This is a genomic window from Pseudomonas promysalinigenes (assembly GCF_014269025.2).
Classification (GTDB): Bacteria; Pseudomonadota; Gammaproteobacteria; order Pseudomonadales; family Pseudomonadaceae; genus Aquipseudomonas; species Aquipseudomonas promysalinigenes.
This window is the reverse complement of record NZ_CP077094.1, coordinates 3,996,967-4,367,500: the sequence shown is the minus strand read 5'-3', so window position 1 is coordinate 4,367,500 and position 370,534 is coordinate 3,996,967. Positions and strand designations below refer to the sequence as shown.

The 370,534-nt window shown below is 61.5% G+C and carries 333 protein-coding genes, 9 tRNA genes, 2 rRNA genes, 1 pseudogene and 1 riboswitch (2 of these 346 running past the window's edge); of the genes and pseudogenes, 194 read left to right on the top strand and 151 right to left on the bottom strand.

Features of this window, described 5'->3' with window-relative positions; all coding sequences use genetic code 11:
• The 5 genes from HU725_RS19860 to HU725_RS19840 form a co-directional block, all read left to right on the top strand.
• Positions 1-446: ribosomal RNA gene (locus HU725_RS19860) — 23S ribosomal RNA — on the top strand (it extends 2,446 nt beyond the left edge of the window).
• Positions 447-574: 128 nt separating this feature from the next.
• Positions 575-690: ribosomal RNA gene (rrf, locus tag HU725_RS19855) — 5S ribosomal RNA — on the top strand.
• Between the two features lie 138 nt (positions 691-828).
• Positions 829-1,488, top strand: a complete 660-nt coding sequence (locus HU725_RS19850; RefSeq protein WP_060480186.1) for a paraquat-inducible protein A — start codon at positions 829-831, stop codon at positions 1,486-1,488.
• The gene (locus HU725_RS19845; protein WP_060480187.1) at positions 1,475-2,098 is read left to right on the top strand and encodes a paraquat-inducible protein A; all 624 of its coding nucleotides are present in this window, start codon (positions 1,475-1,477) and stop codon (positions 2,096-2,098) included. The genes HU725_RS19850 and HU725_RS19845 overlap by 14 nt, the downstream gene beginning before the upstream one ends.
• A complete protein-coding gene (locus HU725_RS19840) occupies positions 2,091-4,391 on the top strand; it encodes a PqiB family protein (protein WP_186478201.1) in 2,301 nt (766 codons plus the stop codon). Before HU725_RS19845 ends, HU725_RS19840 begins: the two co-directional genes overlap by 8 nt.
• Before the next feature lie 249 nt (positions 4,392-4,640).
• On the opposite strand, the gene rpsT is transcribed toward HU725_RS19840, so the two are convergent.
• Positions 4,641-4,919, bottom strand: a complete 279-nt coding sequence (gene rpsT, locus HU725_RS19835) for a 30S ribosomal protein S20 (protein ID WP_003247625.1) — start codon at positions 4,917-4,919, stop codon at positions 4,641-4,643.
• A 250-nt stretch (positions 4,920-5,169) separates the two neighbouring features.
• Here rpsT and murJ point away from each other — a divergent pair, with 250 nt between their 5' ends.
• The 6 genes from murJ (at position 5,170) to ispH (ending at position 12,505) form a co-directional block, all read left to right on the top strand.
• The gene (murJ, locus tag HU725_RS19830; protein WP_186478202.1) at positions 5,170-6,708 is read left to right on the top strand and encodes a murein biosynthesis integral membrane protein MurJ; all 1,539 of its coding nucleotides are present in this window, start codon (positions 5,170-5,172) and stop codon (positions 6,706-6,708) included.
• A gap of 118 nt (positions 6,709-6,826) precedes the next feature.
• On the top strand, positions 6,827-7,777 hold the full coding sequence (gene ribF / locus HU725_RS19825) for a bifunctional riboflavin kinase/FAD synthetase (protein WP_186478203.1): 951 nt from the start codon (positions 6,827-6,829) through the stop codon (positions 7,775-7,777).
• A complete protein-coding gene (gene ileS, locus HU725_RS19820) occupies positions 7,774-10,605 on the top strand; it encodes an isoleucine--tRNA ligase (protein WP_186478204.1) in 2,832 nt (943 codons plus the stop codon). Before ribF ends, ileS begins: the two co-directional genes overlap by 4 nt.
• A complete protein-coding gene (gene lspA / locus HU725_RS19815) occupies positions 10,598-11,113 on the top strand; it encodes a signal peptidase II (protein ID WP_060480192.1) in 516 nt (171 codons plus the stop codon). Before ileS ends, lspA begins: the two co-directional genes overlap by 8 nt.
• Complete coding sequence (fkpB, locus tag HU725_RS19810; RefSeq protein ID WP_060480193.1) at positions 11,106-11,543, top strand: FKBP-type peptidyl-prolyl cis-trans isomerase; 438 nt, start codon at positions 11,106-11,108, stop codon at positions 11,541-11,543. The genes lspA and fkpB overlap by 8 nt, the downstream gene beginning before the upstream one ends.
• A gap of 14 nt (positions 11,544-11,557) precedes the next feature.
• On the top strand, positions 11,558-12,505 hold the full coding sequence (gene ispH, locus HU725_RS19805) for a 4-hydroxy-3-methylbut-2-enyl diphosphate reductase (RefSeq protein WP_186478205.1): 948 nt from the start codon (positions 11,558-11,560) through the stop codon (positions 12,503-12,505).
• Between the two features lies 1 nt (position 12,506).
• Here the strand turns inward: ispH and HU725_RS19800 are convergent, their stop codons facing one another.
• Entirely contained in the window at positions 12,507-12,986 is a 480-nt protein-coding gene (locus tag HU725_RS19800) for a GspH/FimT family pseudopilin (protein WP_186478206.1), read from the bottom strand.
• 109 nt (positions 12,987-13,095) lie between these two features.
• Between HU725_RS19800 and HU725_RS19795 the strand changes: the two genes are divergently transcribed.
• From HU725_RS19795 to thiO, 5 genes are read left to right on the top strand one after another with little or no spacing between them, the layout of a single operon-like run.
• Positions 13,096-13,278, top strand: coding sequence for a prepilin-type N-terminal cleavage/methylation domain-containing protein (locus HU725_RS19795; protein WP_060480196.1), 183 nt, complete (start codon positions 13,096-13,098; stop codon positions 13,276-13,278).
• The gene (locus HU725_RS19790) at positions 13,275-13,922 is read left to right on the top strand and encodes a PilW family protein (RefSeq protein WP_186478207.1); all 648 of its coding nucleotides are present in this window, start codon (positions 13,275-13,277) and stop codon (positions 13,920-13,922) included. The genes HU725_RS19795 and HU725_RS19790 overlap by 4 nt, the downstream gene beginning before the upstream one ends.
• Positions 13,919-14,392, top strand: coding sequence for a hypothetical protein (locus HU725_RS19785; protein WP_186478208.1), 474 nt, complete (start codon positions 13,919-13,921; stop codon positions 14,390-14,392). The genes HU725_RS19790 and HU725_RS19785 overlap by 4 nt, the downstream gene beginning before the upstream one ends.
• Before the next feature lies 1 nt (position 14,393).
• Entirely contained in the window at positions 14,394-14,783 is a 390-nt protein-coding gene (locus HU725_RS19780; RefSeq protein WP_060480199.1) for a type IV pilin protein, read from the top strand.
• 52 nt (positions 14,784-14,835) lie between these two features.
• The gene (gene thiO, locus HU725_RS19775) at positions 14,836-15,933 is read left to right on the top strand and encodes a glycine oxidase ThiO (RefSeq protein ID WP_186478209.1); all 1,098 of its coding nucleotides are present in this window, start codon (positions 14,836-14,838) and stop codon (positions 15,931-15,933) included.
• A 55-nt stretch (positions 15,934-15,988) separates the two neighbouring features.
• Here thiO and HU725_RS19770 read toward each other — a convergent pair whose 3' ends face one another.
• Both HU725_RS19770 and HU725_RS19765 read right to left on the bottom strand, forming a co-directional pair.
• Positions 15,989-16,219: a PP0621 family protein gene (locus HU725_RS19770; protein WP_060480201.1), complete on the bottom strand. Its 231-nt coding sequence runs from the start codon at positions 16,217-16,219 to the stop codon at positions 15,989-15,991.
• Between the two features lie 92 nt (positions 16,220-16,311).
• Positions 16,312-17,331 (bottom strand): outer membrane protein assembly factor BamD, encoded by a 1,020-nt coding sequence (locus HU725_RS19765; protein ID WP_060480202.1) that lies wholly within the window; start codon positions 17,329-17,331, stop codon positions 16,312-16,314.
• Between the two features lie 147 nt (positions 17,332-17,478).
• Between HU725_RS19765 and rluD the strand changes: the two genes are divergently transcribed.
• The 8 genes from rluD to HU725_RS19725 all read left to right on the top strand — a co-directional run bounded on the left by rluD (position 17,479) and on the right by HU725_RS19725 (position 22,684).
• Entirely contained in the window at positions 17,479-18,441 is a 963-nt protein-coding gene (gene rluD / locus HU725_RS19760; RefSeq protein WP_186478210.1) for a 23S rRNA pseudouridine(1911/1915/1917) synthase RluD, read from the top strand.
• The gene (gene pgeF, locus HU725_RS19755) at positions 18,438-19,178 is read left to right on the top strand and encodes a peptidoglycan editing factor PgeF (protein WP_186478211.1); all 741 of its coding nucleotides are present in this window, start codon (positions 18,438-18,440) and stop codon (positions 19,176-19,178) included. The genes rluD and pgeF overlap by 4 nt, the downstream gene beginning before the upstream one ends.
• A 141-nt stretch (positions 19,179-19,319) precedes the next feature.
• Positions 19,320-21,884: an ATP-dependent chaperone ClpB gene (gene clpB / locus HU725_RS19750; protein ID WP_186478212.1), complete on the top strand. Its 2,565-nt coding sequence runs from the start codon at positions 19,320-19,322 to the stop codon at positions 21,882-21,884.
• A 355-nt stretch (positions 21,885-22,239) separates the two neighbouring features.
• Positions 22,240-22,315 (top strand) — tRNA-Asn (locus tag HU725_RS19745).
• A gap of 4 nt (positions 22,316-22,319) precedes the next feature.
• A tRNA-Pro gene (locus tag HU725_RS19740) sits at positions 22,320-22,396 on the top strand.
• A gap of 6 nt (positions 22,397-22,402) precedes the next feature.
• A tRNA-Lys gene (locus HU725_RS19735) sits at positions 22,403-22,478 on the top strand.
• Positions 22,479-22,526: 48 nt separating this feature from the next.
• Positions 22,527-22,603 (top strand) — tRNA-Pro (locus HU725_RS19730).
• A gap of 5 nt (positions 22,604-22,608) precedes the next feature.
• A tRNA-Lys gene (locus HU725_RS19725) sits at positions 22,609-22,684 on the top strand.
• Between the two features lie 136 nt (positions 22,685-22,820).
• Here HU725_RS19725 and HU725_RS19720 read toward each other — a convergent pair.
• The 3 genes from HU725_RS19720 to HU725_RS19710 form a co-directional block, all read right to left on the bottom strand.
• On the bottom strand, positions 22,821-24,116 hold the full coding sequence (locus tag HU725_RS19720; RefSeq protein WP_186478213.1) for an NAD(P)/FAD-dependent oxidoreductase: 1,296 nt from the start codon (positions 24,114-24,116) through the stop codon (positions 22,821-22,823).
• A gap of 84 nt (positions 24,117-24,200) precedes the next feature.
• Positions 24,201-24,374: a DUF3094 domain-containing protein gene (locus tag HU725_RS19715; protein ID WP_054886115.1), complete on the bottom strand. Its 174-nt coding sequence runs from the start codon at positions 24,372-24,374 to the stop codon at positions 24,201-24,203.
• A gap of 132 nt (positions 24,375-24,506) precedes the next feature.
• Positions 24,507-25,136: a DUF1780 domain-containing protein gene (locus tag HU725_RS19710; RefSeq protein WP_060480583.1), complete on the bottom strand. Its 630-nt coding sequence runs from the start codon at positions 25,134-25,136 to the stop codon at positions 24,507-24,509.
• A 104-nt stretch (positions 25,137-25,240) separates the two neighbouring features.
• Between HU725_RS19710 and HU725_RS19705 the strand changes: the two genes are divergently transcribed.
• A complete protein-coding gene (locus HU725_RS19705) occupies positions 25,241-25,927 on the top strand; it encodes an energy-coupling factor ABC transporter permease (RefSeq protein ID WP_186478214.1) in 687 nt (228 codons plus the stop codon).
• Positions 25,928-26,021: 94 nt separating this feature from the next.
• Here HU725_RS19705 and yacG read toward each other — a convergent pair whose 3' ends face one another.
• The 4 genes from yacG to HU725_RS19685 are packed head-to-tail and all read right to left on the bottom strand — an operon-like array spanning position 26,022 to position 28,919.
• Positions 26,022-26,222: a DNA gyrase inhibitor YacG gene (yacG, locus tag HU725_RS19700; protein WP_186478215.1), complete on the bottom strand. Its 201-nt coding sequence runs from the start codon at positions 26,220-26,222 to the stop codon at positions 26,022-26,024.
• Positions 26,219-26,842 (bottom strand): dephospho-CoA kinase, encoded by a 624-nt coding sequence (gene coaE / locus HU725_RS19695; RefSeq protein WP_186478216.1) that lies wholly within the window; start codon positions 26,840-26,842, stop codon positions 26,219-26,221. The genes yacG and coaE overlap by 4 nt, the downstream gene beginning before the upstream one ends.
• Positions 26,842-27,708, bottom strand: a complete 867-nt coding sequence (locus tag HU725_RS19690; RefSeq protein ID WP_060480580.1) for a prepilin peptidase — start codon at positions 27,706-27,708, stop codon at positions 26,842-26,844. Before HU725_RS19690 ends, coaE begins: the two co-directional genes overlap by 1 nt.
• Before the next feature lie 2 nt (positions 27,709-27,710).
• Entirely contained in the window at positions 27,711-28,919 is a 1,209-nt protein-coding gene (locus tag HU725_RS19685; protein ID WP_186478217.1) for a type II secretion system F family protein, read from the bottom strand.
• Positions 28,920-29,133: 214 nt separating this feature from the next.
• On the opposite strand from HU725_RS19685, the gene HU725_RS19680 reads away from it, so the two are divergent.
• Both HU725_RS19680 and HU725_RS19675 read left to right on the top strand, forming a co-directional pair.
• Positions 29,134-29,544 (top strand): pilin, encoded by a 411-nt coding sequence (locus tag HU725_RS19680; protein WP_186478218.1) that lies wholly within the window; start codon positions 29,134-29,136, stop codon positions 29,542-29,544.
• A 70-nt stretch (positions 29,545-29,614) separates the two neighbouring features.
• A tRNA-Thr gene (locus HU725_RS19675) sits at positions 29,615-29,690 on the top strand.
• A gap of 526 nt (positions 29,691-30,216) precedes the next feature.
• Here the strand turns inward: HU725_RS19675 and HU725_RS19670 are convergent.
• Positions 30,217-31,086: a LysR family transcriptional regulator gene (locus HU725_RS19670; protein WP_186478219.1), complete on the bottom strand. Its 870-nt coding sequence runs from the start codon at positions 31,084-31,086 to the stop codon at positions 30,217-30,219.
• Positions 31,087-31,229: 143 nt separating this feature from the next.
• Here HU725_RS19670 and HU725_RS19665 point away from each other — a divergent pair, with 143 nt between their 5' ends.
• From HU725_RS19665 to HU725_RS19625, 10 genes and pseudogenes are all read left to right on the top strand, one after another.
• Entirely contained in the window at positions 31,230-32,402 is a 1,173-nt protein-coding gene (locus HU725_RS19665; RefSeq protein ID WP_060480576.1) for a multidrug effflux MFS transporter, read from the top strand.
• Between the two features lie 647 nt (positions 32,403-33,049).
• Positions 33,050-33,256: pseudogene (locus HU725_RS22940) on the top strand (tyrosine-type recombinase/integrase); the annotation flags it as partial.
• 68 nt (positions 33,257-33,324) lie between these two features.
• Positions 33,325-33,690 carry an ASCH domain-containing protein gene (locus HU725_RS19660; RefSeq protein WP_186478317.1) on the top strand — a complete coding sequence of 122 codons (366 nt, stop codon included), beginning with the start codon at positions 33,325-33,327 and terminating at the stop codon, positions 33,688-33,690.
• Positions 33,687-34,142: a GFA family protein gene (locus HU725_RS19655; protein WP_186478220.1), complete on the top strand. Its 456-nt coding sequence runs from the start codon at positions 33,687-33,689 to the stop codon at positions 34,140-34,142. The genes HU725_RS19660 and HU725_RS19655 overlap by 4 nt, the downstream gene beginning before the upstream one ends.
• A gap of 197 nt (positions 34,143-34,339) precedes the next feature.
• Positions 34,340-35,680, top strand: a complete 1,341-nt coding sequence (locus HU725_RS19650; protein WP_186478221.1) for a cytochrome C — start codon at positions 34,340-34,342, stop codon at positions 35,678-35,680.
• Between the two features lie 4 nt (positions 35,681-35,684).
• A complete protein-coding gene (locus HU725_RS19645) occupies positions 35,685-36,176 on the top strand; it encodes a sorbitol dehydrogenase (RefSeq protein WP_186478222.1) in 492 nt (163 codons plus the stop codon).
• A complete protein-coding gene (locus tag HU725_RS19640; RefSeq protein WP_186478223.1) occupies positions 36,173-38,395 on the top strand; it encodes a GMC family oxidoreductase in 2,223 nt (740 codons plus the stop codon). The genes HU725_RS19645 and HU725_RS19640 overlap by 4 nt, the downstream gene beginning before the upstream one ends.
• A 216-nt stretch (positions 38,396-38,611) precedes the next feature.
• On the top strand, positions 38,612-40,663 hold the full coding sequence (locus tag HU725_RS19635) for a TonB-dependent receptor (protein WP_186478224.1): 2,052 nt from the start codon (positions 38,612-38,614) through the stop codon (positions 40,661-40,663).
• Between the two features lie 346 nt (positions 40,664-41,009).
• Entirely contained in the window at positions 41,010-41,822 is an 813-nt protein-coding gene (locus tag HU725_RS19630; RefSeq protein ID WP_186478225.1) for an alpha/beta fold hydrolase, read from the top strand.
• Entirely contained in the window at positions 41,815-42,975 is a 1,161-nt protein-coding gene (locus tag HU725_RS19625) for a PAS domain-containing sensor histidine kinase (RefSeq protein ID WP_186478226.1), read from the top strand. Before HU725_RS19630 ends, HU725_RS19625 begins: the two co-directional genes overlap by 8 nt.
• A gap of 41 nt (positions 42,976-43,016) precedes the next feature.
• On the opposite strand, the gene arsH is transcribed toward HU725_RS19625, so the two are convergent.
• The 5 genes from arsH to HU725_RS19600 form a co-directional block, all read right to left on the bottom strand.
• Positions 43,017-43,751, bottom strand: a complete 735-nt coding sequence (arsH, locus tag HU725_RS19620; RefSeq protein ID WP_186478227.1) for an arsenical resistance protein ArsH — start codon at positions 43,749-43,751, stop codon at positions 43,017-43,019.
• Positions 43,751-44,221 carry an arsenate reductase ArsC gene (locus tag HU725_RS19615; RefSeq protein WP_186478228.1) on the bottom strand — a complete coding sequence of 157 codons (471 nt, stop codon included), beginning with the start codon at positions 44,219-44,221 and terminating at the stop codon, positions 43,751-43,753. The genes arsH and HU725_RS19615 overlap by 1 nt, the downstream gene beginning before the upstream one ends.
• Before the next feature lie 9 nt (positions 44,222-44,230).
• A complete protein-coding gene (locus HU725_RS19610; RefSeq protein ID WP_186478229.1) occupies positions 44,231-45,520 on the bottom strand; it encodes an arsenic transporter in 1,290 nt (429 codons plus the stop codon).
• Positions 45,521-45,529: 9 nt separating this feature from the next.
• Positions 45,530-45,880, bottom strand: a complete 351-nt coding sequence (locus tag HU725_RS19605) for a metalloregulator ArsR/SmtB family transcription factor (protein WP_186478230.1) — start codon at positions 45,878-45,880, stop codon at positions 45,530-45,532.
• Positions 45,881-45,994: 114 nt separating this feature from the next.
• On the bottom strand, positions 45,995-47,560 hold the full coding sequence (locus tag HU725_RS19600) for a winged helix-turn-helix domain-containing tetratricopeptide repeat protein (protein WP_186478231.1): 1,566 nt from the start codon (positions 47,558-47,560) through the stop codon (positions 45,995-45,997).
• Positions 47,561-47,799: 239 nt separating this feature from the next.
• On the opposite strand from HU725_RS19600, the gene HU725_RS19595 reads away from it, so the two are divergent.
• The 3 genes from HU725_RS19595 (at position 47,800) to HU725_RS19585 (ending at position 49,894) form a co-directional block, all read left to right on the top strand.
• A complete protein-coding gene (locus HU725_RS19595; protein WP_186478232.1) occupies positions 47,800-48,543 on the top strand; it encodes an SDR family oxidoreductase in 744 nt (247 codons plus the stop codon).
• 37 nt (positions 48,544-48,580) lie between these two features.
• On the top strand, positions 48,581-48,994 hold the full coding sequence (locus HU725_RS19590; RefSeq protein WP_186478233.1) for a cupin domain-containing protein: 414 nt from the start codon (positions 48,581-48,583) through the stop codon (positions 48,992-48,994).
• Between the two features lie 90 nt (positions 48,995-49,084).
• On the top strand, positions 49,085-49,894 hold the full coding sequence (locus tag HU725_RS19585) for a class I SAM-dependent methyltransferase (protein WP_060480405.1): 810 nt from the start codon (positions 49,085-49,087) through the stop codon (positions 49,892-49,894).
• A gap of 1 nt (position 49,895) precedes the next feature.
• Here the strand turns inward: HU725_RS19585 and HU725_RS19580 are convergent, their stop codons facing one another.
• The 4 genes from HU725_RS19580 to HU725_RS19565 all read right to left on the bottom strand — a co-directional run bounded on the left by HU725_RS19580 (position 49,896) and on the right by HU725_RS19565 (position 57,078).
• A complete protein-coding gene (locus tag HU725_RS19580) occupies positions 49,896-50,849 on the bottom strand; it encodes an arsenic resistance protein (RefSeq protein ID WP_186478234.1) in 954 nt (317 codons plus the stop codon).
• Between the two features lie 107 nt (positions 50,850-50,956).
• The gene (locus HU725_RS19575) at positions 50,957-51,550 is read right to left on the bottom strand and encodes a hypothetical protein (RefSeq protein ID WP_186478235.1); all 594 of its coding nucleotides are present in this window, start codon (positions 51,548-51,550) and stop codon (positions 50,957-50,959) included.
• A gap of 144 nt (positions 51,551-51,694) precedes the next feature.
• Positions 51,695-52,948: a serine hydroxymethyltransferase gene (glyA, locus tag HU725_RS19570; RefSeq protein ID WP_186478236.1), complete on the bottom strand. Its 1,254-nt coding sequence runs from the start codon at positions 52,946-52,948 to the stop codon at positions 51,695-51,697.
• A 299-nt stretch (positions 52,949-53,247) separates the two neighbouring features.
• Complete coding sequence (locus tag HU725_RS19565; RefSeq protein ID WP_186478237.1) at positions 53,248-57,078, bottom strand: sensor domain-containing protein; 3,831 nt, start codon at positions 57,076-57,078, stop codon at positions 53,248-53,250.
• Between the two features lie 260 nt (positions 57,079-57,338).
• Between HU725_RS19565 and HU725_RS19560 the strand changes: the two genes are divergently transcribed.
• From HU725_RS19560 to gdhA, 3 genes are all read left to right on the top strand, one after another.
• Positions 57,339-57,728, top strand: coding sequence for a hypothetical protein (locus HU725_RS19560; RefSeq protein WP_186478238.1), 390 nt, complete (start codon positions 57,339-57,341; stop codon positions 57,726-57,728).
• A 281-nt stretch (positions 57,729-58,009) separates the two neighbouring features.
• A complete protein-coding gene (ettA, locus tag HU725_RS19555; protein WP_060480616.1) occupies positions 58,010-59,677 on the top strand; it encodes an energy-dependent translational throttle protein EttA in 1,668 nt (555 codons plus the stop codon).
• Positions 59,678-59,979: 302 nt separating this feature from the next.
• Complete coding sequence (gdhA, locus tag HU725_RS19550) at positions 59,980-61,320, top strand: NADP-specific glutamate dehydrogenase (protein ID WP_186478239.1); 1,341 nt, start codon at positions 59,980-59,982, stop codon at positions 61,318-61,320.
• 40 nt (positions 61,321-61,360) lie between these two features.
• On the opposite strand, the gene HU725_RS19545 is transcribed toward gdhA, so the two are convergent.
• The 4 genes from HU725_RS19545 to HU725_RS19530 form a co-directional block, all read right to left on the bottom strand.
• Positions 61,361-61,849 carry a GreA/GreB family elongation factor gene (locus tag HU725_RS19545; protein WP_186478240.1) on the bottom strand — a complete coding sequence of 163 codons (489 nt, stop codon included), beginning with the start codon at positions 61,847-61,849 and terminating at the stop codon, positions 61,361-61,363.
• Positions 61,850-61,933: 84 nt separating this feature from the next.
• On the bottom strand, positions 61,934-62,287 hold the full coding sequence (locus HU725_RS19540) for a hypothetical protein (RefSeq protein WP_186478241.1): 354 nt from the start codon (positions 62,285-62,287) through the stop codon (positions 61,934-61,936).
• Between the two features lie 145 nt (positions 62,288-62,432).
• Entirely contained in the window at positions 62,433-64,286 is a 1,854-nt protein-coding gene (locus tag HU725_RS19535; protein ID WP_186478242.1) for an Lnb N-terminal periplasmic domain-containing protein, read from the bottom strand.
• A 70-nt stretch (positions 64,287-64,356) separates the two neighbouring features.
• The gene (locus tag HU725_RS19530) at positions 64,357-64,845 is read right to left on the bottom strand and encodes a DUF3015 domain-containing protein (protein ID WP_060477502.1); all 489 of its coding nucleotides are present in this window, start codon (positions 64,843-64,845) and stop codon (positions 64,357-64,359) included.
• Positions 64,846-65,098: 253 nt separating this feature from the next.
• Between HU725_RS19530 and HU725_RS19525 the strand changes: the two genes are divergently transcribed.
• From HU725_RS19525 to bamJ, 4 genes are all read left to right on the top strand, one after another.
• Positions 65,099-67,537 carry a Lon protease family protein gene (locus HU725_RS19525; RefSeq protein WP_060477503.1) on the top strand — a complete coding sequence of 813 codons (2,439 nt, stop codon included), beginning with the start codon at positions 65,099-65,101 and terminating at the stop codon, positions 67,535-67,537.
• Positions 67,538-67,700: 163 nt separating this feature from the next.
• The gene (locus tag HU725_RS19520; RefSeq protein WP_060477504.1) at positions 67,701-68,039 is read left to right on the top strand and encodes a PA4575 family protein; all 339 of its coding nucleotides are present in this window, start codon (positions 67,701-67,703) and stop codon (positions 68,037-68,039) included.
• A 106-nt stretch (positions 68,040-68,145) separates the two neighbouring features.
• A complete protein-coding gene (locus HU725_RS19515) occupies positions 68,146-68,634 on the top strand; it encodes a TIGR00645 family protein (RefSeq protein WP_060477505.1) in 489 nt (162 codons plus the stop codon).
• 117 nt (positions 68,635-68,751) lie between these two features.
• Positions 68,752-69,369, top strand: coding sequence for a BamJ family beta-barrel-assembly machinery protein (bamJ, locus tag HU725_RS19510; protein WP_060477506.1), 618 nt, complete (start codon positions 68,752-68,754; stop codon positions 69,367-69,369).
• A 26-nt stretch (positions 69,370-69,395) separates the two neighbouring features.
• On the opposite strand, the gene HU725_RS19505 is transcribed toward bamJ, so the two are convergent.
• From HU725_RS19505 to HU725_RS19495, 3 genes are all read right to left on the bottom strand, one after another.
• Positions 69,396-69,641, bottom strand: a complete 246-nt coding sequence (locus tag HU725_RS19505) for a PA4570 family protein (RefSeq protein WP_060477507.1) — start codon at positions 69,639-69,641, stop codon at positions 69,396-69,398.
• An 80-nt stretch (positions 69,642-69,721) separates the two neighbouring features.
• Positions 69,722-70,063 (bottom strand): zinc ribbon domain-containing protein YjdM, encoded by a 342-nt coding sequence (locus HU725_RS19500; RefSeq protein WP_023382397.1) that lies wholly within the window; start codon positions 70,061-70,063, stop codon positions 69,722-69,724.
• A 150-nt stretch (positions 70,064-70,213) separates the two neighbouring features.
• A complete protein-coding gene (locus HU725_RS19495) occupies positions 70,214-71,182 on the bottom strand; it encodes a polyprenyl synthetase family protein (protein ID WP_186478243.1) in 969 nt (322 codons plus the stop codon).
• Positions 71,183-71,426: 244 nt separating this feature from the next.
• Here HU725_RS19495 and rplU point away from each other — a divergent pair, with 244 nt between their 5' ends.
• From rplU to HU725_RS19470, 5 genes are all read left to right on the top strand, one after another.
• Complete coding sequence (gene rplU, locus HU725_RS19490; RefSeq protein WP_023533254.1) at positions 71,427-71,741, top strand: 50S ribosomal protein L21; 315 nt, start codon at positions 71,427-71,429, stop codon at positions 71,739-71,741.
• 37 nt (positions 71,742-71,778) lie between these two features.
• The gene (gene rpmA, locus HU725_RS19485; protein WP_003247464.1) at positions 71,779-72,036 is read left to right on the top strand and encodes a 50S ribosomal protein L27; all 258 of its coding nucleotides are present in this window, start codon (positions 71,779-71,781) and stop codon (positions 72,034-72,036) included.
• A gap of 189 nt (positions 72,037-72,225) precedes the next feature.
• A complete protein-coding gene (gene cgtA, locus HU725_RS19480; RefSeq protein ID WP_186478244.1) occupies positions 72,226-73,452 on the top strand; it encodes an Obg family GTPase CgtA in 1,227 nt (408 codons plus the stop codon).
• 85 nt (positions 73,453-73,537) lie between these two features.
• A complete protein-coding gene (proB, locus tag HU725_RS19475) occupies positions 73,538-74,656 on the top strand; it encodes a glutamate 5-kinase (RefSeq protein WP_060477510.1) in 1,119 nt (372 codons plus the stop codon).
• Positions 74,653-75,114: a CreA family protein gene (locus tag HU725_RS19470; RefSeq protein WP_060477511.1), complete on the top strand. Its 462-nt coding sequence runs from the start codon at positions 74,653-74,655 to the stop codon at positions 75,112-75,114. The genes proB and HU725_RS19470 overlap by 4 nt, the downstream gene beginning before the upstream one ends.
• Positions 75,115-75,253: 139 nt before the next feature.
• On the opposite strand, the gene mksF is transcribed toward HU725_RS19470, so the two are convergent.
• From mksF to mksB, 3 genes are read right to left on the bottom strand one after another with little or no spacing between them, the layout of a single operon-like run.
• On the bottom strand, positions 75,254-78,085 hold the full coding sequence (gene mksF, locus HU725_RS19465) for an Mks condensin complex protein MksF (RefSeq protein ID WP_186478245.1): 2,832 nt from the start codon (positions 78,083-78,085) through the stop codon (positions 75,254-75,256).
• Positions 78,082-78,789, bottom strand: coding sequence for an Mks condensin complex protein MksE (mksE, locus tag HU725_RS19460; protein WP_186478246.1), 708 nt, complete (start codon positions 78,787-78,789; stop codon positions 78,082-78,084). Before mksE ends, mksF begins: the two co-directional genes overlap by 4 nt.
• Entirely contained in the window at positions 78,779-80,056 is a 1,278-nt protein-coding gene (mksB, locus tag HU725_RS19455; protein ID WP_060477514.1) for an Mks condensin complex protein MksB, read from the bottom strand. The genes mksE and mksB overlap by 11 nt, the downstream gene beginning before the upstream one ends.
• A 194-nt stretch (positions 80,057-80,250) precedes the next feature.
• Here mksB and HU725_RS19450 point away from each other — a divergent pair, with 194 nt between their 5' ends.
• Positions 80,251-81,039, top strand: a complete 789-nt coding sequence (locus HU725_RS19450; RefSeq protein ID WP_186478247.1) for an energy transducer TonB — start codon at positions 80,251-80,253, stop codon at positions 81,037-81,039.
• The gene (rimI, locus tag HU725_RS19445) at positions 81,036-81,491 is read left to right on the top strand and encodes a ribosomal protein S18-alanine N-acetyltransferase (protein ID WP_186478248.1); all 456 of its coding nucleotides are present in this window, start codon (positions 81,036-81,038) and stop codon (positions 81,489-81,491) included. Before HU725_RS19450 ends, rimI begins: the two co-directional genes overlap by 4 nt.
• A gap of 133 nt (positions 81,492-81,624) precedes the next feature.
• On the opposite strand, the gene HU725_RS19440 is transcribed toward rimI, so the two are convergent.
• Positions 81,625-82,782 (bottom strand): hypothetical protein, encoded by a 1,158-nt coding sequence (locus HU725_RS19440; protein ID WP_186478249.1) that lies wholly within the window; start codon positions 82,780-82,782, stop codon positions 81,625-81,627.
• A gap of 67 nt (positions 82,783-82,849) precedes the next feature.
• Here HU725_RS19440 and HU725_RS19435 point away from each other — a divergent pair, with 67 nt between their 5' ends.
• On the top strand, positions 82,850-83,434 hold the full coding sequence (locus HU725_RS19435) for a D-Ala-D-Ala carboxypeptidase family metallohydrolase (protein WP_186478250.1): 585 nt from the start codon (positions 82,850-82,852) through the stop codon (positions 83,432-83,434).
• Positions 83,435-83,562: 128 nt separating this feature from the next.
• Here the strand turns inward: HU725_RS19435 and HU725_RS19430 are convergent.
• Positions 83,563-83,639, bottom strand: a tRNA-Met gene (locus HU725_RS19430).
• A gap of 252 nt (positions 83,640-83,891) precedes the next feature.
• Here HU725_RS19430 and HU725_RS19425 point away from each other — a divergent pair.
• From HU725_RS19425 to HU725_RS19415, 3 genes are all read left to right on the top strand, one after another.
• On the top strand, positions 83,892-85,109 hold the full coding sequence (locus HU725_RS19425; protein WP_186478251.1) for an MFS transporter: 1,218 nt from the start codon (positions 83,892-83,894) through the stop codon (positions 85,107-85,109).
• A gap of 102 nt (positions 85,110-85,211) precedes the next feature.
• A complete protein-coding gene (locus HU725_RS19420) occupies positions 85,212-85,355 on the top strand; it encodes a hypothetical protein (RefSeq protein WP_186478252.1) in 144 nt (47 codons plus the stop codon).
• 86 nt (positions 85,356-85,441) lie between these two features.
• Positions 85,442-86,602 (top strand): MFS transporter, encoded by a 1,161-nt coding sequence (locus HU725_RS19415; RefSeq protein WP_186478253.1) that lies wholly within the window; start codon positions 85,442-85,444, stop codon positions 86,600-86,602.
• 58 nt (positions 86,603-86,660) lie between these two features.
• Here the strand turns inward: HU725_RS19415 and HU725_RS19410 are convergent, their stop codons facing one another.
• From HU725_RS19410 to HU725_RS19400, 3 genes are all read right to left on the bottom strand, one after another.
• Positions 86,661-89,150 carry a TonB-dependent siderophore receptor gene (locus tag HU725_RS19410; RefSeq protein ID WP_186478254.1) on the bottom strand — a complete coding sequence of 830 codons (2,490 nt, stop codon included), beginning with the start codon at positions 89,148-89,150 and terminating at the stop codon, positions 86,661-86,663.
• A 95-nt stretch (positions 89,151-89,245) separates the two neighbouring features.
• Positions 89,246-90,199, bottom strand: coding sequence for a FecR domain-containing protein (locus HU725_RS19405; RefSeq protein WP_186478255.1), 954 nt, complete (start codon positions 90,197-90,199; stop codon positions 89,246-89,248).
• Complete coding sequence (locus HU725_RS19400; RefSeq protein ID WP_186478256.1) at positions 90,189-90,701, bottom strand: sigma-70 family RNA polymerase sigma factor; 513 nt, start codon at positions 90,699-90,701, stop codon at positions 90,189-90,191. The genes HU725_RS19405 and HU725_RS19400 overlap by 11 nt, the downstream gene beginning before the upstream one ends.
• Positions 90,702-90,877: 176 nt before the next feature.
• Here HU725_RS19400 and HU725_RS19395 point away from each other — a divergent pair, with 176 nt between their 5' ends.
• The 3 genes from HU725_RS19395 to HU725_RS19385 are packed head-to-tail and all read left to right on the top strand — an operon-like array spanning position 90,878 to position 95,048.
• Complete coding sequence (locus HU725_RS19395) at positions 90,878-91,501, top strand: DNA-3-methyladenine glycosylase family protein (protein WP_186478257.1); 624 nt, start codon at positions 90,878-90,880, stop codon at positions 91,499-91,501.
• 35 nt (positions 91,502-91,536) lie between these two features.
• Positions 91,537-92,589 carry a bifunctional DNA-binding transcriptional regulator/O6-methylguanine-DNA methyltransferase Ada gene (gene ada, locus HU725_RS19390; protein WP_186478258.1) on the top strand — a complete coding sequence of 351 codons (1,053 nt, stop codon included), beginning with the start codon at positions 91,537-91,539 and terminating at the stop codon, positions 92,587-92,589.
• 56 nt (positions 92,590-92,645) lie between these two features.
• Positions 92,646-95,048, top strand: a complete 2,403-nt coding sequence (locus HU725_RS19385; RefSeq protein ID WP_186478259.1) for a DUF3772 domain-containing protein — start codon at positions 92,646-92,648, stop codon at positions 95,046-95,048.
• A gap of 169 nt (positions 95,049-95,217) precedes the next feature.
• Here HU725_RS19385 and HU725_RS19380 read toward each other — a convergent pair whose 3' ends face one another.
• The 3 genes from HU725_RS19380 to HU725_RS19370 form a co-directional block, all read right to left on the bottom strand.
• On the bottom strand, positions 95,218-96,648 hold the full coding sequence (locus HU725_RS19380; protein WP_186478260.1) for an aldehyde dehydrogenase family protein: 1,431 nt from the start codon (positions 96,646-96,648) through the stop codon (positions 95,218-95,220).
• A gap of 13 nt (positions 96,649-96,661) precedes the next feature.
• Positions 96,662-98,161, bottom strand: a complete 1,500-nt coding sequence (locus HU725_RS19375) for a purine-cytosine permease family protein (RefSeq protein ID WP_186478261.1) — start codon at positions 98,159-98,161, stop codon at positions 96,662-96,664.
• Between the two features lie 93 nt (positions 98,162-98,254).
• Positions 98,255-98,644, bottom strand: a complete 390-nt coding sequence (locus tag HU725_RS19370; protein ID WP_186478262.1) for a YybH family protein — start codon at positions 98,642-98,644, stop codon at positions 98,255-98,257.
• Between the two features lie 209 nt (positions 98,645-98,853).
• Between HU725_RS19370 and ycaC the strand changes: the two genes are divergently transcribed.
• Complete coding sequence (gene ycaC, locus HU725_RS19365) at positions 98,854-99,474, top strand: isochorismate family cysteine hydrolase YcaC (RefSeq protein ID WP_060477530.1); 621 nt, start codon at positions 98,854-98,856, stop codon at positions 99,472-99,474.
• 99 nt (positions 99,475-99,573) lie between these two features.
• Positions 99,574-100,047 (top strand): OsmC family protein, encoded by a 474-nt coding sequence (locus HU725_RS19360; protein WP_186478263.1) that lies wholly within the window; start codon positions 99,574-99,576, stop codon positions 100,045-100,047.
• Positions 100,048-100,110: 63 nt separating this feature from the next.
• Here the strand turns inward: HU725_RS19360 and ychF are convergent, their stop codons facing one another.
• The 8 genes from ychF to HU725_RS19320 all read right to left on the bottom strand — a co-directional run bounded on the left by ychF (position 100,111) and on the right by HU725_RS19320 (position 106,913).
• Positions 100,111-101,211 carry a redox-regulated ATPase YchF gene (gene ychF, locus HU725_RS19355; protein WP_060477532.1) on the bottom strand — a complete coding sequence of 367 codons (1,101 nt, stop codon included), beginning with the start codon at positions 101,209-101,211 and terminating at the stop codon, positions 100,111-100,113.
• 22 nt (positions 101,212-101,233) lie between these two features.
• Positions 101,234-101,818, bottom strand: coding sequence for an aminoacyl-tRNA hydrolase (gene pth / locus HU725_RS19350; protein ID WP_009686183.1), 585 nt, complete (start codon positions 101,816-101,818; stop codon positions 101,234-101,236).
• Positions 101,819-101,899: 81 nt separating this feature from the next.
• Positions 101,900-102,499 carry a 50S ribosomal protein L25/general stress protein Ctc gene (locus HU725_RS19345; protein ID WP_060477533.1) on the bottom strand — a complete coding sequence of 200 codons (600 nt, stop codon included), beginning with the start codon at positions 102,497-102,499 and terminating at the stop codon, positions 101,900-101,902.
• A 120-nt stretch (positions 102,500-102,619) separates the two neighbouring features.
• The gene (locus HU725_RS19340) at positions 102,620-103,561 is read right to left on the bottom strand and encodes a ribose-phosphate pyrophosphokinase (protein WP_003247410.1); all 942 of its coding nucleotides are present in this window, start codon (positions 103,559-103,561) and stop codon (positions 102,620-102,622) included.
• Between the two features lie 48 nt (positions 103,562-103,609).
• Positions 103,610-103,684 (bottom strand) — tRNA-Gln (locus tag HU725_RS19335).
• Between the two features lie 20 nt (positions 103,685-103,704).
• The gene (gene ispE, locus HU725_RS19330; RefSeq protein ID WP_186478264.1) at positions 103,705-104,565 is read right to left on the bottom strand and encodes a 4-(cytidine 5'-diphospho)-2-C-methyl-D-erythritol kinase; all 861 of its coding nucleotides are present in this window, start codon (positions 104,563-104,565) and stop codon (positions 103,705-103,707) included.
• Between the two features lie 4 nt (positions 104,566-104,569).
• Positions 104,570-105,187, bottom strand: a complete 618-nt coding sequence (lolB, locus tag HU725_RS19325; RefSeq protein ID WP_186478265.1) for a lipoprotein insertase outer membrane protein LolB — start codon at positions 105,185-105,187, stop codon at positions 104,570-104,572.
• A 4-nt stretch (positions 105,188-105,191) separates the two neighbouring features.
• On the bottom strand, positions 105,192-106,913 hold the full coding sequence (locus HU725_RS19320; RefSeq protein WP_186478266.1) for a tetratricopeptide repeat protein: 1,722 nt from the start codon (positions 106,911-106,913) through the stop codon (positions 105,192-105,194).
• 290 nt (positions 106,914-107,203) lie between these two features.
• On the opposite strand from HU725_RS19320, the gene HU725_RS19315 reads away from it, so the two are divergent.
• From HU725_RS19315 to HU725_RS19285, 7 genes are all read left to right on the top strand, one after another.
• Positions 107,204-107,545 carry a hypothetical protein gene (locus HU725_RS19315; protein ID WP_060477537.1) on the top strand — a complete coding sequence of 114 codons (342 nt, stop codon included), beginning with the start codon at positions 107,204-107,206 and terminating at the stop codon, positions 107,543-107,545.
• Between the two features lie 149 nt (positions 107,546-107,694).
• Positions 107,695-108,972, top strand: a complete 1,278-nt coding sequence (hemA, locus tag HU725_RS19310) for a glutamyl-tRNA reductase (RefSeq protein ID WP_060477538.1) — start codon at positions 107,695-107,697, stop codon at positions 108,970-108,972.
• Entirely contained in the window at positions 108,969-110,051 is a 1,083-nt protein-coding gene (gene prfA / locus HU725_RS19305; protein WP_060477539.1) for a peptide chain release factor 1, read from the top strand. The genes hemA and prfA overlap by 4 nt, the downstream gene beginning before the upstream one ends.
• Entirely contained in the window at positions 110,051-110,881 is an 831-nt protein-coding gene (prmC, locus tag HU725_RS19300; protein ID WP_186478267.1) for a peptide chain release factor N(5)-glutamine methyltransferase, read from the top strand. Before prfA ends, prmC begins: the two co-directional genes overlap by 1 nt.
• Positions 110,875-111,630: a molybdopterin-synthase adenylyltransferase MoeB gene (locus HU725_RS19295; protein ID WP_186478268.1), complete on the top strand. Its 756-nt coding sequence runs from the start codon at positions 110,875-110,877 to the stop codon at positions 111,628-111,630. The genes prmC and HU725_RS19295 overlap by 7 nt, the downstream gene beginning before the upstream one ends.
• On the top strand, positions 111,623-112,420 hold the full coding sequence (murI, locus tag HU725_RS19290; protein ID WP_186478269.1) for a glutamate racemase: 798 nt from the start codon (positions 111,623-111,625) through the stop codon (positions 112,418-112,420). The genes HU725_RS19295 and murI overlap by 8 nt, the downstream gene beginning before the upstream one ends.
• Positions 112,421-112,525: 105 nt before the next feature.
• Positions 112,526-113,044 (top strand): acyloxyacyl hydrolase, encoded by a 519-nt coding sequence (locus tag HU725_RS19285; protein ID WP_060477543.1) that lies wholly within the window; start codon positions 112,526-112,528, stop codon positions 113,042-113,044.
• A gap of 65 nt (positions 113,045-113,109) precedes the next feature.
• On the opposite strand, the gene HU725_RS19280 is transcribed toward HU725_RS19285, so the two are convergent.
• The 5 genes from HU725_RS19280 to HU725_RS19260 form a co-directional block, all read right to left on the bottom strand.
• On the bottom strand, positions 113,110-113,808 hold the full coding sequence (locus tag HU725_RS19280; protein ID WP_186478270.1) for an SDR family oxidoreductase: 699 nt from the start codon (positions 113,806-113,808) through the stop codon (positions 113,110-113,112).
• Positions 113,809-113,819: 11 nt separating this feature from the next.
• Positions 113,820-115,247 carry a deoxyribodipyrimidine photo-lyase gene (phrB, locus tag HU725_RS19275; RefSeq protein ID WP_060477545.1) on the bottom strand — a complete coding sequence of 476 codons (1,428 nt, stop codon included), beginning with the start codon at positions 115,245-115,247 and terminating at the stop codon, positions 113,820-113,822.
• 13 nt (positions 115,248-115,260) lie between these two features.
• On the bottom strand, positions 115,261-116,136 hold the full coding sequence (locus HU725_RS19270) for a MerR family transcriptional regulator (protein WP_060477546.1): 876 nt from the start codon (positions 116,134-116,136) through the stop codon (positions 115,261-115,263).
• Positions 116,126-117,094: a YbgA family protein gene (locus HU725_RS19265; protein WP_060477547.1), complete on the bottom strand. Its 969-nt coding sequence runs from the start codon at positions 117,092-117,094 to the stop codon at positions 116,126-116,128. The genes HU725_RS19270 and HU725_RS19265 overlap by 11 nt, the downstream gene beginning before the upstream one ends.
• A gap of 107 nt (positions 117,095-117,201) precedes the next feature.
• Positions 117,202-118,188: an NAD(P)/FAD-dependent oxidoreductase gene (locus tag HU725_RS19260; RefSeq protein WP_186478271.1), complete on the bottom strand. Its 987-nt coding sequence runs from the start codon at positions 118,186-118,188 to the stop codon at positions 117,202-117,204.
• Positions 118,189-118,376: 188 nt separating this feature from the next.
• Here HU725_RS19260 and HU725_RS19255 point away from each other — a divergent pair, with 188 nt between their 5' ends.
• Both HU725_RS19255 and hemH read left to right on the top strand, forming a co-directional pair.
• The gene (locus HU725_RS19255; protein ID WP_186478272.1) at positions 118,377-119,282 is read left to right on the top strand and encodes a TIGR01777 family oxidoreductase; all 906 of its coding nucleotides are present in this window, start codon (positions 118,377-118,379) and stop codon (positions 119,280-119,282) included.
• Positions 119,283-119,295: 13 nt separating this feature from the next.
• Positions 119,296-120,309 carry a ferrochelatase gene (gene hemH / locus HU725_RS19250; protein WP_186478273.1) on the top strand — a complete coding sequence of 338 codons (1,014 nt, stop codon included), beginning with the start codon at positions 119,296-119,298 and terminating at the stop codon, positions 120,307-120,309.
• 66 nt (positions 120,310-120,375) lie between these two features.
• Here the strand turns inward: hemH and HU725_RS19245 are convergent, their stop codons facing one another.
• Together HU725_RS19245 and upp are read right to left on the bottom strand one after the other, a co-directional pair.
• A complete protein-coding gene (locus HU725_RS19245) occupies positions 120,376-121,650 on the bottom strand; it encodes a uracil-xanthine permease family protein (protein ID WP_186478274.1) in 1,275 nt (424 codons plus the stop codon).
• Between the two features lie 2 nt (positions 121,651-121,652).
• Entirely contained in the window at positions 121,653-122,291 is a 639-nt protein-coding gene (gene upp / locus HU725_RS19240; protein WP_060477551.1) for a uracil phosphoribosyltransferase, read from the bottom strand.
• A 158-nt stretch (positions 122,292-122,449) separates the two neighbouring features.
• Here upp and HU725_RS19235 point away from each other — a divergent pair, with 158 nt between their 5' ends.
• The 4 genes from HU725_RS19235 (at position 122,450) to HU725_RS19220 (ending at position 124,363) form a co-directional block, all read left to right on the top strand.
• Positions 122,450-123,007, top strand: coding sequence for a hypoxanthine-guanine phosphoribosyltransferase (locus HU725_RS19235; protein ID WP_060477552.1), 558 nt, complete (start codon positions 122,450-122,452; stop codon positions 123,005-123,007).
• 2 nt (positions 123,008-123,009) lie between these two features.
• Complete coding sequence (locus tag HU725_RS19230) at positions 123,010-123,483, top strand: WbuC family cupin fold metalloprotein (protein WP_186478275.1); 474 nt, start codon at positions 123,010-123,012, stop codon at positions 123,481-123,483.
• A gap of 52 nt (positions 123,484-123,535) precedes the next feature.
• The gene (locus HU725_RS19225) at positions 123,536-124,006 is read left to right on the top strand and encodes a hypothetical protein (RefSeq protein ID WP_060477554.1); all 471 of its coding nucleotides are present in this window, start codon (positions 123,536-123,538) and stop codon (positions 124,004-124,006) included.
• 66 nt (positions 124,007-124,072) lie between these two features.
• The gene (locus HU725_RS19220) at positions 124,073-124,363 is read left to right on the top strand and encodes a PA4642 family protein (RefSeq protein WP_186478276.1); all 291 of its coding nucleotides are present in this window, start codon (positions 124,073-124,075) and stop codon (positions 124,361-124,363) included.
• A gap of 53 nt (positions 124,364-124,416) precedes the next feature.
• Here the strand turns inward: HU725_RS19220 and mqo are convergent, their stop codons facing one another.
• Complete coding sequence (gene mqo, locus HU725_RS19215) at positions 124,417-125,922, bottom strand: malate dehydrogenase (quinone) (protein WP_186478277.1); 1,506 nt, start codon at positions 125,920-125,922, stop codon at positions 124,417-124,419.
• Positions 125,923-126,526: 604 nt separating this feature from the next.
• Entirely contained in the window at positions 126,527-126,760 is a 234-nt protein-coding gene (locus HU725_RS19210) for a hypothetical protein (protein WP_186478278.1), read from the bottom strand.
• A gap of 145 nt (positions 126,761-126,905) precedes the next feature.
• Between HU725_RS19210 and HU725_RS19205 the strand changes: the two genes are divergently transcribed.
• Both HU725_RS19205 and HU725_RS19200 read left to right on the top strand, forming a co-directional pair.
• Positions 126,906-127,490 carry a YajG family lipoprotein gene (locus HU725_RS19205; protein WP_060477558.1) on the top strand — a complete coding sequence of 195 codons (585 nt, stop codon included), beginning with the start codon at positions 126,906-126,908 and terminating at the stop codon, positions 127,488-127,490.
• Between the two features lie 192 nt (positions 127,491-127,682).
• A complete protein-coding gene (locus HU725_RS19200) occupies positions 127,683-127,943 on the top strand; it encodes a hypothetical protein (RefSeq protein WP_060477559.1) in 261 nt (86 codons plus the stop codon).
• A 33-nt stretch (positions 127,944-127,976) separates the two neighbouring features.
• Here the strand turns inward: HU725_RS19200 and HU725_RS19195 are convergent, their stop codons facing one another.
• Positions 127,977-129,143, bottom strand: coding sequence for a 1-acyl-sn-glycerol-3-phosphate acyltransferase (locus HU725_RS19195; protein WP_186478279.1), 1,167 nt, complete (start codon positions 129,141-129,143; stop codon positions 127,977-127,979).
• A 126-nt stretch (positions 129,144-129,269) separates the two neighbouring features.
• Here HU725_RS19195 and HU725_RS19190 point away from each other — a divergent pair, with 126 nt between their 5' ends.
• From HU725_RS19190 to HU725_RS19175, 4 genes are all read left to right on the top strand, one after another.
• Positions 129,270-129,452: a CPXCG motif-containing cysteine-rich protein gene (locus HU725_RS19190; protein WP_027918329.1), complete on the top strand. Its 183-nt coding sequence runs from the start codon at positions 129,270-129,272 to the stop codon at positions 129,450-129,452.
• Positions 129,452-129,712 carry a putative signal transducing protein gene (locus tag HU725_RS19185; RefSeq protein WP_060477561.1) on the top strand — a complete coding sequence of 87 codons (261 nt, stop codon included), beginning with the start codon at positions 129,452-129,454 and terminating at the stop codon, positions 129,710-129,712. Before HU725_RS19190 ends, HU725_RS19185 begins: the two co-directional genes overlap by 1 nt.
• 15 nt (positions 129,713-129,727) lie before the next feature.
• Positions 129,728-130,348: an SOS response-associated peptidase gene (locus tag HU725_RS19180; RefSeq protein WP_186478280.1), complete on the top strand. Its 621-nt coding sequence runs from the start codon at positions 129,728-129,730 to the stop codon at positions 130,346-130,348.
• 80 nt (positions 130,349-130,428) lie between these two features.
• Positions 130,429-131,244 carry a M48 family metallopeptidase gene (locus HU725_RS19175; protein WP_186478281.1) on the top strand — a complete coding sequence of 272 codons (816 nt, stop codon included), beginning with the start codon at positions 130,429-130,431 and terminating at the stop codon, positions 131,242-131,244.
• A gap of 61 nt (positions 131,245-131,305) precedes the next feature.
• Here the strand turns inward: HU725_RS19175 and HU725_RS19170 are convergent, their stop codons facing one another.
• The 3 genes from HU725_RS19170 to HU725_RS19160 form a co-directional block, all read right to left on the bottom strand.
• On the bottom strand, positions 131,306-131,887 hold the full coding sequence (locus HU725_RS19170; protein ID WP_186478318.1) for a TMEM165/GDT1 family protein: 582 nt from the start codon (positions 131,885-131,887) through the stop codon (positions 131,306-131,308).
• 90 nt (positions 131,888-131,977) lie between these two features.
• Positions 131,978-132,099, bottom strand: a riboswitch (yybP-ykoY riboswitch).
• A gap of 40 nt (positions 132,100-132,139) precedes the next feature.
• Positions 132,140-133,138 (bottom strand): methyltransferase, encoded by a 999-nt coding sequence (locus HU725_RS19165; RefSeq protein ID WP_186478282.1) that lies wholly within the window; start codon positions 133,136-133,138, stop codon positions 132,140-132,142.
• A gap of 52 nt (positions 133,139-133,190) precedes the next feature.
• Complete coding sequence (locus HU725_RS19160) at positions 133,191-134,156, bottom strand: 2-hydroxyacid dehydrogenase (protein ID WP_186478283.1); 966 nt, start codon at positions 134,154-134,156, stop codon at positions 133,191-133,193.
• A 161-nt stretch (positions 134,157-134,317) separates the two neighbouring features.
• On the opposite strand from HU725_RS19160, the gene HU725_RS19155 reads away from it, so the two are divergent.
• The 8 genes from HU725_RS19155 (at position 134,318) to HU725_RS19120 (ending at position 146,559) form a co-directional block, all read left to right on the top strand.
• On the top strand, positions 134,318-136,000 hold the full coding sequence (locus HU725_RS19155; RefSeq protein ID WP_186478284.1) for a fatty acid--CoA ligase: 1,683 nt from the start codon (positions 134,318-134,320) through the stop codon (positions 135,998-136,000).
• A 297-nt stretch (positions 136,001-136,297) separates the two neighbouring features.
• Complete coding sequence (locus tag HU725_RS19150) at positions 136,298-138,184, top strand: DUF1302 domain-containing protein (protein ID WP_186478285.1); 1,887 nt, start codon at positions 136,298-136,300, stop codon at positions 138,182-138,184.
• A 25-nt stretch (positions 138,185-138,209) separates the two neighbouring features.
• Positions 138,210-139,574, top strand: a complete 1,365-nt coding sequence (locus HU725_RS19145; protein WP_186478286.1) for a DUF1329 domain-containing protein — start codon at positions 138,210-138,212, stop codon at positions 139,572-139,574.
• 248 nt (positions 139,575-139,822) lie between these two features.
• Positions 139,823-142,540, top strand: a complete 2,718-nt coding sequence (locus tag HU725_RS19140; protein ID WP_186478287.1) for a winged helix-turn-helix domain-containing protein — start codon at positions 139,823-139,825, stop codon at positions 142,538-142,540.
• 165 nt (positions 142,541-142,705) lie between these two features.
• Complete coding sequence (locus tag HU725_RS19135; RefSeq protein ID WP_060477572.1) at positions 142,706-144,313, top strand: tetratricopeptide repeat-containing response regulator; 1,608 nt, start codon at positions 142,706-142,708, stop codon at positions 144,311-144,313.
• Positions 144,310-145,002, top strand: coding sequence for a sensor histidine kinase (locus HU725_RS19130; protein ID WP_060477573.1), 693 nt, complete (start codon positions 144,310-144,312; stop codon positions 145,000-145,002). Before HU725_RS19135 ends, HU725_RS19130 begins: the two co-directional genes overlap by 4 nt.
• Positions 145,003-145,082: 80 nt before the next feature.
• Positions 145,083-145,727: an MBL fold metallo-hydrolase gene (locus tag HU725_RS19125; RefSeq protein ID WP_186478288.1), complete on the top strand. Its 645-nt coding sequence runs from the start codon at positions 145,083-145,085 to the stop codon at positions 145,725-145,727.
• A gap of 106 nt (positions 145,728-145,833) precedes the next feature.
• Positions 145,834-146,559, top strand: a complete 726-nt coding sequence (locus HU725_RS19120) for a YiaD family glycine zipper/OmpA-like lipoprotein (protein WP_060477575.1) — start codon at positions 145,834-145,836, stop codon at positions 146,557-146,559.
• Between the two features lie 100 nt (positions 146,560-146,659).
• Here HU725_RS19120 and pta read toward each other — a convergent pair whose 3' ends face one another.
• Positions 146,660-148,747 carry a phosphate acetyltransferase gene (gene pta, locus HU725_RS19115; protein WP_186478289.1) on the bottom strand — a complete coding sequence of 696 codons (2,088 nt, stop codon included), beginning with the start codon at positions 148,745-148,747 and terminating at the stop codon, positions 146,660-146,662.
• Positions 148,748-148,778: 31 nt separating this feature from the next.
• A complete protein-coding gene (locus tag HU725_RS19110) occupies positions 148,779-149,081 on the bottom strand; it encodes a DUF3565 domain-containing protein (RefSeq protein ID WP_186478319.1) in 303 nt (100 codons plus the stop codon).
• Between HU725_RS19110 and HU725_RS19105 the strand changes: the two genes are divergently transcribed.
• The 3 genes from HU725_RS19105 to HU725_RS19095 all read left to right on the top strand — a co-directional run bounded on the left by HU725_RS19105 (position 149,080) and on the right by HU725_RS19095 (position 151,438).
• Positions 149,080-149,565 carry an FKBP-type peptidyl-prolyl cis-trans isomerase gene (locus HU725_RS19105; protein ID WP_060477603.1) on the top strand — a complete coding sequence of 162 codons (486 nt, stop codon included), beginning with the start codon at positions 149,080-149,082 and terminating at the stop codon, positions 149,563-149,565. The genes HU725_RS19110 and HU725_RS19105 overlap by 2 nt on opposite strands.
• Before the next feature lie 145 nt (positions 149,566-149,710).
• Entirely contained in the window at positions 149,711-150,193 is a 483-nt protein-coding gene (locus tag HU725_RS19100; RefSeq protein ID WP_060477578.1) for a glutathione peroxidase, read from the top strand.
• A gap of 141 nt (positions 150,194-150,334) precedes the next feature.
• On the top strand, positions 150,335-151,438 hold the full coding sequence (locus HU725_RS19095; protein WP_186478290.1) for an NADH:flavin oxidoreductase: 1,104 nt from the start codon (positions 150,335-150,337) through the stop codon (positions 151,436-151,438).
• Here HU725_RS19095 and HU725_RS19090 read toward each other — a convergent pair.
• Positions 151,407-152,612: a glycosyltransferase family 4 protein gene (locus HU725_RS19090; protein ID WP_186478291.1), complete on the bottom strand. Its 1,206-nt coding sequence runs from the start codon at positions 152,610-152,612 to the stop codon at positions 151,407-151,409. The two genes, HU725_RS19095 and HU725_RS19090, sit on opposite strands and share 32 nt — an antisense overlap.
• A 178-nt stretch (positions 152,613-152,790) precedes the next feature.
• Here HU725_RS19090 and HU725_RS23015 point away from each other — a divergent pair, with 178 nt between their 5' ends.
• Positions 152,791-154,107 carry a methyl-accepting chemotaxis protein gene (locus tag HU725_RS23015; protein ID WP_186478292.1) on the top strand — a complete coding sequence of 439 codons (1,317 nt, stop codon included), beginning with the start codon at positions 152,791-152,793 and terminating at the stop codon, positions 154,105-154,107.
• A gap of 29 nt (positions 154,108-154,136) precedes the next feature.
• On the opposite strand, the gene HU725_RS19080 is transcribed toward HU725_RS23015, so the two are convergent.
• Together HU725_RS19080 and cysZ are read right to left on the bottom strand one after the other, a co-directional pair.
• Positions 154,137-155,039, bottom strand: a complete 903-nt coding sequence (locus HU725_RS19080) for an alpha/beta hydrolase (protein ID WP_186478293.1) — start codon at positions 155,037-155,039, stop codon at positions 154,137-154,139.
• Between the two features lie 65 nt (positions 155,040-155,104).
• Complete coding sequence (cysZ, locus tag HU725_RS19075; protein WP_186478294.1) at positions 155,105-155,833, bottom strand: sulfate transporter CysZ; 729 nt, start codon at positions 155,831-155,833, stop codon at positions 155,105-155,107.
• Positions 155,834-156,143: 310 nt separating this feature from the next.
• Here cysZ and trxB point away from each other — a divergent pair, with 310 nt between their 5' ends.
• Positions 156,144-157,106 carry a thioredoxin-disulfide reductase gene (trxB, locus tag HU725_RS19070; protein ID WP_059396049.1) on the top strand — a complete coding sequence of 321 codons (963 nt, stop codon included), beginning with the start codon at positions 156,144-156,146 and terminating at the stop codon, positions 157,104-157,106.
• Positions 157,107-157,285: 179 nt separating this feature from the next.
• Here the strand turns inward: trxB and nadC are convergent, their stop codons facing one another.
• On the bottom strand, positions 157,286-158,134 hold the full coding sequence (nadC, locus tag HU725_RS19065) for a carboxylating nicotinate-nucleotide diphosphorylase (RefSeq protein ID WP_186478295.1): 849 nt from the start codon (positions 158,132-158,134) through the stop codon (positions 157,286-157,288).
• A gap of 241 nt (positions 158,135-158,375) precedes the next feature.
• Here nadC and HU725_RS19060 point away from each other — a divergent pair, with 241 nt between their 5' ends.
• The 4 genes from HU725_RS19060 (at position 158,376) to HU725_RS19045 (ending at position 164,118) form a co-directional block, all read left to right on the top strand.
• Positions 158,376-160,517, top strand: a complete 2,142-nt coding sequence (locus HU725_RS19060) for a DUF1631 domain-containing protein (protein WP_186478296.1) — start codon at positions 158,376-158,378, stop codon at positions 160,515-160,517.
• Between the two features lie 89 nt (positions 160,518-160,606).
• Positions 160,607-161,179, top strand: a complete 573-nt coding sequence (ampD, locus tag HU725_RS19055) for a 1,6-anhydro-N-acetylmuramyl-L-alanine amidase AmpD (RefSeq protein ID WP_060477585.1) — start codon at positions 160,607-160,609, stop codon at positions 161,177-161,179.
• Positions 161,176-162,003 carry a regulatory signaling modulator protein AmpE gene (gene ampE / locus HU725_RS19050; protein WP_186478297.1) on the top strand — a complete coding sequence of 276 codons (828 nt, stop codon included), beginning with the start codon at positions 161,176-161,178 and terminating at the stop codon, positions 162,001-162,003. The genes ampD and ampE overlap by 4 nt, the downstream gene beginning before the upstream one ends.
• A 102-nt stretch (positions 162,004-162,105) precedes the next feature.
• Positions 162,106-164,118 carry a methyl-accepting chemotaxis protein gene (locus HU725_RS19045; protein WP_186478298.1) on the top strand — a complete coding sequence of 671 codons (2,013 nt, stop codon included), beginning with the start codon at positions 162,106-162,108 and terminating at the stop codon, positions 164,116-164,118.
• Positions 164,119-164,130: 12 nt separating this feature from the next.
• Here the strand turns inward: HU725_RS19045 and HU725_RS19040 are convergent, their stop codons facing one another.
• On the bottom strand, positions 164,131-164,907 hold the full coding sequence (locus tag HU725_RS19040; protein ID WP_186478299.1) for a TatD family hydrolase: 777 nt from the start codon (positions 164,905-164,907) through the stop codon (positions 164,131-164,133).
• Between the two features lie 2 nt (positions 164,908-164,909).
• Entirely contained in the window at positions 164,910-165,905 is a 996-nt protein-coding gene (gene cra, locus HU725_RS19035; protein ID WP_186478300.1) for a catabolite repressor/activator, read from the bottom strand.
• 298 nt (positions 165,906-166,203) lie between these two features.
• On the opposite strand from cra, the gene ptsP reads away from it, so the two are divergent.
• The 3 genes from ptsP to HU725_RS19020 are packed head-to-tail and all read left to right on the top strand — an operon-like array spanning position 166,204 to position 171,731.
• Positions 166,204-169,056 carry a phosphoenolpyruvate--protein phosphotransferase gene (ptsP, locus tag HU725_RS19030; protein ID WP_186478301.1) on the top strand — a complete coding sequence of 951 codons (2,853 nt, stop codon included), beginning with the start codon at positions 166,204-166,206 and terminating at the stop codon, positions 169,054-169,056.
• The gene (gene pfkB, locus HU725_RS19025; RefSeq protein ID WP_186478302.1) at positions 169,057-170,004 is read left to right on the top strand and encodes a 1-phosphofructokinase; all 948 of its coding nucleotides are present in this window, start codon (positions 169,057-169,059) and stop codon (positions 170,002-170,004) included.
• Positions 170,001-171,731 (top strand): PTS fructose-like transporter subunit IIB, encoded by a 1,731-nt coding sequence (locus HU725_RS19020; protein ID WP_060477591.1) that lies wholly within the window; start codon positions 170,001-170,003, stop codon positions 171,729-171,731. Before pfkB ends, HU725_RS19020 begins: the two co-directional genes overlap by 4 nt.
• Before the next feature lie 104 nt (positions 171,732-171,835).
• Here the strand turns inward: HU725_RS19020 and HU725_RS19015 are convergent, their stop codons facing one another.
• Positions 171,836-172,057, bottom strand: a complete 222-nt coding sequence (locus HU725_RS19015; RefSeq protein ID WP_186478320.1) for a DUF3820 family protein — start codon at positions 172,055-172,057, stop codon at positions 171,836-171,838.
• A 200-nt stretch (positions 172,058-172,257) separates the two neighbouring features.
• Between HU725_RS19015 and HU725_RS19010 the strand changes: the two genes are divergently transcribed.
• Positions 172,258-172,734: a ferritin-like domain-containing protein gene (locus HU725_RS19010; protein ID WP_060477593.1), complete on the top strand. Its 477-nt coding sequence runs from the start codon at positions 172,258-172,260 to the stop codon at positions 172,732-172,734.
• Here HU725_RS19010 and HU725_RS19005 read toward each other — a convergent pair.
• From HU725_RS19005 to HU725_RS18975, 7 genes are all read right to left on the bottom strand, one after another.
• Positions 172,731-174,227 (bottom strand): sensor domain-containing diguanylate cyclase, encoded by a 1,497-nt coding sequence (locus HU725_RS19005; RefSeq protein WP_186478303.1) that lies wholly within the window; start codon positions 174,225-174,227, stop codon positions 172,731-172,733. The genes HU725_RS19010 and HU725_RS19005 overlap by 4 nt on opposite strands.
• Positions 174,228-174,395: 168 nt before the next feature.
• Positions 174,396-175,727, bottom strand: a complete 1,332-nt coding sequence (locus HU725_RS19000; RefSeq protein WP_186478304.1) for an OprD family porin — start codon at positions 175,725-175,727, stop codon at positions 174,396-174,398.
• 204 nt (positions 175,728-175,931) lie between these two features.
• Positions 175,932-176,153, bottom strand: a complete 222-nt coding sequence (locus tag HU725_RS18995) for a hypothetical protein (RefSeq protein WP_186478305.1) — start codon at positions 176,151-176,153, stop codon at positions 175,932-175,934.
• Positions 176,154-176,303: 150 nt separating this feature from the next.
• On the bottom strand, positions 176,304-177,707 hold the full coding sequence (locus HU725_RS18990) for a heavy metal sensor histidine kinase (protein WP_186478306.1): 1,404 nt from the start codon (positions 177,705-177,707) through the stop codon (positions 176,304-176,306).
• Positions 177,682-178,356 carry a heavy metal response regulator transcription factor gene (locus HU725_RS18985; RefSeq protein WP_060477598.1) on the bottom strand — a complete coding sequence of 225 codons (675 nt, stop codon included), beginning with the start codon at positions 178,354-178,356 and terminating at the stop codon, positions 177,682-177,684. Before HU725_RS18985 ends, HU725_RS18990 begins: the two co-directional genes overlap by 26 nt.
• A gap of 9 nt (positions 178,357-178,365) precedes the next feature.
• Positions 178,366-181,458 (bottom strand): multidrug efflux RND transporter permease subunit, encoded by a 3,093-nt coding sequence (locus tag HU725_RS18980; RefSeq protein ID WP_186478307.1) that lies wholly within the window; start codon positions 181,456-181,458, stop codon positions 178,366-178,368.
• Entirely contained in the window at positions 181,455-182,618 is a 1,164-nt protein-coding gene (locus HU725_RS18975; protein WP_186478308.1) for an efflux RND transporter periplasmic adaptor subunit, read from the bottom strand. The genes HU725_RS18980 and HU725_RS18975 overlap by 4 nt, the downstream gene beginning before the upstream one ends.
• An 840-nt stretch (positions 182,619-183,458) precedes the next feature.
• Between HU725_RS18975 and HU725_RS18970 the strand changes: the two genes are divergently transcribed.
• Together HU725_RS18970 and HU725_RS18965 are read left to right on the top strand one after the other, a co-directional pair.
• Positions 183,459-183,716: a hypothetical protein gene (locus HU725_RS18970; RefSeq protein ID WP_186478309.1), complete on the top strand. Its 258-nt coding sequence runs from the start codon at positions 183,459-183,461 to the stop codon at positions 183,714-183,716.
• A complete protein-coding gene (locus HU725_RS18965) occupies positions 183,706-183,957 on the top strand; it encodes a DUF3077 domain-containing protein (protein WP_186478310.1) in 252 nt (83 codons plus the stop codon). Before HU725_RS18970 ends, HU725_RS18965 begins: the two co-directional genes overlap by 11 nt.
• 57 nt (positions 183,958-184,014) lie before the next feature.
• Here the strand turns inward: HU725_RS18965 and HU725_RS18960 are convergent, their stop codons facing one another.
• On the bottom strand, positions 184,015-184,749 hold the full coding sequence (locus tag HU725_RS18960; protein ID WP_186478311.1) for a YkgJ family cysteine cluster protein: 735 nt from the start codon (positions 184,747-184,749) through the stop codon (positions 184,015-184,017).
• Positions 184,746-185,054 (bottom strand): hypothetical protein, encoded by a 309-nt coding sequence (locus HU725_RS18955; protein ID WP_186478312.1) that lies wholly within the window; start codon positions 185,052-185,054, stop codon positions 184,746-184,748. The genes HU725_RS18960 and HU725_RS18955 overlap by 4 nt, the downstream gene beginning before the upstream one ends.
• A gap of 215 nt (positions 185,055-185,269) precedes the next feature.
• Between HU725_RS18955 and HU725_RS18950 the strand changes: the two genes are divergently transcribed.
• Positions 185,270-187,027 (top strand): anti-phage dCTP deaminase, encoded by a 1,758-nt coding sequence (locus HU725_RS18950; RefSeq protein WP_186478313.1) that lies wholly within the window; start codon positions 185,270-185,272, stop codon positions 187,025-187,027.
• A 194-nt stretch (positions 187,028-187,221) separates the two neighbouring features.
• On the opposite strand, the gene HU725_RS18945 is transcribed toward HU725_RS18950, so the two are convergent.
• The 6 genes from HU725_RS18945 to norR all read right to left on the bottom strand — a co-directional run bounded on the left by HU725_RS18945 (position 187,222) and on the right by norR (position 209,819).
• A complete protein-coding gene (locus tag HU725_RS18945) occupies positions 187,222-188,121 on the bottom strand; it encodes a chemotaxis protein (RefSeq protein WP_186478314.1) in 900 nt (299 codons plus the stop codon).
• Between the two features lie 83 nt (positions 188,122-188,204).
• Positions 188,205-189,389, bottom strand: a complete 1,185-nt coding sequence (locus HU725_RS18940; protein ID WP_060480297.1) for an HlyD family type I secretion periplasmic adaptor subunit — start codon at positions 189,387-189,389, stop codon at positions 188,205-188,207.
• Positions 189,386-191,554, bottom strand: coding sequence for a type I secretion system permease/ATPase (locus HU725_RS18935; RefSeq protein WP_186478315.1), 2,169 nt, complete (start codon positions 191,552-191,554; stop codon positions 189,386-189,388). Before HU725_RS18935 ends, HU725_RS18940 begins: the two co-directional genes overlap by 4 nt.
• Positions 191,551-192,984: a TolC family outer membrane protein gene (locus tag HU725_RS18930; protein ID WP_186478316.1), complete on the bottom strand. Its 1,434-nt coding sequence runs from the start codon at positions 192,982-192,984 to the stop codon at positions 191,551-191,553. The genes HU725_RS18935 and HU725_RS18930 overlap by 4 nt, the downstream gene beginning before the upstream one ends.
• 62 nt (positions 192,985-193,046) lie before the next feature.
• Positions 193,047-208,130 (bottom strand): BapA/Bap/LapF family large adhesin, encoded by a 15,084-nt coding sequence (locus HU725_RS18925; protein WP_217872364.1) that lies wholly within the window; start codon positions 208,128-208,130, stop codon positions 193,047-193,049.
• A 135-nt stretch (positions 208,131-208,265) separates the two neighbouring features.
• Positions 208,266-209,819 (bottom strand): nitric oxide reductase transcriptional regulator NorR, encoded by a 1,554-nt coding sequence (gene norR, locus HU725_RS18920; protein WP_186477641.1) that lies wholly within the window; start codon positions 209,817-209,819, stop codon positions 208,266-208,268.
• A 152-nt stretch (positions 209,820-209,971) separates the two neighbouring features.
• Here norR and hmpA point away from each other — a divergent pair, with 152 nt between their 5' ends.
• From hmpA to HU725_RS18860, 12 genes are all read left to right on the top strand, one after another.
• Positions 209,972-211,150, top strand: a complete 1,179-nt coding sequence (hmpA, locus tag HU725_RS18915; protein ID WP_186477642.1) for an NO-inducible flavohemoprotein — start codon at positions 209,972-209,974, stop codon at positions 211,148-211,150.
• Between the two features lie 331 nt (positions 211,151-211,481).
• Complete coding sequence (locus HU725_RS18910; protein ID WP_186477643.1) at positions 211,482-211,988, top strand: disulfide bond formation protein B; 507 nt, start codon at positions 211,482-211,484, stop codon at positions 211,986-211,988.
• A 559-nt stretch (positions 211,989-212,547) separates the two neighbouring features.
• Entirely contained in the window at positions 212,548-213,483 is a 936-nt protein-coding gene (gene cyoA / locus HU725_RS18905; RefSeq protein WP_060480572.1) for a ubiquinol oxidase subunit II, read from the top strand.
• A gap of 3 nt (positions 213,484-213,486) precedes the next feature.
• The gene (cyoB, locus tag HU725_RS18900) at positions 213,487-215,505 is read left to right on the top strand and encodes a cytochrome o ubiquinol oxidase subunit I (protein ID WP_186477644.1); all 2,019 of its coding nucleotides are present in this window, start codon (positions 213,487-213,489) and stop codon (positions 215,503-215,505) included.
• A gap of 3 nt (positions 215,506-215,508) precedes the next feature.
• Positions 215,509-216,132, top strand: coding sequence for a cytochrome o ubiquinol oxidase subunit III (gene cyoC, locus HU725_RS18895; RefSeq protein ID WP_027920308.1), 624 nt, complete (start codon positions 215,509-215,511; stop codon positions 216,130-216,132).
• Positions 216,132-216,464 carry a cytochrome o ubiquinol oxidase subunit IV gene (gene cyoD / locus HU725_RS18890; protein ID WP_054887538.1) on the top strand — a complete coding sequence of 111 codons (333 nt, stop codon included), beginning with the start codon at positions 216,132-216,134 and terminating at the stop codon, positions 216,462-216,464. Before cyoC ends, cyoD begins: the two co-directional genes overlap by 1 nt.
• Positions 216,465-216,475: 11 nt before the next feature.
• Positions 216,476-217,363: a heme o synthase gene (gene cyoE / locus HU725_RS18885; protein ID WP_060480569.1), complete on the top strand. Its 888-nt coding sequence runs from the start codon at positions 216,476-216,478 to the stop codon at positions 217,361-217,363.
• A 250-nt stretch (positions 217,364-217,613) separates the two neighbouring features.
• Positions 217,614-218,822 carry an alanine transaminase gene (gene alaC / locus HU725_RS18880; protein WP_186477645.1) on the top strand — a complete coding sequence of 403 codons (1,209 nt, stop codon included), beginning with the start codon at positions 217,614-217,616 and terminating at the stop codon, positions 218,820-218,822.
• 150 nt (positions 218,823-218,972) lie between these two features.
• Positions 218,973-219,356, top strand: coding sequence for a YkgJ family cysteine cluster protein (locus HU725_RS18875; RefSeq protein WP_060479394.1), 384 nt, complete (start codon positions 218,973-218,975; stop codon positions 219,354-219,356).
• Positions 219,357-219,531: 175 nt separating this feature from the next.
• Positions 219,532-220,095 carry a GNAT family N-acetyltransferase gene (locus tag HU725_RS18870; RefSeq protein ID WP_060479395.1) on the top strand — a complete coding sequence of 188 codons (564 nt, stop codon included), beginning with the start codon at positions 219,532-219,534 and terminating at the stop codon, positions 220,093-220,095.
• 11 nt (positions 220,096-220,106) lie between these two features.
• The gene (locus tag HU725_RS18865) at positions 220,107-220,646 is read left to right on the top strand and encodes a hypothetical protein (protein WP_060479430.1); all 540 of its coding nucleotides are present in this window, start codon (positions 220,107-220,109) and stop codon (positions 220,644-220,646) included.
• An 11-nt stretch (positions 220,647-220,657) separates the two neighbouring features.
• The gene (locus HU725_RS18860; RefSeq protein WP_186477646.1) at positions 220,658-221,038 is read left to right on the top strand and encodes a lysozyme inhibitor LprI family protein; all 381 of its coding nucleotides are present in this window, start codon (positions 220,658-220,660) and stop codon (positions 221,036-221,038) included.
• Here the strand turns inward: HU725_RS18860 and mnmH are convergent.
• Both mnmH and selD read right to left on the bottom strand, forming a co-directional pair.
• Entirely contained in the window at positions 221,022-222,137 is a 1,116-nt protein-coding gene (gene mnmH / locus HU725_RS18855; protein ID WP_186477647.1) for a tRNA 2-selenouridine(34) synthase MnmH, read from the bottom strand. The genes HU725_RS18860 and mnmH overlap by 17 nt on opposite strands.
• Complete coding sequence (gene selD, locus HU725_RS18850) at positions 222,137-223,171, bottom strand: selenide, water dikinase SelD (protein ID WP_186477648.1); 1,035 nt, start codon at positions 223,169-223,171, stop codon at positions 222,137-222,139. Before selD ends, mnmH begins: the two co-directional genes overlap by 1 nt.
• Before the next feature lie 128 nt (positions 223,172-223,299).
• Between selD and HU725_RS18845 the strand changes: the two genes are divergently transcribed.
• From HU725_RS18845 to phnE, 4 genes are read left to right on the top strand one after another with little or no spacing between them, the layout of a single operon-like run.
• The gene (locus tag HU725_RS18845) at positions 223,300-224,154 is read left to right on the top strand and encodes a putative selenate ABC transporter substrate-binding protein (protein ID WP_060479399.1); all 855 of its coding nucleotides are present in this window, start codon (positions 223,300-223,302) and stop codon (positions 224,152-224,154) included.
• On the top strand, positions 224,151-224,948 hold the full coding sequence (locus tag HU725_RS18840; RefSeq protein WP_186477649.1) for a phosphonate ABC transporter ATP-binding protein: 798 nt from the start codon (positions 224,151-224,153) through the stop codon (positions 224,946-224,948). Before HU725_RS18845 ends, HU725_RS18840 begins: the two co-directional genes overlap by 4 nt.
• A complete protein-coding gene (locus tag HU725_RS18835) occupies positions 224,942-225,769 on the top strand; it encodes a PhnE/PtxC family ABC transporter permease (RefSeq protein WP_060479401.1) in 828 nt (275 codons plus the stop codon). Before HU725_RS18840 ends, HU725_RS18835 begins: the two co-directional genes overlap by 7 nt.
• Positions 225,766-226,533 (top strand): phosphonate ABC transporter, permease protein PhnE, encoded by a 768-nt coding sequence (gene phnE, locus HU725_RS18830; RefSeq protein WP_186477650.1) that lies wholly within the window; start codon positions 225,766-225,768, stop codon positions 226,531-226,533. The genes HU725_RS18835 and phnE overlap by 4 nt, the downstream gene beginning before the upstream one ends.
• Positions 226,534-226,544: 11 nt before the next feature.
• Here the strand turns inward: phnE and HU725_RS18825 are convergent, their stop codons facing one another.
• From HU725_RS18825 to HU725_RS18815, 3 genes are all read right to left on the bottom strand, one after another.
• Positions 226,545-227,435, bottom strand: a complete 891-nt coding sequence (locus HU725_RS18825; RefSeq protein ID WP_186477651.1) for a bestrophin family protein — start codon at positions 227,433-227,435, stop codon at positions 226,545-226,547.
• 122 nt (positions 227,436-227,557) lie between these two features.
• On the bottom strand, positions 227,558-228,181 hold the full coding sequence (locus tag HU725_RS18820; protein WP_225915498.1) for a trypsin-like peptidase domain-containing protein: 624 nt from the start codon (positions 228,179-228,181) through the stop codon (positions 227,558-227,560).
• Between the two features lie 294 nt (positions 228,182-228,475).
• Positions 228,476-228,560: transfer RNA gene (locus HU725_RS18815), tRNA-Leu, on the bottom strand.
• 108 nt (positions 228,561-228,668) lie between these two features.
• Here HU725_RS18815 and queA point away from each other — a divergent pair.
• The 6 genes from queA to HU725_RS18785 all read left to right on the top strand — a co-directional run bounded on the left by queA (position 228,669) and on the right by HU725_RS18785 (position 234,734).
• Positions 228,669-229,718, top strand: coding sequence for a tRNA preQ1(34) S-adenosylmethionine ribosyltransferase-isomerase QueA (gene queA / locus HU725_RS18810; protein WP_060479405.1), 1,050 nt, complete (start codon positions 228,669-228,671; stop codon positions 229,716-229,718).
• 14 nt (positions 229,719-229,732) lie between these two features.
• Complete coding sequence (gene tgt / locus HU725_RS18805; RefSeq protein WP_186477794.1) at positions 229,733-230,848, top strand: tRNA guanosine(34) transglycosylase Tgt; 1,116 nt, start codon at positions 229,733-229,735, stop codon at positions 230,846-230,848.
• A gap of 42 nt (positions 230,849-230,890) precedes the next feature.
• Positions 230,891-231,226, top strand: coding sequence for a preprotein translocase subunit YajC (gene yajC / locus HU725_RS18800; RefSeq protein WP_008092587.1), 336 nt, complete (start codon positions 230,891-230,893; stop codon positions 231,224-231,226).
• Positions 231,227-231,290: 64 nt separating this feature from the next.
• Positions 231,291-233,153 carry a protein translocase subunit SecD gene (gene secD / locus HU725_RS18795; RefSeq protein WP_186477653.1) on the top strand — a complete coding sequence of 621 codons (1,863 nt, stop codon included), beginning with the start codon at positions 231,291-231,293 and terminating at the stop codon, positions 233,151-233,153.
• A 10-nt stretch (positions 233,154-233,163) separates the two neighbouring features.
• A complete protein-coding gene (gene secF, locus HU725_RS18790; RefSeq protein ID WP_060479408.1) occupies positions 233,164-234,072 on the top strand; it encodes a protein translocase subunit SecF in 909 nt (302 codons plus the stop codon).
• A gap of 119 nt (positions 234,073-234,191) precedes the next feature.
• A complete protein-coding gene (locus HU725_RS18785) occupies positions 234,192-234,734 on the top strand; it encodes a glycine zipper 2TM domain-containing protein (protein ID WP_060479409.1) in 543 nt (180 codons plus the stop codon).
• 148 nt (positions 234,735-234,882) lie between these two features.
• Here the strand turns inward: HU725_RS18785 and suhB are convergent, their stop codons facing one another.
• Positions 234,883-235,701: a type III secretion system regulator SuhB gene (gene suhB / locus HU725_RS18780; protein ID WP_060479410.1), complete on the bottom strand. Its 819-nt coding sequence runs from the start codon at positions 235,699-235,701 to the stop codon at positions 234,883-234,885.
• Between the two features lie 151 nt (positions 235,702-235,852).
• On the opposite strand from suhB, the gene trmJ reads away from it, so the two are divergent.
• From trmJ to HU725_RS18675, 21 genes are all read left to right on the top strand, one after another.
• Positions 235,853-236,623, top strand: coding sequence for a tRNA (cytosine(32)/uridine(32)-2'-O)-methyltransferase TrmJ (gene trmJ, locus HU725_RS18775; protein ID WP_186477654.1), 771 nt, complete (start codon positions 235,853-235,855; stop codon positions 236,621-236,623).
• A 3-nt stretch (positions 236,624-236,626) separates the two neighbouring features.
• On the top strand, positions 236,627-237,412 hold the full coding sequence (gene cysE / locus HU725_RS18770) for a serine O-acetyltransferase (protein WP_186477655.1): 786 nt from the start codon (positions 236,627-236,629) through the stop codon (positions 237,410-237,412).
• Between the two features lie 179 nt (positions 237,413-237,591).
• Complete coding sequence (gene iscR, locus HU725_RS18765; protein ID WP_008092572.1) at positions 237,592-238,083, top strand: Fe-S cluster assembly transcriptional regulator IscR; 492 nt, start codon at positions 237,592-237,594, stop codon at positions 238,081-238,083.
• A gap of 45 nt (positions 238,084-238,128) precedes the next feature.
• Positions 238,129-239,343, top strand: a complete 1,215-nt coding sequence (locus tag HU725_RS18760) for an IscS subfamily cysteine desulfurase (RefSeq protein ID WP_186477656.1) — start codon at positions 238,129-238,131, stop codon at positions 239,341-239,343.
• 46 nt (positions 239,344-239,389) lie between these two features.
• A complete protein-coding gene (gene iscU, locus HU725_RS18755) occupies positions 239,390-239,776 on the top strand; it encodes a Fe-S cluster assembly scaffold IscU (RefSeq protein ID WP_007929523.1) in 387 nt (128 codons plus the stop codon).
• Between the two features lie 28 nt (positions 239,777-239,804).
• On the top strand, positions 239,805-240,128 hold the full coding sequence (gene iscA / locus HU725_RS18750) for an iron-sulfur cluster assembly protein IscA (RefSeq protein ID WP_023630636.1): 324 nt from the start codon (positions 239,805-239,807) through the stop codon (positions 240,126-240,128).
• 8 nt (positions 240,129-240,136) lie between these two features.
• On the top strand, positions 240,137-240,658 hold the full coding sequence (gene hscB, locus HU725_RS18745; protein WP_186477657.1) for a co-chaperone HscB: 522 nt from the start codon (positions 240,137-240,139) through the stop codon (positions 240,656-240,658).
• A 42-nt stretch (positions 240,659-240,700) separates the two neighbouring features.
• Entirely contained in the window at positions 240,701-242,563 is a 1,863-nt protein-coding gene (gene hscA / locus HU725_RS18740) for a Fe-S protein assembly chaperone HscA (RefSeq protein WP_186477658.1), read from the top strand.
• A gap of 3 nt (positions 242,564-242,566) precedes the next feature.
• Entirely contained in the window at positions 242,567-242,908 is a 342-nt protein-coding gene (fdx, locus tag HU725_RS18735) for an ISC system 2Fe-2S type ferredoxin (RefSeq protein ID WP_060479415.1), read from the top strand.
• Positions 242,909-242,918: 10 nt separating this feature from the next.
• Positions 242,919-243,119: a Fe-S cluster assembly protein IscX gene (iscX, locus tag HU725_RS18730; protein WP_016713204.1), complete on the top strand. Its 201-nt coding sequence runs from the start codon at positions 242,919-242,921 to the stop codon at positions 243,117-243,119.
• Between the two features lie 89 nt (positions 243,120-243,208).
• Positions 243,209-243,634: a nucleoside-diphosphate kinase gene (ndk, locus tag HU725_RS18725; RefSeq protein ID WP_011532343.1), complete on the top strand. Its 426-nt coding sequence runs from the start codon at positions 243,209-243,211 to the stop codon at positions 243,632-243,634.
• Positions 243,635-243,662: 28 nt separating this feature from the next.
• Positions 243,663-244,808 carry a dual-specificity RNA methyltransferase RlmN gene (gene rlmN, locus HU725_RS18720; RefSeq protein WP_060479416.1) on the top strand — a complete coding sequence of 382 codons (1,146 nt, stop codon included), beginning with the start codon at positions 243,663-243,665 and terminating at the stop codon, positions 244,806-244,808.
• 13 nt (positions 244,809-244,821) lie between these two features.
• Entirely contained in the window at positions 244,822-245,583 is a 762-nt protein-coding gene (gene pilW, locus HU725_RS18715; protein ID WP_060479417.1) for a type IV pilus biogenesis/stability protein PilW, read from the top strand.
• Positions 245,580-246,572: a RodZ domain-containing protein gene (locus HU725_RS18710; protein WP_186477659.1), complete on the top strand. Its 993-nt coding sequence runs from the start codon at positions 245,580-245,582 to the stop codon at positions 246,570-246,572. The genes pilW and HU725_RS18710 overlap by 4 nt, the downstream gene beginning before the upstream one ends.
• Before the next feature lie 4 nt (positions 246,573-246,576).
• On the top strand, positions 246,577-247,686 hold the full coding sequence (gene ispG / locus HU725_RS18705; RefSeq protein ID WP_060479419.1) for a flavodoxin-dependent (E)-4-hydroxy-3-methylbut-2-enyl-diphosphate synthase: 1,110 nt from the start codon (positions 246,577-246,579) through the stop codon (positions 247,684-247,686).
• A gap of 24 nt (positions 247,687-247,710) precedes the next feature.
• Positions 247,711-249,000 (top strand): histidine--tRNA ligase, encoded by a 1,290-nt coding sequence (gene hisS, locus HU725_RS18700; protein WP_060479420.1) that lies wholly within the window; start codon positions 247,711-247,713, stop codon positions 248,998-249,000.
• Positions 249,001-249,039: 39 nt separating this feature from the next.
• Complete coding sequence (locus tag HU725_RS18695) at positions 249,040-249,678, top strand: tetratricopeptide repeat protein (RefSeq protein WP_186477660.1); 639 nt, start codon at positions 249,040-249,042, stop codon at positions 249,676-249,678.
• Positions 249,679-250,821, top strand: coding sequence for an outer membrane protein assembly factor BamB (gene bamB, locus HU725_RS18690; protein WP_060479422.1), 1,143 nt, complete (start codon positions 249,679-249,681; stop codon positions 250,819-250,821).
• Positions 250,822-250,938: 117 nt separating this feature from the next.
• A complete protein-coding gene (gene der / locus HU725_RS18685) occupies positions 250,939-252,402 on the top strand; it encodes a ribosome biogenesis GTPase Der (protein WP_060479423.1) in 1,464 nt (487 codons plus the stop codon).
• A 198-nt stretch (positions 252,403-252,600) separates the two neighbouring features.
• Entirely contained in the window at positions 252,601-253,749 is a 1,149-nt protein-coding gene (locus HU725_RS18680; RefSeq protein WP_186477661.1) for a pyridoxal phosphate-dependent aminotransferase, read from the top strand.
• The gene (locus HU725_RS18675) at positions 253,737-254,528 is read left to right on the top strand and encodes an amidohydrolase (RefSeq protein WP_186477662.1); all 792 of its coding nucleotides are present in this window, start codon (positions 253,737-253,739) and stop codon (positions 254,526-254,528) included. Before HU725_RS18680 ends, HU725_RS18675 begins: the two co-directional genes overlap by 13 nt.
• Positions 254,529-254,593: 65 nt before the next feature.
• Here HU725_RS18675 and HU725_RS18670 read toward each other — a convergent pair whose 3' ends face one another.
• Both HU725_RS18670 and HU725_RS18665 read right to left on the bottom strand, forming a co-directional pair.
• A complete protein-coding gene (locus HU725_RS18670) occupies positions 254,594-257,146 on the bottom strand; it encodes a PepSY domain-containing protein (protein ID WP_186477663.1) in 2,553 nt (850 codons plus the stop codon).
• Between the two features lie 101 nt (positions 257,147-257,247).
• The gene (locus HU725_RS18665) at positions 257,248-259,536 is read right to left on the bottom strand and encodes a TonB-dependent receptor (RefSeq protein ID WP_186477664.1); all 2,289 of its coding nucleotides are present in this window, start codon (positions 259,534-259,536) and stop codon (positions 257,248-257,250) included.
• Between the two features lie 218 nt (positions 259,537-259,754).
• Here HU725_RS18665 and HU725_RS18660 point away from each other — a divergent pair, with 218 nt between their 5' ends.
• Together HU725_RS18660 and HU725_RS18655 are read left to right on the top strand one after the other, a co-directional pair.
• A complete protein-coding gene (locus HU725_RS18660) occupies positions 259,755-260,435 on the top strand; it encodes a Fe2+-dependent dioxygenase (RefSeq protein WP_186477665.1) in 681 nt (226 codons plus the stop codon).
• 3 nt (positions 260,436-260,438) lie between these two features.
• A complete protein-coding gene (locus HU725_RS18655; RefSeq protein ID WP_186477666.1) occupies positions 260,439-261,197 on the top strand; it encodes a tetratricopeptide repeat protein in 759 nt (252 codons plus the stop codon).
• Between the two features lie 153 nt (positions 261,198-261,350).
• Here HU725_RS18655 and HU725_RS18650 read toward each other — a convergent pair whose 3' ends face one another.
• From HU725_RS18650 to HU725_RS18630, 5 genes are all read right to left on the bottom strand, one after another.
• Positions 261,351-262,514: a type III PLP-dependent enzyme gene (locus tag HU725_RS18650; protein WP_186477667.1), complete on the bottom strand. Its 1,164-nt coding sequence runs from the start codon at positions 262,512-262,514 to the stop codon at positions 261,351-261,353.
• Positions 262,515-263,002: 488 nt separating this feature from the next.
• Positions 263,003-264,160 carry an osmoprotectant ABC transporter ATP-binding protein OsmV gene (locus HU725_RS18645; RefSeq protein WP_186477668.1) on the bottom strand — a complete coding sequence of 386 codons (1,158 nt, stop codon included), beginning with the start codon at positions 264,158-264,160 and terminating at the stop codon, positions 263,003-263,005.
• Positions 264,157-264,810: an ABC transporter permease gene (locus tag HU725_RS18640; RefSeq protein ID WP_060480507.1), complete on the bottom strand. Its 654-nt coding sequence runs from the start codon at positions 264,808-264,810 to the stop codon at positions 264,157-264,159. Before HU725_RS18640 ends, HU725_RS18645 begins: the two co-directional genes overlap by 4 nt.
• On the bottom strand, positions 264,807-265,721 hold the full coding sequence (locus HU725_RS18635; RefSeq protein WP_186477669.1) for a glycine betaine ABC transporter substrate-binding protein: 915 nt from the start codon (positions 265,719-265,721) through the stop codon (positions 264,807-264,809). The genes HU725_RS18640 and HU725_RS18635 overlap by 4 nt, the downstream gene beginning before the upstream one ends.
• Before the next feature lie 13 nt (positions 265,722-265,734).
• On the bottom strand, positions 265,735-266,448 hold the full coding sequence (locus HU725_RS18630) for an ABC transporter permease (protein WP_186477670.1): 714 nt from the start codon (positions 266,446-266,448) through the stop codon (positions 265,735-265,737).
• A 363-nt stretch (positions 266,449-266,811) separates the two neighbouring features.
• Between HU725_RS18630 and HU725_RS18625 the strand changes: the two genes are divergently transcribed.
• Together HU725_RS18625 and HU725_RS18620 are read left to right on the top strand one after the other, a co-directional pair.
• On the top strand, positions 266,812-267,381 hold the full coding sequence (locus HU725_RS18625; protein ID WP_186477671.1) for a hypothetical protein: 570 nt from the start codon (positions 266,812-266,814) through the stop codon (positions 267,379-267,381).
• A gap of 107 nt (positions 267,382-267,488) precedes the next feature.
• Entirely contained in the window at positions 267,489-269,072 is a 1,584-nt protein-coding gene (locus tag HU725_RS18620) for a peptide chain release factor 3 (protein ID WP_186477672.1), read from the top strand.
• 118 nt (positions 269,073-269,190) lie between these two features.
• On the opposite strand, the gene HU725_RS18615 is transcribed toward HU725_RS18620, so the two are convergent.
• The 4 genes from HU725_RS18615 to HU725_RS18600 form a co-directional block, all read right to left on the bottom strand.
• The gene (locus tag HU725_RS18615) at positions 269,191-270,270 is read right to left on the bottom strand and encodes a polyamine ABC transporter substrate-binding protein (protein WP_186477673.1); all 1,080 of its coding nucleotides are present in this window, start codon (positions 270,268-270,270) and stop codon (positions 269,191-269,193) included.
• A 51-nt stretch (positions 270,271-270,321) separates the two neighbouring features.
• Complete coding sequence (locus tag HU725_RS18610) at positions 270,322-270,663, bottom strand: cupin domain-containing protein (RefSeq protein WP_060480513.1); 342 nt, start codon at positions 270,661-270,663, stop codon at positions 270,322-270,324.
• A 31-nt stretch (positions 270,664-270,694) separates the two neighbouring features.
• A complete protein-coding gene (locus HU725_RS18605; RefSeq protein ID WP_186477674.1) occupies positions 270,695-272,101 on the bottom strand; it encodes an NAD(P)/FAD-dependent oxidoreductase in 1,407 nt (468 codons plus the stop codon).
• A gap of 62 nt (positions 272,102-272,163) precedes the next feature.
• The gene (locus HU725_RS18600) at positions 272,164-272,964 is read right to left on the bottom strand and encodes a helix-turn-helix domain-containing protein (protein WP_186477675.1); all 801 of its coding nucleotides are present in this window, start codon (positions 272,962-272,964) and stop codon (positions 272,164-272,166) included.
• Between the two features lie 214 nt (positions 272,965-273,178).
• Between HU725_RS18600 and HU725_RS18595 the strand changes: the two genes are divergently transcribed.
• Positions 273,179-274,078: a hypothetical protein gene (locus HU725_RS18595; protein ID WP_186477676.1), complete on the top strand. Its 900-nt coding sequence runs from the start codon at positions 273,179-273,181 to the stop codon at positions 274,076-274,078.
• 131 nt (positions 274,079-274,209) lie between these two features.
• Here HU725_RS18595 and HU725_RS18590 read toward each other — a convergent pair whose 3' ends face one another.
• From HU725_RS18590 to HU725_RS18550, 9 genes are all read right to left on the bottom strand, one after another.
• Complete coding sequence (locus tag HU725_RS18590; RefSeq protein WP_186477677.1) at positions 274,210-275,178, bottom strand: peptide ABC transporter ATP-binding protein; 969 nt, start codon at positions 275,176-275,178, stop codon at positions 274,210-274,212.
• A complete protein-coding gene (locus HU725_RS18585; RefSeq protein WP_186477678.1) occupies positions 275,178-276,146 on the bottom strand; it encodes an ABC transporter ATP-binding protein in 969 nt (322 codons plus the stop codon). Before HU725_RS18585 ends, HU725_RS18590 begins: the two co-directional genes overlap by 1 nt.
• A gap of 10 nt (positions 276,147-276,156) precedes the next feature.
• Entirely contained in the window at positions 276,157-277,083 is a 927-nt protein-coding gene (locus tag HU725_RS18580; protein ID WP_060480377.1) for an ABC transporter permease subunit, read from the bottom strand.
• Positions 277,084-277,093: 10 nt separating this feature from the next.
• A complete protein-coding gene (locus HU725_RS18575; protein WP_060480376.1) occupies positions 277,094-278,104 on the bottom strand; it encodes an ABC transporter permease subunit in 1,011 nt (336 codons plus the stop codon).
• A 74-nt stretch (positions 278,105-278,178) separates the two neighbouring features.
• On the bottom strand, positions 278,179-279,774 hold the full coding sequence (locus HU725_RS18570) for an ABC transporter substrate-binding protein (protein WP_186477679.1): 1,596 nt from the start codon (positions 279,772-279,774) through the stop codon (positions 278,179-278,181).
• 73 nt (positions 279,775-279,847) lie between these two features.
• Positions 279,848-281,227, bottom strand: coding sequence for an OprD family porin (locus tag HU725_RS18565; protein WP_186477680.1), 1,380 nt, complete (start codon positions 281,225-281,227; stop codon positions 279,848-279,850).
• A gap of 201 nt (positions 281,228-281,428) precedes the next feature.
• A complete protein-coding gene (locus HU725_RS18560; RefSeq protein ID WP_186477681.1) occupies positions 281,429-283,021 on the bottom strand; it encodes an ABC transporter substrate-binding protein in 1,593 nt (530 codons plus the stop codon).
• 150 nt (positions 283,022-283,171) lie between these two features.
• Positions 283,172-284,797: an ABC transporter substrate-binding protein gene (locus HU725_RS18555; RefSeq protein WP_186477682.1), complete on the bottom strand. Its 1,626-nt coding sequence runs from the start codon at positions 284,795-284,797 to the stop codon at positions 283,172-283,174.
• Positions 284,798-285,173: 376 nt separating this feature from the next.
• Positions 285,174-285,890: an SIMPL domain-containing protein gene (locus HU725_RS18550; RefSeq protein WP_186477683.1), complete on the bottom strand. Its 717-nt coding sequence runs from the start codon at positions 285,888-285,890 to the stop codon at positions 285,174-285,176.
• A 201-nt stretch (positions 285,891-286,091) separates the two neighbouring features.
• Between HU725_RS18550 and HU725_RS18545 the strand changes: the two genes are divergently transcribed.
• From HU725_RS18545 to HU725_RS18530, 4 genes are all read left to right on the top strand, one after another.
• On the top strand, positions 286,092-287,348 hold the full coding sequence (locus HU725_RS18545) for an ATP-binding protein (RefSeq protein ID WP_060480370.1): 1,257 nt from the start codon (positions 286,092-286,094) through the stop codon (positions 287,346-287,348).
• A complete protein-coding gene (locus HU725_RS18540; protein WP_186477684.1) occupies positions 287,348-287,908 on the top strand; it encodes a response regulator transcription factor in 561 nt (186 codons plus the stop codon). The genes HU725_RS18545 and HU725_RS18540 overlap by 1 nt, the downstream gene beginning before the upstream one ends.
• Before the next feature lie 205 nt (positions 287,909-288,113).
• On the top strand, positions 288,114-289,055 hold the full coding sequence (locus HU725_RS18535) for an AEC family transporter (protein ID WP_060480368.1): 942 nt from the start codon (positions 288,114-288,116) through the stop codon (positions 289,053-289,055).
• A gap of 56 nt (positions 289,056-289,111) precedes the next feature.
• On the top strand, positions 289,112-290,473 hold the full coding sequence (locus HU725_RS18530) for an amino acid permease (protein WP_186477685.1): 1,362 nt from the start codon (positions 289,112-289,114) through the stop codon (positions 290,471-290,473).
• 81 nt (positions 290,474-290,554) lie between these two features.
• On the opposite strand, the gene HU725_RS18525 is transcribed toward HU725_RS18530, so the two are convergent.
• The 5 genes from HU725_RS18525 to gatC form a co-directional block, all read right to left on the bottom strand.
• The gene (locus HU725_RS18525) at positions 290,555-291,598 is read right to left on the bottom strand and encodes a calcium/sodium antiporter (protein WP_186477795.1); all 1,044 of its coding nucleotides are present in this window, start codon (positions 291,596-291,598) and stop codon (positions 290,555-290,557) included.
• A gap of 72 nt (positions 291,599-291,670) precedes the next feature.
• Entirely contained in the window at positions 291,671-292,045 is a 375-nt protein-coding gene (locus HU725_RS18520) for a septal ring lytic transglycosylase RlpA family protein (RefSeq protein WP_060478780.1), read from the bottom strand.
• A gap of 146 nt (positions 292,046-292,191) precedes the next feature.
• Entirely contained in the window at positions 292,192-293,637 is a 1,446-nt protein-coding gene (gatB, locus tag HU725_RS18515) for an Asp-tRNA(Asn)/Glu-tRNA(Gln) amidotransferase subunit GatB (RefSeq protein WP_060478779.1), read from the bottom strand.
• 11 nt (positions 293,638-293,648) lie between these two features.
• Positions 293,649-295,100, bottom strand: coding sequence for an Asp-tRNA(Asn)/Glu-tRNA(Gln) amidotransferase subunit GatA (gene gatA / locus HU725_RS18510; RefSeq protein ID WP_186477686.1), 1,452 nt, complete (start codon positions 295,098-295,100; stop codon positions 293,649-293,651).
• A 15-nt stretch (positions 295,101-295,115) separates the two neighbouring features.
• The gene (gene gatC / locus HU725_RS18505) at positions 295,116-295,403 is read right to left on the bottom strand and encodes an Asp-tRNA(Asn)/Glu-tRNA(Gln) amidotransferase subunit GatC (RefSeq protein ID WP_060478777.1); all 288 of its coding nucleotides are present in this window, start codon (positions 295,401-295,403) and stop codon (positions 295,116-295,118) included.
• A gap of 205 nt (positions 295,404-295,608) precedes the next feature.
• Here gatC and mreB point away from each other — a divergent pair, with 205 nt between their 5' ends.
• The 8 genes from mreB to tldD all read left to right on the top strand — a co-directional run bounded on the left by mreB (position 295,609) and on the right by tldD (position 306,682).
• The gene (gene mreB / locus HU725_RS18500; RefSeq protein WP_003255163.1) at positions 295,609-296,646 is read left to right on the top strand and encodes a rod shape-determining protein MreB; all 1,038 of its coding nucleotides are present in this window, start codon (positions 295,609-295,611) and stop codon (positions 296,644-296,646) included.
• A gap of 211 nt (positions 296,647-296,857) precedes the next feature.
• Positions 296,858-297,832 carry a rod shape-determining protein MreC gene (gene mreC / locus HU725_RS18495; protein WP_230849763.1) on the top strand — a complete coding sequence of 325 codons (975 nt, stop codon included), beginning with the start codon at positions 296,858-296,860 and terminating at the stop codon, positions 297,830-297,832.
• Positions 297,832-298,320 (top strand): rod shape-determining protein MreD, encoded by a 489-nt coding sequence (gene mreD / locus HU725_RS18490; protein WP_060478776.1) that lies wholly within the window; start codon positions 297,832-297,834, stop codon positions 298,318-298,320. The genes mreC and mreD overlap by 1 nt, the downstream gene beginning before the upstream one ends.
• 32 nt (positions 298,321-298,352) lie before the next feature.
• A complete protein-coding gene (locus tag HU725_RS18485) occupies positions 298,353-298,964 on the top strand; it encodes a Maf family protein (protein ID WP_060478775.1) in 612 nt (203 codons plus the stop codon).
• A 54-nt stretch (positions 298,965-299,018) separates the two neighbouring features.
• Positions 299,019-300,476 (top strand): ribonuclease G, encoded by a 1,458-nt coding sequence (gene rng, locus HU725_RS18480; protein WP_060478774.1) that lies wholly within the window; start codon positions 299,019-299,021, stop codon positions 300,474-300,476.
• 82 nt (positions 300,477-300,558) lie between these two features.
• A complete protein-coding gene (locus HU725_RS18475) occupies positions 300,559-304,374 on the top strand; it encodes a YhdP family protein (RefSeq protein WP_186477687.1) in 3,816 nt (1,271 codons plus the stop codon).
• A gap of 14 nt (positions 304,375-304,388) precedes the next feature.
• On the top strand, positions 304,389-305,240 hold the full coding sequence (locus HU725_RS18470; RefSeq protein WP_186477688.1) for a carbon-nitrogen hydrolase family protein: 852 nt from the start codon (positions 304,389-304,391) through the stop codon (positions 305,238-305,240).
• A gap of 2 nt (positions 305,241-305,242) precedes the next feature.
• Positions 305,243-306,682 (top strand): metalloprotease TldD, encoded by a 1,440-nt coding sequence (gene tldD, locus HU725_RS18465; protein WP_060478771.1) that lies wholly within the window; start codon positions 305,243-305,245, stop codon positions 306,680-306,682.
• Between the two features lie 110 nt (positions 306,683-306,792).
• On the opposite strand, the gene yjgA is transcribed toward tldD, so the two are convergent.
• The gene (gene yjgA, locus HU725_RS18460) at positions 306,793-307,314 is read right to left on the bottom strand and encodes a ribosome biogenesis factor YjgA (RefSeq protein WP_060478770.1); all 522 of its coding nucleotides are present in this window, start codon (positions 307,312-307,314) and stop codon (positions 306,793-306,795) included.
• A 253-nt stretch (positions 307,315-307,567) separates the two neighbouring features.
• Between yjgA and pmbA the strand changes: the two genes are divergently transcribed.
• The 5 genes from pmbA (at position 307,568) to HU725_RS22980 (ending at position 311,646) form a co-directional block, all read left to right on the top strand.
• Positions 307,568-308,914: a metalloprotease PmbA gene (gene pmbA, locus HU725_RS18455; protein WP_186477689.1), complete on the top strand. Its 1,347-nt coding sequence runs from the start codon at positions 307,568-307,570 to the stop codon at positions 308,912-308,914.
• Positions 308,915-309,041: 127 nt separating this feature from the next.
• Positions 309,042-309,443 carry a hypothetical protein gene (locus HU725_RS18450; protein ID WP_060478768.1) on the top strand — a complete coding sequence of 134 codons (402 nt, stop codon included), beginning with the start codon at positions 309,042-309,044 and terminating at the stop codon, positions 309,441-309,443.
• Entirely contained in the window at positions 309,436-310,812 is a 1,377-nt protein-coding gene (locus tag HU725_RS18445; RefSeq protein ID WP_186477690.1) for a class II fumarate hydratase, read from the top strand. Before HU725_RS18450 ends, HU725_RS18445 begins: the two co-directional genes overlap by 8 nt.
• Positions 310,813-310,900: 88 nt before the next feature.
• Positions 310,901-311,512 (top strand): superoxide dismutase, encoded by a 612-nt coding sequence (locus HU725_RS18440; RefSeq protein ID WP_186477691.1) that lies wholly within the window; start codon positions 310,901-310,903, stop codon positions 311,510-311,512.
• Positions 311,513-311,523: 11 nt separating this feature from the next.
• Positions 311,524-311,646, top strand: a complete 123-nt coding sequence (locus HU725_RS22980; RefSeq protein ID WP_261744066.1) for a hypothetical protein — start codon at positions 311,524-311,526, stop codon at positions 311,644-311,646.
• 125 nt (positions 311,647-311,771) lie between these two features.
• Here the strand turns inward: HU725_RS22980 and HU725_RS18435 are convergent, their stop codons facing one another.
• From HU725_RS18435 to HU725_RS18390, 10 genes are all read right to left on the bottom strand, one after another.
• Positions 311,772-312,044, bottom strand: a complete 273-nt coding sequence (locus HU725_RS18435; protein ID WP_186477692.1) for an HPr family phosphocarrier protein — start codon at positions 312,042-312,044, stop codon at positions 311,772-311,774.
• 20 nt (positions 312,045-312,064) lie between these two features.
• Positions 312,065-312,919: an RNase adapter RapZ gene (rapZ, locus tag HU725_RS18430; protein WP_186477693.1), complete on the bottom strand. Its 855-nt coding sequence runs from the start codon at positions 312,917-312,919 to the stop codon at positions 312,065-312,067.
• Positions 312,920-312,921: 2 nt separating this feature from the next.
• Entirely contained in the window at positions 312,922-313,386 is a 465-nt protein-coding gene (gene ptsN, locus HU725_RS18425; RefSeq protein WP_060478763.1) for a PTS IIA-like nitrogen regulatory protein PtsN, read from the bottom strand.
• A gap of 12 nt (positions 313,387-313,398) precedes the next feature.
• Positions 313,399-313,707, bottom strand: coding sequence for a ribosome hibernation-promoting factor, HPF/YfiA family (gene hpf / locus HU725_RS18420; RefSeq protein WP_060478762.1), 309 nt, complete (start codon positions 313,705-313,707; stop codon positions 313,399-313,401).
• Positions 313,708-313,785: 78 nt separating this feature from the next.
• The gene (locus HU725_RS18415; RefSeq protein WP_186477694.1) at positions 313,786-315,279 is read right to left on the bottom strand and encodes an RNA polymerase factor sigma-54; all 1,494 of its coding nucleotides are present in this window, start codon (positions 315,277-315,279) and stop codon (positions 313,786-313,788) included.
• 174 nt (positions 315,280-315,453) lie between these two features.
• A complete protein-coding gene (gene lptB, locus HU725_RS18410; RefSeq protein ID WP_060478760.1) occupies positions 315,454-316,179 on the bottom strand; it encodes an LPS export ABC transporter ATP-binding protein in 726 nt (241 codons plus the stop codon).
• A complete protein-coding gene (lptA, locus tag HU725_RS18405) occupies positions 316,180-316,704 on the bottom strand; it encodes a lipopolysaccharide transport periplasmic protein LptA (RefSeq protein ID WP_008092470.1) in 525 nt (174 codons plus the stop codon).
• The gene (lptC, locus tag HU725_RS18400; protein ID WP_060478759.1) at positions 316,691-317,263 is read right to left on the bottom strand and encodes an LPS export ABC transporter periplasmic protein LptC; all 573 of its coding nucleotides are present in this window, start codon (positions 317,261-317,263) and stop codon (positions 316,691-316,693) included. Before lptC ends, lptA begins: the two co-directional genes overlap by 14 nt.
• An 8-nt stretch (positions 317,264-317,271) precedes the next feature.
• On the bottom strand, positions 317,272-317,796 hold the full coding sequence (locus tag HU725_RS18395; RefSeq protein WP_186477695.1) for a KdsC family phosphatase: 525 nt from the start codon (positions 317,794-317,796) through the stop codon (positions 317,272-317,274).
• Between the two features lie 15 nt (positions 317,797-317,811).
• Positions 317,812-318,786 carry a KpsF/GutQ family sugar-phosphate isomerase gene (locus HU725_RS18390; RefSeq protein WP_186477696.1) on the bottom strand — a complete coding sequence of 325 codons (975 nt, stop codon included), beginning with the start codon at positions 318,784-318,786 and terminating at the stop codon, positions 317,812-317,814.
• 245 nt (positions 318,787-319,031) lie between these two features.
• On the opposite strand from HU725_RS18390, the gene HU725_RS18385 reads away from it, so the two are divergent.
• The 13 genes from HU725_RS18385 to HU725_RS18325 all read left to right on the top strand — a co-directional run bounded on the left by HU725_RS18385 (position 319,032) and on the right by HU725_RS18325 (position 329,580).
• Positions 319,032-319,841, top strand: coding sequence for an ATP-binding cassette domain-containing protein (locus HU725_RS18385; RefSeq protein WP_043213285.1), 810 nt, complete (start codon positions 319,032-319,034; stop codon positions 319,839-319,841).
• Positions 319,841-320,638 (top strand): lipid asymmetry maintenance ABC transporter permease subunit MlaE, encoded by a 798-nt coding sequence (gene mlaE, locus HU725_RS18380; protein ID WP_186477697.1) that lies wholly within the window; start codon positions 319,841-319,843, stop codon positions 320,636-320,638. Before HU725_RS18385 ends, mlaE begins: the two co-directional genes overlap by 1 nt.
• Positions 320,638-321,123, top strand: a complete 486-nt coding sequence (gene mlaD / locus HU725_RS18375; RefSeq protein WP_060478755.1) for an outer membrane lipid asymmetry maintenance protein MlaD — start codon at positions 320,638-320,640, stop codon at positions 321,121-321,123. Before mlaE ends, mlaD begins: the two co-directional genes overlap by 1 nt.
• Positions 321,124-321,132: 9 nt before the next feature.
• The gene (locus HU725_RS18370; protein WP_060478754.1) at positions 321,133-321,780 is read left to right on the top strand and encodes an MlaC/ttg2D family ABC transporter substrate-binding protein; all 648 of its coding nucleotides are present in this window, start codon (positions 321,133-321,135) and stop codon (positions 321,778-321,780) included.
• On the top strand, positions 321,777-322,079 hold the full coding sequence (locus HU725_RS18365; RefSeq protein WP_186477698.1) for an STAS domain-containing protein: 303 nt from the start codon (positions 321,777-321,779) through the stop codon (positions 322,077-322,079). Before HU725_RS18370 ends, HU725_RS18365 begins: the two co-directional genes overlap by 4 nt.
• Before the next feature lie 118 nt (positions 322,080-322,197).
• Positions 322,198-322,437: a BolA family protein gene (locus tag HU725_RS18360; RefSeq protein ID WP_003255121.1), complete on the top strand. Its 240-nt coding sequence runs from the start codon at positions 322,198-322,200 to the stop codon at positions 322,435-322,437.
• Between the two features lie 23 nt (positions 322,438-322,460).
• Positions 322,461-323,726: a UDP-N-acetylglucosamine 1-carboxyvinyltransferase gene (murA, locus tag HU725_RS18355; protein ID WP_060478752.1), complete on the top strand. Its 1,266-nt coding sequence runs from the start codon at positions 322,461-322,463 to the stop codon at positions 323,724-323,726.
• 93 nt (positions 323,727-323,819) lie between these two features.
• Complete coding sequence (gene hisG, locus HU725_RS18350) at positions 323,820-324,455, top strand: ATP phosphoribosyltransferase (protein WP_060478751.1); 636 nt, start codon at positions 323,820-323,822, stop codon at positions 324,453-324,455.
• A gap of 126 nt (positions 324,456-324,581) precedes the next feature.
• A complete protein-coding gene (hisD, locus tag HU725_RS18345) occupies positions 324,582-325,907 on the top strand; it encodes a histidinol dehydrogenase (RefSeq protein WP_060478750.1) in 1,326 nt (441 codons plus the stop codon).
• 2 nt (positions 325,908-325,909) lie between these two features.
• Positions 325,910-326,959 carry a histidinol-phosphate transaminase gene (hisC, locus tag HU725_RS18340; protein ID WP_186477699.1) on the top strand — a complete coding sequence of 350 codons (1,050 nt, stop codon included), beginning with the start codon at positions 325,910-325,912 and terminating at the stop codon, positions 326,957-326,959.
• A 94-nt stretch (positions 326,960-327,053) separates the two neighbouring features.
• Entirely contained in the window at positions 327,054-327,704 is a 651-nt protein-coding gene (locus HU725_RS18335) for a FadR/GntR family transcriptional regulator (RefSeq protein ID WP_060478748.1), read from the top strand.
• 14 nt (positions 327,705-327,718) lie between these two features.
• Complete coding sequence (locus HU725_RS18330) at positions 327,719-328,999, top strand: CynX/NimT family MFS transporter (protein WP_186477700.1); 1,281 nt, start codon at positions 327,719-327,721, stop codon at positions 328,997-328,999.
• A 95-nt stretch (positions 329,000-329,094) separates the two neighbouring features.
• Positions 329,095-329,580, top strand: coding sequence for a nuclear transport factor 2 family protein (locus tag HU725_RS18325; RefSeq protein ID WP_186477701.1), 486 nt, complete (start codon positions 329,095-329,097; stop codon positions 329,578-329,580).
• Here HU725_RS18325 and HU725_RS18320 read toward each other — a convergent pair.
• Positions 329,559-330,431 carry a hypothetical protein gene (locus tag HU725_RS18320; RefSeq protein WP_186477702.1) on the bottom strand — a complete coding sequence of 291 codons (873 nt, stop codon included), beginning with the start codon at positions 330,429-330,431 and terminating at the stop codon, positions 329,559-329,561. The two genes, HU725_RS18325 and HU725_RS18320, sit on opposite strands and share 22 nt — an antisense overlap.
• A 55-nt stretch (positions 330,432-330,486) precedes the next feature.
• On the opposite strand from HU725_RS18320, the gene HU725_RS18315 reads away from it, so the two are divergent.
• Positions 330,487-330,771, top strand: a complete 285-nt coding sequence (locus tag HU725_RS18315) for a GIY-YIG nuclease family protein (RefSeq protein WP_060478744.1) — start codon at positions 330,487-330,489, stop codon at positions 330,769-330,771.
• Here the strand turns inward: HU725_RS18315 and yejK are convergent, their stop codons facing one another.
• A complete protein-coding gene (gene yejK / locus HU725_RS18310; RefSeq protein ID WP_060478743.1) occupies positions 330,772-331,779 on the bottom strand; it encodes a nucleoid-associated protein YejK in 1,008 nt (335 codons plus the stop codon).
• Between the two features lie 393 nt (positions 331,780-332,172).
• Here yejK and HU725_RS18305 point away from each other — a divergent pair, with 393 nt between their 5' ends.
• Positions 332,173-332,454 carry an HU family DNA-binding protein gene (locus HU725_RS18305; RefSeq protein WP_060478742.1) on the top strand — a complete coding sequence of 94 codons (282 nt, stop codon included), beginning with the start codon at positions 332,173-332,175 and terminating at the stop codon, positions 332,452-332,454.
• A 51-nt stretch (positions 332,455-332,505) separates the two neighbouring features.
• On the opposite strand, the gene rlmF is transcribed toward HU725_RS18305, so the two are convergent.
• The 5 genes from rlmF to HU725_RS18280 form a co-directional block, all read right to left on the bottom strand.
• Complete coding sequence (rlmF, locus tag HU725_RS18300) at positions 332,506-333,459, bottom strand: 23S rRNA (adenine(1618)-N(6))-methyltransferase RlmF (protein WP_186477703.1); 954 nt, start codon at positions 333,457-333,459, stop codon at positions 332,506-332,508.
• 176 nt (positions 333,460-333,635) lie between these two features.
• Positions 333,636-336,482 carry a valine--tRNA ligase gene (locus tag HU725_RS18295; RefSeq protein ID WP_186477704.1) on the bottom strand — a complete coding sequence of 949 codons (2,847 nt, stop codon included), beginning with the start codon at positions 336,480-336,482 and terminating at the stop codon, positions 333,636-333,638.
• A 224-nt stretch (positions 336,483-336,706) separates the two neighbouring features.
• A complete protein-coding gene (locus HU725_RS18290; protein WP_186477705.1) occupies positions 336,707-337,075 on the bottom strand; it encodes a DNA polymerase III subunit chi in 369 nt (122 codons plus the stop codon).
• 5 nt (positions 337,076-337,080) lie between these two features.
• Positions 337,081-337,509, bottom strand: coding sequence for a DNA polymerase III subunit chi (locus HU725_RS18285; RefSeq protein ID WP_186477706.1), 429 nt, complete (start codon positions 337,507-337,509; stop codon positions 337,081-337,083).
• A gap of 50 nt (positions 337,510-337,559) precedes the next feature.
• A complete protein-coding gene (locus HU725_RS18280; protein ID WP_186477707.1) occupies positions 337,560-339,053 on the bottom strand; it encodes a leucyl aminopeptidase in 1,494 nt (497 codons plus the stop codon).
• Between the two features lie 289 nt (positions 339,054-339,342).
• On the opposite strand from HU725_RS18280, the gene lptF reads away from it, so the two are divergent.
• Together lptF and lptG are read left to right on the top strand one after the other, a co-directional pair.
• Positions 339,343-340,458, top strand: a complete 1,116-nt coding sequence (gene lptF / locus HU725_RS18275; protein WP_186477708.1) for an LPS export ABC transporter permease LptF — start codon at positions 339,343-339,345, stop codon at positions 340,456-340,458.
• A complete protein-coding gene (lptG, locus tag HU725_RS18270; protein WP_186477709.1) occupies positions 340,451-341,512 on the top strand; it encodes an LPS export ABC transporter permease LptG in 1,062 nt (353 codons plus the stop codon). Before lptF ends, lptG begins: the two co-directional genes overlap by 8 nt.
• Before the next feature lie 206 nt (positions 341,513-341,718).
• On the opposite strand, the gene HU725_RS18265 is transcribed toward lptG, so the two are convergent.
• From HU725_RS18265 to arcD (HU725_RS18210), 12 genes are all read right to left on the bottom strand, one after another.
• On the bottom strand, positions 341,719-342,213 hold the full coding sequence (locus HU725_RS18265) for an RDD family protein (protein ID WP_186477710.1): 495 nt from the start codon (positions 342,211-342,213) through the stop codon (positions 341,719-341,721).
• A 90-nt stretch (positions 342,214-342,303) separates the two neighbouring features.
• Positions 342,304-342,513 carry a cold-shock protein gene (locus HU725_RS18260; protein WP_186477711.1) on the bottom strand — a complete coding sequence of 70 codons (210 nt, stop codon included), beginning with the start codon at positions 342,511-342,513 and terminating at the stop codon, positions 342,304-342,306.
• Positions 342,514-342,870: 357 nt separating this feature from the next.
• Positions 342,871-343,992, bottom strand: coding sequence for a glycine cleavage system aminomethyltransferase GcvT (gene gcvT, locus HU725_RS18255; protein ID WP_186477712.1), 1,122 nt, complete (start codon positions 343,990-343,992; stop codon positions 342,871-342,873).
• A gap of 26 nt (positions 343,993-344,018) precedes the next feature.
• Entirely contained in the window at positions 344,019-345,395 is a 1,377-nt protein-coding gene (locus HU725_RS18250) for an L-serine ammonia-lyase (protein ID WP_186477713.1), read from the bottom strand.
• Positions 345,396-345,531: 136 nt separating this feature from the next.
• The gene (gene gcvP, locus HU725_RS18245) at positions 345,532-348,387 is read right to left on the bottom strand and encodes an aminomethyl-transferring glycine dehydrogenase (protein WP_186477714.1); all 2,856 of its coding nucleotides are present in this window, start codon (positions 348,385-348,387) and stop codon (positions 345,532-345,534) included.
• Between the two features lie 11 nt (positions 348,388-348,398).
• Complete coding sequence (gcvH, locus tag HU725_RS18240; RefSeq protein ID WP_060478730.1) at positions 348,399-348,782, bottom strand: glycine cleavage system protein GcvH; 384 nt, start codon at positions 348,780-348,782, stop codon at positions 348,399-348,401.
• Between the two features lie 263 nt (positions 348,783-349,045).
• Positions 349,046-350,557 carry a transcriptional regulator GcsR gene (gcsR, locus tag HU725_RS18235; RefSeq protein WP_186477715.1) on the bottom strand — a complete coding sequence of 504 codons (1,512 nt, stop codon included), beginning with the start codon at positions 350,555-350,557 and terminating at the stop codon, positions 349,046-349,048.
• An 83-nt stretch (positions 350,558-350,640) separates the two neighbouring features.
• Entirely contained in the window at positions 350,641-351,009 is a 369-nt protein-coding gene (locus tag HU725_RS18230; RefSeq protein ID WP_060478728.1) for a DUF5064 family protein, read from the bottom strand.
• Between the two features lie 55 nt (positions 351,010-351,064).
• Positions 351,065-351,994, bottom strand: coding sequence for a carbamate kinase (gene arcC, locus HU725_RS18225; RefSeq protein WP_186477716.1), 930 nt, complete (start codon positions 351,992-351,994; stop codon positions 351,065-351,067).
• Positions 351,995-352,099: 105 nt separating this feature from the next.
• Entirely contained in the window at positions 352,100-353,110 is a 1,011-nt protein-coding gene (locus tag HU725_RS18220) for an ornithine carbamoyltransferase (RefSeq protein ID WP_186477717.1), read from the bottom strand.
• Positions 353,111-353,181: 71 nt separating this feature from the next.
• Complete coding sequence (arcA, locus tag HU725_RS18215; RefSeq protein ID WP_186477718.1) at positions 353,182-354,441, bottom strand: arginine deiminase; 1,260 nt, start codon at positions 354,439-354,441, stop codon at positions 353,182-353,184.
• A 32-nt stretch (positions 354,442-354,473) separates the two neighbouring features.
• Positions 354,474-355,901, bottom strand: coding sequence for an arginine-ornithine antiporter (gene arcD / locus HU725_RS18210; RefSeq protein ID WP_186477719.1), 1,428 nt, complete (start codon positions 355,899-355,901; stop codon positions 354,474-354,476).
• A gap of 424 nt (positions 355,902-356,325) precedes the next feature.
• Between arcD (HU725_RS18210) and arcD (HU725_RS18205) the strand changes: the two genes are divergently transcribed.
• Entirely contained in the window at positions 356,326-357,753 is a 1,428-nt protein-coding gene (arcD, locus tag HU725_RS18205; protein WP_186477720.1) for an arginine-ornithine antiporter, read from the top strand.
• Here the strand turns inward: arcD (HU725_RS18205) and HU725_RS18200 are convergent.
• The 6 genes from HU725_RS18200 to gap form a co-directional block, all read right to left on the bottom strand.
• The gene (locus HU725_RS18200) at positions 357,733-358,146 is read right to left on the bottom strand and encodes a YbaN family protein (RefSeq protein WP_186477721.1); all 414 of its coding nucleotides are present in this window, start codon (positions 358,144-358,146) and stop codon (positions 357,733-357,735) included. The genes arcD (HU725_RS18205) and HU725_RS18200 overlap by 21 nt on opposite strands.
• Before the next feature lie 55 nt (positions 358,147-358,201).
• Complete coding sequence (locus HU725_RS18195; RefSeq protein ID WP_186477722.1) at positions 358,202-358,795, bottom strand: biliverdin-producing heme oxygenase; 594 nt, start codon at positions 358,793-358,795, stop codon at positions 358,202-358,204.
• A 221-nt stretch (positions 358,796-359,016) separates the two neighbouring features.
• Positions 359,017-361,602: a TonB-dependent receptor gene (locus HU725_RS18190; protein WP_186477723.1), complete on the bottom strand. Its 2,586-nt coding sequence runs from the start codon at positions 361,600-361,602 to the stop codon at positions 359,017-359,019.
• 123 nt (positions 361,603-361,725) lie between these two features.
• Positions 361,726-362,688 (bottom strand): FecR family protein, encoded by a 963-nt coding sequence (locus HU725_RS18185; protein ID WP_186477724.1) that lies wholly within the window; start codon positions 362,686-362,688, stop codon positions 361,726-361,728.
• Positions 362,689-362,757: 69 nt separating this feature from the next.
• A complete protein-coding gene (locus HU725_RS18180; protein WP_186477725.1) occupies positions 362,758-363,270 on the bottom strand; it encodes an RNA polymerase sigma factor in 513 nt (170 codons plus the stop codon).
• Positions 363,271-363,423: 153 nt separating this feature from the next.
• Positions 363,424-364,425: a type I glyceraldehyde-3-phosphate dehydrogenase gene (gene gap, locus HU725_RS18175; protein ID WP_060480167.1), complete on the bottom strand. Its 1,002-nt coding sequence runs from the start codon at positions 364,423-364,425 to the stop codon at positions 363,424-363,426.
• Positions 364,426-364,686: 261 nt separating this feature from the next.
• Between gap and edd the strand changes: the two genes are divergently transcribed.
• The 5 genes from edd to HU725_RS18150 form a co-directional block, all read left to right on the top strand.
• Positions 364,687-366,513, top strand: coding sequence for a phosphogluconate dehydratase (gene edd, locus HU725_RS18170; RefSeq protein ID WP_060480166.1), 1,827 nt, complete (start codon positions 364,687-364,689; stop codon positions 366,511-366,513).
• Complete coding sequence (locus tag HU725_RS18165) at positions 366,510-367,469, top strand: glucokinase (protein WP_186477726.1); 960 nt, start codon at positions 366,510-366,512, stop codon at positions 367,467-367,469. The genes edd and HU725_RS18165 overlap by 4 nt, the downstream gene beginning before the upstream one ends.
• A 63-nt stretch (positions 367,470-367,532) precedes the next feature.
• On the top strand, positions 367,533-368,258 hold the full coding sequence (gene gltR, locus HU725_RS18160) for a two-component system response regulator GltR (protein WP_060480164.1): 726 nt from the start codon (positions 367,533-367,535) through the stop codon (positions 368,256-368,258).
• Positions 368,239-369,693 (top strand): ATP-binding protein, encoded by a 1,455-nt coding sequence (locus tag HU725_RS18155; protein ID WP_186477727.1) that lies wholly within the window; start codon positions 368,239-368,241, stop codon positions 369,691-369,693. The genes gltR and HU725_RS18155 overlap by 20 nt, the downstream gene beginning before the upstream one ends.
• Positions 369,694-369,795: 102 nt before the next feature.
• Positions 369,796-370,534, top strand: partial view of a D-mannose isomerase gene (locus HU725_RS18150; protein WP_225915497.1) — the 5' portion only. It continues 509 nt past the right edge of the window; only the first 739 of its 1,248 coding nucleotides appear in the window; it begins with the start codon at positions 369,796-369,798; its stop codon lies off the right edge, out of view.

Below are 370,534 nucleotides of genomic sequence, written 5' to 3'. Positions count from 1 at the left end.
ATACCGCCCAAGAGTTCATATCGACGGCGGTGTTTGGCACCTCGATGTCGGCTCATCACATCCTGGGGCTGAAGCCGGTCCCAAGGGTATGGCTGTTCGCCATTTAAAGTGGTACGCGAGCTGGGTTTAGAACGTCGTGAGACAGTTCGGTCCCTATCTGCCGTGGACGTTTGAGATTTGAGAGGGGCTGCTCCTAGTACGAGAGGACCGGAGTGGACGAACCTCTGGTGTTCCGGTTGTCACGCCAGTGGCATTGCCGGGTAGCTATGTTCGGAAGAGATAACCGCTGAAAGCATCTAAGCGGGAAACTTGCCTCAAGATGAGATCTCACTGGGATCTTGAATCCCCTAAAGGGCCGTCGAAGACTACGACGTTGATAGGTTGGGTGTGTAAGCGCTGTGAGGCGTTGAGCTAACCAATACTAATTGCCCGTGAGGCTTGACCATATAACACCCAAGCAATCTGCAGCGCAGATTGTGGTGGTGAAGACGAAAGACCCGAAAATTCGCAACATCACAAATCGCATATCCGAATTCGCTGGGCTGTCCAACAGGACATTCTGGCTACAGAATTTCTTGACGACCATAGAGCATTGGAACCACCTGATCCCATCCCGAACTCAGTAGTGAAACGATGCATCGCCGATGGTAGTGTGGGGTTTCCCCATGTGAGAGTAGGTCATCGTCAAGATTCATTTCGCAAAACCCCTATCTGCGCATGCAGGTAGGGGTTTTGTCTTTTCTGCTTTCACGACAGGGGTGAGCCGTCTCCCACTTTTGCAGCTGGGACCACTAGAATAGTACCGACGTACCTATTCAGAATCCCCAAATGCCCGACCCCGATAAGACTCAACCTCTGCAGCAGCTGCCACTGGCCGAGCTGATTGCCTGCCATGAGTGCGACCTGCTCATGCGCAAGCCAGTGCTACAGCATGACGAAAAAGCCCAATGCCCGCGCTGTGGCTACGAGCTCTATGCCCATCGCCGCAATGTGGTCAACCGCAGCCTGGCCCTGGTGCTGACGGCGTTGCTGCTGTTCATACCCGCCAACTTCCTGCCCATTATGCAGCTGCACCTGCTTGGCCAGACCTCGGACGACACTGTATGGAGTGGCGTGCTCGGCCTTTACAACTCGCAGATGCGGGGCGTGGCGGTGGTGGTATTCCTGTGCAGCATGGCCGTACCTTTGCTCAAGCTGCTCTGTCAGCTGGCTGTACTGCTGAGCATTCGCCTGGATATCGGGCGCAGTTATGGACTGCTGTGCTACCGCATTTATCACCACCTGCGCGACTGGGGCATGCTCGAGGTGTATTTCATGGGGGTGCTGGTGGCCATCGTCAAGCTTGTGGACTTGGCGGAGTTGACCGTTGGCCTGGGCCTGTTCTGTTTCATCAGTCTATTGCTGGTTCAGGTCTGGCTCGAAGTGGTGATGTCGCCACACCAGATCTGGAGCGCTTTGTCGGGGGAGGATCTGCATGCGGGCGATTGATGCAGGCATAGTGGTCTGTAATGAATGTCACGAACTGAATCGCCAGGAAGTCGAAGGCGATTCACAAGCCTGCACGCGGTGTGGGGCGATCGTGCACCCGCGGCGCCCCAATAGCATCATCCGCACTTGGGCGCTGCTGATCACTGCTTCGATTCTTTATATCCCCGCTAACCTGTTGCCGATCATGACGGTCAGCACCTTCGGGCAGGGTAGCGGCGACACCATCATGTCTGGCGTCATTACTTTGCTCAAGCACGGCATGTTGCCTATCGCCGCAGTGGTGTTCATCGCCAGCATTCTGGTCCCGACCTTCAAGCTGATAGGGATCGCGCTTTTACTGTACTCCGTTCAGCGGCGCCAGCCGCTGTCGGCGCGGCAACGGATCCTGATGTACCGTTTCATCGAATTCATAGGGCGCTGGTCCATGCTGGACATTTTCGTCATTGCCATTCTGGTGGCAGTGGTGAATTTCGGCCGCATCGCCAGTGTCGAAGCCAATTTGGGCGCTGTCGCCTTCGCCACTGTGGTGATCCTCACGATGCTCGCTGCTTTAACTTTCGATCCCCGGCTGATCTGGGATAACACGGAGTCGGATGACGACCATGAGTGACATGCCAATGGCCAAAACCCGTCCTGCCTCCAACTGGTCTGCCATCTGGATCCTGCCATTGATCGCGCTGCTGATCGGGGGCTGGCTGGCCTGGCAGGCCTATCGAGACTCGGGCGTGGAGATCCAAGTCCGTTTCGAAACCGGCGAGGGGATTGTCGCCAACAAGACCGAGGTGATCTTCAAAGGGATGCCGGTCGGCAAGGTGACCAAACTTGTGCTCGATGCCCAAGGCGAGAAGCAGGGAGTGATTGCCACCATCGAAATGAACAAGGCCGCCGAACTGCATTTGAACAAGGGCACCCGGTTCTGGTTGGTCAAGCCTAGTGTCAGCCTGGCCGGTATCTCAGGCCTTGAGACGCTGGTGTCGGGCAACTACATCGCCGTCAGTCCTGGGGACGGTGAGCCGACCCGGCGGTTTACGGCACTGAAAGTTGCACCACCGCTATCGGACAGTGAGCCAGGCTTGCACCTGACGCTCAAGGCCGAGCGGCTGGGGTCGCTCAACCGAGACAGCCCGATATTCTACAAACAGATCCAAGTTGGTAAGGTAAAAAGCTATCGTCTGTCTGACGACCAAAGCACGGTCGAGGTGAAGGTATTCATCGAGCCAGCCTACGCAAACCTGGTGCGAAAGCACACGCGATTCTGGAATGCCAGCGGCATTAGTATCGATGCGGATCTCTCGGGGGTGAAGGTGCGCAGCGAGTCACTGTCGAGCATCGTGGCAGGTGGCATTGCTTTTGCCACGCCGGAATACCGTAAAGACAGCCCACCCACCGATCCAAGCTTGCCGTTTCGCTTATATGAAGACTTCGATGCGGCCCAGGCCGGTATTCGCGTCAAGGTCAAACTCAGTGATTACGAGGGCCTGCAGGCTGGACGCACGCCAGTGATGTACAAGGGTATCCAGGTCGGTTCGTTGAAGACCCTGAAAATGGAGGACAACCTGGCCAGTGCTACTGCCGAGCTGACACTGGACCCATTGACCGAAGATTACCTGGTCGAAGGTACTCAGTTCTGGGTGGTCAAGCCGTCGATTTCCCTGGCGGGCATCACTGGCCTCGAAGCGCTGGTCAAAGGTAATTACATCGCAATCCGCCCTGGTGAGAAAGGCGCCAAGCCGCAGCGCGAGTTCGAGGCCCGCCCCAAAGCACCACCGCTGGACCTCAAGGCCCCTGGCCTGCATTTGGTGCTGTTCGCCGATACCCTGGGTTCGTTGGAAGTCGGCAGCCCGGTGATGTATCGCCAGGTCAAGGTAGGTAGCGTGCAGAGCTACCAATTTGCCCGCAACAGCAAGCGCATTCTGATTGGTGTGCATATCGAGAAAGAATACGAAAACCTGGTCAACGGCTCTTCGCGGTTCTGGAATGTCAGCGGCATCACCCTGACCGGCGGGCTGTCCGGTATCAAGATCAAGAGTGAATCGTTGCAGACCCTGATGGCCGGCGGGATCGCTTTCGATACGCCAACCCCCAATGTGGCGCTCAAGCGCCGTATACCGCGCTTCCGCTTGTTGGAGAGCCAAGAAGCCGTGAACCGTACCGGGACCTTGGTAACCATCAGAGTGGATCGCGCTGATGGCCTCAAGGCGGGTACGCCCATTCGCTTTCGTGGCCTTGATGTGGGCAGTGTGGAAAGCGTGGATTTGACCAAGGACTTGCAGGCGGTAGTACTGCGAGCGCGGATCACCGAGGCGGCTGAGCGCATCGCGCGCGAAGGTACGCAGTTCTGGGTGGTGAAGCCGGCGTTGGGGCTGGTGCGTACCGAGAACCTCGATACCCTGATTGGCGGCCAGTACCTTGAGGTGCAGCCGGCGGTCAAAGACAGGGGGCCGCAGCGTGATTTCATTGCGCTGGCCCAAGCCCCTGAAGTGTCTGGCGCGCCAGTGGGCCTGCCGCTGACGCTCAGTGCGCCGCGACGTGGTTCGATCAAGCCGGGTGTGCCGGTTACCTATCGCGAGGTGGCGGTGGGTAAAGTCACGGGGTTCGAGTTGGGCCAGACCGCAGATCGCGTGTTGATCCATATCCTGATCGAGCCGCGCTACGCCGCCCTGGTGCGCGGTGGCAGCCGGTTCTGGAACAGCAGTGGTTTCGGCTTTGACTGGGGGCTGTTCAAGGGCGCGACGGTGCGCACCGAGTCGCTTGAAACACTGATTGACGGCGGGATTGCCTTCGCTACACCGGAGGGCGATCAGATGGGCAACCCAGCTCGGCCGCAACAGACCTTCGCCTTGTTCGACAAGCCTGAAGATGCCTGGCTGCAGTGGGCGCCGAAGATCTCGATCGGCAAGTGATGAGCAAAACCATCGCTGGTCGGTAGGCCAATGACAGTTGGCTCCCACTGGGGGTGTGCTTACCTAGCAGTATGCACAGCCCTCGTGGGGGCGGGCTCACCCGCGAACACCGGCAAAGCCGGTCCCCTATACTGCGTTGCATGTTTCGCGGCTAAAGCCCCACCGGGGATTGCGCTATCTCGATGCATGCTTGAACCCCAGGCATAAAAAAACCGGCCCTAGGGCCGGTTTTTTCGACAAGAACGTCGCTTAGGCAGCTGCAGCTTCTTTCAGTGCCTTGATGTGGCCATTCAGACGGCCTTTGTGGCGAGCAGCTTTGTTCTTGTGGATGATGCCTTTATCGGCCATACGGTCGATTACAGGTACAGCCAGAACGTAAGCGGCTTGCGCTTTTTCGGCGTCTTTTGCGTCGATGGCTTTGACTACATTCTTGATGTAGGTGCGGACCATGGAACGCAGGCTGGCGTTGTGGCTGCGACGCTTCTCAGCCTGTTTTGCACGTTTCTTGGCGGAAGGTGTGTTGGCCACCGTCGAGCTCCTCGAAAGACTTTAGGTAAATAGCAAACAAAATAGGCCGCGAATCATGCCGATGAGTCGACCGGATGTCAAGGCCACTTGCAGGGTTCCGCCGAGTGGTGCAGTAACGGGCAGGAAATGTTCCTTTCTGCCGTGCTACCTGTAAACTCGGGAATTTTTGGCTCCCCTGCGAAGGCGCGGGAGTATCGCACATTCGGACGCTGTCTGGCAGCGCCCTCTGTCCCTGGCGTGAATCTTTTCGATGAATCTGCTCAAATCCCTGGCTGCAGTCAGCTCCATCACCATGGTTTCGCGGGTGCTGGGCTTTGTGCGCGACACCATTCTGGCCCGCGTCTTCGGTGCCGGTATCGCCACCGACGCCTTCTTCATCGCCTTCAAGCTGCCCAACCTGCTACGGCGGATCTTCGCCGAAGGGGCGTTTTCCCAGGCATTCGTGCCGATCCTGGCCGAATACAAGACCCAGCAAGGCGAGGAAGCAACGCGCACTTTCATTGCCTACATCAGCGGCCTGCTGACCCTTGTGCTGGCCTTGGTCACGGCCATCGGCATCGTCGCAGCGCCCTGGGTGGTCTGGGCCACAGCCCCAGGCTTTGTCGACAGCGCCGAAAAATACACACTGACCACCGACCTGCTTCGGGTAACCTTCCCTTATATATTGCTGATTTCGCTGTCGTCCCTGGCCGGGGCAATCCTCAACACCTGGAACCGGTTCAGCGTCCCTGCGTTCACCCCAACCCTGCTCAACGTGGCGATGATCATCTTCGCCCTGCTGCTCACCCCCTACTTCAACCCTCCGATCATGGCCTTGGCCTGGGGGGTGCTGGCCGGTGGCCTTGCGCAGTTGCTGTATCAACTGCCCGCGCTGAAGAAGATCGGCATGCTTGTCCTACCACGGCTGAACCTGCGCGATGCCGGGGTATGGCGTGTGCTCAAGCAGATGCTGCCGGCGATCCTTGGGGTGTCGGTGAGCCAGATATCGCTGATCATCAACACCATCTTCGCCTCCTTTCTGGTGGCCGGCTCAGTGTCGTGGATGTATTACGCTGACCGCCTTATGGAGCTGCCATCCGGTGTACTGGGCGTTGCCCTTGGCACCATCTTGCTGCCGACACTGGCTAAAACCTATGCCAACAAGGACCGGGAGGAGTACTCGCGAATCATGGATTGGGGGCTGCGCCTGTGCTTTCTGTTGGTGCTGCCGTGTACCCTGGCCCTGGCGATCCTCGCCGAGCCGCTGACCGTGGCACTGTTTCAGTACGGCAAGTTCAGCGCTTTCGACGCCGCGATGACCCAGCGTGCGCTCATCGCCTACTCGGTCGGCCTACTGGCGATCATTCTGGTCAAGGTGCTGGCACCTGGCTTTTATGCGCAGCAGAATATCCGTACCCCGGTGAAGATTGCGATCTTCACCCTGGTCTGCACGCAACTGTTCAACCTGGCATTGATCGGCCCACTGCAGCACGCCGGCCTTGCCCTGGCCATCAGCCTGGGCGCCTGCCTGAACGCAGGTCTGCTGTTCTGGAAGCTGCGCAGCCAGCAGCTATTTCAGCCGCAACCTGGCTGGGCCATCTACCTGCTCAAGCTGGTGCTGGCCGTTACGCTGATGGCAGCGGTGCTGCTGTTGGGCATGCACTACCTGCCAGCCTGGGAGCAAGGCAACATGCTGGAACGGTTCCTGCGCCTGGGTGCATTGATCGCGGCGGGGGTGGTGACCTATTTCGGTTGCCTGTACGTGTGTGGTTTCCGGCCCCGGCATTTCGCCCGCAAGGCCCTGCATTGAGGTAGAAGGCGGGTCAGGCGTCGGTTTTTCGTATTCCATGTCACCCCTGGGCGCTGCTGCCTGTCACCGGCGCCCGGGTGTGGTTATAATCGGCCACTTTATGAGCAAGAAGCGCGTTATGCAGCTGGTTCGAGGTCTTCACAACCTGCGCCCCGAGCACCGGGGCTGTGTCGCCACCATTGGCAACTTCGACGGGGTTCACCGTGGCCACCAGGCTATCCTGGCGCGCCTGCGCGAGCGTGGCCAGGAACTGGGCCTGCCGACCTGCGTGGTGACCTTCGAGCCGCAGCCGCGCGAATACTTCGCCCCCGATACCGCGCCGGCCCGGCTGGCCCGCCTGCGCGACAAGGTCGAGCTGCTGGCTGGCGAAGGCGTCGACCGGGTGCTGTGCCTTGCATTCAACCAGCGCCTGAGCCAGCTCAGCGCGCAGGCGTTCGTCAAGGCGATCCTGGTCGATGGCCTGGGGGTACGCCACCTTGAGGTAGGTGACGATTTTCGCTTCGGTTGCGACCGCGCTGGCGATTTTGCCTTCCTGGTCGCGGCCGGCAAGCAATACGGTTTTACCGTCGAAGCCGCCGACACGGTGATTCAGGACGGCTTGCGGGTCAGCAGCACTGAAGTGCGCAAGGCGCTGGCCGAAGGCGACTTCGAGCTGGCCGAGCACCTGCTGGGCCGCCCGTACCGTATCACTGGCCGCGTAATGCATGGCCAGAAGCTGGCCCGCCAGCTCGGCACACCGACCGCCAACATCCAGCTCAAGCGCCGCCGCGTGCCGCTGTCCGGGGTTTACCTGGCCAGCATCGAGATCGATGGCAAGGCCTGGCCGGGTGTGGGCAACATTGGCGTGCGCCCGACGGTGGCCGGTGACGGCCGCCCGCACCTCGAGATTCATCTACTGGATTATGCCGGCGATCTGTATGGCCGGCGCCTGACGGTGGAATTCCACCACAAGCTGCGTGAAGAGCAGCGATTCGCCTCCCTGGAGGCGCTGAAGTCGGCGATCGATGCGGATATCGCCGCCGCACGTGCACATTGGCACGCTCAACCGCTAACGAAGAGCCTGAAATGACCGACTACAAAGCCACGCTAAACCTTCCGGACACCGCCTTCCCCATGAAGGCCGGCCTGCCTCAGCGCGAACCGCAGATCCTGCAGCGCTGGGACAGCATTGGCCTGTACCAGAAGCTGCGCGAAATTGGCAAGGATCGTCCGAAATTCGTCCTGCACGACGGCCCGCCCTATGCCAACGGCAAGATTCACATCGGTCATGCGCTGAACAAGATCCTCAAGGACATGATCGTCCGTTCCAAGACGCTGTCCGGCTTCGACGCGCCCTACGTCCCTGGGTGGGACTGCCACGGCCTGCCGATCGAACACAAGGTCGAAGTCACCCACGGCAAGCACCTGACCGCAGACCGCACCCGTGAGCTGTGCCGTGAGTATGCCGCCGAGCAGATCGAAGGGCAGAAGACCGAGTTCATCCGCCTAGGTGTGCTGGGTGACTGGGACAACCCGTACAAGACCATGAACTTCGCCAACGAGGCCGGTGAAATCCGCGCCCTGGCCGAAATGGTCAAGCAAGGCTTCGTGTTCAAAGGCCTCAAGCCTGTGAACTGGTGCTTCGATTGCGGTTCGGCCCTGGCCGAGGCCGAGGTCGAATACGCCGACAAGAAATCCCAGACCATCGACGTGGCCTTCCCGGCTGCCGATGAGGCCAAGCTGGCTGCCGCCTTCGGCCTGGCGTCGCTGGCCAAACCGGCTGCTATCGTGATTTGGACCACCACCCCGTGGACCATCCCGGCCAATCAGGCGCTGAACATCCACCCAGACTTCAAGTACGCCTTGGTTGATACCGGCGAGCGTCTGCTGGTGCTGGCCGAAGAGCTGGTAGAGTCTTGCCTCAAGCGCTACAACCTGGAAGGTTCGGTGATCGCCACCGCGCCAGGCTCGGCCCTGGAACTGGTCGATTTCCGCCACCCGTTCTACGACCGCCTGTCGCCTGTGTACCTGGCCGAGTACGTAGAACTGGGCGCAGGCACTGGCGTGGTGCACTCGGCCCCGGCCTACGGTGAAGACGACTTCGTCACCTGCAAGCGCTATGGCATGGTCAACGACGATATCCTGACCCCGGTGCAGAGCAACGGCGTATACGTCGAATCGCTGCCATTCTTTGGCGGCCAGTTCATCTGGAAGGCCAACCCGGCGATCGTCGACAAGCTCAGCGAAGTCGGCGCGCTGATGCATACCGAAACCATCAGCCACAGCTACATGCACTGCTGGCGCCACAAGACGCCGCTGATCTACCGCGCCACCGCGCAGTGGTTCGTCGGCATGGACAAGCAGCCGAGCACTGGCGAGCCGCTGCGCGAACGTGCACTCAAGGCCATCGAAGACACCAAATTCGTCCCGGCCTGGGGCCAGGCGCGCTTGCATTCGATGATCGCCAACCGCCCAGACTGGTGCATCTCGCGTCAACGCAACTGGGGCGTGCCGATCCCATTCTTCCTGCACAAGCAGACCGGCGAGCTGCACCCGCGCACCGTCGAGCTGATGGAGGCCGTGGCCAAGCGCGTCGAGCAAGAGGGCATCGAAGCCTGGTTCAAACTGGACGCCGCCCAATTGCTGGGTGACGAAGCGGCCCAGTACGACAAGATCTCCGACACCCTGGACGTCTGGTTCGACTCCGGCACCACCCACTGGCACGTGCTGCGTGGCTCCCACGACATCGGCCACGCCACCGGGCCACGTGCCGACCTGTACCTGGAAGGTTCCGACCAGCACCGCGGCTGGTTCCACTCGTCCTTGCTGACCGGTTGCGCCATCGACGGCCACGCGCCGTACCGCGAGCTGCTGACCCACGGCTTCACCGTGGACGAAAGCGGCCGCAAGATGTCCAAGTCGCTGGGCAACACCATCGAGCCAGAAAAGGTCAACAATACCTTGGGTGCGGATATCCTGCGCCTGTGGGTGGCCGCGACCGATTACTCCGGCGAGATGGCCGTGTCGGAGCAGATCCTGCAGCGCAGCGCCGATGCCTACCGCCGTATCCGCAACACTGCGCGCTTCCTGCTTTCCAACCTGAGTGGTTTCAACCCGGCAACCGACCTGCTGGCCCCGCAGGAGATGATCGCCCTGGACCGCTGGGCTGTGGACCGTACCCTGCTGCTGCAGCGCGAGCTGGAAGAGCACTACGGCGAATACCGCTTCTGGAACGTCTACTCGAAGATCCACAACTTCTGCGTGCAGGAGTTGGGCGGCTTCTACCTCGACATCATCAAGGACCGCCAGTACACCACTGGCGCAAACAGTGTCGCGCGCCGTTCCTGCCAAACCGCGCTGTACCACATCAGCGAGGCACTGGTGCGCTGGATCGCACCGATCCTGGCGTTCACCGCCGACGAAATCTGGCAGTACCTGCCGGGTGAGCGCAACGAGTCGGTGATGCTCAACGGCTGGTATCAGGGCCTGGCCGAGCTCCCAGAAGGCACCGAGCTGGACCGCGCCTACTGGGACCGCGTCATGGCCGTGAAGGCTGCGGTCAACAAGGAGCTGGAAAACCAGCGTACCGCCAAGGTCATCGGTGGCAACCTGCAGGCCGAAGTCACCTTGTTCGCTGAGCAAAGCCTGATGGCCGACCTGAACAAGCTGGGCGACGAGCTTCGCTTCGTACTGATTACCTCCGCCGCCAGCGTGGTGCCGTTCGCCCAGGCGCCGGCCGAGGCCGTGGCTACCGAAGTGGAGGGCCTGAAGCTGCAGGTGGTCAAGTCAGGCCACGCCAAGTGCGGCCGTTGCTGGCACTTCCGCGCCGACGTCGGCAGCCACCCGGAGCACCCGGAAATCTGTGGCCGTTGCGTGGACAACCTGACCGGCCAAGGCGAGGTGCGCCACTATGCCTAACCCTGCAGCGGGGCGTTTCGGGCGCCTTGCATGGCTGTGGCTGAGCTTGCTGGTGCTGGTCCTCGACCAGGCCACCAAGCTGTATTTCGACAACGCCCTGACCATGTACCAGCAGATCGTCGTCATCCCTGACTACTTCAGCTGGACACTGGCCTACAACACCGGTGCTGCCTTCAGTTTCCTGGCTGATGGCGCCGGTTGGCAGCGCTGGCTGTTCGCCCTGATTGCGGTGGTGGTCAGTGCGGTGCTGGTGGTCTGGCTCAAGCGCCTTGGGCGCGGTGAAACCTGGCTGGCGGTGGCGCTGGCGCTGGTGCTCGGCGGTGCGCTGGGCAACCTTTACGACCGCATCGTGCTTGGCCATGTGGTCGACTTCATCCTGGTGCATTGGCAAAACCGTCATTACTTCCCGGCCTTCAACCTGGCCGACAGCGCCATCACCGTTGGTGCGGTGATGCTGGCGCTGGATATGTTCAAGAGCAAGAAGTCCGAGGAACCAGTCCATGACTGACACCCGTATCGGCCAGAACACCGAAGTCACTCTGCACTTCGCGCTGCACCTGGAAAACGGCGATACCGTCGACAGCACCTTCGACAAGGCTCCGGCTACGTTCAAGGTCGGCGACGGCAATCTGCTGCCAGGCTTCGAAAATGCGTTGTTCGGTTTCAAGGCAGGTGACAAGCGCACCGTTGCGGTGGCGCCGGAGAACGCTTTCGGTCAGCCCAACCCACAGAACGTGCAGGTCATGCCACGCTCCAACTTCGAAAACATGGAGCTGTCCGAAGGGCTGCTGATCATCTTCAACGATGCCGCCAACACCGAGCTGCCGGGTGTGGTCAAAGCCTTCGACGACGACCAGGTGACCATCGATTTCAATCACCCACTGGCTGGCAAGACCCTGACCTTCGAGGTGGAGATCCTCGAGGTCAAGGCCCTGTAGGCCTGGAGCCGATCATGCAAATCAAACTCGCCAACCCGCGCGGCTTCTGCGCGGGGGTCGACCGGGCGATCGAGATCGTCAACCGTGCGCTGGAAGTCTTCGGCCCGCCGATCTATGTGCGTCACGAGGTGGTGCACAACAAGTTCGTGGTGGAAGACCTGCGCAATCGCGGCGCCATCTTCGTCGAAGAGCTGGACCAGGTGCCGGATGATGTCATCGTCATCTTCAGTGCTCACGGTGTTTCCCAAGCTGTGCGCCAGGAAGCTGCCAGTCGTGGCCTGAAGGTATTCGACGCGACCTGCCCACTGGTCACCAAGGTGCATATCGAAGTGGCCAAGTACAGCCGTGACGGCCGAGAGTGCATCCTTATCGGCCACGAAGGGCACCCGGAGGTCGAAGGCACCATGGGGCAGTATGACCCGAGCAATGGGGGCGCCATCTACCTCGTCGAAGACGAAGACGATGTTGCCCAGTTGCAGGTCAACGACCCAGATCACCTGGCTTTCGTGACCCAGACCACGCTGTCGATGGACGACACCAGCCGTGTCATCGATGCCCTGCGCGCACGTTTCCCCAACATTGGCGGCCCGCGCAAGGACGACATCTGCTACGCCACGCAAAACCGCCAGGATGCGGTCAAGCAACTGGCCGGCGAATGCGATGTAGTACTGGTGGTCGGCAGCCCTAACAGCTCGAACTCCAACCGCCTGCGCGAGCTGGCTGAGCGCATGGGCACCCCGGCCTACCTGATCGACGGTGCCGAAGACCTGCAGCGCAACTGGTTCGACCAGGCAGCGCGCATCGGCATCACTGCCGGCGCTTCGGCCCCTGAAGTGCTGGTGCGTGGCGTGATCGACCAGCTCAAGGCCTGGGGCGCGACGGGCGCCGAAGAGCTTGATGGGCGGCCGGAGAACATCACCTTCTCCATGCCCAAAGAGCTGCGAGTTCGTTCGCTGATCTGAGTCAGGTGCCTGCGCACGGTGAGCCTGCCGTCTCACCTGTGCGCAGGTCGATTTTGCCAGCACGAGATATCACTACAGTGTGTGAGCGGCGCGTTGATGTACGTTCGCACACGCTCAGCGTCGCGCCGAAGCGCCCCTCTGGCATTCCCTGGGCATTGAATGTCACTTGCCCACCTGCGTTTTCCGCTATTTTCATCGGCCGTGCCAGCCGATGTTCGCGCAGCAGTTGCTGGTTGTGTGCGAGCAGCACCCGCCAACCTTTGCCCCAGTCATTCTCGATAGGCCGTACCAACACTTCCCGGCCTTGCAGCACGGCGTGGCCACGCGCACTTCGCAGCGCCTGGGCCAGTTCGCGAGCCGCCGCTTCCCCATGCAGATTTTCGCTCAACCTCGCGTAGGCAGGCATACCGAGCTGTGTGAGCAAGGCGACCATGGCCACTGCCAACATCATTTGAATCAGTGTTACACCACGTTGCCTCACCGTGCATTCCTCCCTGGAAGTGCTTCGCTGTAGCTTCACGGTCATTGGGCCAACGGTCCAGTCGACGAGATTCAATGCCATTGAAGGAAAAGTCGCGGGAGGTGCAGGGATGCGCAACAAGCAACGGGGCACGACGCTCCTGGAAGTGCTACTGGCTGTCGTGGTGGTGGCCGTTGGCATAGTCGCCTCGGCCGCCATTGAGTTGAAGGCTTTGCAAATGACCGACAGCGCGCGCCGTGAGGGTGGCGAGGCTTTCGCGCGGTACAGCCAACACGAGCGGGGCCAGCCGTGAGGCGAACCCAGGCAGGCTTCGGGTTGCTGGAGGCGATGCTTGCCTTGGCAATGGGGCTGATGGTGCTGACGGCTGCCAGCCAGCTGTTGGTGGCCAGCCATCAAGCTTGGCGGCTGCAGGGGGCTGCGCTGCGGCTTCAGGACGATGCGCGGCTGGCGTTGCTGCGCATGGCCCAGGATGTCCGGATGGCCGGCATGTTCGGATGCCTGCAGCTCAGGCCCGACGACATCAAGGACCCATTGGCTCGGCAGGCATTGGCCCAGCCGCTGCTGATTGGGCCGTCGAGCCTGGAACTGGTGGTGGCCGAAACCTCTGCCTACACCGGCAAGCCTGACTGGACGCTGTTCACTGACTGCCGAAAAAAGGCCGTGGTTTCCGACCTGCCCCCGGCGCATTTCGGGGAGCACATGGCCTTTCGGCTTAGCCGTCACCGCTACGAGTTAAGGGACTCGACGCTGTATTTCGTGTGGGGTCGCAGTACCCAGCCGCTGATCGAGCACGTACGCCAGATGCAGGTCACTCATGAAAAAACGCCAGGTGCCGGGCGTATCGACATAGCCCTGACGTTGTTCGAGCCAACGCTGCAACTGGAACAGCGTCACGAAATCAGCATAGCGTTACGCAATTTGGGTGCCGACTCATGAACCGTGAACGCGGGATGGTGCTTTTACTGGCCTTGGTATTCAACCTGTTGCTGGCCTTACTGGCCACCTCGGCCTTGCGCCAAGCGCTGATCGAGACCCGGTTGAGCAGTGCCATGCGCGAGAGTCTGCAGGCCCTTAAAGACGCCGACACTGTACTGCTGGCAGGCCTGCAAGCACTGCAGCGCTCACCGCCAGCGCCGTGCAACGACTGCCTGCCACCGGCAGGCCCGCATGACCTGCGCGGCCGCTGGCAAAGCCACGAGCTTGGCTATTTCCATTTGCAGAACCTTGGCCAAGCCGAGCGCGCAGTACACATGCCCGAAGGTGAATCGGTCACGTTGTACCGAGTGACAGCCGTGAGCCGGCAGCCATCAGCCAGGCAGGTGCTGGAAGCCGTTTATGCCATACCAACCGCTCAACCACAGGCCCCCAAGCGTATCCTTTGGCGGCAGAGACTGAGGCAAGACTGACATGCAGCAAGGGATGACGCTGATCGAGTTGTTGATTGTCGTGGCCGTGACCGGCATTCTGGCAGCCATTGCCTACCCCAGTTACAGCGAACAGCTCAGGCGGGCCGCACGAAGCGAAGTGGTTGGCCTGCTGCATGATGCTGCCCTGCGCCTGGAGCACCACCGCGTGCGCACCGGCCAGTACGCCGAAGGCGATCCACAACTGCCCGCTGGCAACCGCCATTACCGTTTGCAGGCCCTGCGTGACAGCGACACCTTCACGCTGATCGCTCGCAGGCTGCCAAGTGGCCTGATGGCCGAGGATCGCTGTGGCGACTATCAGCTCGACCAGGCAGGTGTGCGGAGTAATCCGGGCGCTGTTGGCGGCAGTGAGCGCTGCTGGGGAAGCTGACGGTTGGAGGTGCCCAGGCATCGCGGATTTACTTCAGGTGTTGGATCGACAGATGAGCAAGCAAGTAGTGGTGGTCGGTGGCGGCGTGATCGGCCTGCTGACCGCATACAATCTGGCGGCGAAGGTTGGCCAGGTGGTGGTGTGTGACCAGGGCGAAGTGGGCCGTGAGTCTTCATGGGCCGGTGGCGGCATCGTTTCGCCCCTTTATCCATGGCGGTACAGCCCGGCGGTTACCGCGCTGGCGCACTGGTCGCAGGATTATTACCCGCAGTTGGGCGAGCGCCTGTTCGCCACCACGGGGATCGATCCACAAGTTCATACCACGGGGCTGTACTGGCTCGATCTGGACGATGAAGCCCAGGCCCTGGCCTGGGCCGCGCGTGAACAGCGGCCACTCAGTGCCGTGGATATTTCAGCCGCCTACGACGCTGTACCGGTATTGGGCCCTGGCTTCAAGCATGCGGTCTTCATGGCCGGTGTGGCCAACGTGCGCAACCCTCGGCTGGTGAAGTCGCTTAAGGCAGCGCTGCTGGCGTTGCCTAACGTGTCCTTGCGCGAGCATTGCCAGGTCAGTGGTTTCGTCCATGAAAATGGGCGGGTGACGGGGGTGCGAACCGCCGAAGGCGTGCTGGCTGCAGATGATGTGGTGCTCAGTGCCGGCGCCTGGAGCGGCGATCTACTGCGCACGGTGGGGCTGGAGTTGCCAGTGGAGCCGGTGAAGGGCCAGATGATCCTGTTCAAATGTGCCGAAGACTTCCTACCGAGCATGGTACTGGCAAAGGGGCGCTACGCCATTCCACGTCGGGACGGGCACATTCTGGTGGGCAGTACCCTGGAGCATGCCGGTTACGACAAGACGCCAACTGAAGCGGCGCTTGCCAGCCTCAAGGCATCGGCCATCGAGCTGCTGCCTGCACTCAAGGATGCCACGGTCGTGGCGCACTGGGCGGGATTGCGCCCAGGCTCGCCAGAGGGCGTTCCCTACATCGGGCCGGTGCCAGGGCATCAAGGGCTATGGCTGAATTGCGGGCATTACCGTAACGGCTTGGTGCTGGCGCCGGCGTCATGCCAGTTGTTCACCGATTTGCTGACGGGGGGCGAACCGATCATCGACCCGGCACCTTATGCGCCAGAGGGGCGACTAGCCTGAAAGCCGGCCCGGTGCGCGCGCCCCTGAGTGTCGATGGGCCTCACACGTGCCAGGCTTACCGAGATGGCCCAGGCCCCTGTTGCAGGTGAGCCTGGCTGCAATACCATTGGGCGCCTTGTTGTAGCGCACGGTCGTTGGGCAGGTGAACGCCGCAGTGCGCACAGCGCACCATCTGCAGCGGCGCATCGAGCTTGGGCTCGGCGTGTGATTGCTGGCTGACTTTGAATTTGCGCCACAGCCAGAACGCGGCGGCGATCAGGGCGATCCAGAAAAGTAGGCGAACCATGATGTCCAGCTTGTTGGTGGTAGAAGCCGACAGTCTAGGGCGCAGCCATGAAAAAAGGGAGGCCTGGGCCTCCCTTTCTCATGATGCTTGTGTCAGTCGAACAGACCAAAGGTCATGTAGCTGAACCACGAGCGGTCTTTCTCGGCCTCTTTCGGGCCTGCTGGCACGATCGGGTCGCCGTTTTCGTCTTCAGGCAGCAGCTCTCGCGGCATCTCGTCGCGCGCATCCTGGAACTGCTTGACCACATCCTGGTTGGCGCGGGTTTCGCCCGGCGGCAGCGGTGTATCGGTTTCGATCAGGCCCAGGGTGGCCTTGGACAACCAACTGCGGCCGTCAGATTCGGTCTGCTGGGGCTGGAATTGGCCATCTACCAGGCTTGGATGGTCTGGGTAGTTGAGCTTTAAGGTTTCCAGGCTGGTTGCAGCCAGCTCGTCCAAATGCATCTTCTGATACGCCTCGACCATTACGGCCAGGCCGTCGCCGACCGATGGGGTTTCCTGGAAGTTCTCGACCACGTAGCGGCCACGGTTGGCAGCTGCCACGTAAGCCTGGCGGCCCAGGTAATAGTCGGCCACGTGGATTTCGTAGGCCGCCAGCAGGTTGCGCAGGTAGATCATGCGCTGCTTGGCATCGGGGGCGTAGCGGCTGTTGGGGAAGCGGCTGGTCAGCTGGGCGAACTCGTTGTACGAGTCGCGGGCGGCGCCCGGGTCACGCTTGGTCATGTCCAGCGGCAGGAAGCGCGCCAGCAGGCCACGGTCCTGGTCGAACGAGGTCAGGCCCTTGAGGTAGTAGGCGTAGTCCACGTTCGGGTGCTGCGGGTGCAGACGAATGAAGCGCTCGGCGGCCGACTTGGCAGCTTCGGGCTCGGAGTTCTTGTAGTTGGCGTAGATCAGCTCGAGCTGCGCCTGGTCGGCGTAACGGCCGAATGGGTAACGCGACTCCAGGGCCTTGAGCTTGTTCACGGCGCTGGTGTAGCTGGAGTTGTCCAGATCAGCCTGAGCCTGTTGATACAGCTCGGCCTCACTGAGGTTCTCGTCAATGACTTCCTTATTGGAGGAACAGGCCGCGGTGAGCCCGAGGATGGCGATCAGCAGCAGGTGTTTCACTTGCATGGCGGCTTGCGTCCCTTTGACGGCCGCTGTCTTGGGCGGTGCCGTCCTGTTATGATGAGCGCCCCGGCCAACCCCGGGACAAAAGAAGCCGTATTTAACCACAAGCTCGCAGCCGAAACCAAAGGCTGTGCGCCCGCCGAATCGAGCATGTCCGAGATCATTCAACTTAGCGCAGAGGTACCGTCCGATTTGGGCGGTCAACGCCTCGACCAGGTCGCCGCCCAATTGTTCGCCGAGTATTCGCGTTCGCGGCTTACTTCGTGGATCAAAGAAGGCCGCCTGACGGTCGATGGCGCAGTCGTGCGCCCTCGCGACCTCGTCCATGGTGGCTCGCAACTCGTGCTTGAGGCCGAGCAAGAGGCCCAGGGCGAGTGGGTCGCAGAAGATATCGAGCTGGATATCGTCTACGAGGACGAGCACATCATGGTGATCAACAAGCCTGCCGGGCTGGTTGTGCACCCGGCTGCCGGGCATGCCAGCGGTACGCTGCTCAATGCCTTGCTGCACCACGTGCCCGATATCGTCAACGTGCCGCGCGCCGGTATCGTCCATCGCCTGGACAAAGACACCACCGGGCTGATGGTCGTGGCCAAGACTCTGCAAGCCCAGACCAAGCTGGTCGAGCAGATGCAGGCGCGCAAGGTCAGCCGTATCTACGAATGCATCGTGATTGGCGTGGTCACCGCTGGGGGCAAGATCGATGCCCCGATCGGCCGCCACGGCGGCATGCGTCAGCGTATGGCGGTGACCGACGGCGGCAAGCCTGCCGTCAGCCACTACCGCGTGCTCAAACGCTTCCGCTCGCATACCCACGTGCGTGTGAAGCTGGAAACCGGCCGTACGCACCAGATCCGCGTGCACATGGCCCATGTCGGCTTCCCGTTGGTGGGCGATCAGACCTACGGCGGGCGCTTCCGCATCCCGCCAGCGGCCAGCCCAACCATGGTCGAAGCAGTGAAGGCTTTCCCGCGCCAGGCGCTGCATGCCCGCTTCCTGGCATTGGCTCACCCGATCACCGGCGAAATCATGAAATGGGAATCGCCGTTGCCGGATGACTTCGTCTGGCTGCTTTCGCTGTTGAACCACGACCGCGAGAGTTTCGTTGGATGACCGGCCTGACGCAGTCGCTGCTATTTCCCGATTGGCCTGCCCCGGCCTCGGTGCGCGCCTGTGTCACCACCCGCGCGGGCGGTGTCAGCCTGCCGCCCTATGAAACCTTCAACCTTGGCGACCACGTAGGCGACGACCCTGCCGCGGTCGCCGCGAACCGTCAGCGCCTGAGCCATACCTTCGACATCCAGCCCGCCTGGCTCAAGCAGGTGCATGGCCTGGTAGTGGCCGATGCCGACCCGGCCGTCGTTAGCCAAGCCGATGCCAGCTGGACCGACCAACCGGGCATCGCCTGCGCCGTGATGACTGCCGATTGCCTGCCGGTGCTGTTCTGCGACCGTGCCGGTACACGCGTGGCCGCCGCCCATGCCGGCTGGCGCGGGCTAGCCGGCGGCGTGCTCGAGGCGACCCTCGAGCGCCTGGCACTAGCGCCTGAAGAGGTGCTGGTCTGGCTTGGCCCGGCCATCGGCCCCAAGGCCTTCGAAGTTGGCCTGGAGGTGCGCGATGCCTTTACCGCTGTGCACCCTGAAGCTGCCAGGGCGTTCGTCGAGGGGCAGCGGCCGGGCAAACTGATGGCCGACATCTACGAGCTGGCGCGAATTCGCTTGGCGGCAAGGGGTGTGTGTGCCGTTTATGGCGGGGGCTACTGCACGGTCAACGATGCCCGCTTTTTCTCCTATCGGCGCACCCCCCAAGGCGGGCGCTTTGCCTCGTTGGTCTGGCTCACCGGGCGCTAATCAAAAAAGCTGACCTCGGTCAACCCCGCTACGCTTGAAACTTCCAGAATCAACCTTATCTATAAGGTCATCTCAGGCAGGTTTCTTCACGAACAGGCGCTGTCCATCGCTCCTACCTGCCCTTTAAAGGAAGGTAACCCCATGCGAATAGACCGTTTGACCAGCAAGCTTCAGCTTGCAATATCCGATGCCCAATCCCTGGCCGTTGGCATGGATCACCCCGCCATCGAGCCCGTGCACCTTTTGCAGGCACTGCTCGAGCAGCAGGGTGGTTCGATCAAACCGCTGCTGATGCAGGTTGGTTTCGACATCAACAGCCTGCGCCAGGCTTTGGTCAAAGAACTTGATCAGTTGCCGAAAATCCAGAACCCAACCGGCGACGTGAACATGTCCCAGGACTTGGCGCGCCTGCTCAACCAGGCTGACCGCCTGGCCCAGCAGAAAGGCGACCAGTTCATTTCCAGCGAATTGGTATTGCTGGCCGCCATGGACGAGAACAGCAAGCTCGGCAAGCTGCTGCTCAGCCAAGGCGTAAGCAAGAAGGCCCTGGAAAACGCCATCAACAACCTGCGTGGCGGCGCGGCGGTGAACGACGCCAATGCCGAGGAGTCGCGTCAGGCGCTGGACAAGTACACTGTCGACCTGACCAAGCGCGCCGAAGAGGGCAAGCTTGACCCGGTGATCGGCCGCGACGATGAAATCCGCCGCACGGTGCAGGTGCTGCAACGCCGTACCAAGAACAACCCCGTGCTGATCGGTGAGCCTGGTGTGGGTAAGACCGCCATTGCCGAGGGCCTGGCCCAGCGCATCATCAACGGTGAAGTGCCAGACGGCCTCAAAGGCAAGCGTTTGCTTGCGCTGGATATGGGCGCACTGATTGCTGGTGCCAAATATCGGGGCGAGTTCGAAGAGCGCCTGAAAGGCCTGCTGAACGAGCTGTCCAAGCAGGAAGGCCAGATCATCCTGTTCATCGACGAATTGCACACCATGGTTGGCGCCGGTAAAGGCGAAGGTGCAATGGACGCTGGCAACATGCTCAAGCCCGCCCTGGCCCGTGGTGAGTTGCACTGTGTGGGCGCGACTACGCTCAACGAATACCGCCAGTTCATCGAGAAAGACGCGGCGCTGGAGCGCCGTTTCCAGAAGGTGCTGGTGGAAGAGCCGAGCGAGGAAGACACCATCGCGATTCTGCGCGGCTTGAAAGAGCGCTATGAAGTGCACCACAAGGTAGCCATCACCGACGGGGCGATCATCGCTGCGGCCAAGCTCAGCCATCGCTACATCACTGACCGCCAATTGCCCGACAAGGCCATTGACCTGATTGACGAAGCGGCCAGCCGCATTCGGATGGAAATCGACTCCAAGCCGGAAGTGCTCGACCGCCTCGACCGTCGCCTGATCCAGCTCAAGGTTGAATCCCAGGCACTGAAAAAAGAGCAGGACGAGGCGGCCAAGAAGCGTCTGGAGAAGCTCACCGAGGAAATCGAGCGGTTGGAGCGCGAGTACTCTGACCTGGAAGAGATCTGGGCTTCGGAGAAGGCCGAAGTGCAGGGCTCGGCGCAGATCCAGCAGAAGATCGAGCAAGCACGCCAAGAGCTGGAAAGCGCCCGTCGCAAGGGTGACCTGAGCCGCATGGCCGAGCTGCAGTATGGGGTGATCCCAGACCTGGAGCGCAGCCTGCAGATGGTCGACCAGCACGGCAAGACTGACAACCAACTGCTGCGCAACAAGGTCACCGAGGAAGAAATTGCCGAAGTGGTATCGAAATGGACCGGTATTCCCGTGGCCAAGATGCTTGAAGGTGAGCGCGAGAAGCTGCTGAAGATGGAAGAGCTGTTGCACCAGCGGGTGATCGGCCAGGGCGAAGCGGTAACCGCCGTTGCCAATGCCGTGCGCCGCTCGCGTGCCGGGTTGTCCGATCCGAACCGCCCCAGTGGTTCGTTCCTGTTCCTCGGCCCGACCGGCGTGGGCAAGACCGAACTGTGCAAGGCGCTGGCCGAGTTCCTGTTCGACACCGAGGAGGCCATGGTGCGTATCGACATGTCCGAGTTCATGGAGAAACACTCCGTGGCTCGCCTGATCGGTGCCCCGCCAGGCTATGTGGGTTATGAAGAGGGCGGTTACCTGACCGAAGCCGTGCGTCGCAAACCCTACTCGGTGGTATTGCTGGACGAAGTGGAGAAGGCTCACCCGGACGTGTTCAACGTATTGCTGCAGGTGCTCGAAGATGGCCGTCTGACCGACAGCCATGGCCGTACGGTGGACTTCCGGAACACGGTGATCGTAATGACCTCCAACCTGGGCTCTGCGCAGATCCAGGAATTGGTGGGTGACCGGGAGGCGCAACGTGCTGCGGTGATGGATGCTGTGGGCGCGCACTTCCGTCCGGAGTTCATCAACCGTATCGACGAAGTGGTGGTGTTCGAGCCACTGGGCCGCGAGCAGATCGCAGGCATCACCGAAATCCAGCTTGGCCGCCTGCGCAGCCGTCTGCTGGAGCGCGAATTGTCGCTGACTTTGAGCCCAGAGGCGTTGGACAAGCTGATTGCGGTGGGTTACGACCCGGTCTATGGCGCTCGTCCGCTGAAGCGGGCGATCCAGCGCTGGATCGAGAACCCATTGGCGCAGCTGATCCTGGCTGGCAAGTTCATCCCTGGCACGGCGATCACCGCCAAAGTGCAGGGCGACGAAATCGTCTTTGCCTGACCGCCGCTGCACACGAGCCCCGCATTTGCGGGGCTTTTTTTCGTGTGCGCGCCCGCAAAATCGAGGCTCTGCAACAATTATGGGTAACCCGCTGAAAATTTTGAAATTTTTGCTTGCATCAAAAAACGAGTGACCCTAATATACGCCGCGTTGTCAGGCACTAAGCGAATCACCAGCAACATCGGTGGCCGCAAAACAACTTACAAATCAGTAAGTTGAACGAAAAAAAGTGGTTGACAAGCAAAACGAAGAATGTAGAATAGCCGGCCTCAGCAGCTAGAACGCGAAAGCGGTAAGCCAAAGAGACCGAAGCTAACACAAGCTTCGAAGTAGTAAAGATGTGCCGAAGTTCAGTTCCGCGATAGCTCAGTCGGTAGAGCAAATGACTGTTAATCATTGGGTCCCTGGTTCGAGTCCAGGTCGCGGAGCCAATCTCGGGGTGTAGCGCAGTCCGGTAGCGCGCCTGCTTTGGGAGCAGGATGTCAGGAGTTCGAATCCCCTCACCCCGACCATTTTCCGGGTCGTTAGCTCAGTTGGTAGAGCAGTTGGCTTTTAACCAATTGGTCGTAGGTTCGAATCCTACACGACCCACCATGTAAAAAGGGGCATCTCGAGTGAGGTGCCCTTTTTTTTGCAAGACCTCGGGGTGTAGCGCAGTCCGGTAGCGCGCCTGCTTTGGGAGCAGGATGTCAGGAGTTCGAATCCCCTCACCCCGACCATTTCCGGGTCGTTAGCTCAGTTGGTAGAGCAGTTGGCTTTTAACCAATTGGTCGTAGGTTCGAATCCTACACGACCCACCATATAGAAAAGGGCATCTCGAATGAGATGCCCTTTTTCTTTGCCCTGCATTCAGCAAAGCCACTGTGTGCGGGTTCAGCGGCGAGTGGGCTGTAAGGCTACAGCCGCATTCACGCGAGAACCCGCTCCTAAAAGTGTTCAGTGCAGCTTCAGGCGCGGTTCGGTGCCTCGGCCAATCTTGCTGCCCAACATCATCAGCGCGGTGCGGAAGAACCCGTAAAGCGCCATCTGGTGCATGCGGTACAACGACACGTAGAACATCCGCGCCAGCCACCCCTCCAGCTTGACGCTGCCCATCAGGTTACCCATCAAGTTGCCGACCGCCGAGAAGCGCGACAGCGATACCAGTGAGCCGTAGTCCTTGTACGCGTAGGTCGGCAGTGGTTTGTTTTCCAGGCGCGCCTTCAAGCTTTGCGCCAGCATCGAAGCCTGCTGGTGCGCGGCCTGGGCGCGTGGGGGAACATTCCGGTCGCTGTCTGGTTGCGGACACGCGGCACAGTCACCAAAGGCGAAGATATCGTCATCGCGGGTGGTTTGCAGGGTAGGGCGCACCACCAGCTGATTGATACGGTTGGTTTCCAGGCCATCGATATCCTTCAGGAAGGCCGGCGCGCGAATGCCTGCCGCCCAGACCTTGAGGCTGGCCTGAATCACTTCACCGTCCTTGGTTTTCAAGCCATCTTCGGTCACTTCACTGACCGCGGCATTGGTCATCACCTTGACACCGAGCTTTTCCAGGGTCTTGTGGACCGGCACGCTGATACGCTCAGGCAACGCCGGCAATACACGCGGGCCGGCCTCGATGACCGTGATATGCATGTCCTTGGGCTGGATGCGGTCCAGGCCATAAGCCGCCAGCTCGTGGGCGGCGTGGTGCAGCTCGGCTGCCAGCTCCACGCCCGTGGCCCCTGCGCCGACGATGGCCACGCTGATCTTTTCGCTGGCTACATCACCAGCGTGCGCACGCAGGTAGTGGTTCAGCAACTGCTGGTGGAAGCGCTCGGCCTGCTTGCGGGTATCGAGGAACAGGCAGTGCTGCGCTGCGCCCAGGGTGCCGAAGTCGTTGGTGTTGGACCCCACCGCAATCACCAAGGTGTCATAGCCCAGCACGCGCGCAGGCAACAATTCGCGGCCCTCTTCATCAAGGGTTGCGGCCAGTTGGATCTGCTTGCCCTCACGGTCCAGGCCGCTCATGCGGCCCAGCTGGAAGTTGAAGTGGTTCCACTTGGCTTGGGCCACGTAGTTCAGCTCGTCTTCCGAGGAGTTCAGCGAGCCGGCGGCCACTTCGTGCAGCAGTGGTTTCCAGATGTGGGTGAGGTTGGCGTCGACCAGGGTGATTTCGGCCTGCTTGCGCTTGCCCAGGCTTTTACCCAGGCGGGTCGCCAGTTCCAGGCCGCCGGCGCCGCCGCCGACAATCACGATGCGATGAGTCATGGGGATATCTCATAAGGTTTACGGAATTCTTGGCCCAAAGGGCCGGCCGCAAACTGCACGAGGGGAGGGCGAGCGCCAGGCAGCTCATAGCACCAGTCCACTCAGCAGGCGGCTGACGAGGCCCAACCCGATGGTCACCGCCAGCACCAGCACAAGGAGCAGCCAGGGCCGAAAAGGCCGGCGCTCGACTTGATGCTGAGGGGCTTGCAGATACTCATCGACACGACGCTGATCTTCCGGGTTCAGGCGGCTGGTCATGGTGGGCCTCGTCAGGTAGACGTTTGAGACTGCACGAACGCCACAGTGTTCATGCTCGAACCTCACACAGAGGATAATGCTTTGCATCCTTGGCGCCGAGTCTACGCCATCGCAAAGAGTCTCGGCAGTGGATCAAAGACTGATGCCTACATCGAACACGATGCTACGCCCCAAGTTGCTGCGCAGAAAATCTGGCGCATCAGGGTGGGCGAACAGCACCCGGGCGAACGTTGGCCCAACCAGCGACAGCGAGCGCCAGCCCTGGCGCAGGTATTCGGTGGGCGGTGGGAAATGCGTGTTGAGGTCGAGCACCTCACGCTTGAGGCTGGCGAAGGCGATGATGTCCAACTCGCCCAGCTCCAGCCCGCGCTCGCGATAGTTGTGGGCCTTCTTGCGCAGGGTCGGCGCCAGGCGCGCAAGCAGCTCGGTGGCAGCAATACGTCGGGGGCGCGTCTGGCGCCGTACCAACTGCGCCAGAGAAAAGGCACTGCGCCGACGCTGCAGCTCTTCTCGCCATTCGTCGTTCAGCCGGCGGCCCTCGTCGAGCACGAAAAACACTTCGAATGCGGCATCGCGAAAAAGCACGTCCGGCGGCTCCTGGCCGGCGGGGGTGAAGTCATCGCTGCGATAAGGAATGTTCAGCCCTTGCAACAGGCGCTGGCACACCCAACGCTCCCGCTCCCATTTACGGGCGTTGGATAAAAAGGCATTGGCTTGTTCGGCCTGGATGGTAAGCAGGCGCAGGTAGTCGGAGTCATCCATGGGTACTAGCTTAGCTTGCAATTGTGACCGTAAGGCCCTGTTCGACCATGGGAATCGGCATCAGGGTATAGACTCGAAATAGACCTGCCCGGAGCAAGCTGCCTGTGATCAGCGCCTACGTTCTGTCTGCTGTCACCATGACCCTCGGTTGGCTGGGGTACTTTGCCTTGTTGATTTGGGCAGCATCACGTACGCGGTGGATAGAACTGTGCACGGATCGGCGGCGTCAGCACCTGCTGTTTGGTACGGTGTTCTGCTTGTTTGCCCTGTGGCTGGTGCGGCGTGATTTCGATACCGGTGTGTCGTATCACTTCATCGGCATGACGGCGGTGACCTTGCTGCTGGACTGGCCCCTGGCGGTGCTCGGGGGCTTTCTCGCCCAGCTTGGCTTGCTGGTGCTAGGGCGGCAGGACGTGGCAGCGCTTGGGGTCAACGGGTTGCTGCTGGTGGGCTTGCCGGTGTTGATTACCGAGGTGTGCGCGATCTTGGTCGAGCGTGCGCAGCCGCGTAACCTGTTCGTGTACATCTTCTGTTCGGGTTTTTTCCCCGCTGCGCTGACGGTGCTGATTTGCCTGCCGGTAGCATTAGGGGTGCTATGGCTGGATGGCCGCTTCGCTATGCCAGAGTGGCTCAGCGACTTTATCGGCTATCTGTGGTTGATGATGTTTCCGGAGGCATTCATCAACGGTACGGTGATCAGCGCCTTGGTGGTGTTTTGCCCGGACTGGCTGGAAACGTTTAACCGCACCCGGTATTTGCAGGCGCCGTGGAAGGATGACGAGCGCGGATGAATGTATCGACTGTGCCGAGCACTTCGCGAGCAAACCCGCGCAGAGGCCGGTAGGAGGGTTTAACTGCCAAGCGCCCGGTACAGCTACATCATGCTCAGTGCCGCGGCTCTAGTTCCCCGGAAAACAGCTCGTCTTCGGCGTCCGGGGCCACCGGAATCTTGTGCTCTTCTGCCGCCCAGGCGCCCAGGTCGATCAGCTTGCAGCGATCGGAACAAAACGGCCGGAACGCGCTTTTATCGTTCCATTCCACAGGTGCGCCACAGGTCGGGCAATCGACGGTCAATGGCTGGCTCATGGCTGGCCTCCTCGTAAAGTCAGGTAAAAGTGGTGCAAGCGGTCAATCTGCGTGTACAGCGCGGCCAGGTCGGCATTGTTGTTCACCACGTCGTCAGCATGAGCTAGACGCTCCTCACGGGCCAGCTGCGCCTTGAGGATGGCCTGCACCTGCTCGGGGCTGGTGTTGTCCCGGGCCAGGGTGCGTGCCACCTGGATTTCCTGCGGCACATCGATGACCAGCACGCGCTGGACCTTCTGATGTTGGCCCGATTCGATAAGCAGCGGCGACACATAAACCGCATAGGGCGACTGCGCCTTGGCCAGGTAGCTGAAGATTTCCTGGCCGATCAGTGGGTGCAGCAGTTGCTCCAGCCACTTGCGCTGAGCCGGGTCGGCAAAGATCAGTTGGCGCAAGGCCGCACGATCCAGTTGGCCATCGCCCTGCAACACGCCGGGGCCAAAACGCTCGACGATGCTGGCCAGTGCCGGGCGGCCAGGTTCGACTACCCAGCGCGCCGCTTGATCGGCATCGACCAAGTGCACGCCAAGCTCGACGAAGCGCTCGGCGGCGGCGCTCTTGCCGCTGCCGATGCCGCCGGTCAGCCCGAGAATCCAGGGGGTGAAGGCCTTGCTGGTCATCACATTCCAAACAGTTGCAGGTAGAAGGCGTATATTTCATCACCCCAGAGCACAGCAATCCACCCCGCAGTTGCCAGATAAGGGCCAAAGGCGATGGCAGTACTGGCCGATTGCTTGCGTAGGCGCAGCAGGCACAAGCCCGCGACCACACCGATCAGCGATGATAACAGCATGGTCATCGGTAGTACCTGCCAGCCGCCCCACGCGCCGATGAGCGCCAATAACTTGAAATCGCCATAGCCCATGCCTTCCTTGCCGGTGACCAGCTTGAATACCCAGTACACCGACCACAGGCTGAGGTAACCGGCCACCGCGCCCCAGAGGGCATCGGGCAATGCGACCAGCATATCGAAGGCGTTGACCATCAAACCCAGCCATAGCGTCGGCAGCACCAGCACATCAGGCAAAAGCTGTTGGTCCTGGTCGATCAGGCTCAGTGCCAACAGGCTCCAGGTCAGCATCAGCAGGGCAAGGGCCTGGAGGCTGACGCCAGAATGCCATGCCACCGCCATCGACAATAATGCACAGGCCACTTCGACCAATGGATAGCGGGCACTGATCGGCTGCTTGCAAGCCGAGCAGCGTCCGCGCAATGCCAGGTAACTGATTACCGGAATGTTCTCCCATGCGCGAATCGCATGCTTGCACGGTGGGCAGTGGGAAGCGGGTAGCAGCAGGTCGAAGCGCTCGTGCTGCCGGGTAGGCAAGCCCAGCACCTGCTGCGCCTCACGCTGCCACTGGCGCTCGAGCATGATCGGCAGGCGATGCACCAGTACATTGAGAAAACTGCCCATCAGCAGCCCGAGCACCGCTGCCAGGCAAATGAAATATGACGGCTGTTCAGCCAGTGCAGTCCAGGCGGCCATGTTCAGATCAAGCTACCCAGTTGGAAGATCGGCAGGTACATCGCCACCACCAGCCCGCCTACCAACACCCCCAGCACCACCACGATGGCCGGCTCCAGCAGGCCGGTCAATTGGTCCAGGGCATGACGCACCTGTTCTTCGTAATGGCTGGCTGACTTGTCCAGCATCTGGTCCAGCGTTCCGCTGGATTCCCCAATCGCCGTGAGTTGCACCAGCAAAGGGGGGAACAGTGGATCACTGGCCATTGCCTGGTTCAGCGCCTGCCCGTTGGCCATGCCAAGGCGTAGCCGCTGCACCGCTTGTTCGTGCAGGTCGTTGCCGCAGGCCCTGGCCACCGTCACCAACGCATCCAGCAACGGGACCCCTGCTGTGTAGGAAGTGGCCAGGGTTCGTGCGAAGCGCGCCAGCGCCGCTTGGCTAAGCAGCTTGCCGAACACAGGAATGCGCAAGGCCCTGGCAGTTAGCCACAAGCGCGCTGGCGCATGCTTCCGATACAGCCGGGCCAGGCCAAAACCCAAACCAAACGTGATCGACAACAGCAACGGCCCGAACCGTCCCACGCCTGTGGACAAGTCGATCACCCATTGTGTGAAGGCTGGTAAAGCAGTGTCGAAACCGGCAAACAATTGCTCGAAACGCGGGATTACCTCCAGTAACAGAACTGCCGAAACACCTAGGCCAGTCAGCAACAGCAGCAGCGGGTACAGCATTGCCTTACGTACCCGTTTACGCAGCAACTGATGCTGCTCAAGCATCCCCGCCAGTTGTTCCAGCTGCCGATCGAGCGTCCCTGATTGTTCCCCCACGCGTACCAGGTTGCAGTACAAATCATCGAACCACGCCGGATGGCGCTGCAGCGCATCCGCCAGGCCCAGCCCAGATCCCACATCCCGTTTCAATTTATCCAGCAAGGCTGCCTGCCCGGCACTGCAACCACTGCGGCCCATCACTTCGAAGGCCTGCAACAGCGGCACCCCGGCCCTGAGTAAGGTCGCCAATTGCCGGCTGAAGCCCGCTGGGTCGGCTTTTTCCCGTGGCTTGGGCAAGCGCCACTGCAAGCCCCCCGCTGGGCGCAGGCTTACCACGCGAATGCCCTGGCGCTGCAAACCGGCCCGGGCATAAGCCGGGCTGCGCCCACTCACTTGGCCACTGAGCGTAGCGCCGCTGGCGTCGGTCCCACGCCAGGAATAGAGATGCGTCGATGGGTTCATGCAAAGGTCCTTTTAGCTCGTGCGACAAGCCTGGAAACAGCTTGCCGCGTCCATGAGCGGGCGTATGTCCGTGTCGCTCACTAGAGTAGTTCAGCGAAGCGCGGCCCTTGCCGAGCAGGGGTGACAAAAGGTGTCTGTTCAGGCCTACTGCGCCGCTGCCAGTTGAGGGCGAGCCTGACCTTCACTCGAACCCGTATCAAAAAGGAAATCGTTCATGAAAGGGCAACGCGGTATCACCCTGATCGAACTGATGATCGTCGTCGCGATCATCGGCATTCTGGCGACCATCGCCCTCCCGATGTACACCAATCACCAGGCCCGCACCAAGGCGGCAGCGGGGCTGCTGGAAATCAGTGCGCTGAAGACGGCGATGGAGCTGCGCTTGAATGAGGGCAAGGATGTCAGCAACGTAGCCGAGTTGGGCGGCCAACCGACTACGGCCAACTGTGCTATCACGGTCAGCAGCAAGGCGTCGGATGGGGCAGGCAGTATCGAATGCACATTGGTCGATGCCCCGGCCAATGCATTGGGCAAGCGCCTTACCCTGACCCGCTCCCCGACGGGTTGGAGCTGCGCGACCGATATCGACGAGGACCTGGCGCCCAAAGGTTGCAAAGCGTCCTGAAGTAAAGGGAATAACGCCGGGGAAACAGGGGTTTACGTGACCGGGGCGGCAGTGGTACGTTGCGCTACACGCCGGTGTAGCTCAGTCGGTAGAGCAGCGCACTCGTAACGCGAAGGTCGCAGGTTCGATTCCTGTCTCCGGCACCATCCAGCTGTTCCGATACGCCTCTCCTTGTATACGGAACCCCCTGAAAAGCCCGCCAAGTGCGGGCTTTCTTGTTTCTACCTGTCTCGCTCTGTCTCTAGTGAGGAAGACAGGGTGATGTCACCCTAGGCGAAACTACCAATATTGATCGACTCGACGAGCGCCAGTGCGTGAGAACGACACGCTGTCTAGAAATCGACAGGGTGGGCTGGCTTCCCGAGGCGGTACAGAGTCGGCCAAGCACTGCCGCCGTTGTCCGCGAGGACTAGCCGGCCTGGCAGCGGATCAGGGGCAGACCCATGGTGGCCTGACCCTGGCGGCGAAGGCGCGCCAGGCCGGGGTGGGCCAGCAGGTCTGACGAAAAAGCGCAGGAGCAACGAAAATGTGCAGGTGTCGTAGACCCAGCAGCTGACCGAGCTGCCTGCCGTGAACTACCCGGGTACTGGGTAGTTATCAGATAATCAGGCGTCCAGCTCACCAGCCTGAGCATCGCGACTAGTGTCTTGCCGAGTGCTGTATGGGACGCCATCAGTCACTGAAAGCGGCCATGATTGCGTCCACGACCACACGTACTCTGGTGGTGTGGGCCAAGTCCTGATGTAGAACCAGCCACGCTTCATAGGACTTGGCCCGATGACGATCAGGCCATAACCGCACCAGTTCAGAATCACGCCGGGCTACATATTCTGGTAACTCGCCTAAGGCCAGGCCAGCGCGTACGAAGGTCGCCAGCATCAGGCTTGAATCCAGTTCAGCGACCACGCGGCCTTGAGCTCTGGATTCGCCTGCCAGTGTCTCGTCCTGGCGCACTGTCACGCCTTCTTGGTAAAGCGCAATGTCGTGGCCTGCGAAAGCTTCTCCAGGCCTCGGCTCCCCGTGTTGCTCCAAGTAACTCCGGCTTGCGTACAGGCCAACATCCCAGCGAGCGAGTTGCCGCACGATCAGGTCGGGTTGCTCCGGTCGCAAGGTGCGCACGGCAACATCGGCTTCCCTGCGTCCTAGGTCGAGCAGCCGTGTGGTAGTGGTCAAGATCACGCGCACCTCGGGGTGGCTGGCACGTAGCCGCTCGATGGCCGGTACAACGAAATCCACGGCGAGTGCATCGGTGGTTGTCACACGCACCTCGCCAGAGGCGTGCGTGTCGGTGCCTTCACCGCGCCGCTCGAAGGAGACGGCCATGCGCTCCATGCCTTCGGCCATACGCACTACCTGCTGGCCGGTGTCGGTCAATACCAAGCCACCAGTGCTGCGCAGGAACAGCCGACTGCCCAGAGCCTGCTCCAATCCGGCCAGGCGCCGGCTGACCGTAGTCTGGTCGATGGTCAGATGTTGGGCCGCACCGCGGAGGGTGCCGGCACGCTGTACCGCCAGGAAAATCCGTATGTCGTCCCAGTTCATCTCCGCTCTTCACCTTGTTGCAAATATGCAGCCATAGAATGCTTTTTCATGCATTTTCGCATTTAAGGCATCTCTTTAACATAGTGTTCATTCCGTTGAACCCTTGATCCGCAACTAATCCAAACCGGTTGCTTGGGAGCGCCATGCCTCGTTTATCTTTTATCCTGACCGTTGCCATGCTGAGTACATTTGGTCTCATTGCTTCGGATATCTACCTTCCCGCCATGCCGAGCATGACTACCGAGTTCGATATCGCCGACTGGCAAATGCCGCAGACGGTTTCTTTCTACCTGCTGGCACTGGCTATCTCGCAACTGGCTTACGGTCCGTTGTCTGACCGTCACGGCCGCAAGCCAGTGGTGCTGGCCGGTGGTGTGCTCTACCTGATCGGTTCTCTGGGCTGCGCGGCGTCGGGCAGCTATGTAGGCTTCCTGGCTTGGCGTATGGTTGAAGCGGTTGGAGCGGCAGCGGGACTGGTCATCGGCCGGGCGCTTATTGCCGATACCTGCGATAAGCGGATCTCGGCCAAGGTCTATGCGGTGGTTTATCCAATAGTGTCGCTGTCGCCGGCTTTGGCTCCGGCTATTGGCGGGCATTTGGCCGTCGCGTTTGGGTGGCGGGCCGACTTCCTGTTCGTGGCGGCCTTTGGCGCTGTGGCGCTGCTGATGGCGTTGACGTTACTGCCTGAAACGCTGCCCGTGTCGGCGCGCACTCGGACTTCTCCTTTTGCCGGATTTAGCCATGTGCTACGCGACCGGACCTTTCGCCGCTATACGCTGGTGGTCTGCACGATCTACTGCGCGTGGTTCGTATATCTGACGCAGTCGCCGTTCCTATTCGTACGGGCGGGATTGAGCGAAGAACAGAGTGGCTGGCTGTATTTGCCGCTGACGGCAGGCATCGTTGGCGCGAACTTGCTGGCGAAGCGATTGCTTGACCGCTGGCCCTACGACCGCATCGTCACTGTCGGCATTGCATGTTTTGTACTCGGCGGCACAGCGTTTCTCACTGCCGCGGCATTGGGGTGGTCTGGCGCGGCGGCCGTGGTACTGCCAATGTGCCTAGTCAGCCTTGCTAACGGATCGTCGCTGTCGCTGGCGGTCTCCGGTGCCATCGCCAGCGAGCATGGGTATGCGGCTACCGCGTCGGGATTGGTTGGGTTCTGCCAGATCGGCAGCGCTGCGCTTATGGCAATGGTCGTGAGCGCGGCTTTCGGCACGAGCTTTAGCGTACTCGGCGGCGCGGTACTGGTGTTTAGTCTGCTCGCATTGTCCGCATGTTTACCATTCTCTCTGCAAACAACATCGGGCGCGTAGTTGATAGCCCCATGAGATAGCCCTCACAAGGTTTCTTCAGGATGGCCTTTGGTATTGGCTCAGGCGCTTCGGTCTGGCGTACGATGTAGCACAAGACCATCAGGCAGATGGGGCTTTGAATACGGGATTTCCCGTAATTGCCTGCCAAGGGATTGCTGTCATAGCAACACCCGCCGGCGAGCAGCCACGGTCATTAGGTGGTGAAACGCCACCCCCACCGTTTCGGGGGAGTGGTGCCCGGCTATACACAACCCCCTTGGCATCGACTTGGTTGCTATGTTCACACCCGGAATGGCGGGCATGTAGTTCCCCGGTGGGGGTGAACGATCCTCCACCCGTGGCCTACCCGCGCCAGGTGCCGCTCACTACCCCCGCGGCGGGATGGTGGATGGAGTAGCATGCCAAGGGCTGGGTGGAGGTACTTTTCGTTTTAGGTATATGTTTAGGTATACAGTGGTGGCGTAAAGCTATCTATGGTCCTTATTTTGCTGGGTGAAAGGTGCCCGATTCGACTCCTGTCTCCGCACCAGTTCAGGTTCCAGCGAAGGCTACCGAAATCTCTGGAACCCCCGTAAAACCTGCCTTCTGGCGGGTTTTTTCGTTATGCCGATCCGTCGGCTTCCGACAGCCGGCAGCCATTTTTCACAGGCCGCTCATTCGAGCGTATTGCTTTGGACTGGCACAAATAAATGTCTGTGAAGAGGGCGCCTATCCCTTCGCGAACTGTGCACAGTCGTTGAAGACTCCCGTATTCCCGCTGCTAGGCGCAGGCGCCATCGTGGGACACCTCCGACCTCATGCAGCCGCTCGAGGCGATCACGAACCGCGACACGGTCGATGTAGCCTTACGCGTGTGATAAAAACCATTGCTTCCACCTAGCCTTCATAGCCCTTCCAGCCACCTACTCCTTGGGAGCGAACCATCAAGGCCCTATCAATCGTCCAGCCCAGTGGCACCCGAATCGCTGCAGGCGTAAAAACCCTCGAAGTCCGTCGCTGGCATCCAGGCTTAAATCCCACCGAGGATCTTCTAATCGTCGAAAACGGCCGTTTTCTCCACGCAGATGCAGACGAGGACCCCGACGGCATAGCCGTGGCGATCGTGCGCATAAGAGCCGTACGTCCCTTCGTGCTTGCTGACATGGCTGCAGCCTGTGCAAGTTACTTCGAAGAGGGTTGGCTCGCATGGGAATTGACTGATGTGAGGCCAATTCGCCCGGTTTCTGCCCGCGCAGCACGGGGTATCTATGAGGTCGAGGTTTCTACTGAGGCTTGCGAAACACCATGACTGATGAACATCGCGATGACCGCTCCATCCACCAGGCAGCCTGCCACTGCGGCACTGTGCGGTTTTCTCTGCGCCTGACCGACGGCCTGCACACCGCGCGCCGGTGCAATTGCTCATATTGCCGAATGCGTGGCGCTGTGGCGGTGTCTGCCAATCTGGACGACATCACGGTCACCCATGGGCAAGAGGCGCTTACGCTTTATCAGTTCCATACCCAGCAAGCCAAGCACTACTTCTGCTCCAAATGCGGTATCTACACCTTCCACCAGCGCCGTTCAGCGCCGCATCAGTACGGGGTCAATGTCGCCTGTATCGAGGGCATGAGCCCGTTCGATTTCGCCGAGGTGCCCGTAAGCGAAGGGCGCTCTCATCCCAACGACAGGATGGATGGGCAGGCGGTGGTTGCGGGGTGGCTGCGGTATGAGGCCAGTCCCGGCGCTGAGGAAGCCTGAAACGTTGCACCTAGCCGCCTATGAGCGGCTGGGGCTGTAAGACAATGCTTAATAACCTTACCGTTAGTCGGATATTCAAAAGCGCTGCTATCCACCGTCTAGCCTGCACCCTAGCGTCAGGGATAACGCTAATATTTGGTCCATGAAGGACCGCCACGCCTCGTCGTCCCGACGCTATATCTGCTGAGGAGACGACAATGAAAATAACCCTGAAACACTTAGCGTACATGGGGGCAAGCTTCACCAGTGCGCTAGCCGTGGCCGATACGGCCAGCCCCCCGCTACTGTCACCCGCTATTCCCTTCGATGTCACCGCCCAAGCGCCCTTCACCCTGGACAACCTGCAACACGATTTTGACGTGCTGTCCTGGCAAACCTTCGTCGCCCTGAACTGGCCCGCCAACGCCGACGGTAGCGCCAATACCGCGTCTAAGATCGGCGGGCCCGGCAAGACGGTGTGGGAGTCCTGGAAAGAGAGCTACGAGATTTTTCTGCCCAAGGGGCAGAAACCGGTGGCATGGGATCAGCAGGCGCCAGTTCCTGCGGCCTGCGAGGGCAAGGGCGACCTGCCGGTGCTGCAGCAGATGGGCAAGGTCGCGGGGGTGCTCGATGAGTTCATCCAGCCCTTCAAGACGGGCCAGTTGGTCGATCAAAGCGGGACCTACACGCGCAACGCGATCATGGTCAACCAGCCGATGTTCGATGACATCGTCAACAATGGGCTGTACAGCAAGGAAGGCCAGCAGGCATTTCTGAGCAAGGCCGACAACCGCATCGCTTTTGCCTGTGGCTCGTCAGAGGACAAGCAGGTGGGCGCAATCATGGTCAAGTCGGCGTGGAAGGTGCTCGACGCCAATGACAACCCGCAGGAATTCCACGCGGTCGACGCGTTGGTCTACACCCCAGGCAACGCCGACCCGAACAGGGGGGCGGTGATCCCCGAGTCGTGTGCGGCGCAGAAGGTGGGGCTGGTGGGCCTGCATATCGTGCACAAAACCAAGAACGCGCCGCAGTGGGTCTGGTCGACCTTCGAACATGTGCGCAACGTGCCGGAAAAAACCACGCCTATAAACGAGCGCAAGGGGCCTTACCTGTTCTATGACGCCAAGGCTAGCGACCGGCCGGTGAACGAGCCGCCTGCGCAACCCTGGGACCCGTCGAAAAAGGCCACCCCCTCGCAGATCGTGCGTGAGGTTCCCATCACTGCGGCTACCCATCAGCTCAACGCCCAGTGGCAAGGTGCGCTCAAGGGCACAGTGTGGGCCAACTACCAGCTGATCAGCACTCAGTGGCCCACCGATGCGGCGGCCGACTGCCAGGTGCCGTCGCCGACCAACCCGCTGGGCACGCCTGCACCGAACTTTCTGGCCAACGCCACGCTGGAAACCTACAACCAGGGCATCACTCCACAGGCGTCTTCCAGCTGCATGGAGTGCCACAACAACGCCACAACCCGCGTGACCCAATCACCGCGTACCAGCTTCGCCGATTTCACTTTCCTGCTTGAACGTGCTCAATCTACCGGCGCCAAGGAGTGATGCCATGAGCGACCAAAGTCTGCAGAATTTCATCGGTTTGTCCGCTGTCCTTACAGGCCTGTCGGCCAAGCTGCTGGCGCCCTCCATCGACCCGGTCAACCTGCCGCCGGTGTTCTTCGCCACCGCCCAGCAAGGCATGGGTACCGAGGCCTTCAGCAGCTTGCTGGAGCTGTTTGCCAGCCTTCAGGGCCAAACGCCTGCGCAAATCGCCAGTGCGGTGTTGAGCAACACCAACCCGCAAATCGCCCGAGGCGCCCGTTCAATCATGAAGCTGTGGCTACTAGGCAGTTGGTACCAGCCCTATGATCTGGGCAGTGCGCGCCAAGGTGATACGCATGTGATCAGCGACCAGGCCTACAAGGAAAGCTGGGCATGGAAGATCGCTCAGTCTCACCCCATGGGCTACAGCCAGTACCACTTCGGCTACTGGGCTGAGCAGCCACCGACCCTCAAGCAATTTACCGGTGTCGACGCCAAGGAAGGGCAGCAGCCATGAGCAATGTACAAACCCAGACCATCGAAACCGCCGACGTGATCGTGGTAGGCGCCGGGATGGCCGGCAGTGTCATGGCCTATCAGTTGGGCCTGGCCGGCTTGAAAGTGCTGGTGCTCGAATCGGGCCCGGCCATTCCCCCCAACCGCAGCGAGTACCTGGAGCGCTTCTACACGGCCGTGCTCAAGTCGCCCGAAGCGCCTTATCCGCCGCAGCAGAGCGAGCAGACCCCAGCCAGTCAGTTCGCGCCGCGGGCAACCATCCAAGACCTGATCACTGCTGGCAGCACAGACCCAGACAAAGCGCAGAAAAGCTACCTGGTGCAAAAAGGCCCACTACTGTTCGCCAGCACCTATGAGCGGGTGGGCGGAGGCACCATGTGGCACTGGATGGGCACCGCGTTGCGGCTATTGCCCAATGATTTTCGCATGCACAGTGCGTATAAGGTCGGCGTCGACTGGCCAATCTCTTACGACGACCTGCAAACCGCTTACTGCCGCGCTGAGGAAGAAATGGGCGTTTCCGCCGATGTTGCGGCGCAAACCTACCTGGGCGTGACCTTCCCCCAAGGTTACCAATACAGCATGCACGGCATCCCGCCGTCGCTGGTGGATCAGGGCCTGGGCAAGGGCATCGATGGCACTCAGTACCAAGGCTTCAATCTGCAGGTGCGGCAAACCCCAGCCGGGCGTAACTCTCAGAACGACAATGGCCGCCGAGTCTGCGCTGGCAACACCAGTTGCACACCGATCTGCCCGATCCAGGCCAAGTACGATGCCACGGTGACCATGGCCAAGGCCTTGGATACCGGTAACGTGCGCATCCTCTATCAAACCGTGGCCAGCAAGGTGCAGGTCGATGCCAACGGCGTCACCGGTATCGACTACATCCAGTACCAGGACGACGGCACGCGCCAGCACGGTGCCGCCCAAGGCCAGCGCTATGTGATCGCCGCCCATGCCATCGAAACGCCGAAGCTGCTGCTCAATTCCGTTGGGCCCCACAGCCCCAATGGCGTTGCCAACAGCAGTGGGCAGGTTGGCATGGGGCTTTCCGACCACCCGGTGTATCTGGCCTGGGGCCTGATGCCTGAGGGCAAGCCGTTGTTCCCGTTTCGTGGGCCGCTGTCCACTTCCGGCATCGAGGACATGCGCGATGGAGCGTTCCGCAGCCAGCGCGCGGCTTGGCGGATCGAGATCGGCAATGAGGGCTGGAATTGGTCGAAGAACGATCCGTATGCAACGGTCTGTGATTTCATCGACGGCACCAACGATGCCGGCGCCAACCCCCAAAACCTGGCGTTGTCCGGCGAGGCCTTGGTGCAGCAGCTCAACAGCGTACTGACCCGCCAGTTCCGTCTGGGCTTTCTGGTCGAGCAACTGGAAAAAGACCCAGACAAAGCCCTGTGCCGGGTGGAGTTGTCGAAAGAGTTCACCGACGGCCTTGGCCTGCCTCGGCCCCAGATCACCTACGATTTTTCTGACTACACCAAGGAGGGCTTCAAGCAGGCGCGTCTGGCTGCCACGCACATCATCACCGAGCTGATGGGCGCCACCGAGCTTACCGACCTTGATCCGGACCCCAAGAAGGGGGCACAGACGGTGTTCGAATACGGTGGCCAGCACTACGCGTTCTATGGCGCAGGCCACTTGATGGGCACCTACCGTATGGGCTCGGATCGCACCAAGTCGGTGGTCGACAAAGACCAACGCAGCTGGGATCACCCCAACCTGTTCCTGGTCGGCGATGGTGTCTTCCCCACCACAGGGACGGCAAACCCGACACTGACTATCACCGCGCTGACTTTCCAGGCCGCCGATGTGGTCGCCAGCGACCTGCTCAAGCGCACGGTGCATGTGCAGGCCAACCAGGCATGGCAGGGCACCGGTGTGCAGGTCAATGGGCAGAGCTGGCAGCTGGCGGTATGCACCGGCGGCCAATGGACAGCCAACCCGAGCACCGGGATGGTCGGCGCGGCAGGCAACCCCGGGTTGATAGCTGCGCCTGGCTATACATTGCCCGGGCAACCGGAAGGCGCGTTGATCGGGCGTATCGGCACTGGCGGTATGCCGTTCCTGGTCGGCGACCAGGCGCAGTTGCCGCGTGGTCAGCAGGGCGAATTGCAGCTGTGCATCAACGATGACCTCACTGGGCGTTATGGGGCTGGGCTGAGTGACAACATTGGCAGCCTGACTGTGGAGGTGCGTTTCGGGGCGCTATAAGCGCTGACTTGCAACACCCCGCAATGCCACAGCGTTGTGGGGTGTTGCGCCTTGATGAGAGTTGGCGCTTGGAGGCTTCGAGGTAATGGGAAAGGGACCAAATAATGCATTTGCAGGTTGTTATGATATAACATCTGCGAATTAGAGCCGGATTAGATTCGGCCATCCAGCCCTTGCGCCAACACGCGCTCTTACCTTGTCGCTTCAGGAGCCTCCATGCGATTTACCCCGGCCTCCCTTGCCATTTTCACGGCAATGGTTACCCCTGACATTTTCGCCGACCAGACCGGCAGCTCGACCATCACCCTGGGTGAAGTGAACATCACCCACACAGCAGGCACGGCATTGAGTACGGAAAATGTGCTCACCTCGGTGGATGTGCTGGGCGGCGATCAGGTCAAGGACAAGAACGTGATGAACAGCTGGCAGTTGCTGGGCCAAATGCCAGGTATTCAGCTGACCGAAACGGGGCAGGGGGCGGAGTCGGGCAAGGTCACGTTCCGTGCGTTCAATGGCGAGGGCTACATCAATGGCATCAAGACCCTGATCGACGGGGTGCCAAGCAACGTCAACAGTGGCAACCAGCGCTTCATCGACATGATCTTCCCGCTCGACATCGAATACATCGAGGTGGTGCGCGGGACCAACGACCCGCGCTATGGGCTGCACAACATCGCAGGCAACATCAACTTCGCTACCCGCCAGGGCGGCAATTATGCCGACAGCCGCCTGACCTACGGCAGCTTCGACACCCGTGAAGTGCAGCTGGCGGTGGGCCATGAAGAGGGCAACTTCGCCCAGAACTACTTCCTGGCCAAGCAGGACAGCAATGGCTACCGTGACCACAGCAATTCCAACAAGTATTCCCTGGGCGGCAAGTGGTTCGTCAGCAGCGACGAGCAGGACCTGCGTGTTGGCGTGATCGCGCGTTTGTATCACCACCAGGCTCAGGAGCCAGGTTTCCTGACCCGCCAGCAGATGCACGACAGCCGCACCCAGTCGCCAGCCAAGAACGGCAACGATGGCGATGACCGCGACATGAAGCACCTGAGCCTGCACGCCGATTGGCAGTTGGCTGACGACCTGAGCCTGAACAGTAAGCTCTACTACAACAGCTACAACGATGACCGCACCATCACCTTCACCGACTACCGCCCCGGCAATGCGCCGCGTCAGCGCAGGCAGTGGGACGAACAGCAAAGGGGCATGCTCAGCAACCTTACCTGGCGCGCCAACGACCTGGTGACCTTGGACGGCGGCATCAACTACGAAGAGCAGGACAACGCCTACCGCCGCATGCGTTATGCCTACGGCGTGCCGACCAATTTCGATGCCCCACCTGCCCGTGTGCAGGACGATGATCGCTATACCCTGCGCAATATCGGTGGCTATGTGCAGGCCGTGGTGCAGCCGACCGAATCGTTGAAGATCATCCCTGCCATGCGCGTCGACAAGTTTTCCGGCAACACCGAGCTGCCCAATGGGGTCAAAGCATCGTTGCAGGATTACGGCTGGATCCGCCAGCCCAAGCTCAGCGTGATTTATAGCCTGACGCCGGAAATCGACCTGTATGCAAACTGGGGCCGGACTTTCCAGATTCTGACCGGCTCCAACGCACCGGCCTACATGACCCCAGGGCAGGCCTCTTACGACCCATCGATCAACACAGGCAAGGAAGTCGGCGTCAAGTTCCAGCCGTTTGCCGGTGCCCAGGCGCGGGTTGCCCTATGGCAGCAGGACGCCACCGACGAAGTTGCCAATATGCCCAGCACCGGCACCACGGTGGGTCTTGGCGAAACCCGGCGCCGTGGCGTGGATATGCAACTCAGCGCCCAGTTGGATGAACAGTGGACCCTGTGGGCTTCCCATGCCATCCAGGAAGCCGAGGTGGTCAAGGCCTACTCGGCAAGCGGCCAGTCGCTGGCCGGCAAGCAGGTGTTTTCGACCCCGCGTTACATCAGCAATCTGGGCGCCGACTACCGCTATAACGATGACTGGAAGTTCGGCATGCAAGGTCGTGCCCAAGGTAGTTACTACATCGATGAGCTGAACGAGCAAGGCAAATACGGAGGCTTCGTGGTGGTGGACGCCAGTGTCAGCTACCGCATCAATGCGTCCACCAGCGTGGACTTGCAGGTCAAGAACCTGCTCGATCGTCAGTACGCCTACGTCTGGTACGACAATTTCTTCTGGGGAGGCGATGACCAGGCCATGTTCTCCCCGGCACCTGGCCGTTCGGCATTCGTGTCGCTCAACATGAGTTTGTGATCATCAGGCCTCGCCAGAGCGCTTGCCAATGTCTCTGGATGACCGTTCAGCGGGCCAGATAGTACTGTTTTGCAGCCTACTGGCCACCGACATGCCCACCTTGTGTGGGCATTTTTTGTGCATATTTCAGAAACGAAGCGCTCTGGCCCGCTGTCTTTAACTGAGAAGGCGGGCGTCGTACTGCCTTATCGCGTAAAGTGCTCACCTGGGCGTCATGCGCAGATGGGTATTGGGTTCGAGCTGCGGGGGCATGGATGCGCAGCGGACCACTTGCACTGGCACTATTCTCCTAACACTCGGGCGTGCGATCGATGCCGGCCCGACGGCGAACGACACCAGGGTATGTATGAGTCTGCAAAAGCGTAACAATGTGCATATCGAGGGCGAAGGTAACGTCACGCTGCTTCTGGCCCATGGGTTTGGCTGTGATCAGTCGATGTGGAGGTTATTGCTGCCACATTTCTCTGCTCGGATGCGCGTCATTACCTTCGACCTGACCGGCGCGGGGCAATCTGACCTACACGCTTACGATCGGCAAAAGTATGGTTCGCTCTGGGCTCACGCCATTGATCTGAACGCCATTATCGATGAGTACGGTCAAGGCCCGGTGATCGTGGTCGGGCATTCGGTAAGCGCTATGATTGCCTTGCTGGCCGAACGGCTGCTGCCTGGCCGGCTGGCCGGTTTGGTGATGATCGGTGGCTCGCCGTGTTACGTGAACACCGATGACTACGTCGGTGGTTTCTCGCTGGATGAGGTGCAGGGGCTGCTCTCTGCCATCGACGAAAACTACCTCGGTTGGTCCAGCACCATGGCGCCTGTGCTGATGGGCACGTCCGGGGAGCCTGCGCTGCAGGACGAATTGCTCAGCAGCTTTGGCCGCACCGATGCGCAGATCGCCCGGCATTTTGCCCGTGTGATCTTTATGTCCGACCATCGCCAGGATGCGATCGGGCTGCACTTACCTACGTTGATTCTGCAAAGCCGGGAAGACCCGGTGGTGCCGGTAGCCGTGGGGCATTACTTGCAACGAAGTCTGCCCAACAGTCAGTTGGTGCTGATCGAGAACTTGGGCCATTACCCGCAGTTGAGCGCGCCCAGTGCGTGCACTGCGGCGATGGAGGATTTTTTCGCCAAGCTCGGCTTTGGCCATGAATGACCCTGCCTCGCTGTACTCGGAACAGTACTTCGACTGTGCCCCCTGTGGCTTGCTGGTCATGGAGGCCGACGGAACGTTGCTGCGCTGCAATGCGACATTGAGCAACTGGCTGGGCTACGACGACGACAGCTTGCTGCTGCGCAGCTTTGACCAGTTACTGACGCTGGCGGGGCGCACGTTCCAGCTCACGCACTGGGGCCCTTTGCTGAACATGCAAGGCTCGGTGTCCGAGGTCAAGATTGGCCTCTGCCACCGTGAAGGTCATGTGGTGGCCATGCTGCTCAACGCAGTAAGGCGTGAAACATCCGAGGGGGTGCGTTATCAGCTGGCGCTGTTCAGCACCACTGAACGTGACCGCAACGAGCATCTGGTGTTTCAAGCCATGCAGCGTGCCGAGGAGCTGCTGGCACAAAAGGTCAGCGCAGAGCAGGCCTTGCAGCGTGCTCAGGATGAACTGGCCGCCGCTTACGCCCAAGCCCAGCAGCGTGCGTTACACGCCGAGCAGATGGTCGCCGTCGCCAGCCACGACCTGAAAAACCCTATGACAGCCATCAAGATGGCAGCCCAGTTGCTGGCACGCGATGCCCACAGTGACCGAGCCCGTCGGCTGCTTTCGAGCATTAGCACATCGGCCGAGCGGGCCCAGCGCATGGTCGTCGACCTGCTGGACTTCGCTTCGATCAGGCTGGGGCAGGGCCTCAGCGTGCGGCGGCGAAACGTGGATTTGCTCGAAGCGGTGGACCAGTGCGTAGGCGAGCTCAGGATAGCCTTGGGCAATACCTGCATCCGTCACCTTTCGCGAGGGCGAGGTCAGCTCGAGGTGGACCATGACCGGTTGCACCAGATGATCGGCAACCTGGTCGCCAACAGCGCGGCTTATGGCGACATGCGCTTCCCCATCACCATCACCACTGATTTCAGCGACGAAGGGGTTGCCCTGAGCGTGCACAATCACGGCCCTTGCATCGCCCAAGAGCTGCTGCCGGTGTTGTTCGAGCCCATGACTCGCGGCAGTTGCCAGCCCGCTGCGCTGCGCTCGGTCGGGCTGGGTCTGTTCATCGTCAAGCAGATCGTCGAAGCGCACGGGGGGCGTATCAGCATGACGTCCAACCCGGTCTATGGCACGACATTCTCGATTTTTCTGCCCGCTTGATTGGCGCGCTCGGTCAAGCTCGCGCAGCAGCGGGCCGGGTGTTAGATCGAGCGTTGGTTCACCCGCTTGGACAGCGCCTCAGCGCTTTCTTTACGTTCGCTATAGCGGTCCAGCAGGTAGTTATCACGGCCACGCAGCAGCAGCGTGAACTTCATCAACTCCTCCATCACATCGACTACCCGGTCGTAGTAGGAAGAGGGCTTCATGCGATCGTTTTCATCGAACTCCAGAAATGCCTTGGGCACCGATGATTGGTTGGGGATCGTCACCATACGCATCCATCGGCCCAGCACACGCATCTGGTTGAGAGCGTTGAACGACTGTGAGCCGCCACACACCTGCATGACCGCCAGGGTCTTGCCCTGGGAAGGCCTTACCGCGCCAAGGGCCAGGGGTATCCAGTCGATCTGCGCCTTGAATACAGCGGACATCGCGCCGTGGCGCTCGGGGGAGCACCACACCTGGCCTTCGGACCACAGCACCAGCTCGCGCAATTGCTGAACCTTTGGGTGTTCGACGGGGGCATCGTCGGGCAGTGGCAAACCGCAGGGGTCAAAGATGATGGTCTCGGCACCCATCAGTTCCAGGATGCGTGCCGCTTCCTGAGTCAGCAGGCGGCTGAACGAGCGCTCTCGGGTCGAGCCGTACAGCAGCAGGATGCGCGGCTTATGGGTGGGCGCGGCTTGTTCGTTGAGCTTCTCGCAGGTTGGGGCGTCGAACAGTTGCAGATCCAGGTTGGGTAAATCACCTGGGTGCTGGGCGGTCAGTTCAGTCATTACAGTTCACCTATCCGGTCCAGCGCCTGCTTGAGTTCTGCAGGTTCGAGCGCGCCATGGTTGAGGGCGAAGAAGGCAGCAAAGCGCAGGCGGATATGGTTGACGGTGGCATCGAAAGCCGCCTGGATTTGTTCATCGCTGCCATCGACCTCGGAAGGGTCGGCCAGGCCCCAGTGGCTTTTTATCGATGGCCCGAAATAGACCGGGCAGGGCTCGCCACTGGCTTTGTCGCAAACGGTGATCACGATATCGGGTGGGCTATCTTGAAACTGCTCGGAGCCTTTGCTGTGCAGCGCTGTGGTATCGACCCCCAAGCTCTGCAGCGTGCTGAGTGCTCGGGGGTTCAAGCGGCCGCTGGGGAAGCTGCCGGAGCTGACAGCGGTCATGCCCGGCGGCGCTACGTGGTTGAACAGGCCTTCGGACAGTACGCTGCGGCAACTGTTGGCGGTACACATGAACAGCACTTTCATCGATGGCTCCTAGGCGTGGAGGCTCAGCCGCAAGGCCAGCGCGGCCAGGGTCACGAGCAGGATGGGCAGGGTGAGCACAGTGCCCACCTTGAAGTAGTAACCCCAGGTGATGCGAATGTTCTTCTGCGCAAGCACATGCAGCCACAGCAAGGTCGCCAGGCTACCGATGGGGGTGAATTTCGGGCCCAGGTCGCAGCCGATCACGTTTGCGTAGACCATGGCATCGTGGATCAGGCCCGTGGCATTGCTGCCCTGGATCGAGAGCGCGCCAATGAGCACGCTGGGCAGGTTGTTCATCACCGATGAAAGCAGTGCGGCGGCTACCCCTGTACCCAGGGTCGCGGCCCACAGGCCGTGCTCGGCTAAGTAGCTGAAAAGCTCAGCAAGGGCATCGGTCAGGCCCGCATTGCGCAAGCCGTACACAACCAGGTACATGCCCAGGGAGAACACCACGATCTGCCAGGGCGCATGCTTGATCACCCGGCGCGTGGAGATGATATGGCCACGGCCGGCGATGACCAGCAGGATAACGGCGCACAAAGCGGCCACAACGCTGACCGGCACGCCCAGCGGCTCAAGCGCGAACAGCCCGGCCAGCAGCAGCCCCAGTACCCACCAGCCGGCGATGAAGGTAGCCCGGTCACGAATGGCCCGCTTGGGTGCATCCAACTGCTCAGGGGCGTATTGGGCCGGGATGTCTTTGCGGTAGAACAGCCACAGCATCAACAGGGTGGCGGCGACGCTCACCAGGTTCACCGGCCACATCACCGAAGCGTACTGGCCAAAGCCCACGCCGAAGAAGTCGGCCGAGACGATGTTCACCAGGTTGGACACGATCATGGGCAGGCTTGCCGTGTCGGCGATGAACCCCGCCGCCATGACGAACGCCAGGGTGGAGGCGGGGCCAAAGCGCAGCGCGGTCAGCATGGCGATGACGATGGGCGTGAGGATCAATGCCGCACCGTCGTTGGCGAACAGCGCAGATACCGCCGCGCCCAGTAGCACCATCAATGCGAACAGTCGCCCCCCGTGCCCCCGGCCCCAGCGCGCCATGTGCAGGGCCGCCCATTCGAAGAACCCGGCTTCATCGAGCAACAGGCTGATGATGATGATCGCGATGAAGGTGGCCGTCGCGTTCCATACGATATGCCACACCGCTGGAATGTCGCCGAGGCTTACTACCCCCGTGAGCAGAGCCAGCACTGCGCCGGCAACGGCGCTCCAGCCAACCCCCAGGCCCTTGGGTTGCCAGATGACCAAGGTGAGTGTGAAAACGAAGATCAGAGCAGCAGTCAGCATCTGTGGACCTCAGCAGCAGGCGGTTTGGCGAATGGGACGGTCTTGCATCGAAGCCAGGCGCCCTTGGTCGTTGTCCACCCAGGCCCGATGGGCCTGAAGCGTCAACTCCAGTACGCCTTTGATCCACTCAGGCAGCTCAGGGTGCAATCGGTAGTAGATCCATTGCCCCTGTCGGCGATCCTCCAGCAGCCCGCAGGCGCGAAGTTGTGCCAGATGACGCGACACCTTTGGTTGTTTGTCATCCAGGGCCCAGATCAGTTCGCATACGCACAGCTCTCCTTCGGCAAGGAGCATCAGCATGATGCGCGCGCGGGTTTCATCACCGAGGCATTTGAATACAGCGGAAGGAGTGAGAGACATTAAAGCCCTATATGCGTTAATGCGAATATCCGAATTAACGCATATAAAGGTTGTTTTGCCTAGCTTGCGGATCGGCACGTTAACGGTGTCATCGAATCTGGGCTTTACCCATCGTCAATCTGGTAATCCTGCCAACCGCAAGCCTTCGGCGAACCGTGCCAAGTCCTCATCACGATGTATCGGCAACCATTGCCTCAAGGTCGATACCCGAAACTTTGGGTCCAGCGCGCGCAAGCGTTGCATGGCCTGCTCGGCAGCGGGCATTCGCCCGGCGCATGCATGGCTTGCCGCCAGCACTGCCACCGCCGCCAGCAGACTGGGCAGATCGATCAGTGCCTTTTCTGCCCATTCCACAGCCTCTTCCAGCTGCCCAGCAAAGAAGTGTGCCAATGCCATGCCCACTTGCATGCGAAACATTTCCGGGTCCAGCGGGCTCAGCCGTGCGGCGTGCTGGAGATTTGCGATGGCGGTCTGCGCTTCGCCCCGTAGCACCCGTAGCATGCCGCCCAAATACCAGGCTGGCGCCAGATTGGGGTTGAGCAGGCGCGCGCGGTCGAGCAAGGCGATGCCACCGTCCAGGTCGCCTGTCAGGTGCCCCAGGGCATGGCCGCCGCGGGTCAACGCCACGGCATCGTCCCGCCCCAGTGCCACGGCCAGGCGTGCCAGGCGGGCGCCTTCGGCAATTTCCTTGGCGCGCTCGTCCATCCAGCCATTGAGCTTGCGCCAGAAATAGCACCAAGCCGCCATGGCATGGGCCGATGCGAACTCTGGATCAAGCTCGATAGCTTGGTAAAACAGCGGCAATGCTTCGGCAATCGCCTCACGGCTGCCGTCATGTAGCTTGGCGGTACCACGCAGGTAATAGTCATAAGCGCACAAGCTTTCGGTGGCTTTGCGCTTGGCCCGATCGATCTCGGCCCGCTCAAGCTGCGGAGCAATCGCGCCTACCACGCTTTCGGCTACTTGGTCCTGGAGTTCGAACACGTCGTCCAAACGGCCCTCGAAACGCTCTGCCCAAAGGTGTTCGCCCGTAGAGGCGTCGATCAACTGGCCGGTAATACGCACTCGGTTGCCTGCTTTGCGCACACTGCCTTCAAGTACATAGCGCACACCAAGTGTCCGGCCCACCTGCTGGATGTCGACACTCCGGCCTTTGAAGGTAAAGCTGGAATTGCGCGCAATGACGAACAGCCAACGGATGCGTGACAGGGCTGCGATGATGTCCTCGACCATACCATCGGCGAAGTAGTCCTGCTCCGGGTCACCGCTGAGGTTATGAAAGGGCAGCACGGTGATCGAGGGTTTGTCGGGTAATGCGAGCCCGATGCCGCCCCCGCGCGGTTCGGCTGCCGATGGCTGGGGGTTGCTGGCCCGTTCCCTGACCTGCCCCACGAAACGATACCCTTTGCGTGCCACGGTGCGGAGCAACCGCTGATCCTCGCCGGAGTCGCCGATGGCCCTGCGCACGGCGTTGATATGGCTGCTGATGGTCGATTCGCAGACGATCTTGCCACTCCATACACGGGTCAGCAGCTCATCGCGGCCCATCACTCGGTCGCGGTGGCTGACCAGTTGCAAAAGCAGATCGAACACTTGAGGGCCGATGTTCACGGCCTGGCCGCACTGGGTGAGCTCTCTGCGCTGCTCATCTAGCACATAGTCGTCAAACTCGAATGGCACGATGTGTCCCTCGCAAGCCCTGGTTCTTGTGTTCGAGGCCACTGTTCACGGGCATGGGTCGATCATACGGCAGCACATTGACCGCTGCACACGGCACAGTTCGCATTGAACAGTTTGGACGCGTTTTCAACGGTTTTTGAAAGCAAATTCCCTTCGTCAACAAGGACACCACCCAGCATTGGGCGCACGCTTGAACCATGACGGCCGCAAATGCATGCGGTCCAGTGTGGAGAGCGTGTATGAAAATCGTGGTTATCGGCGGCACCGGCCTTATTGGCTCGAAGCTGGTAAGCAGCCTGGCTGGGCAAGGGCATGAGGCTTTGGCAGCGGCGCCCAGCACCGGTGTGAACAGCATCACCCGCGAGGGATTGGCCGAGGCAATGAGCGGCGCGGCTGTGGTGGTGGATGTCAGCAATGCGCCGTCTTGGGAGGACCAAGCTGTGTTGCAGTTCTTCCAGGCGTCCACTGGCAACTTGCTGGCGGCAGAGAAAGCGGCAGGGGTGAAACACCATGTCGTGCTGTCAATAGTGGGCAGTGAGCGGCTTCCCGAGAATGGCTATTTCCGGGCCAAGGTCGCCCAGGAGGAGCTGATCAAGCAGTCTGGTGTGCCCTATACCGTGGTGCGCGCCACCCAGTTCTTCGAATTTGTTCAGGGCATTGCCGAGGCCGGCGCTGTTGGGCAAGAGGTGCACTTGTCCCCGGCGTTGTTCCAGCCGGTCGCATCGGACGATGTCGTTGCCGCGCTTACCGATGTGGTGCTGGCGCAACCGGCCAACGGCACCCTCGAGGTTGCAGGGCCCCAGGCAATACCGTTGGATGAAATGGCGCGGCGCTTGCTGCAGGTGCGGGGTGATTCACGCAAGGTGGTCGCGGATGTGCATGCACGCTACTTCGGCGCCGAGCTTGACGATAAATCACTCACCCCCGGTGCGGGAGCGCGCCTTGGCCTTGTGCATTTCGAAGATTGGCTGGCTGGAAACTGAACCCGGCTCACGCATCCCCCATTCAAGGAACACTACTATGTTCAATCGTCACCTCTTGGCCTTCGCATTTGCCGCCCTGACAATCACTCCAGCGCTGGCGGCTGAGCGCCCAGTCAGCAAGGTTACCGTGGTTTTTGATCACCCCCTGCCAAACGTGCCTGGCAAAAGCATGCGTGGGGTGATAGTCGACTATGCCCCGGGCGCGGCATCACCCGCGCATCGCCACCCACAGTCGGCCTTTATCTATGCCACCGTGCTCGAAGGTAAAGTGCGCAGCAGCGTCAACGGCGAGCCGGCCAAAGTCTACAAACCCGGCGAAAACTGGTACGAGGCGCCAGGCGCATTCCATGGGGTCAGCGCTAATGCCAGCGACAGCAAACCCGCCAAGCTCATGGCTGTGTTCGTGCTCGACAGCGATGAGAAGGTCTTGGTCACGCCGAGCGAAAAGTAAAAAACCAAAACCTGGCCAGACTAGCAAACTCAAGCAGCCGCCAGCTTTAGGCTGGCGGCGCTGCTAAGGTAAGCACCTCGACGATCGAACATGAGGTTCAAGATGCTTTCGCACACGCAGATCATTGCCCGAAACCGTGACGCCTGGAATGCGTCGGCCGATCAGCACAGGCGCAGCGCCGAATGGCTTCGGCTAGTCGACGCCGTGCAGAACAAAAGCTTCTCGTGCCTGGACTCGACCTTGACCGAGCAATTGCAGCAGGTGGGCATCGCTGCAAAGGCGGTCATCCAGTTGGGCTGCAACAACGGCCGCGAAGCGCTGTCGCTCTTTGCGCTGGGGGCATCGGAGGTGGTAGGTGTGGACCAGTCCTCGGCGTTTCTCGAGCAAGCGCGGCTGTTGGCCGAACAATCCCCGTATTCACCTGAGTTCGTCGAGGCCGATATCCACGGGCTGGCGGCCAATCTTGACGAGCGCTTCGATGTTGCCCTGATCACCATTGGCGTATTGAACTGGATGCCGGACCTCGGCGCCTTTTTCCATCATGTTGCCAGGGTGCTGAAACCAGGCGGCACGTTGGTAATCTATGAAACGCACCCGTTTCTGGAAATGCTCGACCCTCAAGCCAGCGACCCTTGGCGTATCAGCAGTTGTTACTTCCAAACCGACCCGGTGGTTGAAACCGGTGCAATCGTCTATGAAGGCACCGGCGAGCAGAATGATCTGCAGTCCTACTGGCATATCCACCGAGTGGGCGATGTGCTGGCCGGTGTCATCGGCGCAGGGCTGCAGCTGCGTGCTTTCAACGAGTACCCGCATTCCAATCGGGAAGACATCTACGCGATTTATGAGCAAAACGCGTTGCGCATACCCATGTGCTACGTGCTGGTTGCAGGCAAGTGACCTACCGCACCAGCCTTGGGATGATTCGAACATAAATCAGCTCACTGACAAGCTCTATCAATGTCTGAGTAATCACAGCTGCGGCCGCCAGGCCGCCCAGGCCCTCCGGCAACGCCAGGGCCAATGGCAGCACCACCAGCGAGTTGCGTGTCGCGGCGCTGAAGGTGACCGAGCGTGCCTGGGCTACCGGCAGGCGCAGCAGGCGCGCTGAGGCCAAGCCCAGCAGTGGCGCCAGCAGCATAAAACTGATGTATACCGGGATCACCGGCAGCAACTGGTCAAAATCCCGCAACACCAGGGCAATCTGCGAAGCGACCACAGCCACTAGCACCAACGCCATGGCCGGCACTGGCATCCACGCCCAGGCCTCGTTCCATGCCGCTACCATACGGTGGCGGCGGGCACTAACGTTCGTAAGAATGGCCAGCGCCATCGGCAACACGATCAGCAGCACGAACGCCTCCACGAAGGGGGTGATGCTGACCACCACCGCGCTGCTGTCGCCCAGCAGAAGGGTGAGGTACAGCGGCAGCAGCACCAGCTGCGCCAGTAACAGTACTGGCGTTGCGGCCAGGGTCAGGCGCGCATCGCCTTTGCCAATGTGAGTAAACACCACTACGTAGTCGATACAGGGTGTAAGCAACACCATCAGGGCGCCGATCAGGATCGCCGGGTGTTCGTCCAGGCCGCGGGTCAGTGCCCACACCAGCAGCGGCATGAGGATGAAATTGGCGACCAGCAGCGCGGCCATGAAGCGGCGGTTGCTCAGACTCTGCCGCACGTCGAGGAAGGGGATCTGCAGAAACATCGCATACATCAGGACGGCGATGGCGGGGGTGACCAGCAGGTGAAGATGCTGAGCAGCATCAGTCGCCAGTAGGCCGAAAACCACGGCGGCCACTACGGCGGCAAAATAGAGGGGGATCTGCTGGCTTTCGAGTTGCTCTCTGGTCAAATGGGTGGCCTGTGCTTGGAAATGGTCATCGGTGCACAGGGTAATACGCGCCGGCGTCGAGTGGGCAGTGATTACATGGCCCAGCTCGCGCCGCCAGCGCTTTGAGGTCAGCCTGGATTGAGCCAGTCCACGCCGCGTTCGAGAATGATCAGGTTTAGGGTGCTGGAGTGGGCTGCGGGGTAGCAGGCCAGAAATCCACCCACTGGAAACAACCCATGTACCTCCAGTGGGTGCCCATCTGGGTTGGTCGCGCGAATATCGCACTGGTTTTCACTGACCTGGTAAACGTCGAACGGTGCATCGCGTTGCGCGTCTATGAGTTGCCACTGGGTGGGGTAGGTAGGCTTGGTCGGTTGCACGTTCACCAGACCATCGGCAGTGGTGAATACTCCTTTGCCGAAGTGCGGCCCGCTTCGCAGATAAATACGGTAGCCCGCTTGGCTGTAGCGAAAGTACAGCAACAGCGTCGGCGGCTGGGGGGCTTTGTCGAAGCTGATCAGCCCGAGCTCCTGCTCATGGCTCCAGTCTTTGTCCAGTGCATCGAGCATGCCCAGGGTATGGGTGCCATTCACCCCGTAGGCTGGAAGCTTATGTGGGCTGGCGAGCACTACTGGCCCTGTGGTCATGTTGCCCAGCACGTTGACCGGGTAACCGTCCACCTGCAGGTTGGCAGTGAATGAGCGTTCTACATCAGTAGGCATGAGGCCCTCCGCTAGGGCAGCTGATCGAGGCCCCAAGGTAGTCCCCATGCGACGGCGGCCCCACCTGGAACCTGTACCGCACGGCAAGATGAAACGAAAAAGCCCGGCACATGGCCGGGCTTCCTCACATCAGGCGTTCGCCAATCAGTTGCCGTATACCGGCAGCTTCTTGCAGATGGCTTTTACCTTCTCGCGCACAGCGTCGATCACCGTTTCGTTGTTCAGGTCGGCCAGGATGTCGCAGATCCAGCCGGCCAGCTCGCGGCATTCGGCTTCCTTGAAACCACGGGTGGTCACAGCTGGGGTGCCGAAACGCAGGCCCGAGGTGACGAACGGAGAACGTGGGTCGTTCGGGACCGAGTTCTTGTTCACGGTGATGAAGGCTTTGCCCAGGGCAGCGTCTGCATCTTTACCGGAGATTTCCTGCTTGATCAGCGACAACAGGAACAGGTGGTTCTGGGTACCACCGGATACCACATCGAAACCACGCTCGATGAACACTTCGGCCATGGCCTGGGCGTTTTTCACTACCTGCTGCTGGTAAGCCTTGAACTCAGGCTGCAGGGCTTCCTTGAAGCAGATGGCCTTGGCAGCGATCACGTGCTCCAGCGGGCCACCCTGGGCACCAGGGAAGACGGCGGAGTTCAGCTTCTTCTCGATCTCTTCGTTCTTGCGAGCGAGGATCAGGCCACCACGTGGGCCGCGCAGGGTCTTGTGAGTGGTGGTGGTGACCACGTCGGCGAATGGCACTGGGTTCGGGTAGACGCCAGCGGCAACCAGGCCGGCAACGTGGGCCATGTCGACGAACAGGTAGGCACCGACCTTGTCGGCGATGGCGCGGAAGCGGGCGAAGTCCAGAACCTGCGAGTAGGCCGAGAAGCCGGCAACGATCATTTTCGGCTTGTGCTCGACGGCCAGGCGCTCGACTTCGTCGTAGTCGATCAGGCCGTTGCCGTCGATGCCGTACTGGATGGCGTTGTACAGCTTGCCCGAAGAGCTGACCGAAGCACCGTGGGTCAGGTGGCCGCCGTGGGCCAGGCTCATGCCCAGGATGGTGTCACCGGCCGACAGCAGCGCCAGGTAGACCGCGGCGTTGGCTTGCGAGCCTGCGTGTGGCTGAACGTTGGCGTAGTCAGCGCCGAACAGCTCCTTGGCACGGTCGATGGCCAGTTGCTCGACCACGTCGACGTATTCGCAGCCACCGTAGTAGCGCTTGCCTGGGTAGCCTTCGGCGTACTTGTTGGTCAGGACCGAGCCCTGGGCTTCCATGACTGCCGGGCTGGTGTAGTTTTCCGAAGCGATCAGCTCGATATGCTCTTCCTGGCGCAGGGCTTCTTGCTGCATGGCTTCGAAGAGCTCGGCGTCGTACTTGGCAATGGTCAAATCACGGCTGAACATGGCGGTCCTCAAGGATCGGGGTAATTTGGGGGGGCATTCTAACCGATTGATCCGCGCCTGGCATATGAAGTGGCATCAAGTCGCGGACCAATGGGCTTCATGTTGCATCCCGCGCCGTGTCTGGGCTGGCTGGTCACGGGAGTTGACTTTTGAGTCCGTTTTTTTGCCCAGGATTTAGCCATGACGCGGGCTTTGTGCGGGGTTTGCGCGAAGCCTGCGGCGCGGTGGATCGCAGCGGCTGCGTCGATGTTCGCGGGGCCTGCGCAGCCAGGACATTTACTCCCACTGCACTGTACTGTTCACTGAAACATGAACAGCGTTTCGTTGGAGAACTGCGCCTCGAACTGATGGGCCGGCATCGGCCGCCCGAACAGGTAGCCCTGGACTTCGTCGCAGCCATGCTCGCGCAGGAACTCCAGTTGTTCATGGGTCTCGACACCTTCGGCGATCACCGCCAGGTTCAGGCTGTGGGCCATGGCGATGATAGCCCGAGCGATCTGCGCGTCCTGCTCGCCTTCGGGCAGGCCGTCGACGAACGTGCGGTCAATTTTCAGCACGTCGATTGGGAACTGCTTGAGGTAGTTCAGCGACGAGTAACCGGTGCCGAAGTCGTCGACCGCGATGCTCAGGCCCAGGTTCTTCAGGCTGGCCAGAATCTGCATTGCTTCATCGACCTCACGCATCAGGATGCTTTCGGTCAGCTCCAGCTCCAGGCACGCCGGTGGCAGGTTGGTTTCCTCGAGAATGGTTGCGATACGCGTGCCCAGTTGGCCATCGGAGAATTGCCGCGCCGAGATGTTCACCGACACCTTCGGCACACGTACCTTGTTCTTGTGCCAGTGCTTGAGCTGGCGGCTGGCCTCGCGCAGCACCCAGTCGCCAACATCCACCACCAGCCCCAACTCTTCGATGACCGGGATGAAATCCCCAGGCGGTACCAGCCCTCGAGTCGGGTGGCGCCAGCGCAGCAGCGCCTCGGCACCGGTAAGGCGCTTGCCGTCACCGCTGAACTGCGGCTGGTAATAGAGGATGAACTCGTTCTGTTCCAAGGCGTGGCGCAGGTCGCTTTCCAGCTCCAGGCGCTCCAGGGCGCTGGCGTTCATTTCGGTCTGATAGAACTGGAAGTTGTTCTTGCCGCGCTCTTTGGCGTGGTACATGGCGGTGTCGGCGTTCTTCATCAACTGGCTCAGCTCGTTGCCATCCTGCGGGCTGAGTGCAATACCGATGCTGGCGGTGACGAAAAACTCACGGCCTTCGAGCACGAACGGCCGCACCAGGCCGCCGAGGATGTTTTCGGCAACATGAATGGCTCGGTTCAAGGCCATGTCACGGGTGGCGCGTGGTTGCAGCAGTAAGGTGAACTCGTCGCCGCCCATGCGCGCCACTGTATCGTCTTCGTCGACGCAGGCCAGCAGGCGCAGAGCCATGTCCTTGAGCATGCGGTCGCCTGCCGCATGGCCCAGGGAGTCGTTGATCGGCTTGAAGCGGTCCAGGTCAAGGAACATCAGCACAACCCAAGACTTCTGCCGCTCGGCCTGTTGCAGCGCGGTGTGCAGCCGGTCCTGGAACAACGTGCGGTTGGGTAGGTGCGTCAGGGCGTCGTAGTAGGCCAGGCGATGAATGCGCTGTTCGCTAGCCTTGCGCTCGCTGATGTCGGTGAAAAAGCATACATAGCTGGCCAGGTCGCCCTCGTCGTCCAGCACCGCGGTGATGCCGACCCAGGCTGGGTAGCGGTCGCCGTCGCGGCGCTTGAGCCACACTTCGCCTTCCCAGCTGCCGCGCTGGTGAAGTTGCTTGAGTACGTAGCGCAAGTGGCTTTCCTGCTGGTCCTCGACCACCAGCATGGCCGGCAACTGGTCGAGCACATCGCTGACCGCGTAGCCGCTGACCCGGCTGAATGCTTCGTTGGCCTGCACGATGTAACCTGCTGGATCGGTGATGAGGATCGCCGAGGTGGAATGCTCGAAAACCGTCGCGGCCATGCGCAGGTCTTTTTCCGCACGACGCTGCTGGCTGATGTCACGGCCAACCCCAAGCACGCCCTGGAAGCGTTGCTGATCGTCCCACACCAGCACCAGCCGCAGTTCGATGGGGATTTTGCGGCCATCGGCGCGCATGCAGTCGAACAAGAACAGCTGCGTTGGCAGCTGGCTGCGCAGACGCTCCAGCAGTTCGCTGTCACCCAAGGCTTTGCTCACCCGCTCCATCAGGCTGTAGATGCCGGTGAGCTGAGCGGGGTTGGCGATGATCGATTGCCAGCCGTTGGCGAAGATCCACTCGGCCTGGTAACCCAGCACGGCCTGCACCGACGGGCTGAGGTAGTTCAGTTGCAGGCGGCTGTCGGTGGAAAAGATAACGTCGCTGATGCTTTCGGCAAGCATGCGATAGCGTTGTTCGCTGTCGCGCAGCGACTGGCTGGCCTCGATCTGCACCGTGACATCCTTGCCTATGCCGATGATGCGGGTCACCAAGCCTTCTTCATCGCGGGTCAGCACCTGCTCGCGAATCTCGTAGCAGCGCCAGCCACCGTCATGGTGGCGGAAGCGCAGTTGCGTGTGCAGCGACTGGCTGGGGGCAAGATCGCGTTGTTGCTGACGCAGCGCCCGGTAGTGCTCGGCATCTTCAGGGTGCAGCAGCAACTCCCAGAAACGATCGCCCATCTGGGCAAGCTGGGTGCGGTCGTAGCCCAGGGTTTGGCCCAGGTGACGGTTGCTGAAGATCATTCGCTGGCTAAGCACGTCCTGCACGTAGAGCTGGTCCGGCACGGTACGCACCACGTCGGACCAGAAGCTTTCACGCTCCAGCAACGACAGTTCTACCTGTTTGCGGCTGGTGATATCGCTGATGCTCAGGATCACCGCCTGATAGTCGCGACGCTCTTGTGGCAGGCGCGCCATCAGCCACAGGTGCAGCTCGCCACCCAGCGGCGCGGACAGGCGCACTTCAAGTTCCAGGGTTGGGCGTTGCTCGATCAGCGCGTCGATCAGTTGCATGCCCACGCTTTCACGGCCGTCTCCGCTGCCGTCGATCAAGCGTTGCCAAGCCCCTTCGTGACATTGCACGTTGAGCAGGTGGCGCGCCACCTGGTTGATCTCGGTGATCTTGAGCTCTTGCAGCAGCGCACGGCGCAAACCAGGGTCCAGTGCCAGGCTTTGCTTGAGCCCGGCCAGGTTGCGCAGATGATAGCGGTCAAGCTGCCCAGGCAGGCTCGACAGGTCGAGCACGCACAGCGCTACGCCTGTGCCTTCGAAGATTTCGTGGTAGCGCCGACGGTCCTCGTGCAAGGCACGCTGGCGCCGGCGCATGCTGATCAGCGCCAACACCGGCAGCAGGGCACAGAGCAGCGCCAGCAGGCACTTGCCAATCAGGGCTGGCAGCAGGTTCTTCCGAGCCTGGCCGGCGTCGAACAGGCCGCGCAACTGCCAGGTGCTGTTGTCGATGAAGGCGAGCATCACGCTTTGCAGCGGCTCATCACTGGTTTGTACCGGAGCATGGCGTTCCAGTACCTCGCCGGTGCGGCTGTTTTCCAGCAGCCAGAGTGGATGCCCAGGGCTATCCAGGTGGGTAGTGAGCACTTGGTAATAGTTAGGTGACAGGCGCAGCAGCCAGTAGCCGCGGCCTTGTTCGGTCGTCTGACGCAGCAGCAGGTAGAGGGTGCGATTGTCTGCGGCGTTGGTGTAGAAAAAATTCCGGCCTTGACTCAACCCCAGCAGCTCGTCAATGAACTGGCGGTCGGGGCTGCCCTCCAGGCTGTCGCTGCGTACCTGCCCAGCCTCGTCCAGCCACGCCAGGTCCTGCAGATCAGACAGGCGCTCGCGCAGTGTGGCCAGCAGACTGGGCATCGCATCGGCCGCCGGTGCTTTGACGTAAGGCTGGAGCACAGTGAGGGCCTGCTGGGCTTTGAGCGCCATGTTCAGGCCCAGGTGGTCGGCGAGTTCTGCACTGGCATTGAGGTGCTGCAGGCGCTGGTCGTCCTGGGTGTGGCGGAACTGCGCGAGCAGTTGCCACAGCAGCAACCCCAGCAGGATCAATGCCAGCAGGGCCAACGCACCTTTGACCGAACCCCGCAGCGAAGCGACTGGGGCCGACGGAGCGGGGCGCAGCAGGGTCGAAGGTTTGAGATTGGTCAAGCGTTGGTCCTGCGATTGGGCTGGCGATGGCAGGGTAGGAACATGCACGGTATATGCCGGTGTCTGCACGAGCCTTGACCGTGAGGGCGCACTATAAAGCCGGACATTCGAACGGGCTAGCATGCCTGTGATTGTGGCAATGTGCCAGCTCGATTGTCCGAGGCCGATGGTCGTCGTGCTGCGCAGCCGTTCGGCAAGCCCCTGCATCCTGTGCGAGAATGCCGCCCGCTTCAATGACAACGTATCGGAGATGTTCCGTTTTGGTTACTCACTTTTCCACCAATGGCCTCGATTCCGCCTGTGGGCGCAGCAGTCAGACCCTTGTCAGCACTGCCGTGACCACGGACGTATCCTGCAAATCCTGCCAGCGTTCGCTGGGTAAACCCGAGGCGGCAGGGGCCGCGAAAAACAAGACACCCTCACTGGCTGAGCTGCGCAAGACTGCCAAGGCACAGGTGACGGTCGAAAAGGTGCCTGTGGCGGGCATGACCAAGCCGGCTGGCAAGGCTGCTGGCGAGCCGACCGTTGCCACGCAACCCGTTCGCAGCGGCGGCTTCAGCGTCAAGGCCGCTTACGCCGCGCGCCTGGCCGAGCAGGCAGGCCGTAGCCGCCTGCCCCGTGGCAAGGCTGGCAAACAGCGTCACGTCTGAGCCATTTTCGGCGGCTGCACGGGCCCGCTCGCGGTTCACCTGGCTCCCACAGTGATGCCCAGGTCAATGTGAGCGGGTTCAACTGCGAAGGGGCCGGGCCAGGCCATGATGCCTTCAGGGTCACGATGCTCCCGTGCCACCATACGACCACACTGTGCAACGCTGCGCGTTGGCGTAGAATGGTCGACTTTGTTCAATGACACCCCGTAAACACATCCCCCTGCCCCCTCAATGCCGGGGCAATCGTCGATGTCTTTACCTATCTGATAGAGGGCTTGGTTTTGGCTCAATACGTCTACACCATGCATCGGCTGAGCAAAGTCGTGCCGCCGAAGCGGGAAATTCTCAAGAATATCTCCCTGTCGTTCTTCCCAGGCGCCAAGATTGGCGTACTCGGCCTGAACGGTGCCGGTAAATCGACCCTGCTGCGGATCATGGCTGGCGTCGATAAGGAATTCGACGGCGAAGCCCGTCCGATGCCCGACATCAACGTAGGTTACCTGCCGCAGGAACCGCAACTGGACCCTAACAAGACCGTGCGTGAAGTGGTCGAGGAAGCGGTCAGTGTGATCAAGGACGCCCAGGCTCGCCTGGACGAAGTCTACGCGGCTTACGCCGAGCCAGATGCCGACTTCGACAAGCTGGCCGCCGAACAGGCCAAGCTCGAAGCCATCCTGCAGGCTGCCGATGGCCACAACCTTGAGCGTCAGCTGGACGTTGCCGCCGACGCCCTGCGCCTGCCTGCCTGGGATGCCCGCATCGAGCACTTGTCCGGTGGTGAGAAGCGCCGCGTGGCCCTGTGCCGCTTGCTGCTGTCGGCCCCTGACATGCTGCTGCTGGACGAGCCGACCAACCACCTGGACGCCGACTCGGTAGCCTGGCTCGAGCGCTTCTTGCATGACTTCCCCGGCACCGTGGTTGCCATCACCCACGACCGTTACTTCCTCGACAACGTCGCCGGCTGGATCCTCGAGCTGGACCGCGGCGCTGGTATCCCGTACGAAGGCAACTACTCGGGCTGGCTGGAAGCCAAGTCGGAGCGTCTGGCGCAGGAGTCCAAGCAGCAGAGTGCCCACGAGAAGGCGATGAAAGAGGAACTGGAGTGGGTGCGTAAAGGCGCCAAGGCTCGTCAGTCCAAATCCAAGGCTCGCCTGCAGCGCTTTGAAGAAATGCAGTCGCAGGAATTCCAGAAGCGCAGCGAAACCAACGAGATCTACATCCCGGCCGGCCCGCGCCTGGGTGACAAGGTCATCGAATTCAAGAACGTTACCAAGGGCTACGGCGATCGCGTGTTGATCGACAACCTGTCTTTCGCCATGCCAAAAGGCGCTATCGTCGGCGTTATTGGTGGTAACGGTGCAGGTAAGTCCACTTTGTTCCGTATGCTGATGGGCAAAGAGCAGCCAGACTCTGGCAGCATCGAGATCGGCGAAACCGTGCAGCTGGCCTGTGTGGACCAGAGCCGTGAAGACCTCGATGGCGCCAAGACCGTGTTCCAGCAGATCTCTGACGGCTCCGACCAGATCCGCATCGGTAACTACGAGATTCCATCGCGCACCTACGTTGGCCGCTTCAACTTCAAAGGCGGCGACCAGCAGAAGTTCGTCAAGGACCTGTCCGGTGGTGAGCGTGGCCGCCTGCACTTGGCTTTGACCCTGAAGGAGGGCGGCAACGTCCTGCTGCTCGACGAACCTTCCAACGACCTTGACGTTGAGACGCTTCGCTCGCTGGAAGAAGCCCTGTTGGACTTCCCGGGGGCTGCCATTGTGATTTCCCACGACCGTTGGTTCCTGGACCGTGTGGCCACTCACATCCTGGCGTACGAAGACGATTCGAACGTGGTGTTCTTCGAAGGTAACTACACCGAATACGAAGCCGACCGTAAGAAGCGTTTGGGTGACGCTGCTGCCCAGCCTCACCGTGTGCGGCACAAGAAGCTGGCCCAGTAAGCCAGTCTTTTTGATGCACAAGAATGGGGCCCTTCGTGGCCCCATTTTTGTGCCTGACGTTACCCATACCGCGAATAATCCTGCGTCTGCGCCAATGACACGCAGCACCCATTTCGCTGGGCTCAAGTGGCAGTGAGCTGATCGGCCATGAAGCCATCGACAGACTGCTTTTTGTATACACTTATATAAAACGCACCAAATAATTTCATAAAAACGACATTTTGCCCTGTTCCGGTGCGATTGCTTCTTGGTACATTCCGGGAAAAACCAATAAGTCCAATCCTCTTGGTGAGATGTCTACCATGATCGAATCCGTCGACAGTTTCCTCGCACGCCTTCAACAGCGCGACCCAGGCCAGCCCGAATTCCATCAGGCAGTGGAAGAAGTGCTGCGCACACTATGGCCGTTTCTGGAGGCTAACCCTCGCTACCTGCAGTCGGGCATCCTCGAACGCATGGTCGAGCCTGAGCGCGCTGTTCTGTTCCGGGTGTCGTGGGTCGATGACCAGGGCAAGGTCCAGGTCAACCGTGGCTATCGCATCCAGATGAGCAGCGCCATTGGGCCGTACAAAGGTGGCCTGCGTTTCCACCCGTCGGTGAACCTGAGCGTGCTCAAGTTCCTGGCCTTCGAACAGGTATTCAAGAATTCCCTCACCTCGCTGCCGATGGGCGGCGGTAAGGGAGGCTCGGACTTCGACCCCAAAGGCAAGAGCGACGCTGAAGTGATGCGCTTCTGCCAAGCCTTCATGAGCGAGCTGTACCGCCACATTGGCGCCGATTGCGATGTGCCGGCCGGGGATATTGGCGTTGGCGCCCGCGAAATCGGCTTCATGTTCGGCCAGTACAAGCGCCTGGCCAACCAGTTCACCTCGGTGCTGACCGGCAAAGGCATGACCTATGGCGGTAGCCTGATCCGCCCTGAAGCCACAGGCTATGGCTGTGTGTACTTCGCCGAAGAAATGCTCAAGCGCCAGGGCCTGCGTGTCGATGGTCGTCGCGTGGCGATTTCCGGGTCGGGCAATGTTGCCCAATACGCTGCGCGCAAGGTCATGGACTTGGGCGGCAAGGTGATTTCGCTGTCCGACTCCGAGGGTACGCTGTACGCCGAAGGCGGCCTGACCGAAGCCCAATGGGAAGCGGTGATGCAGCTCAAGAACGTCGCACGCGGGCGCATCAGCGAGCTTGCCGAGGCCTTTGGCCTGGAGTTCCGCAAGGGCCAGACGCCCTGGAGCCTGCCATGCGACATCGCGCTGCCGTGTGCCACGCAGAACGAGCTGGATCTCGAAGACGCTCGCACGTTGCTACGCAACGGCTGCATCTGCGTAGCCGAGGGCGCCAACATGCCTACCACGCTGGCAGCGGTAGATTTGTTCATCGATGCCGGCATCCTTTATGCCCCAGGCAAAGCGTCCAACGCCGGTGGGGTGGCCGTATCGGGCCTTGAGATGTCGCAGAACGCCATGCGCCTGCTGTGGACGGCCGGTGAAGTGGACAGCAAGCTACACAACATCATGCAGTCGATTCACCATGCCTGCGTCCATTACGGTGAAGAGGCCGACGGCAAGGTCAACTACGTCAAAGGTGCCAACATTGCAGGTTTCGTGAAAGTCGCCGATGCCATGCTGGCCCAGGGCGTGGTCTGATCAGGGCTGACGGGGCTGGCACACAGCCAGCCCCGTGCATTCAGCTGATTTCAACCACCTCGATCATCTGCTCGCCCAACGGTCGCCGCCATACCACCTCATCCCCGGGCACTGCCCCGAGCAGGGCGCGCCCCAGCGGTGAACCCCAGTTGATCATCCCGCGCCCGGCATCGGCTTCGTCTTCGCCTACCAGCTGCACTTCGTGCGTCTGGTCCTGCTCATCGATGAACCTTACCCGGCTGCCAATCTGCACGCTGCTACGCGATGTGGCCGCCGGCACTACCTGCGCACTCTGTACTCGCGCGTTGAAGTAACGAAGGTCACGCTCGGTATCGGCCAGGCGCTGCTTGTCTGCGCGCTCACCCTGGGCCTGTAGCTCGCTGCGCAATGCATTCAACTCGCTCACGCGCTGTTGCAGCTGGCGCAAGCCATTGGCGGTAACGTAATTGGGCTGGTCGCTGACACGTCGTTCCACAGGCTGGTCGGCCTGGGCGGCGGCTTGGTCTTCGTTGACGAATGCTCGGCTCATGCGATGGCCTCCTCGTAATGCAGACCAGCATGGCAGGCTTGAGGTTTCAGTGGATGTCGGTTTGCGACGCTGCTCAGTCCGCATTCAGCGGCGGTAGGCCCGGGCCGCGCTTTGGTCTTTCTCCTGCTGCCACTGACGGTCGCGCTCGTCCCAGAAACGCTCGTGGTATTGGCGCTGCTCCTCGCTGTTCTGCATCGCCTGGCACTGGCGAAAACCATCGTCCCAGCCGGCTTCATACTGTCGCTCGTGCAGGTAGCGTGGCACGTTCTTGCGAAAGTTGCCGACCATCAGCCCGGCAGCCTGGTGGCCGCTGCTGCAACCGTCCTGATAACCGTCGGCGTAAGCAGGCGGGTAGCCATGCCCGATCATCTGATCGTGGGTAGTTTCGCAAGCCGCCAGTAGCAGCGCGACGCACAAGCCGAAAAGGTACCGCAACATGACCACCTGAACCCTTTGGGAGATACCGCAAAGTCTAGGTGGCGATTTGTCGGGGGGCTGTCAAAACAGTGTCAAAGAGTCGCTGGGTTCACATTGGCAGGCGCCGGGTGTGCTGCCAGTAGGGCGCATGGCGCCCTCATTGGCCTCAATAGTGATACCACTTCAGCTGCAGCATCACTTCGTTCTGCGCCGTCGCCAAATGGCTGAACTGCCGCGAAGCACTCAACCTCAGCCCCAGGTTCTGGCTGATCTCCCACTGCTGGTTCAGGCTGATGCTGCGCCGGACTTCGCCATTGGTGAAGTAATCACCCTTGGCTTCCAAGGTCATGTTGCCCAGGCCGTTGCGCCACAGCAGCCCACCATTGAACCCTGTCGCTGGGGCGATGAACTGGGCGAAGTCGTTGTGGTGCTCCACCCGCACCGTGCCCAGGGCGAAGCCCAGCAGGTCGTCGGCCAGTTGCCAGGTACCACCGGCGCCGCCATTCACATGGCTGACCAGCACCTCATCGTCATGTTTACCAGGCACCCGTTCCAGGCCACCTGCCACCTGCCAGGACCATGGTTTGAGCAGCTCGTTGCGTGGGGTCAGGGAGCGGATGGTGGCAAGATCAAGGCGCTGAACCTGCCAGTCGTTGCCTTCGTACTGGCGCACCTTGAGTTGCAGAATCTCGATCTGTGCACCCAATGGGAAGCCATAGGCGTTGTCATTAAGGTCGTGGTAGGCCATGCGCAGGCCATATTCGGCATAGGCGCGATCCTCACGAGTGCCTACCCCCAATTGCCAGGTACGCGAGTCGTGGCCGTCCTCAGGCAAGCCGGGGCGTTCGATCTGCAGGGGCGGTGGCGGGTTGGTGTTGATCGCTCGCAGCAGCTCGAAGCTGCGCTTGGCCTGCCCAGGGTCTCGCTCCTGCCCATTGGCACGGTAGCGCTCCAAGCGGTAGGCGGCATCCTGCACCAGTGCCTGGCGATCGCGGGGCAGGGCTTTGAAGTCGGGGCTTTGCAGTTGCGTGGTGTCGGCACTGACAGCCAATACCTGACGTTTTTCGGCATGGTCCAGTGGCTCGGCGCGGGCCAGTAATTCACGTTCGCGTGACGGGCGATAAATTTCGCTGGCTACCAGGCCAGATTGCTTCACCGCCTTGACCGTGTCGGTAGGAATGGCAGTGAGGGGGAACTGCGAGGTCAGGTCCAGGCTCGGACGGGCCACTTGCAGCAGCTCCAGTAGGCGGTACGAGCAGTTTTCGTCGAAGAAGAAATAATCGAACTGGATCTGTTTCAGCTCCCAGACATGCTCGACCATGCGCCCGGTTTCCTCCGGGGTCAGGTCCAACTGGTACTCCCACAGGTCGCGGTTCTCAAGGCTGCGGTATTCAGAGAGCTTCTCTTGGTAAGGCATGAGCGCGAACAGGCCCGGGTAACCGCCCATCAGGCCTTTCCAGGCATACAGAATGCTGTTGTCGCTGCCTTCGATATAGGCACCGAAGTTGATCGCGTAGCTCAGCAGCGTGGTGTCGTCGCTGCGGGTGTTGGTCTGGTCGATGCGCAGCAAGGTATGGCCGAACATCGATGAGGGGCTGTTCAGGTAGGCTGCCGGAAAGATCAGCGCCGCACTGTGCGGGTCGATCGACTGGTACCACGTCTTGAATTCCTGACAATCGGGCTGCGGCAGGCCTTGCAGGTCAAGTTGTTCACGCAACCAGCGGGTGCGCGCGGGAAATACGCACTGGGCATGCTTGTCACCGAGGCTGGCGGGGGCATACAGCGCTTGCACGGTGGCTTCCAGCTCCTGGTCCGGGTGATGAGCACCGTCCTTGGCAAGGAAGAAGGCGTCATCGTCCACATAGCTGCGCCAGCCTCCGAGCTTGGCGGTTTCATAGTGGCCCAGGGCAATCCAATACGGGGTGTTGGCCAGTTGCTGAATGCGGTCGGCGTGCACAACGGGCATGGCATGAACAGGCGCGCAGGCTAGCAGCGCGAGGGAAGCGAGGCGTTTGAGCATATGGGGCAACTACTTCTAAACGATGCCGAAAAGGCGAAACCCGCCCCCGAAGGGGCGGGAGTAGCTGCAATCAGGCCTCGGTAGCGTACTTGGCCAGACGTGGGTCGTTCTTCAGAACGGCCAGGGTGTTGGTGTGCACGGTTTCAGCGGTTGCATCGGCGCTGCTGAAGATCTGGTTGAAGTGCTGGTGGGTGACCGAGGCGAAGTAGCCGCGATCTTCAGGAGCGACGCCCAGAACCACGGCATAGGTGGTCAGGGCTTCGCCCTGGCCCATGGCCATGTCTTCGGACAGTTCGTTCATCATGCCATTCATGGCGAACCAGGACTTGCCGCCGTAGGTCAGCGAAGCCTTGGTCGAGCAGCCGTTGGTACCGGAGGTCATGCCGAAGGTGGCGTTACCGGAGGTGCCGTTGGTGGTCGAAGCCAGGAAGTGGGCCGGCGTACCGCGCTGGCCTTCGAACAGCATGTTGCCCCAGCCGCAGTTCGGGCCGCCCGGCGCTTCAGCGAGGGCGTTGAGCGAAACCACGGTGAACAGAGTACCCAGAAGAATCCGTTTCATAGCTTTATTCTCTATTTGTCTTAACCAAGGGTCAGGGTTATCTGGCAACTCGGTTGCCAAGTCGGGAAAGCATTTCACCCACCCGCGCAAGTTGGAGTTTAGGCATGTTCTAAAGGTTGCGTCATTGATTGCGAAAAATTTGCATGGCGTTGCAGCTTCGCCGTTGCGATATAAAGTCCGGCAGAGCCTTGCAACGCGCGCGCTGGCAGCGCCAGAATGCTGAGTATCTGCCCCGCCGAAGTAAGGAAACCCAATGCCCGATCCTGTCGCTGCGCGCCTGCGTCTTGCGCCTGAAGCCCTGACCCGGCGTTTCTCACCCGAGCAGTTTGCCTTTACCAATACCGACGATCTGGAACCGTTTCGCGGAGTCCTGGGCCAAGAACGTGCTGTCGAGGCCCTGCAGTTCGGCGTGGCAATGCCGCGCCCTGGTTATAACGTGTATGTGATGGGCGAGCCCGGGACGGGCCGCTTCTCATTCGTCAAGCGCTACCTCAAGGCCGAAGGCAAGCGCCAGCAAACCCCCAGCGACTGGCTTTACGTCAACCATTTCGATGACACCCGCGAGCCCCGTGCACTGGAGTTGCCTTCGGGCAGCGCGGCCGAGTTCATCAGCGACATGAACGGCTTGATCGATAACCTGCTGGCAACCTTCCCGGCGGTGTTCGAGCACCCTTCCTACCAGCAAAAGAAAGGCGCCATCGACCGCGCCTTCAATCAGCGCTACGACCGCGCGCTGGATGTGATCGAGCGTGCCTCGCTGGAAAAGGACGTGGCCCTGTACCGCGATGCCAGCAATGTCGCCTTCACCCCGATGGCCGATGGCAAGGCGCTGGACGAGGCCGAATTCGCCCAGTTGCCAGAAGACGTTCGCGAGCAGTTTCATGAGGACATTGCCTTGCTGGAGGAGCAGCTCAACGAGGAGCTTGCCAGCCTGCCGCAATGGAAACGTGAGTCGAACAACCAGCTTCGTCAGCTCAACGAAGAAACCATCACCCTGGCGCTGCAACCGCTGCTGGCGCCATTGTCGGAAAAATACGCCGAAAATGCGGCTGTCTGCGCCTACTTGCAGTCCATGCAGCTGAATCTGCTGCGTACCGTGGTCGAGCAGCTGGTTGAGGACAGCAAGACCGACGCGGTTGCGCGCAAGCTGCTCGAAGAGCAGTACGCGCCAAGCCTGGTGGTTGGCCACCACGCCGACGGGGGTGCGCCAGTGGTGTTCGAGCCGCACCCAACCTACGACAACCTGTTCGGCCGCATCGAATACAGCACCGACCAAGGCGCGCTTTATACTTCCTATCGGCAGTTGCGCCCCGGCGCGCTGCACCGCGCAAACGGCGGTTTCCTGATTCTGGAAGCGGAAAAGATGCTCGGCGAGCCGTTCGTCTGGGACGCGCTCAAGCGCGCCTTGCAGTCGCGCAAGCTGAAAATGGAGTCGCCGCTGGGTGAGCTGGGCCGTGTCGCGACAGTCAGCCTGACCCCGCAGATGATTCCTCTGAACATCAAGCTGGTGATCATCGGCTCGCGCCAGTTGTACTACGCGCTGCAGGACCACGACCCGGACTTCCAGGAGATGTTCCGCGTACTGGTCGACTTCGACGAAGACATGCCGATGGTCGACGAGAACCTCGAGCAGTTCGCTCAGCTGCTGCGCACCCGTACCAACGAAGAGGGCATGGCACCGCTGACCAGTGATGCGGTGGCGCGCCTTGCCACCTACAGCGCCCGCCTGGCAGAAAACCAATCGCGCCTGTCGGCGCGTATTGGCGACCTGTTCCAGTTGGTCAGCGAAGCTGATTTCATCCGTCAGTTGGCCAGCGACGAGATGACCGACGCCGGCCACATCGAGCGTGCACTCAAGGCCAAGGCCACCCGTACCGGGCGGGTATCGCAACGGGTGCTCGACGACATGCTGGCCGGCATCATCCTGATCGATACCGAAGGCGCGGCCATCGGCAAGTGCAATGGCTTGACCGTGCTTGAAGTCGGCGACTCGGCCTTCGGCATGCCGGCGCGTATCTCTGCCACGGTCTACCCCGGTGGCAGCGGCATCGTCGACATCGAGCGCGAGGTCAACCTTGGCCAGCCGATTCACTCCAAGGGTGTGATGATCCTTACCGGTTACCTGGGCAGCCGTTATGCCCAGGAATTCCCTCTGGCGATTTCCGCCAGCATCGCCCTGGAGCAGTCCTACGGCTACGTCGATGGCGACAGTGCTTCGCTGGGTGAAGCGTGCACGCTGATCTCGGCCTTGTCGCGCACGCCGCTCAAACAATGCTTTGCCATCACCGGCTCGATCAACCAGTTCGGCGAAGTGCAGGCGGTGGGTGGGGTCAACGAGAAGATTGAGGGCTTCTTCCGTCTTTGCGAGGCCCGTGGCCTGACCGGCGAGCAAGGGGTAATCATCCCGCGCGCCAACGTCGCTACCCTGATGCTCGACGAACGCGTGCTGCAGGCGGTGGAAAACGGCATGTTCCACGTCTATGCCGTGAGCCAGGCTGACGAAGCCCTGAGCCTGCTGGTGGGCGAGGAGGCCGGGGTTCTCGATGACAAGGGCCAGTTCACCGAGGGCAGCGTGAATGCCAGGGTTGTCGAGCGCCTGCGGGAGATTGCCGAGATGATCGGTGAGGAGGAAATCGAGCGTGCAGAGAAAGAGCGCTTGGAAGAGGTAATCGCTCAAGCCAAACCGGCTTGAGTCAATAAACCGGCGCTAGCGGCCATGTGCTACCGTTCAGCGCCGGTTTTCCATCTTTTCGTGCTGTTCTTCTATGCTGGAACTTAAGGACAGTATCAGGGTTCAGGATGGAAACAGCCCGGGTGTTCCGGGCTGAACAGGGTTCATTGGAGGGGACGCGGCCATGCGCAACCTCAGCCTTACTCGCCAGTGCCTTGGCCTGGTGACCCGTATCGAATGCAGCATTCGCCCATTGGCCGGTGACAACGGTATGTGGACCTTGCTGTTTGCCGCCGGCATGGCCGGTGAACAACCCTCGGCGATAAAAGCCCAAGGCCCCTTCCATGGGCCGATGGTGGCCGAGTCCGTGCTCAACGCCATTCTCGACAGCCTGACTTTGCACGGGTATCAGGTGGCCGATGATCCACAGATCTGGTGCCTGCACTTGCAGGCACAGCTGCGGCGTATCAACGGTGAGCGCTGCCGCAACCTGGGGGACTATCAGTTCCATCCTGAAACCTGAGCCCACACATTCAGTAGCGCGGCACCATGCCGCAGGCTTTTGCTGTCACAGGTGGCTGGCTATACTCGCGCTCGTTTTTCAGTCACCTGACGAGTCCCAAACCCTCATGGAACGTTTTCTCGAGAACGCGATGTACGCCTCCCGTTGGCTGCTCGCTCCCATCTACTTCGGCCTGTCCCTCGGCTTGCTTGCCTTGGCGCTGAAGTTCTTCCAGGAAGTTGTCCACGTCCTGCCTAACGTCTTCGCGCTCAGCGAAGCCGACCTGATTCTGGTCATCCTGTCGCTGATCGACATGTCGCTGGTTGGCGGTCTGCTGGTGATGGTGATGATCTCCGGTTACGAAAACTTCGTCTCGCAGCTGGACATCGACGAGAGCAAGGAGAAGCTCAACTGGCTGGGCAAGATGGACTCTTCGTCGCTGAAGATGAAAGTGGCTGCATCGATCGTGGCGATTTCATCCATTCACCTGCTACGGGTGTTCATGGACGCGCAGAACATCTCTACCGAGTACCTGATGTGGTACGTGATCATCCACATGACCTTCGTGGTTTCGGCCTTCTGCATGGGCTACCTGGATAAGCTGACCAAGCACTGATCGCCCCGCTGGGGCGAGCGCTGGTTTCAATTAACGAGCGGCGCTAGCAGTGTGCTAGGCTGCTCGCCCTTTTCATCACGGGCGCGGCTGCATGGCGCCCTGCAGTGGAGCACGACAATGTCCGAACTCAACCTGTCCACCGACGAAACCCGCGTCAGCTACGGCATTGGCCGTCAGCTGGGCGGCCAACTGCGCGACAACCCACCACCAGGCGTCAGCCTGGAAGCCATCCTGGCCGGCCTGACCGACGCCTTCAACGGCGCCGACAGCCGTGTCAGCGAGGCCGACCTGTCGGCCAGCTTCAAGGTCATCCGCGAGGTGATGCAAGCAGAAGCTGCTGCCAAAGCCGAAGCCGCCGCTGCTGCTGGCAAGCAATTCCTGGTCGAGAACGCCAAGCGTGACGGCGTCACCACCCTGGCTTCGGGCCTGCAGTTCGAAGTGCTGACCGCAGGTGATGGCGCCAAGCCGACCCGCGAAAGCAACGTGCGCACCCACTACCACGGCACCCTGATCGACGGCACCGTCTTCGACAGCTCCTACGACCGTGGCCAGCCGGCAGAATTTCCGGTTGGTGGCGTGATCGCTGGCTGGACCGAAGCCTTGCAGCTGATGAACGCCGGCAGCAAATGGCGCCTGTACGTGCCGAGCGAACTGGCCTACGGCGCCCAAGGCGTTGGTGGCATTCCCCCGCACAGTACTCTGGTGTTCGACGTCGAGCTGCTCGACGTTCTGTAATGCCGCTGAGGCCGGCGCTGCCGGCCTCAATTCCAGTCTGTTCCCCCTGGGCGCAAGGCCCGCGCGTAGCAGAACAGGAACAAATTGCGCACCAGCTCCTTGAGCACCATCGGCTCGCTAGAATTGAGCCCGCACAAGTCCAGATCACCCTGGTCACGCAGCTCGTCCAAGGCGTCTTCTTCAAGCATTGCGCAGACCTCACCGGTTTCGCGATGAAGAATGCGCAGGTAGGGGTGGGGACGATCCAGCCAGGCGTCTATCAGATAAGTCATGGCTATTCTCCTTGAAAATGACTCCAATGAGAATAATTCCTATTATCAGAATAGCAAGCGCCAATTGGCGGATTTTGTAATCAGACCTTGCGCACGAATTCCGACTTCAGCTTCATTGCGCCGATGCCATCGATCTTGCAGTCGATGTCGTGGTCGCCATCGCACAGGCGGATGTTCTTGACCTTGGTACCAACCTTGACCACCAGGGACGACCCTTTGACCTTGAGGTCCTTGATCACAGTAACGGTATCGCCGTCCTGCAGAACGTTGCCGACCGAGTCCTTCTTCACCACGTCATCGCTTGCGGCTTCAGCTTCGCCGCTGGCGGACCATTCGTGTGCGCACTCGGGGCAGATCAGCTGGGTGCCATCCTCGTAGGTGTATTCGGAGTTGCATTTGGGGCAGGGCGGCAAGGTGCTCACTTCGTATCCTTAAACAGACGGGGTTAAAAGCCCACATTGTATAAGGTTTTGCGCGAGAAATGTTTTGCCCGTACAAAAGCTTCGCGGGTGAACCCGCTCCCACGTTTTGTGTGGGGGCAGGTTCACCCGCGAAGAGGACGGCTAGGGCTGTCAGTGCGTGCGGGCGACCGCGAACTCGCTCAGTTCGACCAGCGCATCCCGGTATTGGCTGGCCGGCAGCACTTCCAGGCAGGCGATGGCGCGCTTGACATAGTCGCGCGCAAGCTCGGCGGTGTACTTCAGTGCGCCCGAGGCTTCGACGGCCTCGCGAATCTGCTCCAGGTCTTCCAGGCCACCTTTTTGGATCGCTTTGCGCACCAACGCAGCCTGCTCCGGTGTGCCCTCGCGCATGGTGTAGATCAGCGGCAGGGTCGGCTTGCCTTCGGCCAGGTCGTCGCCGACGTTCTTGCCCAGGGCTTGGGCATCGCCTTCGTAGTCCAACAGGTCGTCGACCAGCTGGAACGCCACGCCCAAGTGGTCACCGAAGGTGCGCAGGGCCTCGCGCTGGGCCTGGTCAGCACCGGCCAGTGCCGCAGCGCTGTGGGTCGAGGCTTCGAACAGCATCGCGGTCTTGCCACGGATGACGTCCATGTAGACCTCTTCCGTGGTGCTGGCATCGCGCACCCGCGACAGCTGCAATACTTCGCCCTCGGCGATCACGCGGGTGGCCTTGGACAAGATCTGCATGACCGGCATCGAGCCCAGTTCGACCATCATTTCGAACGAGCGCGAGTAGAGGAAGTCGCCCACCAGCACGCTCGGCGCGTTGCCCCACAGCGCGTTGGCGGTGGAGCGGCCGCGGCGCATGCCTGACATGTCGACCACATCGTCGTGCAGCAGGGTGGCGGTATGCAGGAACTCGATGGTCGCCGCCAGCAGCCGCAGGTCGTCGCCTTCGCGGCCCAGCGCCTTGCCGCATAGCAGCACCAGCAACGGACGCAAGCGCTTGCCGCCAGCCGACGTGATATAGTCGCCGATCTTCGATACCAGCGGCACGCGCGAGGTCAGCTGCTTCTTGATGATCTCGTCGACGGCGCTGAAATCGTCAGCTACCGCGCGGTAGAAGGTTTGGGGTTGCATCGGCTGCTCCAGTGAGGTTGCGCGGCATGCTAGGTCGCAGGCCCCGGTGTGTCAAGGCGCGGTGCCCGCAGACCGGGGGCGGGACTTGCAAGCAAAAGCACGGTTGCGTACAATCGCGCACCCTAACTTCCTGGGCAGCACCTGCCTTACGCAATTGCACAGGGCCGTTCCAGCCCCATGCAGCCATGCCAGCCAATACTCATCATATAAAGCGCTGGGTGAGCAGGATTATCGGAGAAATACCATGTCTTACGCAGTAATCGTTACCGGCGGCAAGCAGTACAAAGTCGCTGAAGGTGAATTCCTCAAGGTCGAAAAACTGGAAGTCGCCACTGGCGAATCCGTGACTTTCGATCGCGTTCTGCTGGTTGCCAACGGTGAAGAAGTCACCATCGGTGCACCAGTCGTCGCCGGCGCTAAAGTGGTTGCCGAAGTCGTTTCGCAAGGCCGTCACGACAAGGTTCGCATCATCAAGTTCCGTCGTCGTAAGCACCACATGAAGCGTATGGGCCACCGCCAGTGGTTCACCGAGATCAAAATCACCGGTATCCAGGCTTAATCGCCCGGTTCCCCTGAATTTATTGGAGAATTGAACCATGGCTCACAAGAAGGCTGGTGGTAGTACTCGTAACGGTCGCGACTCAGAATCGAAACGCCTTGGCGTGAAGATGTATGGCGGCCAGGTTATCAAGCCAGGCAACATCATCGTCCGTCAGCGCGGCACCGAATTCCACGCTGGCTACGGCGTTGGCATGGGCAAGGACCACACCTTGTTCGCCAAGATCGAAGGCGTGATCAAGTTCGAGAAGAAAGGCGAGTTCATGCGCCGTTACGTGAGCATCGTCGCCGCTTAATCGCGACGTCGCTCCAGAAGCCCCGTCATGCGACGGGGCTTTTTCGTTTGTGGTGAGCCTCTTGCAAAGCTGTTTGTATGGGCTGCCGGCGTGGGTTTCTACGGTCGTACGGGGCCGCCGCGCTCATTTTTGCAAGAGCCTCAGGTTTTTTAGGTATTCAACTCGCCTGTCGGCGAGAGGCGGTTTTCAATGAAGTTTGTTGACGAAGTATCCATTCGGGTCAAGGCCGGTGATGGCGGTAACGGTTGCATGAGCTTCCGCCGCGAAAAGTTCATCGAGAACGGCGGTCCCAACGGTGGTGACGGCGGTGATGGGGGCTCGGTCTATATGGTGGCCGACGAAAACCTCAACACCCTGGTCGACTACCGCTACACCCGTCACCACGAAGCCCAGCGCGGCTCCAACGGCGGCAGCACCGACTGCACCGGCAAGAAGGGTGATGACCTGTTCCTGCGGGTACCGGTCGGCACCACCGTGATCGACGCTTCCACCCAGGAAGTCATCGGTGACCTGGTAACCCCAGGGCAGAAGCTGATGGTCGCCCAAGGCGGCTGGCACGGCCTTGGCAACACCCGTTTCAAGTCCAGTACCAACCGTGCGCCACGTCAGACCACGCCGGGTAAGCCGGGTGACCAGCGCGACCTGAAGATGGAGCTGAAAGTACTGGCCGATGTCGGCTTGCTGGGCCTGCCGAACGCCGGCAAGAGCACCTTCATCCGTTCTGTGTCGGCTGCCAAGCCGAAAGTCGCCGACTACCCGTTCACCACCCTGGTGCCGAACCTGGGTGTGGTCAGCGTCGATCGCTGGAAGAGCTTCGTCATCGCCGATATTCCCGGCCTGATCGAAGGCGCCTCCGACGGTGCTGGCCTGGGTATTCGCTTCCTCAAGCACCTGGCGCGTACCCGTGTGCTGCTGCACCTGGTCGACCTGGCACCACTGGACGGCAGCAGCCCGGCCGATGCCGCCGAAGTCATCATCAACGAGCTGACCCGCTTCAGCCCGTCGTTGACCGACCGTGAGCGCTGGCTGGTACTGAACAAGTCGGACATGCTGATGGACGACGAGCGCGACGAGCGTGTCAAGGAAGTGGTCGAGCGCCTGCAGTGGGAAGGTCCGGTGTACGTGATCTCGGCCATCTCCAAGCAGGGCACCGAGCAACTTAGCCATGACCTGATGCGCTACCTGGAAGACCGCGCCGACCGCCTGGCCAATGACCCGGCCTATGCCGAAGAGTTGGCCGAGCTGGACCAGCGTATCGAAGACGAAGCCCGTGCCCAGCTGCAGGCGCTGGACGACGCCCGCACCTTGCGCCGTACCGGCGTCAAGAGCGTGCACGACATCGGTGACGACGACGCCTGGGACGATGATTTCGAGGACGACGAAGACGGCCCGGAAATCATTTACGTGCGCGACTGATTGGTTGCAGTACACTAAACGCCGCTCTGATGAGCGGCGTTTTTGTATCCACGGTATCTACAGATTCGACATAGGTTGGAAGAAGATGCGAAGCAAGGTGACAGGCGCCAAGCGCTGGGTCGTGAAGATTGGCAGTGCCCTGCTGACCGCCGATGGCAAGGGCCTGGACCGCGGCGCCATGGCCGTGTGGGTCGAGCAGATGGTCGCGCTGCGTGAAGCAGGCGTTGAGTTGGTACTGGTCTCCTCCGGAGCCGTGGCCGCCGGCATGAGCCAGCTGGGCTGGACTTCGCGACCCAGTGCCATGAACGAGCTGCAGGCCGCTGCGTCGATCGGCCAGATGCGCCTGGTGCAGGCCTGGGAGTCGAGCTTTGGCGAGCATGGCAAGCACACCGCGCAAATTCTTCTGACCCACGACGACCTGTCCGACCGCAAGCGTTACCTCAATGCCCGTAGCACACTGCGGACCTTGGTCGACCTGGGCGTGGTACCGGTGATCAACGAGAACGATACCGTGGTCACCGACGAGATCCGCTTCGGGGATAACGACACCCTGGCGGCCCTGGTGGCTAACCTCGTAGAAGCCGATCTGCTGGTGATTCTCACCGACCGCGACGGCATGTTCGATGCCGACCCGCGCAACAACCCCGAAGCGCAATTGATTTACGAAGCCCGCGCCGATGACCCATCGCTCGATGCCGTGGCTGGCGGCACCGGGGGTGCGCTGGGCCGTGGTGGTATGCAGACCAAGCTGCGAGCGGCGCGGCTGGCGGCCCGTTCAGGTGCACACACCATCATCATCGGTGGCCGCATCGAGCGCGTGCTGGACCGTCTGAAAGCTGGTGAACGCCTGGGGACATTGTTGTCGCCTGAGCGCGGCATGCTGGCTGCGCGCAAGCAGTGGCTGGCTGGCCACCTGCAAACCCGCGGCACCCTGGTGCTCGACGCTGGCGCTGTGCAGGCGCTGCGTGGGGCGAACAAGAGCCTGCTGCCGGTGGGTGTGAAAACCGTGCAGGGCAGCTTCCGCCGTGGCGAGATGGTGATCTGCGTCGGCCCCGATGGCGCCGAAGTGGCCCGTGGCCTGGCCAACTACAGTGCCCTGGAGGCACAGAAGATCATCGGTCAGCCGTCCGATCATATCGAGGCCGTGCTGGGCTATATCGCCGAGCCGGAATTGGTCCACCGCGACAACCTGGTGCTGGTATGAAAACGTTCAAGCGAGTACTTGCCCTGGCAGCTCTTGCCCTGCCGATGCTGGCCGGCGCTGAAGAGATCGGCCAGGTATCGACCGTGTTCAAGTTCCTTGGGCCCAACGACCGTATCGTGGTCGAGGCCTTCGACGACCCCAAAGTCGAGGGTGTGACCTGCTACCTGTCGCGTGCCAAGACCGGTGGCGTGAAGGGCGGGCTGGGCCTGGCCGAAGACCGCGCGGAGGCCTCGATTGCCTGCCGGCAGGTTGGGCCGATCAGTTTCAAGGGTGAACTCAAAGATGGCGACGAAGTGTTCAAGGAGCGCACTTCGCTGGTGTTCAAGACCATGCAGGTGGTGCGCTTTCTCGACAAGAAGCGCAACACGTTGGTGTACCTGGTATACAGCGACCGCATGATCGAGGGCAGCCCGCAGAACGCGGTGACGGCGATCCCGATTCTGCCCTGGGCTCAGTGATCTCAGAGATAAGGCCGCTGGCCTCGATTCGCGGGTAAAATCCGCTCCCACAGCTACTGCACCGCCCTTGCGGCTTGTGCAATACCGGTGCGAGCAGGTTCACCCGCGAATGGGCCGCAGGGCGGCCCATACTTCAATCTCAGGCCAACGCTTCGGCCTGATCCTCGCGCACGATCGCCTTAACTTCATCCAGCCGGCTGATGTACTTCCAGTCCGCCTCGTCGATGTAGATGCCATTCGGCCCGCTGCCACCTTCCAGGTCGATCGCCACGTGTGCCGACACCTGCGGCTTGACGCTCGCCAGAATCGGCACGAAGCCCAGTTGCAGGCTGGTTTCAAGCAGCGCCGCCTGGTTGCGTTCGTCGATGTCCGCCGCTTCGTCAAGGTAGTACGGCAAGCGAATGCGCCCGGCCAGGTCGCGGTCCATCAGGTGCAGCAACAGGTACATGTTGGTCAGCGCCTTGATGGTCATGGTGGTGCCATTGGACGCCGCGCCGTCGATGTCGGCGTGAATGATCGGCTGGCCGTTGACCTTGGTGATTTCGAACGCCAGCTCGAACAGGTCCTTCAAGCCCAGCTGATTGTGGTTGGCCGCTACCAGGCGCGCCAGGTATTCCTTGGCTTCTTCGTTGCGGTTGTCCTGTTCGGCGCTTTGGGTCAGGTCGAACACCGAAAGGGTCTCGCCTTCCTCGTACTGGCCGGCACTGTGAATGATCTGGTCGATGTGCTTGAGCGCTTCCTTGTTCGGCGCCAGCACCACACGGAAGCTTTCCAGGTTGGACACCTGACGTTTGTTGATCTCGCGGTTGAACAGGGCCAGCTGGTGTTCGAGGCTGTCGTAGTCGCTGCGGATGTTGCGCAGGGTCCGGGCGATATCGGTGACGGCGGCGCGGCGCGCCTTGGCCAGGGTCAGCGCCTCATCGGTGCGGTGCGCATAGGCATTGACCAGCAGTTGCAGGCGGCGCTCCATGTCGTCTTCGCTGTCGAACTTGGCCACGCCCTTGAGGCGCACCTGGGCGTAAAGCGCCTCGATCTGGTTGTCGACCCGTTGCAAAGCCTGCCAGCTGTCCTGGTAGTCGTTGAGCATCGGCAGCAGGTTGTCCATGGAGTCGTCGACCGCTTCCATGTAAGGCGTGCCAAAGGGCAGGTCGGCCGGTAGCAGTTGGCGGCGGCGCAGGGCGTCTTCGAGGGTGCGCTGCTTAGACTCCAGGTCGCCGATCTGGCGGCCCACCAACTGCAGCTTGGCCGACAGTTGCTGGACGCGCTCGGTGAAGGCGTCGCTGGAGCGCTTGAGCTCATCCTGGGCAGCCTCCATCTGCGCCAGTTGCTCCATTTTTTCTGGCTCTTCGGCGCTCAGGGTTTCGCTGCGACGGTAGTCTTCCAGGGCCTTCTGGGCATCCAGCACATCCTGATACAGCGCTTGGGCCTGAGCTTTGGAGGCGGTGCGGTCGGCGGCGACCTGTTGTTGGGTCTTGAGCTGCTTGAGCTCCTTCTCCAGGCGTTCCTTCTGGTCGCGCAGGGCCGCACGATCGGCAAGAGCCTGCAACGCCGGTGGGTCGATATGGGAAAGGTCGATCGACAGGCCTGGGGCCTCGAAACGCTCGCCCTTGAAGCCGTCGAGCACAGCTTCCAGGGATTTCACCCACAGGTCGCTGTCGTCGAGCTCTATGCCGCGCTCGCCCAGTGGCAGGCTGAACAGCGCGCCGTTGAACAGGCGCATAAGGCGGTCGACGTCCTGCTGCGAGAATTCTTCACGCAGGCGTGCGTAGCTGTTGTTGTCTGCATGGTCGAGCTGCTGCTTGACCTGCTTCAGGCGTTTTTCCAGGTCACGCACGCGTTCGTCGAGGTCTTCGGCGCTGAACTGGCGCGACTGCGCCAGAGCACCGGCCAGTTCGTCGTGGGCGTCCTTGGCGGCCAGCAGTTGCTGCTCCAGCACTTTGACATCGTTGACCAGCGCGAAACGGTGCTTGAGCACCGACAGTTCGCCAAGCCAGCGCTGGATACCGGTAATTTCACGCTCCAGACGCATCAGCTCCTGAGTACCACCGCGTTGGTCGTTCTGCAGGCGGTCTTGCTCGCTGCGGTAGTGCTCGGCCTGGATCACCAGCTCTTCCTTGCGCGCCATGGCGTATTCCTGCCAAGTGCCCAGCAGGTTGTCGAGCAGCGGCGAAAGGCGGTGCAGCTTGCCGCGCAGGATGTCGCGCTGGGCCACTCCGCCGGCCAGGGCTTCGACCAGTGGGCCGGCGGCTACCAGGGCGTTGTAGTCCTGCTCCATGCGGCGCACGTCGCGGAAGGCTTCTTCACAGGCAGCGATGTAGTCGACGCTGCCCGAGCGCAGGCTGTGCTCGAAGGCATCGAGGAACAGCTGCTTGAGCTTGGCGGCAGTGATCTCGCGCATGTGCAGCAGGTTGATGAACAGTGCGCGGAAGGTTTTCAGGCTCTGTTCGCTGGTGGAGCGCAGTGGGATCAGGGTCAAATCCAGCGGGCACGAGGTGTGACCGCCGACCAGCAGCCGGCGCAGCTCATCAGGTTTGAGCTCATAGGCCTTCAGGCCCAGGCGCTCGAGGTTGGTGAACAGCTCTTTCTGCCGCAGGCAGGTGTCGTTTTGCTGGTAATGGGCCAGGTCCAGTTCGCCCTTATAGGCGAAGAACTGGTGACCGAAACCACCGCCAGGGCCCCGGCCGACCACGCCGACCACGTGTGGCCCGTGGGGCAGGTTCAGTTCGCAGAGGATGTACGAGGTATCGCTGGCGAAGTAGAAGCGGCGTGACTGCTCGAGGCTGTATTTGCCGAAGCTCATGTCTGACATGCGCGCCAGGATCGGGAACTGCAGGGCGTTGATCGACGCCGATTTACCCAGGTTGTTGGCGCCGTATACCGACAGCGGGTACTCCAGCGGGAACAGGCCCAGGCTGTAGCCTGCGGTGTTGAGCAATGCAAAGCGGCTAATGCCGTAGCGTTCCTGGCTCATGCGTCAATCTCCTGTTGCTCTTCGCGGATGGCCCGGGCCAGGGCGTCCTCTTCGCTTTCCTGGTCGTCGAACGGCGCAAGGTCGAGCGGGTCGTCGGTACGGTTGAGTTGTTCCGGGCTTTCCTCCTCCACCAGTACCGGGGTTGGCAAGGGCAGGTCGCTGTGCAGGCTGGCCGCCAGGTCGCGGTCCTGCTGTACCGACAGGCACACGTCGAGGAAGCGATGCATCGGCGGCAGGAAGCGGTAGATGCCGCCTTCTTCATGGGCGAAGCCGAGCTGAGTCATGCGGCGCATGATCTTTTCTTCCAGCTCCTCGACGGTTTGCACTTCGGCCTGCAGGAACAGGTCGCGGTATTTGTCCAGCAGCGAGGGCAGCTCGTCGCGGCCTATGCTGCCGCCGTCGAGCACGGCCATCGGGTCACGGCCCTGGTCGGCAAGGTGTTCGACCAGGATGAAGGTGAACAGCGACAGGCGCTGGGCGGTCTTGTTGACCTGCGCGGCGGCCTGCTCGGGCACGAAATAGTAGAACCCGCGGGTGTCGCACACCAGCTCAAAGCCCAGGGCCTTGAACAGGGTGCGGTACTGGTCCTGGAAATTCGACAGCTGGGCGTACATTTCAGGGTCGCGGCGGCTGACGTGGAAGCCCTTGAACAGCTCGCGGAAGATCGGCGCGAGCTGGGACAGTTCGGAAAGATCAAGATGCATTGGCTGGGCTCGCGTTGGTTTCAGGTTGCGCTTCGCGGCTGGACGTCAGGGCGAACGAGCGCAAGCTGACCAGGTGTTCTTGGGTGGTGTATTCGCGCCGTTCCAGGCGTTCGCGCTTAAAGCGCTTTTCCCGCGAGAGGCGCGAGAACCAGTACAGCAGCTCGTCGGTGGCGCCTTCTGGCTCCTGCTCAAGCAGCCAGACCATCAGGTCTGGCAGCGGCAGGGCATCTTCGCAGCGTTCGAGCATCTCTTTGACCGTGCGCGGCGCGCGGGGTAGCGGGCCTTTCTGGGTCTTGTGCGCCTTGGGGAACTTGGCCGGCTTGGGCTCGAAGCGAGCCAGGGCATAGACGTAGGCCTCGACCTGGCTGGCACTGCCCAGGAAGGTGCTTTGCGGGCGGGTGAACAACGGCATGGCTGCTTGCGGCAAGGCATCGAGGCCCTTGCGCCGGATCACCGACAGCGCCAGGGCGGCGCCACGGGTCACGGCGTTGTGCCGGCGCGCTTCTTCGCGCAGCGGCAGCAGCAGTTCGCGGGCGTGGCGCAGCGTCAGCTGAGCGCTGGTCTGCATTTCCAAGATACGTGCGTGGGTGCGCAGCAGCATGTCGTCGTCGACCAAGTGGCCAAGGCGCGCCTGCTCGCCAAGCAGCTTCAGCAGTACGGTTTCGACCTTGCGCACGCCTTGCTCGAAGGCGCCGTCGGCGTTCACCAGCTGAATCATTGGCTCGACGTACTCGTCCCAGGTCGCCAGCACTTCTGCGTAACGCTGGCGCAGCGGGATCTGGCGGTTGCTGGTCTTGGCCCGTTCGGCCACGGCGACCAGGGCCTGCTCGTCGTTATCGAGTTTTTTCAGCACGTCGCGCACGCGCATGTCGAGCAAGCGCAGCTGCCGGGCCAGGTCGTCGCTGTCGCGGTTGTCGAAGGCATCCTGGATGTGCCCGGCCAGGCGCTCCAGGTGGCGCAGGTAGGCTTCGATCTCAAGGCACAGGCCCAGCCGGTGCTCGCGGCGCAAGTAAGCGAGGAAGTCGTGAATCTGGGCGTTGAGCTCGAATCGGTTCGGGCTCTTGGCCACCGGCACCAGGATATCCAGGCGGATCCATACGTCGAGCAGCTGGGTAATGTCCTGCGGCGTGCTTTCGACTTGCTGGCGGCCCAATTGCTGGCGCAGTTCCACCAGGCTCAGGGTGCCCTGGTCGAAACGCTCGCACAGCGGCTCTATCAGGGCCCAGTGTTCGGCTAGGGCGCGCAAGACGCGCTTGGGTTCGATCATTGGCGTCTACTCGTTGCCAAGTAAAAGGGGGCGATTGTACTGCATACGGGGGGGATGATTTCACCCCTTGGTCTGTAATGAGGGGTGTTTGGCCTGAGATTTGTAGTAGCTGGGCGCTCGGTCGGACAGGCCCTGCAAAAACCGGGGCGTACACGTTAGAATGCCCTCCAACCTCCGCCCCGGACCTTCGAGCCTTGCTGACCGAACCTCGCCGCCGCGCCTACCTTTCCGCCATGCAGGTGGTGCATTGGCTGCCGCGCGCTGAACTGCCGTTCGCCGCACCGTCGCGCCCTGAACTGCTGCTGCCGCAAGCGCCAATCGAGCAAGCCGATGTCCAAGTGCCGCCCAGCATCGCCGCGGCCAACCCGGCGCCGAGCGCGCCCCAGGCACGCTCCGGGGAGCGCCCGAAAATCGAAATCCCGCGCCCTGCCAGCACGCCGAAAGTGCTTGCCAAACCAACCGATGCGCAGCCGCAGGCCTCTGCACCGCGGCCGGTGCAGGTAGCGCCGCCGCGTTTTGCGTTGCAGCTGTTGCGCGCTGGCAGTTGCCTGCTGCTGGTCGAGCTGGCCACCGGGCAGCCGTTTCAGAGCCGCGACCCGTCCTATCTGCTGCTCAAGGACATGCTTCGCGCTGCCGGCTTGCCCGATGCTCCGCAGATCATCGGCGAGCCGGTACGTTGGCCGCTCCTGGTGCGGGGCAACATGGACCAGGGCCCGGATGCTGCACGTGATTTCGTGCAGGGCTTCATTCAGGCGCGCCTGGAAGAGTCCGCATGCAGCCTGTTGTGGCTGGTCGGCTTGCCGGCGATGCGCTATGCCGCCAACGCAGACGCCGAAGGTTATTACCAAGTCATGAAGGTCGACGGCCTGGGCGATGCCTGGGCTTTGCCGGGCCTTGAACTGTTGATGGACGAGCCGCAGCGCAAGGCGGACGTCTGGCAAGCGATGCGCCAGCTGATGGCGCGCTGGAAGAGCGTTGAATGAGTGACTCGATCAGCTTCCGCCCGATGACCGAGGCGGATCTGGATGCCGTGCTGAAGATCGAATATGCCGCATTCAGCCACCCCTGGACGCGGGGCATCTTCCTCGATGCACTCAAATCCTACGAAATTTGGCTGATGTTCGTCGGGCAACAGCAGGTTGGGCATGGCGTGATCAACGTGATCATCGATGAGGCGCACCTGCTCAATATCACCGTGAAGCCCGAGAACCAAGGCTGCGGTCTTGGGCTGAGGCTGCTCGAGCATCTCATGTCCCGGGCTTATCAGCTCAATGGGCGTGAGTGCTTCCTCGAGGTACGGGCCAGTAATCAGTCGGCCTACCGCCTGTATGAGCGGTATGGTTTCAACGAGATTGGCCGGCGCCGTGACTACTACCCGATTGCCGGTGGGCGTGAGGATGCGCTGGTGATGGCCTGTACCTTGCTCGAAGACTGAGCAGGCCTTCGAGGCTTTTTCGCGGGTACACTCGCACCTATAGGGCCTGCGCCAGCCTACCCACAAGGCCTGCAGCAGCTTTGAAGCCAATGCAGTCCTTGTGGGTTTACCCGCGAAGGGGCCGATGCGTCGATCAAAGCTCCTGCGGCAAGACATCGACCGGCTTGCTCAGGTCGCGCAGGCTTCTGGTCATTTCCCCGGTGTTGCACTTCGCTGCCGCCTGCTCTGGCGTGTAGTTGCGCACCGTGCGGAAGAACAGTTCACACGTCTGTTTTTTCTGGGTCACCTGCCATTTGTTCGAGCAGGCATCAAGGGTCATCTTCGGTTCGGCCTGAAGGTTGCGCCCCATCCCTGCCTGCCAGCAGGCGGCCGTCAAATCCTGGCCCATCATCTTCAAACCGGCGGCATCAGCCGCATCCTGGTTGCCGCCATGGCTGTCCTTGTTCGCCGCGTACCAGATCGCGCTCGGGTGGTTGGCGCCCAGTACCGGCACCTTGGCCCCGTCCTGCGGGCTGATGCTGACCAGCCCCAGCACACCCACCTGGGGGCCGTATTGCTGCTGGATCCAGCTACGCACCGGTGCGCCGAAGGCGACCATTGGCAGCGGGTTGGCGGCGCTTTGCACGGTCATCTCGCGGACCATGCGCAGCTGATAATCCTTGAAGTAGCCGTAGGTGCCTGTCAGGGCATCACCCGCGCTGGCGGGCGCGGCAATGGGGGCGATGTCGATGATGGTCTGGTAGGCCGGGGTCTGGCTGGCGTCCACGCCGTTGAAGGTCAGCAATTGGGCCCAGCGGTCAGTGGTATTGGAGCGCAGGTAATCTTGGGCTTGGGTCAGCGAATAATCGGGCGGGAAGTGCAACAGTTCGATGCTGCGGCGGTTCTGCAGTGCCATCCCCAATGGTAGGAACAGGTACCAGTCATAGGACCATTTACCGTCCTTGTTCAGTCGAGTGGCCCCGTCATAGGCCAGCTCGCCACTGTCCAGCAGCTTGCGCAGCGGCTCGGCATAGTCGCTGGGCACGTCGCTGATGTTGGCATACAGGTGGTTGTTGTCGCGGCTGACTTGCACGTTGGCATTGGCATAGCCGTCGCGACGGACGCTCTGGGTCAAGTAATGCTCCACGGTCTGTTCCAGCGTCCAATCCCGGTAACAGATCACATGGCAGTTGTTGGGGTAGGCAAACAGGCGGGTGGCGCGCTGGGTATCGCCCAGGTCTATCTGTGCATCGGCCAGGGCCAGGCCGCTGAAGGCGAGGGCGGCGAGGCTCGATAAGGCAATCTTGTGCATGCTTAACTCCTTGTCAGTGGCCGCCCGAATGGGCGGCGGTGCTCATACTGCTGCAGGGAGCCTGGAAATGAGAAGAGCGAGCGCGCTGGTAATGGCTGCGAGTGTGTTATCGAGCGCCTTGGCGCTGGCTGACGAGCGCGATGTTTGGATGTTCGCGCAGTGGGCAGGTGACCATCAGACCCGGCCGTTTCGCGAGATGCTGGTGAACGCTCGCCTCTACGGCATAGTGCCCATTCACCAACTGCTGCGCTCGGCCTCGGACTGGAAACTGTGCCGAGCCTCGCCCTTCGCGGTGCCTCCAGCAAGTAACTGGCCAGCTGTGCGTTCCACGCTGTCGCTGCTTCAGGCCCTGGGCGATCAGAAGGTGCTGGGCCCATTCGAGGTGGTTTCGGCCTACCGTGATCCTGGGCTCAATCGCTGCGCTGGTGGGGCTGTGGGCAGCGCCCATACCCGTGCCTTCGCGGTGGATGTCCTGCTGCCGGCATGGGCCGACCCCAATCCGCTTTGCCGCTTCTGGCAGCAACATGGCCAAGCCTGGAACATGGGGTTGGGACGCTACCCGAGTGGACGTATCCACATCGATACTGCCGGCTACCGCACATGGGGCGGTGATGGCAGCGCGGGTTCGTCATTTTGCAGCAAGCCCAGGTAAGGGTAGGGTGCGTCGCCCAGTGGGTACAACGGGTTCACCGGCGCCTGGCCGGAGCAGCCTAGCTTGCCTTGAGCTTTTCGACAGGCAAAGAAAAAGGGCCTACCTTGCGGTAAGCCCTTTGACTTGTTTGGTGGCTACACAGGGACTTGAACCCCGGACCCCAGCATTATGAATGCTATGCTCTAACCAACTGAGCTATGTAGCCGATGGGGCGCATTATTCCCGTGTGCCGGCCTCGTGTCAACACTCATTTCGAAAAAAAATTGCACGCTTTCAAAAACTTAGCGTCCGCATCCGATTCTTGTGAATGAATCGCCACCGTGCCAACCGTTACGCGGAGGCTGTTGTAGGGGCGTTGTGGTTTGAATGCGTGGCTAGCGCCTGGATAAAAAGGTAGCTATGTATCTATTCAATTCCTGATAATCAGGCTTTGAACCTGCCCACGGAATGACCGCTCATGGCTACCAGCAGCACCTCAAATGCCAGCGCTGGCACGGGTTCGGCGAACCCGGCCAATACACTGGTGATGCGTATCATCGGTTTCTGCGCGCTGGCGCACCTGATCAATGACCTTATCCAGTCAGTGCTGCCAGCGATCTATCCGATGCTAAAGGCCAACTACGATCTGAGTTTTGCGCAGATTGGCATGATCACCTTGACGTTCCAGATCACAGCTTCGCTATTGCAGCCGTGGGTGGGTTTCTTCACCGACCGCAGGCCCACGCCCAACTTGCTGCCGCTGGGCACCCTGTGCACCTTGGTCGGCATCGTCATGCTGGCGTTCGTTGGTAGCTTCCCGATGATTCTGCTGGCATCGGCGCTGGTCGGTATCGGGTCTTCCACCTTCCATCCGGAAACGTCACGTATCGCCAGGCTGGCTTCAGGTGGCCGTTTTGGCTTGGCACAATCGACCTTCCAGGTAGGCGGCAACACCGGCTCTGCCTTTGGCCCGCTGCTGGCAGCGGCCATCGTCATTCCCTTCGGCCAGACCCACGTAGCCTGGTTCGGCGTGGCAGCACTGTTTTTCTTCGCCGTGACCCTGATGCTGCGCCGTTGGTACATGGAACACTTGAACCAGGCCAAGGCCCGCAAAACAGTGCAGGCCAGCCATGGCATTTCCCGTGGGCGAGTAGTTGCGGCGCTGATCGTGCTGGGGTTACTGGTGTTTTCCAAGTACTTCTACATGGCCAGCTTCACCAGCTATTTCACCTTCTACCTGATCGAAAAGTTCGACCTTTCGGTGGCAAGCTCGCAGTTGCATCTATTCCTTTTCCTCGGCGCGGTAGCCGCAGGTACGTTCTTCGGCGGGCCGATCGGTGACCGAATCGGGCGCAAAGCGGTGATCTGGTTCTCGATCCTGGGCGTGGCGCCGTTCACCCTGGTGCTGCCGTATGCCGACCTGTTCTGGACTACGGTACTGAGCGTGGTGATCGGTTTCATCCTCGCATCGGCGTTCTCGGCCATCGTGGTCTATGCCCAGGAACTGGTGCCGGGCAGTGTGGGCATGATTGCCGGGGTGTTCTTCGGGCTGATGTTCGGCTTTGGCGGCATCGGTGCCGCGCTGCTGGGCTACCTGGCCGATTGGCGCGGGATCGAATACGTGTATGGCTTGTGCTCGTACCTGCCGTTGTTCGGCCTGCTGGCAGTGTTCCTGCCGTCTACCAGCAAGCGTTGAGTTAGCTGGGGCCTCGCTGAGGCCCCAAGCAATTGACGGCTCAGCCTGCCTTGGCCTAGAGTGCCGTCTTTCATTTCACCCACCTGCGTAGTAGCCATCGCAATGCGCCGTAGCCAATCCCTCCCACACGCTCGCCAGCCTGCGCTTGAGGCCATGCGTCGTGCGTGGCCGAGCGATACGGTGCTCAAGCGTCGCCGCAGCGTGCTGTTCGCCTTTACCTTCTCGCCACACCCAGCCCTGATCTGACCCTGCGCCCTTGCCCCGTTCACCGTCCCGGTGCGCGTTGGGGCGCCTGTATCTGCACGTCTTTTCGGTTTTGCCTGGAGTGGTACATGAACATGCGTTTGCTGGCGGGCCTTCTGTTCGCCGTGTCGGTGGTGGGCTTCAGCCTGGGAGCCAGCCTGCCGCTGGTGTCGTTGCGCTTGCACGAAGCCGGTGCTGGCACCCTTGAAATTGGCATCATCTCGGCCATTCCGGCCGCAGGCATGATGTTTTCGGCGTTCTTGGTCGATGCCTGCTGCCGGCACCTGACCCGGCGCACTATCTACCTGTTGTGCTTTAGCCTTTGCACGGTAAGCGTCGCGTTGCTCGATTCGGCCTTCGATTCGCTGTGGCTGCTGGCCCTGCTGCGTCTGGGGCTGGGCATCGGCATGGGCATTGCGATCATCCTCGGGGAGTCCTGGGTCAACGAACTGTGCCCGGATCACAACCGTGGCAAGATCATGGCGCTTTACGCCACCAGTTTCACGGGCTTCCAGGTCCTTGGCCCTGCACTGATCGCGCTGCTTGGCGCCGATAGCCCTTGGATCATCGGTGTGGTCACCCTAGGTTACGGCCTGGCTTTGCTATGTATCGTGCTGACAGTACCCAACGATCACGTCGAGCATGGCGATGATGACGAGAAAAGCTTCGGCCTGATGGGCTTCTTCCGCGTGGCGCCAGCGTTGTGCGTAGCGGTGCTGTTTTTTTCGTTCTTCGATGCCGTGGTGCTGTCGCTGCTGCCGGTGTATGCCACCAGTCATGGCTTTGCCGTGGCTGTGGCAGCACTGATGGTGACGGTGGTGTTCGCCGCAGACATGGTGTTCCAGCTGCCGTTGGGCTGGTTGGCCGACCGCGTAGAGCGCACGGGGCTGCATTTGCTATGCGGGCTGGTGGCGATGGCCATCGGTATCGCCTTGCCGTGGCTGCTGCAGGTGACCTGGCTGCTGTGGCCAATGCTGGTGCTGCTAGGCGCGGTGGCCGGTGGTATCTACACCTTGGCGCTGGTGCTGATCGGCCAGCGCTTCAAGGGCCAGGACCTGGTCACGGCCAACGCCAGCGTGGGCCTGTTGTGGGGCGTCGGCAGCCTGATCGGGCCGCTGGTGAGCGGGGCGGCGATGGGTGTCGCACCCCATGGTCTGCCTATGGCGCTGGCGCTGATGGCAGGGTTGTTCGTGTGCTTTGCCCGGCAGTCCTGGCGCCGGGCAGGCAAAATGCGAGCGCTGGCCGATTGAGTTTGGCGGGTGGCCAGGGCCGGCCTGTTCGCGGGTGGATCGGGGCCCACGTCGCTAATCAGAATGTCCCGCGCAGCGTTACCGAGACATTGCGCGGGTCTCCCCAGTAATACCCGGTTGGCGTCGGCGCTACCTGGCGGTAGTACTTTTTATCGAAGATGTTGTTGGCATTGAGCTGCACCGAGTAGTGCTCGTTGAAGCGATAGTTGACCATGGCGTTGTACACCGCGTAACCCGCCTGGCTAGCCTCGGCGCCGGGGTTGACGCCGCGTGCGTTGCTGGCCGCCCTTGAATAGATCGCACTCTGTGCCTGCACGCCACCGCCAACGGTCCAGGCATCGAGTTGACCCGGCAGCCGGTAGCTGGTGAATAGCTTGAGCAGGCGTTTGGGGTCAGTGGTGCGGATGGCATTGCCCTGGTTGGTCGGGTCGTTCAGGTACTCGGTGGTGTTGTAGGTGTAGCCACCGGCGACGTTCCAGCCTGGCAGCACCTCGCCGGAAATCTCCAGTTCGAAGCCTTGGCTACGGTTCTTGCCTGCGGCGATCTTGCAGTAGCCGGTATTGACCCCACACGGCTGGCCGCTGGCGATGTCGTCGATCGCGTTACCCACTTGATAGATGCGAAACAACGCGAGCGATGCGTTCAGGCGCCCGTCGTAGAACTCGCCCTTGATGCCGGTTTCGTAGGCTTGGCCTTCGACCGGTTCGAGCACCGAGCCGTTGATATCGGTGGAGGTTTGCGGGTTGAAGATTTCGGTATAGCTGGCGTAGGTGCTGAAGTTATCGTTCAGGTCATAAATCAGCGCGGCGTAGGGCACGATCTTGTTGTCGACGCTGAAGCTGCCATTGCTACTGGTGTTGTTCTCTTGCTCGTAGTCATACCAGTTGCTGCGTGCACCGATGATCGCCGTCAGCGGGTCGGCCAGCGAAATCCGCCAGGTGGCGTAGGCGCCTTGCTGGGTTGTGCGGGTGCGTACCGGGTGGGCGAGGATGTCGATATCGGGGTTGGCCAGGCTGGTTTTCGGGTCCCATTGGCGAATGTCGAATACGCCCGACTGCACATAATTGGTCGCCGAGGCGTATGAGTCGTTGCGGATACGCTCCACGCCCAGCATCAGGTCATGGGTCCGGCCGAGTAGGTCGAACGGCCCGTTGAGGGTCGCGCTCAGGTTGTTTTGCAGGCTTTCACCGCCATCGCCTTCAGTAACCTGGTAGTTCATCAGGTAAGGGTTGTTGGTCGGGTTGGCAGAACCGGTGGCGCGGCTGAGGTAGGTTTGCTTGAAGCCGTTGTCGGCCAGCTCGAAGTGGGTGCGCTGGGCCATCAGCTTGAGCTTCCAGTCGTTGTCGAAGCGGTGCTCGAGTTCTGCGAAGGTCTGCAGGTTGCTGCGGTTCCAACGGTTCCAGTCGGCGCCCAGGTAAGTGCTGCGGCCCAGCGGTAGCGGCGAGCCGTCATAGTCAGCAGGTAGGTTGCCCCAGGCCCCGGTGGCATCGAGCTTGGTCCATTCAAGGCCGGTGGTCAGGGTGGTGCTGTCATTGAGGTCGAAAGCCAGCACGCCGTACAGCACCTCCTTGCGCTCCTGGCGTGCTGCCTGGAAGTGGTCCTTGTCATCGTGCACGGCGATCACTCGGCCACGCACATTGCCGGTCTCGGTCAGCGGGCCGGAGAGGTCTGCCACGTAACGCTGGGCATCCCACGAGCCCAAGGTGACGCTGCCTTCGCCCTGGTATTGGTAGGTGGGGCGCTTGCGCACCAGGTTGACAGTGCCCGAAGGGTTGCCGGCACCGCGAATCATGCCAGTGGCGCCGCGCAGGATCTCGGCCCGGTCGATGATGGCTGAGTCGCTTTGAATGAACGAGCCGCCACCACTGCCCTGTACCACCGTGGCACCGTCATACTGGATGGCATCGATTGCGTAGCCGCGCGAATAGTACTGTACCCGCTCGCTGTCGGTCAGGTTCACGACCACGCCTGGTGTCTGCTCCAGCAAATGGGTGAGGTTGGTGATGTGCTGGTCATCGAGGCGCTGGCGCGTGATCACGGTGACCGACTGTGGCGTTTGCCGCAGGCTTTGCGCGGTCTTGCCGATGGTGACAGCGCCAGTGGTGTATGAGCCGCTGCGCTCGGTCGTTTCGCCCAGCCGAGCGCTGGAAATGCTGGTGGCTCCCAGTTGCAGCGCGCCGTCGGCAGCCATTGTCGGGGTCAGCACAAAGCTGCCGTCACCCTCTTGTTGCACCTGAACATCGCTGCCCTGCAACAGAATCGACAGCGCTTGAGCGCCATCATGACGACCCTGCACACCCTGTGTGGCCTTGCCTTGCAGGCTGCTGGCATCGTACGAGAGGTTCAGCCCGCCTTGGCGGGCCAGTTGGTCCAGTGCCGCTGCCAGTGGGCCGGGTGCAATGTGCCAGTCGCGCGGCTGGCTATGGCTCGAAGGCGCCGCCAGGGCTACTGCCGGAGCAGCCAGGCCGCAGCACAAGCCAAGGCCGAACACGCCAGCGCGCACAGCTTGGCTCAGCCGCACATTGCGGGGAAAACTGGGGTGGATCATGGAGCGCTCCTGAAGGTTGGTAGACCGCTGTTGGGGCTTTATTCCCTTCAGGCCGAACGAGAATGAGATTCCACCTCATTTATTTCCAGAAATATTCAAACGGCGGCGACGCTCACCCAGTAACGCGTACGCAAGTCGATGCGCACCGGCAGGCTGCGCCCCAACAGTTGGAGGATCCGCAGCGTGTCGCCTAATTGATAGGTACCCGACACCTTCAGCCCCGCCACTTCTGGAGCGCAACGCAGCACGCCTGGGCGGTAGCGCGCCAGCTCGGCGATGAATTCACCCAGTGGCATCTGCTGCACGCTGAGCACGCCATCGGTCCAGCCCCACGGGTCGCCATGCCAGTGGGCGGGGGAGTAGGCGCCGCTGGCCAGCACTTGCAGCACTTCGCCAGCCTGCAGCTGCTTGGCAGCGCTGGTGTTCGGCAATAGCGTGACGGTGCCGCGACGCACCGCCAGCAATACACCCTGATCGTTTTCACGCAGGAGTAATTGCCCATCGCGGGTGCCCAACGCGCCGATGCGCGTGTTGATGCGATAAGGCCGGTCGTCGCTGGCGTTGCTGTCCAGGCTGACCTCGCCACGCAGCAGCGTCAGCTCACGGTAGTCGGCGCTGTAGTGCAGATCGATGGCACTGGCAGTGTTGAGTTGAATAAGGCTGCCATCACTGCCCTGGATGCGGCGGCGTTCGCCAGTGGCTGTGCGGTTGTCTGCCATCAGTGCTGGCAGGCCCAGGGGTTCGCGGGCGGCCCAACCGAGGCTGCCGCCGACCGCTAGCACCGCCAGCAGCTTGAGGTGGTCACGGCGGCGGATCTGCAGGCGCCGGCTACCCTCCAGGGTGTTGCGGCTCAGTGCGTTCGGCAGCTCAGCCAGTTCATCGCTCAGGTTGCTGACCCGCAACCAGGCCTGGGCATTGTGCGGATGCTCGCCCAACCATTGCTCGAACGCACGGTGCGTTTCAGGGCTTGGCGTATCGAAGCGCAGTTTCACCAGCCACGCGATGGCCTGGTCGACCTGTGCCTGTGGCGGTGCTGGCTCACTCGGCATAACGTAGCCGGTAGCAAACGCCCAGCGCCTTGGCCAAGTCGCGCTCGACGGTGGCTTGTGAAACCGCCAGGCGCAGCGCGATCTTGGGGATGCTCAAACCCTCCAGCTGGGCCAGCAAAAAGGCCTGTCGGGTACGCGGCTTGAGCTGTTGCAAGGCACGGTCCAAGCGTTCGAGGGTATCGAGGATGATGCGTCGGTGCTCCTCGCTGGGCGCCTCGCCCTCAGGCAGCAGTGCCAGGCTTTCCTGATAGGCCCGCTCCAGCGCACGGCGGCGGAACTGGTCGATCATCAGGCCACGGGCAATGCTGCTCAGGTAGGCGCGGGGCTCTTTGAGCGGTGATACCTGGCGCGCGCGTAGCAAGCGCAAGAAGGTATCTTGTGCCAGGTCCGCCGCATGCTCCTGGCAGCCGACCCGGCTGCGCAGCCAGCCACGCAACCAGGCGTGATGCGACTGATAGAGCAGAGCGACCTCGGCCGGTTTGAGCGTGTCGTTGATCTGCATCGTAGCGAAGGCCCGGTTTTGTGGATCATGTGCGTTTGTGAATGGTTCTCAATTCTATGCGGGGATGCTGGCACTGAGCAATGGCGTTTCTGGAATTACCTGAGCAAGATCCGGCGTTTGCCCGATGAGTGGCTGCGTTATGCTGGACCGGCCTGAAGCTGAAGGAGCGTTGCTAGATGCTTGCCGACCTTTCCCCTGACGCGTACCGCGCAGCCACGCACTACCTGGCTTCGCTGGATCCTGACTGGGCACGGCATATCCAGGCTACCGGGCCATGCCTGCATCGGGCCACCCCAGAGCGCGAGCCTTACGAAGCGCTGGTACGCGCCATCGCCTATCAACAGCTCCATGCACGGGCAGCCGAGGCGATACTTGGCCGGTTGCTAGCTCTGTTCCCCGGGCAGACGTTTCCAGCGCCCGCACAACTGTTGGCGCTCAGTCCCGAGGCACTGCGTGGGTGTGGCTTTTCGGCGAGTAAGCTGGCCACCCTCCAGGGTATTGCGCAAGCCAGCCTGCAGGGCATCGTGCCAAGCCGCGATGAGGCACAAGAGCTATCCGATGATGCGCTGATAGCGCGCCTGGTGACGTTACGTGGCGTGGGCCGCTGGACGGTGGAAATGCTGCTGATCTACTGCCTGGAGCGTTCGGATATTCTGCCGGTGGACGATTTTGGTGTGCGCGAGGGCTACCGTCGGCTCAAGGGGCTGGACAAGGCGCCGACGCCAGCCCAGATGCGCTCGCTCGGCGGTGCCTGGAGCCCGTACCGTACCGTTGCCGCCTGGTACCTGTGGCGGGCGTGAGCCACCGACCGAACCGACTGTCGAGGTAAACCGCAATGAATGCTTTCACAACCGACCTTCAACGCTGGCAAGCCGTCGAAGCCCGCGATGCCTCTGGCGCCGGGCATTTCGTCTACGCGGTGCGCACCACCGGTGTGTACTGCCACCCCGGCTGCAAGGCGCGCATGGCCAAACGCGAGAATGTCGAGTTCTTCAACGACTCCAGCAGTGCCGAAGCCGCAGGCTACCGCCCGTGCCGCCGCTGCATGGCCCAGCCGAACGCTTCTCGGCGCGCAGACATAGTGGCCCGCGCCTGTCGCTTGCTCGAACGCAGCGACAGCCCGCCGACACTCGACCAACTCGGCGCGCAACTTGCCGTTAGCCCATTCCACCTGCACCGCTTGTTCAAAGCCGCAACCGGCCTCACGCCCAAGGCATACGCCAGCGCCTTTCGCGCCCGGCGCCTGCGCGAGCGGCTGGGCGATGGGGATGGGTCGGTAACCGATGCCATCTACGACGCGGGCTACAACTCCAACAGCCGTTTCTACCAGAGCGCCCCCCAGCGCCTGGGCATGCAACCCCGCGACTACCGGGCTGGCGGCGTGGGTGCGACCGTGCATTTCGCCATCGGCGAGTGTTCTCTGGGCGCAATCCTGGTAGCGCAAAGCGAAAAGGGCATCTGCGCTATCGCGCTGGGCGATGATCCCCAGGTTTTGCTCGAGCAGCTGCAGGATCAGTTTCCCAAGGCTCGTTTGATTGGGGGCGATGCCAGTTATGAGCGGCTGGTCGCCGAAGTGGTCGGGTTCGTCGAGGCGCCAGCACTGGGGTTGAACCTACCGTTAGACGTGCAGGGTACCGCCTTCCAGGAGCGGGTCTGGCAAGCGCTGCGCGAGGTGCCCGTGGGCAGCCAGGTCAGCTACAGCGATATCGCTGAACGCATCGGTGCACCAAAAGCGGTGCGGGCGGTAGCCAAGGCTTGTGGCGCCAATCGCATTGCGGTGGCCATCCCTTGCCATCGGGTGGTGCGCCGTGACGGCGATATCAGCGGCTATCGCTGGGGGGTAGAGCGCAAACGGCAGCTGCTGGCACGAGAAACGGCACTCACCTGAAGGCACCAAGGCGGGTAGAATCCACCGCCATATCGATGTGTGAAGAGGAACATTCGATGAGGCGCGTTTGCCTTGCCCGTTTTTGTCTGGCCTTCTTGGCCTTGATGTTGGTAGTGGCGCAGCCGGCCTGGTCGGCGCCCGTGGCACCCGCATCGAACCTTGCGGCCGGCGATTTGCCAGCGCTGGATGAAACCGCCAGCTATGAACAACTCAGTGACCGGCTCGACCTGATCCGCCAGGGGGTCACCAGCAACGCCAACGACGATGTGCTCTCGCAGTTGCGCTTGGCGACCGTGCAGGTGCAGCGCCAGGCTGATGCCTTGAGCACCTTGCGCGCCGCCGATGTGGCCAAACTGGACGATAAGCTCAATGTGCTGGGGCCGGTGCAGCCGGACGAAGCGCCGAGCATCACCCAGCAGCGCAAGCAGCTCGATGCCGAGAAAAAGGCGCTGGTGGCCGAACAGGACCAGGCCGCCAAGTTGACCCAGTCGGCCCGCGACCTGTCGACACAGATCGTCAACCTGCGCCGCAGCCAGTTCAACTCGCAGATCCTCAGCCGTGCCGCCAGTCCGTTGAGCCCCGCATTCTGGTCGAGCCTGATCCGCCCCACCGATGATGATGTCGCTCGCCTGCGTGACCTGCGCAGTGAAGCTGGGGCTGCCTTGAACAGTGCCTTCAGCGCCGATCATCGCTGGTTCTTCATCGCCACTGTGGCAGCCGCGTTCCTGGTCTGGATCTGGCTGCGGCGGGTGATCGAGCGCATGTTGGCCGCTGCCATGGTGCGCTGGCTACCCGAGGGGCGCCTGCGCCGCAGCGCATTGGCCCTGAGCGTCAGCCTGGCCACCCTGGCCACCATCGCAGGGTCGGTATCGCTGCTGCGCTGGGGCCTTGAGAGCAGCGCAGAACTGGGCTCCGACGTTGCCAGCCTGACCAACCATTTCCTGACACTAGTGGTGTTCAGCGCCTTCATCAGCGGCCTGGGCCGCGCCATGCTGATGCTGCAGCGCCCGTCCTGGCGCCTGCCAGCAATCCACGACGAAGTGGCCGTGGCCCTGGGCTGGTTCCCCAAGCTGCTGGCATTAGCGCTGATGGTGATGCTGACCATCGAGCGCATTAACAGTGTGATCGGCACGAGCCTGGCGCTGACCGTGGCCACCAATGGCCTGACGGCGTTGGTGGTGGCGGCGATTTTCTCGTTTGCCCTGGTGCGATACCGCCGCACGTTGCGTGAGCATCAACTGCCCCGCCCGGCAGGGTTGGCTGGCTTGATCCCGTTCGTGATCGTGGTGTGGGTCGGTTTGATCGTGCTGAGCCTGCTGGCCGGCTACCTGACGTTGGCTTACTTCCTCACCGGCAAGCTGCTGTGGATCAGTGTGGTCGGGGTGTGCGCCTACCTGCTCACCACCTTCTTTAGCGACCTGTGCGAAATCCTGCTCTCGCCTCGCCAGCCAGGGGGGCTGACGCTGGCCGCGAGCCTGGGCTTGGCACCGCGCCACCAGGCGCAGGCCAGCACCGTGCTGGTGGGTATCAGCCGCACGGTGCTGCTGCTCATGGCCATCCTGCTGGCGTTGATGCCATCGGGCACGAGCCCCGGCGAGTTGCTGCTGAGCCTGGGTGATTGGGACGGCACCGGCGGCAAGCTGCTCGGCAACCTCAACATCGTGCCGCAGGACATAGTGCTGGCGTTATTGATCTTTGTGGGTGGCTGGTTGGCCATACGGGTGCTCAAGCGCTGGCTCAGCGAGCGGTTGCTGCCGGAAACCGACATGGATGCAGGTATGCGGGCCTCGCTGGTGACCCTCGTGGGGTACCTCGGTTTCCTGTTCCTGGCCATGTTGGTGATGTCGACCCTGCATATCAACCTGACCAGCCTGACGTGGGTCGTCAGTGCGCTGTCGGTGGGCATCGGTTTCGGTTTGCAGCAGATCGTGCAGAACTTCATCTCCGGCCTGATCCTGCTGACCGAGCGCCCGGTGAAGGTGGGCGATTGGGTGAGCCTGGCAGGGGTCGAGGGGGATATCCGCCGGATCAACGTGCGTGCAACTGAAATCCAGATGTCCGACCGCTCAACGGTGATTGTGCCCAACTCGCAGTTCATTTCGCAGAATGTGCGGAACGTGACCATGGGCAATGCCCTGGGCGTGGTGGGTATCACGCTGACGTTGCCGCTGGATACCGATGCCAACCGCGTGCGTGAACTGCTGCTGGCGGCCTATCAGGAGCATGAAGCGATCCTTGACGCGCCGGCCAGTTCGGTCAGTTTCAAAGAGCTGACTTCGACGGGCATGGTCATTGGTGTGAGTGGTTTCGTGGCGGGGCCGCGGCAGGTATCGGGCACTCGCAGCGATTTACTGTTCACCATTCTGGGCCGCTTGCGCGAAGAGGGGATCGCCCTGTCGTCGCCCCAGAGCATGGTGCTGCTGCAGGAAGGCACGCGCGGGGGCGATGAGCCTTCGTGAGCATTTTGCCGCTGAGGGCCGTTCGTAACGCGAATGTCTTTACAGCCCAATGTCGTTGAGGCCAACAGGTGTTCGCCTCAGCGCCTGGTCAGGCGCTGAGGCTGATGCGTCCTAGTCGACGCCTGGCCTTGAAGGCGATGAAGGCGTCGTGGTGGACACCTCTGGCCCATCACTCCAAACAGCGGGTTACATGCTTCACCGACTGATAAGCCGACAACCCCCAGGGCCCCAGCTCGCGACCAATTCCGCTGCCCTTGGTGCCGCCCCAAGACGTCTCCACGAACACTGCCTGTATCGAGTTGATCCACACATGCCCGACTTCCAGGGCATCGGCGACACGTTCGGCGCGTGCCAGGTCGGCGCAGCACACCGTGGCAACCAGCCCGAAACGGCTGTCGTTGGCCTCGGCAATCGCCTGTTCCTCAGTGGCGAAGCGGCGCGCGCAGAGTACCGGGCCGAAGATTTCCTCGCTCCATAGGCGGCTATCCTTGGGCACGTCGGTATACAGTGTCGGGCTCACGAACCAGCCTTCGCGGTCCAGCGCCTGTCCACCTGCCAGGCAGTGCAGGCCTTCTTCACGGGCGGTGGCGAAGTAGCTGGCAACCTTCAGCCATTGTGCCTGGCTGGTCAGCGGCCCCATATCGACGTCTTCGGTCAAGGGGTTTCCCACCCGCAGCTTTTGCAGCGCCGCCTGTAGACGCGGCAGCAGCGTATCGGCAATGCCCTCCTGCACCAGCAGGCGCGAAGTGGCCGAACACATCTGGCCGGCGTTCCAGGTGATACCGGCGACGATCCATTGCACTGCCTGGTCCGGGTCGCAGTCGTCGAACACCACGATCGCCGATTTGCCACCCAGCTCCAGGGTCACCGGTCGGCATTGGGCCGAGGCACTGCGCATCACCAGGCTACCGACGCTGTTGCTGCCGGTGAACGAGAGTTTGTCCAAACCGCTGTGGTTGCTCAACGCGGCGCCTGTTTCAGCCTTGCCATTGACGATGTTCAGTACACCGGCCGGCAGGCCCAGGCTATCGGCAATCTGGCCGTAAGCCAGCTCGATGAGCGGCGTCACTTCCGAGGGTTTGAGCACCACGGTGCAGCCGGCGGCCAAGGCTGGCGCAAGCTTCCAGGCGCTGGTCACCAGGGGGAAGTTCCATGGCACGATCAGGCCGACGACGCCTACCGGCTCCAGGCGGGTGCGCGCCGTGAAACCGGGCGCAGCCAACGGCACCTCGCGGTTTTTCGATGGCAGTTGCTCGGCCAGGTCGGCGTAGTAAGCGAAGGTGGCGATCGCGTCGTCCAAGTCGATCTCGACCTCATGGCGTGGTTTGCCATTGTTGCGCATCTGCAGCGCGATCAATTCCTCGCGGCGCTGGCCGAGCTGTTCGGCAAAACCGCGCAGGTAGGCGGCACGCGCTTGGCTACTGACCCGTTTCCAGGTCGTCAGGGCCTGGCGCGCAGCGCTCACAGCCTGGTCGACCTGGGCCACGCTGGCAGCCATCAGTTCGGCGAACGGCAAGCCCAGTGCAGGCTCGTTGACGTTAATGCAGTCGCTGCCCTGGCCTTCGACCCAGCGCCCGCCAATGTAGTGGGAAGTATTCATGCAGATAATCCAGTCAGGCTGTTTCGGCAGCGGTTACAGGAGGATGCTCGGCGCTTTTGCAGCGCACCCAGCGCGGGCCTTTTGGGCCATACACGCCAGCAGGTTCAGGGAACAGGTTGAGCAGCAGCAGGTACAGTACGCCGGCCAGGCCCAAAGTTACCGGCAGGCTCAGGTCGATGCCTCCGGCCAGGTTGCCCAAGGGGCCGACGAATTGCCCTGGCAGGTTGACGAAGCACAACCCGACCACCGCGCTGGGGATCCACGCGCCCATGCCACGCCAGTTCCAGCCGTGCAGGAACCAGTAGTGCCCGCCACGCTGGCCGCGGGTAAACACCTGCAGGTCGTCGGCATGGTAAAAACCGCGCCGGGTAATCAGGCCGAGGATCATGATCACCATCCAGGGGCTGGTGCAGGTGATGATCAGGACGGCGAAGGTCGACACGCTCTGCACCAGGTTGAAGGTGAAGCGGCCGATGAAGATGAAGCCGATCGCCAGTACACCGATCAGCAAAGTAGCGCCAGCGCGGCTGAGCAGGCGCGGGAACACGCTGGACATGTCCAGCCCGGTGCCATATAGCGCGGTGGTGCCGGTGGACATGCCGCCGATCACGGCAATCAGGCACACCGGCAGGAAGAACCAGCTCGGCGCCACCGCCAGCAGGCCGCCGACGTAGTTGTTGGCAGCGATGTAATCGGGCGCTTGGGTGGCCACCAGGGTGGCGGTGCACAGGCCGAACAAGAATGGGATCAGCGTTGCGACCTGTGCTGCAATCACCGCCAGCATGATGCGCGACTTAGGGGTTTGCCGTGGAATGTAGCGCGACCAGTCGCCGAGGAAGGCACCGAACGACACCGGATTGCTCATTGCCAGGATCGCGGCACCGACGAAAGCTCCCCAAAACCCCGGCTGGGTTAGGTTGACGCTACCAGCAAAGCCCGCATCGAATGGGCCGGCAAAGGCGAATATGCCTAGAAGAAACAGCAGGCTCGACGCCCAGACGGCGATCTTGTTGACCCACAGCATGAAGCGAAAACCAAAGATGCACACAACCAGCACCAGCACCGCGAACAGGCCGTAGGCCAGGCCCAAGGTCAGATCGGTTTCCGGCAGCCCGGCCAGGCGCTTGGCGCCGCCGACCAGGGCATCACCTGAGCTCCACACCGACAGTGAAAAGAACGCCACAGCGGTGAGCAGCGACAGGAACGAGCCAACGATGCGCCCGTGCACACCAAAGTGTGCGCCCGATGACACCGCGTTGTTGGTGCCGTTGAGCGCACCGAACAGGCCCATGGGGGCGAGGATCAGTGCGCCAACGCCAACGCCGAGCAGAATTGCCCAGACTCCGGCCTGGAACGATAGCCCGAACAGCACTGGGAAGCTGCCCAATACGGCAGTGGCGAAGGTATTGGCACCGCCGAAGATCAGGCGGAACAGGTCTAGCGGGCAAGCGTCGCGTTGATCGTCGGGGATCTGTTCGACGCCATTGGTCTCGATACCGGTCGAGTGGCTCATGGTGATGCTCCAGCGCGGTTGTTGTAGGCCCGCAGCTGTGCGCGGGCCCTATTGTGGGTGCGATGGCAGTGCGGCAAGGCCGCGTAAGTTGGATCAGGCTGCAGTCACGACCGACAAGTGCTCGTGGCACGCCAGCCAATGATCGCCCTGGCGGCGAAACACGATGGTTTCGCGTTCGGCCAGTTGGTGTTCTTCGCCGGCAAGGCTGATATGCGTAGCCACGTCATGCATGAAGATGGCTACTTCCCCTTGCAGGCTCACCTGCACGTTGCTCGACTCACAGCCGAGCACGGCAAAACCCTCGGCCTGCCATTGGGCCCAGAGAGCTTGGTATTCACGGCGCGAGAGCAGCGGGTGGGGCAAGGTGTGGAACAGGAAAGTGGCGTCTTCGCTGAAACAGGCGAAATAGCGTGCGCTGTCGTTGCTGGCGAAGGCTGCGATCAGGTCGGCGGCGGCTTTGCGTACTTGAGCGGTCTGGTCCACGACAGTGGCCTCACGATTATTGTGATTGTGGTGAAGCGATTCTGGTGGCGACGCAGAAGGGGAAAAATCGCTAAGGAAAAATAATCACTTCAGAAATCTGTGAAGTGATGGCCGTAAGGCCCTAGCCTGCCCACCCGACTGACGGTTCTACGCGACCCTGATCCTTGCCTACGCTCACACTCCCACCCTTTGCGAGTAGGAGATGCGTCATGGCGTTCCAATACAAGCGTCTGGACAAGAATGATGCCGCCGTTCTTTTGGTCGACCACCAAACGGGCCTGTTATCGCTGGTACGCGATATCGACCCCGACCGGTTCAAGAACAACGTGCTGGCGCTCTCTGACCTGGCCAAGTACTTCAAGCTGCCGACCATCCTGACCACCAGTTTCGAAACCGGCCCCAACGGCCCGCTGGTTCCGGAACTCAAGGAGCAGTTCCCTGACGCCCCCTATATCGCCCGCCCTGGCAATATCAACGCCTGGGACAACGAAGACTTCGTCAAGGCGGTAAAGGCCACTGGCAGGAAACAGCTGCTGATCGCCGGGGTAGTCACCGAAGTCTGCGTAGCCTTTCCGGCATTGTCAGCCTTGGAGGAGGGCTTTGAGGTATTCGTGGTGACCGACGCTTCTGGTACTTTCAACGAGTTGACCCGCGACTCGGCCTGGCGGCGCATGGAGGCAGCCGGTGCTCAGCTGATGACCTGGTTTGGCGTGGCTTGCGAGCTGCACCGTGATTGGCGCAACGATGTCGAGGGGCTGGGCACGCTGTTCTCCAATCACATCCCCGACTATCGCAATCTGATGACCAGTTACGACAAGCTGGCGAAGTAGGGTAGCAAGGGCGTTGCCAGACGAGCAAAGCGGTTTGCTGTCATGTCCAGTGCTCGATTAGTCTGAGTGCAACGCCCTTAACGCAATCGAGGAATACGTATGAAGGAACATACCTATCAGGTGACGGTGGATTGGGTGGGCAATACGGGTGAGGGCACATCCAGCTATACCTCCTATCAGCGCAATTTCACCGCCCAAGCCCTGAGCAAACCTGTGCTTGAGGGCTCTGCAGACCCGGCCTTTCGCGGTGATGCCAGCCGCTGGAACCCCGAGGACATGCTTGTCGCATCGCTTTCGGCCTGCCACAAGCTCTGGTACTTACACCTATGCGCAGTCAACGCGGTGAATGTGCTTGAGTATGTCGATAATGCTCAGGGGCGAATGGTTGAAGGCGATGCTCATCGTAAAGGGCATTTCACTGAAGTGGTCCTGCGTCCACAGATCGTGGTCAGCGCAGAGTCCGATGTAACCCTTGCAAGGCAGCTGCATGATACTGCCCATCATGAGTGTTTCCTGGCCAATTCGGTCAATTTTCCAGTGCGCTGCGAACCGGCTATCCACCGCCAGGGCTAAAGAAAAAACCCCTTGCGGCGTGGGCAGCAAGGGGTTTTTTTGGCTTGCACAGCGCTTTGTGCGTTACACGTTGAAGCGGAAGTGCATAACGTCACCGTCTTTGACGATGTAGTCCTTGCCTTCAAGGCGCCATTTGCCGGCTTCCTTGGCACCGCTTTCACCCTTGAACTGGATGAAGTCGTCGTAGGCCACCACTTCGGCGCGGATGAAGCCTTTCTCGAAGTCGGTGTGGATCACCCCTGCGGCCTGCGGGGCGGTGGCGCCGACGCGCACGGTCCACGCGCGCACTTCCTGCACGCCAGCAGTGAAGTACGTTTGCAGGTTGAGTAGCTCGTAACCGGCACGGATTACACGGTTCAGGCCAGGCTCTTCCAGGCCCAGGGCCTCGAGGAACATATCTTTCTCTTCACCGTCGTCCAGCTCGGCGATTTCCGCTTCGATCTTGTTGCACACCGGCACCACGACCGCGCCTTCTTCTTCGGCAATGGCCTTGACCACGTCCAGGTGCGGGTTGTTCTCGAAGCCGTCTTCGGCCACGTTGGCGATGTACATCACAGGTTTGCTGGTCAGCAGGTGGAAGCCGCGGATCAGGGCCTTTTCATCATCAGCCATGTTCTTCATCAGGCTGCGCGCAGGCTTGCCTTCGGTGAAGTGCGGGATGAGCTTCTCCAGGATCGCCTTCTGGGCCAGGGCATCCTTGTCGCCGCCCTTGGCATTGCGGGCAACTTTCTGCAGCTGTTTTTCGCAGCTGTCCAGGTCGGCAAAGATCAGTTCGAGGTCGATAATCTCGATGTCACGCTTGGGGTCGACGCTATTGGAAACGTGGATCACGTTTTCATCTTCGAAGCAGCGCACCACATGGGCGATGGCATCGGTTTCACGGATGTTGGCCAGGAACTTGTTGCCCAGGCCTTCACCTTTCGACGCCCCGGCCACCAGGCCTGCAATGTCGACGAACTCCATGGTGGTCGGCAGGATGCGGTTGGGCTTGACGATTTCCGCCAGGGCCGCCAGGCGTGCATCGGGCATCGGCACGATGCCGCTGTTCGGCTCGATGGTGCAGAAAGGGAAGTTCTCCGCCGCGATGCCAGACTTGGTCAGGGCGTTGAACAGGGTAGACTTGCCGACGTTGGGCAGGCCGACGATGCCGCAATTGAAACCCATGGGTATTCCCCTCTCTAGGAAATCAGGCCTTCTGGCTGTGCAACTCGCGCATGGCCTTGGCGAAGTCGCCAGCCAGTACGTCCGGCAGCACGCCGAGGGCAAAATCGATGCTGGCGTCGAGCTTCTCCTGCTCGGCGCGCGGCGCGCGGCCCAGGACGAAGTTGGAGACCAGTTTGGCGTCACCTGGGTGGCCGATGCCAAGCCGCAGGCGATGGAAGTCGTTCTGGTTGCCGAGCTGCGCGATGATGTCGCGTAGGCCGTTGTGCCCCCCATGGCCGCCGCCGCGCTTGAGCTTGGCAACGCCCGGAGGCAGGTCGAGTTCGTCATGAGCCACCAGGATTGCTTCCGGCTTGATGCGGAAGAAATTCGCCAATGCCGCCACGGCCTGGCCGCTGCGGTTCATGTAGGTGGTGGGGATCAACAGACGAACGTCGTTGCCCTGATGGCTGAACTTAGCCGTCAGGCCGAAATATTTCTTGTCAGCGGTCAGCGATACCCGCTGGGCGCTGGCAATGCGTTCTACGAAAAGAGCCCCTGCGTTATGCCGGGTCTGTTCGTATTCGGGGCCGGGGTTACCCAGGCCGACGATCAACTGGATGGCGGTCACGTCAGGGGCTCTTCCTTGGAGTTGTTGGGTTACAGGGCGCGGGGCGCACTGTAACCCGATCAACACCGGCGCGCGAGTGGATTACTCGGCAGCGTCTTCTTCAGCAGCTTCGGCGGAAATGCGCGGAGCGTGAACGTTGGCAACAGCTTTGTCATCACCGTGGGCCAGAGCGACGAACTCTACGCCTTTCGGAGCTTTCAGGTCCGACAGGTGGATGATGGTGCCGATTTCGGCCTTGGCCAGGTCAACTTCGATGAACTCTGGCAGGTCTTTGGCTTCGCAGGAAACTTCGATCTGCGATTCAACGTGCGAAACTTCGCCGCCTTTCTTGATCGGTGCTTCTTCGTTGATGAAGTGCACTGGAACAACAGCGGTCAGCTTCTGGCCAGCAACCACGCGAACAAAGTCAGCGTGCATGATGAAGCCTTTGGCTGGGTGACGCTGCATGGCCTTGACCACGACGTTCTGCTTGGCGCCATCGACGTTCAGTTCGATAACGTGGCTGAAGGCAGCTTCGTTTTCGAACAGCTTGGCGATTTCCTTGGCCACGATGGTCAGGGATTGGGCTTCTTTATCGCCACCGTATACAACGGCAGGGATGTTGGCGGAGTGACGCAGGCGGCGGCTCGCACCTTTCCCCAGGTCAGTACGCGCTTGGGCGTTCAGGATGAAATCAGTCATTTTGCTTCTCCAAAATAGCCTCCCGTAAGGCGTTTGCGACCAGCGCCAGACGGGGTGGCAAAAAAGCCCCGCCCCAACAAGATGCTGGGGCGGGGCGCTTCATATCAACACGTATTCCGCTTAGCGGAACATCGCGCTGATCGATTCTTCGTTGCTGATGCGGCGAACCGCTTCGGCAACAACCGGTGCGATATCCAGCTGGCGGATACGGTCACAGGCTTGAGCAGCGGCAGACAGCGGAACGGTGTTGGTCACCACCAGCTCGTCCAGGACCGACTTCTCGATGTTTTCGATCGCACGGCCCGACAGAACAGGGTGCGTGCAGTAGGCGTAAACCTTGGCAGCGCCATGCTCTTTCAAGGCTTTGGCCGCGTGGCACAGGGTGCCGGCGGTGTCGACCATGTCGTCTACCAGGATGCATGTGCGCCCTTCGACGTCGCCGATGATGTGCATGACCTCGGAGTGGTTAGCCTTCTCGCGGCGTTTGTCGATGATACCCAGATCTACACCCAGGGACTTGGCAACGGCGCGTGCGCGCACAACGCCACCGATGTCCGGGGAAACGATCATCAGGTTCTCGAAACGCTGGTCTTCGATGTCGTCGACCAATACGGGCGAACCGTAGATGTTATCGACAGGAATATCGAAGAAGCCTTGGATCTGGTCAGCGTGCAGGTCGACGGTGAGTACACGGTCGATGCCTACGACAGTGAGCATGTCAGCGACGACTTTGGCGCTGATGGCTACACGTGCCGAACGCGGACGGCGGTCCTGGCGGGCATATCCGAAGTAAGGAATCACGGCGGTGATTCGGGATGCTGAGGAGCGGCGGAAGGCATCGGCCATCACTACCAGTTCCATCAGGTTATCGTTGGTCGGGGCACAGGTCGGCTGAATAATGAAGACGTCTTTACCGCGAACGTTTTCATTGATCTCAGTGCTGATCTCACCGTCGGAGAATTTACCGACAGAGACATCACCGAGAGGGATATGCAGCTGACGTACGACACGCCGAGCCAGATCGGGGTTAGCGTTCCCCGTAAAGACCATCATCTTGGACACGCGCAGTACCTGAAGGCTGAGGGTATACCTGGATGAGTATAAGGAAAATGGCAGGGGCGGCTGGATTCGAACCAACGCATGGCAGGATCAAAACCTGCTGCCTTACCGCTTGGCGACGCCCCTGTATCTGTTGCTGCGAACGCTTATGCGCTCGACTTCTTGACCAGACTTTGCAGCTTGCGATGCAACATCGAAATATTGCTTCCTTTCGCCACAAACCCTGTTTGGGTCACTGAAAGAAGGGCCAGAACTTTATCAGCTTCGGCTTTGCTTGGGAAGGCCCCAAACACACAGCTTCCAGTACCGGTTAGTCGAGCCTCTGTGAATTTGCCCAAAGAATTCAGCGCGTTGCGAACTTCTGGGTAACTCTGCTCTACCACCGGTTGGCAGTCATTTCGACTGTTTCCCTTGGGAACGGGGCGCATCTTAAGGGGGAGCGAATCACGTGTCAACTGCGGATGTGAAAAAATTTCTGCTGTGCTGACAGACACTTGCGGCACCAGCACGACGTACCATGGCTCCTCAGGATCTACCGGCGTCAATTGCTCGCCCACCCCTTGGGCGAAGGCGGCGTGGCCACGCACGAACACTGGCACATCAGCGCCTAGACCCAAGCCCAGTGTAGCCAGGCGATTTTCGTCCCAGTCCAGTTGCCAAAGGTGCGCCAGCCCCAGCAGCGTGGTGGCGGCATCGGAGCTGCCGCCACCGATGCCGCCGCCCATGGGCAGTACCTTGGTCAACCAGATGTCGGCGCCGAGCCCAGTGCCAGACTGCTCCTGCAATTTACGCGCGGCGCGCACGATCAAGTTGCTGTCGTGGGGCACCGACTCGATTTCGCTATGCAGGCGGATCACGCCGTCCTCGCGCCGGGCAAAGCGCAGTTCATCGCCATGGTCCAGGAACTGGAACACCGTTTCCAGTTCGTGGTAACCGTCAGGGCGGCGGCCAAGGATATGCAGCCACAGGTTGAGCTTGGCCGGGGCGGGCAGGGTCAGGGTAGGCATGAGCTCAGTGCCCCAACTGACGCGGCTGCCAGTCCTTGACCACGAGGGTTACGTCGAGGTCTTTGCCGTGCAGCTTCAGGCGCTCGGGCAACCAGTAGCCGTTTTGCTCGGTGTAGCTCAGGTACTGCACCTGCCAGCCGTCCTGGTCGAGGCTGGCCAGGCGGCTGTCGCCGTCGAGGGTCAGCTGGCTTTTGCTATCAGGGGCGGGCAGGCCGCGAACCCACCAGACCAGATGCGAGACCGGCAGTTGCCAGCCCAGCTGTTCTTCCAGCAGGGCTTCGGGGCTGGCGGCTTCATAGCGGCCCTGGTTGGCCACTTCCAGCACGACACCACCGGGGCGGCCGGTCAGGCGGGCAGCGCCACGGCCCAGTGGGCCGGCAAGGCGGATATCGTAATAGTCCTGACGCTGCAGCCAGAACAGCGTGCCGCTGCCGGAATCGCGCGGGGCGCGGATGCCGACCTTGCCGTTGATCTGCCAGCCGTCGAGGCTGCTCAACTGTGCTTTATGGGCGCGCCACTGCTGTGGGTCGCCGTGGCCCTGCAGGGCTTCGCGGCTTCCAAAGCCGGCGCAGCCAGCCAGCAGGGCGATCAGGGTGAAGGTGATGCAATGGCGCAGGAACATAGCGTTAAAGAGTCTCGGATCCGGTCAGGCGCAAGAGGGTCTTGCGCAGGATAGGGCTGTCGGCCTGGGCTTCGAAACCTTTGGCCCAGACTTGGCGGGCTTCACGGCGTTTGCCGTTGGCCCAAAGCACTTCGCCCAGGTGAGCGGCTACTTCGTGGTCTGGGAAGCGGGCGAAAGCCTGGCGCAGGTAGTTTTCAGCCTCGTCGAGGCGCCCGAGCCGATAGTTGATCCAGCCCATGCTGTCGAGCACGGCAGGGTCATCCGGGGTCAGCTGATGGGCCTTCTCGATCAGTGCTTGAGCTTCGCTGTAGCGAGTGGTGCGATCGGCCAGGGTATAGCCCAAGGCGTTGAGTGCCATGGAATTGTCTGGCTCGCGATCGATGATGGCGCGCAGGTCTTTTTCCATCAGTGGCAGGTCGTTGCGTTTTTCCGCCAGCATGGCGCGGGTATAGAGCAGATTCAGGTCGTCTGGGTAGCGTTTGAGGGCTTGCTGGAGCACCTGGTCGGCTTGAGCGTCCTTGTTGTTGTTGCTGTAGCTTTCCGATTCGATCAGGTACAGCTGTACGGCGCTGTCCGGCTGCGCGTCGCGAGCTTCGGCAAGCAGGCGCGAGGCCTCGGTGCCGCGGCCATTGGCAATCAGGATATCGGCCTGGCGCAGCTGTGCCGGCAGGTAGTCCGGGCCGGGGCCGACCAACGCGTATTCGCGTAGCGCTCCTGCCGGGTCATGGCGCTCCTCGGCAATCCGCCCGAGGTTCAGGTGGGCGGCGTCGACGTTGCTGTCGCGCTCGATGAGCTCGCGCAGGTACACCTCGGCTTCGTCCCAATCCTGGTTTTCCAGGCAGACCAATGCCAGGGCGTATCGCGACTCGTCGTCGTCCGGGTACTGCTGCACCAGGCTCAGGAATTCAGCCTTGGCGTCGGCCATGCGGTCCTGTTCGACCAGGGTGCGCGCGTAGGTCAGGCGCAGGCGCTTGTCATCCGGGTTGTCGCGGATTGCCCCTCGCAGCAGTGGCAATGCTTCCGGGCCCCGATCCAGGGCCTGTAGCAGGCGAGCGCGCAACAGAGTTGGGGCGATTTCGCCATTTTGAACCGGGTGGGCTTCGAGCAGGTCCAGTGCCTCCTGCGCTTTGCCGTCCTGGTTCAGCAACAGCGCCTTGCCGAACACCAGTTGGCTGTTGTTCGGGTACTTGACCAATAGACGGTCGAAGCTCTGCATCAAGCCGTCGCGGGTACCCTGATCGGTCTCGGCGGCCGACAGGGCAAGGAAGTCGAAGTGGGTGTCGCCCTGGCCCTGTAGCACTTTCTCCATGTAGACCATGGCGTCATCGTAACGCCCGGCCCGGGCCAGCTGAATGGCAGCAGCGCGCTGGGCGTCGAGGTTCTGCGGGTCGTTCTTGGCCCAGATCAATGCGCTGTCCAGGGCCGGTTCGTCTGCGCCCAAGTATTCGGCGATGCGGTAGGCACGCTCGGAGACGCCAGGATCCTGGGTCTTCTGCGCCTGGTCGGTGTAGTTGGCCAGGGCGATATCAAAGCGGTTGCGCTGGCCGGCCAGTTCGGCCACCAGCAGGCTGTACAGGGTGTCCTGTGAAAACGACCCATACACCACAGGCTTTTCTGCCTCGCCTTTGCCGGCCTCGGCAACGGTGGGCGCGGCATTGTGCGGAGCCAGGCTCTGGCAGCCCTGGAGCAGGGCGAAGGCAAGCAGCAGTGCGTAGGGTCTGTTCATAGAAGGCTTACAAAGACTAACCGGCGGTCGGAGCATGATGACACAAGCGCGGGGGCAAACCCACCTGCGAAGGTCGCGGTTTCATTGCAAGACTCGGACACTCACTGGGGGCAGAAGTGCAGATCGAAACAGCTGTTGGAAAAAATACGCCGGGTCCGTGAGGAATTTGCAGCGCCCAATGCCGAGTGCGCCTATGGGGTGAGTTCCCTGGACGACGTATTCATACATGCACTTGGAGCAAGCCCTTGGCTGTTTCGAGAATCTTTCACCCCTCATTGAAGGAATCCGGCATGTCTGCCATCTCCAAATCGCTCGAAGAACTGCTCGCCAACATCTACGCGGACCACAAAGTGTCGATGCAGGAATTCCTGACGCTTCAGGCCGAATCGGATCGGCGCTGGGAAAAAGTCATCGAAGAACTGGGCCCGAACACCACACTGCTGGCTTTCCAGAAATCCATGGATGTCGCACTGCACATGCTCCACCTGAGTGTCGAGCACATCAAGAAGCAGGAGCTCACCGACTTGGGTGAAGCGGTGGTGAAAGATGCCATCACTGCCCAGGTAGAAGCGGTGAAGGCCGGTAGCCTGCTCAGCTTCAAGGCGCTGAAGGTTGGCCCGAACTCGCTTTAAGCCAAAGCGCCTGGGTTCACTGGTACTAGCCCCGGCCCGGCGAGCGTTCGTCGGGCCGGGCTGCTTTTAGCACAATAGCGAACGGTGGTTGTCCTAAAACCTGCGAAAGAGGACAATTATCGGCTTCTCGTCACAACCAGCGACCTTGCATGGCCTTTCTTGCACTTGGTATCAACCATAAGACTGCCTCGGTAGACGTACGCGAGCGCGTGGCGTTTACCCCTGAGCAGCTGGTAGATGCCCTGCAGCAGCTCTGCCGACTGACCGCCAGCCGAGAGGCGGCAATTCTGTCGACCTGCAACCGCAGTGAGCTCTATATAGAGCAGGACCACCTGTCCGCCGACGCGGTTTTACGATGGCTGGCCGACTATCACCGGCTGAGCCTGGATGAGCTGCGCGCCAGTGCCTACATCCATGAAGAGCACGCTGCGGTGAAACACATGATGCGCGTGGCTTCCGGGCTCGACTCCCTAGTGCTGGGCGAGCCGCAGATCCTCGGCCAGATGAAGTCGGCCTACGCGGTGGCACGCGAAGCCGGCACTGTCGGCCCGCTGCTTGGGCGCCTGTTCCAGGCCACGTTCAGCGCTGCCAAGCAGGTGCGCACCGACACCGCTATCGGCGAAAACCCTGTGTCGGTGGCGTTTGCCGCCGTGAGCCTGGCCAAGCAGATCTTCAGTGACCTGGGCCGCAGCCAGGCCCTGCTGATAGGCGCTGGCGAAACCATAACCTTGGTAGCTCGCCACCTGCATGAACAAGGCGTGCGCCGTATCGTAGTAGCCAACCGGACACTGGAGCGGGCGAGCATTCTTGCCGAGCAGTTCGGTGCCCACGCCGTGCTGTTGGCCGACATCCCGCAGGAGCTGGCCAACAGTGATATCGTCATCAGCTCCACCGCCAGCCAGCTGCCGATACTCGGCAAGGGCGCGGTCGAAAGCGCGCTGAAGCAGCGCCGGCACAAACCGATCTTCATGGTCGACATCGCGGTGCCGCGAGATATCGAGCCGCAAGTGGCCGAGCTGGACGATGTGTACCTTTACACCGTCGATGACTTGCACGAAGTGGTGGCGGAAAACCTCAAGAGCCGCCAGGGCGCGGCCCAGGCGGCCGAAGAACTGGTTGCGGTCGGCGCTGAAGACTTCATGCTGCGGTTGCGCGAACTGGCCGCTGTCGATGTGCTGCGTGCCTACCGTCAGCAAAGCGAGCGCCTGCGTGACGAAGAATTGCAAAAGGCCCAGCGTCTGCTGGCCAACGGCGGCAACCCCGAAGATGTACTGGCGCAATTGGCCCGGGGCCTGACCAACAAACTCCTACATGCGCCTAGCGTGCAGTTGAAAAAGCTCTCGGCCGAGGGCCGCCTCGATGCGCTGGCCATGGCCCAGGAACTCTTTGCCCTCAACGAGGGCTCGACGGACAAATCCCCGCAATGAAAGCGTCGCTGCTCAATAAACTGGAGATTCTCCAGGACCGCTTCGAGGAACTCACCGCGCTGCTCGGTGATGCCGAAGTCATTTCCGACCAGACTCGTTTCCGCGCCTATTCCCGCGAATATGCAGAAGTGGAACCGGTGTACGCCGCGTATAAAGAGTGGCGCAAGGTGCAGGACGACCTTGAAGGCGCCCAGGCGCTGCTCAAGGACGCCGACCCAGACCTGCGCGAAATGGCCGCCGAAGAGGTGCGTGAGGCCAAGGAGCAACTGCTCGGGCTGGAGTCCAACCTGCAGCGCATGCTGCTGCCCAAGGACCCCAACGATGGTCGCAACGTGTTCCTCGAGATCCGCGCAGGCACTGGCGGCGACGAGGCGGCGATCTTCTCCGGCGACTTGTTCCGCATGTACTCGCGTTATGCCGAAAAGCGCGGCTGGCGTTTGGAGATCCTTTCCGAGAACGAAGGCGAGCACGGCGGCTACAAAGAAATCATCGCCCGCGTCGAAGGCGAAAATGTGTACGGCAAACTGAAGTTCGAATCCGGCGCGCACCGTGTTCAGCGCGTGCCGGAAACCGAATCCCAGGGCCGCATCCATACCTCGGCCTGCACCGTGGCGGTATTGCCCGAACCGGATGAGCAAGCGGCCATCGAGATCAACCCGGCAGACCTGCGGGTGGACACTTACCGTGCCTCGGGCGCTGGCGGCCAGCACGTGAACAAGACCGATTCGGCGATCCGCATTACCCACTTGCCGACTGGCATCGTGGTCGAGTGCCAAGAGGAGCGGTCGCAGCACAAGAACCGTGCCCGCGCCCTGTCATGGCTGTCTGCCAAGCTCAATGACATGCAGACTAGCGCCGCGCAAAACGCCATTGCCAGCGAGCGCAAGCTGCTGGTCGGTTCCGGTGACCGCTCCGAACGCATCCGCACCTACAATTATCCACAGGGGCGGGTAACCGATCACCGCATCAACCTGACCCTGTACTCGCTCGACGACATCCTCGCCGGAGGCGTGGAAGCCGTGATCGAACCCTTGCTGGCCGAATACCAGGCCGACCAACTGGCGGCGCTGGGGGACTGATGACCATCATTGCCAGCCTACTGCGCAACGCGCAGCTACCCGAATCGCCCAGCGAACGCCTGGACGCCGAGCTGCTGCTGGCTGCCGCCATCGGCAAGTCTCGCAGCTTTCTGCATACCTGGCCTGAGCGGATTGTCAGCAGCGAAGATGCCCAGACCTACGCCGGCTACCTGCAGCGCCGCCGTGCTGGTGAGCCTGTGGCCTACATTCTTGGGCAGCAGGGCTTCTGGAAGCTTGACCTGGAAGTGGCGCCGCACACTCTGATACCGCGCCCGGATACCGAGCTGCTGGTCGAGACAGCCCTGGAGCTGCAGCCTGCGTCGCCGGCCAAGGTGCTCGACTTGGGCACCGGTACTGGCGCCATCGCGTTGGCATTGGCCAGCGATCGCCCGGCCTGGCAGGTGACGGCCGTGGACCGCATCGATGAGGCCGTGGCCCTGGCAGAGCGCAATCGCCAGCGCCTGGGCCTGGGCAACGTTCAGATCCTCAAAAGCCACTGGTTCAGCCATCTGGCCGGGCAGCGCTTTGACTTGATCCTCAGCAACCCACCGTATATCCGCGCCCAAGACCCGCATCTGGCCGAAGGGGACGTGCGTTTCGAGCCTAGCAGTGCACTGGTAGCCGGTAACGACGGCCTCGATGACCTGCGAGCGATCGCCGCCCAGGCTCCGGAGCACCTATTGCCCGGTGGTTGGCTGCTGCTTGAACACGGCTACGACCAGGCTGGCGACGTGCGTGCCCTGCTCGAGGCCAACGGCTTCACCGAGGTGACCAGCCGCAAAGACCTTGGCGGCCATGAGCGAATTTCACTGGGGCGCCTGCCATGCTGACCGATCAGGAATTGTTGCGGTACAGCCGCCAGATCTTGCTGGCCCAGGTCGATATCGATGGGCAATTGCGGCTCAAGCGCAGCAAGGCGCTGATCGTCGGCCTCGGTGGCCTTGGCTCGCCCGTGGCGCTGTACCTGGCAGCCGCAGGGGTGGGGGAGCTTCACCTGGCTGACTTCGACACGGTCGACCTGACCAACCTGCAACGTCAGGTCATCCATGACAGTGACAGCGTAGGTATGAGCAAGGTCGATTCGGCGCTGCAGCGCCTGCGGGCGATCAACCCTGAAGTCACGCTTGTCGCCCACCGTGAAGCATTGGATGTGGACTCTTTGGCTGCGGCGGTTGCAGGTGTCGACCTGGTGCTGGACTGCTCCGACAATTTCGCCACGCGCGAGGCGGTCAATGCCGCTTGCTTCGCCACTGGCAAGCCGTTGGTCAGTGGTGCAGCCATTCGCCTGGAAGGCCAGTTGTCGGTGTTCGACCCACGGCGTGACTACAGCCCTTGCTACCACTGCCTTTACGGGCACGGTAGCGAAGACGAGCTGACCTGTAGCGAAGCGGGTGTGATCGGGCCGCTGGTAGGGCTGGTGGGTAGCCTGCAAGCGCTGGAGGCGATGAAACTGCTCGCCGGGTTTGGCGAACCGCTGGTCGGCCGGCTGCTGTTGATCGATGCCCTTGGCACGCGCTTGCGTGAGCTGCGGGTCAAGCGTGACCCGGCCTGCGCCGTGTGCGCCAAGCGCGATGGTTGAGCGTTCGGCGCCGGTCGGCGTGATGGATTCGGGGGTCGGCGGGTTGTCGGTGCTCGCCGAGATTCAGCGCTTGCTGCCCAATGAGTCGCTGCTTTACGTGGCCGATTGTGGTCATGTGCCATATGGCGAGAAGTCCCCAGACTACATTCGCCAGCGCTGCCGACGGATTGCCGAGTTCTTTCAGGCCCAAGGGGCCAAGGCAATGGTGCTGGCGTGCAACACTGCCACAGTGGCCGCGGTCGCCGATTTGCGCGAGTTGTACCCGCACTGGCCATTGGTCGGCATGGAGCCTGCCGTCAAGCCTGCCGCGGCCGCTACCCGCTCCGGTGTAGTGGGTGTGCTGGCTACCACTGGCACCCTGCAGAGTGCCAAGTTCGCCGCTTTACTCGATCGTTTCGCCACAGACGTTCAGGTCATCACCCAGCCTTGCCCAGGGCTTGTGGAGCGGATCGAAACCGGCGACCTGACCAGCCCGCAGTTGCGTCAATTGCTGCTGGGTTACGTGCAGCCCTTGTTGGCCGCAGGCTGCGATACCTTGATCCTGGGTTGTACCCATTACCCCTTCCTACGCCCACTGTTGACCCAGATGGTGCCCGCTGACGTGGCCATCATCGATACCGGTGCTGCAGTAGCCCGCCAGTTGCAGAGGTTGTTGGCAGCCCAGGCGCTTTTAGCTGATGGGCCTTCCCGAGAGGCAAGCTTCTGGAGCAGCGGTGATCCATTGGCACTCAAGCGAGTCCTGCCCGTGCTCTGGCAGCCATCTGATCGGGTGGAATGTTTCACTTTGTAAAAAAAATGTGAAGAACACCTGAACTATCGTACCAATCCCGCTTTCTATCCAGGTGCCTGATGGCAGGTGGATACTAATAACGGTATGAAAGGAAGGATGTTTTTGATGAAGCGACTGCTCGGTTTGGCGGCGGCTGCCGCCCTGGCCCTGGGACATGTAGTGGTGGCACAAGCTGCCGATGTCTCGCTTTCGGTTGGGCAGACCGGTGACTCCACCATGGTCTATCGTCTGGGGTTGCAGTCCAACTGGGACAAAAGCTGGTGGCAGAGCAGTGTGGGTCGGCTAACGGGTTATTGGGACGGGGCCTACACCTACTGGCAGGGCGATGAAACTGCCAGTAACCACAGCCTGTCTTTCTCGCCAGTGTTCGTTTACGAGTTTGCAGGGCAGTCGGTCAAACCCTACATCGAGGCGGGTATCGGTGTTGCGGCGTTCTCCAGCACGGAGATTGAAAGCAACAACCTCGGTTCATCCTTCAATTTCGAAGATCGGGTAGGCTTCGGCCTGCGCTTTGCCGGCGGGCACGAGGTTGGGGTGAGGGCGATTCATTATTCCAACGCTGGCATCAAGCAGCCCAACGACGGTGTCGAGAGCTACAGCCTGCATTACCGCATGGCGCTCTGACCGATTTCGTCCTGGCGCTGCCGCTTACAATGTAGGCGGCAGCGCCAGGCTCGGTAAGTCATCAGTCAACGTGACAACGGCCACAAGCTGCTGATGTCCATAACCTCCAACACCAGCTCCGGTTCGCGTAGCGGCAGACGGGTCAGCAGCTCATCCGCTGCACTCTGCGGTGTCCATTCACTCGGAGCCGCCTTGACGGGCGTCACCGGCGTCTTCAACGACTGGGGCGCCACCACAGTCAGATCAATCCCTTGGCTCTTCAGATTTGGGCGCTGTTCCCGCGACCATTGCACTGCACTGTTCCAGCCTGACGTCACCTGAGTAGGCGAATACAGCTGCAAGGCTGAATAGCGATTGAAGACCACCATGACTTGCGGCTGATACCCCTGCTTGAGCAATGGCAAAGCACTGTTGAGGCAATGCTCGGTTGCCAGCTGATTGTCATTGACGATGGTTTCCAATACCTGATCGTCAGGCACGCTAGCGGCTAAATAGTCACTGGTACCTGCATTGATGATCAGCACGTCAAGCGAGCACCATGCGTGACAAATCTGCTCAGTTGCACGGCTAGCTTGGCCTTCTTCATGCAATTGCCAGGGCAGCCTCAACAACTGGCTGCCATGTCGCATGCCCAATGCATCCAAAGCGTCGCATTCCTTGCCACTTGCGGCGACTCGGTGCCCGTTTTCGAGCAACCTTTCCACCAAGGCCAAACCCAGTCCATTACCGGCCCCCGTAATCCAGAAACTACGCGAGTCATTCAAGATACTGCCCTCTATTTCTGCCGACGTGGTAGGCCTTTGAAGGCTTCCAATGCACGTTGGCGACTGCTTGCCAGATCGACTATAGGACTGTGATAAGCGTTATTAGCAAAAAGATCCGAGCATTTCACTGGGTCGTGAATGTTTTTTTCATCAAGGTGCTTTAACTCTGGCAGCCAATGCCGAATGAAACGGCCATCAGGGTCGAATCGCTCTGACTGGGAGATGGGGTTGAAGATCCGAAAATAGGGCACTGAATCGGTTCCGGTCGAAGCGCTCCATTGCCAGCCACCATTGTTGGCAGCCAGGTCGCCATCAATCAGGTGACGCATGAAGTGACGTTCGCCCAAGCGCCAGTCGATCAAGAGGTTCTTGGTCAAGAACATGGCGACGATCATACGCAAGCGATTGTGCATCCAGCCGGTATGCAACAGCTGGCGCATGGCCGCATCGATGATCGGGAAGCCGGTACGGCCTTCCTGCCAGGCCTTCAGATCATCAGGGGCATTGCGCCACGGCAGGGCCTCGGTCTGTGCACGGAAGGCGCGGTGCCTGGAGACCTGTGGATAACCGGTCAGGATATGCTTGTAGAACTCCCGCCAGATCAGTTCATTGATCCAGGTTTGTACCCCGCGGCTGCCGCTGTCGAATTCGCCACGGTTGCTCCCCAGGGCAGCATGCAGGCATTGCCTTGGCGAGATCACACCTGCGGCCAGGTAGGCGGACAGTTGGCTGGTACCCGGTTTGGCCGGAAGGTCACGCAGTTGTTCGTAATCGTCGATGGTTTCATCGACAAAGCGCGTTAGGCGGGTCTGCGCCTCATCCTCACCGGCAGGCCATTGATCGCTCAGTGTGCGAGGAGGTTTATCGAACCCCTCGATGTGTTGTGGGATCGGGTCACTGGCGATATCCAGCGGGCGTTGCTTTTTCACCCGGCTGGCTAGCGACGGCAGGCTGCGGTGCAGGTGTTCAAGACAGACTTTCTTGAACTGGCTGAATACTTGGAAATAATCGCCGCTGCGGGTAAGGATAGTGCCGGGCCTGAAGAACAACTGGTCGAGATAGCTGTGGGCCTGCACACCAGCCTTCTCAAGCTGCGTGCGGGTGGCGTCATCACGAAGCGCTTCGTTGATGCCATATTCTTCGTTCCAATGCACAGCCTTGATGTCGTGCTTACGGCAAATGTCGAGCAGCGTAGCCGGCACCTGCTCCCAAGTGTCGATCTTGCGCACCAACAGAGGGATGTTCAGCTGCTCAAGGGACTGGCGCAGTTGGCGCAGATTGCGCAACCAGAAGTCGACCTTGCAGGCGGCGTCATCGTGAGCCTGCCATTGGCCGGGGCTTGCCAGCCACACGGCTACGGTAGGGCCGCGCTCGCAGGCGGCGCTGAGGGCGGAGTTGTCAGTAATGCGCAAGTCGCTGCGTAGCCAGATCAGTTGCATTGAGTACTCGTTTTTACTGGAGGCGATTATCGTCAAGCAGCGCTCGCAATGCCGCCTGCGGTGTATCGAACAAATAGAGATCGGGCAAACCGAAAGCGTTCAGTTGTGCCTGATGCAGAGCGATGGTTGCGCCGCCCAGCAGCTTGGGCCCGCTGATATGTTGCAAGGTACTCAGTAGTGCCGCTGCATCGATGCGCGGGCCTAGGTGAAACAACACTGCTCGCGGCTGTAGCGCGGTCACGGCACGGAGTAACTGCGAGCCCGCCACGGGCTGTTCCAGCACCTCCACGGGGACGCCGTTGCTGCTCAATAGCCATGCGCATAGCCACAGGCCTTGATCGAACGGGCGCTCACTGTCTTCACAAAGCAGCACTGGCGCACCTTGCAGCGATTGGTTGTCGTGATACACGCGGGCGCCCAGCTTGCTGCGCAACCAAGTGTTGAAGAACACCTGCTCAAGGCGTGCATCGAAGTGGCTGCGCCAGCGCACTGCAAGCCCGCGCAGCAGTGGCAAAAGCAATTGCTCACATAAGGTGACAGCGGGGTAAAGAGCCATGACTTGATTGAGTTGCTGATCAAGTGAGCGCTGGGACAGACTGCCTATGGCGTCGATCAGCTGCCGTTGACGGAGCTGCCAGTCTCCCACAGGCGCCTGCTCAGGCGTGTGGTCCAGCAACTCGATCACTTGGCTGACCGATGCCCCACGTTCAAGCCATGCCAGAATCGACCTTACCCGTTCAAGCTGTTCAGGCCCGTAAAGGCGATGCCCTTTGGCCGTGCGCTGTGGTTTGAGCAGGCCGTAGCGGCGCTCCCATGCGCGTAGAGTGACCGGGTTAACGCCAGTTCGGCGGGCCAATTCGCCGATGGGTACTAGCGACTCAGACAGCATTGCGCAGGCCCAGGCTTTCCGGGTGCGGCTGTAGATAGGCCTGTTGCTGCAGGTAGGGGTCTGGGTGCTTGAGCAGGTGATGCTTGAGCAAGGTCAACGGTACTACCAGTGGCACCACGCCTTTCTGATACTGGCTGATGACGTGTTGCAATTCGGCCTTGTCCTGCTGAGTCAGTGCTTGCTTGAAGTAGCCACTTAGGTGCTGCAGCACGTTGCAATGGTTGCCACGGCTGGCACAACGCCGCAGGGCTTGCATCAGCTGGCTGAAGTAACAGGGCCCAATGCGCTCAGGGTCGTCATCGCGGCTCATACTGCCCAACAGGCGACCCAGCTCGCGGTAGGCCCGAGGGTTGTTGGCCATGACCAGGTACTTGTAGCGTGCATGAAAGCTTACGAGCGCACCGCGACTTAGCCCTTGTGCCAGCAAGCGCTGCCAGTCGGCGTAGGCGTAGACGCGGCTGATGAAGTTTTCGCGCAGCACCGGGTCGTGCAGCCGTCCCTCCTCTTCCACCGGCAGATCTGGGCGGCGGTCGCAGAAGGCGGCGGCGTAAGCCCCTTTACCACCTTGCTGAGCCGGGTAGCCGTTATCCTGATACACCTTGACCCGATCCAGGCCGCAAGACGGGGACTTTTGCATGAATATATATCCGCAGATGTCATCTAGCTCTTCGGCCATCTGCTCGGCGTAGTTGCGCAGCGGGCCGGCCAAGTCGGCGCCCGGGTTACGTGTGCCTACCACCGCTGGCCGCTCGGGGTCACCCACCAATCGGATTGGCTCGCGTGGTACGCCCAGGCCGATTGCGACCTCTGGGCAGACGGGCAGCCATTCGAAATGAGCTTCCAATTGCTCCCGACACAGGTCTGAGGACTTGTGCCCACCGTTGTAGCGCACGCTTTGGCCTGTCAGGCAGGAGCTGATAGCGATACGGGGCTTATGTGCGGCGGCAGGTTCGTGCATGGCTGTCTCCGGTAAACTTGTACATGAGTGCTAAGGTGTACAGGTTTATTCCAGCACAGGCAAAAACTTATGCAACAATTTTTTTTGTATAAGTTTTTTGAGCAGTGTCACTCAAGATGTTCCAGCAGCCTGCGCGCGGCTTCCTGGCCACTGAGCCAGGCACCTTCGACGCGGCCTGACAGGCACCAATCGCCGCAGGCATACAGCCCTTGGTCGGCATCGGCCAAAACACCCCACTCGTGGTTGACGGCCGGTCGTGCGTACAGCCAGCGGTGAGCCAGGGCGAAACTGGGTGCCGGCACCACGCAGCCGATCAGCTCGGCGAATTCTCCACACAGCTGCTCGATGACCTCATCCTTGGCCAGATCGATGTGCTGTTTGCTCCAGTCGGCGGTGGCGTGCAGAACCCAAGTATCCAGCGGGGAGTCACGGCCGGGTTTACTGCGATTACGTGCCAGCCAGTCGAGCGCGCTGTCTTGCACGAAGCACCCTTGCATAGGGGTTTGCAGTGGGGTTTCAAAGCCCAGCGCGACTGCCCAGGTTGGGTCCATTTGCACACCCGCAGCAACCGCCGCGAGCTTGGGAGTGGCCGCCAGCAACTGCGTGGCCTGTGGGGCGGGTACTGCGATCACTACACGACTGAATGGGCCGTGGCTGCAGCCTTCGGTGTCCTGCAGATGCCAGTACTGCTTGCCGCGGAATACCTCAGCGATACGGCACCCGAAGTTGACGGTGACGTCCTTGAGCAAGCCGCGAGTGATGGCGCTCATGCGCGGTATACCTACCCAGCGCGTTTGTTCGTCGGGGGAGGGCGTGAGCTGGCCATCGCGGGAGTTGTAAAGTTGCGGCTTCCACTGTTCCACCCACCCGTTCGCCACCCACTGTTGCACCTGCTCGACGAAGCGTCGGTCGCGGGCGGTGAAATATTGGGCGCCAAGGTCCAATGAGCCTGCCTCGCTATGCTTGCTGGCCATGCGCCCGCCGCTGCCGCGGCCTTTATCGAACACGTGGACGGGCTGCCCGGCATTTTGCAGGGCCTGAGCGGCAGACAGGCCGGCGATACCGGCACCGATGATGGCAATAGGTACAGTCATGATTGGCCTCTTCGAACCTTGCTGTAAGCAGACTACGCTGTCGGACAAACCTGTACAATGTAAAATCTTTGTATAAGGTTATACCGCTTCATAGGGATGTTGACCTATGTTTATCCGAGAGCGATTGGTCTGGAAAAGTGCCTTGTTCTTAAAAATAGACCATGGCCGCACGCTGCGAGGACACAGCCATGCATATATTGCTGACAGGTGGTACCGGTTTGATCGGCCAGCACCTTTGCCGGTACTGGCTCGGCAAGGGCCATCGTCTAACCGTGTGGAGCCGGCGGCCTGAAAAGGTGCCGCGCACATGCGGCAGTGGGGTGCGCGGCATCGCCCGGCTGCAAGAGCTGGGCGCCGATGAGCGGGTGGATGCGGTGGTCAATCTGGCCGGTGCGCCGATCGCCGACAGGCCATGGTCGGGCGCCAGGCGCAACCTTTTATGGGCCAGTCGCATTACCCTCACCGAACAACTGCTGGCCTGGCTGGGTAGCCGTGAGCAGCGCCCCGAGGTGCTGATTTCCGGTTCTGCCGTTGGCTGGTATGGCGATGGTGGCGAGCGCGACCTGACAGAGGCATCGCCGCCGGTTCGCGAAGATTTCGCCAGCCAGTTATGCATCGCCTGGGAAGAAACTGCCCAGCGCGCCGAGGCGCTTGGCATACGCGTGGTGCTGGTGCGCACCGGGTTGGTCTTGGCCAGTGATGGCGGCTTTTTGTCACGCCTGCGCCTGCCGTTCAAGCTGGGGCTTGGCGGGCCGTTGGGCAATGGCCGCCAGTGGATGCCCTGGGTGCATATCGACGATCAGGTCGCGCTAATCGATTTTCTTCTGCAGCACGACGATGCCAGCGGTCCCTATAATGCCTGCGCGCCTGAACCGGTACGCAACCGTGATTTTGCCAAAGCACTGGGCCGTGCGCTGCATCGACCGGCCATCCTGCCAGTCCCCTCCGTGGTGCTCAAAGTTGGCCTCGGTGAATTGTCCACCTTGCTGCTCGGCGGTCAGCGGGCGCGACCGGCACGCTTGCTGGAGGCAGGCTTCTCATTCCGCTTCAACGATCTGCAATCGGCCCTGGGCAACCTGTCCAGCCGCCTCTGATATAGGACGCTGCATGACCGATCACGCTTTGCTTCTGGTCAACCTCGGCTCCCCGGCTTCCACCTCGGTGGCCGATGTGCGCCGTTATCTCAACCAATTCCTGATGGACCCGTACGTTATCGACCTGCCGTGGCCGGTGCGACGGCTGCTGGTGTCGCTGATCCTGATCAAACGGCCCGAGCAGTCTGCCGAGGCTTATGCCTCGATCTGGTGGGAGGAGGGCTCGCCATTGGTGGTGCTGACCCGCCGCTTGCAGGCGGCGATGGTCGAACACTGGCCCCACGGGCCTGTGGAGGTTGCCATGCGCTATGGTCAGCCCGCACTGCCCGAGGTGTTGGCACGTTTGGCCGCGCAGGGCGTGCGCAAGGTGACCCTGGCGCCGCTTTATCCACAGTTTGCCGACAGTACGGTCACCACCGTGGTGCAATTGGCGGAGCAGACAGTGGCTGAGCAGCAGCTGGCGCTGCAATTGCGGATACTGCAGCCGTTCTACGATGACCCAGCTTACATCGACGCCTTGGTCGCCAGCGCCAAGCCGTACCTGCAAGAGGACTACGATCATCTTTTGTTGAGCTTCCATGGTTTGCCAGAGCGCCACCTGAAAAAGCTCGACCCCACTGGCAAGCATGACTTACGGGCTGCCGATTGCTGCATAGATGCCAGTGCCGACATGCGTGCTGTGTGTTACCGCGGGCAGTGCCTGGCGACAGCCAAAGCCTTCGCGAAGCAGATGGGCATACCCGATGGGAAATGGTCGGTATCGTTCCAGTCGCGGTTGGGGCGCAACAAATGGATCGAGCCTTACACCGAGACACGCCTGGATGAATTGGCCAAGGCTGGCGTCAAGAAGCTGATGGTGATGTGCCCTGCGTTCGTTGCCGACTGCATCGAAACCCTGGAAGAAATCGGCATGCGTGGCAGCGAGCAATTCATCGAGGCAGGCGGCGAGGAGTTGGTGTTGATTCCGTGCCTGAACGACCACCCGCAGTGGGTGCGAGTGCTGGCGCAATTGTGCGAAAAGGCCTGACTCGTCAGCCGAACTATGCCGGCCCCAGGGGTTAACCCGGTAGGGGCCGGTCAGGCTAGCGCCGAATCAAAGCTGCTGATCATCCAGCTTCTTGTGCTTCCAGGCATCATTGCCAGGCAGGATCAGGTTCAGGGCAATGGCCACGATGGCGCACAGGGCGATGCCCTTGAGCCCCCAGTCGTCCGGGCCATCGCCGCTGCCGATCAGTACGCCACCGATACCGAACACCAAGGTCACTGAAACGATCACCAGGTTGCGCGCTTCGGCCAGGTCGACCTTGTGGCGGATCATGGTGTTCAGGCCCACCGCCGCGATCGAGCCGAACAGCAGGCACAAAATGCCGCCCATCACGGGCACCGGGATACTTTGCAGCAATGCGCCGAACTTGCCGATGAAGGCCAGGGTTATGGCAAACACTGCCGCCCAGGTCATGATCTTCGGGTTGTAGTTCTTGGTCAGCATCACCGCACCGGTCACTTCGGCATAGGTGGTATTGGGCGGGCCACCGAACAGGCCTGCGGCAGTGGTGGCCAGGCCGTCACCCAGCAGGGTGCGGTGCAGGCCAGGCTTTTTCAGGTAATCGCGACCGGTCACACTGCCGACTGCGATAACACCACCAATGTGCTCGATCGCCGGCGCCAAAGCGACTGGAACGATGAACAGAATGGCTTGCCAGTTGAACGCCGGCGCTGTGAAATTGGGGATTTCCAGCCACGGTGCGGCAGCGATCTTGGCGGTGTCGACCACGCCGAAGGCAAACGACAGGGCAAAACCCACCAGTACGCCAGCGATGATAGGCACCAGGCGGAAGATGCCTTTGCCGAACACGGCGACGATCAGGGTGGTCAGCAGCGCCGGCATGGAAATCAGCATCGCCGTCTGGTAAGGCAGCAGTACGCTGCCGTCACCGGCTTTGCCCATCGCCATGTTGGCGGCAATCGGGGCCATGGCCAGGCCGATGGAAATGATTACTGGGCCGATCACCACCGGGGGCAGCATGCGGTCGATGAAGCCTGTGCCCTTGATCTTCACCATCAGGCCCATGAAGGTGTACACGAAGCCCGCAGCCATCACGCCGCCCATTGTTTCGGCCAGGCCGAACTGCCCCTTGGCGAGGATGATCGGGGTGATGAAGGCAAAGCTCGATGCCAGGAACACCGGCACTTGACGGCCTGTGACCAACTGGAAAAGCAGTGTGCCGATGCCTGCGGTGAACAGCGCCACGTTCGGGTCCAGGCCGGTGATCAGAGGCATCAGCACCAGCGCGCCGAATGCCACGAAAAGCATCTGCGCGCCCGAGACGACCTGTCGCCAAAGCGGGTCGTTGAAGCCGTCCTGCATGATCAGGCGTCCTTCTGCTTGGTGCCGAAGATCTTGTCACCGGCATCGCCCAGGCCTGGAACGATGTAACCATGTTCGTTCAGGTGCTGGTCAATGGAGGCGGTGTAGATCTGCACGTCTGGGTGGGCTTGTTCCACCACTGCGATGCCTTCTGGCGCGGCGACCAGCACCATGGCGCGAATCTCTTTGCAGCCGGCCTTTTTCAGCAGGTCGATGGTGGCAACCATCGAGCCACCGGTTGCCAGCATCGGGTCGATGATCAGCGCCAGGCGCTGGTTGATGTCGGGCGCGAGTTTTTCCAGGTAGGTATGCGCTTCGAGGGTTTCCTCGTTGCGAGCCACGCCGACGGCGCTGACCTTGGCACCCGGAATCAAGCTGAGCACGCCGTCGAGCATGCCGATGCCGGCGCGCAGGATTGGCACGACGGTGATCTTCTTGCCGGCAATTTTTTCAACCTGCACCTTGCCGCACCAACCATCGATTTCGTAGGTTTCCAGTGGCAGGTCTTGTGTGGCTTCGTAAGTCAGTAGCGCGCCAACTTCCTGGGCGAGTTCGCGAAAGTTCTTGGTGCTGATATCGGCACGGCGCATGAGGCCGAGCTTGTGGCGGATCAGCGGATGGCGGATCTCACGAGTAGGCATAGGGGGGCTCCGAAAGGCGGGCAAAAAAACCGCGCTAGATTAATCTATTCAGCCTTTGCTGTCGTGCGGTCCTTTAGCACGTTAGTCCATAAATGCTTGATCTGGGACGAGCGGATGCGTACCTTTGCCCGCTTTTCCAAAATCCCCCGGAGAGCGCCATGTCCGCCGATCTCGAGCACATCCGTCAAGTCATGCGCGAGGCAGACTGCCTGTACCACGAAGCTGAAGTCGAAGCGGCCATCGCCAAGGTTGGCGAGCAGATCAGCAAGGACTTGCAAGACACCAATCCCGTGGTGTTCTGCGTCATGAACGGCGGCCTGATCTTCGCCGGCAAACTGTTGACCCACCTGCAGTTCCCGTTGGAGGTGTCGTACATCCACGCCACTCGCTATCGCAACCAGACCAGTGGCGGCGAGCTGTTCTGGAAGGCCAAGCCCGAAGTCTCGTTCATCGACCGGGACGTGCTGATCGTCGATGACATTCTCGACGAAGGCCACACCCTCAGTGCCATCATCGAATTCTGCAAGCATGCCGGGGCGCGAGCGGTACACACCGCCGTTCTGATCGACAAGGATCACGATCGCAAGGCAAGCCCTGGCCTGAAGGCAAGCTATGCAGGCCTGCCGTGCATCGATCGTTATATCTTCGGTTACGGAATGGACTATAAAGGTTACTGGCGTAACGCAAACGGCATTTTCGCTGTCAAAGGACTGTAACCATGAGCCAGCCTGCATTCATCGATCAAACGCTGTTTACCGGGCTGGCGCAAAAAGCTGCTCAGGCGCCGCGTCTTAGGCATCATCACAACTTCCACGAGATGGCAGACCCCTGCCATCGCCTGGCGGTTGGTTTGCAGCCCTCGACCTACATCGCCCCACATCGTCACCTGAGTGACGACAAGGCCGAAACCTTGCTGGTGCTCAAAGGGCGCCTGGGCCTTTTGCTTTTCGACGAAACAGGCATGCTGACCAGCACCCGTGTGCTGGAGGCGGGGGGGGAGTGCATGGGGGTGGATCTGCCGCCGGGGGTCTACCATGGCCTGGTGGTGCTCGAAGCCAACTGCATCATGTTCGAGTGCAAAGCCGGCCCCTACCGCCAGCTGGTCGAGGGCGAGCATGCGCCTTGGGCGCCACGCGAGGGGGATGCGGGCGTAGCGCAGTATCAGGCCTGGATGCTCGCGCAGTTCGATTGAGGCCTGCCATTGTCTGCATGCTAGAGTGCTTCTCCATGCCAAGGAGCCTCACATGCGTGCATTCCTTCCACTGCTACTGGCGGTGAGCCTGCCTCTGGCAGCCGCACCGCTGCATAGCCAGTTCCTCCCGCCCGATGACCAGGCCTTGCGCCAGGAAGCGCCAACCGGTCAACAGCTGTTGCAAGTGACCGACTACTCAGTGGTGGTGGGGGCCCAGCGCACGTCCGACCAGCAGCCTATCCCAATCACTGCGTCGCTGCAGATGCGCCTGAAGGGCAAGCCACTGAGCAAGGGCGCGACCATCAGCCAGGTGCTGCTGACCTTCGATGGCGAGGCCGGTAAAAGCCTGAAGAAACCGGTGTACGACGACAAGACCCGCACATTGAGCCTGAACTACCCTGCCAGCGATTATCGAGTGGTCATGGACCTGCTGCGTAACGAGACGGTTTACGTGCAGTTCCTGACCTACGCCAACGGCCACATCTGGGCCGACCTGCACACCGGTACCGTACGTTCGCGTTGAGGCCCGCAGCCTGAGGGGGGTACACTGCCGGCCTTCGAAATTCGTGATGGTCAGTTGGAGCCGGCAATGCGCAAAGACAAGAAGCAGGTGATTGGTGACGAGATCAGCGACGACTACGTCAAGTCGTTCCTACAATTTGAACCAGCCGATGGCGTGACCTCGCCGTCGCACCACAAGTTGATCAAGGGTTACCGAGGCCTGCGTGTCGACGACTTCGGGCGCTTCGTCGGCTTCTTCGTAGAAGCCGGATTTGACCTGGACGGCAAGGACGAGCACGGCAAGACCTTCGCCGAGGTGATCGCTGACCAACGCAATGCGCCGGAGTACCTCGAGATCATTGCCAAAGCTCGCGGTTGATACGACTGGCACAAAAAAACGCCCCAAGGGGCGTTTTTTCGTTTCAAACCGGCTTAGGCGTAATGCTTGGCCGGGCTTTGTTCCACCAGCTCCAATGCCGCATCGTTGTCGGCGCTGATCTTGCGGTATAACGCTGCATCGGTAGCCAGTTCCTTTTCCCGCGCCGGGAAAATTTCCTTGAGCTTGGCGGCCCACGGGCCCTTGGCCTGCTCGGGGAAGCAGCGCTCAATCAGCTCCAGCATGATCGATACGGTCACCGAAGCGCCGGGTGATGCGCCCAGCAGTGCAGCCAGGCTGCCATCCTGTGCGGAAACCAGCTCGGTGCCGAACTGCAGAATGCCGCCTTTTTTCGGGTCCTTCTTGATGATCTGCACGCGCTGACCAGCCACTTCCAGACGCCAGTCTTCCGCTTTTGCCTGTGGATAGAACCGGCGCAGGGATTCCAGGCGCTGCTCCATCGACTGCATCACTTCACTGACCAGGTACTTGGTCAAATCCATGTTGTCACGGGCCACAGCCAGCATTGGGCCGATGTTACCCAGGCGCACCGACAGCGGCAGGTCCATGAACGAACCATGCTTGAGGAATTTGGTGGTGAAGCCTGCGTACGGCCCGAACAGCAGCGACGTCTTGCCGTCCACTACACGGGTGTCCAGGTGAGGTACCGACATCGGCGGCGCGCCGACCGCGGCCTGGCTGTACACCTTGGCCTGGTGCTGCTTGACGATTTCGGGGTTATCGCAGCGCAGCCACTGGCCGCTGACCGGGAAACCGCCGAAACCTTTGCTTTCCGGGATGCCCGACAACTGCAGCAGTGGCAGGGCGGCGCCACCAGCACCGAGGAAGACAAAGCGCGCATCGACTTCGCGGGCACCGCCGCTGTTGACGTCTTTGATGCTCACGGTCCAACCGCTGCCGTTGCGGCGCAGACCGACCACTTTCTTGCTGTACTTGACCTGCGCGTCGGGGCTGTCGCCCAGTACCTTGAGCAGTTTGTTGGTCAATGCACCGAAGTTGACATCGGTGCCTTTGGCCACGCGCGTAGCGGCGATGTGCTGGTCGGCCGGGCGGCCAGGCATCATCAGCGGCATCCACTCGTTCATCACCGCCTTGTCTTCGGTGTATTGCATCTCGGCGAAGGCGTGGTGTTGCTTGAGCAACTCGTAACGCTTCTTGAGGAAAGACACGCCCTTGTCACCTTCGACGTAACTCAGGTGCGGGACCGGATTGACGAACGCACGTACAGAGCCGAAGTTGCCCTTCTTGCTCAGGTACGCCCAGAACTGGCGCGAAACCTCGAACTGCGCGTTGATGTGCACGGCCTTCTTGATGTCGATGCTGCCATCGGCGGCCTGGGGCGTGTAGTTCAGCTCGCACAGGCCAGCGTGGCCGGTGCCTGCGTTGTTCCAAGGGTTGGAGCTTTCCGCGGCTCCGGAGTCCATCGCCTCGACGACCTCAAGCTTCAGGGTCGGGTCAAGCTCCTTGAGCAGTACGGCCAGGGTGGCACTCATGATGCCCGCGCCTACCAGTACCACATCAACCGATTCGTTCTGCGCCATTTAACGCGTCTCCACAATCTACAGCTACCTAATTGACAGCATAGGATCACTGGGGTTGCCAGGATCGCCATGTCCGACTCTTCGCAGTTCTTGCAACTTCCGCGGACACCGCCAACCAGTCTTCGGGTTCGACTATTGAACGCCGTTTGCCAGGGCTGCGGCAATTCGACTTATGGTCAAGGTGTCGTGCGTGCGTTATGGAACGACCTCAAACACTCATACGCGATGAGCGCTTTTGTCGTCTGTTCAGGGCTGTTAGGGACACATCTGCCGCTTTTGCACATGCCAGACTGTTCATTTGCTCGCCACACTCTCGTGAAGTTGTGAAAACCGTTTTTTCACGCTCTTTTGAAGACGTGAACCTCAAAAAGGGACTGCGCGATGGCAACCCACAGGTTCATGCAGTGCTTAGGGCCACGAATGCTGGCACGACAGCCGATGCAAGACCTGAGTGGAAGGCTCTCTGTGGGCGAAGCGGGTTTCGGTGCCGGGGTCAGACGGCGGATGCGGGGCCCGATCAGGAGACGTCCTTATAATCGGGGGGAGATTATAACGATGTCGCGGGCAGAAAGGTCGTTAATCGTGGTTTTTATTGCAGCGTTTGTCAGGCTGCGAGGATGCGCTGATGCCAGCGATGGCTTGCAGGCATGCAAACGCGGGCTTCGGCGGGCAGTTCGCGGCCTAGCCAGGCCAGCCGGATTTCAGTGATCTGCACCCAGCCGTAGCCGCCGGGTACCTGGCTGGATTGCTTCAAAGCCAGGCATTTGCCGTCGGTGTCCAGGCGCGCATAGCAGTTGAGCTGTGGGCGTTGCAAGAGCAGGGTCCAGAGCGAAATCATGGCGGTATGTCCTGTGCGTTAGGCGTTGGCGCAAGGATAAAGGCGCAGCCATGAAACGATTGTGACAAGCCTGCCCGACCGATGACTGGCCTGTGTCAGGCTGGGTATACTGTGGGCCTTTGCCGTATTTTCTGGAGAAACGCGCATGTTGCAACGTCTGTTGTTCGGTTTGATTGCCGTGGCCAGCCTCAGCCTGGTCGGTTGTGCCCACAGCCCGCAACAACTCAGCCCGCAACCCACGCTCAAGGCTCAGCTTGCACCGGTCGGCCACGGCCAGCCAGTGGTGGTCAAGGTGGTCGATGGCCGGGCTTCGCAGTCGCTGGGCACCCGTGGTGGCATGTACCCTGAAACCAGCACGATCAGCGTCAGTGGCAACGATGTCGTACCCAAACTACAGGCCCAGGCTGAAGCGGCCGTGCGCCTGTTAGGGTTCACCCCAACCGCGAGCGCCTATAACGCACCGCAACTGACCGTGACGTTGGCAGAGCTGAAATACCAATCGCCCAAGGACAACCTGTACGTGACCGAGGCCACCATCGGTGCAACCTTCCGTGCCGATGTCCAGAATGCCAACCGCCGCTACAGTGGCCGCTACGGTGCCTCGCTGGACCAGCGCTTCGGTATGGCGCCCAATCAGGACACCAACACCCAGTTGGTGGGTGATGTGCTCAGCGATGCGCTGACGCGTCTGTTCAAGGACCCGACCATCGGGCAGGTACTGGGCGAATAAGCCAGCTTTTGCGTAACAAAACCCGCCGCCCGGCGGGTTTTTGCTACCTGGCCTGACCGTTGACTTGCCTGCCCTTAACAGAGCGAACATGCACAGATGAAACCTGGTGACACTTTGTCGCCAAGGCGCGGCGCGTAGCGTCGACTTCGGTAGAATGGCGGGCTTCGCTGTTGCTATGACCGAGGTTGTGTGATGTCTTTGCAAGTGCTTTGGGGGGTCATGACCGCCCATCCGACCAAGCTGATCAATTTGCTGGCGTTGCTGCTGACCTGCCCTGGCGGGTTGCTGCTGCAAAGCGCGCGGCGCCATGCGGTGATCACCCGCCAGCGCCTGGCGGTAGATGAGGGGGTGGTGGACAGCCTTGGCCAACGCATACCGCGCTATTACTACATCCTCGGCTTTTCCTGCCTGGCCATGGCCTTGCTGTTGTCCTGGTTAAGCACCTGGATCTGAACCCGTCGAGGGCCGCCCCGCGGCCCTGACCGTTCAGGCAACCGGCGTTTGTTGCTTGACCTGATACTGGTTACGGACTGGCGTAGCGTATTGCAATATTAGGTAGGGCCTTTGCTCTTCAGGGCAGGCATCCAGGCGGCGTTGCCATTCTTCCTTGGCCTTGGCTAGCTCTTGAGCCGGGAACATGTTCTCGGCGCTTGGCACATCAAGCGCCTCGTCCTTCTCGCTCCACATCGCATAAGCCAGGTAATGCACCGGGAACAGGCGGTAGCCGCCCAATATCTGCCGGTCGGTTTCCTGGGCCAGTTGCTTGGTGTCCTCGTAGTACTCGGTCACTGGCGAGGCGAAGTGGATGTGGACCCGGCCCTTATAGCCGGTGATGCCCTTGGCGATGCTGTTGTCGTCCTCACCGGGCGCTTTCTGATAAGTGCCGGTAGTTGCGCGGATGTACAGTTCGCGCGCCTTGGCCTGATCACAAGGGTCGTACTCGTAACTGATCGACACCGGCGTCAGGTTCAGGCTTTGGATAACCGCGCCGAACGGCTCATCCTTGCGGCTCATGTGGAACATCTTGAGGATCGCCGAATCGGTGCGGTCGTCACCGTCCTTGGCGCGCCCTTCGGCCTGGGCGATCCAGATGGACGTGCGATCCTTGCAGATCGAGTGGTTGATATAGGCCGAAAGCAGCTGGTACGCCGCGAGTTTCTCGCGTCGCCCGCTGATCGAGCGATGGACGATGAAGCTCTTGTTCAACCGCATCATGTCGCTGACGAACGGCTTTTGCAGCAGGTTGTCACCAATGGCGATGCGCGGCGTCGGCAGGCCTGCGTGGTACACGGCGTAGTTGACGAAGGCCGGGTCCATGACGATGTCGCGGTGGTTTGCCAGAAACAGATAAGCCGTACCTGCCTTGAGCTGTTCGACGCCGGAGTAGGTCACACCGTCGGTGGCACGTTCGATGGTGTGGTCGACGTAGTACTCGACCTTGTCCTGCAGTGTCGACACGCAGGTAACGCCTGCGAATTCCTTGCGCAGGCGCCGCGCGATCAGCGGCTTGAGCAGCCAGCCGAAGGCGCCGGCTGCGCGCGGGAAGCGGAAGTGGGTGAGGATATCGAGGAATGCCGGGTCGCTGAGCAGGCGCGCCAGAACGGCAGGGACCTCAGCATCGTCGTATGGTCGGATGGCATCGAATTCGCCCATCATGCTCTCTTGTTGGAAACGGCTAGGGTAATAAGGTAAGGGGTGGGGCCCGAAAAACGGCTCGGGCACACGCAAGCCCTGTAAATAGACCGGCAATTATACGCACAAGTCACCCCGGAGGCCTCGATGCTCGAACAAGCATTCTACGATTGCCCATACTGTGGCGAAGAAGTCGAAACGACCGTTGACCTGTCCGGCGGGGACCAGGAGTACATCGAAGACTGCCAGGTCTGCTGCAAGCCGATTCGCTTTGTGCTGCAGGTTCACGGCGACGAGTGGATGCTGGATGTTTACGGCGAGAACGACTGATGCGACGGATCTATGAACCGGAAAACCTGCTGGAAGCCGAAATGCTGCTAGGCATGCTGGCCAGCGAAGGCATCGATGTGCACCTGGCCGGTCGTCACCTGTTGGGAGGCGCCGGTGAGTTGCCGCTACAAGGGTTGCTCGGCCTTGCCGTGCCCGATGAACAAGCCGAATACGCACGGCAACTGATCGATGCGTACAATGGTGCCGAGCCGCTTGCCGGTGACGAGCCGGAGACTGTTCCCGGTACCTTGATCTGCTAGGTTCTGAAATCGCCCATGTGTGGACGTTACGCCCTGTTTCGCTGGCCCCAGGCGCTGGCCAGCCTGCCGGGTTTCCCTGCTGGCCAGCCTGCCCAATGGAATATTTCGCCAGGTGCCACGGTGCTCATCCAGCGCCAGCTCGACGGCCAGCAGCAGTTGGCCCCGGCACGCTGGGGGCTGACCCCCGCCTGGCTCACCGACCTGTCCCGTACCCCCGCCCATGCTCGTGCCGAAACCCTGGCTGAGCAACCGATGTTCCGCGAAGCGTTTCGCCAGCGCCGCTGCCTGATGCCTGCCAATGGTTTTTACGAATGGCGCGGCACGGTGCGCAAGCGCCCTTATTGGTTGACGCCAGGGGAGGGGGCATCGCTGTATTTTGCTGCTGTGTGGGAGGCCTATCCGGTGCAGGACCAGGTCTGGTTGAGTTGTGCAGTGGTGACCCAGGCCGCAATGAATCAGCGTCGGCCATTGATCCTCGATGAGGCTGGGCGCGCTGCCTGGCTGGACCCCGATACCCCGTTGCCGCGCCTGCAGGAGTTGCTCGCCAGCCCGCCGGCAACCCTGCGCGAACGGGCGCTGGCGAACTTCGTCAACGACCCGAAACTGGACGCGCCGGAGTGTTTGACGCCCGCTTAGCTAAAAACTTCCGTGCGGCTATGGCAGGGTGCTGGCGACTCAGCCTAGGATACGGCGCATGCAAAAAAGGGAGTGTCTCGATGCGTAAGTCTTTTATCGTCAGCCTGCTCAGTGCTGGCATCCTCATCGGCGGCTGCCAGGCGGTTAACACCACCAGCGGCGGGGCTGTTGGTGTCCAGCGTCAGCAGTACATGTTCAGCATGCTGTCGACCGATGAGGTCAACCAGATGTACGCGCAGTCTTACCAGCAAACGCTTGGCGAGGCTTCGAGCAAAGGCGTGCTGGACAAGACCAGTAATGACGCCAAACGCGTGCAGGCCATCGCCAGCCGGCTGATCGCCCAGGCGCCGCAGTTCCGCCCCGATTCCGCCCAGTGGAACTGGGAAGTCAACGTCATCAAGAGCGATGAGCTCAACGCCAACTGCGGGCCCGGTGGCAAGATCATCGTGTACACCGGGCTGATCGACCAGCTCAAGCTGACTGACGCCGAAATTGCCGCGGTGGTCGGCCACGAAATCGCCCACGCCCTGCGTGAGCACAGCCGCGAGGCGATGTCGAAGGCTTACGGGGTGCAGATGGCGCGCCAAGGCGCTGGCGCCTTGCTTGGCCTTGGCCAGGACAGCATGGCACTGGCCGACGCCGTGGTGAATTATTCCATGACCCTGCCCAACAGCCGCGCCAACGAAAACGAAGCCGACCTGATTGGCTTGGAACTGTCGGCCCGTGCCGGTTATGACCCCAATGCCGCGATCACCTTGTGGAACAAGATGAGCAAGGCATCGGAAGGCGCGCCGCCGGAGTTCATGAGTACTCACCCATCATCCAATAGTCGGATTGCCTCGTTGCAGGCGGCGATCCCGAAGGTGATGCCGCTGTACGAAGCTGCGAAAAAGTAAGCTATCGGCGGCTGTTAAGCAGTCGTTCGCGAACCGGGGCGCATAGCGCCCCGCTTTGGTTTTATCCCACCCAGCCACTGGTCTTCATGGCCGAATAAACCGCCACGATCGCCAGTACGAAGAATGCAGCAGCAGCCAGGCGACGGATCAGTGTCAGTGGCAGCTTCTCGGCGGCGAAGTTACCTGCCAGCACAACTGGCACGTTGGCAATCAGCATGCCCAGGGTAGTGCCGATGATCACCATGATCAGGTGCGGATACTGGGCCGCCAGCATCACTGTGGCGACCTGGGTCTTGTCGCCGATTTCCGCCAGGAAGAAGGCGATCAGGGTGGTCAAGAAGGGGCCGAAGCGGCGTGCCGGGTTCTCGTCGTCATCCATCTTGTCTGGCACCAGGGTCCACAGCGCGGTTGCGGTGAAACTCGCGGCAAGCACCCAGTGCAACACCGACTCGCTGAAGAAGCTGCCTACCCAGGCCCCTACTGCACCGGCGGCAGCATGGTTGGCCAGCGTAGCGGCAATGATACCGGCGATGATTGGCCAGGGTTTGCGAAAGCGCGCGGCAAGAATGAGCGCGAGCAATTGCGTTTTGTCGCCGATTTCGGCCAAGGCAACGATAGCGGTGGGGACCAACAGAGATTCCAGCATCAGGCTTCCTACGGGGGCGGGTCGACACGGCTATGACACGTACAGCCTCCCCGCCCCGGGTAAGGTGTGCGTGTCATAGGTCTTGTCAAACCCCTGGCCTGTCTGTGCAGGCCGCTGGGTCGCACGCGCCATGGCCTGTGGGCCAAGTATGTTGACGCGTACCGGGCGAGCAGGGCGCTCGCGGGAGACTACTCCCCTAGGACGGTGCGGATTCTGCCTAGCCCAAACGCTTTCGGCAAGCCCTGTTTGTTAACCGCGTGTGGCGCGATAGATTCGAAAGCCGTCGGCCTCGGCGCAGGTCTGGCAGTTGCCGAGCGCGCCTTCGATCAGTGGCTGGTAGCGCAGGAAACTATTGGCGACCAGGCGCATTTCGCCGCCTTTTCGCAGATGTTGGCCGGACTTTTTCAGCAAGTTCTCCGAGGCCTGATAGTTTGTGTGGACCCCGGTATGAAAGGGCGGGTTGCTCAAGATCAGGCATAGGTCGGCGGGCGCTGCGTCGATGCCATCGCCGCTGATGACTTCACCGTCAAGGCCGTTGGCTGCCAGCGTCAGGCGGCTGGCAGCCACCGCGAAAGCATCGACGTCCAACAGGGTGACGCGGCTTTGTGGATAGCGACGTTTGACGGTGGCGCCCAACACCCCCGCGCCACAACCGAAGTCGAGCACATGGCCTACCGGGAGGCCATCGAGGTGCTTGAGCAGTAGGGCAGTGCCGCGGTCCAGGCGGCCATGGCTGAACACGCCTGGCAGGCTCACTACCTGCAGTGGGCCGTCCTCGAGCTCCAGCGAAAAATGTTCGGCCAGGCTTTGCAGCGGTGTGGCCTCAGGGGCGTTATCCACGGTCACCTGCCAGAGTTGGCAATGCCGAGCGCTGTCGAGCTTGCGCGGTTTGCCGAACGCCTGCAGCTGCTTGGCTGCGCCCTCGATGCCGCCACGTTTTTCCCCCACCAGGTACAGTTCACGGCCTGCCAGGCGCGAGGCCAGTGCGTTGAGCAGGTAGGCGGCCAGTTCGCGGGACTTGGGCAGGAACAGCACCGCCGCCTCGAAGGCCGCCGGAGGTACCTCGACGCCGTAGTGGCTGCGCGCGCTGAAGCGGCTGTCAAGCATGGCCTGATCGCCAGCGTGCCAGGTCCAGGCTTGTGCGTTTGGCAGTTGCCCGAGCAAACCATCGGCGGGGGCGCCAGCGAGCAACAACGGGCCCTGGAACAGCTCTGCCTGGCGGAGCAACACTTCACTGCGCGGGTCCATGGACGACGCCTCCTGAAAAAGTGGCGCAGTGTAGCAGAGCCTGGCGCTGGCCTCAGCTCACCACGCGGCGCGGCTGGCCTTCGAAGAACGCTTTGGCGTTTTCACCGAGCTGGCCGACGATGCGCTGACGTGACTCCACCGCGCCCCAGGCGCTGTGCGGGGTGATCAGCAGGCGCGGGATACCCTTCTCCAACAGTGGGTTGCCGTTGACGGGCGGCTCGACGCTCAGCACATCGGTGGCGGCGCCGCCCAGGTGGCCGCTGCGCAAGGCGTCCGCCAGGGCGTGTTCGTCGATCAGGCCGCCACGGGCAGTGTTGACCACCAGCGCGCCTTTTTTCAGCAACCCCAGTTCCCGGGGGCCGATCATGTGGCGGGTGTGTTCGTTGAGTGGGCAGTGCAGGCTCAGCGCATCGACCTGTGGCAGCAATTCGTCCAGTGCCAAGCGGTCTTCGCGGGCTGGGCGGCCAGGGATCTGGCCACTCAGTACGCGCATGCCGAAGGCTTCGGCCAAGCGTGCCACTGCGCCACCGAGTTCACCATGGCCGAGCACGCCGAGGGTCTTGCCGTGCAGTTCGACGATGGGGTAGTCCAGCAGGCAGAACTGGCTGGCCTTTGCCCACTGACCATCGGCAACGGCCTGGTTGTAGTCGCAAAGGCGTGTGGCCAGGGCCAGTAGCAAAGCCAGGGTGTGCTGGGCCACCGAAGGTGTGCCATACCCTTGGCAGTTGCACACTGTAACGCCGTGGCTGCGGGCTGCTGCCAGGTCAACATTGTTGGTGCCGGTGGCTGCCACCAGAATCAGCTTGAGCTGGGGGTTGGCGGCCAGCGTGGCAGCATCGAGCATCACCTTGTTACTGACCACGGCAACCGCGCCCTGCAAGCGTTCGGCGACCTGCTCCGGTGCAGTGGCGGCATGCAGGTGGAATTCGTCGAACTGATCACTCAGGGGCGACAAATCAAGGTCGCCAAGGTCCAGGGATTGGTGGTCGAGAAACACGGCGCGGCGCAAGCTTGACATCAATGAGGGCTCCGGTGACAGGGCGGGTTTATCCATCAATCCGCACAATGCCACTCATACCCGGCGCAGCCAAATCATTCCTTCGGCTGATTTGACCGTCACACTCAGCCACTACAGTAACGCCAGAGTTGTTCGGCCTGCTTTCCAGAAAAGGGATTACCATGTTGCAGACCCGCATCATCAAGCCCGCCGAGGGCGCCTATGACTACCCGCTGTTGATCAAGCGCCTGCTCATGTCCGGCAGCCGCTATGAAAAGACTCGCGAAATCGTCTACCGCGACCAACTGCGCCTGACATACCTGCAGCTCAATGAGCGTATCGCCCGCCTTGCCAACGTACTGACCGAAGCAGGGGTGAAGGCGGGTGACACCGTGGCAGTAATGGATTGGGACAGCCACCGATACCTGGAGTGCATGTTCGCCATCCCCATGATCGGCGCGGTGGTGCACACCATCAACGTGCGCCTGTCGCCCGAGCAGATCCTCTACACCATGAACCACGCCGAAGACCGCTTCGTGCTGGTCAACAGTGATTTCGTGGGCCTTTATCAGGCTATCGCCGGGCAACTGACGACGGTCGACAAGACCGTGCTGCTCACCGATGCCCCAGGCACCACCGCCGAGTTACCGAATCTGGTCGGTGAATACGAGCAACTGCTCGCCGCCGCCAGCCCGCACTACGACTTCCCTGATTTCGACGAAAACTCGGTCGCGACCACCTTCTACACCACCGGTACCACCGGCAACCCCAAAGGTGTGTATTTCACCCACCGTCAGCTGGTGCTGCATACCCTGGCCGAAGCCGCAGTGACCGGCAGCATCGACAGTGTGCGCCTGCTTGGCAGTGACGACGTGTACATGCCCATTACACCGATGTTCCACGTGCACGCCTGGGGCATCCCCTATGCCGCCACCATGCTGGGCATGAAGCAGGTCTACCCCGGCCGTTACGAGCCGCAAATGCTAGTCAAGCTATGGCGCGAAGAGAAGGTCACCTTCTCGCACTGTGTGCCGACCATTTTGCAGATGCTGCTCAACTGCCCGTCCGCTCAGGGCGAGCATTTTGGTGGCTGGAAGATCATCATCGGCGGCAGCGCACTTAACCGGGCACTTTACGAGGCAGCGCTGGCCCGGGGTATTCAACTGACGGCGGCTTATGGCATGTCGGAAACCTGCCCGCTGATTTCAGCCGCGCACCTGAACGACGAGCTGCAGGCCGGCAGCGATGATGAGCGGGTGACCTACCGCATCAAGGCGGGTGTCCCGGTGCCCTTGGTGGAGGCGGCGATAGTCGATTGCGAAGGCAACTTCCTCCCAGCCGATGGCGAAACGCAAGGCGAGCTGGTGCTGCGTGCACCTTGGTTGACCTTGGGTTATTTCAAAGAGCCGGAAAAGAGCGAGGAACTGTGGCAGGGCGGCTGGCTGCACACCGGCGACGTCGCCACCCTCGACAGCATGGGCTATATCGACATCCGCGACCGTATCAAGGACGTGATCAAGACGGGTGGCGAGTGGATCTCCTCGCTTGATCTGGAAGACCTGATCAGCCGTCACCCGGCGGTGCAGGAAGTAGCGGTGGTCGGGGTGGCCGACCCGCAGTGGGGGGAGCGTCCGTTCGCCCTCTTGGTGGTGCGCGAGGGCCAGGCCATCGATGCCAAGGCGCTCAAGGAGCATCTCAAACCTTTTGTCGAGCAAGGGCATATCAACAAGTGGGCGATTCCAAGCCAGATCGCCGTTGTTACTGAAATTCCCAAGACCAGTGTCGGTAAGCTGGACAAAAAGCGTATCCGCCAAGACATCGTCCAGTGGCAGGCCAGTAACAGCGCCTTTCTGTCAACCGTGTGAGCAACAGGCGGGTCGTGCGCGCCGGAACGCGACCCGCATGCTAGACGGGCTGTAGCCTTGCCAAACGAGAAAAATCGGCCATGCTTGAGCGTGGCCAATGGGCAACCTGCGCAAATCACACTTTAGAGGGATCAAGCACGGGTGCCTGCTGGCTATAGTCGGGGTCAGGGAATTTTCAGAAATGGGGGGCGGCGTGCGCAAGGCACCTCGTCACGGGGGCAAGCCCGCACACCGGTCGCACGGGCCGTTTCTGAAGGGACTCACTGCCATAACAATAAAGTACATGGAGTAGCGTCGATGAAATCTGCATATCCGTTCTGGCGCCGGGCCAAGCTGCCTTTGGCCGTCAGCCTTGCTTCAACGCTCGCAAGTCCTGCTTTCGCTGTCAGTTTCAACATCGGTGAAATCGAAGGTCAGTTCGACTCGTCGCTCTCCGTTGGCGCCAGCTGGTCCACCGCCAACCCCAACAAGAACCTGATCGGGGTCAACAACGGCGGCAAGGGCCTGTCGCAGACCTCCGACGATGGCCACCTGAACTTCAAGAAAGGCGAGACCTTCTCGAAGATCTTCAAAGGCATCCATGACCTTGAGCTCAAATACGGCGATACCGGCGTGTTCGTGCGCGGCAAATACTGGTACGACTTCGAGCTCAAGGACGAAGGCCGCGAGTTCAAAGACATCAGTGATGCGGGCCGTAAGGAAGGCGCCAAGTCCTCCGGTGCCCAGTTGCTCGATGCCTTCGTTTACCACAACTACTCGATCGCTGATCAGCCGGGTTCGGTACGCTTCGGCAAGCAGGTAGTGAGTTGGGGTGAAAGCACCTTCATCGGCGGTGGCATCAACTCGATCAACCCCATCGACGTGGCTGCATTCCGTCGCCCCGGCGCCGAGATCAAGGAAGGCCTGATCCCGGTCAACATGTTCTACATCTCACAGAGCCTGACCGACAACCTGTCGGCCGAGGCCTTCTATCAATTGGAGTGGGACCAGACCGTCGTCGACAACTGCGGCACCTTCTTCTCCCAGCCGGACATCATCGCCGACGGTTGCACCGATAACCTGCGTGTGCTCAACAGCAGCCGCACGGTACCGGCTGCGGCGCGGCAGTTTCTGGCAACCCGCGGCGTCAACATCAATCAGGAAGGTGTGATGGTGGCCCGTGGCGCCGACCGCGATGCGCGCGACAGCGGCCAATTCGGCGTGGCCATGCGTTACATGTTCGAGCCGCTCGATACCGAGTTCGGCGCCTACTTCATGAACTATCACAGTCGCGCACCGATTTTCAGCGCAACGGGCGCTTCGCCGTCGGTCTTTGCTGGCTTGAGTCAGTTGCCGGCGCAACTGCGTGCGTTGGCACCACTGATCGTTGCAGGCAATTCCAAATACTTCGTCGAATACCCCGAAGATATACGCCTGTACGGTTTGAGCTTCTCCACCACGCTGCCCACGGGTACTGCCTGGAGCGGCGAAATCAGTTACAGGCCGAACGCACCGGTACAGCTGAACACCACCGATATTCTGTTTGCAGGGGTACGCCCCATCGGTGGCGCACTGAGCAACGCTTCGTTGCTCACCGGCACTCCAGGGCAAGACCTGCACGGCTATCGTCGCAAGGAAATCACGCAGTTCCAGACTACCCTGACGCACTTCTTCGACCAGGTGATGGGCGCAAGCCGTATGACCGTGGTGGGTGAAGTGGGTGTGACCCACGTAGGGGGCCTGGAAAACGCCCACGACACACGCTACGGCCGCGACCCAGTTTTCGGCCCTGGTCCATTGCCGGCTACCGGTGGCGCTAATACGTGCCAGGCACTCAATACCAGCACCATCGCTGGCGCCGGTGCCGGTGCCTCGACCACCAACCTCAACCGCAAGTGCGAGAACGACGGCTATACCACCAGCACCTCCTGGGGTTATCGCGCCCGCGTAATCTGGGACTACAACGACGTGTTTGCAGGGGTCAACCTGAAACCGAACGTAGCTTGGTCCCATGACGTGTCCGGTTATTCCCCGGGCCCTGGGGGCAACTTCGAGGAAGGGCGCAAGGCCATCAGCCTTGGCCTGGACGCCGAATACCAGAACACGTACACCGCCAGCCTGTCGTACACCAATTTCTTCGACGGCAAGTACAGCACTGTGGATGACCGCGACTTCGTCGCTCTCAGCTTCGGCGTGAACTTCTAAGCATACTGATCCAGGACGACACGAGATGAACAAGACCAGAAGTCTGTTGCAAGCCGGTGTGCTGGGCCTGTCCCTGCTGGCGACCAGCGTCATGGCTGCGGTATCGGCCGACGAAGCAGCAAAGCTGGGCAGTACCCTTACCCCAATGGGCGCCGAAAAAGCCGGAAACGCCAACGGCTCGATCGGGCCATGGGAGCCACTGTCCAAGAGCGCAGGCACTGTGGACAGCAAAGGTTTCCTGTCTGACCCCTATGGCAGTGAAAAACCGCTGTTCACCATCACCGCGCAAAACGCTGAGCAGTACAAGGATCAGCTCTCGCCGGGCCAGTTGGCCATGCTCAAGCGTTATCCGGACACCTACAAGATCCCGGTGTTCAAGACCCATCGCGGTTCCACGGTGCCTGACGATGTGTTCGCCGCCATCAAGAAGAACGCCACCACCACCACGCTGGTCGAAGGCGGTAACGGTCTGAACAACTTCCAGACTGCCGTACCCTTCCCGATCCCGAAAAGCGGCCTGGAAGTTATCTGGAACCATATCACCCGCTACCGTGGCGGTAGTGTCAGCCGCCTGGTGACCCAGGCCACCCCGCAGCAGAATGGCTCGTACAGCCTGGTGTACTTCGCCGACCAGTTCGTCTTCCGCGACAAGATGAAGGACTACGACCCCAACAACCCAGGCAACATTCTGTTCTACTTCAAGCAGGAAGTGACCGCCCCGGCACGCCTGGCCGGTACTGTGCTGCTGGTGCACGAGACCCTCGACCAGGTCAAGGAGCCCCGCAAGGCCTGGATCTACAACGCCGGCCAGCGCCGCGTACGTCAGGCCCCGCAGGTCTCCTACGACGGCCCGGGCACCGCGGCCGATGGCCTGCGCACCTCCGACAACCTGGACATGTACAACGGCGCACCTGACCGCTACGACTGGAAGCTGGAGGGCAAGAAGGAGATGTACATCGCCTCCAACGCCTTCAAGCTGGATGACCCCAAGCTCAAGTACGCCGACATCCTCAAGCCCGGGCACATCAACCAGGATCTGGCCCGTTACGAACTGCGCCGTGTATGGCACGTGGTCGCAACCTTCAAGCCTGGCCAGCGGCACATTTATGCCAAGCGTGACTTCTACATCGACGAGGATACCTGGCAAGCAGCGGTTATCGACCAGTACGACGGTCGCGGTCAGTTGTGGCGTGTGTCGGAGGCCCATGCTCAGCCGTACTACAACGTGCAGGTGCCGTGGTACACCCTCGAAGCCATCTACGATCTGCAATCGGGCCGTTACCTGGCCCTGGGCATGAAGAACGAAGAAAAGCGTGCCTATGACTTCGGCTTCAGTGCCAGCAAGGCCGATTTCCAGCCCGCAGCCCTGCGTCAGTCGGGTATCCGTTGAGCTGACGATCCGAAACACTGTGACCTCCCAGAACGCCCCGGCTTGCCGGGGCGTTTCTGTTGTGCTGCCATAAAACCGATGAATACCCCGCCAAAGCCCCGCCGCTAGGCCCTGAGCAGCGCCCATGTTGCGTTTTGTCGCAGTCTTTACCTGGCTAATGGTGCCCATCATCTTCAAACGCGTTGCATTACCAGCTAGTCTCGCAAGCACACGTACCGCCGAAGTCTTTCCAATAGAACGAGCCGGCCATGACCGATCTGTCCCGTACGCATGGATTCGCCAGCCAGGCTCTGGGCCTGCTGGACGGGCGCTTCTTCCGGCCACCGCAGCCGGACGGCCATGTGCCGCGTGCGCGCCTGTGCCAGCGCCTGCAGGGCGGCCTAAGCGGTCGGCTGCTGCTGGTCAATGCGCCCGCTGGTTTTGGCAAAAGCTCCCTGGCCATCGAATTCTGCGAGTCACTGCCCAGCCACTGGCGCAGTCTCTGGCTCGGCCTGAGCCAACGGGATGCTGACCCTGGCCGCTTCCTCGAACGCCTGCTCGAAGGCCTGCAGCAGTATTGTCCGGCACTGGGCGGGCAAGCCATGGGGTTGCTGAAGATGCGTCAGCGTCACCAGCCCTTTGCCTTCGAAGAGTGGCTGGACAGCCTGCTGGATGAACTGGCGTTGTACCTGCAGGCCGATACGCCTTTGCTTCTGGTACTGGACGACTATCACCTGGCCCAGGGGCCGGTACTGGACCGCTGCCTGCAATTTTTCCTCAATCATTTGCCGGCAGGCCTCGTACTGCTGGTGACCAGCCGTCAGCGCCCGGACTGGCACTTGGCGCGGCTACGCTTGTCTCGGCAATTGACCGAACTCGGCGAGCAGGACCTACGCCTGACCGCAGAGGAAGCGCTGGCAGTGATTGGTCACCATCCCATGGGCCTGGGTGGCCAGGCGCTCGATAACCTGATTCAGCGCAGCGATGGCTGGGTAGCGGGGCTGCGCTTCTGGCAATTGGCAGCCAGCGAGGCCGGTGACGAACAGCTCATGCCTCAGGCCCTGCACGGTGGTGAGGGTTTGATCCGCGACTACCTGCTCGAAGAAGTCATCGAAATGCTGCCAGGGGATGTACAGGCTTTTCTGTTTGACACCGCCTGCCAGGAACGCTTCTGTGCAGCGCTGTGCGACGCACTGCGCGAGCGCGCAGACAGCGCGGCGATCCTGGGGTATCTGCAGGCACATCAAGTGTTTCTGGTGCCACTGGACGAGCATGGCCTCTGGTACCGCTATCATCATCTGTTCTCCGACCTGCTGCGCAGCCGCCAGGCAAGTGAGCCACAGGCACGCCTGCACCTGCGTGCCTGCCGCTGGTTCCAGGGCCAAGGCTTGCTCGACGAGGCCGTGGAGCAAGCCTTGCGCGCCGGCCACCTCGATGTTGCCGCCAATCTGGTGCAGAACCTCTCCGAGGAGCAACTGCTGGCTGAGCAGAACGTGGGCATGCTGCTGCGCTGGAAGATGGACCTGCCCGACAGCCTTCTGATCAGTACGCCGCGCTTGATCGTGCTGTACAGCTGGGCGCTCGGCCTGGCGTGCCAGCTGGATGCGGCCGAGGAGTTGGCCAGTTACCTCAGCCGCTTCCTGCCGGCGCCGTCGGCTACCGCGCAGAAGTCGATGCTGGCGCAGTGGCTGGCCTTGAGCGGAGTCATCGCGCGGGGCCGGGGTGACCGTGAGCGTACCTTGGCGTATTGCGGCGAGGCGTTGCAGAGCCTGCCGAGTAAGCGCTATGGGCAACGCCTGGTGTGCCTCTCGACATTGTCCAACCTAGCCATTGCCGATGGCGACTTCTGGCGTGCGCGTGGCTGGAACCGCGAAGCGCTTGAACTGGCACAGCGGGTCGGTAACCCATTGTTCGAGGCGCTGGCGCATTACGACCGTGCCCGCGTGCTGCATGCCCGCGGTGAAGTGCTGCGGGCGCTTGATGAAGTGCGCCAGGGGCTGCAACGTCTGCAAGGGCTGCCTGCACAGCGGCTTTACGCCGTGCGGGCGCGCTTGACCCTTTACGAGGGTTACCTGCTGGTGGCGCGGCTGCAGCCCACCCAAGGTCGCGCGCGCTTGCGCGCAGGGCTTGGCGAGGCGCGTGCCTGCCGCGATATCAGCGTGCTTATCGGCCATTGCGTGATCGCCTCGCTCGAGGGGCGTGAGGGGCAGTATGCCGAGGCGTTCGCCGAATTGGCCGAGGCGGAGCGGCTGATGCACATCTGGGATGTGCCGGCGATCTTCTACCTGGCGATGATTACCCTGGTGAAGTGCGAACTATGGCTCGCTCAGGGTCGCATCGACCTGGCCGAGTCCTGGTTGCTGCGTCTGGGCCAGACCTATGGTGGCGAACACCCTGCGGCGGCGCCGGAGTTTCACCCCTTGCTGCCTTTGCACATCCAGTTGCAGCAGGCACTGCTTGAGCGTGTGCAGCAGCGCCGGGAAGACGCAGTGGCGCGCCTGCGTAGCCTGGCCGAGCGCGGGCAGGCCAGCGGCAGCATGATGCTCAGCTTGCACGCGCTGTCACAGTGGGCCGACCTGCTGTTGAGCCAGGGGGCTGAAGCACAGGCGGCGCAATTGCTACCCATGGCGTTGAGCGCAGCCCGAGGGGGCGTGATGCAACCGTTCCAGCGCCTGATCGAGCAGCACCCGGTGTGGCTGCGTGAACAACTGCTGGCGCAGCCGGCTTGCCAGGCTCAGGCTGAGCTGCTGAATCGGCTGCCGGAGCCTACACCCGCCGCAAGTGTTGCTGCCCAAGCCTTGAGTGGCCGTGAACTGGCGGTGCTCGAACTGATTGCGCAAGGTTGTTCGAACCAGCAGATCAGCGAACGGCTGTTCATCTCACTGCACACGGTCAAGACCCATGCCAGTCATATCAATAGCAAGCTTGGAGTGGAGCGTCGCACCCAGGCAGTGGCAAGGGCTAAGGCATTGGGCTTGCTGGCCTGAAGTAGCTTCAGGCGATGCGGCTGTATAACATAGTGGCGCAAAGCCATTATTTGTTGGTGCGCAATATTTCTCGCCCTCATCTTTCCGGCCCGCTTGCCGATACAGGTTTCGGCGGTATGCATCGCCCCGCGCCATTCACCCATCCACTCAATACAGGTCGTGTTGATGCTGCAGTACGGGCAAAAAAGCTTTCTGATCGTCGACGACTACACCGACTTCCGCACGTCGACCCGTTCCATGTTGCGTGAACTGGGCGTTCGCGATGTGGATACCGCAGACAGTGGTGAGCAGGCCCTGCGCATGTGCGGGCAGAAGCGCTACGACTACGTTCTCCAAGATTTCCACCTTGGCGACGGCAAGAAAAATGGTCAGCAGGTTCTGGAAGACTTGATCCTGGACAAACTGATCAGCCATGAATGCGTTTTCATCATGGTCACCGCAGAGAGCAGCCAGGCCATCGTGCTCAGCGCCCTGGAGCATGAGCCCGATGCCTACCTGACCAAACCGTTCAACCGCGTAGGCCTTGCCCAGCGCCTGGAAAAGCTGACCCAGCGCAAGACCCTGCTCAAGCCCATCCTGCAGGCCCTGGACCGTGGTCGCCCGGCCGAAGTGCTGGCCGCTTGTGCCGAGCTGTGCAAGAAAGACCCGCGTTTTGCGCCATTGTGCTTGCGCTACCGCGCCGATGCGCTGCGCGACCTCAACCGCTTCGATGAGTTGGAGAAGTTTCTCAAGACCATCCTTGGCAGCCGCCCTCAGCCTTGGGTGTATTCGGCACTGGGCAGCCTGATGCAAAAGCGTGGGCAGCATGCCCAGGCCCAAGGGGTTTACGAACAGGCGCTCAAAGCCTTCCCGATCATGCCTGGGTTGTACGATGGCATGGCAGAGGCGCTGGTCGCTCAAGGTGATACCAAGCGTGCCCAGACCATGCTCGAAGAAGCAGTGCGCTTGTCACCCCTGGCAGTGCGGCGGCAGGCTGCGCTTGGCAAGTTGGCGTTGGACAACGAAGATTTCGAAAGCGCCTCCAAGGCCTTCCGGCACGCCGTCACTCAGGGGCAGAGCTCACGCTACAAGGATGCTGAGAGCAACCTTGGGCTGGTTCAGGCGCTGATGAGCAAAAACGCAGGCTTCGGGCTGGATGCCCGGGCTCGGGTGGAGATCAACACCGTGCTCAGCGAAGTGGCCAAGGACAATGTCGAAGACCAGGGCCTGCAGGTGCGTGCCCGCTTGATGAAAGCGGCCAGCCTGCAGCAGGCAGGCGACCCTGAGACGGCCGCCAAGCTCACCGAGCAAGCCATGCAGCGGCTGGATAAGATGGACCAGTTCTTCTCCGTCGAGGCCGCCCTGACGGTGGCCAAACAACTTAAAGCGCTTGGCCAGGAGGCCGCTGGGGGCAGCATCCTCAAAGGCTGCGTGGAAACCTACGGTGATGACCCGAAGGTCATGCAGAACGTCGCCAAGCTGACGGATGACCCGACCGTGCTGGGCGCCGTCACCGAAGCGGTCGACCTCAATCGCCAAGGGGTGCGCAGTTACCAGGCGGGGCAGCTCAACGAAGCCTTGCAGATGTTCCGCAAGGCCCTGTCGCTGCAACCGAAGAACATCAGCATCGCACTCAATACGGCCCAGGCTCTGCTGCGCATCGGGGGCGAGGTGACACCGCCGGCGATCATGCAGGAATGCCGCGACTGCCTGACCCGAGTGGCCGGCATCCCGAGCACCGACAGCCGCTATGACCGCTACCGCAAACTGCACATCAAGGTCTTCGGCGCATGAGCCAGGATAACCAGGGGCTGGATTTTTCCACGGTGATCGCCTCCACCGTACACGACCTGAAAAACTCGCTATCAGCGCTGATTCAGTCCCATGACCAATGGCTGGCGCGGCTGCCTGAAGCGTGGCGCAGCGGCACCGAGCAGGGCGTGATCGAGCATGAATTCCGCCACCTCAACGGCATGCTGGTGCAGTTACTGGGGTTGTACAAGCTAGGGGTCAATCAGCTGCCGGTGTGCCCTGACTACCACGAACTGGAAGACTTCATCGAAGCGCAACTGGCGGCCCATCAGCAAGTGCTGCAGCACAACGATATCCTCGCGACCTGGCGGGTCGAAACCGATAACCCACTGGGCTTCTTCGACCGCGAACTGGTCGCTTCGGTGATCGCCAACGTCATCACCAACGCCACCCGCTATGCAGGGCATGCGCTGTTGATCAGCATCGGCGAGCAGGACGATCACCTGGTCATCAGCGTCAACGACGACGGCCCAGGCTACCCGGCCAAGATGATCGAGCGCCAGCAGGATTACGTGCAAGGCATCGACTCGCAAAGCGGCAGTACGGGGCTGGGGCTGTATTTTGCGGCGCGCATTGCCGCATTGCATGAGCGTAGCGGTGTGCGCGGGCGGATCGAGATTGCCAACGGAGGGACGCTCGGGGGCGGGTTGTTCAGGTTGTATCTGCCTTGACGCCAGGCGCTGCCAGGCGCCGCATACCAAGACAGCCTGCCCGGCCCGCGCTAACATTCCGGCAGCCGTCAGGAGCCCCTATGAACACAGCCCCCACTACACTTGTTCGCGAAACCTTCCCCGTAGGCCCTTTGCAGTGCAATTGCACATTGATCGGTGATCCGCTTACCAAGAAGGCCATCGTGGTCGACCCGGGCGGTGATCCGGACAAGATTCTCGCACGCTTGCAAGCCCATGGCCTGACGCTGGTCAGCATCATCCATACCCATGCGCATTTCGACCATTTCCTGGCTTCGGGCAAGCTCAAGGAACTGACCGGCGCCACCTTGCACCTGCACAAGCAGGACCAGCCGCTGTGGGACAACCTTGAGATGCAATGCCAGATGTTCGGTGTGCCCTACACCCCGGTGCCATCGCCAGACCGCTGGATCGAGGACGACGAAGAGCTTGCCTGTGGTTGTGGCGTGGCCTTGCATACCCCGGGGCACACCCCGGGTTCGATGAGTTTCTGGTTCGCCGATGCCCAGTTGCTGATCGCCGGCGATACCTTGTTCCGCCGGGGTATCGGCCGTACCGATTTGTGGGGTGGTGACCAGCGAGCGATTGTGCGGTCGATCAAGGAGCGACTCTACCGTCTGGATGAAGAGGCCACTGTGGTGACTGGCCACGGCCCGGATACCCGCCTTGGCGACGAGATGCGCGAAAACCCGTTCGTTCGCGCCTGAGCATGAAAAGCCTTTCATGGAATTTTTGCTTGTTCCGGCAATCCAAGGCTGGCATAGATCCAACTCTGATCTGCCGCACATACGAATTTTTTGTAGGAGCTTGCCCATGTTCACCATGCGTCGCCTGATTATCGTCGCAACCGCTGCAGCCTTGATGACCGGCTGCGCCGGGCAGAACCCTTATGACAATCAAGGCCAGGCTCAAGGCGGGTCGGCGGGAATGAGCAAGACTGCCAAATATGGCGGCCTTGGTGCGCTGGCTGGGGCCGTTGCCGGTGCCGCCATCGACCACAACCACCGTGGCAAAGGCGCCCTGATCGGCGCTGCAGCAGTCGGTGCCGCCGCCGCCGGTTACGGCTACTACGCCGACAAGCAGGAAGCCGAGCTGCGCGCGAAAATGGCTAACACGGGCGTCGAAGTGCAGCGCCAGGGCGATCAGATCAAGCTGATCATGCCGGGCAACATCACCTTCGCCACCGATTCGGCGAACATTTCCCCAAGCTTCTACAGCCCACTGAACAACCTCGCGAATTCGTTCAAGTCGTTCAACCAGAACACCATCGAAGTGGTCGGCTTCACTGACAGCACCGGCAGCCGTCAGCACAACATGGACCTGTCCCAGCGTCGTGCGCAGGCCGTCAGTACCTACCTGACTTCTCAGGGCGTTGATGCTTCGCGCGTGACCGTACGCGGCATGGGCCCCGACCAGCCGATCGCCAGCAATGCCGACGCCAATGGCCGCGCCCAGAACCGCCGTGTCGAGGTCAACCTGAAGCCGATCCCAGGTCAGCAATACGACCAGCAGCAGGGCCAGGTTCAGCAGTACCCTTGAAACGTCTCTTGCGGGCACAGTAGTCAATTTTTCGAGCGCGCCTATTGGGCTGCAACGCAGCCCGATAGGCTTCACTGACTGGCTGCAGGTCGTTTTCGTTTCAGCGGCTGACGCTGGCCTGTATGGCAGTAAGCGCGATGGTGTGAACGATATCATCCACCTGCGCACCACGTGGCAGGTCATTCACCGGTTTGCGCAGCCCTTGTAGCATCGGCCCCAAGCTGACCCCATCGGTGCTGCGCTGCACCGCCTTGTGGGTGGTATTGCCGGTATTGAGGTCAGGGAATACGAACACCGTCGCACGGCCCGCTACCAGGCTGTTCGGAGCCAGTTGCAGAGCGACCTGCGGGTTGGCAGCAGCGTCGTACTGCAGCGGCCCGTCAATCGTCAGCCCTGGTTCTGCGGCCTGCGCCAGGCGCGTGGCTTCGCGCACTTTTTCGACTTCCTCGTCACTGGCCGAATCGCTCGAATAGCTGATCATCGCTACCCGTGGCGCGATGCCGAATGCCTGCGCCGATTCGGCGCTCTGCCGGGCGATTTCCGCCAGCTCGCTAGCGCTGGGGTGGGGGTTCATCACGCAATCGCCGTATACCAACACCTGCTCCGGAAACAGCATGAAGAACACCGACGACACCAGGCTGGTGCCGGGGGCGGTCTTGATCAATTGCAGGGCCGGGCGAATAGTGTTGGCAGTTGAGTGCACCAGGCCCGAGACCAGGCCATCGACCTCGTCCAGGGCCAGCATCATGGTGCCGATCACCACCGGGTCTTCCAGCTGTTGCTCAGCCATGGGTGCGTTGAGGTTCTTGCTCTTGCGCAGGCTCACCATCGGTTCTACATAGCGCCCGCGAATCAGCTCGGGGTCGAGTATTTCCAGGTCCGGCGGCAAGGTAATGCCTTGCGCACGAGCCACGGCTTCGACCGCCTCGGGCTTGGCCAGCAGCACGCAACGGGCGATGCCGCGCGCCTGGCAGATGGCTGCCGCCTGAACCAGCAGCGGTTCTGCGCCTTCGGGCAACACGATGCGCTTATTGGCCTGTTGCGCACGCTGGATCAACTGATAGCGAAATACCGCTGGCGATAGGCGCAGCTCCCTTGGCGTGCCACAGCGCTGGTGCAGCCAGGCGGCGTCAAGGTGGCTGGCGACGAAGTCGGTGATGAATTCGGCCCGGTCACGGTCATCCACCGGGATTTCACGGTTCAGCGAGTTGAGCAGGTTGGCGGTGTCGTACGAGCCGGTGCTCACCGACAGGATCGGCAGGCCCGCCTGCAAGGCGCCTCGGCACAGGCCAAGGATGCGTGCATCGGGCTTGCTGTCGCTGGTCAGCAGCAGGCCGGCCAACGGCACACCGTTGATGGCAGCAAGGCTCACCGCGAGGATGATGTCGTCGCGATCGCCGGGGGTTACCACCAAGGTGCCCGGGGTCAGCAGCGGCACGGTATTGGCCACGGTGCGGGCACAGATGATGATCTTGTTCATCCGCCGCTGTTCGTAGTCGCCGGCATTGAGCACCTGGGCACCCAGCAGCTCGGCCACGTCGCGGGTACGCGGGGCGTTCAGCTCGCTCTGGTAGGGGATGCAGCCCAGTAGGCGGAAGTCGTTGCCGCGCAGCAGCGGCGAGTGCTCGCGAAGGCGCGTAGCAAAGTCGGCCATGCTTTCGTCGGTGCGTACCTTGTTGAGGATCACCCCCAGCACTTTGGGGTCACGCGGCCCACCGAACAGCTGAGCCTGCAATTCCACCCGCCCGGACAGCTCGCTGAGCACTTCGTTTTCCGGGGCGGAAACCAGAATCACCTCGGCGTCCAGGCTTTTGGCCAGGTGCAGGTTGACCCGTGCGGCATAGCTGGCGTGGCGGGTCGGCACCATCCCTTCGACCACCACCACGTCATTGCCGACGCAGGCTTGCTGGTAAAGGCGGATGATCTCTTCGAGCAGCTCGTCCAGCTGGCCATCGCCGAGCATGCGCTCGACATGGGCCAGGCTCAGTGGCACCGGCGGCTTGATGCCGTGGGTGCGAGCCACCAGTTCGGTGGAACGTTCCGGGCCAGTATCGCCAGGGTGAGGCTGAGCGATCGGCTTGAAAAAACCAACCTTGAGCCCAGCACGCTCAAGGGTGCGGATCAGGCCCAGGCTGATGGAGGTCAGGCCGACCCCAAAGTCGGTCGGCGCAATGAAAAATGTCTGCATGCGTGCTTCTCGAAATAAGCGGTGCAAGGAATCAACGGCCAAGGGTAGCGCTATCGGGCCCTTGTGCGCACCAGCCACAGGCGAACGCCTGGCCGATGTGCCGCGCGCGCTGCTCGGCATCGAGCACCCATGGCCTGGATTGCCAGGGTGGCTGGTGGCGCAGGTGCTGGGTGTGGCCGCAGGACAACTCAACCACCCAGTGGCCTTCTTGGTCCTCGTGCCAGCCGGTGATCCGACTGATGGGGCAGTGCTCGCCCGCACTGCGGTCGCAATCGAGCGATGCCTTGGTTACACTTGTGCGCTCTACATTCTTTTGCAAAAGGTCTTGCCCCATGCTGATCGCCGCCAACAAGGCAGTCTCCATCGACTATACCCTGACCAACGACGCCGGGGAGACCATCGACAGCTCCGCCGGTGGCGCGCCGCTGGTTTACCTGCACGGTGCCGCCAATATCATCCCTGGCCTGGAGAAGGCCCTGGAAGGCAAGCAAGCCGGTGACGAGCTGGAAGTTGCCATCGAGCCAGAAGACGCCTACGGCGAATACCTGGCCGAGCTGGTCAGCACCCTGAACCGCAGCCTGTTCGAAGGCGTCGACCAGCTGGAAGTGGGCATGCAGTTCCACGCTTCGGCGCCCGATGGCCAGATGCAGATCGTCACCATCCGCGATATCGACGGCGACGACATTACTGTCGACGGCAACCATCCACTGGCTGGCCAGCGTCTGAACTTCAAGGTCAAGGTCGTCGACGTGCGTGACGCCAGCGATGAAGAAATCGCTCACCGCCACATCCACGGTGAAGGTGGCCATCACCACTGATTTTCTGCGCTAAGCTCAGAAAGTCGCCAGGCGCTCGGACGAGCCGGCATGCTTCCAAACGGAAGGTGCGCGGCTTGCAAGAGCGCCTTTTTAGTGGGCGCAATTCGCCCCCAGCGGCAACCTGCAACCTCAGAGGGGATTGATCATGAGTGCATTTCACGACCTGACGTTGAAAGCGCTGACCGGCGAGGACCTGCCCCTGGCACCGTTCAAAGGCCAGGTCGTGCTGGTGGTCAATGTGGCCTCCAAATGTGGTTTGACGCCGCAATACGCCTCGCTGGAAAAGCTCCAGCAGCAATTCAAAGGCAAAGGTTTCAACGTGCTGGGTTTGCCGTGCAACCAGTTCGCCGGGCAGGAGCCTGGCAGCGACAAGGAGATTCTGGAGTTCTGCAGCCTGAACTATGGCGTGAGTTTCCCGCTGGCTGCCAAACTCGAGGTCAATGGGCCGCAGCGTCATTCGTTGTATCGCCTACTGGCAGGCGAGGGTGCTGAATTCCCTGGGGATATCAGCTGGAATTTCGAAAAGTTCCTGGTGGGTAAAGATGGCCGGGTGCTGGCGCGCTTCGCTCCACGCACTGCCCCGGATGACCCTTGCGTGGTCCAGGCTATCGAAAAGGCCCTGGGCTGACTGCATTCGAGTTCGCGGCTGATTCAGCTTGCACGCTCGTGCCCTCGATACCGGCGAATCACTCCGATCAATGATGCTTGGCCAGGCTGTGCGGGGCCCATAACCTCTGGTGTAGTTCCTCACACAGACGCAAGCGCCCCCATGTCCAGCAATCCTTTGTTCCAGCCCTTCACCCTTGGCGCACTCGAGCTGCCGACTCGTGTCGTCATGGCGCCGATGACCCGTACGTTTTGCCCTGGTGGAGTACCACATGCAGGCGTGGTCGAGTACTACCGGCGCCGCGCTGCCGCGAACGTTGGCCTGATCATCACAGAAGGCACCACGGTGGACCACAAGGCAGCCAACGGCTACCCGAATGTGCCGCGCTTTCATGGTGAAGATGCCCTGGCCGGCTGGCAGCAGGTGGTCGATGCCGTGCATGCCGAAGGTGGCCGTATAGTGCCGCAGTTATGGCATGTGGGCATGGTTCGGCGCCTGGGATGCGAGCCGGATGCCAGTGTGCCCGGTTACGGGCCCAGCGAGAAAACCAAAGACGGCCAGGTGCTGGTGCAGGGTATGAGCGAAGCTGATATTCGCGAAGTGATCGACGCTTTCGCCCAAGCGGCGCGCAATGCCAAAGCCATTGGGATGGATGGCGTCGAGATTCATGGTGCCCACGGCTATCTGATCGACCAGTTCTTCTGGGAGGTCAGCAACCGTCGCACCGACGCCTATGGTGGCGACCTGGCTGGCCGCTCGCGTTTTGCCATAGAACTGATTCAGGCCGTGCGTGCGGCCGTCGGGCCAGATTTCCCGATCATCTTCCGTTTCTCGCAGTGGAAGCAGCAAGACTACAGTGCTCGCCTGGTGGATACGCCTCAAGCCCTCGCTGCGTTTCTCGAGCCGCTGTCGGCGGCGGGTGTGGATATCTTCCACTGCTCGACCCGACGCTTTTGGGAGCCTGAGTTCGAAGGCAGCGAGCTGAACCTGGCCGGGTGGACACGTGCCCTGACCGGCAAACCAACCATCACCGTCGGTAGCGTGGGGCTCGATGGCGAGTTCCTGCAGTTCATGGTCGACACCGATAAAGTGGCCAAACCTGCCAGCCTTGAGGGCCTGCTGCGGCGGCTGGGCGATGAGGAGTTCGACTTGGTTGCGGTCGGGCGTGCCTTGCTGGTGGATGCCGAGTGGGCCCTCAAGGTGCGAGAAGGGCGTGAAGCGGATGTGCTGCCCTTCAGCCGTGAGGCGTTGACGACTCTGGCTTGACCCCCAGCGTGACGTGGGCGCCGGCTGGCGACGACAGGCAGGCGTCCATCAGGTGGGCTTCGAACTGCTCGACGACTGCCGGCCAACCTTGCCGGCTGGCGTGCTGGCGTGCATTGAGACGGATTCGGCGCAGCGTTTCATCTTCTTCCAGCAGCCAGCAGGCGGCCTCGATGAACGCCGCTTGGTCACCAGGCATGGCCAGCGTGCCACTGTGGCCGTGGCGGATATGCTGGGCGGCGGCGGCTTCGTCGTAGGCGACGACTGCCAGGCCCGAGGCCATGGCCTCGAGCACCACATTGCCGAAGGTTTCGGTCAGGCTCGGAAACAGAAACACATCACCACTGGCGTAATGCTCGGCCAGGGCCTCCCCGCGCTGGGCACCGCAGAACACCGCACCTGGAAGCTGCTGCTCGAGGCTGGCCCGTTGCGGGCCGTCGCCGACCACCACAAGCCGTAGATGCCGTTGTGGGTGAGCGTTTTGCATCTTTTGCAGGCACGGGCCCAATAGCGCCAGGTTCTTCTCCGCAGCCAGGCGCCCAACGTGCAGTACGGCAATGTCGTCGCTCCCAAGGCCCCAGCGCTCACGTAGCGCCTGGCTACGGCGTGCTGGGTTGAACAGGCCAGCGTCCACCCCACGGGTCAGCAGAGCCAGGCGTTCGAAGCCACGGCGTTGCAGGGCCAGGCACTGGCTCACGCTGGGTACGAGCGTGGTAGCGGTGCGGCGGTGAAACCAGCGTAGGTAATGTGTGAGCAGCCGTGCCAGCAGGCCAAGGCCGTACTTGCTGCAATATTGCGCAAAATTGGTGTGAAAACCGCTGACCACCGCCACCCCCAGGCGCCTTGCCGCGCGCAGGGCGCTCAGGCCCAATGGCCCTTCTGTAGCGATGTAAAGCACGTCAGGGCGTTGCCTGCGCCAATGGCGGATCAGCTTGTGCATCGACACTTCACCCCATTGCAGGCCGGGGTAACCCGGCAGCGCCCAGCCACGGCACAGCAACAGGCTTTGCATATCGCCGGTCCATGGCTCGTTCGCTTGCCGCGGACGAACGATCTGAACGTGGTGGCCGCGCTGTCGCAAGCCTTCACTGAGGTGGCCGAGTGTGTTGGCCACGCCGTTGATTTCGGGCGGGAAGGTTTCGCTGACCAGTGCGATGCGTAGTGCGCGTGTATTCATGGCAAAAGTCTGTGCCCGCTGCATTGCGCTCGAATGACAGGCGTGTGACGCGCATGTGACGCCGGATTGTCGGCGGGCGAGGCCCTCAGAATATTTCTTTTTGGAGTGCTCAAGGGCAGCCTGGCGCAGCCGATGAAGTTGCATCCTAATCGGTCAGATGCGCTCCGGGAGAGCGGTGATGTTCAACAGCAAGCTCAAGAATGAAATCCAGCAACTGCGCGAAGAGCTGAAGGCTATCGAGCAGGTCAAGAATAGCCTCGACAGTGAAATGCTGGTGCTGCACCTCGACCCGCAGGGGCGCATCGAGCAGGTCAACGGCAACTTCGAGAGCGAGATGCTCTACCGCGCCGAGCAACTGATTGGCCGCAACATCGAGGATATCGTGCCGGCGCATGTGAAACAGCTGGATTTCTACCAGCGCATGAAACAGGCCATCAGCCGTGGCGAACATCTCAACGGCGCTTTCCGCCTGCTGCGCGGCAACGGCCAGGAGGCATGGCTACGTTCGATCCTGCAGCCGGTGAAAAGTACCGATGGGCGGCTCAGATATTTCACTATGCACTCCAGTGATCTGACTCGCACCATCGAAGCTTCCCGAGAGCATGAAAGCCTGATCAAGGCGCTGATGCGCTCCACTGCGGTCATCGAGTTCAACCTCGACGGTGAAGTGCTCACGGCCAATGATCGCTTTCTGCAAACGGTGGGCTACAGCCTGGACCAGGTCCGAGGCAAACATCACCGGATGTTCTGCGAACCAGCGCAGGCCAACTCTGCCGATTATCAGGCGTTCTGGGATAAGCTGCGCCGCGGCGAATACGTGGCTGATCGTTTCAAGCGTATTGACGCCCACGGGCGTACGGTCTGGCTGGAAGCCTCCTACAACCCGATCTTCGATGCCCACGATGTGCTGTACAAGGTGGTCAAGTTCGCCACCGTGATCACCGACCAGGTCAATCAGGAGCAGGCTGTGGCGCACGCCGCCGACATTGCCTACAACACCTCGCTTGAGACCGATAGCAGCGCCCGCAAGGCTACCGAGGTGGTCACCCAGACCGTCGAAGTTATGCGCGGCCTGGAAGGCTCCATGCAAAACGCTGCCAACGGCATCGAGGCGTTGGACAAGCAGTCCAAGGTGATCGGCGCAATCATCAAGACCATCAGCGACATTGCCGGGCAGACCAACCTGCTGGCGCTCAATGCCGCCATCGAAGCTGCGCGCGCGGGTGAGCAGGGCCGGGGTTTCGCCGTCGTGGCCGATGAAGTGCGACAGTTGGCATCTCGTACCAGCAGCGCCACCGAGGAAATCGCCAGGGTTGTGCAGCAGAATGAGCAGTTGGCCCAGGCGGCGGTGGACATCATCGATACCAGCAAGCGCCAGGCCGAGCAGGGGTTGGCCCTGGCAGCCGATACCGGTGGGGTGATCGTCGAAATTCAGGAAGGTGCGAAGAAGGTGGTGGATGCGGTAGGGCAGTTTTCCAGTCACCTGGTGCAGTGATCACGGCAACCCGCCGGTAACGACAACCTTCAGGTCATCAGCCACTGCCTGTACCGCTCGGGCCACTGCATGGTTGGCGTGCCCGGCCTACCCATACCGAAACCATGGCCACCGCTGGCGTACAGATACCTCTGCACCGGCACATGAGCGGCCTCGCAGGCCGCCGCCATGATGAGCGTGTTGTGCGGATCGGCTATGGGATCATCCTCGGCCTGCACCAGAAACATCGGGGGCGTGTGCGCTGTTACGTAACGCTCAACCGACCATCGGGCATTCTCGGCCGGGCTGGCGTGGGCGCCTACCAGTACCTTGTGGGTCGAGGTGTGGGAGTAGGGCGCTTCAAGCGTAATGACTGGGTAAATCAATGCTGCCCGATCAGCATAAGCAGGCGCATGGTCAAGGTGGTCGACGGCAGGATAGGACTGAAAGTCGGCGCGTGTTGCCGCCATGCCCATCAGATGCCCACCCGCTGAGAAGCCTAATACCTGCACATGCTGTTCTCGGCTACGAATGATACGCAGGGCACGTTGCGCGTCCTGCAAGGGCGCCATCGCGCCCTGCTGCCAGCCCTCGGCAGGCAGCCGGTAGCTCAACACGTAGGCCGTGTACCCCAGGCTCACTAGCCACTGGGCGGCAGGCCATGCTTCGCTGGCCATCTCGATCCGTTTGTAGCCACCGCCGCCTGCCACCAGCACAGCCCGCCCATTGGGACGCTGGGGTTTGAAAACCCGCAGCGAAGGCACTGCAATATTGGTCAATGCCCCCTTTGCCGACAAATGCTCGGCACCGGTTGGCCCATCGGCGCCCGGCGCTGCGCCTGGCCACAGCGTGAGCGTCTCGCTCTGCACTGGCAGCGTTGCCGTATGCCCGCTGCCCAGGCGCAGCGCAAGCAATACTGCGGCAGTCTTTGTGAAAAAATCTCGACGATGCATAGGGATGGCCGCAGTTATCGAGCAGGTCCAACCATCGTCAGATGGTCGGGGCCAGGCGTGCGCGCTCAGTCCCGCTCACGCACCCAGAACAATGTAGCCCCAGCCACCGCCGCTGGCATCATCAGCACGTTTACCCCTGGTATCAGCAGGGCCAGGTAAGTGATGCCGCCAAAACCCAGCGACTGCCAGCGCTTGCTGCGCAGCCAGGCGAGCATGTCCTGCCAGCTCATTTTGTTGTTGTCTGCCGGGTAGTCGATGTACTGGATGGCCATCATCCATACGCCGAAGATCAGCCACAGGGGTGCGGCCACCACATTGACCACCGGGATCAGCGACAAGATGAACAGGCCGATCGCCCGCGGCAGAAAGTAAGCCAGCTTGCGCATTTCGCGGCCAAAGGTGCGCGGCACCATGGCTACCAGCTCACCCCAACTGAACGCCGGGAACGGGTCTTTGCCACGTACCACTACTTCGACCTTTTCGGCGAGAAAGCCGTTGAACGGCGCGGCGATGACGTTGGCCACCAAGGTGAAGGTGAAGAACACCATCAGTACCAACAAGGCGACGAACAGTGGCCAGAGAATGTAGGAAAGGAAGCTCAGCCAACTTGGCAGCGTCGGCATCAGCGCATCGAGCCACAGGCTGAATTCGTGCCCGGCGAAATAGATCAGGCCACCGAACAGCAGCAGGTTGATGGCCAGCGGCAGCAGCACGAACATCCGCAGGTTGGGGCTCAGCACCAGTTTCAGGCCTTCGCGAAGATACTGGGGGCCGGACAGGACAGGGGCTTGCATTGGGTCACTCCGCAAAGAAGGAAAACGCGCTGACCTTACCGATTTTGCGGCGCCGACGAAAGGCAGGCATTGATGAAGAAACCGGCTGTAACAAATGTGTCTGGGCCCTTTTCAGCACTCGAATTTGCAGATAGAGGATGCCTATGAGGTGGATTGTCGAAGGATATTTCCTTAATCTCTGCCACCTCGCTACAGTGCGCTCAAGTTTTCGTTTTTAGGGCCTGCGCATTCAAGCCTTCCCCAAGTGCCGCGCAGGTCCTTTTTAATTTCCAGCTGGCGGCCCCAGTGGCCTGCTCGACAGGAGTTCGACATGTCTGAAGTACGTCATTCACGCGTCATCATCCTTGGTTCCGGCCCTGCCGGTTACAGCGCCGCGGTTTACGCCGCCCGCGCCAACCTCAAGCCACTGCTGATCACCGGCATGCAGGCAGGTGGCCAGCTGACCACCACCACCGAAGTCGACAACTGGCCGGGCGACCCCCACGGCCTGACCGGGCCGGCGCTGATGCAGCGTATGCAGGAACACGCCGAGCGCTTCGAGACCGAGATCGTCTTCGATCACATCAACGCCGTCGACCTGGCCAACAAACCCTTCACCCTGCAGGGCGACAGCGGCAAGTACACCTGCGATGCGCTGATCGTCGCCACCGGCGCCAGCGCCCGTTACCTGGGCCTGCCGTCGGAAGAAACGTTCATGGGCAAGGGCGTATCGGCCTGTGCCACCTGCGACGGCTTCTTCTACCGCAATAAGCCGGTGGCTGTGGTCGGCGGCGGTAACACCGCCGTAGAAGAGGCACTGTACCTGGCCAACATCGCCAGCAAAGTGACCCTGGTGCACCGCCGCGAAACCTTCCGCGCAGAGAAAATCCTGGTCGACAAGCTCAACGCGCGAGTTGCCGAAGGCAAGATCGAGCTCAAGCTCAATGCCACTTTGGATGAAGTGCTGGGCGACAACATGGGCGTGACAGGTGCGCGCTTGAAAAACAACGATGGCAGCAGCGATGAGATCAAGGTCGACGGCGTGTTCATCGCCATTGGCCACACGCCGAACACTTCGCTGTTCGAAGGCCAGCTGACCCTCAAGGACGGCTACCTGGTCGTCAACGGTGGCCGTGAAGGCAACGCCACTGCCACCAATGTCGAGGGCGTATTCGCCGCTGGCGACGTGGCTGACCACGTTTACCGCCAGGCAATCACCTCGGCCGGTGCCGGCTGCATGGCGGCACTGGATGTCGAGCGCTACCTGGACGGTCTGGCTAACGCCTCGTTCTGATTCGCATCTAAAAAACCGGCCAGCTGGTATAACGCCGGTCAGCCAAGGCCGATTAGGCTGGCTGTTTTGCAGCCTTTCACGGGTGAACCCGCGTAAGGCTGCAACGCGGCCGCCAATCGATAACCCCTTGACTGACTGCAGTTAGCTACCTGGCCGGTTTTTTCATGCCTGCGATTCGCTCACAGGCTCAGCCGCATCGACAGATCCACAGCCTTCACATCCTTGGTCATTGCGCCAATGGAAATGAAGTCGACGCCGGTCTCGGCAATCGCTCGCAAGGTACTTTCGTTGACGCCGCCGCTGGCTTCGAGCTTGGCCTTGCCAGCGGTGATGGCCACCGCCTCGCGCATCTCGTCAAGGGTCAGCTCGTCGAGCATGATGATGTCCGCGCCAGCGCTCAACGCCTGGCGCAACTCATCCAGGCTTTCCACTTCGATTTCCACCGGCTTGCCGGGGGCAATGCGGTGCGCCGCTGCCACGGCCTCGGCCACTCCGCCGCTGGCGGCGATGTGGTTTTCCTTGATCAGGAACGCGTCGTACAAGCCGATGCGGTGGTTGTGACAGCCACCGCAGGTGACTGCGTACTTTTGCGCAAGGCGCAGGCCCGGCAGGGTCTTGCGGGTGTCGAGCAGGTGCACCTGGGTGCCCTCGACCAGGTCCGCCAGGAACCGCGCACGGGTAGCGACACCCGACAGCAGTTGCAGGAAGTTCAGGGCACTGCGTTCGCCGCTGAGCAGCGAACGTGCCGGACCTTCAAGGTGAAACAACGGTTGGTTGGCCGTGGCACGTTGGCCATCGACCACCTGCCAGTGCACCGCCACGCGCGGGTCGAGCTGGCGGAAAACCGCATCTACCCAGGCGGTACCGGCAACCACGCAGTCTTCGCGGGTGATGATGGTGGCCTTGGCCAGGCGCTCAGCCGGGATCAACTGCGCAGTGATGTCGCCACTGCCGATGTCCTCCAGCAGCGCGCGGCGCACATTGGCTTCGATCTCGGCAGTCAGGTCGGCAAGGCGTAGGTTCGGCATGGTTGGCTCCACAAGCAAGTTGGCGGCGATTATAGGGCAGGGGCGCTACGTCGTGTACAGCAGCCCGGCAGGCAACCTTTGGTCAGGTCAGCTGAGCACGTTTGCAGATGCGCAGTCTCTACCCATAACGAACGGGGCTGGCAGCGCACCGATTTTTTATCGATAATGCGCCCAACATTTGGCGTCATAGCTTTGACGATTAGTCGCCTCAACCTACACGTCACCTAACAAGGAGTCGGGGATGCAGAAACAAGGCAAGGTGGTGCCCCTCGCGGCTGCCATCGACAAAGGCGCAAACACGCCTTTGCCTTGCCTTCCGGTTTTGCTTCTGCAAGTGCGTGACAAGGCCGCGATGCAGTTGCGCGAGGGCCTACAGGCGTTGTTCGACAATGCTGACGACATGCTCTTCGAAATGGCCGACCGCGCGGTCGATCGCGTCAACCAGAACCTCTATTTCGAGGCTATGCGCGACCTGCGCCTGAAGCGCAAAAGCATCGAACGCGGCTTTCTCGATATCTTCTACGATGCTTTCTCCCGCATTGGCCAGCCCGATCCCTTGGGCCGGCATGAGCAGGGCAATAAGCTCCAAAAAGAACGTACCGTAGCCGTCGACGGCATGGTTGCACGGGTGCTGTCACGCGATGGCCATGCCCTCGAGCAATTAGGGGCACGCTTGCAGTGCCTGGTGGCGCGGCACTTGGACCAACAGCAGAATCCACTTGGGCCGGCAGCGCTTTGTGCCTACTTCCTCGACGCCGGGCGCAACCTGGGGGTGGGCCTGCGGGTCAAGTTGATCGTGCTCAAACTGTTCGAGCGCTATGTGCTGCGTGATATCGACAGCGTCTATGCAGAGGCTAACCACCTACTGGCCGCTGCTGGCGTGATGCCAGAACTGCAACCGGCACCGCGACGGCGCGCCGACGACCGGCGCTTGAGTGCGCGGCACGTGTCGACCCGCCTGCCGGAGCACACCCTGGGGCCAGCGGATGCCGGGCATGCCTTCATGGATGACTTGCAAGCCCTACTGGCGCCATGCCGCGGCCGCTTTGCCCCACGTTTGCAAGCCACTGCCGCCAGCCAGCCAATCAGCACCGCCGACTTGCTGCGCTTGCTTTCACATCTGCAACACTATGTGCCAGCTTCAGTTGACGATGATGACTTCGACCTAGGGCAGCAGCTCGAACAACTGCTGCTCAGGGTCAGTGTACGCAGTGGCACCCGGCGCCGAATCCCCTGCGCCGACGAAGACATGATCAACTTGGTCGGGCTGCTGTTCGAGTACATCGCAGCCGACCCCAACCTGCCTTCGAGCCTTCGCGCAGTCATCGTCCGCCTGCATATTCCGTTGCTGAAGGTGGCACTGTTAGACAAAAGCCTGTTCAGCCGTACCAGCCACCCGGCGCGGCGCCTGCTCAACGAGTTAGCCGCAGCTGCGATGGGCTGCGAAGGCAGGAACGAATGCCTGCGCGACAGCCTGCATTTGCGCATCGAGCGGACTGTCCAGCGTCTGCTCGGTGACTTCACTGACGATATGGCGATTTTCGTCGACCTTCTTCAAGATTTTCTGACGTTCAGCCAGGGCGAGCGTCGTCGTAACGACCTGCTCGAGCAGCGCACGCGCGATGCCGAAGAAGGCCGTGCCCGCGCCTTGCAGGCCCGCCTGCAGGTTCAGCAAGAACTCAACCAGCGTCTGCGAGGCCGCACCCTGCCTGAGGCGGTGGTCAACATGCTGGTTCAGGGCTGGAGCCAGGTGCTGTTGCTGGCATGGCTCAAACAGGGCGAGCCCTCCCAGGCTTGGCGGCAGGCACTGGCGACCATGGACACTCTGCTTGCCAGCATCGTCCCGGGGCAGCAACCGCAATCGTTGCTGGAACAGGTCCCCGGCCTGCTCAAGGCCCTGCGCGAAGGCTTAGCCAGTGTGGCACTGGATGCGGCAGCCACGCGCGATTTCTTCCAGCAGCTTGAGCAACTGCATTTACGCGCGTGCCAGGGCGCGGCGTCGCTTACTGGCGGCGATGACCTGGCACAGGTGCTGGTGGCAGAGGACATCGTGCTGGCCATCGCCGAAGAGGCCGCATGTGCGCCGTTGCAACATGACGAGCCAGTGGAGCAAATGCGCACGGTCCAGCGCTTGCGGGTCGGTAACTGGGTGGAGGCGCTCGACGACGACGAGCCACTGCGCTGCAAACTGGTCGCGCGTGTCGACGGCAGCGACCGTCTGGTGTTCGTCAACCGCACCGGCATGAAAGTGCGCGAGTGGAGCCAGGCGGGCCTGGCTCAAGCCCTGCACCGGGGTGCAGTGCGCCTGCTGGATGATGGCCCACTGTTCGAGCGAGCACTGGATGCCGTGCTCGACGGGCTGCGCCAGCAACAGGCGCGCTGAGCGTTTGGCCTTACAATCATTCACATGCAAAGCGGCCCACGGGCAGGGCATACTGCAGCTCTGTACTGGTGCTTTTCAGGATCTGCCCCATGCAATTGGACCGTGCCACTGGCTGGTTTCACGGAAGCGGAATCACCCACTGCCCCTCGCCGAACTTCAATGCTCGCCCCGAAGGCGAAGCGATCTCCCTGCTGGTGATTCACAATATCAGCCTGCCGCCAGCCTGCTTTGGTAGCGGCAAGGTGCAGCAGTTTTTCCAGAATCGGCTGGACCCCAACGAACATCCGTATTTCACCAGCATCAGTCACCTGACGGTCTCGGCCCACCTGTTCGTCGAGCGCGACGGCGCGGTGACCCAGTTCGTGTCGCTGCTCGACCGGGCCTGGCATGCTGGGGTGTCGTGTTTTAACGGGCGTGAAGGCTGCAACGACTTTTCCATCGGCATCGAGTTGGAAGGCACTGATGATCTGCCGTATACCGATAGCCAATATGCCGTGCTCGAGCAACTGACGCGGCAGATCCAGGCGGCCTGGCCTGTGATCGACTTCGAGCGTATTCAGGGCCACAGCGACATCGCCCCTGTGCGCAAGACCGACCCTGGCCCAGCGTTCGACTGGGCGCGTTACCGCAAGGCCCTGAGTGGCAACGAGGACTGCGCATGAGTTTTCTGGTGCTGATAGTGGTGCTGTGGGTAGAGAAGTTTTCTGCGCTGCGCCATCGGCTACAACGAGACGGTGTCTTTCTGGGCGAGCTGATGCGCCTTGAGCGCAGCGGCAAAGTGCACCCCTGGTGGACGCTGGCGGCCCTGCTGGCCCCGGTGGCCGTGCTGGTGCTGTTGCTGCATGTGCTTGAGCCGGTGGCCTATGGCCTGCTGGCTTTGCCGGTGCACTTGCTGGTGCTGATCTACAGCTTGGGGCGCGGTGATGCCAAGGGCGCTCTTGGGCCGTTTCGTGACGCCTGGCGCCGTGGCGATGACCAGGCTGCGCTGCATGTGGCCGAACGCGACCTGGGCTTGGCGGCCGACGAGCCGCACAGTTTGCTGGTGCGGGTACAGGGCTATCTGTTGTGGCAGGCCTACCAAAGCTTCTTTGCGGTAATCTTCTGGTATTTCGTGCTCGGCCCAGGTGCGGCGCTGGCCTACCGGCTGCTCGCCCTGACCGCCGAGCACAGCCGCCAGCCTGGCCTCAGTGCACGGGCGCAAGGGCTGCGCCATGCCTTGGACTGGCTGCCTGTGCGGGCGCTTGCCTTGAGTTTTGCACTGGTCGGCAATTTCGTCGCAGTGATGCGGGTGATGCTGCACGAGTTGCTCAACTGGCATATCAGCGCTGCGCACCTGGTGGCCAAGGTTGGGTGTGTAGCCGATGACAGCGCGCCCACCGAGGATGCCCAGCGGGGCTTGAGTCGGCTCGATAGCGTGTGGGACCTCCTGCTGCGATGCGCTGTGCTGTGGTACTCAATGTTTGCGTTGTGGACAGTGCTGATGTAGCTGAGCGGTTAACCTTAAGTTACAAACCTCCGATTCGATCTGCGGTATACAAGTGGCCTAGTGCTATCTCTGCAGAACAACAAGAATCGATGGAGGTGCCCTGTGACGCCTTTGCTATATCCAGCCGTTGCGCTGATGAACAGGCTGAGCTTCGGCCAGAAGTTCAGCCTGATCAGCGTTTTGTTCTTCCTGCCCATGCTGGCCACCAGCTTTTACCTGGTGCGCGATGCCTATCAGCAGTTTCATGCAACCCGAGCAGAGTTGCAGGGCATTGCGCCCCTCGCGGCAAGCCTGGGCCTGCGCGCCGACCTGGAGTCGCTTGGCAACTTGGTGCAGATCAATGCAGTACTGGGCCAATCGGGCCAGGCAGGCGATCTAGATACACGTATCACGGCGTTGCAGGACAAGGTTCAGGCGCAGGTGCGCAGCCTGCAGGATCAAGCCACCTTGGCCCAGGGCACCCTTGAGGAACTGGCCAAAGCATTTGCCAATGCCCAGGCCGAGTCATCGCTGCAAAGCAAGGTCGCGCTGTTCGACAAACTGTTGACCATGGCCCAGATGCTCGGCAAGCAGGTGGCCAGCCACAGCGGCCTGAGCCAGGATAGCGACGCCTCGGTGCGCCAGTTGAGCGAGCTGATTGGCGGCGCCACCGCTCAAGTCACCCAAGCCCTGGGCGAAGGCCGGGCCATGGGCGCCATCGCGCTGGGCCGGGGGTTTATGGATTCCTCTGGCAGTGCGCGCTTCGAAGACCTGTTACAACGCCTCGATCGCCTTGCCGGCGACTATGCACTGCGGCTTGACCAGGCCCTTGCTTCGGACCTGGGCGCAAAGCCTGCGTTGGCGCAAGTGGCTGGCAGCAGCCAGGCGACGGTCAGGCAGGCCGCGTCTTTGTTCGAGGCACAGGTGGTGGTGGCCGAAACGCTCGACGCGCCATGGCAGGCCTTTTATCAACAGGTCAGCGACTTGATGGCCCAGACCTACCGGCTGAACGATGCGGTAATCGGCCAACTGCAGGAGCAGTTGCAGCAGCGCCTGGGCGAGCAACGCTTGCGCATGGTGGCGCTGGGGGCCCTGCTAGGCGGCGTCTTCGTGCTGATTCTGTACCTGTATGGCGGCTTCTATGTGTCCACCCGGGCCACGTTGCGCCAGCTTGGCGGGGCAATGGACAAGGTCGCAGCCGGCGATATGACCGTCAGCTTCAAAGCCCAGAGCCGCGATGAGTTGGGCGAGCTGGGCCAGGGCTTCAGCGAAACCGTGCAGCGAATTCGCGCGCTGATCGATCAGGTCGGGCGCACCGTGGTGGCCGTGGAAGAACAGGCCGGGCAGGTACTGGCGGTGTCAACGCGAAGCAATCAGGCGGTCAGTGGCCAGCGTCAGCAGATCGAGCAGGTGGCCACGGCGATGAACCAGATGAGCGCCACCGCTCAGGAAGTGGCACGCAGCGCCACACTGGCCGCTGACGGCGCTCAGCAGGTCAACCTTGAAGGTGCCAACGGTCGCTCCCTGGTGGCCAGCCAGCAAGCGAGCATCGGCCGCCTGGCTGAAGAGATCGATCAGACCGTGCTGGCCATCAACCGCCTGGCTGACGATAGCCAGGCCATCGGCCAGGTGCTGGAAGTGATCCGCGGCATCGCTGAGCAGACCAACCTGTTGGCATTGAATGCCGCCATCGAAGCGGCCCGTGCCGGCGAGCAGGGCCGTGGTTTTGCCGTGGTCGCCGACGAAGTGCGAACCTTGGCACGCCGTACCCAGGACTCCACGGCGCAGATCGCACAGATGATCGCGCGCCTGCGCGAGGGCGTAGCGCAGGCCGTGCAGGCGATGGGCAGCAGCCATCAGATGACGGCGGGCACCGTCGATGAAGCGCGGCAGGTGCAGCAGGCGCTGGGCAATATTCTGGCCGCCGTCGGCGGTATCGTTGAGCAAAACCAGCAAATCGCTGCTGCTGTAGAGCAGCAGACAGCGGTGGCCCACGACATTGACCGCAACATCGTCGCGATCAACCGCGCAGCCCAGGACACCACGCAGGGCGCCTGCCAGACCGAAGATGCCAGCCGTGTGCTGTCGAGCCAAGTTGTAGAGCTCAAGCGCCTTATCGGTACTTTCAAAGTCTGAGCGCGGCGTGAGTTACCAGCTAAACAGCTCGTAAGCATTGCGGCTGCTGGCCTCGGCCAATGCCTCTGGCGCGATGCCGATCAGTTCGGCCAGCGCCTGGGCAATTTCCGGCAGGTGCTCGGGGCTGTTGCGTTGCCCGGCAAACATGGCCGGGGCCATGTCGGGCGAGTCGGTTTCCAGCACGATGCTGTCCAGCGGCAAGCGCGCCACGGTCTTGCGCAGGCGCAGCGCCTGGGGCCAGGTCGCTGCGCCGCCCAGGCCCAGGCAGAAACCGAGTTTGATGTACTCACGGGCCTCTTCGTAACTGCCGGCAAAGGCATGGATCACTCCCCCTCGCGACGGCTTGTAGCGCTTGAGCGTGGCGATCACCTGGGCGTGGCTGCGGCGCACGTGCAGCAATGCAGGCAAAGCGAAGTCGCATGCCAATTGCAATTGCGCTTCGAACAGCGCCTGCTGGCGCTGTTTGTCCAGCCCTTCAAGGTAGTAGTCCAGGCCGAACTCGCCCACTGCGCACAGCCGCGGATCGCCCTGCAGGCGCGTCAGCCACTCGCGCAGCTGCTGCAAGTGTTCCGGGCGGTGCTGGTCGAGATACACCGGGTGCAGCCCCAAGGCCGCGTACACGCCGCCCTCAGCGCAGGCCAGGTCCCACACCCGCTGGAAATTGGCCTGATACACCCCCAGCACCACCATGCGCTGTACCCCTCGGGCTGCCGCATTGGCGAGCAGCTGCGAGCGGTCGGCGTCGAAGTCGGGAAAGTCGAGATGGGTATGGGTGTCGATCAGGCGCATGCTCAGGCCGCTGGGATGCGTTGCTTGAAGGTACGGCCGATGGCGTGCACCCCAGGTTCGTAGCGTTTATCCTCGATCGCGGCCAAGGCCAGTTGCAATGCAGTAGCGGCGATCTGGCCGTGCTGCTGAGCCATGGCATTGACCGGCAGCGGCAAAAAGTCGAGCAACTGATTGTCGCCGAAGGTGCCCAGCTGCAGCTGGCGCGAATTGGCCGGGCGTGCCTGCAAGGTATCGAACACACCCTGTAGCAGCACGTAGGATGTGGTGACCAGGGCATCGGGAAGGCCACCATGGTCGTCGATCAGTTGCTGCATCAGGCGTTGGCCGCATTCACGGCTGAAGGCCTCGCCCTGATAGCGGCGCACTACACCGTCGAAGGTCTGCATGGCTTCGTCGAACCCGCCGGCACGGGCCTGGCTGACCGACAGCTCCGGCCGCGCGCCGATCAGCGCTATGCTACCAGGGGTGGTCGCCAGTAGGCTGTCGGCCAGTTGGCGGCTGGCATCACGGTCGTCGCTGATCACTGAACAGAAGTAGGCGGGGTTCAGTCGCCGGTCGATGGCTATCACCGGCAAGCCTTTTTCTTGCAGCGTGCGGTAGCTGTCGTCCTCCGGCGGCAGGCAGCTGGCCACGAACAGCGCATCGCAGCGGCGCGCACGAAATAGCTGCTGCAGTTGGCGCTCGCTTTCGGGCTGGTCATCGCTGCTGGCGATCAGCAGCTGGTAACCGCGGGCGCGCGCGCCTTGCTCGAGCTGTTTGGCGATGCGGGCATAGCTGGGGTTCTCCAAGTCCGGGAGAATGAAGCCCAACGTGCGGGTATGCCGGCTGCGCAGGCCAGCAGCCTGAGGGTTGGGGGTAAAGCCGTGAGCTTCGACCACTGCACGCACCCGTTCTACAGTGCTATTGCTGATGCGCTGTTGTTCGGCCTTGCCATTGATGACATAGCTTGCAGTGGTCACTGACACACCGGCCAGGCGGGCGATATCGCTGAGTTTCACCGAATTTTCCTTGTTATTACCGGGACTGGCTACGGGGCCAGGACCGGAGAGTTTGACCCGGGTAGGCCGCTTTGCGCAGGCGACCATTGTTGCAATTGTCCGACAGGATGGGGCTTTTTCCTCGGCAGATTATCGAGTAACGTGGCCGCCTGGTCAGATTAAACGTTTCAGCTATCAATTTTTTCTGCCTCGTCCGCCGTGCTTTCATGGCAGTCGAACTGGCTGATTGCGTGAATATCACAACAATACCTCAGTACCTGGCACTAAAACCAAGCCTGGGCTGCAAAAGGAGAAGGTCATGCTCGAGCTCGCCAAAGAGCAGATAGCCATGGGCCAAAAGGCCACCGACAAGGCCGAGGCCCTGCGCCTGCTGGCCGACCAACTGGTAGCGGACGGCCTGGTCGCCGAAGGGTATCTGGACGGCCTGCAGGCGCGCGAGGCGCAAGGCTCGACATTTCTGGGGCAGGGCATCGCCATCCCGCACGGTACGCCACAGACCCGCGACCTGGTATTCGCTACCGGTGTACGTTTGCTGCAGTTCCCCGACGGGGTGGACTGGGGCGATGGGCAACGGGTGTACCTTGCAATCGGTATTGCTGCCCGTTCCGACGAACACCTGCGTCTGCTGCAACTGCTCACCCGTGCCTTAGGTGAGACGGACCTGGCAGAAGCACTGCGCCGCGCCAGCTCTGCCGAGGCGCTGCTCAAGCTGCTGCAAGGTGCGCCCCAGGAGTTGGCCCTGGATGCTCAGTTGGTGGGGCTGAACCTGCCCGCCGAAGACTTCGATGAGCTGGCCTGGCGTGGCGCCCGGCTGCTGCAGCGCGCCGGTTGTGTCGACAGCGGCTTTGCTGCCGTCCTGCAACAGTCCGAGCCCCTGCCGTTGGGCGAGGGCCTTTGGTGGTTGCACAGCGAGCGTCAGGTGCGCCAGCCTGGCCTGGCCTTCATCACCCCACAGCAGCCGCTGCGTTATCGTGACCAGCCGCTCAACGGCCTGTTCTGCCTGGCCAGCCTTGGCGCGGCCCACCAAGCGCTGCTCGAGCGCCTTTGCGAAGTGCTGATCGAAGGCCGTGGGCAAACGCTGTACCAGGCCACCAGTAGCCGGGCGGTGTTGCAGGTGTTGGGGGGCGAGGCCCCGGCGGACTGGCCAACAGCGCGTGTCGTGTTGGCCAACCCCCACGGGCTGCATGCCCGCCCGGCGAAGGTATTGGCACAACTGGCCAAAAGCTTCGAAGGTGACATTCGTCTGCGGGTGCTCGATAGCGCGCAAGCTGCCGTATCGATCAAGAGCTTGAGCAAGCTGCTGAGCCTCGGCGCTCGTCGGGGGCAGGAGCTGGAATTGAGCGCTGAGCCGTCGATTGCCGGCGATGCACTGCCGGCCCTGCTGGCGGCGATCGAGCAAGGCCTTGGCGAAGACGTCGAGCCGATTACGCTCGCCCCTGCAGCGCCAGAGGTCGAAGAGGTGGTTGTACTTCAGGCGCCCGCTGCGGGCAGCCACATCCAAGGGGTCAGTGCGTCCCCCGGAATCGCCTGTGGCCCTGCGCATGTCTGCGTCGAGCGTGATATCGATTACCCGCTGCGCGGCGAGTCACCCACCCTGGAGCGCCAGAAGCTGCGCGGTGCACTAGAGGTGGTGCATGGCGAGCTGCAAGCGCTGGTGCAGCGCAGCGGCGCGTCGATTGGCGAAATCTTCGTCACCCATCAGGAAATGCTTGCCGACCCGGATCTGACCGACGAGGTCGACGCCCGCCTGGCCCAAGGCGAAAGCGCAGCTGCCGCGTGGATGGCGGTGATCGAAGCGGCTGCGCGCCAGCAGGAAGCCTTGCAGGATGCTCTGCTGGCCGAGCGCGCTGCCGATCTGCGAGACGTTGGCCGCCGGGTGCTGGCCCAGCTGTGCGGGGTGCAGGCGCCGGTCGAGCCCGAGCAGCCCTACGTGTTGGTCATGGGCGAGGTTGGCCCGTCCGATGTCGCGCGCCTGGACCCGGCCCGTGTTGCCGGTATCGTCACCGCCCACGGCGGTGCTACCGCGCACAGTGCGATTGTTGCCCGCGCCTTGGGCATTCCGGCAGTGGTGGGCGCAGGTGCTGCGATCCTGCTGCTTGAAGCGGGCACCACACTGTTGCTCGATGGCCAGCGCGGTATGGTCAGCGTGGCCCCGCCGGCTGACGAACTGCAACGCGCGCTGGCCGAGCGCGACGCGCGTGAACGACGCCTGCAAGCCGCTTGGGCCAAGCGCCACGAGCCGGCGGTGACCCGCGATGGGCATGCTGTCGAGGTGTTCGCCAACATTGGCCAAAGCAGCGGCATCGACAAGGTGGTGGAGCAGGGTGCCGAGGGCGTTGGCCTGCTGCGCACCGAACTGATCTTCATGGCCCACTCGCAGGCTCCGGATGTCGCCACCCAGGAAGCGGAATATCGGCGGGTGTTCGACGGCCTGGAGGGTCGGCCGCTGGTGGTGCGCACCCTGGATGTTGGCGGCGACAAGCCTTTGCCGTACTGGCCCATCGCTGCCGAGGAAAACCCGTTCCTGGGCGTGCGTGGCGTGCGCCTGACCCTGCAACGCCCGCAAATCATGGAAGACCAGTTGCGTGCCTTGCTGCGCGCCGCCGACCAGCGACCGTTGCGCATCATGTTCCCAATGGTCGGGCAGATTCACGAGTGGCGCGAGGCGCGCGCCATGGTCGAGCGCCTGCGCCAGGAAATCCCGGTCGCCGACCTGCAGGTCGGGATCATGGTCGAAGTGCCTTCGGCCGCCTTGCTGGCGCCGCAGCTGGCCCGTGAAGTGGACTTCTTCAGCATCGGTACCAATGACCTGACGCAATACACCCTGGCCATCGACCGTGGCCACCCCAGCCTTTCAGCCCAAGCCGACGGCCTGCACCCAGCGGTGTTGAGCCTGATCGACATGACCGTGCGCGCCGCCCATGCCGAAGGCAAGTGGGTGGGTATCTGCGGCGAATTGGCCGCAGACCCGCAGGCGGTGGCTGTGCTGCTGGGCCTTGAGGTGGACGAGCTCAGCGTAGCCGCTCGCAGCATTGCCGAAGTCAAAGCCTTGGTGCGCCAGGCTGATTACCAAACGGCCCGCGCCCTGGCGCGCGAGGCCCTGCAACAAGACAGCGCCGCGGCGGTTCGCGCGCTGGTGGAGCGTTACTGAATGGCCAAGATCCTAACCCTGACCCTGAACCCTGCGCTGGACCTGACCGTCAGCCTCGACACCTTGCGCCCTGGGCACGTCAACCGCGCCCAGGCTCAGCAGAGTCACGCCGCTGGCAAAGGCCTGAATGTGGCTCAGGTGCTCGCCGATCTGGGCCACCAGGTCACCGTCGGTGGTTTTCTGGGCAGTGACAACCTGCAGCCGTTCGAAGCGCTGATCGCCCGGCGCGGTTTCACCGATTGTTTCGTTCGCGTGCCCGGTGAAACCCGCAGCAACCTCAAGCTAGTCGAGGCCGATGGCCGGGTTACCGACATCAATGGCCAAGGGCCGCACGTCGATGAAGCGGCCCGCAACGAACTACTGCGCCTGTTGGCCCAAGTAGCGCCAGGACATGACGCCGTGGTGGTGGCAGGTAGCCTGCCCCGAGGCATCAGCCCTGCGTGGTTCAGCCAGTTACTGGAGCAATTGCGCAAGCAGGGGCTCAAGGTGGCCTTGGACAGCAGCGGCGATGCCTTGCGTGCAGGCTTTGCCAGTGCGCCGTGGCTGGTCAAACCCAATACCGAGGAGCTCGGCGAAGTGCTGGGTACTGCGGTGCACACTGCCGACGAACAGCGTGCTGCTGCCCAACAGTTGTTGGCAAAAGGTGTCGAGCATGTGGTGGTGTCGGCCGGTGAGCAGGGCGTCAGTTGGTTCACCGCTGGGCTGGCGCTGCATGCGCAACCGCCGAAAGTGCAGGTTGCCAGCACCGTAGGCGCGGGTGATTCGCTGGTCGCTGGCATGGTCCACGGCCTGCTCAGCGCACAGAGCCCGCAGCAGACCCTGCGCGCTGCCACCGCCATCGCCGCGCAGGCGGTGACTCAGGTTGGCTTCGGCATCCACGACCGCGCCCAGCTCGCACAACTGGAAGCCGGCGTGCAACTGAAAGAACAACAAGAGGGTTGCCGATGAATATTGCCATTGTCACTGCCTGCCCCAATGGGCAGGTGTCCAGCGTGCTCAGCGCCCGCCTGTTGGCGGCTGCCGCCCAGCGCCGAGGCTGGAGCACCTGTGTTGAGGTGCAGGACAGCGAACATCCCGAGCGCCAGCTGACAGCAGCCGAAATCGCCCAAGCCGATTGGGTGCTGGTGGTCAGCACCGGGCCGGTAGACCTTGCGCGCTTTGCCGGCAAGCGCGTGTACCAGAGCACGCCAGCGCAAGCCCTGGCCGACCGTGAGGGCTTTCTCGACGAGGCAGCGGGCAAGGCTCAGGTGCTCACCGCCCAAGCACCCGCTGCAACGCCTACGGCCACTGCGAAAATCGTCGCGGTGACAGCCTGCCCAACCGGCGTGGCACATACCTTCATGGCTGCCGAAGCCTTGCAGCAGGCGGCGCAACAATTGGGTTATACGTTCACGGTCGAAACCCAGGGCTCGGTGGGCGCGCGTAACCCGCTATCGGCCCAGGCTATCGCCGAAGCCGATGTGGTGCTGCTGGCTGCCGACATCGAGGTGCCCACGGCCCGCTTTGCCGGCAAGCGCATCTACCGTTGCGGCACGGGTATCGCTCTGAAGCAGGCACGCGCCACCCTGGACAAGGCCCTGGCCGAAGCCAAGGTCGAAGGTAGCGCAGAGGCGTCTGCGGCGGCGCCTGCCAAGGCCGAGAAAACCGGCGTCTACAAGCATCTGCTGACCGGTGTGTCGTTCATGTTGCCGATGGTGGTGGCTGGCGGCTTGCTGATTGCCTTGTCATTCGTGTTCGGCATCGAGGCCTACAAGCAGCCGGGCACTTTGCCGGCAGCACTGATGCAGATCGGTGGCGAGGCTGCATTCAAACTGATGGTGCCCTTGCTGGCAGGTTATATCGCCTGGTCGATCGCCGACCGCCCCGGCCTTGCGCCAGGCATGATCGGTGGTTTGCTGGCCAGCACCCTGGGGGCCGGGTTCATCGGCGGCATCGTCGCCGGTTTTCTCGCAGGCTACAGCGCCAAGGCCATCGCTCGCTGGGCACGCCTGCCGAGCAGCTTGGAGGCGCTCAAACCAATCCTGATCATCCCTTTGCTGGCCAGCCTGTTCACCGGCTTGGTGATGATCTACGTGGTTGGCCAACCGGTGGCAGCGATGCTCGAAGGGCTGACCCATTTCCTCGACAGCATGGGCACCACCAACGCCATCCTGCTCGGGCTGCTGCTGGGCGGCATGATGTGTGTCGACCTCGGCGGGCCCATCAACAAAGCGGCTTACGCGTTCTCGGTGGGGCTGCTGGCCTCCTCCAGCTATGCGCCAATGGCGGCGACCATGGCCGCTGGCATGGTGCCGCCCATTGGCCTGGGCATCGCCACTTTCCTGGCCCGCCGCAAGTTCGCCCAGAGTGAGCGTGAAGCGGGCAAGGCAGCGCTGGCGCTGGGGCTTTGCTTCATTTCCGAAGGGGCGATCCCGTTTGCCGCCAAAGACCCGCTGCGAGTGATCCCTGCGAGCATTGCCGGCGGCGCTTTGACCGGCGCGCTGTCGATGTACTTCGGCTGCAAGCTGATGGCGCCCCATGGTGGGCTGTTCGTGCTGCTGATCCCCAATGCGATCAACCATGCGCTGTTGTACCTGCTGGCGATCGTGGCCGGTAGCCTGGTGACGGCGGTTGTGTATGCCGTGATCAAGAAGAGCGAGCGGGTAGAGTTGGCCGTTGCGCCCGTGAAAGGCTAAAGCAATTGGCTGGCATCGCCGGCCTCTTCGCGGCTAAAGCCGCTCCTACCGGTTTAGCGCTGCCCTGGTAGGAGCGGCTCCAGCCATAAAGCGGCCATGGTCGTTTAGCGCCCGTGCTTCTGGCGCAATGGCAGCAATAGATCTGCAAGGCCGTTATGGTCGACCTCGTGCATCAATGCCAGCAACCCGCCCAGTTCTCCTGCTGGAAAACCCTTTCGTGCAAACCAAGCCAGATAATCACCGGGCAGATCGGCAATGAGCCGCCCCTGATATTTTCCGAAAGGCATGGTGCGGGTAACCAGCAGTTCGAGCATTTCTGGTTTCATCGATGAGGCCTGACTAAGGGGAAGCACCGACCATACTGCAAACTGCACGAGCGCCCAAGCGGCAATCATGCATAACGCCGTTTTCAGGCGGGCTAGTAGTTTTTATAAGTATCTGATTTTCAAGGCTTTATAAGATTGTCTTCGGTTGGCATGAAGGCTGCTCTAGTAATGATGACTATCACCTGCCAAGGAGTTATGCCATGAGCAACCCTAACAAAGACGTTATCGACGTACTGAACGACCTGATCGAGTACAGCAAGGATGGCGAAAAAGGCTTCAGAGAGTCGGCCGATGATGTGAAGAACCCAGAGCTCAAAGCGTTCTTCGTTCAGCGGGCCGGTGAGTGCGCCAACGCTGCAGGTGAGCTGCAAAGCGAAGTCCGCCGCCTGGGTGGCGACCCGGAAACCTCCACCAGCTTCAGCGGTGACCTGCACCGTGGCTGGGTCAACCTCAAGTCGATGGTTACCGGCAAAGATGAAGAAGCGGTGCTCAACGAGGTCGAGCGCGGTGAAGATCATGCGCTGAAGGCTTATAAAGAAGCCCGCGAGAAGCTGGCCAAGTTGGGCCGTGGTGCCACCGACGAAAGCTATAGCCTGGTCGAACGCCAGCTGCAGGGCGTGCAGGCCAATCATGACCAAGTCAAAGCTCTGCGCGACGCTGCCCGCGCTCGCTCCTAAGTGATAGGGCCCTCGACCCGGTTTCGGCCATTGGCCTTGGCCCGGTAGAGGGCTACATCCGCGGCACTCAGCACCTGAGCAAGGCTTTGCTGGGTGCCGGGGGTGTAAACGCTGACACCAACGCTTACCGTCACCGAATCTTCATCCCCAGCGAACGGTGCAAGCGCTTGCACCTTGGCCCGCACCCGCTCGGCCAGCATCATTGCGCCTGGCATATCCGTGCCCGGCAAAATCACCTGAAATTCCTCGCCTCCATACCGTGCCGCCAAGTCTGCTGGCCTACGAATGCAGTATTTCAATGCGTTGGCCACTTCGCGCAGAGCATGGTCGCCCCCAGCATGCCCATGGCGCTGATTGAATGCCCGGAAGTGATCGACGTCCACCATCAGCACAGCCAGCGGCTGGCGCTTATGTTGAGCGTGTAGCCATTCGTGGCGCAGGACCTGATCGAGCCTGCGACGGTTGGCAAGCCCAGTCAGGCTGTCGGTGGCAGCCAATGTAGCCAGGCTTTGCTCGGCTTCATGTCGACGGCGCAGCTCCCGGCCCAGTAGCAGGGTTAGCCAGAGAATACCGATACACAACACGCCGGTGGCGACACTCACCAGGGTCGCTGTGCGTCGCCAGGACTGGAATACTTCATCCGTGGAATGCATCACCAACACGACCAGCGGCAAATCAGCGACTCGGGCGAAGGTATAAATGCGCTTGGCGTGGGTGCTGCCGGAGCGCGCGGTGAAACTACCGCTTCGTTCGCTGATGATGCGCTTGAAGTTGGGCCGCTCACTGTAATCGCTGCCAATTTGCGGATCTTCAGGGCGAGCAGGTTCGCGCGCCAATAGTTGGCCATCGGTGTTGAGCAAGTTGATGCTGCTCTGGGCACCGATATCCAGGCGGCGGAACAGTTCGCTGAAATAGGACAAGCGCAAAGCGCCTGCGGCGAGCCCGGCGAACTCACCGTGTGGCCCGTCGATGCGGCGGCTGAAACTGATGCACCAGCCCATGTCGCCCAGTTTGGCCTTGAACAACGGCCCTACCAGCAAGCCGAGGTTGGCGTGCTGCTGGTGGGCCTGGAAGACCCCAGTATGGCCAAAGTTCGCCTGGCGGGGGGCAAGGCTGTTGGAGTCCCCCACCACATTACCCTGCTTGTCCAGCCACAGAACATCCCCGCGGGTGCGGTCCACGAAGGCTTCATTGAACAGCAGGCGCTGGCGCATAGGGGCTGGGATCGTGGGCAGCTCACTGCGCCCAACTGCCCAAATCAGGTTTTTCAGCGACTGATCGTAGAGTTCGGCATTGCGTAGGATGTCGCTCTCGATCAGCTGCACGACATTGTTGGAGGCGCGAATGGCCGATTGCTCGACGCTGTCGCGCTCGCGTGCCAGCAGATAGCTGACGATGGCAACGATAGCCAGCACGGCAAAGCAGCTGCCCAGGTTGAGGATCAGCTCGGGTTGCGACCGGTTGAGTGCGAACGGCGGGGATCGAGTGGGCATGCGCGCTACTGCTGGGGCGAGGCCATTTTTGGCGGGCGACAGTGTAGGCAAGCGCGGATTGTCGGACAAGATTTGTCCGACGGAAATGCATGTCGAGGTATTTAGGGTCGTTTAGAAGTTGAGTCGTGATGCCAGACGAGGGCAACTGCCCCCGTCGGCGAACAGCATTCAGAAAATATTCAGTGGGTAATCGACGATCACCCGCAGTTCGTCGTTGTCGCTGTTGCTGTCGATTGAAGCGTACCCCTGGCTACCACGGTGCGTGGCGTAGCGCACTTGCACTGCCAGATCCTTCAGGTCACCTTCCTGGAATACATATTTCACGTCCAGGTCCCGCTCCCAGTGCATGGCGTTCTTGCCATCGGCGCGGTAGTAGTCGTAATGGCTGCTGTTCTGCGCGGCCTTGGTCAGGTCCGCCTCGCCGCGAGAGTAGGACAGTGAAGTGCTCAGGCCTGGAATGCCCAACCCGGCGAAGTTGAAATCGTACTGCAGCTTCCAGGAGCGCTCATTGGGAGCGTTGAAGTCCGAGTACATCCGCGAGTTATCCAGGTAAACGCTGTCACCCAGATTGATGTAATCGAACGGAGTGTTGCCGTTGACCCGCTGATAGGCGGCGGTAACGCTGTGGTAACCGGCGGCCACCGTAAAGTGCATGCTATAGGTGTTGTTGTCGATCTTGCCCAGCAGTGCCTGGCCGGTGTCCTGGGTGTGGTAGAAGTGCACGCCCGGGTTGAGGCTGACCAGGTCGTTGACCACGTAGGTGTAGTCCAGGTCAGCGTAATACTGGTTCCACACGTCCTTCAACTCGGCCGCGTACAGGTTGGCCGTGACCTGCTCGCTGCCACTCCAAGATGCACCGGCCCAGTTCAGGTGCTTGCTGGTCTGGCCGTCCATGTCGCCGTAGTAGGTGTCGATACGGCGGTGGCCACTCTGGTTGTACGGGTGGGTGAAGCTGACCTGACCGCCTTCGAGCAGCAGGCCGTCGACGCTGTGGTTGGTCAGGCTCACACCGCGAAAGGTCTGCGGCAGCATGCGGGTTTCACCCCCTGCGATCACCGGATTGGTGATGAACAGGTCACCTGCCTTCAACTCGGTGTCGAAGGCCTTGAGTTTGACCGCAGCACCGGCTGTGGAAAACGAGTGCGGTGCGGCCCCCAGCTCACCGTTGTCTTTGATGTGCTCTGGCAGAATGCTGGTGCCAGCGTGGCCGCCACCCCCGTCAAGTTTCAGGCCCAGCATGGCGTGGGCATCGAGGCCGAAGCCGACGGTGCCCGGCGTGTAGCCAGATTCGAAGCGGGCAACTGCACCCTGGCCCCACTCGCGGGTGTCGCGTACACCGGCATTGTGGTTATTGCGGTTGAAGTAGGCGTTACGAAAATGCAGGTTGAGGGACGAACCTTCGATGAAGCCATCAGCCTTGTCTTCATCTGCTTGGGCGGCGTAAGGGATCGTTGCAGTCAACGCAATGAAAATCGGGGTAAAGCGAAACGCGGAAGGCACCGGTAATAGCTCCTTTGGTCTGACGGTGGGGCAGTTTTTATTTTTTCGATGTGCAACGTTTTATAAGTGTGGATACGTCGGGGCTGATGGTTGAAGCACATAAAAAAAGCCGCTGATCGGCAGCGGCTTCAAAAGGCTAACATATCGGCACCGGCGGTGCCCATGGCGTAGCCAAGGGAGAACGGGAGCAGGTTCGACGAGCGATCAGCTATCGGCGTTGGCACTGTCGGAAACTTTGGAGGCCGTCTGTTCTGAGCCTTCTGCGGCATCTGCCTTGTGCGCCAAGGCTTCGCGGGAGTCTTGGTGGCTGGCGGCAAGTTGTGCAGTGCGGGCGACGAAGGCCGGGGATTCTTCAGCCATGGCCAGGGGCGACAACAACAGGGACGACAGAATGAAAACGCTGGCAATACCCATACTGTTGGACATGATTGTAACTACCTTCTTGCGGTGCAAGTGCTATGAGGACAGGGGTAAAGTTAGTCCTTAAACTGCCGTGGAAACAGCATGTTTATCGATAAGCACTATTGCGCAAAAAGTAACGATCATTAAAGAAGTTGAGTTAGACAGCCCGCGCTGCTAGGACGGCTTCGCCATCCCCTGAATCGGTAGTCGAATCCCGAAGGTATTGGTCCCTTCTTCACTGCGCACGAACACTTCGCCGCCATGCATCAATGCAATGGCCTTGACGATGGCCAAGCCTAAACCGTGGTTGCTGCCACCGCGGTTGCTGCGTGCCGCATCCACCCGGTAGAAGCGTTCGAACAACAGCGGCAGGTGAGCGTCTTCGATGGCAGGCCCCGGGTTGCTCACGGCGATGCAGGCCTGCTCTGGCCCCGCCTCGATTTGTACCTGAATCATCTGATGGGGCGCCGTATGCTGCACGGCGTTGTTGAGCAGGTTGATCAGCGCCCGGCGCAGTTGCGCCTTTTCGATGGGCGCCTGGGCATCGCCGTGTACGCTGACACTCACCTGGGCGTCTTCGAGAATGTAATCCAGGTAGTCGAGGGTGGTGGCGACCTCTTCGGCCAGCGAGGCGCAGGTCAGGGCGGTGGCCTTGCTACCTTGGTCGGCGCTGGCCAGGAACAGCATGTCGTTGATGATGCTGCGCAGGCGCTCCAGCTCTTCCAGGTTCGATTGCAGCACTTCGAAATAATGCTCGGCGCTGCGCCCACGGGTGAGGGCGACCTGAGTCTGGCCAATCAGGTTGGTCAAAGGCGAGCGCAGTTCGTGGGCGACGTCGGCGTTGAAGGCTTCAAGCTGCGTATAAGCCTGGCTGACCCGGTCCAGTGCGGCATTGAACGCGCTGGCCAATTGCGCCAGTTCCGGTGCCAGGTTGGCTGTTTGCAAGCGCCCATTCAGGCGTGGCGGCGCCAGGGCCTGAGCTTCGACCGATAGTGCCAGCAGCGGGCGCAGGCCAATGCGCGCGACCCAGTACCCCAGCACCGAAGCCAGCAGCACACCCAGCACGGCCAAGCCGACGATGGCCACCAAAAGACTGTGTTGCGCCTGCCAGAAGGTTTCGGTGTCGATGCCGATCATAAACCGCAGGGGTGGCCGCCCGCCCAGTGCCGGTAGCTCGCTGACCAGCACCTTGTACGGGTAGCGATGCTCGGGCAGGTGCAATTCGCGCATACCCGTTGGGCCTTCACTGAACGCGCGTACTGGCTGGCTGGGGTGGCCATACTCGAACGCCGGGTCGCCACTGATGACCCAAAAGCGGATGCGCTTGTCTTCTTCGCTCAGCAGGTCGAGCTTGTTGTTGATCTTGGCCCAGTGTTCACGCGTGCCATAGCGGTTCAGGGTGGATTCGAGCACACTGAACCGCGCATCCAGCTCCGCGGCCGGTAGCAGGTCCAGGCTGCGGTCGACCTGGCGATATAACGCCCAGCCGATCAGCACGAACACCCCCAGCGCCACCAGAATGAACAGGGTCGACAGGCGCAGAGCGATCGAGTTAAGCGGCACGGTTTTCAAGCACATAGCCCATGCCTCGAATGGTATGCAGCAGCTTGTTGTCGAACGGCCCGTCGAGTTTTGCGCGCAAGCGTTTGATGGCGACTTCCACAACATTGGCGTCGCTATCGAAGTTGATGTCCCAGACCAGCTCGGCGATAGCGGTTTTCGAGAGGATCTCACCCTGACGCCGGGCCAGTACGCTGAGCAGCGAAAACTCCTTGGCAGTCAGCTCCAGGCGCTGGCCGGCACGGCTGGCCTTACGTGCCATCAGGTCGATCCACAGGTCACCTACCTGGATCTGCAACGGCTCGTGGCTGCTGCTGCGCCGGGTCAGCGCCTGCAGCCGTGCGACCAGTTCCAGGAACGAAAATGGCTTGCCCAGGTAGTCGTCGGCGCCCTCGCGCAAGCCGTGGATGCGGTCTTCGACCCGCTCGCGGGCAGTGAGCATGATCACCGGCGTCTGTTTGCGCGCGCGCAACGCACGCAGCACACCATAACCATCCATGCCCGGCAGCATCACATCGAGCACGATCACCGCGTAGTCGTTTTCCAGGGCCAGGTGCAGCCCATCGATACCATCGCGGGCAAGGTCCACGGTAAAGCCCTGCTCAGTCAGGCCGCGGTGCAGGTAATCGGCGGTTTTTTCTTCATCTTCGATGATCAGTACACGCATGCTTGAGTCCTAGCTGGCACTTGTCGCCGCCGCGCCGGCGGCCTTACGGCGATGGAACAGGCGCTCCAGGGCCAAGTATATGACCGGGGTGGTGAACAGCGTCAGCGCCTGGCTCACCAGCAACCCGCCAACTACCGCGATACCCAGCGGCTGGCGCAATTCAGCGCCGGCGCCGAAGCCGAACATCAGCGGCACCGCGCCGAGCAGGGCGGCGAGGGTGGTCATGATGATCGGCCGAAAGCGCGTCAGGCACGCCTGGTGAATCGCCTGCTCAGGGGGCATGCCGTGGTGGCGCTGGGCCTGAAGGGCAAAATCGATCAGCAGGATGCCGTTTTTCTTGACGATCCCAATCAGCAGCACCACCCCGATCAAGCCCATGATGCTGAAGTCCTGGCCCATGGCCCAGAGCAGTATCAACGCACCCAGCCCAGCCGAGGGCAGGGTGGAAATGATGGTCAGCGGGTGGACCAAGCTCTCGTAGAGCACGCCCAGGATGATGTACACCGCAACCACTGCGGCGAGGATCAGCCACGGTTGGCTCGACAGCGAACTCTGGAATGCCTGGGCCGCGCCCTGGAAGTTGCCGCTGATCGAGTCAGGCATGCCCAGTTCGCGCTGGGTGCGCTCCAGGACGTTCACTGCATCGCCCAGGGCTACGCTCGGTGCCAGGTTGAACGACAGGTTGGCAGCCGGGAACAGCCCGTCGTGGCTGATAGACAGTGGGCCAGTGCTCGGTGGCGCCACATGTGCCAGGGCCGACAGCGGCACCATTTCGTTGGTCAGCGGCGAGCGCAGGTAGAAGAAGTTCAGGCTCTCGGCCTTGCCGCGCTGCTGTGCGTCCAGCTCCAGGATGACTTTGTACTGGTTGGTTTCGGTCTGAAACTCGCTGATCTGCCGCTGGCCAAAGGCATCGTACAGCGCCTGGTCGACATCGGTGGTGGTCAGGCCGAAGCGCGCTGCGGCCTGGCGGTCGATGTCGATGCGGGTCACGCTGGCGCCCAACTGCAGGTCGTTGGACAAGTCGCGCAGCATCGGGTTTTCCCGCAGGCGTTCGGTCAGGCGTTGGGTCCACAGGTTCAGCGCCACCCCGTCATTGCTCTTGAGCACGTACTGATATTGCGTGCGCGACGGGCCAGAGCTGAGGTTGATGTCCTGGCCTGCGCGCATGTACAGGACGATGCCCGGCACCTTGGCGAGTTTAGGCCGCAGCCGGTCGATGAACTCGCTGGCTGACACATCGCGTTCACCGCGTGGTTTGAGGGCGATCCAGAAGCGGCCGTTGGCGATGGTCTGGTTGCTGCCGGTGACCCCCACCGAATGGGAGTACGCCTGCACGGCAGAGTCGTCGCTAATGATCTTGGCCAGCGCCAAATGTTTCTCGACCATCGTTGGATACGACACGTCGGCCGCCGCCTCTGTCGTGCCGAGGATGAAGCCTGTGTCCTGCAGCGGGAAAAAGCCCTTGGGGATACCCACATAGCCGATCACCGCCAAGGCCAAGGTCACGCCGAACACCCCAAGCGTCAGGCGTTGATGAGCCAGGGCACGGTCCAGGCCTTTTTCGTACCACCCCAACAGCCGCTCGCCGAAACCGCCACGGTGCTCGCCTGGCGGGCGACGCATGAACAGCGCGCACAGAGTGGGGGCCAGGGTCAGCGACACCAGCACCGAAATCAAAATGGTAGAGGTGGCGGTCAGGGCGAATTCCTTGAACAACCTGCCGACTGCGCCGCCCATGAACAGCAGCGGGATGAACGCCGCGATCAGCGAGAAGCTGATCGATATCACGGTGAAGCCAATCTCCCCCGCGCCTTTGAGCGCGGCGGTGCGGCTGTCGTCTCCGGCTTCGAGATGGCGGTGGATGTTTTCCACCACGACGATGGCGTCGTCGACCACAAAGCCTACCGAGATCACGATGGCCACCAGCGTGAGGTTGTTCAGGCTAAAGCCCAGCGCGTACATCAGCGCGCAGCTGGCGATCAGGGATACGCCCAGCACGCTGGATACCACCAAGGTCGCCGACCATTGGCGCAGGAACAGCGCCATTACCCCGATCACCAGCGCCACGGCGATCATCAGGGTCAGCTCGACTTCGTGCAGGGAAGCGCGGATGGTCTGGGTGCGGTCCTGCAGCACCGACACCTCGACCGACGCCGGCAGCATTTGTTCGAGTTTGGGCAAGGCGGCCAATACCCGGTCGACCGTGTCGACGATGTTCGCCCCGGGCTGGCGGAACACTACCAGGTTCAGCCCTGGCTGCTCGCCGGACCACGCTTTGACGTAGGCATTCTCGGCGCCGTTGACCACGTTGGCGACATCCTGCAGGTGCACTGGCGCGCCATTGCGGTAGGACACGATGAGCCTGGCGTAGTCCTGGGGGTGAAACAGCTGGTCATTGGCCGCGATGGTAGAGACGCTGTGCTCGCCGTACAACGCGCCCTTGGCCAGGTTCAGGCTGGTCTGCTGGATGGCCTGGCGTACATCGGACAGGGTCAGGCCAATGGCGGCGAGCTTTTCCGGTTGCGCCTGCACACGGATAGCCGGGCGCAGTTGGCCGGTGATGTTGATCAGGCCAACCCCCTCGATCTGGCTGAGCTGGCGCGCCAGTAGGGTTTCTGCGTAGTCGCTCAGATCACTGCCGGGCATTTGTGCCGAACTCACGGTCAGCACCAGTACCGGGCTGTCGGCCGGGTTGACCTTGCGCCAGGTTGGCGGGTTGGGCAGGTCCTGGGGCAAACGGGCGGTGGCGGTGTTGATCGCTGCCTGGACTTCCTGGGCGGCGGTGTCGATGTTCTTGTCCAGGGTGAACTGCAGGATCAGGGTAGTTGAGCCTAGCGCACTGCTGCTGGTCATCTGGGTCATGCCGGGTATGGCGCTGAACTGCACTTCAAGCGGGGTAGCCACCGAAGACGCCATGGTCTGCGGGCTGGCACCGGGGAGCTGGGTGGTGACCTGAATGGTCGGGAAGTCTGCTTCAGGCAAAGGGGCTACCGGCAGCCGTGGGAAGGCGATGGCGCCCAGCAGCACCAAGGCGAAGGTCAGCAGCAGGGTTGCGATGGGGTGGTCGATGCACCAGGCCGAAATACCGTTGCGGGTATTCATGGCTGGCTCCTGCGGTCAGCCATTTCGGCAGGGGGCGGTGCGTCGGTAGTCACCTCGACCCGTGATCCGGGCTTGAGCCGCGATTGGCCGTCGAGCACCAGGCGCTCGCCCGGCTTGACCCCGGCGATGATATTCAGGGTGCTGTCCTGATAGAGCACCTTGACCGGCACGCTGGTTACCTTGTCACCGTCCAGGCGGTAAACGAAGTGCCCATCGATGCCGCGTTGCACCACTGGCGGCGGCACCACCAACGCGTTCTGCTCGACTGCGGTGCGCAGGCGCACGGTCACCAGTTGCCCGGGCCATAGGCGGCCGTCCTTGTTGTCGAATTCGGCTTTGGCTCGCACTGTGCCGGTGTTGGCCGATATCTGGTTGTCGATCAGGGCCAGGTGGCCTTCGCCCAGCAGGCTGCGCTCGCCGTCAGCGTCCATGTAGGCCTCGACCAACGCCGCAGTGGGGGCCTTGAGCAACGTTTGCAGCGTTGGCAGCATTTGTTGTGGCAGGGCGAACTCGACGGCAATCGGGTCGATCTGGGTGACGCTGAACAGGCCTTGGGTATCGCTGCTGCGCACCAGGTTGCCTGGGTCGACGTTGCGGATACCCACGCGCCCGGTCACCGGCGAGCGGATCTGGGTGTACGACAGTTGCACTTGGGCATTGGCGATGGCTGCCTGATTGCCTTTGACCGTGGCCTGCAGCTGGTTGACCAGAGCTTGTTGCTGGTCGAGTGTTTGCTTGGACACGCTGTTATCGGTGCTGAGCAGGCGGTAACGCTTGAGGTCGACGTCGGCCCCCTGGATCTGCGCCTGGCTCTGGCCGAGCTGGGCACGGGCCTGCTCGAGGCTGGCACGGATCGCCCGGTCGTCCAGGGTGGCAAGCAGGTCGCCTTCCTTTACCCACTGGCCTTCTTTGACCAGCACTTGGGTCAGCACGCCCTCGACCTGGGGGCGGATCTCGACGCTGTGCAAGGACAGCACCGAGCCGATGGCGCTGGTGTAGCGCGGCACATCCTGCTGGGCGACGCTGATCACACGCACCGGCACCGCCGCTTGCGCGTGCGGTGTAGGGCCGAGCGGGCGCTGGGTGTACCAGAGGCCGAGGGCTGCAAGGGCAAGCAGTGCCAACGTGGCGATAAGGACAGCGCGAGAGGGACGTCGCATCGGCGCGGGCACCTGGGCCAGGGGGACGAAGAGTTGTAGTGGAGTTATAGCGCGCAGAGCGGGTCGGCAGCGTGACGGCTGGCTGACAGCGGTGACAGATTGTAATGCTGTTCACTTAAGCCTAGAGGCTCGGCGTGAGTTTTTCGGTGGAGCGTAGATCGAGCGCCGCCCGCGCGGCGCATCGCGAGCTTTGCTCGCTCCTACGTTTGTTTCGGGCCAATTATGCCTGCGGGATTTGCGCGCGAACGCCTTGGCGCATGACGCAATATCGCGTCGTACAAACAAGGCGGTCGCGCGCACCTGCCACAGGCGTTACTGGCCCGAAACAAACGTAGGAGCGAGCGCAGCTCGCGATGCGCCGCGGGCGGCGCTCGATCTCACAGGCGCTAAAAGGCTCAAATTGAACCCCAAAAAAATCCGACATCAAATCATTGGTATCGGATTTTTCGACCCCAAGCCTGGACTCAAATGCTCAAGTGAACAGCACTAGTGACAGATTGGGGCTTTTTTGCGATTGGTTGTAGGAGAATTCTGAATCTGAAACCAAATGCTTCAGTAGTCCAGGGGTGACGAATTATCCTACGCCCCGAGTCGGATGGCGTCTGATAGTCGGGGAACTGCTTCAGCGGTAATTTCGCGGTTCGCCACAGAAGGCGAGCGGCCGTGAGAAGCTGCGGCTATATCCGGGAATGCCATCATTAATGGCAGCCGTGCGCGTGCGGACTTTGGTCCGGGCCGCGGTTCCTGGACGCGGTCTTCTCACCTCGCGTACGGCTGCCACCCAATCCGTGAGAAGAGCTCCGGTGGTCGCTTTCCATCAGCAATTTCAGGAAAGTCGTCATGAAAAAAATAGTCCCCGACCCCCCGCCCACATCCCCTATCCCGTACATCACAATCATCGCCGACCTGACCTTCGAAGACGCCAAACCCCACGCTGCGGCTCTTATGGACAGCCTATCGAGCAATATCCAACTCCTGCTAGAAACCGAGGCCGAGGTCCACCGCGAAGTCCTGTTGGTGAACATCGGTATCCTCACCGAATTGCTGCGTACCCTGTTCGCCCATATGGCATTGCAGGAGGTGCCCCATGAGCAATGAACTGAAGTTGCGCAGCACAGCCGGTAAAGAAACCTTTCTCGATTTGTATGCCATCCAGCCGGGCATCCCGCTCGATCATGCGTTCAATGAGTTGTCGGTCTTGTTAGGTTGCATCCGCCACTTGAGCGAAGAGGCGGAGATGGAGGGCAATTTGATCGCAGGCAGTGCAGCGCGGATTCTCAGCGCCATGGCCAAGGCGCTGATCAATGACATGGAAATCGGCCTCGATCACCGCACATGAAACGGGGGGGGTGGGGCCGCTTTGCGGCCCACCCACGAAGACGCCCGACGGGCTCACCTAGAACCCAATGAAGGCATAGTAGACTGGCGCTTGGGCCGTGGTCTCAAGCCCCAACACCTGCAACTCATTCATCAATTCAGGCTGCTCCACATGCAGTGCCCAACTGGCATCAGCCAACGCCGGCACTTGCTCCAGCGCAGCTGCAAAGGCCTTCATCTCCGGCAACCAGGCGGTAAAACCGTTGCCTTTGAGTGCGCTGGTGGTCATCCCTAGGCATTCGCAGACCGCTACCTTGGCGGCGATATCCTCGCGATCGGCTTGCCGCGAAGCTTCCACCAGCGCCAACAGCGCACGGTCGACCGGCAGCGCGCCATGGATTAGTTCAGGCCCCTGTTGCCACGCTTCGGGAGGGCAATCCTTGTTCTGCGGTCGCAGCGGGATATGCGGGTTGATTTCGACCGGATAAATACGGCAGACCAACGGCCGGCTTTCATAGATGGTGCAAAGATCGCCCTCGGACAAATAGCGACAGCGCCCGGGATTGAAAGCCGCGAAGGTCACCGAAACCCGTGCTTGGCCACCACCACAGCGCACCGCATGGGAGCGGCGCAGCACATGCTCGCGCTGCTCTACCGGCATGCCAGGCCCATCGGTCACAAAGGCCTCGATCAAAACGATCACCTGGCCACCCGCTGCCGCCCATCGGCGCGTTTCATCCAACGTCAGCGGCACATGGTGGCCGGTACAGCACTTACCACAACCGGTACAGGCAAAACGTAGGCTGCCGCTCACTTGGCGTCGGGGTTCCATTCGCTGACGTAGGCCTGCTGCTGCTTACGGTCGTACAAACACAGCTCGGTGCCGCTGCGTTGGCGCATGTGCTTCTGTGGGTAAACCCCCTCGATCAGCAGGGCGCTGAAACCGGTCCGGTCATCGAACTCCGCCGGCTTGCCCCGGGCATGGGCATCTTTGAACTGACTGGCGTTCAGGCACGCCTTGAGCATTTGCTGGCGCTGCTCGTTCCAGGCTTGGCTGCTGGAGGCCTGGGCGGTGAAGGGCATAAAGGCAAGTACAAGTATGAACGCCTGGCGAGTCATGACTGCTTCCATCTACAAATGTGCAAATTATGCCTTTGCCACCGCGTGGTGCAAGTGAAGATTTCCTACACTGCTTTCGGAATCTTTACGCATTGTTTCGATATAGAGCTATAGCAATAATCAGTCTAAGTTGAGTGCTTGAAGTATGGTCGGGCAGAGCTATAACTATTGGTGCGTATTGTTGACGGCCCTGCTTAATCGTCAAGGAGAGAAAAATGCGTTTCGAAGGGAGTTACCAGGAGCTCAGGGATAAACTGACACGGCTTGACTCTGCAGGAGTCTGGAAAACGCTGAACCCTAATCAGTACCAGTTCAAATCGAATAGCGGCGGGGTGATGAATTGGTATCCAAGCACACGCAATATGACTTTCCAAGGTAAGCCCTCAGCTGCTGATGAACTTGAAGGGTTGATTTCGAGTATTTTGAACCAGAGCGAGGCTCCCTACTCTGGTGGGTTGGCAAGCTCCGCAGGTGATACTATTAGAAACCTTTCGACGGACGTGGGTGGTTTACACTCTTCATTTCTGGATGATTCCTATTCGGATTCTGAACTTGTGATCGGTTTGGTCGGTTCTATAGGTACTGATTTGCGGGCCGTGTGCCAGTTGATTGAGGAACGTTTGAAGGCTTTTTCCTATAGTGCACGGCAGATAAAAATTTCTTCGGATGTTATTGCCATGTTGGGCGAGGAACCGGTCGTCGATAATGAGTACGATCGTATCGATAAGTTCATGGCTGAAGGTAATAGGCTTAGGAAAGAATGTCGCGATAATTCTGTGCTAGCGTTAGGGGCAGCTGCTGTTATCGGTAAACTGCGTGCTGAGCATGCGCCGCGGCGTAATGCTTACATTGTTAATTCACTAAAGAGCCCTCATGAAGTTCAGCGACTGAGGAAAATTTATGCTGGGGGGTTCTTCCTGGTCGGCGTGCATGCCGATTATGATCGTCGGCACGAGTATTTGGTCAAGGACCTCCGGTTGAGCGAGGCGCAGGTCGCTAATCTTATTTCCCGTGACGAAAACGAAAAAGAAGAATTCGGCCAGCATACTCGGGATACGTATCATCTATCTGACTTTTTTGTCAGCTATGACGGTAATCATGATGCGCTGAAGAAGCAGGTTTGGCGAGTATTGGACCTTCTGTTTGGGAAGCCGTACGTCACGCCTACATTCGATGAGTACGCCATGTTCATGGCCTTTTCTGCTTCGTTGCGCTCGGCCGATCTATCTCGTCAAGTAGGAGCAGTGATTGCCAAGGATCACTGTATTGTTGCCACTGGTGCAAATGACGTTCCTCGCTTTGGCGGTGGACTCTATTGGCCAGAAAAGAACGCTGCCCATGAAATAGCTGACGCTGAGGACGGCAGGGACTACAAGCGAGGTGAAGACTCCAATGCTGCCCAAAAAAAGGCAATCATCGAGCATCTGATCAAGATTGTGCCGGAGAACCTCAAAGCAGAGTTGGCGCCATTGATCAAAAGCAGTGCTATTAAAGACATTACAGAATACGGTCGGGTCGTGCACGCAGAGATGGAAGCTCTTTTATCTTCGAGTCGAACAGGTGTCAGTCCATTGGGCAGTACACTCTATTGCACGACTTTTCCGTGCCATAACTGTGCTAAGCATATTATCGCCGCAGGTATAAAAAGAGTTGTGTATGTCGAGCCTTATCCCAAGAGTAAGGCTTTGCAGTTTCACTCAGATGCCATCACTACGTGTGAAGCGAACCACGGTGTTTTTTTCGAGCCATTCATGGGAGTAGGACCACGCAGTTTTTTTGATCTTTTCTCCACGAACCTTGGAAGTGGCTATCCTGTCATACGTAAAACAGAGGAAGGGCAGGTGGTTGACTGGCGTGAAGCAGATGCTAAATTGCGCACCCAAATGTTGCCATGTTCGTATATCGAGCGAGAAGCCATAGCAAGCACTATGCTGTCAACATACTTGAAGGAGAAACCCGATGAGTGGCGCTAAACAGGAATTTCTTCGCTATCTGGATGATTGCAGAAAGAAAGTCGAACAATGGCCAGCCTGGAAACAGGAGGCATTGAAAGCACCAGCAAGAGAGCGCGCTCAGGCTGACGAAAGCTGCCAAACTCGCGCTCAGTGCAAGCGCTGATGGTCAGGCAAGGGCAGAGAGGTCGCTAGGCCACCTGCCCTTTTTTGATTCAACGTTCGGCAAACACAACAGCACGCGCCGCCGTCACCAGGCAGTCGGTCAAATCAGGCGAAGAAAACTTGGTGAGAATCGCATTGGCCCCGGCCCGATTGGCCTTTTCACTGCTCATGGCGCTGTCCAGTGAGGTGTGCAGTAGAACGTACAGGTGCTGGAAGTCCGGTGTCTCGCGCAGGGTGCGGGTAAAGGCGTAGCCGTCCATCTCGGACATTTCGATGTCTGAAACGATGATGTTGATTTCCTGGGCAGTGCCCTGCAGTTCCAGCAATACGTTGATCGCATCCTTGGCACTGCGTGCGGTGTGACATTCGATGCCGAGATGGCGCAGGGTATGCACTGACTGCTGCAGCGCCACCTGGCTGTCGTCGACCACCAGAATGTTGGCGGCTGCCAGCAGGCTTGCGTCTTCTTCGCTCAGTTGATCAGGATGGGCCTGGGGCTCTGGCGGGGCGATGCCGTGAATGACCTTCTCGATATCCAGCACCTGTACCAGGGTGTTGTCGACCCGCGTCACCCCGGTGATGAACGACCGGTTGCCCGAGCCGTACGGCGGCGGTTTGATGTCGGTGCTCAGGCAGTGGACGATGCGGCTAACCGCCTGCACGTGCAAGCCTTGGCGCGAACGGCTGATTTCGGTGACGATCAGGCAGCCGCCGGCCGGATCTTCCAGCGGCCGTTCGCCAATGGCCCGGGACAGGTCGATGACCGACAGCGAATTGCCCCGCAGTGTCGCTACGCCCTTCACATGGGGGTGTGACTCGGGCAGCTTGGTCAGTGGCGGGCAAGGGATGATCTCGCTGACCTTGAGCAGGTTGATTGCCATCAGCTTGCCGCTGCGCAGGGTGAAGAGCAGTAGCGACAGCGCATCTGCACGGGCATTTTGCGTGGCCATGGTGACCTTCGTGAAAGAACTAGGGATGCCGGTTTATCGGCTTCATTCAACGGCTCTTTAATGCCGACAGCGTCAAGCAGCGATCAACGCTCGCGCAGCGCTTCCCGGGCGCGGTTCAGCGGCTTGACCAGGTAATCGAGTATGGTCTTCTGACCCGTGCGAATATCCACCGTGGCGATCATCCCCGGCACGATCGCAAAATGCTTGCCGGCCTTGTTGGTCAGGCTGTCCTGTTCGGTGCGGATGAACACTCGGTAGTAGTAGATCTCGGGCTTCACTTCATCCTGCAGGGTGTCTGGGGAAATGCCCACTACCTTACCGTCCAGGCCGCCATACACCGAGTAGTCGTAGGCAGTGATCTTGACCTTGGCTGCCTGGTCGGGGTGGATGAAGGCAATGTCTCTTGGGGCGATGCGTGTTTCGATCAGCAGCCGCTCGTCCATCGGCACAATTTTCATCACCTGCCCGCCCGGCTGCACGACACCGCCCAGGGTGTTGACCTCGATGTCCTTGACGATGCCGCGTACCGGCGAGCGCAGGGTCAGGCGGGTCAGTGAGTCGCTGCGCCCGCGAATCACCTCCGCCAGGCTGTCGGCTTCGGCACTGGCCTTGGCCAGCTCTTCACGCGAGCGCACCAGGTAGTCGGAGCGCGCTTCGTTGGCCTTGAGTTCAAGCTCCGAGCGCTGACGGTTCAGGCGGATCACCTCAACTCGGCTGGAGGCACCCATCTTGGCCAGGTTCTCGGTGATTTTCAGTTCGGCGCGCACCAGCCTCAACGAATCCTCGATGCCTGCCAGGGTCTGCTCCAGGCCTTTTCGACGGGTTTCGTACAGCGCAGTTTCGGCGTCGATCAGTTCGGGCGAGTCTTTCAGGCTTGCAGGAAAGCGCAGTGGTTTGCCGGTGACCTCGGCGCGCAGGCGTGCCACGCTGGCCAGTGCTGCGCGGTACTTGGCCTCGCTTTCGCCAACGCTGGAGGCGGTCTTGGTCGGGTCGAGCTGCGCCAGCACCTGGCCACGCTCGACCAGATCGCCTTCGGCGACGTTCATTTCGGCGACGATGCCGCCCTCGAACGACTGAATCACCTGCTCCCGTGAGCTGGGAATCACCTTGCCGGTGCCGGTGGACACTTCGGTTACCTCGAACCAGGCCGCCCAGGCCAGGAAGGCGCCGAGCATCACCGCGCAAATTGTGATGAGGCGGCCAGCACGCAGTACCGCCTGCTCGTCCTGGCCATCGAGGTAGGACGCGGGAAGTTCATGTTGGCTCATGCCTGCACTCCTTGCAGTTTGGCCAGGGCGGCTTCGCGTTTGTCGTCGATGACGATACGCCCACCGTCCAGCACGATGATGCGTTCGACCCGCTGCAACACGCTCAGGCGGTGGGTTGCGATCACCAAGGTACGGCCCTGGCAGAAGCGGTCGAGGTTATCCAGCAACTTGCGTTCGGTGGTGTCGTCCAGCGAGGCGGTGGGCTCGTCGAGCAGCAGCACCTGCGGTTGGCGCACCAGCAGGCGTGACAGCACCAGGGCTTGGCGTTGGCCGCCGGAGAGCCCCAGGCCGCCTTCGAGGATCAGATGGTCGAGCCCCTTGGGCAGGCGCCTTACGAACTCCAGTGCCCCGGTCGCGGCCAGCGCTGCGACCAGCTCCTGGTCGCTGGCCTGGCCGGCGCCGAGGGTGAGGTTTTCCCGCAGGGTGCCGTGAAACAGCCGGGAATACTGAGCAAGCAGGCCCACGTCGCGGCGCAGGTCGGCGGGGTCTAGGTGGTCCATGGCGATGCCATCGAGGCTGACTTCGCCCTGGGCCAGGTCCATGGCGCCGCCTAGGGCCTGCAGCAAGGTCGATTTGCCGGCACCGTTGCGCCCCAGCACTGCAATGCGCTCGCCGGGTTGAATGGCCAGCTGGCCGATGCTCAGCACGGGTGGTGCCTCTGGGCTGTAGCGAAAGTGCGCCTGGCGCAGCAGATATTCGCCGCGGATCGCCGGCAAATGGACGCGGGCTTCGCCCTCGGGGTGATCGACCGGTGCCTGCATCAGCTTGTCCAGGCCCTCCAGCGCGACTTTGGCCTGTTGCCAGCGGGTCAGTACATGGGTCAGCTGGGCAAGTGGGGCCATCATCCGTGAGGACAGCATCGAGGCGGCCACCAGGCTACCGGTAGTGAGGTCCCCTGCAATCACCATTGGCGCGCCGATCACGATCACTACCGCAAACACTGCACCTTGGACGTTCTGGGTCCAGGTGACCAAGCCGTTGGTCAATGTGCGCAGGCGCAAATTGGTGTGCGCGCAGGCAGCGTTGTATTGATTCCACTGCCGCTCGAAACGGGCTTCGGCCTGCAAGGCTTTGATCTCGTCCAGGCCCTGCACGCTTTCCACCAGCATGGCATTGCGCAGCGAGGATTCGCGCATCGACGCATTGGCCAGGGCCGCCAGCCGCTTCTGTGCCAGCAGGCCGGGGATGACCATGGCCAGCAGTGCCACCAGCGGGATGAACACCAGTACCCCGCCAATCAGCCAGAACACGAACAGGAACAGTAGGAAGAACGGCAAGTCTGCCAACGCGGTTGCCGTGCTGGAGGTGATCAAGTCGCGGATCGACTCCAGCTCGCGCAACTGTGAGATGAACGAGCCGGTGGATTTCGGCCGGGCCGAGTTGCGCAGGCGCAGCGCATGCCCGTAGACCAGGTCCGATACCCGCAGGTCAGCGCGTTTGCCCAACAGGTCGGTCACCTTCAGGCGCAGCAGGCGCATGCTGAAGTCGAACACCAACGCCAGCACCACGCCGCCGAACAGTACGTACAAGGTGGGCAGCGACTCGGCGGGAATCACCCGGTCGTATACCTGCATCGAAAACAGCACGCCGGCCAGCGCCATCACGTTGGCCACCAGCGAGGCGACCATCACCTGGCTATAAGGGCGCAGGTCGCGCAGCACGATGCGGGCGAACCAGTGGTGGTCGTACGGGGCGGTGTAGTCGTCAGTGCGCACATCACGCAGGGGCCGCGCCGGGCGCATCAGCGCCACGCGGTTGATACGCCCCTCCAGGGCGTCACGGGGCAAGCGCGAGGTCAGGCGCTGGTCGCCGGCAAACACCACTGCCAGCTCGTTGTCTTCGGTCACGGCCTCTACCGTGGCCAGTTGACCATCGTCCAGTTCCAGCACCAATGGCGTGCGCCACTGGCGCAGGGCCTTGGCGTCGTAACGCACGAAGCGCAAGGTCAGGCCGGCCTGGCGTGCCATGTGCCGCAGAATTTCATCCAGCGGGCGTGCATCTTCGACCGCAGCCAGGCGGATGCGCTGGGGCGAGACGTCGAGACGGTAATGGTGCGCGACCTGCAGCATCACTTCCAGCCAGGGGCTCAGATCGGGGCGCTGTTCCTGCATCTGCTCCACAGGCTGCTGCTGACCGGATTGGGTCAATTTCACAGGATCGTTCATGGCTCGATTTCCACCCCTTGCAGGTTGCGCCCTTCCAGCCCAAAGGCCGAACGCAGGGCGCCGGTGTTGTACAGGCAGTCGACATCCAGGCGCAGCAGGTCGGAGCGGGTGCCGGCGAGTTCGAAGCGGGACTGGTAGATCTCCTGCTCGGCATTGAGCAGGTCGAGCAGGGGCCTGGTGCCCAAGTCCAGGTACTGCCGGCCATACAGTTGGCGGGCTTCCTGAATGCTGGACTGGCGTGATTGCAGTGCGTCGAGCCGCCGGCCCAGGCCTGTAGTCTGTGCCATGGCTTCGGCAAGGCCTCGGCGGGCTTGCAGGCGTGCGGCGTCCTCAGCCGAGTCGGCGGCGCTCAGGGCATGCCCGGCGGCGCGGCTGCGCGCGCTGACGGCGCCACCTTGATAGATGGGCACTTCGACATTCAGGTAGATGCCTGCCTGAGTGCGGTCCAGGCTTCGGTTGTCGCGGTTGTAGTCGTTATCCAGGTAGTGATTGACCTGCGGCTGCAGCGACAGCGTGGGGTAGGCCTCGGCCTTGGCTTGGGCCAGTTCGGCCTGGGATTGGGCACGCAGGGCCAGGGCCATCAGCACGGCGGGCAACCGGTCGCTACTGCCATTGCTGCGCTTGCACGCCTGGTTCAGTTCAGGTGGCGGCGCTTCGGCCAAGGCTGGCGGCGCCACCCGCCCAAGCAGTTCGGCCAGGGTGGAGCGCCAGCGTTGGTATTGGGCTTGGTACTCTTCGAGGGTAGCGCGGGCGCCCTCCACCCTGGATTCGGCCTGGACCACATCGGAACGCGTGCTGGCGCCCATGTCGCTGCGTTGCCGGGCCATGCCGGCGATGTCTCCCACGCCGCGAATCTGATCGCGGGCGATCTGCATCAGTTGCTCGTAACGGCGGGTTTCGATCCAGGCGTAGGCGGTATCGCGGGCAAGGTCGTCGATCACCAGCAGGATGTTGGCCTGGGCGCGATTGGCCGCAGCCTGGGCGGCGCTGACGGCATGGTCGACCTTGCCGAAGTCGTACAGCATTTGCTTCAACGACAGGTTCACCGCCTGGCTGCTGCGGTCGCCGCCGTAGCCGGTGTCATAGCCGGTGCGCAGGCCCCCAGAAATTTGCGGGTAGTATCCTGCGCGGGCCACGTTGATGCCTTCGCCTTGCTTGTAAAGGTTGCCAATGGCCTGGGCGATGCTGGGGTGCCACTGGGCGGCGGTGAGTACCGCTTCAGCCAGGCCCAGGCGGTCACCTTGGGCGCTGGCCTGCCCGGTCGGTGGGCGAGCCGGCACGGCATCGGGCGCGTCACGCATCAGCGACGGCCCGATGGTACGCAGTCTGGGGTCTATGTCATCGGCTGCCTGGGCAACCGGGTTCAGATTCAACGCCAGGAGCCCGAGGGCTCCTAGCCACAGCGGTGACAGCGGACTGCTTCGCTTCACGAAATTCCCTTACTGCTGTTCGTCCTTGTCGCCGGGCATGTGCCCGGCGGTTTGCAGCGGCCTCAGACGACATGGATGCTGTTCTGCACCCACAGGTGATGGCTCGGATCTTCCTGGGCCGTGTATTGGTTATAGTCGATGCCATCGACGGTCTGGTTTGCAACCAAGGTCCAGTTGTCCGTCATGTGCACTGAGTCTTGCCCGTCCCCCTTGATGATCAGCGTGTCGTTGCTGGCTTCGGTGATGGCTACCACGTCCGCCAGGTTCAGGGTCAGCGCCACCGCGCTGGTGTCGTTGAGGTCGATGACCTCGATGTTGTGGATACGATCGGCCAGGTTTGCCAGGTCGATGCTGGCATCGCCACCGCCCCACAACAGGGTGTCGGTACCGGTGCCGCCGTCGACGCTGGCGAAGTTCTGGTCGACCACTTCGAGGGTATCGTTGCCGGCGCCGCCTTCCAGGGTGATGTGGCCACCCTGGCTGCCCACCAAGTGGTCATCGCCGTCGGTGCCGGCGATCACTTCACCAGAGGCCGCCGCGAGGCTTGCAACCACCGCATTGTCATCGCTGGTATCGGCCGCCAGTGCCGAGAAGGTGGTCAGGCCGGCAGCATTGTCTAGGTTGACGGTCAGGGTGGCCGTGTCGGTGGTGCCGTTGGGGTGGGTCAGCTCGTAGGTGAAGGTGTCATGCTGGCCGATCACCGCTGAGGTCAGCCCGCTTTTGAGGGTGTAGGTATAGCTGCCATCGGCTTGTACCAGCAGCGTGCCGTAGGTGCCCACCACGCTCACGCCGTTGTAGCCAGGTACGGTGAAGGTGTTGGCTGCGGTCAGAATGCTTAGCACGGTAAGGCTCGACCCAAGCGTGTCTGCCCCCGCCGCGTCGGTGATCAGGTTACCGCTCACCGCGGTGTAGTTGCTGACCACGAACTCGGTGAGGTGCGTGGTGGTGGCATTGAGGCTGGTGGTAATCGAACTAAGCAAACCGATACCGCTGGAGTTCACGCGTACCTGGTAGCTGCCGGCCGTTTGCCCACTAAAGGTATAACCGGCGCCACCACCCAACAGGGTCAGCAGCGAACTGCCAGGTACCGATTGCACCAGAGCATACTGGCCAGTACTGGTGTTGAGTTTGTACAGCGCGATGGTGGTATTGCCCAGCAAGGTCAGCAGGTTGGCCGAGTTGATCACCACTTGCAGGTCGGCGCTGGTGTCGGCGGCTACGGTGGTAGTGTAGGTGGCCTGGCGTGCGCCGATTACCGGCAGGCTGAGCGTGCCTAGGGTTGTGCTGCTGGTGTCGACCCGGTTGGCCAGGGTGATGTTGGTGCTATCGATGTCGTTGACGGCGTCCACCACGGTGGCTGGCGCGCCAAGGTTGGTGTCGCTCCAGACCTCAGTGGCCTGTGGGCTGTCGATGCGCACATAGAGGCTGGCCGCAGCGGCCTGGCCGTTCGGATGCACGAGCTGGTAGCTGAATACGTCGACCTTGCCCACGCTGGCGGGGGTGCCGTTGGGGGTGTAGGTGTAGCTACCGTCGGCATGAATCACCAGGCTGCCGTACAGGCCTTGCACCGTGGTGCCTGCGCCACTGGCGGCGGCAACGAAGCTGCCGTTTTTGAGCACCTGCAGTACGGCGGCGTTGTCTGGCCCCAGCGAGTCGATGACGCCGGTAGTACCCGGATCGGTGATGACGTTGCCCGAGGTTGCAGTACCGCTGCCGGTGAACTGGGTGAGGCTGGTGATATCGACTTCCAGCGTGGTGGCGACGTTGGTGACCAAGCCTATGCCGCCGCTGGCTACGGTCAGGCGATAGTCACCGGCTTTTAGCACGCCGATGTCTACCTGCAGCCCTATCGGCAGCACGATCAGGTCCAGCAGGCCCTGAGTATTGCCGGTAGCGATTGTCACCCATGCACCGCTGGCGTCCTTGACCTGCAAGGTGAAGTTGGCGTTGTTCAGCAGGGCCAGCACGCTGTTGGTTGACAGCAGCAAGGTGGGGTCGGCAGTGGTACCGGCGCCCACCGTCCAGGTGAAGGTCTTGCTGAACCCTGACAGCAGCGTTGTGAAGCTGTCGTTGAAGGTTTGCGAGGTGGTTACGGGCGAGAGCGTCACATTCGCCGTGGCCAAGTTGTCGCTGGCGACCAGTGGCAGGTTCGCATCCAGGTCAGGCGCTGTGACGATTGCTGCGCCGGATACGTTGTTACGCGGGTCGGTCAGTGTCACAGAGAGGATCTGGCCGTTGTCCTGCGCGGGGCTCAGGGTAACGGTGAAGCTACCATTTGGCTGCACGGTGGCAGTCTGCAGTACCGTGCCGCTGGCGTTGCGTACGGTGACCGTGGCGCCCACCTCGCCGGTGCCGGTCAAGGTCGTGCCGTCGGCACTGATCACCAGGCTGCCGGGCAGGGCGGGCGGGGTGAGATCAGGAGCGGTAAGCGCGGTGCCGGTGGACACATTGCCTGCGGCATCGGTCAGGGTGACGGTCAGCGCCTGGTTGTCGATTTGCGCAGCGCTGAGGCTGACCACGAACAGCCCGTTGGTGCCGACCGTGGCAGTGCCGAGCACAGTGCCTGCACTATTGCGTACCGTCACCGTGCTGCCGACCTGGCCCGAACCGCTGATCAAGGTGCCATTGGCGTTGATCGTGGCCACAGGAGCGGTGGGCGGTGTGGTATCTGGTGCCGTGATGGCGGCCCAGGCCGAAAGGTTGCCGGCGGCATCTGCCTGGCGCACTACCAGGGCCTGGCCGTCGTTTTGCGCGGTGTTGAGGGTTACGCTGAAGGTGCCGTTGGCCTGCACCACCGCGGTGCCTAGCGAACCGCCCGTCAGGCTTAGCACCGTGACGGTGGCACCGGGTTCGCCGATGCCGGTGAGCACGGTGCCGTTCGCGCTGATCGCAAGGCTGGTTGGCGCCAGCGGTGCCTGGGTGTCGGGTGCGGTGAAGGTAGTGGTGGCGGATACGTTGAGCGCAGCATCGGCTTGGCTCAGGCTCAGCACCTGGCCGTTGAGCTGGGCGCTGCTGAGGTTGATGGCGAACCCCCCTGCGCCGTTGACCAGCCCCGTCCCAAGCACGGCCCCCCCGGCATCACGCACGGTGACGGTGGCACCTGCTTCCCCGGTACCGGTCAGCAGCAGGCCATTGGCCGACAGCGCAGTGACCACCGGGTTGGCCGGTGGGGTGATATCTGCAGCCGTTATAAACACTGGCTGCGATTCGCCGCCTAGCGCCGACACCGCCGTCACCGACAGGTGTTGCCCGTTGAGTTGGGCACTGTCGAGCGTGACGGTGAAGGCGCCGGTGACTGGATTGGCCAAACCGCTACCGATCAGGTTGCCATCAGCATCGTAGACACGGATCGCCGCGGCCGCAGTTGCTACACCTGTCAGCGTCAGGCCATCGGCGGCCAATACTGCACTGACTGGGGGCTCGGCCGGTGGAACCAGCGGGGTGGTATAGCTGGCCACTGGCGAAATGTTATTGGCGGCGTCGGCCTGGGTCACGGTCAGGATCGCCGACGAGCCAGGCGTTGGTGACAGGCTGACCGAGAAGTTGCCAGCACTGTCGACCTGGCCGGTGCCGATCTCTTGGCCACCGAAGCTTACGGTTACAGTGGCACCCGCTTCGCCACGCCCGGTGAGCACGTTGTAGTCGGGGTTGATGGCCAAGTTGGTGACGATGGCTGGCGGCGAGGTATCGGCGGTTTGGTAGGTGCCAGGCAGCGAGACGTTACCAGCGGCGTCGGTGGAGGTTACGGTGAGCAACTGCCCGTTGTTCTGAGCGGGGCTCAGCGTGACGACGAAATTGCCGCCATCGGGCACCGTCACGGTGCCGACCACCGTGCCGGCTGGGTTGCGCACAGTGATAACGCTGCCTACCTCACCCGTGCCGCTGAGCAATGTGCCGTTGCCGGTCACGTTCAGGCTGCCCGGCTGTACCGGCGGGGTCAGGTCTGGGGCGGTCAGTAGCAGCGGCAGCGACGGGTTGCCAGTAGGGTCCTGGGCAATGACGGTCAACTGCTGGCCGTTGACCTGCGCGGTGGTCAGGGTAATCACGAAGGTGCCGTCGACGGCGATGACGCCCTGGCCGATGAGGTTGCCCAGGTTGTTGATCACAGTGACCTGCGCACCGACCTCACCGGTGCCGCTGATCTGGGTGCCGCTTGGGTTGAGCGAAGCGACGACCGTGGCAGGTGGCGTGACGTCGGCAGCGGTGAGGCTACTGATCGCCGAGATGTTGTTGGCGTTGTCCTGCAGCGTGACCTGCAGTAACTGCCCATTCAATTGCGGGGTGTCGAGGTTGACCAGGAAGGTGCCGTTGGCAGCTACCGTGGCGGTGCCAATTTGCACGTTGCCAACGAACACCCGTACCGTCGCGCCCGCTTCGCCGACACCGCCAAGCTGGTCGCCAGCGGCATTGAGCTGCAACGCGGTGGCCGCGGCCGGTGGGGTGAGGTCTGGTGCGGTGACCGTGACCGGTTCGCTGATGTTGCCGGGTGGATCAGCCTGCTGCACCGACAGCACCTGCAGGTTGATCTGCGCTGGGGTCAGTTCGACGCGGAAGCTGCCATCGGCAAGCACTGTGGTGGTGCCCAGCAGAACACCGGCGGCATTGGTCACGGTGACCGTGGCGCCTGGTTCGCCCGCGCCTGTCACCACGCTGCCATCGGCATTGATCAGCACATTGGTGAGCTGGTCGGGCGGGGTGAAGTCCGGCGTGGTCAAGGTGGCTGCGGCCGACACGTTCCCGGCTGCGTCGGTCTGGGTGAAGCTCAGGACCTCGGCGTTGCTCAGGGCCGGGTTCAGGGTGACGGTGAAGTTGCCACTGGCGTCGACGGTAGTCGTACCCACCTGCTGGCCACCGGCATTGGTAACGGTCACCGTTGCCCCAGCTTCACCGCGGCCAGTGATGGTCACGCCGTCGCTGGAAATCGCAAGCTCGGTGGGTGGTGTTGGCGCCGTGGTGTCAGGTGCCGTGATGGCAGTGGGCGCCGACTGGTTGCCTGCGGCATCGGTCAGCACCACCTGAACCTGCTGGCCATTGGCTTGGGAGGGGGTGAGGGTGACTTGGAATGTGCCGTTGGCAGCTACTACACCGGTACCGATCACGCTGCCATCGGCAGCCAGCACCTTGATGTTGGCGTTGGCCTCGCCGGTGCCGTTGAGCAGGCTACCACCCCCAGCGAAGGCCAGATTGGCCGGCGCATCGGGTGCCACCCGGTCGGGCGCGGTGAGGCTCACACTATTGGACTCGTTGCCTGCAGCATCGGTTTGCGCGGCACTGAGTTGTTGGCCATTGATCTGCGCAGCAGCCAGTGTGACGCTGAAATTGCCGCTCGCATCGACGACGGCGCTGCCAAGGCTGGCGCCGCCTGCGCCGGTGATGGTGACTGTAGCGCCAGCCTCACCACGGCCCGTGACCACCAGCCCATCACTGGACAGCATCAGGTTGGTCAAAGGCTGCGGTGCGGTGGTATCAGGCGCCTGCAGCAGTGTGGGCAGGGAGCTGGTGCCATCGCTGCCGATGGCGCTCACTTGCAGCACTTCACCGTTGGCCTGGGCTGAGCCAAGGGCCACGGTGAAACTACCGTCGCTACCGACCGGGGCCATGCCCAGTAGCACCCCATTGGGCCCGTAGACCTTGACCATGATGCCAGGCGTGGCGGTGCCGGTGATGGTCAGGCCATCGGCCGACAGCACCAGGTTGCTGGGCGACGCTGGCGCTGCAGCGCCGGGTGCCGTGACTTGCTGTTCGGGTGAGGCGTTGAGTGCGGCATCTGTCTGCACCACACTGAGCACCGCGCCCGTGTTGGCGGCAGGGCTCAGGGTGACGCTGAACTGGCCGTTGGCCGCGACGATGGCATTGCCCAGCGCAGTGCCATCGGCAGCGCGGACGGTCACCGTGGCACCGGCCTCGCCGGTACCGGTCAAGGTCGTGCCATCCGCCGATACCGCCAGGTTGGCAACCGCTGCGGGCGGTGTGGTATCGGGGGCGGTGTAGGGCGCTGCTGGCGAGACATTGCCCGCCGCATCGGTAGCGGTGACCTGCAGGGCCTGGCCGTTGGTCTGGGCGCTGTTCAGGGTCACCTGGAAGGTGCCGTTGGCGGCAGCCACAGCGGTGCCGAGCACCGCACCCGATGCATCGCGCACGGTGACCGTGCTGCCTGCCTCTGCACTACCGCTTAACTGCAGGCCGCTGCTGGACAGCGCTAGGTCGCTGGGTGCGGCTGGCGGCGTGAAGTCGGGGGCAATGATGTTGACAGCGGCCGAAGTATTGTTGCCTGCGTCGGTCTGGGTGATGCTCAATCGCTGGGCGTTGAGCTGAGCAGTGTCCAGGTCGAGAGTGAAGCTGCCGTTGGCGCTTACTACCCCGGTACCGACGATAGTGCCATCGGCGCCGCGCACGGTGACGGTGGCCCCGGCTTCGCCCAGCCCGGTCAGGGTGAGGCCATTGTTGTTGAGCACCACATTGGTCAATGGGCTTGGTGCGGTGAGGTCCGGTGTGGTCAGGCTGACGGCTGGTGAGACATTGCCAGCTGCGTCCACTTGGCTGACGCCAATTGCCTGGCCGCTGTTCTGCGGTGTGTCGAAGATCACCGTGAAACGCCCATCGGCCCCCACGGTGGCGGTGCCCAACAAGGTGCCGGCGGCATTGCGCACCTGCACGGTGGCGCCGACCTCACCACTGCCAGACAACTGCCGGCCATCGGCACTGAGCAGCGCATTGGTGACGGCCGCCGGCGGCGTGCGGTCAGGGGTCGCCAGGCTGGCGGGGCTGGACACGTTGCCGGCAGCATCAGCCAGGGTCACCTGCAGAGGGCTGCCAGTGGTCTGGGCGCTGGGCAAGGTGATCTGGAACTGCCCGCTCTGGTTCACCGTGCCGGTAGCCAGGATGACGCCGCTGGCATCACGCACGGTTACGGTGGCGCCAGCTTCACCTTGGCCGCTGACCACAGTGGCCGCGCTGTTGAGGCTCAGGCCGCTCGCAGCATCCGGTGCCTGCAGGTCAGGCGCCTGCAAGGTGGCCGCCAACGATACATTGCCGGCCGCATCGGCTTGGGTGATGGTGAGGTTTTGCGCATCGCTTTGCGCAGGCGTCAGGGTGATGTTGAACAGGCCATTGCTACCGACTGTGCCAGAGCCGACGACGGCGCCGTTGGCGTCTGTGACGCTGACGGTCGCACCCACTTCGCCGCGGCCGCTGAGGGTGGTGCCGCTGCGGTTGATGGCAACCTGAGTAGGCGCATCGGGCGCCGTGGTGTCCGGTGCCTGCAGCGTAGCGGGTACCGAAGGTGCGCCACCGGCTGAAGCCCGCGCACTGACGCTCAGCACTTGCGCATTGAGCTGGGAATTGGCGAAGAAGATGCGGAAGATCCCATCGCTGCCGACCGTGCCGGTGCCGAGCGTGGTGCCGCCAGAAGTGACGGTGATCAGCGAGCCGACTGTACCTTCACCAGTCAGCAGGAAACCATCAGCGCTCAGCGCAAGGTTGCTCGGCGCGGCCAGTTCGGTACCGTCCGGGCCGTTGACGGTGACTGCGGTTTCATTGTTGCCGCCGTCTTGTACTACCAGTTGCACGCTGTCGCCAGTGGCCAACGGTGGGTTGACCTGAACCGCGAAGGTGCCATCGGGCCCAACTGTAGCACTGCCCAGCTGGGTGTTGCCGTCGCGCACGATAACCGTGGTGCCGGGCTCAGCGCTACCACTGATCGTGCCGCCATCCGGGCTGACAGCAATGTCCGAAGCCGCAGCAGGGGGGGTGGTGTCGGCAGCGATCACCGGGGTCGGCGCGGTGCTATTGCCGGCAGCATCAGTGACCACCACGGTCACCGTCTCGCCGTTGAGCAGGGCTGTGGCCAATGGCACGCTGAAACTGCCGTCAGGGTTGACCGCTACGGTGGTTTCTACACCACTGGGGCTGAGCACGGTGACCGACGCCGCACCGGGTGCATTGCCGGTCAGGGCCAGGCCATCAGGGGTAATGGCAAGGTCTGTCGGCAGTTGCGGTGGGGTCAGATCGGGTGCGATGGCCTGGGCAGCGGCCGATGCTGTGCCCTGGCCATTGATTTGCACGACGTCGAGTGTCTGGCCATCGAGCTGAGCTGGGGTCAGCGACACGCTGAATGTGCCACTGGCAGGCACCACGACACTGCCCAGCAGGTCACCTGCGGCGTTGCGCACTTCAACCGTTGCGCCGGCCTGACCTGTGCCTGTCACCAAGGTGCCATCGGCATTCACTTGTACCCCGCCAGGCACCGCCGGGCCACTGCTATCGTCAGCCGTGAAGGGCACCGACGGCGAGGCGTTGCCAGCGGCGTCGGTCAACACCACCGACACCGTTTCGCCGCTGATTTGCGCGGGCGAGAGGGTCACGCTGAAACTACCGTTCTGCCCCACGACGCCGCTGCCAAGCAACTGCCCGGCAGTGTCGCGCACTTGCACGGTCGCGCCAGGCTCACCTTGGCCAGTAAGCAGCGTGCCATCGGCGCTCAACGCAAGCCCTTGCGCTGCCTCAGGTGCTTGCAAGTCACTGGCGATCAGGGTGTTGGCAGGGGAGGGGTTGCCGCCGCCATCGGTTTGGATGACGGTCAGGGTCTGACCATTGAGCTGCGCTGGGGTGAGGGTGACGCTGAAGCTACCATCGGCCTGCACCGTAGCATTGCCCAGCACAGCACCCCCAGTGCCGGTTACTCGCACCTGCGCACCAGGCTCGCCGAAACCGGTCAATTGCGCGCCATTGGCGGACAATGTAAGGCCGGTGGTGATGGCCGGCGCGGTAGTATCGGGTGCATTCAAGCCCACCGAAGGCGAAACGTTGCCGGCAGGGTCGCGTTGTTCAACGGTCAATGCCTGGCCGTTGGTCTGAGGGGGTGCGAGGGTGACTTGGAAATTACCGTCGTTGCCCACCACGGCGCTGCCCAGCACCGCGCCATTGGGGCCGCGCACGGTGACCGTGGCGCCGGCTTCGCCAGTACCGCTGACAGTAGCGCCGGCGCCATCGACACTCGGCGTACCGACCACTTGTGGTGGGGTGCTGTCAGGCGCGATGAAACCGACCGGCCCTGCACTGTTGCCCAGGCTGTCGGTGGCTTCCACGGTCAGGCTCTGGCCATTTAGTTGTGGCTGGCCAAGGGTTACGTCGAAGCGGCCGTCGGCACCCACCGTGGCTGTACCGAGCACCGTACCATCGGCAGCGCGCACTGTGACCAGCGAGCCGGCCTGGCCCGTACCGGTCAGGTGTAGGCCGGTGATGTCGATCGCCAGGCCAGAGGGTTGCAGCGGGCCGTCCAAGTCAGGTGCGGTTACCGTCGTAGTGGAAGTGTTGCCGGCACCGTCGCGCAGGGCGACATCCAGCTGTTGGCCGTCGTTCTGCGCCGGGTCCAGTGTCACCGCGAACTGGCCGTTGGCGCCTATCACGGCGGTGCCCAGCAGCGTGCCTTGGGCGTTGGTGACCTGTACCGTGGCGCCAGGTTCGCCCCGGCCCGTCAGCGTCACGCCGTCGGCGCTGACTTGCAGATCGGTGGCCTCGTTGGGGGGGGTAATATCCGGAGCGCTGATTTGAGTCGGCAGTGAGCTGTTGCCGCCGGCATCGACAGCCACCACATCAAGCAGCTCGCCATTGGCCTGCGCCGGGTCGAGGGTGAGGGTGAAGGTGCCCTCGTTGCCAACTTGCACGCTGCCAAGCACATTCCCGTTGCCATCGCGCACCTGCACCTGCGTGCCAGCAGGTGCGTTACCGCTGAGCGTGGTGCCGTCGGCGCTGACTGCCAGCCCGGTGGGGCTGTCCGGCAGGGGGGCGGCTGGCACGATCACGGTTACGGCGGTAGACGGATTGCCTGCCGCATCGGTCTGTACCAGCTCGATGGACTGGCCGGTAGTCAGTGCCGCGTCCAGATTGACCAGGAAGGTGCCGTTTGCGCTGACAACGCCGCTTCCAAGCAACGCACCTGCGCCATCGCGAACCTCGACCGTTGCGCCCGGTTCGCCGCGGCCCGAAACCGCCAGGCTGCCAGCGCCTAGCGTAATGTCGGTGATCTGCGCGGGTGGGGTTGTGTCGGGCGCGGTGTAGGCCAACGGGATCGAGCGGTTGCCCGTCGCATCGGTAAGCGTTATGGACAGTTGCTCACCGTTGGCCTGCGGGGCATCTAGGGTCACACTGAAGCTGCCATTGGCGGCGACGATGCCGGTTCCGATCAGATTACCGCTGGCATCACGCACCTCCACCCGCGTACCCGCTTCGCCGCTGCCGGTCAATGTCACCGCATCGCTCAGGCTCAGGCCCGTGGGCTGTGCTGGGGCCTGCAAGTCTGGAGAGGTCAGTGGAGTTGGCGTCGACACGTTGCCAGCCGCATCGGTAAGGGTGATCTGCAGGGACGAGCCGTCGGTGACAGGTGCGGTCAGCACCACATTGAACGTGCCATCGGCCTGAACGCTACCGGTGCCGATCACCTGGCCTTGGTCATCCAGCACTTTGACCGTCGCGCCCACTTCGCCACGGCCCGATACCAGGCGGCCGTCGCCGCTGATGGCCAGGTCGCTGGCAGGTTGTGGTGGTGTGGTATCGGTGCCGCCGTCGATGTCCGGCGCAGTGACGGTGCTGGCCGCAGAGGCATTGCCAGCCGCATCGGTAGCCGTGACCTGTAAAGACTCGCCGTCCACCTGCGGGGGCGCGAGGCTGATGCTGAATACACCGGTCGGGCCCACCAGGGCGGAACCCAGCACGGTGGTGCCGTCAGCAGCCAGAACCCGCACGGTGCTGCCAGGCTCGGCCCGGCCGGTGACGAGGGTGCCGTCTGCGCTGACCTCAAGCTCGCTTGGCGCTGTGGGGGCGGTGATGTCGGGTGCGCCGATCTGCGTGGGCAGCGACGATGTGCCGAGACTGTCGACGGCGGTCACGTCCAGCAGCTGGCCGTTGGCTTGCGCCGGGTTCAGTGGCACGGTGAAGGTGCCCTCGGCCCCTACCACCACGCTGCCCAGTAGCGTGCCGTCGGCGCCACGCACCTCCACCCGCGTGCCGGGCTGGGCGCTGCCACTGATGCTGGTGCCATCGGCTGCGATATTCAGGTCGGTTGGGCTGGTTGGGACGCCGGTCAGGGGCACATCATAGTCGACGACGGGCGATGCATTGCCGGCAGCATCGGTCTGCACCACGCTCAGTTGCGCGCCCGGTGCCACGGCAGGGGCCAGGTCGACGATGAAGGTGCCGTTGGCGCTGACTATTGCACTGCCCAGCAGGTTGCCATCGGCATCGCGCACTTGCACCGTGGCCCCGGCTTCGCCACGGCCGGCCAATTGCAGCCCGTCCGGCCCTACCGCCAGGTTGGTGACAGCGGCAGGTGCAGTGATATCCGGAGCGTCGAATTGCAGCGGCGCCGAGGTGTTGCCAGCGGCGTCGACCAGGCGCACGTCCAGTGCTTGGCCATTGGCCTGGGCCGGCGACAGGGTGAGGCTGAAGTTGCCATCGGTCCCCACTTGGCCGCTGCCAACCAGGTTACCGGCGGCGTCACGCACCTGCACCGTAGTGCCAGGCTCACCGCGCCCGGTCAGGGTAACGCCGTCGGCAAGGGTAAGGTCAGTGGGTTGCGCTGGGGGTTGCAGATCGGGGGCAGTCAGCAGGCTTGGCGTCGACACGTTGCCAGCAGCATCGGTAAGGGTGACCTGCAGAGACGAGCCGTTGGTGACAGGTTCGGTCAACACCACATTGAACGTGCCATCGGCCTGAACGGTGCCGGTGCCGATCACCTGGCCTTGGTCATCCAGCACTTTGACCGTCGCGCCCACTTCGCCACGGCCCGATACCAGGCGGCCGTCGCCGCTGATGGCCAGGTCGCTGGCAGGTTGTGGTGGAGTGGTATCGGTGCCGCCGTCGATGTCCGGCGCAGTGACGGTGCTGGCCGCAGAGGCATTGCCAGCCGCATCGGTAGCCGTGACCTGTAAAGACTCGCCGTCCACCTGCGGGGGCGCGAGGCTGATGCTGAATACACCGGTCGGGCCCACCACGGCGGAACCCAGCACGGTGGTGCCGTCAGCAGCCAGGACCCGCACGGTGCTGCCAGGCTCGGCCCGGCCGGTGACGAGGGTGCCGTCTGCGCTGACCTCAAGCTCGCTTGGCGCTGTGGGGGCGGTGATGTCGGGTGCGCCGATCTGCGTGGGCAGCGACGATGTGCCGAGGCTGTCGACGGCGGTGACGTCCAGCAGCTGGCCGTTGGCCTGCGCCGGGTTCAGCGGCACGGTGAAGGTGCCTTCGGCCCCTACCACCACGCTGCCTAGCAACGTGCCGTCGGCGCCACGCACCTCCACCCGCGTGCCGGGCTGGGCGCTGCCACTGATGCTGGTGCCATCGGCTGCGATATTCAGGTCGGTTGGACTGGTTGGGACGCCGGTCAGGGGCACATCGTAGTCGACGACGGGCGATGCATTGCCGGCAGCATCGGTTTGCACCACGCTCAGTTGCGCGCCCGGTGCCACGGCAGGGGCCAGGTCGACGATGAAGGTGCCGTTGGCGCTGACTATTGCACTGCCCAGCAGGTTGCCATCGGCATCGCGCACTTGCACCGTGGCCCCGGCTTCGCCACGGCCGGCCAATTGCAGCCCGTCCGGCCCTACCGCCAGGTTGGTGACGGCGGCAGGTGCAGTGATATCCGGAGCGTCGAATTGCAGCGGCGCCGAGGTGTTGCCAGCGGCGTCGACCAGGCGCACGTCCAGTGCTTGGCCATTGGCCTGGGCCGGCGACAGGGTGAGGCTGAAGGTGCCATCGGTCCCCACTTGGCCGCTGCCAACCAGGTTACCGGCGGCGTCACGCACCTGCACCGTCGTGCCAGGCTCACCGCGCCCGGTCAGGGTAACGCCGTCGGCAAGGGTAAGGTCAGTGGGTTGCGCTGGAGGTTGCAGATCGGCGGAGGTCACCGAGCCTGGGGCTGACACATTGCCGGCAGCATCGGTGAGGGTTACCTGCAGGGTGCTGCCGTCTTTCACGGCTGGCGACAAGGTGAGTAGGAACGTGCCATCGGCACCTACCGTGCCGCTGGCAATCAGGTTGCCGCTGGCATCGCGCACCTGCACGGTTGTGCCGGCTTCCCCCCTTCCGCTCAGTTGTTGGCCAGCAACGCCGATCACCAGGTTGGTCGGTGCCTCGGGAGGTGTGGTATCGGGTGGAGTGCCGTCGTCAGGCGCGCTGATCGCCGCAGCCCCAGAGGTGTTACCAGCGGCATCGGTGGCGGTGACGCTCAAGGCCTGGCCATTGGTCTGCGGCGGTTGCAAGGTGACGCTGAACAGCCCATCGGCCCCCGCGGTGGCAGTGCCCAGCAAGGTGCCGCCGGGGCCACGTACTTGCACGGTGGCGCCCGGCTCGGCGCGGCCGGTGAGGGTGGTGCCTTGGCTGTTGACTGCCAATTCGCTTGGCGGCGTGGGGGCGGTAGTGTCCGGTGCGCTCAGCGATCCGCTTTGCGAGGTGTTGCCAGCGGCATCGGTAGCGGTGACGCTCAAGGCCTGGCCATTGGTCTGCGGCGGTTGCAAGGTGACGCTGAACAGCCCATCGGCGCCCGCGGTGGCAGTGCCCAGCAAGGTGCCGCCGGGGCCACGTACTTGCACGGTGGCGCCCGGCTCGGCGCGGCCGGTGAGGGTGGTGCCTTGGCTGTTGACTGCCAATTCGCTTGGCGGCGTGGGGGCGGTAGTGTCCGGTGCGTTCAGCGATCCGCCTTGCGAGGTGTTGCCAGCGGCATCGGTAGCGGTGACGCTCAAGGCCTGGCCATTGGTCTGCGGCGGTTGCAAGGTGACGCTGAACAGCCCATCGGCCCCCGCGGTGGCAGTGCCCAGCAAGGTCCCGCCGGGGCCACGTACTTGCACGGTGGCGCCCGGCTCGGCGCGGCCGGTGAGGGTGGTGCCTTGGCTGTTGACTGCCAATTCGCTTGGCGGCGTGGGGGCGGTAGTGTCCGGTGCGCTCAGCGTTCCGCTTTGCGAGGTGTTGCCAGCGGCATCGGTAGCGGTGACGCTCAAGGCCTGGCCACTGGTCTGCGGCGGTTGCAAGGTGACGCTGAACAGCCCATCGGCGCCCGCGGTGGCAGTGCCCAGCAAGGTGCCGCCGGGGCCACGTACTTGCACGGTGGCGCCCGGCTCGGCGCGGCCGGTGAGGGTGGTGCCTTGGCTGTTGACTGCCAATTCGCTTGGCGGCGTGGGGGCGGTAGTGTCCGGTGCGCTCAGCGTTCCGCTTTGCGAGGTGTTGCCAGCGGCATCGGTAGCGGTGACGCTCAAGGCCTGGCCATTGGTCTGCGGCGGTTGCAGCGTGACGCTGAACTGGCCGTCCGCGCCCGCAGTGGCAGTGCCTAAAAGAGTGCCGTCGGCGCCGCGTACTTGTACCGTGGAGCCCGGCTCGGCGCGGCCGGTGAGGGTGGTGCCTTGGCTGTCGACTGCCAACTCGCTTGGCGGCGTGGGGGCGGTAGTGTCAGGTGCGGTTACCGTGCCGCCCGTAGAGGTGTTGCCAGCGGGGTCGGTGATCGTGACGGTCAGCCCCTGGCCGTTATTTTGTTGGCTGCCCAGGTCGACTGTGAAGCTACCATCACTGCCAACGGTGCCTGTGCCGATGAGGTTGCCAGCCGGGTCGAATACGTTGACCGTCGAGCCCGCTTCACCGCGACCTGACACGCGCAAGCCATCTGGGGAAACCAGCAAGTCGATGGGCGTCGCTGGCGGGGTAGTGTCGCCCGGCTGGCCGCCACCGCCACCGCCCCCACCGCCGCCCGCCGCAGCCGCAACGCCACCGGCACCGAGCAGGCCAAGGGCGGCAATGGCGAAGGTTGAAGTGCCTTCACCCGCAACACCAATACCGGCCACCAGCTGATCCAGCGATGCCACTTCGTCGAACGTGAAGCCGGTGAACGCTGCCGCATCGTAGTTGGCATGCCACAAGGTGCCATCTTCGCCGACGAACACCATGTCGCTGCCAACACCGGCCTGATCCACGGCGAAGAAGTTGCCGATGGTGACCTTTTCACCGGATTTGAGCGTGACAATCAGATCTTGCCCGCGCCGGGTGACGGTGGCCACCTGGTCGGGGGCTACCGGCATCTGCACTACGCCAGGGCTGTTGAGGTTGATATCGCCCCAGGCATTCTGGGTGGCCACGGCGGATTGCTTGTCAGCGACTACGATGTTGTCCATGAGTGCTCCCTGCTGGCTTTCGGTACACGCACAGGTGGCCGTGTGAGGGCCGTGTACCGTGTGTTAGGGAGATATAGCAGCCCATCAGATCGCCACCAGATGGCTTTGCGCCTAGTCCTTTAGTAGAAATCCATCTCAGCGAAGCCCCAGGCGACGGGCCAGTCGGTTGAGGTTGGCGCGGTCCAGCCCCAGCTCGCGCGCTGCTGCTGCCCAGTTTTGCTGATGGCTTTGCAGGCAGGCGGCGATGAGCTGGCGTTGGTAATCATCCACCGCTTCGCGCAGACCGCCTGTCGGCAGAGGCATAGCGGCCTGAGGTGTCTCGGCCGAAGCGCCCGGCGCAACCGGCTCAGTGGGATGCAAGCCCAGGTCGCTTGCCTCCAGGGTGAGGATACGTGGGCGTTGCGCGTGCTGGCCTAGAGCCTTGAGCGAGCAGCGGCCGATCAGGTGCTCCAGTTCGCGCACGTTGCCCGGCCAGTCATACGCCAACAATGCCGCTTGCGCGGCGCTGCTAAGCCGCAGGCTGTTCAAGCCCAGGCGTGATCGGTTCTGTTCGAGGAAGTAGCCAGCGAGCAACAGTACGTCGCGGCCACGCTCGCGAAGCGGCGGCACATGCAACGGGTACACACTCAGGCGGTGATAAAAGTCAGCGCGCAAGTTACCTGCCCGCACTTCTGCCGCCAGGTCGCGGTTGGTGGCGGCGATCAGGCGAACATCGACGCGGTGTTCGCGATCCGAACCCAGCCTTTGCAGTTGGCCGCTTTGCAGCACACGTAGCAACTTGGCCTGCACGGCCAGCGGCAGCTCACCAACTTCATCGAGAAACAGGGTGCCGCCATTGGCCAGTTCGAATTTGCCACGGCGTTCGCCATGGGCGCCGGTGAATGCCCCGCGCACATGGCCGAACAGTTCGCTCTCCACCAGGGTGTCGGGCAGAGCGGCACAATTGAGGCTGACCATTGGTTTGGCGGCGCGTTGGCTGGCCTGATGCAAGGCCATGGCCACCAGCTCCTTGCCTACGCCGGTTTCGCCGTTGATCAGTACGGTGAGCTCGCTGCCACCGACCAGGCGTATTTCTTCCAGCAGGCGCTTGTGCGCGGCGCTCTGGCCGATCAATGCCCGGTCCTGGCCGCTGGCCTGACGATAGACCTCGGCCCGGTGATGCTCGTCCTCGGCGCGCAGCGCCAATTGCTCGATGCGCTCGGCTACGGTCACGGTGGCGGCCGCCAGGCTGGCAAAGGCTTGCAAGGCGTCCAGCTCCAGGCTCTGGAACTGGCCTGGGGTGAGGGCGTCGAGGGTCAGCAAGCCCCAGGGGCGTTCGTCCACCATCAGTGGGCAGCCCATGCAGTCATGCACCTCAAGCGTGGCCCCAGGGGTGTTGACCAACCCATCGTAGGGGTCGGGAAGGCTTGAATCGCTGGCAAAGCGTGTGGGTTGCGGGCGGCTTAGCAGCAGCTCAAAGCGCGGGTGCTCACTGACTTTGAAGCGGCGGCCAAGCGTGTCGGGGGAAAGCCCATCCACCGCCAGCGGCACCAGCCATTCGCCTTCCAGCCGCAGCAATGCAGCGGCATCGCAGGGCAACAACCCGCGCATGGCCTGCAGAAGACGACGATAGCGTTCCTGGTCGGGCAAATCCCGGGACAGATCGCTGACCAAGGGCAGCAGCGTGGTAAGTAGCGGAGTATTAGTCATAAGGACTCCCTTTAGTCAAAGTGACTATACGTGGAGCCAGGTCAATTTGACACTTTCACTTATAAGATATTGATTTAAATGGAATTATTACTTGGCATGATTGCTGTAACTGTTAGCGCAACCTTATCAAGCCTGAGGCTTAGGAGTTGCAAATGCTCAGTGTCGAACAACGCGCAATCATCAAAGCCACCGTCCCATTGCTGGAAACCGGCGGTGAAGCGCTCACTACCCATTTCTACCGCATGATGCTCAATGAGTATCCCGAGGTACGGCCACTTTTCAACCAGGCTCATCAGGCCAGCGGAGACCAGCCTCGTGCCTTGGCCAACGGGGTGCTGATGTACGCACGGCACATAGACCAGCTCGAACAACTCGGTGGGCTAGTCGGGCAGATCATCAACAAACATGTTGCCCTGCAGATTCTGCCGGAGCATTACCCTATCGTCGGTAAGTGCCTGTTGCGGGCAATCGAGGAGGTACTGGGCAGCGACATCGCCACGCCCGAGGTCATAGCCGCCTGGGCTGGCGCCTATGGCCAACTGGCGGACATCCTGATCGGCGCAGAAGAAAGCCTCTACCAACAAAAAGCGCAAGCCGCAGGCGGTTGGCGCGGCACCCGTGAATTTCGCCTGGCACGCCGCGAGCAGGAAAGCTGCGAAATCACCTCGTTCTATTTCGTCCCCGTCGATGGCTTGCCGGTACTCAAGGCTGAACCAGGTCAGTACATCGGCCTTAGGCTGTTCATCGACGGTGCCGAGCAGCGGCGCAATTACTCGCTGTCGGCGCTGTGCGATGGCCTGGGATATCGCATCAGCGTCAAGCGGGAGCAGGGCGGTAAAGTCTCCAATTATCTGCATGATCAACTGGTCGTAGGGGATACCTTGCAACTGTTCCCGCCATCGGGAGAATTCACCCTGGCGGCCAGCGACAAGCCCTTGGTGCTGATCAGCGGCGGGGTAGGCATTACCCCAACATTGGCGATGCTCGAAGCAGCTCTGCAGACTCAGCGGCCGGTACGCTTCATTCACTGCGCACGCAATGCCTCGGTTCATGCGTTCCGCGCGTGGGTCGATGGGCTGGCCGAGCGACACCCGCAGCTTCAGCGTTTTTATTGCTATGGCGAAGGGCAGGACGCGCACCATGCCGATGCGGTTGGCCTGCTCAATCAGGACCTGCTAGGCCAATGGTTGGGGCACGAGCGTGATGTCGATGTTTACTTCCTGGGGCCCAAGGGGTTCATGGGGGCTATCAAGCGGCATTTGAAAGGCTTGGGCGTGCCTGAGCAGCAGAGCCGCTATGAATTTTTTGGCCCTGCGGCTGCGCTCGAGTAGATCACCAATCGCTCTATACGCGGTTGTTTTGATGCAACCTCTATATAAGGAAGATGAAAGGTAAAATGGGCACCTTTCATCTTTAATCCTCTTTTAATCGCTGTATCCTTCACTGCCGGGTGTCGAGGGGCTTGCCCTATCGCGGCACCTGGGGGGCCGTTTTTAACCGGCTGTCGTTGAACCGCTGTCGCACTACTCGGTCTTAGCACCTGCGGATAGCCCAGCGCCGTGCTGTCTCGCCGCCTCGATACGCTATGGGGCCATGCCTGTGTGTAGAATCGCACCCAGGCGGGCGGACCACGCTGCCATCTATCCATCGAAGGAATCGGCAATGAACGAACAAACCCTGCGCCTGAACCGCGAACGGCGCTTTCTGGTACTGCTGGGGGTGATCTGCCTCGCCCTGATCGGCGGTGCCTTGTACATGCAGGTGGTGCTGGGCGAGGCGCCTTGCCCGCTGTGCATCCTGCAACGGTATGCCTTGCTCTTTATCGCCATCTTCGCGTTCATCGGTGCCGCCATGCCTGGGCGCCGCAGCCTGACGCTGCTCGAGGGCCTGGTCGTGCTCAGTGCCATTGGCGGAATCATTGCAGCGGGCAACCATGTGTATATACTCGCCAACCCGATGGTCAGTTGCGGTATCGATACCTTGCAGCCGATCGTTGACGACTTGCCCCTGGCCAAGCTCTGGCCACTGGCGTTCCAGGTAGACGGTTTCTGCAGTACGCCGTACCCGCCGATCCTCGGTTTGTCGCTGGCGCAGTGGGCACTGTTGGCGTTCGTGCTGACAGCCATCCTGGTCCCGCTGGGCATCTGGCGCAACCGGCGTCAGGCTTAGACAAAAGTCCCGAATTCTCAGCGGGCTTTTGCACGGCATGAGATGAGTGAAAAGTCCTCTCCCGCTTGATCCAGATCAACCTACAGCCCTTGTCGGGCAAGGGCTGGAGGGCTAGCAAGCGGGGTGCGACAAACTGTCGCGAAGTTGAATTTCTCGCTCGGATTGTTACAGATCCTGTAAAGGACTGTTGCTCAATAAGTCATAGTCAAGGGTTGGCGACCTATCTACAATCGCCCCCAATTCCCGTTCGGCACTGCTTGCGAGTCGCAGGATTGAAGGAAGCCCTCAGCGCTTCTTTTTGCTGACTTCGTCAAGTTTCGCCAAACGGCGATACCGGGCGGACCCCCCTCCGCGTTTTCCCGCACCAAATGGACTTGGTCTGAAGTACAGGCCTGTTGCCTAAGAAACCATAAGCACCGCTATCACGCTTCACGCCAAGGTCTTGCAGTCAGGCCGGGGCGGGAGCGAGTTCGGGCGCTACATGCCGCACTTGGCAGGACGAAGTGTTGGCTACCAAAACACAAATTGCATTGAAGCAAGCTGATCTAGAGGTCGTGAGATGAGTAAAAAGCGTTACCCCAGACTGTTTGGCATATTGCCCTTTTTAGGCATGCTTTTACTCAGTGGGTGCAACTGGACCCTGCTCGACCCGAAAGGTCAGGTCGGCATTGAGCAAAAGAACCTGATCCTGATCGCTACTGGCCTGATGCTGCTGGTGGTGATTCCGGTCATCATCATGACCGTGGCGTTCGCCTGGAAGTACCGTGCTTCGAACAAGGCCGCCACCTACACCCCCGACTGGTCGCACTCGACCAAGATCGAAGCTGCGGTGTGGATCATCCCGATCATCATCATCATTGCCCTGGGCTACGTGACCTACAAGTCCACCCACAAGCTGGACCCGTATCGCCCACTGGATTCCGATGTGAAGCCATTGCAGATCGACGTGGTCGCGCTGGACTGGAAGTGGCTGTTCATCTACCCGGAGCAGGGCATCGCTACGGTCAACAAGATCGTCTTCCCGGCTAACACCCCGGTCAACTTCCGCGTCACCTCCGACGCCGTGATGAACTCGTTCTTCATCCCGGGCCTGGGCGGTCAGATCTACGCCATGGCGGGCATGACCACCAAGCTGCACCTGATCGCCAACGAGAACGGCGAATTCGACGGTATCAGCGCCAACTACAGCGGCGCCGGCTTCACCGGCATGAAATTCAAGGCCACTGCCACCTCTCAGGAAGACTTCGACAAGTGGGTCGCCGAGGTCAAGCAGTCGCCGAAGAAGCTGGACAAGGCCACCTACGACGCCTTGGCCAAACCAAGCGAAAACAACCCAGTCGCGCTGTATGGCGAGGCCTCGCCTGACCAGTTCCAGCTGATCGTCGACAAGTACGAAGGCATGAACCGCGGTCGTCCGAGCCACGAAGAAGCAGGCAGCAAAGATCTGGCCACCACCGAGTCGAGTGCGCAACCAGCTGCCGGTGCAGAGGAGTAAGAGATGTTCGGTAAATTAACCCTGGAGGCGATACCCTTCCACGAGCCGATAGTCATGGTGACCCTTGCCATGATTGCGCTCGGGGGTATTGCTGTCGTTGGTGCTATCACCTATTTCCGCAAGTGGACCTACTTGTGGACCGAGTGGCTGACCACTGTCGACCACAAGAAAATCGGGGTGATGTACATCGTCGTCGCGATGGTCATGTTGCTGCGCGGCTTTGCCGACGCCATCATGATGCGTACCCAGTTGGCCGCCGCTACCGGTGGCTCCGAAGGCTACCTGCCGCCTGAACACTATGACCAGATCTTCACCGCTCACGGTGTGATCATGATCATCTTCATGGCGATGCCGTTCTTCACCGGCCTGATGAACCTTGCAGTTCCGCTGCAAATCGGTGCACGTGACGTTGCCTTCCCGTTCCTCAACTCCCTGAGCTTCTACCTGCTGCTGGCAGGCGTGCTGCTGGTCAACATCTCGCTGGGCGTTGGTGAATTCGCCAAGACCGGCTGGGTTGCCTATCCGCCGCTTGCGGGTATTCAGTACAGCCCTGGGGTGGGTGTCGACTACTACATCTGGGCGCTACAGCTATCAGGTTTGGGTACGACACTGACCGGCGTGAACTTCCTCGTCACCGTGATGAAGATGCGCGCACCTGGCATGAAGCTGATGGACATGCCGATCTTCACCTGGACCTGCACCTGGGCCAACGTGCTGATCGTGGCTTCGTTCCCGATTCTGACCGCTGCACTGGCACTGCTGACTGTTGACCGTTATCTGGACTTCCACATTTTCACCAACGAGCTTGGTGGGAACCCGATGATGTACGTCAACCTGTTCTGGGCCTGGGGTCACCCTGAGGTTTACATCCTGATCCTGCCGGCCTTCGGCGTGTTCTCGGAAGTGACTTCGACCTTCTCTGGCAAGCGTCTGTTCGGCCACCACTCGATGATCTACGCATCGGGCGCCATTGCCGTTCTGGGCTTTGCTGTATGGCTGCACCACTTCTTCACCATGGGTGCCGGCGCCAGCGTCAACACCTTCTTCGGCCTGGCGACGATGCTGATCTCCATTCCGACCGGTGTGAAGCTGTTCAACTGGCTGTTCACCATGTACCAGGGCCGTGTGCGCTTCACCGCACCGATGCTGTGGACCCTGGGCTTCATGATCACCTTCTCGATCGGTGGTATGACCGGCGTTCTGCTGGCTGTTCCGGGTGCTGACTTCGTGCTGCACAACAGCCTGTTCGTGATCGCTCACTTCCACAACGTGATCATCGGTGGTGCGGTATTCGGCTACATCGCCGGCTTCGCCTACTGGTGGCCAAAAGCGTTCGGCTTCAAGCTGAACGAGAAGTGGGGCAAAGCTGCCTTCTGGTTCTGGATCTCCGGCTTCTACGTAGCGTTCATGCCGCTGTACGCCCTGGGCTTCATGGGCATGACCCGTCGTCTGAACCACTCCGACAACCCACTGTGGGAACCCTACCTGTACGTAGCCGTTGCCGGCGCCGTACTGATCCTGTTCGGTATCGCCTGCCAGCTGATCCAGATCGTCGTTTCGATCCGCGATCGCGAGCAGAACCTGGACGTGACCGGCGACCCATGGGGCGGCCGTACTCTGGAGTGGTCGACTTCCTCGCCACCTCCGTTCTACAACTTCGCCCACATGCCTGAGAAAGTTGGCCTGGACTGCTGGAACGAAGCCAAGGAAGCCGGTGTTGCCTACAAGGTGCCTGGCAAGTACGAAGCGATCCACATGCCGAACAACACCGCTACCGGTCTGTTCATGGGTATGTTCCTGACTGTCTTCGGTTTCGCTTTCATCTGGCACATCTGGTGGCTGGTGGGCGCAAGCCTGTTGGCAACCATCGCAGTCTTCGTTCGCCACGCTGCGCGTGACGACCAAGGCTACATGGTTCCGGCCGAAGAAGTGGCGCGCATCGAAGGCGAGCGTCTGAAAGCGCTGGCCCACGCAGGTGCTCTGCCTGCCGGCGCACGTGTCGAATCGTTTGAACGGGTGTAATCAATGTCCAGTCAAGTAATCCACGGTGGCGCGCATGGTCATGACCATGCTCACGATGACCACCACCACGACTCGGGCCAGATGACCGTCCTCGGTTTCTGGCTGTACCTGATGACCGACTGCATCCTGTTTGCGTCGCTCTTCGCCACCTACGCGGTGCTGTCCGGCAGTTTTGCCGGCGGCCCGTCGGGTCATGACATCTTCCAGCTCGACTTCGTAGCGGTTGAAACGCTGTTCCTGCTGCTGTCCTCGATCACCTTCGGCTTCGCCATGCTGAAGATGTTCGATGGCAAGAAAGCGGGCGTACTGGGCTGGTTGGCAGTGACCTTCCTGTTCGGTGCAGGCTTCATCGCGATGGAAATCTATGAATTCCATCACCTGATCGGCGAGGGCTTCGGCCCAACCCGCAGTGGCTTCCTGTCGGGCTTCTTCGCCCTGGTAGGTACCCACGGTCTGCACGTGACCGCCGGCCTGATCTGGATGGCAATCATGATGTACCAGATCAACAAGCACGGCATCACGCCGACCGCCAAGACCCGCATGAGCTGCCTGAGCCTGTTCTGGCACTTCCTGGACGTGGTCTGGATCTGCGTATTCACCGTCGTCTACCTGCTGGGGGTTCTGTAATGGCTAACGCACACGACACTCATCACGAAGGTAACCACGGCAGCGTCAAGTCGTACATGATCGGCTTCATCCTGTCGATCATCCTGACCGCGATTCCGTTTGGCCTGGCCATGTCGCCAAGCCTGCCGAAGAACCTGACCGTTCTGATCATCGTGGCCATGGCCGTGATTCAGGTAGTGGTACACCTGGTGTACTTCCTGCACATGGACCGCTCGAAAGAGCAGCGCTCCAATGTGTCGACGTTCCTGTTCACCACCCTGGTAATCGCTCTGCTGGTCGGCCTGTCGCTGTGGATCATGTTCAGCATCCACTTCGAAATGATGGCCAAGTGAGGTAAGACTGCATGTCCGTTAAGCACTTTATCCAAATCACCAAACCGGGGATCATTTTCGGTAACGTGCTTTCCGTGGCAGGCGGTTTCTTCCTTGCCTCGAAGGGCCATGTGGATTTCGCTCTGTTCCTGGCGGTGGTGATCGGTACTTCGTTGGTGGTGGCGTCCGGATGCGTGTTCAACAACTGCATCGACCGTGACATCGACCACAAGATGGAGCGCACCAAGAACCGCGTCATGGTGCAGGGCGGCATGTCGCTGCCCATCGCGCTGGCCTATGCCACCCTTCTTGGGGTGGCCGGCTTCAGCTTGCTGTATGTTCAGGCCAACCCGCTGGCGGCGTTCTGCGCAGCGGTAGGCTTCGTGGTCTACGTCGGTTTCTACAGCCTCTGGCTCAAGCGTAAATCGGTGCACGGCACCTTGGTCGGCAGCCTGTCCGGTGCCATGCCTCCGGTGATCGGCTACTGCGCCGTGAGCAACAGCTTCGACCTGGCTGCGGTGACCCTGCTGGTGATGTTCAGCCTGTGGCAGATGCCGCACAGCTTTGCCATTGCCATCTTCCGCTTCAAGGATTACAGCGCTGCCAACATTCCGGTACTGCCGGTGGCGCGCGGTATTCTTGCGGCGAAGAAGCAGATCGTGCTGTACGTGCTGGCCTTCCTGCTCGCGACCTTGATGCTCACCCTTGGCGGGTATGCCGGCCTCGGCTACCTGGCCGTGGCGGCCGCCATGGGCCTTTACTGGCTGTACATGGCCTGGGGCGGCTACAAAGCTGAAGACGACAGCAAGTGGGCGCGCAAGGTGTTCGGCTTCTCCATCCTGACCGTCACTGCCCTAAGCGTGATGATGTCGGTGGACAGCCAAACTGCTGCTGATGTGCTGATGACCTACGCACGCTGATCGAGGCGAGTGCTTCACCCAAAACCCGGCCATAGTGCCGGGTTTTTTATGCCTGGGATTTGGGTGTTGGCCCCTGTTAGGGTAAGAAACTTATATCTTTGAATTTCAAAAAAATAATCTAAAAAAATTTATAAAAACAAGAAATTGTCCTTTACATGGATCCTGTTTCGGCACTATCTTCTGATTCAGGCCGCCGCAGCGGCCAGCGTCGCTCGGACGGTTCCGGGCGCTTACGTCAGTTGAGGAAACCATGTCCAATCCTGGTTCGCCGCGCCGTTTCGCGCGCATCGATCGTCTTCCGCCCTACGTCTTCAACATCACTGCCGAACTCAAGATGGCTGCCCGCCGCCGTGGCGAAGACATCATCGACCTCAGCATGGGCAACCCCGATGGGGCGACACCCGCGCACATCGTCGAAAAGCTGGTGCAGGTCGCTCAGCGCGATGACACCCATGGTTATTCCACCTCTCGCGGCATTCCTCGCCTGCGCCGCGCCATCTCCAACTGGTACAAGGCGCGCTACGAGGTCGACATCGACCCGGAAAGCGAAGCCATCGTCACCATCGGCTCGAAAGAGGGCCTGGCGCACCTGATGCTCGGCACCCTCGATCACGGTGATACCGTACTGGTGCCCAACCCAAGCTATCCGATCCACATCTACGGCGCGGTGATCGCCGGCGCCCAGGTGCGTTCCGTGCCGCTGGTGCCAGGTGTGGACTTCTTCAACGAGCTGGAGCGGGCGATTCGCGAGTCGATCCCCAAGCCGAAGATGATGATTCTTGGCTTCCCGTCGAACCCCACGGCCCAATGCGTGGAGCTGGACTTCTTCGAGCGCGTGGTGGCCCTGGCCAAGCAATACGATGTACTGGTGGTGCACGATTTGGCTTATGCCGACATCGTCTACGACGGCTGGAAGGCGCCATCGATCATGCAGGTGCCGGGTGCCAAGGACATTGCGGTGGAGTTCTTCACCCTGTCCAAGAGCTACAACATGGCCGGCTGGCGCATCGGTTTCATGGTCGGTAACCCCGAGCTGGTCAGCGCCCTGGCGCGGATCAAGAGCTACCACGACTACGGCACCTTCACCCCGCTACAGGTGGCGGCCATTGCCGCGTTGGAGGGGGACCAGCAATGTGTGCGCGACATCGCCGAGCAGTACCGTCAGCGCCGCAATCTGCTGGTCAAGGGCCTGCATGAGCTGGGCTGGATGGTCGACAACCCGAAGGCGTCGATGTACGTGTGGGCCAAGATCCCGGAGCACTATGCACACTTGGGTTCTCTGGAGTTCGCCAAGAAGCTGCTGGCCGAAGCCAAGGTCTGCGTGTCGCCGGGTATCGGTTTTGGTGACTATGGCGACGACCACGTGCGCTTTGCCCTGATCGAGAACCAAGATCGCATTCGCCAGGCCATTCGCGGGATTCGCCAGATGTTCCGGGCCGATGGGCTGACCCAGAAGTAACGCCCCGCCCACGCCCGCTTCGGCGGGCGCGGACGGGCGGATCAATGGCAAACTATTTTTGCATCACCCCTCTTCTCAGCCGACCTGGCTTAGATTACAAATGGCGCGCGGGCTGAGCCCCGATAACAACAACCTTCCCTCCGTGCCATCATGTCCGAATATAACCCTTGCCTTGACTGCGGCGCCTGCTGCGGGTACTTCCGTGTGTCCTTCTTCTGGGGCGAATGCCAGTCTGCCGGCGGTGTCGTGCCCGATGACTTGGTGGTGCAGATCAATCCCTCCCGTGTTGCCATGATCGGCACCGACGCCAAGCCATGCCGCTGTGTCAGCCTACAGGGCGAAATCGGTACCCAGGTGGCGTGCACCATTTACGCCAACCGCTCCAGCCCGTGCCGCGAGTTCCAAGCATCGTGGGAGGGTGGCTTGCATAACCCTAGTTGCGATGATGCGCGGGCCGCTTACGGGTTGCCGCCACTGACACCACCTGGGGCCAACGAGCCGCACTGGCCGGATGAAGGCGCGGAGGTGGCCTGAGCATCTTCCCAACTGCCGCGCCTGAGGGTGTTGGCCGATAGGGTGCTGCGCAGTCAAGGTCGGGCGCCGCTAGCGCGGCGTTCGATGGCCGCCTTGCCCTAAAGCCAAGACATACACCCCCAGCCCCACATGACGTTAAACTGTCATCTCCCCAGCAATGGACAGGAGATCCGGTGTGACCCCACCCCGCAGCTTCCCCAGTGACCTCTGCCTTGACAGCCCGCGCCTGCAATTGCGGCCGATGCGCCATGCCGATGCGGCGCAATGGCTGAAAATCATGGCCGACCCAGAGGTCATGCGCTACTGGCACCACGCCCCCTGGCAAGATTTGGCCGAAGCTGAAAGTGCCCTGGCGGCAGACCGCGAGGCCTATGCCAATGGCGAGCAACTCAAGCTGGGCATGTACCGTCGCGATACCGGCGAACTGATCGGCATGGTCCAACTGTTCAACATCGACGATGGCTCGCGCCGAGGCGAAATCGGCTATTGCCTTGCCAGCGCAGTGCAGGGCAGAGGCTACATGGACGAGGCATTGACCTGCTTCATCGACTACATCGCCCACACCCTGCACATGCGCCGCCTCGAGGGCGAGATCGACCCGCGCAATCAAGGCTCGGCCCGCACCCTGGAACGCCAGGGTTTCGTGCTGGAAGGGACGCTGCGGGCACGCTGGTGCGTGAACGGCGAGCTTACCGACTCGGGAATCTATGGCCTGCTGCTCGAACCGCCGGTCGCATGAACATATCCCGCTTGCCTGGGTGGTACTTGACGCTGAGCCTGGCCCTGTACCTGCTGAGCCTGGCCTTCGACGGGGCCCAGATGAGCGCAGGCCGGCACATGCCTGCCCTGCAGATGTTCCTGTATGGCCCTTGGGGCGTACCTTTTGGCATGTTTCAGTGGTTTGCCAACCCGCTGTTCGGGTTGGCCATTCTCTGCCATCGGCGCCTGCGCAGGCTGGCTTTGCTATTGGGGTTGGCGGCGCTGTACCTGGCGGCCAGCAGCTTTGCCATTGAGCGTCTGCCGGATAACATCAGCTATGCATTTTCCGAGCGCATCGGTTTCGGCGCCGGTTTCTACCTTTGGTTGGCAGCTATGGTGGTGTTCAGTGCAGGCCAGGCCTGGCAGTGCGCAGTGGCGCGCAGCCGCAACGAGGTACCGGCCTGGAACTGGTTGGATGTCACCCTGATCGCGGCGCTGGCCGTGGCCGCTTATGCGGCGACGCAGATGCCTTCTTTGCAATTCGAGCCGGGCAAGGTGCTGATGCCGCCAGAGCCTGTGCAAACCCTATGAAAGGATTTGCCATGAACCCACGCTATCTGCTGCTACTGGCCTTTTTTGCACCCGTGGCCCTGGGCGATGAAAATACACCGGCCTACAGCCAGTGCATGGACAACGCCTCCAGTACAGTGGCCATGAGCCGTTGCATCCAGGCCCAGACCCAGCTTCAGGATCAGCGACTGAACCGGGTATACAAACAACTCGCCAGCAAGCTTGAAAGCGGCCCGCAGAAGCAGCTGCGCGATGTCCAGCGCCAGTGGATCGCTTTTCGTGACAGCAACTGTGCCTTCCATGTGCAAGCCAGTGGCGGCACGCTTGCGCAACTGGAGGGCGGCATGTGCGTGCTGAACATGACCCGCGAGCGCGCCGCAGAGCTCGAAAGGGTGCTCAGCCCCGGGCAATGAGCCGTGCGGCGCGGGCCTTGAGGTACTCGCGCACTTCACCGGCCGCCCCGGCAAACTCGATCCGCTCGGCCTTGGCCTCACGTTGGTAGGCATACATCGGGTCGTAGTATTCCTTGAGCAAGCCTTCGATCCAGCCACGGTGCAAGTCCACTGCGCCGCTGCGCAATTGCTCATCCAGCGCTTGATGCAGCATCGTGGATAAACGCTGAAAGCGCTCACCGCCCAGGCGCTTGTGGATATTGGCCATGCTCTGTTGCATGCGTTGGGCATACAAGTGGCGGCCTTGATCCTGCCCGTGCACGTCGACGAATTCGGCGCACAGGTTGACCACGTAATCGCGAAGGATACGCTGCACTCGCTGTTCGAAGCTGTCCTCAAGCCACACCAGAGGGTAGTGCTGCATGCCCAGGTAGAGCGCCAGCGGTACCGTGCAGCTGCCCACGATGCGGCCTTCGTCTTCGAGCACGAACTGTTCGATACCCCGCGCGCGTTTTTTCAGCACATCGATGGCGAGTTTGTTCTCGAAGTCGATCTGCGCCGGCTGCGCGGTGGCGCGTTTGCCAAAGCTGGAGCCGCGATGGTTGGCGTGGCCTTCAAGGTCGAGAACGTTGTCGAGCTGCTGCAGCACGTCGGTCTTGCCGGTGCCGGTAAGGCCGCCGACGAGTACGAAATCGCATTGCTCTACGGCCTGATCGGTGGTTTGCAGCAAAAAGCTGCGCATCGCCTTGTAGCCACCCTTGATGCGCGGGTAGTCGATGCCCGCTTCTTCGCGCAGCCATTGCTGCACGATCAGCGAGCGCAGGCCACCGCGGGCGCAGTACAGGTAGCCATCAGGGTGGGCCTTGGCGAAGCTGGCCCAGGCATGCAGCCGCTCGCGTTTGGTCGCGCCGCTGACCAGCTGATGGCCAAGGGTGATGGCTGCGGCCTGGCCCTGTTGTTTGTAGCAGGTGCCGACCTTCTGCCGTTCCTGGTCGGTCATCAGTGGCAAGTTGACGGTGCCGGGGAAGGCGCCTTTGGCGAATTCGATCGGCGCGCGCATGTCCATCATCGGTGCGTCGTCGAGAAACAGTTGGCGAAAGTCGTTGCAGTCGTGGCGCATCAATTCACCTCGACCGCGTGGCTCTGTCGTTCGACCAGCAGGCCGATCGGTGCCAAATCCAGGCCCAGCTCGTGGGCCACTGCCAAAAATTGCGCCTCGCCTTCTGGGGCGACGGCAACCAGCAGGCCACCGCTGGTTTGCGGATCGCACAGCAGGTGCTTCTGCGCGTCGCTCAGTGCGCCAAGCTTGTGCCCGTAGCTGTCGAAGTTGCGCAGGGTGCCGCCAGGGATGCAGCCCTCGGCCAGGTAATGGTCGACACTCGGCAGGCGAGGCACGGCAGCGTAGTCCAGCTGAGCGGTCAGGCCGCTGCCCTCGGCCAGTTCGACCAAGTGCCCGAGCAGGCCGAAGCCGGTCACATCGGTCATTGCCTTGACTGCTTCGAGTTTGCCGAAGCGGCTGCCTGGCGTGTTGAGCGTACACATCCAATCGCGGGCCAGGCCTTGGTCCTGCGCACGCAGCTTGGCCTTTTTCTCGGCGGTGGTGAGGATGCCGATGCCCAGTGGTTTGGTCAGGTAAAGGCGGCAGCCGGCGGTGGCGGTGTCGTTGCGCTTGAGGTGGCGCCTGCTCACCACGCCCGTCACGGCCAGGCCGAAGATCGGTTCAGGGGCGTCGATGGAATGGCCACCGGCCAATGGGATGCCAGCCTCGGCGCACACGGCGCGGCCGCCACGGATGACTTCGCGTGCAACTTCGGGCGGCAGTACGTTGACCGGCCAGCCGAGGATGGCGATGGCCATCAGCGGGTCACCGCCCATGGCGTAGATATCGCTAATGGCATTGGTGGCGGCAATGCGGCCGAAATCGTAAGGGTCATCGACGATTGGCATGAAGAAGTCGGTGGTCGATACCACCCCGCGCTCCTCGTCCAGGGCATAGACGGCGGCGTCGTCACGTGAGGCGTTACCGACCCACAGCTTCGGGTCCAGTGCCTGGACGCCGCTTTCGGCGAGGATCACATCCAGCACCTTGGGGGAAATCTTGCAGCCGCAGCCAGCGCCATGGCTGTACTGGGTCAGGCGAATTGGCTCGCTCACGTGTACCTCGAAAAGGGCAGTTTAGTGCGCCGATTGTAGCAAAGCTGGCCTTTACGACCGTGGCTCTTATACTTGCCACGGTCGGCGCGGATGCCGGCCTTTGTCAGCAACCGTCCTGGAGAACTCTCATGCTCAAACGCCCCCTGGCGCTCGCCGCCGGCTTCGTGTTGTCCTGCTGCGCCGTAGCCGCCCAGGCCGCCGACACCCTGCGGGTCAGCGCCATCCCCGACGAGGCGCCGACCGAGCTGCTGCGCAAGTTCAAGCCGTTGGGCGAGTATCTGTCCAAGCAACTGGGCATGGACGTGAAGTTCGTACCGGTGGCCGACTACCCGGCAGTGGTCGAGTCACTGGCCAGCGACCGCCTGGACATGGCCTGGCTGGGCGGCTTCACATTCGTCCAGGTCCACCTGAAAGACCCGACCGCCACACCGCTGGTACAGCGTGAGCAGGACGCGCAGTTCACGTCCAAGTTCATCACCGCTAACCCGGACGTCAAAAGCCTGGCCGACCTCAAAGGCAAGTCGTTCGCCTTCGGCTCGATCTCTTCCACCTCGGGCAGCCTGATGCCGCGTTACTTCATGCTCAAGCAGGACAACATCAAGCCTGAGAACTATTTCAGCCGTGTGGCCTATTCCGGTGCCCATGACGCCACCGTTGCCTGGGTGCAGGCTGGCAAGGTCGATGGCGGGGTGCTCAATGCCAGCGTGTGGCAAAAGCTGGTCGATGCCGGCAAGGTCGATACCAGCAAGGTCAAGGTCTTCGCTACCACGCCGACCTACTATGACTACAACTGGACCGTGCGCGGCAACATGGACCCTGCGCTGAAAGCGAAGATCAAACAGGCGTTTCTCGACCTTGACCCTGCCAAGCCGGAGGACAAAGCCATTCTCGACTTGCAGGCAGCCAGCCGCTTCATCGAAACCAACCCTGACAACTATGCGGGCACCGAGCAAGCTGCACGTGAGGCCGGCCTGCTCAAGTGACTATTCATGTGCAGGGCGCCAGCCTGCGCCATGGCCAGGTGCGCGCGCTTGATGGGGTCGATTTGCGAATCGCCAAGGGCGAGCGGGTGGCGATAATCGGGCCTTCGGGCGCTGGCAAGTCCAGCCTGCTGCACCTGATGGCCACCGCTGTGCAGCCCACTGGCGGGCACCTGGAACTGTTCGGTGAACAGCCCTGGGCGATGCCTGCCAGGGCTCGCCAGCGCCTGCGCGGGCGTATTGGCTTGGTGCATCAGGCGCCGCCGCTGCCACCGCGCCAACGTGTGGTGACCGCCGTGCTGGCGGGGCGCCTGGGGCAATGGGGGCTGCTGCGTGGCTTGTTCAATCTGATATACCCCACGGATCTGCCGGGTGCCCGTCAAGCGCTGGCCGAGCTGGGCCTGGCCGACAAATTGTTTGTGCAGTGCGGGCAGTTGTCCGGGGGCCAGTTGCAGCGAGTGGGCATTGCCCGAGCGTTATACCAGCGCCCGCAGCTGCTGTTGACCGACGAGCCGGTCTCGGCCATGGACCCGGTACTGGCTGACCACAGCCTGGCCTTGCTCAACCGCCACGCCCTGGCCAATGACGTGACCCTGGTGGCCAGCCTGCATTCGGTGGACTTGGCGTTGGCGCATTTTCCGCGGGTAATCGGTATTCGTGAGGGGCAGGTCGCGTTCGATTGCCCGGCCGAGGCAGTCACCCAGCAGTTGCTGGATGCGCTCTACGCCAACGAGCAGCTGGGCTCACCCGTACAACCCCAAGAACCGGCGCTGACGGTGCAGATTCCGCGATGCTGAGCGCCGATACTCGCGACCCGGCTGCATTACCCCGGTTGCTGGTGACCCTGCTGGTGTTGGCCGTGCTTTGGCCTGGCCTGCAACTGAGCGAGATCAACCCAGGGGTGTTGCTGCAGGCAGAAAACCGTCAGCAAATCGCCAGTTTCACCCGCGCTTTCTGGCCCCCGGCGCACAGTGCTGATTTTCTCGAGTTGCTATACCAGTCCACCTTGCAGACCCTTGCCGTGGCGACTGCCGGCATGGCCTTGGCCTTGCTGCTGGCAGTTCCCTGCAGCCTGCTGGCCAGCCGTGCGCTATCGCTGCGCGCTGCGTCACGCGGGGGCCGTGCGGGGCTGTGGTCGCGGCTGGTGCGCCTGCCTGTGCGCAGCTTGCTGATTTTTCTGCGCAGCGTGCCGGAGATCGTCTGGGCGTTGCTGTTCGTGCGGGCCGTGGGCCTTGGGCCTACGGCGGGGGTATTGGCGATCGCCATTACTTACAGCGGCATGTTGGGCAAAGTCTATGCAGAGATCTTCGAGTCGGTGGACCAGCGCCCGGCCCATGCTTTGCTACAGGGCGGCAGTGGTCGGTTGGCGGCGTTCTGTTACGGTATCTTGCCCAACGCCTCGGCAGAGGTGGTGTCCTATACCGTGTACCGCTGGGAGTGCGCCGTCCGCGCATCGGTGGTGATGGGCTTTGTCGGTGCAGGTGGCCTGGGGCAGCAGATCGACCTGTCGATGCGCATGTTCGCAGGCGGTGAGGTGGCGAGTATGTTGCTGGCGTTCCTCGGCCTGGTGCTGCTGGCGGACCTGCTCAGTCGTTTCCTGCGTGGGCGGCTGGCATGAGCCGGGTCGTGAATCTATTGGTGCTCGCCGCGATTGTGGCGGCAGTGGCAGCGTCGTTCGGCTACCTGGACCTGGACCTGCATGCGTTGGTCGGCGATGGCGGGCTCGGGCAGATGGGCGCATACGCTGCGCGCTTTATGCATCCGGATTTTTCCGGCGAGCACCTGCGGGCAGTCGGGCGTGGTGCGCTGGAAACCCTGGCCATGTCGGGGATGGGCACCTTGCTGGCGATGCTGCTGGGCCTGTTGCTGGCCCTGCCGGCAGCGGGCCGTTTCGGCTGGCCGCTGCAATCCGTTGCGCGGCTGCTGCTCAATGCGCTGCGGGCGATTCCCGAACTGGTATGGGCGGCCTTGACGGTGCTGGCGGCGGGGCTAGGGCCCAACGCTGGCACCTTGGCTTTGGCGCTCCACACTACAGGGGTGCTGGGGCGACTGTTCGCCGAGGCACTGGAGAACGCACCGGCGGCACCCGCTGCGGCCATTCGCCTGCAGGGTAGCGGGCAGGTAGCGGCGTTCTGCTTTGGCACGTTGCCCAATTTGTGGCCGCAGTTACTGGCATACAGCCTTTACCGCTGGGAAAACAACATTCGGATGGCCAGCGTTTTGGGCTTCGTCGGCGCTGGGGGGCTGGGGCAGATGCTCTACACCACCCTGAGCCTGTTCCAGGAAGCCCAGGCCAGCACGGTGATCATGGCCATGTTGCTGCTGGTGCTGCTGGTCGATGCCTTGAGTAATGTGCTACGCCAGCGCTACGTGCGGGCTTGAGCGGGCTCAAGTCATGAAACCAACTCGCCACACTGTGCTTCACGTTGCATCGACTCCAGGTTGCGCTCGATGGTCTCGCAGATGCTATCCATCTGGATCTGATGCTCGCTGGAGCGGAACGGGCTCTGCAGGTCGGTCCCGATTCGTTCGATGGCCAGCAGCATGAAGCCCACCACCGTCGATGCCAGCGGTGTGAACCAACCCAGTGACTCCACCAGCCCCACCGGTACGATCAAGCAGAACAGGGTGATGAACAACCGCGGAAAATACACGTAAGGGTACGGCAATGGGGTATTGGCGATGCGCTCCATGCCGCCCTGGGCGTTGGACAGGTCTACCAGTGTCGATTCAAGGCGCGCCAGACGGATGCTGTCGAGTCGGCCGGCCTGGTATTCCCGGGCCAGTAACCCTGCCGAGCCGCTGAGGATATCGTTGGCGAAATTGTTGGAGCGGTTGCGCCGTTCGAACTCACCCGGCGGGATGAATGCCATCAGCTCCTCTGGGCAGGCCTGCCCTTTGAGGTGTGAAGCCAGGCAGTTCACGTAGGCGATATGCCGACGCAGCAGCGTGGCTTTGACCGGGTTCGGGCTGCCGTCGGGGTCATCGATCAGCGTCAAGGTCTGGCGTGCGAAACTGCGCGAACTGTTCACCAGCGCACCCCACAACGTCCGCGCTTCCCACCAGCGGCTATAGGCACTGCTGTTGCGAAAGCTCACCAGCACCACCAGCGCCGAACCCAGCAAGGTCAGCGGGATCAGTGGCAGGGTGAACTTGCTGTCGAGAAACAGCATGAAGTCGATGGTAACCAACACGTCCCACACCAGTAGCCAGACCAGCGACCAGCCGATGTAGCCGAAGGTCTTGACGATCAAGCGGTATTTGCGGGCGATGACGTCTTTCACGGGGCTGTCTCGAAAAGCCAGAGATGCAGGATGTGACGTCATTCGATGCGGTTGGTTCTGGGGGCAGGGCGCCACGCTGTTACTGAACGTGTGGTTTCATCTGCCCCAACCCCCGTGGTGTATCAAGGCTTATTCGCCACCGCGACAAAGCCTTTGATGGCCGCAGGCGCGCCCTGGGGCTTGTTCCTGTGAGCCAGATACTGGAAACGGCGCCATTCCTTGTCGATTTCGCTGTAGGACATGAAAACGCTGATCCGTTGCTTGTCGGCAAGGTCTGGCCGAGTGCGGGCATCTATCTGGTCTTTGGCGATGTACGCCACATTCATCCCGACCACATTGCCGTCGTCGGCGAACACCGGCCCACCGGACATGCCTTTGGTGATCGGGCCATCATGCACCGAGTAGAAGACGCTGCCTGGCGTACCGCTCAGACGCACCAGCGAGGCGAGGGTATGGCCTTTGCCCTGTACCGGCATCATCAAACTGTTGAAGCCGACCGCCGTCACCGATTCGCCTGGGACGAACTGGCGCCATTGGGGCACTTTATTGGCCTTGTGCTTGAAGAACACCACATCGCCCAACCCTTCATGGACCACATCGCGTAGGAAAGGGGTGTGCTTGGCAGTGACGGCGTACTCTTCATTCCACTGGATGGCGGTCGCCATCAGCAGCATCGGCAGGGGGGCGCCAGAGGTAACGACAAAAGCCTGATCGTAGACAGGATCGGAAACGTAAGCGGTCGGCATTCCATTGCACCCACTAAGCAGCGTCATTGCTGCTAGCCAAGGTGCGGTTTTGTTCATGGGGCACGCAGTAGTGGTGGATAAAGGCGCGACTATGGCTAAGTGCCACTACTGAGGCAATACTTTTGGCATATAACCGACGAATGACAGCTTATGGCCATTATCGGAGACCTGGCCAATTGATTGCTTGGATGCGCGGCGTGGGCGAGGTCAGCAGGTTGGCGCCAAAAGTGGCACGGGTGGGACCGAACGGCAGGCGAAAAAAAACCGACCCGAGGGTCGGTTTTTTCCGGATTTTGGTGCCCCGAGGGAGACTCGAACTCCCACTCCTTTCGAAAACGGATTTTGAATCCGCCGCGTCTACCAATTCCGCCATCAGGGCGTGTGGCGCGCAGTATAGAGACATGCCTTTGGTCGGTCAATCGGCTTTCATGGTCTATTTTCACACATTGGGCTAAACTTCCCGGCCCTGTCGAACCCGAACATCATCATGCGCGTCGCCGATTTCTCCTTCGAACTCCCTGATTCCCTGATCGCCCGCCATCCTCTGGCCGAGCGCCATGGCAGCCGTTTGCTGGTCCTCGATGGGCCGAGCGGTACGCTGGCACACAAGCAATTCCCGGATCTGCTCGACTATCTGCAGCCTGGTGACCTGATGGTGTTCAACAACACCCGGGTGATCCCGGCGCGGCTATTTGGCCAGAAAGCCTCCGGCGGCAAGCTGGAAGTGCTGGTCGAGCGCGTGCTCGACAGCCACCGAGTGCTGGCCCATGTGCGTGCCAGCAAGGCGCCCAAAGAGGGCGCGGTGATTCTTGTCGACGGCGGAGGCGAGGCCGAGATGGTCGCCCGCCACGATACGTTGTTCGAACTGCGCTTTACCGAAGAGGTGTTGCCGCTGCTCGATCGGGTCGGTCACATGCCGCTGCCGCCCTACATCGACCGCCCGGACGAAGGCGCGGATCGTGAGCGTTACCAGACTGTCTACGCCGAACGCGCCGGGGCCGTCGCAGCGCCAACTGCCGGCCTGCACTTCGATCAGGCGCTGCTGGAAAAGATCGCCGCCAAGGGCGTGGAGCGCGCGTTCGTCACGCTGCACGTGGGCGCAGGCACCTTCCAGCCGGTGCGCGTCGACAAGATCGAAGACCACCATATGCATAAAGAATGGCTCGAAGTGAGCCAGGATGTGGTCGACGCCATCGAGGCCTGCCGCGCCCGTGGCGGCCGGGTGATCGCCGTCGGCACCACCAGCGTGCGTTCGCTGGAGAGCGCGGCGCGCGACGGCGTGCTCAAGGCGTTCAGCGGCGACACCGACATCTTCATCTACCCAGGCCGGCCCTTCCATGTGGTCGATTGCCTGGTCACCAACTTCCACCTGCCGGAGTCCACGCTGCTGATGCTGGTCTCGGCCTTCGCCGGTTACCCCGAGACCATGGCTGCCTACGCGGCAGCGGTGGACAACGGTTACCGCTTCTTCAGTTACGGTGATGCCATGTTCATCACCCGCAATCCGGCGCCACGCGGCCCAGAGGATCAAGCATGAGTCGCACCTGTCGAATGTCGTTCGAACTGCTGGCTACCGACGGCAAGGCCCGTCGTGGCCGGTTGACCTTCCCCCGTGGCACGGTCGAAACCCCAGCCTTCATGCCAGTGGGTACCTATGGCACGGTCAAGGGCATGCTGCCGCGTGACATCGAGGCCATCGGTGCCGAGATCATTCTGGGCAACACCTTCCACCTGTGGCTGCGCCCAGGCACCGAGGTGATCAAGAAGCACAACGGGCTGCACGACTTCATGCAATGGAAAGGCCCGATCCTTACCGACTCTGGCGGCTTCCAGGTGTTCAGCCTGGGTGCCATGCGCAAGATCAAGGAAGAGGGTGTAACCTTCGCCTCGCCGGTCGATGGCTCCAAAGTGTTCATGGGCCCGGAAGAGTCGATGCAGGTCCAGCGCGATCTGGGCTCGGACATCGTCATGATTTTCGACGAGTGTACGCCGTACCCGGCCGAGCATGATGTGGCGCGCACCTCCATGGAACTGTCGCTGCGCTGGGCTCAGCGCTCGAAGAATGCCCACGGCGACAACACTGCCGCGCTGTTTGGCATCGTCCAGGGCGGCATGTATCAGGACCTGCGCATGCGCTCGCTCGAAGCGCTGGAAAACATCGGCTTCGACGGCCTGGCCATCGGCGGGCTGTCGGTGGGCGAGCCCAAGCACGAAATGATCAAGGTGCTGGACTACCTGCCAGATCAGATGCCCGCTGACAAACCTCGTTACCTTATGGGAGTAGGCAAACCTGAAGATCTGGTTGAGGGTGTGCGCCGCGGCGTCGACATGTTCGACTGCGTGATGCCTACGCGCAATGCGCGCAACGGCCACCTGTTCGTCGATACAGGGGTGATCAAGATCCGTAACGCGTTCCATCGCCATGATGATTCGCCACTGGATCCGACCTGTGATTGCTACACCTGCACCAACTTCTCCCGTGCCTACCTCCATCATCTGGACAAGTGCGGCGAAATGCTGAGCAGCATGCTGAATACCATCCACAACTTGCGCCATTACCAGCGCTTGATGGCCGGTTTACGCGAGGCTATTCAACAGGGTAAATTGGCCGCCTTCGTCGACGCCTTCTACGCCAAGCGCGGGCTTGCTGTGCCGCCTTTGGACTGACTGTTCGCAATTATTATTAGAAAATTACATTAGGAGTGCCCAATGAGCTTCTTGATTCCCGCCGCATACGCGGACGCTGCAGCACCCGCCGCTGGCCCCGCCGGTACCGGTTTCGAGTGGATTTTCCTGGTTGGTTTCCTGGTCATCTTCTACCTGATGATCTGGCGCCCACAGGCCAAACGTGCCAAAGAGCAGAAGAACCTGCTGAGCAACTTGCAAAAGGGTGACGAAGTTGTCACCAACGGCGGCATCGCCGGCAAGATCGTCAAGGTTTCCGATGACTTCGTGGTACTGGAAGTTTCCGATACCGTCGAACTGAAGTTCCAGAAGGGTGCCATCGCGGCCACCCTGCCAAAAGGTACGCTCAAAGCTATCTGAGTTACCGGTTTCATTTTTCCAGTCGGGGCGCGCAAAGCGCCCCGCGTCTTGAACGGGCGGCGTGATGCTGAACAAATACCCTCTGTGGAAATACGCACTGATCCTGGTGGTACTGGCGATCGGTTTCATTTATTCCGCTCCCAACCTCTACCCGGACGATCCGGCGGTGCAGATCAGTGGTGCCAGCTCGGCGCTGCAGGTCAAGCAGGCCGACCTCGATCGCGTCAGCAAGGCGCTGAGCGATGCTGGCATCACCGTCAAGGGTGCCAGCCTGGGTGAGAAGGGCAGTGGGCTGATTCGCCTGAACAACCAGGAAGATCAACTGCCAGCCAAGGATGTTGTGCGCAAGGCGCTGGGCGATGACTACGTCGTGGCCTTGAACCTGGCTCAAACGACGCCGCAGTGGCTGCGTAACCTGGGCGCAAGCCCGATGAAGCTGGGCCTGGACCTGTCCGGTGGTGTGCACTTCCTGCTGGAAGTGGACATGGACAAGGCCATGACTGCCCGCATGAAAGTCTACGAAGGCGAGGTCAAGACCTTGCTGCGTAAAGAGCGCGTTCGCTACCGCAGCCTGCCGCCGCAAGATGGCGCTGTGATGCTGGGCTTCGCTGACGACGCCACCCGCGAACAGGCACGTGCCCTGATCCGCAAGAATTTCAATGATTTCGACCTGACCACCACCGAGCGCAATGACCTGGCGGTGCTGCGTCTGGCGCTGACCCAGGCGAAAGTCGCCGAGATCCGCGAGTACTCGATCAAGCAGAACCTCACCACCGTGCGCAATCGGGTGAACGAGCTGGGTGTGGCCGAGCCGCTGGTACAGCGTCAGGGTGCCAACCGCATCGTGGTCGAGCTGCCGGGCGTGCAGGACACTGCCGAAGCCAAGCGCATCCTCGGCAAGACCGCCAACCTGGAGTTCCGCTTTGGCGCCGAGCCTGGTGCTTCCAAGGCTACTACCGAGGTCTTCGAGTTCCGCGAAGGCAACCGCTCCGCTGCTGTGGAGCGTGGCCTGATCATCACGGGTGACCAGGTGACCGATGCCCAGGCGAGCTTCGACGAGCACGGTCGTCCACAGGTGAACATCCGTCTGGACGGTCACGGTGGTGAACTGATGAGCCGCGCAACCCGCAGCAATGTGGGCCGCAGCATGGCGGTGATCTTCATCGAGCAGAAGCCGGTCACACGCTATGTCAAGCAGACCGTCGACGGCGTCGAGAAGGACGTTGCCGTTCAGAGCTTCCAGGAAGAGAAGAAGATCATCAGCCTGGCAACCATTCAGTCGCCACTGGGCAGCCAATTCCGTATCACCGGCTTGAACGGCCAGGGGGAGTCGTCGGAACTGGCCCTGCTGCTGCGTGCCGGTGGCCTGGCGGCGCCGATGTACTTCGCTGAGGAACGCACCATCGGCCCAAGCCTGGGTGCGGACAACATCACCAAGGGTATCGATGCGTCGCTGTGGGGCATGCTGTTCGTCTCGCTGTTCATCATCGCCATCTACCGCGGCTTTGGCGTGATCGCCACCATCGCCCTGGCAGGCAACATGGTGCTGCTGCTGGCGCTGATGTCGCTGCTCGGTGCAACCCTGACCCTGCCGGGTATTGCGGGTATCGTGTTGACCATGGGTATGGCGGTGGACGCCAACGTGCTGATCTTCTCGCGTATTCGCGAGGAGCTCAAAGCCGGCATGTCGGTACAGCGCGCGATCCATGAAGGCTTCAATCGGGCCTACACCGCGATCATCGACGCCAACCTGACCAGCCTGCTGGTCGGCGGCATCCTGTTCGCAATGGGTACAGGTCCGGTCAAGGGCTTTGCGGTGACCATGTCTCTCGGGATTTTCACCTCAATGTTCACCGCCGTCATGGTGACTCGCGCAATGGTCAACCTGACCTGCGGCGGGCGTGACATCAAGAAGCTGTGGGTTTGAGGGAGCTACGATGAAAACCATCAATTTCATGGGCGTGCGCAATGTCGCGTTCGGCATTACCGTGCTCCTCACCGTGCTGGCGCTGTTCAGCTGGTGGCAGAAGGGCCTGAACTTCGGCCTGGACTTCACCGGCGGCACGCTGATCGAGCTGACCTACGAGCGCCCGGCTGACCTGAAGGCGGTGCGCGCCGAGCTGGTCGACTCCGGCTTCCACGAGGCTGTGGTGCAGAGCTTTGGCGCCACCACCGACCTGCTGGTGCGTATGCCGGGCGATGACCCGCAGTTGGGTAACAAAGTGGCAGCTGCGCTACAGAAGATCGGCGGCGACAACCCAGCGACCATCAAGCGAGTCGAGTTCGTCGGCCCGCAGGTAGGTGAAGAGCTGCGCGATCAGGGTGGCCTGGGCATGCTGTTGGCCTTGGGCGGTATCCTCATTTACCTGGCATTCCGCTTCCAGTGGAAGTTCGCCGTGGGCGCGATCATCTCGTTGATTCACGACGTGGTGGTCACCCTGGGCATTCTGTCGTTCTTCCAGATCACCTTCGACCTGACGGTACTGGCAGCGGTGCTTGCCATCATCGGCTACTCGCTGAACGACACCATCGTGGTCTTCGACCGGGTGCGTGAAAACTTCCGTGTGATGCGCAAGGCGTCTTTGATCGAGAACATCAACGTCTCGACCACCCAGACCCTGCTGCGCACCGTGGCAACCTCGGTCTCGACCTTGCTGGCCATCGCTGCGCTGCTGTTCTTTGGGGGCGATAACCTGTTCGGCTTCTCGCTGGCGCTGTTCATCGGCGTCATGGCAGGTACCTATTCATCGATCTACATCGCCAACGTGGTGCTGATCTGGCTGAACTTGAATAGCGAAGACCTGATTCCACCCGCGAAAACCGACGGTGTGGATGATCGTCCCTGACGATTAGTCCTACGCCGTTCGGCGACCCCAAAGGCGCGAGTGTTGAACTCGCGCCTTTTTTTTTGCTCCAAGGCAGGGAGAAAGCAGGTTGACTCCTGCAGGTACAACAGGAGGTTCATGTGAACAAATCAATGCTGGTAGGCGCTGTACTGGGTGCTGTCGGTGTAACCGCCGGAGGTGCTGTGGCCACCTACAGCTTGGTGAACAAAGGGCCTGAATATGCCCAGGTCACCGATGTGCAACCGATCAAGCAACAAATCAAGACACCGCGTGAGGTGTGCAAAGACGTGACCGTCACGCGCCAAGCGCCGGTCAAGGATCAGCACCAGATTGCTGGTACTGTGGTCGGTGCGCTCGCCGGTGGACTGCTGGGTAACCAGATTGGCGGCGGCACTGGCAAGAAGATCGCCACCGTGGCCGGTGCTGTCGGTGGTGGTTATGCGGGGAACAAGGTGCAGGAAGGCATGCAGCAGCGTGACACCTATACCACCACCCAAACTCGCTGCAACACCGTGCATGACGTCAGCGACAAGGTAGTCGGGTATAACGTCAAATACACGCTTGGCGACAAGGCGGGGCAGGTGAAGATGGATCACGAACCAGGCTCGACCATTCCTGTGGACAAGAATGGCAAGCTGATTCTCAGTGAAGCTGGGCAGTGATGGGCGTATCTGCGCTGGCCCCTGCGGCGTAAGCTTTGAGGTCTGCGTCGCTCTGGTTGGCTTCGGTTGACCTTTGATTGCGCTACCAATCTTCAGGCAAAAAGAAAGCACCCCATGGGGTGCTTTCTTTATGGCCGGCAATTGGCGCTTAGCGCTTCATGTGTTCTGGCAGGTGTGGCTGGATAGCGGTCAGTACGGCCTTGAAGCACTTGATGTTGCCCGCAACGATGTGGCCTTTGTCGAGGAAATCGTGGCCACCGTTGAAGTCGCTCACCAAACCGCCGGCTTCCTGGATCAGCAACACGCCTGCTGCCATGTCCCACTCGGACAGGCCCGACTCCCAGAAGGCGTCGAAGCGGCCGGCGGCCACGTAGGCCAGGTCCAGTGCGGCGGAGCCTGCGCGGCGGATACCGGCAGTTTGGCCGGTCAGGGCGCGGAACATGCCCAGGTAGTTGTCCATGTCAGCCATTTGGTTGTCACGGAATGGGAAACCGGTGCCCAGCAGGGCGCCTTCGAGGCTGGTGCGCGAGCTGACGCGCAGGCGGCGGCCATTGAGCTGGGCGCCACGGCCGCGGCTGGCGGTGAATTCTTCCTGGCGTACTGGGTCGACGACCACGGCGTGCTCGAGGCGGCCGCGGTATTTGCAGGCGATGCTGACAGCGAAGTGCGGAATGCCACGCAGGAAGTTGGTGGTGCCGTCCAGCGGGTCGATGACCCACAGGTAGTCCTTGCCTTCTTCGCCGGTGCCGGCGTGCAGGCCGGTTTCTTCACCTTGAATGGAGTGGTTCGGGTAGGCCTTGCGCAGGGCGTTGACGATGCTCTGCTCGGCGGCGCGATCCACTTCGGAGACGTAGTCCTTGGCCTCTTTCTCGTCGACCTTGATGCTATCCAGGCGTTCGATGGAGCGGAAAATCAGTTCACTGGCGCTGCGAGCGGCGCGCAGGGCGATATTCAGCATAGGCTGCATGGGCGGGTCACCTGGAGATGTTAAAGAATAAAGCCGGACATTCTAGCAGAAAAGTTTGGCGGCAGAAGTGTCACATTTGCTTTCTTGGCGTTACGCTGGTCGGTTCTGTAAGATCTTTTCCCCCCAAACCTGCATCTGTGAGCACAACACCTTGCTGCAAAATATTCGTGTTGTTCTGGTCAATACCAGCCACCCCGGCAACATCGGCGGCGCTGCGCGTGCCATGAAAAACATGGGCTTGTCGCGTTTGGTGCTGGTGCAGCCAAAAGATTTTCCAGCTGATGAAGCCAGTGCGCGAGCTTCCGGAGCTGACGACATCCTGGCCAATGCCCAGGTGGTCGACAGCCTCGAGGATGCGCTGGTCGGTTGCAGCCTGGTCATGGGCACCAGCGCCCGGGAGCGGAGTATCCCCTGGCCGCTGATCGATCCGCGCGAGTGCGCGGTCAAGGCAGTGGAGCATTCCAAAGCGGATGAGTCCATCGCCCTGGTGTTCGGGCGTGAGCATGCCGGCCTGACCAACGACGAACTGCAGCGATGTCACTTCCATGTGCATATTCCCTCCAATCCAGACTTCAGCTCGCTGAACCTCGCTGCAGCGGTTCAGGTGCTTGCCTACGAGGTACGCATGGCCTGGCTGGCGGCCGAGGGCGGGGCCTTGAGCATCGAGAAGGCTGACGCCGGCGCTACGCGCGGCAACGAACTGGCGACCATGGACGAAATGGAGCTGTTCTACGAACACCTGGAAAAAACCCTGGTGGACATCGGCTTCCTCGACCCCGCCAAGCCCAAACACCTGATGCCGCGTTTGCGCCGGTTGTATGGGCGCAGTTCGGTCGAGCGTACGGAAATAAGCATTTTGCGCGGCATCCTCACCGAGACCCAGAAAGTGGTCCGGGGCGAGCCGCATAAACGGAAGGACTGACAGATGTTCGAACGTCTGCGTGAAGATATCCAAAGCGTATTTCATCGTGATCCTGCAGCGCGCAACGCTTTCGAGGTGCTGACTTGCTACCCCGGCATGCATGCCATTTGGCTGCATCGCTTGGGTAATGCCCTGTGGAAGCGTGATTTCAAGTGGTTGGCACGCCTGGTGTCCAACTTTGGCCGCTGGCTGACAGGTATCGAAATCCATCCGGGCGCAACCATCGGTCGACGCTTCTTCATCGACCACGGCATGGGTATCGTCATCGGCGAAACCGCCGAAATCGGCGACGATGTCACGCTCTACCAGGGGGTGACCCTTGGTGGCACCAGCTGGAACAAAGGCAAGCGCCATCCAACCCTGGAGAACGGTGTGGTGGTAGGCGCAGGTGCCAAGGTGCTCGGCCCGTTCACCGTCGGGGCGGGCGCCAAGATTGGCTCCAACGCGGTGGTGACCAAGGCGGTGCCCGCCGGTGCAACGGCGGTGGGTATCCCTGGGCGGATCATCGTCAAGAGCGAAGACAGTGACATCGAGGCGCGGCGCAAGGCCATGGCCGAGAAAATCGGCTTCGATGCCTACGGCGTCAGCGGCGACATGCCGGACCCGGTGGCTCGCGCCATTGGCCAGATGCTCGACCATCTGCAGGCCGTCGACGAGCGTTTGGAAGGCATGTGCGGGGCACTGACCAAAATGGGCAGCGACTACTGTGCCAAAGAGCTGCCCAAGCTGCCCGAAGATGACTTCATCCAACAAACCCAGGCCGCTGAGCGCGACACTCAGTTGCATTGATCGCGTCGCGTCCGAGCGGCTCTGACACATGGGGCGTGTGCTCGCGCCCCGTTGCTGCTACAATCGCGCCCGCCCTCCGGATGCAAACCCGACTAAAGCACTAGGTCTAATAGTTGACTTAAATGCTCGGGAATCGCATACTTGCACACATCCCGTAACTCCCGTGGTACCCATTAGCCATGCGACTGACTACTAAAGGCCGATACGCCGTCACTGCCATGCTCGACCTGGCACTGCACGCGCAGCACGGGCCTGTGTCTTTGGCCGACATTTCCGAGCGCCAGGGCATTTCCCTTTCTTATCTGGAACAGCTGTTCGCCAAGCTGCGCCGCAGCAGCCTGGTTTCCAGCGTTCGCGGCCCTGGCGGCGGTTATCAGCTGTCGCGCGGCATGGAAACCATCCAGGTGGCCCAGGTCATCGATGCGGTCAACGAATCGGTCGATGCCACCCGTTGCCAGGGGCTTGGGGATTGCCATGCCGGTGACACCTGCCTGACCCACCACCTGTGGTGCGACCTCAGCCAGCAGATTCACGAATTCCTCAGCGGCATCAGCCTGGCCGACCTCGTCATGCGCCGTGAGGTGCAGGAAGTCGCTCAGCGCCAGGACCTGCGGCGAGTCGCAGGCCGTACCGCCCAGCTGGACAAGATTGAGACGTCTGCCGTCGACTGACCATTAGCCGCGACGAGCGACGCCACCGCCTGATAGGAGATACCCATGAAGTTGCCGATCTACCTCGATTATTCCGCTACCACGCCGGTCGACCCTCGTGTCGCCCAGAAAATGGCCGACTGCCTGCTGGTCGACGGCAACTTCGGTAACCCGGCTTCGCGTTCCCACGTGTTCGGTTGGAAGGCCGAAGAAGCGGTTGAGAACGGCCGTCGTCAGGTCGCCGAGCTGATCAATGCCGACCCGCGCGAAATCGTCTGGACCAGCGGTGCCACCGAGTCCGACAACCTCGCCATCAAAGGCGTGGCGCACTTCTATCAGAGCAAAGGCAAGCACATCATCACCTCCAAGATCGAGCACAAGGCGGTTTTGGATACCGCGCGCCAGCTCGAGCGTGAAGGTTTCGAAGTCACCTACCTGGAGCCGGGCGAAGACGGCATCATCACCCCGGCCATGGTCGAGGCGGCGCTGCGCGACGACACCATCCTGGTTTCGCTGATGCACGTGAACAACGAAGTCGGTTCGATCAACGACATTGCTGCCATCGGTGAACTGACCCGTTCGCGCGGCGTGCTGTTCCACGTTGACGCCGCTCAATCGGCCGGCAAGGTTGAAATCGACCTGCAGAAGCTGAAGGTCGACCTGATGTCGTTCTCCGCTCACAAGGCGTATGGCCCTAAAGGTATTGGCGCGCTGTACGTCAGCCGCAAGCCGCGGGTGCGCCTGGAAGCCATCATCCATGGTGGTGGCCATGAGCGCGGTATGCGTTCGGGCACGCTGCCAACCCACCAGATCGTCGGCATGGGCGAGGCGTTCGCCATCGCCAAGCAGGAAATGGCCGCCGAGAACGTGCGCATCAAGGCCCTGAGTGACCGTTTCTTCAAGCAGGTATCGGACCTTGAAGAGCTGTACGTCAACGGCAGCAAAACTGCACGCGTGCCGCACAATCTCAACCTGAGCTTCAACTATGTCGAGGGCGAGTCGCTGCTGATGTCGCTCAAGGACATCGCCGTATCGTCCGGTTCGGCCTGTACCTCCGCTTCGCTCGAGCCGTCCTACGTGCTGCGCGCGCTGGGCCGCAACGATGAGTTGGCGCACAGCTCGATCCGCTTCTCCTTCGGCCGCTTCACAACCGAGGAAGAAGTCGACTACGCCGCGCAGAAAGTCTGCGAGGCCGTTAACAAACTCCGTGAGTTGTCGCCGCTTTGGGACATGTACAAAGATGGCGTCGACATCTCCAAGATCGAGTGGGCCGCCCACTAAGCAGTCGCCGGCAAGAGCGGCTCCCTGATGAGGAAGGAATTGCACCATGGCATATAGTGAAAAGGTCATCGACCACTACGAAAACCCACGTAACGTCGGCAAGATGAATGCCGAGGACCCAGATGTCGGCACCGGCATGGTCGGCGCCCCGGCGTGCGGTGACGTGATGCGTCTGCAAATCAAGGTCAACGAGCAAGGCATCATCGAAGACGCCAAGTTCAAGACCTACGGCTGCGGTTCGGCCATCGCTTCCAGCTCCCTGGCCACCGAATGGATGAAGGGCAAAACGCTGGACGAAGCCGAAACCATCAAGAACACCCAGTTGGCGGAAGAGCTGGCGTTGCCGCCAGTGAAGATCCACTGCTCGGTACTCGCCGAAGATGCCATCAAGGCAGCCGTTCGCGACTACAAGCAGAAGAAAGGCTTGATCTAAGCCCGCCCGCAAGACTCAAGGAGTTCCGATGGCTATCAGCATGACAGAAGCCGCCGCCAACCACATTCGCCGTTCCCTCGATGGGCGTGGCAAAGGTGAGGGCATTCGCCTGGGCGTGCGCACCACCGGCTGCTCGGGCCTGGCCTACGTGCTGGAGTTCGTCGACGAGCTGGCCGCCGAAGACCAGGTGTTCGAGAACCACGGCGTCAAGGTGATCATTGATCCCAAGAGCCTGGTCTACTTGGACGGTACCGAGCTGGACTTCGTCAAGGAAGGTTTGAACGAAGGCTTCAAGTTCAACAATCCCAACGTGCGCGGTGAGTGTGGCTGCGGCGAAAGCTTCAACGTTTGAGGCTGGCCGTGGGTACTCCTTGTCACTTCGCTCTGTTCGACCTCCAGCCCTGCTTCCGTCTGGACCTCGATAAACTGGCCGTTCGCTATCGCGAACTGGCACGTGAGGTCCACCCGGATCGCTTCGCCGACGCCTCCGAGCGCGAGCAGCGGGCGGCGCTGGAAAAGTCTGCGGCCCTCAATGATGCCTATCAGACGCTGCGCAGCGCGCCGCGCCGTGCCCGTTACCTGCTGGCCATCGGTGGCCACGAAGTGCCCCAGGAGATCACGGTCCACGACCCTGATTTTCTGATGCAGCAAATGCAGTGGCGCGAAGAGCTGGAAGAGCTGCAGGATGAAGCCGACCTCGACGGCGTGGCTGTGTTCAAGAAGCGCCTGAAGGCTGCTCAGGACACGCTGAACGAGGATTTTGCCGCCTGCTGGGATGTGCCTGCCGAGCGCGACAAGGCCGAGCGCCTGATGCGCCGCATGCAATTCCTGGACAAGCTCGCCCAAGAAGTGCGCCAACTCGAAGAGCGCCTCGACGACTAACCCGGTTTCGCCCGTGGCGACACCTAAGGTATTCAGATAAGCATGGCCCTACTGCAGATCGCCGAACCAGGTCAAAGCCCTCAGCCGCACCAGCGCCGCCTGGCGGTGGGTATCGACCTGGGTACCACCAATTCTCTGGTCGCTGCCGTGCGCAGCGGTCGCAGCGAGCCCCTGCCTGATGCGCAGGGCAACGTCATTCTGCCGTCAGCAGTGCGTTACCTGGCCGACCACAATGAAGTTGGCCTGGCAGCGCGTGAAGCGGCTTCCAGCGACCCGCTGAACACCGTACTGTCGGTCAAGCGCCTGATGGGGCGAGGCCTGGCCGATGTAAAACAGCTCGGCGAGCAGCTGCCTTATCGCTTTGTCGGCGGCGAGTCGCACATGCCGTTCATCGACACTGTGCAGGGCCCGAAAAGCCCGGTCGAAGTCTCCGCCGACATTCTCAAGGTGCTGCGCGAGCGCGCCGAAGCCACCCTTGGCGGTGAGCTGGTGGGCGCAGTGATCACCGTGCCTGCCTATTTCGACGATGCCCAGCGCCAAGCCACCAAGGATGCTGCCCGTCTGGCTGGCCTTAACGTACTGCGCCTGCTCAACGAGCCAACTGCCGCTGCCGTGGCTTATGGGCTCGACCAGAATGCCGAGGGCCTGGTGGCCATTTATGATCTGGGTGGCGGTACCTTCGATATTTCCATCCTGCGCCTGACTGCGGGTGTATTCGAGGTGTTGGCCACAGGTGGCGATACGGCACTGGGTGGTGACGATTTCGACCACGCCATCGCCGGCTGGATCATCGAGCAGGCGGGTCTTTCGGCCGACCTCGATCCGGCCACCCAACGCCAGCTGCTGCAAGCCGCGTGCGCTGCCAAAGAGGCCCTGACCGACGCCGATAGCGTCACTGTCAGCCATGGCGCCTGGCACGGCGAGCTGAGCCGAGTGGCCTTCGAAGCCATGATCGAACCCCTGGTCGCGCGCAGCCTGAAAGCTTGCCGGCGCGCTGTGCGCGACAGCGGTGTCGAGCTGGACGAGGTGGGCGCCGTGGTCATGGTCGGTGGTTCGACGCGCGTGCCGCGAGTGCGTGAAGCCGTTGGCGCGCTGTTCGGGCGTACGCCGCTGACTTCCATCGACCCCGATCAGGTCGTCGCCATCGGCGCTGCCATTCAGGCCGACACCCTGGCCGGCAACCGCCGCGAAGGCGGCGAACTGCTGCTGCTCGATGTCATCCCGCTGTCACTTGGTCTCGAGACCATGGGCGGGCTGATGGAAAAGGTGATCCCGCGTAATACCACCATTCCAGTGGCGCGTGCCCAGGAATTCACCACCTATAAAGACGGCCAGTCGGCCATGATGATCCACGTGCTGCAGGGTGAGCGCGAGTTGATCAGCGACTGCCGCTCCCTGGCGCGCTTCGAGTTGCGCGGCATTCCGGCCATGGTCGCCGGCGCCGCGAAGATCCGTGTGACCTTCCAGGTCGACGCCGACGGCCTGCTCAGCGTGGCCGCCCGCGAACTGGGTTCGGGGGTTGAGGCCAGCATTCAGGTGAAGCCATCCTACGGCCTGACCGACGGCGAGATCGCCCGCATGCTCAAGGATTCCTTCGAGCACGCAGGCTCCGACAAGCAGGCGCGCCAGTTGCGCGAGCACCAGGTCGACGGTGAGCGCCTGCTCGAAGCGGTGCAGGGCGCCCTGGATGCCGACGGTGAACGCTTGCTCAGCGAAGATGAGCGGGTGGCCATCGAGTACCAGATGCAAGAATTGCGTGATTTGCTCAACGGCACTGATGGCCCCGCTATCGAGCAGCAGACCAAGCGTCTGTCGCAGGTGACCGATGCTTTTGCCGCCCGTCGCCTTGATTCGACGGTCAAAGCCGCACTGGCCGGGCGCAACCTGAATGAGATCGAGGAGTAACCGATGCCCCAGGTGATTTTCCTGCCGCACGAGAAGTTCTGCCCGCAAGGGCTGGTGGTTGAAGTGGAGCCAGGCACCAACATTCTGGAGCTGGCCCACGAGCACCACATCGAGATGGAGAGCGCGTGCGGTGGTGTGTGTGCGTGCACCACTTGTCATTGCATCGTGCGTGAAGGCTTCGACTCCCTCGAGGAGGCCGACGAGCTGGAAGAAGACATGCTGGACAAGGCATGGGGCCTGGAGGCGCAATCGCGTCTGGCCTGCCAGGTTATCGTCGGTGACGAGGACCTCACCATCGAGATTCCAAAATATTCGCTCAACCACGCTGCCGAAGCACCGCACTGAGATTTGCCCCATGAGCCTGAAATGGATTGATGTACTTGAGATCGCCATCCAGCTTGCAGAAAGCAAGCCGGAAGTCGATCCTAGATATGTGAATTTCGTCGATCTGCACCGTTGGGTGCTGGCGCTGCCGGAGTTCAGCGACGATCCGTCACGAGGCGGTGAAAAAGTGCTCGAGGCCATCCAGGCGGCCTGGATTGACGAAGCCGACTAAGCGTGACGCTGCAGGTTAGGCAATCCCCTGGAACCCGCGTATAATTCGCGGGTTTAATTTTTCGTAACACTCATATTCTGGAGTTTTCCATGGCTGTTCAACGTACTTTCTCGATCATCAAGCCGGACGCCGTTGCCAAGAACGTTATCGGCAAGATCACCACCCGCTTCGAAGAAGCCGGCCTGAAAATCGTTGCCTCGAAAATCAAGCAACTGTCCAAAGCCGAAGCCGAAGGCTTCTACGCCGAGCACAGCGCTCGTGGCTTCTTCGGTGACTTGGTTGCTTTCATGACTTCCGGTCCGGTCGTCGTTCAGGTTCTGGAAGGCGAAAACGCCATCGCTCTGAACCGTGAGCTGATGGGCGCTACCAACCCTAAAGAAGCTGCTCCAGGCACCATCCGCGCTGACTTCGCTGAGTCGATCGACGCCAACGCCGTTCACGGTTCGGACTCCGAAGCTGCTGCTGCCCGCGAAATCGCTTACTTCTTCGCTGCTACCGAGGTAACCACTCGCTAAGCGAAAGCTTAAGGGTGAAGGTGAATCCATGACGACATCTACCGGCAAAATCAACCTGTTGGGGCTGACCCTGCAGGAAATGGAACAGTTCTTCGACTCGATCGGGGAGAAGCGCTTTCGCGCCGGGCAGGTGATGAAGTGGATTCACCATTTTGGCGTCGACGATTTCGCCGCCATGACCAATGTCGGCAAAGTCTTGCGCGAAAAACTCGAGGCCGTTGCCGAGATTCGCGGCCCGGAAGTGGTCAGTGAAGACATTTCCGCAGACGGTACCCGTAAGTGGGTGATCCGCGTTGCCTCCGGCAGCTGCGTCGAAACCGTCTACATCCCCACCGACGACCGCGGCACGCTCTGCGTATCGTCCCAAGCCGGCTGCGCCCTGGACTGCAGTTTCTGCTCCACCGGCAAGCAAGGCTTCAACAGCAACCTCACCGCCGCCGAAGTGATCGGGCAGGTGTGGCTTGCGAACAAATCTTTTGGGACCGTCCCTGCCAAGATCGACCGCGCCATTACCAACGTGGTCATGATGGGCATGGGCGAGCCTCTGCTGAACTTCGACAATGTCATCGCCGCCATGAAGATCATGATGGAAGATCTGGGCTATGGCATTTCCAAGCGCCGCGTCACCCTGTCCACCTCGGGCGTGGTGCCGATGATCGACGAGCTGGCCAAGCACATCGACGTCTCGCTGGCCTTGTCGCTGCACGCACCCAACGACGAACTGCGCAATCAGCTGGTGCCGATCAATAAAAAGTACCCACTGAAGATGCTGCTTGAGTCGTGCATGGGTTATATGTCGACCCTTGGCGGCAAGCGTGTACTGACCATCGAGTACACCTTGCTCAAGGACGTCAACGACCAGCCTGAGCATGCGGCGCAAATGATCGAATTGCTGCGCGACGTACCGTGCAAGATCAACCTGATCCCGTTCAACCCGTTCCCTCATTCGGGTTACGAACGGCCGAGCAACAACGCTATCCGCCGCTTCCAGGACCTGCTGCACCATGGTGGCTTCAACGTCACCACCCGTACCACCCGCGGCGACGATATCGACGCGGCCTGTGGTCAACTGGTCGGTCAGGTAAACGACCGTACCCGCCGCAGCGAGCGCTATATCGCTGTCCGCCAGCTGTCCGCTGACGCTGAGCAGCCAGTCAGCGGCGTGCGCCACTGAGCCTGGCTTTGTCATGAGCTTGCGCGCCGCGCTGTCGATCCTTGCGCTATCGCTGCTGGCCGGCTGCGTGTCCGGCGGTGCAAGCGACCCCCTTGCCAATCGGCAAGGGCGGCTGGAGGCAGGCCGTGCGTACACGCAGCTTGGCCTGGGGTATCTGCAACAAGGTTTGACCCAGCAGGCCAAGGCGCCTCTTGGCAAAGCCCTGGCCCTCAATGCAGGTGACGCCGATGCCCATGCGGCGCTGGCCCTGGTGTTCCAGGCCGAGGCGGAGCCTGCCCTGGCCGAGGCGCATTTCAAAAAAGCGCTACTGTCGCGCCCTGGCGATACGCGAATTCGCAACAATTACGGCAGTTTCCTATATGCTCAGCAACGTTTTGCCCAAGCCGAGCAGATGTTTCGCCTGGCCAGTGCCGATACCCTGTATCCTGAACGCTCGCGCGTGTACGAGAACCTTGGCCTCACGGCCCTGAAGCTCGACGATCGCGACCAGGCACATGCGTATCTGACCAAGGCCCTGCAACTCGACCGACGCCAGCCCAGAGCGTTATTGGAAATGGCTGAGTTGTCCTACGAAAACAGGCATTATGTGCCGGCCCGTGAATACTACGATCGTTTCAGCCAGTTGAGCGATCACACCGCCCGTAGCCTGCTGCTGGGCAGCCGCCTTGCCCGTGTGTTCGACGAGCAAGGTACCCTGGCCGATCTTGGCCAGCAATTACAACGACTTTATCCCGGTACGCCGGAATATCAGCAATACCTGTCGGAGCAACGATGAAAGCCGCGCATCCCGAAGTAGCAGCAGCGACTGGCCAGAACCCCGGTGAATTGTTGCGCCAGGCCCGCGAGAAACGGGAGTGGTCGCAAGCCGAGGTGGCCCGCAAGCTGAACCTCACCGTCAATTCGTTGAATCACCTGGAAACCGGCGCCTTCGACAAGCTGCCAGGGCACACCTTTGCCCGAGGTTACATCCGCGCCTACGCCAAACTGATGGAGATGGACCAGGCACCCCTGGTCGAAGCCTTCGACCAGTACACCGGCACCCACGCCAAAGGCAGTGACGTGCACTCGCTCGGCCGTATCGAAGAGCCGATGCGTTTGTCGCATAACATCATGCGCGGCGTGACCTTGCTGCTGTTGGTCGCGGTGGTGGGTGGCAGTTTCATCTGGTGGCAGGACAAGGGCAGCCTCAAAGGCAAGGACCTGGCGAAAATTGCCCTGGAACATGTCGAAGTCGAAAGCGCCGACGGTACCACGCAGATCCACCCGCTGGATGAGCCTGAAGACCAGGCCGTGACGGCGGGGCAGCAGCCCGAGAGCGCGCCACTGGCCCTGCAGCAGGCGCCAACCGACGCGGTTACCCAGCCGACCAGCGAAGTTGCCCCGGCTGAGTCTGCCCCGGCTTCGGCTTCAGCTGCCGTGCAGCAGGCACCGGCCACCGCCGTCGCCCCCGCAGCCCCAGCCGTCCCAGCGGCCAGCGCCCCGGCAACTGCCGAGCCTGCTGCCCCAGCGGCTGTACCGGCCGGTAGCGCCAAGGTCGCAATACAGTTCACCGCCGATTGCTGGACTCAAGTGTCCGATGGCAATGGCAAGGTGCTGTTCAGCGCCATCAAGCGCAAAGGGGACAACCTCGAGCTGACCGGCAAACCGCCATTTGCGGTACGTCTGGGCTTTGCCCGGGGCGCCCAGGTCAGTTACAACGGCCAGCCGGTCGATGTTGCCCCGTTCACCAGTGGCGAAACCGCTCGCCTGAAGTTGGGACAGTAAAGTCATGCACGGCGAATCTCCGATCAAACGTCGCGAATCCCGCAAAATCTGGGTCGGCAATGTGCCGGTGGGTGGCGATGCCCCCATCGCGGTGCAGAGCATGACCAACACCGACACCAACGATGTGCTGGCCACCGTGGCGCAGATCCAGCGCCTGGTCGATGCCGGCGTCGATATCGTGCGAGTGTCGGTACCGGACATGGACGCCGCCGAAGCGTTCGGCAAGATCAAGCAGCTGGTCACCGTGCCGCTGGTTGCCGACATTCATTTCGACTACAAGATCGCCCTGCGCGTGGCTGAGCTTGGTGTCGATTGCCTGCGCATCAACCCCGGCAACATTGGCCGCGAAGACCGCGTGCGCGCGGTGGTCGATGCTGCGCGCGACCGTGGTATTCCAATCCGCATCGGCGTCAATGCAGGCTCCCTGGAAAAGGACCTGCAGAAGAAGTACGGCGAGCCGACCCCAGCTGCACTGGTGGAGTCGGCCCTGCGTCATGTCGAACATCTGGACCGCCTGGATTTCCAGGACTTCAAGGTCAGCGTCAAGGCTTCCGATGTGTTCATGGCCGTGGAGGCCTATCGCCTGCTCGCCAAGCAGATCATTCAACCGCTGCACCTGGGTATCACCGAAGCCGGTGGCCTGCGTTCGGGGACGGTGAAATCCGCTGTCGGCCTCGGTATGCTGCTGGCCGAAGGCATTGGCGATACCATCCGCATCTCGCTGGCCGCTGACCCTGTCGAAGAAGTGAAGGTTGGCTACGACATCCTCAAGTCTTTGCACCTGCGTTCGCGTGGCATCAACTTCATCGCCTGTCCGAGCTGTTCGCGGCAGAACTTCGATGTGGTCAAGACCATGAACGAGCTGGAAGGGCGCCTCGAGGACTTGCTGGTCCCGCTGGATGTGGCGGTGATCGGTTGCGTGGTCAACGGGCCGGGTGAAGCCAAGGAGTCCCACGTGGGGTTGACCGGTGGCACGCCTAACCTTGTGTATATCGACGGCAAGCCAGCACAGAAGCTGACCAATGACAACCTGGTCGATGAGCTGGAGAAGCTCATCCGCCAGAAAGCGGCCGAAAAGGTCGAGGCTGACGCGGCACTGATCGCCCGTAGCTGACACATAGATTCGTAAGGACTTTTCGTGAGCAAATCGCTGCAAGCCATTCGTGGCATGAACGACATCCTGCCAGAGCAGTCGCCGCTCTGGCGCTACTTCGAAGGTACCGTTGCCGGGCTGCTGGATACCTATGGGTACAGCCAGATCCGCACGCCGATCGTCGAGTTCACCGAGCTGTTCAAACGCTCGATCGGTGAAGTCACCGACATCGTCGAAAAAGAGATGTATACATTCGAAGACCGTAACGGCGATTCGCTCACCCTGCGCCCAGAAGGCACCGCCGCTTGCGTGCGCGCTGTACTGGAGCACGGCATAACCGGCAATGGCCAGGTGCAGAAGCTCTGGTACATCGGCCAGATGTTCCGCCATGAGCGCCCGCAAAAAGGTCGTTACCGCCAGTTCCACCAGATTGGCGTGGAGGTATTCAACCTCGACGGCCCGGACATCGACGCCGAACTGATCATGCTGACCTGGCGCCTTTGGGGCCTGCTGGGCATCCAGGATGCTGTCAAGCTCGAGCTCAACAGCCTGGGCACCAGCGAAGCCCGTGCCCGCTACCGTGACGCCCTGGTCGAATTCCTCAGCGCGCGCCTTGAGCAGCTCGACGAAGACAGTCAGCGCCGCCTCAAGAGCAACCCGCTGCGAATTCTCGACAGCAAGGACCAAGGCACCCAGGCGGTGCTGGTCGGCGCCCCGAAGCTGGAAGATTACCTGGACGAAGACTCCCGCACGCACTTTGAGGGCCTCAAGGCTCGCCTGGATGCCGCCGGCATTCCGTTCGTGATCAATACCAAGCTGGTACGTGGCCTGGACTATTACAGCAAGACCGTGTTCGAGTGGGTCACCGACAAGCTCGGAGCTCAAGGCACTGTATGCGCGGGTGGCCGTTACGATGGCCTGGTCGAGCAGATGGGCGGCAAGCCTACCACTGGTGTAGGTTTCGCCATGGGTATCGAACGCCTGATCCTGCTGCTGGAAACCCTCGGCAAGGTGCCTGAATCGATCAGTCGCACCATCGACGTCTACCTGTGCGCCTTTGGCGACCAGGCGGAGTTGGCCGCTCTGCGTGTTTCCGAGGGCCTGCGTGATCGCTTGCCGGGCCTGCGCCTGGCGGTCAACGCCGGTGGCGGCAGCTTCAAGAGTCAATTCAAGAAAGCCGACAAGAGCGGCGCCCTGTTCGCCCTGATTCTCGGCGACGATGAGCTGGCCAAGCAGGAAGTTGGCATCAAGCCCCTGCGTGGCCAGGGCGAACAACAGAACATTGCCTGGGATGCTCTGGCTGAGCACCTGGAAACCGCGATCGCCCAGGCGTAACGCGGTTCAACAAGCGAATAGGCGAAAAGGAGTATTGGGGTGTCGAGTACCGATGATGAACTGGCCGGAGTCAAGGACTGGTGGAACCGCAACGGCAAGCCGCTGCTGACCGGTGCCCTGCTGGCTGGCGTGGTGGTGTTGGGCTGGAATACCTGGCACAAGTACCAGAGCAACCAGGCGCAAGGTGCTTCGCAGCTGTATCAGGCCCTGCTAGAAACCAGTCTGACGCCGGCCGGCCAGCCTGATGCGACCAAGGTTGCGGAACTGGCCGGCAAGCTCAAGAGCGAGTTCGGCGGTACCGCGTACGCTCAGTACGGCAGCCTGTTCGTGGCCAAGGTTGCGGTCGAGACCGGCAAGCTCGACGACGCTGCTGCCGAGCTGAAAAGCGTGCTGGACAAGCCTGCCGACGTCACCCTGGGTGAGATCTCGCGCCAGCGCTTGGCGCGTGTGCTCGCCGCGCAGAACAAGGCCGAAGAGGCCCTCAAGCTGCTCGACGGTGACACTGAAAAAGCGTTTCTGGCCAGCCGTGAAGAGTTGAAGGGAGACCTGCTGGTGCAATTGGGGCGCGGCGACGATGCCCACAGTGCCTACGAAAAAGCCAAGGCCGCGCTGTCTGATGAAGCAGCGGTCGGTGGCCTGCAACTGAAGCTGGATGACTTGGCCAAAGGGGATGCGTAAGTGATCGGTTGGAAACAAGCAGCAGTGCTGACCCTGGCCGTGCTGGCCGCAGGTTGCAGCAGCAACAGCAAAAAGGAACTGCCTCCGGCCGAACTGACCAAGTTCACCGAAGAAGTGGCGTTGAAAAAACTGTGGAGCCGTTCGATCGGTGACGGTCAGGGTGAAACTTACAACACGCTGGTTCCCGCGATCGAGAACGACCGCATCTATGCCTCCGATGTCAACGGCGAAGTGTTCGCCCTCGACCGCCTCACTGGCGACGTGGTGTGGAAAAAGGACCTGGAAAAGCCAGTTTCCGGCGCTGTTGGTGTCGGTTATGGCCTGGTCATGCTCGGCACTCTCAAGGGTGAGGTGATCGCGCTGGATTCCAGCACGGGTGAGGAGCGCTGGAAGGCGCGCGTCACCAGTGAAGTGCTCGCGCCGCCGGCCAACAACGGTGACGTGGTAGTGGTGCAAACCCAGGACGATCGCTTGATTGGCCTGGATGCCGCCACTGGCGACCGCCGCTGGATCTACGAGAGCACCCCGGCCGTGTTGACCCTGCGTGGCACCGGTGCACCGATCGCTACCAACCGCCTGGCTGTGGCTGGCCTGTCCACCGGTAAAGTGGTTGCGGTTGACATCAACAACGGCGTGCCGGTGTGGGAAAGCCGCGTGGCCGTGCCGCAGGGCCGTTCCGAACTGGACCGTGTGGTGGATATCGACGGCGGCCTGCTGCTGTCCGGTGGTACCCTGTACGTCAGCACCTACCAGGGCCGCGTCGCGGGCCTGGACCTGGAAAGCGGCCGTGTGCTGTGGCAGCGCGATGCTTCCAGCTACGTGGGCGTTGCCCAGGGTTACGGTAACGTCTATGTCAGTGAAGCCAGCGGTACTGTCGAGAGTGTTGACGAACGTTCTTCCAGCGCGCTGTGGAGCAACGATTCGATGGCCCGTCGCCAGCTGAGCGCGCCAGAGGTGTTCTCAAGCTACGTGGCGGTGGGTGACTTCGAAGGTTACCTGCACCTGCTGAGCCAGGTCGATGGCCGTTTCGTCGGCCGTGAGCGGATCGACAGCGATGGTGTGCGCGCTCGTCCACTTGTGGTCGGCGACACCATCTACGTCTTTGGCAATAGCGGTAAGCTCGAGGCACTGACCGTTCGCTGAAGCTATGCTTGGAGCCCTGGTGGGCTTCAGGCCGCGGCGTAGGATACGCCGCCCGAACTCCGGCCGCTGCCTTGCAGCGGCCTTTGCATTTTCAAGAATTCAAGAGTGGAGAGCCGCATGGTTCCCGTAATCGCCCTGGTGGGCCGCCCGAACGTCGGCAAATCCACCATGTTCAACCGCCTGACCAAGACCCGCGATGCCATCGTCGGTGACTTGTCGGGCCTGACCCGTGACCGCCAGTACGGTGATGCCTCCTGGCAGGGTCGTTCCTTCATCCTGATCGACACCGGCGGTATTACCGGTGACGAAGTGGGCATGGACGAGAAGATGGCCGAGCAGTCGCTGATGGCCATCGAAGAAGCTGACTATGTATTGTTTCTGGTTGACGCCCGCGCCGGCATGACCGCCGCGGATCAGATGATTGCCGAGCACCTGCGCAAGCGCAACAAAGAGGCAATTCTGGTCGCCAACAAAATCGACAACATCGATGCCGATGTGGCGCGCGCAGAGTTCTCGCCGCTGGGCATGGGCAACGCCATCCCGGTGGCTGGCTCCCAGGGCCGGGGTATCAACGCGTTGATGGAAGCTGTGCTCGGCCACATCCCGCGTGACCAGGTCGAGGAAGCCCTGGACGCTGAGGTCGCCGAGGGCGAGGAAGCTGTCCGCATCCCTGGCCCGAGCGAGAAAGATGGCATCAAGATCGCCATCATCGGCCGCCCGAACGTGGGCAAGTCGACCCTCGTCAACCGCATGCTTGGGGAAGAGCGGGTGGTGGTCTACGACCAGCCAGGTACCACCCGTGACAGTATCTATATCCCGTTCGAGCGTGATGGCGAAAAGTACACCTTCATCGACACCGCGGGTGTGCGTAAGCGCGGCAAGATCCACGAGGAAGTCGAAAAGTTCTCGGTGGTCAAAACCCTGCAGGCGATCAAGGACGCCAACGTCGTGATCTTCGTCATGGACGCCCGCGAAGGTGTGGTCGACCATGACCTGAACCTGCTGGGCTTCGCCCTCGAAGCCGGCCGCGCCATCGTCATCGCGCTGAACAAGTGGGACGGCATGGAGCCGGGCGAGCGCGACTACGTCAAGACCGAATTGGAGCGTCGGCTGTTCTTCGTCGACTTCGCCGACATCCACTTCATCTCAGCCCTGCATGGCACCGGCGTGGGCAACCTGTACAAGTCGGTACAGGCCGCGTTCAAGTCTGCGGTCACCCGCTGGCCGACCAGCCGCCTGACACAGATCCTCGAAGACGCGGTAAGCGAGCACCAACCGCCGTTGGTCAACGGTCGCCGTATCAAGCTGCGTTATGCCCACCTCGGCGGCGCCAACCCACCGCTGATCGTGATCCACGGCAACCAGACCGAGAAGATTCCCAAGTCTTACTCGCGCTACTTGGAAAATACCTACCGCCGTGTGCTCAAGTTGGTCGGTACCCCGATCCGCATCGAGTACAAAGGTGGTGAAAACCCCTATGAGGGCAAGAAAAATACCCTCACCGATCGCCAGGTCAACAAGAAGCGCCGCTTGATGTCCCACCACAAGAAGGCCGAGAAAAAGCGCCGCGACAAGCGCTGATTCTGCTTCGCGGCTAAAGCCGCTCCTACGACAGGGTGCCGATGCAGATTTACGCATCAACTGTAGGAGCGGGTTTACCCGCGAAATTGCCCTTTGATCCAGAGCAATCCTGTTATTGTTTCAACCTTTTTCCTGACCACGCGATCCGCTATGCTCGGACTCCACCCGTGCCGGATACACCCCAGGAAAGAGGGCTCCATGATCCGCAGCAAACTGCCGAATGTCGGCACGACCATCTTCACCACCATGTCTCAGCTGGCCGCGCAAACCGGCGCGCTCAACCTGTCCCAGGGCTTTCCCGACTTCAACGGCCCGCAAGCGCTGCTCGATGCGGTCGGTCGGCATGTGTCCGCCGGTCACAATCAGTATTGCCCGATGACTGGCCTGCCGGCCCTGCGTCAGCAGGTGGCCGCCAAAGTCGCCAGGTTATATGGCGCCATGGTGGATGCTGACCATGAAGTGACCATCACCCCTGGCGCCACGCAAGCGATCTTCTGCGCCATCCAGGCAGTGGTTCACCCAGGTGACGAGGTGATCGTCTTCGACCCCTGTTACGACAGTTACGAGCCGTCGGTTGAACTGGCAGGCGGGCGCTGTGTGCATGTGCAGCTCAGTGACGGCGACTTCCGCATCGATTGGCAGGCGTTCAGCGATGCTTTAAGCCCCCGTACGCGCATGGTCGTCCTTAATTCGCCGCACAACCCCAGTGGTGCATTGATCAGCCGTGAGGACCTCGAGCAACTGGCGCAACTGATCGCAGGCCGCGATATCTACCTGGTCAGCGACGAAGTTTACGAACACCTGGTCTACGATGGCGTGCGCCATGCCAGTGTGCTGGCCCATGAACAGTTGTACCAACGCGCCTTCGTCATCAGCTCGTTCGGCAAGACCTACCACGTCACCGGCTGGAAAACCGGCTATGTGATCGCGCCACCGGCCTTGACCGCCGAATTGCGCAAGGTGCACCAGTACGTCAATTTCTGCGGTGTTACACCACTGCAGTGTGCCTTGGCCGACTTTATGGCCGAGCACCCGGAGCACATCGATGAGCTGCCGGGGTTTTACCAAGCCAAGCGCGATTTGTTCTGCGGCCTGCTCGAAGGATCGCGTTTGCGGTTTACCCCTACCGCGGGTACTTACTTCCAGTTGGTGGACTATTCGCAAATTCGCCCGGACCTGAACGATGTCGACATGGCCATGTGGCTCACCCGCGAGCACGGTGTGGCGACCATTCCGGTCTCGGTGTTCTACCAGCAACCTGTCCCCGAGCAACGCCTGGTGCGCCTGTGCTTTGCCAAACGTGAGGAGACGCTGCGCCAGGCAGCGGAAAAACTATGCGCGATCTGAGTGCACTGCCTAACCTGAAAATCGCCCTGGTGCAGACCGCCCTGGCCTGGCACGACCGTGAAGCCAACTATGCGCATTTCGAGGTGCTGCTGGATCAGGCGCGCGGCGCCGACCTGGTGGTACTGCCGGAAATGTTCACCACAGGGTTTTCCATGCAGTCGCACACCTTGTGTGAGCCTGAAAACGGCCCAACCTACAAGTGGCTGAAGGCCCAGGCCAAGCGCATCGATGCGGTGGTCACCGGCAGCGTGATCATCCAGGCTGCCGACGGTAGCCACCGTAACCGTTTGTTGTGGGCGCGCCCGGATGGCGAGGTGCTGCATTACGATAAACGTCACCTGTTCCGCATGGCCGGCGAGCACAAGCACTACACCCCAGGTGAGCGTCAGGTGCAGTTCGAGCTCAAGGGGTGGCGGGTGCGTCCGCTGATCTGCTATGACCTGCGTTTCCCGGTATGGAGCCGTGATGCTCAGGACACCGACCTGCTGCTGTACACCGCCAATTGGCCTGCGGCACGGCGCCTGCACTGGAACCGGCTGCTGCCGGCGCGGGGCATCGAGAACCTGTGCTATGTAGCAGCGGTGAACCGCGTGGGCACCGATGGCAAAGGCTTTGCCTATTCCGGCGACAGCCAGGTGCTGGACTTTCAGGGCGAGAGCCTGCTCAGTGCGGGGGAAGCGGACGGGGTGTTCACGGCGGTGTTGAGCGCGGCGGAGCTGGCGGCCTACCGCACCAAATTTCCGGCCAACCTGGATGCCGATACCTACGAAATCCACTGAAGCAGAACCGGCCTCTTCGCGGGTTTAATAGTGAAGAGGCCGGCCTTGGTTACATCATTTTTCGGTTAGTACACGTCCCGCCGATAACGCCCATCTTCTATCAGCTGCTGCACAGTCGCTTCTCCAAGGATGCCCTTGAGCGCTGCGTCCACCCCTGCCGCCATGCCTTGCAGGCTGCCGCAGACATACACACAAGCCCCGTCTAGCACCCATTGCTTCAAGGCCTCGGCCTGCTGCAGCAACACATCCTGCACATACACCTTTTCGGCCTGATCACGTGAAAAGGCAAGGTCCAGCCGTGCCAGGTCGCCGCTGGCGAGCCAGCCCTGCAGTTCTGCGCCACACAGCAGGTCATGGGCGCGGTTGCGCTCACCGAACAGTAACCAGTTGCGCTGCTCGCCAGCATTGACCCGCGCTCGCATCAAGCTGCGCAGGCCTGCCAGCCCCGTGCCGTTGCCGATCAGGATCATCGGTGCAGGAGGCTGGGGCAGGTGGAAGCTGCTATTGCGGCGCAAGCGCAGGCTTAGGGTGCCATCAAGCGGCAGGTATTCGGTCAGCCAGCCCGAGCCCAGGCCGAGATGGCCGTGCGCATTACGCTCCTGGCGCACGATCAGCTCCAGCACCCCATCACTGGCGATGGAGGCGATGGAGTATTCGCGGGTGCCGATCGGTACCAGGGCATCAACCAGGGCCTGCGGGTGCAGGCCAAGCAGATGGTCGCGACGGCTCGGCAGCTGGCGGCCAGCCAGGGCCTGGCTCAGGGTTGTGTGCAAGCCTTCGACCTGCACGCTGACATTGGCGTCCTGCGCCATGCCATGCACAAACGCATCGATCCGGGCGCGCCCATTGAGCGGCAGGATTTCCACCAGGTCACCGGCTTCCCAACTGGCCGGTTGCTCTGGCCGCAGGCCTAGCAGGTAGACCGGTTGGCCTTGGCTGCCGGGGTTGAGCTGCTCGCGCCTGACCAGGGTCCAGTTGCCGAAACTCGGCGGCTGCCAGGCGCTGACAGGTTGAACACCTGTCAGTTGCGCCAGCTGCTGCTGCCAGAGCTGCACAGCGGCCTTGTCGGCATTGTCCACTTCCACTGGGCCGAAAGCGCTGCTGGCGCCCCGATCACTCAACCAAGCCTGCAGGCGTCGGGCGAAACCACAGAAATGTGGATACTGCCGATCCCCCAAGGCGAGTAGGGCGTAGTTGAGGTGGTTCAACGTCAAGGGCTGGCCGAGCACCTTGCGTTCGAAGCCACGGGCACTGTCGGGGGCTTCGCCGTCGCCGAAGGTACTGACCACGAACAGGGCGCGACGGGCCTGCTTCAAGTCGGCCTCATTCAGCTCGGCCAGGGCGCGGACGCGTACCGGCAAGCCCGCTGCCTGCAGCTGGCTTGCGCTTTGCCAAGCCAGTTGTTCGGCCAGGCCGCTTTGGCTGGCGAAACCAACAAGCCAGCTGTCACCGTCGCCCTGCCGAGCATCCACATGGCTGCGGGCGGCAAGCACTTGGCGCTTCTTGCGCCGTCGGTCGAGGTATAGCAGCCAGCCGGTGACGAAGAACAGCGGCATGCTCAGGCTGGCGATGGTGACGATGATGCGCCCGGGTAGGCCGAAGTATTCGCCGACATGCAGTGCGTAGACGCTTTGCAGCAACTGAGCCTTGAAGGGCTTTTCGATGTAGCGCTCGTGGCGCTTGATCTGGCCAGTTGCCGGGTCGATTACCAATGTGTTGAATGCCCGTGGGTGGGCTGCACCCTCTAGTAAATAGAACAGATTCGCCGGCTGGTTGCCCGCTGGCGGCAGGCGCAGGTTATAGGTGGCAAGGCTCGGGCCGGCTGCACCTTTGAGGGTGGCCCAGATAGCGTCGTAGTCGACCACCAGCGGCGGCGCATGCTTGTCGATATTGGGCGGCCCATGACGGCCACGGCCCTCACCGCGTTTGTGCTGCTGACCGGCCGCTGGCTCCGCCAGCAGCTTGTTCAGCCCCGAGCGATACCATTCATAAGACCAGAACAACCCGGTAAGCGCGAACAGTAGGTAGAACAGCAGGCACCAAGTACCGGCCACCGCGTGCAGATCCCAGTTGAAGGCACGGCCCTTTTTGGCCCAGTCGAGGGTCAGCCAGGTCCGCCAGTTGAGCGCCTTGCGCGGCCAGCGCAGATAGAGGCCGGACAGGCAGAAAAACACCAGCATCAGGGTGCAGGCGCCGGTGATCTGCCGGCCAGTGTCGCCCATGGCGAGGAAGCGGTGCAGGCTCAGCATCAGGTTGAAGAAACCCTGGCCGGCGGCATCGCCCTTGAGCTCGCCAGTGTAGGGGTCGGCATAGCGCAGTGTGCCCCGGCGCTCGCCGGGTGGCGGGGTGAAGAACACCCGCGCAGCGTTGCCTTCGCGTACATCCACCCACAGCATCGAAACTTTCTCGCCCTGGGCGGTTTCCACGCGGCTAACCAGCTCGGCTGGCGGCAGTACGCCCTCAGCCCGTACTTCAACCTTGAGGACATCGGCGTTGAAGGCGCGCAGCAGCTCTTCCTGGAACGAGTACAGCGCACCGGTGATACCCATCACTGCCAGCACCAGGCCTGCGGTGATGCCAAAAAACCAGTGCAGTTGAAACAGCGTCTTCTTCACCACGTCTTCACCTTGTGTCGCTACCGCCCTCTATGCGGCGGGGATTATGCCTTGATACGCAAAAACCCCGCTCACTGGAGTGAACGGGGCTGGGCTTCGGATCTTCAGAAGTGGACGCTGGTGGTCAGCAATGCGGTCCTGCCCGCTGCCTGATTGGCGAAGTGAGTAGAGAAGGCCTTGTCGTAATACACCTCGTTGGTCAGGTTCTGCACGTTCAGTTGCAGGTCGACGTTCTTGGTCAGCTTGTAGGCGGCCATGGCGTCGTAGCGCACGTAACTGTCTACTACCGTGGTATTGGCCACGTTGCCGTAGACCTCATCCATATAGAATGCGCCGCCGCCAACGGTCAGCTTTGGCGTGATCGAGTAAGTGGTCCACAGGCTGGCGCTGTTGTTGGGGGTGTTTGGCAGTTGGTTGCCATCGTTGACCCCGCCAATGGGCCCACCATCGATCTGGCGCGCTTGCATGTAGGTGTAGCCAGCAAATACCTGCCACTTGTCGGTTATTTTGCCGCTGGCCGACAACTCGATGCCCTGCACGCGGGTTTCACCAACGTTTTCGTAGCTGGTAGTGCCTACCTGTACGCGGGCGTTTTCCTTCTCGGTACGGAATAGCGCGGCGGCCAGGGACAGGCGCTCGTTGAGCAGGTCCCACTTGGTGCCGATCTCGTAGTTTGTGGTTTCTTCGGGCTCCAGGTCGCTGCTGAGCAAGTTACCGCTGCGATCAGGAGTGCCTGGCAGTGGGTTGCCTTCGGTGCCTTCGCCGAGCATCGCGCCAGGTGGCGTTGCAGAGGTGGCATAGGACACATAGATGCTGCCGTTTTCGGCAGGCTTCCACACCAGCCCTAACTGGCCGGTGACGAACTCACTGGTGTCCTGGCCCTTGGCGGTCGTAGTGCCTGCTGCGTTGTAGGTTTTGTAGTCGGTATCGAAGTGGTCGTAGCGCAGGCCCATGTTCAGCAGCCACTGCGGCGTCAGTTCCAGCGTGTCGAATACGTAAAGTGCACGGGTCTTGCTGTTGGTGGTGGTGCCAGCGTAGTTGCGGGCGATGCTGCCGCTCCACGGGTCGTCCGGGTTCGGATTGCTCAGCGAGGTGCAGTTATAGCCACTGCTGGCGCCGATCATGCCTGGGGTGCAGTTGGTGTTGGCGGCGCCGCCTGGCACGGTATCGGTGTTGACGGTGTAGGACGAGCGCTGGCTTTCTTCGCGGCTCAGTTCCACTCCGGTGGAGAAGCTGTTCTTCAGCCCGGCCAGGTAGAACTCGCCGAACAGGTCGGTCTGGTTGGTTGTGGTGGCGGTATTGCCAACCCGTGTGTTGGCGCGGCGCCAGACGCTGCCGTTGTTGACGTTGCCCTTGCTGTCATCGGGCTGGGTGAGGATGTAGTCCTGCATGCTGTTGCCATGGCGCAGGGTGTTTTTCACCGTCAGGGTGTCGCTAAGGTCGTGCTCGATGGCGAAGGTGGCGATATCGACGCGGGTCTTGCGAAAATCGCGGTCGGTCAGGCCGTAGAAGTTGTCGCTGTCGCCACCGTCGTAGGGCTTGCTCGGGTGAGCAGAGGTGCGTGCGTTGCTGCCACCTGCCGGGATGCTGTAGGGAATGCCCGAGTCAGGCAGGTCGTCGCTTTCCAGGTGGTAGTAGTCAAGGTTGACGCGGGTGGGCGTGCCCAACCCAAAGGCCAGCGAGGGTGCGATACCCCAGCGGTCGTAGTTGACCTTGTCGCGGCCGGCGACGTTGCTGTCGTGGGTCATCAGGTTCAGGCGCCCGGCGGCGGTGTCACTGAACTGGTAGTTGCCATCGAGGGTGTAACGCTGGGTCTGGTCACTGCCCCAGGTCCAGGCGCCGTCGAGCGAATTGCCCAGGTGGGCACGTTTGCTGACCAGGTTGATGGTACCGCCTGCGGCACCACGACCACCAATCGCCGAGTTCGGACCCTTGGCCACTTCGACCGATTCGATGGCGAAGATTTCCCGGCTCTGGGCGCCGGTATCACGCACGCCATCCAGGTAGGTGTCGCCTTGGGCGTCGAAACCGCGGATGAACGGGCGGTCGCCTTGCGGGTTGCCGCCTTCGCCAGCACCAAACGTTATTCCCGGTACGGTACGCAGCGCGTCCTGCAGGGTCAGGGCATTGGTGTCCTTGATGACTTGTTGCGGGATGACGGTGACCGAGCGCGGGGTGTCCACCAGCGGTGCGGTGTACTTCTGCGAGGAGGCACGCTCTACTTGGTAATCGGTGCTGGCTTGCTCAGCTTTACCCTTGACGCTGGTGGCGTCGAGGGTCAAGGCAGTGCTGGCGACCGGGTCGGCAGCATAGGCGCCGGACGCGCCGAGGGCTAAGCCGATGGCGGTTACGATCGAGCGTGGTGAGCTTACTGCAGATGGTACGTTTGGCATTGCGCTGGACCTTCCCCAAGGTGTGAAGGCCGCGGATGTTAATGTAAGGATTTGTAAGGCACAATTGAGACTCGTTACCATTCGCTAGAAATTTACAATCTTTACATATTCTCTTTACGTTTTAGCGACACTGAAACGTGTAAGCCCAGTCAGGGCTTGTGCAGTGTAAAAGGGAATCAATATCATCGAAATCTTACAGTTCTTAACGGTGCCGTCGCATGTTGCTTCATATTCCAGGGGTGTTCGATGCTCAAGAGCTGGCTCGCATTCGCGTAGCGCTGGAGCAGGCCGACTGGGCAGATGGCAAGGCCACGGCCGGTTTTCAGTCGGCCAAGGCCAAGCACAACCTGCAATTGCCAGAAGGCCATGCCCTGGCCAAGGAAATCGGCAGTGCGCTGATCGATCGCTTGTGGCAAAGCCCCCAGTTCATGTCGGCGGCGCTGCCACACAAGGTGTTCCCGCCGCTGATCAACTGCTACCGCGAGGGCGGGAATTTCGGTTTCCACATCGACAATGCGCTGCGCCAGCCCAAAGGCAGCGCCGAACGAGTGCGCACCGATCTGTCCTCGACCCTGTTCCTCAGCGACCCAGCCAGCTACGACGGTGGAGAGCTGGTGATTCAGGACACCTATGGCGAGCAACAGGTCAAGCTTGCAGCCGGTGACCTTGTGTTGTACCCCGGCACCAGTTTGCACAAGGTCAACCCGGTGACCCGTGGCGTGCGCTATGCGGCATCCTTCTGGACCCAGAGCCTGGTGCGCGAGGACAGCCAGCGTGCGCTGCTCTTCGAGATGGACAATGCCATCCAGCAACTCACCGTCGACGTGCCAGACCATCCATCCTTGCTGCAACTGACAGGCACTTACCATAACTTGCTGCGCCGCTGGGCCGAGGTCTAAACCGTGTCCTATCAGTTACGGCGTGAAGAAGTGGTGGATGCTGCCGGCCTGCAGGCGATGCTCCAACACAGCCCTGGCAAGGCGGCCCAGGCAATTCTGGCGGCAGCGGGGCAGGGCATGGTCGAGGCGCAGTTGCTGCTTGGGCAAATCCTGCTCGATGGCCTTGGCATCGAGCAGGATGCACGTGTGGCCCGGCGCTGGTTCGCCATTGCAGCTCAGGGCGGCAATGCCATGGCGCATAACATGCTCGGTCGTTGCCACGAGCAGGGCTGGGGAGGCGAGGTGAATGATGCACTAGCGGCCATTCATTATGCGCAGGCCGCCGATGCAGGGCTCGATTGGGGCCTCTATAACCTTGGCAACATGCTCGCAACTGGGCGTGGGCTGCCGGTCAATCAAGCCCAGGCGCTGATCTGTTACGAGAAGGCCGCGCTGTTGGGCCATGCCAAGTCGATGAACCTCTATGGGCGCTATTTGGAGCATGGCATCGCCACCGCGCCAAGCCCGGCACGGGCGGTGCGCTGGTATCGGCGGTCGGCTGAGGCGGGGGATTTTCGCGGCATGTTCAGCCTGGCCATGGTGTTGGCCGAGCGTGGCGAGTTGGCCGAGGCTGGGACCTGGCTGGAACGGGCGCGGTTGGAGGGCAACCTGAATTTTCTGCGCAGTGCCTTGGTGACCTTGCAGGGCGCGGGGCCGATGTTGATGTCTTACGCAGCCCGCTATGCCGAGCGGTTGCAGCAGGTCGAGCGCAGCACGTTGTAAGGCGGCGCTCGATCTCACTGCCACCAAAAGGCTAAAACCAAGCCAAAAAAAATCCGACACCAGATCACCGGTATCGGATTTTGCGGCCTATGGCCTAACGCTCAAAGCATCAGCCTCAACTGAATGGCATTAGCCTTCAAGCCCCGTTTGGCTTTACAGGTAGTAAGCCTTCAGCGGCGGGAAGCCGTTGAATTCAACTGCGCTGTAGCTGGTCGTGTAGGCACCGGTCGACAGCCAGTACAGGCGGTCACCAATGGCCAGGTTCAGCGGCAGGCCGTATTTGTAGTTCTCGTACATGATGTCGGCGCTGTCACAGGTCGGGCCGGCGATGACCACTTCTTCGGCTTCGCCTTTCTTCTCGGTCCAGATCGGGAACTTGATGGCTTCGTCCATGGTTTCGATCAGGCCGGAGAACTTGCCCACATCGGTGTAGATCCAGCGCTCGACGGCGGTGCGCGATTTGCGTGCCACCAGCACCACTTCACTGACCAGGATGCCGGCGTTGGCGATCAGCGAACGGCCAGGCTCAAGGATGATCTCCGGCAGGTCGTCACCAAAGTCTTCCTTCAGGAAGCGGATGATCTCTTCGGCATAGGTTTCGAGGCTGTTGGTGCGGGTGATGTAGTTGGCCGGGAAGCCGCCACCCATGTTGATCAGCTTAAGCTCGATGCCGTCTTCTTCCTTCAGGCGCTCGAAGATCACCTTGACCTTGGCGATGGCCGCATCCCACACGCTGATGTCGCGCTGCTGGGAGCCTACGTGGAAGGAAATGCCGTAAGGCACCAGGCCCAAATCACGGGCGAGAATCAGCAGGTCCATGGCCATGTCGGTCTGGCAGCCGAATTTGCGCGACAGCGGCCAGTCGGCCGTGGTCGAGCCTTCGGTAAGGATGCGCACGTAGACCTTAGAGCCCGGCGCGGCTTTGGCGATGTTGCGCAGGTCCGCTTCCGAGTCGGTGGCGTACAGGCGCACACCCTTCTCGTAGAAGTAGCGAATGTCCTTGGATTTCTTGATGGTGTTGCCGTAGCTGATCCGGTCGGCACTGACGCCACGGCTCATCACTTTGTCCAGCTCGTAGATCGAGGCGATGTCGAAGCTCGAGCCTTTTTCTTTGAGCAGGTCGATGATCTCGACGGCGGGGTTGGCCTTGACCGCGTAGTACACCTTGGCGAATTCGAAACCTGCGCGCAGGTCGTCGTAGGCCTTGCTGATCATCTGGGTATCGATGAGTACGAACGGGGTTTCCTGCTTGTCGGCGAACGCCTTCATTTTCTGGAAGGTGTCACGTGCGAAATAGTCTTCGACCTGGATCGACATGCTCAGGGACTCCATGGGCAAACTGAAAGAATAAGTGGCTGCAACTGAACGTCCTCCGTATCCCCACTTTGGTTCGCCTACTCAGTACTTGAGCCGGATGGATCGTTTCCAGCATGGACGTTCGGCGCGCACTTTAGGGCGTGAAGAATGCAGAATCAACAGGCAATCCGGGCGTGATCGTCGTGGAACGGCACCCTTCCCACTGAATAACCGACTCGCATGACCAGCTGATGTTCCCCTGGCACTTTCAAGCGTAAAAAATTGTGGAATGGAGCGAGTTGGCACCTTCGCGGGTTAACCCGCTCCTACAGGGTTTTGCCGGTGCGGCCGGGAGCGACAGCACACGGGGAGGAGGCTTTGGTGTTCATATTTATGGCCACGGTTTTCTGGGACCGGCGTGCAGAAAATGACTCATAAATTTTTTGTTACCGACAGGCGGACAGTGCTCGTCCATGAGAATCACTGCCATCTAAGCCTGGATGATGCCGTCAGGAAGCTGCGACCTCGGCAGGCGAAACAATGCTGGTCTTCGCCCCACGTGAGCGCCCGGAGCTCAGGTAAGCGGCAATCGACTCCTGTGTGACCTCGCCAAGGAATACCTGCTCAGCGTCCAGCACCGGCAACCAGGCACGGTTGAACTCGTACATCCGCGACAGCAGGATACGCAGATGCTCGTCGTGCGATGCAGTGGCGTTGAACGGGCGCAGGAAGTCGCCGCAGGTGCCTTGCTGGCGGTGCATGTCGCGGCGGCGTACGTAACCCAGTGCCTTGTTCTGCCCGTCGGTCACCACTACATAACGACGGTCATGCTCATCGAGCAGCTCCAGGGCATCATTGACCGGGGTTTGCGGGCTGACCGATGGCGCGTTGTCTGCGGCATCTTCGGCGCGCACCAGCAGCAGGCGCTTGAGGGTGCTGTCCTGGCCGACGAAGTTGCTCACGAAATCATCCACAGGGTGCGCCAGCAGGGTATCCGGGTGGTCGAGCTGGAGCAGTTTACCCGCGCGGAAAATGGCGATCTTGTCGCCGAGCTTGATCGCCTCGTCAATGTCGTGGCTGACCATGATCACGGTCTTGTTCAGCGCCCGCTGCATTTCGAAGAACTCGTTCTGGATCATCTCGCGGTTAATCGGGTCGACTGCGCCGAACGGCTCGTCCATCAGCAATACCGGTGCTTCGGCTGCCAGCGCGCGGATCACCCCGATGCGCTGCTGCTGGCCACCGGAAAGCTCGCGCGGATAGCGCTGCAGGTACTGCTTGGGTTCTAGCTTGATCATGTGCATCAGCTCACGGGCGCGCTCACGGCACTTTTGCTTGTCCCAGCCGAGCAGGCGCGGGACCACGGTGATGTTCTCCTCGATGGTCATGTTGGGGAACAGGCCGATTTGCTGGATTACGTAGCCGATGTGCCGGCGCAGGGTCACTTCGTCCAGCGCGCTGGTGTCTTCGCCATTGATGAACACCTGCCCGGAGGTGGGCGTGATCAGGCGGTTGATCATCTTCAACGTGGTGCTCTTGCCGCAGCCCGACGGGCCGAGGAACACGCAGATTTCGCCTTCATTGACGGTGAGGCTTACCGCGTCGACGGCTTTGACGTCCTTGCCGTTGACGTTGAAGGTTTTGCTGAGGTTCTTCAGTTCGATCATGAGCGCAGTCCTTCTGGAGTCAGGGCACGTTGCAGGGTTTGCAGGAGCAGGTCGGCGATGATCGCCAGCAGGCTGACCAGCACAGCGCCGACCAGCAGCATCGACATGTCGCTGCGGCTGATTGAGGTGAGAATGAGCACCCCCAGGCCGCCGGCGCCAATGGTGGCGGCGATGGTCATGACGCCGATGTTCATCACCACGGCGGTGCGCACGCCGGCGAGGATCACGGGCACGGCGATGGGCAGCTCGACCATGCGCAGGCGCTGGCCGAAGGTCATGCCGATCCCCCGCGCCGCCTCACGGATACCGGGCTCGACGTTGGTCAGGGCGAGGTAGGTGTTGCGCAGGATCGGCAGCAGCGAATAAAGAAACACTGCGGTGATCGCGGGCAGTGGGCCGAGTCCTTGGCCGAACTTGGAGTAGAACGGCAGCAGCAAGCCAAACAGCGCGATCGACGGGATGGTCAGCAGCACCGTGGCACTGGCTTGCAAAGGGCCGGCGACCACCGGGAAGCGGGTCATCAGAATGCCCAGCGGCACCCCGACGATAATCGCAAGGCCCACCGCCACGCCCACCAGCATGATGTGCTGCCAGGTCAGCTGCAGCACCAAGGCCCAGTCAAGATGGGCGAACGTGTCAAACAGGTTCATGGCTGTACCTCGCTGTTCAAGGGGTGCTCGCGCAGGAAGGCAGCGGCCACGCTGGTCGGGCTCTGGTGCTGGACATCGACCTTGGCGTTGAGCTGACGCATGGTTTCGTCATCGAGCTGTTCGGCCAGTGGCTTGAGCAGCGCCACCAGTTTCGGGTTGGCGTCGATGATCTGTTTGCGCACCACCGGGGCGGCGGTGTAATCGGGGAAGTAGTGCTTGTCGTCTTCGAGCAGCTTGATCTTGAAGGCGCTCAGGCGGCCGTCGGTGGTGTACACCAAGCCTGCAAACACCTGGTTGTTGTGCATCGCGGTATAGACCAGGCCGGCATCCATCTGGCGGATATTGGCGCGCCCCACTTGCAGGTCGTACATCTGCTTGAGGCCCACGAGGCCATCCGGCCGGTTGGCGAATTCGGTGTCCAGGGCAACCAAGTGGTTGCGGTCGCTTTCATCACGCAGTACCTGGTTGAGGTCGCTGATGGTGTTGACCTGTGGGTAAGCCTCAGCCACCTCTTTGGGCAGGCCCAAAGCGTAGGTATTGCTGAACTTCGACGGCGTCAGCCAGATCAGGTCCTTCTTCGCATCCAGCGCCTTGACCTTGGCGTAGGTGGCCTCTGCACTGGGCATGCGTTCTTCGATGTGGTTGTAGGACACCAGCGAAACACCGGTGTATTCCCACATCAGATCGAGCTGCCCGGTCTCTTGTGCCTGGCGTGCCAGGCTACTGCCAAGGCCGTTGGTGACGCGTACGTCGAAGCCGTTGGCACGCAGGTATTGCGCGGTGATTTCGGCAAGCACGGTCTGCTCGGTGAACACCCGCGCGCCGATGCGAATCAGCGGTTTCTCCGCTGCCTGGGCAAAACCTGCGAACAGCAGTGCCGCGCCCAGCAGCAAGGCGATTTTCTTCTTCATGGTTTCCCTCTCGTTAACCAGCCAGGCCGCGTTCCAGCCAGCGCTTGCTGGCAAAACTCACTGCCGCATCCAGAATCAGGGCCAGCAGCGCGGTGCAGGCTGCACCCAGCAACAGTTGTGGCTGGTTGTTCAGGGCGATGCCGGGGAAGATCAGGCTGCCAAGGCTGTTGGCACCGATCAGAAACGCCAGGGGCGCGGTACCGACGTTCAGCGCCAAGGCCACCCGCACACCGCCGACGATGATCGGCACAGCATTAGGTAGTTCCACTTGCCAGAGCTGCTGGCGCGGTGTCATGCCGATGCCGGTGGCGGCTTCCTTGAGTGAGGCGGGGACGTTCTTGAGGCCCTCGTAGGTGTTGCGCACGATGGGCAGGAGGGAGGCGAGGAACAGCGCGAAGATCGCAGGCCCGGCACCGATGCCGAGGATACTCAGAGCAATGGCCAGTACGGCCAGCGGGGGGATGGTGTTGCCTACGTTGAAGAACTGCATGAAGCGCTCGGCTTTGTCGACCCGGTGCGGTCGACTCAAGGCAATGCCGGCGGGGATGCCCACGGCCAGCGCCGCCGCCATCGAAGCCAGCACCAGTATCAGGTGCGCTTGCAGGTAGAACTGAAGATCGTCGCGATATCGCACGATCGTATCGATGCCGATCCAGTGGACCAGCAGGGCCAGGATGATGAGCACGGTGGCGCATCCCAACAGCCCTTTTCCGTAGCGTTTAGCCACAGGCGGACTCCTTGTTTTGTCGGCGAGCACACTTCTTTGATGCCGGCCAATGCTGGCGGCGGGTGGTGTGTTCGCGAATAGCAGCAAGAGGCAACCGAAGGCTGCGTTCAAGCCATGAGCCGAACCCCGTCGGGCCCGAAAATGCTGATGAAACCAGTCCCCAAGCGAAGCGGGTTGCAGGGGAATGGACGTCTCCGTGGGCGCAAAGGTTCCCATTTGAGGCGGCATTTGGCCAGCGCCGATTTCCTTCCCGCACAAATATTCCCACTGCTTCGCAGCGCCCCAGGCCTTTCAAATCAAGGGTGTCGGCTATGCCGACAAGCGGTTGAAAAACCTGATTTAAGTCGCTTACAGGAGCTGAAAATGTTCAATCATGTGTATGACCGATCGTTCGTGGCGCATGTCGCCTCTATCACCCCGACGCTTGAGGGGTATCTGAATTTCGCCAAATTGGCCGAAAAGGATGGACGAGCTGCCTTCACGGCCGACGACTACATGATCATCACGCCTGTGGCGGGGCGTGAGCCGCATCGCCTTTGGTTTCGCTGCATGGAAGATGAGCACGGCATGCGTTACTACGACATTCAGTCGTGGAGCCGTCGCACCGGGCGGGATTTCAACACCAAGGTGCGCAACCTTGAACTGACCAATAACGGCTACGCGAAGCTCTACAAGGAGCCAACCGCCACTGACCGCCTGTGGAGCGTCATGACCCTGCAGGATGATGAATTCGTCAGTGTTGGCGATGACTTGGCGCCAGGCCAGCACATCGAAGCGCAGATCTGGACGCCAACCAACCTTGCCCTTTGTGGCTACGGCCGTACCGAGGTGGCTGACCAGTGGATGGCGTACGCGGTTTCCCACGGTGGGCCGGTGCTGGACCTGCGGCTTGAAATCACCGACATCGGTGAAGAGTTGCTGGACGACCACTGATCCGCAACCGGTGTGTCGCCTCAACAGGCGGCGCGCCGGTGCTTTGGTCTGCCTGCGGATTCGGGTATGATACTGCCCCTTTTCGATCCTCAGTCAGGCGATTTCCCATGACCAACCAGGCCGCCGAAGTCGCGAAGCGCCGCACTTTCGCAATCATTTCCCACCCCGACGCCGGTAAGACCACCATCACCGAGAAGCTGCTGCTGATGGGCAAGGCCATTGCCGTCGCCGGTACCGTGAAGTCGCGCAAGTCCGACCGCCACGCCACTTCCGACTGGATGGAAATGGAGAAACAGCGCGGCATCTCCATCACCACCTCGGTGATGCAGTTCCCGTACCGCGAGCACATGATCAACCTGCTCGACACCCCCGGCCACGAAGACTTCTCCGAGGACACCTACCGCACCCTGACTGCAGTGGACTCGGCACTGATGGTGCTCGACGGTGGTAAAGGGGTTGAGCCACGAACCATTGCCCTGATGGACGTTTGCCGCCTGCGCGACACGCCGATCGTCAGCTTCATCAACAAACTCGACCGGGACATCCGTGACCCGATCGAACTGCTCGACGAGATCGAGGCGGTTCTTAAGATCAAGGCCGCGCCGATCACCTGGCCTATCGGCTGCTACCGCGACTTCAAAGGCGTGTATCACCTGACCGGGGACTACATCGTGGTCTACACCCCAGGCCATGGCCATGAACGTACCGAAGCCAAGATCATCGAGAAGCTGGACTCCGACGAGGCCCGCGCGCACCTGGGCGATCAGTACGAATCGTTCGTCGAACAACTGGAGCTGGTGCAGGGAGCCTGCCACGAGTTCAACCAGCAAGAGTTCATCGACGGCCAGCTGACCCCGGTATTCTTCGGTACGGCATTGGGTAACTTCGGTGTCGACCATGTGCTGGACGCTGTAGTCGATTGGGCGCCTCGCCCGTTGGGTCGTGTCGCCCATGAGCGCACCGTCGAGCCCGTTGAAGAGAAGTTCACAGGTTTCGTGTTCAAGATCCAGGCGAACATGGACCCCAAGCACCGCGACCGCATCGCCTTCATGCGCATTTGCTCGGGCAAGTACGAGAAGGGCATGAAGATGCGCCATGTACGTCTGAACAAAGACCTGCGCATCGGCGATGCACTGACCTTCTTCAGCTCCGAGCGTGAGCAACTGGAAGAGGCCTACGCCGGCGACATCATTGGCCTGCACAACCACGGCACCATTCAGATTGGCGATACGTTCACCGAAGGCGAAGCGCTGGGCTTCACCGGCATCCCTCACTTCGCCCCAGAGCTGTTCCGCCGGGTGCGCCTGAAGGACCCTCTGAAATCCAAACAGCTGCGTCAGGGCTTGCAACAGTTGGCGGAAGAGGGCGCGACCCAGGTGTTCTTCCCCGAGCGCAGCAACGACATCATTCTCGGTGCAGTCGGTGTGCTGCAGTTCGACGTGGTCGCCAGCCGCCTGAAGGAAGAGTACAAGGTTGAATGCGCCTACGAGCCGATCACCGTGTGGTCGGCCCGCTGGATCGCTTGCGATGATAAGAAGAAGCTTGAGGAATTCCAGAACAAGGCCATGGAAAACCTGGCCATCGATGGTGGCGGCCACCTGACCTATCTGGCGCCGACCCGCGTCAACCTGTCGCTGATGGAAGAGCGCTGGCCAGACATCAAGTTCCGCGCGACCCGCGAGCACCACTGATTACCAAGGTCTATCCAGACCCGCTGTAGGCGCGGGTCAACCTGCAATTGCGAGGGTGAACTCACCGACGCATTTGCAGGTTAACCCGCCCCACTGATGACCAGTTTCCTAAAGTTGATCAGTTACCAGCCTTGATGCTGGCCCAGATCCGCGTGCGAATGCGGTCGATCTTCGCTGGCATCGCCTCAAGGGCATACAGCTTGCCCATCACCTCCTCACTCGGGTAGATCATGCTATTGCCCTTCATCGCCGGGTCCACCAGGCCATCGGCCTTGAGGTTGCCGTTGGCGTACTGCACGTAGTTACTGATGTTGGCCATCACTTGCGGCTGCAACAGGTAATTCATGTAGGCGTACCCCGCCTTCTCATCCGGGGCATCGGCCGGCATGGCGACCATGTCGAACCACATGGGCGCACCCTCCTTAGGGATCGAGTAACCCACCTTCACCCCGTTCTTCGCCTCTTCGGCGCGGTTCTTGGCCTGCAGCACATCGCCCGAGAAACCCACCACCACGCAGATATCGCCATTTGCCAGGTCGCCTGTGTATTTGGACGAGTGGAAATAGCTGATATAGGGTCGCACCTGCATCAGCAGCGCCTTGGCTTTGTCATAGTCGGCCGGGTTCTTGCTATGGTGCGGCAGCCCAAGGTAGTGAAGGGCGATCGGCAGCAGTTCAGGGCCATTGTCCAGCACCGCTACACCACAGCTTTTAAGCTTGCTCATGTACTCAGGCTTGAAGATCAGGTCCCAGGAATCCACTGGGGCGTTGTCGCCCAGCACAGCCTTGACCTTGTCGATGTTGTAGCCAATGCCGGTGCTGCCCCACAGGTACGGAAAACCATACTGATTGCCAGGGTCATTGCCCTCCAGCGCCTTGAGCAGCACCGGGTTGAGGTTCTGCCAGTTGGGCAGCTGCGACTTGTCCAGGCGCTTGAGCGCTTTGCCTTGGATCTGCCGGGCCATGAAGTGGTTGGAGGGGAATACCACATCGTAGCCGGAGTTGCCGGTCATCAGCTTGCCGTCGAGGGTTTCGTTGCTGTCGTAGACGTCATAAGTTGGCACGATGCCAGTGGCTTGTTGGAAGTTCTTCAACGTATCGGGCGCCACGTAGCTGGACCAGTTGTAGATCTTCACGGTTTCGGCGGCACTGGCCACGCTGGCGGCCAGCATCAGTGGGGCGATCAGAAGCGTACGCATATCGGGTTACCTTGCTTTGTCTGTTGTTATCGAAGGCAGGCGATCAGCGGATCAGAAAATCAGGACGTAGGTCTTGCGCACGGTCTCCTGGATATCCCAGGTGCCAGTGCTGTTGGCCGGTAGCATCAGTGCATCTCCGGCTTCTATGACCAGGGGCTCGCCACCGTCTGGGGTGAAGGTGCAGCGGCCTTTGATGAAGTGGCAGAACTCCTGTTGCACGATCTGCCGACGCCAGCGCCCTGGGGTGCACTCCCAGATGCCGGTTTCCACGCCGTCGCTGCGTTCCACGCAGGTGACCGATGTCACGGCCACGGTGTCGCCAAGCGGCACCGCAACGGGGTTGCAGCTTTCGAGCACGGCACTGTCTGTGTGTTTGAACTGGGTGATGCTCATGACCGGTGGATCCTGTGTCGAGAAAGGGTAGTCAGTGCATGAAGCCTTCCATGAAGTCCGCGAGCGAGCTGGCCAGGCGCCGCCTCCAAGGCGCGCTGGCGGGGTTGGCGAGGGTCCGATCCTCGTGGACGAAGCTTTTGATGATCGCGTTGTACCCCAGCCAGCGACAGGGCTCGGGCGGCCAGCTGGCCAAGCTGGACAGCGGGCGGTTGTCGAGCACCCAGGGCTGGGCAGTCAGTTGGTTATGCTGATTGAGGATCAAAGCCGCCAGGGTGCGGCCACCGAGGTTGGTGGCGCCGACCCCTTCGCCGCCATAGCCGCCTGACAAGGCGATGCCGCGCTGGCGATCGCACAACATGTGCGGATGAAAACGCCGCGCCATGCCCAGGTTGCCGCCCCAGGTATGGGTGATGCGCACGTGCCGTAGTTGTGGGAACAGCTCACCGAACAGATAACGACGCAGTTCGATTTCATCTGGCTGGAGGTTGAAATTCTCCCGCAGGCGGCCGCCAAAGCGGTAGCCACCCCGAGCGCCAAACACCAGGCGATTGTCGGCGGTGCGCTGGCCGTAGGTCACTTGGCGGCTGCTCTCGCTGAAAGCCTGCCCCTGGGCCAGGCCGATCTGTTCCCAAATGGATTCTGGTAGGGGTTCTGTGGCCACCAGCAGGCTCTGCACCGGCAACTGGTGTTTGCCTAGCGGCGGCAGGCTGGCGGCGTACCCTTCGACCGCCGGCACCACCCACTGGCAGCGGATGCGGGCCAAGTGCGAGCGAACTTCACCCGGCTGCCAGTCAATGGCCGGGGTGTTCTCGTAGATCGTCACCCCGAGCCTTTCCACGGCCCGGGCCAGGCCACGCACCAGCTTGGCCGGTTGAATGGTCGCGGTATGCGGGCTGTAGATAGCGCCGTAGGCATTGCTGATACGCAGTTGCGCGTCCAACTGCTCAGGGCGTAGCCAGCAGTAGTCTTGCTCGGTCATGCCTTGGCGATACAGGTCATCGAGGTAGGCACGCAGGCTGCGCTCCTGCTCAGGGTAGCGCGCTGCACAGTACAGCACCCCAGCTTTGCGGTAATCGCAGTCGATGCCTTCGCGCTGCAGCACGCTGTGTACTTCATCGGGGATGCCGTGGAGCAAATCGATGCTGGCGCGGCGATGCTGCGCCGAGACGGTACCCAGCAAGCGGTCTTCGCCGAGCAAATTGCCCATCAGCCAGCCGCCATTGCGCCCCGAGGCGCCGAAACCTGCAATGTTGGCTTCGATCACGGCAATGTTCAGGTGCGGGGCCTGGCGTTTGAGATAGTAGGCGGTCCACAGGCCGGTGTAGCCGGCACCGATGATGCAAACATCTACATCCAGGTCCTGGCGCAGGGCCGGGCGCGCGCACAAAGGCTCGTCAAGCTGGTCCATCCACAGGCTGAGCGTGCGCAGCGATTGCATCGGTTTTGCTCCACATTCGTACAAGTCTGTGGCGATGCTAGTAGGGGCGGCTGGCGCCTGTCTTACGTGCGTGCACGCAGAGAATTTTGCTTCAAGTAAGCTTTTGGGGTGAGGCCTGTGTGTTCGCGGAAGCATTTATAGAATGCCGAAAGCGAATTGAAACCGGCATTGAACGCCAGCTCGTCGATGGTCGCCACGGCGCTGCCCTCATTCAAGCGCGCCATCAGATGCTGCAGGCGTGCCTGGTTGACGTAGCGGTAGAAGCTTTGCCCCAGCACCTGATTGAGCAAGTACGAGATCTGGTTGCGGCTGTAGCCGCTGGCATCGGCGACTTGTTGCAGGTCCAGCTCTGGGTCAAGGTAAGGGCGTTGGCGCTGGAAGTAGTGCTCCAGGTCTTGGGCCATGGTCGACAACTGACGGGGCGAGAGCCCCAGGCGGCTAGTGGCTGGGCGAGGGCCGCAGCTGGCCGGGCCGTTGCCGTGCTGACGTACCAGAGTGGCGTATTCATTTACCTGCCAGATCAACCCATCCTTGACGGTGATCGCCTCGCTGGACTGAAACGCCACCAGGCCATCGCCGCCCTGCACCGTGACCTGGTACTGAATGAAGGCAGTGCAACCGTCCACACGAATGCGGTCGCTATGGACGATGTCTTCGCCGGCTTCGTGTGGCAGGCTGGCGCGCACATAGTCACGCAGCTCGCGATACCCCAGTACACGGTTCTGAAAAAAGTCGTGGTACTGGACGTCAGGGTGATACAGCGCGAGCACACCTTCCAGGTCGCGATGCTTCCAGCACAGGTGGTAGCGCAGCACGATCTCGGCGGTGATAGGGGTCTGGGTGGGGCCATCTTGAAGTGTCATCGGCCGTTCATGCCTTGCCTGTATCGCCGCCAGAATATTGCAGAACACCTGATGCCGAACACCCACTCGCGCATTTTGCACGGTCAATTATTCACAGGTTTTTATAACTTATTGATTTTAAAGGCGGTAACTTTTTGTAAAGAGTGGCACAGCGCCTGCAACTGTTATTGCGCGAATGGAATTCTCGCTAACAACATACATAGGCGACCACATCATGATCCCCTCTGCCGATTACTCAGTTGTCGATACGCAAAGCCGCTCAGGTGTTTCCTGGGCTGCGATTTTCGCAGGCGCTGCTGCTGCCGCCGCGTTGTCCCTGATCCTGGTTGTACTGGGTGCGGGGCTGGGCTTTGCAGCCACTTCACCCTGGGCCGACGAAGGTGCCAGCGCCAAAGCATTGGGCATCTCTACGATTGTCTGGTTGCTGCTGACGCAGATCATCGCCTCTGGCCTTGGTGGCTACATGGCGGGGCGTCTGCGGGCCAAGTGGGCGAACCTGCATGGCGATGAAGTGTACTTCCGCGACACGGCACATGGTTTTCTGGCCTGGGCAGTCTCGACGCTGGTAGCTGCGATGTTGGTACTGGGTACCGCCGGTAATCTGGTGGGTGCTGGTGCCAGTGCTGCCTCCCAAGCGGTAGGCATGACCGCTGCCGCAGGTGGCGCCGCCGCTGCCAATGCTGACAAAGATTCGATGGGCTACTTCGTCGACAGCCTGTTCCGCGGTGACGGCCCTGCGCCAGTCAGCGAAGACGCCGCCAATGGCGTGGCCGCCCGCATTCTGGCCAAAGGCGTGGCCGGTGACGGTGCTCTGACCCCAGAAGACCGCACCTACCTTGCTCAATTGGTAGCTCAGCGTACTCGCCTTACTCAGCCGGAAGCTGAGGCACGTGTGGACCAGGTGATCGCTCAGGTGCAAGAGCTCAAAATGAAGGCCAAGCAAGCGGCAGATACCGCTGCCAAAGTTGCCGCCTGGACCGCCCTGTGGACCTTCGTAGCACTGCTGTGCGGGGCGTTCTTCGCCAGCCTGGCAGCCCTTTATGGCGGCCGTCGCCGTGATCACGTGCAGTGGATGGAAGGCGAATACGTCGCTCATCGCACCATTCAACGATAAGCAAGGAGAACTGACATGCGCTCGATACTGCTATGGATGCTTGGTGTACCTATTCCGGTCATCATCCTTATTGCGATCTTCATGCACTAAATAAAAAGGGCCGCTTAGCGGCCCTTTTCAATGGTTACGCACTAAAGAAACTGCTCCGCATAATGGCAAGCCACCGATCGCGTGCCCACCTGCCGCAGCGCAGGCACCTCAGTGGCACAGCGTTCGGTGGCGTAAGGGCAGCGTTTGTGGAAAGCACAGCCGTCGGGCGGGCTCAGCGGGTTGGGCAATTCTCCCGCTATGCGTATCTTCGGCTTGAGCGGGTCCGGGTGGATCGCCGGCGTCGCCGACAGCAGCGCCTGGGTATACGGGTGCAGCGGCTTGTCGTAGATATCCGCCTTGGGCCCCATTTCCGCCGGGCGCCCCAGGTACATCACCAGCACCTGATCGGCCACGTGTCGCACCACCGCCAAGTTGTGCGAGATGAACACGTAGGCGGTATTGAACTCCTTCTGCAAGTCCATGAACAGGTTCAGCACCTGGGCCTGGATCGACACGTCCAGCGCCGACGTCGGCTCGTCGGCCACCAGCACCTTGGGCTGCAGCATCATTGCCCGGGCCAACGCGATGCGCTGGCGCTGGCCCCCTGAGAACATGTGCGGGTATCGCTGATAGTGCTCAGGACGCAGCCCCACCTGCTCCATCATCTTTTGCACTTTATCGCGCCGTTCGGCTTTGCTCAGGGAGGTGTTGATCAGCAGCGGCTCGGCCAGTTGGTCACCGATCTTCTGGCGTGGGTTGAGCGAGGCGTAGGGGCTTTGGAATACCATCTGCACATCACGGCGCAGCTGTTTGCGTTCAGCCTTGCTGGCGCCGTTCACCTCGGTGCCATCAATTTGCAGCGAGCCCGAAGAAGGCTCCTCGATGAGTGTCAGGGCTCGGGCCAGGGTGGACTTGCCACAGCCCGACTCTCCGACCACGGCCAGGGTCTTGCCTGCTTCCAGCTCGAACGACACGCCATTGAGCGCGCGCACCAGGGCACGGCCCTTGAACAGCCCGCGGGAAACTTCATAGTGCCGGGTCAGGTCCCGGGCAGTGAGAACGACGGCCATCACGCCACCTCCTGGTTCAGCGGATAGAAGCAACGCACCAAGCTATGGGCCTGCGGCTCGAGGGCAGGGCGCTGGCGCCGGCAATTGTCCTGCACGTACGGGCAGCGCGGCGACAGCAGGCAGCCAGCGGGGCGGTCGTAGCGACCAGGGACGATGCCCGGCAAGGTAGCCAGGCGCTCGGCACCGATGCTGTGCTCGGGGATCGCCGCCAGCAGCGCTTCACTGTAAGGGTGGGCGGGTACTTCGAACAATTCCGGCACCTGGCCCACTTCCACGGCCTGGCCGGCATACATCACGCATACCCGTTTTGCCGTTTCTGCCACCACGGCAAGGTCGTGGGTGATCAGGATCAGCGCCATGTTGCGCTCTTGCTGCAGGTTCACCAGCAGCTCCATGATCTGTGCCTGGATGGTCACATCCAGTGCAGTGGTGGGTTCGTCGGCGATCAGCAGCTTGGGTTCGCCGGCAATGGCCATGGCGATGGCCACACGCTGGCTCATGCCCCCGGACAGCTGGTGGGGGTAGGCATCCAGGCGGCTTTCGGCGGCCGGGATTTCGACCTTCTGCAGTAGCTCCAGAGCCCGCTGGCGGGCGGCCTTGCCCTTGAGGCCCAGGTGCTGGCGCAGCACTTCCTCGATCTGGTAACCGACGGTGTAACTGGGGTTGAGCGCGGTCATCGGGTCCTGGAAGACCATGGCGATATCCTTGCCCACCACCTTGCGCCGCTGGCGGCCGCTGAGCTTGAGCATGTCGGTGCCATCGAAGGTCAGGGCATCGGCGGTGATACGCCCGGGCGCGTCGATCAGGCCCATCAGCGCCATCATGGTGACCGATTTGCCCGAGCCAGACTCGCCGACGATGGCCAGGATTTCGCCGGCCTCGACTTTCAGGTCAAGCCCATCGACCACTGGCACCGCGTCGGCCTCGCCGAAGCGCACGTTCAGGTTGTTGATTTGCAACAGTGACATGGCGTTCTCCTCAGGCGGCGTTCTTGAGTTTCGGGTCCAGCGCATCGCGCAGGCCGTCGCCCATCAGGTTGATTGCCAGCACACTGAGCAGAATGGTCAAGCCAGGCAGGCTCACCACCCACCAGGCGCGCTCGATGTAGTCACGGGCCGAGGCCAGCATGGTGCCCCATTCCGGTGTCGGCGGTTGCACGCCAAGGCCCAGAAAGCCCAGGGCGGCGGCATCGAGAATCGCCGACGAGAAGCTCAAGGTGGCCTGCACGATCAGCGGCGCCATGCAGTTTGGCAGCACGGTGACGAACATCAGCCGTGGCAGGCTGGCACCGGCCAGACGTGCAGCGGTGACATAGTCGCGGTTCAACTCGCCCATCACCGCTGCGCGGGTCAGGCGCACATAAGACGGCAAGGACACCACGGCGATGGCGATGACGGTATTGATCAGCCCTGGGCCGAGAATCGCGACGATGGCCACTGCCAGCAGCAGCGAGGGCAAGGCCAGCATCACATCCATCAGGCGCATGATCGACGGGCCGAGTAGCTGCGGGAAGAAGCCGGCCAGCAAGCCCAGCAATATGCCAGGGATCAGCGACATCACCACCGAAGAAAGGCCGATCAGCAGCGACAGCCGTGCACCCTGGATCAGCCGCGACAGCAGGTCGCGGCCCAGCTCATCGGTGCCGAGGATGAACTGCCAGGTGCCGCCCTCGAGCCACACTGGCGGGGTCAGCAGAAAGTCCCGGTACTGCTCGCTCGGGTCATGGGGTGCAACCCAGGGCGCAAACAACGCGCAGAACACCACCAGGCACATGAAGGCCAGGCCCATCACCGCGCCCTTGTTGCGGGCGAAGGCGTGCCAGAATTCTTTGTACGGCGAGGGGTACAGCAGGCTTTGGTCCACCGGGCTGGCCGGTGCGACGGATTTAGCAATCGGACTAGTCATGGCAAAGGCCTCAGCGCTGATGACGGATGCGTGGGTTGGCCAGGCCGTAGAGAATATCCACGACGAAGTTGACCAGGATCACCAGGCAGGCGATCAACAGGATGCCGTTCTGGACCACGGGGTAGTCACGGGCGCCGATGGCTTCGATCAGCCACTTGCCAATGCCCGGCCAGGAAAAGATGGTTTCGGTCAGTACCGCGCCGGCCAACAGCGTACCCACCTGCAGGCCGAACACCGTCAGCACTGGGATCAGTGCGTTGCGCAGGCCATGCACGAACACCACGCGGGCGGGCGACAGGCCCTTGGCGCGGGCGGTGCGGATATAGTCTTCGCGCAGCACTTCGAGCATCGACGAACGGGTCATGCGGGCAATCACCGCCAAAGGAATGGTGCCTAGCACAATGGCCGGCAAAATCAGGTGCATCACGGCATCCTTGAATGCACCCTCCTCGTCGCTGAGCAGGGTATCGATGAGCATGAAGCCGGTTTTCGGTTCGATGTCATAGAGCAGGTCGATGCGCCCGGACACTGGCGTCCAGCCCAGGCTGACGGAGAAGAACATGATCAAGATCAGGCCCCACCAGAAGATCGGCATGGAATAGCCTGCCAGCGAGATGCCCATTACCCCGTGATCGAACAGCGACCCGCGCTTGAGCGCGGCGATCACCCCGGCCAGCAGGCCGACGATGCCGGCAAACAGCAGGGCGGCCAAGGCCAGCTCCAATGTGGCAGGGAACAGGGTGAGAAACTCGCGCCACACGCTTTCACGCGTACGCAGCGATTCACCCAAATCGCCCTGGGCCAGCTTGCCGACGTAGTCCAGGTACTGGGCCGGGAGGGGCTTGTTCAGCCCCAGGCGCTCCATGGCCTGGGCGTGCATTTCAGGGTCGACCCTGCGCTCGCCCATCATCACTTCCACGGGGTCGCCGGGGATCAGGCGTATGAGCGCGAAGGTCAGCAAGGTGATACCGAAGAAGGTCGGTATCAGCAAGCCCAGGCGCCGGGCAATAAAACTCAACATTGTCGGGGATACCTCATCAGCGGGTCACGCAGTGCCGCCGGTGCCCGTTTGGGTTCCCGGCGATCGTTGTTGTTCTACTTCACCTTGGTGGTGGCGAAGTTGTTGTTGGTCAGAGGGTTGATCACATACCCCTCCACGTTGTCACGCATGGCGGTGAACATCTTCGGATGGGCCATGCTGATCCAGGGTTGATCGTCATCGTACACCTTCAAAGCCTCGGCATAGAGCCGGGCGCGCTCGTCGTTGTCGATCACTTCGCGGGCGCGAGTGATCAGTTCCTGGAATTTGGCATTGCACCAGCGTGCATAGTTCTCACCGTTTTTGGCGGCTTCGCAACTGAGCAGCGGCGAAAGGAAGTTGTCCGGGTCACCGTTGTCGCCGGCCCAGCCGGTGGACACCAGGTCCGCTTCGCCGTTCTTGGCCCGGCGCAGCATTTCGGCCCACTCCATCACGCGGATGTCCAGCTTCAGGCCAATCTGCTTGAGGTCGGACTGGAGCATTTCGGCGGACAGGCGCGGGTTGGGGTTGGTCGGGCCGCCGCCGTTGCGGGTGAACAGGGTGATCACCGTACCTTCGGGTACGCCGGCTTGCTGGAGCAGTTCGCGGGCCTTGGCAAGGTCGCGCGGCGGGTTCTTGTTCTCGGTGTTGTAGCCGATCATGGTCGGCGGGTACGGGTTCACCCCGACCAGCGCGTTGCCTTTGCCGAACAGTTGATCGACATGGGTCTGGCGGTCGAAGGCCATGTTGATGGCTTTGCGCACGCGAACGTCGCTCAGGTACTTGTGCTGGGTGTTCATGGCGATGTAGCCGGTGACCAAGGCTTCCATCTCGGCCACTTTCAGCGACGGGTCGGCCTTGATCGACGCTACATCGTCCGGCTTGGGGTAAAGCGCTACCTGGCATTCATTGGCGCGCAGCTTCTGCAGGCGCACATTGCTGTCGGTGGCGATGGCGAAGATCAGCGCGTCGCTTGGCGGCTTGCCACGGAAGTAGTCCGGGTTGGGCTTGAAGCGCACCTGGGCGTCCTTGTTGTAGCGCTGGAAGATGAACGGGCCAGTGCCGATCGGCTTGCTGTTGAGGTCGCCGGTCTTGCCGGCTTTGAGCAGTTGGTCACCATATTCGGCGGAATAGATCGAGGTGAAGGCCATGGCCATATCACGCAGGAACGGGGCTTCGGGACGAGTCAGGGTAATGACCACGGTATGGTCGTCGGTCTTTTCCACCGACTTGAGCAATTGCTTGAAGGACATGCTCTCGAAGTAGGGATAACCCACGCTGGTTTTGCCGTGCCACGGGTGCTTGGGGTCGAGCTGGCGGTTCAGGCTCCACAGCACATCGTCGGCGTTGAAGTCTCGGCTTGGCTTGAAGTAGTCAGTGGTATGGAACTTCACCCCTTGGCGCAGGTGAAAGGTGTAGGTCAGGCCGTCGGCGGATATGTCCCAGCGTTCGGCCAAGGCCGGCTGCAGGTCAGTGGTCCCAGGCTTGAAGTCGACCAGGCGGTTGAACAGCGTTTCAGCCGAAGCGTCTGAAGTCACCGCCGTGGTGTACTGGACCACGTCGAAGCCTTCCGGGCTGGCCTCGGTGCACACCACCAACGGCTTGGCCGCAAGGTTGCCGGCGACGCCGAGGATGACCGCTGCCAGGGCAGCGCGAAGCGGTAGCGATGTCATGGATACTCCCTGCTTGCATTGATTCCAGCGTAGCCGCCACGGCCCGGCTCGAAGCGGGCCGTGGCGCCATCGGTCAGAGAATGTTGAATGGAATGGTGGTCACCAGCCGGAACTCGTCCAGGCTGCCATCGCCCTGGGCCTTGCTGGCGCGATGGGCGGTATAGGTGGCGCGGATGCTGGTGTCCTTCAGCGGCCCACTCTGCACTGCGTAACTGGTGCCGATACCCCACTCGTAGTGGGTTTCACCGTCCAGGCCGTTGACGTCGTAGGCGGTGCCTCGGTAATGAGTGCCGTCGATGCCCCAGCCACGGGCGTTGTACAGGTTGAATTTCAGGCCTGGAACGCCGTAGGGCGCCATGTTCAGCACGTAGGACAGCTGCAGGGATTTCTCGTTGGGGCCGTTGAAGTCCGACAGCAGCGAGTTGGCCAAGAAGATGCCGTTGGTTTCATGCAGGTAGTCGAAGTACTCGTTGCCGTTGACCTGCTGCCAAGACGCAGTGAGGGTGTGCGCCTGATGGGTCAGGCCCAGCGACAAGCTGTAGGTATCGTTGTCGATATCGCCCATCTTCTTGCTGCCGGTATCCACGGTCTTGTAGTAGTTCAGGCCAGTGGTCAGCGCCAACACTGCGCTGTCGCCCAGCACGTGGCTGGCACCGAAGTAGTACTGGTTCCAGAAATCATTGACGTGGGTGGTGTAGAGGCTGGTGGTCAGGCTCTTGAAGGGCTGGTAGTTGACCCCGGCGGTGCTGGCGCGGTCGGTTTCCACGCCCGTAGCGCTGTATTCACTACGGAATTTGCTCAGGCTCTGTTCGGTACGTGGCGATACACGGTCGAAGGTGCCCAGGTCGATCGACAGGTTGTCGAACTCGGCGCTGTGCACAAATGCCCCTTGAAAGCTCGAGGGCAGGGCACGGTTGCCGATGTAGGCGATCATCGGTGTGTCCACCGACTGGCGGCCGACCGTCAGGGTGGTATTGGACAGGCGCGCCTTGACGTTGGCCAGGCCCATCTTGCTCCACTGGCCAATGGGGTCGCCGTCGCTGTGGGTCAGGGTGCGGTTGTTCGGCCCGGCGATCGCGGCCCGGCCTTGCTCCAGGGCGATGGCGTTGTAGCCGGCAGCCTCTACGGCAAAGCCGATGGTGCCTTGGGTGAAGCCCGAGCTGTAATTGAGGATGCTGCCCTGCACCCAGTTGTTGCGGCTGTGGGTGTCGTGGCGGGTGCCGTCACCTTTGTAGTACTTCCACAGTGGCGCGCGGGTCGCGCGTTCATGGGCGTACCAGTTGCGGGTGCTGCCGGACAGGCTTTGGCCTTCGACAAAGCCTGTGGCCTGGTCTTGTTCGCTGGTGGTTTTGAGGCTCAGCGGTAGGTATTGCTGGCTCTGCGGGTCGGCCTGGGCTACGGCAGAAAAGCTGCCGATGGATAACGCCAAAGCGGTCAAGGTGAATAGTCTCAAGATTTAAACTCCCTTTCTGTTCTTCTAGTTATGCCTGGCCTTGTGGGCCGGCTTGTTGCGGTGTTGCCAGAGTTGCCCGGGGTCGCCGGGCCAAATCGGGGCCTTGCGTTGGCTGTGCTGGCCTTTTCGCGGGTAAAGCCGCGCCTACAGTCTTACCCGTTGCAGTCGGGTGACCTGCGAAGCGGCGCCAGGGGCTAGGGGCTAATCGACACTCACGCCGGAAAAGTCATTACGCCCGAACGGGCTGACCTTGAAATCTGCCACCTTGATGCTCAGCGGCTGGTTGACCGTGGAGTGCGCCACGGGGGTGATCGGCACCTGCTGCTTCAGGCGCTGCTGGGCCTGCTGGTAGAGGGCAGTACGCTGTTGGCGGTCGGTGACCTGCTTGGCCCGCTTGACCAGGCTGTCGTACTGCGGGTCGCACCACAGCGAGTAGTTGTTGCTGCCGATGGCGTCGCAGCTGTACAGGGTGCCCAGCCAGTTGTCCGGGTCGCCGTTGTCACCGGTCCAGCCGATCAGTGCGACGTCGTGCTCACCGCTTTTCATACGCTTCAAGTACTCGCCCCATTCGTAGCTGACGATGCGCACCTTGAAGCCGAGCTTGTTCCAGTCCGCCTGGAGCATTTCGGCCATCAGCTTGGCGTTGGGGTTGTAAGGCCGCTGCACGGGCATGGCCCACAAGGTGATCTCGGTGCCTGGCTCGACCCCGGCTTGCTGTAGCAGTTGTTTGGCTTTTTCCGGGTCGAAGGGTGCGTCCTTGAGGCTACTGTCGTAAGACCACTGTGTCGGCGGCATGGCATTGACTGCCAGTTGGCCAGAGGCCTGATACACCGCCTGTAAAATGGCCTGCTTGTTCACCGCCATATCCATGGCCTGACGCACCTCCAGGCGGTCGAACGGCGGGTGCTGGGTGTTGTAGGCGATGTAGCCGAGGTTGAAGCCTGGCTGTTGCATGACCTGCAGCTTGGCGTCGGCCTTGAGCGCAGGCAGGTCGGCCGGGCGTGGGTGCAAGGTGACCTGGCATTCGTTGCGGCGCAGCTTCTGAATGCGCACCGACGGGTCGGTGTTGATCGAGAACACCAGGTTGTCGATTTTCACCTCATCCGGTGCCCAGTAATCCTGGTTTCCTTTGAAGCGAATCTGCGAGTCCTTCTGGTAGCGCTGGAACACGAACGGCCCGGTGCCGATCGGCTGCTGGTTGATGTCGCTGGGCCGCCCGCTGGCCAACAGTTGCCCTGCATACTCGGCGGACAATATCGAGGCGAAGCTCATCGCCAGGTTCTGGACGAAGGCTGCGTCCACCTTGTTCAGGGTGAACACCACGGTCATCGGGCCGGTCTTCTCGACCTTTGCAATGTTCTTGTCCAAGCCCATGCTGACGAAGTATGGGAATTCGGTCGGGTAAGCCTTACGGAACGGTTGTTCCCTGTCGAGCATGCGGTTGAAGGTGAACAACACGTCGTCGGCGTTGAAGTCACGGGTTGGTGTGAATGCCTTGTTGGCGTGGAACTTCACCCCTTGGCGCAGGTGGAAGGTGTAGCGCAGGCCATCGTCGGAAACTTCCCATTTCGTCGCCAGAGCCGGTTGCACCGCCGTGCCGCCGCGTTCGAATTCCACCAGGCGGTTGTAGATCGGCTCAGCAGCGTCGTTATCGGTGGCGCTGGTGTACTGCGCGGTGTCGAAGCCAGCCGGGCTGCCTTCGGAGCAGAACACCAGGTTCTTGGCCTGCACGGCAGTGGCCTGGCTCAGCAGGCCGAGAGCGAGCAGGGTCGAGCGATAGATGACAGGGCGCATGGCGGTTCCTTTTCCAGCTGCTTACGCCGCCCACGGGTACGAATGGCGGCAACAGTTTGCCGACTCCGTCGCCAGTGGCGTCGGAGGGCGCGAGATGCTTGGGGGTGGTGAGGCGGTACCCACCGCCTGGCAGCGGGTACCTGGGCTAGCCTATTTGTCCACGCTGACGCCGTAGAACGCGTTCAGCGCGAAGGGGCTGATCTTGAAGTCCTTCACCTTGGCACTCATCGGCTGATAGACGGTGGAGTGGGCAATGGGGGTGATAGGCACTTGCTCTTTGAGAATGTGCTGAGCCTTTTGATAGAGCTCGGTGCGCTGGGCCTGGTCGGAGGTGGCCTTGGCCTGTTTGATCAGGTCGTCGTAGGGCTTGTAGCACCACTTGGAGAAGTTGTTGCCATCAACGGCGTCGCAGCCATAAAGGGTGCCCAACCAGTTGTCCGGGTCCCCGTTGTCACCGCTCCAGCCAATCAGCATGGCGCCTTGCTCACCTGCCTTGGAGCGCTTGATGTACTCACCCCATTCATAGCTGACGATTTTGGCCTTGATGCCGATCTTGGCCCAATCGGCCTGAAGCATCTCGGCCATCAGCTTGGCATTGGGGTTGTAGGGGCGCTGCACAGGCATGGCCCACAAGGTGATTTCGGTACCGTCTTTGATCCCGGCTTCCTTGAGCAGTTGCTTGGCCTTTTCCGGGTCGTACGGCGCGTCCTTGATACTGTTGTCATAGGACCACTGGGTGGGCGGCATGGCGTTGACTGCCAGTTGCCCGGCGCCCTGGTACACCGATTCGATGATCTTCTTCTTGTCCACGGCCATGTCCAGCGCCTGGCGGACTTTCAACTGGGCCATTGGGTTGGGCTCGTTGCTGCCCTTGATCTTGTCCATCACGTTGTAGGCGATATAACCAAGGTTGAAGCCGGCCTGGTTCGGCATCTGCAGGTTCTTGTCGGCCTTCAGCGGCTCGATATCGGCTGGCCTTGGGAACAGCGTGACCTGGCACTCGTTCTTCTTCAGTTTCTGCATGCGCACCGAGGCATCGGTGGTGATGGCGAAGATCAAGTTGTCGATCTTCACGTCTTCAGGCTTCCAGTAGTCCTTGTTGCCTTTGAAGCGGATCTGCGCGTCTTTCTGGTACTTGCTGAACACGAACGGGCCGGTGCCGATAGGCTTCTGATTGATATCGGCGGCTTTGCCCTGCTTGAGCAACTGATCGGCGTATTCGGCAGATTGAATGGAGGCGAAGCTCATGGCCAGGTTCTGGATGAAGGCGGCGTCTACCTCGTTCAGGGTGAACTTCACCGTGTGATCGTCGAGCTTCTCCACCTTGGCGATGTTCTTGTCCATGCCCATGTCGGTGAAGTACGGGAACTCGGTGGGGTAAGCCTTGCGGAAAGGGTGATCCTTGTCGAGCATGCGGTCGAAGGTGAACAGTACGTCGTCGGCGTTGAATTCACGGGTCGGCTTGAAATAGTCGGTGGTGTGGAACTTGACCCCTTCGCGCAGGTGGAAGGTGTAGCTCCTGCCGTCATCTGTGACCTCCCATTGGGTTGCCAGGCCCGGAATCACTGCAGTGCCACCGCGCTCGAACTGCGTCAGGCGGTTGAACATGGTCTCGGCCGAGGCGTCGAAGTCGGTCCCGGTGGTGTATTGCCCTGGGTCGAAGCCAGCTGGGCTGCCTTCGGAACAGAACACCAGATTGGAGGCGGCGTGGGCCAGCGGAGCGCCAGCGAGCAAGCCTGCACCTAGCAGGAACGGAATGACTGCGTGTTTGAGCATGGTGGCCTCATTGTTGTCATTTTTGATGTTGAGGTGGCCTCGTGAGCCGACCTGCGGATACTTATGCAGGGGATGTACCCAATGCAACCGTCTGAAGGATAGTTGGCGTCAGAAAAGTAGTACGATCGTACATGGATGTCGCATTCGTATAACTTTTAGCGAAGTTGAACGTTTGCGTGGGCAAAATGATGGCTTTTTGCGGGATGTTACGAGGCGGGAATTTCGTAGGATGCACTTATAGGGTGCGTAGGAAAATTCTTTAGCGGGACCCTTTGTGGCAGCAATGCGACCCGCCAATACAGGCCAAGCCCTGACCGAGCTGGCCTGTTGCTTGCAACGCAGGTAAAACCGCTCCCACTAGGGCTTGTGCAGCTATTTAGGGCATCTGCACTTCGATCAGGCCGTCGGCATTCATGCTGACTTCACTGGTACCGGCTTCGATGTCTGGTGCTGGCGCGGCCTCATCGGCTGCCATGGCCTTCATCGCCATCGGTGCGCTGCGCAGGTAAGGGCGGGGGTAGCCAGAGCTGTTGAGGTTCAGGCTGACCACTTTGTAGCCTGTGCCGCCCAGCGCCTGAGTCGCCAGTTGCGCACGGGCTTTGAAGGCGTCCACTGCTTCCTTGAGCAGCTCATCCTCGCTGGCCTTGCGCGTGGCCGGGGCGATGGAAAAGTCCATACCGCCCATCTTCAGCTCCTGCAGCAGGTCTGCGGTGAGCTGGGAGAGGGCAGGGAAGTCAGCACCTTCCAGGCGCAATTCGGCGCGCTCACGCCAGCCGGTGATTTTCTGGCCCTTGCTGTCATAAACCGGGTAGCTATTGCGGCTGCCTTGGCTGATTTTCACATCCTTGACCTGGCGTGCCTGCTGCACGGCCTTGTTCATGGTTTCGGTGATCTGCTTGGCAAGCTTGCCTGGGTCGGTGTTCTGCGCTTCGCTGTAGAGGGTCACGACCATCAGGTCGCGAGCCACTTCCTTGCTGACTTCGGCGCGCAGCGATACCTGGTTGTAGCGTGGCTCGTCGGCCGCCAGGGCCGGCAAGCTGGCCAGCAGGCCACAGGTAAGGACAAAAGCGGCGCCGCGACTTGGCATGTACATGGGTTACTCCTTGGCAATGTGAGCGTGGGGTCTGGCCATCCATTCCACGCATGGCCCATAAGACCCAGAGCAGTGTAGTGGGTTCAAAGGTGCCGCCCAGCATGTGTGACAAAGTGTGGCGCTTTGCCGCATTGCTACAGCGCGGGGGCTGGCTTGGGTATACTTCAGCCGATTTTTCTGAAGCATTCATCGGGACAGCGCATGCTCGCCGCCGCACAACCGCTCTCTGCCACCCGCCAGAACCTCTGGCGCCTGACCGTCATTCGGGTGTTGGTCCTAGCCGCTCAGGCAGGGTCCGTAGGGGTCGCCTACTGGACCGACCTGCTGCCGCTGCCGTGGTTATCGCTGGCCGCCACATTGGCCCTGTCGTCACTGCTGTGCGCCTTCACAGCCTTGCGCCTGCGGTTGTCGCTGCCGGTCACCGAAACCGAATACGCGCTGCAATTGGCCTGCGACCTGCTGATCCACAGCGCCTTGCTGTATTACTCAGGCGGCTCCACCAATCCATTCGTGTCTTATTACCTGGTGCCGTTGGCGATCGCGGCGGTGACCTTGCCGTGGTTGTACTCGCTGATTCTGTCGGGCATCGCCCTGACCGCCTACAGCCTGCTGCTGGTGCAGTTCTACCCGCTCGAAGGCCTGCCGATGGCGCGGGACAAGATGCAGGTCTATGGCATGTGGCTGAGTATTGCGCTGGCCGCCGCCGTGATTACCTTCTTCGCCGCGCGCATGGCCGAGGAGCTGCGTCGTCAGGAGCAGTTGCGCTCCGAGCGCCGCGAAGAGAGCCTGCGTGATGAGCAACTGCTGGCCGTTGCCACCCAGGCTGCCGGCGCAGCGCACGAACTGGGCACCCCCTTGGCGACCATGAGCGTGCTGCTCAACGAAATGCGCCAGGACCATACCGACCCGCTGCTGCAGGAAGATCTGCAAATCCTTCAGGACCAGGTGAAGCTGTGCAAGGAGACCCTCCAGCAGTTGGTGCGCGCCGCTGAGGCCAACCGCCGCCTGGCGGTGGTCGAGCAGGAGGTCACAGCCTGGCTTGATGAGGCGTTGAACCGCTGGCACCTGATGCGGCCTGAGGCCAGTTACCGCTTCCAGCGCCTGCGCGATGGTCAGGTACCGTGCCTGACGCCGCCACCAGACCTGACACAGGCACTGCTGAACTTGCTGAACAATGCCGCCGATGCCTGCCCTGACGACCTGCAGGTGACCCTTGACTGGGACGCCCAGGACATCCTGATCAGCATCCGTGACCATGGCCCCGGTGTACCGCCGGCCATTGCCGAGGCCATCGGCAAACCCTTCATTACCACCAAGGGCAAAGGCTTTGGCCTAGGCCTGTTCCTGAGCAAGGCCAGCGTGACTCGTGCGGGCGGCTCGGTAAAACTCTATAGTCATGAACAGGGTGGCACCCTGACCGAACTGCGCCTGCCCCATGGCAAGCGAGGAGATGAATGATGAGCGACGAAAACCAGGTTGAAGCCGAAGAGCTGCCGCATCTGTTGCTGGTGGACGATGACGCCACCTTTACTCGAGTGATGGCTCGCGCCATGAGCCGCCGCGGCTTTCGTGTGAGCACTGCCGGTTCTGCGGAGGAGGGCTTGGCCCTGGCCCAGCAGGACCTGCCGGACTACGCTACGTTGGACCTGAAGATGGAAGGCGACTCCGGCCTGGTGCTTCTGCCCAAGCTGCTCGAGCTGGACCCAGAGATGCGCGTGGTGATCCTGACCGGGTATTCGAGCATTGCCACCGCTGTCGAGGCGGTCAAGCGCGGCGCCTGCAACTACCTGTGCAAGCCAGCCGACGCCGACGATGTATTGGCGGCGTTGCTTTCCGAGCATGCCGACCTCGATACCCTGGTGCCGGAAAACCCCATGTCGGTGGACCGCCTGCAGTGGGAACACATACAGCGCGTGCTGAACGAGCACGAAGGCAATATCTCCGCCACTGCCCGAGCGCTGGGCATGCACCGGCGTACCTTGCAGCGCAAATTGCAGAAGCGCCCTGTGCGTCGCTGAATGTCTGCGGCATGGGCTAGCCTTTTTGCGGGTGAACCCCCGCCTACAGGAACCGTACACAGCCTGTAGGCGCACGTTCACCCGTGATTAGTCCTGCACAGGTGAATCGAGAAATGTGTTTATAGTCCTGCTAGATCCCCGCATTTCCTGGCGCGTTGGCGTATCATCAGTCGCCTAAAGGCAACTCCACCAGGACCGCTCGCGCATGCTTGCCCTTCTCATCCAGACGCTTAACATCACGGCACCGGTCTTCGCCATGCTGTTTCTGGGCGTGCTGCTCAAACGCATCCATCTGATCGACGACAACTTCAACCGGATCGCCTCGCAGTTGGTGTTCAACGTTTGCATGCCAGCGCTGCTGTTCCTCGGCATCTATCACGCCGACCTCGCTACAGCGGTGCAACCCAAAGTCATCCTCTACTTCGTCGTCGCTACCCTGGTCGGTTTCGCCATGGCCTGGGGTATGGCTGTCTGGCGCAGCCCATTGGCCGAGCGCGGCATCTACACCCAAGGTGCGTTTCGCGGCAACAACGGGGTGATCGGCCTGGCCCTGGCGGCCAGCCTCTACGGCGATTACGGCATTTCCCTGGGGGCGGTGCTCGCAGGGGTGGTCATCCTCATGTACAACTCGCTGTCAGCGGTGGTGCTGGCGGTGTACAGCTCGCAGCTCAAGTCCGATCCCTGGAGCATTCTCAAGAGCATTTTCAGCAACCCGTTGATCATCAGCGTCCTGGTGGCGACACCCATGGCTTACGGCCAGGTGCCGCTGCCCAACTGGCTGCTTACCTCGGGCGACTATCTGGCGCAGATGACCCTGCCACTGGCGCTGATCTGCATCGGTGGCACCCTTTCGCTGGCAGCGCTGCGCGACAGCGGCAAGCTGGCTATCGATGCCAGCCTGGTGAAGATGGTCTGGCTGCCGTTGATCGGCACCCTGGGCGCCTGGTTGTGCGGGTTCCGCGGTGCCGAACTGGGCATCCTTTTCCTGTACATCGCCAGCCCCACGGCGGCAGCCAGTTATGTGATGGCGCGCGCGGCTAACGGCAATCATGAACTGGCGGCGTCTATCATCGTGATCACTACGCTGATGGCTGCGGTCACCACCAACATTGGTATTTTCATCTTGCAGTGGGGCGGATGGATCTAGATCCTTCACTGCAAACAACAGCAAAAACACTGCCTCACTGAGCCAAAGGACTTTTCATGCAAGACCAGAGCACGCCCGAGCCGTTGAAGCGCGGGCTGAAGAATCGCCATATCCAGCTGATCGCGCTGGGCGGTGCTGTAGGTACAGGGTTGTTTCTTGGCATCGCCCAGACAATCCAGCTGGCTGGCCCTTCCGTATTGCTGGGCTACGCCATCGCCGGCCTGATGGCCTTCTTCATCATGCGTCAGTTGGGTGAGATGGTGGTGGAGGAGCCGGTGGCGGGGAGCTTCAGCCACTTCGCCCACCACTACTGGAGCGAGTTCGCCGGGTTCGTCTCCGGCTGGAACTACTGGGTGGTATACGTGCTCGTCGGCATGGCCGAACTCTCGGCGGTCGGGATCTACGTGCAGTACTGGTGGCCAGGCTTCCCGACCTGGGCCACGGCGGCGATCTTCTTTGTGGTCATCAACCTGATCAACCTTACCCAGGTCAGGGTATATGGCGAGATGGAGTTCTGGTTCGCACTGATCAAGGTGGTGGCGATCGTCAGCATGATTGGTTTCGGTGCCTGGCTGCTGGCAAGTGGCAATGGTGGCCCGGATGCCAGCGTATCCAACCTGTGGCAGTACGGCGGGTTCTTCCCCAATGGCGTGGCAGGCCTGGTGATGGCTTTGGCCGTGATCATGTTCTCGTTCGGGGGCCTGGAATTGGTCGGCATCACCGCTGCCGAGGCGGACAACCCGCGCCACAGCATTCCCAAGGCGACCAATCAGGTGGTCTATCGCATCCTGATCTTCTACATTGGTGCGCTGGCAGTGTTGTTGACGCTGTACCCTTGGCAGAAGGTGGTGCAAGGTGGCAGCCCATTCGTGATGATCTTCCACGAACTGGATAGCGATGTGGTGGCGACCATTCTCAACATCGTGGTGCTGACCGCTGCACTGTCGGTATACAACAGCTGCGTCTATGCCAACAGCCGCATGCTGTTCGGCTTGGCGAGCCAGGGTGATGCGCCGCGGCAATTGCTCAAGGTCAGCCGCGGTGGCGTGCCGCTCACCGCGCTTGGTGTTTCGGCAGTGGCCACCGGCCTTTGCGTGTTGATCAACTACCTGATGCCAGGCGAGGCCTTCGGGCTGTTGATGGCATTGGCGGTGTCGGCACTGGTGATCAACTGGGCCAGTATCAGTATCACTCACCTGAAGTTCCGCAAGGCCAAGCTGGCAACGGGTACTACCCCGTTCTACCAAAGTTGGGGGCATCCGCTGACCAATTACCTGTGTCTGGCGTTCATCGTTCTGATTCTGGTGGTGATGTACCTGACCCCGCCGATTCGAATTTCGGTGATGCTGATTCCGGGATGGATTGCGGTGCTGTGGGTGGCCTTCAAGCTGAAGAAGACTCGGCAGGTTCGGCGTTGAATTTGCACCGCCTGTGAGATCCAGCGCCGCCCGCGTGGCGCTCGATCTGAAGAGCGCCACCAACCCCAAGTCATGCGCTCATCAATGCTGCCGCCGCCAGGCACGCAGGGTGGTGAACAACAGCACCACGGCAAGCACCGGCAGCACATAGAACAGCATCAACCGCTCCAGCCGCCCGGCCAGTGGCATGCCCATGGTGAAAGCCGCCACATGTAGGCCATAGGCCAGGTACAGGCAAAGGAACACCAGCCCTTCGGCGCGGGTGATTCGATAACCGGAGTAAAACACCGGCAAGCTCAGTGCGGCGACGCCAAACATCACCGGAAGGTCGAAGGCCAGTGCATTGGGCGAAATGGTCAGTGGCTCGGGGGTGGTCAGCGCGGTCAGGCCAAGTACCCCAAGCAGGTTGAACAGGTTGCTGCCGATCACCGTGCCTACCGCAATTTCCCGCTCACCTCGAACGGCGGCGATCAGCGCTGCGGCAAGTTCAGGCAGGGATGTACACACCGCGACCACGGTCAGGCCGATGATGCGTTCGGACAAGCCCAGATCGGTAGCCACTTCAATGGCGGACTCCAACAGCAGGTGCCCGGCCAGGCTCAGCAGGCCAAAGCCCAACAGCACCTGGAGCAACGTCCCGGACCAGAAACGTCCGGCGCTGGCAGCCCCGGCATTCGGCGCAGGGTAGGTGCGGGCATAGTGGCGTGACTGGTGCCAAAGCATCGCCAGGTAGCCCGCCAGGCCAAGCAGCAACAATAAACCCTCGGCCCGGCCCAAGTGAGCATTGGCGCAAAGGGCATATACCAGCGCGCTGGCTGCGATCATCAGCGGGATATCCAGGCGCACCAACTGGCGTGACACCCGCAACGGGATGACCAGCGCGGCCAGCCCGAGGATGACCAGTACATTGAAGATATTGCTGCCGATCACGCTGCCCACGGCCACATCAGGGGCACCCTGGAAAGCAGCCTGCAGGCTTACCGTCAGCTGCGGAGCAGTGCTGCCGAAAGCGACCAGGCTCAGGCCGATGATCAATGGCCGCACGTGCAGGCGTTGCGCCAGGCGAAGTGCGGCGCGCACCATGAGCTCGGCTCCGCCGACCAGCAATAGCAGGGCAAGGCCCATTTGCAGCAGGCTGAAGGTGGGTAGGGTTGCGAGGTCGAAAATGGTCATGCTCCCGTCAAAGCGGTTGTCAGGTCAGTCGCTCAAACCTTGTACCCGCACGCGCGCCGTTCCGCTACGGAGCATGCCGATTTTTTCTGCTGCAGCACGTGACAGGTCGATCAAGCGGCTGCGGGTATGCGGGCCGCGGTCGTTGATGCGGACCACCACGCTGCGGTCATTGGCCAGGTTGGTGACCAGTACCCGGCTGCCGAATGCCAGGCTGCGGTGGGCAGCGGTCAGCCCGTGCTGGTTGAACGGTTCGCCGCTGGCGGTGCGTTTGCCGTGGTGGCGGGAGCCGTAATAGGACGCGGTGCCGGTTTCGTTGTAACCGCGGGGGTCGATGGCCTGACTGGCGCAGCCAGCCAGGAAGGAAAAAAGCGCCAAGCTGGCGAGGGATCGTTTAAGCAAGTGTGGTGCTCTCCCAGTGCGGCCATTGGCGGCTAAAGCCGGTCCTGTAGAGAGGTAGGTGCTCGCTCGGGTAGCGGCAGCTCTGTAGGAGCGGCTTTAGCCGCGAACGAGGGCTAGGCCCTCGCACGGCTATAGGATTGAAATCGTCACCCTTCGAGCTTGGCCTTGAGTAGTTGGTTCACCTGCCCAGGGTTGGCCTTGCCCTTGGAAGCCTTCATCGCCTGGCCGACGAAGAAACCGAACATCTTGCCGCGTTTGGCCTCGTCAGCGGCGCGGTACTGTTCGACTTGTTCGGCATTGGCGGCGAGCACTTCGTCGAGCATCTTGTCGATTGCACCGGTGTCGGTAACCTGCTTGAGACCTTTGCTTTCGATGATGCTATCGGCATCGCCTTCGCCGGCGGCCATGGCCTCGAACACGGTCTTGGCGATCTTGCCGCTGATGGTGTTGTCACGAATGCGCAGCAACATGCCGCCCAAGTGCGCGGCACTCACCGGGGCTTGGTCGATCTCGACCCCTAGTTTGTTCAGCAGGCTACCCAGTTCGACCATGACCCAGTTGGCGGCAAGCTTGGCATCCCCGCCAATACGCACCACTTCTTCGAAGTAGTCCGCCTGCTCGCGGCTCGAAGCCAGCACGTTGGCGTCATAGGCCGACAGGCCGTATTGGCTCTGGAAACGTTCGACCTTCTGCGTTGGCAGCTCAGGAAGGCCTGCGCGCACCGTTTCGAGGAAACTGTCCTCGATTACCACCGGCAGCAAATCGGGATCGGGGAAGTAACGGTAGTCGTTGGCCTCTTCCTTGCTGCGCATGGAGCGGGTCTCGTCCTTGTTCGGGTCGTACAGGCGGGTTTCCTGCACCACCTTGCCGCCGTCCTCGATCAGGTCGATCTGGCGCTGGATCTCGCTGTTGATCGCGCGTTCGATGAAGCGGAACGAGTTGACGTTCTTGATCTCGCAGCGGGTGCCGAACTCGGTCTGGCCTTTGGGACGGATCGATACGTTACAGTCGCAGCGCAGCGAGCCTTCGGCCATGTTGCCGTCACAGATGCCCAGGTAGCGTACCAGCGCGTGGATTGCCTTGACGTAAGCCACGGCCTCCTTGGCGCTACGCATGTCTGGCTCGGAGACGATTTCCAGCAGCGGCGTGCCGGCACGGTTGAGGTCGATGCCGGTGGAACCGCTGAAGTCCTCGTGCAGGCTCTTGCCGGCGTCTTCCTCCAGGTGCGCGCGGGTTACGCCGATACGCTTGATGGTGCCGTCTTCCAGGGCGATGTCCAGGTGGCCCTTGCCGACGATCGGCAGATCCATCTGGCTGATCTGGTAACCCTTGGGCAGGTCAGGGTAGAAGTAGTTCTTACGCGCGAACACGTTGCGCTTGCCGATTTCGGCATCGATGGCCAGGCCGAACATGCAGGCCATGCGTACGGCCTCCTGGTTCAGCACTGGCAGCACGCCAGGCATGCCTAGATCAACCAGGCTGGCCTGGGTGTTCGGCTCGGAGCCGAAGGTGGTGGCGCTGCCGGAGAAGATCTTCGACTGGGTGGCCAGCTGGGTATGAATCTCCAGCCCGATCACAACTTCCCATTGCATGTGTGAATTCCTCAGAAGCCGTTAGGGGCGCGGGTGTGCCAGTCGGTGACTTGCTGGTAACGGTGCGCGACGTTGAGTAGGCGGCCTTCCTGGAAGTATGGGGCCAGCAGCTGTACGCCGACCGGCAGGCCATCGACGAAGCCGGCAGGCATCGACAGGCCTGGCAGGCCTGCCAGGTTGGCAGTGATGGTGTAGACGTCTTCCAGGTAGGCGGCGACAGGGTCGCTGCTCTTGGCGCCAAGCTTCCAAGCCGGGTTCGGCGTGGTCGGGCCTAGGATCAGGTCGACATCGTTGAACGCCGCCATGAAGTCGTTCTTGATCAGGCGACGGATCTGCTGTGCCTTGACGTAGTAGGCGTCGTAGTAGCCGGCCGAAAGGGCGTAGGTGCCGACCATGATGCGGCGCTGCACCTCGGCGCCGAAGCCTTCGCCACGAGAGCGCTTGTACAGGTCGGTCAGGTCCTTGGGGGCTTCACAGCGGTAGCCGAAGCGCACGCCATCGAAACGCGACAGGTTGGAGGAAGCTTCGGCGGGGGCGATCACGTAGTACGCCGCAATGGCATGCTGCATGTTGGGCAGGCTGATTTGCTTGACCACTGCGCCGAGCTTTTCCAGCTCCTTGACGCTGGCCTGGACCAGGTCGGCGATGCGTGGGTCGAGGCCGGCTGCGAAGTATTCCTTCGGCAGGCCGATGCGCAGCCCCTGCAGCGAGCCGTTGAGGCTGGCGCTGTAGTCAGGTACGGGCTCATCGATGCTGGTGGAGTCCTTGGCATCGAAGCCGGCCATGCCTTGCAGCAGCAGGGCGCAGTCTTCGGCAGTGCGCGCCAGCGGGCCACCCTGGTCGAGGCTGGAAGCGTAGGCGATCATGCCCCAGCGCGATACGCGACCGTACGTCGGTTTGAGGCCGGTAAGGTTGGTCAGCGCCGCCGGCTGGCGGATCGAACCGCCAGTGTCGGTACCGGTAGTGGCCGGCAGCAGGCGTGCAGCTACGGCCGCGGCCGAACCACCGGACGAGCCGCCAGGCACGTGCTCGAGGCTCCATGGGTTCTTCACCGCGCCGTAGTGGCTGGATTCGTTGGCCGAACCCATGGCGAACTCGTCCATGTTGGTCTTGCCCAGGGTGACCATGCCGGCATCGGCCAGCTTGGCTACCACTGTGGCATCGTACGGCGCGTTGAAGTTGTCGAGCATCTTCGAGCCGCAGCTGGTGCGCACGCCCAGGGTGCAGAACAGGTCCTTGTGGGCGATTGGGGCGCCGAGCAGGGCGCCGGTTTCGCCACCGGCGCGGCGGGCGTCTGCGGCACGTGCCTGGCCCAAGGCCAGTTCTTCGGTGACGCTGATGAAGCTGTTGATCTGTGGGTCGATCTGCTTGACGCGCGCCAGCAGGGCGCCGGTCAGCTCTTCGGAAGAAAACGACTTGTCGGCGAGTCCGCGGGCGATCTCGGCCAGGGTCAATTCATGCATGGCAGGCTCTATCCCTTACTCGATGACTTTGGGAACCAGGTACAGACCGCTTTCGGTCGAGGGTGCAATGGCCTGATAGGCATCGCGCTGATTGCTTTCGGTGACCTGGTCGGGACGCAGACGCTGGCTGGCCTCCAGGGGATGGGCCAGAGGTTCGATACCGTCGGTGTCGACCGCTTGCATCTGGTCGACCAGGCCGAGAATGCTGTTCAGGGCGTCAGTAATGCGTGGCAGTTCGCCGTCATTCAGGCCCAGGCGGGCCAGATGGGCGATCTTCTCCACGTCGCTGCGTTCAAGCGCCATGGTTGATCTCCAGGGGAAACAAAGAACCGAATCAGCTCGGCAGTGAGGAACATGTCAGCATTTTGGCGGTCCAACGGCCGCGATCATCTGCTGGCGTGCTCGGAAAAACAGCCAATTTAACATATTGGCTCCTTGCCCAAAATCCCTGCCATTGTTAGAGTTTGCCGCACTTTTTTACCCACGCTTTCCCCAGGGTCACTTTCCCATGTTCAAGAAACTGCGTGGCATGTTTTCCAGCGATCTTTCCATCGACCTGGGGACTGCCAACACCCTAATTTACGTGCGTGAGCGCGGTATCGTCCTGAATGAGCCCTCGGTTGTTGCCATCCGTACCCACGGCAACCAGAAAAGCGTCGTCGCCGTCGGTACCGAGGCCAAGCGCATGCTCGGTCGTACCCCAGGTAACATTGCTGCCATTCGTCCGATGAAAGACGGCGTCATTGCCGACTTCAGCGTCTGTGAAAAAATGCTGCAGTACTTCATCAACAAAGTGCACGAAAACAGCTTCCTGCAGCCCAGCCCTCGCGTGCTGATCTGCGTACCGTGCAAGTCGACCCAGGTAGAGCGCCGCGCCATTCGCGAGTCGGCCCTGGGTGCCGGTGCCCGTGAAGTGTTCCTGATCGAAGAACCCATGGCCGCTGCCATCGGCGCCGGCCTGCCAGTCGAAGAAGCTCGCGGCTCGATGGTTGTCGACATCGGTGGCGGTACCACCGAAATCGCCCTCATCTCGCTCAACGGTGTGGTGTATGCCGAATCCGTACGCGTTGGCGGCGACCGCTTCGACGAAGCCATCGTTACCTACGTGCGCCGCAACTACGGCAGCCTGATCGGCGAGTCCACTGCCGAGCGCATCAAACAGGAAATCGGCACTGCCTACCCAGGCGGCGAAGTGCGCGAAGTCGACGTACGTGGCCGTAACCTGGCCGAGGGCGTACCGCGTGCCTTCACCCTGAATTCCAACGAAGTCCTCGAAGCGCTGCAGGAATCCCTGGCGACCATCGTCCAGGCGGTCAAGAGCGCTCTGGAGCAATCGCCGCCGGAGCTGGCCTCCGACATCGCCGAGCGCGGCCTGGTACTGACCGGTGGCGGTGCCCTGCTGCGTGACCTGGACAAGCTGCTGGCCCAGGAAACTGGCCTGCCGGTGATCGTTGCCGAAGACCCGCTGACCTGCGTGGCCCGTGGCGGTGGCCGCGCCCTGGAAATGATGGACAAGCACGCGATGGACTTGCTCTCCAGCGAGTGATCCGCGTAGCCATCGAGCGCCCGGTTTACAGGTAGCACGCACAGTGCTACCTGTATGCGCTGGGCTGGCGTCCGTCCGGGCGTCGTTTCCGTCAACCCGCAACCAGGCTGGTGCGTTGTCCCGATGTCCAATGACCTCCTGAGTCGTCCACGAGGAACGGCCCATTAAACCGCTTTTCTCCAAGGGCCCTTCGCTGGGCGTTCGCCTGCTAGTGCTGGTGGTGCTGTCGGTCGCGTTGATGGTTGTCGACGCGCGTTTCGACGTGCTCAAGCCTGTGCGCAGCCAGATGGGCCTGGTGCTGATGGAATCGTACTGGATCACTGACCTGCCGCAGCGCATGTGGCAAGGCGTGGCCGGCCAGTTCGGCAGCCGTACGGAGCTGATCGCCGAAAACGAAAAACTCAAGACCGAAGCCCTGTTGTTGCAGGGGCGCCTGCAAAAACTGGCGGCCCTGACCGAGCAGAACGTGCGCCTGCGTGAGCTGCTCAACTCTTCGGCGCTGGTTAACGAGAAAGTCGAGGTGGCCGAGTTGATCGGCGTCGATCCCAACCCGTTCACCCACCGCATCCTGATCAACAAGGGTGAGCGCGATGGCGTGTTCCTTGGCCAGCCGGTGCTCGATGCCCGCGGCCTGATGGGCCAGGTCGTCGAGCTGATGCCTTACACGTCACGGGTGTTGCTGTTGACCGATACGACCCACAGCATTCCGGTGCAGGTCAACCGCAATGGGCTGCGCGCCATCGCTAGCGGCACGGGCAACCCGGAGCGTCTGGAACTGCGCCATGTTGCCGATACCGCTGACATCAAGGAAGGCGACCTGCTGGTCAGCTCCGGCATGGGCCAACGTTTCCCGGCCGGTTACCCGGTGGCCACGGTCAATGAGGTGATTCACGACTCCGGCCAGCCGTTTGCAATCGTACGCGCCATTCCGACTGCCGCCCTTAACCGCAGCCGCTACATGCTGCTGGTGTTCAGCGACCGTCGCACGCCGGAGCAGCGCGCCACTGACGCCGCCATTGCCCAAGAGGAAGCCGATCGCAAAGGCGCAGCGCAGCCGGCCACTGCTGCCGAGCCTGCGTCCACGGCTGCACCTGCCGCTACAGGGCAGGCACCTGCCACTCCTGCAGCCGCGCCGACCAGTCCCGCTGCGGCTCCAGCGGCACCTGCGCAACCTCGGAGGCAATAATGGCCAAGTCGCGCCGAAATCACGCTTGGGTCATTTGGCTTACATTCGCCATCGGGCTGTTGCTCAGCGTGTCGCCGATGCCTCAGTTTCTCGAAGTGTTCCGCCCCATGTGGCTGGCGATGCTTGTGTCCTTCTGGACCTTGAACGTGCCCAATAGAGTGGGCATGACCACTGCCTTCGTGCTGGGGCTGGCCGAGGATGTCCTGTACGGAACCTTGCTCGGCCAGAACGCGCTGATCCTCACCCTCATCACCTTCCTGGTGCTTTCCTTGCAGCAGCGCTTGCGCATGTTCCCGCTTTGGCAGCAGAGCCTGGTGGTGCTGGTGATCTTCGGTATTGCTCAGTTGGTCCAGCTTTGGCTCAGCGCGCTGACCGGCAACCGCCTGCCAACCCTGGCGCTGGTCTGGTCAGCGGTGATCAGTGCCTTGCTCTGGCCGTGGATCAGCTTCGCCCTGCGCGACCTGCGCAGACGCCTGCACATTCACTGACGGCGCTGCCACCACTGACAGGGAGATGTCTCATGAAACCACTCTACCTCGCCTCTGGCTCGCCACGCAGACGTGAATTGCTCGCGCAGATCGGCGTGCCGTTCGCCGTCGTCAGCGCTCCGATCGATGAAACCCCACTGCCCGGTGAAGGCGCCGACGCTTACGTCGAGCGCCTGGCCGTGGCCAAGGCTCAGGCCGGCCTGGCGGCCCTGCAAGGCCCTGGCGTGGTGCTTGGTGCCGATACGGCGGTGGTGCTCGACGGCCGCATCATGGGCAAGCCCGAGAACCGCGAACACGCGTTGGCCATGCTGCGCGAGCTGGGCGGCAAAGCCCATCAGGTACTTACGGCAGTGGCAGTGTGCGATGGGCAGCGCTGCGAAAGTGTGCGCGTCAGCAGCACCGTACATTTTCGCGCCATCGATGCTGCGCAGGCCGAGCGTTACTGGGCCACGGGCGAGCCGGCGGACAAGGCCGGCGGCTATGCCATCCAAGGCCTGGGTGCGGTATTCGTAACCGGCCTCCAAGGCAGTTATTCGGCAGTGGTTGGCCTGCCGTTGTGCGAAACGGCCGAGATCCTCGCCGAGTTCGGCATCGCCTGCTGGCAGGAAGCGGCGCTTTTGCCTGAGGTAACAAACCAACGGTAGCCAGGCTGTCACGCGCGATCCATCATTACCGAAGACCTTTGACGAGAGCCTGCCATGAGTGAAGAGATCCTGATCAACATCACCCCGATGGAATCGCGTGTGGCGGTGGTGGAAAACGGGGTGCTGCAGGAAGTGCACGTCGAGCGCACCCAGCGCCGCGGCATCGTTGGCAATATCTACAAAGGCAAGGTGGTGCGGGTGCTGCCGGGTATGCAGGCAGCCTTCGTCGACATTGGGCTTGAACGCGCAGCGTTCATCCATGCCTCGGAGATTTCTCAGCGCGAAGGCTCGGCGGTGGAGAACATCACGGCACTGGTCCACGAGGGCCAGGCGCTGGTGGTGCAGGTGACCAAAGACCCAATCGGCACCAAGGGCGCACGCCTGACCACGCAGCTGTCGATCCCCTCTCGTTACCTGGTGTACATGCCGCGCAGCAGCCACGTCGGTATTTCCCTGAAGATCGAAGACGAAGCAGAGCGCGAGCGCCTCAAGCAAGTGGTCAGCGATTGCATGGTCAGCGAGAACATCAAGGACGCCGGGGGCTTCATTCTGCGCACCGCTGCCGAAGGGGCGCGCTCTGAAGAAATCCTCCAGGACATCCGCTACCTGCGCCGTCTCTGGGAACAGATCGGCAGCCAGATCAAAACCTGCGGTGCGCCGACTGTCATCTACGAAGACCTGGGCCTTGCTCTGCGCACGCTACGGGATCTGGTCAACCCGAAGATCGAAAAAATCCGTATCGACTCGCGGGAAACCTTCCAGAAAACCACGCAGTTCGTCATCGAGCTGATGCCGGAAATTGCTGATCGTCTGGAGCACTATCCAGGGGAGCGGCCGATTTTCGACCTGTATGGGGTCGAAGACGAAATTCAGCGCGCCCTGGAGCGCAAGGTGCCGCTCAAGTCTGGTGGCTACCTGGTGGTCGACCCCGCCGAAGCGATGACCACCATCGACGTCAACACCGGGGCATTCGTCGGCCATCGCAACCTCGAAGAAACCATCTTCAAGACCAACCTCGAAGCTGCCACGGCCATTGCCCGGCAACTGCGGCTGCGCAACATCGGCGGGATCATCATCATCGACTTCATCGACATGGAAGACGAAGAACATCAGCGCCAGGTGTTGCGCACCCTGGAAAAACAGCTCGAACGCGATCATGCCAAAACCAACATCATCGGCATCACCGAACTGGGCCTGGTGCAGATGACGCGCAAGCGCACCCGCGAAAGCCTCGAGCAGGTATTGTGCGAGCCCTGCATCGCCTGTCACGGCCGTGGGAAACTGAAAACCCCTGAAACCATCTGCTACGAGATCTTCCGCGAAATACTTCGCGAAGCCCGTGCCTATCAGGCTGAAGGCTATCGGGTGCTGGCCAACCAGAAGGTGGTGGATCGCCTACTGGACGAGGAGTCCGGCAACGTTGCCGAACTTGAGACCTTCATCGGTCGAACCATTCGCTTCCAGGTCGAGTCGATGTATTCGCAGGAACAATACGACGTGGTGCTGCTCTGAGGCGTTTCATTACCTGCCGCATAGGGCGCTGGCTGGCAAAGTCGGCACGTCGGGCCATCATGGATAAACGACCTGGAGGGCCATGGCCATGGGACGTCTGAACCGCGTTCTGCTTGCCTTGACCCGTTGGGGTCTAGGCCTATGCGCTCTGCTCGCCGTGTTGGTAGCGCTGTATGTCAGCCTCGGCCGTGTACTGGTGCCGCTGGTGGCCGAGTACCGCGCAGACGTTCAGCGCAAGGCTGAACAGGCGCTTGAATTGCCTGTGCATGTGGGGGCTCTGGAAGGGCGTTGGAGTGGCCTGTCGCCGGTGCTACGGGTGCGTGACCTGCAACTGGGGGAAGGCGCTTCAGCCCTGCGGCTCGATGATGTGAAGGTGGTGCCCGATCTTTGGGCCAGCCTGGTTGCCCGTGAAGTGCGCCTGTCGCGCATCGAGCTGGGTGGCTTGCAATTGATCCTGCGCGAAGACGAGCAGGGTAATTGGGCGATGGAAGGGCTGCCGAAAAAGGACGACGCGCCGCTCGACCCCGCCCAGATGCTGCAGCGCCTGCGCCAATTGGGCCGTATCGATGTATTCGACAGCCAGGTCACGCTGCAGCCCTGGCAGCGGGACCCATTGACCCTCACCTATGTCAGCCTCGGTTTGCAGGCCGGCACATCTCGTCAGGCCCTGGACTTGCGCGCTACTTTGCCCGACGGCCAGCCGCTGGCGCTCTACCTGCGCAGCCGGGCCACCGCCGAGGCCTGGCGCGACGGGGATGCCAAGGCTTATTTGAGCTTGCCGCAAAGTGACTGGGCGCGCTGGCTGCCACCGCGGCTGCTGGGCCAGTGGCGGGCCGAAGCGTTGAAGGCCGGAGGCGAGTTCTGGGTCGATTGGGGGCAGGGCCAGCTGCAGCAGGCCGTCGTTCGCTTGAATGCGCCAAACCTGGGCGGTGCCTATGCTGACCGCAAGGCGGTGGCGTTGGATGATCTTGCCTTGTCCGCCTGGTTCCAGCGTCGCGACCAGGGTTTTGATGTGGTGGTCGACTCACTTGCCGCGAGCATTGGCAAGACACGTTGGGAGTCGCATCTGCAAGTAAACCAGCGCCCAGGCGATGACCCAGCGGGTGAAACCTGGCAGGTGCAGGCAGACCGCTTGGACCTTACGCCTCTGACCCCATTGGTGCAGGCACTGGCACCCTTGCCAGACAAGCTCATGGAGGTGCTCGAAGCACTCCAGGTAAAAGGTGCACTGCGCAACGTGCGCCTGGACGTGCGGCCGAAGGCTGAGGGCAACCAGCGCCTGCAGTTCGCCGCCAACCTGGAGCAGGTAGGGTTCGATGCCTATCACGGCGCCCCAGCGGCCGGGAACGTCAGTGGCAGCATCAGCGGTGACCTTGGCCATGGCGAACTACGCCTGGACACCGACGCGTTCATGCTGCATCTGTATCCGATCTTCGCCAAACCCTGGCATTACCAAAAGGCCAATGCACGCCTGACCTGGGCCCTCGACCAGCATGGCTTCACCCTGGTCGCGCCCTACCTCAAGGTATTGGGAGAAGAGGGCAAGATCGCCGGCGACTTTCTGATCCGCCTGCTGTTCGACCCAGGCGCTGAAAGTTACATGGACCTGCGGGTGGGGCTAACCGACGGTGATGGCCGCTACACTGCCAAATACCTGCCCGAGGTGCTGAGCCCTGCGCTCGATGAATGGCTGCGCAGCGCTATCGTCAAAGGCGATGTTGATCAAGGCTATTTCCAGTACCAAGGTTCGCTGAACCATGGCGCCTCACCTGAGGCTCGCAGCATCAGCCTGTTCTTCAAGGTCCACGATGCAGTGCTGGACTTCCAGCCGGGCTGGCCGCAGGTGCAGCAAGTGGACGGCGATGTGCTGATCGAGGACAGCGGTGTGCGTATCAAGGCCAGCAAGGGCCTGCTGCTCGATACTGCGGTCACCGACGTCAATGTGAATATCCCTCACGTCGATGAGGGCCAGCACAGTCACCTGTATCTGGACGGGGGGTTCGACGGCAGCCTCGGCGATGGCTTGAAGATCCTCAAGGAAACACCGATCGGTACAGGCGACATCTTCGCGGCCTGGGAGGGGGAGGGGCCGCTCAAGGGCAAGGTCAAGCTCGACATTCCGTTGGCCCATGGCGAGCGTCCTAAAGTGCTGGTCGACTTCGCCACTAGCGATGCGAAGCTTAAAGTTGCCCCGCCTAGCCTGGACCTTACACGCCTGAAGGGGGATTTCAGCTTTGACCTCGACAAGGGGCTCAGTGGCAAGAACATCAGCTTGCAAGTGTTCGGCAAGCCGGCCACCGCGCAGATCAGCGCCCTGGGCGAGCCCGGGCAGATGCAGACACGCATCGATGCCAGCGGTCAGGCTCCGCTCAAGGCCCTCACCGATTGGCTGCAGTTCACCCAGGCCTTGCCCGCGTCGGGTGATATCCCCTACCAGTTGCAGCTTAACTTGGGCAGCCGTGATAACAGCCTGAATGTCAGTTCTTCACTCAAAGGTCTGGCCATCGACTTGCCGGCTCCGTTCGGCAAGGCGGCGGCTGAAACCCGTGACAGCCAGTTCAGCATGACCCTGCAAGGGCCGGAGCGACGCTTCAATGCGGCGTATACCGACCTTGCCCGCTTCGCCTATGCCGCCCCTGCAGACAAACTGGCCCAAGGGCGCGGCGAACTGCTGCTGGGCGCGGGCCAGGCGCAATTACCGTCAGGTCAGGGGCTGCGCGTCAGAGGGCGGCTGGATAGCCTCGATCTTGAGCCCTGGCAGGAACAGGCCGCACGCTTTGCCGGTGATGACCCAGGCGGTAGTGCCCGGCAGACCCTGCAGAGCGTTGACCTGAGCATTGGCCAGCTCAAGGGCTTCGGCATGAGCCTGAATCAAGCCGTGGTGCGCCTGGCCCGTGGTGGCCCGGCATGGGACCTGCGCCTGGACAGCAGGGAGGTCATCGGTAACGCCCGGGTGCCTGATGCCAAGGCTGCGCCAATGACCATACGGCTACAAACCCTGCGCCTGCCGCCTGCCGACCCTGCCGATGCGCAAGCCGAAGAGGGCCCCGATCCGTTGGCCTCCTTCGACCCGCGCAAAGTGCCGGCACTGGACTTGACCATCGATAGGCTGTACCGAGGCGATGATCTGTTTGGCAGTGCCGCAGTGAAGCTGCGCCCCACGGCAAACGGTGTATCCGCGCAGGACATCAACTTGAACGTCAAAGGTCTGCACGTCGATGGCTCAGGCGGCTGGGAGGGGCCAGTAGGGGGCACCAACAGCTGGTACAAAGGTCGCCTGGATGGCAAGAACCTCGCCGACGTGCTCAAGGCCTGGGGCTTCGCGCCCACCGTGACCAGCCGTGATTTTCGTCTGGACGTGGACGGACGCTGGCCTGGGTCGCCGGCCTGGGTTGGCCTCAAGCGGTTCTCTGGCAGCATGGATGCAGCCTTGCGCAGCGGCCAGTTCGTCGAGGTGGAAGGTGGTGCCCAGGCCCTGCGGGTGTTTGGGCTGCTCAACTTCGATGCCATTGGTCGCAGGCTGCGCCTGGATTTTTCGGACCTGTTCGAAAAGGGCTTGGCCTACGACCGGGTCAAAGGTCTGCTGGCGGCCAGCAATGGCGTCTACGTCACCCGCGAGCCCATCTCGGTGACCGGCCCGTCGAGCAACTTCGAGCTTGAAGGTACCCTGGACCTGGTCCGCGATCGGGTCGCTGCCAACGTGCAGGTGTCGCTGCCGGTTACCAACAACCTGCCCTTGGCCGCGCTGATCGTTGGCGCCCCCGCCGTCGGTGGTGCGCTGTTCCTGGTCGACCGCTTGATCGGCGACCGGGTATCGCGTTTCGCAAGCGTGCACTATCGCGTCGAGGGGCCGGTAAAAGAGCCTAAAATCACCTTTGTGAAACCTTTCAACAAATAATCTTGGGAGCGCCCATGAAGGCAGCGGTCATCCAGATGGTCAGCCAGGACGATGTGCTGGCCAATTTGCAGCGTGCCGGGGCTCTGCTCGAGCAGGCGGCGCTGGGTGGTGCGAAGCTTGCGGTACTGCCGGAGAACTTCGCGGCGATGGGGCGCAAAGATGCCGCCGCCATCGGCCGCGCCGAGGCGTTGGGCGATGGGCCGATTCTGCCATGGTTGAAACGCACTGCTCGCGACCTCAGATTATGGATTGTTGCAGGTACTTTGCCGCTGCCGCCACAAGGGCAACCACAAGCCAAGGCCCATGCCTGCTCGCTGCTTGTCGACGAACACGGCCAAGTAGTTGCGCGTTATGACAAGCTGCACCTGTTCGATGTGGACGTTGCCGACAACCGTGGTCGTTACCGCGAGTCCGATGACTATGCCCATGGAGCCAGTGTGGTAGTGGCGGATACGCCAGTGGGCCGATTGGGCTTGAGCGTTTGCTACGATCTGCGCTTTCCCGAGCTTTACAGCGCTTTGCGCAGTGCGGGCGCGGAGCTGATCACGGCGCCGGCAGCCTTCACTGCGGTCACGGGCGCTGCACATTGGGACGTGCTGATTCGTGCCCGAGCCATCGAAACCCAGTGCTATGTGCTGGCGGCGGCTCAGGGCGGTACCCATCCAGGCCCGCGGGAAACCCACGGGCATGCGGCGGTCATCGACCCTTGGGGGCGGATCGTTGCCCAACAGGCGCAAGGCGAAGCCGTATTGCTTGCCGAGCGCGACACTGATGAACAGGCGTCCATCCGGGCGCGCATGCCGGTCACCACGCACCGGCGCTTTTTCTCGCAGGACGCCTTGCGGCCTGCGCACACCGCGGAGTGACTATGAGCCAGATGTTATCCACCGTCAGCGAGCAGCTACTGGCCCCGGGCGGACTTACCCTCGATAGCCTGCAGAGCGTGCTGGGCGAGTTGGCCGGCCCCGGCATCGATGCCGCCGACCTGTACTTCCAGGGCCAGATCTCGGAAACCTGGGCGCTGGAGGACGGCATCGTCAAAGAGGGCAGCTTCAACCTCGACCAGGGCGTTGGGGTGCGTGCCCAGTCTGGTGAGAAGACTGGCTTCGCCTATAGCAATGCCATCAACCTCGAGGCACTGAACTCGGCGGCCCGCGCCGCTCGCTCGATTTCCCGCGCAGGCCAGAGCGGCCAGGTACAGGCCTTCAAAAGCCGGGACGTCACGGCGCTGTATGCCCCTGACAACCCTTTGGATGTACTCAGCCGTGCCGAAAAGGTCGAGCTGCTAAAGCGCGTCGATGCTGCCACGCGCGCCCTCGACCCGCGGATCCAGCAGGTCAGCGTGAGCATGGCCGGGGTCTGGGAGCGCATCCTGATCGCCGCTGCCGACGGCAGCCTGGCCGCCGACGTGCGTCCGCTGGTGCGCTTCAACGTCAGTGTCATCGTCGAACAAAATGGCCGCCGTGAGCGTGGCGGGCAGGGTGGTGGCGGGCGTACCGACTACCGCTTCTTCACTCAAGAGCGCGTCATGGGCTACGCCCGCGAGGCGTTGCGTCAGGCGCTGGTCAACCTTGAGGCCATTCCGGCCCCGGCAGGCACATTACCGGTGGTACTGGGCTCGGGTTGGTCGGGTGTGCTGCTGCACGAAGCGGTCGGCCATGGCCTGGAAGGGGATTTCAACCGCAAGGGGAGCTCGGCATTCAGCGGCCGGATCGGCGAGAAAGTTGCCTCCAGCCTGTGCACAATCGTCGATGACGGCACCCTGGAAGGCCGCCGCGGCTCGCTGAGCGTTGATGACGAAGGTACCCCCACCGAGTGCACAACGCTGATCGAGAACGGCATCCTCAAAGGCTACATGCAAGACAAGCTCAATGCGCGTTTGATGGGCATGGCAGTCACTGGCAACGGCCGGCGCGAGTCCTACGCGCACCTGCCGATGCCGCGCATGACCAACACCTACATGCTGGGCGGTGAGAGTGACCCCCAGGAAATCATCGCCTCGGTGAAGAAAGGTATTTACTGCGCCAACCTCGGCGGCGGCCAAGTCGACATCACTAGCGGCAAGTTCGTGTTCTCGACCAGCGAAGCCTACCTGATCGAAGACGGCAAGATCACCGCTCCGGTCAAAGGCGCCACCCTGATCGGCAACGGGCCTGAAGCCATGAGCCGGGTATCGATGGTCGGTAACGATCTGGCACTGGACAGCGGTGTGGGGACCTGTGGCAAGGATGGGCAGTCGGTGCCGGTAGGCGTCGGGCAGCCGACCTTGAAGCTTGATGCCATAACCGTGGGCGGTACTGGCGCTTGATGGCATTGGGCGCCGATGTGGGCGCGGCCTTGCCTCGCGAAGCCGGCAGTGCGGTGCTGGCTGCCGGTGTTCGCAGGGCGAGCCCGCTCCCACAGGCAGCCGCTAAAGATTCAGCGCAGACCGCGTTGCAGTTCGTCGAGGTCGCGAATGTATTTGAATACCTTGCGCGCAGCGGCAGGCGGCTTGTTCCGAGCTTTTTCGTGCTGGGCATGACGGATCAGCGAGCGCAGCTGTTGGCGGTCGGTTTCCGGGTATTCGTTGACGAACCGTTCAAGGTCGTCATCGTTACCGTCAATCAGCCGGTCGCGCCAGCGTTCGAGGCTGTGGAAGCGCTCGTTGTACTGACGGGTCGAGCTGTCCATCTGTTCGAGCACGGCATGGATGGCATCAAGGTCCTGCACACGCATCAGCTTGCCGACGAACGACATGTGGCGTTTGCGGGCTCCGTGGGCGGTGTGCTTGCTGGCGTCGGCCAGGGCTTTTCGCAGTTCGTCGGTCAGCGGCAGGCGTGCCAGGGTATCGGCCTTGAGCGTAGTCAGGCGCTCGCCGAGCTCGACCAACGCATGCAGCTCGCGCTTGATCTGGGTTTTGCTTTTTTCGCCGTCGAAGGCGTCGTCGTATGAATCAACCATGGGGGGCAGTCCGCTTGGGTTTTTGAGAAAAGTCGCCGAGCGGCGAGCAGGCAAGGCGAAACAGGCGAGGTAGCGGAGTTTACAGATTGTAAATGAGCATTCCGAGCCGGCTTTCAACGCAGCATGTTCGTCGCGCAGGCACTTTTCGTACTAAGCCTGAAATTTGCCGCCATGATAACCAGATGGGGGCCGCTTGTCCGGCCCGGTCGTAGAATGACCCGTAGCCATGCGCAGAATTTGAGTGGAGAAAACCATGAGTGCAGTCCAAAGCGTAGGCCCAAAGGACCTGCCAGCGTTGCAGGAGCAGGTCGAAGCGATCATTGCAGAAGCACGCAAGCAAGGCGCCAGTGCCTGTGAAGTGGCGGTGTCGCTGGAGCAAGGCTTGTCGACCACGGTGCGTCAACGCGAGGTCGAAACGGTCGAGTTCAACCGCGACCAAGGCTTTGGCATCACCCTGTATGTGGGCCAGCGCAAAGGCTCGGCCAGCACCTCGGCCAGTGGTCCGGAAGCGGTTCGAGAAACCGTCGCTGCTGCCTTGGCGATCGCCAAGCACACCTCCGAGGACGAGTGCTCGGGCTTGGCTGATGCAGCGCTGATGGCCCGTGACATTCCCGATCTGGACCTTTACCACGACTGGGGCATCGAGCCAGAAAAAGCCATCGAAATGGCGCTGACCTGCGAAGCTGCGGCGTTCGACGCCGACCCGCGTATCCTCAACGCCGATGGCACCACCTTGAACACCCACCAAGGGTGCCGCGTGTATGGCAACAGCCACGGCTTCATCGGCGGCTACGCCTCGACCCGGCACAGCCTGAGTTGCGTGATGATCGCCGAGGGTGAGGGCCAGATGCAGCGTGACTACTGGTATGACGTGAACCGTCAAGGCAACCTGCTGGCCGACCCGCGCAGCATTGGCATTCGGGCTGCCCAGCGTGCCGCCAGCCGCCTGGGTGCACGCCCGGTAGCGACCTGCGAAGTGCCGGTGCTCTTTTCTGCCGAGCTGGCCGGGGGCCTGTTCGGCAGTTTCCTCTCGGCCATTTCTGGAGGCAACCTGTATCGCAAGTCGTCGTTCCTCGACGGGGCAATCGGCCAACGCCTGTTCCCATCCTGGCTGACCCTAGACGAACGCCCGCATATTCCGCGTGCGCTGGGCAGCGCCGCATTCGATGCAGACGGCCTGGCGACCTACGCAAAACCGTTCGTAGACAACGGCGAATTGGTGTCCTACCTGCTGGGTACCTACTCCGGTCGTAAGCTGGGCCTGCCGAGCACCGCTAACGCAGGGGGTGTGCATAACCTGTATGTCACCCATGGCGTCGAGGACCAGGCAGCGCTGATCCGGCGCATGGGCCGTGGCCTGCTGGTTACCGAGCTGATGGGGCATGGTCTGAATATGGTGACGGGCGATTATTCCCGCGGTGCAGCAGGCTACTGGGTCGAGAACGGTGAGATCCAGCATGCGGTGCAGGAGGTGACCATCGCTGGCAATATGAAAGACATGTTCCAGCAAATTGTCGCGATTGGTAGCGATCTGGAAACTCGCAGCAATATTCACACCGGCTCGGTATTGATCGAACGGATGACCGTTGCTGGCAGCTGAAATCACCTAGGAAAATCAGTTTCAAACTGAACCCGGCCTGCGTGCCGGGTTTTTCTTTCATCGCCGATCACTTGAAGTGATTATGATTATCAATTAATAATCAATATCATTACTCGATCACTTGGCGATGATGTTGATGAAACCCGTCCTGCGCGAACTACCTTACCTGGAAAACTGGCGCTGGCTCAGCCGGCGCATTCGCTGCGCCCTCGAACCCAACGAGCCGCGCCTGATCGAGCACTACCTGGCCGAAGGGCGCTACCTGGTGTGCTGCACCGAAACTGCGCCATGGACCGTGGCATTGACATCGTTCCGCTTGCTGCTGGATACCGCCTGCGACCGCATGCTGCCTTGGCACTGGCGCTGCTTGTGCCTGGATCGAGCCTGGCGCCCGCTGCTCGACCTGCGCAAGCTGGACCGGCACGAGCAGAATCTACGGTGGCAGCCCTATGCCATGCAGTTGGCGAACTGCCAACTGCTGCCCTCGATTACCCCCGAAGAACTGATGCAAGGATTCGAACATGACTGATACCCGTATCGAGCGTGACAGCATGGGCGAGCTGCAGGTGCCGGCCAAAGCCCTGTATGGCGCTCAAACCCAGCGCGCGGTCGACAACTTTCCGATCAGCGGCCAGCGAATGCCGGCCCAGTTCATTCGCGCGCTATTGCTGGCCAAGGCCGCCGCAGCCAAGGCCAACGTGCAATTGCAGCAGCTCTCGCCGGGGCAGGGGCAGGCCATCGTTCAGGCGGTTGAGCAGCTGCTGGCAGAGAATTTCATTGAGCACTTCCCGGTGGATGTGTTCCAGACCGGCTCCGGCACTAGTTCGAACATGAATGCCAACGAAGTCATTGCTACCCTGGCCAGTCGCATCCTTGGGGAGCCGGTCAATGCCAATGACCATGTCAACTGTGGCCAAAGCAGCAACGACATCATTCCCACCACCATCCACGTCAGTGCGGCGCTAGCTTTGCACGAGCAACTGTTGCCGGCGTTGAGTCATCTGATTGAAGTGATCGAGGCCAAGTCAGCGCAGGTACATCGCTACGTGAAAACTGGCCGAACTCACCTGATGGATGCCATGCCAGTGCGCATGAGCCAGGTACTTGATGGCTGGGCAGCACAGATCAACGGCGCGAAAGCGCATATCCAGGCAACCTTGCCGAGCCTGCAGGCCCTAGCGCAAGGCGGCACCGCCGTAGGCACAGGGATCAATGCCCATCCGCAGTTCGCCGCGGTGTTCGCGCGTCAGTTGAGCGATATCGCCAAGGTCGAATTCACGCCTGGGCGTAATCTGTTCGCACTGATTGGCTCCCAAGACACCGCCGTTGCCCTCTCAGGGCAACTCAAGACAACCGCGGTCGCGTTGATGAAGATCGCCAACGATCTGCGCTGGATGAATTCAGGCCCGTTGGCTGGCTTGGGTGAAATCGAATTGCAGGGCTTGCAGCCCGGCTCCTCGATCATGCCTGGTAAGGTCAACCCGGTAATCCCGGAAGCCACTGCCATGGTCGCCGCCCAGGTGATCGGCAATGACGCCACCATCGCAGTGGCCGGCCAGTCGGGTAACTTCGAGCTCAACGTCATGCTGCCGGTCATCGCTCGCAACCTGTTGGAAAGCATCGAACTGATGGCCAATGCCAGCCGCCTGCTGGCGGACAAGGCGATCGCCGGTTTCAAGGTCAACGAAGCCCAGCTCAAGCAGGCCCTGGCTCGCAATCCGATCCTGGTCACCGCGCTGAACCCCATCATCGGCTATCTCAAGGCCGCAGAAATCGCCAAGTCTGCTTATCAGCAAGGTCGCCCGATCATCGATGTGGCGCTGGAACACACCGACCTCTCCCGCGATCAACTCGAGGCGTTGCTGGACCCAGAAAAACTGACCGCCGGCGGTATCTGACACGCCATAGGCACCGCGCTGGGGCCTGCAAGCTTGCTGGCCGGTCAGGCAGCGGTGCTGATTGCTCTTACCAAAGGAGTCCATTGATATGCCGCATACCCTGCCACCTTTGCCTTACGCCTATGATGCCCTGGAACCGCACATCGACGCGCAGACCATGGAGATTCACCATACAAAGCACCACCAGACTTACGTCAATGGTCTGAACGCCGCCCTCGAGGGCACCGAGTGGGCGCAGTGGCCAGCCGAGAAACTGGTCGGTGCGGTCAAGCAACTGCCCGAGAACCTGCGCGGCGCGGTCACCAATCATGGCGGCGGTCATGTCAACCACAGCTTGTTCTGGACGATCATGTCTGCTCAGGGTGGTGGGTTGCCACAAGGCCAGCTGGCCCGTGCCATTGACGCCGAGCTTGGGGGTTACCAAGCGTTCCAGGAGGCCTTCACCAAGGCCGCCCTGACCCGGTTCGGCAGTGGCTGGGCGTGGCTCAGCGTAACGCCACAGAACACGTTGATAGTTGAGAGCAGCGCGAATCAGGATAGCCCCCTGATGCACGGTAATACGCCGATTCTCGGGCTTGATGTGTGGGAGCACGCCTATTACCTGAAGTATCAAAACCGCAGGCCCGAATACATAGGGGCGTTCTACAACGTGATTGACTGGCCGCAAGTGGAGCGCCGCTATCTCGAAGCCTTGAAGTGAAGCGACCTGGCATGCGCGCTACAGTGATGGCCCTTGGCGGTGTCCGTCTGCTGCGCTTGGCGTTGGGTGTATTGCTGCTGGTAGCCGGTAGTGCGCTACTACTGGCCCGGGGCATGGCCTGGTTAGGCGTTTAGCCGATCGCGATCATCGCCCCTAACGTACTCGAGGTTTGCTTGGCGTGTAAGCAGGGGGGCGGGATACCCGATGCCGATCGCCGGAAGATGGGTTCCCTTGCAGGACGTCGCAAGCCCCGGGTACTTCACTCACCTTCGTCGAAGTAGTTGTTGATCAGTGCAACCAACGCTTCCAGCGCATCGTTATCCTGTTCACCCTCGGTGTGCAGGTGCACCTGCGTGCCTTTGCCCGCAGCCAGCATCATCACCGCCATGATGCTCTTGCCGTCGACCAGTTTGTCAGACGCACGGCCGACACGGACCTGGCAGGGGTATTTGCCGGCCACACCGACGAATTTGGCTGCCGCCCGAGCATGCAGGCCCAGCTTATTGATGATGGTGATTTCGCGGGCGGGCATGGTGCGGTAGATCCTGTGGGCTAGAGGTCGCGGTGGCGAACCTGGACGTTTTTCAGTGATTGCTGCAGCAGTTGGCCCAGGCGCTCGGTAATGTACACCGAGCGATGATGGCCCCCGGTGCAACCAATGGCGATGGTGACATAGGCGCGGTTGCTGGCCGCGAAGCGTGGCAACCATTTGAGCAGATAGCTGGAAATGTCGCTGAACATTTCTTCGACGTCTGGCTGTGCGGCCAGGTAATCGATGACCGGTTGTTCCAGGCCAGAGTGTTCGCGAAGCTCGGGTTTCCAGTAGGGGTTGGGTAGGCAGCGAACGTCGAAAACCAGGTCGGCATCGACCGGCATCCCACGTTTGAAGCCAAATGACTCGACCAGAAATGCAGTACCAGGCTCCGGTTGGTTGAGCAGGCGCAGTTTGATCGAATCGCGCAGTTGATAGAGGTTAAGGCTGGTGGTGTCGATCTTTAGATCGGCAAGGTCAGCGATAGGCCCAAGCAGCTCGCTTTCGACCCGGATCGCTTCGGCCAGCGAGCGATCGGCATTGGTCAGTGGATGGCGGCGGCGGGTTTCCGAGAAACGCTTGAGCAACGTGTCTTCGTCGGCGTCTAGATACAAGACATCGCATTGAATGTGACGCCCACGAGCATCGGCCAACAGTTCAGGGAAGCGGGACAGGTGGCTTGGCAGATTGCGCGCGTCGATTGACACTGCCACCTTCGGCTGCAGTAACTCGGTGTTGATCAACGCATTTTCGGCCAGCTGCGGTAAAAGGCCGGCAGGTAGGTTGTCGATGCAATAGAAGCCATTGTCTTCCAGCACATCCAGGGCGGTGCTCTTGCCGGAGCCGGAACGGCCGCTGACGATGATCAGGCGCATGTTCAGTGCTCGTTTTGTGCGTCCAGGACAACCTGGTACAGGGCCTCGCTGCTGCCGGCGGCGCGCAGCCGATCGCGAACCTCCTTGCGATCAAGCATGCTGGCGATCTGGCGCAGCAACTCAAGGTGTGCGTCGGTGGCTGCCTCAGGCACCAGCAGCACGAACAGCAGATCCACCGGGGCGCCATCGATTGCGTCATAGTCGATGGGCGCATCCAGATGCAACAAGGCACTCACCGGGGAAGAGCAGCCTGGAAGCCGGCAATGCGGGATGGCGATGCCATTGCCAAAGCCGGTCGAACCCAGTTTTTCGCGACCGATGAGCTTTTCGAAGACGTCTTGCATCTCAAGTTCGGGAACTTGTTCGGCGATCAGGTTGGCGACCTTTTCCAGGGCGCGCTTCTTACTGCCGCCCGGCACGTTCACGAGGGAACGGCCGGGGGTCAGGATGGTTTCAAGTCGGATCATGGATGAGAGGGATCAGCGAGCGGCTGCACCTTGCAGCAGGCTTTGCTGTTTTTCCTTGTGTTTTTTCAGTTGGCGGTCGAGCTTGTCGGCCAAGGCATCGATTGCTGCATACATGTCTTCGTGTTCGGCGTTGGCAACCACTTCACCGCCTGGAATCTGCAAGGTCGCTTCGACCTTTTGCTGCAGCTTCTCGACTTTCATGATGACCTGCACGTTGGTGATCTTGTCGAAGTGACTCTCCACGCGCGCGAGCTTTTCGAGCACATATTCACGCAGTGGCTGGGTGACTTCTACATGCTGTCCACTGATATTGACTTGCATACAGCTTCTCCTTTATTGCCCGTGCATAAAGAGGCAGGACTTGCACCTGCCCCACAAACGCTATGGCTCAACCAGGCGCTACATCAGTCGCTTGCGCTCGCTCGACGGTGCGATGCCGAGAGACTCGCGGTACTTGGCGACGGTGCGACGGGCTACCTGGATGCCTTGTGCCTCCAGTAAACCAGCGATCTTGCTGTCACTCAATGGCTTTTTCTGATTTTCCGCCGCAACCAGTTTTTTGATGATCGCGCGGATAGCCGTGGACGAGCATTCTCCGCCTTCGGCGGTGCTGACGTGGCTTGAGAAAAAGTATTTCAGTTCGTAGATGCCGCGCGGGGTGTGCATGAACTTCTGCGTGGTCACCCGCGAAATGGTCGACTCGTGCATGCCCACTGCTTCGGCGATGTCGTGCAGGACCAGCGGTTTCATCGCTTCGTCGCCGTGGTCGAGGAACCCGCGTTGATGCTCGACGATCTGGGTGGCGACCTTCATCAGCGTTTCGTTGCGGCTTTGCAGGCTCTTGATGAACCAACGCGCCTCTTGCAGCTGGTTGCGCATGAATGTGTTGTCAGCGCTGGTATCGGCGCGGCGCACGAAGCCGGCGTATTGCGGGTTCACGCGCAGGCGCGGGATCGCTTCCTGGTTCAGTTCCACCAGCCAGCGTTCGCTGTCCTTGCGCACGATCACGTCGGGTACCACGTATTCCGGCTCGCTCGACTCGATCTGCGAGCCCGGGCGCGGGTTTAGGCTCTGCACCAGCTCTATCACCTGACGCAGCTCGTCTTCCTTGAGCTTCATGCGGCGCATCAGTTGGCTGTAATCGCGGCTGCCGAGCAGGTCTATGAAGTCGGTCACCAGGCGCTGGGCTTCGCTCATCCACGGGGTGCTGGCCGGCAGTTGGCGCAATTGCAGCAGCAGGCACTCGCCCAACGTGCGGGCAGCGACGCCGGCCGGTTCGAACTGCTGGATGCGGTGCAGCACTGCTTCGACTTCGTCGAGCTCGATGTCCAGTTCTGGGTCGAAGCCTGCGCAGATTTCTTCGAGGGTATCTTCCAGGTAGCCCTGGTTATTGATGCTGTCGATCAGGGTGACAGCTATCAGGCGGTCAGTATCGGACATCGGGGCCAGGTTCAGCTGCCACAGCAGGTGGCTCTGCAGGCTTTCGCCGGCCGATGTTCGGGTAGTGAAATCCCACTCGTCGTCGTCATTGCTTGGCAGGCTGCTGGCGCTGGTCTGGTAGATATCTTCCCAGGCGGTATCGACCGGCAACTCGTTGGGGATTCGCTCGTTCCATTCTGCGTCTTCCAGGCTTTCGGCACTGCTGGTGCTTTCCTGGAAGCTAGTCTCCTGAACTTCGGCGGCTGGCTTGTTCTCGGCGTTGTCCGCCATGGGGTCGCTGTTGTCGAAGTCGTCGCCGTCTTCCTGACGTTCGAGCATGGGATTGGATTCCAGCGCCTCCTGGATTTCCTGTTGGAGGTCCAGGGTGGAGAGCTGAAGCAGACGGATGGCCTGTTGCAACTGCGGGGTCATCGTCAGTTGCTGGCCCATTTTTAGGACGAGCGATGGTTTCATGGCTGGGGCTTAATACCTTGTTCGCCGGCGCGCATGCGCCATCCACTACACGAGGGCGCCGGGGCGCCAAATCAAGCAAGTTTTATGCCTTAAAATGTAGCGTTTGCCTAGAGCGCTGTAACAACTTAAGCCCCCACTGGGGCACAGTGCCAGTGCTCCAGGCAGAACCTGCGGTCAGAGTCGGAACTCGTGACCCAGGTAAACCTCCTTGACCAGGTCGTTGGCCAGAATGGTCTCGGCGTCACCCTCGGCGATCAGTTGACCGTCATTGACGATGTAGGCGGTTTCGCAGATATCCAGGGTTTCACGCACATTGTGGTCGGTGATCAGCACCCCGATACCCTTGGCTTTGAGGTGATGAATGATCTGCTTGATGTCGCCCACGGAGATCGGGTCTACACCAGCGAACGGCTCGTCCAGCAGGATGAACTTAGGCGCAGTGGCCAGGGCGCGGGCGATTTCCACCCTTCGGCGTTCACCGCCGGACAGGCTCATGCCGAGGTTGTCGCGGATGTGGCTGATGTGGAATTCCTGGAGCAGGCTTTCCAGCTCTTTGCGCCGGCCCTCGCGGTCGATGTCCTTGCGGGTCTCGAGGATGGCCATGATGTTGTCGGCCACCGACAGCTTGCGGAAGATCGAAGCTTCCTGCGGCAGATAGCCGATGCCTGCACGGGCGCGCCCGTGCATGGGCTGGTGGCTGACATCGAGGGTGTCGATCAGTACGCGCCCCTGGTCGGCCTGCACCAGGCCCACGATCATGTAGAAGCAGGTGGTCTTGCCGGCGCCATTGGGGCCAAGCAGGCCGACGATCTGCCCGCTGTCGATCGACAGGCTGACATCACGTACCACTTGCCGGCCTTTGTAGCTCTTGGCCAGATGCTGGGCTTTGAGGGTTGCCATTTACTCGGCCTTCTTCTTAGGCTGGATCACCATGTCGATGCGCTGACGTGGCTGAGTCACGTTGCCACCGCGACCGGCGGTCGCAACCTGGGACTTGGTGTTGTAGACGATCTTCTCGCCCTCGGTGGTGTTGCCTTCGTTTTCGACCTTGGCGCGGTCAGTGAGGATAACCGTGTCTTTCTGCGCCTGGTACTGGATGGTCACCGCCCACCCCTTCATCTTGTCGGGCTTGGCCGTACTCTGCTGCTGTTCGAAATACGCCAGGTTGCCCACCGAAGTCACCACGTCGATGTCGCCATTGGCGGCGCGGGTCATGGTGACGGTGTTGCCTTTGATCATCATCGAGCCCTGGGTGATGATCACATCGCCGGTGTAGGTGGCCACGCCTTGCTTGTCGTCCAGGTGCGCGTTGTCGGCCTGGATACGGATAGGCTGGTCACGGTCGGTCGGCAGGGCGAAGGCGCTCGCGCTTCCCAGTGCTGCGCTCAGGCTGAGCAAAAGGGGGAGGGTTTTAACGAGCCTCATACTGTCCTCTTACGTTAGAGAGCAAGTCGATCTTGCTTTCTTTCAAATACGCTTTCATTCCCTTGCCTGTGGTTGTGCCACCGGCGCCGTCGATTCTAACGGCTTGCTCGGTCTGCGCATATTGCTTCTGTGGGAATACGGTCATGCGCGAGCTGGTGATGATGGTATCGCGCTGTTTTTCGTCGGTGCGGGCAATGCGCACGTTATCGATCAGTTCGACTTCGCTGCCGTCAGGGTTGACCTCGGCGCGAACGCTCTGCACATGCCATGGGTACTGGGTACCGCGGTACATGTGCAGGTCTGGCGTGGTCACCAGAGTGACCTCGCTGGCCTTGAGGTGCTCGACTTTGTCGGCAGTCATTTCGTACTGCAGTTTGCCGTCTGGCAGAAACTGCACGCTATGGGCGTTGATCGCATAGTAGTCGATGGCGCTTTCGTCGACCTGCGCCGCTGGCTCTTCCAGGAAGCGCTCGGGGCTGACATTCCAGTAACCGACGGCCGCCAGCAGCGCGGCAATGACCACGAACAGCGCGATGTTGCGGGCTTTCTTGCTGAGCATGGGCAGCCTTAAAGGTAGTTGGCGTTGGCAGCGTCCAGGGTGCCCTGGGCCTGCATGATCAGTTCACAGAACTCGCGAGCGGCGCCTTCACCGCCGCGTGCCTCGGTCACGCCATGGGCGTGCTGACGCACGAAAGGTGCAGCATTGGCCACTGCCATGCCCAACCCAACCCGGCGAATGACCGGCAGGTCCGGAAGGTCGTCGCCCAGGTAGGCGACCTGCTCATAGCTTAGGCCCAGTTCGGCAAGCAGACCGTCGAGCACCACCAGTTTGTCCTCGCGGCCCTGGTACAGGTGGGGTATGCCGAGGTTCCTGGCGCGGCGCTCGACCACCGGGGTCTTGCGCCCGCTGATGATGGCGGTGGTCACGCCAGATGCCATGAGCATCTTGATGCCATGGCCGTCGAGGGTGTTGAAGGTCTTGAATTCGCTGCCGTCTTCAAGGAAATACAGGCGCCCATCGGTGAGCACCCCGTCCACATCGAACACGGCGAGTTTGATGGCCTTGCCACGCTGCATCAGGTTCTGGTTCATCGTCATCGCTCCCGGTTACATCACCCCTGCGCGCAGCAGGTCATGCATGTTCAAAGCGCCGGTCGGTCGGTCGTTGCCATCGACCACCACCAGGGCGCTGATCTTGTGATCTTCCATGATCTTCAGCGCTTCGGCGGCGAGCATCTCGGCGCGGGCGGTCTTGCCGTGTACGGTCATCACTTCGTCGATCAGTGCGGTATGCACGTCGATGTTGCGGTCCAGGCTGCGGCGCAGGTCACCATCGGTGAAAATCCCTGCCAGGCTGCCGTCTTGCTCGAGCACCACGGTCATGCCCAGGCCTTTGCGGGACATTTCCAGCAGCGCATGCTTGAGCAGTGTACCGCGCTTGACCTGTGGCAGCTCGTCGCCCGCATGCATGACGTTCTCGACCTTGAGCAGCAGGCGGCGGCCCAGGGCGCCGCCTGGGTGCGAGAAGGCGAAATCTTCAGCGGTGAAGCCGCGCGCTTCGAGCAGGGCGATGGCCAGGGCGTCGCCCAGCACCAGCGCGGCAGTGGTGGAGGAGGTTGGTGCCAGGTTGAGCGGGCAGGCTTCGTGGGCGACCCGCGCATCAAGGTTGACCTCGGCAGCCTGGGCCAATGGTGAGTCCGGGTTGCCGGTAAGGCTGATCATCTTGATGCCAAGGCGCTTGATCAGCGGCAGCAGGGTCACGATTTCGCTCGTGCTGCCAGAATTGGACAACGCCAGGATCACATCGTCCTGGGTGATCATGCCCATGTCGCCGTGGCTGGCCTCGGCCGGGTGCACGAAGAAAGCAGGCGTGCCAGTGCTGGCCAGGGTGGCGGCGATCTTGTTGCCGATGTGCCCCGATTTGCCCATGCCGACTACAACCACTCGCCCGGTGCTGGCCAGGATCAGCTCGCAGGCCTTGACGAAGTTCGCGTCGATGCTGGCTGCCAGGCCTTGTATGGCCTCGAGTTCCAGGCGCAGTGTGCGCTGGGCGGACTGGATCAGCTCGTTGGATTGGCTCATGTAGAAAGCACTGCCTGATGAAAAGGCGGCGATTATAGCTGCAATGGAAGAAAGGCTCACCCACTCGATTGTCTGAACAATTGTCTGCAAACCCTGTCGCACCCCTGAATGACACGTTTCATGGCCTTGGGGCGCATGCCCAGCGGTGCTATAGTTCGCCGCTATTCGGCCTGCCGCGAGTGCATGTGTCTTCACGATGAAGGCCGGCGTCACTGAGTGCGAGGCTGCACTAGCAAGGAGTCTAGATGAGTGTGGATAGCGCCTACGCGGTCGAGTTGAAGGGGGTTACCTTCAAGCGCGGTTCGCGCAGCATTTTCAGCAATGTCGACATCCGTATCCCGCGTGGCAAAGTCACCGGGATCATGGGGCCGTCGGGTTGCGGCAAGACCACGCTGCTGCGCCTGATGGGCGCGCAGCTGAGGCCCTCGAGCGGTGAGGTCTGGGTAGCCGGGCAGAACCTGCCGAGCCTGTCGCGCAGCGATCTGTTCGACGCGCGCAAGCAGATGGGCGTGCTGTTCCAGAGCGGTGCGCTGTTCACCGACCTCGATGTGTTCGAGAACGTCGCATTTCCCCTGCGTGTGCATACCCAGCTTTCGGACGAAATGATCCGCGACATCGTGTTGATGAAGCTACAGGCCGTGGGTCTGCGCGGGGCTATCGACCTGATGCCGGACGAGCTCTCGGGTGGTATGAAGCGCCGTGTGGCACTGGCCCGGGCGATCGCTCTGGACCCGCAGATCCTCATGTATGATGAGCCGTTCGTCGGGCAGGACCCGATCGCCATGGGTGTGCTTGTGCGCCTGATCCGCCTGCTCAACGATGCCTTGGGCATTACCAGCATCGTGGTGTCTCACGACCTTGCCGAAACCGCCAGTATCGCGGATTACATCTATGTGGTCGGTGATGGCCAGGTGCTGGGCCAGGGCACGCCTGACGAACTGATGGGCTCGGACAACCCGCGCATTCGCCAATTCATGAAGGGCGACCCGGACGGCCCGGTTCCCTTCCATTTTCCTGCGCCTGACTACCGCGCCGATCTGCTGGGGGCGCGTTGATGCGCAGAAAATCCTTAATCGAACGTATTCGCCTGCTCGGGCGTTCGGCGATCGACGTGCTGGCTGTGCTCGGCCGCTCGTGCCTGTTCCTGTTCCATGCGCTGATTGGCCGTGGCGGTATCGGTGGCGGCTTCCAGTTGCTGACCAAGCAGCTGTACTCGGTAGGCGTGCTGTCGCTGGCGATCGTCGTGGTTTCCGGCATGTTCATCGGTATGGTGCTGGCCCTGCAGGGCTACAGCATCCTCACCAAGTACGGCTCGGAGCAGGCGGTGGGGCAGATGGTTGCCCTGACCCTGCTGCGTGAGCTCGGCCCGGTAGTCACTGCGTTGTTGTTCGCCGGCCGTGCAGGTTCTGCGCTGACTGCCGAAATCGGCAACATGAAGTCCACCGAGCAACTGTCGAGCCTGGAAATGATCGGCGTCGACCCGCTCAAGTACATCGTCGCACCGCGCCTGTGGGCGGGTTTCATCTCGTTGCCGCTGCTGGCGCTGATCTTCAGCGTGGTGGGCATCTGGGGTGGCTCCTGGGTGGCGGTCGACTGGCTGGGCGTTTATGAAGGCTCGTTCTGGGCCAACATGCAGAACAGCGTTTCCTTTACCGACGACGTGCTCAATGGGCTGATCAAGAGCCTGGTGTTCGCCTTCGTCACCACCTGGATTGCCGTTTTCCAGGGCTACGACTGCGAACCCACCTCAGAGGGGATCAGCCGTGCCACCACCAAGACCGTGGTCTACGCCTCGCTGGCAGTGCTGGGTCTGGACTTTATTCTGACCGCCTTGATGTTTGGAGATTTCTGATGCAAAACCGCACCCTGGAAATCGGTGTCGGCCTGTTCCTTCTGGCCGGGATTCTGGCGCTGCTGCTGCTGGCTCTGCGTGTCAGCGGGCTGTCGGCCAGCCCGACCAGCGATACCTATAAAGTTTATGCGTACTTCGACAATATCGCCGGTTTGACTGTCAGAGCTAAGGTGACCATGGCGGGTGTGACCATCGGCAAGGTCACCGCCATCGATCTGGACCGTGATTCCTTCACCGGCCGGGTAACGCTGCAGCTGGACAAGTCGGTGAACAATTTGCCGACCGATTCCACTGCCTCGATCCTGACCGCCGGTTTGCTTGGCGAGAAATACATCGGCATCAGTGTGGGCGGTGAAGAAGAGGTGCTCAAAGACGGCTCGACCATCCACGACACTCAGTCGGCGCTGGTGCTGGAAGATCTGATTGGCAAGTTCCTGCTCAATTCCGTTGGCAAGGAACCTAAAGAAGCACAACCGGCTAATTAAGGAGTATCCATGATTTCGATCCTGCGACGTGGCTTGCTGGTATTGCTGGCGGCCTTCCCTCTGATGGCGCTGGCCGCGCAATCGCCGCACGAGGTGGTGCAGAGCACCACCAACGAGCTACTGGGCGACCTGAAGGCCAACAAGGAGCAGTACAAAGCCAATCCCAATGCGTTCTACGACGCGCTGAACCGCATCCTTGGGCCGGTGGTGGATGCCGAGGGCATTTCCAAAAGCATCATGACCGTCAAGTATTCGCGCAAGGCAACGCCCGAGCAGATGCAGCGTTTTCAGGAGAACTTCAAGCGCAGCCTGATGCAGTTCTATGGCAACGCACTGCTGGAGTACAACAACCAGGGCATCACCGTCGACCCGGCCAAGGCTGACGACGGCAAGCGCGCCAGTGTCGGTATGAAGGTCACCGGCAACAACGGTGCGGTGTACCCGGTGCAGTACACCCTGGAAAACCTCGGCGGCGAGTGGAAAGTGCGTAACGTGATCGTCAACGGCATCAATGTCGGCAAGTTGTTCCGCGATCAGTTCGCCGATGCCATGCAGCGCAATGGCAACGACCTGGACAAGACCATCGATGGCTGGGCTGGCGAAGTGGCCAAGGCCAAGCAGACCGCCGAAACCTCGCCAGACAAGGCTGTTAAATGAGCCAGGCCGCTGTAACCATGGCCGAGCCGGGCGTGCTGCGCCTGGCTGGCGAGCTGGATTACCGCAGCGGGCCGGCCCTGCGCAAGCAGGGCAAGTCGTTGATCGAGCGTTGCCGTGAGGCCCGGCTGGTGCTGGATTGCTCGGCGGTGGCGCGCTCGACCAGCGTCGGCCTGTCGCTGCTGCTGGCCTTCATTCGTGACGCGCAGGCAGCCGGCAAGGCCTTCGAGGTGCGTGGGATGCCCGAAGACATGCGCGAAATCGCCGGGGTTTATGACCTCGACGAGGTGCTGGCAAACTGATGCATTGGTGGTAAAGCGAGGCCCCTCGGTCGCGTGCCCTCTCGTTGGGCTTCGCAGGCGAGGGGCTTTTTTGTATGATGGCCGACCCGTGCGCATCGGGCGCCGATTGAGGTTGAGCATGCAGGCCGTAGAAGTTAAGAGCTTCCTTGAAGAAAAATTGCCCGGGTCCCGGGTCGAAGTTGAAGGCGAAGGCTGCAACTTCCAGTTGAACGTGATCAGCGACGAGTTGGCTGGCCTGAGCCCGGTCAAACGTCAGCAGGCGATCTACGCTCATCTGAATCCGTGGATCGCCAATGGCAGCATCCACGCGGTAACCATGAAATTTTTCAGCAGCGCAGCCTGGGCTGAGCGCACCTGAGCCAACGTGGCGGCGAGACTCCAATGGACAAACTGATTATTACTGGCGGCGCTCGTCTAGACGGCGAGATCCGCATTTCCGGCGCGAAGAACGCAGCCTTGCCGATCCTCGCGGCGACCCTGCTGGCCGATGGGCCTGTTACCGTCGGCAACTTGCCGCACCTGCACGACATCACCACCATGATCGAGCTGTTCGGGCGCATGGGCATCGAGCCTGTGATCGACGAAAAGCTGGCGGTGGAAATCGACCCCCGTACCATCAAGACCCTGGTAGCCCCCTACGAGCTGGTCAAGACCATGCGGGCCTCGATCCTGGTGCTCGGCCCAATGGTCGCTCGCTTCGGTGAGGCTGAAGTGGCACTGCCAGGTGGCTGCGCCATCGGCTCGCGTCCGGTCGACCTGCATATCCGTGGCCTGGAGGCCATGGGCGCCAACATCGAAGTCGAAGGCGGCTATATCAAGGCCAAGGCGCCTGAAGGCGGCCTGCGCGGCGCGCACTTCTTCTTCGACACCGTCAGCGTGACCGGTACCGAGAACATCATGATGGCCGCAGCCTTGGCCAAGGGCCGCAGCGTACTGCAGAACGCCGCGCGCGAGCCTGAAGTGGTGGACCTTGCCAACTTCATCAATGCCATGGGTGGCAAGGTTCAGGGCGCAGGTACCGATACCATCACCATCGATGGCGTCGAGCGCCTGCATTCGGCCAGCTACCGTGTCATGCCCGACCGTATCGAAACGGGCACCTACCTGGTGGCTGCGGCCGTGACCGGTGGCCGGGTCAAGGTCAAGGATACCGACCCGACCATCCTTGAAGCAGTGCTGGAAAAACTCAAAGAAGCGGGCGCCGACCTCACCACCGGTGATGACTGGATCGAGCTAGACATGCACGGTAAGCGGCCGAAAGCCGTCAACCTGCGCACTGCCCCGTATCCGGCGTTCCCAACCGACATGCAGGCGCAGTTCATCTCGCTCAATGCCATCGCCGAAGGCACGGGTGCCGTGATCGAGACGATCTTCGAAAACCGCTTCATGCACGTGTACGAAATGCACCGCATGGGCGCGCAGATTCAGGTCGAAGGCAACACCGCGATCGTCACCGGTGTACCGGCCCTCAAAGGAGCCCCGGTGATGGCCACCGACTTGCGCGCCTCTGCGAGCCTGGTGCTGTCGGCACTGGTCGCCGAAGGCGATACGCTGATCGACCGTATCTACCACATCGACCGTGGGTACGAGTGCATCGAAGAAAAACTGCAGATGCTCGGCGCGAAAATCCGCCGTGTACCGGGCTAGTTGCCCGCTGGCACAGGGATGTGCCATTCGAATTGAATGCGGTCGGGCGAGCGTCGCCCGGCCGGCAGTAGCCGCTTAAGGACCGACGTTCCAATGTTGACCATCGCGCTTTCCAAAGGCCGTATCCTCGACGATACCCTGCCATTGCTGGCCGAGGCCGGTATCGTGCCGACCGAGAACCCGGACAAGAGCCGCAAGCTGATCATCCCCACCACTCAGGATGACGTGCGCCTGCTGATCGTACGTGCTACCGATGTGCCGACCTACGTCGAGCATGGCGCTGCCGATCTCGGTGTGGCTGGCAAAGACGTGCTGATGGAGTACGGCGGCCAAGGCCTGTACGAGCCGCTGGACCTGCAGATTGCCCGCTGCAAGCTCATGACCGCCGGTGCGGTCGGTGCGCCCGAACCCAAGGGGCGCCTGCGCGTTGCTACCAAGTTCGTCAACGTAGCCAAGCGTTACTACGCCGAGCAAGGTCGCCAGGTCGATATCATCAAGCTGTACGGCTCAATGGAGCTGGCACCGCTGATCAACCTGGCCGACAAGATCATCGACGTGGTAGATACCGGCAATACCTTGCGTGCCAATGGCCTGGAGCCCCAGGAACTGATCGCCACCATCAGTTCGCGCCTGGTGGTGAACAAGGCATCGATGAAGATGCAGCACGCCCGCATCCAGAGCCTGATCGACACGCTGCGCCAAGCGGTCGAATCGCGACACCGCGGCTAAGTTCTGCGCGCGGCCTTAGCTGCCGCGCCCGTCTATCCGCGTCATAGCCATTTTTCTCGGGTGCCCGCGCGGATGGACTGGTAGCCTAGGGCGCCTGAGCATTCGCTAATAATCGAGGCCCTCGCCATGACCGTGTCCACTGCAATTGCCCGTCTCAACGCTGCTGACCCGGATTTCGCCCGACATCTGGATCATCTGCTGAGCTGGGAAAGTGTGTCCGATGACGCGGTCAACCAGCGCGTGCTCGACATCATCAAGGCCGTGCGTGAACGTGGTGACGCCGCGCTGGTGGAGTTCACCCAGCGTTTCGACGGTGTTGACGCCAATTCCATCGACGATCTGATCCTGGGCCGTGAGCGCCTGGAACTGGCCCTGACCCGCATCACTGACGCTCAGCGTGAAGCGCTGGAAAAAGCCGCTACTCGCGTGCGTCTTTACCACGAGCGGCAGAAACAGGACTCCTGGCAGTACACCGAAGCTGACGGTACCGTGCTGGGTCAGAAGGTCACACCGCTGGACCGTGCTGGCCTCTACGTGCCGGGCGGCAAGGCGTCTTACCCGTCATCGGTACTGATGAACGCCATTCCGGCCAAGGTCGCAGGCGTTGGTGAAGTGGTGATGGTGGTGCCCACCCCGCGCGGTGAGGTTAACGAACTGGTGCTGGCTGCCGCCTGCATTGCCGGGGTCGACCGGGTGTTCACCGTTGGTGGGGCACAGGCCGTCGCGGCGCTGGCCTACGGCACCGAAAGCGTGCCGCAGGTCGACAAGATCGTCGGCCCAGGCAACATCTACGTCGCCACTGCCAAGCGCCATGTGTTCGGCCAAGTTGGCATCGACATGATCGCTGGCCCTTCGGAAATCCTCGTGGTGTGCGACGGCCAGACCGACCCGGACTGGATCGCCATGGACCTGTTCTCCCAGGCCGAGCACGATGAGGACGCCCAGGCCATTCTGGTCAGCCCGGACGCAGCGTTCCTCGACCGCGTGGCCGCCAGCATCGATAAGCTGCTGCCGACCATGGAGCGCGCCGAGATCATCGAAAAATCGGTCAACGGCCGTGGCGCATTGATCCAGGTGCGTGACATGCAGCAAGCCATCGAGGTGGCCAACCGCATCGCCCCTGAGCACCTTGAGCTGTCGGTCGCTGACCCACAGGCCTGGTTGCCGCAGATCCGCCATGCCGGCGCGATCTTCATGGGCCGTCACACTAGCGAAGCGCTGGGCGATTACTGCGCCGGCCCCAACCACGTGTTGCCGACCTCCGGGACTGCGCGATTCTCGTCGCCGCTTGGGGTGTATGACTTCCAGAAGCGCTCGTCGATCATCTTCTGCTCCGAGCAAGGTGCATCCGAACTGGGCCACACCGCCTCGGTTCTGGCCCGTGGCGAGTCGCTGACCGCCCACGCCCGCAGCGCCGAATACCGTATCTTGACCCAAGGCAAGGGGAACTGAACATGAGTCGATTCTGGAGCCCCTTCGTCAAGGCACTGGTCCCTTACGTACCCGGCGAGCAGCCCAAGATGGCCCGCCTGGTGAAGCTGAACACCAACGAAAACCCTTATGGCCCATCGCCCAAGGCGCTGGAAGCCATGCGCGGGGAATTGAACGATAACCTGCGCCTGTACCCGGACCCGAACAGCGACCTGCTCAAGCAGGCGGTTGCCGGCTACTATGGCGTCACCCCGGCCCAAGTGTTTGTCGGTAACGGCTCGGACGAGGTGCTGGCGCACATTTTCCACGGCCTGTTCCAGCACGACCGCGGCCCGCTGCTGTTCCCGGACATCAGCTACAGCTTCTATCCGGTTTACTGCGGCCTGTACGGCATCGGCTTCGAGCAAGTGGCACTGGATGAGCAATTCCAGATCCGCATCGCCGACTATGCCAAGCCCAACGCCGGGATCATCTTCCCCAACCCTAACGCACCCACTGGCTGCCTGCTGCCGTTGCAGGCGATCGAGCAGTTGTTGCAGGCCAATCGCGAGTCGGTGGTGGTGGTTGATGAGGCCTACATTGACTTCGGTGGCGAAACCGCCATCAGCCTGGTGGACCGTTACGATAACTTGCTGGTCACCCAAACCCTCTCCAAGTCACGTTCCTTGGCCGGGCTGCGGGTTGGGCTGGCGGTGGGGCATCCAGATTTGATCGAGGCACTGGAGCGGATCAAGAACAGCTTCAACTCTTACCCATTGGACCGGATGGCGATCGTCGGCGCAGCCGCAGCATTCGAAGATCAGGCTTACTTCGAGCAAACCTGCCGCCAGGTGATCGAGAGCCGTGAATCGTTGGTCGAGCAGTTGCTGGCCAAAGGCTTTGAAGTGCTGCCATCGGCGGCCAACTTCATTTTTGCCCGCCATCCGCAACAGGATGCTGCGCAGCTGGCCGCTCGCCTGCGTGAGCAGGGTGTGATCGTGCGTCACTTCAAGCAAGCGCGCATTGCTCAGTTCCTGCGCATCACCATTGGCACACCTGAGATGAATCAGGCACTGCTTGATGCTCTGAACTGAGGATCACCTGCCGGGGGCGGGCTAGGCTGCTCCCGGCAGGCGATGCTTCGAAATACTAGGCTTGATTAATTCATCGGATGATTGGTTGAATGGAATGAGTCACGAATTGGCAAAGCGCTCGCTGGTCGAACTGGCTGTAGAGCGCATGCGCGAACGCATCCTGCAAGGCCACTGGCAAGTCGGCCAGCGCCTGCCCACCGAGCCGGTGTTGGCGCTGGAAATGGGCATCAGCCGCAACACTGTACGCGAGGCCATGCGGGTCTTGGCATTCAGTGGGTTGGTCGAAGTGCGCCAAGGTGATGGCAGCTACCTGCGCACCTGCCAGGATCCGTTGCAAGCGGTGCAGGCCATGTCGCGTTGCACCTTTGAACAGGCTCGCGAGACACGACACATTCTGGAGGTTGAGGCCATCGGCCTGGCGGCGTTACGCCGCACTGACGAAGACCTGCGTGCATTACGCGCGGCGCTGGCGGGTAGTGCCGAACACTTTCACGGCGATATCGACGCCTATGTCAGCTGCGACCTGGTGTTTCATCAGCGCTTGATCGACGCCGCGCACAATCCCGCCCTGAGCGAGCTGTACCGCTACTTTTCAGGTGTGGTGGCCGCTGCGCTGCAACACAACATGGCGACCGTGCCGCGCTGTCAGGCGACCTTCGACCTGCACGGGCAGATCCTCGACGCCATCGAACAACGCGATCCGGAGCGGGCCAAGGCCCTCAGCCGGACCCTTATCGAATCTTGAAGATAAAACTGCCCATGACTGATCCAACGACCCGAGAGGCGCCCACCCGCGCTACAGACCTGGAAGAACTGCTGATCGACGCCGAGGCCGATGACGAGCAGGTGCAGCAACAGCCCCCAGCCTTGCACCGCCCATGGCTGTTGCTGCTTGGGCTGGTGCTGGTGGCGTTGAACCTGCGCCCGGCATTGTCGAGCATGGCGCCAGTGCTGAACCAGGTCACGGCAGGCCTTGGCCTGAGTGCCTCCGCAGCCGGCTTGCTGACCACGCTGCCGGTCCTGTGCCTGGGGCTGTTCGCACCCCTGGCGCCGGCACTTGCACGGCGCCTGGGGAGCGAACGGGTGATCCTTGGCATTTTGTTCACGCTGGCATTGGCTATCCTGGTGCGTAGCGCCATGGGGGTAGCCGGTGTATTCATCGGTAGCCTGATGGCCGGGGCCAGCATCGGCATCATCGGCGTGCTCTTGCCAGGGATCGTCAAGCGTGACTTCCCGCAGCACGCCGGTACCCTGACTGGCGTATACACCATGGCGCTGTGCCTGGGCGCAGCCATGGCGGCGGGGGCGACGGTGCCGTTGACCCAGCATTTCGGTGATAGCTGGGCCCTCGGCCTGGGCTTCTGGATGATTCCGGCGCTGTTGGCCATGCTTGTTTGGTTGCCACAAGCGCGGCAGGGCCATGGCCTGCACAAGGTCAGTTACCGGGTGCGCGGGCTATGGCGTGACCGGCTGGCTTGGCAGGTGACCCTCTATATGGGCCTGCAGTCGTCGCTCGCGTATATCGTCTTCGGCTGGTTACCATCGATCCTCATCGGCCGTGGCTTGAGCCCGACTGAAGCCGGCCTGGTGCTGTCTGGGTCAGTCATCGTGCAACTGGTCAGCTCGCTGAGCGCACCTTGGTTGGCCACGCGGGGGAAGGATCAGCGCCTGGCAATCGTGATCGTGATGCTGGTCACGCTGGCGGGGCTGTTCGGTTGCCTGTATGCACCGATCAGTGGGCTGTGGGGCTGGGCGGTGATGCTGGGGCTGGGCCAGGGCGGTACCTTCGCCTTGGCGTTGACGCTGATCGTACTGCGCTCCAGGGATGCCCACGTGGCGGCCAACCTCTCCAGTATGGCGCAGGGCGTGGGGTACACTGTGGCGTCCATGGGGCCGTTCGCGGTTGGCCTGGTGCATGACCTGACCGGTGGCTGGGCGGCAGTGGGCTGGATCTTCGCCGTGCTTGGCGTTGGGGCGATAGTCTTTGGGCTGGGGGCAGGGCGAGCCTTGCATGTACAGGTGACGTGCGAGCAGCGCTGACACCTGTGGTGCGCTCATCTGGCGCGATCGCCCGCTGGCGTATGCCGGCAGGGAGGATTATCGTGCAGCTTCCCAGAGCAAGGACCAACAAGCCCATGAGCGATGCCAACTGTGCTGTGATCACCCGCTTCTACCAGGCTTTTCAGCGTTTGGACGCAGAAGCCATGGTGGCTTGCTACAGCGACGATATCGTGTTCAGCGACCCGGTGTTCGGTACCCTGCGCGGCCGCGATGCTGGTGATATGTGGCGCATGCTGACCAGCCGAGCCAAGGACTTTTCGCTAACCTTCGACCAAGTGCGGGCCGACCTGCACAGCGGGTGCGCCCATTGGGTTGCCACCTACCTGTTCAGCCAGACTGGCCGCACCGTGGTCAATGATATTCAGGCGCGTTTCGTCATTCGCGACGGGCAAATCTGCCAGCATGATGACAGCTTCGACTTGTGGCGCTGGTCACGCCAGGCCTTGGGCGCACCTGGGCTGCTGCTGGGCTGGTCGCCGATGCTGCAGAACAAGGTGCGCCAGCAGGCGTGCAACGGTTTGCGAGCGTTCCAGCGCAGTCAAGGCAGCGCCACCGCCTGATCGCTTTCGTGATAGCTGAACTGAGCACGTTCTTGGAGTGTGGCGGGTAGCCGGATGCGGATAACCGGGATAAAGGTGCCATTGGTCCGGTGCCAGTCTTTCTGGTCCGCCTGAGCCTGATGCAAAGCTCCCCCCGGTCCCTCGATGTAGAAGAACGACTGAATCGGCAAGGTGCTCGAGCGATCTTCATCCCACGCGCGTATGATCACCTCGTTCCAGGGGTAGGGCATTTCGTTACCATAAAGCTGCTTGACCCGCAGGCTCTGATAAAAAGCATCGGCGCGTTCTGGCACCCGTTCCCGTTGTATGTCGAATGTGCACTGAGCTTTGTAGTCCGGGTTTTCTCTGAACTGTTCGATCCAATCCTCGGCGGTTAGGATGCCTCGTTCATGGCAGGCCATTTGTACGTCTGCGCTCTGGCGGTTGTTGCCACAACCGTGCCTGTCACGTTCCCAGCTGTCACTGTCGGTTGGCGAGGCGCAGAGCAGCTCGTACCGCAATGAGCCTTTGGGTCGTTGCAGCAGGGGATACAAGGTGTATCCACTGCGGCCATCTTCTGCCAATTGAAGGGTTGGAACATCTGCCCGCAGATACGAGAAGGATACGCCGCCTTTGGCTTTGGAGTTGGGGCTGTGATGCCAGGTGTGATACTTGGGCGAGGGCCGGGTACTGCGCAGCAGCACACCTGAGCAGGCATGGGCGGGTACGGCATTGCCTTGACATTGGGTAGGGGTCGAGTCGTAGTTACGCTGCATCTGTGCGGCGACTTGCGTGCCGGTAGAGGCATTGGCGTTGGCCACGGCAACCGACAGCGTGGCGCTGACCAGCAATTGGGTTAGTGTTGGAAACATGATGAAGCCCTTTTGAATTGGGCCCATCAAGCTAATGATGAAAAGAGCGAGCGTCGTGAGTGAAAATATACCGCCTGAGGTAGTGAAGCCTTGGTATGTCTACCTGGTGCGGGCCGCCAACGGCTCGCTGTATTGCGGTGTCAGCGATGACCCTCAGCGGCGGTTCGTGGCCCACCAGAAAGGCCAGGGCGCACGCTATTTCAAGACCAGCCCCGCGCAGGCACTGGTTTATGTCGAACAGTGGCCCGACAAGGGCGAAGCACTGCGTCAGGAGCGCCTGGTGAAGAAGTTGCGCAAATCGGCCAAGGAGGCTCTGGTTGCCTCCTATGATGGCGGGTGATCAGTCCTTGCGGCGCTTGAGCTGATCCACCAAGGTGGTCGGCAGGCCTTTGATGATGAGGGTGCCGGCGGCCTCGTCGTATTCCACCCTGTCACCGAGCAGATGCGCCTCGAAGCTGATCGAGAGGCCCTCGGCGCGGCCGGTGAAGCGGCGGAACTGGTTGAGCGTGCGTTTGTCAGCGGGGATTTCCGGCGATAGCCCATAGTCCTTGTTGCGGATGTGGTCGTAGAACGCTTTTGGGCGGTCTTCGTCGATCAGGCTCGAAAGCTCTTCCAAGGTAACTGGCTCACCCAATTTGGTCTGAGTGGTGGCGTAGTCGACCAGGGTCTGAGTCTTTTCGCGAGCGGACTCTTCAGGCAAGTCCTCGCTTTCCACGAAGTCGCTGAAGGCCTTGAGCAGGGTACGTGTTTCGCCCGGGCCGTCGACGCCTTCCTGGCAGCCGATGAAGTCACGGAAATAGTCCGAGACCTTCTTGCCGTTCTTGCCTTTGATAAACGAAATGTACTGCTTGGAGCTCTGGTTGTTCTTCCATTCCGACAGGTTGATGCGCGCCGCCAGGTGCAGTTGGCCAAGGTCGAGGTGGCGCGAGGGCTTCACATCCAGCTCGGCATCCACCGCTACGCCTTCACTGTGGTGCAGCAGGGCGATGGCCAGGTAATCGGTCATGCCTTGCTGATAGTGGGCGAACAGGATGTGGCCGCCAGTGGAGAGGTTGGACTCTTCCATCAGCTTTTGCAGATGTTCGACCGCCAGGCGGCTGAATGCCGTGAAGTCCTTTTCGGCTTCCAGGTACTGCTTGAGCCAACCACTGAGTGGATAGGCACCGGACTCGCCGTGGAAAAAGCCCCATGCCTTGCCTTGCTTGGCGTTGTAGCTGTCGTTGAGGTCGGCCAGCAGGTTTTCGATGGCATCCGATGCGGCCAGTTCGCTATCCCGTGCATGGAGCACGGCGGGGCTGCCATCGGGCTTCTTGTCGATCAGGTGAACGATGCAATGACGGATTGGCATGGAATTCTCGGTAAGTCCGGGGCGGCCGCAGGCCGCGCTGCAAAAGTTGGCCAGTTTACCCCAGACCACAGGTGGTGCTGTGGCCGGATGTTGGCTGAAATGTCGGTTGTTCGTTTTTTGTTCAAATTTGTAGCTTTTCGCCCAAAACCCCCGAAAAACCTGCACTAAATCGAGGCCGGTAGCGGATATTTATCCATTCCTGTGTTAGCTTTGCGCGGTCTTGCGCACCCCGTGTGGCGCATTGCTGGCAGCGTGCTCACGCGGTGTCGAACCAAACGCCGGATTACGCATCTACATGCGCGATTGGCGCGGCCCTCCACAGTTCAGGGGCTGGCCCGATAACGTCGTCGAACGCTGCATAACCACTGAATTTGATAGGGAAGGAACATCACCATGGCATTGACCAAAGACCAACTGATTGCCGATATCGCTGAAGCTATCGACGCGCCAAAGACCACCGCGCGTAACGCACTGGAGCAACTGGGCCAGATCGTTGCCGACCAACTGGAAAACGGCGCCGAAATCACTCTGCCAGGTATCGGCAAACTGAAAGTCTCCGAGCGTCCTGCCCGCACCGGTCGCAACCCTTCGACCGGCGCCGCCATCGAAATCGCTGCCAAGAAAGTTGTGAAGTTCGTTCCAGCCAAAGGCCTGAGCGACGCCATCAACAAGTAATTGTCGATGCGTTGATCACAACCGCGCCCGGGTTGCCCAGGCGCGGTTTTTTCATGCCTGCGATTTACGCCGGGCATGCCAGGCTTGGCGCGCGGCATCGTCTAGGAAGCTCCAGGCGACCATACGGCTCTGCTTTTGCCCCTGGCCCATCTCGGTAATGCGTACGGCCTTGGCTTCGGCCTTTTCGAGCGCCGCTTCGATACCTGGCAAGTTACTGGCTTTGGATACCAGGCTGGTGAACCACAGCACCTGTTGCGCGTATTGCTGGCTTTCCTCCACCAGCTGGGTAACGAAGCGGATCTCGCCGCCTTCGCACCACAGTTCGTTGTTCTGCCCGCCGAAATTGAGCACTGGCAACTTGCGCTTGGGGTCTTGCTTGCCCAGGTTCTTCCATTTGCGCTGGCTGCCGCGGGTAGCCTCCTCGCGCGAAGCATGGAAGGGTGGGTTGCATAGGGTCAGGTCGAAGCGCTCTTCGGTTTTCAGCAGGCCGGTGAGAATGCATTTGCGGTTGGCTTGCTGGCGCAGGCTGATGGCTTTGCTCAAACCGTTGGCTTGAACGATGGCCTTGGCCGAGCCCAGCGCAACCGGGTCGATGTCCGAGCCCAGGAAGCGCCAGCGGTAGTCGCTATGGCCTAGCAATGGATAGATGCAGTTAGCGCCCACGCCAATGTCCAATGCCTTGACCTGAGGGCCCCTCGGCACTTCGCCGGCGTTGTCTGCGGCCAACAGGTCTGCGGCCACATGCAGATAGTCGGCACGCCCTGGGATGGGCGGGCACAGGTAATCGGCAGGGATATCCCAATACTGGATGCCATACTGCGCCTTGAGTAAGGCTCGGTTGAACACACGCACCGCCTCTGGGTTGGCGAAGTCGATGCTGGGTTTGCCGTGGGGGTTGGTGATGCTGAAGCGGGCCAGGTCTGGGTGGGCCTTGATCAGGCTGGGAAAGTCGTAGCGGCCCTGATGGCGGTTGCGCGGGTGCAGGGTGGGTTTGTTCGAAGTCATGACAGTGTCCAGCCCTATACGAGCGGTGGCTATGGAGCCTGGGGCTGCTGGGCAGCCCCTTCGCGACACAAGGCCGCTCCAGCAGAACAGTAGCGCCTTTAGAGTCGGCGCCGTTCTGTGGAGCGGCCTTGTGTCGCGAAAGGGCCACAAAGCGGGCCCATCGGTCTCTCTAGAGATTAAAGCGCTGCAATGCGCGCATGCTGCTCGGTGAAGTTGGCCAGGGCTTGCTCGGACTCAGCCAGCTTGGCGCGCTCCTTCTCGATTACCGCAGGCGGTGCCTTGTCGACGAATGCGGCGTTGGACAGCTTGCCGCCCACGCGCTGAACCTCACCTTGCAAGCGCTGGATCTCCTTGTTGAGGCGAGCCAGCTCGGCGTCCTTGTCAATCAGCCCGGCCATCGGTACCAGTACTTGCAGGTCGCCGACCAGGGCAGTGGCCGACAGCGGGGCCTCGTCGGCATCGCCCAGTACCGTGAACGATTCGACTTTGGCCAGCTTCTTGAGCAACGCTTCGTTTTCCTGCAGGCGACGCTGGTCGTCAGCATTGGCGTTCTTCAGGAACAGCGGCAGTGGTTTGCCGGGGCCGATGTTCATCTCAGCGCGGATGTTGCGCAGGCCGACCATCAGTTCTTTGAGCCATTCGATATCGCCTTCGGCAGCCGCATCGATGCGGCTTTCATTGGCCACTGGCCATGGCTGCAGCATGATGGTCTTGCCTTCGATACCAGCCAGCGGCGCAATGCGCTGCCAGATTTCTTCGGTAATGAACGGCATGAATGGGTGCGCCAGGCGCAGCGCCACTTCCAGCACTCGCACCAGGGTGCGGCGGGTGCCACGGGCGCGCTCGACCGGAGCGTTCTCGTCCCACAGCACCGGCTTGGACAGCTCAAGGTACCAGTCGCAGTACTGGTTCCAGATGAACTCGTACAGCGCCTGGCTGGCCAGGTCGAAGCGGAACTGCTCGAGCTGGCGGGTGACTTCGGCTTCGGTGCGTTGCAGTTGCGAGATGATCCAGCGGTCTGCCAGCGAAAGCTCGTAGGCTTCGCCGTTCTGCCCGCAGTCCTCGCCCTTGTCCAGTACGTAGCGGGCGGCGTTCCAGATTTTGTTGCAGAAGTTGCGATAGCCTTCGACGCGGCCCATGTCGAACTTGATGTCGCGGCCGGTGGAGGCCAGCGAGCAGAAGGTGAAGCGCAGGGCGTCAGTGCCGTAGCTGGCGATACCTTCCGGGAATTCAGCTTTGGTCTGCTTGGCGATCTTCTCGGCAAGCTTGGGCTGCATCATGCCGCTGGTGCGTTTTTCCAGCAGGGCATCGAGGGTGATGCCGTCGACGATGTCCAGCGGGTCGAGCACGTTGCCCTTGGACTTGGACATCTTCTGGCCCTGGCCATCGCGCACCAGGCCGTGTACGTACACGGTCTTGAACGGTACCTGCGGGGTGCCGTCTTCGTTCTTGATCAGGTGCATGGTCAGCATGATCATGCGCGCAACCCAGAAGAAGATGATGTCGAAGCCGGTCACCAGCACATCGGTGGAGTGGAATTTCTTCAGGAACTCGGTCTGCTCCGGCCAGCCCAGGGTGGAGAAGGTCCACAGGCCCGAGCTGAACCAGGTGTCGAGCACGTCGTCGTCCTGGCGCAGCTTCACATCGCTGCCCAGCTTGTGCTTGGCACGCACTTCTTCTTCGTTGCGCCCGACGTAGACCTGGCCAGCTTCGTCGTACCAGGCCGGAATGCGGTGGCCCCACCACAGCTGGCGGCTGATGCACCAATCCTGAATGTCGCGCATCCAAGAGAAGTACATGTTTTCGTATTGCTTTGGCACGAACTGGATGCGGCCATCTTCCACGGCTTCGATGGCAGGCTCTGCCAAAGGCTTGGTGGAAACGTACCACTGGTCGGTCAGCCAAGGCTCGATGACCGTGCCGGAACGGTCGCCCTTTGGCACTTTGAGGGCGTGGTCATCGATACTGACCAGCAGGCCTTGGGCATCGAGGTCGGCGACGATCTGCTTGCGGGCGACGAAGCGGTCCAAGCCTGCGTACTGGGCAGGCAGGCCGGTTTCGATCTGCTCGTTGACGCTGCCGTCGAGGTTGAAGGCCTGCGCGGCGGACAGCACCAGTGCGTTCTTGTCGAAGATGTTCAGCAGGGGCAGGTTGTGGCGCTTGCCGACTTCGTAGTCGTTGAAGTCGTGCGCTGGGGTGATCTTCACGCAGCCAGTGCCGAACTCGGGATCGCAATAATCGTCGGCGATGATCGGGATGCGGCGGCCGACCAGTGGCAGCTCGACGAATTTGCCGATCAAGGCCTGGTAGCGCTCGTCAGTCGGGTTGACGGCAACGGCGGCGTCACCCAGCAGCGTTTCCGGACGCGTGGTGGCAACCACCAGATAGTCTTTGCCTTCGGCGGTCTTGGCGCCGTCGGCCAGCGGATAGCGCAGGTTCCACAGGTGGCCCTTCTCGTCGTGGTTTTCCACCTCGAGGTCGGAAATGGCCGTGTGCAGTTTGGTGTCCCAGTTGACCAGGCGCTTGCCACGGTAGATCAGGCCGTCCTCATGCAAGCGCACGAAGGCTTCCTTCACCGCCTCGGACAGGCCGTCGTCCATGGTGAAACGTTCGCGGCTCCAGTCCACGGACGAGCCCAGGCGACGGATCTGACGGCTGATATTGCCACCTGATTGGTCCTTCCACTCCCAGATTTTCTCCAGGAAGGCTTCACGGCCCAGGTCGTGGCGGCTTTGGCCCTTGGCTTCGAGCTGGCGTTCAACCAGCATCTGGGTGGCGATACCGGCGTGGTCGGTACCAGGCTGCCACAGGGTGTCGCGGCCTTGCATGCGGCGGAAACGGATCAGGGCATCCATGATCGCGTTGTTGAAGCCGTGGCCCATGTGCAGGCTGCCCGTCACGTTCGGTGGCGGAATCATGATGGTGTAGGACTCACCTGCACCTTGTGGAGCGAAATAGTTTTCGGACTCCCAGGTGTTGTACCAGGAAGTTTCGATGGCGTGCGGCTGGTAGGTCTTATCCATGCGCGGCGGGACCCTGTGCATTTATTCGGGAAAGCCGGGAAGTATAACCAAGCTGGGGGCCGCAGGCGACAAGCTGCTGCTATCTGGCAAGGCGGGCCTGGCGTGTGCTTACCTCAACCCACAAGGCCTGCTAATACCTCAAGGTGAGCACCAGGCTGGGAGATCGGCTTTACCCGCGAAGCATGCAGTGCGGTGTGTGGCACCGGCACCGCACACTTGCAGCCTCACTCCGAGCGTTTGATCAAGCGCTCGATCCGCGCATCCAAGCGGCGTTTGATCTCGTTTTCGATGTGTGGGGTGAAGTCGTTGATCACGTCCTGCATGATCATCTGCGCAGCGGCGCGCAGCTCGCTCTCCAGGTGCAGCAGAGTGTCCTGGCGGCGAGTCTGCGGGTCGTCCTGGGGTGGGCTTGCCATAGGCTGTTCAGAGGCTTGTGTTGCATGTGCGCTGGGCACATCAAGCAACAGCGGGATTTGCTCGACTGTTTCGGTAAGCAGCGGCGGTTGCAGGTCAGAATCGCCAAGCAGCTGGCGAATCGACTCCAGGTCATCCAGCAAGTGAGCAGAATCGGGTAGGGCGGAGGGCTTGTCCATCGTCGTCAAAGTCGCTGTAAGCGGTGGTCTTGCAGAGCATAGCCCTGTTCACGGTAGAAACGGAACCGCTCCCGGGCCGATTGGCGAATGCCTGGGTCCTCGACAACGATTTCGGCAACCCGCTCGAACTGGCCAACGAAACCCGGTACATCGGCACCCAGGTTTATCAGCAGGTCACGATGCTCCCCTGCGTCGTCCGCCAACCCCAGCGCTACTGACGTGTGCGGGTGCGTTTCAGCCAAGTCATGGGGTACGAACGCCTCACCCTTGAACTGCCAAAGCCGTTGGTCCAGCTCTTTACGCTGTTCGGCGTCCTGGCAATGCAGGTAGACCCGGTGGCCGAGGCGCCAGGCCTTTTCGCACAGTTTGCAGGCGAAATCGAGCCGCGCCGACAGCGAGTCGGTGGGAAGAATGTAGAAATCGACTTTGCTCATGGTGTGCTCTGCCAGCCAGCGGCGTCAGGGGCGCCGCTGGCTTCACGGCATCAGGCGCCGGCGCGGTCCAGCAGATACTGGGTCAGCAGGGGCACCGGGCGGCCGGTAGCGCCTTTGTCCTTGCCGCCGCTGATCCACGCGGTGCCGGCGATGTCCATGTGCGCCCAGTTGTAGGCCTTGGCGAAGCGCGACAGGAAGCAGCCTGCGGTGATGGTGCCGGCTTTCGGGCCACCGATGTTGCCCATGTCGGCAAATGGGCTGTCCAGTTGCTCTTGGTACTCGTCGAACAGCGGCAGCTGCCATGCGCGGTCGTCGGCACGCTTACCAGCCTCGAGCAGTTGACCGACCAGTTCGTCGTTGTTACCCATCAGGCCGGAGGTGTGGCTGCCCAGGGCGACGATGCAGGCGCCGGTCAGGGTGGCGATGTCGATCACCGCCTGCGGTTTGAAGCGCTCGGCGTAGGTCAGGGTATCGCACAGTACCAGGCGGCCCTCGGCGTCGGTGTTGAGGATTTCGACCGTTTGACCACTCATGGTGGTGACGATGTCACCTGGGCGAGTGGCGCCGCCGCTTGGCATGTTCTCGGCGCAAGCCAGCAGGCAAACCAGGTTGATCGGCAGCTTGAGCTCCAGCACGGCACGCAGCGTGCCGAACACGCTGGCGGCACCGCACATGTCGTATTTCATTTCATCCATGCCGGCACCGGGCTTGAGGCTGATGCCGCCGGTATCGAAGGTGATGCCCTTGCCCACCAGCACGAACGGCTTGTCGGCCTTTTTGCCGCCCTGGTAGTTCAGTACGATCAGGCGTGGCGGCTGCTCGCTACCCTGGCCAACGGCATAGAACGCGCCCATGCCCAGGTCTTTGATCTTTTTCTCGTCGAGGACCTCGACCTTCAGCCCTTTGTGCGCCTTGCCCAGGTCTTTGGCCTGCTCGGCCAGGTAGCTTGGGTGGCACAGATTCGGCGGCAGGTTGCCCAGATCGCGAGTGAACGCCATACCGGTGGCGATGGCACTGGCATGCTTGACGGCGCGCTCGACCTCGGCCACCCCGGCTTTGTCTGCCAGCAGGGTGACTTTCTTGAGGGCACGCGGTTCGGCTTTCTGACTTTTGAAACGGTCGAACACGTATTGGCCGTCGAGCAGGGTCTCGGTCAGCAGACGATACTTGCCGTAGTGGGCATCGCGGTGGCTGACGGCGATGTCATCCAGTGCCAGCACCGCATCGGTGCCGTTCAGGCCCTTGAGCACGCCAGCAACGCTGCTGATCAGTTTGCGCCAGGCGCGATCGCCAAGTGCTTCGTCCTTGCCGCTGCCGACCAGCAACACCCGTTCGGCCTTCAGGCCAGGCAAGGCTTGCAGCAGCAGGGTCTGGCCAGGTTTGCCAGCCAGGTCGCCGCGCTTGAGCACTGCGCTGATGGCGCCTTCACAAGCTTGGTCGACAGCCTTGGCGACGGTGCCGAGCTTGCGCCCTTCACCGACCGCTACCACCAGGGTGGCGGTTTTTACGGATGCAGCAGCTACGCTTTTTACAACCAGTTCCATGTCAGGGTCCCCGAATGATCTTTGCAGGTGGCGCTATGGTTTTTCGCGCTCTGGACGGGCCTGGCCGCGTTGTCGCGCACCAGTGGAAAAGCTGCCAGTTTGAGCCTCGGGCAAGCGTGCTGACAAGCCCGATGTGGCTGTTGATGCGCGGCCAAGTGACAGGCGCCGTCAATCACAGGATAATGCGCGCACTTCATATGGAGGTTCGCCGTAGGCGAACCGGCTTTGGTCCTGGATGTCACAGGCCAATGTTTGGCAGTCCGCCCCTGACAACCCAGGAGTGTCTGGTTTGATCGTCTTTCGTTATCTGTCCCGCGAGGTCCTGGTGACCTTGAGCGCCGTCAGCGCCGTGCTGCTGGTGATCATCATGAGTGGGCGCTTCATCAAGTACCTGGCCCAGGCCGCCCAGGGTATCCTCGACCCTGGCGTGCTGTTCCTGATCATGGGCTTTCGCATGCCAGGTTTCCTGCAGCTGATTCTGCCGCTGGGCCTGTTCCTGGGGATCCTGCTGGCGTATGGCAGGCTCTACCTGGAAAGCGAAATGACCGTGCTGTCGGCAACCGGCATGAGCCAGCAGCGCCTGCTGGCCCTGACCATGGCGCCGGCTGCTCTGGTCGCCCTGCTGGTCGCCTGGCTGAGCATGAGCTTGTCCCCCTTGGGCGTTGCCCAGGTACAAAAGATCATCGCCCAGCAGGACGCGATGACCGAGTTCGATACCTTGGTACCTGGCCGCTTCCAGACTTTGCGCGACGGTTCACGGGTGACCTACACCGAGCAGCTGTCTGACGACCGCGTGAAGCTGGCCGGGGTGTTCATTTCCGAGAAGCGCTTCAACCAGGACAAGACCAAGGACCGTGCCCCGTCGGTGCTGGTTGCCGAGAAGGGCCACCAGGAAGTTCAGGCCGACGGCAATCGCTACCTAGTGCTGGAAAACGGCTACCGCTATGACGGTAATCCGGGCCAGGCTGACTACCGCGCCATCAAGTACGACACCTATGGGGTGCTGCTGCCCAAGCCGGAGGTGGCTGAAGAGGTAACCGACCGCGAAGCGATTTCGACCCTGGAGCTGTTCGGCAAGACCGACCCACGCGAACGTGCCGAACTGCAATGGCGCCTGTCGCTTCCGATCCTGGTGTTCATCGTGACCCTCATGGCGGTGCCGCTGGCCAGGGTCAACCCGCGCCAGGGCCGCTTCCTCAAGCTGCTGCCGGCGATTCTTCTGTACATGGCTTACCTGACGATGCTGATTTCCGTTCGTGGCGCTCTGGAAAAGGGCAAGTTGCCCATTGGCCTTGGCCTGTGGTGGGTACATGGGCTGTTCCTGCTGATCGGCCTGGGCCTGATGTACTGGGAGCCGCTGCGCCTGAAAATGGCTGCCCGTCGTGCGGAGGTGGTCCGTGGCTAAGCTTGACCGTTACATCGGCCAGAGCGTGTTGTTGGCCATTCTGGCGGTGCTGGGGATTATTCTCGGCCTGGCCTCGCTGTTCGCCTTCATCGACGAGATGGGCGACCTGAGCGACACCTACACCCTGCTCGACGCCGGCAAATACGTGCTACTGACCGCGCCTCGGCGGCTATACGACATGCTGCCCATGGCGGGGCTGATCGGCTGCCTGATCGGCCTCGGCAGCCTCGCCAGCAACAGCGAGCTGACCATCATGCGCGCGGCGGGCGTTTCCATTGGCCGTATCGTCTGGGCGGTGATGAAGCCCATGCTGGTGCTGATGCTGGTTGGCCTGCTGATAGGTGAATATGTCGCTCCGGTCACCGAAAACAAAGCCCAGGCCGATCGGTCCTTGGCGCAGGGTGGCGGTGAAGCGCAGAGCTCCAAACATGGCATGTGGCACCGCCAGGGCGAGGAGTTCGTGCACATCAACGCGGTGCAGCCCAATGGCTTGCTGCTGGGTGTGACGCGCTATCGCTTCGACAGCGAGCGCAAGATCCAGTCGGCGAGCTTTGCCCGTCGGGCCCAGTTCGAAAGCGATCACTGGACCTTGAACGACATCAGCACTACCTACTTCCGTGGCGACCACACCGAAGTGGTGAAGGCGCCTTCGGAGCAATGGGACGTGTCGCTGACCCCGCAGTTGCTCAATACCGTGATCATGGCGCCTGAATCGTTGTCGATCACCGGGCTTTGGGACTACATCCATTACTTGTCCGATCAAGGCCTGAACAACTCCCGCTACTGGCTGGCGTTCTGGACCAAAGTGCTGCAGCCGATGGTCACCGCAGCGCTGGTGCTGATGGCGATTTCCTTCATCTTCGGCCCGCTGCGTTCGGTGACCCTCGGTCAGCGCGTGTTCACAGGTGTGCTGGTGGGCTTCGTATTCCGCATCGGCCAAGACTTGCTGGGCCCGTCGAGCCAAGTGTTCGGCTTCCCACCGCTGCTCGCGGTGGTAATCCCAGCGGGGATCTGTGCCGTGGCCGGTCTCTGGCTGTTGCGCCGTGCCGGCTGATGGCGACAACTGACCGATGACCGACCTACGGGTCAAAGTCGGTCAGTGACGCCAATGGGGCTGCTTGGCAGCCCTTCGCGGATAAACCCGCTTGCACAGTTTCTCCCCTAAAAAACCCCTGCGGGTTCCCGCCACGGGCCGCGACGCGGCCCCATAGCTGGGCGTACGAACTTGATCGAATGGCATTAGCCTGAAGGTCGGCTGTCTCACACCTGCTTCTTCGGTTTCGGCACGCGCACCAACTGGGTGTGTGAGTAAATGTCGTGCCAGCTGCGCCGACGCTTGTCGAACAATGACCAGATAAAGCCCAGCCCCAGGCAAAGCCAGGACGCAATGGCCACCATGAACCTCAGCAGCGCCTGCCATAGGCTGATCGCACTGCCGTCGGCGTTCTGCACACGCACCCCCCAAACCTGCATGCCCAAGGTCTGACCACCGTGGGTCCAGAATTTGGCAAAGAAGCCGAACAGTGCGAAAAGTAGGAGGGTCGAGAGCAGTGGGTCGCCATCCAGCGCGCCGGCCTCGGTCAGCTCGCGCATGCGGGCTTCGCCAATGATGGCCATCTGCACCATCTTGTAGGCACCGGCGGTGACGATCAGCAGTGCCGTGCAAAGCAGGAAGTCGTAGAACATCGCCGCCAGGCGCCGACCGAGGCCGACGGGTGGAAAGTCACCCTGGGGAGAGAGCAAGGGCTTGGGCATGCAATTTAGCTCCGAGTAACGAAGCCGCCATTCTACGGGCAAAAAAAAGCCCCTGCATATCGCAGGGGCTTCTGGGAGTCGGGCTTTGCCTTACACAGCCTGAACTTTGTCAGCCTGCATGCCTTTCTGGCCTTGAACTGCTTCGAAGGTGACCTTCTGGCCTTCTTTCAGGCTCTTGAAGCCGTTGCCTTCGATGGCGCGGAAGTGCACGAACAGATCCGGACCGCTTTCTGGAGTGATGAAGCCGTAACCTTTTTCGTCATTGAACCACTTGACGGTACCGTTCTGACGCTCAGCCATTGTCTTATTTCCTATGAAGCTTAAATATTGATGACAGTTTCTTTTGCGTTATATATACGCCAAAGAGTACTGGGCTGGGTTGCAGGAAAGTAAGAGACGTCGAACGGGTTGTAGCTAATCTAGGCTACTGGCCCAGGTCACGAACTGTTGCGACCCATGCAAACACAGTGTTGTGACTCTACGCCAAGTCCCGAGCGAAAAACAAGCCCTGGGTCGCGTCTAAAACAGGGCTTTCTCCAGGCCTTCGAAAATCTGCCGAAAACGCCGTAGTGCCTGGGCTGCAACCCTGTTCAAAAGTTATTGGGCAGGTTCGAAATCGAATATCTGCAACCTGCCACTGAACCTTATGTCCTGTCTTCAACCACGGTAGTAACGCTGTGCAACGAAAGGCATTTTGCTGACTTTCAAGGCAACCTTCTTACCGCGTACCAAGGCGAACAGGGGAGTGTCCAATGCACAGTGTTCGATATCGATATAGCCCATGGCGACTGGGGCGCCGAGTGTCGGGCCAAATCCGCCACTGCATACTTTGCCAACGTTATTATCGAACGCATCAACAATCTCCGCGCCTTCGCGTACCGGCGTGCGTTCTTGTGGTAACAGACCCACGCGCTTGCGGGCCACCCCCGTTTGCTGCTGGGCAAATATGACCTCGGCGCCGGGGAAACCACCGGCACGGCCGCCGTCTGCTCGGCGAACCTTGGACACTGCCCACAGCAGGCTGGCTTCGATTGGCGTGGTATGGGTGTCCATGTCGTGGCCATAGAGGCACAGGCCTGCTTCAAGGCGCAGCGAGTCGCGTGCCCCCAGCCCGATGGGCTGCACCTGCGGGTCGGCCAGCAGGCGGCGCGCCAATGCCTCGGCGGCGCCGACAGGCACTGAAATCTCGTAGCCGTCTTCGCCGGTGTAGCCCGAGCGGCTTACGTAACAGTCTTCATCGAGCAGTTTCACTGCGCGCACCTGCATGAACGTCATGCCAGCAACCTCGGGTACCAGGCGTTCCAGCACCTTCACCGCAGCCGGGCCCTGCAGCGCGAGCAGGGCTCGTTCCTGGAACAGCGCCTGCACTTCACAACGGTTGCCGATATGCTTGCGCAGGTGGGCCAGGTCCTGCTCCTTGCAGGCCGCGTTGACCACCAGGAACAAGGTGTCGTCGCCCAGGTTGGCGACCATCAGGTCGTCGAGGATGCCACCTTGGTCGTTGGTGAACATCGCATAGCGCTGCATACCCACTGGCAGGTCGATGATGTCTACCGGCACCAGAGTCTCCAGTGCCTTGGCGGCGTCTGCGCCGCGCAGCAGGATCTGGCCCATGTGCGATACGTCGAACAGGCCTGCCTGTTCGCGGGTGTGCAGGTGCTCCTTGAGCACCCCCAGCGGGTACTGCACCGGCATGTCGAAGCCGGCGAATGGCACCATGCGCGCGCCCAGCTCCAGGTGCAGGGCGTGCAGCGGGGTCTTTTGCAGTGTTTCGGACATCGATGACTCCTTGGTTGTATATCGGGTCAACATTCGATGATGTTGACGGCCAGACCGCCGCGGGCGGTCTCCTTGTATTTGCTTTTCATGTCGGCGCCGGTCTGGCGCATGGTACGAATCACCTTATCGAGCGACACGTAGTGCTGCCCGTCACCGCGCAGGGCCATGCGCACCGCGTTGATCGCCTTGACCGAGCCCATGGCATTGCGCTCGATACACGGCACCTGTACCAACCCGCCAATGGGGTCGCAGGTCAGCCCAAGGTTGTGCTCCATGCCGATTTCAGCAGCGTTCTCGACTTGCTGCACGGTGCCGCCCATCACCTCACACAAGGCCCCGGCGGCCATCGAACAGGCTACCCCCACCTCGCCCTGGCAGCCGACTTCAGCCCCGGAAATCGAGGCGTTTTCCTTGTAGAGGATGCCGATGGCGGCAGCGGTCAGCAGAAAACGCACCACCCCCTCTTCGCTGGCACCTGGGACGAAGCGCATGTAGTAGTGCAGCACTGCCGGCACGATGCCCGCCGCACCGTTGGTGGGCGCGGTGACTACCCGCCCGCCATTGGCGTTTTCCTCGTTGACCGAAAGGGCATAGAGGTTGACCCAGTCGAGCACCGACAATGCATCGCGCAGGTTGGCTTCCGGGTGGCGGCTCAGTTGGCGGTACAGTGCCGGAGCGCGGCGCTTGACCTTCAGGCCGCCGGGTAGAACCCCTTCGTGACGGTAGCCGGCTTCGACGCAATCCTGCATCACCTGCCAAATGTGCAGCAGGCCGCTGCGGGTTTCGCTTTCAGGGCGCCAGGCGGCCTCGTTGGCCAGCATCACCTGGCTGATCGACAACTGGTGCGCGATGCAGTGGCCGAGCAAAGCTTTGGCGGTCGTGAATGGATAGGCCAGCACGGTGCTGTCTTCGACGATTCGGTCCTGGCCGGCAGCATCCTCATCCACCACGAAGCCACCACCTACCGAGTAGTACTCGCGGCTGCGAATTTGTAGACCGGCGCCATCGAAGGCTCGGAAAATCATGCCGTTGGGGTGGTAGGCCAGGGGTTTGCGGATCATCGCCAGGTGCTGCTTCTCGTCGAACGCGATGGTCTTCTCACCCAGCAGGCTGAGCTGACCGCTAGCGCGGATGGCCTGCAGGCGGGCGGGAATGATTTCGGTATCGACGCTATCTGGGTGCTCGCCTTGCAGGCCGAGCAATACCGCCTTGTCACTGCCGTGGCCTTTGCCGGTGGCGCCAAGCGAGCCGTAGAGTTCGGCCTTGACGCTGACGGTGCTGGCCAGCAAGCCATCGCGGCGCAGCCCCTGAACAAAGCGCGCGGCAGCGCGCATAGGCCCGACCGTGTGGGAGCTGGAGGGGCCGATGCCGATCTTGAACAAGTCGAAGACGCTCAGTGACATGCTGCCTCCAGCTGGGTTGTTTGGGCGGACACTGAACCGAGCGGGAGCGGGTTGGCCCGCGAATATGGCGATGCAGCCACTAACGCATTCGCCGGTGAACCCGCTCCCACAGGTTGTGTGTCAAGCCTAGATGCTATCAGGCGTCCTGATAGCTCTCGATCGACGGGCAGGCGCAGACCAGGTTGCGATCACCAAACACGTTGTCGACGCGACCGACCGGCGGCCAGTACTTGCCTTGCACCAGGCTGGGCAGTGGATACACGGCCTGCTCACGGCTATAGCCATGGCTCCATTCACCTACCAGTTCCGCTGCAGTGTGCGGGGCGTTTTTCAACGGGTTGTCATCTTTGTCAACGCTGCCGTTTTCCACGGCGCGGATCTCTTCGCGGATCTGGATCATGGCGTTGCAGAAGCGATCCAGTTCTTCCCTGGACTCACTTTCGGTCGGCTCGATCATCAGCGTGCCGGCCACCGGGAACGACATGGTCGGGGCGTGGAAGCCAAAGTCGATCAGGCGCTTGGCCACGTCATCGACGCTGATGCCGCTGCTGTCCTTGAGTGGGCGCAGGTCGAGGATGCATTCGTGGGCGACCAGGCCGTTGCCACCGGTGTACAGCACTGGATAGTGCTCTTCCAGGCGGCGGGCGATGTAGTTGGCGTTGAGAATCGCCATCTGCGAGGCACGTTTGAGCCCGGCACCGCCCATCATGCGAATGTACATCCAGGTGATCGGCAGGATGCTGGCGCTGCCGAACGGCGCGGCGCATACGGCCCCCTCGGGGTTTTCCAGCGCCGCGTGACCTGGCAGGAACGGCGCCAGGTGCGACTTGACGCCGATCGGCCCGACGCCTGGGCCGCCACCGCCATGAGGAATGCAGAAGGTCTTGTGCAGGTTCAGGTGCGAAACGTCGCCCCCGAATTTGCCTGGGGCGCAAAGGCCGACCATGGCATTCATGTTGGCGCCGTCGATATACACCTGGCCGCCGTTGTCATGGATGATCGCGCAGATCTCGCCAATCGCTTCTTCGAACACGCCGTGGGTCGACGGGTAGGTGATCATGATCGCCGCCAGGCGCTCGCGGTGTTCGATGGCCTTGGCGCGCAGGTCTTGGACATCGACGTTGCCACGGGCATCACAGGCGGTGACCACCACACGCATGCCGGCCATGTGCGCGGTCGCAGGGTTGGTGCCGTGAGCCGAGGAAGGGATCAAGCAGATATCGCGGTGGCCTTCGCCGCGGCTGCGGTGGTAAGCGCGGATCGCCAGCAGGCCTGCGTACTCGCCCTGGGAACCGGCGTTGGGTTGCAGCGACACCGCGTCGTATCCGGTGGCGGCGCACAGCATCGCCTCAAGTTCGGTAGTCATCTGCAGGTAGCCCTGGCTTTGCTCAGCTGGGGCGAACGGGTGCAGGTTGCCAAACTCGGCCCAGGTCACTGGGATCATTTCGCTGGCCGCGTTGAGCTTCATGGTGCACGACCCCAGTGGGATCATGCTGCGGTCCAGCGCCAAGTCCTTGTCGGCCAACAGGCGCAGGTAGCGCATCAGCTCGGTTTCGCTGTGGTAGCGGTTGAACACCGGGTGCTCAAGGATCGCCGACTGACGCAGCAGGGTGGCCGGCAAACGCGAGCCGGTGCTGGCTGCCAGGCTAGCGAAGTCGGGCTGAGCCTGATCGCTGCCGAACAGTTGCCAGAGGGCCTCGACGTCGGCTTGGGTGCTGGTTTCGTCGAGCGACAGGCCCAGGTGGGCAGCGTCGATCTGGCGCAGGTTGATACCCTGGCCCCGCGCCTTGTCATGCAAGCTGGCGGTGGCACTGCCGGTGGCCAGGGTCAGGGTGTCGAAGGCGGTTTCCCCAACCACTTCCAGGCCCAGGTTTTTCAGGCCGGCCGCGAGAATCGCGGTGAGGGCGTGAGTGCGCTCAGCAATGCGCTTGAGGCCCGCCGGGCCGTGGTACACGGCGAACATGCTGGCGATGTTGGCCAGCAGCACCTGGGCGGTGCAGATGTTGCTGGTGGCTTTCTCGCGACGGATATGCTGTTCGCGGGTCTGCATGGCCAGGCGCAGGGCAGTTTTGCCGAAGCGGTCGATCGAAACACCGACCAGGCGGCCAGGCATGTCACGCTTGAAGGCATCGCGGGTAGCGAAATAGGCCGCATGGGGGCCACCAAAGCCCAGCGGCACGCCGAAGCGCTGGGCGCTGCCGATGGCAACGTCGGCGTCGAACTCGCCAGGCGGGGTGAGCAGGGTCAGGGCCAGCAGGTCGGCGGCGACTGCGACCAAGGCATTGGCGGCGTGAAAGCGCGCGACGACCTCGCGGTAGTCGAACACCTCACCGTTGCTGGCTGGGTATTGCAGCAATGCGCCGAAGAAGGCGCTGACATCGCCCAGTTCACGTTCGTCACCCACTACGATTTCGATGCCCAGCGGCTCGGCACGGGTGCGCAACACGTCGAGGGTCTGAGGGTGGCAGTGCACGGAGGCGAAGAAGGTGTGGCTGGCCTTGTTCTTCGACAGGCGCTTGCAGAAGGTCATGGCCTCGGCCGCTGCGGTGGCTTCGTCGAGCAAGGATGCGTTGGCGATCGGCAGGCCGGTAAGGTCACTGATCAGGGTCTGGAAGTTCAGCAGTGCTTCCAGGCGGCCCTGGGAAATCTCTGGCTGGTAGGGGGTGTAGGCGGTGTACCAAGCCGGGTTTTCCAACAGGTTGCGCAGGATCGGCGATGGGGTGTGGGTGTTGTAGTAACCCTGGCCTATATAGCTCTTGAACACTTGGTTCTTGCCCGCGATGGCCTTGAGCGCCGCGAGGGCATCGGCTTCGCTCTGGCCGTCTTGCGAGCCGAGCACGCTGGTGCCTTTAATGCTGTCAGGGATGACCGCTGCGGTCATGGCGTCCAGCGAATCGAAGCCCAGGGTGGCGAGCATGGCCTGCTCGTCGTCGGCGCGCGGGCCAATGTGACGGGCAATGAATTCGTTGGCGGTGCCGAGGTTGATAGTCATGGTCGGGCTCCTCAGGCGTCGTCGTTGGCTTTGATCAAGCGGTCGTAGGCGTCCTGGTCGAGCAGGGCGTTGACTTGGTTCATGTCGGCCGGGATGAAGCGGAAGAACCAGCCTTCACCCAGCGGATCTTCGTTGACCAGTTCGGGGCTGTCGTTGAGGCCTTCGTTGACGGCGACCACTTCACCGGTCAGGGGCATGTACACACCACTGGCGGCTTTCACCGATTCGACGGTGGAGGCTTCGGCGCCTTTTTCATAAGGCTGCAGCTCAGGCAGTTGCACATAGACCACATCGCCGAGGGCGTTCTGGGCGTAGGCGGTGATGCCCACGGTGACACTACCGTCGTCTTCGACGCGTAGCCATTCGTGATCTTCTGTGAAACGCAACTCGCTCATGGGGGATCCTCGGGAAGCAGGGCGATGGGCGCGGTGCGGCCGCGCTCTTGAATTGCGAATCCCGAAGCAATAATGCGGCCAATATTAATAAAGCCTTATAAATCAATGATTTGAAGGTGGATGCGATAAAGGCGCGCCCGGCCACTGTAACGAATTCGCTACATTTGAAGGGTGGCCTAAAACTCGAGGTTGATCAGACCCTTGTCCAGCGGCGTGAACTCCAGGGTGTATTGAATTAATTACAGTGTATTGAAATCGTTCCGTCATAAGCTTTTGCTGGTGATGCCGTATTTGCGTAACCGTTGTGCAATCGCCGTATGCGATGTCTGCAGCCGCCCCGCCAACTGCCGTGTCGAGGGATAACTGGCGTATAGCCGCTGCAGCAACGCCTTTTCGAAATCGCTCACTGCCTGCTCCAAGCTTGCCACCTCGCCATCCTGCCCTCGGGCCACCGAGGTTCCGGCGATATCCAGGTCACCGATATCTACCAGGTTGCCCTCGCAGATGGCCGCAGCGCGGAAAATCACGTTCTGCAACTGACGCACGTTGCCTGGCCAGGGGTTGGCCAGCAGGGCCGAGTGAGTCGCGGGGGTGAGGCGGCAGGCGGGGCGCTGGATCTGTGTGCAGGCCTGCTGCATGAAGTAGTGCGCCAGCATGAGGATGTCCTGGCCCCGGTCGCGCAGCGGCGGCACTTGCAGGTTGAGCACATTCAGGCGATAGAACAGGTCTTCACGGAAGGTGCCTTCGGCGACCATGCGTTCCAGGTCGCGGTGGGTGGCGCTGATGATGCGCACATCCACTTTCACCTCGCGGTCGCCGCCCACGCGGCGGAAGCTGCCATCGCTAAGAAAACGTAGCAGCTTGGCCTGCAGGTACGGCGACATTTCGCCGATCTCGTCGAGGAACACCGTACCCTGGTTGGCCAGCTCCATCAGCCCGGGCTTGCCGCCGCGCTGGGCACCGGTGAAGGCGCCGGGGGCATAGCCGAACAGCTCGCTTTCGGCCAGGCTTTCGGGCAGTGCCGCGCAGTTGAGGGCAAGGAACGGCGAGGCTTGGCGGCTGCTGATGGCGTGACAGGCGCGGGCCACCAGCTCTTTGCCGGTGCCGGTTTCGCCGTGTACCAGCAACGGTGCGTCCAGTGCCGCCACGCGCAGTGCGCGGGCTTTGAGCGTGCGGATGGCCGGTGATTCGCCCAGCAGCGCATCGAAGCCTTCAGCGTGGTCGTGGTGCAGCGCCGACAGGCGCTCGCCCATGCGGCTGGGCGCATACAGTGTAAGCAGCCCGCCTGCGTGGGTGATGGGCGTGGCGTCCAGCAACAAGCTTTGCCCGTGCAGCTGCATTTCGCGCATCGGCAATCGGAAGTTGTTGTCCAGTAGGGCCTGGAGAAGTTCTGGATCGTTGAACAACTCACCCACCGTACGCCCGGCGGATTCGCGGCCGCAAAGGGCGATCAGCGCCGGGTTGGCCAAAAGCACCTTGCCCGCGCTGTCGACCGCTAGCACTGGGTCGCTCATGGCCGCCAGCAGTGCATCGAGTTGCAGGTGGCGGCGTTGGCCGGGAAGGATGTCGACCACCTCCACCGATTGCACGCCCTGGACTTCGAACAGGGCGTCGTGAAGTTCTTCGAGCACTGCAGGGCTCAGGGTCGGGGCATCGATATAGACGTTGGGCGGGACCATCTCCACGGCGTCCAGATTGAGGTTGCGGGCACCGAGCAGGGCGAGGACTTCCTGAGTGATACCGACGCGGTCGATGAAACTGACGTGGATGCGCATGGGGCAGAGGGGCGTTTTGGCCGGGGAGGGCAGTAGTATGCCTCAACATTGTCAGGGCCGCAGAACGGCCCCTCTAGGCGACTTCACTCCAAGTGTTCAGGCTTGATCGGATCGCCCGATTTCACGTGAAGTTTCTCGCGGATGTCTTCGAACATCGCGTCGTAGAGCTTGTGTGGCGAGCTGAGCGTCTCGAATTTCTTCGGCGGCTCCAGGTGCGCCTGGGCTTTGCGGCTCAAGACCATCAGAAAGCTCGGTAGCACCTGGTCCTTGGCCAGGAAGAAAGTCTCATCCACCGGCTTGCCTTCGATGCTGCCGTGCATGTGAAACGCCACACCCAGGCCTTCGCCGGGGTCCTGCACGGCTTCGTATTCGATGTTCAGGTCATAGCTATGGTCGGCGCTGTTCAGCGCAATGCGCTCGATGTGTACGTGACCGGGGTGAAATTGGGCCATGGCTCAAACCTCCACAAAATTGAAAAGGCGGGCCCGGCTAGCCCGCCAACTGCAGTCAACGGTAGCTGATACCCGGTGTCTGGGTGCTGATCCGGGTACCGGCGACGCCTTTGACGATATCCTCGATGTTCTCCAGCGAGCTGATCACAGCCACTTTACCGGTATGGCGGGCGAAATCGCAGGCAGCTTGCACCTTTGGCCCCATGGAGCCTGCAGCGAAGCCCAGGCGATCGAGTTCATCGGGATGGGCCTGGGCAATGGCTTTTTGCGTTGGCTTGCCCCAATCAATGTAGGCCGCATCGACATCGGTGGCGATTACCAGAAGGTCGGCTTTCAACTGTTCGGCCAACAACGCCGAGCACAGGTCTTTGTCGATCACCGCCTCGACCCCCTTGAGCTTGCGGTTTTCATCGTACAGAGTCGGGATGCCGCCGCCCCCTGCGCAGATCACGATGCTTTTCTTTTCGAGCAGCCAAGTGATCGGGCGGATTTCGAAGATGCGTTTGGGTTTTGGGCTTGCGACGACACGCCGATACTTGTCGCCGTCGGCCTTGACCACCCAGCCCTTTTCCTTGGCCAGGCGCTGCGCTTCCTCTTTGCTGTACACGGGGCCGATGAACTTGCTTGGGTCTTTGAAGGCCGGGTCGTTGGCATCTACCTCAACCTGCGTCAGCAGGGTAGCGAACGGCACTTCGAAGTCCAGCAGGTTACCTAGCTCCTGCTCGATCATGTAGCCGATCATGCCTTCTGTTTCGGCACCCAGCACATCCAGCGGGTAAGCTTCGTCGGGCTTGTACGACAGCCCTTGCAGCGCCAGCAGGCCCACCTGCGGGCCATTGCCGTGGGCGATCACCAGCTCGTTGCCGGGGTGGATCTTGGCGATCTGTTCGGTGGCTGTGCGTATATTGGCGCGCTGATTCTCAGCGGTCATCGGCTCACCGCGGCGTAGCAGGGCGTTGCCGCCCAATGCAACAACGATACGCATGGGAAATGTCCTTTAAGCGAAAGAAATATGCGCTGTTGGGTGGCCGGACACCGCACCGTGGCAGCGGGTAACCCCGCTGCCACAGGTGACGCGGGCTGCCCAGCCTTACAGGTCAGCCAAGGTCGAAACCAGGATCGCCTTGATGGTATGCATGCGGTTTTCCGCCTGTTCGAAGGCGATGCACGCCGGCGACTCGAACACGTCATCGGTCACTTCTATGCCATTGGCCAGGTCCGGATACTGCTCGGCAATCTGCTTGCCTACCTTGGTTTCGCTGTTGTGGAAAGCAGGCAGGCAGTGCATGAATTTGGTCCTGGGGTTGCCTGTGGCTTTCATCATCTCCTTGTTCACCTGGTAGGGCTTGAGCAGCTTGATGCGCTCACCCCAGGCTTCGATCGGTTCACCCATCGAAACCCAGACGTCGGTGTGAATGAAATCGACGTCCTTGACTGCAGCCTTGGGGTCTTCGGTGAGGGTGATTCGTGCGCCGCTTTCTTCGGCGTAGTGCTGGCAACGCTCGACCAGGTCTTCATGGGGCCACAGCGCTTTGGGGGCGGCGATGCGTACGTCCATGCCGAGCTTGGCGCCGATCAGCAGCAGCGAATTGCCCATGTTGTTGCGGGCGTCGCCCAAGTAGGCGTAGCTGATGTCGTGTAGCGGTTTGTCGCTGTGCTCACGCATGGTCAGCACATCGGCGATCATTTGGGTTGGGTGGTACTCATCGGTCAAGCCGTTGAACACCGGCACGCCTGCGAACTTGGCCAGTTCTTCGACGATTTCCTGTTTGAAGCCACGGTACTCGATGGCGTCATACATCCGACCCAGCACGCGGGCAGTATCCTTCATGCTTTCTTTGTGGCCGATCTGCGATGAGTTGGGGTCGATGTAGGTGACATTGGCGCCCTGGTCATAGGCCGCAACTTCGAACGCACAGCGGGTGCGGGTGGAGGTTTTTTCGAAAATCAGCGCAATGTTGTTGCCTTTGAGGTGTTGCTGTTCGGTGCCGGTGTATTTGGCGCGTTTGAGGTCGCGTGACAGATCCAGCAGGTATTTGAGCTCGCGCGTGGTGTGGTGTTCGAGGCTGAGCAAGTTACGGTTGTGGATGTTGAACGCCATGACGGTTCTCCTTGAATTCGGTAGGGGGCCTGGCCGCCACCTCGTGAGTGCGGCCGGGTGTGCAGTGGGCGTTAATAGTCGATAGGGTCGCGTACGATCGGGCAGGTCATGCAATGGCCGCCGCCGCGGCCGCGGCCTAGCTCGCCGGCGCTGATGGTGATGACCTCGACGCCGGCTTTGCGCAGCAGGGTGTTGGTGTAAGTGTTGCGGTCGTAGCCAATGACCACGCCTGGCTCGATGGCCACCACGTTGTTGCCGTCGTCCCACTGTTCGCGCTCGGCGGCGAAGCTGTTGCCGCCGGTCTCTACCACCCGCAGCCCGTCCTTCAGGCCAAGTTGCTCGCCCACCACTTCGATGAACGACTTGTGAATGCGATGCACGTCCATGCCGTACGGCTTGTTTTCATCGGGGCGGATGATGAACGGGACGATCTCCTTGACCACTTCCGGGAAGACCGTGACCAGGTCCCGGTCGCAGAAGCTGAACACCGTGTCCAGGTGCATGGCCGCGCGGGATTTGGGCAGGCCGGCGACGATCACCTCTTTCACGGCCCCCTTGGCGAACAGGTTCTGCGCCAGTTGGCCGATGGCTTGGCGCGAGGTGCGCTCGCCCATGCCGATCAGCACGATGCCGTTACCGATCGGCATCACGTCACCGCCTTCGAGGGTTGCGCTGCCGTGGTCCTTGTCCGGGTCGCCGTACCAGACCTGGAAGTCGGCGCCGGTGAATTCCTTGTGGAATTTGTAGATGGCGGTGGTTAGCAGGGTTTCCTGGCGCCGCGCGGGCCAGTACATCGGGTTCAGCGTCACACCGCCGTAGATCCAGCAGGTGGTGTCACGGGTGAACTGGGTGTTGGGCAGCGGTGGCAGGATGAAACTGGAGTGGCCCAGGTATTCGTTGTACATGCGCACCACATCGGCGCCTTCGCTCTGCGGTAGGTCCTGGCCGGCCACTCCGCCGATCAGAAATTCGGCCAGATGGCGAGGCTCCAGGCCTTCGAGCCAGCTGCGCACTTCGTGGGTCAGGCCGACACCCACGCTGTCTGCGGTGATCTTGCGGTCGAGAATCCAGTCCAGAGCCTGCTTGTCCTGCACGATATCCGTCAGCAAGTTGTGCATTTCCAGCACGTCTACCCCACGCTCGCGCATTTTGGTGACGAAGTCGAAATGGTCACGTTTGGCCTGGTCGACCCAGATCACGTCGTCGAACAGCAGCTCGTCACAGTTGCTTGGGGTCAGCCGCTTGTGCGCCAGGCCCGGTGCGCAAACCATTACCTTGCGCAGCTTGCCGGCTTCGGAGTGGACACCGTACTTCTGTTTTTCAGCGGACATGGTTCATTCCTCCAATTGAACGAAGACGTGGGTCAAAGGGTCAGGAAGCCGTCATACAGGCCATAGGCTGCCACCAGGGCGCCGACGACCACGGCTGCGAAGATCAGTTTTTCCACGTTGGTGAAGATCGGCTGGCCCACCTCCCGCTTGGCTTTGGCGAACAGGATCGCGCCGGGGGCGTAGAGCAGGGCCGAAAGCAGCAGGTATTTGACCCCTCCGGCATACAGCAGCCAGATGGCGTAAAGCAGTGCGATGGCACCGATGATCAGGTCCTTCTTGCGTTCGGCAAGGGCCTGTTCGTATGTCTCGCTGCGCAGTGCCAGCAGGAAGGCATACGCCGCTGACCACAGGTAAGGCACCAGGATCATCGAGGTGGCGAGGTAGATCAGCGACAGGTAGGTACTGTTGGAGAACAGCGTGATGACCAGGAAGATCTGCACCATCGCGTTGGTCAGCCACAGCGCGTTCGCCGGCACCTGGTTGGCGTTTTCCCGGCGCAGGAACTCCGGCATCGTGTGGTCCTTGGCCGCAGCGAACATGATCTCGGCGCACAGCAACACCCAGGACAACAGGGCGCCGAGCAGCGAGATGATCAGCCCGACGCTGATCAGCACCGCACCCCAATGGCCTACCACATGCTCGAGCACCGCAGCCATCGACGGGTTCTGCAGCTTGGCCAGCTCCGGCTGGGTCATGATGCCCAGCGAAAGCACGTTGACCAGCACCAGGAACAGCAACACGGTGATGAAGCCGATGACCGTGGCCTTGCCCACGTCGGAGCGTTTTTCCGCCCGTGACGAGAAGATGCTTGCGCCTTCGATGCCGATAAACACCCAGACGGTGACCAGCATCATGTTGCGTACCTGGTTCATCACGCTGCCAAGCTCGGGAGTGCCCACGGCCCAGATGTCGGCGGTGAACACCTCGAGCTTGAAGGCGAACAGGCAAATCAGCGCAAACAGCACCAGCGGCACAACCTTGGCCACAGTGGTGACCAGGTTGATAAAGGCTGCTTCCTTGATGCCGCGCAGTACCAGAAAATGCACGGCCCACAGCAGCACCGATGCACCGATGATGGCCGCGGGGGTGTTACCTTCGCCGAAGATTGGGAAAAAGTAGCCCAAAGTGCTGAACAGCAATACGAAATAGCCGACATTCCCTAGCCAGGCGCTGATCCAGTACCCCCATGCTGATGAGAAACCCATGTAATCGCCGAAGCCTGCCTTGGCATAGGCATACACACCGCCGTCCAGGTCGGGCTTGCGGTTGGCCAGGGTCTGGAACACGAATGCCAGGGTCAGCATGCCCACTGCGGTGATTGCCCAGCCAATTAGAACCGCGCCGACGCCCGCACTGGCGGCCATGTTCTGCGGCAGCGAAAAGATACCGCCACCAATCATCGAGCCGACCACAAGTGCAACTAATGCGCCTAGCTTTAGTTTTCCCGAAGAATCAGACATTTAACAACTCCTGCCAGGAGAAAGTTGACGACAGCATAAATCCGTCGCCGTGGCCTTGAACTGACGTGAATCAGTTCTAGGCAAGGTGAAGGTAGGAAATTTCCTTCACGCGCTCCTGGAGAGTGCCAACAGCTCAGCTGCAGGCCTTATGCGCTGGCACCTCCATGTACGGCTAGAGCGAACGCTCTGTTTAACCTGCGATCTCTGAAGCTAGTTGCTTTCACCGTTTTCGCAAATTTTTCACAAAAAATTGTGCGTTTTATAGGTTTCTTTTCTTGTTGTGTTACAACTGCTAGCGTTACAGGAATTTTATAAGTTACTTCCGTCATTACAGGCATGAGTTTAATTTTAAGCCGGTCTATGTAGCACTAAAAGATGGCGCACAGGGTTGTTTCAGCCTCTGACAATGTGAACAAGGAACAGCATGAACGAACCAGGACAAAAGCTGCGCCTGGCCGCACTGATCGCATTGGTTGTCGGTTCGATGATTGGTGGCGGGATCTTTTCGCTGCCGCAGAACATGGCTGCCCGCGCCGACGTCGGCGCGGTTCTAATTGGCTGGGCAATCACCGCTGTGGGCATGCTGGCCTTGGCGTTCGTGTTCCAGACGCTGGCCAACCGTAAACCTGAACTGGACTCGGGAGTCTATGCCTACGCCAAAGCTGGCTTCGGCGAGTACATGGGGTTTTCCTCGGCATGGGGATACTGGATCAGTGCCTGGATGGGCAATGTCGGCTACTTCGTGCTGCTGTTCAGCACCCTGGGCTTCTACTTTCCAGTATTTGGCCAGGGCAATACGCCGGTTGCCATCGCTTGCGCCTCCGTGCTGCTGTGGGCCGTGCATTTTCTGGTGCTGCGCGGCATCAAGGAGGCGGCGTTCATCAACCAAGTGACCACCGTGGCCAAAATCGTGCCGTTGCTGATCTTCGTGGTCATTGCCGCTTTCGCGTTTCGCGCCGATATCTTCACGCGCGATATTTGGGGCCAGAGCAACCCGCAGTTCGGCAATGTGCTGAGCCAGGTGCGCAACATGATGCTGGTCACCGTGTTCGTGTTCATCGGTATCGAAGGCGCCAGCGTTTATTCGGGGCGCGCACAGCGCCGGTCGGATGTCGGCAAGGCCACGGTGGTGGGGTTTCTCGGGGTGTTGGCACTGTTGGTGTTGGTCAATGTACTGTCGCTGGGGGTCATGACCCAACCGGAACTGGCCGGGTTGCAGAACCCGTCGCTGGCCTCGGTGCTGGAGCACATCGTCGGCCCTTGGGGGGGCTTGCTGATCAGTATTGGGCTGGCGGTGTCGCTGCTTGGGGCCTTGCTGTCCTGGGCATTGTTGTGCGCCGAAATTCTTTTTGCCACGGCCCGTGACAAGACCATGCCGCGCTTTCTGGCCAAGGAAAACGCCAACCACGTGCCTGCCAATGCGCTGTGGCTGACCAACTGCATGATCCAGGGGTTCTTGCTGATCACCCTGTTTTCGGCCGGCACCTATACCAGCCTGATCTACCTCGCCTCGTCGATGATTCTGGTGCCCTACCTGTGGTCGGCGGCTTACGCGCTATTGATCGCGTGGCGCGGGGAAGGCTACCAGGGCCAGCGGGGCCTAAGGCGCAAAGACCTGATGGTGGCGCTGGTGGCGTTGATTTACGCAGTGTGGTTGCTATACGCCGGCGGCCTGAAGTACTTGTTGCTGTCGGCACTCCTGTATGCGCCAGGCGTTATCCTGTTCGCTCGGGCCAAACATGAACAGGGCCAAACCCTGTTCACGGCATGGGAGAAGCTGATTTTCGCGGCTGTGCTGGCCGGCGCGGGGTTGGCTGCCTACCTGCTGTATTCAGGGTTGCTGAGCTTGTGAGCCTGCGGTGCAGGGCTGCTCCGGGCGCGACCAGATCCACAGATTGCCAAGTGTCATGCCGGCGATCGCCAGAAACACCGGCCAGTGGTGTTCGAGGAAAATCAGCATCAACCCTGCACACAACAGCATGCTGAGGGTGGCGCTGACCTTGGCGCGGCGCTGGATCACCTTGCCGTTGCGCCAGTTGTACAGGATCGGCCCGAACACCCGATGGTTCTCAAGCCACGCTGACAGCCGTGGCGAGCTGCGCGTGGCGGCCCAGGCAGCCAGCAGGATGAACTCGGTGGTCGGCAGGCCGGGGATGACGATGGCGACCAGGCCGATGCCCAGGCTTGTGTAAGCCAGGATGCCATACAGCAGGCGGGACAGTTTCGAGCGGGCAGGTCGGGTCATGGTCTCACTGCATTGAAAACGTCCGGCCACCGGTAAGGCGGCCGGCTGGAGCGAATCAGGCCAATGCCGTGTCTGCGGCGTAGGCATGCTTGAGCAGTTCGGTGAAGCGCTCGAAGGCGGCTTGCGCGCCGCGCTCGGCGGCGGCGTCTTGTTCGGGCGACAGCGCCAGGTCATCGAGAATGCGGGTGAACTGCTTCCAGCCTGCGGCGCGGCCACCTGCCGGCTCGCCAAGGTGGCGGGCACCAAAATTTTCGGACAACTCCAGGGCCACGGCACGCTTGATCAGAAACGCAGCGCCCAGTTTGGAGCCTTCGGAGACGAAGATCCAGCCCAGTGCTTCACCCAGGCTCGGGCTGCGCAGCGCCCCAGGCAAACTCGCCGGCACTTCGGTATCAAGGTCTGCAAGGTCCAGGCGGGCTTGCTCGGCGCGGCAGCGCTGGGCAAGGTCCGGAACGATGGTGATCAGTTGCGGGTCGTTGTACAGGCTCTGCAGTTCAGCCTGGAACAGGTACTGGGCGACGACGAAACGGGCGAAATTTTCACGGCTGTCGAAGGGTGCGTGGGATTTGACCAGGGCATCGAGCTCGCTGTGCGCAGCTTGAGTGACTTGGTTCAAACGTTGCGAGCGCAGGGCTGGGCGATCGTTCATAGGGGTGTCCTTGGAAAATGAGGGCGTCTGGTGACAAGACGAAACAGCGATGCGGTGACAGTAAAAAAACCGGGTGTTTGCCAGGTTTCGCAATGGCCTGCTCTTGATGGGTGGGCCTGCGTCGCGAAAGGGCCGCAAAGCGGCCCCAGGAATTCAGCATTGCTGAGTCGATTCCTGGGGCTGCTGGGCAATCTGTTCGCAACGCAAGGCCGCTTCTTGAGTCAGATATCCCACACTACGTTGATGGCGAAGTTGCGCCCTGGCATGGTCAGGCGGTCGAGGTTGGCCGGTTGGGTCACGCCAGCTTCACCCTGGCCGTCGTAGCCGCGCACCGAGTCCCACTGCCAGTATTTCTTGTCGGTCAGGTTGTACAGCCCGGCGTTGACGGTGACATCGTCGGTGACTTTGTAGAAGCCGCTCAGGTCCAGGACACCATAGCCAGGTGTGCGGAACTGCGAGCTCTGGCCATCTGGCGCGAAGAAGGTGGTGTCGTCGACGCGGGTCTTGCGCTTGACCAGGGTCCAGCTCAGCAGGCCGCCGTAGTTCGCCTGTTCGTAACCCAGGCCGAACACGCCGGTCAGCGGGTTGACGCTGTTCAGCGGCTGGCCGTTGTCGTCGTTGCGACCATGGGCGTAGGCGATCGATCCCTGGGTATACAGACCTTGCGGTGCACCGAAGTGGTCCAGGTTCACCCGGCCCTTGACCTCGGCGCCCTTGATGGTGGCGCGCTTGATGTTGTTGGCCTGGAAGGTGGTTTCCAAGTTGGCCGACTGCACGGCATCTTCGTCGATGAAGTCGCGGTACTTGTTGTAGAACACCGCCACGTCGAAGTTGCCGGCGTCGAAGTTGCCGCGCAGGCCGGTTTCGTAGCTTTTGCTCTTTTCCGGTTCTAGGCCGGGATTGCCCTGCACGCTGTAACCCAGTGTCGGGTTTTCAAAGCGCCCGTACATCGATTTGGCCGTCGGGGTGCGGAAGCCTTCGGCGTACTGGCCATACCAGGTGTAATGGTCGTTGAAAGCGTAGGTCATGCCGAACTTGGGCGACACGCGGTGCCACTTCTTGTCAGCGTCGTCGAGGCTGGCAGGGGCGGTGCCCGAGCCTTGGATGCCCCGCAGGAACTGTTCGGTGAACTTGGGCTGCATGCGCGTGTAGTCGTAGCGTGCGCCGGGCAGGAAGGTCCAGTCGTTCCAGCGGATCTCATCCTGTACGAACAGGCTGTAGGTGTTAACGGTGGGGTCCGGGAAGTCACTGACCAGCGCCTGGGCATCGCTGGTGCTGACCTGGCCGATGCTGCGGCAGGCGCCGCCGACCGCCAGGCAGGTGCCGGTACCGCTGCGCGCGCCAGTGACCTGCTCGTGCTTGAGGGTGGTGCCGTAGGTCAGCAGGTGATCGCTGGCGCCGATACTGAAAGCCTTGTCCAACTGGGCATCGAACACCCACTGGCGGTCCTTGTAGGTGGTATCGCGGGTTCGCAGCACCGTGCGGCTGAACGGGAAGTATACCTCCTCGGTGCGCTGGTCGGTTTTGGCGACTTGGTAGTTCAGGCTCCACTTGAGGTGGTCGGCGAGCAGGGAGTCCAGGCTGAACGCGTGGTTGATACCAAAGCGTTCGCGGGTGATGGTGTCATTGCCTTGGCGGCTTTTGTACATGCCAAGGCCAGTACCGTTGGTGAATGGGCCGCCGACGGCGCTAAGAATGTTCTGGTCGCGATCGTCCCTGTAGCGTTCATAAGTCAAGCCCAGGCGGGCATCGTCGGCATAGTTCCAGCCCAGTTTGGCCAGTATGTTGGTAGTGCGCACATCCTCCGGGTTCGCCTGGGTGCGGCCCAACCCGGTGCCGCCATGGCTGCCGTAGGATTCGCTTTCGTGGCCGTTGCGCTGGCTCAGGTGCAGCAGGCCGTCGAATTCTCCCGTGCGGCCAGCCACGGTGGCCGAGGTCAGCCAACTGTCATCGGTCGAGCTGTAGCCGGTTTTCAGTCGCGCGCCGAGGTCCTTGCCGGGCTTGATGATGTCTTGCGGGTCGAGGGTGAAGTAGCTGACTGCACCACCGATGGCGTTGCTGCCATACAGCACCGAAGCTGGTCCACGAAGGATTTCCACGCGCTTGACGATCTCGGGGTCGACGTAGTTGCGCTGGGTCTGGGCGTAGGGGCCATAGAAGAAGCTGTCGGGGATCGACACACCGTCGACCTGGGTGAGGATGCGCTCGCCGTCGATACCTCGGATGTTGTAGCCGTTCAGGCCGCTGCGCTGTCCGGTGCCGGCCACCGACACACCCGGTTCATAGCGGACCAGCTCCTGGATGGTGTTGACGTTCTGCCGGTCCAATTGCTCGCGGCTCTGGACGGTGACAGTGCTCGGTACTCGGGTCACGTCCTGGGCGCTTCGGGTGGCGCTGACAGTCATCTGCTGCAAAGCGATCACGTTGTTCCCTGGCAGGCGTTCGAGTACCACATTGCCTTGGCCAATGCTGCGAAAGCTCAACCCGGTGCCTTGGAGTAGGCGCTGTAGCGCCGCTTGGGCTGGCAGCGAGCCCTGTACACCCGGCGAGGCAACGCCTTGGGCCAGGTCAGCGCTGAAGCCGATCTGCCACCCGGTGACTTGGGTGAATGCGTTTATGGCTTCGACCAGCGGCTGCTGGGCAATGTTGAAGCGGTAGTCGCCCATGCGCGAGCTGCTGGCCTGGGCCGGTTCTACAGCCAGCGCCGGCAGGCTACAGGCACCGCTTGCAAGCAGTGCCAGCGTCAGCAGCGACAGTTGGCCGGTACGGCGGGGACGGGTGGACGGGCGGTTTGGACCTGTGGACATCGAAAGCGCTCCCAGACGCGCGAGTTGTTATAGGGACGACTGTTCTCTTTATTGAACAAGAATCAGTTGCATTGGCTATAACGAGACGGGCCAGCGGGGAAATCGCGTAAAAATGTTTTTTACTCAGTTGATGATGACCACCGCAGGGAATTCGTGCAGCTGCGCGGAGGTGATGTGAGCCAGCGCGCGCAAGGTTTCGAGCGGCTGGTCGAGGCGGTAATTGCCGGTCACTGTCAGCGTGTCGAGGTGGCTATTGCGGTTGATGATCCAGCCTGGGTAATAACGTCGCACTTCTGCCAGCACCTGGCTAAGAGGGCAGTTTTCGAATATCAAACGGCCGTCGACCCAAGCCAGGTCTTTGCGCATGTCTGGGCGTTGCCGCTGGCCGAAGCCGTTGGGGCCGACACTGATACTGTCGCCAGCACGCAGGCGGATGCGCTGATCGCTGCGACCCTGCAGGTCGACATCGCCGCGCTGAACGCGTACCTGGGCCTCGCCATCGAGGTAGCGCACTGCAAAATCGGTGTCGTGCACCTGGGCGCGCAGAGGCCCGGCCTGAACGTCCAGGGGCGCCTGAGTACCACCGGGCACTTGGAAGTACGCCTCACCTTGCAACAGCCGCGCTACCTCGTGGCCGCCCCGCAGGTCGCTGGCGAATGCGGAGTCGGTGTTGAGCAGCACCTTGGTGCCGTCGACCAGCTCCAGACGCTGACGCTCACCCACTACGGTCAGGTGATCGGCTTGTAGGCGCACTGGCAGGTTGCCAAAGGTGAAGAGCCCGACCAGCAGCACTGCGGCACTGGCCAGAGGCTTGTAGTGCGCGCGCAGGCGGCCGCGTAGCGAGCGGCGTTGACGCTGATTCAACTGCATCGCGGCTTGGCGCATTGGCGTGCCGTTCCACAAGGCTTCGGCTTCGACATAGGCTTGCGCGTTCAGCGGACCCGCGCTGAGCCACTGCTCGAAAGCGGCGGTGTCTTCGGCGCTGGCGCATTGCAGGCGCACGAGCCAGTCCAGCGCCTCGTCCTGCGCACGGGCGCGGGCTTCAGGCCCGTTGGCTGGTGGGCGAGTGGCGGGGCTGTCGGTCACGGTGGGTCCTTGCTGAGGGTTTTGCGGATGATCAAGGCTAGGGCCAGGCATGGCAAGGGCACGGCACGTTCATTTGTGGCGCTCGGCCACGCCCATGCAGATGGCCATGATCAGCTTCAGCTCTTTCTGAACTGTGCTGGCCGAGATCTGCAGTTGCTCGGCAATTTCCAGATAACTGGCCCCTTGCAGGCGGCTGAGGATGAAAATGCGCTGCTGGCGTTGGCTCAACTGATTGAGGCTGACGCTCAGATGCTCAAGCAGTTGGGCTGCATGGGCGGCATCTTCGCTGCTACTCACTGGCGAGGCGACATTGTGCAGCACCTGCTCGGGTACATCGTCGACCAGCATGCGCGACTGCACGCGACGTGCTCGCAGATGGTCCAGCGCCAGGTTGCGGGCAGTCTGGAACACGAACGGTTCGAGGTGCGCGACGGGGCGCTCACCCAGCGCGCGGGAAACTCGCAGGTAAGTTTCCTGCAACAGATCTTCGGCGGTGCTGGGGTTACCTACCATGCGTTGCAACGTGCGCAACAGGGAGAGGCGCTGGATGAGGAAGACGGAGTGGAACCGAGACTGACTCACAGGGGGACCTGGCCGACCAAAAGATAATGATAATGCTTATCATGTAGCCTTCAGGTCAAGACCGGGATTGTCAGCGCATGTCCAGCCCGCGCTCTACCGAGCGTCGCAGGCGCGGCGCTCGGTCTGCAAACTACCCGTGTTGCCCAATCGGCCTTAGCGGGCGTTGGCCAATGCCAGGCAGTTGTCCAGCATACGGTTGGAGAACCCCCACTCATTGTCGTACCAGGCCAGCACCTTGAGCATGCGCCCGTTGGCGCGGGTATGGTTGGCATCGAAAATCGACGAAAGCGGATTGTGATTGAAGTCGCACGATACCAATGGCAAGGCGTTGTAGCCGAGCACCTTGGAATGGCGGCTGGCTTCGAGGAACAGCTGGTTGACCTGCTCGGCTGTGGCCTCGCGCTTGAGGTTGACGGTCAGGTCGACCAGCGACACGTTGATCACCGGTACCCGCACGGCCATGCCGGTGAGTTTGCCGGCCAGCTCCGGTAGCACCAGGCCGACGGCCTCGGCAGCGCCGGTCTTGCTCGGGATCATCGACTGGGTAGCCGAGCGAGCGCGGTAGGGGTCGCTGTGATAGACGTCAGTCAGCACCTGATCGTTGGTGTAGGCGTGGATGGTCGTCATGAGCCCTTGTTCGATGCCGAACTCGCGGTGCAGCACCTGGGCGATGGGGGCCAGGCAATTGGTGGTGCACGAGGCATTGGAGATCACCTGGTGCGAAGCGCGCAGGATATCGTGGTTAACCCCGTATACCACGGTGGCATCCACCCCCTTTCCTGGGGCCGAGACGATCACTTTGCCTGCGCCTGCCGTGAGGTGCGCAGCCGCCTTGGCGCGGTCGGTGAACAGCCCGGTGCACTCGAACACCACATCGATCGCCTCGGCCTTCCACGGCAGCTCCGCCGGGTTGCGGATGGCGCTGACCGCGATGCGATCGCCGTTGACCGTGATGCTCTCATGGTCAGCCTGCACGTGTGCATCGAACGCACCATGCACGCTGTCATACTTGAGCAGGTGGGCATTCATGGCGCTGTCACCCAAATCGTTGATGGCGACGACCTGCAGGTCCTGGCGGTAGCCTTGGGTATACAGTGCGCGCAGCACATTGCGCCCGATGCGGCCGAATCCATTGATGGCGATACGTAAAGTCATGGCAGTACCTCTGGCGGTTCGAGTGGAAGCTGTGGCAAAAATGACGCTTCACTGAAACGGTTTTGTTGTTGGAATTACAAGATTATTCACTCCGAGATAGAAAACAAGCCTTTTTGATGGCAGTATTTTGGTTAAACCTACAACGAGTGGTTGGGCATGTGCCTCACCGATGCTGCGGGCCGCTCTACCTTGAGCCTAGGCCGTAATCGTCGCCAGCACTGCCCGGTAAACCGCCCTTACAATTAGCCTGGAGTCCAGTACATGCATCCGCGCATCCTTGAGGTCACCCAACGGCTGATCGAACGCAGCCGTGCCACCCGCGAACGCTACCTTGAGCTGATTCGTGGTGCGGCCAGTGACGGCCCCATGCGCGCCAGCCTGCAATGCGCCAACTTCGCCCACGGCGTGGCCGGTTGCGGCGCCGATGACAAGCAGACCCTGCGCTTGATGAATGCCGCCAACGTCGCCATCGTTTCGGCCTACAACGATATGCTTTCGGCGCACCAGCCCTATCTGCATTTTCCCGAGCAGATCAAACAGGCGCTGCGCGAGGTGGGTTCGGTAGGCCAGTTCGCCGGAGGCGTGCCGGCCATGTGCGATGGTGTGACCCAGGGCGAACCGGGCATGGAGTTGGCCATCGCCAGCCGCGAAGTGATCGCCATGTCCACGGCGGTGGCGTTGTCGCACAACATGTTCGATGCCGCCCTGATGCTCGGCATCTGCGACAAGATCGTCCCCGGTCTGATGATGGGGGCCTTGCGCTTTGGCCACTTGCCGACCATTTTCGTCCCAGGCGGGCCGATGGTTTCCGGCATTTCCAACAAGCAGAAGGCCGATGTGCGCCAGCGCTATGCCGAGGGCAAAGCCACCCGTGAAGAGCTGCTGGAGTCGGAGATGAACTCCTACCACAGCCCCGGTACCTGCACCTTCTACGGCACTGCCAACACCAATCAGCTGGTGATGGAAGTCATGGGCCTGCACCTGCCAGGCGCCTCGTTCGTGAACCCGTACACGCCGCTGCGCGATGCCTTGACCGCCGAAGCCGCGCAGCAGGTGACGCGCATGACCAAGGCCAGCGGCAGCTTCATGCCACTGGGCGAAATCGTCGACGAGAAGGCGCTGGTCAATGCCATCGTGGCCTTGCACGCCACGGGAGGTTCGACCAACCATACCCTGCACATCCCGGCGATCGCCCAGGCAGCAGGGATCCAGCTGACCTGGCAAGACATGGCCGACCTGTCCGAGGTAGTGCCGACCCTGTCCCACGTGTACCCGAACGGCAAGGCTGACATCAATCATTTCCAGGCCGCGGGCGGCATGGCCTTCCTGATCCGCGAACTGCTCGATGCCGGCTTGATGCACGAGGACGTCAACACCGTGGCCGGCCATGGCCTGCGCCGCTACACCCAGGAGCCGTTCCTGGACGACGGTAAGCTGGTGTGGCGCGAAGGGCCCGCGCAAAGCCTTGACGAAAGTATCCTGCGCCCGGTGGCCAGGCCATTCTCCGCAGAGGGCGGCCTGCGGGTGATGGAAGGCAACCTGGGTCGCGGCGTGATGAAGGTTTCGGCAGTGGCCCTAGAGCATCAGGTCGTCGAGGCGCCAGCCAAGGTGTTCCATGACCAGCAGTCGCTGGCCGAGGCGTTCAAGGCTGGCGAGCTGGAGCGCGACTTCGTGGCTGTGGTGCGCTTCCAGGGGCCGCGCTGCAATGGCATGCCCGAGCTGCACAAGCTGACCCCGTTCCTGGGGGTGCTGCAAGACCGTGGCTACAAAGTGGCGCTGGTGACCGACGGGCGCATGTCAGGTGCCTCGGGCAAAATCCCGGCAGCCATTCATGTTTGCCCTGAAGCATTCGATGGTGGCCCGCTGGCACGGGTGCAAGATGGTGATATCGTGCGGGTCGATGGCGTCGAAGGCACGCTGCGGGTGATGGTGTCGGCCGAGGAACTGGCCAGCCGTGACCTGCCGCCGGCACCCCAAGGCAACGACCTGGGCTGCGGCCGTGAGTTGTTCGGCTTCATGCGTATGGCGTTCAGCCCGGCAGAGCAGGGCGCGAGCGCCTTTACTTCGGCTCTGGAGAACCTCAAATGAAGGACCTGCTGGTTGGCGACATCGGTGGCACCAATGCCCGTTTTGCGTTGTGGCGTGACAACCAGCTGTACCAGGTCCAGGTGTTCGCGACGGCGGATTACACCAGCCCTGAGCAAGCCATCCAGGCCTACCTGAACAGCCACGGCATTGCCCGTGGCGGTTTGGCGGCGGTGTGCCTGGCGGTAGCCGGGCCAGTGGATGGCGATGAATTTCGCTTTACCAACAACCACTGGCGGCTCAGCCGCAAGGCGTTCTGCCAGACCTTGCAGGTCGAGCGGCTACTGTTGACCAACGATTTTTCGGCCCAGGCCCTGGGCATGACCCGCTTACAACCCGGTGAGTATCGTGAAGTATGCCCAGGCCAGGCGGACCCAGCACGGCCGGCATTGGTGATCGGCCCGGGCACTGGCCTTGGCGTCGGCAGCCTGCTGCGCCATGGCGAGCAGCGCTGGCAGGCGCTGCCGGGGGAGGGCGGGCATGTCGACCTGCCGGTGGGCAATGCCCGCGAAGCTGCGATCCATCAGCAGATCCAAAGCCAGATCGGCCACGTCAGCGCCGAGACGGTGCTGAGCGGCGGCGGCCTGGTGCGGTTGTATCAGGCCATGTGCGCGCTGGATGGCGATATGCCCCGCCATACATCCCCGGCTCAGATCACCGATGCAGCGCTGGGCGGCGAGCCACGGGCGCTGGCGGTGATCGAGCAGTTCTGCCGTTTTCTCGGGCGCGTGGCGGGCAACAATGTACTGACCCTGGGGGCCCGCGGCGGGGTTTATATTGTCGGCGGCGTGATCCCGCGTTTTGCCGACCTGTTCCTGCGCAGCGGGTTTGCCGAGAGTTTCGCCGACAAAGGCTGCATGAGCGGCTATTTCGCCGGGGTGCCGGTATGGCTGGTGACGGCGGAATTCTCTGGACTGTTGGGGGCAGGGGTGGCATTACAGCAAGCACTGGATCACTGATGGGCGCTAAGCGCCCCCAACAGCAGGCGACGAAGACCTGCGATGAAAAGAGGGCGGGATACCTTGAGCACTGCCGGAAAATCGATCCTGATGGTCGACGACGATCAGGAAATACGCGAGTTGTTGCAAACCTACCTGAGCCGCGCCGGCTTCCAGGTGCATGCCGAAGCCGATGGCCAGGGTTTTCGCCGCGCGCTGGAAACCACCCCATGTGAGTTGGTGATCCTCGACGTCATGCTGCCCGACGAAGATGGCTTCAGCCTGTGCCGCTGGGTGCGTCAGCACCCACGCCTGTCGCGGGTGCCGATCATCATGCTGACGGCCAGCTCCGATGAGGCAGACCGGGTCATCGGCCTGGAGTTGGGGGCCGACGATTACTTGGGCAAACCGTTCAGCCCGCGCGAACTGCAGGCGCGCATCAAGGCCCTGCTGCGGCGCAGCGAATTCGGGCAGGCAGCGCCTGGCAACACCGTACTGGCCTTCGATGACTGGCGCCTGGATACCATCAGCCACCGCCTGTTCCACCGCGATGGTGAAGAGGTGATCCTGTCCGGGGCCGACTTCGCCCTGCTGAAGCTGTTTCTCGACCACCCTCAACAGATTCTCGACCGCGACACCATCGGCAACGCCACCCGTGGCCGCGAGCCGATGCCGCTGGACCGCATCGTCGACATGGCGGTCAGCCGCCTGCGTCAGCGCCTGCGCGATACCGACAAGCCGCCACGGCTGATCCGCACCGTGCGTGGCAGTGGCTACCTGCTGGCTGCCCATGTCTGCTGCGCGTCCTGAGCGGCGCTGGCGCCTGCTGCCGCGCTCATTGCTGGGGCGCATGCTGCTGCTGACCTTGTTGGTGGTGCTACTGGCCCAGGGCTTGTCGAGCGTGATCTGGGTTGCGCAGTTGCGCGCGAGCCAATTGCAAGGTCTGCGCGCCAGCGCTGGCAGCCTGGCTCACTCGATGAGCGCCAGCGTCAGTTACTTTCGCTCACTGCCGGTGGCCTATCGGCCGATGGTTCTTGATCAATTGCGCAGCATGGGCGGTACGCGCTTTTTCGTATCACTCAACGACAAGCCGCTGGACATGCCGCTGTTGCCCAACACCCCGCGCAAGCAGGCGGTGATCGAGGTGTTTGAGCAAGTACTGCATGAGCGTCTGGGCGAGGGCATGCAAATCTCCGTGGAGTTCGTCAGCCCTGATGACCTGCGCATATTCAACAGCGGCCTTAAACTCGACGAGCTGCCGCGTTCGTGGGCGCATTATTCTTTGACCCTGGAGCCGCTCAACCCACCGGTGTTGGTCACCCAAATTCGTCTTGGCGAAGGGGAGTGGCTGTATATCGCCTCGTTGTTGCCCGAGCCTTACACGGGCCTTGAAGCCGAACGCCTGCCTCGCCAGCAGATCGGCTTCATCGTGCTGACCACGGCTTTACTGTTGCTGTTCATCGGCTTGCTGGTGCACTGGCAGAGCTGGCCGCTCAAGCGCTTGGCGCGTGCAGCCCGTGAGCTTTCTTTAGGCGCCGATGTGGCCCCGGTGGCCGAAGGCGGTGGCAGCGAGGTGGTGGAAGTGGGGCGGGCGTTCAACAGCATGCGTGAGCGCATCAGCCGTTACCTGACCGAACGCTCCCAGTTGTTCAGTGCCATTTCCCACGACCTGCGTACCCCGATCACCCGCTTGCGCCTGCGTGTGGAGCTACTTGAAGACGAGCGCTTGCAGGCCAAGTTCAGCCAGGACCTCGATGAGCTGGAGCTACTGGTCAAAGGGGCGCTGCAATGCGTGAAGGACACCGATATCCACGAGAACATCGAGCCGGTCGACCTCAATCAGGTGCTGGAAATTCTGGCCGAGCCATATCTGCAGGATGGGCGGGTCACCGTCGAAGGTCGGGCTTTGGCCCCGTATCCGGGCAAACCTCTGGCCCTGCGCCGTTGCATCGGCAACCTGATCGACAACGCCATCAAGTACGGCGAGCGAGCCCACCTGCGCATCATCGATAGCCCCCAGGGGTTCGTGCTGCAGGTGGAAGACCAAGGCCCAGGCGTGCCGCAACAGCAGATGGAACAGGTGTTCGAGCCGCACTTTCGTCTGGCCGCCAGCCAGCAGGGCTACGGCCTGGGCTTGGGCATCGCGCGCAACATCGCTCACAGCCACGGCGGTGAGGTCAGCCTGCTCAATTTGCGCGAGGGCGGCCTGCGCGTCACGCTGCACTTGCCCCGAAGCGCGGAGTGACGAATGTCACGGCTTGGTGACATAACCGCAGTCCTTCGTGACATGCCGGCCGGGTCGGCTGGTTAGACTTCGCAGCACCACTGGCAAGGAATGCGCCGGCTCATGAATCTTGATTTCCCTGTTGGCAGCTGCCTGGATTCGCCTGCCCATGCAGCCTGGCTGCGGCAAGAAGGGCGGCGGCTGCTCGACTTCGCCAAGGCCTCCCGGTTGCCCGAGGGCTTTGGTAGCCTCGATGCTGAAGGGCGTCTTGCCCCAGGCGCCAGCGCTCAAACCCTGAACACAGCGCGCATGACCCATTGTTTCGCGATCGCTCACATGCAGGGCGAGCCGGGCTGCCTTGCCTATGCCGAGCACGGTGTCGCGGCCCTGCTGGGGCCACTGCGCGATCATGAACATGATGGCTGGTTCGGCCATCCTTATGGCGACAACGATGATGCCAAGCTGGCCTACCTGCATGCATTCGTGGCGCTGGCAGCCAGCTCTGCGGCAGTGGCTGGGGTTGCCGGGGCCAGGCAGTTGCTAGGGGATGTGGTGCGGGTGATCGAAGGGCATTTCTGGTGCGAGGCGCAGGGTGCCCTGGATGAGAGCTTCTTCCGTACCTGGCAATTGCCTGAGCCCTACCGTGGCGCCAACAGCAACATGCACGCCACCGAAGCATTCCTGGCCCTGGCCGATGCCACTGGCGACCCGCTGTGGTTGCAGCGTGCCTTGCGCATTGCCGAGCGCATCATTCACGTCCATGCCACTGCCAGTGGCTACCGGGTCATCGAGCACTTCGACGCCAGCTGGCAGCCACTGCTGCACTATAACCAGGCTCAGCCAGCCGATCTGTTCCGGCCCT

Excerpts from the sequence above, each read along its gene's own strand:
- HU725_RS19220 (WP_186478276.1), top strand. The coding sequence starts at position 124,073 with ATGCGCAAAGACAAGAAGCAGGTGATTGGTGACGAGATCAGCGACGAC.
- HU725_RS22980 (WP_261744066.1), top strand. The coding sequence starts at position 311,524 with ATGCGCGCTACAGTGATGGCCCTTGGCGGTGTCCGTCTGCTGCGCTTG.
- thiO (WP_186478209.1), top strand. The coding sequence starts at position 14,836 with ATGAGCAAGCAAGTAGTGGTGGTCGGTGGCGGCGTGATCGGCCTGCTG.
- HU725_RS18635 (WP_186477669.1), bottom strand. The coding sequence starts at position 265,721 with ATGAAGAAGAAAATCGCCTTGCTGCTGGGCGCGGCACTGCTGTTCGCA.
- arcA (WP_186477718.1), bottom strand. The coding sequence starts at position 354,441 with ATGTCCGCTGAAAAACAGAAGTACGGTGTCCACTCCGAAGCCGGCAAG.
- HU725_RS18610 (WP_060480513.1), bottom strand. The coding sequence starts at position 270,663 with ATGAGCATCACCCAGTTCAAACACACAGACAGTGCCGTGCTCGAAAGC.
- HU725_RS19585 (WP_060480405.1), top strand. The coding sequence starts at position 49,085 with ATGAGGTTCAAGATGCTTTCGCACACGCAGATCATTGCCCGAAACCGT.
- gcvH (WP_060478730.1), bottom strand. The coding sequence starts at position 348,782 with ATGAGCGAGTTGCGTTTCACAGAAGATCACGAATGGCTACGCGTCGAA.
- HU725_RS18220 (WP_186477717.1), bottom strand. The coding sequence starts at position 353,110 with ATGGCGTTCAACATCCACAACCGTAACTTGCTCAGCCTCGAACACCAC.
- HU725_RS18435 (WP_186477692.1), bottom strand. The coding sequence starts at position 312,044 with ATGCCCGCCCGCGAAATCACCATCATCAATAAGCTGGGCCTGCATGCT.
- HU725_RS18165 (WP_186477726.1), top strand. The coding sequence starts at position 366,510 with ATGAAGGACCTGCTGGTTGGCGACATCGGTGGCACCAATGCCCGTTTT.
- secF (WP_060479408.1), top strand. The coding sequence starts at position 233,164 with ATGAAAACCATCAATTTCATGGGCGTGCGCAATGTCGCGTTCGGCATT.
- HU725_RS18590 (WP_186477677.1), bottom strand. The coding sequence starts at position 275,178 with ATGGCCGTCGTTCTCACTGCCCGGGACCTGACCCGGCACTATGAAGTT.
- lptA (WP_008092470.1), bottom strand. The coding sequence starts at position 316,704 with ATGAGGCTCGTTAAAACCCTCCCCCTTTTGCTCAGCCTGAGCGCAGCA.
- HU725_RS18950 (WP_186478313.1), top strand. The coding sequence starts at position 185,270 with ATGCGTTTCGAAGGGAGTTACCAGGAGCTCAGGGATAAACTGACACGG.
- HU725_RS18640 (WP_060480507.1), bottom strand. The coding sequence starts at position 264,810 with ATGAACCTGTTTGACACGTTCGCCCATCTTGACTGGGCCTTGGTGCTG.
- HU725_RS23015 (WP_186478292.1), top strand. The coding sequence starts at position 152,791 with ATGTTCAACAGCAAGCTCAAGAATGAAATCCAGCAACTGCGCGAAGAG.
- HU725_RS18625 (WP_186477671.1), top strand. The coding sequence starts at position 266,812 with ATGTTCAATCATGTGTATGACCGATCGTTCGTGGCGCATGTCGCCTCT.
- HU725_RS19440 (WP_186478249.1), bottom strand. The coding sequence starts at position 82,782 with ATGCACAAGATTGCCTTATCGAGCCTCGCCGCCCTCGCCTTCAGCGGC.
- HU725_RS19680 (WP_186478218.1), top strand. The coding sequence starts at position 29,134 with ATGAAAGGGCAACGCGGTATCACCCTGATCGAACTGATGATCGTCGTC.
- HU725_RS19535 (WP_186478242.1), bottom strand. The coding sequence starts at position 64,286 with ATGCTCAAACGCCTCGCTTCCCTCGCGCTGCTAGCCTGCGCGCCTGTT.
- secD (WP_186477653.1), top strand. The coding sequence starts at position 231,291 with ATGCTGAACAAATACCCTCTGTGGAAATACGCACTGATCCTGGTGGTA.
- HU725_RS19125 (WP_186478288.1), top strand. The coding sequence starts at position 145,083 with ATGAACACAGCCCCCACTACACTTGTTCGCGAAACCTTCCCCGTAGGC.
- HU725_RS18965 (WP_186478310.1), top strand. The coding sequence starts at position 183,706 with ATGAGCAATGAACTGAAGTTGCGCAGCACAGCCGGTAAAGAAACCTTT.
- murI (WP_186478269.1), top strand. The coding sequence starts at position 111,623 with ATGGTTGAGCGTTCGGCGCCGGTCGGCGTGATGGATTCGGGGGTCGGC.
- arcD (WP_186477719.1), bottom strand. The coding sequence starts at position 355,901 with ATGTCTGATTCTTCGGGAAAACTAAAGCTAGGCGCATTAGTTGCACTT.
- HU725_RS19625 (WP_186478226.1), top strand. The coding sequence starts at position 41,815 with ATGAATGACCCTGCCTCGCTGTACTCGGAACAGTACTTCGACTGTGCC.
- HU725_RS19670 (WP_186478219.1), bottom strand. The coding sequence starts at position 31,086 with ATGAACTGGGACGACATACGGATTTTCCTGGCGGTACAGCGTGCCGGC.
- HU725_RS19380 (WP_186478260.1), bottom strand. The coding sequence starts at position 96,648 with ATGAATACTTCCCACTACATTGGCGGGCGCTGGGTCGAAGGCCAGGGC.
- HU725_RS18525 (WP_186477795.1), bottom strand. The coding sequence starts at position 291,598 with ATGGGCCTTGCCCTGCTATTGCTGGTCGGCGGAGCCGAGCTCATGGTG.
- HU725_RS19255 (WP_186478272.1), top strand. The coding sequence starts at position 118,377 with ATGCATATATTGCTGACAGGTGGTACCGGTTTGATCGGCCAGCACCTT.
- gcsR (WP_186477715.1), bottom strand. The coding sequence starts at position 350,557 with ATGCGCATCCACGTCAGTTTCATCGACCGCGTCGGTATCACTCAGGAA.
- norR (WP_186477641.1), bottom strand. The coding sequence starts at position 209,819 with ATGACTAATACTCCGCTACTTACCACGCTGCTGCCCTTGGTCAGCGAT.
- HU725_RS19515 (WP_060477505.1), top strand. The coding sequence starts at position 68,146 with ATGGAACGTTTTCTCGAGAACGCGATGTACGCCTCCCGTTGGCTGCTC.
- prmC (WP_186478267.1), top strand. The coding sequence starts at position 110,051 with ATGACCATCATTGCCAGCCTACTGCGCAACGCGCAGCTACCCGAATCG.
- ampE (WP_186478297.1), top strand. The coding sequence starts at position 161,176 with ATGAGTTTTCTGGTGCTGATAGTGGTGCTGTGGGTAGAGAAGTTTTCT.
- HU725_RS18320 (WP_186477702.1), bottom strand. The coding sequence starts at position 330,431 with ATGTTTCCAACACTAACCCAATTGCTGGTCAGCGCCACGCTGTCGGTT.
- HU725_RS18660 (WP_186477665.1), top strand. The coding sequence starts at position 259,755 with ATGTTGCTTCATATTCCAGGGGTGTTCGATGCTCAAGAGCTGGCTCGC.
- HU725_RS19665 (WP_060480576.1), top strand. The coding sequence starts at position 31,230 with ATGCCTCGTTTATCTTTTATCCTGACCGTTGCCATGCTGAGTACATTT.
- HU725_RS18875 (WP_060479394.1), top strand. The coding sequence starts at position 218,973 with ATGTCCGAATATAACCCTTGCCTTGACTGCGGCGCCTGCTGCGGGTAC.
- ndk (WP_011532343.1), top strand. The coding sequence starts at position 243,209 with ATGGCTGTTCAACGTACTTTCTCGATCATCAAGCCGGACGCCGTTGCC.
- HU725_RS19160 (WP_186478283.1), bottom strand. The coding sequence starts at position 134,156 with ATGTCAAGCTTGCGCCGCGCCGTGTTTCTCGACCACCAATCCCTGGAC.
- HU725_RS18365 (WP_186477698.1), top strand. The coding sequence starts at position 321,777 with ATGAGCCAGGCCGCTGTAACCATGGCCGAGCCGGGCGTGCTGCGCCTG.
- HU725_RS18980 (WP_186478307.1), bottom strand. The coding sequence starts at position 181,458 with ATGAATACCCGCAACGGTATTTCGGCCTGGTGCATCGACCACCCCATC.
- HU725_RS18580 (WP_060480377.1), bottom strand. The coding sequence starts at position 277,083 with ATGACTAGTCCGATTGCTAAATCCGTCGCACCGGCCAGCCCGGTGGAC.
- mlaE (WP_186477697.1), top strand. The coding sequence starts at position 319,841 with ATGCGCAGAAAATCCTTAATCGAACGTATTCGCCTGCTCGGGCGTTCG.
- HU725_RS18440 (WP_186477691.1), top strand. The coding sequence starts at position 310,901 with ATGCCGCATACCCTGCCACCTTTGCCTTACGCCTATGATGCCCTGGAA.
- ycaC (WP_060477530.1), top strand. The coding sequence starts at position 98,854 with ATGGCGTTCCAATACAAGCGTCTGGACAAGAATGATGCCGCCGTTCTT.
- tldD (WP_060478771.1), top strand. The coding sequence starts at position 305,243 with ATGAGCCAGATGTTATCCACCGTCAGCGAGCAGCTACTGGCCCCGGGC.
- HU725_RS18970 (WP_186478309.1), top strand. The coding sequence starts at position 183,459 with ATGAAAAAAATAGTCCCCGACCCCCCGCCCACATCCCCTATCCCGTAC.
- cysE (WP_186477655.1), top strand. The coding sequence starts at position 236,627 with ATGTTCGAACGTCTGCGTGAAGATATCCAAAGCGTATTTCATCGTGAT.
- murA (WP_060478752.1), top strand. The coding sequence starts at position 322,461 with ATGGACAAACTGATTATTACTGGCGGCGCTCGTCTAGACGGCGAGATC.
- mlaD (WP_060478755.1), top strand. The coding sequence starts at position 320,638 with ATGCAAAACCGCACCCTGGAAATCGGTGTCGGCCTGTTCCTTCTGGCC.
- ptsN (WP_060478763.1), bottom strand. The coding sequence starts at position 313,386 with ATGATCCGACTTGAAACCATCCTGACCCCCGGCCGTTCCCTCGTGAAC.
- cyoC (WP_027920308.1), top strand. The coding sequence starts at position 215,509 with ATGTCCAGTCAAGTAATCCACGGTGGCGCGCATGGTCATGACCATGCT.
- rng (WP_060478774.1), top strand. The coding sequence starts at position 299,019 with ATGAGTGAAGAGATCCTGATCAACATCACCCCGATGGAATCGCGTGTG.
- HU725_RS19420 (WP_186478252.1), top strand. The coding sequence starts at position 85,212 with ATGCGCCGTAGCCAATCCCTCCCACACGCTCGCCAGCCTGCGCTTGAG.
- HU725_RS19715 (WP_054886115.1), bottom strand. The coding sequence starts at position 24,374 with ATGACCAGCCGCCTGAACCCGGAAGATCAGCGTCGTGTCGATGAGTAT.
- HU725_RS18545 (WP_060480370.1), top strand. The coding sequence starts at position 286,092 with ATGCTCGCCGCCGCACAACCGCTCTCTGCCACCCGCCAGAACCTCTGG.
- HU725_RS18535 (WP_060480368.1), top strand. The coding sequence starts at position 288,114 with ATGCTTGCCCTTCTCATCCAGACGCTTAACATCACGGCACCGGTCTTC.
- HU725_RS18680 (WP_186477661.1), top strand. The coding sequence starts at position 252,601 with ATGATCCGCAGCAAACTGCCGAATGTCGGCACGACCATCTTCACCACC.
- hemA (WP_060477538.1), top strand. The coding sequence starts at position 107,695 with ATGGCCTTTCTTGCACTTGGTATCAACCATAAGACTGCCTCGGTAGAC.
- HU725_RS19020 (WP_060477591.1), top strand. The coding sequence starts at position 170,001 with ATGAATATTGCCATTGTCACTGCCTGCCCCAATGGGCAGGTGTCCAGC.
- HU725_RS18250 (WP_186477713.1), bottom strand. The coding sequence starts at position 345,395 with ATGTCACTGAGCGTCTTCGACTTGTTCAAGATCGGCATCGGCCCCTCC.
- HU725_RS19595 (WP_186478232.1), top strand. The coding sequence starts at position 47,800 with ATGAAAATCGTGGTTATCGGCGGCACCGGCCTTATTGGCTCGAAGCTG.
- murJ (WP_186478202.1), top strand. The coding sequence starts at position 5,170 with ATGAATCTGCTCAAATCCCTGGCTGCAGTCAGCTCCATCACCATGGTT.
- HU725_RS18820 (WP_225915498.1), bottom strand. The coding sequence starts at position 228,181 with ATGCCGACCGCTTACGTTTCCGATCCTGTCTACGATCAGGCTTTTGTC.
- HU725_RS18470 (WP_186477688.1), top strand. The coding sequence starts at position 304,389 with ATGAAGGCAGCGGTCATCCAGATGGTCAGCCAGGACGATGTGCTGGCC.
- rlmN (WP_060479416.1), top strand. The coding sequence starts at position 243,663 with ATGACGACATCTACCGGCAAAATCAACCTGTTGGGGCTGACCCTGCAG.
- hisG (WP_060478751.1), top strand. The coding sequence starts at position 323,820 with ATGTTGACCATCGCGCTTTCCAAAGGCCGTATCCTCGACGATACCCTG.
- HU725_RS18540 (WP_186477684.1), top strand. The coding sequence starts at position 287,348 with ATGAGCGACGAAAACCAGGTTGAAGCCGAAGAGCTGCCGCATCTGTTG.
- ileS (WP_186478204.1), top strand. The coding sequence starts at position 7,774 with ATGACCGACTACAAAGCCACGCTAAACCTTCCGGACACCGCCTTCCCC.
- HU725_RS19710 (WP_060480583.1), bottom strand. The coding sequence starts at position 25,136 with ATGGATGACTCCGACTACCTGCGCCTGCTTACCATCCAGGCCGAACAA.
- edd (WP_060480166.1), top strand. The coding sequence starts at position 364,687 with ATGCATCCGCGCATCCTTGAGGTCACCCAACGGCTGATCGAACGCAGC.
- HU725_RS19435 (WP_186478250.1), top strand. The coding sequence starts at position 82,850 with ATGAGAAGAGCGAGCGCGCTGGTAATGGCTGCGAGTGTGTTATCGAGC.
- HU725_RS19345 (WP_060477533.1), bottom strand. The coding sequence starts at position 102,499 with ATGACTGATTTCATCCTGAACGCCCAAGCGCGTACTGACCTGGGGAAA.
- HU725_RS19270 (WP_060477546.1), bottom strand. The coding sequence starts at position 116,136 with ATGCTGTCTGAGTCGCTAGTACCCATCGGCGAATTGGCCCGCCGAACT.
- gcvP (WP_186477714.1), bottom strand. The coding sequence starts at position 348,387 with ATGACTATCAACCTCGGCACCGCCAACGAATTCATTGCCCGTCACATT.
- HU725_RS19640 (WP_186478223.1), top strand. The coding sequence starts at position 36,173 with ATGAGCAATGTACAAACCCAGACCATCGAAACCGCCGACGTGATCGTG.
- HU725_RS19575 (WP_186478235.1), bottom strand. The coding sequence starts at position 51,550 with ATGCCTACTGATGTAGAACGCTCATTCACTGCCAACCTGCAGGTGGAC.
- HU725_RS19770 (WP_060480201.1), bottom strand. The coding sequence starts at position 16,219 with ATGGTTCGCCTACTTTTCTGGATCGCCCTGATCGCCGCCGCGTTCTGG.
- HU725_RS19320 (WP_186478266.1), bottom strand. The coding sequence starts at position 106,913 with ATGAACAGACCCTACGCACTGCTGCTTGCCTTCGCCCTGCTCCAGGGC.
- HU725_RS19780 (WP_060480199.1), top strand. The coding sequence starts at position 14,394 with ATGCAGCAAGGGATGACGCTGATCGAGTTGTTGATTGTCGTGGCCGTG.
- HU725_RS18200 (WP_186477721.1), bottom strand. The coding sequence starts at position 358,146 with ATGACCCGACCTGCCCGCTCGAAACTGTCCCGCCTGCTGTATGGCATC.
- cgtA (WP_186478244.1), top strand. The coding sequence starts at position 72,226 with ATGAAGTTTGTTGACGAAGTATCCATTCGGGTCAAGGCCGGTGATGGC.
- HU725_RS18190 (WP_186477723.1), bottom strand. The coding sequence starts at position 361,602 with ATGTCCACAGGTCCAAACCGCCCGTCCACCCGTCCCCGCCGTACCGGC.
- HU725_RS18560 (WP_186477681.1), bottom strand. The coding sequence starts at position 283,021 with ATGCGCCCTGTCATCTATCGCTCGACCCTGCTCGCTCTCGGCCTGCTG.
- HU725_RS19195 (WP_186478279.1), bottom strand. The coding sequence starts at position 129,143 with ATGGGCGAATTCGATGCCATCCGACCATACGACGATGCTGAGGTCCCT.
- HU725_RS19180 (WP_186478280.1), top strand. The coding sequence starts at position 129,728 with ATGTGTGGACGTTACGCCCTGTTTCGCTGGCCCCAGGCGCTGGCCAGC.
- HU725_RS18975 (WP_186478308.1), bottom strand. The coding sequence starts at position 182,618 with ATGCGACGTCCCTCTCGCGCTGTCCTTATCGCCACGTTGGCACTGCTT.
- iscA (WP_023630636.1), top strand. The coding sequence starts at position 239,805 with ATGGCTATCAGCATGACAGAAGCCGCCGCCAACCACATTCGCCGTTCC.
- gatB (WP_060478779.1), bottom strand. The coding sequence starts at position 293,637 with ATGCAATGGGAAGTTGTGATCGGGCTGGAGATTCATACCCAGCTGGCC.
- alaC (WP_186477645.1), top strand. The coding sequence starts at position 217,614 with ATGTCCAATCCTGGTTCGCCGCGCCGTTTCGCGCGCATCGATCGTCTT.
- HU725_RS18645 (WP_186477668.1), bottom strand. The coding sequence starts at position 264,160 with ATGATCGAACTGAAGAACCTCAGCAAAACCTTCAACGTCAACGGCAAG.
- HU725_RS19495 (WP_186478243.1), bottom strand. The coding sequence starts at position 71,182 with ATGCAACCCCAAACCTTCTACCGCGCGGTAGCTGACGATTTCAGCGCC.
- rplU (WP_023533254.1), top strand. The coding sequence starts at position 71,427 with ATGTCTTACGCAGTAATCGTTACCGGCGGCAAGCAGTACAAAGTCGCT.
- HU725_RS19525 (WP_060477503.1), top strand. The coding sequence starts at position 65,099 with ATGCCCGATCCTGTCGCTGCGCGCCTGCGTCTTGCGCCTGAAGCCCTG.
- HU725_RS19060 (WP_186478296.1), top strand. The coding sequence starts at position 158,376 with ATGCAGAAACAAGGCAAGGTGGTGCCCCTCGCGGCTGCCATCGACAAA.
- gap (WP_060480167.1), bottom strand. The coding sequence starts at position 364,425 with ATGACTTTACGTATCGCCATCAATGGATTCGGCCGCATCGGGCGCAAT.
- HU725_RS18615 (WP_186477673.1), bottom strand. The coding sequence starts at position 270,270 with ATGCGTACGCTTCTGATCGCCCCACTGATGCTGGCCGCCAGCGTGGCC.
- hisC (WP_186477699.1), top strand. The coding sequence starts at position 325,910 with ATGAGTCGATTCTGGAGCCCCTTCGTCAAGGCACTGGTCCCTTACGTA.
- HU725_RS19120 (WP_060477575.1), top strand. The coding sequence starts at position 145,834 with ATGTTCACCATGCGTCGCCTGATTATCGTCGCAACCGCTGCAGCCTTG.
- HU725_RS19010 (WP_060477593.1), top strand. The coding sequence starts at position 172,258 with ATGAGCAACCCTAACAAAGACGTTATCGACGTACTGAACGACCTGATC.
- HU725_RS19415 (WP_186478253.1), top strand. The coding sequence starts at position 85,442 with ATGAACATGCGTTTGCTGGCGGGCCTTCTGTTCGCCGTGTCGGTGGTG.
- HU725_RS18990 (WP_186478306.1), bottom strand. The coding sequence starts at position 177,707 with ATGTGCTTGAAAACCGTGCCGCTTAACTCGATCGCTCTGCGCCTGTCG.
- hisD (WP_060478750.1), top strand. The coding sequence starts at position 324,582 with ATGACCGTGTCCACTGCAATTGCCCGTCTCAACGCTGCTGACCCGGAT.
- HU725_RS19140 (WP_186478287.1), top strand. The coding sequence starts at position 139,823 with ATGACCGATCTGTCCCGTACGCATGGATTCGCCAGCCAGGCTCTGGGC.
- HU725_RS19090 (WP_186478291.1), bottom strand. The coding sequence starts at position 152,612 with ATGAATACACGCGCACTACGCATCGCACTGGTCAGCGAAACCTTCCCG.
- arsH (WP_186478227.1), bottom strand. The coding sequence starts at position 43,751 with ATGACTGAACTGACCGCCCAGCACCCAGGTGATTTACCCAACCTGGAT.
- HU725_RS19840 (WP_186478201.1), top strand. The coding sequence starts at position 2,091 with ATGAGTGACATGCCAATGGCCAAAACCCGTCCTGCCTCCAACTGGTCT.
- yjgA (WP_060478770.1), bottom strand. The coding sequence starts at position 307,314 with ATGGTTGATTCATACGACGACGCCTTCGACGGCGAAAAAAGCAAAACC.
- HU725_RS19655 (WP_186478220.1), top strand. The coding sequence starts at position 33,687 with ATGACTGATGAACATCGCGATGACCGCTCCATCCACCAGGCAGCCTGC.
- der (WP_060479423.1), top strand. The coding sequence starts at position 250,939 with ATGGTTCCCGTAATCGCCCTGGTGGGCCGCCCGAACGTCGGCAAATCC.
- HU725_RS18650 (WP_186477667.1), bottom strand. The coding sequence starts at position 262,514 with ATGTCGATCCAGGTCGAAGACTATTTCGCACGTGACACCTTCCAGAAA.
- rluD (WP_186478210.1), top strand. The coding sequence starts at position 17,479 with ATGTCCGAGATCATTCAACTTAGCGCAGAGGTACCGTCCGATTTGGGC.
- HU725_RS19015 (WP_186478320.1), bottom strand. The coding sequence starts at position 172,057 with ATGAAACCAGAAATGCTCGAACTGCTGGTTACCCGCACCATGCCTTTC.
- ispG (WP_060479419.1), top strand. The coding sequence starts at position 246,577 with ATGCACGGCGAATCTCCGATCAAACGTCGCGAATCCCGCAAAATCTGG.
- trxB (WP_059396049.1), top strand. The coding sequence starts at position 156,144 with ATGTCTGAAGTACGTCATTCACGCGTCATCATCCTTGGTTCCGGCCCT.
- HU725_RS19100 (WP_060477578.1), top strand. The coding sequence starts at position 149,711 with ATGAGTGCATTTCACGACCTGACGTTGAAAGCGCTGACCGGCGAGGAC.
- rlmF (WP_186477703.1), bottom strand. The coding sequence starts at position 333,459 with ATGACTTCGAACAAACCCACCCTGCACCCGCGCAACCGCCATCAGGGC.
- HU725_RS18325 (WP_186477701.1), top strand. The coding sequence starts at position 329,095 with ATGAGCGATGCCAACTGTGCTGTGATCACCCGCTTCTACCAGGCTTTT.
- HU725_RS18760 (WP_186477656.1), top strand. The coding sequence starts at position 238,129 with ATGAAGTTGCCGATCTACCTCGATTATTCCGCTACCACGCCGGTCGAC.
- HU725_RS19105 (WP_060477603.1), top strand. The coding sequence starts at position 149,080 with ATGCTGATCGCCGCCAACAAGGCAGTCTCCATCGACTATACCCTGACC.
- HU725_RS18395 (WP_186477695.1), bottom strand. The coding sequence starts at position 317,796 with ATGAACCAGAACCTGATGCAGCGTGGCAAGGCCATCAAACTCGCCGTG.
- yejK (WP_060478743.1), bottom strand. The coding sequence starts at position 331,779 with ATGCCAATCCGTCATTGCATCGTTCACCTGATCGACAAGAAGCCCGAT.
- ispH (WP_186478205.1), top strand. The coding sequence starts at position 11,558 with ATGCAAATCAAACTCGCCAACCCGCGCGGCTTCTGCGCGGGGGTCGAC.
- HU725_RS18260 (WP_186477711.1), bottom strand. The coding sequence starts at position 342,513 with ATGGCTGAGCGTCAGAACGGTACCGTCAAGTGGTTCAATGACGAAAAA.
- HU725_RS19005 (WP_186478303.1), bottom strand. The coding sequence starts at position 174,227 with ATGCCCACTCGATCCCCGCCGTTCGCACTCAACCGGTCGCAACCCGAG.
- HU725_RS18445 (WP_186477690.1), top strand. The coding sequence starts at position 309,436 with ATGACTGATACCCGTATCGAGCGTGACAGCATGGGCGAGCTGCAGGTG.
- HU725_RS19795 (WP_060480196.1), top strand. The coding sequence starts at position 13,096 with ATGCGCAACAAGCAACGGGGCACGACGCTCCTGGAAGTGCTACTGGCT.
- HU725_RS19185 (WP_060477561.1), top strand. The coding sequence starts at position 129,452 with ATGCGACGGATCTATGAACCGGAAAACCTGCTGGAAGCCGAAATGCTG.
- ychF (WP_060477532.1), bottom strand. The coding sequence starts at position 101,211 with ATGGGTTTCAATTGCGGCATCGTCGGCCTGCCCAACGTCGGCAAGTCT.
- HU725_RS19650 (WP_186478221.1), top strand. The coding sequence starts at position 34,340 with ATGAAAATAACCCTGAAACACTTAGCGTACATGGGGGCAAGCTTCACC.
- HU725_RS18195 (WP_186477722.1), bottom strand. The coding sequence starts at position 358,795 with ATGAACGATCGCCCAGCCCTGCGCTCGCAACGTTTGAACCAAGTCACT.
- HU725_RS18285 (WP_186477706.1), bottom strand. The coding sequence starts at position 337,509 with ATGAGCAAAGTCGATTTCTACATTCTTCCCACCGACTCGCTGTCGGCG.
- HU725_RS19690 (WP_060480580.1), bottom strand. The coding sequence starts at position 27,708 with ATGGCCGCCTGGACTGCACTGGCTGAACAGCCGTCATATTTCATTTGC.
- rapZ (WP_186477693.1), bottom strand. The coding sequence starts at position 312,919 with ATGCGCCTGATCATCGTCAGCGGCCGTTCCGGCTCCGGCAAGAGCACC.
- mreD (WP_060478776.1), top strand. The coding sequence starts at position 297,832 with ATGGCCAAGTCGCGCCGAAATCACGCTTGGGTCATTTGGCTTACATTC.
- tgt (WP_186477794.1), top strand. The coding sequence starts at position 229,733 with ATGTCGTTCGAACTGCTGGCTACCGACGGCAAGGCCCGTCGTGGCCGG.
- pfkB (WP_186478302.1), top strand. The coding sequence starts at position 169,057 with ATGGCCAAGATCCTAACCCTGACCCTGAACCCTGCGCTGGACCTGACC.
- HU725_RS19845 (WP_060480187.1), top strand. The coding sequence starts at position 1,475 with ATGCGGGCGATTGATGCAGGCATAGTGGTCTGTAATGAATGTCACGAA.
- lptB (WP_060478760.1), bottom strand. The coding sequence starts at position 316,179 with ATGGCAACCCTCAAAGCCCAGCATCTGGCCAAGAGCTACAAAGGCCGG.
- HU725_RS18295 (WP_186477704.1), bottom strand. The coding sequence starts at position 336,482 with ATGGATAAGACCTACCAGCCGCACGCCATCGAAACTTCCTGGTACAAC.
- HU725_RS18370 (WP_060478754.1), top strand. The coding sequence starts at position 321,133 with ATGATTTCGATCCTGCGACGTGGCTTGCTGGTATTGCTGGCGGCCTTC.
- yajC (WP_008092587.1), top strand. The coding sequence starts at position 230,891 with ATGAGCTTCTTGATTCCCGCCGCATACGCGGACGCTGCAGCACCCGCC.
- HU725_RS19080 (WP_186478293.1), bottom strand. The coding sequence starts at position 155,039 with ATGCATCGTCGAGATTTTTTCACAAAGACTGCCGCAGTATTGCTTGCG.
- ribF (WP_186478203.1), top strand. The coding sequence starts at position 6,827 with ATGCAGCTGGTTCGAGGTCTTCACAACCTGCGCCCCGAGCACCGGGGC.
- HU725_RS19765 (WP_060480202.1), bottom strand. The coding sequence starts at position 17,331 with ATGCAAGTGAAACACCTGCTGCTGATCGCCATCCTCGGGCTCACCGCG.
- HU725_RS19410 (WP_186478254.1), bottom strand. The coding sequence starts at position 89,150 with ATGATCCACCCCAGTTTTCCCCGCAATGTGCGGCTGAGCCAAGCTGTG.
- HU725_RS19225 (WP_060477554.1), top strand. The coding sequence starts at position 123,536 with ATGCGTGCATTCCTTCCACTGCTACTGGCGGTGAGCCTGCCTCTGGCA.
- HU725_RS19785 (WP_186478208.1), top strand. The coding sequence starts at position 13,919 with ATGAACCGTGAACGCGGGATGGTGCTTTTACTGGCCTTGGTATTCAAC.
- HU725_RS19315 (WP_060477537.1), top strand. The coding sequence starts at position 107,204 with ATGTCTGCCATCTCCAAATCGCTCGAAGAACTGCTCGCCAACATCTAC.
- HU725_RS19385 (WP_186478259.1), top strand. The coding sequence starts at position 92,646 with ATGAGGCGCGTTTGCCTTGCCCGTTTTTGTCTGGCCTTCTTGGCCTTG.
- HU725_RS19145 (WP_186478286.1), top strand. The coding sequence starts at position 138,210 with ATGAACAAGACCAGAAGTCTGTTGCAAGCCGGTGTGCTGGGCCTGTCC.
- HU725_RS19635 (WP_186478224.1), top strand. The coding sequence starts at position 38,612 with ATGCGATTTACCCCGGCCTCCCTTGCCATTTTCACGGCAATGGTTACC.
- HU725_RS18230 (WP_060478728.1), bottom strand. The coding sequence starts at position 351,009 with ATGGCCCAATTTCACCCCGGTCACGTACACATCGAGCGCATTGCGCTG.
- HU725_RS19520 (WP_060477504.1), top strand. The coding sequence starts at position 67,701 with ATGCGCAACCTCAGCCTTACTCGCCAGTGCCTTGGCCTGGTGACCCGT.
- arcC (WP_186477716.1), bottom strand. The coding sequence starts at position 351,994 with ATGCGTATCGTTGTTGCATTGGGCGGCAACGCCCTGCTACGCCGCGGT.
- HU725_RS19375 (WP_186478261.1), bottom strand. The coding sequence starts at position 98,161 with ATGAGCCACTCGACCGGTATCGAGACCAATGGCGTCGAACAGATCCCC.
- HU725_RS19285 (WP_060477543.1), top strand. The coding sequence starts at position 112,526 with ATGAAGCGACTGCTCGGTTTGGCGGCGGCTGCCGCCCTGGCCCTGGGA.
- glyA (WP_186478236.1), bottom strand. The coding sequence starts at position 52,948 with ATGTTCAGCCGTGATTTGACCATTGCCAAGTACGACGCCGAGCTCTTC.
- coaE (WP_186478216.1), bottom strand. The coding sequence starts at position 26,842 with ATGACCAGCAAGGCCTTCACCCCCTGGATTCTCGGGCTGACCGGCGGC.
- HU725_RS18390 (WP_186477696.1), bottom strand. The coding sequence starts at position 318,786 with ATGAGCCAATCCAACGAGCTGATCCAGTCCGCCCAGCGCACACTGCGC.
- HU725_RS19590 (WP_186478233.1), top strand. The coding sequence starts at position 48,581 with ATGTTCAATCGTCACCTCTTGGCCTTCGCATTTGCCGCCCTGACAATC.
- hmpA (WP_186477642.1), top strand. The coding sequence starts at position 209,972 with ATGCTCAGTGTCGAACAACGCGCAATCATCAAAGCCACCGTCCCATTG.
- HU725_RS18415 (WP_186477694.1), bottom strand. The coding sequence starts at position 315,279 with ATGAAACCATCGCTCGTCCTAAAAATGGGCCAGCAACTGACGATGACC.
- HU725_RS19685 (WP_186478217.1), bottom strand. The coding sequence starts at position 28,919 with ATGAACCCATCGACGCATCTCTATTCCTGGCGTGGGACCGACGCCAGC.
- HU725_RS19630 (WP_186478225.1), top strand. The coding sequence starts at position 41,010 with ATGAGTCTGCAAAAGCGTAACAATGTGCATATCGAGGGCGAAGGTAAC.
- HU725_RS19165 (WP_186478282.1), bottom strand. The coding sequence starts at position 133,138 with ATGGACCCGCGCAGTGAAGTGTTGCTCCGCCAGGCAGAGCTGTTCCAG.
- ptsP (WP_186478301.1), top strand. The coding sequence starts at position 166,204 with ATGCTCGAGCTCGCCAAAGAGCAGATAGCCATGGGCCAAAAGGCCACC.
- HU725_RS19205 (WP_060477558.1), top strand. The coding sequence starts at position 126,906 with ATGTTGCAACGTCTGTTGTTCGGTTTGATTGCCGTGGCCAGCCTCAGC.
- HU725_RS18570 (WP_186477679.1), bottom strand. The coding sequence starts at position 279,774 with ATGACATCGCTACCGCTTCGCGCTGCCCTGGCAGCGGTCATCCTCGGC.
- phnE (WP_186477650.1), top strand. The coding sequence starts at position 225,766 with ATGAGCCGGGTCGTGAATCTATTGGTGCTCGCCGCGATTGTGGCGGCA.
- HU725_RS19470 (WP_060477511.1), top strand. The coding sequence starts at position 74,653 with ATGAAAACGTTCAAGCGAGTACTTGCCCTGGCAGCTCTTGCCCTGCCG.
- pmbA (WP_186477689.1), top strand. The coding sequence starts at position 307,568 with ATGAGTGCAGTCCAAAGCGTAGGCCCAAAGGACCTGCCAGCGTTGCAG.
- gcvT (WP_186477712.1), bottom strand. The coding sequence starts at position 343,992 with ATGTCCGAAACACTGCAAAAGACCCCGCTGCACGCCCTGCACCTGGAG.
- bamJ (WP_060477506.1), top strand. The coding sequence starts at position 68,752 with ATGTCCGAACTCAACCTGTCCACCGACGAAACCCGCGTCAGCTACGGC.
- clpB (WP_186478212.1), top strand. The coding sequence starts at position 19,320 with ATGCGAATAGACCGTTTGACCAGCAAGCTTCAGCTTGCAATATCCGAT.
- HU725_RS18925 (WP_217872364.1), bottom strand. The coding sequence starts at position 208,130 with ATGGACAACATCGTAGTCGCTGACAAGCAATCCGCCGTGGCCACCCAG.
- hscA (WP_186477658.1), top strand. The coding sequence starts at position 240,701 with ATGGCCCTACTGCAGATCGCCGAACCAGGTCAAAGCCCTCAGCCGCAC.
- HU725_RS18305 (WP_060478742.1), top strand. The coding sequence starts at position 332,173 with ATGGCATTGACCAAAGACCAACTGATTGCCGATATCGCTGAAGCTATC.
- queA (WP_060479405.1), top strand. The coding sequence starts at position 228,669 with ATGCGCGTCGCCGATTTCTCCTTCGAACTCCCTGATTCCCTGATCGCC.
- HU725_RS19210 (WP_186478278.1), bottom strand. The coding sequence starts at position 126,760 with ATGATTTCGCTCTGGACCCTGCTCTTGCAACGCCCACAGCTCAACTGC.
- HU725_RS18595 (WP_186477676.1), top strand. The coding sequence starts at position 273,179 with ATGATCCCCTCTGCCGATTACTCAGTTGTCGATACGCAAAGCCGCTCA.
- pgeF (WP_186478211.1), top strand. The coding sequence starts at position 18,438 with ATGACCGGCCTGACGCAGTCGCTGCTATTTCCCGATTGGCCTGCCCCG.
- gatC (WP_060478777.1), bottom strand. The coding sequence starts at position 295,403 with ATGGCGCTTGAACGCAGCGACGTGGAGAAGATCGCCCATCTGGCCCGC.
- lolB (WP_186478265.1), bottom strand. The coding sequence starts at position 105,187 with ATGTTCCTGCGCCATTGCATCACCTTCACCCTGATCGCCCTGCTGGCT.
- iscX (WP_016713204.1), top strand. The coding sequence starts at position 242,919 with ATGAGCCTGAAATGGATTGATGTACTTGAGATCGCCATCCAGCTTGCA.
- mksF (WP_186478245.1), bottom strand. The coding sequence starts at position 78,085 with ATGAGCCAGGAACGCTACGGCATTAGCCGCTTTGCATTGCTCAACACC.
- HU725_RS18385 (WP_043213285.1), top strand. The coding sequence starts at position 319,032 with ATGAGTGTGGATAGCGCCTACGCGGTCGAGTTGAAGGGGGTTACCTTC.
- mksB (WP_060477514.1), bottom strand. The coding sequence starts at position 80,056 with ATGATCGAACCCAAGCGCGTCTTGCGCGCCCTAGCCGAACACTGGGCC.
- ampD (WP_060477585.1), top strand. The coding sequence starts at position 160,607 with ATGCAATTGGACCGTGCCACTGGCTGGTTTCACGGAAGCGGAATCACC.
- HU725_RS19360 (WP_186478263.1), top strand. The coding sequence starts at position 99,574 with ATGAAGGAACATACCTATCAGGTGACGGTGGATTGGGTGGGCAATACG.
- HU725_RS19150 (WP_186478285.1), top strand. The coding sequence starts at position 136,298 with ATGAAATCTGCATATCCGTTCTGGCGCCGGGCCAAGCTGCCTTTGGCC.
- HU725_RS18665 (WP_186477664.1), bottom strand. The coding sequence starts at position 259,536 with ATGCCAAACGTACCATCTGCAGTAAGCTCACCACGCTCGATCGTAACC.
- HU725_RS19505 (WP_060477507.1), bottom strand. The coding sequence starts at position 69,641 with ATGACTTATCTGATAGACGCCTGGCTGGATCGTCCCCACCCCTACCTG.
- HU725_RS18330 (WP_186477700.1), top strand. The coding sequence starts at position 327,719 with ATGACTGATCCAACGACCCGAGAGGCGCCCACCCGCGCTACAGACCTG.
- cyoD (WP_054887538.1), top strand. The coding sequence starts at position 216,132 with ATGGCTAACGCACACGACACTCATCACGAAGGTAACCACGGCAGCGTC.
- pilW (WP_060479417.1), top strand. The coding sequence starts at position 244,822 with ATGAGCTTGCGCGCCGCGCTGTCGATCCTTGCGCTATCGCTGCTGGCC.
- HU725_RS19260 (WP_186478271.1), bottom strand. The coding sequence starts at position 118,188 with ATGACTGTACCTATTGCCATCATCGGTGCCGGTATCGCCGGCCTGTCT.
- fdx (WP_060479415.1), top strand. The coding sequence starts at position 242,567 with ATGCCCCAGGTGATTTTCCTGCCGCACGAGAAGTTCTGCCCGCAAGGG.
- HU725_RS19135 (WP_060477572.1), top strand. The coding sequence starts at position 142,706 with ATGCTGCAGTACGGGCAAAAAAGCTTTCTGATCGTCGACGACTACACC.
- HU725_RS19130 (WP_060477573.1), top strand. The coding sequence starts at position 144,310 with ATGAGCCAGGATAACCAGGGGCTGGATTTTTCCACGGTGATCGCCTCC.
- suhB (WP_060479410.1), bottom strand. The coding sequence starts at position 235,701 with ATGCAGCCTATGCTGAATATCGCCCTGCGCGCCGCTCGCAGCGCCAGT.
- HU725_RS19540 (WP_186478241.1), bottom strand. The coding sequence starts at position 62,287 with ATGTTGCGGTACCTTTTCGGCTTGTGCGTCGCGCTGCTACTGGCGGCT.
- HU725_RS19395 (WP_186478257.1), top strand. The coding sequence starts at position 90,878 with ATGCTTGCCGACCTTTCCCCTGACGCGTACCGCGCAGCCACGCACTAC.
- lptC (WP_060478759.1), bottom strand. The coding sequence starts at position 317,263 with ATGCTCAGCAAGAAAGCCCGCAACATCGCGCTGTTCGTGGTCATTGCC.
- HU725_RS19645 (WP_186478222.1), top strand. The coding sequence starts at position 35,685 with ATGAGCGACCAAAGTCTGCAGAATTTCATCGGTTTGTCCGCTGTCCTT.
- rimI (WP_186478248.1), top strand. The coding sequence starts at position 81,036 with ATGAGTGACTCGATCAGCTTCCGCCCGATGACCGAGGCGGATCTGGAT.
- HU725_RS18335 (WP_060478748.1), top strand. The coding sequence starts at position 327,054 with ATGAGTCACGAATTGGCAAAGCGCTCGCTGGTCGAACTGGCTGTAGAG.
- cyoB (WP_186477644.1), top strand. The coding sequence starts at position 213,487 with ATGTTCGGTAAATTAACCCTGGAGGCGATACCCTTCCACGAGCCGATA.
- upp (WP_060477551.1), bottom strand. The coding sequence starts at position 122,291 with ATGCCTACTCGTGAGATCCGCCATCCGCTGATCCGCCACAAGCTCGGC.
- HU725_RS19265 (WP_060477547.1), bottom strand. The coding sequence starts at position 117,094 with ATGCACGAACCTGCCGCCGCACATAAGCCCCGTATCGCTATCAGCTCC.
- HU725_RS18555 (WP_186477682.1), bottom strand. The coding sequence starts at position 284,797 with ATGCTCAAACACGCAGTCATTCCGTTCCTGCTAGGTGCAGGCTTGCTC.
- HU725_RS18955 (WP_186478312.1), bottom strand. The coding sequence starts at position 185,054 with ATGACTCGCCAGGCGTTCATACTTGTACTTGCCTTTATGCCCTTCACC.
- ispE (WP_186478264.1), bottom strand. The coding sequence starts at position 104,565 with ATGCCTACCCTGACCCTGCCCGCCCCGGCCAAGCTCAACCTGTGGCTG.
- HU725_RS18935 (WP_186478315.1), bottom strand. The coding sequence starts at position 191,554 with ATGAACGATCCTGTGAAATTGACCCAATCCGGTCAGCAGCAGCCTGTG.
- pta (WP_186478289.1), bottom strand. The coding sequence starts at position 148,747 with ATGCAGACATTTTTCATTGCGCCGACCGACTTTGGGGTCGGCCTGACC.
- fkpB (WP_060480193.1), top strand. The coding sequence starts at position 11,106 with ATGACTGACACCCGTATCGGCCAGAACACCGAAGTCACTCTGCACTTC.
- mreB (WP_003255163.1), top strand. The coding sequence starts at position 295,609 with ATGTTCAAGAAACTGCGTGGCATGTTTTCCAGCGATCTTTCCATCGAC.
- phrB (WP_060477545.1), bottom strand. The coding sequence starts at position 115,247 with ATGCAACTGATCTGGCTACGCAGCGACTTGCGCATTACTGACAACTCC.
- proB (WP_060477510.1), top strand. The coding sequence starts at position 73,538 with ATGCGAAGCAAGGTGACAGGCGCCAAGCGCTGGGTCGTGAAGATTGGC.
- HU725_RS18835 (WP_060479401.1), top strand. The coding sequence starts at position 224,942 with ATGCTGAGCGCCGATACTCGCGACCCGGCTGCATTACCCCGGTTGCTG.
- HU725_RS18945 (WP_186478314.1), bottom strand. The coding sequence starts at position 188,121 with ATGGCCACGCAAAATGCCCGTGCAGATGCGCTGTCGCTACTGCTCTTC.
- HU725_RS19295 (WP_186478268.1), top strand. The coding sequence starts at position 110,875 with ATGCTGACCGATCAGGAATTGTTGCGGTACAGCCGCCAGATCTTGCTG.
- HU725_RS18985 (WP_060477598.1), bottom strand. The coding sequence starts at position 178,356 with ATGCGTGTACTGATCATCGAAGATGAAGAAAAAACCGCCGATTACCTG.
- cyoA (WP_060480572.1), top strand. The coding sequence starts at position 212,548 with ATGAGTAAAAAGCGTTACCCCAGACTGTTTGGCATATTGCCCTTTTTA.
- mqo (WP_186478277.1), bottom strand. The coding sequence starts at position 125,922 with ATGGCGCAGAACGAATCGGTTGATGTGGTACTGGTAGGCGCGGGCATC.
- HU725_RS19190 (WP_027918329.1), top strand. The coding sequence starts at position 129,270 with ATGCTCGAACAAGCATTCTACGATTGCCCATACTGTGGCGAAGAAGTC.
- arcD (WP_186477720.1), top strand. The coding sequence starts at position 356,326 with ATGAACGAACCAGGACAAAAGCTGCGCCTGGCCGCACTGATCGCATTG.
- HU725_RS19530 (WP_060477502.1), bottom strand. The coding sequence starts at position 64,845 with ATGAAACGGATTCTTCTGGGTACTCTGTTCACCGTGGTTTCGCTCAAC.
- HU725_RS18605 (WP_186477674.1), bottom strand. The coding sequence starts at position 272,101 with ATGCAATCGCTGCGCACGCTCAGCCTGTGGATGGACCAGCTTGACGAG.
- HU725_RS18280 (WP_186477707.1), bottom strand. The coding sequence starts at position 339,053 with ATGGAACTGGTTGTAAAAAGCGTAGCTGCTGCATCCGTAAAAACCGCC.
- HU725_RS19175 (WP_186478281.1), top strand. The coding sequence starts at position 130,429 with ATGCGTAAGTCTTTTATCGTCAGCCTGCTCAGTGCTGGCATCCTCATC.
- HU725_RS19245 (WP_186478274.1), bottom strand. The coding sequence starts at position 121,650 with ATGCAGGACGGCTTCAACGACCCGCTTTGGCGACAGGTCGTCTCGGGC.
- HU725_RS19425 (WP_186478251.1), top strand. The coding sequence starts at position 83,892 with ATGGCTACCAGCAGCACCTCAAATGCCAGCGCTGGCACGGGTTCGGCG.
- HU725_RS18575 (WP_060480376.1), bottom strand. The coding sequence starts at position 278,104 with ATGTTGAGTTTTATTGCCCGGCGCCTGGGCTTGCTGATACCGACCTTC.
- gatA (WP_186477686.1), bottom strand. The coding sequence starts at position 295,100 with ATGCATGAATTGACCCTGGCCGAGATCGCCCGCGGACTCGCCGACAAG.
- iscU (WP_007929523.1), top strand. The coding sequence starts at position 239,390 with ATGGCATATAGTGAAAAGGTCATCGACCACTACGAAAACCCACGTAAC.
- HU725_RS19605 (WP_186478230.1), bottom strand. The coding sequence starts at position 45,880 with ATGTCTCTCACTCCTTCCGCTGTATTCAAATGCCTCGGTGATGAAACC.
- HU725_RS19610 (WP_186478229.1), bottom strand. The coding sequence starts at position 45,520 with ATGCTGACTGCTGCTCTGATCTTCGTTTTCACACTCACCTTGGTCATC.
- HU725_RS18475 (WP_186477687.1), top strand. The coding sequence starts at position 300,559 with ATGGCCATGGGACGTCTGAACCGCGTTCTGCTTGCCTTGACCCGTTGG.
- yacG (WP_186478215.1), bottom strand. The coding sequence starts at position 26,222 with ATGAGCCAGCCATTGACCGTCGATTGCCCGACCTGTGGCGCACCTGTG.
- HU725_RS18550 (WP_186477683.1), bottom strand. The coding sequence starts at position 285,890 with ATGTACATGCCAAGTCGCGGCGCCGCTTTTGTCCTTACCTGTGGCCTG.
- HU725_RS18155 (WP_186477727.1), top strand. The coding sequence starts at position 368,239 with ATGTCTGCTGCGCGTCCTGAGCGGCGCTGGCGCCTGCTGCCGCGCTCA.
- HU725_RS18585 (WP_186477678.1), bottom strand. The coding sequence starts at position 276,146 with ATGTCACTGTTGCAAATCAACAACCTGAACGTGCGCTTCGGCGAGGCC.
- HU725_RS18265 (WP_186477710.1), bottom strand. The coding sequence starts at position 342,213 with ATGCCCAAGCCCTTGCTCTCTCCCCAGGGTGACTTTCCACCCGTCGGC.
- gdhA (WP_186478239.1), top strand. The coding sequence starts at position 59,980 with ATGATCGAATCCGTCGACAGTTTCCTCGCACGCCTTCAACAGCGCGAC.
- HU725_RS19400 (WP_186478256.1), bottom strand. The coding sequence starts at position 90,701 with ATGCAGATCAACGACACGCTCAAACCGGCCGAGGTCGCTCTGCTCTAT.
- cyoE (WP_060480569.1), top strand. The coding sequence starts at position 216,476 with ATGTCCGTTAAGCACTTTATCCAAATCACCAAACCGGGGATCATTTTC.
- HU725_RS19230 (WP_186478275.1), top strand. The coding sequence starts at position 123,010 with ATGAGCCAGCCTGCATTCATCGATCAAACGCTGTTTACCGGGCTGGCG.
- HU725_RS19720 (WP_186478213.1), bottom strand. The coding sequence starts at position 24,116 with ATGACTCATCGCATCGTGATTGTCGGCGGCGGCGCCGGCGGCCTGGAA.
- HU725_RS19200 (WP_060477559.1), top strand. The coding sequence starts at position 127,683 with ATGTCTTTGCAAGTGCTTTGGGGGGTCATGACCGCCCATCCGACCAAG.
- mksE (WP_186478246.1), bottom strand. The coding sequence starts at position 78,789 with ATGCATCTTGATCTTTCCGAACTGTCCCAGCTCGCGCCGATCTTCCGC.
- nadC (WP_186478295.1), bottom strand. The coding sequence starts at position 158,134 with ATGCCGAACCTACGCCTTGCCGACCTGACTGCCGAGATCGAAGCCAAT.
- cysZ (WP_186478294.1), bottom strand. The coding sequence starts at position 155,833 with ATGCAAGCCCCTGTCCTGTCCGGCCCCCAGTATCTTCGCGAAGGCCTG.
- hpf (WP_060478762.1), bottom strand. The coding sequence starts at position 313,707 with ATGCAAGTCAATATCAGTGGACAGCATGTAGAAGTCACCCAGCCACTG.
- ada (WP_186478258.1), top strand. The coding sequence starts at position 91,537 with ATGAATGCTTTCACAACCGACCTTCAACGCTGGCAAGCCGTCGAAGCC.
- HU725_RS18290 (WP_186477705.1), bottom strand. The coding sequence starts at position 337,075 with ATGGACAAGCCCTCCGCCCTACCCGATTCTGCTCACTTGCTGGATGAC.
- HU725_RS19545 (WP_186478240.1), bottom strand. The coding sequence starts at position 61,849 with ATGAGCCGAGCATTCGTCAACGAAGACCAAGCCGCCGCCCAGGCCGAC.
- HU725_RS18485 (WP_060478775.1), top strand. The coding sequence starts at position 298,353 with ATGAAACCACTCTACCTCGCCTCTGGCTCGCCACGCAGACGTGAATTG.
- HU725_RS18675 (WP_186477662.1), top strand. The coding sequence starts at position 253,737 with ATGCGCGATCTGAGTGCACTGCCTAACCTGAAAATCGCCCTGGTGCAG.
- lspA (WP_060480192.1), top strand. The coding sequence starts at position 10,598 with ATGCCTAACCCTGCAGCGGGGCGTTTCGGGCGCCTTGCATGGCTGTGG.
- HU725_RS19405 (WP_186478255.1), bottom strand. The coding sequence starts at position 90,199 with ATGCCGAGTGAGCCAGCACCGCCACAGGCACAGGTCGACCAGGCCATC.
- HU725_RS18450 (WP_060478768.1), top strand. The coding sequence starts at position 309,042 with ATGATGTTGATGAAACCCGTCCTGCGCGAACTACCTTACCTGGAAAAC.
- HU725_RS18995 (WP_186478305.1), bottom strand. The coding sequence starts at position 176,153 with ATGTCCAACAGTATGGGTATTGCCAGCGTTTTCATTCTGTCGTCCCTG.
- HU725_RS18845 (WP_060479399.1), top strand. The coding sequence starts at position 223,300 with ATGCTCAAACGCCCCCTGGCGCTCGCCGCCGGCTTCGTGTTGTCCTGC.
- HU725_RS18910 (WP_186477643.1), top strand. The coding sequence starts at position 211,482 with ATGAACGAACAAACCCTGCGCCTGAACCGCGAACGGCGCTTTCTGGTA.
- mnmH (WP_186477647.1), bottom strand. The coding sequence starts at position 222,137 with ATGCGCCACGACTGCAACGACTTTCGCCAACTGTTTCTCGACGACGCA.
- HU725_RS19155 (WP_186478284.1), top strand. The coding sequence starts at position 134,318 with ATGTTGCAGACCCGCATCATCAAGCCCGCCGAGGGCGCCTATGACTAC.
- HU725_RS19095 (WP_186478290.1), top strand. The coding sequence starts at position 150,335 with ATGTCCAGCAATCCTTTGTTCCAGCCCTTCACCCTTGGCGCACTCGAG.
- HU725_RS18940 (WP_060480297.1), bottom strand. The coding sequence starts at position 189,389 with ATGAGCCAACATGAACTTCCCGCGTCCTACCTCGATGGCCAGGACGAG.
- hemH (WP_186478273.1), top strand. The coding sequence starts at position 119,296 with ATGACCGATCACGCTTTGCTTCTGGTCAACCTCGGCTCCCCGGCTTCC.
- rpmA (WP_003247464.1), top strand. The coding sequence starts at position 71,779 with ATGGCTCACAAGAAGGCTGGTGGTAGTACTCGTAACGGTCGCGACTCA.
- HU725_RS19110 (WP_186478319.1), bottom strand. The coding sequence starts at position 149,081 with ATGGGGCAAGACCTTTTGCAAAAGAATGTAGAGCGCACAAGTGTAACC.
- HU725_RS19040 (WP_186478299.1), bottom strand. The coding sequence starts at position 164,907 with ATGCGCCTGATCGACACCCATACCCATCTCGACTTTCCCGACTTCGAC.
- HU725_RS18860 (WP_186477646.1), top strand. The coding sequence starts at position 220,658 with ATGAACCCACGCTATCTGCTGCTACTGGCCTTTTTTGCACCCGTGGCC.
- prfA (WP_060477539.1), top strand. The coding sequence starts at position 108,969 with ATGAAAGCGTCGCTGCTCAATAAACTGGAGATTCTCCAGGACCGCTTC.
- HU725_RS18600 (WP_186477675.1), bottom strand. The coding sequence starts at position 272,964 with ATGACACTTCAAGATGGCCCCACCCAGACCCCTATCACCGCCGAGATC.
- HU725_RS19615 (WP_186478228.1), bottom strand. The coding sequence starts at position 44,221 with ATGAAAGTGCTGTTCATGTGTACCGCCAACAGTTGCCGCAGCGTACTG.
- HU725_RS19235 (WP_060477552.1), top strand. The coding sequence starts at position 122,450 with ATGTCCGCCGATCTCGAGCACATCCGTCAAGTCATGCGCGAGGCAGAC.
- iscR (WP_008092572.1), top strand. The coding sequence starts at position 237,592 with ATGCGACTGACTACTAAAGGCCGATACGCCGTCACTGCCATGCTCGAC.
- HU725_RS18620 (WP_186477672.1), top strand. The coding sequence starts at position 267,489 with ATGACCAACCAGGCCGCCGAAGTCGCGAAGCGCCGCACTTTCGCAATC.
- HU725_RS18710 (WP_186477659.1), top strand. The coding sequence starts at position 245,580 with ATGAAAGCCGCGCATCCCGAAGTAGCAGCAGCGACTGGCCAGAACCCC.
- HU725_RS19850 (WP_060480186.1), top strand. The coding sequence starts at position 829 with ATGCCCGACCCCGATAAGACTCAACCTCTGCAGCAGCTGCCACTGGCC.
- HU725_RS18360 (WP_003255121.1), top strand. The coding sequence starts at position 322,198 with ATGCAGGCCGTAGAAGTTAAGAGCTTCCTTGAAGAAAAATTGCCCGGG.
- HU725_RS18530 (WP_186477685.1), top strand. The coding sequence starts at position 289,112 with ATGCAAGACCAGAGCACGCCCGAGCCGTTGAAGCGCGGGCTGAAGAAT.